Here is a 455,912-nt window from a genome sequence, read left to right as displayed (position 1 = left end):
ACGACAGCATCGCGACGCGCGGCGCCTCGCCGAGCAGCGCGTGCGCGCTGTCGGCGGCGGCCATCGCGATTTCGGCGAGTTGATCGGCATCCGGATCGACGACGAGCGCGCAGTCGGAGAAGATCAGCCCGCCCTTGATCGTGTGGAACGGCTCGCACAGCATCATCAGGAAGAAACTCGACACGATCCGGAACGCCGGATCGACGCCGATCAGCTGGATCGCCGCGCGCACGACGTCAGCCGTCGCATGCACGGCGCCCGCGACCGAGCCGTCCGCGTCGCCGAGCCGTACCATCAGGTTCGCGCAGGTCAACGGGTCGCGCGCGGCGTCGCGTGCTGCGTCGGCGGTCATGCCTTTTTTGGCGCGCAGCGCATGCAACGCGTCGGCATACGCATCGCGTTGCGGGGCGGTAGCCGGATCGACGAGCGTCATGCCGTTGAGGTCGATCGCGTCGCGCGCGGCCGCCGCGTGGATGGCCGCACGGTCGCCGACGAGCACGATGCGGGCGATGCCGTCACGCGTTGCGCGTGCGGCGGCCTGCAGCACGCGCGGATCGTCGGCTTCGCACAACGCGATGCGCATCGGCTGGCGGCGCGCGGATTCGAGAATGCGGTCGAGGGCTTTCATCGGGAATTCGAAGTAAAAAAGGCCGGATGCGGCGGCCCGCACGGGGCACGGCGTCCGGCCGGGTTCAGGCCGCGCGGCGATGCGCGCGGCCTGAAGCGTTTGCGTCAGCGACGCGGCATCACACGTAGTCCTTGTACTTGTCGAGCATGCGCACCGGCTTCGACAGCGCATCGCGGCGGAACGGATCGCCGAGTTCGCGCGTGCACATGATCTCGATGATCGTGGTCTTGCCTTCGTTCATCTGCATGTCGATCGCACGCTTGAGCGCGGGGCCGACGTCCTCGAGGCGGTCGACCGTGATCCCTTCGGCGCCCATCGCACGCGCGATCGCCGCGAAGCTCTGGTTGTCGAGTTCGCCCGCGACGAAACGACGGTTGTAGAAGTCGACCTGGTTCTTCTTCTCCGCACCCCATTGACGGTTGTGGAACACGACGGCCGTGACCGGGATGTTGTGGCGCACGCAGGTCATCGTTTCCATCAGGCTCATGCCCCACGCGCCGTCGCCCGCATACGACACGGCCGGACGGTGCGGTGCGGCGACCTTCGCGCCGATGATCGTCGGGAATGCATAACCGCAGTTGCCCCAGCTCATCGCCGCGAAGAAGCTGCGCGGCTTGTTGAAGCGCAGGTAGCTGTTCGCGACCGAGTTGATGTTGCCGATGTCGGTCGACACCATCACGTCCTCGGGCATCGCTTTTTCAAGCTCGCGCAGCACCTGGCGCGGATGCAGGTACTGGCCGCCGCTGAACGGCTTCTCGTGCTTCTGCTCGTCGATCATGTCGAGGCTGTATGCGTCGCGCTCGTGGGTCCAGTCGTCGAGTTCCTTTTCCCACGCGGCCTTCTCGGTCGCGATCTGGTCGGCGCGATCGCCGCGCGAGCCGTCGCACGCGAGCGTGCGGCCTTCAAGGCGCTGCGTGAGCGCGATGGCCGCGGCCTTTGCATCGCCGCAGATGCCGACCGAGATCTTTTTCACGAGGCCGAGCATCTTGTGGTCGGCGTCGATCTGGATGATCTTCGCGTCCTTCGGCCAGTAGTCCATCCCGTGCTGCGGCAGCGTGCCGAACGGCCCGAGGCGCGAGCCGAGCGCGATCACGACGTCCGCGCGCGACAGCAGTTTCATCGCGGCCTTCGAGCCCTGGTAGCCGAGCGGGCCGCACCACAGCGGATGGTTCGCCGGGAACGAGTCGTTGTGCAGGTAGCTGTTGACGACCGGTGCGCCGAGCCGTTCGGCGAGCGCCTTGCATTCCTCGATCGCGTCGGCCATCACGACGCCGCCGCCCGAGATGATCACCGGGAACTTCGCCTGCGCGATCAGCGCGGCCGCGTCGTCCAGGCTCTGTTCGCCGCCGGCGCCGCGATCGAGCCGGCGCGGTTGCGGAATCTCGACCTTGACCTTGCCGTAGAAGTAGTCGCGCGGGATGTTCAGTTGCGTCGGGCCCATCTCGGCCTGCGCGCGGTCGAAGCAGCGCGCGGTGAATTCGGCCATCCGCGCCGGGTGCGTGACGTGGCCCTGGTACTTCGTGAATTCCTGGAACATCGGCAGCTGGTTCGCTTCCTGGAAGCCGCCGAGGCCGATGCCCATCGTGCCGGCTTCCGGCGTGACGATCACGACCGGGCTATGCGCCCAGTACGCGGCCGCGATCGCCGTCACGCAGTTGCTGATGCCGGGGCCGTTCTGGCCGATCACGACGCCGTGGCGGCCCGACACGCGTGCATAGCCGTCGGCCATGTGGCCCGCGCCCTGTTCGTGCACGACCGGGATCAGGCGGATGCCGGCCGGCGCGAAGATGTCCATCGCATCCATGAACGCGGAGCCCATGATGCCGAACATGTCGGTCACGCCGTTGGCCGCGAGGGTCTCGACGAAGGCTTCGGACGGCGTCATGTCCTGCGGGCCGCTGGTCGATGCACGCAGGGAAGTGGATTGTTCGCTCATGGGTTGTCTCCGATTGTTCAATTAACGGAACGTCTTGTTCCAGATGCTATTTGCTGGGGAAAGCCGGTCAAGCCATTCCGCCCGCTGGCGGGAAATGTGGAATGAAATGAAATGATTCGTTTCAAAATGCGTGCGGGGTACGGTGGCCCCGGGTGGTGCGCTTCAGGCCGGTTGCTTCGGCCGTTCCTTGCGGAAGGCGCGCTTGACGGCGATCAGCCCGTCGCGGAATTCGAACAGGTCGCAGCCTTCGGCCTCGATGCGCCAGCCTTCGGCGTGCGTGCCGGTGAACACCCATTCGGATACGCCGCGCTCGCCTGCGATGGTGTGACGGCCGTGACCCCAGTGCGCGTCGGGGAAGGTCTTGAACACGGCTTCGAACGCGGCGCGCACGGCGTCGCGGCCGACGAAACGCGTGCCGTGGATGTCGGGGCCGCCGGCTGCGTCGAATACGCAGTCCTCGGTCATGAAGCCCATCAGCGCATTCGCGTCATGCCGGTTGAATGCGTCGGAAAACGCCGCGAGCGTGGCGGCCGTGACGGGGGCGGTGAGCGTGTCGGACATAACGTGTCTCCTGTCGAATGATGGGCGGTGCGCAAGGCGCTGGCGCGCATGCGGCACGCGGTATCGACACGTTAGTGAGCGCTCGTTTTTGGCGGTAGCGCCAGTTCGAGGGATTCGGTTGGGCCAGCGGGGGACGCCGGCCCGGTTCACGCGGTCACGGGGTTTCCGGTTTGGCGGGGCGTACTGCCTGATCCGATTTCGTGCCGCCTCGCATGACGGGACGGCGAATCAGGTTGGTGGGAGTGGCGTGCCGGGAAAGGGCGGAGGAGGGATTCGACCGGGATCGGGAGCGAACCCGCATCGATACGGCCGATTTCACGTCGCCTGATACGGTCAGGCAGAAGGAGTTCGGGGGCACATCGCCGCGCGCGACGTACCCCCGCCGTTCATGCGGCCATCACGACGCCGCCATGCCGATACCGAACACGTGCATCTTGCCGGCGCTGACCTGCCGCGGCAGCACGATGCTCGTCACCACCTTGCCGGGCGGCACGGGAATCTTCTGCGCGAAGATGTAGGTCTTGACGTTGTCCTGCTGGCCGTTGCCGGCATTGCGGTAGGCCATCGTGACGGCCACCGTCGAGCTCGGGTTCGCGCTGCCGCCGTTCAGGGTCCAGTCGTCGAAGGTCAGTGTGACGGCCTGGCTCGACCCGTCCGCGAAGTTCAGCTGCGCGGTGCCGCTGCTCGGGCCGTTGTTGGCCGAACCGAGCACCACGACACCGGTGCCGGCCGATCCGGGCGGCAGCATCACGGTCTGGCCGACGGTCACGGTGTTGTCGAGCGAGAGCGGCCCGCCTGCCACCGTCACGCTGGCGCCGGCCACCGCGAACGGCTTGCCCGGCTGCACGCCCGCCGCGCCCAGCGCATTGATCGAGTAGCTGAACAGGCTGCCGTCGAAGTCCGCGCCCTGGCCGTCGGTATTGGTTGCACCGTCCGTGCTGAAGCCGCGGTTGTTGTAGCTGTCGGCCGCGTTGACCGCCACCGGCACGCCGAACGACGGCGGCTGGGTCTGCGCGCCCCATTGCGACGGTGCGCTGCCCATCGCGAAGTGCAGCGTCGCACCATTGGCGATGTCGTCGTACGCGACCCATGCGGCAGGGTGGGCACGGCCGTTGATCGACAGCGACTGCACATAGTTCGAGGCCGGCGCGCCCTCGGCACGGATCCGCCAGGTGCGGCCGTTGCCGAGCCGCACGTCGATCTGCGGGAACTGCGGGCTGCCGATCGCCAGGCCCGCCACGCCGGGGATCTGCGGGTACAGGCCCAGCGCGCCCCACACGTACCAGCCCGACACGGCGCCGAGGTCGTCGTTGCCCGGCAGGCCGTCGGGGCCGGTGCCGAACGCGCTGGCGAGGATCTGCTGCACCACGCGCTGCGTGCCCGACGGTTGTGCGGCCCAGTTGTAGAGCCACGGTACCTCGAAGGTCGGCTCGTTGCCCATGTAGAAATTCGGCAGGCTCATGCCGGCATTGAGCACCGTGAAGAACTGGTCGAGCCGCGACGTCACGGTCGTATTGCCGCCCAGCTGCGCGAACAGGCCGGCCGCGTTGTACGGCACCATCCACGTGTACTGTTCGGCGTTGCCCTCCACGTAGTTGTCGCCGCTGCTCGGCGTTTCGGGTATCCACGCGCCGTTCGATTGCCGCGCCGCGATCAGCGGCGGCGTCAGCGCGGTATTGAGCAGGTTCTGCCAGTAGGCCGAGCGGCTCAGCAGCATGCGTTGCGTGGCGGTATCGCCGAGTGCGCCGGCAAAGCGCGAGATCGCGAAGTCGCTGCTGGTGTATTCGAGCGTCGACGAAGCCTGGCCCCACTCGCCGCCGGTGATGTAGCCGCCCTGCAGGTAGCTCGCGCGGCCGCCGTTGGTGGTCACGTTGTTGCACGCGGTGCCGGGGATGTTCGCCATCTTCACCATGTGCTGCAGCGCGGCGCGCGTATCGAAGCGCCGGGCGCCGAATGCATAGGCACTCGAAACGATCAGCGAGCCGGCATCGCCCGGCATCACGCCGTCCTCGACGTTGTCGTTGACCCAGTGCGGAATCGCGCCGCACTGGTCGGCGTCGTTGATCAGCGACTGGATCATGTCGCTGGTTTCGGACGGGTTGAGGATCGACTTCAGCTGGATTAGCGAGCGGTAGATGTCCCAGCCCGAGAACGATGAATACTGCGCCTTCTGGCCGTTGGCGACCTGATGCACGGTATTGTCGAAGCCGATGTACTGGCCGTTCACGTCGCTGAAGGTACTGGGCGCCCACAGCGCGTGATAGAGCGCCGTGTAGAACTTCTTTTTCGCGTCGAGCGTGCCGCCCGCCACGCGGATCGCGTTGAGGCGGTCGTTCCAGGTGCGGTCTGCCTGCGTGCGCACGCCCTCGAAATCCCAGCCGCGATTTTCCGCGTCGAGGTTGGCCTTTGCGTTGGCGACGCTGACGTACGAAATGCCGATCTTCATCCTGACTGCCTGGCCGGGGCTGAAGCCGAGCTGGGCCACGCCATGCGAAATCGACGCCGACGTGAAGGCCTGGTCGAACGCGGCATAGAAGTAGACAGGTACCGGCACCGAGTTGCCGCAGAAGCCGCCGCCGATCGTGCTGCCCGAGATGGCGCTGTCGGAAACCTGCGTGATCGCGCCGGTAGTCGAGGTCTTCGTATTGGTGCGTGTCGCGTCGAGCACCAGCAGCGCGGGTTTGCCGGCCGGATAGGTGAACCGGCCGAAGCCGGTGCGCAGGGTGGCGGTCAGTTCCACCTTGATCTGCGAATCGAGCAGGACCGAATAGTAGCCGGGCCGGGCCGTTTCGTTCGCATGACTGAAGGTTGGGACGAGCTGCGTCGCGTCGGTGGTCGGCATGACCGGGAATTCGCCGTTGTTGCCGCTGCAGCCGGCACCCGGCATGTGCGTGACGCTGAAACCCTGGATCGAGTGGATGTCGTAGTAGTAGCCGGCCGGCGAGTTCGGCTCCTTGCTGTCGTTCGGCGCCGGCGTCGTGTTGGTGTCGGGCGCCCATTGCACCATGCCCGACGGCAGCCCGGCGGCCGGCACGACGCTGCCGGCCTGTCCTGCCGGCACCGGGTTCGGCGAATTGCTCGCGAGTGTGCCGATCAGCGGGTCGACATACTGTGTCAACGACAGGCTGCGGTTGTCGTCGAGATGGGTCGTGTCGGCCGCATCGGCCGAGGATTGCGCCGGATGTGCGGCCAGTATCGATGCCGCTGTTCCGTCGCTGCCGTCACCGCCACCGCACCCGCTCAACGCGCACGCCGCGGCGAGCAACGCCGCAAGCGTCGTGAATCGATTCATGATCGCCCCCTCCAGTCGGAGATGCATCTTTTGCCTTGACGATCCCGACGATCGAATCCCGGGATCGCTGTGGGTTGTTGCTGTCGTGTTGCGTCGTAACACTAGAATTCGTATGAATTCGCTGTCAATCCGAATAACGGATTTGTAATGTTTTTATTAGATTTACTAAACGAATGGAAACGATGAGGCGACGTTGGCGCCTTATTGGCGGGGAGACTCGGAGGGCGAGTGGCGAGCGCAGTGCGCTTCGACAAGGAGAGCAACAACGTGCCGATCGAATCGATGCATGTAGCGTGCTCGTGTGAAGGCGGCCGGTACTCGATAGGCAGTCCGCAGGCGCGGGGCCGCAAGTTGCCCCGCAGGGCAGATCGATCGTTACGATGGGCATCTGCGCGTGTCGCGCGGGAGCGACTCGCGCGACACCGACGGCATGCTTCCGGTGCAACGATAGTCGAAATCGTTGCCGGAATGCGTGATTGTGCACGAGGCACGAGACGTGAGGCACGAGGCACGAGACGCGAGGCACGAGGCGCGAGGCACGAGGCGCGAGGCACGAGGCGCGAGGCACGAGGCGCGAGGCGCGAGACGCGAGACGCGAGGCACGAGGCACGAGGCACGACGCACGACGCACGACGCACGACGCACGAGGCACGACGCACGAGGCACGAGACGCGAGGCACGAGACGCGAGACGCGAGGCACGAGGCGCGAGGCACGAGGCGCGAGACGCGAGGCACGAGGCACGAGACGCGAGGGCGGCCGCGCGATCCGCTGCGCGACACCTGTCCGCATCCGCTCAGGCGCCCGGCTTCTGCGCCCGCATGCATTCCGCCAGCGCCCGCACGCCGGGCTCGATCCGTTCGAGCGGGATCGCCGAGAACCCCATCCGGAAGCAGCGGCGCGCGTCGCCCGCGTCCTCCATGAAGAACACGTTCCCCGGCTCGATGAGGATGCCGGCCTCCTGCGCGTCGGTCGCGAGGCGCGTGGCATCGAGCCACGGCGGCCCCTCGACCCAGCACGACGCGCCGCCCGTCACGGGCACGTAGCGTGCTTCCGGCAGATGTGCATCGAGCGCGGCCATCAACGCCTGCGAGCGCTCGCTGTACGCATGCGCGAGCCGGCGCAGCAGCGCGTCGTGATGGCCCAGCGCGAGAAAGGTCGCGAACGCGCGCTGGATGTACGCGACCGGATGGCGCACCATCAGCCGCCGCAGCGCGCGCAACTCGCGGATCAGCTCGCGCGGCCCGACCACGTAGCCGAGCCGCAGCCCCGGCGCGAACGTCTTCGACAGGCTGCCGACGTAGATCACGCGATCGGCCGTGTCGAGGCTCTTCAGAGCCGGATGCGGGGTACCGGAGAACGTGTTCTCGCTTTCGTAGTCGTCCTCGATGATCACGAAATCGTGCTGCTGCGCGCAATCGAGCAGCGCGCGGCGGCGTTCGACCGGCATCGTCGCGGTGGTCGGGCACTGGTGGCTCGGCGTCACGTACACGTAGTCGCAGCGCGACAGCGTATCGCCAAGCGTGTCGGGTGCGATCCCTTGGCCGTCGACGGGCAGCGGCAGCAGCCGCGCGTTGCGGTTCTCGAAGATGTTGCGCGCGTCGGGATAGCCGGGATTCTCGAAGCCGACCGTCGTGTGCTTGCCGCACAGCAGGTCCGCGATCAGGTACAGCGCCTGCTGGCAGCCGTTCGTGACGACGATCTCGTCTGGCATCGCGAACACGCCGCGCCGCGGCAGCACGCGCGTGCGGATCTGCTGAATCAGCGATTCGTCGTCGCGCTCGATCAGGTCGGGCGCCCAGTTGCGGATCTCCATCACCGACAGCGCCTTCAGGCAGCATTCGCGCCAGTCGTTGGTCGGAAACAGCGACTGGTCGAACTGCCCGTAGATGAACGGAAATTCGTAGTGCTGCCAGTTCGCGGGCTTCACGATGTTGCGCTGCTTCGACGGCGGATGCGCGATGCGCTTCTCCCACGCGGGGCGGCCCGGCGTGTCATTGTCGTCCGGCTTCTCGCCGGGCTTGGCGGTTGCGAAGCCGGGCACGCCCTCCAGCATCTTCGGGTTCACGAAGTGCCCGCTGCGTTCGCGCGAGATCAGATAACCCTCTTCGACGAGCATCTGGTACGCGAGCACGACGGTGTTGCGCGCGACGCCGAGCTGGTCGGCGAGCTCGCGGCTCGACGGCAGCGCGGCATCGGGTGCGAGCTGGCCGTCCAGGATCGCGGCCACGAGCATCCGCCGGATCTGGTCCTGCAGGCTCGACGCCGACGACCGCCGGAACTGCTGGGCCCATAGGGCGGTCGGGGTACGACTCGGCATGCTTCCTCCTGTGATCGGTACGGGAAACGCGAGGCGGTGCGTGTGGTGTGCACGCGGCCTGCGAGAGGCGCGGCGTCGCGAGAATACGCGCGTCGCGCCGCGGATGTGGACTCAATGAAAGGTGTCGTCTGGCACTACTGCGCGCCGACGTGGCAAGACGATACTCAACTCGTCGCCCCTGGACGATCCGGATAACTCCCCGGTACGCGGGCGCAGGAGGGCGTGCGCGCATCGCGTTCGCCTGCATCGTGATGCGGAGAAGGGGGCGCCATGCATGTCGTCGTGTTCAGGGATCGCTGCGAGCGCGTGATTCGTATCGTGTTCGACGATGTGCGTGCGACGGCGGTCGCGTATCGCGACGACGAGGCGATCGGCGAACTCGGTATCGACGGCGGCGCCGGTGCCGCGCGATCGCCGTCGCTCACGCGGCTGTACGTCGAACCCGCCTACCGGCGCAGCGGCATCGCGCACACGCTGCTGGCATGTGCATCGCGCGAATTCGGGCGGCCGATTCGCATCGATGCCCGCGCGCGTGAATGGCCCGATACGCCGGCATGGGCGACGCTGTGCCGCTGCCTCGAATACGAAGGGCTGGTCGTGGTGCGCTAGCGCGCGCCGCGACACCCGATAGCGTGGCGACGATCACGCAGCACGATAACGGAGACGACATGAGCACGGTCCTGAAGCCGATTCCCGCATCCGACGTGCGGCACGAAGCGTTGCGCATCGACGGGCAGCGCGTGTGGCGCGACGCAGTGATCGACGTGCGCAACCCGTACGACGGTTCGCTGGTCGGCACCGTGCCGAAGGCGACGCTGGACGACGTGCGGCGCGCGTTCGCGGCCGCGCGTGCCTACCGGCCGACGCTCACGCGCCACGATCGCGCGGCGATCCTGCGCCGTGCGGCCGACATCGTGCGCGCGCGCACCGCCGAGATCGCGGCGCTGATCACGGCCGAGGCCGGGTTGTGCATCAAGGATTCGACGTACGAAGCGGGCCGCGTGGCCGACGTGCTGACGTTCGGCGCCGGCGAAGTGCTGAAGGACGATGGGCAGATCTTCTCGTGCGACCTGACACCGCACGGCAAGAAGCGCCGCGTGTATACGCAGCGCGACCCGCTGCTCGGCGTGATTTCCGCGATCACGCCGTTCAACCACCCGATGAACCAGGTCGCACACAAGATCGTGCCGTCGGTCGCGACCAACAACCGGATCGTCGTGAAGCCTTCGGAGAAGGTGCCGCTGTCGTGTTACCTGTTCGCAGACATCCTGTACGAAGCCGGCCTGCCGCCGCAGATGTTGCAGGTGATCACCGGCGACCCGAAGGAGATCGCCGACGAGCTGATCACGAACCCGGCGATCGACCTGATCACGTTCACAGGCGGCGTATCGATCGGCAAGTCGATCGCGTCGCGGATGGGCTACCGGCGCGCGGTGCTCGAACTCGGCGGCAACGATCCGATCATCGTGATGGAAGACGCCGATCTCGACGAAGCGAGCACGCTCGCGGTGTCGGGTTCATACAAGAACTCGGGGCAGCGCTGCACCGCGATCAAGCGGATGCTCGTGCACGAGTCGGTGGCCGATCGCTTCACCGAGCTGGTTGTCGAAAAAACGCGCGCGTGGTCGTACGGCAATCCGTCCGATCCATCGGTCGACATGGGCACCGTGATCGACGAGGCCGCCGCGAAGTTCTGCGAGCAGCAGGTGAACGATGCGATTTCGCGCGGTGCGAGGCTGCTGGTCGGCAACGTACGTAACGGCGCACTGTATTCGCCGACGGTGATCGATCGCGTGACGCCCGACATGCCGCTCGTGAAGTACGAGACGTTCGGCCCCGTGTCGCCGATCATGCGATTCAGCGACATCGACGAAGCGATCCGGATGTCGAACAGCACCGACTATGCGCTATCGTCGTCGGTGTGCACGAACCGCTTCGACCACATCACGCGTTTCATCACCGAGCTGGAAGTCGGCAGCGTGAACGTGCGCGAAGTGCCGGGCTATCGGCTCGAAGTCACGCCGTTCGGCGGCATGAAGGATTCGGGGCTGGGCTACAAGGAAGGCGTGCAGGAAGCGATGAAGAGCTTCACGAACGTGAAGACGTATTCGCTACCGTGGTGAGCGCGGCAGGGAAGGGCGTACCGCGCCCTCCCGCCGCGAACCGCATTACTGATAGAAGTTGAGCGTGACCATCGCCGAACGGCCCGGCGCCCACGTCGCGTAGATCGGATACGCGCTCGCGTAATACTTCTTGTCGAACAGGTTCTGCACGTTCAGTTGAACGTCCATCGTCTTGTTCACGCGCCACGTCGCGGCCGCGTCGAAGCGTGCATAGCCGGGCGTCCATTTCTTCGTCGTCGCGGATACCGACGCATAGGTCTGGCTCATCACCGTCGCACCGGCGCCGAGCGTGAGCTTCGGCATCACGTCGTAGCTCGTCCACAGCGTGAAGTTGTGCTTCGGCACCATCACCATCGGCAGGCCCGATGCGCCCGGGCTGCCGGGGCCCGCGTCGGTCGTGATCGCGTTCAGGTACGAGTAGCCGCCGAACACGTGCCACTTCGGCGTCATGTTGCCCGCGAAACCGAATTCGAAACCGCGCACGCGCTGCTTGCCCGCGTTGACCGTGTGACCGAGGCCGTCGCTCACGCGCGCGTTGGTCTTTTCGGTCTGGAACAGCGCGGAGGTCAGCGACAGCTGATCCTGCAGCACGTCCCACTTCGCGCCGATCTCGATGTTGCGCGAGCGCTCGGGCGCGAGATCCTGGTTCGTCGCGGTGATCTGGTCGGTGCCGCCGCCGAGGCCGCCGTTCGAGCCAGGCGGGTTCGACGACGTGCCGTACGACGCGTACAGGCTCACGTTGGTCACCGGCTTGAACACGAGGCCGAACTGGTAGCTGAACAGGTTCGACGTGTTCGACAGGTCGGCGACGCCGGCCTGCTTGCCGGTCGTGTCGTAGCGGTCGAAGCGCAGGCCCGTGTTGAACTGCCAGCGCTCGGACAGCTTTACGGTATCGAAGATGTACGCGGAAACCGTATCGGTGCGCGTGTTCGTCGTCGCACCGGGGAAGCCCTTGTCGCCGTTCAGCACGATGTTGCCGGTCCACGGCATGTTCGGGTTCCAGCCGCCCGCGAGCGGCGTGCAGTTGCCGGCCACCGAGCACGGGCCGCCCGAGCGAATGTTGTTGCCGGCCGAATCCGACACCAGGTAGCCCTCGTAACGTGCCTGCTCATGGCTGAACTCGACGCCGGCCGTCATCGTGTGCTTCATGCCGAACAGGCTCGCGCTGCCGGTCACTTCGGTCTGGTTCGAGAAGCCGTTGAGCGCGTACTTGCCGCTCTTCGCCTGCAGGCTCAGCAGGTTCGGGTTCGACGCGAGGATCTGCGGATTCGTCGCGACGTAATCGAGCGTCGAGCGGCCGAACATCGTCGTGTTCTTCAGCTTCCAGTCGTCGTTGAGCTTGTGCTCGACGCGCACTTCGGCGGTGTCGGTTTGCCCGTAGCGGTAGTCGCGCGTGTTCAGCCCGAAGAACTGGCCACGATCGGTCGGCACCGGCGTGCCGCCCGACGCGCGGAACGGCACGCTGAAGTCCGGCATGTCGTACGAGTTCATGTGGTAGTAGCTGACCGTGACCGTGGTCGGCGTGTTCAGCCCGAACACGATCGACGGCGCGACCCCCCAGCGCTTGTTGTACACGTCGTTGCGGCCGGCCTGGTTCGCGTCGTGACCCATCACGTTCAGGCGCACGGCCGTCGTGTCGTTGATCTTGTGGTTCGCGTCGACGGTCGCGCGCTTGTAGCCGTCGGTGCCGAAACCGATGCTGCTGTTGATGAAGTTGTCGTTCTTCGGCGTCTTCGTGACGATGTCGATGCTGCCGCCCACCGAGCCGCGGCCCGCATAGACCGAATCGGGGCCCTTGATCACGCTGATCTGCTCGACCGCGAACGTTTCGCGGTTCTGCAGCCCCGAATCGCGCATCCCGTCGACGGAGATCGAGTTGCGCGATTCGAAGCCGCGGATCACCGGACGGTCGGCCGACGGGTTCGCGGCCGCATCGCCGCCGAGGAACGTGATGCCCGGCACCGAGCGCAGCGCGTCCGCGAACGACGTGACGTTCTTTTCCTTGATCAGTTGCTCGGGGATCACCGTGACCGAACGCGGCGTGTCGAGCAGCGGCGCGGTGAACTTGTACGACGGCGAACGCTTCACCTGCATGTCCGATGGAGCAGACGACTGGATCGTGATCGTCGGCAGCGTCGCCTGCACGTCGGCGGACGGGGCCGGCTGGTCGGTAACGGGGGCGGGAGCAGGGGCGGTTTCGGCGGAGGCGAGCAGCGGCGTCAGGAAAACGGAGCAGGTCAGCGCCGATACGAGGGCGCGAGGCCTCGTCTTGAACTGGGCGGGCATATCGAGAGGCAGCAGAAGGTTCGGTGAGCGGGTGCGTTTTCTCGATGCCGGCCAGGTAGCGCGGAACATCGGAAAACGTCAATGTAAATGCGTATGATTCGCGTTTGCGGTCGCAATTGTACGGATTGGTACCAATTCTGTAAACGATCGAATGGTTTTTGTACTAATTCGGTCAGGTGTTCGTGGGGGCACGATTGCCTTTGCGTCGCGTGCAACACCGCTTTCCATCGCCCGGCCGGTGTGCGGCGGCGGTGACTCGATACACTGCCGTACCGGTTGGACGGGCCCCGGCAGCCAGGCCCCGAGCAAGGAGACAACACACGATGGACACCCCACGCGCAGCAGTCGTCACGTACCGCGGCGATGCAATCGAGAACACGCACGTCGCCCATGTGGCGGTGGTCGATGCACGCGGCAGGCTGCTGGCCCGGTTCGGCGATCCGTTCCGGATGACGCTCGCGCGATCGGCGGCCAAGCCGGCGCAGGCGCTGTCGGTGATCGAGACGGGCGCACCCGAACGCTTCGGCTTCGACGATGCGGACATCGCGCTGATGTGTGCGTCGCACAGCAGCGAGGATCGGCACATCGAACGCACGCGCGCGATGCTCGCAAAAGTCGCCGCGCACGAATCGGACCTGCGTTGCGGCGGCCATCCGCCGTTGTCCGACGCGGTGTACCGCGCGTGGATCAAGCGCGACTACACGCCGACCGGCGTGTGCAGCAACTGTTCGGGCAAGCACGTCGGGATGCTGGCCGGTGCGCAGGCGATCGGCGCCGCGATCGCCGATTACCATCTGCCCGAGCATCCGATGCAGGTGCGCGTGAAGCAGGTGGTGGCCGATGCGTGCGGGCTGCGCGACGATGAAGTGGGCTGGGCGATCGACGGGTGCAACCTGCCGACGCCGGCGTTTGCGCTGGATCGGCTCGCGCGTCTCTACGCATCGCTGGCCGACGGCGCGGATACGGTGGAGGCGGGCGGTGACGCAATCAGCGATCGCGTGCGCGCGCTGGCGCGCATTCATCGTGCGATGACCGCCTATCCGGAGCTGGTGGCCGGCGACGGGCGCTATTGCACGGTGCTGATGAACGCATTCGACGGGCAGGTGGTCGGCAAGCTCGGCGCCGATGCGTGCTACGGGATCGGCGTGCGTGCGTCGGCGCGCACGCGGCAGCTTGGCGCCGATGGCGCGCTCGGCATCTCGGTGAAGATCGAAGACGGCAATCTCGACGTGCTGTACATGGTCGTCAGCGAACTCCTCGAGCGGCTGCGGATCGGCACGGCCGAGCAGCGCGCGCACCTGGCCGGCTTCCATCGGCCGCCGATGCTCAACACGCAGGGCGTCGAGATCGGGCACGCCACGTTCCCGTTCGAGTTGCAGCCGGCCTGAGCGGTGCGGATGCGCCGCTGCCGCCGGCCCGCGACCCGGGCCGTGCGCGGCGGCGTGCGGATGCCTGCCGGCTGGTGCGGGCGTGGGCGCGGGCGCTACGCGCTTGCGCCGCGAATCTTCGTCAGTTCCAGCGCCGACAGCTCGCCGATGTGCGCGAGGTGTTCCGCGAGAAAGTCCTTCAGGACGCGCAGCTTCGCCGAGCTGCGCCGGTTCGCCAGATACGCGATGTAGATGTATTCGCCCGTCAGCCGGTTCTGCAGCCGGTAGCGCGGCAGCACGGCTTCGAGCCGCCCGCTCGCGAGCAAGTCGCGCACCAGCCAGATCTCGAACTCCGCGATGCCGAGCCCCGCGCAGGTCGCTTCGAGCAGCAGCTCCGAATGATCGGTGACGAGGTTGCCGGCCGGCAGCAGGCTGTGATGCGCGTCGCCTTTCACGAGATCCCAGCGCGGATCGCCTTCGGGGTGCACGTAGCGCAGGCAGTTGTGTTGCTTGAGATCGTCCGGCGTGGACGGGCGCCCGCAGCGGTCGAGATAGCCGGGCGTCGCGCACAGGATGCTGTCGTTGCGCGACAGGCGGTGAACGACGAGGTTGTCCAGGTAGTTCTCGCCTTCGTGAATGTCGAGATCGAAACCGCCGGCCACGAGGTCGTTGTGGTTGTCGGTGAGCCGCACGTCGAGCTGGATCGTCGGGTAGCGCGCGAGAAACGGTGCGACCAGCGGGGCGAGATGGCGGCGGCCGAACGCAACCGGCGCGGTGAGCTTCAGCGGGCCGCTCGGCTGCGCGTTCAGCTCGGCGACGACGCGCAGCGTATCGTCGAGATCGGCGATCAGCGTGACCGCGCGTTCCAGGTAGATGTGGCCGGCTTCGGTCAGCGTGACGCTGTGCGTCGAGCGGTGCAGCAGCGCGACGCCGAGCGCCTCCTCGATCGCCGTGACCTTGCGCGCGACCGTCGACGTCGACACGTGCATCTCCTTCGCGACCGCCGAAAAACTCCCCGTTTCGACCACTTTCACGAACGCGCGCATCGCACCCATGTGATCGATGCCGGTTTCTCTCGCGCTTTTCTTCATTCGATTCTCGCTGTTGCGTCCCACGCAAAACCGCTTTCGATAATACAGATTCGAGCTTGTTTTTGCAAAGGCATAGAATGCGAACCCGTCGCGTCGGGAAGCGACGGACGACGAGCGGCACGAGACATTCAGGAGGGCACGATGACAGAAAACGGCTTCCGCGTCGAAGCGGATCTTTTAGGTAAACGAAGTATTCCGGATGATGCCTATTACGGCGTCCATACGCTGCGCGCGAAAGAGAATTTCGACATCTCGGGGCGCACGATCGCGTCGCTGCCGTACCTCGTGATGGCGCTCGCCGCCGTGAAGGAGGCCGCGGCCGACGCGAACTGCGAGCTCGGGCTGCTGCCGCAGTCGTACCGCGATGCGATCGCCGCCGCATGCGTCGAGATTCGCGAAGGGCGCCTGCATGACCAGTTCGTCGTCGACGTGATCCAGGGCGGGGCCGGCACGTCGACCAACATGAACGCGAACGAGGTGATCTGCAACCGCGCGCTCGAACTCATGGGGCACGCGCGCGGGCAGTACGAATACCTGCATCCGAACGAACACGTCAATCTCGCGCAGAGCACCAACGACGTCTATCCGACCGCGATCCGGGTCGCGACCTGCTTCGCGGTCGAGCACCTGCTCGAAGCGATGGCGCGCCTGCGCGATGCGTTCGCGGAGCGGGCCGACGCGTTCTCCGGCTTGCTGAAGCTCGGCCGCACGCAATTGCAGGACGCGGTGCCGATGACGCTCGGCCAGGAATTCTCGACCTACGCGGTGATGCTGACGGAAGACATTGCGCGCCTGCAGGAAGCCGGCTGGCTGATTCGCGAGATCAACCTCGGCGCGACCGCGATCGGCACGGGGATCACCGCGCATCCGCAGTACGCGGAGAAGGCGCTGGCGGCACTGCGGCGCATTACCGGGCTCGACCTGAGCACCGCGCCGAACCTGATCGAAGCGACGCAGGATTGCGGCGCGTTCGTGCAGGTCTCGGGGGTGCTCAAGCGGATCGCCGTGAAGCTGTCGAAGATCTGCAACGACCTGCGGCTGCTGTCGAGCGGCCCGCGCGCGGGGTTCGGCGAGATCAACCTGCCGCCGGTGCAGGCCGGCTCGTCGATCATGCCCGGCAAGGTGAATCCGGTGATCCCGGAAGTCGTCAACCAGGTCGCGTTCGAGGTGTTCGGCAACGACCTGACCGTGACCTTCGCCGCCGAGGCCGGACAGCTCCAGCTCAACGCGTTCGAGCCGGTGATCGCCAGCGCGCTGTTCCGCAGCTTCAGCCATCTGACGGCCGCCTGTACGACGCTTGCGCAGCGCTGCGTGAGCGGAATCACCGCGAATCCCGAGCGGCTGCGCGAAACGATGGAGCGCTCGGTCGCGCTCGCGACCGCGCTGAATCCGTACATCGGCTACAAGCGCGCGACCGACGTGGCGGCCGAAGCGCACGCGACCGGCAAGTCGATTCGCGAGGTCGTGCTGGAGCGCGAATGGATGACCGATGCGCAGGTCGACGAGGCGCTTCGGCCCGAAGCGCTGATCCGGCCGCGCGTGCTTTGACGCCGGCCGCGGGGCGCCGGCGCATGCCGTGAGCGCCCCGCGCGCCGTCATTCCAAGAGCGCCCCCGCGCGGGGCGCGACACATCAAGAAACAACGGAGACTCACGATGAAACACAACAGCGAGCGCCCGGCCGGTCCGGCCGGCGGCGCGGATTCCCGTCATGCCGACCCCGATGCGATGTTCGCGTCGCACGAAGCCGGTTACGCGAAGCAGTTGAAGCCGCGGCACGTGCAGATGATCGCGATGGGCGGCGCGATCGGCACCGGCCTCTTTCTCGGTGCGGGTGGCCGCCTGCAGAGCGCGGGGCCCGCGCTCGCGATCGTGTATCTCGTCTGCGGCGTGTTCGCGTTCCTGATCATGCGCGCGCTCGGCGAGCTCGTGATGCACCGGCCGACCAGCGGCAGCTTCGTGTCGTACGCGCGGGAGTTCATGGGCGAGCGCGCATCGTTCGTCGCGGGCTGGATGTACTACCTGAACTGGGCGACGACCGGCATCGTCGACATCACGGCGGTCGCGATCTACATGAAGTACTGGGCCGTGTTCACGGACGTGCCGCAGTGGGTGTTCGCGCTCGGTGCGCTCGGGATCGTGTCGGTGATGAACATGATCGGCGTGAAGGTGTTCGGCGAGATGGAGTTCTGGTTCTCGCTCGTCAAGGTGGGGACGCTCGCGGTGTTCCTCGCGGTGGGCGCCGTGTTCCTCGCGAGCGGCCATCCGGTCGCCGGCCAGATGCCGGGGCTTCATCTCGTCGCGGATCACGGCGGGATCTTTCCGCACGGCATCCTGCCGGCCGTGCTGATCGTGCAGGGTGTCGTGTTCGCGTACGCGAGCATCGAGCTCGTCGGCGTCGCGGCGGGCGAGACGGCCGATGCGCGCAAGGTGTTGCCGAAAGCCATCAACAGCGTGATGTGGCGCATTGCGCTGTTCTATGTCGGCTCCGTCGTGCTGTTGACGATGCTGCTGCCGTGGACGGCGTACAGCTCGCACGAAAGCCCGTTCGTCACGTTCTTCAGCAAGCTCGGCGTGCCGTACGTCGGTACGGTGATGAACGTCGTGGTGTTGACGGCCGCGCTGTCGAGCCTGAACTCCGGCCTCTATTCGACCGGGCGCGTGCTGCGTTCGCTCGCGATGGGCGGATCGGCGCCGCGCTTCGTGTCGCGGATGAACGCACGCGGCGTGCCGTACGGCGGGATCCTGATCACGGTCGCGATCAATGCGATCGGCGTGCCGTTGAACTACATCGTGCCGGCCCAGGCGTTCGAGATCGTGCTGAACATGGCGTCGCTCGGGATCATCACGACGTGGGGCTTCATCGTCATGTGCCAGATCCTGTTCCGCCGCGCGGTCGATCGCGGCGAGCTGAAGGCCGTGTCGTTCCGGATGCCCGGCGCGCCGTTCACGTCGTGGCTCACGCTGGCCTTCCTCGTCGGCGTGCTGGTGCTGATGGCGTTCGACTATCCGGGCGGCACGTGGACCATCGCGACGATTCCGGTTGTCGTGCTCGCGCTGGTGGTCGGCTGGAAGCTGGCCAAGCGCGGCGCCGATCGGGAGCTGGCGGTGGATGCACGTGCGTCCGCGGGGGGCGCTGTCGCCGATCCGGCGCGGGGCGCTTGAGGGTACGCGCGGGCGTGCCGGCCCGTGTGCGGCCGGCGCGCCGGTGCGGTCAGTTCAAGCCGGCGCGTTCGCCGATCCAGCGGCCGAAATTGCGGGCCATCTCCGCGGTCAGTTCGTGGCCGGCCTCGTACAGCCGCGTATCGTGTGCGACGCCGAGCGCCGTGAGCTTCGCATCGGCGGTCTCGGCCCACGAGACGGGCAGCTTGTCGTCGAAACGGCCGTGCACGATCAACGCGTGGAGCGGGCGAAGCGCATCGCGCGGCGCGATCAGCGGATCGATTTCAGGCAGGATGCGCCCGCACAGCACGGCGAACGCGCTGACATCGTCCGGCGACGTAAGGCCGACGCCCGCGCTCATGATGCCGCCCTGGCTGAAGCCGGCGATCACGGTCGGCAATGCGGAGTCCGCGTCATCGCGGGCGCGGAAGGCACGCAGCAGCGTGATCAGCTGGATGCGGCTTTCGTCCGCGCGGGCCGCGTCGATTTCGGGGCCGTTCGGGCCGAAACGCACCGGAAACCACGCGTGCTGGTTGGGCCCGAACGTGAGCGGACCGCGCAGGAACGCGATTTCGATGCGCGGATCGATGACGCCGGCCACGTTCAGCAGGTTGGTTTCGTTGCCGCCGACGCCATGCAGCAGCAACAGGCGGGCAACGGGGCGGCCGGCAGCCGGGCGCAGCCGGTATTCGAGGCCCGATTCGGGGTCGGTGGTCAGCGGCAGGACGTCGGTCATTGCGTGAATCCGGGATGAGAAGCGATGCGACAGTCTAGAGCGTGCGGGCGGGGAGGTGAATCGCCGGTGTGCGATTGATTGTTTCCTGATGGGAATGAATCCGGTCACGGTTCATGTCGGGGACAGATCGTCAATGTCGAACGCACGGAGCAGGCCGAAGGCACGGGCATCCGCGGAAAACCGGCCGATCGGACGGCTCGTCATCCATTCGAGCGCGTCCCTGGGCTGCAAGTCGAAGACTGGCTCGCCGTGCCGCGCGAAGGCTGACCGCATTGCGGTCATGCAGCGACCGGTGCGGAATCCCGCCCGCCGAATCCCGCTCGCTACGCGCTCGCGGTCCGGCCCGCGAGCGCTGCCCGTTTCGCGCTACCGCAGCCGGATGATCGTCGACTTCAGCTCCGTGTATTTCTCCAGCGCGTGCAGCGAGTTGTCACGCCCGTTGCCCGACTCCTTGAAGCCGCCGAACGGGAAGTTCATGTCGTCGGTTTCCTCGTAGCCGTTCACCCACACCGTACCGGCCCGCAGCCGGCGTGCGGTTTCGTGCGCGGTCGTCAAGTTTGCTGTCCACACCGAAGCCGCGAGCCCGTAGCGCGTGTCGTTGGCGAGCGCGATGGCCGTATCGAGATCGTCGAAAGTCGTGACCGCGAGCACGGGCCCGAAGATTTCCTCGCGTACGATCCGCGCGTCGGCGCGCGGGCAGTCGAATACGGTCGGCTCGACGTACTGGCCGCCGCTCGCGGTACGCGCACGCTTGCCGCCCGCCAGCAGCGTCGCCTCGTCGCGGCCGGCCTCGACATAACCGAGCACGCGCTCGACCTGCGCCGCGTCGATCAGGCTGCCCATCCGCGTGTCGGGCGACAGCGGGTCGCCAGGTGCGTATTCGGGCGCGATCTCGAGCACGCGCGCGACCAACGCGTCGCGGATCGCGCGGTGGACCAGCAGGCGCGAGCCGGCCGTGCACATCTGCCCGGTGTTGTAGAACACCGCATGCGCGACGGTGCGTGCCGCGCGGTCGAGGTCGGGGCAGTCGGGCAGCACGATCTGCGGCGACTTGCCGCCGAGTTCGAGCCACACGCGCTTCAGGTTCGAATCGGCCGCGCAGCGCGCGACCTTGTGGCCGACCGCGGTCGAGCCGGTAAACGCGATGCAGTCCACGTCCGGATGGCGCGCGAGCGCTTCGCCCGCGTCGCCGAAGCCCGGCAGCACGTTGAGCACGCCGGCCGGCAACCCGGCCTGCGCCGCGAGCGCGGCGAGCCGCAGCGCACTCAGCGGCGATTTCTCCGACGGCTTCAGCACGACACTGTTGCCGGCCGCGAGCGCGGGCGCGCATTTCCACATCGCGATCATCGCGGGGAAATTCCACGGCACGACCGCGGCGACCACGCCGATCGGCTCGCGCGTGACGAGCCCGACGAGATGCGCGTCGGCCGGCACGACTTCGCCGCCGGTCTTGTCGATCGCTTCCGCGAACCACTCGGCGCAATACGCGGTGGACGGAATGTCGACCGCGGTCGTATCGGCGATCGGCTTGCCGGTGTCGAGCGTTTCGAGCAGCGCGAGATCGTCCGCGTGCTCGCGGATCAGCGCGGCCCAGCGCAGCAGTACGCGCTTGCGTTCGCGCGGCGTCGCGCCGCGCCATGCGCCGTGCTCGAACGCACGCCGCGCGGCCGCGACCGCGAGGTCGGCGTCGGCCTGCCGGCAATGCGCGACCTGGGCGAGCACGCGGCCGTCGATCGGGCTCGTGCATGCGAAGGTCGCACCGTCGTGTGCGTCGCGGAACGCGCCGTCCACAAAGGCGCGCGATTCGATTTCGAGTTGGCCGGCGCGCGTGCGCCAGGCGTCGTTCGTCTGCATGGAAGGCTCCGTCTTGGTTCAGCGTGAAGCGGGGGCGGGGCGGCGGATCGCGATTGCGCGGCCCGCATGAGGTTCGTGCGGTGCGCGTGCGTGTTCGGCGTGAATCGCGTCGAGATGCCGGCGCATCGTGTCGGGAAACGGCGCGGAACGCTTCGCGCGCATGTCGACGTGCGTCAGCAGTTGCTCGCCGGTCGCGAGCTGCGCGCCGGTCGTCGCGTGATGCATCGAATGGAACACGTGCAGGCGCCGGTCGTCGACATCGAGCAGACGCAGCGTCAGCCTGAGCGGTTCGCCGAGCATCGCTTCTCCCAGGTGACGGATGTGCGTCTCCGCCGAATAGATCGAGCGGCCGGATTCGCGATAGTCGTCGTCGATGCCGAAGTAGCGGAAGAACGCGTCGCTGCTGTCGCCGAACACGAGCAGATAGCACGATTCGCTCATGTGGCCGTTGTAGTCGACCCATTCGGGCTGCACGGTGCAGCGGTGCAGTTCGAGCGGCGTCGCGATCGGCGCGGCGGGGTCGTACGGGCGAGACTTCTGTCCTTCGTAGGCCGAGCGCAGGCGCGGCTCGGCGGCGGGGCTGAGGTGGTGCGTCATCCGGTGCACTCCGAGGTTCGGAACGGGCCCGCATGTCGTCCGCGGGGCTGCCGGCCGATGTTATGACGGGTTGAACGTTTTTTCAATAAAGATATCGCCGATGCGTGTAAACACCGGTGCCGATCGACACCTCAATCGATTGAACATTCATTCAACGAAACCTATACTCGCCAGCGCCGCGATGCCGAAGCGAAGCAGGCGGGCGGTCTTTCACGAACAACGACAATCGATCCGCATCGCGCGGAAACTGGAGACACCGGAAATGAAGAAACGCTTCCTGCTGGCCGGCATGATGTCGGTGATGGCTCACGGCTATGCGCACGCGCAGAGCAGCGTCTCGCTGTACGGGATCATCGACGGCGGCATCACCTACGTGAACAATACGGGCGGCGCGCATGCGTACCTGTTCGACGACGGCGTGTCGTACGGCAACCGCGTCGGCCTGATGGGCACCGAGGATCTCGGCGGCGGCAACAAGGCCGTGTTCAAGCTCGAGAACGGCTTCCGGCTCGGCACGGGCAAGCTGAACCAGGGCGGCGCGATGTTCGGGCGCCAGGCTTACGTGGGGCTCGGCAACGACTGGGGCACGCTGACGTTCGGCAATCAGTACGACTTCGCATTCGACTTCACGGCGGCGTTCAACGTCAGCGCGTTCGGCAGCGGCTACGGCGTGCACCTCGGCGATTTCGACCGCCAGAGCGGCGACCGGCTGCAGAACGCGGTGAAGTTCGTCAGCAACAGCTTCCACGGGCTGGTGGTCGGCGGCATGTACTCGTTCAGCAACGACGCGGGCAGTTTCCACGACGGCAGTGCGTGGAGCGTCGGCGCGACCTATACGCAAGGCGATTTCTCGGCGGGCGGCAACTATACGCGGCTCAATTCGCCGCGCGGGCTCGCGGCGCTCGACCCGTATGCGCAGATGGGCGTGACGACGATGCTCGGGCAGACGGTCGCGACGATCGATCCGGCGACGGGCGCCGTCACCGACCTGCACGACTCGACGCCGTTTGCGATCAATTCGCAGTCGATCTTCGGGATCGGCGCATCGTACACGCTCGGCAAGCTGACGCTCAACGCCGACTTCAGCAACACGACGTTCAAGGGCTACGGGCAATCGTCGACGATGCGCGTGTACGAGGCGGGCGGCGTGTACCAGGCGACCGCGCCGCTGTCGCTCGTCGCGGGCTACCAGTACACGACGTTCGAAGGCCATCACTGGCACGAGGTCGCGCTGGGGACGCACTACGCGCTGTCGAAGCGCACCGACGTGTATGCGGCCGTCGACTGGATGCGCGCGTCGAACGGCGTCGACGCGGTGATCGGCTACAGCTTCGCGCCGTCGACGAGCCGCACGCAGGCCGCCGCGCGCGTCGGCATGCGGCACAACTTCTGATCCTTCTTTTTCCATGGGCCGGGAACGGCCGGCCCCGTCGACCATGTCCGATTTTTCCTCGAACGGCGACGTCGTCGCCGCGCTGCGCGATGCGCTCGGCGACGATTGCGTGAGCACGGGCGACGCGATCGGCGCGCGTCATTTCACGAACTACGGCGAAGCGCCGGGCGCGCGGCCGCGTGCGTTGCTGCGGCCGCGCAGCGTCGGCGACGTGAGCCGCGCGCTCGCGATCTGCACCGCATACCGGCAGACGATCGTGCCGCAAGGCGGGATGACGGGGCTCGCCGCCGGCGCTGCGCCGGCCGAGGGGGACGTCGTGCTGTCGCTCGAGCGGTTGACGGGCATCGTCGAGATCGACGCGGACGCGGCGACCGTCACGGCCTGGGCCGGTACCACGCTGCAGGATTTGCAACAGGCGGTGGACGAGGCGGGGTTCGCGCTCGGCATCGATCTCGGCGCGCGCGGCTCGTGCCAGATCGGCGGCAATGTCGCGACCAACGCGGGCGGCAACCGCGTGATCCGCTACGGCACCACGCGTGAACAGGTGCTCGGCCTCGAAGTGGTGCTGGCCGACGGCACCGTGCTGGCCTCGCTGAACAAGCTGCTGAAAAACAACGCGGGGTACGACCTGCGGCAGATCTTCGTCGGCAGCGAAGGCACGCTCGGCATCGTCACGCGTGTCGTGCTGCGGCTGCATTCGAAGCTCGCCGCACCGTCGACCGCACTGTGCGCGGTGCGCGACACGGCCGCGGCGCTCGCGCTGCTGCGCGACGCGCGGGCGTCGTGCGCGGACTTGCTGAGTTTCGAGACGATGTGGCCGGCGTTCTACGGCTACGTCGCCGAACACACGCCAGGCCTGCGTGCGCCGTTGCCGGCGGACGGCGGCGTCAAGGTGCTGATCGAGTGCGCGAGCGGCGACGCGGCGCAGACCGCCGGGCGGTTCGAAACCGTGCTGGCCGGCTGGCTCGAGCGCGGGCTGATCGACGATGCGGCACTCGCGCAGAGCGCCGCGGACGGGCAGGCGTTCTGGACGCTGCGGGAAGGGCTCGCGATCGACGCACTGCCCGGCCTGGTGAATTTCGACGTGGGGATTCCGCCGCGCGAGACGGCGGCGTTCATCGACGGGTGCGATCGCGCGCTGACGATGCGCTGGCCCGGCGCGCACGTGTTCTTCTTCGGGCATCTCGGCGACAGCAACCTGCATGTTTGCGTATCGGCGCCGTATGCGAAGGGTGAAAGCGCGCACGACGTCGACGCGGTGCTGTATCCGCTGGTGCGCGATGCGGGCGGATCGGTGTCGGCCGAGCACGGAATCGGGCGCTACAAGCGCGACTGGCTCGGCTGCTCGCGCAGCGACGCCGAGGTGGCCGCGATGCGCAGGCTCAAGCACGCATTCGATCCGCTCGGGCTGCTCAATCCCGGCAAGGTGCTCTGAGCTTCGTTCCGCCCGATCGATACCGGCCCGCCCGCGTAAAACGCGAGCGGGCCGGCGCACTTCAGACCGGCGTTACGTGTCGAGCCTCACCAGCGCATCGACCGCCACCGCGCCGTGTTCCATCGCCAGCAGCGGATTGACGTCCAGTTCGACGAGCGTGTCCGCGTGCGCCTGCGCGAAGCGCGCGATTGCCATCACGTTCGCGACGACGGCGTCGAGATCGGCCTTCGGCCGCCCGCGATAGCCGGTCAGCAGCGGCCCGAGCTTCAGCCCGAGCAGCGCATCGCGCACGTCGCTTTCCCGTACCGGCAGCAGCAGTGTCGCGGAGTCGCGGATCAGTTCGACCAGCACGCCGCCGGCGCCGAGCACGAGCGCGAGACCGAAGTTCGGCTCGCGCTTCACGCCGACGATCAGTTCGAGCAGCGGCGCGTCGGCCATTTTTTCGACCAGGATGCGCTCGACACGCACGTCAGGCGCATGACGCGCGACTTGTTCGGTCATCCGCTCGACCGCGGTGGCGACAGCCTCCGGCGACGCGAGCTTCAACGCGACCGCGCCGGCTTCGGTCTTGTGCGGCAGGCGATCGCTGACGACCTTCACGCACACCGGAAAGCCGAGCCGCTCGGCGGCGGCCGGCGCATCGGCGGGGGCGACGCATTCGGCTGGCGGCACGTCGAGCCCGTGCGCGGCCAGCATCCGCTTGCTTGCCCATTCGTCGTGCAGCGTGGCGGTGCTGTCGTCGCCATGACCGGCCCGCAGTACGGGCAGTGCGTTCAGCGCATCGGCGTCGAGGATGCGGCGGCGCGTGTCACCGTAGGTCATGGCTGCACCGATCGCGTCGATCCCTTCGGCGAGCCCTTGCAGCGGCGCGATGCCGGCCGCGGCCATGCGTGCCGCGTGATCGGGCGGCGTCAGGTCGGGAAACACCGAAATGACCGCGCCGACCACGCCGTGCTGGCGCGCGGACGCCGCGAACGCGCCGGCCGCGATGTCGCACAGCGGCCGTTCGCCGGTCACGTCCTGCGGATAGTCGAGGATCATCGCGGCCGCGCCCGGGCGATCGGCCAGCAGCGCGTCGCAGCATGCGCGCATCTTGTCGGGGTCGCCCCACGGCGTCGTCGTGAAGTCGAGCGGGTTCGCGATCGTCGCGTAGGCGGGCAGCACGTTGCCGAGCGCGTCGCGGCCCGCGTCGCCGACCGGCGGGAACGCAATGCCGCGTGCTTCGCCGAGATCGGCGACGAGCCCCGCGTCGCCGCCGGACGTTGCGAGCGCGGCCAGCGTGCGGCGCTCGGGCACACCGGCGATCGCGAGCAGCTTCAGCGTCTCGACGAGGCCGACCGGGTCCTTCACGCGGATCACGCCGAGCCGCCGGAACAGCGCGTCGTACAGCGCGTCCGAGCCCGCGAGCGAACTCGTGTGGCTCATCGCGAGCTGCGCGCCGAGCGTCGACGTGCCGCTCTTCAGCGCGACGATCGGCACGCCGCGTGCGAGCGCGCGTGCGGCGGCCTCGCTGAACGCACGCACGTCCTTCAGGCCTTCGAGATGCACGCCGATCGCGCGGATACGCGGATCGTCGACGAACGCATCGACGAGGCGCGCGATGTCGACCGATGCCTGGTTTCCGACGCTTGCGAGGTACGCGAACGGCACCGAGCGTGCACTCATCGACAGGTTGTACGCGAGGTTGCCGCTCTGCGTGATCACGGCGACACCGGATTCGACACGCGGCGCGCCGTGCGCAACAGGCCACAGCGCGCTGCCGTTCAGGCCGTTGATCAGGCCGTAGCAGTTCGGCCCGAGCACGGCCATGTCACCGGCCGCGTCGACGAGCGCTTGCTGCAGCGCGGCGCCGTCGGCGCCGGTCTCGGAGAAACCCGACGCGTACACGATCGCGCCGCCCGCGCCGCGTTCGGCGAGCGCGCGCACGACGTCGATCGCCTGGCGCGCGGGCACCGCGACGAACACGGCGTCGGGCGCGGCGGGCAGGTCGGCGACGCTCGCATGGCAGCGTACGCCGTCGATGTCGGCATGGTTCGGGTTGACGAGCCAGATATCGCCGGCGTAACCGAAGTCGCGGCAGCGCTGCACGGCGCCCGCGATGCCGCGTCCGCCGACGAACGCGAGGCTGGCCGGCTCGAGCAGCCGGCGCAGGTTGGCCGCGGCGGTGGTGCGGCGATCCCTGACTGCGGGAGAGGAAGTCATGAAAAGTCCTTTCGGAAGTCGCGCCGGGCCTGCCGGCGCGACGGTTCGCGTCAGCTGTAGCGTCTGAGGATTTCCTTGGACAGGATGTGCCGCTGGATCTCGGACGTGCCTTCCCAGATGCGCTCGATGCGCGCATCGCGCCAGAAGCGCTCGATCGGCAGTTCGTCCATCAGCCCCATGCCGCCGTAGATCTGCACCGCATGATCGGTCACGCGGCCGAGCGTTTCGGTCGCCAGCAGCTTCGCGAGCGCGGCGTCGCCGTCGGTCATCGTGCCCAGGTCGAGCTTCTGCGCGGTGTAGAGCGTGACGAGTTCCGCCGCGCGGATTTCGGTCTGCATGTCGGCGAGCTTGAACGACGTGCCCTGGAATTCGCCGATGCGCTTGCCGAACTGGTGGCGCGTCGCGGCCCATTCGGCGGCCATCTCGAACGCGCGCTGCGCGCGGCCGATGTTGTTGGCCGCGACCATCACGCGGCCGGCGGTGAGCCAGTCGTTCGCGAGCTCGAAGCCGCGATGCTCTTCGCCGAGGATCTGTGCGGTGCTGACGCGACAGTCGGTCAGGAAGATCTCCGACTGGTGGTAGCCGCGCAGGCTCGTGCAGTGCGGGCCGCGCCGCACGGTCATGCCCGGCGTGTCCTTGTCGATCAGGAAGCAGGTCACGCGCTTGCGTTTCTGGCCGCGCACTTCCTCCTCGCCGGTGACGGCGAACAGGATCACGAAATCGGCCGTATCCGCGTGGCTGATGAAGTGCTTGCTGCCGTTGATCACGTAGTCGTCGCCGTCGCGCACCGCGCGCGTGCGGATGCCCATCGCGTCGGAACCGGCGCCCGGCTCGGTCAGCGCGAAGCAGTCCACGCGCTCGCCGCGCACGGTCGGTTTCAGGTAGCGCTCGATCTGGTCGCCCTTGCAGGCCATCAGGATCTTGCTCGGCCGCGCGACGAACACGTGCAGCGCCCAGCTCGTGCGGCCGAGCTCGCGCTCGACGAGCGCCTGCGTCAGGTAGTCGAGACCGGGGCCGCCGGCGCTTTCGGGCATGTTGAACGCGTAGAAACCCAGTTCGAGCGCCTTGCGGCGGATCGAATCGGCGAGTTCGGGCGGCACGTCGTCCGCACGGTCGACCGCGAATTCATGGGGCTGCAGTTCCTTCTCGACGAACTGACGCAGCGACGACACCAGCATTTCCTGCTCATGAGTCAGCGAAAAATCCATGAATCATCTCCCGACAAAATTAGGTGCGCGCCCCTCGACCGACGCGCGAAGCGCTTCCTGGCCGTCCTCGCTGTGACCGCAAGCGACGCAGGCCGCCAGCTCGCCGCGCAACTGCTCGGCGAGGGTGTGGGTGAGCGACTGCGCGAGCAGCGCCTTCGCATGGCCGAACGCGACGCTCGGCCCTTGCGCGAGACGTGCGGCGAAGGCGGCGACGTGCTGCGCGAACGCGTCGGCATCGACGACATCCGACACGAAGCCGGCCGCGAGCGCGTCCTGCGCGTTCCAGCGTTCGTTCAGGAAGATGTAGCGGCGCACGACGTCGGGCCGTGCGAGACGCGGCAGGAACCAGCTGCCGCCCATGTCGGGGCTGTAGCCCATGCCCGTATAGCCGCAGCGCAGCGTTGCGGCCGTGCTCGCAATGCGGAAGTCGCAGGCGAAGCCGATGTCGGCGCCGGCGCCGACCGTCGAGCCGTTCAGCGCCGCGACGGTGGGGCGCGGAAAGGCGGCCAGCGCTTCGACGAACCGGTGCGCGCGCTCACTCCAGCCGTAGGTGTCGAGTTCGCCGTTGCGCTCGGCCTCGGCCCATTCGTCGACGTCCGCGCCCGCGCAGAACGCGCTGCCGGTGCCGGTCAGCACGAGGCAGCGCACGGCCGGGTCGTTCGCGAGCGCGTCGAGCGTGTCGCGAAGAAAGTCGAGATGCGGCCGCGCGAGCGAATTGCGCTTCGCCGGGCGGTTCAGGCGAAGCGTCACGACGCCGTCGTGCCGTTCGATTCGGATGTCCTCGTTGCTCATACTGATCACTGTCTCCTTGGTGTTGGGTGTTGTGTGTGTCAGAGCCGGCAAGGGTCGCCGCTACTTGCGAACCGCATTTCGGCATAGTATAAGTTCTGTTAAATGAACGTTCAACCCAAATGTGAGTTGACCAGGAGACACACGATGAGCGCGGTGATGGAGACGTCGGCAGGTGTGGAGCAGGGAAGGCCCGGTGCGCATCCGGTTCATGCGGAATCGGCGGGGCGCACGGCGAGCGGCGCGGGCCTGCAGATCGACCGCGTGTCGAAGCGCTACGGCAGCGTGCAGGCGCTGCGGGAAACGACGATCGACATTCCGCGCGGCGAATTCCTGACGATCCTCGGGCCGTCGGGTTCCGGCAAGACGACGTTGCTGACGATCGTCGCGGGCTTCGAGCATCCGACCACCGGCGACCTGCGGGTTGGCAGCCGCAGCATCGTCGGGTTGCCGCCCGAGAAACGCAACTTCGGGATGGTGTTCCAGGGTTATGCGCTGTTTCCGCACATGACGGTCGAGCAGAACGTCGCGTATCCGCTGATGGTGCGCAAGCAGAAGGGGCCCGACGCGGTGAAGCGTGTGAAGGCCGCGCTCGATCTCGTGCGGCTCGGCCATCTCGCGGACCGTTTGCCGCGCCAGTTGTCCGGCGGCCAGCAGCAGCGCGTCGCGATTGCGCGCGCGCTGGTGTTCGATCCCGATCTCGTGCTGCTCGACGAACCGCTCGGCGCGCTCGACCGCAAGCTGCGCGGCGAGGTGCAGGTCGAACTCAAGGCGCTGCACGAACGGCTCGGTGCGACGTTCCTGTTCGTCACGCACGACCAGGAGGAGGCGCTGTCGATGTCGGACCGCATCGCGATCATGCGCGACGGCCGGCTCGAACAGATCGGGACGCCGGACGGGCTGTACGAACAGCCGGCCAACCGCTTCGTCGCCGATTTCCTCGGCAAGAGCAACTTCATCGAAGCTGTCGCGCTCGGCGGCGATGGCACGGCGACGCACTATCGCGTCGGCGACGCGCGGTTTGTCGCGCCCGCCTGCGGCGCGCGGCCGGACGACGCGCTGCTGTTCGCGCTGCGGCCGGAGAAGGTCGGTGTCTCCGCCACATCGTGCGGCGGCGTGCACAACGAAGTGGCCGGCCGGATTCGCCACTGGAGCTATTTCGGTTCGTCGTACCGCTTCGAGATCGAGACCGCGGCGCTCGGCTGCGTGACCGCCGACGTGCCCGCATGGCGCGGACTCGCGTCGCCGCGCACCGGCATGGACGTATTCGTGCAGTGGGAGCGCGACGCGACTTGCCGGATCGCGTCGGACTGACGCGACGAACGATGCATCCCGCGCGACGCGGCGAGTGCCCGCGTCGCCGGCCGATTCAACGGTGCCCGGAAACGACGAGATGCGTGCGGGCGCTGCCCAGCCAGGAGGAGACACCATGACGAACCGCCATCTGCAGGACCTGCTCGACCAGGCACGCGAACTTCAATCCGCGCCATCGCAACGCCGCCGCGACTTCCTCCGGCTGTGCGCGGCCGCCGGCCTCGCGCCGACGCTGCTGGCGGCGGGCGCGAAGGACGCGCTGGCCGCGAACCCGAAGGAAATCGTGCTCAGCGCGTGGGGCGGCGAGGCACGTTCCGCGTTCCGCTCCGCCTATATGGACCCGTTCACGAAGGCGAGCGGGATCAGGATGGGTTACGACTCGTCGCCGGAGGACGGCAAGATCAAGGCGATGGTCGAGAACCGGAACGTGATCTGGGACGTGATGGATCTCGACGGTTTCGCGGCGATCAAGCTCGGCAAGCAGGGGTTCCTGCGGCCGATCGATTATTCGGTCGTCGGCCGCAATGCGTTGCCGGGGCTCGCATCGGATTTCGGCGTGCCGTCGTATCTGTTGAGCTACGTGCTCGTCTACGACGCGCGCAAGTTCGGCGCGAATCCGCCGAAGAACTGGGCCGATTTCTGGAACGTCGGCAAGTTTCCAGGCAAGCGCGGGTTGTGGAAGTGGATGGGCGGCGCGCTCGAGGCCGCGCTGATGGCCGACGGCGTCGACAAGGACAAGGTCTATCCGATCGACGTGCCGCGCGCAATGAAGAAGCTCAAGGAACTGCGCTCGAACGTGCTGCTGTGGGATTCCGGCGCGGACAGCCTGCAATTGCTGCGCAACGGCGAAGTCAGCATGGCGTGCATCTGGCATACGCGCGCGAACGTGCTGCAGCGCGAGAGCAGCGGGCGGTTCCGCTATACGTGGGAGCAGGGGCTCGCGTCGTGCGACGTGTGGGGCGTGCCGAAGAACAATCCGTCGGGCGACGCGGTGTGGCAGTTCATCAAGTTCGTGCAGGGCATCGAGCCGCAGGTGCGCCTGCTGTCGCTGCTCGGCAACGGGCCGGTGACGCCGGCCGCGACGGCCGCCGTGCCGCAGGCGCTGCGCGCGGACAATCCCGGCACGCCGGAGAACTGGGCGAAGCAGTGCAAGGTGAACCCCGAGTGGTGGGCACAGCATTACGAAGCGACGCTCGCGCAGTACACCGACCTGATGTCGTCCTGAGCCGCCGCCTCGTGAGTGTGACGCCATGAATACCCTGTCTTCCCCTGTCGCGGGCGCCGCCCCGCTCGGTCGCGCGAAAGCCGACCGCTACTGGCTGCTGGTCGTGCCGCTGCTCGCGGTGCTGATCGTGCTGTACGTGTATCCGCTCGTGCGCGTGCTGTGGCTCGGCTTCACGGTGCCGGAGCCCGGCCTGCACAACTACGCGCGGCTGCTGGACAACCGTGGCGTGCACCGCGTGCTGTGGACGACGCTGCGCGTATGCGCGGTCACGACCGTGTGCTCGGTCGCGCTCGGCTACGCGATCGCGTATGCGATGGCGCACGTCGGGCCGCGCCAGCGGATGGCGCTGATGTTCGGGCTGCTCGTGCCGTTCTGGGCGTCGGTGCTGGTGCGCGCGTTCTCGTGGCTGTTCCTGCTCGGCGAACAGGGGCTCGTCAACACGCTGCTGATGCGCATCGGGCTGATCGACGCGCCGCTGCCGCTGATGCGCAACGAGATCGGGGTCGTGATCGGGATGATCCACTTCATGATCCCGTACGCGGTGCTACCGCTGTACGCGAACATGAAAGGCATCGACCCGCAGCTCGCGCGCGCATCGCAGGGGCTCGGCGCGGGCGCGCTCGTCACGTTCCGCAAGGTGTATTTCCCGCAGACGCGGCCGGGCATCGTCGGCGCGGCGATCCTCGTGTTCATCTTCTCGCTCGGCTTCTACGTGACGCCGGTGATTCTCGGCGGCGGACGCACGGTGATGATCGCCGAATACATCAGCACGCAGATCCTGCAGCTCATGAACTGGGGCAGCGGGGCGGCGCTCGCGTCGTTGCTGCTGGCGTCGATCCTGGCCGCGCTCGCGCTGCTTGCGCGTTTCGTCGACCTGCGCGAGCTGTTCGGCGCGCGCTGAATCCGACCGGAGGAATCGAAGATGAAGACCAGACTGACGGCCGGCCGCGCGCTGGTGATCGGCATCGCATGGGCCGCGATCCTGTTCCTGATGCTGCCGCTGCTCGTGTCGGTGCCCGTGTCGCTGACGCCGAGCGACTACCTGTCGATGCCGGACGGCGCGCTGTCGCTGCGGCATTACAGCGTGCTGCTCGACGACGACGGCTGGGTGTCGAGTTTCCTGCAGAGCGGACTGATCGCGCTCGTTTCGTCGGCGATCTCGGTGACGCTCGGCACCTTGTGCGCGATCGGCTTGTGGAAGGTCGCATCGCGGCGCGGCGAGCTGGTGCGCGGCGTGATCCTGTTTCCGCTGATCGTGCCGCCGATCGTGTCGGCGCTCGCGTTCTACCGGCTGTGGGGCGAGCTCGGGATGCTCGACAGCTATCCGGCGGTGATCCTGTCGCATGTCGTGCTGTCGGTGCCGTACGTGGTCGTCGCGGTGTCCGCGTCACTTGCGACGGTTGGCCTGCGGATCGAGCAGGCATCACGCAGCCTCGGCGCGAACCTCGCGCAGACGCTGCGCTACGTGATCCTGCCGTCGATCCGGCCCGGCGTGCTGTCGGCGGCCGTGTTCGCGTTCATCCTGTCGTGGGACGAACTGGTCGTCACGCTGTTCATTTCGAGCCGGGGTGTCTATACGCTGCCGCGCCGCATGTGGGACGGGATGCGCGAGAACGTCGATCCGGCGATCGCGTCGGTCTCCACGCTGCTGCTGGCGGCCACCTGTGTCGCGATCGGCCTGTCGCTGCTGCGCAAGCGCGCGGCCGGGTCCGTCTGATTTCAACGTTATGTTGCGGAGAAGAAAAGCACCATGAAAGTCCTGATCGTTCACGCCCATCCCGAATCGCAGTCGTTCACGACGTCGATGCTGCATCGCGCGGTGAGCACGCTCGAAGCGCAGGGGCATACCGTGACGGTGTCCGACCTGTACGCGATGGAGTGGAACCCGGTCGCGAGCGCGGCCGATTTCGGCGTGCGAAAGAACCCGGACTATCTCGTTTATGCGCTGGAGCAGCGCGAGAACGTTTCCGCGCACGCGATCGCGCCCGACATCGCTGCCGAACTCGACAAGCTGATCGCGTGCGACCTGTTGATCCTGAGCTTCCCGCTGTTCTGGTGCTCGATGCCGGCGATCATGAAAGGCTGGATCGACCGCGTGCTCGTGTCGGGCAAGGTGTACGGCGGCGTGCGTTTCTACGATCGCGGCGGGATGCGCGGCAAGCGCGCACTGCTCGCCTACACGTGCGGCGGCCGCGACACCATGTTCGGTGCGGACGGCGTACACGGCGAGATGGACCTGATGCTGCGCCACGTGCTGCGCGGCACGCTCGGTTATGCGGGTTTCGACGTGCTGCCGTCGTTCGTCGGTTATCACGTGCCGTATATCGGCGACGCCGAGCGCGCGGCCGTGCTCGAACGCTACGACGCGTACCTGGCGCAGCTCGACCGGCTGGAACCGATGGCGTTCCCGACGCTCGACGATTTCGACGGCGACATGCGGCCGCGCGAACGCGCACCGCAGGAAGCCGCGCAGGACTGAACGATCCAATGACGGGGGATGAATGAGCATCAAGGTACTGGTGGCAGTGAAGCGGGTGGTCGATTACAACGTAAAGGTCCGCGTGAAGTCGGACAACACGGGTGTCGACATCGCGAACGTGAAGATGTCGATGAACCCGTTCGACGAAATCGCCGTTGAAGAAGCCGTGCGCCTGAAGGAAGCGGGCGTGGCGACCGAAGTGATCGCCGTGTCGGTGGGTGTCACGCAAGCGCAGGAAACGCTGCGCACGGCGCTGGCGATCGGTGCGGATCGCGCGATCCTCGTCGAATCGAACGACAGCGTCGAGCCACTGGCCGTCGCGAAGATCCTGAAGGCGCTGGTCGACAAGGAGCAACCTTCGCTCGTGATCCTCGGCAAGCAGGCGATCGACGATGATTCGAACCAGACGGGCCAGATGCTGGCTGCGCTGGCGGGTCTTCCGCAAGCGACGTTCGCGTCGAAGGTGACGGTGGCCGACGGCAAGGCAACGGTTGCACGTGAAGTCGACGGCGGTGCGGAAACGCTGTCGCTTCAACTGCCCGCAGTCGTGACGACGGACCTGCGCCTGAACGAACCGCGCTACGTGACGCTGCCGAACATCATGAAGGCGAAGAAGAAGCCGCTGGAAACCGTGAAGCCGGAAGACCTCGGCGTGGATGTCGCGCCGCGTCTGAAGACGCTGAAGGTGGTCGAGCCGCCGAAGCGCGCAGCCGGCGTGAAGGTGCCGGACGTGAAGACGCTGGTCGAGAAGCTGAAGACCGAAGCCAAGGTGCTGTAAGAGGGAGCGCAAGGAAATGACGATTCTGGTGATTGCAGAGTACGACGCCCCGACGGGAGCCCCCTCGGTGGGCAACGCGTCGATCAAGGCCGCGACGTTGAACACGGTGGCGGCGGCAACCGAGATTGGCAAATTCGTCGGCGGCGACATTCACGTGCTGGTCGCGGGCCACAACGTGCAAGCGGCTGCGGACGCGGCAGCGAAGATCGCAGGTGTGTCGAAGGTGCTGCTGGCCGACGCACCGCAACTCGAAGCGGGCCTGGCGGAAAACATCGAAGCGACCGCGCTGAACATCGCGAAGGATTACTCGCACATCCTTGCGCCGGCCACGGCCTATGGCAAGAACATCGCGCCGCGCATTGCCGCGAAGCTCGATGTCGCGCAGATCTCCGAGATTACGGCGGTCGTGTCGGCCGATACGTTCGAGCGCCCGATCTACGCGGGCAATGCGATCGCGACAGTGCAGTCGAGCGACCCGATCAAGGTCATCACGGTGCGTGCGACGGGTTTCGACCCGGTTGCAACTGAAGGCGGCAGCGCGACGGTCGAGAAGATCGAAGCAGCGGCGGATGCAGGCAAGTCGCAATTCGTGAGCCGTGAAGTGACGAAGCTGGATCGTCCGGAACTCACCAGCGCGAAGATCATCGTGTCGGGTGGCCGTGGTCTGGGTAGCGGCGAGAACTACACGAAGGTGCTGGAGCCGCTGGCGGACAAGCTTAGCGCGGCACTGGGTGCATCGCGCGCGGCAGTCGACGCCGGCTACGTGCCGAATGACTACCAGGTCGGCCAGACCGGCAAGATCGTCGCGCCGCAGCTGTACATCGCAGTCGGCATCTCGGGTGCGATCCAGCATCTGGCCGGCATGAAGGATTCGAAAGTGATCGTCGCGATCAACAAGGATCCGGAAGCGCCGATCTTCAGCGTGGCCGACTACGGCCTCGTCGGCGATCTGTTCTCGACGATCCCCGAACTCTGCGCCGAGCTCGGCTGACGACGAACGACGGCCACGCGTGCCATTGCGCCTCTCATCCACCCGACCGCATCCGAGTGCGAACGATGACCCTGACGTCGAGCGACGTGTTGCTGTTCCTGACGGGCCTGCTGACGCTGTTCTGTCCGCCCGTCGCGATTCCGATGTATGCGGCGGTCACCGGGCATTTCCCGGACGCGACGCAGCGGCAGATCGCGTTGCGGCTGTTCGCGTGGATCGCGACGCTGATGGTCGGCGCCGTATGGGGCGGGCAGTTCCTGCTGCGCATGCTCGGCCTGACGCTCGGCGCACTGACGCTGACCGGCGGCCTCGTGCTGTGCCTGTGGTCGATCCCGATGATGCGCGGGACGGCGAACGACGAGCGCAACGGCGGCGATACGCGGCTCGAGTATGCGCAATGGCGCAACTACATCGCGGTGCCGCTGATCTTCCCGCTGTCGATCGGCAGTGCAGTGATGTCGCTCGTGATCACGACGGCGACGCGCTTCCATACGCCGGCCGACCTGCTGGCATTGAGCGCCGCCTGTGTGCTGCATGCCGGCGTGATCGGGCTCACGTATGCGTGCTCGGCGTCGTGGTGCCGCCGGCTCGGCGAGATCGGCAGGACGCTGGTCGAGCGGCTGTCCGGCATCGTGCTCACCGCGATCGCGTTCCAGATGCTCGCGCAAGGCGTGCGCGAACTGCTGCCGGGGCTCGCGCACTGACAGCATCGGCCTCTGCACGATCCTGAAACCTGTTCTGAGGAATGGAAACGATATGAAAACAGTAGGCATGTACCTCGTCGACCTGCTCGCCGCCTATGGCGTCGACACGGTGTTCGGCATTCCCGGCGTGCACACGATCGAGCTGTACCGCGGCCTGGCCGGCAGCACGCTGCGTCACGTGAGCGCGCGCCACGAGCAGGGCCTCGGCTTCATGGCGGACGGCTATGCGCGCGCGACCGGCAAGCCGGGCGTGTGTTTCGTCATTACCGGGCCCGGCATGACGAACATTGCGACGTCGATGGCGCAGGCCTACGCGGATTCGATCCCGATGCTGGTCATTTCGAGCGTCAATGTGTCCGGCGACATCGGCTCGGGCAATGGCCATCTGCACGAATTACCGGACCAGCATGCGTTCGCCGGGAACGTCGCCGCGTTCAGCTACACGGTGCCGCACGCCGACGCGCTGCCGCAGGCGATCGCGCGTGCATTCGCGGTGTTTTCGGGCGGACGCCCGCGCCCGGTGCACATCCAGATTCCGCTCGACGTGCTCGCGGCGCCGGCCGATGCATTGCCGCCCGTGCCTGCCGCGCCGCCGCGCATCGCGCCGGGGCCCGCGTCGGCCCAGGGCATCGACGCATTCCGCGCAAAGGCGGCCGCCGCGCGCGCGCCGCTGATCCTCGCGGGCGGCGGCGCGCTCGATGTGGCCGACGACGTGCGCTGGCTCGCGGAAACGCTCGATGCACCGGTCGTGATGACGATCAACGGGCGCGGCGTGCTGCCGCCCGCGCATCCGCTCGGCATCGCGTGGTCGGCGTCGAGCGACGCGGTGCGCGCGCTGATGCGCGACAGCGACCTGATCGTTGCGCTCGGCACCGAGCTGGGGCCGACCGACTACGATCTGTACGCGACCCGCAGCTTCGTGATGCCCGCGCCGCTCGTGCGGATCGACATCGATCCGCAGCAGCTGTGCCGCAACGCGGTGCCCGCGCTGCCGCTGCTCGGCGACGTCGGCGAAACCGTGCGCGCATTCCGGCGCCTCTGGCCGGCCGATGCGCACACGCGTGCGGACGGCGGCGCCGAACGCGCGGCGGTATGCCGCGCGGCGGCGCGGCAGGAGCTGAACGACGAGATGCGGCGCGATCTCGCGCTGCTGGACAGCGTGCGTGATGCGTTGCCCGATGCGGCGATCGTCGGCGATTCGACGCGCATCGTTTATGCGGGCAACGTCGGCTTCGCGGCGCCGCGCCCGCGCAGCTGGTTCAACGCATCGGTGGGATTCGGCTCGCTCGGCTACGGGCTGCCGGCCGCCGTGGGTGCGAGCCTCGGTGATGCGTCTCGTCCGGTCGTCTGCGTGGCCGGCGACGGCGGGTTCCAGTACACGCTCGCGGAGCTCGGCACCGCGGTGCAGCATCGCGCGCGCGTGATCGTCGTGCTGTTGAACAACGGCGGGTACGGGGAGATCAAGCGCGCGATGGTCGACGTGGGTGTCGAGCCGGTCGGCGTGGATCTGCACACGCCGGATTTCGTCGCGATCGCGCGCGCGTACGGGTGGGGGGCGCAGCGGGTCGAAGAGGGGGCGTCGCTGGCCGGTGCGCTGAGCGAAGCGGCGGCCCACGACGCGCCGTACCTGATCGAGATCCGCGCGGCCTGAAAGGACGAACGGCCTCGCGTTGTGCGAGGCCGTCGTTGCCGCCGCCGGTGCCCGGCGGCGCGTGCGCGCGTCAGGGCCAGCGCAAGCCCGTTATCGGCGTGAACAGGCCCTGAGCCGGTTACGCCCGCTTGCGGGCCGTCTTCGGCGGCGGGAGGAACGTATCGACGACGCGCAGACAGCCCGTCAGCGCGTCCTGCGCGGTGAACGACGTCGGGTCGCGCGCCAGCTCCAGCCAGAAGCCGTCGATCACGGCCGTCAGCGTCAGCGCGGCGAGATCGCTGTCGACGGTGCCGCCGCGCACTTCCGCGATCTGGTCGAACAGCTTCTTCAGCGCTTGCCGGTAGCCGCTGTACAGCTCCTTGTGTGCCTTGCGGATCACCGGGTCGCTGTGCGCGACGCTCCAGAAGCCGAGCCATACCTTCACGTTCTTCGGCGCGAACACCGGCGCGGCGAAACAGACCTTGATGATCGCATCGAGCTTTTCCTCGGGGCCCGTTGCGTTCGCGGCCGCCGCGCGCGACACGTCGAGCAGGTCGGTCGCGAGCCGCTTGTAGGTCTGCGCCATCAGTTCGTCTTTCGACTGGAAATGATGATTGATCAGCCCGCGCGAGACCTTCGCTTCCACGCAGATGCGGTCGATCGTGGTCTCGGAATAGCTGTAGCGCGCGATGCAGCGCATCGTCGCGTCGATGATCGATTGCTGACGCACCGCGGGTGTTTCTCGGATGCCGCGGCTGCGTGCCTGAACCGGTGCCGTGCCAGGAGTCTTTTTCACGTGGTGACCTTACGGAATCGTTATGGTACCGATTATAGGGGAGTGCCGGACGCTTGTTCAATTACGGTGATGAAAGCGTCGCGAAACCCGCGAAAACCCTTGCTCTGGATTATTTTAAAACTGTTGAACCATTGTTCAACAGCACCTATACTCGACTCCGCATGAGGTTGGTCGGCCATTCAACAAGACGCTGCGATCCTGCACGGGACGAGCGTGAGAATTCGACACAGGAGACAACATGTTGGCGCGGGTGGAAAGCGTGAAAGCGGACGTCGAGGAGCGTGTGCAGGTGGAAGATCTGCACAAGCGGTTCGGCGACCTGGAAGTGTTGAAGGGCGTGTCGCTGAGCGCGCGCGAAGGCGAGGTGATCTCGCTGATTGGCGCGAGCGGATCGGGCAAGAGCACGCTGCTACGCTGCATCAACTTGCTTGAAACGCCGACCCGCGGGCGCATCGTCGTCGACGGCGAGGAGATCGGGCTGAAAGTTGACCGCAAGGGGCGTACGGTGCCGACCGATGCGCGCCAGGTCGAGCGGGTCCGCACCCGGCTCGGCATGGTCTTCCAGAGTTTCAACTTGTGGGCACACCGTACGGTGCTCGAGAACGTGATCGAGATGCCCGTGCATGTGTTGCGCGAACCGCGCGCCGAAGCGATCGCGCGCGCCGAGCAACTGCTCGAACGCGTCGGCCTGGCCGACAAGCGCAACGTCTATCCGGCTTTCCTGTCGGGCGGCCAGCAGCAGCGCGTCGCGATTGCGCGCGCGCTGGCGATGCGGCCGAAAGTCATGCTGTTCGACGAGCCGACTTCCGCGCTCGATCCCGAGCGCGTCGGCGAAGTGCTGAAGGTGATCCGCGATCTCGCGTGCGAAGGCCGCACGATGATTCTCGTCACGCACGAGATGGCGTTCGCGCGCGACGTGTCGAGCAAGGTGCTGTTCCTGCACCAGGGGCGTGTCGAGGAGAGCGGCACGCCGACGGAAATCTTCGACGCGCCGCAGAGCGAACGCTGCCGCCAGTTCGTCAACGCGCACCGGCAGCATCACTGAATCACCGGAGCCGCCCGCGAGCGCGCGGGTCGGCTCGCCACATCCGAATCTTTCCTGCAAGGAGTCCGACCATGAAACGTGTCGTACGCAGTCTGCTGTGCCTGTTCAGTATCGTCGTCGCGGCGCTCGCGCCGCTCGGTTCCGCGCATGCGTCGTCGGGCGTGCTGCGCTTCGGTGTCGCTGCCGAACCGTATCCGCCGTTCCTGATGAAGAGTCCGACCGGGCAATGGAGCGGCTTCGAGGCCGACCTGATCCGCGCGCTGTGCGACCAGATGAAAGCGAAATGCGAGATCAAGGAAGTCGCGTGGGACGGCATCATCCCGGCGCTGCTCAGCGACAAGATCGACGTGATCTTCAACTCGATGTCGATCACGCCGGAACGCCAGAAGGTGATCGCGTTCTCGCGGCCGTACTACGAGACGCCGGGCACCTTCGTCGGCGCGAAGAACGCGAAGCTCACGCTGACGCCCGACGGGCTGAAGGGCAAGGTGATCGGCGTGCAGGGTTCGACCGCGAACGCCGAGTTCATCAAGACGGCGTACGGCAAGAGCGCGACGGTGCGCCTCTACAACACGCAGGACGACTGCAACGCGGATCTCGTCGCGGGCCGGATCGACACGATGTATCTCGACCAGCTCGGCATCCTCGATTTCCTGAAGTCGAAGGACGGTTCGGCGTTCGAGCTGAAGGGCCCCGGCAGCGTGAAGATGGATCCGGCGATCTTCGGCTACGGCGTCGGCGCGGGAATGCGCAAGGCCGATGCGCCGCTGAAGCTGCAGATGGACCAGGCGCTCGAACAGCTGCATGCGTCGGGCAAGTACGCGCAGATCGCGAAGAAGTATTTCCCGATCGACCTCTGGCCGCACTGATCGCGCCGCTACCGGCACACGGATACACCGGCGCACGCACGGACGAGGAGACGGCATGGACGGTTGGGGATGGGTGAGCTACCTGGGCATGGACCCGGACGGCTGGGGCGTCGCGCTGCTGCAGGGCGCGGGCGTGACGCTCGAGATTTCGCTCGGCGCGTTCGTCGTCGGCATCGTGCTCGGGTTGCTGGGCGCGGCCGCGAAGCTGTCCGGCGTGCGCGCGCTCGAACGGATCGCGCAGGGATACACGACACTGTGCCGCGCGGTGCCCGAATTGCTGCTGATCCTGCTGCTCTATTACGCGGGCACCGACGCGATCAACCTGCTGATGACGGCGATCGGCGTCGGGCCGGTCGCGGTCAACGGCTTCGCGGCGGCGGTGATCGTGCTCGGCATCGTGCAGGGCGCGTATGCGGCGGAGATCATCCGCGGCGCGATCCTCGCGATCCCGTACGGGCAGATCGAGGCCGGCCGCGCGTTCGGCGCGCCGCCGGGGCTCGTGTTCCGGCGCGTGACGCTGCCGGCGATGGCGCCGTACGCGCTGGCGGGCTTCGCGAACCTGTGGCTGATCCTCGTGAAGGACAGCGCGCTGATCAGCGTGGTCGGCTACAGCGAGCTGCTCTACACCGCGAAGCAGGCGGCCGGCTCGACGCGCGAGTACATGCACTACTACCTGATGGTGGCGGCCGTGTATTTCGCGATCACGTCGCTGTCGGGTGTGCTGTTCCGCGAAATCGAGCGTCGCTTCGGCCGCTGGATGCCGGCATCGTGAGCCGCACCGCGCCTTTTCGCATGCTTTCCCATCGAACCGGATCAACGTCATGGATCTGAGCGTACTGTCTTCTTATGGGTCGCTGCTGCTGCTCGGCGTGCTGACCACCGTCAAGCTGCTCGTCATCTCGGCCGTATTCGGCTTCGCGCTCGCGATCGCCGTCGCGTTCGCGCGACTGTCGCCGAACCCGATCATCGCGCGCGTGAGCAAGGGGTTCACCGAGGTAATACGCGGCACGCCGCTGCTCGTGCAGATCTATCTGATCTACTATGGCGTCGGCTCGTTGTTCGCGGGCTGGCCCGCGCTGCGCGACAGCGTGTTCTGGCCGTTCCTGCGCGACGGCTTCTGGTATGTCGCGTTCGCGCTCGTGATCAGCGTCGGCGCGTATGTCGGCGAGGTGCTGCGCGCGGGCTTGCGCGGCGTGCCGAAGGGCGAGATCGAGGCCGCGCGCGCGATGGGAATGCGACCGTCGATGATCGCGCGCCGCGTATGGCTGCCGCGTGCGGTCCAGATCCTGTTGCCGACGCTGGCAGGCGAGACCGTGATGCTGCTGAAATCGACGGCGCTCGCGTCGACGGTCGCGGTGATGGACGTGCTCGGCGCCGCGAACTACATCCGCGCGCAGACGCTGCGGACCTACGAGCCGCTGCTGGCGATCGCGGTGATCTATGTCGCGCTCGCGTTCGTGATCGAGCGCGCGTTCGGCCGGCTCGAGCGGCGGGTGCCCGTGCGCACGCCGCGCTGAATGAACCCACTGACGGCGCGGCAGCCGGACGGGCGCCGCGCGATGGAGGATGCATGAACTATTCGAAGCTGGTCGATCGCCTGCAGGGCAAGCGCACGAGCGCATGGGACATACATTACGCGGCGCAGCAGGCGGTCGCGGCCGGCGAGCCGGCGATTATCCTGAGCGTCGGCGATCCCGATTTTTCGACGCCCGACGTGATCGTCGAGCGTGCGGTCGAAGCGCTGCGCGGTGGCGACACGCATTACAGCGAAGTGCGCGGCCGCGCCGAACTGCGCGGGGCGATCGCGCGCGAGCACACGAAAGCGTCGGGGCAGGCAGTCGGCGCCGAGCACGTGATCGTGACGGCCGGTGCGCAGAACGCACTGTTCGCGATGGCGATGTGCCTGTGCGAGGCCGGCGACGAAGTGCTTGTGCCCGAGCCGATGTACCTCACCTACGAGGCGAGCGTGCGCGCGTCGGGCGCGACGCTTGTGCCGGTGCCCGTCGACGCGTCGCGCGGTTTTCATCTCGACTTCGACGCGCTCGAAGCGGCCGTGACGCCGCGTACGAAAGCGATCTTCTTCGCGACGCCATGCAACCCGACCGGCGTCGTGATGCCGCGCGCGGACCTCGAACGGATCGCACGGCTCGCCTGCGAGCGCGATCTGTGGGTCGTGTCCGACGAGGTGTATGCGGCGCTGACGTTCGAGCGCGAGATGGTCAGCATCGCGTCGCTGCCGGGGATGGCCGAGCGCACGGTGACGCTCGGCAGCCTGTCGAAATCCCATGCGATGCCGGGCTGGCGGGTCGGCTGGGCGATCGGCCCGACGGAGCTGATCGAGCACGCCGAGCGGCTCGCGCTGTGCATGCTGTACGGGCTGCCGGGTTTCATCCAGCAGGCGGCCATCACCGCACTCGACAACCGGGCCGCGATCGTCGCGGACATGCGCGAACTCTACCGACGCCGCCGTGATCTCGCGTACGCGCGCCTGCGCGACGTGCCGGGGCTGCGCTGCCTGCTGCCGGAGGCGGGGATGTTCATGATGGTCGACGTGCGCGGCACCGGGCTGGACGCGCATGCGTTCACGTGGGGGCTGTTCCGCGCGAAGCAGGTCGCGCTGCTCGACGCGAGCGCGTTCGGCGACACCGCGTCGGGTTTCGTGCGCTTCGGCTTCGTCGTCGACGACGCGCGGCTGACCGACGCGTGCGAGCGCATTGCCGCGTTCGTCGCAAGCCTCGACTCCGGTTCGCACTCGACTTCGTGAATCGCCGTGAATCACCGTGAATGACGCGCCGGTCCTGAAGGAGAAAAGACGATGATCGAAACGCTTGCCTGGCAGGTGCCGGGCGACAACGGGCAGCCGCTCGCGATCCGCGCATGGCGGTTGTCGGCCGGCGACGGGCCGCGCGTGCACCTGCAGGCTGGCGTGCATGCGGACGAGATCGCGGGCATGCTCGTGCTGCACCGGCTGCTGCCGCAACTGTGCGCGGCGCACGATCGCGGCGTGCTGCGCGGCACGGTGACGGTCGTGCCGCAGGCCAACCCGCTCGGGCTCGCACAATTCCGGCAGGGGCGGCTGCTGGGCCGCTTCCACGAAGCGACACACCGCAATTTCAACCGGCATTTCCACGAATCCGCGGCGACGCGCCGGCCCGCGACGACGTTCGCTGCGTGGCAGCGCACGCTGCTCACCGCCGCGTGCGCTGCGGATATCGTGCTCGACCTCCATACCGATTCCGAGGCGCTGCCGTACGTGTACCTGCATCGCGACCTGTGGCCAGCCGGACGCGACCTCGTCGCGGCGCTCGGCGCCGATGTCGCGATCCTGTGGGACGAGGACGAAGACGGCGCGTTCGAAGGTGCCGTCGCTGCGCACTGGATGCGCGACGGCGGGCTGCGCGACCGGCTCGTCGCGACCGTTGAGCTGCGCGGGCAGTCCGACGTGTCGGACGCGTTAGCCGAGCGCGACGCCGACGGCGTGCTCGCGTTCCTGCGCGGCCGTGGCGTGATCGCGGAATCGCCCGGCGTGCCCGACTGGCATGGCGAGGCCATACCGATCGCGCACATGGAAACGATCATCGCGCCCGCGTCGGGCGTGCTCGTCTACGAACGCGAACTCGGTGCGACGGTCGAGGCCGGCGAGCGCGTCGCGCGGATCGTCGCGCATCCTGGCGTGCCCGGCAGCGAGCATGTGCTGGTCGCGCCGCAGGCCGGGCGCATCGTCACGCGCAACCGCGAGCGGCTGGTCGCGCAGGGCGATGTCGCGTTGAAGCTGACGGGTTCGCGGCCGTCGGCCGGTTGGTCGGGCGGCGCGCTCGATCCATGAGCGGTGACGCGGGCCGGCCATGCTGTCGCCACACCCGGCACCGCTAGGGAAAACCATAGTGCCCGGAATGCTGCCCGCGAATGATCGAGTAAGCGCGCAGTCAGCTTCGCTGTTCAGAATCGCCTGACTCATACAAGAGCAAACCAGGAGACAGGCGATGCATGACGGGTTGGTCAAAAAAATCGAAGCGCATCCGAAGTATGCGCTGCTCAAGCGGCGGCGCAACACGCTCGGCATCTGCCTGACCGTGCTGATGCTGATCGTGTACTACGGCTACATCGCACTGATCGCATTCGACAAGTCGTTTCTCGCGAAGCCCGTGAGCACCGGCGTGACGAGTGTCGGCGTGCCGATCGGCATGGCGGTGATCGTGTTCACCGTCGTCATCACCGGCATCTACGTGCGCCGCGCCAACAACGAATACGATCAACTGACGCAGGACATCCTGCAGGACGTCGCCCAATGAAGAAGACACTTTCGACGATGCTGGTCGCGCTGCTGGCCGCGAGCGCTTGCGGCGTGGCCGTCGCGGGCGGCGGCGATGTCGGGCAGACCGCCAAGCAGGCGACCAACACCACGGCCATCGTCCTGTTTGCGCTGTTCGTGGCAGGGACGTTGTGGATCACCAAGTGGGCGGCATCCCGCACGCGTTCCGCCGCGGATTTCTATACGGCCGGCGGCGGCATTACCGGGTTTCAGAACGGGCTGGCGATCTCGGGCGACTACATGTCGGCGGCCTCCTTCCTCGGTATTTCCGCCGCGGTGATGACGTCGGGTTACGACGGCCTGATCTACTCGATCGGCTTTCTGGTCGGCTGGCCGATCATCACGTTCCTGATGGCCGAGCGGCTGCGCAACCTCGGCAGGTTCACGTTCGCCGACGTCGCGGGCTACCGCTTCGAGCAGGGGCCGATCCGCAGTTTCGCCGCGGTCGGCACGCTGGTGGTGGTGGCGTTCTACCTGATCGCGCAGATGGTGGGCGCGGGGCAGCTCATCAAGCTGCTGTTCGGTCTCGACTACTGGGTGGCCGTCGTCATCGTCGGCGCGCTGATGATGGTCTACGTGCTGTTCGGCGGCATGACCGCCACCACCTGGGTGCAGATCATCAAGGCGTGCATGTTGCTTGCGGGCGTGACGTTCATGGCGATCATGGTGCTCGCGCAGTACGGCTTCAGCCCGGAGGCGCTGTTCGCCCATGCCGTGGAGGTCAAGACCGCGATTGCCGCGAACGCGGGCAAGTCGCCGGACGACGCGACGCGTATCGGGTTGTCGGTCATGTCGCCGGGCGGGTTCATCAAGGATCCGATCTCGGCGATCTCGTTCGGCATGGCGCTGATGTTCGGTACCGCCGGCCTGCCGCACATCCTGATGCGCTTCTTCACGGTGCCGGATGCGAAGGAAGCGCGCAAGTCGGTGTTCTGGGCCACCACCTGGATCGGCTATTTCTACGTGCTGATCTTCATCATCGGTTTCGGCGCGATCACGCTGGTGCTGACCAATCCTGAACTGGCCGATGTGGCCAAGGGCGTGATCAAGGGTGGTGCGGGCACGGCCAACATGGCCGCGGTGCTGGTGGCCAAGACGGTGGGCGGCGACGTGTTCTACGGCTTCATCTCGGCCGTGGCCTTCGCGACGATTCTGGCGGTGGTCGCCGGGCTCACGCTGTCCGGCGCCTCCGCGGTGTCGCACGATCTCTACGCCACCGTCTTCAAGAACGGCAAGGCCGACAGTGCCGACGAGCTGAAGGTGTCGCGCATCACGACGCTGGTGCTCGGCGTGATCGCCGTGCTGCTGGGCATCGCGTTCGAGAAGCAGAACGTCGCGTTCATGGTGTCGCTGGCCTTTGCCGTGGCGGCGTCGGCCAATTTCCCGGTGCTGTTCCTGTCGATGATGTGGAAGGGATGCACCACGCGTGGCGCAGTCATCGGCGGGTTCCTGGGGCTGGTCTCGTCGGTGGGGCTGACCATCGTGTCGCCGTCGGTGTGGGAGGCAACGCTCGGTTATCCGAAGGGTTCGGCGTGGTTCCCGTACACGTCGCCCGCGCTGTTCTCGATGACGATCGGCTTCGTGGGCGTGTGGCTGTTCTCGGTACTCGACACGAGCGCGCGAGCGAAAGCGGAGAAGGGTGCGTTCGCCGCGCAGCAGGTGCGTTCGGAAACGGGGCTGGGGGCGACCCGCGCCAGCAGCCACTGACCGGCAGCAGGCCACGCCCGCCCCGGGCCGACGATGCAGTGGATCGCATCGCCGGCCCCGGGGCGGGCGGTATCGTTTCATCCGTCCGTCGAATGATTCGCCGGCAATGAAAAATCGCGAATTCGACCGGATTCGCCGATAATGCGCAAACGTTTTACGAAAACCGTATTGCGGTTAATTCGCGGATAAAACAAATAAAAATAGAATATTCGTATCCCGGATTTTTCGGCCGCGCAGCAGCACGGCTCGAAGCCTTTAGGCATGAGGTTAACGGCAGATCCCGGCAATACTTTAGGGTTCTTTCGCCGCAATTATTCATTTCGTTTTTATCGATGAACAATTGATTTCCGGTCATCGGAGCGTCATACACCATCCCCGATAATTCGGCGCTCACATTCTTTCAATAGACCAAAGGGCGATCGAAGCCGGATCGCTGCGGGGAGCTGTACTCATGACCATCCGTCATCGCATTACGCTGCTAGTCGTCCTGACGTTCTTCGCGCTGTCCGCGATCGGCATCTATGCCGTGTACCAGACGCGCAAGAGCGCGTCCGAGGTGCGCCAGGTCACCCAGGGAATCGTGCCGAGCGCGCTCGCGTCGGCGGATGTCGTCGCCGATGTGAAGAACATCCAGATCGCGACGATGACGCTCGTCTACGCGCCCGACGCGAATACTGCCGCCCAGGCGCGCGACGAGCTGAAGGCGAAACAGGCCGCGCTGCGCGCCGCACTCGACGTGCAGGCGAAGTCGGCGGTCGGCCAGGCGCAGGTCGGGCTCGTGTCGCAGGCGAAGGACAGCGCCGTGAACTATTTCGCGGCGATCGACGACACCGTGAAGATGAAGGCCGACGGCAAGCCCGAGATGGCGCAGGCGTACCTGTTCGCGAACGTCGCGCAGTATCGCGACGAACTCGAAAGCATCGTCGACACGCTGCGCGTCGAGAAGAACCGCCAGAAGGACGTCGCGATCAGCGCGCTGAACGGGATGCTCTCGACGACGGCGACCGCGATCGCGGGCGTCGCCGGCACGGTGATCGTGCTGCTGACCGCGCTCGGCTTGCTGCTGTATCGCCAGATCACGCGCCCGCTGATCGGGATGCAGACGGCGATGAGCGAGATCGCGACGAGCCAGGATTTCACGCGCCGCGTGCCGGTGGGCCGGATGGACGAAATCGGCCATTCGATCGTCGCGTTCAACGGGATGATCGAGAAGATCCAGGAGAACGCCGCGCAGCTCAAGCAGAAGACGGCGGACATCCAGGCGATGCTGCAAAACATGCAGCAGGGGATCCTGACCGTCGTCGAAGGCGGCGTCGTGCATGCCGAGTATTCGGCGTACCTCGAAACCATCTTCGAGACGAACGACATCGCCGGCCGCGACCTGATGGCGCTCGTGTTCGACGATTCGGCGATCGGCGCCGACGCGCGGTCGCAGGTCGATGCAGCGGTGCACGCCTGCCTCGGCGAAGACAGCATGAACTTCGAGTTCAACGAGCACCTGCTGGTGAATGAAGTCGCGAAGCGGATGCCGGACGGCCGCGAGAAGTGGCTCGACCTGAGCTGGTCGGCGATCACCGACGAGACCGACACGGTCGTGCGCCTGATGCTGTGCGTGCGAGACGTGACCGAGATTCGCGAGCTGACCGCGCAGGCCGGCGAGCAGCAGCGCCGCCTCGAGATGATCGGCGAGATCCTGTCGATCAGCCAGGACAAGTTCCACGACTTCGTGCACAGCGCGAAGGGCTTCCTCAGCGAGAACGAGCGGATGATCCGCCAGCACGAGCGCGCCGATCACTCGATCGTCGCGGCGCTGTTCCGCAACATGCACACGATCAAGGGCAATGCACGCACGTACAGCCTCCAGCACCTGACGAACATCGTTCATGAGGCGGAGCAGGCGTACGACTCGCTGCGCCGCGCGGACGGCGGCCCCGAGTGGAACCGCGACGCGCTGATGGACGACCTGGCCCGCGTGCGCGACGCCGTCGAGCACTATGCGACGATCAATGCGGTCACGTTGGGCCGCAGCGGCGAAGCGACGCAGGGCGGTGCCGACTTCCTGATGGTCGAACGCGCGCACATCAGCGAGAGCCTGCGCGTGCTCGACGGTGCCGATCCGGCGAACGCGGCCGACTGGCACGCGGCACGCGATGCCGTACGCCGCATGCTGAGCCAGCTCGGCACGCAGGGGATCGGCGATGCGCTCGGTGGGGTGATCGAGTCGCTGCCGTCGCTCGCGGCCGAACTCGGCAAGCCGGCGCCCGTCGTGCATATCGACAGCCACGGCCACCGCGTGCGCAGCGAAATCGCCGCGACGCTGAAGAACGTGTTCATGCACCTGTTGCGCAATTCGATCGACCACGGCATCGAATCGTCCGACGAACGGCGTGCGGCCGGCAAGGCGGCATCCGGCACGATCGACATCGCGGTCGGCGTGGGCGGCGGCGAGCTGTGGTTCGTGCTGAGCGACGACGGTCGTGGCCTCGCGCTCGACCGGATTCGCGGCATCGCGCGCGAGCGTGGCTGGATCGATGCCGACCACGACGCGGCGCTGTCCGACGACGCGGTCGCCGAGCTGATCTTCCGGCCGGGCTTCTCGACCGCGAGTGCCGTGACCGAAGTGTCGGGGCGCGGTGTCGGCATGGACGCGGTGCGCAACTTCCTGAAGCGCGACGGCGGCGATATCGCGCTGCGCTTCACCGACGATCGCGTCGGCGCGCCGTATCGCGCGTTCGAGACGATCGTGTCGCTGCCGGCCCGCTTCGCGGCGGACGGTGCCGCTCACGAGCGCGCGCACAGCGCGGACATCGGCGCAGTGGAGTGACGAAGTGATCGTGCAGGCGTGGATGATCCAGATGGCCGCCGCACTGGCGGGCGGCGCTGTCGTCGCAGTCGTGGCGGCGCTCGTATTTCGCGTGACGCGCAAGCGGCTCGTCGCGGCGCTGGCGCACGATGCGCACGCGTTGCGCGGCGCGCTCGACGCGGCCGACGAGCGTGCCGAACAGGCGGCGTCCGCGCATGCGGAGGCGGCCGACGCTTGGGCGCAGCGCGAGGCGCAGCTCGAGGATGCGCTGGCGCGCGAGACTTCCGCGACCGGCACGCAGCGCGACGCGCTGCAGGCGCTGTCGGCCGATCGCACCGCACTGGCGCAGCACGCGATGAAGATCGCCGACGAGGCTGCACGCTTGCGCGGGCTCGCCGGCACCTTCGAGCGCTGGCACGAGCAGATGATCTCGCTGACGACGCAGAACCAGGACATGCGCGCGAAGAACCAGGAGCTGTCGGCGATCGTCGCGCACGTGTCGATCGTGTCGTTGAACGCGTCGATCGAGGCGGCGCGCGCCGGCACGGCCGGGCGCGGTTTCTCGATCGTCGCGAGCGAGGTGCGTGGGCTGGCCGCGCGCTCGCAGCAACTGTCGAACAGCTATCGCGACAGCCTGAACCGCAACGATCTCGTGACGGCCGCGACGTTCCAGGATATCCAGGCCGGCGGCAAGATGATCACGGCCGCGCTGGCGACCGTCGAGACGCTGGCCGGGCAACTGCACGCGCGGATCGAAGGAGGCGCGGCGTGATCGGCGCGCAGGCGAAAGCGGGCTTCGAGCGGATTTTCTTCGACGCGGCGCGCACGCGGCTCGCATCGGGCGGCGCGTGCGACATCCGGCCGGCCGCCGGCCCCACACATGACGGGCACGATCACGCGCACGCGAAATCGCGCGCGAAGCCGAAGGTGCCCGAGCACGTCGCGGTGCTGACGATCTCGGCGTTGCATTTCCGCCTGCTGCTCGCGCTGCGCTTCAGCGACGACGATGCGACGCGCCGCCATTTCGCCGGCGCGACGGCGGGCGCGAGCAGCCAGCGGCCGCTGCCCGAAGCGTTCATGGAAGTCGCGAACCTGTGCTGCGGCGCGATCAACCAGGCGCTCACCGCGTCGTTTCCCGATCTGGGGATGTCGACGCCTTATCTGCTGAGCGGATCGAGCATCGACTACCTGAGCGCGCTTGCACCCGATCACGTGACCGCCTACGACCTGACGCTCGATGGCGACGTGCGGGTCGGCGCGACGCTGTGTGTATGCGCGAACGCGCCGGTCGATTTCCATGTGCCGGAAACGGCCGTGATGGAAACCGGCGGCGAGCTCGAACTGTTCTGACCGATCCCGATCGACCCTGACCGACCATTAGGAACCCTTGAGATGACCGTAGACCAACCCGTCAGCAAGGTGCTCGTGCTGGACGACAGTCGCGCGCACGCCGATGCGATCAAGCGTTTCTGCGACGAGCACAACCTGGTCGGCCTGACCGTGCGGCGCAATCGGCTGCTGAAGGTGCTGCGCTCGAACATCGATCTCGGTGCGATCCTGCTGGCCGAGGATTACGGCGGCTCGCCGGCCGAGAGCGCGATCATCGCGACGCAGATCGATGCGCTGCGCCCCGAGCTGCCGATCATCCTGCGCCGCGAATCGCTTGCATCGCGCGACGGGCTGCCGGAGGCGCTCGCGCGCGTCGCATGCGCGGCCTACGTTGCGAGCGACATGACGCCGCTCAAGCGCGCGATCGACGAATACCTGTTCGGCCGCGATTACCCGAACGCACTCGTGCGCGGCATCTCGGAGATCACGGAGGCGCGCATCGACAGCCTGTTCCCGGGCATGACGATCGAGCACGAAACGCCGTGCATCGTGCGCGACCAGATCATCTTCGGCGAAGTGTTCAGCCTGATCGCGCTCGAAAGCGCGTGGTGCCGCGGCTACATGCTGCTGCAGACGAGCGAGCAGCCGCTGCTCGACATGATCGGCGGCACGCGCGACGCCGGCCGCGCGCCGGATTTCCGCGACGTGAACAGCGTGCTCGGCGAACTCACCAACCTCGTATGGGGTGCGTTCAAGAACCGCTATCTCGGCGACGCCGAGGCACTGGCGCGCCATCCGGTGCAGGTGCCGCTCGTCGTCAATCACAAGCAGAAGTTCATCTCGTTCGGCGGCGACTGTCCGCAGCTCTGCTTCAAGTACCGGATGACCGACCCGGCATCGGGGCGCTCCGTCTGCCTCGACCAGCGCTTCGTGTTCAGCCTGAGCTGGTCGCCGGAGGATTTCCGCGAGTCGGTGCAGGACGTCGGGCCGATGGTCGAATCGGGTGAACTCGAACTGTTTTGAATGTTGAAGTCGCAACAAGGAAAGGGGAATACAGCATGGCAAAGATTCTGGTGGTCGACGATTCGGGCACGGTGCGCGACGAGGTCGCGGGCTTCCTGCGCAATCACGGGCTCGACGTCGCGACGGCCGTTGACGGCAAGGACGGGCTCGCGAAGCTCAAGGCGACGCCCGGCGTGCGCCTCGTGATCAGCGACGTGAACATGCCGAACATGGACGGCCTGACGATGGTCGAGAAGATTCGCGGCGAACTGGCGAACGCGACGGTCAACGTCGTGATGCTCACGACCGAAAGCAGCCCGGCGATGAAGGAGCGCGGCAAGGCCGCCGGCGTGAAGGGCTGGATCGTGAAGCCGTTCAAGGGCGACGCGGTGCTCGACGCGCTGAAGAAGCTCGCGGGCTGACGCACCGGGCGCCGGTGCGCGCCCGCCACCGCCCGCGCATTCAGCGCTGCGGTTCGGGTTGCGCGGCCGCCGCGTCGCCGGTTGCGGCCGGCACGCGTGGCGCGGGCGTCTGCCATTGCACGACGATCATCCCCGCGAAGATCAGCGCGACGCCCGCGATGCGGCCGGGTGTGGCGAGCCGCTGCGCGAGCCCCATCAGCCCGTAGTGGTCGATCAGCAGCGACGCGAGTGTTTGCCCGGCGACGACGCAGACGATGAAGGTCGTCGCGCCGAGCCGCGGCGTCAGGATCAGCGCGAGCGTGATGTAGATCACGCCCGCGAGGCCGCCGAGCCACATCCACAGCGGGCGCTGCAGCGCGTCGCCGACGAGCGGCGCGTTCGCGCGGGTGGCCAGCAGCACGGGCAGTACCGCGAGCAGGCTGACCGTCAGCGATGCGACGCTCGCCCACAACGGGTGGCCGAGCGCGCGCCCGAGCGCGGCATTGCTGCCGCCTTGCAGCGGCACGAGCGCGCCGGCGACGAAAGCCGCGACGGCGAGCGGAAGGGTGGCGAGGGAAAGGGAAGTCGTCATCTTGGTCGGTAGTGAAAGGATATTGAAATGATTGTTATCCATTAAGATCACGAATGGAAATTCGTTCTTCGGATGCTTCATATTTCTTTCATGAATAATCTGTCCCGCATCGACCTGAACCTGCTCGTGACGCTGCATGCGCTGCTGAGCGAAAAACACATCTCACGCACTGCCGTCCGGCTGCACCGCAGCCAGCCGGCGGTGAGCCACGCGCTCGCGCGGCTGCGCGAAATCTTCGGCGATCCGTTGCTCGTGCGGCGCGCGGGCCGGCTCGAGCTGACCGCGCGCGCGAACGAACTGGTCGAACCGCTGAACGACGTCCTCGGCCGGCTCGGCGCGCTGATCGAGCCGCCGGCGTTCGATCCGTCCGCGGCCACGCGCGTCTTTCGCATCGCGATGTCCGACTACGGCGCGCGGATCGTGCTGCCGGCGCTCGTGAAGACGCTGCGCGCCGACGCGCCGGGCATCGAGCTGATCGTGTCGCAGGCCACGCGCGAGGCGATGCGGATGCAGTTGATGGACGGCGAGATCGATCTCGCGCTCGGCGTGCTGCCCACGTTGCAGCGCGACCTGCACGCGCAACCGCTGTTCGTCGAATCGTTCGCGTGCGTGGCCGATGCGAGCCGCCTGCCGCGTCGCGGCGAACTCGCGCTCGATGCGTGGCTCGCACGGCCGCATGCGCTGGTCGCGATGCGCGACGGGATGGACAACGAAGTCGATCGCGCGCTCGCGCGGCTGCGGCGCGAGCGGCACATCGCGGTGATCCTGCCGTTCTGGGGTGTCGCGAACGACCTGATCGCCGGCACCGATCTCGTGCTGACCGTCGCGCGCCGCAATCTCGATCGCGTGCGCGACGATGCGCGCCTGCGCATGTTCGAACCGCCGTTTCCGATCGATTCGTTCGAGTTCGCGCAGCACTGGCATGCGCGGCGGCACGGCGATGCCGCGCATATCTGGTTGCGGCAGACGATCGCGCGGGTGGCGAGCGGGGGGTAGGGCCGGTTCACGCTGATTGCGGGCTTGCGAACGGTCGTTGCCGGCCCGGGTCGCATGGCGTGGCCGGCCGCGCGCAATTTACAGCGCGCCGCGATGTCCGTATCCTGCCCGATGCCGAGGGCGGCGTGCTTGCGTGACATGCGCAGCACGCCCGGCATCCACGACAATCAGGAACGGGACACCTTCCCATGAAAATCAAAATCGATCGGGTAGCGTTCGCGCGCGGCGCATGTGTGACGCTGGTGGCTGCGCTGGCAAGCGGGTGCGCCGGCGTCGGGCAGCAGAATGCACCGCAGGCCGCCGTCGACAGCGGTTCGTCGTACACGTGCAATCCCACGCAGGCCGACGGACTGGCAACGACCGGGACGGGCGCCAACGGCTGCTATTTCGTGCTGCACGATCCCGCGACGAAACAGGTGCTGCCGAACACGCGCTATGCGTTCGTGCTTTACACGAGCGCGGCCCAGAGCAACCAGGAACTCGAAGTCGAAGGCTCGACCGACGCGCAGGGGCGCACGGCCTATGTGCGTTCGGCGGCGCCGATCGATGCGGCGCGCATGGTGCTCATCCGCACGGTCGGTGACGGCTCGACGGGGCGCATTCCGGTGCTGGTCCGGCCGACGGACGGCAAGCGCATTCCGTTCGCGAAGTACAAGGTCACCGGCTGCAACGGTCCGTATGACGGCGTGACCGACGAAACGGGGCGCGGCGTGATGTATCGCTGCAAGACGCAGTCGAAGATCGACGTGTCGTTCGATCGGTCACGCCCGTAGAGTGGGCGCGATGGTGTCGGATCCCGGCCGCCCCGCCGCGCAACCTGTCGAGGTGCTGATCGGCAAGGGCGTCGTCTTTACCGTGCTGGGCACATGCATGCTGGTCGGCACCGCACTGTACGCGCAGTCGACGCGTGAATTCCTGCGGACGTCGATCGTCGTGCCGGGGCGCGTCATCAAGCTGAACGCGGGCCCGCATCATCCGGAGATCGCGTTCACGACGCTCGCGGGCGAGCAGGTCGAATACGCGCAGGGCGGCGAGGTCAGCGAGCAGGACGGCGCGGCCGTCGAGGTGCGCTACACGCCCGACGAGCCCAGGATGAGCGCGCGGCTGAATACGTTCGGTGCGATCTGGGGGGACGTATTGATGATAGGCGGGATGGGCACCGTCTTTTTCCTGGGCGGCGTCGGTCAACTGCGCTCGGGCGTGCGCGCGTGGCGCAGCAGGCGCAAGCGCGCGTGAGCGGTTGAGCCCGCTGCGCCGCGACTGGACGCCGCACGGAATGTGGAGGACCATTTCAACACCGTGCCGCGAGCGTGCGTGCATCATCGCCGCGCGCTCGCGCCGCATCGCATCCTGCCGAACCCCGACGAGCGGAACATCATGGAATCCGATCAAGAGACTGCCGCGCCGATCCTGTTGCGCGACGCGCACGACGGCGTCGTCACGCTGCGCCTGAACCGTCCGCAGCAATTCAACGCGTTGTCCGAGGCGATGCTGGCGAGCCTGCACGATGCATTCGACACGCTGGCGGTCGATCCGCACGTGCGCTGCGTCGTGCTGGCCGCCGAAGGCAAGGCGTTCTGCGCAGGCCACGACCTGCGGCAGATGCGCAGCAAGCCGGAGCTCGACTACTACCGCACGCTGTTCGCGCAGTGCAGCCGCGTGATGCTCGCGATGCGCGCGTTGCCGGTGCCGGTGATCGCACGCGTGCAGGGCATTGCGACGGCGGCCGGCTGCCAGCTCGTCGCCGCGTGCGACCTGGCGATCGCGGCCGATACCGCGCGCTTCGCGGTATCGGGCATCAACGTCGGGCTGTTCTGTTCGACGCCGGCTGTTGCGTTGAGCCGCAACGTCACGGCGAAGCGCGCGTTCGACATGCTCGTGACCGGGCGCTTCGTCGATGCGGCGACGGCCGCCGCGTGGGGGCTCGTCAACGAGGCCGTGCCCGAGGATGCGCTCGACGCGGCCGTCGCACGCAAGGTCGCCGAGATCGTCGCGAAGAGTCCGGCCGCGGTGCGGTACGGCAAGCAGATGTTCTACCGCCAGCGCGAGCTGCCGCTCGACGAAGCCTATGCGTTTGCGGGCGACGTGATGGCGCGCAACATGATGGAAGAGGATGCGGGCGAGGGGATCGACGCGTTCCTCGAGAAGCGCAAGCCGACGTGGCGCTCGTAGTGCGTCGTCGCAGGCGGGCGAAGGAAGCGGAAGGGCCGTAACCCGCGCCTTTCCCGCACACCGGAAAGCAAACGGGCTGCCCGAGGCAGCCTGCAAGCGAAGCGGCACGTACTGCGACGTGATAGCGCGCCGCCGCCTCGCCCCGGGTCAGCGCCCGTAGCTTCCGGTCCGCAGCGCCGGCTGTTCGCTCGACGCACCGGGCGGCACGATCACGACCGGCACGCGGCGCGCGAGCGCGCACATCAGCTCGTAGCCGATCGTGCCGCTGGCTTCCGCCACGTCATCCACCTTCACCTGGTCGCCCCACAGCTCGACACTCGAACCGATGCCCGCGTTCGGGCACGGCGTCAGGTCGACGGTCAGCATGTCCATCGACACGCGGCCGACGACGCGCGTCATCACGCCGTCCACCGCGATCGGCGTGCCGGTCGGGGCGTGGCGCGGATAGCCGTCCGCATAGCCGCACGCGACGACGCCGATCCGCATCGGCCGGTCGGCCGTGAAGCGACGGCCGTAGCCGACGGTTTCGTCCGGCGACAGCGTCTGCACGCCGATGATCCTGCTCGTCAGCGTCATCGCGGCCATCAGCGGCGTGTCGGCGATATCCCGCGACGCACCTGTCGGCGATGCACCGTACAGGATCGTGCCGGGCCGTACCCAGTCGCGGTGCGCGTGCGGATGCCACAGCACGGCTGCCGAGTTCGACGTCGAGCGCTCGCCCGGAATCCCCGCCGTGGCCGCATCGAACTGTTCGAGCTGCCAGTCGGCTTCGCCTTCGTCGGCGTTCGCGAAATGCATCATCAGCGTGATCTTGCCGATCGACGGTGCGCTCGCAGCACGCTCCCACGCGGCACGAAACGCGGCGGGCCGGTAGCCGAGCCGGTTCATCCCGGAGTTCATCTTGAGCTGGATGTCGATCGGCTGCTGCGGCCTTGCCGCGATCAGCAGGTCGAGCTGCTCGTCGCAGTGCACGGCCACCGTCAGGCGGTGACGATCGGCCAGCTCGACGTCGGCCGGCTCGAAGATCCCTTCGAGCAGCAGCACCGGCTTGTCCCAGCCGAGCTCGCGCACGCGCACGGCTTCGGCGAGGTCGAGCAGCGCGATACCGTCGGCAGCGGCGAGGCCCGGGTAGATCCGCTCGATGCCGTGACCGTATGCGTCGGCCTTGACCACGGCCCATACGCGCGATTGCGCGGCAGTGCGGCGGATGAAGTCGAGGTTGTGGCGGATGGCGTCAGGGCGGATATGGGCGACGATGGGACGGGGCATGGCGATGTCTCGGATCGGATGTCGTTCGGCGCGCGGCGGCGCGGGTTCGGCAGCTCGGCGCAGAAACGCGCCGGGCCAGTGTCGAGCGCTATCTTATTGGTGTTCGACCAGTTTTAATTAACGTATTTGTCGACGATTTGGTGGAAATTTGTGTGTCTGATCTGGCTGGCCGCGGCTGTCTGTGGGCCGCGCAGCCGAGTCTCCCGTCTAGAAAAGCGGTGCGCGAACAGCGCGACGCAATGCTAAGCTCTCGGCGATCTTGTCATTGATCAATGTAATCATAAAGGAGGAGACTTTTGATGACGACGTCCCAGCTGTGCCTGTTCATCGTGGCGCTGTTGCCGTTCCCGATGACGTTTCTCGCGAAGGCTCGCAAGGGCTACGACAACCGCACGCCGCGCGACTACCTGGCGAAGCTCGAAGGCTGGCGCGCACGAGCACAGGCCGCGCACCAGAACGCGTGGGAGGCGCTCGCGCTGTTCACGGCCGCGCTGGTGGTGGCGTGGCACAACGGCGCGAACGTGCATCGCGTCGACCAGCTCGCGATGGCGTTCGTCGCGATCCGCGTCGTCTATATGCTGATGTACCTGCTGAACTGGGCGTCGCTGCGTTCGCTCGTGTGGTTTGGCGGGATGGCGTGCGTGGTCGCGTTGTTCTTCGCCGCGCCGTAAGTACCGGCAGGCAAAACGCGAGGCCGGCCTGGTGTGCCGGCCCGTCAGGCACCGCCCGCGCCGCGCGCGTGGCTGTCGTTGGATGCGGGCGCAACGATCTTCGCGAGCGTGGATGGCGGCGCCGCCTCGGCTTCGCGGCGCAGGAACGCGATCAACGGATCGAGCAGCCGGTGCCGCGCCGATGGATTGCGACGCAGCACGAAGCGCCACGACGCATTGCGCTCGAGGCCCGGCACCAGCGGCACCAGGCGCCCGCTGCGCAGTTCGGGCTCGATCAGCGGCACGCGGCCGAGCGCGATGCCCGCGCCGCCGACCGCCGCGCCGATCACCTGGCTGAAACTGCTGTAACGGACGATCTTCGTCTCGAAGTCGCCCGGCAAGCCGAATTCCGATGCCCAGTTGCGCCAGTCGATCTCGGGGCTGTCCTCGTGCATCTCCTGCAGCAGCCGGGAGCGGCACACGTGCCCCGATGCGTACGGAAACAGCTCGGGGCTGCATACCGGGAACACCGTCTCCCGGATCAGCACGTCGTCGTCGTCCCGCTGCCGGTGCGCGGGCACGTGCACGATCGCCAGATCGACGCCGCTGCGGGCGAAATCCGGTTCTTCGTCGAGCACGACGGCATGCAGCGGCGTGTCGGGATGAAGCGACGAGAATTCCGCGAGGCGGCGTGCGAGCCACATCGCCGAAAACGGCGCGTTGGCGGATACGGTGAGCCGTTGCGCGGTGCCGCGAGTCTCGGCACAGGCGTCGGTCAGGCGCGACAGTGCATCGCTGACGGCCGGCAGCAGACGTGCGCCGGCCGGCGTGAGGCTGATGCCGCCAAGCCCCGTGCTGCGTTCGAGCAGCCTTGCGCCAAGCGATTCCTCGAGCGCGCGAATCTGGTGGCTGACCGCGCTGGTCGACACGTTCAGCTCGACCGCCGCGCGCGCGAACCCGCCGAGGCGGACGGCCGCTTCGAAAGCCCGCAATGCGCTGAGGGGAGGGAGGTGCGACATGCGGGGTATTGTAGTTGACTCAACACCCGTTGAAAAATCATCTTTTGCCGCGCATGGGCCGCGCGGGTAGCCTCGATCCGGTCAAGAAAAAACGTAATCAGACACTACCGGAGGGGTTCATGTATTTCGACCGACGACTATGGGCAATGATGGCGGGGCTGCGCTGGCGGGTTGCCGCGGCCGTCGCGCTCGGCCTGCTCGCGATGGGTGTCGGCATCCTGCGCTTCGTATTTCTCGGCCGCGTGCTGGCGCTGGTCTTTTCCGGCGCGCCGGCACGCAGCATCGGCGAAGCCGTCGTTGCAACGGCAGCTTGCGTGCTGCTGCGCGCATGGCTCGATCATCGCCGCACGGTGCTCGCGCAGCACACGGCCGGGCGCGTGCAGGCCACGTTGCGCGCACGGCTGTTCGACCGGATCGCCGCGCTCGGCCCCGCGTGGTTCAGCGGCGAACGCACGGGCGGTGTGATGCTGGCCGTGGTCGACGGCGTCGAGCAGCTGCAGACCTTTTTCGGCACCTATCTTCCGCAGCTCGTGATCGCCGCTTGCGCTCCGGTGATGATCTTCGCGGTGCTCGCGTGGTGGGACGTGCCGACGGCCGCGATCCTGCTGGTCGCGGCGCTCGTCACGCTCGCGCTGCCGCAACTCGTGCATCGCGCGGACAAGCGCGCGGCGCTCGCGCGCTCGGTGGCCTTCAAGGCGTTCGGCGAGGAATTTCTCGACGCGGTGCAGGGCCTGCCGACGCTGAAGGCGTTCGGGCAAAGCACGGCGTTCGGCGCGAAGCTGGCCGCGAAGGCGCGCGCGTTGTCCGACAGCACGTTCTGGGTGCTCGCGCTCGGCCTGCTGACGCGGCTCTTCACCGATCTCGGCTCCGGCCTCGGCGCGGCCGCCGCGATCGCGGTCGGCGCGTGGCGCGTGCGGCACGGCGACATGAGCCTCGAGGCGCTGCTGATCGTGCTGATGGCCGGCAGCGAGATCTTCCGGCCGCTGCGCGACCTGCGTTCGGTGTTGCACCAGGGGATGATCGGCCAGTCGGCGGCGAATGCGATCCACGCGCTGCTCGACGCCCAGAGCCACGCGCCTTCCACCGATGTGCCGCGCGTGCAGGGCCTGCGGCCGGAGATCGCGTTCGACGCCGTCAGCTTCGTGTATCCGGGGCGTCGTGCCGACGCGCATGCGGCGCTGAGCTTCTCGGTTCGCGAAGGCGAGACGGTGGCCATCGTCGGGCCGAGCGGCGCGGGCAAATCGACCATCGTGCGCCTGCTGCTGCGCCAGCACGATGCGCAGGGCGGTGCGATCCGCATCGGCGGCCGCGACGTGTGCACGCTCGATGCCGGCCAGGTGCGCGAGATGATCGCGGTCGTCGCGCAGGATGCGACGCTGTTCGACGGCAGTGTCGCCGACAACCTGCGGCTCGGCCGCCCCGACGCGAGCGATGCGGACATGATCGCCGCCGCGCGCGCGGCCAACGCGCACGATTTCATCTCGGCGCTGCCCGACGGCTACGCGACGCGCATCGGCGAACGCGGGCTCATGCTGTCGGGCGGCCAGCGCCAGCGCCTCGCGATTGCCCGCGCGTTGCTGCGCGATGCACCGATCCTGCTGCTCGACGAGGCGCTGTCGTCGGTCGACGCGGAGAACGAAGCGCTGATCCAGCAGGCGCTCGACCGGCTCACGCGCGGGCGGACCACGCTCGTGCTCGCGCACCGGCTGTCCAGCGTGATCGGCGCCGACCGCATCCTGGTACTCGACCAGGGGCAGGTGGTCGACGAGGGTACGCACGCGGCGCTGATCGCGCGTGACGGCCCGTATCGCCGGCTGATGGGGCCGCAACTGGAAGCGGTTGCCGAATCGGTCGGCGTGGCGACGACGGCCGGCGCGACCGCGCGTGCGTCGTCGGGCCCGCAAGTGAGGCCGCTGAATGACGATGCCGCGGAGATCGGCTGGCCGGAAACGCTGCAGACGCTGTTGCGGTTCGTGCGTCCGTGGACGGGCAAGGTCGTGCTGACGGTGCTGTTCGGGATCGCCCGCGTGCTCGCGTTCATCGGCGTCGGCGTGATCGGTGCGCTGGTGGTCGGTGCGGTGCCGGGCGGCCATGTGAGCCCGACGCTCGTCACCGCGCTGCTCGTGATCGCGCCGGTGGCGGCCGTGCTGCACTGGCTCGAATCGTGGCTCGCGCACGACATGGCGTACCGGCTGCTCGCGGAAATGCGCATCGCGCTGTTCGCGACGCTCGAGCGCCTTGCACCGGCGGGGCTACTGCGCCGCCGTTCCGGCGATCTCGTGTCGCTCGCGACACAGGACGTCGAGACCGTCGAGTATTTCTATGCGCACACGCTGGCGCCCGCGTTCGTCGCGGTGCTCGTGCCGGCCGCCGTGCTGGTGTTGCTCGCGTCGGTCGCATGGCCGCTCGCGCTCGTGCTGCTGCCGTTCCTGTTGTGGGCCGGGCTCGCACCGGTGCTGGCGCGGCGCGAGGTCGACCGGCTCGGCACCGGTGCGCGCGAAGCGCTCGGCCAGCTCGGCGCGCACCTGACCGAGACGATCCAGGGACTCGCGGAGCTGACCGCGTTCCAGGCCGTCGCGCGCCGGCGCGAAGCGTTCGTGGCCGAAGTCGATGCATACCGGAAGCAACGCGCGAAGCTGCTCGACGACCTGTCGCATCAGAGCGCCGCACTGGAAGTCGCGAGCGGGCTCGGCGGGCTGGCCGTCGCGGCGCTCGGCGCGCTGCTGTGTGCACGTGGCTGGTTTCCGCGCGAGTCGTTGCCGCTGCTGGTGCTGGTGGCGGTAGCCGCCTTCATGCCGGTTGCCGAAATCGGCCAGGTCGCGCGCCAGCTCGCCGACACGATCGCGTCGACGCGCCGCCTGCGCGCGCTGGAGAAGGAGCCCGTGCCGGTGACGGACGGCATGCATGCGATGCCCGCCGATCCGGCGGTGCGTTTCGAGGCCACGTCCTTCACGTACCCGGGCCGCAGCGTGCCCGCGATCGACCGCGTGAGCTTCGAGGTGCCGCGCGGCAGCACGGTCGCGCTGGTCGGTGCGTCGGGCGCCGGCAAGTCGACGGTCGCGAGCCTGCTGCTGCGCTTCTGGGATCCGCAGCAGGGCCGCGTGACGCTCGGCGGCGTCGACCTGCGCGACCTGCGGCTCGACGACCTGCGGCAGCACATCGCGCTGGTTGCGCAGGATACCTACCTGTTCAACGACACGCTCGAAGCGAACATCCGGCTCGCCGCGAACGACGCGTCCGATGCGGACGTGCAGCGCGCGATCGACCATGCGGCGCTCGGCGAATTCGTCGCGCGGCTGCCCGACGGGCTCGCGACGCGCGTCGGCGAGCGCGGCGTGCAACTGTCGGGCGGCCAACGCCAGCGCGTCGCGATTGCGCGTGCGTTCCTGAAGGATGCGCCGGTGCTGATCCTCGACGAAGCGACGTCCCACCTGGACACGATCAGCGAGCAGCAGATCCGCGCGGCGCTCGAAGACCTGATGACGCAGCGTACGTCGATCATCATCGCGCACCGGCTGTCGACCGTGCGCAATGCCGACCTGATCCTCGTGATGGAGCAGGGCGGCGTGATCGAGTCCGGACGGCATGCTGACCTGCTGGCGCGGCAGGGTGCGTATGCGCGGCTGGTGTCGCATCAGGCGAGTGGGGTGGCGGCGTGAGCGACGCGCCGTCGCTCGGCGCTGCCGCGCGCATCCCGCAACCTGCGTTGAGCCGCGCCGGCGGTTGCCAGCATGGCGCGCACGGTCGCCCCGACAAGGCGCTTGGTTGAATCGCCGGCCGTCCGCGCGAACCGATGTGCAGGCGGCGGCGATGGCGCGGTCGTCATCCTGCCGCACGCGTTGCACTGGACGGCCGTCGTGGCGGCCGCACCCGCCGCCGCGACCTTCCCTTCAGACTTCTGCCTCAGGGCCGCCCCCGCACGACTCTTCCGAACGTCGTATGAAACCGGGGAACGTGTCGATCTCAAGTTCACGTCTTTGCCGTGCGATAACGAGCTGTTCCAGGTATTCAGCGACTTCAGGATCGAACTGACCGCACGCGGTTACTACGTCGCGCCGATCGATAAGGGCGCCATCTACGTGCGACCGGAAGACGTGGACGACGCGTCATTAGCAAAAAAGCCCGCGCAAGGCGGGCTTTAACTGAACAGGGCTCCGGACCAAAGCCGGTTTCTCGTTAAGCACGCACTGCCTCTGAAGGGGCAGGCTTAACCTTCGTCGGCGCATGCTTTCGTGCCTGCCACAGGTCATAGTCCAACTGCATGCCGAGCCAGAAATCAGCTCGGCCGCCGCGCTCCGCACCAAGCCACTGCTCGAGGCGTAGCGCCATATCGGGCGAGATACTCGCCCTTTCGTTGAGAACACGAGACAACTGGACGCGCGAAACGCCCAGTTGTTCTGCCGCTTGAGTCACCGTCAGGTTCAGTGCCGGAAGCACATCTTCCCGAAGGATTGCCGCGGGATGCGGCGGGTCAAACATGATGGACATAGCCGTTGTAATGAACGCTGTACTGTAGAACCGTAGTAGAGGCGGCCTGTCAGCGAGGATCGAGATAATCGACGAGGACTGCATCCTCCCCATCGAACTCGAACGTCAACCTCCAATTTCCGTTCACGTCGACCGACCATACACCGTCGCCGGTTCCCTTCCAAGGGTGCAACCGCCACCCCGGTTGGTTCATGTCGTTCGGGCTTTTCGCCCGGTTCAACGCAGACAGTAGCCGCTTAAGTTTGCTCATGTGCGCCGCTTGAATGCCCGCTGTGGAGCCAGATTCAAAGAAGCGCTGAATGCCTTTATGGCGAAAGCTCTTGATCATAGAAATTACGCATGGTGGAAGCCCCTTTTTTTGCGGTGAATCAAAGCGTCTCGCACAAGACGCAAGGCAAGTATAGCCTGTAACGTTACGCGTTACAGGCGTTGTGAATGCGATCAACCTCGACGGATTTGCTCCCCATCAATCCGCCGAGTTTTGCGGGGCGGCGCCCGCGCATCCGTTCATCCATTACCGTCGTACAACGCCTCTAGGGCGGCCCTGCCGCTGGAGCCCGAACACGGCCCCGCCTCATTCCCGCGCCCGATCGTGCGCTGTTGGCAACTCTGAGGGGTGGGCTTCGGAAAGCCCAAGGGGGCTGCTGCCCTAGGGGAACTGCGCGGCACGCCCCGGCCCGTGCATTTCGCCCGCCATCCGCCGCTTTCCTCCGATCTATCCGCGCCGCGCGGCCCGGGTTTGTCTCGATGCATTTACCCGTTGCGCACTTTTTTGTTGTCGTAGTATCGCCGTTGACAACACTTGTTGCACTAATGTTTAATTCGACATCGCATGTTGCGGTGCGGCTTGATGTCGTCGTTACCGCCGGCCGGCTGGCCGGTCACATCGCTCAATCATGCGGAGAGAAACCATGAGTCGCCGTTCCTTCCTGAAAGCCGTCGCGGTCGTTGCCGCGCTCGGCGCAAGCTTCGCGCACGCGGATACCAAGACGCTCGTCGTCGGGACCGATACGTCGTTCATGCCGTTCGAGTTCAAGCAGGGCGACAAGTACGTCGGCTTCGATCTCGACCTGTGGGCCGAGATCGCGAAGGACCAGGGCTGGAAATACACGATCCAGCCGATGGATTTCGCGGGCCTGATCCCGGCGCTGCAGACGCAGAACATCGACGTCGCGCTGTCGGGCATGACGATCAAGGAAGAGCGCAAGAAGGCGATCGACTTCTCCGCGCCGTACTACGACAGCGGCCTGGCGGCGATGGTGCAGACCGGCAACACGACGATCAAGTCGATCGACGACCTGAACGGCAAGGTGATCGCCGCGAAGACGGGCACCGCGACGATCGACTGGATCAAGGCGCACCTGAAGCCGAAGGAGATCCGACAGTTCCCGAACATCGACCAGGCCTACCTCGCGCTCGAAGCCGGCCGGGTCGACGCGGCGATGCACGACACGCCGAACGTGCTGTTCTTCGTGAACAACGAAGGCAAGGGCAAGGTGAAGGTCGCGGGCCAGCCGGTCAGCGGCGACAAGTACGGGATGGGTTTCCCGAAGGGCAGCCCGCTCGTGCCGAAGGTCAACGCGTCGCTCGTGAAGATCAGGGCCGACGGCCGCTACGCGCAGATCTACAAGAAGTGGTTCGGCGCCGAGCCGCCGAAGATGTGAGCGTGACGCCGCAACAGCGCGCGGCCATGCGGCCGCGCCGGTCTTGAATCGAACGGGGAGCAACAAGTGAATTTCGATTGGTCGGCGATCTGGGCGGCGTTGCCGGACCTGATGGACGGGGTCCGGTTGACGGTGTTCATCGCATTTTTCGGGCTGGTGGGCGGGTTCATCGTCGGGATGGTCGCGGGGATGTTTCGCGCATACGGGCCGAAGGCGATGAACGTGCTTGTCCAGGTCTACATTGAATTGATTCGCGGCACGCCGATCGTCGTGCAGGTGATGTTCCTGTACTTCGCGCTGCCGCTGCTCGCGCACATCCGCATCGACGGCCTGACGGCCGCGATCATCGCGATCACGGTGAATTCCGGCGCGTATCTCGCGGAAGTCGTGCGCGGTGCGCTGCTGTCGATCCCGAAGGGGTTGACGGAAGCGGGGCTCGCGATGGGGTTGTCGATGCCGCGCGTGCTGCTGAAGGTGGTCGGGCCGCTGGCGTTCCGGCGGTTGATTCCGCCGCTCGGCAACCAGTGCATCGTGAGCCTGAAGGACACGTCGCTGTTCATCGTGATCGGCGTCGGCGAACTGACGCGCAAGGGGCAGGAAATCATCGCGGGCAATTTCCAGGCGGTCGAGATCTGGAGCGCGGTGGCTGTGATCTACTTGATTCTTACCGGCGCCATGACGTTGACGCTGCGGCTCGTCGAAAAGAGGATGCGGATCCTTTGACGTCCTTGCCTCTCTGAATGGAGAGGGGCAATTCCCACAACTGGCGATGCACGTCCGCATCGGAGAATGTTCAACGCAGCGTTGATATCGCGATCATGCACGACACCACAGCCACTGCAGGCCCACTCTCTTATTCGCAGCCCCGCGATGCCTTTCGGTCGCGTCGTGCTGTCTTTCGACCCGCACGCCGAACAGGACTGGGTAGAACCGCTTTCGTCGACTTCCTCGAACGTGGCTCCGTGCGCTATCGCCTTGTAACGGAGCTTGTTTCGGAAGGACGACCAGGATGCGTCGTAGATGCTTTTCGCCATCCTGGTTCTGGCGAGTTTTACGGCCGACACGTTGCCGACCGCGATGTAATCGAAGCGCCGCACCAGATCGAGTGCGAGCTTGTGCTGGAAATCGGCACGGGTATTCGCCACCTTGGCGTGCAGCTTCGCGATATGCCGCTTGTGCTTTCGCGCGCGCTGGGCTTTCGCCAGCTTTTCAGCCGCGCGCTGACCAAACCGGTCGTTGGGCAACTTTTCGCCAGTCGAAAGTGTGGCGAAGTCTTTCAGGCCAAGATCGATGCCGACGCCAGAACGAACCGGGCGAGCCTGAACATCGGGCATTTCGATCACGATGTTCAGGAACCAGTTGCCGCGCGCATCCCGCGCGAAATTGGTTCCGTCCTTGATCTTGCCGTCTGGAAGTGGCCGACTGTTGAACACACGGAACGTGTTGCCGGCGAAACGAAACGCGTCACCTTCGCGCTTCAGGTCGCGGCCTTTCAGCGGCACCCAACCAAGCGATTTCTTGCCGCGATAGCGCAGGTAAGGGCGCCGGTGCTGGCTGCGCGACTTCGCGTATTGCTCGCACGTTGCGTTAACCGTGCCGGAGTGGATGCCAAGTTCCTTGCTGCTGCCAGTGGTAAGCACGTTCAGGTCGAACCCTGTCGGCCACTTCTTGCTCCACTTGAGCGCGTGCTTCTGCGTGTCGTTGCAGAAGTTCCAGACGTAGTTCACCGCACGGCTCTGTTTGTTAAGCAGTCCGTTGAGCGACTTCACGCGGTAGCGGTAGACGAGGATCATGCTCGTCACTCTAAAGCTGGAGCGCTGTCTGTCAACAACGATTCATTCCGCCCTGTCAGAAATTGCAACGTTTCCTGGAGCATCCTATGAGCATGATCGAATTCCAGAACGTGTCGAAGAGCTTCGGCCACGTGCCGGTGCTGAAGCACATCGACCTGAAGATCGACGCGGGCGAGGTGGTCGTCGTGATCGGCCCGTCGGGCTCGGGCAAGTCGACGATGCTGCGCTGTATCAACGCGCTCGAGAAAATCACCGGCGGCGAGCTGCTCGTTGACGGCCAGAGCGTGCGCGGCAACGCGACGACGATCCGCAACATCCGGCTCGAAGCCGGCATGGTGTTCCAGCAGTTCAACCTGTTCCCGCAAATGACCGCGCTCGAGAACGTGATGTTCGGGCCGACCCAGGTGCGCGGAGCATCGCGCGCCGAAGCACGCGACCAGGCGATGGCGCTGCTCGACAAGGTCGGCCTCGAATCGCGCGCGAATCATTACCCGTCCGAGCTGTCGGGTGGCCAGCAGCAGCGCGTCGCGATCGCGCGGGCGCTTGCGATCCGGCCGCGGCTGATGCTGTTCGACGAGCCCACCTCGGCGCTCGATCCGGAATTGCGCCACGAAGTGCTGAAAGTGATGCAGGATCTTGCTACCGAAGGGATGACGATGATCGTCGTCACGCACGAGATCGGCTTTGCGAAACGGGTCGGCACGCGGCTTCTGTTCATGGATCAGGGCGGAATTGCCGAGGACGGCCATCCGGTCGACCTGATCGACCGGCCGCCGACCCCGCGCCTGAAGGAATTCCTGAAACACGTGTCCTGAACGAAACCGAACCATCCGACATGCCGCTTTCCCTTTCCCCCGTCATCGCCGGCGCGCCGTTCGACATCGGCGTGCGCCTCGGCGAGCTCGCCCGTCCCGTGTTCGATGCGTACATGCAGCAGAGCAGCGCGTGGCAGGCCGTGCGCCGCTGGCGCGGCCATCCGTTCGTCGCCGAGCTGCGGCAGGCCGCGCTGGCCGCGTACCCCGATCTCGTCGCGGAACTGGACGGGATCGCGGCGGGCGTCGGCTGGCCGGCGGAGGACATCTTCCTGTGGAACTGCCGCGGCGAGCTGATCCACAACGCGCCGGACGGCTGCACGACGCTTGCCGCGCGCGACGCGGCCGGCACGCGCTGGATCGCGCACAACGAGGACGGCGATCCGTTCCTGCGCGAACGCTGCCTGCTCGTCGACGTGCAGCCCGAGGGCAAGCCGGGCTTCATCAGTTTCTACTACCCGGGCTCGCTGCCGGGCCACACCTTTGCCGCGAACCGGGCCGGCATCGTGCAGGCGATCAACAACCTGCGGATCAGGACGCCCGCGCCGGGCGTGCCGCGCATGATCCTCGCGCGCGCCGTGCTCGATGCGGCGTCGCTCGACGCGGCGTCCGACGTGCTGCGCGTGAATGCGCGCGCGAGCGGCTTTCACCATACGCTCGGCGCGACCGGCGATACGCGGCTGCTGAGCATCGAGGCGAGTGCCGCGCGTTGCTCGGTGGTCGACGTGGCGAGGCTTGCCGGGCACGCGAATCATCTCGTGCATCCGGGCTGTGAAGCAGAGGCGCAGATCGTCACGCAATCGTCCGCCGACCGCCAGCGCCGCGTCGACGCGTTGACGCCCGCCATCGACGCGATCGACGAAGCCGCGCTGCTGCGCGTGCTCGGCGATCGCGCGCCGGAAGGGCTGCCGATCTACCGCGACGATCCGGCCGATCCCGATGACGAGAACACGCTGGCCACGGCCGTGTTCGCGATCGGCGCGGCATCGATCGATCTCACCATTCACCAACAAGGCACGCAGCGCTTCGCGACGCGCATCGTGCCGTCCGGACGCGCGCACGACGCGTCCTGATCCATGAGGCAACGCATGACGACCGTTTTCCATCGCGCTCCGCGCGCCACCTTGCCCGTCGCCGTCGCAGGCGACGGCATCGAGATCATCGACTCGACCGGCAAACGCTACATCGACGCGTGCGGCGGCGCGGCCGTTTCGTGTCTCGGCCACAGCAACCAGCGCGTGATCGACGCGATCAAGCGGCAGGCGCAGCAACTGGCCTACGCGCATACGTCGTTCTTCACGACCGACGTGGCCGAGGAGCTGGCCGACCGGCTCGTCGAAGCCGCGCCGGCCGGCCTCGAGCACGTGTATTTCGTGTCGGGCGGCTCCGAGGCGGTCGAGGCCGCGCTGAAGCTCGCGCGCCAGTATTTCGTCGAGAAGGGCGAGCCGCAGCGCCGCCATTTCATCGCGCGACGCCAGAGCTATCACGGCAACACGCTCGGCGCGCTCGCGATCGGCGGGAATGCGTGGCGGCGCGAGCCGTTCCTGCCGCTGCTGATCGAGGCGCACCACGTGAGCCCGTGCTTCGCCTACCGCGACCAGCAGGCCGGCGAAACCGACGAAGCGTATGCGCAGCGCCTCGCGGACGAGCTCGAGCAGAAGATCGTCGCGCTCGGCGCGGACAACGTCGCGGCGTTCGTCGCGGAAACGGTGGTGGGCGCAACGGCCGGTGCGGTGCCGCCGGTGCGCACGTACCTGAAGAAGATTCGCGCGGTGTGCGACAAGTATGGTGTGCTGATGATCCTCGACGAGATCATGTCGGGGATGGGCCGCACGGGCTACCTGTACGCGTGCGATGAAGACGGCGTCGCGCCCGACCTGCTGACGATCGCGAAAGGGCTCGGCGCGGGCTACCAGCCGATCGGCGCGACGCTGGTGAGCGACCGCATCTACCGGACGATCGTCGACGGCTCGGGTTTCTTCCAGCACGGCCACACGTACCTCGGCCATGCGACCGCATGCGCGGCCGCGCTCGAAGTGCAGCGCGTGATCGCCGAAGAGAAGCTGCTCGACAACGTGAAGGCGCGCGGCGAGCAACTGCGCGCGTCGTTGCGCAAGCATTACGGCGCGCATCCGCATATCGGCGACGTGCGCGGCCGCGGGCTGTTCGTCGGCGTCGAACTCGTGCGCGATCGTGACAGCAAGGCGACGTTCGATCCCGCGCTGAAGCTGCATGCGGCGGTCAAGCGCGAAGCGATGCAGCGCGGGTTGATGGTGTATCCGATGGGCGGGACGATCGACGGCGTTCACGGCGATCACATCCTCGTCGCGCCGCCTTTCATTTGCACCGCGCAGCAGATCGACACGATCGTCGAGCGGCTGTCGGGTGCGATCGGTGCGGCGCTCGCGTCGGCCGGCGCGTGACGGCATCGATGCACTGAACTTCACCGGATCATCACCATGACAGACAGATTGCCTCCGTTCGATCCCGCATCGGCCACCGATGAGCAGAAGGCCGTGCTGGCCGACATCCTCAGCGGCCCGCGCGGCAACCTGAACGGGCCGTTTCTCGGCTGGATCGCGAGCCCCGAGCTGGCCCAGCACGCGCAGAAGCTCGGTGCGTTCTGCCGCTATCGCACGGGCCTGCCGCTGCGACTGTCGGAACTTGCGATTCTCGTGACGGCTGCGCGCTGGCGCTCGCAGGCCGAGTGGCACATCCACCATCCGATCGCGCTCGATGCGGGCGTACCGGCCGCGACGGCCGATGCGATCCGGCGCGGCGTCGCGCCCGCATTCGAATCGGACGACGATGCGCTTATCCATGCGTTCGCGAGCGAGCTGTACGACACGCGGCGCGTGAGCGACGCGACGTTCGCACGGGCGCAAGCGCGTTTCGGCCACGAAACCGTCGTGAATCTCGTTGCATTGCTCGGTTACTACGCGCTCGTCGCGATGACGCTGAACACGTTCGGCATGCGTGCGGACGGGCAGACGGAATTGCCGTTTCCGGAGTAACCGCCGGGCACTGATCGTGCCGGAACGGCGGACGCGATACGTCTGACGATCGCGCCGCCGGCACAATGCAACCAAATGTATTCATGCGGGATCGATGGCCGATGGCCGCGTATGATGGCTTGTTCACGTCGACATGATCGGTGAACAAGCATGACGAGTACCCGCAAGACCTTGATGATCGCCGGTGGGCTCCTGGTAGCCGCGGCCGGCACTGCCTACGTGATGCTCCTGCGCGCGGACCACCGTGCGATCGAAGACTCGGGCATCGGCGATTCGGCCGCCCCGGCGGCCGTGGCACCCGCGAACAACGATCACGCGGTGCAGGGCGCCATCGCGCCGCCGGCCCCGGCAGCCCAGGCCGGTATGGCATCGAAGCAGGCAGCCGTTTCGCCGCCTCCACCCGCCCCGGCGGTACCCACACCCGTTCCCGCACCCGCGCGCGTCAGCGCCGCACCCGCATCCGTCCCCGCCGTTCCGGTCGTCAGCGAGAAAGCACAGCCGAGCGCACCGCCGCCGAAGGTCACCGTCGTGACCGTCGATGCGCAGGATTCGACCCCACCGGCCGCCGCGCCGGCTGCGAAACCTGCCCAGCCGGCCGAATCCGCGCAGGTCACGCAACGCGCGCCGCGCAAGCGCGATGGCCTCGAACGCCACGCGGCCGCGGCGCCTGCGGCAACGAAATCCGAAACGCCGGAAACGGCCGCGCTCGTCAGGGAATCGGCGAAGCTCGATCCGTCGTTACCGCCGCCGCCGATGTCGTCGAACACCGGTTCGACTCGGCAGGGCAGTTCGTCGTCGGGCGCGAACCCGGTTGCCGCTGCGATGACCGAGCAACTGGTCAGGCAGTCGAGCAACGTCAGGACGACGAACGACAGCCCGTCTGCGACGCCGAAGTAACGTCGGCGGCGGGCGTCCGTCGCATGACGGACGCGCGTCGCGCTTGTGTCATCGAAGGTGGGCCGGGCGTGCGACTAGCCGTTCGCGAAACGCGTCGGCGCATGCGCTTCAATACCTGTTCAAGGTTTCGACGGCAGCGACGCGCAATTGCCCTCTAGCCGTTCGCCCGCAAACGCTCGCGCGACGAATCGAGTGGAATCGGGAAGCGAGCCGTTGACGGTTCCGGAGTGGTCGAGTGCCGGATAAAAATGCCACTCGATCCGGTCGCCGGCCCGGCAGGCGTCGGTGGCGAGTGCGATCTGGTCCGGCACGAACACGTCGCGATCCTTGCCGCCCGTACCGATGAAGATCGGAATGTCCGACGTCAGCGCCGGATAGGCGGCTTCACGCTGGATCGCCTCGAATGCCGGTTTCGGCGAGCGCTTGAAGCTGCTGTCGTACGTGAGCCTGTCCGAGACGATCCTGTGTTCGAGTGCATGCAGGCATGCGCGCCGGCTCAGTTCGAACGCCGGCATCGCATTGTCGTGCAGGTAATCGGCGGGAACGAACGCGGGATCGAGCAGCGCCGCGGTACTGATGCGCAGCATGTCGTACGCGAAGGTCGGGACGACCGACTGGTGTGCGCGTGCCCGCTCGGCATCGGCCGCGTGGTTGTGAACGGCCGCATAGGGTGTGCCGGTTGCCACCACGCCGGCGATCGCCAGTTCGGGCGCATACGACTTCGCATAGACGGCCGTTGCAAACGCGGCGCGTGCGCCTTGCGATTGCCCGAACACGACGGCGTGGGACGTCAGGTCGAACTCGCCGTGCTGCACCGCGCGGATGCTGTCGAGAACGCTGTACGCGAGCGGGCGTGTCAGTCCGTACGGATGCACGCCGGGCGCACCGAGGCCCTGATAGTCGGTTGCGACGATCGCGTAGCCGCGGGCGAGCCAGTCGTTCAGGTAGCGCGTGTCGCGTTCGCTGCGGCGCGCCAGTGACGGCGCACACACGCTGGCGCTGCCGACGGTGCCGTGTGCCCACGCCATCATCGGCCAGCCGCCTCGCGGCGGCGTTCCTTTCGGCAGAAACAGCGCGCCGGACACGACGATCGGCGTACGGCCGTCGACGCCGTCGGTCGACGTATAGAGAATCCGGATGTTCTTGCCGGCTTCGTCGAGGCTCTGCTCAGGCGTCAGCGGCTCGGTGCGCAGCAATTGTCCGGGCGTTGCAGGAACGGCGTCGGTCCACGCATAGAAGGCCGGAACGCCTGCGTCCCGCCCGACAGGGAGCGGTTCGTCGGCAAGTGCCCACGTGCCGACGGCGGCGCAGAAGGCCAGCATGACGAACGACTTGATTGGCGTGCCGGGCATGATCGGTGTTCCGTGGTTTCCGGGCAGATTCGACGAAGCCTACGCCCGATCGGGTTGGCCGTGCAAACGGCGCTGTGACGAAGGGCCGCCGCGCGGGCGATGCAGCACGGCAGCCATCGATCGCTCACGCGACGGGCAGGTAACGTTCCACCAGCCTGGCCCAGAACGCGGAACCGACGACCAGGTTCTCGTCATTGAAGTCGTAGGTCGCGCTATGCAGCGTGTTCCCGCCGTCGGTCGGGCCGTTGCCGATCCGCAGGAATGCGCCGGGGCAGGCCTGCAGCATGTAGGCAAAGTCCTCGCTGCCCATCAACGGCGCCATCTGTTCCGTCACGCGTGCGTCGCCGACCAGCTCCTTCGCGACTTCGATCGCGAGCGCGGTTTCGGCGTCGGTGTTTGTCACCACCGGATAGCCTTCCACATAATCGACGACGGCGCGCAGGCCGTAGCTTTCGGCCTGCGCGTGCACGAGCGCGGTGATTCGTTCCTTCAGCATCCGGCGGACGTCCATGTCGAACGAGCGGACGCTGAGGCTCAATTCGACTTCGCCGGGGATCACATTCGGGGCCGATCCGCCGGCGATCTTGCCGATCGTCACGACGGCCGACTGCGTCGGATCGACGTTGCGCGACACGATGGTCTGCAGCGCCATCACGATGCTGCCTGCCGCGACGATCGGGTCGTTGGCCAGGTGCGGGCGCGCGGCATGCCCGCCCTTGCCGACGATCTTCACGAACACGCGGTCGCCCGCCGCCATGAAATGTCCCTTGCGGAACATGAACGTGCCGGCCGGCGCACCCGGATGGTTGTGCATCGCGAACACCGCGTCGCACGGAAAGCGCGTGAACAGCCCTTGCTCGACCATGCGCTTGGCGCCGCTGTCGAAGCCGCGTTCCTCGGCGGGCTGGAAGATCAGATGCACGGTGCCGTCGAATCGCCCGCGTTGCGCGAGGTGCCGGGCGGCGCCGAGCAGCATCGCGGTATGGCCGTCATGGCCGCACGCATGCATGCGGCCCGGGTGGACGCTCTTGTGGCCGAAGGTATTGCGTTCGTCGATCGGCAGTGCGTCCATGTCGGCGCGAATCCCGATGCGGCGTTCGCCTGAACCGCGTCGCAGCGTGCCGACCACGCCGGTGCCGGCGATGCCCGTCGCGACCGTGTAGCCATATTCCTTCAGGCGCGTGGCGACGATCTCGGCGGTCTGCACTTCCTCGAACGCCAGTTCGGGGCAGCAATGCAGCGTGTAGCGGAGCTTGCGCATGTCGTCGGCAAGCGGCTGCAGGTCGGAGACGGAACTCAGGTCGGGTAAGAGCATGGACGATCCAGGAAGAAGCGGCGGACTAGAAGGGGCCCCAGTGCATGGCGACGCCTGTCGCAATCGCGACGACGCAGATGACGAACCACGCAAGCAGCAGCGGCATGACGAAACGGACCCACTTGAAATAGGGGATGCCCGACGTTGCGAGGACAGCCATCAGGACACCGGAAGTCGGGTTGAAGCAGTTGATGAAGCCTTCGCCGAGCAGCACGGCCTGCACCGTGACCTGCCGGGTCAGGTGCAGCGTGTCGCCAAGCGGCGCGAAGATCGGCACGAGGACCGCGGATTCGCCGGACCCGGACGAGATGCCGACATGGATCAGCGCGGCGCTCACGAACATGCAGATCGCCGCCATCGTGGAATCGAGCGGTGCGAGCATGCCGGCGAGCGTGTTGACGATCGGGTCCATGATCCTGCCGTCAGCGAGCACGATCGAGATGGCCCGTGCCATGCCCACCACGAGCGCGCCCTTGACGAGGCCGCCGCAGCCGTGGAGGAAGGTGTCCGCGATCGCGCCCGCGCGCATGCCGCTCACGATCCCGGCGGCGATCGCCATGACGAGGAACATCGCGATCATCTCGGTCTCGGCCCAGTTGCGCGTCGACGAACCGTAGACGAAGACCGCCAGGCAGGCGAGCACGATGCCGACGACCGCCAGTTGCCGCGTGTCGAGCCGTCGCGCGGACGACGGCGCCGGCGGGCGGGACGCCGAGGGCATCGGGCCGGAAACCGCGGCGTCGGTCGTTCGGCAGGTGCGGATTCGCCAGACGAGAAAGGTGATGGTGGCGATGACGAACGCGGCATAGATGCACACGCGGAACGTCATGCCGGAAAACATCGGCAGGCCGGCCAGGCGCTGCGACAGTCCGGTCGTCACCGGATTGAGGATGCCCGTGTTGAAGCCGGCATACGTGCCCAGATACACCACGCCGGCGCCGATTTCCTTCGGCAGCCGCATCGATTCCGCGAGCAGCAACCCGAGCGGGACGAACGCCACGACCGAATTCGTCACGATGCCCAGTGTGCCGAGCAGCGAGAAGGTGATGCAAATGACGACGACGGTGATGTGCGCGCGTGCGCGATCTCCCCGTTCGACTCGCGCGAGCGCGCTGCGCACCGCGCCCGTCGCTTCGAGCACGGCCAGTGCGCCGCCGGTGAACAGGATCAGGAAGATGATCGGAGCGGACGTGGTCATCCCGTTGGCCAGCGCGACGAACATCGCGCCCGGCGTCACGCCGTGCTGCGCAACCGGCTTCAGGCTGCCCGGCACGACAAAGCGGATGCCGTTGCTGAGCGTTCGCGAAAACTCGCCGGACGGCACGAGCCAGGTCGCGAGGGCGGCCGCCATCAACATGACGAACAGCAGCACATAGGGGTTGACCGGCTCCTTGCCGCCGCGTGCTCGGGCGGGCTGGCGCGGGTGTTCCGCGCGGTCGATCGGCCGGCTGACGTCGTTCATGTTGCTCCTCCGTGGATGTCCTCGAGTGGTAAGCCACCCTGTATTCGGTCCGGCGCGGACAGGGTGCATGCGCTGTCCGGCTCCGGGGCGGAGTATCGGTGAAAACCGGCCTGGAAAGTTGCGTCGGACACTGCGAAAATGTTGCATTGAATGCAACACGGGAGTCCACCTTGGATAGGGACGAACGGAGTCTTTCTGATCGCACGCTGCAGTACCTGGTCGCGATCGCGACGTACGGCGGGATGCGCCAGGCGGCGCTTGGCCTGGATGTGAACGTGTCGACGATCAGCCGGCAAGTGGCCATCGCGGAGCGGGAGCTACGGCTGTCGCTCGTGACGCGCCGCGGCCGGAAAATGGAACTGACGGAAGCGGGGCAGATGGCGGTCGATTACTTTCGCGACTGCGAACGCAACGCCCGCCGGTTTCGCGCGCAGCTCGACGAGTATCGCGGTCTCAAGCGCGGGCAGGTGACGATCGCGGCGGGCGAAGGGGCGGTCGCGAGCCTGGTCGCGATGGTCCTGAAGCCTTTCCTGGACAAGTATCCGGGCATCACCGTGGAATTGCGCACCGGCTCGCTGCCGCAACTTCTCGCGATGACTCGCGAGGATCAGGTCGATATCTGTGTATCGATCGGCGCGACGACGGATCCGACATTGAACGCGCGGCTGTTCCAGAGCGAGCCCATCTGCGCGATCTTTTCGGTCGACCACCCGATGGCGTCGCGCAAATCGGTGAAGATGGAAGCGCTCGCCGACGAGCGTCTGGTCTTCATGCCCGCCGAGTTCGGGCTGCAGGCCCATGTCGATGCGATCCTTGCCGATATCGGGCGCACGTATGTGCCCGCGTTCCGCTGCGACCGGTTTTCGACGGCAGTGGCGATCGCGGCGCAGAATCTCGCCGTCGCGTTCATGACGCGCGGAGCGGCGCAGGGGAGGATTGCCGCAGGGCAGGTCGTCGCGGTGCCGATCGATCATCCGATCGCGCGGTCGTTCGATCGCTATGTGGTCACGCGGGCGGGGCGGCGGCTCGGGCCGGCCGCGAACTATCTGCGGCGGGAAATCGTCAGGTTGATGTCGACCGTGTAGCGGCGAAGGCGGCTTTGACCCGCGTTCCACCACCACGCGGCGAAGCGGCAAAAAAAGGACCCCGCACGCCGACCAAAGCGTGCGGGGCCAAGAGAGACAATCCGTTGTGCTGCGTGTGCTGCGTGTGCTGCGTGTGCTGCCGGTGCGTTACGCGGCGACTGCTTCCTCGGCCTGCGGCTGCGCGGCGGCAACCGGTGCAACGTCCTGCCGGATCAGGTGGTCGAACGCGCCGAGCGATGCCTTCGCGCCTTCACCCACTGCGATCACGATCTGCTTGAACGGCACCGTCGTCACGTCGCCGGCCGCGAACACGCCCGGCACCGACGTCGCGCCGCGCGCATCGACGACGATCTCGCCGTGCTTCGACAGTTCGACCGTGCCTTTCAGCCATTCGGTGTTCGGCACGAGGCCGATCTGAACGAACACGCCTTCCAGATCGATGCGCTGCGTGTCGCCCGAGCGCAGATCCTTGTAGACGAGCCCGTTCAGCTTGCTGCCGTCGCCGGTCAGCTCGGTCGTTTGCGCCTGCGTGACGATCGTCACGTTCGGCAGGCTGCGCAGCTTGCGCTGCAGCACTTCGTCCGCGCGCAGTTGCGCACCGTACTCGATCAGCGTGACGGCCTTCACGATGCCGGCGAGGTCGATTGCGGCCTCGACGCCCGAGTTGCCGCCGCCGACCACCGCGACGCGCTTGCCCTTGAACAGCGGGCCGTCGCAGTGCGGGCAGTACGCGACACCGCGGTTGCGGTATTCGCGCTCGCCCGGCACGTTGATTTCGCGCCAGCGCGCGCCGGTCGCGAGGACGATCGTCTTCGCCTTCAGCACCGCGCCGTTCGCGAGGCGGATCTGGTGCACGTCGCCCGGGATCAGCGCGTCGGCGCGCTGCACGTCCATGATGTCGACGTCGTACTGCTTCACGTGCTGTTCGAGCGCGGTCGCGAACTTCGGCCCTTCGGTTTCCTGCACCGACACGAAATTCTCGATCGCCATCGTGTCGAGCACCTGGCCGCCGAAACGCTCGGCGACGACGCCCGTCGCGATGCCCTTGCGCGCCGAGTAGATGGCGGCAGCCGCGCCTGCCGGGCCGCCGCCGACGATCAGCGTATCGAACACCGGTTTGTTCTCGAGCGACTTCGCGGCACGGGCGCTGGCGCCCGTATCGAGCTTCGCGAGGATTTCCTTTACGCTGCTGCGGCCCTGGCCGAACGAGGCGCCGTTGAGGAACATCGTCGGCACGGCCATGATCTGGCGCGACTCGACTTCATCCTGGAACAGCGCGCCGTCGATCGCGACGTGGCGGATGCGCGGGTTGACCAGCGACATCACGTTCAGCGCCTGCACGACTTCCGGGCAGTTCTGGCACGACAGCGAGAAATACGTCTCGAACGCGTAGTCGCCGTCGAGCGCGCGGATCTGTTCGACCACGTCGTCGTCGAGCTTGATCGGGTGGCCGCCCGTCTGCAGCAGCGCGAGCACGAGCGACGTGAATTCGTGGCCCATCGGGATGCCGGCGAAGCGGATGCCGGCCGGCTTGCCGGGCTCGCCGATCGAGAACGACGGCTTGCGCTCGGCGTCGTCGCGGCGTTCGGTCACGGTCACGCGATCCGTCAGCGACGCAATCTCGTTCAGCAGCGCCAGCAGTTCCTGCGATTTCGCGCTGTCGTCGAGCGAGGCGACGAGTTCGATCGGGCGCGTGATCTTTTCGAGGTACGCTTTCAGTTGGTTCTTGAGATTGGCGTCGAGCATGGCGTTTCGGATTCCGTATTAATGATTCTGGTCGGGCACGTCGTGCCGGAGGAGGGCGCGGGCCGCGCGCAGCGGCGGCCCGCCATCGCGCGCCTCGTGCGAGGCGCGCGGCGCGATCGTCAGATCTTGCCGATCAGGTCGAGCGACGGGGTCAGCGTTTCCGCACCCGGCGTCCACTTGGCCGGGCACACTTCACCCGGGTGCGCCGCGATGTATTGCGCAGCCTGCACCTTGCGCAGCAGTTCGCCTGCGTCGCGGCCGATGCCGTTGTCGTGGATTTCGCACAGCTTGATCTCGCCTTCCGGGTTGATCACGAACGTGCCGCGCAGGGCCATCCCTTCTTCCTCGATCAGCACGTCGAAGTTGCGCGACAGCGTGAGCGTCGGGTCGCCGATCATCGGGTACTTGATCTTGCCGATCGTGTCCGACGTGTCGTGCCATGCCTTGTGCGTGAAGTGCGTGTCGGTCGACACGCCGTAGATTTCGACACCCAGCTTCTGGAATTCCGCGTAACGGTCGGCGAGGTCGCCCAGCTCGGTCGGGCAGACGAACGTGAAGTCGGCCGGGTAGAACACGACGACGGACCACTTGCCCTTGAGGTTCTCTTCCGAGACGGGCACGAAATCGCCGTTGTGGTAAGCGGTTGCCTTGAACGGCTTGATTTGGGTGTTGATGATCGGCATCTGGAGAATTCCTTGTCTTCAGTGGTGAGTGGAGTGTTGCCAGTATCCGGGTTCACCCTGAGTTTGTGAAATTGCTTGTTTCAATCCGGGGCATCGGGATTTTCTATCTGCTTCCGGCCCTTGTTTGATCGGGGTGGCCGGACGGAGCTTTTGACACGCCGGGCGGGGGAGCGGGCGGGTCAGGCACGCGTGTGCGTCGACGCAGATCGTCGACAGGCATGCCGGCACCCCGCAGTGCCATGCGGATCGGGGTGAGCCTGCGGCGCGGCATTGCGGAAGGATTTTCCGGAAACAAGCGAATCGTTCGTGATTTTTCGGCGGGCTCGAAACTTGTACGCTGCGTGTCGTCGGTCGACGCGATGCAGCGGCCAACGCACATCACGACGCAGGTCTGGCGATGTGCGAGCCATGGCTCCTCAGCGTTGAAACCGCGCAGCGGCACGACGAGCACAACCCGGACGCACCGGCGTCGCGGGTGCGCCGTGCAGACCCCATGCCAACGAACGGAGGGCACTTGCCTTGGCGATTTCAACCCGGATCAACGAAGAACGAACCGACACAGGCCGTCTCGCGCTGGCCGCCATGGCGATGACGTCGTTCGGCGTCGGCACGACCGAAACCATCGTGACGGGCCTGCTGCCGGGCATCGCCGACAGTCTGTCGGTCCCGCTGTCGAGTGCGGGGTTGCTGGTCAGCGCCTACGCGTGGGTGGTGGCGCTCGCCGCGCCGACGCTCACGGCGCTGACGCTGCGTTTCCCGAAGAAGAACCTGCTGCTGATCCTGTTGGCGATCTTCGTGCTGGCGCATGTCGTCTCTGCACTGTCCGGCAGCTATCAGGTGCTGCTGATTTCGCGCTGCGTCGCGGCGGCGGTTCACGGCGTATCGATGGGGATCGGCGTGGTGGTGGCGGCGCATCTGGTCGATGCGCGCCGACGCGCGCAAGCCGTCGGCGTGATGCTGTCCGGTATCACGCTCGCCAACGTGGTGGGCGTGCCGCTGGGTCTCTTCCTCGGGAACGTCTTTTCCGACTGGCATGCGCCGTTCTGGGCGATCGCGGGCTGGGGCGGCCTCTCGTTGCTGGCGCTCTGGAAGACGTTGCCGAACGACGTGAATCTGCACGTGACGTCGGTCGCAACGGAATTGGCCGTCTTCAGGGACGGCAAGATGCTCCTCTCCTATGCGGCGATGATCGTGGGCTTCGGCAGCACGTTCGTGGGGTTCACATATATCGCGCCGATCCTGGAGGATGTTTCGGCATTCTCGCCGTCCAGCGTCACGTGGATCCTGCTGGTCTTCGGCGCGGGCCTGAGCGCGGGGAATGCCGTCGGCGCCCGGTATGCGGACAGGTGGCCGCTGCGCACGGCCTTCGTCAGCCTGGCGTGCCTTGCGTTCTTCATGGGGTCGCTGAATCAGGTCTATGCGACGAAGTGGGCGGTGATCGCGTACGTCTTCCTGTGGGGCGCGGCGTCGTATGCGTTCGTGCCGGCGCTGATCATGCGGATCCTGACCCGGGCGGGGGAAGCGCGGCATCTGGCGTCGGCCATGAACGTCAGTGCGTTCAATGCCGGGATCGGCGGCGGAGCGTTGATCGGCAGCCTGGTCGTCAAGGGTCATTCGTCCGGCGTGGCCTTGACGCCTTCGATCGGTGCCGTCGGCGCCGTGATCGCCATCGTCCTGCTGCATCTGTCGGTCAAGGCCGGGGCGGATTGAGCGGCAGACGGGCTCGCGGCGCTTGCGTGGGCGGGCATGCGCGCCGGCGTCCGGCCGGCCGGTTTCAGGCGAGCGGCGTGGCCTGTTCGGATTCGACGGCGGCGCGGCCCGTATGTGTGCGCGCTTGCGCGTGCATCGTGAACAGGTTCTCGTGCAGGAACTCGACGAATGCGCGCAGCTTCGGCGACGGATGCTTGCTGGACGGCCACAGCACGCGGAACGCGCCGGAATTCTGCGTGTACGCGTCGAGCACGCTCTGCAATTCGTGTGCGGCGATGGCGTCGCGGACCGCGAAATCCGGCAGGCAGGCAATGCCGTGGCCGGCTTTCGCGACATGCATCAGCGTCTCGACGTTGTTGCAGATCATCCGTGCCGGCAGTTGCAGGCTTTCGTCGAGCGAGTCGTCGCAGAGGGGCCACTTCTGGATCATGCCGGTGGTCGGGAAGCGGTGCTGGAGGCAGTCGTGTTCGCGCAGGTCAGCGGGCCGCTGCGGCACGCCCTTGCGCGTGAAGTAGCCGGGCGAGCCGACCAGCACCAGGCGGAAGGCGCCCAACTGGCGCGACATCAGCCGCGAGTCGTCGAGCGTACCGGTGCGCACCACCGCGTCGAAGCCTTCGTCGATCAGGTCGACGAGCCGGTCGGAGAAGTGCACGTCGAGTTCGATTTCGGGGTAGCGCTGCATGAACGCGGTGATGGCGGGCACCATCAGCTCGCTCACGAGCGGCAGGCTGATCCGGAATTTGCCGCGCGGCGCGTCGAGCGTATGCAGCAGCTCGGCTTCCGCAGCTGCGGCTTCCGCGAGGATCTGCCGGCAGCGCTTCAGGTAGAGCGCGCCCTCCGCGGTTAGGTTCATGCTGCGGGTGCTGCGATGCAGGAGCTTGACGCCAAGACGCTTCTCCAGCCGCGCGATGCTCTTGCCGACGGCGGACGCGGACAGCCCGAGTTGCTGGCCGGCGCCCACGTAGCTGCGCGTTTCGGCAACCTGGACGAACACCGTGATTCCGTTCAACTGATCCATGGCTGTTCCAATCCGGAATGGATTTCCCGTGACGAAAGGATCATAGGTGATTTTTTCCGCGCGCCGATTCTCGTACGCCGCGAATCGACCGGGCGAATCGGTCGACTGCTGCGCGTTGCATGCGCGCGTTCGCCGCGCGGCGGCAGTCAAGCCCGCTCAAATCCCCGCCATCTTCCTCAACCACGCCGCCAGCCGCCGTGCGCCGTCCGGCATGTCCGCGTCCTCGCGCGTGCACAGGTAGTAATCGCGCCCGTCGTCGAGCACGTGGTCGAACAGCTTCACGAGTTCGCCGTTCGCCAGTTCGCGTTCGACCAGCGGCGCGCGCAGCAATGCCGCGCCGAGATCCGCGCGCGCGGCGCTCAGCGTCAACTGGCCGTCCTCGAACATCGGCCCCACCGCGTGCGACACGTGCCGTACGCCGGCGCCCTGCAGCCAGTTGACCCACGTGCTGCGATCTTCGTCATGCACGAGCGGTGCGCGCGCGAGATCGGCGGGCGTGCGGAACGGCCCGTGGCGCTTCAGGAACGACGGGCTGCACATCGGCACCATCGCGCCCGGCAGCAGGCGCTCGCAGCGGTAGCCGGGCCAGTCGCCGGTACCGAAGCGGATCGACAGGTCCGACGCATCGCTCCGGTAATTGCGGTGATGCGCGTACAGCACCGTCACGTCGACGTCCGTGTTGTCGGCCAGGAACGCGTGCAGCCGCGGAATGAACCAGCCGATGCCGAGCAGCGGAATCAGGCTGACGGTGATCTGCCGCAGCGACGAGCGGTCGCGCACGAAGCGCGTCGCGCTACGCAGCACCGAGAATGCGGCGCTGATCGAACGGTAGTAGTCGCGGCCTTCGTCGGTGAGTGCGAGCAGCCGGCCCTCGCGCACCGTCAGCGGCGTCTGGATGAACGCTTCGAGCAGCTGCAGCTGATGGCTGACCGCCGACGGCGTGATGTCGAGTTCGCCCGCCGCCGCGGTGACCGACCCGAGACGCGCGAAGGCTTCGAACGCACGCACCGCGCGCAGCGGCGGATCGTGCGGCAATTGTTCGATATTTTTCATGTGTCAAATTTTATCGAAAAGTCGGGATGAGCGACAACATGAAAATATCCTTTGTTTACGGGGTAATACGTTGATGTGTCGAGAACGGCATAAGCATCCAACAATTGGGTATTTGGGGTTTGGGTGCTGAATATTTAATATTTTTCATGTTTTGATCCGATTCAAAGATCCCCGCACATGAAAATCGCTTTCGTTCCCGCCAGCCTCGCATTCTCGGCGGCCGCCCTGGTCGCTTCCGTTCCCGCATTCGCGCAATCCGCGCCGCAGACGGTCCTGATCGGTCTCGCCGCGCCGCTCACCGGCCCGTCCGCGCGGATCGGCAAGGACCTGCAGAACGGTGCGCAACTCGCGATCGACGATGCGAACGCGAAGCATCCGACCATCGGCGGCAAGCCGGTCGTCTACAAGCTCGTCGCGGCCGACGACCAGTCCGATCCGCGCACGGCCGTCGCGGTTGCGCAGCAGCTCGTCGACCAGCACGTGATCGGCGTCGTCGGTCACTGGAATACGGGCTGCAGCGTGCCGGCGTCGCGCGTCTACCGCGATGCGGGCATCCCGCAGATCGCGCCGGCATCTACCGGCCATCAATACACGCAGCAGGGCTATGCAACGGCCTTCCGCATCATGGGTCACGACGACGCGGGCGGCAATTTCACCGGCGCGTATGCGGTGAAGACGCTGAAGGCGAAGCGTATCGCGGTGATCGACGATCGCACGTCGTTCGGCGCGGGGCTCGCCGACCAGTTCATCAAGGGCGTGCAGGCGAACGGCGGCGCGATCGTCGATCGCCAGTACGTGAACGACAAGACGACCGATTTCAGCGGCGTGCTGACCGCGATCAAGGGCAAGCGCGCGGATCTCGTGTTCTTCGGCGGCCTCGATGCGCAGGCCGCGCCGATCTCCCGCCGGATGCGTCAGCTCGGCGTGAACGCGCCGCTGCTCGGCGCGGGCGGCTTCGTGAGCCAGACCTTCCTGTCGCTCGCTGGCAAGGACGGCGACGGCGTGACGGCGCTCGAACCGGGCCTGCCGCTCGACCGGATGCCGGGCGGCAAGGCGTTCGACACGCAATACCAGGCACGCTTCCGTGCGCCGATCGAACTGCATGCGCCGTTCGCCTACGACGCGGCTGCCACGCTGATCGCGGCCGCGCAGAAGGCCGGCACGACGCAGCCGGCGAAGCTGGTCGCGGCGGTTCGTGCGATCGACCGGCCCGGCGTGACGGGGCGGATCGCGTTCGACGGCGAAGGCAACCTGAAAGACCCGGCCTTCACGATCTACCAGGTGCGCGGCGGCAAGTGGACCGTCGTCGACGTGCTCGGCGGCTCGCGCACCGCGACCAAGTAAACGACACAGCGCCATACAGAGCAATACAGCGATAAAACGATAAAACGATAAAACGATAAAACGACCCGGACGATCCCCATGACCGAAGTGACCCAGACATCCGCCGCCGCACCCGAGGACACGCGCCTCGGGATCCTCGCGCGGCGCCGCATCGAAGCGGAAATCATCAAGCCGATCTACGAGATCATGAAGCGCGAGTTCGGCGCCGAGCGCGCGCAGGCCGTGATCGCGGAAGCCGTGCGCGGCGCGGCCGTCGATGCCGGCCGCACGTTCGCCGCGCAGGAGCCGGGCGGCACGAGCGTGAAGTCGTTCATCGCGCTGCAGGTGCTGTGGGAGAAGGACGATGCGCTCGACGTCGAGGTGCGGCGCGCGGACGACGCGCACTACGACTACGACGTGCATCGCTGCAGCTACGCGGAGATGTATCACGCGATGGGGCTCGGCGAGATCGGGCACCTGCTGAGCTGCGCGCGCGACAGCTACTTCATCCAGGGCTATGCGCCGGACATCGCGCTCACGCGCACGAGCACGATCATGCAGGGCGGCAAGCGCTGCGATTTCCGCTACGCGCTGCAATCCGCGCCGGAGAACGGCGATGCTTGACGGCAACGGCAACGGCAACGGCAACGGCAACGGCAACGGCAACGGCAACGGCAACGGCAACGGCAACGGCAACGGCAACGGCAACGGCAACGGCAACGGCAACGGCAATGTGGACAACGTGAGCGCGCCGCGCGTCGATGGCGACCGCCTGTGGGCGTCGCTTGACCGGATGGCGCAAATCGGTGCGACGCCGAAGGGCGGCGTCTGCCGTCTGGCGCTGACCGATCTCGATCGCGAGTCGCGCGACCTGTTCGTGCAATGGGCGCAGGACGCCGGCTGCACGGTGCGTGTGGACCGGATGGGCAACGTGTTCGCGCGCCGCGCGGGGCGCAATCCCGATGCCGCGCCGGTCATGACGGGCTCGCACGCCGATTCGCAGCCGACGGGCGGCCGCTACGACGGCATCTACGGCGTGCTCGGCGGGCTCGAGGTCGTGCGCGCGCTGAACGACGCGGGCATCGAGACCGAACGCCCGATCGACGTCGTGATCTGGACCAACGAGGAAGGCTCGCGCTTCGCGCCGGCGATGGTGTCTGCCGGCGTGTTCTCGGGTGTCTATACGCTCGAATACGGGCTGTCGCGCACCGACGGCGCGGGCAGGACGATCGGCGAGGAACTGGCGCGGATCGGCTACGCGGGCGCGGAGCCCGTCGGCGGCTATCCGGTGCATGCGGCGTACGAGCTGCATATCGAGCAGGGCCCGATTCTCGAACGAGCCGGCAAGACGATCGGCGTCGTGACGGGCGGGCAGGGGCAGCGCTGGTATGAGGTGACGCTCACCGGTGTCGACGCGCACGCGGGCACGACGCCGATGGAGGTCCGCCGCGATGCGCTGGTCGGCGCCGCACGGATGATCTCGTTCATCGAAGTGCTCGGCCGTCGTTATGCGCCGTACGCGCGCGCGACGGTCGGGATGATCGAGGCGCGGCCGAACTCGCGCAACACGGTGCCGGGCGGCTGCTTCTTCACGGTCGAGTTTCGGCATCCGGACGATGCGGTTCTCGACGAGCTGGACGCGGCGCTGCGTGCGGAACTTGCACGTGTGGCCGACGAAACGGGCCTCGGTGCGCGGATCGAGCAGATCTTCACGTATGCGCCGATCCCGTTCGCGTCGCGCTGCATCGACGCGGTGCGTGACGCGGCACAGGCGCTCGGGCTGTCGCACATGGATATCGTGTCCGGCGCGGGTCATGACGCGTGCTATGTCGCGCGCGTCGCGCCGACCGGGATGATCTTCGTGCCGTGCGTCGACGGGCTGAGTCACAACGAAGCTGAAGCGATCACGCCCGAGTGGGCGACGGCGGGGGCGGATGTGTTGTTGCGTGCGGTGTTGCAGAGCGCGCAGGAGGCTTGAGGGTGACGGGGGCGATGCGGCAGGATGATGTTCGCCGGGCCGCGCCGGTTTCCGGCTGACGGTATCGGTGCACCGGTTACGTCAGGCTTGCGGCGAATGCCGATCGAGGTACCGCCGCATCACGTAGAACGCCGTATCGGTGCGCCCCGGCATCGTCACCATCGCACCATCGGCCGCAAACCCGAGCTTTTCATAGAACCGGTACGCCGCTTCGCGTGCGGTACACCATACGAACGCGGCCCCATGCGTTTCCGCATGCCGCACACAAACCTGCACCAGCACGCGCCCGAAACCCAAGCCGCGCTCGGCAGGGTGGACGGCCATCCCGCGAAGCCGCCATGCGGGCCGTGCCGGATCGTCGTCGCGCGGCTCCTCGCAGAGCGAGGCGACTGCCACGATGTTCGACCGGTCGTCGCGCACGCCGACGTGCAGCGTCGTCGGCGCATGGTCGCCGGCCAGTTCACACGCGTTCAGATCGCCGTTCAGCAGGATCGCTGCCCGGAGCGGGTGCGTCTGCGCGGCGTCGATCGATGCGATGGTGAACAGCGTGTCGCCTGACTTCATTGACGTTCCTTGTGTGGTCCAGCCGCGCGTTACTGCGCTGCCTTCCGCTTCGCCATATACGCAAGATACGCAACGATCTGCTCAAGTTCCCGGTCACTCAGCTGATCGGGCGGAAACGCCGGCATGCTGCGGCCCGGCCAGTCGCGCACCGATGCCGGATTACGGATATAGCGGCGCAGCGCGGCCGGCTGGAAGTAGTCGACCGGATTCATCGGCGTGTTCAGGTCGGGGCCGGCATGGCTGCTGCCCGCGCCGTCGAGCCGGTGGCATGCGAGGCATTGCGTGACGAACAAATGCTGGCCCGCGCGGGCCGGATCGTCGGCAGGCAACGCGCCATCGACAGCAAGCGACGGCCAACGCGAGACGGGCGACGATTCGATCGTGACACGCACGACCTGATACGGCCACTGCTCGCCGCGAACCGATGCGGCGTCCGGCCCGAGCCAAACCAGATAGAACGGCCCCGCGCTGACCTGCTTGCCCGGCAGCTTCGGCCACGGATGCGCCGGATCCTCGATCGCGAGCCACGGAACGGCGCGGACCGGCGCACGCCGGCGCACGAGATCCAGCGGCAGTTGCGCGGCGAAACCGTCGGCCGCACGCGTTTCGAGCACGCCGTCGGCCGGCAGCGGCGTGTCGCCGAGCAGCGCGGCGAACGGCACGGCGCGGAACGTCATCGGCCGGCCGTACGCGATGTCGCGCGGCACGCGGATGTCCGTCGCATCGGGGCGCGCGAGCAGCGTCTGCCGGGTGAGGGCGCGGGCCGTGCCGTCAGTCTCGAGTTCGAGCGTGGACTGGGCCGACGCGCGTTGTCCGAGCAGGCAAACCGTCAGCAGCACGAGCGAAAACCACTGGCGCTTCAGCATTCGTTCTCCGGGAAGGGGCGTTCCGGCGGCGGCAGGAGGCGGGACGCCGCGGCCGATGGAAGGAATCGGGCGACAGTCTATCCGGTACGCGCGTCGCTGGCGACTGCGGCGCGGGTCGGGTGACCGGGCACGCGCGACGGTGTATCGTGCTTCGTCACGCACCGGGAGCGGCCAGCCGCATCCGATGCCGGGCCGCGGGCACGACGATACCGTCGGTACCACTAGGCCCGGCGGCATTCAACGGGACCGGACAACACGCATGGACTCCCCGGCAGACCGGGCACTCGCCCATATCCGACAATCGTGGCCGCCGGCGCGGCAAGGCCCGGCATTTCCCGTCACGCTCAACTTTCATCCGGACATGCCGTCCGACGGCGTCGGCACGCTCGAGCGGATCGTCCGCGACGGCATCTACCGGTCCCAGTTCGAGACGGCGACGAGCAACGGCGGCCTCACGGCGTATCCCGGCGGCGATCGCTGGCTGTGGGAAAGCCGGATGTTCGGGCAGGCGTACGACGCCGCCGACCCCGCGCTGCGGCCGAAGTACGGCGCGCTGAACCATCTGCTCGATCCTGTCGGCGGGTCGCGCCGCTTCGGATCCTGCCATTTGCGCCTGCGCAGCGACGCGCATCGGCGCACGACCTTCTGCTACCCCGACAGCCATTACCGGCCCGAGCATTTCGCGATTCACGACTGCACGGCGCTGATCGCGCTCGCGGCCGAAAACCGTGACAGCCTCGATCCGCTGCTCGACAACTACATCGAGGCGCAGGTGCATGGCGTAGTCAAGCTGGACGACGACGTCGACGCGATCGTGCTCGATCCGAGCTATCGCGATACGTCGGTCGAGGCAGCGGCGGCGCGCTCGGGCTGCCGGATCGAATGGCATGACGGCTTCCGGCTGTCGATGGATCGGCTCGCCGAGTGCGCGCAATTCCGGGGGCAGGCGGCTGCCGACGCGATCGCACGCATCGCCGTCGGCCGCATCGTGACGCCGGCCGTGCTCGGCCGCGCGCGCGACGGCATACTCGACTATCAGACGGCCAAATGGGTGTGGCATTGCGTGGCGCGGTTTGGACAGGAGAGTGGGAACGTGGACTGAATGCGCCCATCCGGCACGGGCTGCACGACACCAGCGGGGTGCAGCGTCAATGACTCGAACAAGGCACGTCGCTTTTCGGCATCGGCGTGTCCCGCGCCGGTTCGAAATCGGCTTCGCGTGTGCCCGACGGCGTCAGCGACACGAAATGCATCGCGCTGCCGCGTGCCGGGAAACCGGCGATGCCCGTCGTGCCCCACGGAATCGGCGAACGCTGCACGCCGCTGACCGCGATATCAGCCGGCCCGAGCGCCAGCGTCAGCAGCCGCCCGTCGCGGATCGGCACGTACGCATGCGTGCCCGACACCCCGATGCCGGATTCGCGCACCGACGCCGGCAGGCAGTCGAGCGTCGCCGTGCGGCGGCCGTCCGGCGCGATCAGCATCGCGACGCCGCGATCGACCGCCGTCGTCGTGACGACGATGAAGCGGTCGATCTCCGGCACATACGCCGACGCGTACACGTAATACTGGATCGCATCGTTCAGCGTCCCGAGTTTGTCCAGCTTCGCGGTGACCGGGTCGAACATCGCGTATTCGAGCGTCGCGTCCGTGCTGCCTTCGATGAATTTCTGCCACACGAGCAGCGCGGCATGCGGCGAGCCCGCGACCACGGGCCACCACTCGCGGCGGTGCGGTGCGACCGCGACATGGTTCAGCACGCGCCCGGCCGCGTCGTAGGTCTTCACGTAGACGCCGTTGCCGGTACCGAGGTTGTCGACGCCGCCGCCGTCGATCCAGTCGGCGGAATAGAACACGACGAAGCGGTCGGCCGCCGTGGCGACATGCCCCGAGTGGCCGCCCGATTCGACGTCGTTCGGGTAGGGCTTGATCGGCTTCAGGTCGCGGCGATAGACGCCGTAGCGCTGGCTGACCTCCTGCGGCGCGTTCCAGCCGTCCTCGAACGTGACGAAGATGTCGCCGCGCGCGTTCTGCGCGATCGACACGGGTTCCTGCGCCTCGGGGCGGCTGATGAAGGTATGGACGTGCAGCAGGTGCGGCGCGCCGGGCAGCCATTCGCCGACGTACACGTCATGCGGCCAGTTGCCGTTGCGCATCGCGCCGCGCGGCACGATGCCCGAGCTGCTGAAGAACACCCAGCGTTTGCCGTTGCCGGCGTCGGCCACGCCGATGCCGTGCATGAAGCTGCGCGGATCGGCGGCCGGGTGGGGTGACGGGGCGGCCTGCACGGTGACGGTATGCACGGCCGGCGTGGCGGAGAAGGCCGGCGGCGGCGCCGTGACGATGCCGCATGCGCCGCACAGCGCGGCCGCGATGCATTGCGCGACCGTCTGCACCGGGCGCGCTTGCCGCATCATTCGACGGTCACCGATTTCGCGAGGTTGCGCGGCTTGTCGACGTCGGCGCCGCGCGCGCAGCCGACGTGATACGCGAGCAGTTGCAGCGGGATCACGTTGACGATCGGCGACAGCAGGTCGCCCGATTCGCGCACGCGGATCAGGTGCGTGTCGCGGTCGGCGTCGATCCCGAGCTGATCGCCGGCCAGCACGTAGAGCCGCCCGCCGCGCGCGCGTACCTCGGCCATGTTGGATTTCAGCTTCTGGAACAGACGGTCGTCCGGCGCGATCGTGACGACCGGCATCGCGCTCGTGACGAGCGCGAGCGGGCCGTGCTTCAGTTCGCCGGCCGCATAGCCTTCCGCGTGGATGTACGACACCTCCTTGAGCTTCAGTGCGCCTTCCAGCGCGATCGGAAAATGAATGCCGCGCCCGAGGAACAGCGCGTTCTCGGTGTGCGCGAACTTCGCGGCCCAGCCCATGATCTGCGTTTCGAGCGCGAGCGCGTGGCCGATGCGCTCGGGCAGCGCACGCAACTGCTTCAGGCGCTGCGCGACCTGCGCAGCGTCGAGCCGGCCACGCAGCTGCGCGAGTGTCAGCGTCAGTACGAACAGCGCGACGAGCTGCGTCGTGAACGCCTTGGTCGACGCGACGCCGAGCTCGATGCCGGCCCGCGTCAGGAATCGCAGCGGCGCGTTGCGTGCGATCGTGCTGGTCGCCACGTTGCAGATCGCCATCGACAGTTCCTGCCCCATGTCGCGCGCCCGCTCGATCGCGCCGATCGTGTCGGCGGTTTCGCCCGATTGCGAAATGCCGACGACGAGCGTGCGCGGATCGGCCACCGTATCGCGGTAGCGGAATTCGCTCGCGATCTCGACCTGGGCGGGCACGCCCGCGATCGACTCGAGCCAGTATTTCGCGGTCAGGCCCGCGTAGTAGCTGGTGCCGCAGCCGAGCAGCAGCACGCTCCTGACTCTCGACAGCCGCGCCCGCGCACCGTCGGTCGCGTCGAACAGCGCCGGCGAGACCGTGTCGATGCCGTCGAGCGTGTTGTCGATCGCCTTCGGCTGCTCGAAGATCTCCTTCTGCATGAAGTGCTGGTACGGGCCGAGCGCGGCGTCATCGTCGCGCGCCTTCACCTGGCACAGCGGGCGCTGCGCCTCGTGCCCGCCCGAGTCGACCACGGCGATGCGCTCCGGCGTGATCAGCGCGACGTCGCCGTCTTCCAGGTAGACGAAGCGATCGGTCAGGTCGCTGAGCGCCGCGCAGTCCGATGCCAGGTAGTTCTGTTCGGCGCCGATGCCGATCACGAGCGGCGAGCCCGCGCGCGCGGCGACGAGACGCTGCGGCTCGCGCGCGCTCAGCACTGCGATCGCGTACGCACCGTGCAGCCGCTTGACGGCGCGTACGACCGCGTCGAACAGGTCGTCACGATAGAGGCTGTGGATCAGATGCGCGATCACCTCGGTGTCGGTCTGGCCGCGAAACGTATAGCCGCGCTCCCGCAGCTCCAGGCGCAGCGTGTCGTGGTTCTCGATGATGCCGTTGTGTACGACCGCGATCGTGTCGCCGGACATGATCGGATGCGCGTTCATTTCCGACGGTGCGCCGTGTGTCGCCCAGCGCGTATGCGCGATGCAGGTCTGCGCTTCGAGGCCCAGCGTCAGCACGCGGGCCTGCAGGTCGGTCACGCGCCGCAGCGTGCGTTCGCTGCGCAGGCGGCCGTCGTCCTGCACGGCGATGCCGCACGAATCGTAGCCGCGATACTCGAGCCGGCTCAGCGCATTGACCAGTTGCGGCACCTGATTGTTCAGGCCGCTTGCTCCGACGATTCCGCACATGGTTCACCTCGTCTGCAAAAACTGCAAAAGGTTGCCGGCCTGCCGGCAAAGCGCGGCAGCGCGGCTTCAGGAGCGGCCCCGCGCGGCACCGATGCGGGGCCGTGCGCGGCGGCGTGGTTCCGCTGACCTACTCGCGGGGCGGCGGCCCCGCGTGGGAGACCCATTCGATGCCTGAAATCGAGCCGTTCGCGTCGTGCGACGCGACGAGAATGCGCGTCGTGCGCCGCGCGCCGCGCCGGCGGGCGCTGGCCAGCACGGTCGGCGGCACCGCGCGCACCTTCGCGCTGGCCGAACGCCGCAGCATCTTCGACACGCGCAGCCGGAACGCCAGCGGATGCACGACGCGCCCGGCGATCAGCCACGTGACGATGGTGCCCGCGATGATCGCGATGCTGGTCGCGTAGAACACCATCTGTTCGATCGGCATCTCGGCCGGGTTGAACGGCAGCAGGTAGCGATACGTATAGATGCAGATCGATGCCCATACGGCGCCCACCAGCGCGGGCCGTACGAGGCGGAACCAGATCACCAGCGCGAGCCCGGCAAAGCGGCCGCGTTCGGCGATCATTTCGCGCGGGGTGCGCAGGGAGAGGTCAATAATCGGCGCGTTCTTCATGTTGAATGCCTCGGTCGGGGCTGACCCATACGGCCCGCTTGCCGCGGCCCCGCAGCACGACGGCCGGCAGGGCGACGACGGTGGTGATCATGCTGATCAGCCAGAAAGCAACGGGGTACCAGATGGTGTCCAGGAAATACATCAGGAGTTTTTCGTCATACTGGCGATCGATCATGCTGCCGACGATCAGTTGCAGGATGCAGGTCGCAACCAGCAGCATCCCGTGCCAGTGCGGCACGACCGATACGTGCCAGCTCAGTGGCAGCGGATAGACGACGTCCACCAGCGCGAGCAGCAGAATGAACGACATCGAATAGGCCCACGCGATGCCGATCAGGTATTCGACGAACAGCGGCCACATCATCATCTGCGTCGGCCGCGCGAGCGTGCCCGCATATTTCATCAGCACCTGGATGCCGCCTTTCGACCAGCGCAGCCGCTGCCGGTAGAGGCCTTTCAGCGTCTCGGGCATCAGGATCCAGCTTAGCGCGTGCGGCTCGTACACGACGCGCCAATCGCGGCATTGCAGCTTCCAGCTGATGTCGATGTCCTCGGTCAGCATGTCCGCGCTCCAGTAGCCGACGTCGGCGAGCGCGGTCTTGCGGAACATCGTGACGACACCCGACACCGTGAAGATGCGGCCGTACACCTGCTGCGTGCGCTTGATCAGCCCGACGATCGACGAGAATTCGCCCACCTGCATGCGGCCGAGCAGCGACGTGCGCGTGCGGATGCGCGGGTTGCCGGTCACGGCGCCGACGCCCGGGTCGGTCAGGAAGTGCTCGAGCATCCAGCCGATCGCATCGTGCGCGAGCAGCGAATCGCCGTCGATGCACAGCAGGTATTCCGCGTTCGACACGGCTGCCGCGGTTGTGAGCCCGACCGCCTTGCCTTCGTTGCGCGCGTGATGGATCACGAGCAGCCGCGGGATCTCGACGGCCAGCGCGTTGAGGATCTCGCCGGTGCGATCCTGGCTGCCGTCGTTGACCGCGATGATGTCGTAGTTCGGATACTGCATCCCGTTCAGGTGGCCGATCACGCTGCGCGCGTTCGCGGCTTCGTTGAAGCAGGGCACGACGATCGAGATCTTCGGGATGCCGCTCGACGCGATCGTCCGGGTGGACAGCTCGCGGCCTTCCTCGAGCAGGAAGTAGTGCACGACGCCGCCGATCATCCACAGGTACGACATGAAGAACGGGTAGTAGAAGACGAAATCCTGCAGGCGCTGGATGATGCTGTGGGTTGTCATGGCGTCTTCGTCCCCTGCGCATGCTGTTGCATCAGTGCGTTGATCGACGTCGGATCGAGGCGCGACTTCAGCGACATCACGTCGCGCATCGTGTCGAGATCCGGCTGGTTGTTCAGGAAGTTGTCCGGGTAGTAGCCGAAGTTCACCGCCCCCTTGCTTCGCAGCCGCCGCATCTGCGCGAGCAGCGCGGTGCCGCCGATGTCCTTGTGCGCGTGCCAGTCGTACGACTGCAGTTCGAACACCGTGCGCGCGAAGCCGCGCTGTTTCGCGCGCACGGCGTCGACGAGCTGGTCCATCCAGCGCTCGGGATCCGGCGCCTGTTCCATGTACGGCATCGCCATCAGCGCGACGTAGTCGTAGGTGGCGAGGAAGTCGTCGTAGTTCTGCGCGAACCACGCTTCGGATTCCGGCTTCAGCACCGGCAGCGCGAAGATATTGCGCGCGGTCAGCACGTCGCCCGCGTTCTGGTTCGCGAGCACGATCTGTTCGAGCTGGCGCGTCAGGTCGATCAGGTAACGGGTCTTCTGCCGCGTCCAGCGCTGCATCAGGTCGGGTGTCGCGCGGATCTTGCCGATGTCGGCCGGCAGTCCCCATTGGGCATACATGCTCAGCGCGTGCCGGCCGGCGTCTTCGTAATCGTCGAGCACGGCGTCGTCGCTGAACAGGATGCCGCTGAACGACGCGTACTTGCCGAGATCCTCGTAGATCTGCTCGATGAACAGCCGCGCTTCGGGGTCGAACGGGCTCAGGCGGTACACGCGCGAGCCGTTCTCGCGCGCCGGCGCACCGCTGTATGCGCTGACGGCCTCGAGGCCGCGATGCTTGTCCGCCTGCGGACGGAACGCGAGCACCGGCATCCATGCGTACACCTGCACGTTCGAGCGTGTGTTGAGCTGCCAGGCGGCGCGCGAGAACAGGTCGCCGCGCATCGGCAGGTGCCGGTTCGGGAAATACAGCGACTCCGCGACACCGGTGCCCTTCGGATCGGCGAACGCCTGCAGGTACACCGATTTCGGCTGCATCCGGTAGATACGCTCGATGAGCTTGCCGAGATTGGCTTCCTGCCGTGCCGGATCGGGATCGTAGACCTGGTCGAGATCGACTTGCACGACGCGCTCGGGAACGTCGACGTCGCCGCGGTTGGTGGCCGGCTCGCGCATCGACCGCTCGAACCCGCCGATGTCGACGTCGTACATCATCAGGATCCGCCGCAACCGGTCGAGCGGCACGTCCGGCGTATTCGGGCCGGCATCGAGGCTGAACTGGATGTCCATGCCGAGCGACGTCGAGATCTTGCGCACCGGCTGGTTTTCCGCGCCGTACGGCCAGACCATCGAGCGTGCGACGATGCCGGTGCGTTCGCGAATCTGCCGTACGCATGTCTGCAGGTCGTCATGAACGCGGGCTTCGAATTCCGCATCGGTTTCATAGCGCTTCTCGTTTTCGAGGTACAGGTGCGACGTGGTGGCCGGCAGTTCGTTGCCCTGCGGATTCGCGACCGCGCCGTGATGAAGGTTGTGCGTGTGGCACCCGAGCTCGACGAATTCCGACTGCCCGACCTTCTTCACCTGGTCCCACGTCATGAAGTAGTCGCGCGGCATCTGGATCTTGTCGCTGATCTTGATCGGCGCATCCTGCGGCGCGTCGATCCAGGCGGTGACGATGCCCATCACGGCCGGATACTTGAAGCGCTCGAGCAGCGGCAGGACTTTCGTGTAGTGGCTGCTGTAACCGTCGTCGAACGTGAGCAGTACCGCGCGCGGCGGCAGCGGCTTGCCGCCGTGTCGTGACGCCTCGATCTGCTTGACCGTCACGGTGTGATAGTTGTTGGTCTGCAGCCACGAGAAGATGGCCGTCAGCGTGCCGGTATCGACCGCGTACGGATCGACCATCGTCGACGACGAGAACGTCGCGAGCAGGTTGTCGCGCACGTCGTGCATGCAGATCACGCGGAACGTCTTGCCGTCGACCGGATCGGACGGCGGCAGCAGGTCGATCATCTTGGCGTTTGCCACGCCGGGGAACAACGAGCAGGCCGCAAACGTACCGAGGCATCCGCACATGAAGGTCCGTCTGGATTGCATTGTCCGATCTCCTTGCTAGAACGGCAGGTTGACCGACAGGAAGCCGGTTTCGGAACGTTCGCGCTGGCCGTCGTATGCATGACTGCTGACTTCGACGCCGTAGGTCAGCGTGATGTCGTGCTTGAACGTCCACGCGTGCTCGAGGCGCGCGGTCCACAGCGGGCTCGTGCCGAAGCCGCGCTCGTTGTATACGCCGCCGGACGCCGACAGGCGCTGCTGCAGCGACATGTCGCCCTTCTTCCACAACGTCAGCTGGTGCATGACAGTCGCCGCGGCCGCATAGTCGCGGCCCGGGTTGAAGTAGGGGGCGTCCTGCCGCGTGTTGCTGTCGGTGCCGAGGTCCAGCGACACGTTGACGAGCTGGTTCGCGGACGTGTACACGCGCTGCGTGCCCGTCGCGGAAATCTCCTGGTGCAGGTTCGAATCGCTGTAGCGGCTCACGCCGTAGCTCAACTTGACTTCGCGGCGGTCGCTCTGGCGATACACGACCTCCACGTTCGCGGAACGGCCCCAGATGTGCGCGACATAAGCCTTCCACGGCAACGTGTTGTCGTTGGAGTCGAGTGCGCCGGACACCGACCAGTAGTCGTTGAGGTTGTACGTGACGGAGCCGCGGCCGCCGGTGCGCCCGTCGGTGCCGAGCGAGCGCGTCACCTCGCCCTGGACCGTCAGCGGCCCGTGCCGGTAGTCGCCGCCGATGCCCGTGCGCGTTCGGCTGATGTTGCCGCTGTCGGTTTGCGCATAGCCGAAGAACGTGTGGGAAAACACGCGCCAGTTGTCGCCGAACGGTTGCGAATACACATAGCTGTCCGATGTAAAGCTGTTGTCGGCCAGTGCGCTGTTGCCGTGCTCGTAGCTCAGGTCGGTCGTGAACACGGGGCTGCGGTATGCGTCATAGTCGCGCTTGAACGCGCGCACGGCGCCGCTGTCGGGGAACGTGTTGTCGACGGTCTGGTCGACGTTCTTCGCGGTCGTGTAGTCGTCGGCCGTCAGCGCTGCGCGGCCCAGCCCCGCGAGCATTTCGACGCTGTCCGGGTGATCGGTCAGCGAAGCGCGATACATCGCGATCGCCTGGCGCGGGTGCGACTGGCCCGATACGGCGTCGGCATGCGCGGCGCGGACTTCCGCGTTGAACGGCACTTCCTTCTCGAGCTTTTCCAGCGCGGCGATCCCTTCGTCGACCCGGCCCGTGTAGATCAGGTATTGCGCGCGCAGCCGGTAGTAGCGCAGGTAGTCGTCGTTTTCCGGCCCCCACGCGCGCACGTCCTTTGCCGGCGGCAGCGATTTGCCGATGTCCTCGAGCACCCGGCTCGCATCGGCCGCGCGCCCCTGGTCGACGTACGACCAGAACAGCCCCTCGCGCAATTCGATCGGGCGTGTGCGTGCGCCGTACTGGAAGCCGCGCGTCGCGACGTCGGTCTGCGGCGCGCTCGCCTGCTTCAGCGCGCGCTGGTACACCGCGTTGGCCTTGCCCGGCTCGCTCAGATACAGGTACGCGTCGCCGACGGCCGCCAGTGCGTCGATCGAGATCTCCGCGTCGGGCGGAATCGTCTCGAACGTCGCGACAGCCTGCTTCATCTCGCCGCGTGCCGCCAGTGCAATCGTCCGGTCGCCGGCGAGCGCCGTCCGGACCGGCGAATACTCGGGCGTGGGGGGCATCCGCTTGTCGAGATCGTTCGCGGCGGCGAGCGCGCTGTCGATCCCGTCGAAGCGGTCGGCGCTCGTCATCGCGCGCGACTTGTCGCGTCCGCCGCGCACCTGCTGGCGAATCGACAGTTCCTCGAGCCGCGCGAGATCGACCGCGGAAAAGACGTCGGGGCGCGCTTTCGCTTCTTCCAGCGCCTTGATTGCGCCCCCGCTCGACGCGAGACCGAACACGTCATTGCGGACCGTGGCCGGATCGGCGGTACGGAGGTCGGGCATCTGCGCGTTCGGCGCTTCTGCTTCGGGTACCTGGGCGGCTGGCGGCTGGGCGCCGGGTGCCTGCGCATTCGGGAGCGGCATGCCCGGTGTCGACGGGGTCGATGTTGCTGCCCCAGGTGTTTGCGGGCCAGGCGGCGGAGCAACGGGCGTTTGCGAGTCGGGCATCTGTGCACTCGACGCCTGCGCGAGCAGCGTTTGCGCATCCGGCGCGCGCGCACCCGGCACGAGCGTACCCGGCACGAGCGTACCCGCCGCCGACACGTCGGGCGGCTTCGGATCCGGTGTGCCGGTGGATCCGGCGATTTCGCCGATGCGGCCCGTGTCAGTCTCGCCTTCGGCGGAGAAGCAGGGGCCGGACGCGACGAGCAGCAACACCAGTGGCGCATGCAGGAGGATCCGCCGGTTGGACGGAGCGACGGTCGTGCAGGGTTGTTGATGATTGTTGGCCACGAGGTGTCCTCCTTTCGAAACGATCACATCGGTTGCGGGCAAGGCGACGCACGTCGTCGCGCGCCGCGCGGCCGGGCCGCGAGTGCCCGGCGATGCGGCCCCGGCTCACAGCCGGTTGCGGATCGCCTGGCCGAGCAAGGCACGCGATTCGCTGTTGTTCGGGTCGATCGCGAGCGCCCGACTCGCGTTGTGCTCCACACAGTTCCATTCGTCGATCACTGCGCACGAGCGCGCCTTCGCCAGCGCACGCGCGCTTTCCAGTTCCGCGTGCGTGACGCTTGCCGTCTGCATGCGCGCGGTGTCGCTGCCATACGGCCGGGGCTTTGGCGCGAAGTCCAGGCGCTTGCTCGTGCCTGCCAGCGTGTCGGTATGCGGCGTGCGATGCATGGAACCGTGCCGCGTGGCGGTGCGGCCGTAGCCCGTTACCGCATGCATACCGGCCGCGAGTGTCACGGGCGGCGCATGCGTCGACCGCCGGTGGTTCGCGACGGCGCGAGGGGCGGGCTGCCACGCGGCTTCCGGTTCGACCGCGAGCGTGACGGGCGGCACGGTGGATACCTCGGGTGCAGCCGAAGCCGACGCCACCTGCAGCGGCGGCGCGGGCGGGGCGGCCTGCGCGCGTGTCGACGTCGGCCCCGGCGCGACGGATGTTCCGGACGAGCCGGCCGCGCGGGAGGCCATGGTCGCGATCGTCTTGTGATACTTCCCCACCGCGGTTCCGATCGCGCCGGAGAGGTCGTGCGTCACGCTCACATGGCCGACCGTCGTGTCCCGCTCGGAATACGCGAAGACGCCGAAGATCGTGGCAAACGCGACGAAGCTGAGTGCTGCATTCTTTCCCGGGCCCCAGGAGGGTTTCGGCTGGGGGGCGGGCGAGCGGTTCTGTCGTTCTGCAGGAGTCATTCCATGCTCCTCGATTCGATTCGATGCGCTGCGGTGATTGACGTGATCGGGGCGGGGTCGGGCGGTACTTACCATCGCAGCTGCGTGGTGAGTGCACCCGTCTCCACGATCGCGAACTGGGTCGCCCCCTGGTACGTCCCTTCGACCCGGTAACTTGCGTCGGGCACGCTGAACAGGCAGCGCGACCCGGACGCGTTGAATTCGACGAGCACGCGGCCATGGCGCCGCAAGCGCACCTGCACATTGGCAAGCGGCCGCCCGGTGCGGGCCGACGCAAACGACACGCCCAGGTTGTACGGCCGTCCGTCGGGGGGCAGCGGCGCCGTACCGTCGATCCGTGCGTCGCCGCAGATATACGAGATCACGTAGCGTCCGTCGCCCGGGCCCGACGCGGGCGTCTGGGCCATTGCGTTCATGCAGAGCACGGAGAGGACGGTGCTCAGGAAAGGGCGGGCATGCTGTCGAAACGAGGAAGACATTGCAACCTCCCGTCCGGAATCAATGACGAGCATTTATTCCGAGTCAAATTTGCCAGCGTTCTTTTTGCGACACGCTATTGATACACGATGGATTTTGAACCAACAACCGCGTGTGGCCCGAATGGGACGGCGGTGAAAAATCCTATTTAAATAGGATAACGACGGATTCGTATGACGCGCTCAACGCTGAAGAAAGTCGATATTGCCGAATATGAACATTGCTATTCGGTAGCGATGATTCCGCACGCATTGAATCACGTCGGACGTATCGACATTCGTGCCGAAAAATAACGACTGATAAAAGGAATTTTTGCGGCTGTGTTTGACGCAAATCGATGTCGTTACGAATACAGGTCGAACGGGATGAAATGAGGGCTCGACGTTTTTGGTATTTTAGATTGTTACAGGTAAATCGAAACTTTTAATTTGTTCTGTAACAAGGTATTTCTTTCATGATAATCAGACGGAATATATTGGTGCATCGTTTCGGGTGTAAAAAACGTCCCCGAAAATGCAAACGTTTGCGAATCCCTTGATAACGATTACGGGTCTGGCGCGGTATTTTTCACGCTGCGGCGGGATCACCGCTTGCTACCGGAGAGAGGGGGGGCGCGTTCGCGGAGAGGAGAAGCGACGCGAATGCACGCGCGCACCGGATTGCCGCAAACCCTACTCGCGTTCGCGTCGTCGACGGACACGACACGGCGCGAACGCGAAGTTCAGCGGCTGCCGCCCGCGCTGCGCCGCGCGATGCGTATCGCCGGCGCGGACGCCGGTTCGGCCGCGCCGACGGCACCGTCGGCCGCTGTGCGGGGCCGGTTCATGATGTACGTCCACAGTTGCTCGGCCGCGAGCCCGCGCTTGCGGGCCGACCGATACAGGCGGATCTCGAGCTCGGTGATCCAGTCGCCGGAGCCTGCGCACACGAGCGTGCCTTCCGCGAGTTCCTTCGCGACACAGCTTTCCGGCAGCCAGCCGATCCCGTGCCCGGCCACGACCATACCCTTCAATGCCTCGGACATGTGCGTCTCGAAGCACCGGTGCAGCACATACGGCTCGGTTGCATTCAGCAGCAGCATCTCGACGATGTTGCCGAGGAATGCGCCCGACGAATACGCGAGCAGCGGCAGCGGGGCATCGGGTGTGCCCGGCAGCTGGAATACGGGCTTGCCGCGCGCGTCGGGCGTCGACACGGGCAGGATCCGTTCGACGCCGAGGCTGACGAACGGGAAGTGGTTCGGGTCGAGCACGATCGGCAACTGCGGATGGTGATAGCCGAGCAGCAGGTCGCACTCACCTTCGACGAGCTGCTGCACGCCTTCCGGCACGTTCACCGCGTTCACGCGCGCGGTCACGTGACCGACCTCGCCGTTGAGCTGCTTGAGCCATTCGGGAAACAGCGTGAACACGAGCGTATGGGCGACCGCGAAGCGCACGACCTGATCGCTGGCCGCGAACTGGTCGTAGCCGTTCACGAGATTGCGCGCCGCATACATGCTGCGCAGGATATCCGCGGCGAGCCCGCGGAACATCTGGCCGGCCGGCGTCAGCGTGATCGGGTTGATGCTGCGGTCGACCAGCTTCGCGTCCATCCAGGTTTCGAGTGCGGCAATTCGTCTGCTGAATGCCGACTGCGTGAGGTGCCGGTGACGTGCGGCCCGGGAAAAACTCTTGGTATCCGCAAGGCTCAGGAAATCTTCCAGCCACTTTGCTTCCATTTCGATCTTCGCTTTTTATAGTCGGGGGCCAGAAGGGCGGCGCCGCGTCGCTGCACGAACGTTCTAGCGTACCGCGCCTCGCGCGCGTCGGCCCGATGTTTTTTTTCGATGGGTGTCAGTCGAAATATGCATGGGCGTTGTCGGCGGGATTACGGCTGCATAGGTTTGAGGTGCCGGACCCGGCTAACCGGTCAGTTCATCGCGTCGAACTGCCGGCGCGGCCGCAGACGGTACTTCCCCCAGGGCCGGTTGCGCCGTGCGCGTGCCGGCCCGCCTTTTCCTTCTTCCGCTCCGGTGGTCCGGCGCTCCAGGCGGGCCGCTTTTTTGTGCAGTGCAGATTGCGTATTCATGACACGCGGGAGAACTATGTTCGTTAGACGCGGCGCAACATCGGCCGTGCGCGATCTCGGCGCATCGATGGGGCGAATGGCGTCGCGCGCTGCACCGCGATGGTGCGGCTCGCCGCGCGGGCTTGCCCGGCGCGGCGCAAAAATGGGGGGCACACAAGGCACGTTCCTTGCAACGCAGTCGTTACGCCGGTCCGGCATGCGCAATGCCGGGGAAAACGATCGATGGAGAAAAGATCGATGAAGCCATTCGATGAAATGCTGAAATCCGGCGACATGGTAAGGGCGCCTTACGCGCGCCTGAAGCAATGGCTCGACACGCAGAATCCCGCGAGCCTCGCCCAGAAAGCCCACGACGCGGAAGGCGTGTTCCGCAAGACGGGCATCACGTTCGCCGTCTACGGCGACGCGGAGGCCGCCGAGCGGCTGATTCCGTTCGACATCGTCCCGCGCATCATCTCGGGTTCGGAATGGAGCCGGCTGTCGCTCGGCATCGAGCAGCGCGTGATGGCGCTCAATGCCTTTCTCGACGACATCTACCATCGCCAGGAAATCGTGCGCGCGGGCATCGTGCCGAAGCACCTGATCGCGCACAACGAGGCGTTCATCCCGGAGATGATCGACTTCCGGCCGCCCGGAAACGTTTACACGCACATCATCGGCGTCGATATCGTGCGCACCGGCGAGAACGAGTTCTACGTGCTGGAGGACAACGCGCGCACGCCGTCCGGCGTGTCGTACATGCTGGAAAACCGCGAGACGATGATGCAGCTCTTCCCGGAGCTGTTCCAGCAGGTGAAGGTGCGCCCGGTCGAGACCTATCCGCAGATGCTGCGCCAGTCGCTCGCGGCCGTGTGCCCGCCGGGCGGCAACGCCGACAACCCGACCGTCGCCGTGCTCACGCCCGGCATCCACAATTCCGCGTACTACGAACATTCGTTCCTCGCCGACCAGATGGGCGTGCACCTCGTCGAGGGCAGCGACCTGCAGGTGATCGACGGCCGTGTTGCGATGCGCACGACCGAAGGCTTCCAGCCGATCGACGTGCTGTACCGCCGCGTCGACGACGCGTTCCTCGATCCGCTCACGTTCCGCCCCGATTCGGTGCTCGGCGTCGCGGGGATCATGGACGTCTACCGTGCGGGCAACATCACGATCGCGAATGCGCCCGGCACGGGCATCGCCGACGACAAGGCGATCTACTCGTACATGCCGGAGATCGTCGAGTTCTACACGGGCCGCAAGGCGCTGCTGGAGAACGTGCCGACCTGGCGCTGCGGCGAGGCCGACAGCCTGAAGTACGTGCTCGACCATCTCGACGAACTGGTCGTGAAGGAAGTGCATGGCTCGGGCGGCTACGGGATGCTGGTCGGGCCGTGCGCGTCGAAGGCCGAGCTCGAGGCGTTTGCCGCGAAGCTGCGCGCGCGCCCCGCGAACTACATCGCGCAGCCGACGCTCGCGCTGTCCACGACGCCGATCCTGACCGAAGCCGGCCTTGCGCCGCGACACGTCGACCTGCGGCCGTTCGTGCTGGTGTCGGACCGGATCCGCATCACGCCGGGCGGGCTCACGCGCGTCGCGCTGAAGGAGGGATCGCTCGTCGTCAACTCGAGCCAGGGCGGCGGCACCAAGGACACCTGGGTGCTGGCCGACTGAGCCGGACGCGACCGCGCGCGCCGGAGCCGGCGCGCCAACCGAACGAAGACGGAGTGGACACGAGATGCTTCTGGGACGTACTGCAAGCGGTCTCTACTGGATGTACCGCTATATCGAGCGCGCGGAGAACATCGCGCGCATCGTCGATGCCGGGCTGCGGATGGCGCTCACGCGCACGTCCGACGCGCCGGCCGAATGGTCGTCGGTGCTCGTCAGCTCGGGCACGGATGAAGGCTACCGGCAGAAATACGATGCGTATGCGGCCGATACCGTGACCGACTACCTGCTGCGCGACCGCGACAACCCGTCGAGCGTGCTGGCGTGCATCGAGGCTGCGCGCTCGAACGCGCGGATGGTGCGCACGGCGCTCACGCGCGAGGCGTGGGAGAGCGTGAACGGCGCGTGGCTCTCGCTGCGCCGCGCGCTTGCGCAGCCGGTGCCGGAGAGCGAGTTGCCGGCCGTGCTCGACCAGGTGAAGCGCGAAACCGCGCTGATCCTCGGCAGCTTCTACAGCACGATGCTGCGCAACGAGATCTTCGATTTCGCGCAGATCGGCGCGTTCGTCGAGCGCGCGGACAACACCGCGCGGATCATCGACGTGAAATACCACCTGCTGCTGCCGTCGGTGTCGCACGTCGGCACGATCCTCGACAACTACCAGTGGGAGACCATCCTGCGTTGCGTCGCCGCGCACCGTTCGTACCGCTGGGTGTACGACGTGCAGTACAAGCCGATGAACATCGCCGACTACCTGATCCTGAACGGCCGCATGCCGCGTTCGCTGCGTTATTGCTACGGGCGCGTGGTGTCGAGCCTGAACCTGCTCGCGAAGGATTACGGCGTGACACATCCGTGTCACGACACGGCCGCGAAGATCCTGCAGATGCTGTCCGACACCTCGGTCGAGCGGATCTTCAAGAGCGGCCTGCACGAGTTCCTGACCGACTTCATCGGCCGCAACAACAGCCTCGGGCTCGAAATCGCCCAGGCCTACAACTTCGACTGAGACTTGCCATGCGACTCGCCATCCGACACATCTCGCGTTATCAGTTCGACGACCAAGCCACCCACGCACTGCAACGGCTGCGGCTGCGTCCGCAGTCGGGCCCCGGGCAGACGGTGCGCGCGTGGCAGGTCACGATCGACGGCGTCGAGCCGACGTTGTCCTATGCCGACGGGCTCGGCAACCGGATCGACCTCGTGCGGCACGACCGCGGCGCGAAGGCCGAGATCGTCGTCGTCGCGGCCGGCGTCGTCGAGACACAGGACCGCGCGGGCATTCTCGGCAATCCTGAAGGTTATGCGCCGCCGTGGATCTTCGAGCGCGAGACCGCGCTCACGAAGGCGGGCGACACGATTCGAGCGCTGACAGAAGCGCTGCCGATCGAGCCGCACAGCCTCGACGCGCTTCACTGGCTGATGACGGAAGTGCACGACCGCATCGCGTATGCGCCGAACCTGGCCGCCGACGCGCCCGTCGATGCGGAAACCGCGTTGCAAAGCGGCGAGGGCACGAGCCGCGACCATGCGCATGCGTTCATCGCGGCCGCGCGCGTACTGAAGATCCCCGCGCGCTATATCTCGGGCTACGTGCTGGCGGACAGCGCGATGCAGCGCATCGCCGATGCGAAGCAGAGCGTGGGCGACGTCGAAGAGGAGGAAGTGCTCGCGCTGCAGAGCGGCGAGGGCATGCAGCAGGTGCTCGGCGCGTCGCATGCCGCGCAGTCGCAGGGGCTGCCGCAACCGGCGCTCGGCGCGCAGCCGCAAGCAGCCGGGCTGATGCAGCAGCCGGCCGGCCATGCGTGGGCGGAGGCCTATGTCGAAGGGCTCGGCTGGGTCGGGTTCGATCCGTTCATGAATCGCTGCCCGGACGAGCGCTACGTGCGCATCGCGGTCGGCCTCGACTATCGCGACGCGCAGCCGGTGACGGGGCTCGGCGCGACGGCCGTGGGCGTCGAGATCAGCGTCGTGCAGACGCCCGAGCTCGTCTGACCCGACGCGCGCTTTCGCCGAATCCGCCAGGCCGGGCCGCCGTGTCGCATCCAGCGCGACGCGGCGCGCGGCCGGCCCAACCCGAACCGAGCTCCCATGTCCATCCACGTCGCGCTGCATCACACCACCCGCTATCGCTACGACCAGCTCGTCAACCTCGGCCCGCAGGTCGTGCGGCTGCGTCCCGCACCGCACTGCCGGACGCCGATCCTCGCGTATTCGATGACGGTCGAGCCCGCGCAGCACTTCATCAACTGGCAGCAGGACCCGTATTCGAACTATCTCGCGCGGCTCGTGTTTCCGGAGCGCACCGAGCACTTCGAGATCACGATCGATCTCGTCGCCGAGATGTCGGTGTACAACCCGTTCGACTTCTTCCTGGAGGCGAGCGCGGAGCAATACCCGTTCAGCTATGACGACGCGCTGAAGACCGAGCTCGCGCCGTATCTCGCGTGCGATCCGCAGACGAGCGCGTCGCAACTGTTCCGCACGTATCTCGACGGTGTCGACCTCACGCCGGCCGGCACCGTGAACTTCCTCGTCGCGCTGAACCAGCAATTGCAGCGCGATATCGGCTACCTCGTGCGGATGGAGCCGGGCGTGCAGACGCCCGAGCAGACACTCGAGCTGGCGTCCGGCTCGTGCCGCGACAGCGCATGGCTGCTCGTGCAGCTGTGCCGCCACCTCGGCATCGCCGCGCGTTTCGTGTCGGGCTACCTGATCCAGCTCACGCCCGACGTGAAGTCGCTCGACGGCCCGAGCGGCACGTCGGTCGACTTCACCGACCTGCACGCGTGGTGCGAGGTGTACCTGCCGGGTGCCGGCTGGATCGGCTTCGATCCGACTTCGGGCCTGCTCGCCGGCGAGGGCCACATTCCGCTGGCCTGCACGCCGCAGCCGACGAGCGCCGCGCCGGTCGAGGGGCTGATCGACGAGTGCGAGGTGTCTTTCGAGCACTTGATGTCCGTGACGCGCGTGTACGAATCGCCGCGCGTGACGAAGCCGTATACGGAATCGCAATGGGACGCCGTGCTGGCGCTCGGCACGCAGGTCGACGGCGCACTCGCGGCCGGCGACGTGCGGCTCACGCAGGGCGGCGAGCCGACCTTCGTGTCGATCGACGATCGCGACGGCGCCGAGTGGAACACCGACGCGCTCGGCCCGACCAAGCGCGGCTACGCGACCGAACTCGTGCAGCGGCTGCGCGCCGAATACGGCGACGGCGGCTTCCTGCATTTCGGGCAGGGCAAGTGGTATCCGGGCGAGCAGCTGCCGCGCTGGGCGCTGTCGATCTTCTGGCGCGCGGACGGCCAGCCCGTGTGGCACGATCCGTCGCTGTTCGCCGACGAGCGCGAGCCGTCCGCGTATACGACCGACGACGCGAAGCGCTTCATCGACGCGCTGGCCGCGCGGCTGAACCTGACCGGCGACTTCATCCTGCCCGGCTATGAGGACGTCTGGTACTACCTGTGGCGCGAACGCCGGCTGCCCGTCAACGTCGATCCGTTCGATTCGCGCCTCGACGACGAGCTCGAACGCGCGCGGCTGCGCAAGATCTTCGAGCAGCAACTCGACAGCGTGGTCGGCTACGTGTTGCCGGTCAAGCGCACGGACGACGAGCCGGGCCGCGATCGGCCGGGCCTCGACGGGCCGCGCTGGCAGACGGGCCCGTGGTTCTTCCGCGACGAGCGGATGTACCTCGTGCCCGGCGATTCGCCGATGGGCTATCGGCTGCCGCTCGATTCGCTGCCGTGGGCCAGCCGCGCCGACCATCCGTATCTCGTCGAGCGCGACCCGTTCGCGCCGCGCGCCGCGCTGCCGGAAGCCGCTGCGATCCGCGCGCGCTACGCGGGCCCGGCCGACGCGCCGCGCTACTTGTCTGGCGTGCATCGTGAAGCAGCCGCGCAGACCGTGATGCAGTTGCGCAACGACGGCACGGCGAGCGGGCGGGGTGCCTCGCCTGCGCAAGATCCGCAGCGTCCGCCCGAGCGCTTCGAATCGGCCGCGTGGATCACGCGCACCGCGCTGTGCGTCGAAGTGCGCAACGGCATCCTGTACCTGTTCATGCCGCCGCTTGCAGCACTCGAGGATTATCTCGAGCTGCTCGGCGCGATCGAGCTGACCGCGCACGCGCTGGGCGTGAAGCTCGTGCTCGAAGGTTATCCGCCGCCGCGCGACGCGCGGCTGAAGCTGCTGCAGGTGACGCCCGATCCCGGCGTGATCGAGGTGAATATCCATCCGGCGAGGAGCTTCGACGAGCTCGTCGATCAGACCGAATTCCTGTACGACGCCGCGTGGCAATCGCGGATGTGCAGCGAGAAGTTCATGGTCGACGGCCGCCACGTCGGCACGGGCGGCGGCAACCACTTCGTGCTCGGCGGCGCGACGCCGGCCGACAGCCCGTTCCTGCGCCGTCCGGACCTGCTCGCGAGCCTGATCGCGTACTGGCACAACCACCCGTCGCTGTCCTACCTGTTTTCCGGGCTGTTCATCGGGCCGACGAGCCAGGCGCCGCGCGTCGACGAGGCGCGCAACGACCAGCTCTACGAGCTCGACATCGCGTTCGCCGAGATCCAGCGCAACAAGCTGCTGTTCGGGCAGGGCATGCCGCCGTGGCTGGTCGACCGCGTGCTGCGCAACCTGCTGATCGACGTGACCGGCAACACGCACCGCAGCGAATTCTGTATCGACAAGCTGTATTCGCCCGACTCGTCGACCGGCCGGCTCGGCCTGCTCGAACTGCGCGCGTTCGAGATGCCGCCGCATGCGCGGATGAGCATCGTCCAGCAATTGCTGCTGCGCGCGCTGGTTGCGCGTTTCTGGGCCGCGCCGTACACGACGCCGCTCACGCGCTGGGGCACCGCGCTGCACGACCGCTTCATGCTTCCCGCGTTTCTTCAGATGGATTTCGACGACGTGCTGGCCGAACTGCGCGACGCCGGCTTCGCGTTCGATTCGGCGTGGTTCGCGCCGCACTTCGAATTCCGTTTCCCGCTGTTCGGCCAGATCGCCGTGAACGGCATGCAGCTGTCGCTGCGCGGCGCGCTGGAACCGTGGCACGTGATGGGCGAGGAGGGCTCGCCCGGCGGCACGGTGCGTTACGTCGATTCGTCGGTCGAACGGCTCGAAGTGCGCGTGACGGGGCTGAACGACAACCGGCACGTCGTGACGGTCAACGGCCGCGCGTTGCCGCTACAGCCGACGGGTACCGTCGGCGAATACGTCGCGGGCGTGCGCTACAAGGCGTGGTCGCCGCCGTCCGCGCTGCATCCGACCATCGGCGTGCATGCACCGCTCACGTTCGACATCGTCGATACGTGGCTGCAGCGCTCGCTCGGCGGCTGCCGCTATCACGTCACGCATCCGGGCGGCCGAAACTACGCGACGTTCCCGGTCAATGCCTACGAAGCCGAGAGCCGCCGGCTCGCACGCTTCGTCGAGATGGGGCATACGCCCGGGCGGATGGATGTTGCGGCTGCCGCGCCGAGCCGCGAATTCCCGTTCACGCTCGACTTGCGGCGGCCGTGACCGGACGATGACGAGACGGACGACGATGCGCGGTGCGCGATCTTCTCGCGAATGGGGCGATGGCGGCCCCGCCGGAATGCTAGGATGCGGGCAGATTGCGGCCGCGCGCCGCGGCCCGCCGCCGGTGTGGCGGCGCGCGTGCGCGGCCGCACCCTGAAGACGAAACGATACCGTGTCGCCCATTCAAACCGACCATCTCGCCGCCCCCGACGCGATGCCCACGCTTTTCGATACCGGCGCGCAGCCGGATGCCGCGGAACTGGCCGCCGCGCTCGCGGCGCCGGCGGCCGCCGGCCGCTACGACGAACTGCGCGGCAGCGCGGCCGGCCTGAACGCGCCTGCGCTCGCGCCCGCATGGCGCAGTTTCTTCACATCGATCGGCAGCGACGGCGTGGCCGACCTCGATCGCCGCGCCGACGCGCTGCACCGGCGCATGCGCGAGAACGGCCTGTTCTACCAGTTGCACGAGCAGCGCGCCGGCGACGGCGCGGCCGGCCCGTGGTCGCTCGACCTGCTGCCGCTGATCGTCACGCCCGAGGACTGGGTCACGATCGAGCGCGGCGTGCTGCAGCGCGTACGGCTGCTCAACGCGACGCTGGCCGACCTGTACGGGCCGCAGACGATCCTCGAGCGCGGGCTGCTGCCGCCCGCGCTCGTCACCGGGCACCCGGGCTACCTGCGCGCGATGCGCGGCGCGCGCGTGCCGGGCGATACCTGGCTGCACGTCGTCGCGTTCGATCTCGCGCGCGGCCCGGACGGGCAGTGGCGGATCGTCGCGCAGCACACGCAGGGCGCGGCCGGGCTCGGCTACCTGCTCGAAAACCGGCTGATCGTGTCGCGGCTCTTTCCGCGCGGGTTTCGCGGGCTGCGCGTGCAGCGGCTCGCGTCCGCGTACCGCGCGCTGCTGCAGAGCATGCAGGCGCTCAGCCCGGCCCGCAAGAATTCGCGGATCGTGCTGCTGACGCCGGGGCCGCACAGCGCGACGTATTTCGAGCATGCGTATCTCGCGCGCTACCTCGGCCTCACGCTCGTCGAAGGCGGTGACCTGACCGCGCGCGACAATCGCGTCTTCCTGAAAACGCTGGGCGGGCTCGAACCGGTGCACGGCATCCTGCGGCGCGTCGACGACGCGTGGCTCGATCCGCTCGAACTGCGGCCCGATTCGATGCTCGGCGTGCCGGGCCTGCTGCAGGCCGTGCGCGCGGGCAACGTGCTGCTCGCGAACGCGCCGGGCTCGGGCTTCCTCGAATCGCCCGCGATGCTCGGCTTCATGCCGCGTCTCGCGGAAGGGCTGCTCGGCGAAACGCTGACGCTGCCGGCCGTGCATTCGTGGTGGTGCGGCGAGGCGGCCGCGTGCGACGACGCGTTGCCGCAGCTCGCGCGCGGCATCGTGAAGGCATCCTATCCACCCGACGTGCAGGCCGGCGGCCCGTTCGAGCCGGTGATCGGTGCGCGGCTCACGCAGGCGCAGCTGGCCGAGTGGCGCGCGCGGATTCTCGCGCGGCCCGAGCACTACACGGTGCAGGCCGACCTGCCGCTGTCGCAGGCGCCGACCTGGCCGCGCCACGATGCGCCCGACGGCAACGGCGGCGCGCGCATCGTGCCGAAGCCGGTGCTGCTGCGCGTCTTCGCGCTCGCCGACGGTGCGCAGCGCTGGCGGCTCCTGCCGGGCGGTCTGTCACGGGTCGGCACGCGCGACACGCTGTTCAACGCGCCGATGCCGCGCGGCGGCAGCACCGTCGATACGTGGGTGATGACCGAGGGCATTGTCGATTCGACGACGCTGCTGCAGACGCATCTCGGCCCCGACGACCTCGTCGAGCGGCCGCGCGCGATCGCGAGCCGTGCTGCCGAGAACCTGTTCTGGCTCGGCCGTTACACCGAGCGCGCGACCAACCTGATGCGGCTCGCACGCGCGGCGCTCGAACGGCTGCGCGGCGAGGACGACGTCGATAGCCCCGCGCATCTGGAGCTGCTCGACACGCTGTGCCGCGACACGGGCCTGATCGAGGCCGACACGCCGAACGCCGTCGATGCGCCGCGCGCGTTCCAGCATGCGCTCGCGACGTCGCTGACGCGCGGTGCAGATCGCACGTCGGGCATTGCGTCGTGCCTGTTCGGGATGCGTGGCGCGGCTGCCGCGATCCGCGAACGGCTGTCGAGCGATCAATGGCGGCTGATCGACGACGCAACGCAACTGTTCGCGGACAGCGCCGGCCTTCCGGAAGCCGAGGAACAGATTGGCAACGAGGCGCTGCAGTTGCTGGAGCGTCTCGGCCTGCTGCTCGGCGCGATCACGGGCGCGCAGACCGACAACATGACGCGCGACGACGGCTGGCGGCTGCTGTCGATCGGCCGGCAGATCGACCGGCTGGACTTCCTGTGCAGCGTGCTGAAGTGCGCGTTCGACGAAGGCGCCGTACACCGGCAGGACGGCTTTGAACTCGTGCTGGAACTGTTCGACAGCACGATCACGTTCCGTTCGCGTTTCCAGCGCGGCTTCGATGTTGCGCCGCTGCTGTCGCTCGTCGTGCTCGATACCGACAATCCGCGTTCGCTCGGCTGGGTCGTGCAGGCGATGCGCGGCCGGCTCACGAAGGTCGAGCGCAGCGAAGGTTATGCGCTGTCCGAACTGGCCGAGACGATTCCCGACGTCCCCGCGTGGTCGCTGCACGAGCTGTGCGAAACCGCCGACGGTGGCCGCCACGACAAGCTCCTCGATGCACTCGACACGACGGTGAAGGCGGTCTGGGAACTGTCGAACCGGATCGGCGAGCGCTATTTCAGCCACGTGCGCGAGGCGGGCAGGACGTTATGGTGACGACGAAAGGCGTGGCGAAAGTGCCATCGGGTTCCGGCGATGTGCGGAAAGTACCGGCACCGGCATCGGCACGGGTACCGGCATCGACGTCGGCCGCGCCGGCCGGCGTTGCGCCGGGCCGGTTGCTGCGCGTCACGCACGACACCGAATACCGTTACGCGGCGCGCGTCGAATCGGCGCAGCACCAGGCACGCCTGCAACCGCTCGCTACGCCGCGCCAGCAAGTGCTGTCGTTCGCGCTCGACATCGATCCCGCGCCGGAATCGGTCGGTACCGAGATCGATGCATTCGGCAATGTGCGCGCATCGTTCGCGTTGAACCAGCCGCACGACGCGCTGCTCGTGCGCAGCCGCAGCACGGTACGGGTGACGCCGCCCGTGTTGTCGCGCGGTGCGCGCGGCGAGCCGCCGCCCGCCATCGCGAATCCCGACGCGAAACAGGCGACTGCGTGGGAAGCCGTGCGCGACCGCTTGCGGTTCAGCGCAGGGCAGCCTTACGATGCGGCGAGCGAATTCGTGTTCACGTCGCCGCATGTCGCGTGCGATCCCGAACTCGCCGCGTATGCGGCCGCGAGCTTCACACCGCAACGGCCGCTCGTGCAGGCTGCCTGGGACTTGATGCGGCGTGTGCATGCCGATTTTGCGTATACGCCGAACAGCACCGACATCACGACGTCGGCGCTTGATGCGCTGCGCTTGCGCAAGGGCGTCTGCCAGGATTTCGCGCACGTGATGATCGGCGCGCTGCGCTCGCTCGGGCTGGCCGCGCGTTACGTGAGCGGCTACCTGCTCACGCAGCCGCCGCCGGGGCAGCCGCGGCTGATCGGCGCCGACGCGTCGCATGCCTGGGTCGAGGTGTACGACCCGGCATGGCCCGAGGACAACGGCTGGCTGCAGCTCGATCCGACCAACGATCGCGCGCCGGGCGACGACTACGTGATGCTGTCGATCGGCCGCGACTACGCGGACGTGACGCCGCTGCGCGGAGTGATCCGCGGCGGCGGCGCGGATCAGGAGCTGAAGGTCGGCGTGACGGTGGAGCCGCTCGACGCGCCGTGACGCATGCCCGCGCGCATCGCCGTTTAAGTCTTCGTTAATACTCCACGCCTAGCATGGCCATGCCGGCGAACGGATCGGGCGCGATCCGGGGAACCGGCGGCACGCGCGGGTGCGCCGACGTCACGGCGCCGCACCGTCGCGCATCGCCATTCCCTTGCAACGGCGGCGGATCATGATCAAGAACTTCGACTACACGCTCGGCAGCGAGACGATTGCGCTCTGCGCGAGCTTCGGCGCGGGGCCGGCGTGGCGCCGCGTGCTCGTGAGCCGTGCGGATTCGATGGAGACGCTGGTGGTGCTCGATGCGCGCGGCCTGTCGGGCTTGCTGAAGGTGGCGACCGGAGCGCCGGAGGGGCTGCTCGACGACGCGATCCGCAAGGTCGGCGATGAGCAACTCGTCGAGCGGGCGATCAGCGGCAGGACGATCGTCGAAGCCGCGCTTTGATCGCGCGATGCGGCGCGGCGCAGCGTGTGCCGGCAGGCATGGCCGCACGCGGCGCATCGCATCGCGTTGTGTCGATTACTCGGCGAACCGGTCCGTGGCCGCGACCAGCGCCTCCAGGATCCCCGGCTCGTTGTACGCATGCCCGGCACCGGGCACGATCTCGAACGTCGCATCCGGCCAGGCCTTCGACAAGTCCCATGCGGTGCGAGCGGGCGTCGCAACGTCATAGCGGCCTTGCACGATCACGCCCGGAATGCCGGCGAGGCGATGCGCGTCGCGCAGCAACTGGCCTTCCTCGACGAAACCCTGGTTCACGAAGTAGTGATTCTCGATCCGCGCGAACGCAAGTGCGTAGTGGCCGTCAGCGAAGTGCGCGGCGAGTGCGGGGTCGGGCAGCAGCGTGATCGTGCGGCCTTCCCAGATGCTCCACGCGCGCGCGGCTTCGAGCTTCGCGGCTTCGTCATTGCCGGTCAGCCGGCGATGGTAGGCGGCCATCAGGTTGCCGCGCTCGGCTTCCGGAATCGGTGCAACGAACGCCTCCCACAGGTCGGGGAACAGCCACGACGCGCCTTCCTGGTAGTACCACAGCAATTCCGCGCGACGCATCGTGAAGATGCCGCGCACGACCAGCGCGCTCACGCGCTCGGGGTGCGTTTCCGCATACGCGATCGACAGCGCGCTGCCCCACGAGCCGCCAAACACGAGCCACTTTTCCGCGCCGACCATCTCGCGCAGGCGTTCGATGTCGGCGACCAGATGCCACGTCGTGTTGTTCTCGAGGCTCGCATGCGGCGTCGAGCGCCCGCAGCCGCGCTGGTCGAACAGCAGGATGTCGTAACGCTCCGGATCGAACAGGCGACGATGGTCGGGGCTGCAGCCGGCGCCGGGGCCGCCGTGCAGGAACACGGCGGGCTTGCCGGCCGGGTTGCCGCAGCGCTCCCAGTAGATGTGGTGGCCGTCGCCGGTGTCGAGATGGCCGTGGGCGTAGGGTTCGATCGGTGGGTACACGAGGCAGGCTCCGGGTGAGGGTCGACAGGAGGCGGACGAGCGGGCCGGTGTGCGGGCGGGGCACGGTACGACGGATATTGCGGCGCCGCAAAAACTCGTTGCGTAGGCATCGGCCGGCCGCCGCCGGACAAGGCTTGTCATTATGCCCATTCGCCGCTGCGGATGTCGGCCCGCAACGGTGCGCGCCGTCGTCGGTGTTCGCGCCGGGATTTTTGAAGCAATTTCATTTCGATATTTTTCATACAAAATCCCGGCGGCATATCGGCGTGCCGAAGCGGGGGGCGCCGGCTTGCTGCCCATCCACCGTGCCAACGGAAACCAGCCGATGAACCATCGCGTCACGCAGTTGACCGGGTTGCGCGCCGTCGCGGTCGCGATGGTTGTGGTCGGACACGCCGAACACGTGCTGCCCGGCGGCTACACGGGCTGGTACGCGCCGTTGCGGCTGATCGCCGACGGCCGGCTCGGCGTGCTGATCTTCTTCGTCCTCAGCGGCTTCCTGATCACCAACGTGTTGCGCGCCGAGTTCGCGCGCACGGGCGGCATCGCGCTGACGTCGTTCTACGTGCGTCGCGCGCTGCGGATCTGGCCGGCCTGCTACGTCTATCTTGCGGCGGTCGCGATCGTGGCCTTCGTCGGCTGGTTCGACGTCGATCGCCGGCAGTGGCTGTATGCGGCGCTGCACCTGTGGAATTATTCGGCGTGGTTCGGGCTGACCGGCGACAACACGTTGCATCCTGACGGCGCGTGGTATCTCGGCCATTTCTGGTCGCTCGCGCTCGAGGAACAGTTCTACTGGTTCTGGCCGCTGCTGTTCGTGTTCGGCATACGGCGTGCCGGCACGCGCTGGCTGGCCGTGTTGATCCTGATCGTGCCGCTGGTGCGCGCCGTCACGTATTTCGTGGCGCCGGCGCTGCGCGGGCAACTCGGGATGATGCTTCACACGGGTGTCGATCCGATCCTGATCGGCTGTTATGCGTCGCTCAACCGCGAACGGCTCGAAGCGTGGATCGGCTCGTGGCGAGGCGAGGCGCGTATCGTGACGGCGATCGTCGTCGTCGTGCTGATCGGCGGCCCGCTCGCCGAACACCGGCTCGGTGGCTTCTGGAATGCGACGTACGGTGTGACGCTCGAAGCCGCGCTGATTGCGATCGTGATCGTTGTGTTGAATTTCCGCAGCGAATTCTGGTGTGCGCGTTGGTTGCGCGCGCAGCCTGTCGTGTTCGTCGGCACGATTTCGTTCAGCCTCTATCTGTGGCAGCAGCCGTTCGCGAATCCGGATCTACAGGTGCCTCATGCGTTTCCGCTCGGGATCGTGTGGGCGCTGTTGGCCGCAACGGCTAGCTACTTTCTCGTCGAGAAGCCGTTCCTGCGGCTGAAGGACCGGTATTCGGCACGCGAGGCGCGACGTGCACGTGACGACGCGCTGCGGATGCCGGCGTCGGGCGAGGCGATCGGAGCGAAGGTGGCGGAGTAGGCGGGTGGGGCGGCCCGCCGTGGTTTTACTTGAAGCGCTTCATCGCGGCAGGCGAATACCAGAAGTTCCGGAACATATCGATCCCGTACGTTTTGCCGTCGTAGTGGACGATCGTCCGTGCGGTGCGCTTGCCCGTATCCGAGTATTCACGGTCCTTGCGCTGCGACTTGGTGATGTGTGCGGTGATCGACAGGTCTGCGAAGCCGTGGCTCGATGTTTTCTCGACGGCGATCGTCATGCGTGCATCTTCACTGCTCGCGTCGCCGACGCCGGGGCCGCAGGCTTCGCCTTCGACACTGACCCATCCGTAGAGATTGGTGCCGAACACCGGACGGATGCGGTTGCCTTCGCGCACCCATAGCGTCAGCTCTTCGCTGGCGTCTGCATCGGGGCAGCTCGCCCCGCGCGCGCTGCTCGTGAACACGATGCCGAATGCGCGCACGTCAGGCGACAGCCGGTACGGTGCCGTATCGATGCGATAGCTGTTCTCGTCGATCTGTATCGCCGCATCTTCCTGGATCACCGACTTTTCGGCCGCCACGACCTTGCCGCCTTCAACGAGCGCGACGACCTGCAGCTTGTCGCTTTCGTCCGGGTTCTTGCTTTTGGGAAGCGAGTCGAATGCAACGGCCGCGATCGTCGTTTCGGGCGCATTCGGCATGACCTTGCATGCCGACGCGACGACGAGCCGGTCCGCGTCACGTGTGGCGATGCGGGCGCTCGCGATGCCTGCCCAGCGGGCGACGGCAGTTACGGTATCGTCGCCGCAAGGCTGGTTGTCGGCAGCCTGAACGGCGGAGGCGGCGACGAGCGCCAGCAGCGGGGCGAAACGAAGGATTCTCATAGTCGAAAGGTTCTTCATTGATGCAGGGGATGTCGCTTGCCGACCCGCAAGGGACGGTTGCAGTTTCCAGTATCGGCCATTCAAAGTTCAATCGGATGGGTCATCGAGACTAGGAGGCCATTGCTGTAACAATCGGCTGATAATAGCCAGTGACAGTTGGTGAGAGGACCTGTACGTCGTTGAACCCGACCTGAGCGGCGAGAGTCGCCACCTCCCCGGGCGTGATAGCTCGATAGTGACCGATGAAATGGCTCGACTGCCAGTCGAGACTGTTCGTCTGGCAGGTGATGTACAAGTGAACTGTGTAACGTCGAGCGTCGTGCCAGTCCCAGACCTGATGCACAATGCGGCGAAGGCCGTTGTCCATAAAAAGTGACGGCGGTAGCACAATCGGTCGCTGCGTCATCAACGGTCCGTAGTCCCTCAAGCTAACAAACACCTTGCCCCGCGCTCGCAGGCTCCTGAGCATCGCCGACAGTGCTTTGGCGACATCCTCGTCGCTATCCAGGTGTGGAATGGCGTTGTCGAAAGCCACAACCGCGCCGTAATGCCGTGCCTTGCACGTGGCGAGCAGCCTCATGTCATCCACGCGAAATTCAACGTCCAGATTTCGCTGAGCAGCCTCCCGTGCCGCCCGTTCGACTTCTGTCTGCGATATATCCGTGCCCTCAACGTCATACCCCTCGCTTGCGAAACCCAACGCTTGAGTACCGATTCCGCACGCGCAATCGAGGATTGTGCCAAGAGAACCGGGCGCACACATGAGCGGTGCCAATACAGTCTTTTGACGCTCGATAGCCTTATCCCAATTGTCGAAAATCAGGTGATAAGAGGATGCCATATCGTCATAGAAGCTCTCTGCGGATTGACACATGGAGCGCCTGAAAAATGCGGTAGGTACTTGATTGTCTGCGATGCATGGGTGCTAGTCGAGTGGCTGAAGCTGGCCGTTCAGCGACCACCGTGCTGCCGGTCCCCCTGTTCGCCAAGGAGCAGTCGTATCCGCTCACGGCATTCTCAATTCCACACGCTGCTTGATCGCAGCATTCATCGCCAGAAAGTTTCTCCGAGTGTCCTCGATTACGTCCTTGGTCAGCCGCCCGACAAGCAAACCAGAAAATCGCTCCGTTTGTTCGAGATGGGTGCCCCCTGTTACGGCTGTCAGGTGAATGCAATGCGTCCCGTCGAAGATGCCTCGAAACCATACGCTGCCACGCCAGCAAAGATCACGATTCGGGCGGACAAGCAGGACAGTCGGCTTGAGGACCATCGATTCCGATCCATTACCTAGAACGATGCGAATCGTCGCACCTTCCCTGAAATCACCGTCAACCCGGGTAATGAATGTATTCCAGTCCGAATATGCGGCGCTATTCGATACGACTTCCCAGACATCGGCTGGTGGTCGATTGATAAGAATGTCAGCATGCACGCTCCTGTCGTCGTGCAGGGCGTAAAGAACTCCGATTACGCTGATTAGACTCGCGAAGCTGCCTTTCAGCAGTAATCTCGATACGCGCATATTCGCCTCGGTCCCCGTTCGAATGCAATGACTGCTCGGAGATTGTCGACGATGTCCACATCGATGTCGAATGACTGGAAGTGGCCGATTGCCGCCCGACGCGGTCGGCCGTGGTCGACCTGCGGCCGACGTATGCGAGTGGCGACCTCCAATTTTTTTCAGTCACCCGGTTTCTCGCAAAGCGACCATTCAGCGGCGAAGACTCCAAGTCAGCGCAGCGTGTACCATGCACATTCTCAAACATGCGGTGGTTCACGATGAAAAGCCTTCTAGTCGCTTCAGGTCGTGCCAAGCTGGCAACGGAAGTCTTCGGAAGCGGAGAACCGATTGTATTTTTGCACGCGCGGGTCGCGGACCGCCGGATGTGGGGCCATCAGATTCGCGAAATTGGCGCTGGCAACCAAGCTATCGCCTATGATCGACGTGGATTTGGCGAAACAGTTGCCGAGGCAGAGGACCACTCTGCCGTTGAAGATTTGATTGCCGTTCTCCAATCGGTGGCAGGTGGATCTCCTGCAATACTCGTTGCCTGCTCTCAAGGTGGAGGCATAGCCCTCGACGCCGCTCTTCGGTATCCGTCGTATGTTCGCGGTCTCGTTCTTGTCGCGCCGAGTGTGACAGGTGCGCCCAAAATGACTCATGCAGCGCGGGTTGAAGATTTGGTCACCCGTTTGGCGGCGGCAGAAGCGAGGAAAGATATTGAAGAGGCCGTCGCCATTCGAGCGACGCTCTGGCTTGACGGTCCGTTTCAACCTGAGGGGCGTGTGACGGGTGAAGCTCGCAAACTGTTTGACGAGATGAACGTTGCCGCTCTCGGTTTGCCGCCGACGGGCACGAACACTGATGCACCGGTCGCTTACGGACGGTTGGGCGAACTATTAGTACCGACGCTGGTGATGTGTGGGGATCTCGACCTTCCCGGAATTCAGGAGCGAAGTCGTTACGTTGCGTCTAACGTATCCCGCGGGACGTTCCACCAGATATCAGGAACCGCACATTTGCCGTCCCTCGAACGGCCACAGGAGCTTACGAGCGTGATCGCGGGTTTCATCAATCAAGGTAAAGCTCTGCAATAGCGGGGAGGCGAAGCGCTAACGAGGATTTTCCTGTGGAGCATGAAGTGATTGTCGACGATCCGGACGGTGTCATCGAGTGCCCCCTCACGAATGCCGGTACCTCGCCCAGCGTTTCCAGGAAATCCGCAAAGAATAAAAAAAGGCCCTTGCGAGAAGGGCCTTTCATAGACGAAGGTACGAGCAACGCTTACCGCGTCAACGCCGTAAACCCTTCCAGCAACCGATCGACATCAGCGGCTTGAATCGCGCCCATCGTCGAAATCCGGAACAGTTCCTTCGACAACCCGCCTTGCCCCGCGTAGATCACGAAGCCGCGCGCCTTCAAACCATCATGCAGCGTCTCGTACGTCACACCCTGCGGCAACCGATACGCCCGCAGCACGACCGACGATTCACCTTCCGGCAGCACGAGCGGCATCCCGCGCGCAGCAAGCCCGGCCTGAGCCTGATCGGCCAGCGCCTTGTAATGCGTATGACGCGCGCGCCATCCACCTGCCTCATCAAACTCTCGCAGCGCCTCGACGAGCGCGTAATACGCATGCACGGAAGGCGTGAACGGCGTATTGCGCTGATCCTGCAGCTTCGCAAGACGACCGAGATCGAGGTAGTAAGTGCGGCTCGCAGCCTTCGCGAGCGCACTGCGGCGCACGATCACGAACGCTGCGCCCGGTACACCGTGCAGGCACTTGTTCGCCGTCGCGGCAACCGCGTCGATGTCGCCGCCGGCGAAGTCGATCGCTTCCGCGCCGAAGCTGCTGACGCCATCGACCAGCATTTTCACGCCGCGCGAACGGCACACCTCGGCAATCGCGCTGAGATCGTTCAGCCGGCCCGTCGTCGTTTCGTGATGAATCACGGCGACATGCGAGTACCCGCCCGCATCGAGCCGCGCAGCGATCTGCGCAAGATCGGGTGCCTGCATCCACTCATGCTTGAGCACGTCATGCGCGATCCCGTACTGCGTTGCGATCTGCGTGATCCGCTCGCCGTAAACGCCGTTCTCGATCACGAGCAGCTTGCCGTCCTTCGGCACGAGCGCGGCGATCATGCTTTCAACGGCAGCCGTACCCGAGCCCGTCATCAGCACGGCCGTCCACTCGGCCGGATCGAGCTCGTACGCGGCGACGAGGCGCGCGCGTGCCTCATCCTGCAGATCGAAGAATTCGCTTTCGCGATGGCACAGGTCGGGTTGCAGCAGGCTGCGGCGCACGCGTTCGGTGAGCGTGACCGGGCCGGGGTTCAGCAGCAGCATCAATGGGCTCCTTCAACGTGGGCTTCGGTCTGCGCGGCGCCGATGTGCCGCATCAGACGGGTCTTGACCTCGACCGGCGTGACGGTCGGGCGGGGCAGGCCGTCGGGCACGCCGGTGCGGATCGCCAGGCGCACGAACTGCGCACCGTCGTGCGACCCGGCCAGCGCCGTATCGAGCACGTCGAGCGTGTCGCCTTCGGCCGCCGACGCGTAGCCGCATGCAGCCGCGACACCGGCGAACGACACGTGCTGCGACACCGTTGCCTGGCCGCCCGTCGATTCGTGCGCGCCGTTGTCGAGCAGCACGTGCGTGAGGTTGGCCGGGCCGTAGGTGCCGAGCGTCGCGAACACGCCCATGCGCATCAGCGCGGCGCCGTCGCCGTCGACCGCAACGACCTTCAGGTCGGGCCGCGCGAGCGCGAGGCCGAGCGCGAGCGGCGTCACGCAGCCCATCGAGCCGACCATGTACAGCTGGTTCGGGCGATCGTCGATCGCGTAGAGTTCGCGGCCGCAGAAACCGGTCGATGCAAGCACGACGGTCGAATCGACCGGCGTGTGGGAGATGACGCGCTGCAGCGCGTCCTGGCGGGTCGGCCAGGCTTCGGCCGACGCGGCACGCGACGACGATTGCGCGGCGACATGCGCGCGCGGCGTGGCCACCGGGTTTGCCTTCAGCTCATACGGCGCGACGCTGCCTTTCTGCATCACGAGCGCATACGGGCGGCCCGTCGCGTCCATGTGCGCGATCGCGCGGTCGAGTGCCGGGCCGACCTGTTCGGGGTCGGTCGGGAAGGTCTCCCACGGGATCTCCATCGTGTCGAGCATCGCGGGCGTGATCGGGCCCATCAGCGCGTGCTGCGGCTCGTCGGATACGCCCGGCTGGCCGCGCCACGTGACGATCAGCAGTTGCGGCAGGCGGAACGTCCACGTCAGCGACGTGAGCGGGCTCACCGCGTTGCCGAGCCCCGAGTTCTGCATCATCGCGATGCCGCGCTTGCCGCCGAGCGTCGCGCCCGCGATCAACGCGACCGCGTCGCCTTCGTTTGCGGCCGACACGTAATTCAGCGTCGGGTCCTGCAGCACGTAGTTGATGAACGGCGTCAGGTACGAGCAGGGCACGCCAGCGTACCAGTCGAAACCGCGCTCGCGCGCGGCCTCGACGAACTGGGCCGCTTCGATCATTGCGTGCCCCCGTTGCCGGTGCCCGGTTCGGACAGCGGCGTCTGGCCGTGCGCGAAGTCGCCCGCGCGGCGGAAGTCTTCGAGATCGTTCACACCGCGCCAGTGGCCGTGCACGTACTGCACCTCGATCTTCTCGCCGGCGGCGATCAGTTCGTTGAGCAGCGACGGGATGTCGAGCGTGTCGAAATCGTCGCGCGCCTGCAGCGTCGCGAGCATCGCCTTCAGGCGATCGACGCCGGCGCCGCGCACGTTCAGCAGGCCGATCCAGCGGCCGTGCGGCGTGCCCGTGGCGACGTCGCTCGATACACGTTGCAGGTAGGTCTTCTGGCCGAACAGGCCGCGATCGTCCGCCGCCGAGCACAGTGCGAAATCGCGCACGCTCTGGTTCGTTTCCGTCAGCGACGAATCGACCACCACGCTGAACTCGGCCTCGCTCTCCGCGAGGTCGCGCACGATGTAGCTGCGGAACAGCAGGTCGCCGTACGAGATCACGGTGTCGCCGGTCAGGCGTTCGGCCGCACATGCGAGCGACGCGAGTTCGCCCGTCTGCGCATGGCGTTCGTTGACCACGAGCTTGATGCCCGACGTGTCGATCGCGTCGGCGCGATAGCCGCCAACCACGGTGATGTCGTTCACGCCGTGCGTCTTGAAGCCGTCGACGAGCCAGCGCAGCAGCGGCTTGCCGGCGACCGGCAGCATGACCTTCGGCTTGTCTTCGGTTACGGCTTCGAGGCCCTTGCCGCGGCTCGCGGCGAGCACGATCGCGGCGTTCGACGCGCGTGACGACGACGACAGGTAGATACGCTCGGCGGCCGAGTACTCGTCGGCGTCCTGCAGGCGGAAGATCTCGTTGACCGATGCCACGCGGTCCTCGACGTTGATCAATGTTTCGCTCTCGTGGATCTCGCGCGCGGTCGCCTGCATCGCGGATGCCGACGCGCGGATCAGGTGATTCGCCCAGATCACGGTGCTGATGCCGGCCTGGCGGAACACGTCGGTCGGCGTGCTGTAGTACTTGGTCGGCACGATCACGAGCGGCGCCTTGCCGCTCCATTCGCGCGCGAACTGCAGGATCTCGTCCGGGCGCGACAGCTTGCTGTGGATCAGGATCGCGTCGGCGCCGGCTTCCGCGTACGCGTTCGCGCGACGCAGTGCCTCATCCATCCCCCAGCCTGCGATCAGCGCTTCGACACGCGCGACGATCGAGAAGTCGGGATCGGTCTGCGAATCCTTGCCGGCCTTGATCTTGCCGCAGAACTCGTCGATTTCCGCGAGCGGCTGGCGCTCGCCGCCGATGAAGCTGTTCGTCTTCGGAAACTGCTTGTCCTCGATACAGACGCCGGCGATGCCGCGCTGCTCGAGCTTCTTCACGAGGCGGCGCACGTTGTTGAAGTTGCCGTAGCCGGTGTCGCCGTCGAGTAGGATCGGCAGGTCGCTCGCGTCGGCCATGAATTCGAGCACGTCGACGACCTGGGTCCAGCTCGCTTCGTTGTTGTCGCGTACGCCGAACTGCGCGGAGATCGCGAGGCCCGATGCCCAGATGCCCTTGAAGCCGGCTTCGCGGACGATTCGCGCGGACAGGCCGTTGTGCGCTTCCATCAGGAATTCGAGGTCGCTGCTGACGAGCATGCGGCGCAGGCGTGCGCTGCGCGATTCGGTGAAGTTGGGTTCGCGTGCGTTCATCGTGCGGCTCCTGCGGTGGTGCGTTGAATCAGGGGGAGGATTTCTTGCGTGGCGCGGGCGACGTCGTTCGGGAAGTCGATCTCGATCCACGGCGAGCCGGTAACGTCGGCGACGTCGAACGAATGACCGCCTTCGAGCAGCAGGTCACGCACGGCTTCCTCGTGCGGCATGTTCGCGCGGCCGCTGTCGACGTAACCCGCGACGATCGTCGCGAGGCGGCGCGCGGTGCCTTCGGTGAAGCGGAAAAAGCCGACCGATTCGCCGATCGTGTCGTATTCGAGGTCGACCGCGAGCTGCTTGCGCAGTTCGACCGGCACGCCGTTCTTCAGGCACAGCTTGACGGGCTCGTCGCCGGCCTCGAAGTCGCGGTCGATCAGCAGGCGATCGACCGTCTTGTCGGAATCGGCCACCAGCGCGTGCAGGATGTTTTCGTCGTACAGCACGTCCGCGTCCATCAGCAGCACGTCGCCGCCGCGCGTCATCGCATCGGCGACGGTATGCACGGTCAGCACGCTGCCGAGGTCGTAGCGGTCGTTGATCACGATCTCGGCCTGGCGGCCGAGACGCTTCAGTTCCTGCTCGACCTTCTCGTGCTGAAAGCCGAGCCCGAGCACGATCTCGTCGACGCCCGCGGCGTCGAGTACGCGCAGATGGCGCTCGAGCAGCGAAACGTCGTCGAAGCGCAGCAGGCACTTCGGGAACTGCGCTTCGGGCGGTTGTTGCAGGCGCAAGCCGAGGCCTGCCGCAAGAATGATGGCTCGCATGGGTTCTCCAACCAAAAAGCCGGCGATCTGAACGATCAGTCGGCGAGCGGCTGCGGCGCACGGCGCCGCTGCCAGTTTCTTTCACTGAAATGCAGATAGAGCAGGCCGGGCAGGCCGAGCGCGAGTTCGCGCGCGCGCTTCGCGAGCGACAGCGCGAGCGCCGCGTCGGGCGGCAGTCCGACCAGCGGCGCGAGCAGCAGGTAGCCGCCTTCCTGCGCGCCGAGCGAGCCCGGGATCGCGAAGGCCGCGCCACGAATGGCCTGGCCGACGCTCTCGAGCAGCAGCGCGTCGAGCCAGCTCACCGGATGCCCGAGGAAGTGCAGCGCGAGCCACACTTCCGCGGTGCCGACGATCCAGCCGACGAGACTCAGTGCGAACGTCTTCGCGACCTTCGCACGATCGCGGTACAGCGCGCCGACCGCGTCGTCGATTGCGTCGGCGCGGGTCGCCAGCGACGACCAGTCGCGCGGGCCGAGCAGCTTCGACGCGAGGCGCAGGCCGCGGCCGAACAGCCCGCGCCGCTGCGCGGCATAGAACAGCAAAGCCAGCGCGCCGAGCACGCCGGTGGCGATCAGCGCGGGCGTGCGCAGGTGCGCGACCGACTCGTGCGTGGCATACAGGCTGAACGCGGCGATGCCGATCAGCGCGAACGCCATTTGCGCGAGCGCCTGCATCGTCGTGCTGACGGTGACGGCCGCCGCCGCGTCGGCCATCCGCGTGCCGCGCTGCGCGAGGTGGCGCACCATCAGCACGGGGCCGCCGATCTGCCCGGCGGGCAGCAGGCTGTTCACCGATTCGCCGACCCAGCGCGCGCGCAGCGCATTGCCGAGCTCGGCGCCCGGCTGGCCGCGGCGGAACATCACGGAGATCGCGATCGCGTCGATGACGAGCGGCACGACGTGGAACGCCGCGACGAGCGCGAGCCCCCAGCCGGCCGCGAGGAACGTGGACGCGACCGCGCCGACGCCCTGCCATGCAAGGAGTGCAACGAAGAGTGCGGTCCCGAGGGACAGCAGGATCAGGCCGGCGCGTGTCATGACCCGGTCGTGCGTCGCGTCGCCAGTTGCTTGAACACCTGGCGGAAACCGAAATACGCGATCGCGTCCTTCATGTTCGAGATGAAGCGCTTCCACGGACGCATGCCGGGGTTCGTCACGTATTCGAAGGTGAGCGACACACGCATCTCGTTCTGGCCCAGCGGCGTGATGCGGTGGCGCAGCTTGTCGCCGTCGAACAGCACGATGCCGCCGTCGGCGATCTGCACGGAGCCCGGTTCATCGGCCACGTCCGGATTGCGCGTGTGCAGCTCGTAGTCGAGCCGGCACGACGATTCGTCGATCACGCCGATCAGCAGCGTGTAGCGGCGGCCGTCGTAGTACGACGTGTCGTAGTGCCAGCCGATGTGGTCGCCGGGCTTCGTGTAGTAATACAGTGCATACGCGTGCGGATCGTCGTCCGGCGACAGCATCAGCTTGTCGCCCGTGACCTTCTCGAGGAAGCTGATCAGCGCCTTCGAACGATACAGTTCGGCGATGTACGGCGCCTGCTCGTCGATCGTATGGCGGCTCACGCTGCCGCCCTGCTTGTGGCCGGGCAGGTAATTGCGGTTCAGGCCGGCCTGCATCGCGCGGGCCGCCGCCGCGAGCTTCGCGTGCGCGTCGGCCGGCAGGAAGGCGTCGAGGTACAGGAACGAGCCCTGGCGCGTGTAGTCGCCGCGCAGGCGGTCGAGGTCGAGCGGGCCGACGCAGTCGGCCACGGTGCGATCGGGATCGGCCGCGGCCGCGCGCGCAGGCGCGGGGCGTGCCGGGCTCAGCACGGAGTCGTCGCGCGTGCTAGGAGTCATTTGGAAGCCTGGATTTCAGTTGAATTCTGGCGGACGTTGCCGCGCCGGACGATGCGCCACCAGTCGATCACGACCCATGCGGCGAACAGCGGGGCGCCGATCGACGCCGCGAGCAGGAACGGCTCGACGCCGTCGACGAGCGTCACGAGCGGCAGCAGATAGAGCACGTCTTCGGTTTCGAAGCCACCGGCGAACGCCTGCTTGGTGCCGGCCTTGCCGGCGATCGATTCGATCCGCATGCGCAGGAAGAAGATCAGCGCGACGGCGGCGCCGGCCACCGCGCCGAGCAGCACCGGCGACGCGGCCATCTGGCCGCCCTGGGCGACGATGCCGAGGCCCATGCTGACGAACAGCGCGACCGTGACGAGCGCGTCCGCCGCGAGGTCGTAAAAATGACCGATCTTGCTGGATTTCCCGCTGATGCGTGCGAGCTCGCCGTCGGTGTGGTCGACGAAGTTCGACAGCACGATCAGGAACGCGCCTGCATTGCTCCAGCCGAAGCCGCCGTGCGCGAGGCACCAGGCGCCGGCGAGGCCGATCAGAAGACGAACGGTGGTGAGGTGATTCGGGGTGACGGGCGTGTCGACGAGCGGTCGGACAAGCGAGCGCGCGAGCCGCGCATCCCAGGTGCGTGGCAGGGGCGGTTCGGCGCGTGTGGCGGTTTTTCTTTGGTCCATCGGCGAAATATATACGGAATTGTAATTTGTTGCTTTTTATTCGATCAATGTCCTGACATGAGGGAGTGTTACCGCGTCTTGCAGCGATCGGCCGACCGAAAAGCGCGTGCGCGACAGGGCGGCCGAACGGGGCTGCGGGATCCGTATTCCAGTGTGGTTCGCGTCGCGCGGCTGTCAAGGACGGACGGGCCTCACAGGCCGGTGCGGCGGTACTTTTCGCGCTTTCCGGCGCGCGTCGCGCGGCGCGTGCGAGCTTGACGTGCGTCAGGCTGCGGCAAGCCGCATCGGGTGACAATTGGCCGCGCCGGACGGGTATCGATCATTGCTGATCGACAGGCGATAAATCGCAATGGAAATTCGGCGATTGATGCGCTCAGGTTGGTGATCGTCGACCGGTCTTTCTGTTCGATGCTTTCGCGCACCTTTCGTGTGCATCCGATTCGAACGGCGTGCCTGTCACAGAACGGCGGTTCGATACCCGGCAAATCCGGCAAGGATCTTTTTCATACAGCGGACATTTCGCGGCGATCGCCTCTGAGATACTCCGACCGTGCCTGTGGTGCCGGCCGCCCCTCGCGGCCCCAAGGGCTTCATGTCGCTCAGGAGACACCCCCAGCGACGTCAACGACAGACCAAAGCGTCAGAAACCAGCCATGTCTTCATCACGCATCCTCGCTCCCGCCCTGCGTTCGCTCGTCCGCACCGCCGACGAAGCCGCCGCGCTGATCCGTCCCGGCATGACCGTCGCCATGAGCGGCTTCACGGGGTCGGGCTATCCGAAGGCCGTGCCGGCCGCGCTTGCCACCCACATCGACGCGGCGCATTCGCGCGGCGAGGACTTCCGGATCAACGTGCTGACGGGGGCATCGACCGCGCCGGAACTCGACGGCGCGCTCGCCCGCACCAACGGCATCTCGATGCGGCTTCCGTACCAGTCCGACCCGACGTTGCGCGACAAGATCAACGGCGGCGAAGTCGACTACCAGGACGTCCACCTGAGCCACGTCGCGCAGTACGCATGGTTCGGGCTGTACGGCGATCTCGATGTCGCGATCGTCGAAGTCGCGGGCATCCGCGAGGACGGGTTGCTGATTCCGTCCGCATCGATCGGCAACAACAAGACGTGGCTCGAACGCGCGAAGCACGTGATCCTCGAGGTCAACTCGCGCCAGCCGCTCGGCCTCGACGGGATGCACGACGTCTATTACGGCACCGCGCTGCCGCCGCACCGCAAGCCGATTCCGCTGACGAAGAGCGACGACCGGATCGGCGAGCCGTACCTGCGCTGCCCGGCCGACAAGATCGTCGCGATCGTCGAGACCGACGCACCGGACCGCAGCAATGCATTCTCCGCGCCGGACGCGACATCGAAGCAGATCGCGCTGCAGCTGATCGACTTCCTGCGTCATGAAGTGAAGCGCGGCCGCCTGCCGGAAAACCTGCTGCCGCTGCAGTCGGGCGTCGGCAACATCACGAACGCGGTGCTCGCGGAACTCAGCTCGGCCGGCTTCTCGAACCTGACCGCTTACACCGAAGTGATCCAGGACGGCATGCTCGACCTGCTCCAGGACGGCACGTTGAGCTTCGCGTCGGCCACCGCGCTGTCGCTGAGCCCGGCCGCCGTGCAGCGCTTCGCCGACGAGATCGCCACGTTCCGCGAGAAGATCGTGCTGCGCCCGCAGGAGATCAGCAACCATCCGGAACTCGTGCGCCGTCTCGGCTGCATCGCGATGAACGGGATGATCGAGGCCGACATCTACGGCAACGTGAACTCGACGCACGTGATGGGCACGAAGATCCAGAACGGCATCGGCGGCTCGGGCGATTTCGCGCGCAACGGCTACCTGTCGTGCTTCATGTCGGCGAGTACCGCGAAGGGCGGCGCGATTTCGCGGATCGTGCCGATGGCGAGCCACGTCGATCACACCGAGCACGACGTCGCGGTGGTGGTCACCGAGCAGGGGCTGGCCGACCTGCGCGGCCTGTCGCCGAAGCAGCGTGCACGCAAGGTCATCGCGACCTGCGCGCATCCCGACTACCGGCCGATGCTCGAGGACTACTTCGAGCGGGCGTCGCGCGAAAGCTTCGGCAAGCACACGCCGCACCTGCTCGCCGAGGCGCTGTCGTGGCACGAGCGCTACGTGCGTACGGGGACGATGAAGGCCTGACGTTTCGGCCTGCGACGGGCGCGCGCCCGTCGCATCGTCAATCCATCGCCGCGTGCGCGATCTCCACGCTCGCCGTTTTCCGCGGCGGGCGGATCAGCAGCAACAGCGGAATCATCAGCAGCGTCGCGACGAACATCAGCTTGAAGTCGTTCAGGTACGCGATCATCGATGCCTGCTGGTTGATCGTGCGGTCGAGCAGCGCGATGTCGAGATGGCTGCCGGACATCGCCTGCACGGCGGGGTTGAACGGCGTGATCTGCGCGGCGAGATCGGCGTGCGACACCTGCGTGTTGCGCGTCATCAGCGTCTGCACGATCGAGATGCCGATACTGCTGCCGATGTTGCGCATCAGGCTGTAGGTGGCCGTGCCGTCCGCGCGCAGTTCGGGCTGCAGCGTCGAGAACGACAGCGCGCTCAACGGCACGAACACGAGCCCCAGCCCGAAGCCCTGTACCACGCCCGGCCACACGATGTCCGCTTCGGACAGCACGACCGTGTACTGCATCATCTGCCACAGCGCGAGCGCGGAAATCGACAGCCCCGCGAGCAGCAGCATCCGCGCATCCACGTATTTCAGCAGCCTTCCGACGAACAGCATCGCGATCATCGTGCCGGCGCCGCTTGGTGCGGTGACGAGGCCCGTTGTCGCGACCGGGTAGCCCATCAGGTTCTGCAGCATCGGCGGCAGCAGCGCGCGCGTCGCGTACAGCACCGCGCCGACCACGAAGATGAACAGCGTGCCCGTCGCGAAGTTCGGGTCGCGCAGCAGTTCCGACTTGAAGAACGACGCCTTGCCGACGGTCGCGGTATGCACGAGGAAGAACGCGAAGCTGAGCGCCGCGACGATCGCCTCGATGCGGATCTCGTACGAGCCGAACCAGTCGAGCTGTTCGCCGCGGTCGAGCATCGCCTGGAACGCGCCGATCGCGAGCGCCAGCGTCGCGAAGCCGAACGCGTCGAATTTCACGTGCGGGCGCGGCGCGCGCGCGGGCAGGAAGGTCATCACGCCGGCGAGCGCGAATGCGCCGATCGGCACGTTGATGAAGAACACCCAGCGCCAGTTGTAGCTGTCGGTGAGCCAGCCGCCGAGCGTCGGGCCGAGGATCGGGCCGACCATCACGCCCATCCCCCAGATCGCCATCGCCTGGCCCTGTTTCTCGCGCGGGTTGATGTCGAGCAGGATCGACTGCGACAGCGGCACCAGCGCGGCGCCGAACACGCCCTGCAGCAGGCGCGCGCCGACGATCTGCACGAGTGTCTCGGACAGCCCGCATAGCGCGGACGCGACCGTGAAGCCCGCGATCGACACGATCAGCAGCCGCTTCACGCTGAGCCGGTCGGACAGCCAGCCGGTGAGCGGTGTCGCGATCGCCGCCGCGACGATATAGGAGGTCAGCACCCACGTGATCTCGTCCTGCGACGCGGACAGCGTGCCTTGCATGTGCGGCAGCGCGACGTTCGCGATCGTGCTGTCGAGGGTCTGGATCAGCGTGGCGAGCATGATCGACAGGGTCAGCATCGGCCGGTTCAGGGCGGGCGAGGCGGGGGCGTCGGCGGCGGGGTTCAAGCGGGTGTCTCCGTGGGGTGGTCGCCGTGGGCGGCGATCCGGTATCGCTGGAATGATAAGCACGCTTATTATAGATCCGCTTATCGCCGGGCCGCGAGCCATGGGTGGTTGCCGGCTTGACCCTATAATCCCCGCATGGACAAGACCTACGAGAACCGGATCGGCTACCTGATTGCAGACGTGGCCCGCCTGAACGGGCGCCTGTTCGACCGGCGCGCGAAGCGCATCGGGCTGACGCGCGCGCAAAGCCGCGTGCTTGCGTACCTGACATGGAAGGGCGAGATGAATCAGGCGCGGCTCGCCGAATGGCTCGAGATCACGCCGATCTCGCTCACCCGGTTGCTCGACCGGATGGAAAGCTATGGCTGGATCGAACGCATTGCGAACGACGACGATCGCCGCGCGTTCGTGATCCGGCTGACCGACAAGTCGCGCGAGATCTTTCCGCAGATGCTCGAAGTGGGTGACACCGTCGCTGACGACGGTCTGCGCGGCTTCACGCCCGACGAGCGCGATACGCTGGTGCGGTTGCTCGGGCGCATGCGCCACAACCTGATCGACTGCGGCGGGGAGTGATGCGCGACGCCATCCGGGCAGGCCGGATGGGTTTGGCAGCAACGGGAGCGCCGGGTGGCAGCACACGCCGCGTCGGCCCGCACGCAGGCATGGGCATCTTCATCTCTGTTGCGCCGGTGCGGATGCCCCGCGCGGCCTTCGCTCGGCTCGCGCAGGACAATGCGCCTGTCACGCTCGACGAAGCGCTTGTGCGGGCGTCGACGTCGGCCGGCTGAGCCGGCGCTACCTGTTACCGCGGTGTTGGCGAGTCCGTGTGCTCAACGGGCCAGCGCCGCGAGCGTGAACGCCGCCAGATAGAGCCCCACACCGTACGACAGATGCGTGATGAGGCTGCGCCGACGCGCGACACCCGGATGCGGCGTGCGCGACGCCGCGATGCCGAAGCCGAACGCGGGCTGCATCACGAAGAACGGCGCGACCACGCTGGCAAGGCCGGCGACGAGCGCGGGGAGCAGGGTCGGCGCGTCGATCCATTCCGCTCCCGCGATCGCGACGGGTAGCGTCGCGAACATAATGCCGATCGCGTAGTGCGCGATCCAGCCAAGTATGCGCTCGCCCGGGACGGGCGGCGCGGTGACGATCGACGCATGCCGGAAGCGGCCGCGCATCATGTGGCCGACCCAACGGCCGACCAGTGCGTAGTCGAGCGCGGGCGTGCCGAACGCACGCCGCCGGAACAGCGTCCACAGATCCAGCAGGAACGTGGCACCCGTGCCGATCAGCAGCACGTCGAGCACGATAGCGGACGTATTCATCGCACACCTCCGAAGCGGAAGGCTGCTGCGCGGTGCGGCGGAATATCGGTTGGTTTCAGCGGTTTCATGGCGTTTCGGGCTTGCGTTCGTGAAGTAGAGCAACTATCTTGCAACCTCAAGTTCACTTGAGGTCAAGCATGAGCCGTCTGGACATTGCGGACGTGGCGCGGCGCTCGGGATTGCCGGCGTCGACGTTGCGCTACTACGAAGAAAAGGGGCTGATCGCTCCGATCGGCCGGCAGGGGCTGCGGCGGCAATACGACGAGTCGGTGCTGGAACGTCTGACGTTGATCGCGCTCGGACGCGAGGCCGGATTCTCGCTCGACGACATTCTGGCGATGGTGGGAGCGGACGGCCTGCCCGCGATCGATCGCGCGAAGCTCGACGGCAAGGCCGACGAACTCGACCGCACGATTCGCCGTCTCGGCGCCGTGCGCGATATGCTGCGGCACGCGGCCGTGTGTCCGGCGCCAAGCCATCTCGAATGTCCGTCGTTCCAGAAGCTGCTGCGCATCGTCGCGCATCGTCATTCGGCGCGTCGCACGAAGGCTGGCGGTGCGTAGACCGTGATACCGCGCGATGCGCGTGCGGCAGGGCGGCACCGCCGTGGGGCCCGGCTGGAAGTCGAAAACGAAAACCGGAACAACGGGGTTGACGCGTGTCGATATTGCTTGCGCCATTGCTGGTGCTTTATGTGCTTCCGGCCGCGTATGCGGCATCGAAGGTCGGGCCGCATTACGGGTTTCTCGCCGGGTGCGCGACGATGGCCGCCGTGCTGGCGACGCAGACCGTGCTGCTGACGTGGGGGGCCGCTTTGGTGAAACGGCGGCGTGGGGCCGATGGGCAGCCCGAGGCGGCCGCGCTGGCCGATAGTCTGGAGGACGAACCGGTTGACGAGCCCGACGACCCGCCTGAAGTGCCGCTTCGATACGGCGAGCATGCACGATTCAAGCAACTGGTTCTGATTGCCGACGCCGCGCGGCCCGACGTCACGCGCCGTTTCTACGACAAGGCGAAGCGGACGATCGAAGCGCATGTGGATGTCGAGGCGGGGCGCGACGGTTCGGGCGCGGCAATGGTGTCGACGGCCGACCTCGCTTCGGCAGATGGCCTGTCGGCCGCGCCGCTGGACGAAACGCTGACCGTATTCGTGTCGAACGACGGTGCGTGGGCGGGGTTCCGCGTCGGCGACGACAGCTTCCGGTTTCGCCACGACGCAATCACGAGACTGCGATTCACGCACGTGATGCCGGTTCGCTGGAACGGCGACTATATGGTGACGTTCTGGTTCGACGTGCCGAACCGGCAGCGCAGGACCGATTACAACGCGTATTCGACCGGGTTCGATCTCGGGGTGAGCCGTGCCGCACACCGATCCCGCTCGCTCACCCATGCATGTCGCGAGATCGCGTCGGTGCTCGACGTCGCGTTCGACGTCGACGAAATCGGCGACGACTGATTCACCCCGCGTAGTACACGCGACATTCCTGCTCGCGCCCGCGCACGATGCGCTTGCCGACGAGCGAGCCGACCGTTTCGGTGAAGACGGTGCGCTGGTGCTCGCACTGCAGCGCGTCGTAGAAATAGAGCGAGACCCAGTCGGTCGGGCGGGAGGCCTCCGGCGTGCGCATTGCGGCAAGCAGGCACAGCGCCGTGAAATGCCAGCCGCCCTTGGTCATGTGCATCACGGGCGACGGCACGTAACCGTCCACGTTCAGGCGCCGGTGCGCGAGCGTCGGCAACGCGCCGGCGGCGGCCTTGTTGCGGTACAGGCGGTCGATGTAGAGCAGCAGTTCGACGGGCGGCTCCGTGCCGGGGCCGACGTTCTGCACGTGGCCCTGCCAGCGCCGGCGGCGGCTCAGCACGTCGTCGAGCGCGGTGCGGATGCCGGCCGCGCGCCGCGGGCCGACGCCCGAGATCGTTTCGAGCTGGCCGTTGCGGGCCGCGCGTTCGAGCTCCTCGAGCGTATCGATGTGAAGCAGGTCGTGAATGCGCAACGCGAGTGCGTGGCCGATGCCCGGCACCGCTTCGAACGCGGAGGTGCGTTCGGCGTCGCCGCACAGCCGGTCGAGCTGGCGCCAGCGCCCCGTCACCAGCAGCTCGGCAATGGCCTGGGCGACGCCCGCGCCGATTTCGGGCAACGTACCGAGCGCATCGATGCCGCCGGACTCGAACAGCGCGCGGATGTCGAGGTCGAGCGCATCGACGGTCTCGGCCGACGCGCGGTACGCGGCGACCCGGTACGGATTCGCGCCCTGGTCAGCCAGCCGTTGCGCCGCCTCGCGCAGGCAGGCCGCGATATGCCGGTTTTCCTCGTACGTTTGGCCGGCGGTCGTCTGCATGGCAAGGGACCCGGGGTAGCACAAACGGAATGGACACGGCGAACGATGCGCCGGTCGGCTTTTCATCATTGTCGCGACACGCGATGAAGAAAACTTGACGCACGTCAATAGCAAACGTAGCACAGGTGGGAAGTGCACGGTCGTGCCGGCAGGCGGCACGACCGTGCGTCGCGTAATGCGGTCACGCGTCGAGAAACGACTGCGCGTTCTCGGCCTCGGCGGCCGTGCGCAACGCGGCGAGCGCCCGTTTCTCGATCTGCCGCACGCGTTCGCGCGACATGCCCGCGTCCTGCGCAATCGCGTCGTAGGTATCGGGCTCGGTGCCGCCGAGGCCGAACCGCCGACGCAGTACGTCGGCTTCAGCCGGCGTGACCGACCGGAGCAGCGACCTCACGCACTCGCGCATGCGCGTGTCGGCCAGTTGCTCGAACGGGCTGGCCGACGCCTGATCCTCGATCAGCTCCACGAGGCCGGTGTCCGCGTCGGGCAGCGGCGTGTCGAGCGACACGGGCTCGGCAGGCAGCGCCAGCATCGCCCGTACCTTGTCCTCGTCGAGGCCGGTTTCGGCCGCGAGTTCGGCCGGCGTCGCCCGGCGGCCCGTGCGCTGACGAAAACGCAGCGCATGCCGCTGCACACGCTGGTACTGGTCGCCCACATGCACGGGTACGCGGATCGTGCGAGCGCGATCCGCGACCGCGCGCGCGATCGCCTGGCGGATCCACCAGGTTGCATAGGTCGAGAACTTGAAGCCGCGCCGGTATTCGAATTTCTCGATCGCGCGCATCAGGCCGAGGCTGCCGTCCTGCACGAGATCGGGCAGGTCGACGCCGCGGTTCATGTACTTCCGCGCGATCGACAGCACCAGCCGCAGGTTCGCTTCGAGCATCGCGCGCGTGGCGTCGCGCACTTTCTGCTGGCCGTCGGCGAGCGCTGCCGCGAGGGCACGCCGCGCGACCGTGTCGAAGCAGGCGGCTTCGCCCGCCGCGGCGCCATGCGGCGCAGACGCGAGCGTGCCCACGACGCGGCTCGCGTCGTCGACGGCCGCCGCGACCCACGCGATCGAGCCGAGCAGCGCGGCCACGCGGTTGCGCGCGTCCCGGTATTCGGCCGAACGGAAGCCATGCCCGTGCAACGCGCCGCGCAAGGCCGCGGCGGCCACCTGCAGCGCGTCGTAGCTGGCAGGCGCGGGCGTGTCGGGGGCGTCGCCATCGGACGACCCGGCGGTGGCGCTCGTCGCCGTCGCGCGGTGGCGCGCAAGCAGTGCGTCGACCGCAGCCGGATAGCCGGCGAGCGCGTGCAGGATCTGGTGGCGGCCCGTCTCGAGTTCGCGCGCCAGCACGATTTCGCCTTCGCGCGTGAGCAGCGGCACTGCCTGCATGCGCCGCATGTAGAGCGCGAGCGGGTCGGTCGACGCGCTCGTGCCGCGTGCGAGGTCGCCGAGCATCGCGCGGCCTTCGTCGAGCGCATCGCGATCGACGTCGACATGCGCCGAACCGGCGAACGGCGCTGGCGCGGCCGGCTCGTCGAGCACGGCGATGCCGATGTCGGCGAGCGCGGCGCGCACGACGTCGAGCGCGTCGGGGCTGTCGCTTTCGGGCGGCAGCGCGTCGACGAGGTCGGCGTGGGTCAGATAACCCTGTTCGCCGGCGAGCGCCAGCAACTGGATGATCGGATCGAGCGGCGTGTCCGCCCGAGGAGTGGGGCGTGGCGTAGTCATGTCGATGGCGGCGTGAGCCGCGTTCCTGTCGGGGCGGGCCGAAGTCCGCTGGTTTCGGGCCGCCGGTTGCTCGCGAACCCCCGTCCGCGCCGGCCAGCCTGACATCGTTCAAGTTGAGGGCATTTGCGCGAACTTCAACGCGAGCGCGGCAGACATGCCAGCACGCGGCGTGCCTGCGCGCCCGTCCGGCGCAGGAAACAAAAAGTAACCGATCATACCGAGCGGAAATCTGCAGGGGACGTAAGCTAGAGTCAGGCGCGCGTCTGGCGGCGCAGCGCAGATTCTGCCGGAGCAAGAAATGACCCCGATTCCTGCCGCGAGGTGTGCGGCGTTCGCATTGATCACGCTGACCCTCGGCGGCTGTTATTACACGAGTCCGTATGGCTATGCTCCGTACTATGCGCCCGCGCCGGCCACGCTGACGCAGCGCGAGATACCCGTCACGCCGGCTACACCGGGCACCGCTGCACCGAGCCAGGGTCCGGCGGCGGCCGCGCCGCCCGCGGCCGACCCGGCTCCCGTCTACGTCGCGCCGGCCTATCCGCCGCCGTATCCCTATCCGTATCCATACTATGCCCCCGCGTATTACCCGGGCTGGTACGGCTGGGGGGCGCCTGCGATCTCGGTCGGCTTCTGGGGCGGCTGGGGTGGCGGCTACTGGCGCGGACGCGGCGGGTATTGGCATCGTCCGTGGGGCGGCGGCCACTGGGGTGGTGGCGGCTGGGGCGGGCATCGGCATTGACCGGCGCGCGGCGGCACCGCGCGGGAGAGCATCATGAGGAACACGATTGTCCGAAGTTTGTGCGTCGTCCTGCTCGGCCTTGCGGCCGCGCCGGGCGTCGCCGATGCGCAGAGCAGCGCCTACACGAACTCGCCGGCCGAGCTGTATGCCGGGCCGGCACCCGACTATCCGGTGGTTGCGCAGATTCCGCCCGACACGGCGCTGGACGTCTTCGGCTGCCTGAGCGACTACTCGTGGTGCGACGTTGCGCTGCCGGGCGTGCGCGGCTGGATCGATGCGCAGTTGCTCGAGTATCCGTACCAGGGCAGCTACGTGCCGCTGTACGACTATGGCGCGATCATCGGCGTGCCGATCACCGGATTCGCGATCGCCGCGTACTGGGATCGCTACTACCGCAACCGGCCGTGGTATCACGATCGCGATCGCTGGGCGCATCGTCCGGAGCCGCGGCTCGGCCCCGGAGGCATGCCGCCGGGACGCGGACGCCCGCAACCGGGCGGGGAGATGCAGGTCGCACCGGGCGGTCCGCCGCCCGTGCATGACGCGCGTCCGTCGGCTGCGCGCGGCGGCTGGAACGGCGCGATCCGCACGCCGCCGCCGGCTGCGCCGGCGCCGGGCGGGGCGGGCAACGCGCGTTCGGCCGGCCCGCCACCGGCCGTGTTGCGCCCGCCGCCCGCGCCGGGTGGCGAGGCGCGTCAGATGCCGCCGCCGGTGCGCCAGGGAGGCGGGGGCGGCGGCGGTTATGCGCGGCCGCAAGGTGGTGGAAACGGTGGCGGTAACCACGGTGGTGGAGGCGGCGGAGGCGGTGGCCCCGAAGATTTCCGTCACTGATGTCGCCGGCGCCGTGGATTCCCCGGGCGCCGGACGAAAAAAAGCCGCTCCGGAGAGCGGCTTCCATAGTGGGCACGCGGGCGGTTGTCCTGACCGCAGCCTGACCGGCTGTGCGTTGCAGGCAGCCGGTCGTGCTACCCGTGTCAGTCGTCGAGCAGCGACAGGTCGCGCACGGCACCCTTGTCGGCGGACATGACCAGCTTCGCATAGGCCTTCAGCGCCGCGGACACCTTGCGCGGACGCGGCTGCGCCGGCTTCCAGCCCTTCGCGTTCTGCTCTTCGCGGCGGCGCGCCAGCTCTTCGTCGGACACCAGCACGTCGATCGTGCGGTTCGGGATGTCGATGCGGATCTTGTCGCCGTCGCGCACGAGGCCGATCGCGCCGCCCGCGGCCGCTTCCGGCGAGCAGTGGCCGATCGACAGGCCCGACGTGCCGCCCGAGAAGCGGCCGTCCGTCAGCAGCGCGCATGCCTTGCCGAGCCCCTTCGACTTGATGTAGCTGGTCGGGTAGAGCATTTCCTGCATGCCGGGGCCGCCCTTCGGGCCTTCGTAGCGCACGATCACCACGTCGCCGGCCTTGACCTTGTCGTTCAGGATGTTTTCGACCGCTTCATCCTGCGATTCGGTCACGTGCGCCGAGCCTTCGAACACGAGGATGCTCTCGTCGACGCCGGCCGTCTTCACCACGCAGCCGTCGAGCGCGATGTTGCCCGTCAGCACGGCGAGGCCGCCTTCCTTCGAGAACGCGTGCTCATACGAGCGGATGCAGCCTTCGGCGCGATCGAGGTCGAGGCTCGGCCAGCGCGTGTTCTGGCTGAACGCGACCTGCGTCGGGATGCCGGCCGGGCCGGCCATGTAGAACGTGCGGACCGCATCGTCCTGCGTGCGGACGATGTCCCACTGGTCGAGGGCGTCCTTTAGCGTCGGCGTGTGCACGGTCGGCACGTCGGTGTGCAGCTTGCCGGCGCGGTCGAGCTCGCCGAGGATCGCCATGATGCCGCCGGCGCGGTGCACGTCCTCGATGTGGTACTTGTTCGTGTTCGGTGCGACCTTGCACAGCTGCGGCACGACGCGCGACAGGCGGTCGATGTCCTTCATCGTGAAGTCGATGCCGGCTTCCTGCGCGATCGCCAGCAGGTGCAGGATCGTGTTGGTCGAACCGCCCATCGCGATGTCGAGCGTCATGGCGTTCTCGAACGCCTTGAAGCCGACCGAACGCGGCAGCACGCGTTCGTCGTCCTGCTCGTAGTGCTGGCGGGTGAGCTCGACGATGCGGCGGCCGGCGCGCTTGAACAGTTGCTCGCGATCGGCGTGCGTGGCCACCACCGTGCCGTTGCCGGGCAGCGACAGGCCGAGCGCTTCGGTCAGGCAGTTCATCGAGTTCGCGGTGAACATGCCCGAGCACGAGCCGCAGGTCGGGCACGCGGAACGTTCGACTTCGGCGACTTCTGCGTCGGAATACGACGGGTCGACCGCGATCACCATCGCGTCGACGAGGTCGAGCTTCTTCACTTCGATGGCCTTGGTGACCGGGTTCGCGAGGCGCGTCTTGCCGGCTTCCATCGGGCCGCCCGACACGAAGATCACCGGGATGTTGAGGCGCATCGCGGCCATCAGCATCCCCGGCGTGATCTTGTCGCAGTTCGAGATGCAGACCATCGCGTCCGCGCAGTGCGCGTTCACCATGTATTCGACCGAGTCGGCGATGATGTCGCGGCTCGGCAGCGAATACAGCATGCCGTCGTGGCCCATCGCGATGCCGTCGTCGACCGCGATCGTGTTGAATTCCTTCGCGACGCCGCCGGCAGCCTCGATCTCCCGTGCGACGAGCTGGCCGAGATCCTTCAGGTGCACGTGCCCGGGCACGAACTGGGTGAACGAGTTGACGACCGCGATGATCGGCTTCGAGAAATCGTCGTCTTTCATGCCGGTGGCGCGCCAGAGCGAGCGCGCACCTGCCATGTTGCGGCCAGCGGTGGAGGTTTTGGAACGGTAAGTGGGCATTGTCGTTGCTGAAGAAATATCGCGGGAAAAGGGTGGAGGCACGGGGAATAAAGGCCTCTCTCGCGCCCGTGCGAACAACCTCTTGAGCTGCGCCCTGGGCAAACCGGGCGATTATCCCACAGCCGCCGCGGGCGTGGCGCCCACGGGGTGCGCAACCGGCGCCGGCGGCGTGCCCGGCGCGGAACGCGCGGACGGCTGCGGGACGCCCGCGCGACCAGCCGCGCAGGCGACCGGGTCGCGCATCGGTCGCATCGGTCGGCGATGAACGCGCGATCCGGCGCCGCGCGTCGGCGATCAGTCGAGCAGCGTCAGGATCTCGTCGTACAGCGCCTTCGGAATCCGCACGCCGTTCGCGATGCTGCGCGCGCGGGCGTCGAAGCGCCGTTGCGACGGCAGCCGCGCACCCTGCGCGACGATCGAATCGAACATCCGCTCGCCGCGCGCGAGCCCCGTGTCGAGAGCGTCGCCGAGGAACACCTTCGGGTCGAAGGCGATCACGAGTTCGCCATGGCAAGGCGTCGCGCCGACACCTTCGTCGAACTCCATCGACTCGCGGCTCGTCATGTCGCCGATCAGCGCGCCGCCGAGCAATTCGACCATCGCCGCGAGCGCCGAGCCCTTGTGGCCGCCGAACGTGCGCATCGCGCCCTGCAGCGCGGCCTTCGGATCGGTGGTCGGCCGGCCTTCGGCGTCGATCGCCCATTCCGGGGGGATCGCCTTGCCTTGTTTCGCATGCAGCTCGATATCCCCGCGCGCGATCGCGCTCGTCGCGAAATCGAACACGAACGGCACGCCGCCCGGGCGCGGCCACGCGAACGCGATCGGGTTCGTGCCGAACACGGGCTCCTTGCCGCCTTCCGGCGCGACCCAGCTATGGCTCGGATTCATCGCGATGCCGACCAGCCCCTCGGCCGCGATCGCTTCGACTTCCGGCCACAGCGCGGAGAAGTGGTAGCAATGGTTGATCGTCATGGCGGCGATCCCATGCTGCCTTGCCATCTCGACGAGCACGGGCAGGCCCGTTTCGAAGCTCAGCAGCGAGAAGCCGCGATGCGCGTCGACCGCGACGATCGACGAAGAAAGCCGGCGCAGCGTCGGCACGGCCTGCGGATCGACCTTGCCCTTCTTCAGCGAACGCACGCAGACGAGTAGCCGGTACACGCCATGCGAATGGCATTCGTCGCGCTGGCCCTGCGTGATCACGTTGGCGATGGCCCGGGCATGGGCGTCGGACATGCCGTTGTGCGTCAGCACGCGCAGCGCGAGCGCATGCACTTCGTCGAGCGACAGGACGATTTCGTCGGTGGATGCGGTCATGTCATGCCTCCCGCGGAGCCGGCACGCCGTCGATGCGTTGCGGCACGTTCAGCGGATTGCCGTTGCGGATTGATTCCGGCAGCAGCGCGTCGGGCACGTCCTGATACGACACGGGGCGCAGGAAGCGCTCGATCGCACGCGCGCCGACGGACGTCGTGCGCGTGTCGGACGTGGCCGGGAACGGGCCGCCGTGCACCATCGCGTGACCGACCTCGACGCCCGTGCCGAAGCCGTTGACGAGAATGCGGCCGGCCGTGCGCTCGAGCGTCGGGCGCAGCGCGGTGAACAGTGCGGCGTCGCCGTCGGCGAGATGCGCGGCGATCGTCAGCTGGCCTTCCAGCGACTTCAGCACGCGATGCAGCGTGTCGGTGTCGGGGCAACGCACGATCAGCGAAGCGGGGCCGAAGACTTCGTCGCGCAGCTCGGGATGCGCGACGAACGCATCGGCCGAGGTTGCCAGCAGTGCGGCGCGGGCCTGCAGCCGGTCGCCTTCGGCACCTTGCGCGAGCAGTTCGACGGCAGCGTGCGCGCGAAGCGCCGCGACGCCTTGTTCGTAGCTGGCGTGGATATGCGGCGTCAGCATCGTTTGCGCGGGCGCTGCACGCACCGCAGCGGCGGCCGTTTCCTCGAACGCGCGCAGCGCGGGCCCGTCGACCGCGAGCACGAGGCCCGGATTCGTGCAGAACTGGCCGGCGCCGAGCGTGAGCGATGCGACGAACTGCGGCGCGATCGCAGCGTGGCGCGCGTCGAGTGCGGCGGGAAACAGCAGCACAGGGTTGATCGAGCTCATTTCCGCATAGACGGGAATCGGCTCGGGGCGCGCGGCGGCGATGTGCATCAGCGCGACGCCGCCGCGGCGCGAGCCGGTGAAACCGACGGCCTTGATGCGCGGATCGGCGACGAGCTTCTGGCCGATCTCGCGCGATGCGTCGAACAGCAGCGAGAACACGCCGGCCGGCATCCCGCATTCACGCGCGGCCTGCTGGATCGCGCGGCCGACGAGCTCCGACGTGCCCGGGTGCGCCGAATGCGCCTTGACGATCACCGGGCAGCCGGCCGCGAGCGCCGACGCCGTGTCGCCGCCTGCGACCGAGAACGCGAGCGGGAAATTCGACGCGCCGAATACGGCGACGGGCCCGACCGCGACGTTGCGCAGGCGCAGGTCGACGCGCGGCAGCGGCTTGCGCTCGGGGCGTGCCGGGTCGATCCGTGCGTCGAGAAAGCCACCGTCGCGCACGAGCGACGCGAACAGCGCGAGCTGGCCGACCGTGCGGCCGCGCTCGCCTTCGATGCGTGCGCGCGGCAGGCCCGTTTCGATCACGCAGCGCTCGATCAGGTCGTCGCCGAGCGCCATGATGTGGCGGCCGATCGCGTCGAGAAACGCGGCGCGGACTTCGAGCGACGTTTCGCGATAGATGTCGAACGCGTCGTCGGCGAGCGCGCAGGCCGTCTCCAGGTCGTGCAGGCTCGCGCCGCCGAAAGCGGGTTCGATCTGTTCACCGGTTGCGGCGGCGATCGCGTGGAGGGTGCCGTTCTGTCCGGCGACGGCGGACTGGCCGATCAGGAGCTGACCTGTGAGTTGCATGGTTTTCCTCGGAAAAAAGCAGGGGCCGGGCGTGGGGCGCCCGGCCGGAATGATGGTGAGAAAGGGAACGGGCGCGTCAGTCCTCGTCGTCGTCGAGCTGCAGCTTGTCGGAGCGCACGCCGGTGTTGGCGCCCCAGTAGTAGATGACGAGCGCGACGGCCGCGACGACGACCGTGTCGTACGGATGCGCGAGCCGGCCCGTGCCGCCGAAGCCGCCGAGATACGACAGCACGATCATCGCCGCATAGAACGCGATCAGCCACGCGGACGAGCGCACCTGTTCGGCGAGGCTCAGGTGTGCGGTCGGCACCCAGCGGCGGCACGCGAGATAGATGACGAACATCACGATCTGCAGGCCGAGCAGCCAGGACACGGTGCTCCAGCCCGACCAGTAGACGATCAGCGCGGCGATTACGAACGACGCGGGGCCGGTGATGCCGAACGCCACCGCGCGGAACGGCCGCGGCAGGTCGGGCGCGGTGCGGCGCAGTGCGGCGACCGATACCGGCGCGACCGCATAGCTCAGCACCAGCGCGGCCGACACGATATTGATCAGCGCTTCCCACGACGGGAACGGCAGCGTCCAGAAGATCGCGAGGCCGAACGTGAGCCACAGGCCCGCACGCGGGATGCCCGACGCTTCGTCGACGCGCGTGAACACCTTGAAGAAGGTGCCCGTCTTCGCCCAGCCGTAGACGACGCGCGGCGTTGCGTTCATGTAGATGTTGCCGCAGCCGCTCGGCGAGATCATCGCGTCGGCGACGACCATCACCGCCAGCCAGCCGACGCCGAGCGCCAGCGCGATGTCGCGGTACGGCAGCGAGAACGCCTTGCTGACGTCGTGCCAGCCGCCGGCGAGCATCGCGGTGGGGATGCTGCCGATGAACGCGAGCTGCAGCAGCACGTAGATCAGCGTCGACAGCAGGATCGACAGGATCAGCGCGATCGGGATCGTGCGCTGCGGATTGCGCACCTCGCTCGCGACCGACACGATCGGCGTGAGCCCGAGATACGCGAAGATGATGCCGCCCGCGGACACGGCCATCTCGATGCCCGGCATGCCGAACGGCGCGAAGCCGTGGACGGTCAGGTTCGCGGGCTTGAAGAACGTGAACAGCACGCCGATCACCGCGAGCGGCACGATGAACTTGAAGATGCTGATGATGTTGTTCGCTTTCGCGAACGTCTTCACGCTCGAATAGTTCAGGTAAAAGAAGAAGCACAGCAGCGCGGCCTGCACGAGCCAGCCGAGCGTCGTCGGGTCGCTCGATCCAGCGACCGTCAGGCCCGGAAACCACGCGGCCGCATACTGGCGCGCGGCGACGACTTCGATCGCGATCAGGCTCGAAAAGGCGATCAGCGTAATGAAGCCCATCAGGTAGCCGAGCAGCGGGCCGTGCGAGAACACCGGGTAGCGCACGACGCCACCGGCACGCGGCAGCGCGGCGCCGAGTTCGCAGTAGACGATGCCGAGCAGCAGCACCGCGAAACCGCCGAGCAGCCACGAGAAGATGCCGGCCGGGCCCGCGATCGTCGACACGTGACTCGCGGCGAACAGCCACCCCGAACCGAAAATGGCGCCGAGACCGATGAACGTGAGATCGGTCAGCGACAGCTGCTTCTTGAACTTGCCGTGACCCGCGTCGGGGTGCGCGGAACGGGAAAGCGGGACAGACGGGTGTGCGTTGCCTTGGCCTGGCATGGGCTTGTCTCCTGGGGGGAATATCGGCACAGGCTTGAGGTGCGCCGCGCTCCGACGGAGCAGCGGCGCAGGCCTGCCGGCCGGCGTCGCCCGGTTCGAACGACCGGGGCGGGCGGCGGGGCGTTCACGCGCGGCGCGGGCGGGCGCCGGTGCGAACGGGCCCGCAGGCCATGCCGAACCGGGGGCGGCGGCGCGCAGGCGACAAGCCTGCGCACTGCCGCACGGGGAGTCGATCAGAGACCGACGTCGGGCAGCGCCGGGCGCGTTTCGAGCGCCTTCGCGACGATGGCCTTCACTTCCGCGAGCGTGTCGCCCTGCAGCGCGAGGCGCGGCGGGCGCGTGATCGCGCTGCCGCGGCCGACCAGCTCTTCGCACAGCTTGATGCACTGAACGAGATCGGGGCGTGCGTCGAGGTGCAGCAGCGGCATGAACCAGCGATACAGCGCAAGCGCTTCGTCGAAACGCTTTTGCTTCGCGAGGCGGAACAGCGTCTCGCCTTCCTTCGGGAACGCGTTCGACATGCCCGACACCCAGCCTTCGGCGCCGACCGCGATGCTCTCGACCACGACGTCGTCGAGGCCCGCGAACAGCACGAAGCGATCGCCGACCGCGTTGCGCAGGTCGATGAAGCGGCGCGTATCGCCCGACGAATCCTTGAAGCAGACGATGTTCTCGCAATCCTGCAGCGCGATCAGCACGTCGGGCGTCACGTCGTTCTTGTAGATCGGCGGGTTGTTGTAGACCATCACCGGCAGGTCGGTGCTGGTTGCGACCGCGCGGAAGTGTGCGGCGGTTTCATGCGGCTTCGCCGAGTACACGAGCGCGGGCATGACCATCACGCCGTCGACGCCGACGCGCTGCGCTTCACGCACCGTGTTGCGCGCGAATTCGGTCGTGAATTCGGCGATGCCGGCGATCACCGGAATCTTGCCGCCGGCCGCGTCGCGTGCAGCCTCGATCACCTGGAGCTTCTCGCTCGTCGACAGCGACGTGTTTTCGCCGACCGTGCCGCAGACCACGAGGCCCGACACGCCGTCGTTCACCAGGTTCTTCACCACGCGGTGCGTGGCGTCGATGTCGAGGGAAAAGTCCGGCTTGAACTGGGTGCTGACGGCCGGGAAAACCCCGGTCCATTGAATGGCTTTGCGGCTCACTGAAATCTCCTACGTTCGTATCGGTCGGCCGACAGGTGTGTCGGTGTGGCAACCAGTATCGCCGCGCAAATGCCCATCACGCTTGAGTCGTATCGCGGAGCAAAATGACGAAATCGGCACAGCGGCCGGCAGGGGCGCGACGGGCGCGTCGCACTATGCCGATTTCGTCGTCGTCCTCATCGAAAAGCCACAAGCGGACGGACGCGCGACGGAGGAAGCTATGCTCCTTTCCCCACTTCGGACGGCTCATGATGAAGCGCATCCAGATCATCGATTCGCACACGGGCGGCGAACCCACTCGGCTCGTCGTGTCCGGATTTCCGTCGCTCGGCAACGGCACGATGGCCGAGCGCCGCGACGTGCTCGCTCGCGAGCACGACCGTTACCGCACCGCGTGCATCCTCGAGCCGCGCGGCAGCGACGTGCTGGTCGGCGCGCTGCTCTGCGAACCCGTTTCGCCCGACGCGGCGGCCGGCGTGATCTTCTTCAACAATAGCGGCTATCTCGGGATGTGCGGGCACGGCACGATCGGCGTCGTGCGCACGCTGCATCACATGGGTCGCATCGCACCCGGCGTGCACCGGATCGAAACGCCCGTCGGCACCGTCGAGGCGACGCTGCACAACGACCTGTCGGTCAGCGTGCGCAACGTGCCCGCGTATCGCCATGCGAAGGGCGTCGCGCTCGACGTGCCGGGTTACGGCCCCGTGAAGGGCGACATCGCGTGGGGCGGCAACTGGTTCTTCCTGATCAGCGACCACGGGCAGCGCGTCGCCGGCGACAACGTCGCGGCGCTCACCGCGTATGCGTCGGCCGTGCGCGAAGGGCTCGAACGCGCGGGCATCACCGGCGCGAACGGCGGCGAGATCGACCATATCGAGCTGTTCGCCGACGACGCCGAGCACGACAGCCGCAGCTTCGTGCTGTGCCCGGGCCTCGCGTACGACCGTTCACCGTGCGGCACCGGCACGAGCGCGAAGCTCGCGTGCCTCGCGGCCGACGGCAAGCTCGCGCCGGGCGCCGTGTGGCGGCAGGCGAGCGTGATCGGCAGCGTGTTCCATGCGAGCTACGAGGAAGCCGCCGACGGGATCGTGCCGACGATCCGCGGCAGTGCGCACCTGAGTGCGGAAGCGACGCTGCTGATCGAGGAAGACGATCCGTTCGGCTGGGGTATCGCGCCGTGAGTGACGCGAAGACGGATGTCGTCGTGATCGGCGCCGGCATCGTCGGCGCGGCGTGCGCGCACGAACTCGCGCAGCGCGGGCTGCGCGTGCTCGTCGTCGACGACGCGAGCGGCGGTGCCACCGGCGCGGGCATGGGGCACCTCGTCGCGATGGACGACAACGCGGCCGAACTCGCGCTCAGTCATTACTCGATCGAACTGTGGCGCGCGTTGAGCGGCGAGATGCCCGAAGGCTGCGCGTACCGCAACTGCGGCACGCTGTGGCTCGCGGCCGATGCGCACGAGATGGATCTCGCGCGCGCGAAGCAGGCGGCGCTCGCCGCGCACGGCGTGGCGGGCGAACTGATCGACGCGGCGACGCTCGCGCAACTGGAGCCGATGTTGCGTGCGGGCCTTGGTGGTGCGCTGAGGATTCCGGGCGATGCGATCCTCTATGCGCCCGTCACCGCGAACTGGCTGCTGCAGCGCGCGCCGCGCATCACGTTGCGGCGCGACCGGGCCATCGCGGTCGATGGCCCGAGCGTGAGGCTCGCGAGCGGCGACACGCTGCGCGCGGAGCGGGTGGTCGTCGCGAACGGCGTTGCCGCGCGCACGCTGCTGCCCGAACTGCCGCTGCGCCCGAAAAAGGGCCATCTGCTGATTACCGACCGCTATCCGGGCCAGGTGTCGCACCAGCTCGTCGAGCTGGGCTATGCGGCGAGCGCGCATGCGAGCGACGGCACGTCGGTCGCGTTCAACGTGCAGCCGCGGCCGACCGGCCAGTTGCTGATCGGTTCGTCGCGCCAGTTCGACACCGAGGATGCGCAAGTCGAGCCGCCCGTGCTGGCGCGCATGCTGCGCCGCGCGGTGGGCTATCTGCCGGACCTGGCCGACCTGAACGGCATCCGTGCATGGACGGGGTTCCGTTCCGCGAGCCCCGACGGGCTGCCGCTGCTCGGCGAGCATCCGGCGCGGCCGGGCGTGTGGCTCGCGGTCGGGCATGAAGGGCTTGGCGTGACGACCGCGCCGGGCAGCGCGCGGCTCGTCGCCGCGCTGATGGCCGGCGAACGGCCGCCCATCGATATCGAACCGTATTTGCCGGGACGCTTCCTGACCGCGTCCCCTGTAGCCGGAGCGCTGACATGATCATTCATCTGGACGGCCGTGCGCTGACGGTGGCCGACGGCGCGACCGTCGCGGCTGCCATTGCGGCGAGCGGCGACGACACGACGCGCATGTCGTGCACGGGCGCGGCGCGCGCGCCGTTTTGCGGAATGGGCATCTGCCAGGAATGCCGGATGACGATCGACGGGCGGCGCCGGCTGGCTTGCCAGACGCTGTGTCGCGAAGGGATGCAGGTGGAGCGTACGCGATGAAACAGGAACGACTGAGCGTTGATGTCGCGATTGTCGGCGCGGGCCCGGCCGGGCTGTCGGCCGCGCGGGCAGCCGCGAAAGGCGGCGCGACGGTCGCGATCGTCGACGACAACCCGCGTGCAGGCGGGCAGATCTGGCGTCAAGGCGCAACGGCCACGCCCGCGCCGGCCGCCGCCGAGCGGCTCGCCGTATTGCGGCAGCCGAACGTCACGCATCTCGCGGCGACGCGCATCGTCGCCGAAACTAAGCCGGGCACGCTGCTGCTCGAAGACGACGAACGCGGGCTGTTGCTCGACTACCGCACGCTGATTCTCTGCTGCGGCGCACGTGAGCTGCTGCTGCCGTTTCCGGGCTGGACGCTGCCGGGTGTCACCGGGGCGGGTGGCTTGCAGGCGCTGATCAAGTACGGCCTCGACGTGCGCGGGCAGCGCACGGTGATTGCCGGCAGCGGGCCGCTGCTGCTGGCGAGCGCGGCGACGGCCCGTCAAGCCGGCGCGCGCGTGTCGCACGTGCTCGAACAGGCAAGCTGGGGCGATGTGGCGGGCTTCGGCGCCGGGCTGTGGCGCTGGCCGTCGAAGCTCGCGCAGGCCGCGAAGCTCGTCACCGCCGCTTACCGGCCTGATGCGCATGTCGTCGAGGCATTCGGCGACAAGCGACTCGAACGCGTTCGGATCCGGCACGGCGGTCGCGAGTTCGACGTCGACTGCGACCGGCTCGCCTGCAGTTTCGGCCTCGTGCCGAATACGGTGCTGCCGAGCCATCTCGGCTGCCGGATCGATAATGGCGCGGTAGCGGTCGATGCGCACCAGCGTACGAGCCGTGACGGGGTGTTTGCGGCCGGTGAGTGCACGGGCGTCGGCGGCAGCGAGCTGGCGATGGTCGAGGGCGAAATCGCCGGATATGCGGCGACCGGGCAGATGGCGCCGTTGATTGCGCTGGTTGCGCAGCGCGCGCACTGGCAGGCGTTTGCCGATGCCGTACGCGAGCGCTTTGCGATCCGCGAACCGATCCGCCGGCTCGCGCGGCCCGATACGCTGCTGTGCCGTTGCGAGGACGTGCGTTTCGATGCTGTCGCGCAAGCGCCGGGCTGGACGGCCGCGAAACTGCAGTCACGTTGCGGGATGGGCGCGTGCCAGGGCCGCGTGTGCGGTGCGGCTGCGCAGGCATTGTTCGGTTGGACGCCGCCTGTACCGCGCACGCCGCTCGTGCCCGCGCGGGTCGGCACGCTGATGCTGGACGGCACGGCGTCCTGCGACGGCGCGTGAGGCATTGCGGCGTCGCGACAACTCGATAACACGACAACGCGACAACGCGACAACACGGCAACGCGGCAACGCGGCAACGCGGCAACGCGGCAACGCGGCAACGCGGCCCGGTTGACACCGGGCCGCGTCATTCATTCCGCCTTCACCTTCTCCCATCCGCCGACCTGCGGCGCCGCGCACGCGCGCAGGCACTCGATCGTCGCGGCGACCGCTGCGCGATTCGCGCTGTCGGGGTGCCAGTACATCGACACCGCACCCTGGCCTTCGAGCTGCATCGGCAGGATCCGGATCGCGTTCAATTGCGCGAAGCGCTGCGCGGCACGATGCGACGCGACGCCGAGCAGGTCGGTGTTGTTCAGCAGCGTGAGGTTGAGGATCGACGAATTCGATTCGACACAGTGGGGCGGCCGCACGCGGCCGGCGGCCGTCAGCGCGGCCTCCAGCGCGTTGTGCACGGGCGTGCCCGATGGCCACACGATCCACGAATAGGCGAGCACGTCGTCCCAGCCGACCGACGCAGCACCGGCGAGCGCGTGGCCGGGCCGTGCGACGAACACGACCGGATCGACATACAGTGCTTCGGCATGCAGCAGCGGATCGACGGATGTCGACCCCGAGCGGCCCACGACGATGTCGAGTTCGCTGCGTGCGAGCTGCGGCATCAGCTGGTTCATCGTGCTTTCGGTGAGCCGCACCTGCGCGCGCGGCATCCGTTTCAGCAACTGCGACACCGCGAGCGGCACCGTGTCGGCCGCCGCGACGCCTGACGTGCCGATCGTCACGAGGCCGCTGCCGCCTTCGCGCAGCGCGGCCATGTCGTCGCGCGCGACGTCAAGCTGCGCCTCGACGCGGCGCGCATGCTCGATCAGCGCTTCGCCGTAAGGCGTCGGCCGCAGCCCGCGCGCATGCCGTTCGAACAGCGGCAGCCCGACATCCTCCTCCAGTTCCTTCAGCCATTTCGACAGCGCGGGCTGCGTGGTCGCGAGCGCCACCGCCGACTGGCTCAGGTTGCCGGTGCCGGCAAGGCTCAACAGTACCTGCAGATGCCGCAGCCGCAGCCGGTGGGTCCAGTCCATCGCATGCCTCGTCGCGAGAAGGTATATCCAAAATAATATGGATCAGATGATTTGACCATTTTACCGGGTATGTCTGCGTCGAATATAAATCGACTAACGGACTGCAACATGGTCCCCGACCCGACAGATACAGCGCCGACGCCGATCGGCCGACTCCAAGGAGACATCATGACGACCCACCCGGACGCGTCGCGCGCCGCCTACTACGCACGGATCGCCGAGCAACGCCTGGCGCCGCTGTGGGAATCGCTGCACAACCTCGTGCCGAAATCCCCGCAGCCGGCCACGCAGGCCGCGATCTGGAAGTACGCGCAGGTGCGCGACCTCGTGATGCAGGCCGGCAGCGTGATCAGCGCGGAAGAGGCCGTGCGCCGCGTGCTGGTGCTGGAGAATCCCGGGCTGCCCGGCAAGTCGAGCATGACGCCGAGCCTGTACGCGGGGCTGCAGCTGATCCTGCCGGGCGAGATCGCGCCGAGCCACCGGCATACGCAGTCGGCGCTGCGCTTCATCGTCGAAGGGTGCGGCGCGTGGACGGCCGTGAACGGCGAGCGCACGACGATGCATCCGGGCGACTTCATCATCACGCCGTCGTGGGCGTGGCACGACCACGGCAATCCGTCGGTGGACGAGGGCGGCGAGCCGGTCGTGTGGCTTGACGGGCTCGACATTCCGCTCGTCGCGAACCTCGACGCGGGCTTCGCGGAGAACTACCCGGAAGCCGTGCAGCCCGTGAATCGCCCGGAAGGCGACAGCCTCGCGCGCTTCGGTCACAACATGGTGCCGGTGCGGCATCGTGCGAGCGATCCGACCTCGCCGGTGTTCAGCTATCCTTATGCACGCACCCGCGAGGCGCTCGACGTGCTGTACCGGAACGGCGAGCTCGATGCGTGGGACGGCGTGAAGCTGCGCTACGTGAACCCCGCGACGGGCGGCTGGCCGATGCCGACGATTGCCACCTTCATGCAGTTCCTGCCGGCCGGTTTCGACGGCCGCACGTATCGCAGCACCGACGCGACGATCTACTGCGTCGTCGAGGGCAGCGGCACCGCGCACATCGGCGGCAACGCATTCGAATTCGAGCCGCACGACATCTTCGTCGTGCCGTCGTGGGCGCCGGTGCGGCTGTCGGCGTCGTCCGACAGCGTGCTGTTCAGCTATTCCGACCGGCCCGTGCTGTCCGCGCTGAACCTGCTGCGCGAAGCGCGCGACTGACGCCGGCCGTTTCTTTCGCCTCGCTTTGTCGATCCATTTCTCGTGCGCCGCCGCGCGGCGCGCGTCCCTTTGTTCATGTCTACGCTGGAGCTGTTCATGACTTTCGTTTTCCCGCCCGAAGCGCCCGTGGCGCTCCCCGTCGCCGGCAGCGATGCCCGATTCGCGGTGCGCCGCGTCTATTGCGTCGGCCGCAACTACGCGGCGCATGCGCGCGAAATGGGCTTCGATCCCGATCGCGAGCCGCCGTTCTTCTTCTGCAAGCCGGCCGATTCGATCGTGCCGGTCGCGTACGGCGAAACGCTCGATCTCGCGTATCCGTCGCAGACGCAGAACTATCACTACGAAGCCGAACTGGTCGCGGTGATCGGCAAGGGCGGTTCGGACATTCCGCTCGAACGCGCGCTCGAACACGTGTGGGGCTATGCGGTCGGCCTCGACATGACGCGCCGCGACTTGCAGATGAAGATGCGTGAAATGGGCCGGCCGTGGGAGATCGGCAAGGCGTTCGACCGCTCTGCACCGATCGGGCCCGTGCATCCGGCGAGCGACGTCGGTCATTTCGAGCAGGGCGGCCTGTGGCTGACCGTCAACGGCGCGACGAAGCAGAAGAGCGACGTGTCGCACCTGATCTGGTCGGTCGCGGAAACGGTGGCCGACCTGTCGAAGTTCTTCCGCCTTGAACCGGGCGACGTGATCTTCACGGGCACGCCGGAAGGTGTTGGCGCGGTGGTCGCGGGCGACGTGATGAAGGTCGGCGTCGAACGGCTCGGCGAACTGGCCGTGCGCGTGGTCTGACGCATCTTCCTCGAAAGGCGACATCGTGCAACTGCATAGCTTCTTCAACAGTTCGACATCCTACCGGGTGCGCATCGCGCTCGCGCTGAAAGGGCTGCCGTACGACACGCTGCCGGTGAACATCCGCACCGGCGAGCATCGCGACGCGGCCTACGTCGCGAACGTGAACCCGTCCGCGGCGGTGCCGGCGCTGGTCGACGGCGATTTCCGTCTCGGCCAGTCGCTCGCGATCCTCGATTACCTCGACCAGATCCAGCCGACGCCGCGACTGATTCCGCTCGAACTGCGCCGTCGTGCGCACGTGCTGGAACTCGCGGCGCTGATCGCCTGCGACATCCATCCGGTCAACAACCTGCGCGTGCTGCGCTATCTCGACAGCGAGCTGAAGGTCACGCCACAACAGAAGACCGCGTGGTACCGGCACTGGATCGCGGAAGGGATGGCCGGCGTCGAGCGGCTGCTCGCGCGCTCGGGCGAGGGCCCGTGGTGCTTCGGCGACACGCCGACACTGGCCGACGTGTGTCTCGTGCCGCAGGTCGCGAACGCGTTGCGGATGGACTGCGACCTGAGCGCCTATCCACGCAGCCTCGCGGTGTATGAACACGCGCGGCATGAGCCGGCGTTCGACGCGGCGCAGCCGCAGCGGCAACCGGATTACGTCGAGTAACAAGAAAGAAGCAGGAGACAGACATGGACGAGACACAAGACAACGGCCGGCGCGTGCTGGTGATCGGCGGCGGCATCGGCGGGCTCGCGACGGCGCTCGCGCTTGCGCGCCAGGGCATTCGCGTGAAGCTGCTCGAACAGGCGGAGCAGATCGGCGAGATCGGCGCGGGGATTCAGCTCGCGGCGAACGCGTTCAACGCGCTCGACGCGCTCGGTGTCGGCGAGGCCGCGCGCAGCCGGGCCGTGTTCACCGACTGGCTGCAGCTGATGGATGCGGTCGATGCGCGCGAGGTTGCGCGCATCGATACGGGCGCCGCGTATCGTGAGCGCTTCGGCAATCCGTATGCGGTGATTCATCGAGCGGACATTCACCTGTCGATCTACGAGGCGGTCAAGGATCATCCTTTGATCGAATTCCGGACGAGCACGCAGGTGTGCGGGTTCGAGCAGGACGGCAACGGCGTAACCGTGACCGACCAGCACGGCGAACGTTATCGCGCCGATGCAGTGATCGGCTGCGACGGTGTGAAATCGGCGATCCGTCACGCGCTGATCGGCGATGCGCATCGCGTGACGGGCCACGTCGTGTATCGCGCGGTGGTCGATGTCGACAACATGCCGAAGGATCTGCAGATCAATGCACCGGTCGTCTGGGCCGGCCCGCATTGCCATCTCGTCCACTATCCGCTGCGCGGCGGGCGGCAGTACAACCTCGTCGTCACGTTCCACAGCCGCGAGCAGGAAACCTGGGGCGTGCGCGAGGGCAGCAAGGAAGAAGTGCTGTCGTACTTCGACGGCATTCATCCGCTGCCGAAGCAGATGCTCGACCGGCCGACGTCGTGGAAGCGCTGGGCCACCGCCGACCGCGACCCGGTCGAACGCTGGAGCGCGGGCCGTGCGACGGTGCTCGGCGACGCCGCGCATCCGATGACGCAATACATTGCGCAGGGCGCGTGCCAGGCGCTCGAGGACGCGGTGACGCTCGGCGCGGCCGTCGCGCAGGCCGACGGCGATTTCGAGGCGGCGTTCGCGCTGTACGAACGCGTGCGGATTCCGCGCACCGCGCGCGTGCTGTATTCGGCGCGCGAGATGGGGCGGATCTATCACGCGAAGGGCGTCGAGCGGCTGGTGCGCAACGGGCTCTGGGTCGGCCGCACGCAGGCGCAGTTCTATGACGCGCTCGACTGGCTGCACGGCTGGCGCGCGGAGGATTGCCTGAAGACGGTCGCATAACGCATCCGTTCAGCCCGAATCCGGCGGCGCGCATTTTTCAATGACGTATGACGCGCGACCGCCTTCCTGGAGGAGACACCATCATGGCCGATACGCTGTCCATCGACGTCAGCGAATGGATCGACCGGCATCGCGTTGCGCCGTTTCAGGCCGCGATCGTCGTCCTGTGCTTCCTGATCGTCGCGATCGACGGTTTCGATACCGCATCGATCGGTTTCATCGCCCCCGTCATCCGCGCGGAATGGGGCCTGTCGCCCGCGCAGCTTGCACCGGTGTTCGGCGCGGGGCTTGCGGGGCTGATGGCCGGCGCGCTCGTGTTCGGGCCGTTCGGCGACCGGTTCGGCCGCAAGCGCCTGCTGCTCGCGTGCGTGGCGTGCTTCGGTATCGCGAGCGCCGCGTCGGCGAGCGCGGGCGGCCCGACCGAGCTGATCTTGTGGCGCTTCGTGACCGGGCTCGGGCTCGGCGGCGCGATGCCCAATGCGATCACGCTGACGTCCGAGTACTGCCCGGCCCGGCGCCGTTCGCTGCTGGTGACGACGATGTTCTGCGGCTTTACGATCGGCTCCGCGCTCGGCGGGCTCGCGGCGGCATCGCTGATCGAGCATCACGGCTGGCGTTCGGTGCTCGTCGTCGGCGGGGCTGCGCCGCTGCTGCTCCTGCCGGTGCTCGCGTGGCGGCTGCCGGAATCGGTACGCTATCTCGTCAATCGGCACGCACCTTCCGCGCGGATCGCCGCGATGCTCGGCCGCATTGCGCCGGATCCGCATCTTCTGAACGCGTCGTTCACCGCGCCGGCCGGCAAACCGGCCGGATCGCCGCTTGGCCGCCTGTTCGGCGCCGACCTGCTGCGCGGCACGCTGCTGCTGTGGCTCACGTTCTTCATGAGCCTGCTCGTCATCTACCTGCTGTCGAGCTGGTTGCCGACGCTGCTGCGCACGACCGGTGCGACGCTGCAGACGGCCGCGCACGTGACCGCGATGTTCCAGGTCGGCGGCACGCTCGGCGCGATCGTCCTGGGCTGGCTGATGGACCGTTTCGATCCGCATCGCGTACTGGCCTGCAGCTACGCGGCGGCCGGCGCGTTCGTCGCCGCGATCGGTGTGTTTGCCGCGTCGCCGCGGGGCGCCGCGCTCGCCGTGTTCGCGGCCGGCTTCTGCGTGTCGGGTTCACAGGTCGGCGCCAATGCGCTGTCGGCCACGTTCTATCCGACCGAGTGCCGCACCACCGGCGTAAGTTGGGCGAACGGGATCGGCCGTGGCGGCTCGGTCGTCGGATCGATGGCGGGCGGTGCGATGCTGGCGATGGGCGTGCCGTTGTCGACTGCCTTTGCCGTCGTCGCGGCGCCGTGCGTGATCGCGGCGATCACGGTGCTGGCGCTCGGCATGGTTCGTGCCGGTGCGGCGCGCGCACCGGCCGCGAAGACGATGGCGGGCGAGCAGGCCTGAGCGAAGGAGGGCGCAAGGCCGTCAGCCGGCAAGCAGGGAGATACAACATTATATAAATTAATATAATATTTATTCTTTAATTGTCTCTCTGCGCCGATGAACGACGATCTTTCCGCCGGGTTCCCGGAACCCGACCCGATGCGCGCGGCCGCCGAATCGGCCTGCGCGCTGCTCAAGGTGCTGTCGAATCCCGACCGGCTGCTGCTGCTCTGCGAGCTGTCCCAGGGTGAGCGCCGCGTGAGCGATCTCGAGGCAGCGCTGGATATCCGTCAGCCGACGCTGTCGCAGCAGCTCGGCGTGTTGCGGGACAACGCGCTGGTTCGCACGCGCCGCGACGGCAAGAACATTCACTACTCGCTCGACAGCCCGGCCGCGATCGCGGTGATGGGCGTGCTGTACGAACAGTTCTGCGGCCCGGCCGCGAAGGGGCGGCGCGATGCAGCTTGATGCACTTCATTTCACGCCGTGGCTGTCGCTGGCCGGTGGCGTGCTGATCGGGCTCGCGGCCGCGTGGCTCGTCGCGTTCAACGGCCGGATTGCCGGCATCAGCGGCATCGTCGGCGGCCTGCTTACGGCACGCACCGGCGAACGCGACTGGCGCGCCGCGTTCGTTGCCGGGCTGATCGCGGCACCGCTCGTGATGCACGTCGCCGGGAACAGCCTGACGCCGCAGATCGATGCAGGCTGGCTCGAATTGCTGGCGGCCGGGCTGCTGGTCGGAATCGGCACGCGGTACGCGGGAGGCTGCACGAGCGGCCACGGCGTATGCGGGATGTCTCGCGGCGCGCTGCGCTCGGTGGTCGCGACGGCAGTCTTCATGGTCGCGGGCTTCGCGACCGTATTCGTGCGACGGCACGTGCTGGGGAGCTGACATGCAGGCAGGATTCGCGTTTCTGGCGGGGCTGCTGTTCGGCGTCGGCCTCATCGTGTCGGGCATGGCCAATCCGCAGAAGGTGTTCGGCTTTCTCGACCTGGCGGGCCGCTGGGATCCGTCGCTCGCGTTCGTGATGGCCGGTGCGACGGGCGTGGCCGTGTTCGCGTTCGCATGGGCGAAGCGCCGGACGCGGTCGTGGCTCGGCCTGCGGATGCAGTTGCCGGCCCTGCGAGCGATCACCGTGCGCCTGGTTGCCGGAAGTGCCGTGTTCGGCATCGGCTGGGGGATCGCCGGGTTCTGCCCGGGGCCCGCGATCGTGTCGATCGGCTTCGGGTCGGCGAAGGGGATCGGGTTCGTCGTCGCGATGCTGGCAGGGATGGCGGTATTCGAGTGGATCGAGCGTCGCAGGAGCGCACGGTGATGCCGTGACCGCCGCGTGCGAGGCAGGCTGCGGCGGTTGAACCGGCCGAGGGCGGTCGATCCGCATGAGTGCGGCCGAACCGGACCGCGCCAGATCCCGCCGGATGATGCGGTGTCAGCCTGACGCTCCTCCATGACACTACGGCAAGTTCCCTTTTCACGAATGCTCGCGCACACGATGGCCGCCGCGCATCCTTGCGGACAGCCGGCGCAGGATCGCGCGCCACGCCACGAGCAAACCCCTCCGGCTCGCCGGTTCCACGATCGCCGTGCTGACTGCGCCGGCGCCGTCGGCCGACAGTGCCACGTGGCCGGCCGTCTCGAGCGTCAGGCATTCGCCTTCGTCGAGCAAGCGGCGAATGTGCTGCGGCGCGTCGGGGAGCCAGTCGAGCCCGCCGTGGCGCAGCGTGACCGCAAGCGCGCCGTCGAGCACGATCACCCGGCTGCCCTTGTCGAACCACGCAAAGTGGCTTTGCCCAGCGTCGAGCCGGATGTGATGCGTTTGCATGGCGATTCCCTTTCCCGGTTGCGCGGCCTCGCGACGGCGAGGCGACAGCGTGCAGTCAGGTTAGGGAAACGGGCACCGGCACGACAGATTCAGGGGGCGGGAATCTGTTGCGGTGCAGACGACGATTTTGCGTTGCTGTATCGGTGGTTTTCCCCGGAGTCTGTATCTGGCGTGCCATCGGGCGAGCGGGCACGATCGCTTGCATGACGCCATACACCGATTCATCCCGCCCACCGTTGCCGCTGGACGGCGAGCCGCTTTACGAACGGCTCGCCGAGCATTACCGCCGCATCATCGCGGCCGGCACGCTGGCGCCCGGCGACCGGATGCCGTCGGTGCGCGCGTTCATGGCACAGCACGGCGTGAGCCTGTCGACCGCGATCCAGGCGTTCCGGCGGCTCGAGGATACGGGCTGGTGCGAGGCGAAGCCGCGTTCCGGCTACTTCGTGCGGCGCCGCGCGGCGGTCGCGCTCGAAACGCTGCCGGAAAGCGATGGGCCGCCGCTGAGCGTCGAGCCGCCGTTCGCGGGCCTGCACGAACGGGTGTCGCGCGTGATCGACCGCGCCAACGCGGCGCCCGATGCGCTGAATCTCGGCGGCGCGTCCGCGCTGGCCACGCTGTATCCGGCCGAGCGCCTGCAGGCGCTCGCGATCCGGCTGTTGCGGCGCAAGCCCACCTTGCTGACCGATGCGGGGCCCGTCGGCGGTTCGCCCGAGTTCCGGCAGACGATGGCCAAACGCGCGCTCTCGTATGGCGTAACGGTGACGCCGGACGACGTGATGTCGACGAGCGGCGGCGTCGATGCCGTGAATCTCGCGTTGCGTGCGGTGGCGCGCCCCGGCGACACGATCGCGATCGAATCGCCGGCGTTCTTCGGCTTGATCCAGCTGCTCGAAAGCCTCGGCTTGCGCGCACTCGAAATCCCGGCCAGCCCGACAACCGGCCTGTCGATTGAGGCGCTCGAAGTGGCGCTGACCGCGTATCCGGACATTCGAGCCGTGGTCGTCGTGCCGAACCTGCAGAACCCGCTCGGCTGCGTGATGCCTGACGGGCGCAAGGCCGCGCTCGTCTCGCTCTGTTCGCGTCACGGCGTGGCCGTGATCGAGGACGAGCCATATCGCGAACTCGTCGAGGCGCCACAGGCGGTCAAGCCGGTGAAAGCATGGGATCGCGACGGCACGGTGATCTACTGCCCGTCGTTCAACAAGGTGCTGGCCCCCGGGATGCGTCTTGGCTGGATCAGCGCGGGGCGCTGGCACGCGCGCGTGAAGATGCTGAAGTTCGCGCACAGCCGGCACAACGCCGCGTTGCTGCAGGCCGTTGCGGCCGAATTCGTCGGTTCGGGCGCGTTCGATCGCCATCTGCGCCGGTTCCGCGAACAGCTGCGCGTGCAGCGCGACGTGACGATCGACGCGATTGCACGGCATTTCCCGGCTGGAACCCGGATGAACCAGCCGCCAGGCGGCATGCTGCTGTGGATCGCATTGCCGGACGGCGTGCGCTCCGAGGCGCTGTTCGACGCCGCGCTTGCGCACGGGGTCAGGATCGCGCCCGGTTCGATCTTCTCGAATTCCGACCGCTTCGACGGCTATATCCGGCTCGCTTGCACGCGCGTGTTCGATGCGGCGCACGAAGCGGCGTTCGAAACGCTCGGCCGCCTCGTACGGGAAGCCATGGCGGCCACGTAAGCGCGGTGGTGGCTGGCCGGGCTTGCGAAGACGCAAGCCCCCCGGCTTTCCGGGCCACCGACTCGGCAAGCCGCCGCCATTTCATCGGCTGGCCGAGTGCGTGGCGAGGTGCTGGCGGATCAGCGACAGGTAACGATCGCCGACCGAGAAATCGCGCGCGGCGCGCGGCCGTTCGGCCTGGCGCAGCGTGGCCGGTGCGCTCATGCCCAGATATCGGCAAACGGCGGACGGGAAGGGCTTGCGTGTATGCCCGAGCTGGCGAGCCGCGCGCTCGACGCGGGCATCGCCGACCTGGGCGCGGAGCCACGCCAGTACTTGGCGATCGGCTTCGTTGACGATACGGACCAGATGTTCCATCACGCACCTCACTGTTCATAAATACAGTGCTGTAAATATAACCAGTGTTCGGGGCGGCCGCAAGCGGGTGCGTATGCGGCTGGCCGTTCGGCCAGGGTCAGCGAGCCGGCGCAGCGGTTCGCGTGATCCGGGCAACAGGGGCTGCAGGCGCCGCGGGGGCGGCGACCCCCGTATAGCGCGCGTCGGTCAGCGTGCCGAGAAACGCGACGATGTCGTCGATTTCCGCGTCGGTCAGCGCGGGCAGCGTGCCGGGCCGGCGGTTCATCGGCGTCGAGTTGACGTTGATGTTGCCGCGATAGGCGGCCGGCACATCGTCGAACGTTCTGGCCCCGTGATACCAGAAGCCCGGGTCGGTCGAGCGCGTGTTGTAGAACGCGACCGCGTCGCGCAGCGTCGTGAACACGCCGTTGTGCATGAACGTCTGTTTGACCGCGACGTTGCGCAACCCCGGCGTGCGCAGGTAGCCGCACCATTGCGTCGGCTCGGGCCAGCGCAGCCGCCGTGCGGTGTCGCACAGGCCGTTGTCGAAATGACGCGGATCGCGGTTTGCCGGCAGCGCGCGATTGCGCGGCACCGCGATCGCGTCGTAGCCGAAATCGGTGAAAAGCGAACGCTCCGGGCGGCTCGATGTCTCCGACAGCGTGTGGCAGCTCATGCAATTGCCCTTGTCCGGATTCCGGAACAGCGCGAGGCCGCGCATCTCGGCCGGTGCGAGCGGTTTGCGCGTGCGCAGGAATGCGTCGAAACGCGACGTGAACGGCGCCATCTCGTCGCTCTGCAGATAGGCTTCGACGGCCAGGCCCAGCGCACGCACCAGTTGCTCGGGGTCGCGCCGCACCGATGCGCCGAAGCGCGCGGCGAGCTCGGGCGCGAGTTCGGTCGCGTCGACCTTGCGCAGCAGCGCGGCTGGCGACCGGTTGTTCATCTCGTTCGGATCGAACAGCGGCCCGCGGATCTGCTCGGCGAGCGTATCCGCGCGGCCGTCGCTGAACAGGCCGCCGAACGGTGACGGCGCGGGCGCGTCGTCGTCCTGGTAGAAGTGGCGGCGCGGCACGTAGCGCACATAGAGCAGCGACGGTGCGTTGCGCTGGCTGAAACGCCCGGGACGGCTGCCTTCCGGCACGCCGGGCCCCGCGAGCGAGGCGGCCGACAGCGTCGGCGCGAACGCGCGCCCCGGGTCGTGGCAGCCCGCGCACGACATGCCGCGCGGCTCGGACAGCCGCGAATCGAAGAAGATCCGGCGGCCGAGCGCGACGAGCGTCGGGTCGGGCGCGAATCTCGCGGTAGCCGCATCGATCTTGCCCGTCACTTGCGGCGTGCCGTTGCCGATCGTGTCGACCACGCGTGAAGGCGGCGCACCGGGCAGCAGGACGGTTTCGGCCGGCGCGGCTTGAGCCGCGAGCGTCAGGCCGGCGAGCACGGCAGCGGCCAGTGTGCGCAGCGTTTGCCGGCCGCGCGCATGGCGGCCGTCACATCGAACTTCCTCACTCACGGCGCAATGAACCCCGTCTTGTCGCAAGCGAGTGTCGTGCCCGACTGGTTGCACGACGCGAGCAGCTTGCCGGCCGCCGAATACGCGTGGAACACCCAGCCGGTCGCCGGGGCGGCCCGGCGTTCCATGATCAGGAAACCGAAGCTGTTGTTGTGCGACAGCCGCTCGATCACGGCGCCCGGTGCGGGCGTCAGGCCGGCCGGGAACGGGTCGGGCAGCGCGACGTCGAGATTGTCGCCGCCGTTGCCGGACACGATCGTCGCCGGGTGCCCGGACGAGAAGTTGATCGCCTGGAAATCGTGCACGTGCCCGTGCAGCGCGACGTGCACGCCGGGCGGATAGTACGCCTGCGCATTGAGGCTCGACATCACCGACTGCAGCGCGAGGTTGCCCGGCGCGGGCGTGCTGCCGGCGATCGGCGCGAACGCGAGGATCGGATGGTGGTTCGTGAAGATCGTCGTCGTCATGCCGGCCTTCGATGCGAGCGCGGCGACCGTCTGGAACTGCTTCTGGTAGATGCCGAATTGCGCGTCGGTCGTCTTGAGCGGCGTGCGGCCGACCTTCGCGGTGTCGAACACGATCACCTGCGAGCCGCCGCCGAGCGATACCGCATAGGGTTCCGAATAGTTCGCGTTGTTGTCGTTGGCCGGATCGTCGCACGAGCGCGCGGCCGCATACGGGCGCGGATCGAGGAAGCGGAACCAGCCCTGGCCCGCGCGCGCGCATTCCTCGTGGTTGCCGCGCACGACGACCCACGGTGCCTTCGCGAGCAACGGCGCGGCCGGGCGGAACAGGTCGGCCTGCCACGTATCCCAGCCATAGCCCCACGGGCTGTCCTTGCAGCCGGCGATGTCCGGCGGGCATGCGTTCTCGCGATAGTGGTAGTCGCCGATGTGCATCACCAGGTCGGGCGACAGCTTCGCGACGCTGGCCGCGATCGTGTCGAGCGGCCAGACCGTCGCGTCGTTGCACGCCTGCCATGCGTTGTCGGCTTTTTTCATGCGGCAGCCCGTGTCGGCGATGATCGCGATGCGTTGCGGCTGCGCCTTCGGCAGCGGCAGCGTGCGGCCCGCGACGGTTGCCGCCTGCGCGCCGGCCGGCAGCGTCGCCTCGCAGACGGAAACAGGGAAGCTCGACGGCTTCGAATCGGACGGGTCGCTGGCGGTCGGCCGCTGGGCGATGGTCGCGGCGCCCGCGCGCAGGGACATGCGCGACAGCTTGCCGTCGACGGCCAGTTGCGGGCACAGCGGATCGCCGGCCGACGCGGGGGTGTAGTTCGTGATGACGCGTGCGATCGCCTGGTTCGTATCGCCGATCTCGACCCATGCGGCCTGGACGTTGACCGACGCACTCGCCGGATCGGCCGGCGAATCGATGTGGTTCGAGCACGCGGACAGCGCGGCGAGGGCAACAAGAGGAGCGCAGCGGACGAGCAGGGCGCGCGGGAGGAATCGTCGCATGGAAGGCACCGTAGGAAAGTCGTCAACGATACGCAACACGAATGTAAGAAATGTGAAAAGACGGGGTGCGACGGGGCTCGCTTACGGGCCGAGCGTCGACATTGCGGCGACCGGTCGCGACCGGGGCCCTTGACCTCAAGCCGGCTTGAAGCAGCAAAGTGCGATGCACGGTCAATCAATTAGAAGGGGAATCGACGATGGAAACCAGCCGGCCCAATGACGAACAATCCGCGCTGTGGAACGGCCCGTCGGGGCGTGCCTGGGTCGATACGCAGGCGTCGATCGACCGGATGTTCGAGCCGTTGGAGAGGTTGCTTGTAGAGGCGGCGGCTACGTCGTCCGCGCGCAGCGTGCTCGACGTCGGCTGCGGCACAGGCGGGGTCACGGTTGCAATCGCGCAGCGGCTCGGTGCGCACGCGCAATGCACGGGCATCGATATCTCGGCCCGGATGATCGACGCCGCGCAGGCGCGCGCCGAACGCAGCGGTGTTCACGCCAGCTTCGTGCGCGCGGATGTGCAGACGCACGCGTTCGCGCCCGCGAGCGTCGACCTGATCGTGTCGCGCCTTGGCGTGATGTTCTTCGACGATCCGGTCCGCGCCTTCGCGAATCTTCGGCATGCGGCACTGCCGAATGCGCAGATGCGGTTCGTCGCATGGCGCAGCGCGGCAGACAATCCGTTCATGACGATCGCCGAGCGGGCCGCGGCGCCATTGCTGCCGAACCTGCCCGCGCGGCGGCCCGGCGCGCCGGGACAGTTCGGGTTCGGCGAGCGGCAGCGGATCGCATCGGTGCTGGCGGACAGCGGCTGGGCGGACATTGCGATCGAGCCGGTCGATCTGGCGTGCGCGCTGCCCGCGCCTGCGCTGGACGACTACATCACCCGGCTGGGCCCGGTCGGGCTGGCGTTGCTGGAAGTGGACGAGGCAACGCGGCGGCGCGTGGTCGACACGATGCGTGCCGCGTTCGAGCCTTACGTCGACGGTGCGGATGTGCGCTTCGACGCAGCATGCTGGCTCGTGACGGCGCGTGCACCGTCCGCGTAACGCGTTGCGGTCAGGAAGCGGACCAGGGAAGGAGCGGCCGGTTCGCCCCGCGCGTTGCCGTTCGCGCGGAACGAAACCGGGCCGCGCGACGTTCGTGCGTCAGCGTCGCCGCGCGCGCAGCATCAGCCACGCGCAACCGCCGGCGACCAATGCGAGACCGAGCAGGACGGCCTCGACGCCGAGCGCAAACCCGGGCGGCATGTCCCCGGTGTCCGGCATCGGCGACAGGTTGATGCCCATCGCGATGGCGCCGCCGGCGAGCAGCGCCGCGCAGATGATCCAGTAGACCTTGCCGCGCGGCGCCGCGGCCCGGATCCGCCATAGCGCGATGCCGGCTCCACCGAGATAGAGCACGGCGAGCGTGCCGAGCGCGATGACGTCGGAGGCGCGGCTTTGGAGGAACCCGGTCATCGTGTGGCTCCGTCGCGCGTGGCAGGCCGCCACGGCGCAATCAACGCGGCACGCGGGTTCATTCGGCCTCCGTCGCATGCCCCGGCGCGCGGCTCAGCAGATGCGTGCGCTTGTCGGCCGCGAGCGACACGTAGCGTTCGTACTGGCGCAACACGTCGGCAATCACTTCGTCGCCGCGCAGGTATTCGACGTCGTAGCCAAGCCGCCCGTCCTCGAAGAACGTGACGATCCCGTACACGTGCGCCCGTGCCGCTTCCGGCTCGGCCGCCTCGCGTACGAGGAACGCGGCCGCGGATTTCACCGTCACGCGCACGCCGTACACGAAATCGCGGTGGTCGGCGGTCGGCACGGTGAGACGCACCGCATCGTCGCTATCGCGCTGCACGTTCGCATCGACGCCGCTCGCGCGCAACTCGTCGGCGACTTTGCGCAGCGCGGGCTCGACCGTTTCGGCAACGAACTGGCGTGCTTCCGCTTCGGTCGTCTGCCGCAGGATGTGCGTCAGGCGGTGGCGCCAGTGCTGGCCGGTCCAGAAGCTCGTCGCGGGCGCGACGTCCTGCGAATAGTGCACGCGGTCGGCCGCGAGCCCGCGCCATAGCCCGTAGCAGAGCGCGATCATGATGATCGCGACCGGCAGCGCGGCGATCAGCGTCATCGCCTGCAAGGCGCCGAGCCCGCCTGCGACGAGCAGCACCGCGGCCGTCACGCCGAGCAGCGCTGCCCAGAACAGCCGTTGCCAGACCGGCGAGTGCGCGTTGCCGCGCGTCGCGATCTGGTCGATCACGAACGCGCCCGAATCGGCGGACGTGACGAAGAACACCGCGATCAGCACGATCGCGGCGATCGACAGCACTTGCGACAGCGGCAGGAAATCGAAGAAGCGGAACAGCAGCGAATCGACGTTGGTGGCCGTCTGCGCGAGCGCGCCGGCCGCACCATGCGTATCGAGCCAGATCGCGCTGTTGCCGAACACGGTCATCCACACGAGGTTGAACGCGGTCGGCACGAGCAGCACGCCGATCACGAACTGGCGGATCGTGCGGCCGCGCGAGATGCGCGCAATGAACATGCCGACGAACGGCGACCACGATACCCACCACGCCCAGTAGAGGATCGTCCAGCCGCCGAACCAGCCTTCCTCGCGCGGCGATGCGTACGCGTACGTGCGGAACGACAGGTCGACGAGGCTCGACAGGTACTGGCCGATGTTGTCGCCGAGCGCGCGCAGCAGGAACGCCGTCGGGCCCGCGACAGCCACGAACGCGAGCAGCAGGAACGCGAGCAGCAGGTTCAGCTCGGACAGCCGCCGCACGCCTTTGTCGAGGCCGCTTGCGGCTGACAGCCCGGCGAGGATCACGACGAGCGCGACGAGCCCGATGCGAAACGCATTGCTGCCCGTATCCCAGCCGGCGACCGTATGCAGGCCGGCGCTGATCTGCATCACCCCGTAGCCGAGCGTCGTTGCGATGCCGGCGACTGTGCCGACCAGCGCGAACGCGTCGACCGTGTGACCGATCCAGCCGTTGATGCGCTCGCGCAGCACCGGATACAGCCCCGAGCGCAGCGTCAGCGGCAGGTTGTAGCGGAAGCCGAAGTACGCGAGCACGAGCCCCATCAGCCCGTAGATCGCCCACGCATGGAAGCCCCAGTGGAAGAAGGTCATCAGCATCGCCTCGCGCGCGGCGGCGGGCGTGCCGGGGTCGACGGTCGGCGGCTTCAGGAAGTGCTGCATCGGCTCGCCGACGCCGAAGTACATGAGGCCGATGCCCATGCCGGCGGCGAACAGCATCGCTGTCCACGACACGAAGCTGAATTCGGGTTCGGCATCGTCGGGGCCGAGCCGGATGTTGCCGAAGTCGCTCGCGGCGATCAGCACGAGAAACACGAGGAAGCCGGTGACGGCGAGCACGTAGAACCAGTCGAAGCGCGCGATGACCCATTGCTGGCCGGCGGAGAACAGCGCGCCGGCTTCGCTCGGGCGCAGTGCGCACACGACGAGCAGTGCGCCGATGACCGCGAGCGCGGGCAGCACGACCTGTGGCTTGAATGTCGTGCGGGACGAGGGGCGGGAATCTGGCATGGCTGGCATCCAGTTGTGGGCGCAACGAGGCGCGACGCCGCCCGGCGCGCGTGTCGCGCGTCGGACCCTGATACGGCGTGCGTCGAGTGTACCGCGGTGTCAGGACTGCAAGAAGGGGTATGCAGAAGGGATAAACCTGACGAATTGTAAGGTATCGGGAGGGATCGAGAAAACCCGCGCGGTTCGTGCGACGGGCGGGCGCGGCGCTGAAAACGCCGCGGCGGCCGCGTATCGGGTGACTAGGCAACACGCGTGGCATGCGCGAAATGCGTGTCGCCCGGGGCGGGGGTAGCGTGCCGAAGGCGCTGTCGAGATGGATCAGAAGATGACGGCGATCCCGGCCATGCCGACGAACTGGCCGTGCGTCGTCGAGGGCGTGAGCTGCTGCGAATCGCCAGCGATCGGCGCCGCGTCGATCACGTGGCCGGCCCCTTGCGCACCGAGCGTCTGCCCGCTCGATTGCGTGTACGCCTGCAGCGAATCCGGTCAACGCGAAATTGCATTCGAACGAACTTACTCGGGGTTTTCCCGATGAGCGAGGGCAGTCAACGCACGTGGCGAGGTGCGGCAATCACGTGCCAAAGGCCCGTGCGGCGGGGCTGTGCGAGCGTCAGGAGATCGCATGGCGCAGGAACGGGGTGTGACAACCCTGATGAAAATTTATTTCTTTTCATGACCCGGATTGTGTAAATTCATTTCCATCATTCTTTCAACAACCCTTCGCATGACGCCTCTCGTTCCGCACGATGCCAGTCAAGACGAACCCGCGATCGCCGAGCGGATCGCGTCGGCGATGCCGTTGATGACGCCGATCCATCGGCGCATGGGCGAGTTCGTGCTCGCGAATCCGTTCCGCGCGGCGACGATGCGCATCGACGAACTCGCGCAGGCCGTAAATGCGTCGATCGCGACCGCGAACCGCTTCGCGAAGGCGCTCGGTTTCGACGGCTATCCGGCGATGCGCGCGGCGCTCGTGCGCGGCTTCGAGGCGACGCTCGGGCCGGTCGAGCGGCTGCGTTCCGCGCAGGAGCAGGAGCCCGGTGTACGCGGCGCCGTATGGATCGACGCGGTATTCGACCAGGCCGTCGCGAACATCGAGAACACGCGCGCGCAACTGGACGCAGCCGATGTCGAGGCCGCGGTCGAGGCGATCGTCGGCGCGCGGCGCGTGCTGATCCTCGGCGCGGGGTCGAGCGCGTTTCTCACCGGGCTGATGGAGCACGGGCTGTCCGTCTGTCACGACAATGTGCAGTCGCTCGCGCTGCTCGGCGGCCCGTCGCACGCGGCGCGGCGCTTATATACGGCCGACTCGCGCGATCTCGTGATCGCGCTCGCGTTTCCGCGCTATGTGAAGGACACGATCGAACTCGCCCGTCGCGCAGCAGCGCGCGGTGCACGCGTACTGGGTATCTCCGACGGTCCGAAATCGCCGCTCGCGCCGATCGCGTCGCTGAACCTGTACGTCACGGCCGAACGGCGCTTCGCGGCTACGTCGGAAGCGGCCGTGCTCGCGATGATCGAGGCGTTGATCGACGCGGTCGCGCTGCGCACGCACCGGTCCGCGAAATCCGCCGCCGAGATGACCGAATTCCTGCTGCCGTGGCTCATGCAGCCGCAAGCGACGCAGCCTGCCGCCAATCCTTCTACTCACCGTCCGAAAAAAACATGACTTCACCCGCGATCGTGGCGATTCACGGCGGCGCAGGCACGATCCTGCGCGATGCGATGGATTCCGACACCGAACGTCAGTACCGTGCCGAACTGACCGCGATCCTGACGGCCGCGCAACAGGTGCTGGCCGACGGCGGCAGCGCGCTCGATGCCGTCACCGTCGCGGTGCGAATGCTCGAGGATTGCCCGCTGTTCAACGCCGGGCGCGGTGCCGTCTATACGGCCGAAGGCAAGCACGAACTCGACGCGGCGGTCATGGATGGCGCGACGCTCGGCGCCGGTGCGATCTGCTGCGCGACGCGCGTGCGCAATCCCGTGCTCGCCGCGCGGCGCGTGATGGAGGCGAGCGAACACGTGCTGTTCGCCGGTGCGGGCGCCGATGCGTTCGCGGCCGCGCAGGGGCTCGAACTCGCAGAGCCCGGCTATTTCGACACCGAAGCGCGGCACGCGCAGTGGATCAAGGCACGCGCGGCAGCCGGCGTGATGCTCGACCATGACGCGGCGTCGTTCGCGTTCGGCGCTTCACAATCGACGCCGCAGCCGGCCGAGCCGCTTGATCCGGACCGCAAGCACGGCACGGTCGGCGCAGTCGCGTGCGACCAGCATGGCCACATCGCGGCGGCGACGTCGACGGGCGGCATCACGAACAAGCAGCCGGGGCGTGTCGGCGATTCGCCGATCATCGGCGCAGGCTGCTATGCGGACGACGCAACCTGCGCGGTGTCGTCGACCGGCACGGGCGAGATGTTCATCCGGCTCGCGACCGCGCACGACGTTGCCGCGCAGATCGCGTACCGCGGCGCGTCGCTCGCCGATGCCGCGCACGACGTCGTGATGAACAAGCTGCCGCGCCTGGCGGGCCGCGGCGGGATCATCGCGGTCGACGCGCAGGGCAACGTCGCGATGCCGTTCAACACCGAAGGGATGTACCGCGGCTATGCGCGCGTCGGCGAAGCGCCGGTGGTCGGCATCTATCGCGACGACGATACGGCCTGATCCCGGACCGCACGAGGAGGAGACCCACGATGACTTCGAGCCGTAATCCGTCCGGCCTGGTGCTGCCCGAGCAGCGCGTGGTGGCCGTCGACGACCTGTCGGTCACGTTCCGGCGCGAAGGCGCGACGTTCGACGCGGTGCGCAACGTGTCGTTTCACGTCGATCGCGGCGAGACGCTCGCGATCGTCGGCGAATCGGGCTCGGGCAAGTCGGTCACGTCGCTCGCGCTGATGCGGCTCGTCGAGCACGGCGGCGGCGCGATCACGAACGGCCGGATCGCGTTCCGCCGGCGCGGCGGCGCGCTCGTCGATCTTGCGCAGGCAAGCGGTGCGACGATGCGCGGCATTCGCGGTGCGGACATCGCGATGATTTTCCAGGAACCGATGACGTCGCTGAACCCGGTGTTTACCGTCGGCGACCAGATCAGCGAGGCGATCGCGCTGCATCAGTCGAAGAGCGCGTCGGAAGCGCGTGCGGAGACGCTGCGGCTGCTCGAACTCGTGCGCATTCCGGAGGCGCGCCGCGTGTTCGCGCGCTATCCGCACCAGCTGTCGGGCGGGATGCGGCAACGCGTGATGATCGCGATGGCGCTGTCGTGCCGGCCCGCGCTGCTGATCGCCGACGAGCCGACGACCGCGCTCGACGTGACGATCCAGGCGCAGATCCTGCAACTGGTGCGCGGGCTGCAGGACGAAATGAACATGGGCGTGATTTTCATCACGCACGACATGGGCGTGGTGGCCGAAGTGGCCGATCGCGTGCTCGTGATGTATCGCGGCGAGAAGGTCGAGGAGGGCGAATCGGATCGCATCTTCGCGGCGCCCGCGCATCGCTACACGCGCGCGCTGCTCGCGGCCGTGCCGAAACTCGGCTCGATGCAGGGCACCGACGCGCCCGAGAAATTCCCGCTGCTGAAGGTGGAGGGCGCAAACACGGCAGCACCAGCGCCCGCATCGGCGGCGAATGACGATGTGCAGCCGCCTGTCGATCATGCTGCGCCGCCGATCCTGCGCGTGAGCGATCTCGTGACGCGCTTCCCGGTGAAGAGCGGCGTGTTCGGCCGCGTATCGCAATACGTGCATGCGGTCGAACGCGTGAGCTTTGAATTGCGCGCGGGCGAGACGCTCGCACTGGTCGGCGAATCGGGCTGCGGCAAGTCGACCACCGGCCGCTCGCTGCTGCGCCTCGTCGAATCGCAGAGCGGCTCGATCGAGTTCGACGGCCGCGACATCAGCGCAATGAAGGGGCATGACCTGCAGGCGCTGCGCCGGAACATCCAGTTCATCTTCCAGGATCCGTTCGCATCGCTGAACCCGCGCCTGACGGTGGGCTTCTCGATCATGGAGCCGCTGCTCGTGCACGGCGTCGCGAGCGGCCGCGAAGCACAGGCGCGCGTCGACTGGCTGCTCGACAAGGTCGGCCTGCCGCCCGAGGCCGCACGCCGCTATCCGCACGAATTCTCGGGCGGCCAGCGCCAGCGGATCGCGATCGCGCGCGCGCTCGCGCTGAACCCGAAGGTCGTGATCGCCGACGAATCGGTGTCGGCGCTCGACGTGTCGGTGCAGGCGCAGATCGTCAACCTGATGCTCGACCTGCAGCGCGAGCTCGGCGTCGCATATCTGTTCATCTCGCACGACATGGCCGTGGTCGAGCGCATCAGCCATCGCGTCGCGGTGATGTATCTCGGCCAGATCGTCGAGATCGGCCCGCGCCGCGCGGTGTTCGAGGCGCCGCAGCATCCCTACACGAAGAAGCTGATGAGCGCGGTGCCCGTGGCCGACCCCGCGCGCCGGCACGCACCGCGTCAGCTCGCGGCGGACGAAATCCCGAGCCCGATCCGCGCGGCCGGCGACGAGCCGCTCGTCGCGCCGCTCGTCGCGGTCGGCCCCGATCACTACGTCGCGACGCACCGCGTCGGCGGCGCGTACTGAAGAACTGCATCGCCCTGGCGATGCGCGAGCTTGCAGGAAGTCGAAACCGAAACGCCCGTGAGGCGTCACCGATTCACCGATAGGAGCCCAGCAAAATGACCAAGCAGCATCCGTTCCCGATGTTTCGTCCGCGCGCGTGTTTCGCCGCGCTTGCCGGCGCGCTCGCGCTGTCGGCCGCGGTGCCCGCGTTCGCGCAGCAGACCGCGGTGATGGCGGTGGATTCGACGTTCACGACGATGGACCCGTACGACGCAAACGACACGGTGTCGCAGGCCGTCGTCAAGTCGTTCTACCAGGGGCTGTTCGGCTTCGACAAGGACATGAAGCTCGTCAACGTGCTGGCGACCAGCTACGACGCAAGCCCGGATGCGAAGGTCTACACGATCAAGCTGCGCCAGGGCGTGAAGTTCCACGACGGCACCGATTTCAACGCAGCGGCCGTGAAGGCGAACTTCGACCGCGTGACCGATCCGGCGAACCACCTGAAGCGCTACAACATGTTCCGCGTGATCGAGAAGACCGAAGTGGTCGATCCGTACACGGTGAAGATCACGCTGCGCGAGCCGTTCTCGGCGCTGATCAACACGCTCGCGCACCCGTCGGCCGTGATGATCTCGCCGGCCGCGCTGAAGAAGTGGGGCCGCGACATTGCGCTGCACCCGGTCGGGACGGGCCCGTTCGAGTTCGTCGAATGGAAGCAGACCGACGACCTGAAGGTGAAGAAGTTCGCCGGCTACTGGAAGAAGGGCTATCCGAAGATCGACGCGATCGACTGGAAGCCGGTGGTCGACAACAACACGCGTGCGGCGCTGATCAAGACGGGCGAGGCCGATTTCGCGTTCCGCATCCCGTTCGAGCAGGCGAACGACCTGAAGGGCAACCCGAAGGTCGACGTCGTGGAGCGGCCGTCGATCGTGCAGCGCTACGTGTCGCTCAACATGCAGCAGAAGCCGTTCGACAACCCGAAGGTGCGCCAGGCGCTGAACTACGCGGTGAACAAGGAAGCGCTCGCGAAGGTCGCGTTCGCTGGCTTCGCGACGCCGTCCACCGGTGTCGTGCCGCAGGGTGTGGACTACGCGACGAAGCTGGGCCCGTGGCCGTACGACCCGGCGAAGGCGCGCGCGCTGCTGAAGGAGGCCGGTTATCCGAACGGCTTCGAGACGACGCTGTGGTCCGCCTATAACAACTCGACGTCGCAGAAGGCGATCCAGTTCGTGCAGCAGCAGCTCGCGCAGGTCGGCGTGAAGGTGCAGGTGCAGGCGCTGGAAGCCGGCGAGCGCGTCGCGAAGGTCGAGAGCGCGCCGGATCCGGCGAAGGCGCCGGTGCGGATGTACTACATCGGCTGGTCGTCGTCGACCGGCGAGGCGAACTGGGCGATCACGCCGCTGCTCGCCGGCGCGTCGGCGCCGCCGAAGCTCCTGAACACCGCGTACTACAAGAACGACACGGTCGACGGCGATCTCTCGAAGGCGCTGGAGACGGTCGACCGCGCGAAGAAGACCGAGCTCTACACCGATGCGCAGAAGCAGATCTGGACCGATGCGCCGTGGATCTTCCTCGTGCAGGAGAAGATCGTGTATGCGCGCAGCAAGCGGCTGCAGGGCGCGTACGTGATGCCGGACGGCTCGTTCAACTTCGACGAAATCTCGCTGAAATGACAGTGGTGATGACGGCGGTTCGCCCGCCACGCGGTGCCGGCGGCGCAAGCCGCCGGCACACTGATTCGATCGGTGCCCCATGCTGAATTTTCTCGTCAAACGCCTGTTCGGCCTGCTGCCCACGCTCGCGATCGTCGCGGTGCTGGTGTTCCTGTTCGTCCACCTGCTCCCGGGCGACCCGGCGCGGCTCGCGGCCGGGCCCGAAGCCGACGATGCGACGGTCGCGCTGGTGCGTACCGATCTCGGCCTCGACCAGCCGCTGCCCGCGCAGTTCGTGAACTTCTTCGTGAAGATCTCGCACGGCGATTTCGGCCTGTCGACGCGCAGCAAGCGGCCGGTATCGACCGAGATCGGCGAGCGCTTCATGCCGACGCTGATGCTGACGCTCGTCAGCATGGTGTGGGCGACGGCCTTCGGCATGGCGATCGGCATCGCGTCGGCGGTGTGGCGCAACCGCTGGCCGGACCGCCTCGGCATGACGATTGCGGTGTCGGGCATCTCGTTTCCCGCGTTCGCGCTCGGCATGCTGCTGATGGAAATTTTCTCGGTGAAGCTCGGCTGGCTGCCGGTCGTGCCGGACGGTTCGTGGCGGAGCTACGTGCTGCCGTCGCTGACGCTCGGCGCGGCGGTGGCGGCCGTGATGGCGCGCTTCACGCGCGCATCGTTCGTCGAGGTGCTGAACGAGGATTTCGTGCGCACCGCGCGCGCGAAAGGCGTGCACGAGCCGATGGTGGTGCTCAAGCACTGCCTGCGCAACGCAATGATCCCGGTCGTCACGATGATGGGGCTGCAGTTCGGCTTCCTGCTCGGCGGCTCGATCGTCGTCGAGGTCGTGTTCAACTGGCCGGGCCTCGGGCGCCTGCTTGTCGATGCCGTGACGATGCGCGACTACCCTGTGATCCAGGCGATCGTGTTGCTGTTTTCGCTCGAATTCATCCTGATCAACCTGACCGTCGACGTGTTGTACGCGGTCATCAACCCGACCATCCGGTTCAAGTGAGGCGCCCATGAACGCGACTGTCCAGCCCGCGGCGCCGGCCGCACCGACCGCGATCCGCACGCCGTGGCGCGAATTCTGGCGCAAGTTCCGCAAGCAGACCGTCGCGCTCGTCGCGGGCGGCTTCGTGCTGGCGCTCGTCGTGCTGGCGTTCGTCGGCCCGCACATCGTGCCGTTCGATCCGGAGAACTATTTCGACTACGACGCGCTGAACGCTGGGCCGTCGGCCGTGCACTGGTTCGGCGTCGATTCGCTCGGCCGCGACATCTTCAGCCGGATCATCACGGGCACGCGCATCTCGCTCGCGGCCGGCTTCTTCTCGGTCGCGCTCGGCGCGGTGATCGGCACGTTCTTCGGGCTGCTCGCCGGCTACTACGAAGGCTGGTGGGACCGCATCACGATGCGCGTGGCCGACGTGCTGTTCGCGTTCCCGGGCATCCTGCTCGCGATCGGCGTGGTCGCGATCCTCGGCAACGGGATGGTCAACGTGATCTGCGCGGTCGCGATCTTCAGCATCCCGGCGTTCGCACGGCTCGTGCGCGGCAACACGCTGATGCTCAAGCACATGACCTATGTCGAGGCCGCACGCAGCATCGGCGCGTCGGACTGGACGATCATCATGCGGCACATCCTGCCGGGCACCGTGTCGTCGGTCGTCGTCTACTTCACGATGCGGATCGGCACGTCGATCATCACGGCCGCGAGCCTGTCGTTCCTCGGGCTCGGTGCGCAGCCGCCGACACCGGAGTGGGGCGCGATGCTCAACGAGGCGCGCGCGGACATGGTGACGGCGCCGCACATCGCGATCTTCCCGAGCCTCGCGATCTTCCTGACCGTGCTCGCGTTCAACCTGCTCGGCGACGGGCTGCGCGACGCGCTCGATCCGAAGCTGGAGCGCCGTTGATGGGCAGCGCACCGATGTGGACGGCGACGCTGCCGGCCGGGCCGCGCGGCACGATCGCCGACGTGCCGGGCGTGACGGTCGGCCATTGCACGCTCGATGCCGGCAGCGTGCAGACGGGCGTGACCGTCGTGAAGCCGCATCAGGGCGACGTGTACCGTAGCAAGGTGCCGGCGGGCGCCGCCGTGATCAACGGCTTCGGCAAGAGTGTCGGGCTCGTGCAGGTCGACGAGCTCGGCACGCTCGATACGCCGATCGCGCTGACCAATACGTTCGGCGTCGGCGCGGTCGCCCAGGCGCAGATCCGCGCGGCGATCGCGGCCAATCCGCAGATCGGCCGCGACTGGTCGACCGTCAACCCGCTCGTATTCGAGTGCAACGACGGCTATCTGAACGATATCCAGGCGTTCGCGGTCACGGCCGCGCATTACGACGACGCATGCCGCGCGGCATCACGTGACGTCGCGCGCGGCGCGGTGGGGGCCGGGCGCGGGATGTCGTGCTTCGACCTGAAGGGCGGGATCGGTTCGGCATCGCGCATTGCCGTCGCGGCCGGCCGGCCCTATACGGTCGGTGCACTCGTGCTCGCGAATTTCGGCCGGCTGCCGATGCTGACGCTCGGCGGCGTGCCGCTCGGGCGCATCGTCGTGCAACGGCGTGCGGCCGAGGCCGCACACGCGGCGCCACCCGAACAGGGCTCGATCATCCTGTTGCTGGCCACCGATGCGCCGCTCGACGCGCGGCAACTGTCGCGGCTCGCGCGCCGCGCGGGCGCGGGGCTGGCCCGCACGGGCTCGGTCTACGGGCACGGCAGCGGCGACCTCGCGCTCGCATTCTCCACCGCATACACGATCGCGCACGACGCATCGACTGTCGCGCTGCCGGCCCTCGTCGCCGATGCGGCGCTCGATCCGCTGTTCATGGCCGCGGCCGAAAGCGTCGAGCACGCCATCGCCGATGCATTGCTGCAGGCCGTGACGGTGGCCGGGCGCGACGGCCACGTGCGGCAATCGCTGCGCGATGCGGTGCCCGATCTCGATCGCCTGTTCAACGAAGGCCCCGAAGGACTTCTTACCCAGTCATGAAAATCCTGATTTCGACCGACATCGAAGGCGTCGCCGGTGTGTTCGCCACCGAGCAGACGCGCGCCGGCAATCCGGAATACGAGCGCGCGCGGCGCTGGATGACCGCCGAGGCGAATGCGGCGATCGAAGGCGCGTTCATGGGCGGCGCGCAGGCCGTGTGGGTCAACGATTCGCACGGCGGGTTCCGCAACCTGCTGCCCGACGGGCTCGATGCGCGTGCGCGTGTCGTGCTCGGCAAGCCGCGCACGCTCGGGATGATGGCGGGCCTCGAACAGCAGCCCGACCTCGTGTTCATGGTCGGCTATCACGCGAAATCGCAGACGCGCGGCATCCTCGCGCACACGATCAACGGCTTCGCGTTCACGCAGGTGTGGCTGAACGGCGTCGAGCTCGGCGAAGCCGGGCTGTACGGCGCGCTGGCACGTGAATATGGCGCGCACGTCGCGCTGGCCACGGGCGACGACGTGTTCGCGGAGGAAACGCAGCCGCTGTTTCCGGATGCGCATTTCGAGACGGTCAAGACGGCCGGCGGCGCATCGAGCGGCGATACGCTCACGCCCGCCGCGTCGTGTGCACGGATCGCCTCCGCTGCACGCGAAGCGGTCGCGCGGGCACTGTCGGCAGGTGTGCGCGCGGGCGCCCATCGGCCCGTGCCGGCCGCTTGCACGCTGCGCGTGCAGACGGCGGCGCTGGCCGACCTGTTCTGCGTGCTGCCGTCGCTGGAGCGCGTCGATGCGGTCACGCTGCGCTTCGACGAGCCTTCGGTCGAGCATGTGGTGCGCACGTTGAACAGCCTGTCCGCGATGTCGTTCATGCTGCGGTGATGTGTGCCGCAGCGATGTCGCAGGCGTGCGACCGGTCAATGCGCGGCGGCAGGGCTCGCTGCCACGGCAAGCAGGAACGTTTCCATTGCCGCGACCAGCGCGAGCGGCGTCTCGTTCATCGGATAGTGGCCCGCATTGCGCAACACGTCGACGGTGGCGAGCGGATAGCGCCGCAGGTAAGTGCTGGCCATCAACGCTGCGTCGAACGCCGGATCGTGCTCGCCGATCAGCACTTTCACCGGATGGATGCCGGCGATCTCGTCGCCGAAATCCGTATCGGCCCACGCGCGGAAGTACGCGCCGAACGCCGTCGGCGACGAACGGGCTGCCGAATACGCGGCTTTCCATGCGACCCAGGCGGCGGGCAGCCGGCCACCGGTGCTGCGATCGATGATGGTCCGGCGATCGGCGACGTGGTCGGCGGCGCGCTCGAATAACGCGCGTTTCTCTGCGTCGAACGGCAGGCCGCCGCAAGGCACGGGCGTGACCGGCACGAGCGCGCGCACCCGGTCGGGCTTCATGGCGGCGACTTTCTCGGCCGCCATCGCGCCCATCGAGTGGCCGACGACGCTGAAGGTCGCGAAACCGAGCGTATCGGCAAGCGCGAGCGCGTCGTCGGCGATCTCGTCGATCGTGTAGTCGCCCGCTGCGTCGCGCATGCGGCCGTAACCTCGGTAATCCATGAATACATAGCTGAAATGCTCACGCGACAGCCACGCTTCGACGGGTTCGAACGCGTGGGCGTCGCCGAACCAGCCGGGCAGTACAAGAACAGGGTGGGGGCCGTCCCCCACGCGATGAAACGTATTCGGCATGTCCGCTCCGATGCAGTGGTAATCCGGCCGATCAGGCCGACGGGTCTTGCGGCCGTGAGGTCACGCAAGGGTGGAGCGGATCGTAATTCGCGCGAAGGAGACCCGCCTTCGATATCGGGTCATTGATGATGGAATTCGGGCCGTGAGAAATACGCTGCTAGATCCCTACGAACACATTCCGCGACGCGTGGTCGTGACCGCGAACGACTACGCGGCGGGCACGACGTTTCCGGAGCACGCGCACGGGCGCGGGCAATTCGCGTTCGCGTCGCGCGGCACGATCAGCGTGTCGACGCCGCACGGGCGCTGGCTGGTGCCGCCGCAGCGCGCGTGCTGGGTGCCGGCCGGCGTGCGGCATGAAATGACGATGACCGGGCCGGTCACGATGCTCAACACGTTCGTGTCCGGCGACGCCGCGCTCGAGGCGGGCCTGCCCGAGCAGTGCGGCGTCTATGGCGTATCGGCGCTGCTGCGGCAACTGATCGACGACGCGATCGACCTGCCGGCCCTGTACGACATGGACGGGCGCGCGGGCAAGCTGATGGCGCTGCTGGTCGCGGAAATCGCGACGATGCCGCGCCTGTCGCTGCATGCGCCGCTGCCGGCCGATGCAAGGCTCGCGAAGGTGTGCCGGCACCTGCTCGCGTCGCCGTCGATCGCGGCCGATCTCGACCAGGTGGCCGCTGACGCCGGCGTGAGCCGGCGCACGTTCACGCGGCAGTTTCGCGCGCAGACGGGCGTGAGTTTTGCCGCATGGCGCCAGCAGGTGTGCATGCTCGCGGCGATCGCCCGCCTGAGCAACGGGCAACCGGTCACGCGCGTCGCGCTCGATCTCGGGTACGCGAGCGCTAGCGCGTTCACGTCGGCGTTTCGCCGCATTCTGGGCGATACGCCGAGCCGCTATCTGGAGATTCGGCGCTGACTGGAACGAATCCGCGCGCGCCACGCCGGTGCGCCGGTTACCGTCAAAAAAATACGCGCCTGCCAAGTTCGGTCAGACGCGTTTAAAGGCACTCGGTCAGAAAAAAATGCGCGCACAGCCTGCCCGGCGGTGTCGCGCATTACATGCGTAATTATTGCCGATGCTGATTTAATCCCGTTGGTGCGTTGCGGATAACGAAGGATACGCCGCATAACGCGCAAACGATATCCTGTCCGACCCACGATTGATGTGCAGTCGCAGCATGCGTTTCAATCGCGCGTTCGATACAGGGGCCGGAAGCGGCTGATATCGGATGTCTGTACCCGTGGCCCGGCGCGATGCGCCGCAGCATCGAATGATGGCGACTGACCACGAAAAACGCCGCTTGGCGCGATGCCTGTCGGTATCGCGCCAAGCGGCGATGCGGTAGCGGGCGAAGCCGGCGTGTGCCGGCACGCGCGTCACACGTCGAAGAACACCGTTTCGTCCGGCCCCTGCATGCGGATGTCGAAGCGGTAGACGACCGGGCGGCCCGGTTGCGCGTCGCGTTTCGCGACGAGCGTCGCGCGGCGCTCGGCCGGCACCGCGTTCAGCACCGGGTCGGCTGCGTTCGCGGCCGCTTCGTCGTCGAAATACACGCGCGTGAACGCATGGGTGAGGATCCCGCGCATCATCACGGTCACGTTGATGTGCGGCGCTTCACCGGCGGCGATGCGGCCGGGCTTCACCGTCTCGACGACGAAGCGCTGCTGCGCATCGGTGCCGGTGCCGACCCGCGCGAAGCCCGTGAAGCCGGATTTCGCGATGTCGTCGCGCGACGCGGGAAAGCGGCCCGCGCCGTCCACCTGCGTGAATTCGAGCACCGCGTCGCCGACGACGTTGCCGTCGCCGTCGAACACCTGGCCGACCAGCAGCACGTGCTCGCCTTCGGCGTGTGCCGCGGCGATCGTCGGCGTGAACAGGCTCTTCAGGTCGTAGTCGTACTGCTGCGGGCACAGGCCGTACGCGAAGTACGGGCCGACCGTCTGCGAAGGGGTTTGCTTCAGCGTCGTCATGGTTCAGCGCTCCATCGGGGTAGCGTCGCGGCCGCGCAGCACGATGTCGAATTCGTAGCCGAGCGCATAGCCTTCTTCGGTGATGTCCATCGAGAAGCGCGAGATCAGGCGATCGCGCGCGGCCTCGGGCGTGCCCTGGAAGATCGGGTCGTATGCGAGCAGCGGGTCGCCGGGGAAGTACATCTGCGTGACGAGACGCGAGCCGAAGTAATCGCCGAACAGCGAGAAGTGGATGTGATTCGGGCGCCACGCGTTCGGATGGTTGCCCCACGGATACGCGCCGGGCTTGATCGTCAGGAAGCGGTAGCGGCCTTCGTCGTCGGTCAGGCAGCGGCCCGCGCCGAGGAAGTTCGGGTCGAGCGGCGCGTCGTGCTGGTCGACCTTGTGCACGTAACGGCCGGCCGCGTTCGCCTGCCACACTTCGACGAGCGTGTTGCGCACGGGCTTGCCGACTTCGTCGAGCACGCGGCCCGTGACGACCATGCGCTCGCCGAGCGGCTCGCCGTTCTTCACGGCATTCTTCGTCAGGTCATGGTCGAGCGCACCGAGATCTTCCGCGCCGTAGACGGGCGCGTACTGGTCGCGCAGCTTCTCCTTCAGCGGGATGAGCGGGCGGGTCGGGCCGCGCTTCACGGACGAACGGTACTCGGGGTGGACATAGGCCGGATGCGACGGCCAGTCGCGCGGCGTGAGGATCGTGGGGGAATCCATCGGGCGTCTCCTGATAGGTATTTCGCGTAGGGGATGGCAGGACTTTAGCCAATCCGGAAAGTTATGCAAAATGACCTTTTTTCGCGAATCGCATAACCGTTCATTATGTTCGACGCACCAATGAAAATTCCGCCGGACAGGATGCCTGTCCGGCGGAAAAAGCGATCGGGCTTCGCGTCGTCGGTGACGACCCCGTGCACGGCCCTCCAGCCAGCCCGTCGCTGCTTTTTGTGTTTTCGTTCTTGTTGTTATCCGGTCCCCCTGAGCGCGCCCGTTATGACTGACGGCCGGGATCGAACACGATCCCGTCGAATTCGAGTGACAGCGTGCCGCTGCGCAGCAGCGCGGCCGGCGTCGCGTCCCGGTCGGCACCGAGCACGCCGCTCACGTAGTCCGCGCAGAACCCGCGCCGCGTCCGCAGGTTGAAGCGGTTGCCGAGCAGCGCGTCGATCCGCTGTTCCGCCGTTGCATGCACCCGGCGCTGCGCATCGGCGGTCGGTGCGGCGACGCGGCGCGCCAGTGCGATGCGCCCGGCATCGGTGCGGGAGACGAAGCGCGACAGCGGCGTGAGCTTCGTCCACGCAAACGCGGATTCGGCGATCAAGGGCTCGTCGCCCGACGTATCGACGACGATGCCGAAGCGATTGGCCCACGCGCCCGTCGTGCCTGCCGCGTCGCGCGGTGCACTGGCCGGCACGCGGATGAACACGAGATCCCCGACGTGCGCACTGGCGGCCAGCGTGCGGATCGTGGCGAGCGGCATCGTGCGATCCGTGTCGCGTGCATCGCGCGGGGCGGTGTGGTGCGATTCGTAGGCGGCGATTTCGGTTCGGGTGGTCATTTCAGCTCCGTCGTTCAGTGACAGCACGGAGCGGATTATGCAGACAAGTATCCGAAAGTGTTCATCTGAGTGCGCAGGTAGCCTAATATCTGACCTTGAGCATCATTTTTCGATACCAATATGACCGAAACCGCCCAACTCATCGAAATGCTGAAGCGCCAGTTGAAGGCGCAGGGCATGACCTACCGCGACGTCGCGCGGGCGCTCGACGTCTCCGAGACGAGCGTGAAGCGGCTGTTCGCCAGCGGCCGCTTTACGCTGGAGCGTGTCGTGGAGATCGCGCAGCTCCTCGGCTTTACGCTGGCCGAGCTCGTGCAGGAGGCTTCCGCGTCGGCGCCGAGGCTGCGCGTGCTGACCGAGCAGCAGGAGGCGCTGCTCGTGTCGGACGACAAACTGCTGCTCGTTGCTGTCTGCGCAATCAACTACTGGACCGTGCAGGACATCGTGTCGGCCTATCAGGTGACGCAGGCCGAGTGCGTGAAATACCTGCTGATGCTCGACCGGATGAACGTCGTCGCGCTGTTGCCGGGCGACCGGATTCGCGTGCGTGTCGCGCGCGATTTCGACTGGCTGCCCGGCGGGCCGATTCGCCGTTATTTCCATGCGCACGCGCTCGGCGATTTTCTCGACAGCCGCTTCGACGGGGAGGGCGAGACGATGACGTTCTCGCAGGGGATGCTGACGGCGGCCGCCTCCGCGGAGCTCGAGCTGGAATTGCGCCGGCTGCGCAGCAAGGCGGCCGCGCTGCATGCGGAATCGTCGTCTGCCCCGCTCGCACAGAAGCACGGGACGAGCTTGCTGATCGCGAAGCGCATGTGGGAGCCGGCCGGTTTCCAGGCACTGCGGCGTCGCGCGTGACACATCGTCGAATGCTTGGGGCTATCCGGAAAGTTATGCAAAATGGCATTTCATCGTCAATCGCATAACCACCCGTTATGAATAACCGTATCGCCGACGGCCGCGTCAAGTTCCGGCACCTGCAGTGCTTTCTCGCGGTCGCGCAGCTGGGCGGCGTGCAGAAGGCGGCAGAAAGCCTGTCGATCACGCAGCCGGCCGTCTCGAAGACGATCGCCGAACTGGAGGCGATCCTCGGCGTGAAGCTGTTCGAGCGCGGCCGGCAGGGCGCGCAGCCGACCCGCGAGGCGCAACTGTTCATGCCGCACGCCAATGCTTGCGTGCTGGCGCTGCGGCAGGGTGTCGGGCTGCTTGCGCGTGAGGGCGGCGCCGCCGCGGCGACACTGGAAATCGGCATGCTGCCGACCGTCGCGGCATCGCTCGCGCCCGCGTTGATGAAGGCGCTCGCCGAGCGCTGGCCGCGCATCGTCGTGCGGATCGCGACGGCCGCGAACGCGGATCTGCTCGAGCGCCTGAAGTCCGGCGCGATCGAGTGCGCAATCGGGCGGCTGTCGGAGCCGGAGCGGATGATCGGGCTCGCGTTCGAGCAGTTGTACAACGAGCCGCTCGTCGCCGTCGTGCGTGCCGGGCATCCGCTGCTTTCAAGCGCGGCGCCGGCCGCCGAGCTCGCGCGCTATCCGGTCGTGCTGCCGCCGTTCGGCACGCTGATCCGCCAGTCGGCCGAGCAGTTGCTCGGCGCCTGCGGCGTGCCGCCGCTGGATTCGTTCATCGAGGTGCTGTCGGTATCGGTCGCGCGGGCGCTGGCGCTCGAGAACGATGCGGTCTGGTTCGTGCCGCTTTATGCGGCCGAATACGACCTGTCGGCCGGGGCGCTGGCACGCCTGCCGCTGCCGTCGGCAGGTACCGACGAGCCGGTCGGGCTCGTGCTGCGCACCGATGCGCAGCCGTCGCCGGTCGCGCGGACGCTGATCGATGCGGTGCGCGATATCGCGCGATCGCGGTTCGGCGACACGCGCGCACGCGAGACGTCACGCGCGGCGCGCAAGCCGGCTCGTCGCGACAATTGATCCGGCGGATCGCGCGGCAAGCGCGGCCCGACCCATCCCCGGCTGCCGGATTGGCCATCCGGCCAGTAGCGGCCCCAGGGGTGCTTGGCATATCGTATCTTTTTTGGTACGATGGGTGTCAAGACGATGACGAGACAGCAGATCCAGGTCACGCTCGGCGTGCGGTTCTTCCAGACGGCCCGTGGCAACGAGCCGGTGCGCGAATGGCTGAAGTCGCTTGGGCAAGCGGAGCGAAGGGTGATCGGCGAGGAGATCAAGACCGTTCAACTCGGTTGGCCGCTCGGCATGCCGCTGGTCCGGAAGATGGCACAGGATCTGTGGGAGATCCGCGTGATGTTGCCGGGGCGGAGCGCCCGTGTGCTGTTTACGGTCGTCGGCGGCACCATGGTCCTGCTGCACGGTTTCTTCGAGCAGTCGCGGGCCACGCCGTCGGACGATCTCGATGTCACCGTCGCGCGTCTCAAAGCGTTGATGCGTGCCATCTGAATTTCCCGGTTGCGCCGGAACGCACCGTCCTCAACGGTCAGGCAGCCGGCAACGCCATGCAATGGAGTACCTCATGACGACCACGAACAATCCGCATATCGGCAGCGATTTCGATACCTTCCTCGAAGAGGACGGCAATCTCGAAGCGGCCACCGCCACCGCGATCAAGCGCGTGATCGCCTGGCAGATCGGGCAGGAAATGAAGGCGCAGCACATCACGAAAACCGCGATGGCCGCGCGGATGAAAACCAGCCGCGCCGCGCTCAACCGTCTGCTCGACGAAACCGACACGAGCCTTACGCTGGCGACGCTCGCAAGCGCTGCCGCCGCGCTCGGCAAACGGCTCAGCTTCGAGCTGGTGCCCGCCTGACGAGCATGAAGCATCGGTGTACGGCCGAGTCCGCGGCCCGGCGCGTGATGCGCACGGCGCCGTGGCCGGCTGCCCGGCCAGCGGTTCGGCCATGATTCGACGGCGTGTCGCCGCGAGCGCGCGAGTGTCGGCCCGCGCGCACATGCCGGGTCACTGACCTGGAGCGCGGGCGCCCGCGCGGAAAGTCGTTCGATGCTACCCGAAGGCACGTGGCAGCGCGGCCCGACGATCAGTAGTCCGTGCGGTGCCGCGGGTCAGCCGATGTCAGTAGCGGCGTGCGAGCCGCAGGCGTGCATCCTCGCGCGCGGCGGGCGACAGTTCGAGTGCGTAGTGGAACGCCCCCGCAACCAGCGATGCGACGGGCACGCCGTCACGGAACAGCACGCGATTTCCAGCCAGCGCCGGCACCTTGTCGCCGGGCAGCAGCGTGCCGGCAAGATTCAGCGGATCGGCGCCCGTCACGCAAACGTACTGTCCGTCGCCCGGTTGTCGCCGCAGTTCGCGCAGGATCGGGATCGCTTCGGGCAGCGCGAACTGTTCGCCCGCGAGCCCGGCGACGAAGCGTCCGCCGCGAATCTCGCCGCGCGCTTCGAGGCGCTGCAGCACGCGCACGAGTTCGCGCCAGTTCGGCAGCCAGTCGGCTTCGCGTTCGAGCAGGCGCCAGAACACGACGCCATAGCGGCGCAGCAGCGTCCACGCGATGTGTTCGAGCGCGTCGGGGGAGGCCGAGGCCTGGCCGCGTTTCGGCGCCGGCGCATCGTCCGGCGGCGCGTGGCGTTGTACGAGCGCCCAGCGGCCCGCGTCGTCCATTCCGCCGATCAGCGCACCGCCGCGCCGCGTGCGTGGCGCATAGGTCGCGCTGCGCTTGACGACAGGCTTCAGCAGTGCGCGCAGGCCCGCGTAGCTGTCCGCATTCACGAGGCCGGCCGACACGAGTTCGCCGAGCGCCTGTTCGAGTTCGACGGGCAGCATGTGCAGGTCGTCGAGCAGCGCATCGAAGAACATCGCGCCGTGCGCGGCGAGGGCGTCACGCACCTGGGTGGCCCGCGCAGACAGCGCCGGTTGCGCGTCGGGATCGCGTAGCGCCTGCCAGGCGGAGAGGTGGCGGCGCGGCAGCAGCACGATCGGCGTCGTCTTCACGGGCGTGCCGGCCGCGCGCGCCGGCGCGCCGATGCGCGTCCACACGAGCTTGCCGGAGCGGCACAGCTCGTCGAGCCCGCCCGCCGTGTAGTCGGTGAGCCGCGCGGGCAGCAACGCGTCTTCCCATGCGCTCGCTGCGGCCTCATACCCTTCGAGCTGTTCGAGCACGGCCGCGAGTGCATCGCGGCCCGTGCCGCGCGTGTCGGGTGTCAGGTGTTGCCAGTGGAACAGGAAGCGCATGAAGTCGGCGCGCTCCACCGGCTCGATTTCGCGGCGCAGCCGCTTCACCGTATAGCGATGAATGCGCGCAAGCAGATGGCGTTCGCACCATTCGTCCGTCGTCGTGCCCGGCGTGAACCGGCCGCGCATCACGTAGCCTTCTCGCTCCAGCGCCGCGAGTGCGGTCGCGATCGACGCAGGTGGCAGGCCGAGCGGTGTCGCGATCGCGTCGACCGCAAGCGGGCCGAAGCCGGTGAGCCGCGCACGGATCACGTCGACGAGTGCGGCATCCGCTTCCCACGGCTGCGCGCAGGCAGCCGGCACCTTGAGCGTCGGTGCGATGCGCGCGTCGGGATGCAGCGCACGCACGCACACGAGCCGTTCGACCGGCACCCACAGTGCGGCGCCGCCGGGCGTAACGAGCTTCGTCGCACGGCTGCGTTCGGCAAGTTCCGCAAGCCGGTCGGGCCAGCCTTCGTGCACGCGTGCTTCACTGTCGGCGATGCACGCGAGCGTGAGCAGCGCGTCGTGCATTTCGTCGGCGTCGCGCACGAGCGGCCATGCTTCGTCGCGCACCGCATCGATCGCGTCGGCGTCGAGCGCGCCGAGATCGTCGGCGGATTCAGGATCGCTCCAGCGGCGCGACTGCACGGCCTGCGTGCGGCGCTCTTCCAGCGGTGCGTCGTCGAGGAACGCGTAGGGTTTTGCGTTCAGGATCTCGGCCGCGAGCGGCGACGGTGCAGGCAGGTCGCGCGCGACGAGCTCGATCGCGCCGCTTTCGATCCGCCGCAGCAGCGCCAGCCAGCCATCGGTGTCCATCGCATCGTGCAGGCAGTCGTCGAGCGTCTGGTCGACGAGCGGGTGATGCGGTATCTCGCGTTCGCCGACGATGTTCTCGAGGCACGCGACCTGATCGGGAAACACGGTCGCGAGCAGGTCCTCGCTCTTCATCCGCTGCAGTTGCGGCGCGGTGCGCTTGCCGCCGGTGAAGCGCGGCAGCGCGAGCGCGGTCGTCGCGTTCCAGCGCCAGCGCACGCCGAACATCGGCGCGTCGAGCAGTGCCTGGACCAGCACGTGCTCGGCGCTGGCCGAACGCAGGTAGCGCCACACTTCATCGAGCGCGAAGCTGTGCGCGAGCGACAGCGACAGGATGATCGCGTCGTCGGTCGCGGCCGCCTGCAGTTCGAAGTTGAAACTGCGGCAGAAGCGCTTGCGCAGCGCGAGCCCCCATGCGCGGTTGATGCGGCTGCCGAACGGCGAATGGATCACGAGCTGCGTGCCGCCCGATTCGTCGAAGAAACGCTCCATCACGAGCGTATCCTGCGTCGGCAGCGCGCCGAGCGCGGCACGGGTGCGGGCGAGGTAGTCGGCGATCTGGCGGGCGGCGTCGGGCGACAAGCGAAGATCGTCGACGAGCCAGCGCAATGCCGGCGCGAGGCGGCTCTCGGCGGCGGCGACAACGGTGTCGTGCCGCGAGTCGATCGAGGCATCGGGATCGTCTTTGATCCCGGCCTTTGATTTCGCCTTCGCGCCCGCTTTGGCGCCGGTCCGGGGCATGGCCTTCTCGCCGGTCCCGTTGCCGATGCGTTCACGGTCCTTGCCGTGCGCCTGCCGGTCACCGTCCGCGAACAGCGCGTCGAGCCGCGCCCGCAGCCGGCCGACCGCCGCAGACAGCTCGTCGCTGCGCCCCGGCGCCTCGCCGAACCAGAACGGAATGTTCGGCAACTGGCCCTGCGCGTCCTCGACACGCACGCGGCCGGTTTCAACGCGAATGATCCGGTACGACTGGTTGCCGAGTTGGAACACGTCGCCCGCGAGGCTCTCGATCGCGAAATCCTCGTTGACCGTGCCGACCTGGATGCCCTGCGGTTCCAGCAGCACCGCGTAGTCGGCCATGTCGGGGATCGTGCCGCCCGACGTGGTTGCGGTCATCATCGCGTTGCGGCGCCCGCGCACGGTGCCGCCGACCACGTCGCGATGCAGGTACGCGCCGCGCACGCCGCGGCGGCTCGTGAAGCCTTCGGCGAGCATCTTCATCACTTCGTCGAAGCGCTCGCGCGTCAGCCGCGCGTACGGCGCCGCGCGCGTGAAGCTCGCATACAGCGCATCCTCCTGCCATTCCGTGCACGCCACTTCGGCGACGATCTGCTGCGCGAGCACGTCGAGCGGCGCTTCGGGAATCCGCAACGCGTCGAGCTCGCCGCGTTGCACGCAATCGAGCAGCGCCGCGCATTCGACGAGTTCGTCGCGCGACAGCGGGAAGAGGCGCCCCTTGGGCACGCCGCCGACCTGGTGCCCGGAGCGGCCGACGCGCTGCAGGAACGGCGCGATCCCGCGCGGCGAGCCGATCTGGCAGACGAGATCGACATCGCCGATATCGATGCCGAGTTCGAGCGATGCGGTGGCGACGAGCAGCTTCAGTTCGCCGCGCTTCAGGCGCTGTTCGGCGTCGAAGCGGTGCTCTTTCGCGAGACTGCCGTGATGCGCGGCGATCGCTTCCTTGCCGAGCCGGTCGGCGAGATGGCGCGCCATGCGCTCGGCGGTGCGCCGCGTGTTGACGAACACCAGCGTCGTGCGATGCGCGGCCGCGAGCCCGGCGATGCGGTCGTACACCTGCTCCCACACGTCGGTTGCCATCACGGGTTCGAGCGGCACGTTCGGCAGTTCGAGTGCGAGATCGCGCTCGCGTGTATGGCCCGTGTCGACGATCGTGCAATCGCGCGGCGCGCCTGCCGGGCCGCCGACGAGGAAGCGCGCGACCGCGTCGATCGGCTTTTGCGTGGCCGACAGCCCGATACGCGGCAGCGCATGGCCGGCCAGCGCGTCGAGACGTTCGAGCGACAACGCGAGATGGCTGCCGCGCTTGGACGACGCGAGTGCATGGATCTCGTCGACGATGACCGAGCGCACGTTCGACAGCATCTGCCGCCCCGACGTGGACGACAGCAGCACGTACAGCGATTCGGGTGTCGTGACGAGAATGTGCGGCGCGCGCTTGCGCAGCGCGGCGCGCTCGGCCTGCGTCGTGTCGCCGGTGCGCACGGCGGTGCGGATCGCCGGCACCGGCAGGCCGAGTTGCGCGAGCGATTCGGCGATGCCGGCAAGCGGCGCGTCGAGGTTCACGTGGATGTCGTTCGACAGCGCCTTCAGCGGCGACACGTACACGACGAGCGTCGCGTCGGGTAGCGTGCCGTCGTGCGCCAGCGCATCGCGCACCAGATCGTCGAGCGCGCACAGGAACGCGGTGAGCGTCTTGCCGGAGCCGGTGGGCGCGGCGACCAGCGTCGAGCGGCCGGCCTTGATGTGCGGCCACGCGAGCGCCTGCGCGCCGGTGGGCGCGGCGAACGTGCGCCGGAACCACGCGGCGACGGCCGGGTGGAACACGTCGAGCGCACGGGAGGCTGGGCGGGTAGCGGTGACGTCCATCGGAGCGTTGAAATGGGGTGCAAGCGCGCGGCAGGAGCGCGTACGAATCGAATCGTCAGTGTGCCAGACGTCACGCGTGCGTGCCGGGCACGCGTGTCGACGATCCGGATTCAGATGGGGGCCTGCACCGCACTTTCAATGGACGGAAAGTTGCATGCGCGCCGGCATGCCGAAAGCACGCCGAGTCGCGTCAAATTGCGCCGAATTGCAACTAAACGCGATGCAGCCAGCCGAGCCAGTGTTCGAGCAGCGGCGCACGCGAGCACAACGACTGCGCGAGCCACAGCGTGCCGCCCCATGCGGCGCCCACGACGATCAGGTCGCAATGCCCGCTGTTCCACAGGTTGAGCGAATGACGCCGCCAGATCCATGGCACGCCGAGCGGGTTCGGCCAGTCGGCGAGCAGGTGCATCACGCCGCCGCATGCGAAGCCGAACAGCGGCGCGGCCCACAGCGGATGCGGATGATGGATGAGCCCGTGCCAGCCGAGCGCGAGCAGGGCGATCCAGCCGATGCCCCAGTGCGTGATGGTGCGATGCGTGACCCACAGGCGGCGCTTGCGGCGCCACCATGCGACTTCGAGCCAGTCGGGCGCGGTGCCGCCCGCGACACCTGCCGCGAATGCGGCGAACATGCCCGAATGCCACGGGCCCGTGGCGCCGGTTTGTGCGACGAGGACGGCGGCGGCTACGCCGGCCGCGAAGCCGGACGCATGATGCGCGTTGTGTGATGCCATAGGAAGCGAGACGAAGAAACGTGAGGCGGCGCGTGAACGAAAAAATGATGCGGTGCGAAAGCGGGGCGCTATCTTCGCAGATCGGATCGTGCAGCGGGAGGGACGTTTGCAGATTTTTTTGCACGTGTCACGTGGCCTGCCGCGCAGTTCGCAACTTTCGGTTTTGTGCGCCGCGTGATGACGTGAACTGATGTGAACTGCGAACGCGCGCACCGTGCAATTTCAACCGATCCGCATGCCTGTCAAGAAGCCGCAGCATGACCGAACGCACACAACGAATGCGCTTTCGTTGCACGCCGCGTGTTCGACCCTTTTTGTCCCCCTATACTACGAAACCGGATATGGCCGTCGGTGCGCCGGCGGCCATGCGCGGGACAGGTGCTTTTCCTGCCTGAAGGAGATCCACATGGGGGACATGCAATGACTACGCTGAATCGCTTCAAATCATCCGCTGTCGTGCTTGCGACGGTGGCCGGCATCGGGTTCCTGCCGAACGCGCCCGCCTATGCGAAGGGGCCGCAGCCGGCAGTCCTGACGAGCTCGGCGGTCGCAGTGGCCGACAAGTACAGCGCGGATGCCGCGGAGCGGATCTTCAAGGAAGGCGGCAACGCAATCGACGCGGCCGTCGCGATCGCCTTCACGCTCGCCGTCACGTATCCGGAAGCCGGCAACATCGGCGGCGGCGGCTTCATGACGATCTACAAGGACGGCAAGCCGTACTTCATCGACTACCGCGAGCGTGCGCCGCTTGCCGCGACGAAGGACATGTATCTCGACAAGGACGGCAACGTCGTCAAGGGCATGAGCCTGTACGGCCCGCGCGCGGTCGGCGTGCCGGGCACGGTCGCGGGCATGTGGGAGGCGCAGAAGCGTTTCGGCAAGCTGAAGTGGAAGCAGGTGCTCGCGCCGGCGATCCACTATGCGCGCGACGGCTTCGTCGTCGACGAACAGCTCGCGCAGCGCGGCGTCGACGCATCGAAGGAGTTCGGCGGCAAGACCAACTTCGACAAGTATTTCTCCGGGCTGAAGGCGGGCGTGAACTTCAAGCAGCCCGATCTCGCCGATGTACTCACGCGCATCGCGAACGACGGCGCGGAAGGGTTCTACAAGGGCAAGACGGCCGAGCTGATCGCCGCGTCGATGAAGACGGGTGACGGCAACGGGCTGATCACCACCGAGGATCTCGCGCAGTACCGCGCGGTGTGGCGCCAGCCGGTGCAGGCGAAGTGGAACGGCTATGACGTGATCACGGCGCCGCCCCCGAGCTCGGGTGGCATCGGCCTCGTGCAGTTGCTGAAGATGAAGGCCGATCTCAAGCAGGACTTCGAGGGCGTGAAGCTCAACTCGCCGCAGTACATCCACCTCGTCGCGGAAATCGAGAAGCGCGTGTTCGCCGATCGTGCGCAGTATCTCGGCGATCCCGATTTCTACAAAGTGCCGATCGCGCAGCTGACCGACGACGCCTACATCGCGAAGCGCGCGGCCGAAGTCAACCCGAAGGAGCCGTCGGACACGAAGAGCGTGCAGCCGGGCCTCGGCACGACGATGCCGGAGAAGGCCGAAACGACGCACTTCTCGGTGGTCGACAAGTGGGGCAACGCGGTGTCGAACACGTACACGATCAACGGCTATTTCGGCTCGGGCGTGATCGCCGACGGCACGGGCATCGTGCTGAACGACGAGATGGACGACTTCTCCGCGAAGCCGGGTGTGGCGAACATGTTCGGCGTGGTCGGCAGCGACGCGAATGCGATCGAACCGAAGAAGCGCCCGCTGTCGTCGATGTCGCCGACGATCATGACCCGCGACGGCAAGGTGTCGCTCGTGATCGGCACGCCGGGCGGCTCGCGCATCTTCACGTCGATCTTCCAGGTGATCAACAACATCTACGACTTCAAGATGCCGTTGAAGGACGCCGTCGGCGCGATGCGCTTCCATCACCAGCTGCTGCCGCCGAACACGATCTTCTGGGAGCCGTACCACCCGATCGAAGGCGAACTCGCGAAGCAGATCGAGGCGCGCGGCTACACGCTGAAGGGGCAGGATTTCAGCGGCGACATCCAGGTGATCAAGATCGACGGCAAGACGCCGGAGGCGATGGCCGACCCGCGCGGGCGTGGCGTGACGCGGATCATCCACTGACGTGAAGCGGGGCGTGCGCGGTTGCGGAGGCGGCCGCGCACGCCGTGTTGCGCAGCCGGGCGTCGTGCAGCCCGCTGCGCAACGCACTCAGCCGGTGGTCCGGATGAATCCGGCGATGCGTGCCGCGATGGCGTCGGGCGCATCCTCGAAACAGTAATGCCCGACGCCCGCCAGCCGCTCGACGGGCGCGGATGGAAACAGTGCAGTGAAGAGCGGCAGGAAATGTTCGGCGCCGAGCGTTCGGTCGGCGTCTCCCCAGATCGCGAGCGCGGGCTTTTCACGTATCGCGCGCAGCGCCGCCGCATCGGGCGCCTCGAACCGGTGCGCGCCGGCGGCAAACCCGCGGGCCCATCCGATCGCGCCGAGACAGTCCGCCGGTTGCGCGAACGGCGCACCGTATGCGGCAATCCAGGTGTCGTCGATGATCGCGTGATTTTCGAAGCCGTTCAGCTTCAGCGTGCTCAGGATGTTGAAGCCGAGCTGCCCGAGCACCGTCTCGAGCGTATCGTCCGCGGCTGCGCGCATGATCCACTGGAACCACGGCGCATCGCGGCCGTTCGCGGTCAGTCGCTCGACAAGATCGGGCTGGCCGAACGGCGTCGGCCCGTTCGCGGACACGATGCGCCGGATACGATCCGGATGCCGCGCGGCGAGCCCCATGCCGACCGGGCCGCCGAAGTCGTGCATCACGAGCGTGAGGCGATCGAGGTCGAGCGCCAGCACGAAACGTTCCAGGTTGTCGATGTGATCCTGCAGCCAGTAGCTGCGGCCCTGCGGCGTCGCGCTTTTGCCGAAGCCCATGTGATCGGGGACGACGACGCGGTGCGTCCGACTCAGCACCGCAACCAGATGGCGAAACAGATAGCCCCACGTGGGTTCGCCATGCAGGCACAGGACGGTTTCGCCGTCGTGCGGGCCTTCGTCCACGTAATGCATCCGGAAGCCGGACGCGTCGTCGAAATGCGGGGCGAAAGGAAAGGTGCCGTCGAACGTGGCATCGGACCGGATCATCGAGCGCTCCTTCGGTAGTCGGATAGTTTGGTTTCAATTTGAAACTGAATCGAAGCGTAGGCCATTGAGTTTCAAGTTGCAACCAAAAAGATGGCCCGGCCAATCGCCGAACGACTGGGCCATAGGTGCGCAATGACGCACCAGAACGGGACAATGCCGGATTTTATCGGCTGGACGTATGAGTCGAAGTGCCAATGAGGCCCGAATCGACCATGCCGTTCGTCGGTTGCGAACAGTCGGGGCCCGTGCGATTGATCTTTTGTGTAGAGAGTTTTATATTGCAACCATTCATTTCAACGTAAACGACCGCCGTTCCATCCGCATTCCGGGAACGGCATCGCCTCATGCACCGATGAACAGACGAACCACGCACGAGGATTCCCCCTGCGGCGTTGCCCGCCCGCTGGACGCGATCGGCGACTGGTGGTCGCTGCTGATCGTCCGCGACGCGTTCGACGGGTTGCGCCGCTTCGGCGAATTCCAGAAGAACCTCGGGCTGGCCAAGAACATCCTGGCCGCGCGTCTGCGCAACCTGGTCGCGCACGGGATCATGGACATCGTGCCGGCCGCGGACGGCGGCGCGCATCACGAATACGTGCTGACCGAGAAAGGGCGCGGCCTGTTTCCGCTGCTCGTCGCATTGCGGCAGTGGGGCGAGGATTTCTTCTTCGAACCGGACGAGGCACACGTGCTGCTCGTCGACCGGAAGGCTGGGTTGCCGGTCAGGAAGCTCGAGCTGCGCTCACAGGACGGGCGCGTGCTCGGGCCGGAGGACACGGTCGTGTTGCCGCCGCCGGACTGACGCGCGGCGATTGGCGATCGCGCCCGCGTTACCGCTTCAGCAGCGCATGCGCGTGCACGATCTGCTCGGCGAGCTGGTTGATCGAGATGCGCCGTTCCATTGCCTGCGAGCGGATCTGCTGGTACGCCTCTTCCTCACTGATCGCGTTGTGCTGCATCAGCAGTGTCTTCGCTTCCTGCAGCGTGCGCGCGGACATCACGCGCTGCTCCAGTTGCGCAATGCGGCGCCGGTATTCGTCGTGCCGGCGGCTCTGGTGACACGCGAGCGCCATCGCGCTCAACAGGCCGAACGAACGCACCGGCGTCGTCACCGCGCTCTGCGCGTCGATGCGCAGCATCAGTTCGAGGATCGTCGGGCTTTCGTAGGTCGTAACGGCGATGAGCGGCGGCCGCGCGTCGTCCTCGAGCCACGGGATCGACAGGTGCAGCAGGTCGGGCCGGACCGCGAGAATCACGAGGTCGACGCTCTCCGGCAACGCGGCGGGCGGCGGCCAGCGCTGCTCGCTCGGGCAACCGATGCGCGAGAGCTGCTCGACGAGCAGCAGGCCGTTGTCGTCATCCGGGTAGTACACCATCACGCGAAGCGAGCGCAGTTCGGCGAGCAGGCGCGGCGTCGAGCGGATCGGGGTGCGGGCGCGCATCGTCGGTTACGCCTTCTGTTCGTCGGGCGCGTGCACGCGGTCGCCGAGCGAATGCGTGACGAGGTACGGATCGGGATGCACGCGCCGCGTCGCTTCGCGCACGATCGTGAAATTGCCGTCGGCCGTCGCGCAGCCGATGCGCGGGTAGAGGCACGTGTGCTGCGTGAGCCGGTCGATCTTCACACGCCCTTGCGGCGCGTCGAATTCCGCGTCGGCGAGATGCTCGACGAGCCGGTCGCGCTGGTCGGTGCCGGCGCGCGCGAGCGCATTGGCGAACAGGTGAACCTGGAAATACGCGGCTTCCCACGGCGCGGATGCGCTCGCGTCGTCGCCGAAGCGCGCCTTGAGCTGCGCGATGCAGCGCCGGTTCACGTCCGAATCGATGGTCTGGAAATAGGGCGACGACGTGTAGTGGCCGGCCGCGGCCGCGCCCATCTGGCCGAGTTCGATCTCGGACGTCGTCAGGCTCGCGATCGGCATCTTGCGTGCGTCGAGGCCGGCTTGCGCATACGCGCGGTAGAACGCGGCCGTGCTGTCGCCGACGAGCGTGCTGAACACGAAGTCGGGCGCCTTCGCGCGGATGTCCGCGACCACCGCCGCGAAATCCTGCTCGGACGCGACGAGCGGCATGTACACCTCGCCGAGGATCTGGCCTTCCGGATGCTGCGTGACGAGGTCGATCATGATGCGGTTCGACTCGTACGGGTAGATGTAGTCGGACCCGATCAGATACACGCGCGCGCCGAACTGCGCGGTCATGAACGCGGCGAGCTGCACGCTGTTCTGGTTGGGCGCCGCACCCGTGTAGATCACGTTCGGCGAGAACTCGAAGCCTTCGTAGAGCGTCGGGTAGAACAGCAGCTTGTCCCACTTCTCGACGATCGGAATCAGCGCCTTGCGGCTGCTCGACATGTACGCGCCGAACAGCACGTTCACGCGTTCGGTGGCGATCAGCTCCTCGGCGAGCCGCGCGTAGACGGCGGGATCCGAACAGGCATCGCGCACGACGGGCACGATCTCGCAGCCGTTGGCGCCGCCCGCTTCGTTGATCTCGGCGATCGCCTGCAGCGTGCCGCGCAACTGGCTCTGGCCAAGGTGCGACGTGCATCCGCTCTGCGAGAACAATACGCCAACCTTCACACTGTTCATTCGATCGTTCCTGTCTCTTCCGGGGAGGGCCGTCACGCGCTCAGGCGCCCGGCCGCGTGCGCGACGACGGCGGGCAATGCGTCGCCGTTCGCCGCGTGGACGCAGCGCGGGCCGACGCCAAGTATTGTAGACAACCCGGGCGGTGCGCCGAACGACAAACCGGCGATCGCGACACCGCGCTGCCGGCCCTGGCGTGCCGCGTGACGTGCATCCTCGACGAGGTAGCGCGGGTCGAACACGTCGATGTCGGCGGCTTCGCCATCGCCGATCATCAGCACGGCGGCCCGTGCGCTCGCGGCTTCGCGGCGCAGCAACGCCAGCGCATGCCGTAGCGCCGCGCCCGTGCGGGTGCTCATCCCGCTGTCGGCCGCCAGCAGCGCCGCACGACGCCGGGCGTCGAACGCTTCGCCGAAATCCTTGAAGCGCGCGTAGTACACGCGATGCCGGCCGTCCGACGTGTAGCCGTGCACGGCCCAGCGCCGCCGCTGCCGGTCGAACAGGTCGCCAAGCACGAACGCCGCGCGCTTCTCGAGCGTGGCGACCTGCGCGGCCGTCGACGCCGACAGGTCGAGCAGGATCAGCACGGGCCCGCGCGCGTCGTGCGCCACGCGGCGACGGAACACGCGCGGATCGGGCGCATGCCCGGCACGCCGTGAGATCCGTGCGGCGATCGCCGCATCGACGTCGAGTGCATCGCCGTCGAGCTGGCGGCCGACGCGTCGCAGCATCTCCGACGCGCGGGCGGCCGGCATCCGCTTCGCCGTGCGGCGGTCGGCTTCGATCAGCGCAGCAAGCGAACGCGGCGGCACGGACGTGGCTGGCGCACGTTCGACGATTGTCGTCCAGTCGCGGCGCTCGCGCTGCATGTGGCAATTCCACTCGGGATAGCGCGGGGCATCGGGCGCGGGTGGCGGTTCGTCGTCGGGTTCGTCGCTGTGACTGCCGGTCGAGGCCGACATCTCGACGCCGTCGGAGCCCGCCTGTTCGGCCGCCGCGGAGGCCGGCTGCGCCCACAGCCACGCGTTGTCGTCGCGATAGGGCAGCCATGCGCCGTCGTCGGGTTCGAAGCGCACGCGCATCTGGCCGAGATCGTTCGCGAGCCGTGATGCGATCGTGCGAAACGCGCGGTAATCGTCGAGCGTGTCGCGACGTTCGGTGAACAGTTGCGCGCCCTTGTCGACCCATGGGTTGCCGTCGCGGTATGACGGATCGAACAGCGCTTTCGCCAGCCGCGCGCACAAATGACCGAACGTGAGCCCTTCACGGTCGATCGGCGCGAACGCGGGCGCCCAGAAGGTCGAGATCCCCGGCCATGCGCGCGCGAGCAGCGCCTCGACACGCGCATCCTCGATCAGGCCGGCGACGGCGATGCCGATCGGCGTCAGTTTGTCGGCCGGCTCGCCGGACGGTGAATGCAGCCAGTGAGCAAGCGCGTGCGCGGCCGCCGCGATGCGCGCATCGGGTGGCAACGCACCGGGCACGCGCAGCGCGGCATGACCGAGCGTCGCGCGCAGCGCCGCATCGTCGAGCCGTACGTCGGTCTCGTGCGCGGTCATCCCGTGCAGGAAGCGGGCGAGTTGCAGCGCGCTCATGTCGCGAAGTACGCGGCGGCCATCGTCTGCAACGCGGCACGCGTGTCGGCGTCGTCGGTCGCCGCGTCGCTGATCGCGATCCGGCACGCATCGAGCGGCGCGAGCCCCGCGACGATCAGCCGGGCCGCATGCACGAGCAGGCGCGTCGACGCGCCTTCGTCGAGCCCGTTGCCCGCCTGTGCCAGCGCGCGCGTGCGCTGGGCGAGGTCGACGAGCCGGCGCGCGGTTTCGCGGTCGGTGCCGCTTTCGCGCACGACGACGTCGGCCTCGTGCGCGGCATCCGGATAGCCGAAGTCGATTGCGACGAAACGCTGCCGCGTCGACGGCTTCAGCCGCCGATGCTCGCCGTGATAGCCGGGGTTGTACGAGATCACCAGATGGAAATCCGGATGCGCATGCACGACCTCGCCGAGCCGGTCGAGCGGCAGCACGCGCCGCGAGTCGGTCAGCGGGTGGATCACGACCGTTGCGTCGGGGCGTGCCTCGACGATCTCGTCGAGATAGCAGATCGCGCCATGCCGCGCCGCGAGCGTGAGCGGCCCGTCGGCCCAGTAGGTGCCATCGGCGTCGAGCAGGTGGCGGCCGGTCAGGTCGGCCGCCGACGTGTCGTCGTTGCACGCGACCTGGATCAGCGGCAGGCCCATGCGCCACGCCATGTATTCGACGAAGCGTGTCTTGCCGCAACCGGTCGGCCCTTTCAGCAGCACCGGCAGGTGATGGCGGCAGGCCGCGTCGAACCAGTCGGCCTCGGCGCCGGCCGGCTGGTAGAACGGGGCGTCGGCGATGCGGTGCCCGGCGAGCGGATCGGTGGCAAGCGGCGTGTCGCGTGCGCTCATTACCACCTCCCCGTCATCATCAGCATGCCGGGCAGCCAGCAGGTGCCGACGCCGATCGCGATCGTGTAGCCGGGCAGGAAGCGCACGGTCCGCTTCAGCCCGAGCGCGACGAAGAACAGGAACCACAGGCTTGACCACAGCAGCCACATCGCACCGAAGCGCACGTCGTTCGACGTGCCCGCATAAACAAGGGCGCTGATCGCGACGAACAGGCAGTACCAGCCGAGGCCGGCGCCTTGCAGCCCGCGCCACTGGACGGCGGCGAGATACAGGTACGTGAACGCGAACAGCAGCCCGCCCGCGCTCGAGAAAAACTGCGGCGGCGCCGATGCCTGCACGAGGCCGGCGAGGTTGATCAGCAGCGCGAGCAGCCCGACGAGCAGGTTCAGGCCGGCCGCGTCGCGCGGTTCGATGCGGCCGGTCAGCGCGACGCCGTTGACGACCAGCACCGCGCCGATGAAGAAGAGAGCGACACCGAGCATGATGAAGGCTCCAGAGTGGGACGGAGCCGTTCGCGCACGCGGCGCGAACGGCCGGGCAGGGTGCGGGCTCAGCGATGCGCGGGCGCTTCGGACGGAATGCCTTCGATCGGGCATTCGGGCGTGCCGGGCGTCGCGCGCGTGAGCTTCTCGACGGCCTGGCGCGTGCCGTCCGGGTCGTTCACCCAGTTCGCATAGAACTCGAACGGGCATTGCGCGACGCCGTTCGGCGATTCGCCGGAACCGATCTTGCCCGTGTAGCCGCGGTGCAGCAGCTTGTACAGGTGGTTCTGCGACTGCATGTTGCGGCGCGCGTCGCGGATCAGGCTCACCGACAGCTCCGCATATTGCACGCCGTTTTCTTCCTCGCCGCATTCGCCGAGCGTGCGGCCGTCGAAGCCGACGATCGCCGAGTGGCCGAAATACGAATACACGCCGTCGAACCCGGACGCATTCGCGACCGCGACATAGCAGTTGTTCATGAACGCCATCGCCTTCGACACGAGCACCTGCTGGTCCTTCGCCGGGTACATGTAGCCCTGGCAGCGCACGACGAGTTCGGCGCCGCGCATCGCGCAGTCGCGCCAGATCTCCGGGTAGTTGCCGTCATCGCAGATGATCAGGCTGATCTTGAGCCCCTTCGGCCCTTCGGCGACATACGTGCAGTCGCCCGGATACCAGCCTTCGACCGGTACCCACGGCATGATCTTGCGGTACTTCTGCACGATCTCGCCTTTGTTGTTGATCAGCACGAGCGTGTTGTACGGCGCCTTGTTCGGGTGTTCCTCGTGGCGCTCGCCGGTCAGCGAGAACACGCCCCACACGTTCGCCTTGCGGCACGCGGCCGCGAAGATGTCTGTTTCCTCGCCGGGGATCGTCGAGGCCGTGTCGTACATCTCCTTCGCGTCGTACATGATCCCGTGTGTCGAATACTCGGGAAACACGATGAGGTCCATGCCGGGCAGGCCGCGCTTGATGCCGACCACGCGCTCCGCGATTTCGCGGGCGTTCGCGATCACGTCGGCGCGCGTGTGCAGGCGCGGCATCTTGTACTGGACGACGGCGACGCCGACGGCGTCGTTGCTGCTGGAAATATCGCCATGACGCATGGTGTGCTCCTGGTTCAGGTGAAGACGTGCGTTTTCGAAAGGCAAAAAAAAGCCCTTGCCTCGACGAGCGAGGCAAGGGCTTCTTTGCCGGTCCGTTCATCCGACAACGCTGTCGGATAACGGGAATGCGGATGGGTGGCCCGATGCGGGGCCGGCGAAGCGCGGGCTAGCGGGCGCGCGCTGCGCACGATCGTGGGACGTCTTTGTCCGCCGGATCGATGGGATGCACTCTAGGCAAAGTTCTTTTTGGACGCAACATCGCGTATACCCCTGCACGCCTTGAGGGCGCGGCGTGCGTCCGGGATGGTGTCTTGCGTCGGGTGATCGAGCGGGGTCGGACGCAAGATTGCGCGAACGACGGGGCGTTATCGCTCCGCGCCGGCTGCGATGGATCGGCAGATCGATCGGCGGGCGCATCGGCATTGGCCATCAAGGTTGCGTGTACAACCTTCTGTGAGATACCGATGCACGTCGAACCGCGCTTAACCGCGGTCGCTCGCCGCGTTGCTTTCGAGGAAGCTGTCCACCGCGATCAGCGACTGCTCGTCGAGCGTGCCCAGCACGCTTTTCAGCTTCAACTGCAGCTTCAGCGCATCGAGATAGCTGTCGAACAGTTTCTGCCGGATGCCCGAGATGTCGCGCCGCAGGTTCAGCGTTTCGTACGTCGTGCTGTAGCCGACCTGATGCGCCTTCATTGACGAATCGTACGCGAGACGTGCGGCCTGCAGCGACTGCTGCAGCGCGCGAATGCGCTTGCCGACCGATTCGAGCGCCGACAGCGCCTCGCGATGATCGGTGCCCAGTTGCTCCTCGACCTCGCGCAGCCGGTTGCGATACTGCTCCGTCACGTGCTCGGCTTCCACCTGCCGGTAGTACACGCTGCCGCCGGAGAAGATCGGGATCGTCACTTGCACGCCGACTGCGCTTTGATGGAAGTCCGAACGATCGGTGAGCCCGCGCAGGTTCGGGTTGAGCCCGCGAGAATACGACGCGAACAGGTCGACGGTTGGCAGGTGCTCGGCGCTGACGCGCTTCGCGGCGAGCCGCGCGACCTGGACGTCGCGGTACGCCTGCCGGTACGCGGGGTTGTCCTGCGGCGCGTATTCGCCCGACGGAATGCGCGGCGACGAGCCGCGCATCGCGAGCCGCGGCCAGCGCGAGAAATCGATGGTCGAACCGAGCAGCGTCTCGTAGCGCGCGCGGCGCGCGTCCACGTCGGTTTGCGCGAGGGCTTCGTCGGATTCCGCGAGACTGCGGCGCGCCTCGATTTCGGCGGTATCGCCGATCGTCTTCATCCCGAGCTGTGCCATGCGTCGCGTATCGCTTTCGAGCCGGGTGAGCGCGTTCACTTCGTCGTCGGCCGACTGCAGTTTCTCGCGCGCGCTCAGCAGGTCGAAGCACGCGTTCGCGACGCGCAGGATCAAGTCCTGCCTGGCAACCTCGAGCTTCTGTTTCGCCGATTCCTCATACTCGGTCGCGCGACGCATGTCGTACAGGTAGGGCACGTTGAACAGCGCCTGCGTGACCTGCGCGGAACCGTATGCGGCATTGCTCGATCCGCTGACGTCGATGCCGAACAGGTTTGCGTGCGTACCGTAGCGTCCCCATTCGAGTTGCGCGGCGGCCTGCGGCAACATCTGCGCACGTGCTTCGGGGAATTTTTGACGGGCCGCATCGTATTCGCTGCGCGCCTGGAGATAGCGCGGATCGTGCACGGACGCGTACTGGTAGGCCGTGTCGAGGCAGAACGCATGCGCGTTTGCCGATACGCCAGTCACTGTTACAGCGAACAATGTTATGGTTGCAAGTCGGGGATTCCCCCTAGTCGAAAAACTTGATAGGGAATTACCCGCACTCTGCGTCGCCGATCCGCGATTCGCGCGCCTCGTTTCAAACATGGCCGTCTCCGTCTCCTGCCCGTGCCGCAACGCATTGCGGCGGGATTTAAACGTATTGAAATTGAAATTCAAACAGCTTGAATGCATGCCACCCGTGGCGCATCGGAAAGCGCGCCTGTAAGAGTGTGTCCTCCATTGAATTCCGATGCGCTCGCATGATAGCCTGATTTCGGCTCGTAATCGCAGTGATTATTAGATTAACAAGTCGCTAGGGATTAAAAGCCGTTTGTCTTTCAATGAAGGTTCTTTGCATCATCTTTATTTTTTACGAGGAGAGAATGATGAAGGTCATGACGACGGAACAGGTCAGGAATGTGCATGGCGGTGGTGCGATCAGCTCGCTGGGTAGCCTCGCCGTTGACGCCGCGCCGGTGGTGACCGCGCTCGGCCAGTTCCTGCCGAGCCTCGGTAATTACCTGCAGAACCCGAAGACGTTCAATAACACCGGCAAGTAACCGCCGTGCGCGGGGAGGCGCCCCCCGCGCGAAATGCTGCGAAACAGAAGGAAAAGAATCGATCGCCGCAGTGGAAATAAAGCGAATCCGAAATGCATAGTTTTCGGTTCGGGCGATTATCAGGAGGCAGGAGTGCCGGATTATCCCCGTAATAAAGTGAACAGCCGTTGTGATTTCAATTGGCTGACGGTGGCGGGTATTCCGACAATATAAAGGCCACAACAAATGCGAGACATCACGGAAGAACAGGCCCGCCAGATTCGCGGCGGCGCGTCGCTTTACTCCAATTCGGCCGCCTATACGGTCGATCTCGTCAATCAGTCGATCGGGACCACGATCCAGGGCCTGATGACCCAGTACCAGACCCACGCCGTCGAACAGTTCCGGATGTCGCTCGGCTCGTCGCGCTGAGCGACTCGCCAAGCGGCCGGTAACACCGATCTTTTGTCGCAGCCGGCAGCGTGCCGGCTGCGCCCATGCGTATCGCGCACGACCCGCCACGGCCTGCAACGGAAGGCCCGGGGCGGCGCGTCGTCGCGCCCCGGGTGCCCGACCATGCTCTTCAATACGCGTAAAGTCCGTCCGGTCCTGCAGGACGAGGTGACGGAGTGCGGCCTGGCCTGCCTCGCGATGATCGCGTCGTGGCACGGGCGCGAAACGACGTTGCGCACGCTGCGCAACCGCTATCCGGTCCGGATCGATTCCGGGCTGTCGTTCTTCGACCTGATGGAGATCTCGAACGATCTCGGCCTGCGCGCACGCGCGCTGCAGTTCGACGCGGGCGAGCTCGACGCGCTCAAGACGCCGTGCATCCTGCACTGGGGGATGAACCACTATGTCGTGCTGACGAAGGTCGGCTACGGCAGCGTGCACATCGTCGATCCCGCGCTCGGCGAAACGAAGCTGCCGCTCGCGCAGGCGCTCACGCACATCACGGGCTACGCGCTCGAACTGAATCCAGACATCGGCTTCACGCGGGCGGGGCAGGCCGACCGGATCCGGCTGCGCGACTACCTCGAAGGGCTGACCGGCATCCGCAAGAGCCTCGCGATCGGCATCGCGGGCGGCGTCGCCGCGCAGCTCCTGCTGCTGCTCGGCCCGTCGTACGTGCAGTTGACGATCGACGAGGCGCTGAAGAAGACCGACGTCGACATCCTGTACCTGCTGACGATCCTGTTCGCGATCGTGTTCCTGTTCGACACGCTCTACGCGAACCTCGTCGGCAACATCAAGAGCTATCTGCGCAACATCGTGTCGCAGCAGTTGTCGGCGAACATGGTCGGGCATCTCGCGCGGCTGCCGATCGGCTATTTCCTGTTCCACAACACGGGTGATTCGATTTCGCGCGTGTCGTCGGTGTCGGAGGTCGGGCGGTTTCTCGTCGACGGTCTCGTGGGCGGGCTGCTCAATATCGTCACCTGCACGCTGACGCTCGTGCTGATGCTGTACTACAGCCCCGTGCTGGCCGGCATCAGCCTGGCCGGGATGGTGCTGTTCGCGCTGAGCCGGCTCGCAATCCAGCCGCAGTTGCAGGACGCGATGTCGCAGATCCTCACGCGCGGCGCCGAAGCCGATGCGCTGCTGATCGAGAACATCCGCTCCGCGCACTCGATCAAGCTGCTGTCGGCCGAGACGGCCCGCAGCAGCCTGTGGGTCAACGCGTTCACGCAGAAGCTGCAGGCGATGCGCCAGCAGGAGCGGCTGCAATTGCTGTTCGATGCGATCTCGAAGGGGATCGTGCATGTCGAGCAACTGGTGATCGTCACGTACGGCGCGTGGCTCGTGATGCACGGCCAGAGCACGATCGGCGTGATCTACGCGTTCATCCAGTACAAGAACCTGTTCGCCGACAAGTTCATCGATTCGATCCAGCTCTACGTGCGCCGCAAGGTGCTGCAGGTGCACATGGACCGCGTCGCCGACGTGCTGCAGACAGAGACCGAGGAGCCCGCGCCGGACGCGGTCGTGCGGCCGGTCGACGGGTTCGACGGCGCGCTGTCGATCCGCGCGCTGTCGTACACGCCGAAAGGCGGCAACCGCCCGATCCTGCGCGACATCGCGCTCGACGTGCCGGCCGGCAGCAAGATCGCGATCGTCGGCCGCACCGGCAGCGGCAAGACGACGCTGCTGAACCTGATCTGCGGGCTCGTGCGGCCGGACCCCGGCACGCTGTTCGTCGGTGGCGTCGATCTCGCGGAAGTGAACCTGCGGCAGTACCGCAAGCATCTCGCGGCCGTCACGCAGTCCGACCAGCTGTTTCGCGGGACGATCCGCGACAACATCACGAACTTCGCGCCCGCGCCGCGGATCGGCGCGATGTTCGACGCGGCGAAGCTCGCGTGCATCCATGACGAGATCGAGCGGCTCGACCATCGCTACGACACGCCGCTCGGCGATACGCAGAAATTCCTGTCAGCCGGCCAGATGCAGCGGCTCCTGATCGCGCGGGCGCTGTATTGCGAGCCGCGCCTGCTGATCCTCGACGAATTCTCGTCGAACCTCGATCAGGCGACGACGCACGAGATCTGTCGCAACGTGCTGACGCTGCCGTGCACGATCGTGCTCGTCACGCACGACGCGTCGATCCTGTCGATGGTCGACCGGATCTACGAGATGCAGGACGGCGTATTGACCGATGCGACCGACGCATGGCGCCTGGCCGAGGAGACGCGGTGATGCTCGGACGACTCTTTCTGCTGAATCCGTTTTCCTATGCGTTCCTGGTGCGGCGCGCGGTGCGCGCCGTCGCGCTGCGCACGTCGCCCGCGCGCGGGCTGCGGCTGATGCGCTGGTGCTCGGGCGCATGCCTGCGCTGCTTTCCGTGCATTCGCGAGTCGGTTGAGCGTGCGGTCGCGTACATGCTGAGCGCACACCTGAACGACGATCCGCGACGCGTGCGGGAAGTGTCGGCGGCGATCGTGCGCGAACTGTTCGAAGCGGAGTTCGCGGGGCTCAAGCTGCGCACGCACAGCCTCGAATCGATGAAGTCGATGATCGACGGGATGGCGTGCGAAGGCGACGCGCAGCTGCAAGCGGCGCTCGCGCGCGGCGGCCCGCTGATGCTTGCGGGGTTGCATTTCGGCAACCTGATGCTGTTCGTCACGAAGCTGCGCTTCATGATTCCCGACGACCGCAAGCTGATGGTGATCCTGCACCGGGATGCACCCGGCGCGTTCTTCGACGATGCGCTGCGGCTCGTCGCCGAATACGGCGCCGGCGAAGTCGAGTTCATCGACATCGAGGAACGCGTGCACCTGCGGCGGCTGATCACGAGCCTGCGACGCGAGGCGCCTGTGTTCCTGCTGTTCTCCGACCTGCACGGCAAGTTCGGCAAGACCAACCGCTGCCGGCTCGGCGGGCGCTGGGTGCGGATGGCCGGCGGCGGCGTGAAGCTCGCGGTCGAGCAGGGGATTCCGCTGCTCGTTGCGTACGCGACGGGCGTGCCGTTCCGCGATCGCTGCGCGGTGCATTTCACCGAACTCCCGGCCAGCCCGCTCGCGCCGATGCTCGGCGCGGACGACGACGCGTCGCCGGTGCGCGCGACGCACCAGCGCATCGTCGACCGTCTCGAGCAGGCGCTCGTGCGCCAGCCCGAGCAGTGGCATTTCTGGGAACACTTCACGCCTTACCTGATGCCGGCGCCGCTGCTCGATGCGGCCGCGCGGCGTCGCTCCTGACGAGCCCGCCCCATGCCGACCTGGAACTCCGCCCTTCGAGAACAGAAGCCGTCGCGCAAGCTCGCGCGCGGCACGACCTTCGGCACCGTGATCCATGGCGTCGTCGACGTGCCGGTGTCGATGCGGTTCTTCTGCTACCTGTCGCTCGCGATGTTCGCGATGTTCGTGATTGCGCTCGTCGAACTGAGCTATGCGAACACCGAGAGCGTGTCGGGGATGCTGACGCCGCGCTCGGGGCTGATCGGCGTCAGCGCGCCGCCGGGCTGGGCCGTGCGCGACATCTACGTCGGCAAGGACCAGCAGGTGAAGGCGGGCCAGCGGCTGCTGGCGGTGACGCGCGACACGAGCTTCGTGAGTCAGGGGAACAACGTGCAGGGGATGCGCGCGGCACTTGATCGGCAGCGTGTCGAGGTGACGCAGCAGATCGATGCGGCACGCCTCGAATACAAGTCGTCGGTGCAGCAGACCAACCAGCAGATCGCCGCGCAGGGTGAAAGCCGCGGGCTGATCGACCGGCAGATCCAGGACCAGAAGCGCATCGTCGACGAGTACGGCGAACGGCGTGCGCGCGTGAAGCAGCTGCTCGACGAACAGGTCGTGACGCTCGAGCAGTACAACCAGGTCAACACGCAGTACCTGCAGGCCGGGCAGGCATACCAGGACCTGCTGCTGCGCCGTGCCGAGCTCGCGAAGAACGCGATGAAGCTGCGCGGCGACCTCGACACGATGCAGAGCAAGTACGACGGCGCGAACGCCGAACTGAAGATCAAGCAGGAGGAGCTGAACGCGAAGGAATACAACATCGACGAGAACGTGAACCAGGTGCTGTACGCGCCGGCCGACGGGCAGATCGTGCGGCTCGACGTCGTGCAGGGCGGCGTGATCGACCCGCCGGGCACGCGCGTCGTCGAGATCCTGCCCGCCAAGGCCGACGGGCTGATCGCCGAGGTCTACATTCCGTCGTCGAAGGCCGGCTTCGTGAAGAAGGGACAGGAAGTGAAGGTGGCGTACGGAAGCTACCCGGTCGAGAAGTTCGGCACGTATCGCGGCAAGGTGCTGTCGATCTCGCCGGTCGCGTTTTCTGCGAAGGAGCTGAACCTGCCGGGCGATGCGGCCGCGCCGCAGACCTACTTCAAGACCTGGGTCGAGCTGGCCGACCGCACGCCGGCATTCGAAGGGCGGCCGCTGTCGCTGCGGGCCGGGATGATGCTGAAGGCCGACATCGTGCTGGAGCGGCGCAGCCTGCTCGAATGGCTGTTCGAGCCGCTGTACCGGATCCGTCAACGCCTGTTCGGCGTGCCGGCCTGAGCCGATGGCGAGCCGGGACAAGTACCGCCGCCGTGCGCGGCCGGGCGTCGTGCGTCCGCTGTCGCGCTGGCTCGGCGCGACGCTGTTCGCGTGCGCGGCCGCCGCGCACGGCGCGCCGCAGCCGGATGGCGACGCCGAGCCGCGCTGGCAGGCCGGCGCCGACGGGATCGGCTTCTGGCCGGGCGGCGACGCGGACGGGTTCGATGCGAGCGCGTGGGCGACCGATGCGGGGCCGGCCCGCCGCGAGCGCGGCGATGCGGTCGATGTGCCGCAACCCGACGCCATCCCGTTTTCGGCGCGCAAGATCACGCTCGGCCAGCGCACTGGTGGGGCGGGGCGCGCATGCGCGGGAGCGTCCGACGACAGCGTGGACGGCATCGGCTTCGACGATAACGGCGCAGCCGGCGGCTGCGGGCCGGCCACGTCACGCGATGCAACGGCGGATGACACACCGGCCGGCGGCGTCGTCCACGCCGACCGGATGCCGTACGAACTGCATCCCATTGACCCGTCGCGGCTGCCCGATCTGCCGGCCGCCCAGGCGCCGCCGTTGCTGACACAGCTGATGGGCGACGATCGCAACATGGTCGGTCTCGGCTGGCACTTCATCGGCACGACCGGCCGATCGACGCCCGTGACGACGCACACCGATGCACTCGGGCTGAACAGCTTCCAGAACCAGGGCTCGAGCCTGTCGCTCAGCAATACGAACACGCTGGCGTTCACCTTTACCCACTTTTTCTCGGAGAATTGGGCGGCCGAACTCGGCGGCGGCATTCCGCCGGTGCTGACGCTGCGCGGGCACGGCAGCATCGCGCTGCCGCTCGACCGGATTTTTTCCGGCGTCCAGGGGCGCTTTCCGCTGATCGACCTCGCGAACACGCAAAGCAACCCGCTCGCGACCACGCGCGCATGGCTCGGGTCCGTCGTGTTCAAGTATTACCTCGGCGAGCGCGACGATCGTTTCCGCCCGTTCGCGGGCGTCGGCATCAGCTATACGCGTTTCACGAACACGAACCTGAATCCCGTGTTCCAGCGCAAGCTCGCGTCGCTCGGCGGGCTGCTCGCGGCGGGCTCGGACATCGGCAGCCTGCAGTCGCTGCTGCTCGACCCGTCGCTGTTCCAGCGCATCTGGGATGCGGGCGGCGACCTGCTGCTGTCGGGCAAGACCAACGTGTCGGCAAAGGTGAAGAGCGTGTGGGAGCCGGTGTTCACCGTCGGCGCGAGCTACCAGATCACGCGCCAGTTCTGGATCACCGGCATGGTGACCTATATCCCGTTACGTACGAAGATTACGCTGGATATCGACCAGCCGAACCGGCAGCTCGCGTCGAACACGTTCGACATTTCCGCGAACCCCGTGCTGGCCAGCGTGCTGCTCGCGTTCCGCTTCTGACCGGCGCCGGCCCCTTTTTTCATGAATTTGACGCGCGACACTGGGATAATGTTGGAGTTTGGCTGCGTCAATGATGGAAGGAGGCCCCATGGGCGACAACGATACCCGTACCGAGACCGACGACCGCACCGATAGCGAATCGATGGAGGCGCGCCAGCGCCGCTTCGAGGAAGACCTGGTCGACGCCTACGATGAAGAGCTCGAGATGGAGCTCGACGATCGCCGCTTCGACGACAACGACGACCTGCTGTTTTCGCAGGAGCGTCGCGAAGCGCGCAAGCAGTATTTCCGCGAGCTGTTCCGGCTGCAGGGCGAACTCGTGAAGCTGCAGGACTGGGTCGTGAGCACGGGCCACCGGCTCGTCGTCATTTTCGAGGGGCGCGACGCGGCCGGCAAGGGCGGCGCGATCAAGCGCATCACGCAGCGACTGAACCCGCGCGTATGCCGCGTGGCGGCGCTGCCGGCGCCGAATAACCGCGAACGCACGCAATGGTATTTCCAGCGCTATGTCGCGCATCTGCCGGCCGGTGGCGAGATCGTGCTGTTCGACCGAAGCTGGTACAACCGCGCAGGCGTCGAGCGCGTGATGAACTTCTGTACCGAGGATGAATACGAGGAGTTTTTCCGTTCGGTGCCCGAGTTCGAGAAAATGCTGGTGCGCAGCGGGATCCAGATCGTCAAGTACTGGTTCTCGATCACCGATCACGAACAGGAAGTGCGATTCCAGAGCCGGATCGAGGATCCGCTCAAGCAATGGAAGCTGAGCCCGATGGATCTCGAGAGCCGCCGCCGCTGGGAAGCCTATACGGCCGCGAAGGAAGAGATGCTGCTGCGCACGCACATTCCGGAAGCGCCGTGGTGGGTCGTGCAGGCGGTCGACAAGAAGCGCGCGCGGTTGAACTGCATTCACCACCTGCTGCAGCAGGTGCCGTATCACGATGTGCCGCACGCACCGATCGACCTGCCGCCGCGCGAGCATCACGAGGACTACATCCGCCGGCAGGTGCCGGACAACATGATCGTGCCGGATACTTACTGAGCGGCCGTGGCGGGTTCGATGCAATGAAGGGGCGTGCCGTGCCACGCGGCGCGCGTTACTCCTGGATCAGGAACGCGGCGCGGTCGCGCCCGACGAGCCACGCCGGCACGCGGCCACGCCCGCTCCACGTCGCCCCCGTGACCGGGTCGCGATATTTCACGCCGACGGTGAACAGCTTCGCCCGATCGCTGTATCCCTGCCCGAAGATTTCCCGTGCGGTCAACGCGTAGCTCGTGACGAGTTCGCGTACCTGCCCAAGTACCGCATTGCGTTCGCGGCGCCGTGCCACCTTGATGCGCCGATCGAGTTCTGCAAGCTGGGCTTGCAGTTTCTGTACATGCTGCATGCGTCCGTTATCCCGTAGCTGATTTTGATTATTGGCGACGCGTGACGAGCCGCGTGTCCGCATTCCCGGCTCCCGGCCGGTGGTGCATCTCGCGTAGGCTGCTCCGGTTTTGCCGGCCAAACGGTTGCGGAGCGCGTCGCCGGGAACCCGGTGAGATTAAGTTCTGGCGAGCGTTTTTTCTATCGGACGTATCTGATTTTTGGGTCGAATTTACGTGAGGACGCGACGACAGCGCAGGGTGGGGAGCGGGAGGCTTGTCCTGGCTCTCTTGTGTCTGTCACAGGTCGGGGAAGCCCGACCGTCCTTGGGTCAGATCGAACAGCTCGGCTCTTGCATCGCCGACGGCGGTCTCGGGCAGCTTGATCACGAGTTTCACCGTCATCCCGTACGCACTGTCCACCAGTTCGTAACCGGCCTGTTCCATCCAGCGGCGCACGCGTGCCTCGTCCGGATAACCGAGCTCGATCGCCAGCCGCGTGTAGCGGATGCGTGCGACGCGCTCCGCGTCGAGCAGCGCCGACGCGATCGCATCCGTATAGGCGCGCACCAGCCCGCCCGCGCCGAGCTTCACGCCGCCGTAGTAGCGCACGACTGCGCCGAGCACGCCGTCGAGGTCGTGATGGCGCAGCACCTCGAGGATCGGCCGGCCGGCGGTGCCCGATGGCTCGCCGTCGTCCGACATCCCCGACTGGCCGCCCGCCAGCAGCGCCCAGCAGACGTGGGTGGCCGTCGGGTGTTCGTCGCGCAGGCGTTGCAGCGCCTGCATCGCGGCGTCGCGATCCTCGACGGGGATCGCGTATCCGATGAAGCGGCTCTTGCGGATTTCGAGTTCGCGGATGCAGGGGGTGGCGAGCGAGTAACTCATGCGTCGCGGGATGAAATGTGTAAGGAAATCAAGGTGATGACGGCCTGGCGATGCGTTTGATATCGACCCGTGCAGGCATCGGGCGGCGGCACGAGCGGGCGGGGTGAAGCGGGAATTTTACCGTGGCGCGCATCGACGCCTTTCGATGCCGTCGCAACGCGGCACCGATGCGAATGGCCAGGTGAGGGCGCGCGTGACGTCGGGCGCGACGGCGGGCAAGCGCGCACTGCAAAGTGTACGGCGCCGGCATCGGCACGGAAGCCGACGATTCGGTTTCGTAGGCAAGTCACCCACCTGATCACGGTTGTCTTGACGCCGCGGCCCCGGCGCCGATCTGGAGCGCGTAAAACTCGGAAACGTCGACCGCCTGACGGCTGCTGCGTTCGACCGATCCTTCTTTCGTCCACAGGAACGGATAGAAGCTGAAACATTGATCCGTCGTCAGGCCCTGGACATCGGCTTCCCAGCCAGGCCAGCGCATGCTCGCATAGAAGTCGTGCAGCGTGTCGCCGAGGGACCATCGCACGAAGTCGCCGTACCCGATCCCGAGTGGCTCCCATCCCAGCGTGTCGGGTGCGAAGTAGTACACGGCGCCCGTGTCCTCTCCGAGTGCACCGCCGTTCAACGCAAAGAATCCGCCGACGGCATCGTCCGCGACCAATAGAAAGCCGGAGGATCGCCCGTGATTCCAGCCGACGATGTCCCTGGGCAATGTGGGATGGCCCGAGCCGAGCAGACGAAGGTAGCCTCCGTCCACGAGCATGCCGCCGGTCGAATAGGCGATGGTTCCCAGGAGCGATCGCGTGGTGACCTGAAGGGCGGACAGAATTTCGCCGTTCCGGCCCGATGGCGGCAATATCTCGCAACGATGACTCGCTGCCGCCGACCATTCGATCAAGGACGGCAGGGCGGATTCACGTTCGTTTACCAGTTCGTCCAGCGGACGCATGTGTCTTCTCTCCGGGAGGTTTGGTTCGGCATCGGCCGAGCCGGGACGATACGGCATGCGCTGGCTCGTGCGACATCAACGCACCCCGACCGACGACCTGAGCGCCGCGCCCAGCGTGCGCAGTGCCTGCCGGGCTCGCGCATCGGTCAGGTTCGAATGGAGCACCACGTCGCGCGTCGGCAATGGCGGCAGACCGTATCGCGTACCGACGTCGACCGTGCCGGCAGGCGCCACGCGATGCCCGAGCGCCGCGACGGCCAGCCCCGCGGATACCGCCGCGCCGATCGTCGCCACGCCGCCGCCGACGAACACTTCGGTCCAGGCGACACCGGCTTCGTCGAGCGCGCCGATCGCCATGCGGCGCACGCTGCAGGGCTCGGCTTGCGTGGCCAGCCGTAGCGGTTGCGGCGGATGGTACTCGAAATCGGTCGCGGCCATCCAGCCGAACGTCTCCGACAGGATGGTTTCACCGTCGAGCCGCCGGCTGTCGTGCTGCAGCGCGACGGCGGCGTCGAGCTGGCCGCGGTCAAACGCATCGAGCACGTCGCGCGACGCGGCGACCCGGATCTCCAGCACGAGCCCCGGTTCCGCTTCGCTCATGCGCCGAAGCAACATCGGTAGATCGGCGCCGACGACATGGTGGCTCACACCGATGACCAACCGCCGCTGGCCGGCGCCGAACGCGGCGACCGCACCCTGGTGAGCGGCCATGAGCTCGCGCGCGGGTTCCAGGAACGCGGTGCCGTCGGCCGACAGGCGAACCTGCCGCGGAGTGCGTTCCAGCAGGCGGCGGCCGAGGCCGTCTTCGAGGCGCTTGATCTTCAGGCTCACGGCGGACTGCGTCGTGTCCATCGCCTCGGCGGCCCGCGTGAAGCTTTTGAGGTCGGCGGTCAGCACGAACGCCTGCACAGCTTCGATGTCGAGCGTTTTCATCGCGCACTCATCCATTGTGAAATTGAATCATTGAAATATTCTGCCATCGTCTTTTCAAATGATTCAAGGTCTTCTACGCTGTTCTCGAGCCGTTCGGAATCTCCCTTTTCCTTTCCAGGAGTCGATCATGCTGACCGCGTACTACGTGCACCGCCTGCCGGCGGACTACGACCTCGACATCATCCGCAATCGCGTGCACGAGCGCGGCACGCTCTGGGACGACACGCCGGATCTGGTGTTCAAGGGCTTCTTGCTGCGCGAGGCGGGCCGCTACGGTGCGACGGAAAACGGCTACGCGTCGCTTTATCTGTGGCGCAACGAGCAGGCGTTCGCCGGGTTCGTGACGGACGGCCGCTATCGGGTCGTGACGGACAGCTTCGGCCGCGCACCGATCGACGTGCAGGTCGCGCTCGATGCGCGCAAGGGCAGTGCGTCGACGGGACGCTTCGTTCGTCTGGAAGCCGTCGATATTCCGGCGGATGCCGACCTCGATGCGACGCTGGCACAGGAGATTGCGCGCAATCGCGAAGCGGTGGCGCGGCAGGGTACGGTCGCAGCCGCCGTCAGCCTCGATCCACTGCGGTGGCGGCTCACGCGGGTACTCGTATCGGAGCACGAGCCGGACGACGGCGGCGCGGGCACGGTGTACCAGGTACTGCATCTGGCGAAACCTTTGCTCGACACGCTCGAAGGGAGCGGAGTGCGATGACCGGCGTCGCGTCGCGATCTCGGGACCGGCCGGCGGGTGGGGCGAGCCTCGCGGCACCCGCGCGATTGCCGGCCGGCCTGGCGATCGCCGCGCATCTGGCCGGGATGGCGGCGGGGATCGCCGCGATTGCCGCGCTCGCGACGTTGCTGGCGCTGCTGTTCCGGTAAGGATCGCCAGTGCGGATGGGGGAATACGGAAGCGCCGGGCGCGATGCGCGCGGCGCTTCCGTTGGGTCATCGCCGCTCAGTGCCCCTGCAACCGGATATCCCGCGACGACGCACCGACGTACACGGTCCCGCCCGGCACGACCTGCCAGCCGTTGCGCGACGTGTTCCACACGCTCTGCATCCGCGGCGACACGGTGACGCGAACCCGCCGCGCCTCGCCCGGATTCAGCCGGATCTTCTCCCAGCCGACCAGCCGCTTCGGCGGTTCGTCCTTGTACGGCACGCCGAGATAGACCTGCGGGGTCTCCGCACCGGCGACGCGCCCGTCGTTGCGTACCGTGAACGCGACGCTCAGCGACCCGTCCCATTGCTTCGATACCGACAGCCCCGAATACGCGAAGTGCGTGTACGACAGGCCGTAGCCGAACTCGAACATCGGCTTGATGTTGCGCGCGTCATACCAGCGATAGCCCATGTTCAGCTTTTCCGCGTAGACCGGGTCGTTCTCGAACGTGCCGTTTTGCCCCCAGGTCGGCGAATCCTGATCGCGCGCGGGGAAAGTGACGGGCAGTTTGCCGGACGGGTTGACCGCACCGAACAGCACGTTCGCAATCGCCTTGCCGCCGGCTTCGCCCGGATACCATGCCTCGACGATCGCAGACACGTTGTCCTTCCACGGCATCAGTACCGGATTGCCGCTCTGGACGACGACGATCGTATGCGGATTCGCGCGCGCGACGGCTTCGACGAGCGCGTCCTGGTTCGACGGGTTCGCGAGGCTCAGGCTCTGCAGGTCGCCGAAATCCTCGCCGGCCGGCTGGGCAACCACGACGATCGCGACATCCGAGCGGCCCGCGAGCGCCGCGGCCTGGTCGATTTCCTGCTGCGTGTACGCACGGAACGGCGACTGCTGGTCGCTGTTGCCCGCGTAAGTGACCTGCGCAGCCGGTGCAAGCGCGCGGATCGCCGCGACGATCGGCACGTCGACCTTGAGCCACGGATTGCGCCACCAGCTGCATCCGGTCGATGCCCCGAACGTCAGGCCGCCGCAGCCCGCAAACGAGCCCGACACCGGGTCGCGCGTGTTGCCCGAGCCGCCGCCGGACAGCACGGCCGCGTCCGCATGGCCGCCGATCACGGCAATGCGCGACAGCGCCGATGCGGCCAGCGGCAACTGGTTGCCGTCGTTCTTCAGCAGCACGATCGACTGCTCGGAAGCGGCCTGCGCGAACCGGTTCGCGGCCGCGAAATCGATCGTGCCGCCGCCCGTGGCCGGATCGTCCATCACGCCGACGCGGATCATCACCGCGAGCTTGCGCCGCACCATGTCGTCGAGTCGTGCGGTCGACACCGAGCCGTTCGCAATCGCCTGCTTGACGGCTCCCGGCGTCAGGTAGACGGTCGGCCCGACATCTTCTTCCTCGTCGAGCCCGGCGTTGATCGCGGCGGCGGTACTGTGCGTGGCGCCCCAGTCGGACTGCACCTGGCCCTGGAAGCCCCATTCGTTCTTCAGCACGTCGTTCAGCAGGTGATTGTTTTCGCACGCGTACGCGCCGTTCAGGCGGTTGTAGCTGCACATCACGCTGCCGGGGCGACCACGCTTCGCGGCGATCTCGAACGGCAGCAGGTAGAGCTCGCGCAGCGTGCGTTCGTCGATCTGCGTGTTGCCGCCCATCCGGCCGTGCTCCTGTTCGTTACCTGCGTAATGCTTGATCGTGGCGATGACCTTTTGCCGCTGCGTGGCGAGCGTGCGTTCGGCGAGCAGGTCGCCCGCGAGCAGCGGATCTTCGCCGAGATACTCGAACAGGCGGCCGCCGCGCGGCTCGCGCGCGAGATTGGTGCCGCCGCCGAGGCCCATGCCGAATCCTTGCGCGCGCAACTGGATCGCGACCTGCTTGCCATAGTCGTACGACAGCCGGCGATCCCAGCTCGCGGCGACGGCGATCGTGGCGGGGAACGTCGTGCTGGCCTGCGAAGTGCTGCCGGAGCCGGTTGCCGAGTCGACCATGTTGAGATCGGGAATGCCGAGCCGCGGCACGCCCTGGATGTAGCCGGCGCCGCCGCCCGGCACCTTTGACATTTCGTATTGCGAATGAATGAACTGCAGTTTCTCGTCGAGGGTCATCTTGCGCACGAGCAGGTCGGCGCGCCGTTGCGCGGTGGCCGATGCGAACGCATCGGTCGCATCGCCTTGCGCGTTGAAATCGGCGTCGCCGGCGTAGGCGGTGGTGCAGAGGGTCGCTGCCAGCACGACGGCCGGCCAGAGTGTGTCCCGCATGTTGCTCTCCATGATCGTATTGCCGGTTGTTCGGATGATGTCTGGAGCTGCGCTCGTCCGATGGATTCGCACCGGACGCATTCGGCTGGCGATGCAGGGTGGTTGCGCGTCGGCATGCCAGGCCAGGCGGGGAATCGTTACGGCCGGTTGGGCTCGACCGGTCAACGCGGGCGGCGACGCGCAGGCCGCCCGGTGCTGCCGAATCGGATGTAGCGATCCTCTGCAGCGACTAATGGTATGAATGTAGTTTGACTACAGCATCGGTGTTTATACCGATATGTACGATCTTTATTTGATATGGCCGCGCGGCGGGGTGGGAAAGCGGTCATCGTTCCCGACGGTGGTTGTAGATCGGAGTAAGAAGTACCTGCGCACAAGGCGTTCGCGAGGGGGAGGCGGCGCTGAATGCGGTTCAGCTCGTTGCGTATGCATCGAAGCGGGCCGGGTTCACGGAGATCGTGCCGACCCGGCCGGCGTGTGTGGGACTACTTGGTGACGAGCGCGCCGGTCAACCCCGCGCTGATCGCCGGCAGCAGCAGGTTCAGCACGCGGCTCGCGCGCACCAGCCCGGTGTTGTCGACATAGACGATGTCCTTCGATGCGAGCGGGAATTGATTCGCGAGCAGCATCGACACCGGTGACTTCAAGTCGAGGTGATAGATGACGGGCTCGCTGTCGGCGGCCTTGCGCAGCACGAACACCTGTTTGGCATTCGAGGTCTGCTGGTTGAGCTGGCCGGCCTCCGAGAGCGCTTCGCTCAGCGTGAGCGAGCCGTCGCGTTGCGGCGGCACGGCCTGCGGCTTGTTCACTTCACCCATGACGTAGACGGGATTGTCGTCACGGGCGCCCACATGCAGCAGGTCGCCGGATTGCAGCATGATGGCGGCGGGGCTCTTGCCCGTTTTCATCATCTGCGCGACATTCACCGGATAGATCGTGCCATTGCGCGTGATCGTCACGCGACTCTGATCCGCGGTCGGCGCAAAGCCACCCGCGCGATTGACCGCTTCGACCAGCGTCATTGGAATGTCGTTGATCGTCTGCGAACCGGGTGCGCGTACTTCGCCATCGATATACACCTGCTCGGCGCGGAAAGATGCCACGCGAACCGTCACCTGGGGTTTGACAAACACCTTCCTGAGTTCGGCATCGAGTTCCCGCTGGATCTGTGCCGCGGTCTTGCCGGCTGCGTGGATCGGCCGTGTCACGTAGGGAAACTGCACGTTGCCGTCGCTATCGACAACGAAACCAGGCGCTGCGTCGGAGGACTTCGTGTTCTGCGCCGGCTGGCCGACAGCGGCGGCGAACTCCGGGTGATCCCATACCGTGATTTGCAGCACGTCGCCCGGACCCAGCTTGTAGCCGTTCGATTTGCCAAGCAGATTGCCCGGGATCGGCAACGCAGGGCGACCCGTCTGCTCCGTACGAATCTGGCTGATCAGAGTCAGATCGATCTGCCTGAGCGGAACCTTCATGTCACGGGTCACGTCACCGTCGTCGGTGGTCGTGACCGGTAGTGCGGCCGGCTCCGCCATGTGCTGCCCCGGCGCAAACGCACACGCTGAAAGCAGCGTGGCCATCGCTACGGAGATCGCAGCGTACATTCGACGCACTGCGCGGTTGTTCTTGTTCGGCACCAACGTGTCGGATTGCTGGTGGTTGTTCATGTCGTCATTCAGCATAGTTAAAATTTACGCGAAGTCCTTCAATGTTCGCCATTCTCTGGGCCACCATGGAGCGGCATCACAAGCGTTCGTTCGTGTTCCTGACATGATTGATTCCATCCCGACGATCGTCCGAGGGGCGACAGACGGGTTCAGGAAGACCTGAAGGGACGGCTGGCCTTGTCGGTGAAACATAGTGGTCACCACGGGGGGGCTGCCGCACGGGATTGAACCGAACACGCACTTCGGGCGCGAGGGCGGAACCGGTCGTTGATCGGTCACAACGCTGTGCTGTTCCATCTGCGGGCCCGCCGCCCCGCGCTCAATCAGACCGGGATCGCGTGGCGGCTATTCCCATGTCGATGGCGACGCATCATCACCCGAGCCAGGGGAATCATCGGGGCACAGTCTGACGACCTACCGGCCGGGTGCGGCACCCATTTCAATCCGATTTCCCGTGAACATTTACCGTGCCTTCTCGTACCAGGGAATTTCATTTTTATATCCTCGCATCAATGAGGAAATGCCGCTCTGTTTGATAAGAAGTGTCAAAAATGGGGCCAACGATAGATGGCATCGCGCGTCTCCATCATGGGGCCGACTTCTTCATCAGGATGTCGTATTGCCATAATCCGCTTGCTCGCGAAACGCTGTTCCCAACATAGCACGAGACGGTTTGGCAACCCAGTGATTCGCTCCTCCAGTGTCCCTTAATGTAAGCCATCGCACTTAGCACGCCGCGCATTTATCGCATAGTGGTTCGCGTAAACAGAATCATCTGTTCTCGGGGTAATGGTTCAGCGGTGCGTTGTTTGCGTGCCGCGGTCGGATACGGAACAGGTGCCGGGGCGAGGTGGCCCGGCACGCATGACGCGGCGTGCGTGACCCGACGCACGCGCTGCGACGAGAAGCCCGTCAGGGCAGAAATTTTGGAGCTTGTGCATGGCACTGGATAGGCCTTCATCGAACGGGTATCGCGACGGAGCAGGAACTGCTTCGCGCGATACGTTTAGGCTTACGCTGGCCGAATTGCTGGAAAATGTGTTTGATAACCGATACGTATTTCTTGCAGTTTTTACGGGATGTTTTCTGCTGGCGCTGATATATGCCATTGCAGCAACGCCGATATATTCCGTCGATACGTTGATACGGGTTCAGGAAAACAAGCATAGTGCGCTGGGTTCGCTCTCGGAGATTTCAAACGCACTGGACATCGAGAATTCGGCGGTGGTGGGCGAAATCGATATCGCGCGCTCGCGCACGGTTGTCACCCAGGCGATCGACGCGACCGTCGCGCAGGCCGATGTTTCGGTCAGGAACCGGATTCCGCTTGTCGGCGGGTTCCTTGCTTCGATTCTGTCAAAAGATGCGGACGGCCTCGTCGTCCCGCTGTTCAATACACCGTTCTGGGCCTGGGGCGGTGAGCAAATCGAATTCAGGAAATTCGACGTTCCGGATGCGCAGGTCGGCAAGAAGCTGGAGTTTGATTATCTCGAAGGCAACCGGTTCGTATTGAAGGACAGCAATGGCCAGGAAGTGTTGAGGGGGACGATCGGCGAGCCGAGCGCAGGTAACGGCTATCTGGTGGACGTATCGCGGGTCGTGGCGCGCGCCGGTACGGAATTTCGCGTGAGGCGGGTCCCGACGCCCGTGCGGCTCGACGCTATCCTGGAGAAGTTGAGCGGGGCGGAAACGAAGCGCCAGTCGGGCATCATGCAACTGAGTCTCGAGGACTCCGATCCCGTCTTTGCCGCACGACTGCTCAACGCGATTGCAGCGGCTTATCTGGATGCCAATGCAAGAAGGCGCTCCGAGGATGCCGAGCACAGTCTGGCGTTCCTCGACACGCAATTGCCGGTGGTGAAGGCACGGCTGGAGCAGGCGGAGCAGGCGCTGAACACGTTTCGCAACACGCAAGGGTCGATCGATTCGCAAGGCGACGTGAAGCTGCTGATTGACCAGTTGGCGCTTGTCGAGAAGTCGCGGCTCGAAGCCAAGCTCGAATATCAGGACCTGTCGTCCAAGTATGTTGCCGGACAACCCCAGCTCACTGCCGTCGCCAACAAGCTGAAGACGCTCGATCAGCAGTCGGCCGAATTGAAAAGCAAGGTTGCGCACTTGCCGTCGCAACAGCAGACGTATTTGCGCCTCGCGCGCGATGTTGAGGTCAACAATCAGCTCTATGTCGGGTTGCTGAACAACACGCAGCAGTTGCAGATCGCGAAAGCAGGAACGGTTGGCAATGCGTCCGTCATCGACAAGGCTGACGTCAGTGACAAGCCGGTTCGGCCGAAGCGCATGCTCGTGATGGTGCTGGGCGCCGCGATCGGATTGATACTGGGCGTTGCTGCCGCGCAATGGCAGGCCTTGTTTTTCCGGTACGTTCGCGATCCGAAGCATTTGGAAGCGATGGCGGGTATCCCGATGTTCGGCATTCTTCCCGCCTCGCCGCATCGGATCGATGCCGGCACGAGCGACAGGTCAGCATTCGTCGCCGTCAGGGAGCACCCCGATACGCCGCTGGCCGAAGCGTTGGAAAACCTGGCGTTGCTGTTGCGTTACAGGGTCAGCGCGGAGCACGGCAAATCAAAGACAGTTCTGATCACCGCTCCCGAGCCAGGGCAGGGCAAGTCGATGATCTCCGCCAATCTTGCTTACCTGTTCTCGGAAAGTGGCTTCAAGACCTTGCTCGTGCGTGCCGATGCAGGCGATTCGGGCATCGAGCGACGCTTGCCGGTGAAATACGAGAAGGGCCTGGCCGAGGTGTTGCAAGGCTCGCTCGAACTCAAGAACGCGATTGTCCACGTTCATGAAAATCTCGACGTGCTGCCTGCGGGAAAACCTGGCAAGCCGTTGCGGAACCTGTTCGGATCGGATCGGCTGGAGGCGTTGCTCGCGTCGCTGCGAGGCCAATACGACATGATCGTCGTTGTCTCGCCATCGGCGCGTCCGGTAGCACATGTCGCCCTGTTGTCGAGGTTTGCCGATGTCACGTTGATGGTCGCACGGCAAGGCTCGGTCAGCTACGCCGGCGTGATGGACGCGATCGAGCACTTGAACCGGGTGGGAGCGAATGTGGACGGGCTGGTGTTCAATGGGCTCGAACCTTCGCCGTTTCGTTCCGGCTATTACGCGAACGCGCGTCGGCCGGTGAAAGAACCCGGGTCCCGGGCTGATTCGGGCGGCGTCGTATCCGATACGTTCTTGCTAAGGGCATGGGGGCGGTTAAGAAAGGAGCTGCTCAGAAACGTTGCGTGATATCGGTTGGCGCGGAGCGTACCAGACAGGCAATTTTTCTGTCGCGAAACCCATGCGCAGGTCGATGCGGATGCGACGCGCGTCATGTCGTTTCTCAGGGTTTCCCGGGTTGCGATCGATGAACGACAGCGACGTGATGTGGGACAGGCTCGATACATTGACTTGATGTCGGACGTTTCCGATTTCGCCGCGAAGGCGAATGGCATCCTGGCCGGGCCGCGCTCGGTCCGACATTATCGGACGCAGCTCGCCACGTATCCACTGCGCGCGACCGCGATCGTACGCTCAGGCAGTCCGCGCGTGATCTTTCAGGAGGATGCGGCGCTCACGACACCGATACCGCCGGGTCCTGATCTGCGGATCTGCATGTCATACCAGCATCGCAAGAAGGCGTCGGAAGCACGGTGGTCGAGCGGTGCATGAGCAATGGAATGAATTTCGGATTGCAGCATGATGGATAACACGACGCGCGCGGCACGGGTTGACGAAGGTCCAATATCCGCAACTGGCGTGACGGTATCGACGCTATTTGCACTTGCGTTGCTGATCAACGCGGTGCTGCCGGCGCTCGGCATGAAGGAGTCGAGCGCCGCGTGCACGCTGCTGCTGGCGACATTGGGACTCGTCGGCCTGGTCAAGTATCGACCGGTATTTGCCGTGTCGATGCTCTACGTGCTGGCGATCGGGCTGACTGCATTCCTGGCGGGTGTGGGGTTGGAGGGCGGCGGGTATCTTCGGGAAACCGACATCTCCGGCGAAGCGACCGGCGCGTTCAGCCGGCTGCTTTCGTTCTATCTGATTTTTGTCGTCTGCGCGCTCGTTGCATTTGGCCGCTTCCTGGACGAACGTCCTGCGCGCGAGCCGATCAGGGCGCGGATAGCGTTGCAACCGATCAGCATTGCACTGGGGTTCGGACTTGCGGCCGCGATTATCGCGACCGGCGTACTCGCGGGCCTGACGTCGGGATTCTCGTTGTTTACCGGCATCAACCGCTACGCGCTGCGCAATGACGCATCGAACGGGGCGATGTTCAACCTGTTCCTGAACAACCAGACCTTCATGGGTTTCTTGTTGGGGACCATCGCCACCAGTTCCGACAAGCGCATCCGGCTGCTGGCGATCCTGACGATGGCTGTCGACCTGGGGCTCAACGTGCTGCATGGCGAACAGTTCATGGCCGTGCTGCACATCGGCCTGTGCTCGCTGGCGCCGTTCATCGCGATTCATGCGATGAACGGCAAGCCGGTCGTCCGTTACCTGGGTATCGGTGCGGGGTTGGCGCTATTGCTCGGCACCGTCTCCATCGTTTACGCATACAGAGGGCAGGGGCTGGAAGTGACCGATGTCATCTCGTCACGTTTCCTGCTGCAGGGCCAGCCGTGGTACGTGGTGGATGGCGACGCACATATGTTCGCGGCGCCGGTGCTGGGCGGTACCGCTGCATTCTGGCGTTTCGTCAGCTCTCTCGGTTCCTGGACAATGCCAACCTTTTTCAACGATGCCGAGCCGAGCGGCTTGCGCGACTTGATGATGGCGTATACCGAGCCCCAGCTCCTCAAGGCCTACATATTCGACGACGTGACCTTCACGATGGGAAACATGGCCGTGCCCGTGTATTGGTTCGGTTATGCCGGAGGGGCGGTCTTTGTCGCGATTACCGGCGTCGTGTACGGTGCGCTGGGTGCGCTGCAGATTCTGGTCGCGATGCGCGGCGGGGTCGTGATGCTTTGGCTGATGGCGAAAGTCTTTTCATATGCGACCTTCGCGGTTCAGCAAGGCGATTACTGGATGATGTTCGGATCGCGTACGGTCTTTTATGCAGTGGCTGCACTGGTCTGGTGGTATTGGGTCGACACGAAGAACGCGAAGCAGGCGAGGTAGTCCCGGACGCTTGCGTTCACGGTACACCCTGGTGCTCTGCCGGCGTGCCGCGATGGAATTCGTGTGACCCAGGGCACACAACTGATTGCAAACATTACGTATTATTTTTGAAAGCAAAACGTTCTTTGTTTTGTCGATACCGGGCAGCGGATCGTTGAATATTTGATATCGGCATCCTTGCTTATGGAGTTCTCACCGTTCCAGCCATGTCAAGAGTGAAGAATTCGGGGCATCTGCAGCATGTCGATGCGATGCGTGCCGTTGCGGTGATACTCGTCATATGGACGCATTATGCCGAGCGCTTTGCTCCCCTTGCGGGATCGCAACACGTGCTCGACACACTGCAACGCTCGATGAATTTTGGACGAGTCGGCGTTGTGATTTTCTTCGCGATCAGCGGCATGCTGATTCCTGCCAGCCTGTACGGGGAGGCCGGAGCGGGAACCAGGCGGTTTCTCGTTCGAAGATTCTTTCGGCTATACCCGGCATATTGGCTGGCGCTTCCTGCCGGATATTTTGTTCATTGGTATCTGTTCGATAAAAGAATGGGTGTCGATGGATTTTTTGCAAATGCAACCATGATTCCGGCCGCATTCGGAGAGAGCCTGATCCTGCCGCATGGCTGGACGCTGGAAACGGAATTGTATTTTTATGGATTGTGTCTGATCTTGTTCTGGTGCGGCGCGCTTCACCGGATGCGCTATCTGTGCCTTGTCAGTATCGGGCTGTGCGGTCTGTTCGTGGCGAGTCTCGCGCTGCGACTTGTTCCAGCCAGTCTGCTCAGTCAGTACAAGACCATGCCGTATCACCTTGGGATCATGTTTTGGGGGGCCTGCTTTCGTCAGGCGTACGACACTCCTTTCCAGTTGTTGCGTGTTCGGTGGAAAAAGGGCGGTACGCCGACGCAACTATCCATGACTTACAGGTCGGCGGCGGCGTGCGTGGCGATGTTGATTGCCGGCATTGCACTTGTGGGGGCCATCAGCGACTGGCGACATCACAACATGGACCATCTTCCGACTTCGTTCGCTTATGTGATCGGTATTGCGATGTTCGTGGCACTGGCGACTTTTCTGAAGCTTCGGATTCGCGTGCTGTCCTGGATCGGCGAGATCAGTTACTCAGTCTACTTGTTGCACAGTCTCCCGCTGTTTGTTGCGTTCTGGTTGTGCCAGCGCTTTCACGTCGTTGGATGGCCTCTCGGGGTTTACATGATCGTGCCGATCCTGCCTTTGATTCCATTGTCTTGGGCCGGCTATCGATGGTGTGAAGCTCCGTTCGTGCAGCTTGCGCGTACGCTCACTGCCCGACGGAGCGGGGGAGCGTTCGCGTCTGGAGGTGCTGACGGCTGATCCGTGCGCGTCGATCGCATCGGCGCTCAGGTCGGCCGGAAATGTGAAAGTCGACGCCTCGCGGATCGACGACTGCGCTCGGACAGCTTCAAATCATCAAGTTCGAGCATGACGACGCGACGCATGCCCATCGATCGCTGAAATCCTGCCCGCCAAGCAGGTTCCGGTGCTCGATGGACTTGGCAGCCGTCGCGTGATGCCGCGTCCGGAATTGCAGGGGCAATTCCGGTTCGACGCCCGTGGCCTCGCTCGGACAGTTTTTCCGGGTTTTTCAAGTGGAATATCCGGCGTGATCCTGTTGCGCAGGCAGCGTCGCGAAGTTTGTATGTAGGCCACCAGCGGCACGAGCAGGATGCCTGCAGCGACCGCGCACTCGTCGAGCCGCTTGAGCGCGGGGTATCGTGCGCGGCGTGGTTTCGGTGGCGGTAGCAACGGCTGGATCGGGGACCGCGACTCATCATCGAGTATCGATTTGCCGCGTCCTCATCGTGAGTGAAAAAACAAAGACGTTAACAGAGCCGGCGGCGGGTTCACCGCCCCTGCGACTCATCTTGTCAGATCAAGGACCAAATCATGACACCCATCCAGTTCAATGGATGCGTTGGCTGGCTTCACGAGGGGACTCGAACACATGGCATCGTAATTTGCGAGCCGCTGGGTCACGAAGCACTTTGGCTTCATAAGCTCGTACGTGCGCTCGCCGAGCATCTTTCGGACCGCGGATTTCCGGTGCTGCGCTTTCACTATCCGGCGAGCGGCGATTCGCTTGGCGACGAACGCGATCCCAACCGCTTTGACGGCATGGTCGACAGCGTCCGGCACGCGGTCCGGGCATTGCGGGAGCGCGTCGCGACGGACAGTCTGACGCTCGTCGGCGTGCGTGCCGGCGCGGCGGTTGCGCTTCTCGCCGCGGATGAAATCCCCGGGCTTACCCGCTTCGTCGCGCTTGCGCCCGTGGTGCGCGGCCGCAGCTACCTGCGCGAGCTTTCTTCCGTCGGGCAACGCTGGCTCGACAACGTGCCGCCGACCGTGCGGCACGCGGTTCGAGACGAGACGCCGCTCAATGTACTCGGTCACGTGTATCCCGACGATCTGGTCGCAGCGCTCCGGCGTATCGACCTGTGTCAATCCGCCGGTCAATTGCGCACGTTACCGGCGCGTGCGTTGCTCGTCGATGCCCCGTACGGCGATGGCGCGGCACTGTCGGATGCGCTGCAGGCGCGTGGCGTCGTGGCGAATGTCCACCCATGTGCCGACTGGGCGGTCGCAATGCGGGAACCCATCTGGTCGCGGCTACCGGATACGTTGCTCGACACGATTGCAGCCTGGATCGACGACGATCCCGACGCAACCGTTCGCGTCTCCGCGCCGGGCCCCGGCTCCGATGTGGTGCTGACCGGAAATGGCAGTGTCGAACGGGTGATTCGCGTGGGAACGCGGCAATTGATCGGAGTGCTGTGCGAGCCGACCGAAGACATCGTGCGTGCGGCCGCGCCGACGCTGCTGATCACCAATACGGCCGCGAATCCGCGCGTCGCGGACGGGCGGCTCGCGGTTCGACTCGCCCGGGCGCTGGCAGCGCGCGGTATCTGCAGTTTGCGTATCGATTCGAGCGGAATCGGTGACAGCAGCGAGCGTGTGCGCGACGACCAATTGGAGATTCCGTATTCGGATCAGATGATCGTCGACATGGTCTCGGCCGCAAACTGGCTGAAAGACACGGGTCATCATCAGGTCGTTGCGTTCGGGATTTGCTCCGGCGCGTACACGTCGCTTCATGCTGCCGCTCGCGGGCCGTTCGCGGGTGTGATCACCGTCAATCTCCCTCTGTTCGTGTGGCCGCGCGGAGAGACTCTCGCGAACGTGATCAAGAATCAGACGAATTCGATGCGCGGCTATATCGCATCGTTGCGCAGCCCCTGCAAATGGCGGCGCCTGCTGCTCGAAGGTCGTGATCTGCGTCCGGTACTGCGCGCAGTATTGCGCTTCGTTGTGGATGTCGTGTCGGTGCCGATCAGGCGCGTCGCGGAGCATGGCGGGCGAGGTCCGGGCACGGAAACCCCGCGGGGATTGCTGCGTGACCTGTCGGCGCGCGGCATCCGCACCCATCTGATCTACGGCACGTTCGATCCGGGCGTCGACGTATTGGTCCGGCATTTCGGTCCCGCATCGCGTGCGTTCGCGCACTTGCCGAACGTATCGGCTGACTTGCAGGACACTGTCGATCATTCGCTGCACGGCGGCAGCGCCGCGCAGTATGTGATCGACCGTTGCGCGGCGCTGCTTGCATGTTGGCGGAGCCCGGCGGCGCTTGCGGCGCCGACGAAAACGAGTCGCGCGATTTCGTCGCATGTGCGTAAGCGTCACACCGAATCGACGCACTGAGTCGCAGCGGGAGCCTGGTGGACAGGGCGCGTCGTATCGCTGCCGCTACCACGCTCTCCGGTTCGAGCGTCGCGGAAAAATTTTCCGCTGCACCGTGCAGTTCTTGCGAGCCCGTGTCTAAGTAACCGGGCGTACAGATTCGCCGTTCCTGAAACATTATCGTGGTCGTGTCGTGTTTCGCGTGGCCAATTTTCGAAGCGGCGCGGCAACGTGAGTCCGTTCACGTGTAGCGACGAAACGAAATTGCCAGGAATGTCGAAAATTGAGCAAACTTCATTGTCAACAAGCGGCATGCAGGATCGCGCCTGCCGCACGGCGGGGCATCGGCTTGCGACGCCGCGTCGAGACGATCGCGCGAAATCGCGAGGGCGGCGACAGGACGCCGCTCTCCCCGTTTCACGCATATCGAGGTCCGTCGTGATGCGTGTATTGGTCATCAACGACTTCGTGCGAAAAGGGGGAGCGGAGGAGGTGTACCGGGTGTCCGTCGACGTGCTGCGCGCACGCGATGACGTGATGGTCGAAACATTCGACGAGCACGCGCTGTCCGGTGTCGAAAACAATCGGCGCGCACGTGCGTGGTCGCCTGCCGCTGCACGTGCCCTCGTCGCGCTGCTCGAAAGATTTCGCCCGCAACGCATTCTCGTACACAACTACCACAACCTGCTATCGAGTGCGATCCTGCCCGTGCTAGCCCGCTACAAGCAGCGCTCGGGGTGTGGTTTGTACATGACTGCGCATGATTACCACCTGGTGTTCTACAACCCGAGCCTGCAGGTCTATTCCCGCGGATACGCGCAGCCGTTGTCGCTTGACGAGTTGCACAGGGGCAGGCGCTTCGTCTCCATCGCCAGTCCGCACGGGGTTCTCCACGATGTCGTGAAGAAGTTGCATTGGCACGTTGTCAATGCGCTTTTCGACCCGCTCGGCCTGTTCGACGAGATCCTCTGCCCAAGTCCGTTCATGCGTGACCTGATCACGCGATTCGGGCGAACACGCGCCACGCTTCTGTCGAACCCGATTGATGCAACCCTGGTTCCCCGCGCACCGAAGCCCGCGCAATCCGCGCGTCTCGATCTGGCATTCGTCGGACGTATCGAAGCGGACAAGGGTCTTGCGCAGTTTCTCGAGCTGATGGCCGGACCCGCCGGTGATGGCATTGCCTCGTTCACCGTCTATGGCGACGGGTCGGAGCGCGGCACGCTCGAGAAACGCCACGCCGACCTTGTCGACGCTGGAAGGCTGCGTTTTGCCGGTCGTCTCGATCACGCTGCGCTGTTTGCCGAACTGTCGAAGCACGACGCTCTCGTGCTGCCGTCGATCTGGGTGGAAAACGCGCCCCTCGTGATAGTCGAGGCAGCAATGCTTGGCCTGCCGGCGCTGGTGCACGACATCGGGAGTCTGTCGACATTCGGGGACGAGATCGGCAACAAGATTCTTTACCGGAACACCCCCGACGATTTCTCGCGCGCAATCGACGCGCTACGTGCACACCTCGACAACGAACGTCGCCACTACGATTGGTCTCGTTACTCGGTCGACTGCTACGCATCGACGCTGTATGCCGTGCTGGGCATCGATGCACCCGTACCGCACACGTCCGCGCATTGACAGTCGACGCACGGTTCACTATCAGCCCAGAAGGGACGATGACTGCCATTCGCAAAAATTTCGCGATGTTGTTCGCGTTGCAAATATCGACGTATGTCGTGCCGCTCGTCACGTTGCCGCTCCTGACGCGTGCGCTCGGCCCGCAGCAGTACGGACGGCTGTCGTTCGTGCTCGCGGTGACGACGTATTTCATCAATCTGGTGAACTACAGCTTCGACCTGACGGCAACGCCGCGTGTTGCGCTTGCCGGCGACCGGGTCGAGCGATCGAGAATATTCTGGACGACCGTTTGCGCTCAATGGTCGATGGCCGTCGCAGGTTTCGCCGTGCTCGTTGCGATGACGCAGCTGATTCCGTATTTTGCGGCGGAGCGCATGCCACTGTTGATCGGTTTCGGGATGGCCATCGGCGCGGCGCTGACGCCAGGCTGGTACTTTCAGGGCATTCAGAAGTTGAGCGTATACAGCTTGACGGTGGTGGTGTACCGCGCACTCAGCGTCGTTGCGTTCTTCCTCTGGGTCCGCACGCCGGACGATATCCTGCACGCGGTTGCCATCAACGCGGCGGTGCCGTTGCTGTGTGGATTGACGTTGCTCGCTTACCTGTTCATTGGCCGCGAGATTGCGAGCGTTCGCGTGCGGTTCTCCGATATCGTCGTTGCAGTGAAGGACGGCACGCAGGTCTTCCTCGCGTCGACGTCGATCTCGTTCTATGCGTCGACCAATACCGTCCTGCTGAGTATCGTTTCGGGCAACGTTGCCGCCGGCTATTTTGCGGCAGGCGACAAGCTGATCCGTGCCGCCGTCGGCCTGTTGCAGCCGCTGAGGGCAACCACCTACCCGCACGTCACCTATTTGATGCATCACGCGCGCGACGAAGCATTCGCATTCCTGCGCAAGCTGATCGTTGTGCAGGGCGCGCTGGTACTGGCGATGTCGGCAGTGATCTACGGGTTCGCGCCACTCGCGGTCCGGATCCTGTACGGTCAGACGTTCGCGCCGACGGTCGGCGTGCTGCGCTGTCTTGCACTGGTGCCGTTCATGGCATCCATGACCGATCTGTTCGGCGTTCAAACGATGCTGCCGCTCGGCATGAAGCGTGTATTCAGCACCATCCTGATCTCGTCCGGCCTTCTGAACGTAACGATACTGCCGCCGCTTGCTTCGCTATTTGCGGAGCGCGGCGCGGCAATCGCGGTATTGATGGTCGAAACGGCCGTGGCCGTGGCGCTCGTGTACGTCATCTGTCGCGAGCGGGTCGGCCTGATCAACTTGCCGGCGAGATCGAGGTAGCGCGATTGACGCACTACATGCGCAGTATTGGCGCGGGGCGATAGCGCGACCGCCCCAGGATTCCAGCGGGCCGACGTGATCGAACAGGATCGGTCGGGCCGTCATGCATGTCCACGCGCGAGGGCGATGACGAGGATGCTGCCCGCGGGGAGGGATCGTTGCGGGCCTGGTCCGAACGCTTCTGCAGGAACGTGCCGATTTGCCGGTGAACGTGCGAACGCAGTATCGTGGTCGTCGACATGACCGCCGATACGGCACGGCTGCTCCGGTCGTCGTGACGATTACGGATACGATCGACCGCGCATGTGTCGGTTTCGGCGAGGATAGGGCGCAGGCGCGGGCGTTGTCGACACGCCCGATCGTCCTACAATCCGTTGAATATCTCCGACATTATTTCCGCGCTTCTGCTCCAGCGATATTGTTCCGCATGCAGACGGCCCTTCCGCTTGAGCTCGGCTCTGAGCTCGGTGGAATCCAGCAGGTGCCGCAATTTTTCCGCAATGTCGTCCTGCGAATACGGGTCGCAGTACAGCGTCGCATCGGAACAGACCTCCGGCAGCGCCGCGGATTTCCCGACAACCGTCGGGCAGCCATATCGCATCGCTTCGAGAGGCGGTATGCCGAATCCTTCGTAAATCGACGGGTAAAGGAAGCACGCCGCGTTTTGATACAACGCCTTCAATTGCTCGTCGCTGATATAGCCGACGTACTTGATGTTCGGTTCCGCGGCCGAGACATGATCCTGTTTTCCGAACACAGTGGTGTTCCGCATCCCGACGATGACGAGGTCGACCGACGGATCGTCGATCTGACGGAACGCCGCGATGAGCCGACCGAAGTTCTTGGTGGGATTCATGCTGCTGACCGCGAGCACGAACCGGTCCGGCGTCAGCGAATGCGCGCCGAGCACACTCGTGTCGGGTTCCAGCGAGTCGAGATGATCCGCACCGAGCGGTACGACGCTGATTTTATCGATGGAAACGCCGCAGTGGTGAGCGAGGCGATCCCGTGAAAAACGGGAATTGGTCAGTACGCAAGCGGAGGTTCGTGCGAGGATCCAGAACATGATCCGGTACCAGGCCCGAAACGAACGGGAAAAGTGTGCGGGCGTGTCGAATACAGCAGCATCATGCATGTAGATGATCTGGTTGCCGACGAAAATGGACGCCGAATTGCTGAGATTGACAATGCGGCCGCGACGCGCGAAAAGGGGGAGAACCAGCTGCTCCCAGACCACGCCCTTGTAGAACCCCACCTTGACCGTCTTCGCTCCGCTCACCGCCGCGCCTGGCTGGGGAGGGACAAGGACGGTTACCGGATCGTGCGGTTGGACCCTGATCAGGGCGGCGATCAACTCGCGTGCGACGCGTTGTACCCCGGTCGTTTTCTGCGTGGTGAAGCGGCCGTTGTACACAAGTGGTTTCGGTTTCTTGAATGCGATCATGTCGGCAATTGAATATCGAAATCGGAATCAGGCTTTGACGTGATCCGGGGCAACCGGCTTGAAATCGCCGGTGTCGGCACGCGTCCCGTCGGTGTCCAGCCCGTAAAGGGCATGCCACTTCCGGTATATCGTGCTCATCGAAAACCGCCGTATCGCCAGTTCCCGGGCGGCCGCGCCCATTTTTTCGCGGAGATGCCGGTCGTCGCGAAGCATCGACAGATACCCGGCCATCTCCTCGGCGCTTGATGCGACGTATCCGCTCACGCCGTGAATCACGACGTCGCGATTGCCGATGACATCCGTTACCACGGCCGGTATGCCGGCGACCTGGGCTTCGATCAGCGCGACCGGCATGCCTTCCCAGCGAGAAGTCTGGACGTAGATATCCAGTTTCGACGTGAGCTCCAGTGCACGCGCGCGGGTTACCCAGCCGGTGCAGACGACGGCCCGGCCCTGGCGGCGATCCGGAATCTCGGCAACGTCGCCGCCGATCCAGAGGAACTCGACGTCGGCATCGTCCAGCCTGTCGGCGAGATGCACGAATGCTTCATGGTTCTTCTGGAACGACGCGCGGCCGCTCATCCCGATGACGACTTTGCGATCGTCGCGTGTGCGACGGAGCGGAATTTCCGCGACATCGACACCGTTCTCCACCAGTACCGCCGATTTCGCACGAACCTTCCGCTTGATTTCTCCGAGCTCGCTACCCGAGCACGCGACGATGGTTCCGCCGATGCGAGCCGCGATGCGTTCGAAGCTGAGATAGGTGAACTGCTTCAGGGGCGAAACGTCGCCACGCAGGAACGAGAGTCCGTGCGGCGAATAGAGGACCGTCGCATTCGGGGCGGCGATCCTGGCGGCGATCCGTCCCAGCACGCCTGCCTTCGACGAATGCAGATGAATCGTGGCCGGCTTGCAGTCGCGAAGGTTCCCGACCAGTGTGCGCAAGCTCAGGAGATCCTGTTTGACGCTGACCTCACGCGCCATGTCGACGTGGACAAGCTTCACGTCAGGCCGAAACAGCGTTGAAAAGTCGGCTGGCGTTTCCGGTCGGATCGAATGCAGTACCGTCACATCGACACCGGTTGCCGCGGCATGATTGGCGAGATGGGTCAGCATCGAAAGCACGCCGCCGCCAAACGCTTCGGCAATATGAACGATCTTTTCAGTGGTCATCTTTGAGTCTATCGATTCGATCGCACTTTCCATCGCCCACCGTGACGACGAGGGCAGGGAATCGTCAGGTCACCGGCGGGTTGTGCCGGGACAACATCAGATTCCGTTAAATACGTATTCCTGATTGATAAATGAGCGGCAATCGTGTCATTCGATTCGTTCGGTCGTGGTCAGCGTCGCGGTTGGGTGACGCGGCCGGGTTGTGCGACGGATATCGGGCCGACGTTGCGTAAAACGACGCATGACCAGACGTTGAAACAACCGGAAACGGGGTATGTCCCGGGGGCGAAGACCCGGCAGGGCGCAACGCCGTGCGCCACTTGCCGGATCGGTTCTTTCGTCCATCGGATACCGGCGCTCGACCGCGACGAATCGGGATTCCACAACCACGAATACCTGTCGTGGCGCGTGCATCAACCGGTCCTGATCATTGTGAAGCGCATGCGCGACGTGCTGGGTGCGATGGCTTACCGAAGAAGCGATTCGGCGGCGGCAGTCCCGGACCGACAGCATTCATCGGAGTCGATCTCATCGGGCGCACGGTGCACGAGCGCCGATTCCATCGCGTCGTGCAGGTGCGCGCCACGATCGTCGTTGCGGATGTCGACGGTCAGTCGTGAACGGGAACGAACGATCCGGAGGCCCGGCGTTGCTCGTTACTCATCGGCGCAACACCGGCGGGACGTGGTTGTCGGGAACCGGCATTCGCCCGATTCGTGCCATAACGTGTCGTATCGAGGCAGGTGCAGTGGCGCGTGGCTGGCTGGCGCCCACCGGGCGCGCTGGATTCACAATCGGGATCGGCCCGCGCCGATGCGGTCCGTCGATGCCGGGTATCTTGGTCTGCTGACGCACCGAAGGCCGTACGGATCAAATGATCTAATCGAAAGCGCCGTCTCGTCCGTTTCGACGGACTCGCGGACATGCGCCGCGGTCAGTGCTTGATCGTCGACGGAACGGTTGCCCGCTACGGCTGCGGGGAAATCGGTGTCGGCGCCACGGCGGTGAACCGCATTGGCCGGCGCACGCAGCGGGTCGAACCCGCGTACCTCGACGTGTGCCGAGTTATTCCAGGGAAAAGATGCGATATGCGTAGATCACAATGGCTGTCTCGCGCATGCCCCGTGATCGCCGGCATGTTCATGGCTGGCGGGTTGTCGTGGCCGTGGCTCGCGATGGCCGCATCTGGTGCGCCGGAACCGGGTGCACTGCATGCGAATCTACCGGATGCATACGTTCATCCCGCCCCCGACGCGGCCGATCAGGCCGATCAGCTGCAACGCGCGCTGGACAGGTTGCAGCCCGGCCAGCGGCTGATGTTCGCGCCGGGGCGGTATGTCGTCGGCCGTTCGCTGTTCGTGCGGCAGCCGCGTGTCGTGCTGTCGGGTTACGGCGCGACACTGATCGCGACCAATCCGGACGACCAGACGATCGAGATGCGTGGCGACGGTACGACGCTCGTCGGTTTTCAGATCACGGGAACCGGCACGACGCGCCTCGCGACACGCGAGTCGACCAAGGTCGAGGTGACGGGGCAGGACGTGCAGGTGCTCGACAACCTCATCGACGGCGGCGCCAGCGCCGGCATCTTCGTGTATGGGGGGGCGGACGTCGCGATCGTCGGCAACAAGGTGCTGTCGACACTCGCGGACGGCATTCACGTGACGCACGGCGCGCGTAACGTGCTGGTTCAGGGCAATTTCGTGCGCGGCACCGGTGACGACATGATTGCCGTGGTGAGCTATCAGGGCGACGGCGCGCTGAGCCGCAACGTGCTGATCACCGGCAACGCGCTCGAAGGCAACGCATGGGGGCGCGGGATCACGGTGGTCGGCGGGGCGGACGTGACGATCGCGAGCAACATCGTGCGTAACGTACAGGTGAGCTCGGGGATTCTCGTTGCGCAGGAAGACAGTTTCCGGACCTACGGCGCGTCCGACGTCCGGGTCGAGAGCAACGTGATCGCGAATATCCAGACGGAGGCCAGCCGGACCGATCCGCGCCCGCTGACGCAGCAGGCCGCGATCGAGGTCAGCACGGGGTCGGGCTCGGCGTCGCGCGTGGCCGTGGTCGGCAATCGCGTGTCGCAAGCGCGGTTCGACGGCATTCGCTTATGGGGAAACGTGTCCGGCGTCCGGCTCGAGGACAATCGATTGTCGGGCATCGGCGGGATGCCGGTGCGGATCGGTCCCACGCAGGATTGCGCTGCCGGCGCGGCGAAAGCCGCACCGTGTGCGGCGGTGCTTCAAGCCCGCTCGGTCCCGTCCGACGTGGCGGGGGCGGATACGTCGCTGCTACCGCGCGTACGCGAGTTTGTCAGGCAGCGTTGATGACCGCAGGGCAACGTTGAATGACGGCGGCATGCACCTGCCGAACGGTGCCGCCCGCTGCGACCGTTCGCGGGCCCGTCGGGCGGGGCCGGCATAGTCGGCGCATCGCAGGCTTGTGGCTGCGGGCTAGGTCTGTTGAGCAGGGAGCGCCTCGACCGGCCGCCCATACTGATCGTCAAATCGAACGATATCGTCCTCGCCGAGATAATCACCCGATTGCACTTCGATGATCTCAAGTGGAATCCGTCCGGGATTCTCAAGGCGATGCACTTCGCCGACCGCGATATAAGTCGACTCGTTCTCACACAGCAGGAACGTCTCGCCGCCACGCGTCACCTTCGCGGTGCCGCGTACGACGATCCAGTGCTCGGCGCGGTGATAGTGCATCTGCAGCGACAGGCGCTTGCCGGGCTCGACGACGATCCGCTTCACCTGGAAGCGCTGGCCGAGATCGATCGAATCGTAATGTCCCCACGGCCGCTGCACCTTGCGATGCTCGCTCGCCTGCGGGCGCCGGTCGGTCTTCAGGCGCGCGACGATGTTCTTCACGCGCTGCACATCATGCTTGTTCGCGACCAGCACGGCATCAGGCGTCTCGATCACGACGACGTCCTTCATCCCGACGCACGCGATCAGGCGGCCCTCCGAGCGCACCAGGCTGTCCTGCGTATCCTCGAACACGATCGGGCCGCGCGCGACGTTGCCGTGATCGTCCTTCGGCATGATTTCCCAGATCGCATCCCAGGTGCCGACGTCCGACCAGCCGGCCGCGAGCGGTACCACGATGCCTTCGATGCCGAGGTCGCCGTGTTCCGCGAGCCGTTCCATCACCGCATAGTCGATCGAGTCCGACGGGCACGCGTCGAAGGCCGCCGCATCGATCCGGAAGAACGGATCCTCGGCGATGCCTGCGCGCCATGCGGTTTCGCAGGCCGCGTGGATGTCAGGTGCGAGCGCGTTGATCGCTGCCAGCCAGACCGATGCGCGCGTCACGTAAATTCCGCTGTTCCACCAGTAGTCGCCGGACTGCAGGTAGCGCTCGGCAAGCGACGCGTCGGGCTTTTCGACGAAGCGCCCGATCGCGTAGCCGCCCTGGCCACCGTGGCGGCCGGTGCGCGGCTCGCCGACCTGGATGTAGCCGTAGCCCGTTTCCGCGCGGCGCGGCAGCACGCCGAGCGTGACGATCGCCCCTTCCTGCGCGTAGCGCGCCGCGCGCGCGACCGCGTCCTGGAACGCACCGACGTCGGTGATCACGTGATCGGCCGGCATCACCGCGAGCACGGGATCGTCCGCGAGCTGGCTCGCGTCGAGTGCCGCAAGCGTCAACGCGGGTGCGGTGTTGCGCGCGGCCGGTTCGAGCAGGATGCGGGCGGGCGCAGCGCGACCGAGTACCTGTGCTGCACTCATCACGCGATGCTGTTCGCCGCAGACCAGCAGCAGCGTGTCGCCGAGCGACGCGTTCTCGATGCCGTTCAGGCGGCGCGCCGTCGCCGAAAGCGGCGACTCGTTCGAGATCAGCTCGATCAGCTGCTTCGGATACTGCTCGCGCGACAGCGGCCACAGCCGTGTGCCGGAGCCGCCAGCGAGAATCACCGGCAGGATGCGCGGCAGGTCGGGCTCGGGAACCGGGCGAAGGGTGCGGGTCATCGATTGGCTCCGGTGTCGGCGGGCAGCCGGTTGTGCGTGCGGCTGTCGGCACGCGCGTCGTCGTTGCGCGACCGGTGGGCCGAAACGGCCCGGGACAGCAGGCTGCGCAGCGCGCCTGCAGCGCGGTCGGCCGACCGCACCAGGCCGACGAAGGGCGCACCCTGTTCGAGATACGGGCCGTAGGCCTTGCGGAATCCGAAACGCTTGTAGAACGCCTGGCGCGGCGCCGGGACGTGCGTGCGCACCGCGGCCTCGGGCCAGGCAGCCTGCGCGGCGGTGAGGGCGCGCTCGATCAGCCGCTCGAGCGTATCGTCGTCGCGTCGGCTCTCGCTCGTCAACACCTTGTCGATCACGACGTCCGGATCGATGTCGTCGCCGGGCAGGATGCGTGCGTAGGCCGCGACTTCCTTCGTGTCGGCGTCGCGCACGGTCGCATAGACATGCAGCGCGCCCGCGTCCTTGCCGTCGATGTCGAGATGCGTGTGCGCGTCCTCGACCACCAGCACGGCGTTGCGCGCGCGCAGGATTGCATAGAGATCGACGGCGCCCAGATGCTCGAATTCACAACAATGCCATTCCATGATGCTGTCCTCGCGTGATGCCTTCGGAACGCCGTGCCGCGCGGACGCGATCGTTCCGTGCAGTGCGGCGATCTTCATCATCCGGGTGCGCCGCACGCCGGTCTGTTCGAAAGCGTACTCACGCCCCGGATTCGCGCGGCAGGCGCGGCATGTACAGCAGGGAGCCTGTCGCGCGAGCGCCGCAAAGTGCGGTAGCACACACCGCAGCGGCCGCCGCTTTTCCATAATTGCCGCATCCTGGCGGCCCGCCTCGATGCGCGGCCAGTCAACATCGAATGTCAATAAAGAACCGGGGGCAGGACTTGAAGATTGCAAGCGTTCACGACGGGCCGATCGTGCATGGTGGTGCCGGGCATACACTCATGCCCGCGCTCGGCGGCATCGCGCAAGCCGACCGTGTGGAGCCTCGTCGAATTCCTTCAGGATCGGGTGTGCCCGCGCGGCGCACCCGTCCTTCATCCGCATGCCGTTGTTTGCACGCATGTGCTACCGCGGCGATCTGCTGTCGTCGCCGCATGCGCCCAGGCTGTGTTGCCTGGCCGATTGCGACAGCGAGCCGCCCGCATCCGTGCCGACGAAACGCCGCACACAGGCGTGACGTGACTGCGCGCCGCGTACCGTGCCGCCATGCTGCACTGCGGGGGACGACGGTCGGCACAATCGATTTCACGCGTGGCCACGACGATTCACCGAACAACGATCGGCGCGGTCGGCACGCGTTTCGCGACGCCTTGGCACCGCGAAACACGACGCACGACGCGGTGCGGTTGATTACGGCATGTAACGGAAGCGCGGGGGACGAGCAGGCCGTGCGCCGTCGCGATACGATGCGGCCATCCGGCGGCGCACGCGATTATGTGGCGAGTGGAATGCGGTACTGGCCGTTCCCGGGGATTTCGATGGGAATCACGCGCAATCGACTCCCCCCATCTCGCGGAAAAGTAGTATTTGCCACTGATTGACTGGAATGCTCATAGATAATCAAATCTCAGTGGTCAAACGCGTGTGGTGCGGGGCGACCGGTCGCGTAACCGGCTGATTCAGGATTATCTTTTGGTAACAAGACCATCTCGAAACGGGGTGTAAATTCAGGAGCGGATGAAATGCGGCGGTCATTCCGGAAGCGGGTTGGCGGCCATCCGGTTCAGCATCGGGCGCAACTGTCGTGTACGACGTGACGCACATGCCGACGGCATTCCCGTCTGCCGACGCGCTCCGCCTCGATGGCGGGTCGCTTCAAAGCGGGAACGTCGTGGCTCCCGCAGCCGCGCGTTCCCTTCGAGTTCGATGACAACGAGGCCGGATGACATCCGGCTCGACCTCCGGGGGCTCTCGCCGTGTGCAGTCTCGATCTTCGCCAAAGCTGCGGAAACGCAGCGCGGAAAGGCGGCCATGCGCCGCCGGCCGCAGCGCACGCGAACGGTTCGCGGAGTGGAGAAAGTGATGGTTCGTTATGAATATGCCAATAACGCGCGATAAGAGCGCCGGCGCGGGGAGCGGTAACGGGCAGCGTCCGCTGATTTACTGGACGCAGTCGCCGTCCGTCATGTTGCGAAAGGAACTGGCGCGACGCGACTGGAAAGTGTCGGTCGTCGCGCAGGCGAGCGAGTTGCGCGACACGTCCGGCGAAATCACCTGCGGCATCCTCGACCTGAGCGGCGGCCATGCCGACGCGATCGGCAGCATCGCGTCGACCTGCGCGTCGATGCGCGACGTCGTCTGGGTCGCACTCGTCGACGTCGGCCAGACCGCTTCGCCGAACGTGCGCGCGCTGTTGCGCGACTATTGCTTCGACTACGTCACGCTGCCCGCGTCGCACCAGCGGATCGCCGATACGGTCGGCCATGCGTACGGCATGGAATGCCTGTTCGCACGCGACCGCGAACGGCTCGAATCGGAAGAGAAAGGCATCGTCGGCACCTGCAGCGCGATGCTGCGGCTGTTCGATACGGTGCGGCGCTTCGCGCGCACGGATGCACCGGTGTTCGTGTTCGGCGAAACGGGGACCGGCAAGGAGTTGACGGCCGTCGCGATCCATCGCCATTCGGAGCGCCGCAACGGCCCGTTCGTCGCGGTCAACTGCGGTGCCATTCCGCCACATCTGCTGCAATCCGAATTGTTCGGCTATGAGCGCGGCGCGTTTACCGGCGCGAACGCGCGCAAGATCGGCTATGTCGAAGCGGCGAACGGCGGCACGCTGCTGCTCGACGAGATCGGCGACCTGCCGCACGAGAGCCAGGCGAGCCTGCTGCGTTTTCTGCAGGAGCGCTCGATCCATCGTCTTGGCGGCAGCGATCCGGTGCCGGTCGATGTCCGGATCGTGTCGGCGACGCACGTCGACCTGCGCGACGCGATGGAGGAAGGGCGTTTTCGGCCGGACCTGTTCCACCGTCTGTGCGTGATGCGCATCGACCAGCCGCCGCTGCGCGCGCGCGGCAAGGATATCGAACTGCTCGCGCATCACATGCTCGAACGCTTTCGCGGCGACGCGCGCCATCGCGTACGCGGTTTCTCGACGGATGCGATCACGGCGCTGTACAAGCACGACTGGCCCGGCAATGTGCGCGAACTGATCAACCGCGTGCGCCGCGCGGTCGTGATGACGGAAGGGCGCCTGATTACCGCGCAGGATCTCGAACTCGAATACTGTCTCGATGCCGCGTCACCGTCGGTGGCCGACATCCGCAAGTCGATCGAGCGCGAGGCAATCGAAACCGCACTGCTGCGCACGCGCGGGCGCGTCGCGGCTTCGGCACGCGAGCTCGGCGTGTCGCGTGCGACGCTGTACCGCTGGATGGAGGCATACGGGATCGAGCGGCCGCGCGGGACGGGCTCGTCCGACTGAGATTCGACAGGGGCGCTCGCGGCTTGTGCGGCCGCGAGCGTCACGTCAACCGGCCTGCGTTGCGCGTACCGTGCGCGCTGCGTTTACCGCCCGGATTTCCACGGCCGGCGGCCCATCCGCCGCAGCCCCATTCTTTCCTGCCATTTCCAGCGGAACGAGCGCGACGCGCGCCGGCGTGCCGGGTGCGAGATGGAACCAGTCGTCGCGCGGCACGAAGCCCGGCGCATCGATCTGCACGTGGCGCGCGACGTGTCGTGTGTCAATGTCCACGTGCCACGTGTCGCCGGTGCGCGACACACACGCCTCCAGCCCGAGTTCGCGGCGCGCCAGCACGGCCGGATGCGTGCGGGACGGGAAATGGAACGCCTGCGACAGCAGCGTGCCGTCGTCGGCGCGCAGCGTTGCGACGACGGTGTCGTGTTCGCAGGGCCCGAAGCGGTACGCGTAGGTCCAGTCGAAGAAGCGGCCGAGCAGCTCGGCCGAGCCGATCCGCACCGTGTCGTGCGCCGCGATCCGTATCGGGCAGCCCGCGCGCGCGACCGGCGTGCGGCCGTCGCGCAGTGCGACCAGCTCGAGTGCCGCCGACAGCGGCGCGGGGCGCTCGTTGACGACATGCACGTCGAGCCCGTTCAAGCCTTCGTCGACGAGCAACACCTGCACGGGCTGCAGGACCTGGCGCAGCGCATGCCACGCCGATTTCGGCCGGTGCGCGGCGTCGATCACCCCCCAGCCGGCGCCGGGCATCACGTCCTGGAACTGCCAGACGAGCGCGCCGGCGCAGCGCGAGCCGGTGCGCCGCCATTCGGAAAACGTCTCACGCATCACGTCGGCGATCACCGCGCGCGACAGCTCGAAGTAGCGGGCCGGATCTTCGCGCCGCAGCCGGTCGGGCGCGACGTCGTACAGCGTTTGCAGATAGTGGTCGCGAATGTCCTCGAAATCCCATGACGTGCCGGGGTCGCGCGGCACGGCGGCTTTCCAGCGCGGCTCGTGCACGCCGAGCCAGCCGAGCTCGGCGAGCGTGGCGTCGCACGGCAGGTTCGAGAATGCGAGGCATTCGCTCGCGAAGCGCACGTCCGCGCGGCGCGCGTCTTCGAGCGGGCGCAGGTACGCACCGACGCCGTAATAGTGCGACACGCGTTCGCGCGGCGCGAACGGCAGCACGCCGCCGTCGGGCGAGTCGGGTACATACGGGACGTCGGGCCGGCAGGCGGCCGCATGGCCGGCCAGACGGTCGGCGGTCAGCTCGAGGAAGCGCTGCTTCGGCCCGAGCCCGGACATCGCGGCCTGTTGCGCGATCTCGCTGCCGCCGCACAGTACGGCAAGCGACGGCGATGCGCTGTGACGCGAGAGGAACTGCCGGGCTTCGCGATCGATGTTGTCCGCGAACCCGGGATCGTCGAGCGCATAGTCGAAGTTCGCGAACATGAAATCCTGCCAGACCAGCAACCCGAGCCGGTCGCACCAGGCGTGAAAGGCATCGGCCTCGTAGGTCATCGTGCCGCCGACGCGGATCATGTTGAAGCCGGCGTCGCGCGCGAGCCCGAGCAGGCGGGCGTAGGCGGCGTCGTCCGCGTGCAGCGCGAGCGGTGCGGCGCTGCTCCAGCACGCGCCGCGTGCGAACACGGGCACGCCGTTGATGCGCAGCCCGAAACCCTTGCCGTCGGCGCCGGGGTCGACTTCGATCGTGCGGAAGCCCGTCGCGCCGAGCGGTCGCCGCTCGTCGCCGATATGCAGCGCAACGTCGTACAGCACCGGCTCGCCGTGCGTATGCGGCCACCAGCGGCACACGTTGGGCACCGCGACGCTTGCGCGCAGGCGGTCGGGGCCGGCACGTTCGAGCGTGGCATGGTGCTGGCCGCACGACAGCCGTGCCGCGAGCGCGTCGGGCAGCGGTGCGGCGAACCTCAGGTCCGCGTCGAGCCAGCCCGTGTCGCCTTCGATGCGCGCGTGCAGGTCGCAATCGACGAGAACGGGCCCGTCGGCCGGATCGAGCACGTCCACGGGCCGCCACGGGCCGGTCGGCACATACGGCGGAAACCAGCCCGGCATGTGCCCGAATAGCGACGTGCGGATCGTGCGCAGTGCCGCAGGCTCGGCGAGGCGCGTGCGCCATCGTGCGCGGCGCGGCGCGCGCGCCTCGCGCAGGTGCGGGGCGAGCGCACGGAAACAGAGGGTCAGCCGGCGCGACCCGTCGAGCGACACGGGCACATCGTGCGCGACGAACATGCTGTCGGAACGGAGGATCGGCGTATCGTCGAGCCACGCTTGCGCGAGCGTTGCGAGGCCGTGAAAGCGCAGCACGCGCGGCCCGTGCCCGCGCAGTTCGATCCGGTACCAGTGGTCGCGCTCGTCGAGCGATTCGGCTTCGTCGAGCCGGCCGGCGAGCGCGAGCGACTGCGCAACGGTACCGGGCACGGTCGCCGGAATCCAGCCGCCGCCGGCGGCCGGGAGGTCGCGCGGTTCCCGTGCGGCCCCCGCGGCTGTCGCCAGCATCGACCACGCGGGCAGCGCACGCGTGCGCGTCACCGCATGACCGGCACGGGTGCCGCAGTGTCGCTGCGCGCGGGCGTGATGTGCCGCAGCGGCAAGCCGATCTGCCGCGCGCACGCGACCACATCCGCGTAGGCGGCCTCGATCGCTTCGAGCGTCGAGTCACCGCGTTCCTCCTTGCCGCGTGCACAGGCACGCGCGAGCCGGAATTCCAGCACCATCGCTTCGGACGCGATGCGGTCGCACGCGGCGCGGATCTCGGCGAACGGCCCGACGCAGCCGCTGGCTTGCAGCCACCGCGCGTAATGGCCGAACAGTTCGAAATTCGCGCCGAGCTGCCGCACCGAGTTGAACGAGTACGCATGGAAGTGCTCGAGCGGCGACTCGGCGAGCGTGCGCGCGTCGGTCTGCAACTGGCGCCGGAACGCGGCGATCGGGTCGACGACCGGCAGGCGCCGCAGGTGGCGCTGCAGCGCGGCGAGCGACGTTTCGCACAGCGCGCGCTCGTCGAGCGGCGCAAACCGTCGCTTCGCGCATTCGACATAGGGGGGCAGCGTCATCGGCGAGCTGCCGCCGACGAGCCCGTTGTAGTCGAAATCCTCGGCCACGTAATAGCCGCTGTTGTGGAAGTAGCCGATCTGGCGTTTCGTGCGGTCGATCGCATCGATGCCGATCGTCGTCTTCGTGTGCTGCGTGCGGTAGCTGCTGCCGCGTGTATCGGGCAGGAACCACGCGTCGACCTCGACGATCATCAGGTGGCCGCGTGCGACCTGCGTCTCGATGTGCTGGTCGAGCGGTTCGTAGATCGAGTGCTCCTGCACGACGATGCCGTACAGCCGCTCCAGTTCGTCGTGCGGAAACTTGAAGAACGTGAACTGGTCGCCCTCGAAATCGAGTGCGATCGTAAACGGTAGCGCCGCGTACGGATTGAAGCCCCACCACCGGAGCACTTCGAGCCACATGTCGACGTAGCAGTTGGTCTGCTTCCAGACCATCTCCTGGCTGTGCAGCGGATGCGGCCGGTAGTGGCGCGCGCGGTGGCGCACATCCTCGAACGACGCGTCTTCGCCGTCGCGGGACACGAATCTCATCGCGTGCCCCACAGCACGTCGCGGACTTCACGCGGCCATGCATCGATGTCGAAGCCGTGGTGGCGGAACAGCGCGAGCGTGAGCCGTTCGAGGCCGAAGCCGACGCAGCCCGTGTGCGCGACGTCGTCCGTCGCGGTGCGGATGTTCCACAGCAGCCCGAAATGGTCCATGTGGTAGTTGAAGCTCAGGCAGGCGGTCTGGCGATCGTCGTGCTCGATCGGGATCAGCAGCTCGAATTTCAGGTTCTGCTCGCGCTGGCTGTTCGCGACGATCTTGCCGCCGCGCCCGAAGAACGGGTCGTTCGCGAGATCGATCGCGTTGGGCAGGCGCAGCGCCTCGATCATCCGCGTGCCGCGTTCGATCCAGGTCTCGCGGAATGCGACGATCTGCTCGGGCGTGCCGATCCGCACATACTCGCGCATCCGGAACAGCTGCATGCGGGTCGGATCGAGCGACGGCTCGTGGCGGAAGCAGTACGAGAATACGTCGACGATCCGGCCGTCGGCCGGCAGCGCGCCCGCGCGTGCCACGACCGGGTAGACGGGGTAGCACGCGGCCGGCGTCATCACGACGTAGGTCGGCTTCTGGCTTTCCGTCCAGTCGTCGCCGCGATCGAGGCACTGCAGCACGCGCTGGTGCCTCTGTTCGTCGCCGCAGAACGCATGCACGCTGCCCGCGAGCTGCGGGAAGCTCTTCATGTATTCGCTGCGCTCGAATTCGAGGCGGCTCATGGCCGGCGGGAAGCGCAGCACTTCGGCCTGCTGGTCGGCGCCGATGCGCGTAACGAACGCGTCGAGCGCTTCCACGACGCGCTCGAACCGTTCGCTGCGGCCGAACAGGCCCTGGATGCCGGTCGAGACCAGCAGGCCCGCGTCGATCAGTTCGTCGCGCAGCGGATTGACGCCCGCGCGGTCGAACGGTGCGTCGGCGGGAGCGGAGGCGGCGGAGGGCACGGCAAGTCGATCGTTCACGAATGTTTCTCCAGCGTCGCAGGACGCAGCGCGAGCAGCAGGTTCGAGGTGTTGGCGGCAATGCGGTCGTTGCTGATCATCAGCGGCGCCGCATGCAGGTCGCGAATGTGGCGGCCGATGCTGAACGGTGTGCCTTGCTTGTAGCCGGCCATCCCGCAGATCATCATGGCCTCGTGCGCGACTTCCAGCGCGGTCGTCGACACGTAGGTCTTCAGCGTGTTGATCTCGGCGGCCCAGGCCATGCCGGCCGACCACGAGCGTGCCGTCGCATTCGCATGGAGACGCAGCACGTTGTCGACGCGGGCCTGCATCGCCTGCATCAGCGCGAGCGATTCGGCGATGCGCCTCGACGCGGGCGACGGCGCACCGTCGGTCTGGCGTGCCTGCGCGCGGAAGAACTGGTGCGCGCGATGGAACGCGTCGCCGGCCACGCCGATCCATACCGCGGCCCACAGGATGTGCGATACCGGCACCATCGTTTCCTCGGCGATCTTCGCGAACGGTACCGGCAGGCACTGGACGGCGGCGCCTTGCGCGTCGAGCTCGAAACCGTTGCTGCAGGTGCCGCGCATCCCGAGCGTGTCCCATTCGCCGCGGCGCGTGAGCGTGTAGCCGTCGCGCAGCAGCGTGACGAGTACCTGCTCGGAAGCCGGGGCATCCGCATCGCGTCGCGCGGTCGCGAGGATGCCGTCCGCATAGTCGCCGTACGAGATCGTCGGCGCGGATTTGCGCAGCCGGAATTCGCCGCCGTCGGTTTCGAGCGCGCACTGGCTCGCGCGCAGGTTGCCGCCGACGCCGTTTTCCGACGTGGCCGATGCGAGCAGCCACTGGTGGCGCACGAGTTGCTGCAGGAACAGCTTGTGCCAGCCCTGGTCGAGCGCGTGGTTGACGATGCAGGCGACCTGGATCTGGTGCATCGCGAACACCATGGCCGACGACGCGCAGGCCTGGCCGAGAATCGAGCAGGCCGACGCGACGTCCTCCAGCGACGCGCCAGCGCCGCCAAGATGGGTCGGCACCATCGCGCCGAGCAGGCGGCGCGCGCGCATCGCCTCGATCGCCTCGACGGGGCAGCGCGCGTCGCGGTCGACCGCGTCCGCGTGCTGCGCGGCGATCTGTGCGACGGCATGCGCGGCCTCGTCGAGCCGACGCGAATCGCTGTCGGTCGCGAGTTCGGGAAGCAGCGCGCTCATGCGGAATGCTCGGTGCGTTGCAGCGTGGCGATCGTGTCCGCGAGCGCATCGATGCTGCGGAACAGGTTGCGGTTCAGCATCTCGTCGGGAATCTCGATGTTGAATTGCTTCTCGATCGCGAGCATCAGCTGGATCGTGTCGAGCGACGAAAGGCCCGCTTGGTAGAGGTCGTCCCCGTCGCCGATCGAATCGATCGCGGCTTCGAGATGGGCGACGTGCTTCAGGATGGTTCTGATTTCGTTTTTCACGTGCTGCTCCGGCGTGCGTGGTGTCGTCCGCTCGGGCAGACGCGCGATACGCGCTGACGTCCCCCCGGCAGTCCGGCATCAGTAGACCATTGGCAGACACGGCGTTCTGTTCGCCACCCTACAAACAGCTGACCCTGCGCACCGAAGTGCCGCGCCGGGTGGGCAGGCCGGTCAGGCGCGCGAAGCGGCCGGCACACCCGAGTCGGCCGACAGGATGCGCTTCATCTCGTCACGCACGATCGTGCGGCAGTCGCACGACATTTTTTCGAGGCCGTCGAGATCGGCGAGTTCGATCGAGCTCCGGTATTGCCGGATCAGGCCCAGCTTCTGGATTTCGCCGGCGGCATCGGTGACCGTTTCGCGCCGCACGCCGAGCATCTGCGCCAGCATGCTGTGTGTCACCTGGATCTCGATGCTGCGGGTCCGGTCATACGCGAGCAGGAACCATCGGCATAACTGATGTTTGAGCACGTGATGACGGCTGCAGAACGTGATCTGCGAGACCTGCGCCATCAGCAGCCGTACGCAGACGAACACGAGATGGCGAATCACCGGAGACGCGTCGAACGCGGCGGCGAACACGCGCCGGTCGAGCCGGTAGACGAAACCGTCGCGGCAGGCGACGGCCCGGCAGGGCATCCGGCCGCTGCCGCTGATCACGTCGTCGCACACCACGCTCTCGCTGCCGATCTCCGCGACTTCCAGCGTCATGCCGCCGGACGACACGTATTGCAGCGAAATCGCGGTCGTGACGGGCAGGTAGACCGCCGCGAGCATTTCGCCGGGCTCGCAGAGTACTTGCCCCGATTTCAGGTGGACGAGTTGAAGGTGGGGGGCGAACGTCGCGAGGTCGTCGCGGTCGATGGCCGCAAGAAACCGGTTCGCATCGAAGCTGTGGGAAAGCTCGATCATGCCGTTCGCGTACACGACGGCGTCAGGGGCCTGGTGAGTCACGGCGCATCCTCGTAGGGTGGCGGTCGCGCGTCGTATCGGCAATACCCCGAAAATGGGGAATTCGCACGATCGTGCGGACTTGTGTTCGTCAAAAATGGAGTGACGATACTGGCGAAAAGGCTAGCACGCCATTGATTTGAATCAATTGCATATTGCGTCATTTCACAAAGTTTGACGATTTTGGCCGGATGAAAACGTCATCCGGATTTAATGATTCATTTCGACGGAATTAATCATCCGGAGACTGAATGGCACAGCGATCATTCATTCGGTGTCGGCCGGGAATGAATCGCGCGGTGGTGGGAACCGTTCGGAGAAAGTGCCTGGCGGGCATTGAACATTATTTGACAAATAAATGGTGCTCGCAAAAATATCTATAAAAATCAAATGGATACGGATGAAGTGTGCGCTAGGTGACAAAGTGGAAAATTAGTGTCTCGATTCAAATTTGAGACAGTTTCAAACAACCGTGTGAGGCGTGGCACTGGAGCGGGGTGCTGTCCGGCACATCACCGAAACAATTGAAAATCGACTGTAAGTATATGAGCGACAAGCCTCGCAGCACCGCTGCGACTGACTTGGTTCGATGCGGGGGAAATGATCAGTCAAATGGCGTGCAGTGTCCATCGTCCGGAAGAGTGTCCGGAAATGAGACGCTTTTTTTGTTTTTGCACCGGTTATTCGGGTGATCTAAATCCGTCGTGATTCATATATTAAGGATGGGCATGTATTGGCACGTAAATCGCTTATTCGGGCTGGCGTGTCGAAACGGGACGACCGACTCAATCCGGCGGCGGCAAGCCGAGGGCAGTCGGAATCAGGGTTGTGGGCCGCAACCACTGCCAACGTCCGGGCGCGCATCGCGATAACGAGTTCCGTGCACGCGGCTGCAGGCGGCGCGGACGATAAAAGGGATACAGACATGCTTCATCTTCACTCGAGCTACTCGGCGAATGCCATCCTCGATGCCCTCCCCGAGGACAGCATCCGCACCATCGCACCGCATCTCGAACTGGTCAGGATCAAGGCCGGGATGCTCGACCGGGTCGGCGAGCCGACGCGCCACGTGCATTTCCCGACGACGTCGATGATGTCGGTGCAGCACCTGATGGAGGACGGTGCGATGGTCGAGGTAGCGCAGGTCGGCCGCGAAGGGGTGGTCGGGCTGGCGACGCTGGTGGGTGGCGCCGCCGCGTCGCACCGGGTCGAGGTCCGCATCGGCGGGATGGCCTATCGCGTGCCGAGCTGCGTGATGCGCGCCGAATTCGAGCGATCGCCGGCGACCTACCGGCTGCTGCTCAACTACTGCCAGGCGGCGATGGCGCAGATCTCGCGCAGCGCGCTGTGCAACCGGCATCACTCGGTCAGCGAGCAGTTGAGCCGCTGGCTGCTGCTCGCGCACGACCGCATCGACGGCGATGAACTGGCCGTCACGCAGCAGACGATCGCGAACATGCTTGGCGTGCGGCGCGAAGGCGTGACGGAAGCGGCGGGCAACCTGCAGGAAGCCGGGCTGATCCGGCAGCGCCGCGGCCGCATCACGGTGCTCGACCGCGACGGCCTCGAACATCACGCGTGCGAATGCTACGACCTGATTCGCGCCGACTACCGCAGGCTGCTCGGCACGCGCGGGACGGCAAGGCCGACGCCGGTTCGGCCCCGCCTGCCGGAGGGGCGCCGCGGGTTCCCGGCACATGGTGCGTGACGATGCAGTCGAGGGCCGGTGGAACGAATGCGATGCGGCGTGCCGCGATCGCAGCGACCGACGTCGTGCTCGTGCTGGCAGGCGCGCTCGCGGCGCAGGCGGCGTCGGGCCTCGCGTGGCGCGCGCTGTCCGACGCGCAGCGCGGTGCGATCGCGCTGCTGTGCGTGCTGACCGTGGCATTGCTGCCGCGCTACCTGCGCACCGTGCGCGGCAGCGTGGCGCCACAAGGCGGCGCGCATGCGCTGACGCAGACGATGGTGGCGCTCGTCTGTGCGAGTGTGCTGACGGTGGCCGGTGCGATGTGGATCATGAACCGCGGCGGCACGATCACGACACGCTGGATCGTGCGCACGGTGCTGGCCGGCGACGCCGCGCTGCTGCTCGGCCGTGCCGCGCTGCTGGCGCTTGCGCTGACGCGTGACGACCCGCGCGCGCGGCAGCGCCGCGTCGCGGTGGTCGGCGCAACCGCGTACGGGCGTGTCGCGGTCGAGCGGATGCAGCTCGACCCGCAGGGCCCGTTCGTGGCGGCGTGCGTATTCGACGACGACGCACAGGCTGCCGCCGGCGGCATCGGCGGCGTGCCGGTGATCGACGACTGGAGCGCGTTGCGCGACCTGATTCGCGGCGGCGGGATCGACGAGGTATGGCTCACGCTGCCGATGTCGCACGAGTGGCGGATCCAGCGCATCGTCCGCGAGTTGCGCGACGAGTTCGTTGAGTTGCGGTTGTTGCCCGACGTGCGGCAGATGGCGATGGTCGATCGCTCGGCGACCGACGTGCTCGGCATGCCGGCGATCAATCTCGCGACCACGCCGCGCTCGGCGCCGGAGCTGTGGGCGAAGTTCGCGTTCGACCGGCTGTTCGCAATCGGTGTGCTGATTCCGTTGTTGCCGCTGCTGTCGATGCTGGCGATCGCGGTCAAGCTGTCGTCGCCGGGGCCCGTGCTGTTCAGGCAGCGCCGCAAGGGCGTCGACGGGCGCGAGTTCGACATCCTGAAATTCCGGACGATGCGTGTGCATCGCGCACAGCCGGGTGTCGTGCGGCAGGCGTCGCGCAACGATTCGCGCATCACGCGCGTCGGCGCGTTCCTGCGGCGCACGTCGCTCGACGAGCTGCCGCAATTCTTCAACGTGCTGTTCGGGCAGATGTCGGTCGTCGGCCCGCGTCCGCATGCGATCGAACACGACGACCTGTACCGGCAACTGATCGACTGCTACATGTACCGCTACCGCGTGCGGCCCGGCATCACCGGATGGGCACAGGTGAACGGCTATCGCGGCGAGACGCGCAAGGTCGAGTCGATGGAGGCGCGCGTCAAGTTCGACCTGTTCTACATGCAGAACTGGAGCTTCTGGTTCGACATGAAGATCATCCTGCTGACGGTCGTGCGAGGCTTTATCGGCCGGAATGCCTTCTGAGGTTGCGCGGGGCGGCCAACGCGGCGGCGGCCAGCCCCGCATCAGCGCACCACGAACGCATCGGGATACGCGGAGTTTTCCGCCGTATCGCGCACGCACGCCTGCGCGATATCGAGCACGTCGCGCACGGCCGGATTGTTCTTCAGCGCATGCTGGTGAACGAGATAGAAATTGAACCACTGGCTCGAATCGAACGGGCGCGCCACCAGCTCGCGGTTCGCGCAGAGGTCGGCGGCGGTCAGCGCATTGAGCAGGCTCACGCCGTCGGTCAGCCGGATCACTTCGCCGAGCGAGCTCATGCTCACGCGCAACTCGTAGCCAAGCCGACGGCGGTCGCTCGAGTCGTCGTAGATCAGGTGGTCGGACTGGATCGGCTTGATGTACTGCTGATCGGCGAGATCGTCGTACGTCAGCAGCTTGCGCGCGGCGAGCCGGTTCTTGCGCGTCAGTAGCGCGACCATCTTCGCGCCGAACACGGGCACGAAGATCAGGCCCGGCTCATGGATCTCGTACGACACGATCGCGAGATCGAGGCGGCCGCCTTCCACATCCGATATGAGCCGCCCGCTCGCGGCGACGTCGAGCGCGACGCCCGTGCCGCTGTGCGACTGCGCATATTGCTGCGCGAGCCGCGGCCCGAACCGGTGACACAGCCCCGGTGCGCAGCCGATGCGCAGCGACGCGACACCGCTGTCCTGCAACAGCGAAATTTCCTCTTCGATACGATTCAGCCGGTCGAGCAACTGCACGGCCTCGTCGAGCATGTAGCGGCCTGCCGGCGAGATCTGAAGGCGCTGGTTCTCGCGCGCGAACAGCCGGATGCGCAGGCTGTCCTCCAGCCTCGCGAGCGCATGGCTGACGGCCGACTGCGTGATGCCGAGCTGAACCGCCGCCTGTCGCGTGGAGCCGGCCGTGGCGATCGCATGGAAGATTTCGATGTCGCGCAGGCTGAAGTCGCTCCGCATGTTCGCTCCGGTCAATCAATTGATTAAAAAAGATCATATATTGACCGAAAAATAATTCAAAGCGAGACTTCGATCCAGTCAAACAACAGGCCGATTCCTTCTACCGCAATGGCTTCCGGGCCGTCGGCAGATGATGAATCAAATCGGTCACTCATCATACGGAGACACCCTCAGTGCCGTTGCGCCGCCGCGCAGCGCGCTGGCCGCCATGCCATGTTCGATTTCCATCTCGTCTTCAAGTACCTGCCGATGCTGTTCGAAGCGGCGGCCGTCACGGTGGAGCTGACGCTGCTCGCGACCGTATTCGGCCTGGCCATCGGCCTCGGCGCCGCACTCGGCAGGTTGTCGCGCCATCGCGTGCTGCGCGACGCCACCAGCGCCTATATCTGGCTGATCCGCTCGACGCCGCTGCTCGTCCAGCTGTTCATCATCTACTTCGGGTTGCCGCAGTTCGGGCTCGAACTGTCGCCGTTCACGTCCGGCGTGATCGGTCTCGCGCTCAACGTCGGCGCCTACAACGCGGAGACGATCCGTGCCGGCATCCTCGCGATTCCGCACGGGCAGGTCGAAGCGTCCCGGTCGCTGGGCTTCGGCGCCGCGCGCACGATGCGGCTCGTCGTGCTGCCGCAGGCACTCAGGCTGATCGTGCCGCCGCTCGGCAACAACCTGATCATTCTCACCAAGGACACGTCGCTCGTGTCGACGATCACGCTCGCGGAGCTGTTCATGCGCACGCAGCAACTGGTCGGCGCGACCTTCAAGCCATTCGAACTCTACTTTGCATGCGCAATGATCTATGCATTGCTGACCACCGGGACGAGCCTGGTGCTGCGCCAGCTCGAACGGCACCTGATCCTGAAGGGAGGCCGGGCATGAACGGAACCCAGCCGCAGATCGTCCTGCGCGATATCCACAAGACCTACGGGGCGCTGGAAGTGTTGAAGGGCATTTCGCTCGACGTCCGCAAAGGCGAGGTGGTCGTGCTGATCGGCCCGAGCGGATCGGGAAAGAGCACGCTGCTGCGCTGCGTGAACCACCTGGAGACGCCGACGCGCGGCGAGGTGAGGGTGCTCGGCAGCCTCGTCAACGATCCGGGCCGCGGGCATCGAGCCCAGGAGCGTTACCTGAATGCGATGCGGATGAAGGTCGGCATGGTGTTCCAGCACTTCAACCTGTTTCCGCACCTGACCGTGCTCGACAACCTGACGCTCGCGCCGATGCAGCTGCTCGGCATGACGGCATCGCAGGCGCGGGATGAAGCGCGGGAACTGCTCGACAAGGTCGGCGTGCTCGACAAGCAGGACGTCTATCCCGGCAATCTGTCCGGCGGGCAGAAGCAGCGTGTCGCGATTGCGCGGGCACTGGCGCTCAAGCCCGACGCGATGCTGTTCGACGAACCGACGTCGGCCCTCGACCCCGAGATGGTCGGCGGCGTGCTGGCCGTCATGGAGCGGCTGGCGAAGGCCGGCATGACGATGATGGTCGTCACGCACGAGATGCGGTTCGCTGAACGCGTGGCCGATCGAGTCGTCTTCATGGCCGACGGCCGGGTTGTCGAGGACGGCTGTCCGACCGAGATCTTTCATCGGCCTTCGCACGAACGGACCCAGGCGTTCCTCGCCGATATCCGCTAACCGCGCGCTACCGAATCACCTTACGCAATCAGAAAAGGACGTCAATGAGCGACCATCTCTTTTACCAGTCCGCCGTGCAGTTGCCGACTGTCGCGCGCGCCGAAGGCATCTACGCATGGGATACGGACGGCAAGCGTCACATCGACGCGTGTTCCGGCGCCATCGTGGCGCAGCTGGGCCACGGTCATCCGGCGATCCGCGACGCGATGCTCGCGCAGCTCGACAAGGTCGCGTTCGCGTATCGGACGCAGTTCGAGAACCAGCCCGCCGTGGACCTCGCGGAGAAGCTCGTCGAGCTCGCGGGCGGCCGCTTCGATCGCGTGTTTTTCTCGAGCGGCGGCTCGGAATCGGTCGAATCGGCATTGAAGCTCGCGCGCCAGTACTGGGTGTGCAGCGGTGAGCCGGAGCGCAGCGTGTTCATCGCGCGCCAGCCGTCCTATCACGGCTCGACGATGGGTGCGCTCGCGATGACGAGCTACACGCCGCTCACGCGGCCGTTCGAGCCGATGATCCAGCTTTATCCGAAGGTCGCTTCGCCGACGCAGTATCGCGTGCCGCCCGGCAAGAGCGCGGAGCAGCACGCGCTCGACTGCGCGGACGAACTCGACGCGGCGATTCGTGAAGTCGGTGCCGGGCGGGTGGCCGCGTTCGTCGCGGAGCCGATCGGCGGCGCGAGCACGGGCGCCGAGGTGCCGCACGACGCGTATTTCGCGCGCATCCGCGAGATCTGCTCGCGCCATGGAATCCTGCTGATCCTCGACGAAGTGATGACGGGCATCGGCCGCACGGGGCGCTGGTTCGGTTTCCAGCACTGGAATGTCGAGGCCGACATCCTGTGCGTGGCGAAGGGGCTCGGCGCCGGTTACTACCCGACGTCCGCGATCGTGACGCGGGCCGGGCTGACCGACCCGATCCTCGCATCGGGCGGGTTCCAGCACGGCTATACCTACGCAGGCAATCCGCTCGCGAGCGCGACGGCGCTGGCCGTGATCGACGTGATCGAACGCGAGGGGCTGGTCGAGCATGCGGCCGAGACGGGCGACTATCTGCGCGGCCTGCTCGACAGCCTGGCGACCCGGCACGACTTCATCGGCGACGTGCGCGGGCGCGGCTTCCTGCTCGCGCTCGAGTATGTCGCGGAGCGCGACACGAAAACCCCGTTCGATCCGGCGCTCCGGTTCGGCGAGCAGGTGACGCGCGCCGCACGCGAGCAGGGGGTGATCGTCTATCCGCGCAAATCGCTGATGGGGGAAACCGGCGATCACACGCTGATCGCGCCGCCGCTGATCACGACCCGCGCGCAATGCGACGAGATCGTCGAACGGCTCGACCTCGCGTTCCGGACGATCGGGCGATGACGGGGCAACGCATGGACAAACGCATGCAGCTCGCCGACGCGGTCGCGCCGATTCCGGACGGCGCATCGATCATGGTCGGCGGTTTTGGTTCGCCGGGCACGCCGTTTTCGCTGCTGGCCGAGTTGCAACGGCAGGGCAAGCGCGACCTGACGATCATCAAGAACGATGCGAACCAGGACAACTACGGCGTGTCGAGGCTGATCGAGGCCGGTGTCGTGAGCCGGCTGCTGACGACGCATCTCGGCCTGAGCGGCCCCGCGCGGCGCGCTTACCTGTCCGGCGCACTGCAGATCGAATTCTTTTCGCAGGGGTTGTTCGCCGAACGGATCCGCTGCGCGGGCGTCGGCTTGCCGGGCATCGTGACCGATATCGAGTTGCCGCCGGAGCTGGGCGTCACGCGCGAAACGATTTCGGTCGACGGCCGGACGCTGTTTTTCGAACGCGCGCTGCGGGCCGATTTCGCGCTGCTTCGCGCGGATCGCGCGGATGCCTGCGGGAATCTCCGCTATCGCGGCGCGGCACGCAATTTCTCGCCGCTGATGGCGATGGCCGCGGATCGGGTGCTGGTCGAGGCGCGCGTCGTCGACGCGACGCCGATCGCGCCCGACGACATCCATACGCCGGGCATCCACGTGCATGGCCTGATCCAGATCGACGGAGACACCGATGAATACCAGCCCATCCAGCGCTGACCCGCGCCACGTGATCGCGCGCCGGGCCGCGCGCGAAGTGGCGCGCGGGCAACTGATCAACCTCGGTATCGGCCTGCCGACGCTGATCCCCGCGTATCTCGACGATCCGTCGGCCACCTGGATCCACTCGGAGAACGGCATCGTCGGGGTCGGCGCGCTCGCGCACGCCGCCGATCTCGACCGCGACCTGATCGACGCCGGCGGCGGTTACGTGTCGGTCGTGCCGGGCGGCGCGATCGTGGACAGCGCCGAATCGTTCGGCATGATCCGGCGCGGGCTGGTCGACATCACGTTCCTGGGGGCATTGCAGGTGTCGGCGCACGGCGATCTCGCGAACTGGCTCGTGCCGGGCAGCCTCGTGGCAGGCATCGGCGGCGGCGCGGAACTCGCGCAGAAGGCGGGGCGCGTGATCGTGACGATGCCGCACACCGACAAGAACGGCCGACCGAAGATCGTCGAGCGATGCACGCTGCCGCTCACGGCCAGCCGCCGCGTCGCGATGATCGTCACCGAACACGCGGTGTTCCGGTGTGCGGCGCATGGACTGACGCTGGTGGAGCGGCTCGGTTCGCTGAGCGTCGCCGAGATCCGCAACCTGACCGAAGCCGATTTCACGGTCGACAAGGAGGCCGTATGACAGGCACCGATCGCGACGCATGGATCGTCGGTTATGCGCGCACGCCGATCGGGCGTGCATTTCGCGGCGCGTTCAACGACACGACGTCGCCGACGCTTGCCGGGCTTTCGCTGCGTGCCGCGGTGGCGCGCAGCGGTCTCGATCCCGAACGGATCGACGACGTGATGCTCGGCTGCGCGTTGCCGGAAGGGACGCAGTACTACAACATCGGGCGGCTTGCGGCACTGGCGGCCGGCCTGCCCGTCAGCGTGCCGGGCATGACCGTCGACCGGCAATGCGCGTCGGGGCTGATGTCGGTCGCACTGGCGTCGGCGCGGATCTCGGGCGGCGAAGCCGATGCGATCCTGGCGGGCGGTGTCGAATCGATCAGCCTCGTGCAGAACGCGCACATGAATCGCCATCGCCAGCAGGACGAGCGGTTGCTCGCGCAGCACGCTGACGCCTACATGCCGATGGTCGAGACGGCCGACGTGGTCGCGCGCCGCTATCGCGTGTCGCGTCGCGCGCAGGACGACTACGCGGCGCTCAGCCAGCAACGTGCCGCGCACGCGGCGCAAGCGGGGTGGCTGCGCGACGAAATCGTCGCGGTCGACGTGCGCAAGCTCGAACGCGACAAGGCAAGCGGCGAGAGCATCGCACGCATGCTGCGCGTGAGCGAAGACGAATGCGGGCGTCCGGGGACGACCGGCGACGCGCTGGAGGCGCTCGATGCCGTGCGCGACGGCGGCACCGTGACGGCCGGCAATGCGTGCGCGCTCGCGGACGGATCGGCCGCGTGCGCGGTCGTCTCCGGCGCCATGTTGCGCACGCTCGACACGCCGCCGCTCGGACGCCTGGTCGCGTGCGCGGTGGCCGGCTGCCGGCCCGACGAAATGGGCGTCGGCCCCGTGCCTGCCGTGCGCAAGCTGCTTGCGCGTACGGGCCTGTCGGCCGCCGACATCGGCCTGTGGGAACTCAACGAGGCGTTCGCGTCGCAGGTCGTGCATTGCGTCGACACGCTTGGTTTGTCGTACGAGGTCGTCAACGTCAATGGCGGCAGCATCGCGCTCGGTCATCCCTACGGCATGACGGGTACGCGCATGGTCGGTCACGCGTTGCTCGAAGGGGCGCGGCGCGGCGTGCGCCACGTCGTCGTCACGATGTGCATCGGCGGCGGACAGGGGGCCGCCGCGCTGTTCGAAGTCGCGCGGCGTTAGGCGCCGTGTGATGCCACGTCGAGCGCATCGACGCGTTCGATTCACGATCAAGATCCTGGAGACTGGAGATGACTTTGCTGCAACGAATGACGATGGTCGCCTGCGCGGCGCTAATCGGCGCCGCGAGCGTCGCGGCACACGCTGACGATCTGGACAAGGTCCGGCAGACCGGCAACCTGACGTTCGCGCTGACCGGCAAGTATCCGCCGTTCAGCTTCATCGACGAGTCGGGCAAGCTGACCGGCTTCGACGTCGATATCGGCACCCGCGTCGCGAGCCGGCTCGGCGCGAAGCCCGTGCCGGTCATGACGGCGTGGGACGGCATCGTCGGCGGGTTGCTGGCCGGCAAGTACGATGCCGTCATCGGCAGCCTGGCGATGACCGACGAACGCCTGAAGGCCGTGGATTTCACGCAGTCCTACTATCGTTCGGGCGCGCAACTGTTTGTGCCGAAGGGCAGCAGCGTGCAGGACATTGCGCAGTTGAAGGGCAAGGTGGTCGGCGTCACGCTCGGGGAAACCTACGAGGCATGGTTGCGCAAGAACCGGCCCGACGTGCAGGTGAAAACCTACAAGGGGCTGCCCGATATCCTGATCGACATGCAGAACCGCCGTATCGAGGGATTCGTCACGGACCGCATCGCAGGCATCCTGACGATCCGGGACAAGCATGTCGATGCGAAGCCGGCAGGGCCGCTGCTGTATCCGGAGAAGATGGGGATCGCGGTGCGCAAGGATAGCCCGAAGCTGCGCGACGCGATCAACGCGGCACTCGACACGATGCTCAAGGACGGCGAGTACGGCGCGATCAGCAAGCAGTGGCTCGGCGAGGACGTGCGCTGATTACCGTCCCCGATTTCGCGTCCGTCCCCGCTTTTTTAGACGCGGTGCAGCGCTGATTCCGGTCAACACACGCGTGCTCAATGGGTTTATCCTGCGTCGAATGCGTCCGGTGCTACGTGTATCCGGGCGCACATCCGGACACGGCGGCGGCGGTGACGCCTGCCCGCCGCGCACCGGCGCGACACCGCGCGCCGCAATTTCCCGCGCGGAACCCGGAACAGGAGAGACGGCCATGGCGCTCGACCAACAACAACGGCAGACGCTGAAACAGCGGCTGAACGAGAGCGAGCAGACGTTACGTGCGGAGATCCGTACGAGCGAAGACCAGCGCGCGTCGGAATCCTATGCAGACCTCGCCGGCGCGGCGCCGGACGAGGGCGACGAGGCGAATGCGGACCTGTTCGTCGACGTCGATCACGCGTTGATCGGCATGAAGCTCACCGAACTGCGCGCGGTCGGCCGCGCGCAGCAGCGGATGCGCGACGGCAGCTACGGCGAATGCATCGACTGTGACGGTTCGGTCGGCTACGAGCGCCTGCTGGCGCGCCCGGCCGCCGAACGGTGCACGCATTGCCAGTCGATCTACGAGCGGCACTACGCCACGACGCCGCGCGCCACCCTCTGACGTCGCGGCCGCAACGGCGCTGCACGCGACGCACGGCCGGCGTACGATGACACGCGGGCGCCCGGCGGCGTCAGCATGCGGCGCCGGGCGGGCAGACACCGTCGCGCACGCGCGCGGCGCCGTCCACGTGGAAGGGAGCCACGCCGATCATGCCGATCAACAATGCCGGGTGTGCGGCCGTGTTCGCCGAGATCGCCGACATGCTCGAAATCCAGGGCGCCAATCCATTCAGGGTGCGTGCCTACCGCAACGCCGCGCGCACGATCGCCGACTACGGGCGCGATATCCCGACGATGATCGCGAACGGCGACGATCTCGGGAAGATTCCGTCGATCGGGCCCGACCTCGCGTCGAAGCTGCGCGAGATCGCCGCGACCGGCACCTGCGAACTGCAGCAAACGCTGCGCCACGCGCTGCCGGGCGCGATCGTCGAACTGCTCGACGTGCCGGGGCTCGGCGCGAAACGCGTGAAGGCGCTGCATGACGCGCTGCACGTCGATTCGCTCGAGCAGCTGCGCGCGGAAGCGAAGAACGGGCACGTGCGCGAATTGCCGGGCTTCGGCGCGAAAACCGAAGCGCATCTGCTCGAAGCGATCGACGACCGGCTGCAGCGCGACCCCCAACGCTTCCTGCTGCCGGATGCCGCACACGCGCTGCTGCCGCTGCTTGAACGCCTGCGCGCGATTGCCGGCGTCGGCAAGGCCGTGCCGGCCGGCAGTTTCCGCCGCCGCCGCGAGACGGTCGGCGATCTCGACATCCTTGTTACCGCACGCGATCCGGTGGCCGTCGCCGAAGCGTTCGTCGGCTACGGCGAGGTGGCGCGCGTGCTTGCGCACGGCAAGACGAAGTCGAGCGTCGTGCTCGCCAGCGGGTTGCAGGTCGATTTGCGTGTCGTCGATGCCGACGCGTTCGGCGCGGCGCTCGTCTACTTCACCGGATCGAAGGCGCACAACATCGCGTTGCGCAGGATCGCGCAGGCCGGCGGGCTGAAGATCAACGAATATGGCGTGTTTCGCGGCGACGAACGGATTGCCGGCGTGACCGAGGCGTCGGTCTACGCTGCGATAGGGTTGCACGAAGTCCCGCCGGAATTGCGCGAGGATCGCGGCGAGATCGACGCAGCGCGCGCGGGCACGCTGCCGGCGCTGGTCGAGCGCAAGCATCTCCACGGCGACCTGCATGCGCATACCGACGCATCGGCCGGCCGCGACAGCCTGCGTGCGATGGCCGATGCGGCCCGCGCACGCGGGTTCGCGTACCTGGCCATCACCGACCGGGCACCGGATGCCGGCAGCGGCCGCACCGGCTTCGACTGGCTTGACCGGCAACTCGACGAGATCGATCGCCTCAACGCATCGTTCGACGATTTCGTGCTGCTCAAGGGGGTAGAGGCCGGTATTCGCGAGGACGGCAGCCTCGACGTGTCCGACGCGATGCTCGGCCGGCTCGATCTCGTGATCGGTGCGGTGCGCGACGGTTTCGAGTTGTCGCGCGAAGCGCAGACCACACGCATGTTGCGCGCGATGGACCACCCGCATTTCACGATTCTCGCGCACCCGACGGGCCGCGTGCTGGGCGAGCGCGAAGCATGCGAACTCGATGTGCCGCGCGTGATCGCGCACGCCGCGGCGCGCGGCTGTTTCGTCGAACTCGATGCACAGCCGCGGCGGCTCGACCTGCCGGACATCTGGTGCCGCGAGGCCGCGAAGGCCGGCGTGCCGGTGGCGATCGGCTCGGATGCGTGCAGCACGGACGAACTCGACAATCTGGCATACGGCGTCGACCAGGCGCGACGCGGCTGGCTGACGCGGCCCGACGTGCTGAATACGCGCACGCTTGCGCAATTGAGGCCGCTGCTCGCACGCACGATGGGCGCAAGCGGCACGACCAAGCGCAGCGGATCGAAAGGAACGTGAACGCGGCCGGCGGCGTGTGCCGCCGGCCGTGCGTGAATGCGGTCACGTCATGCCAGCACGCCTGCCGCCGGCACATAGGGCAGGCCGAGCGCCAGCGCGACCGCTTCGTACGTGATGTGCCCGTCGCACACGTTCAGGCCCGCGCGCAGATGCGGATCGTCGGTCATTGCCTGCTTCCAGCCCTTGTCGGCGAGCGCGAGCGCATGCACGAGCGTCGCATTGTTCAGCGCGAAGGTCGACGTGCGCGCGACCGCGCCGGGCATGTTCGCGACGCAGTAGTGCACGACGCCGTCGACGACGAAGGTCGGGTCCGCGTGCGTCGTCGCATGCGAGGTTTCGAAGCATCCGCCCTGGTCGATCGCGACATCGACGACGACCGCCCCCGTGCGCATCGTCGCGATCATGTCACGCGTGACGAGCCGCGGCGCCGATGCGCCCGGCACGAGCACGGCGCCGATCACGACGTCGGCATCGCGCACGGCTTCGTCGATCGTGTGCGCGTTCGAGCAGACGGTCGCGATCCGGTTGGCGAACACGAGGTCGAGCTGGCGCAGCCGGTTCACGTTGGTGTCGAGCACGGTGACACGCGCGCCGAGGCCGACCGCCATCTGCAGCGCGCCGGTGCCCACCACGCCTGCGCCGAGCACGACGACGTGCGCGGCCGGCACGCCGGGCACACCGGCCATCAGCAAGCCACGCCCGCCGCGCGGGCTTTCGAGGTGGGTCGCCGCGACCTGGATCGACATGCGCCCGGCCACCTCGCTCATCGGTGCGAGCAGCGGCAGGCCGCCGCCCGGGCCCGTCACGGTTTCGTAGGCGATGCAGACGGCACCGGACTTCACGAGCGCGGCTGCCTGTTCGGGATCGGGCGCGAGATGCAGGTAGGTGTAGAGAATCTGCCCGCGCCGCAACATCGCGCATTCCACCGGCTGCGGCTCCTTGACCTTGATGATCATGTCGGCGCGCGCGAAGACTTCGTCGGCACCGTCGCAAAGCGATGCGCCCGCGGCCGTGTAGTCGTTGTCGAGCAGGCCGATCGCCGTGCCCGCGCCACGCTGCACCAGCACGCGATGGCCGTGCCGCGTCAGTTCGCGCGCGCCGGCCGGCGTGAGGCCGACACGGTATTCGTGGTTCTTGATCTCCTTCGGCACACCGATCAGCATGAGTCGCCTCCATGGCCTTCGTTATCGTTGTCGTGCAGGTGCGCAATGCGGCGAACGATGCACGTGCGGCCGATCGCGCAGGCGCGGATCGACCGCAGTACTGGAATAACAGGGTAGTAGCGCACGGAGGGAAGTCAAGCGGGCGGCCCGCGCGCGCTTGTGCGCGCACTGCGTTGCAGCATGCGTTGTGGCAGGTTGCGACCGGACGTCGCAATGCACGTGTTGCCGGGTTTCGGTATCGTCACGTGTGCCGTGGCCCGGGGCCGCGTGCCGGACCTTGGCCGGCAACACATCGAGATAACGACACAACGAGACGAGGGCACTTACGGACATGACCGGAGCGTATTTCAGCGTGCCGACGCTTTGCGCAATCGCGCTCATTCACGTCTACTGGGCGTTGGGCGGGCGGCGCGGCAAGCGTGCGGCCATTCCGGAGCAGGACGGCAAGCCGCTGCTGCGGCCGACCGCCGTCGGCACGCTTGCCGTCGCGGCGGCATTGCTGGGCGGCGCATGCGTGGTTGCCGCGCGTGCCGGCTGGCTGGGGCCGAACCCGTATCCCGGCACGATCTCGTTCGCGGTCGTTGCGTTCGCACTGATCTTCGCGGTGCGGGCCGTCGGCGATTTCCGGTACGTCGGCTTCTTCAAGCGGATACGCGGGTCGCGTTTCGCACGGATGGACACGTTGTACTATTCGCCGCTTTGCGCGGCGCTGGCGCTGTCCATCGCGTCGATGTTCTGGCCGTGGTGAACGCGCGTCTCAGCGCGCTGGCCCGTCCAGCTCCGTAAGGTATTCCGCCGGCACGGTGTCCGTCAGCCAGACGCCGTTTTCGGCGACGAAGAACGTGTGGCCTTGCCGATGCATGCGCTGCGCATCGACCTCGAGAATCACGGGCACGCCGTAGCGCGTGCCGACGGCCAGCGCCGTCCGGATGTCCGGCGACAGATGCACGTGATGACGGGCGCCGGGTTTCAGCCCTTGCGCCCGAATCGAATCCAGGAAACGTGTTGCGGTGCCGTGATAGAGGCGCTCGGGCGGCTGCGCGGCCGGATAGCTGCGCTGCACCACGGGCGTCGAATGGCCTTGTACCGCACGGATGCGCCGGCCGTCGTCGGAGAGGGCGAAGCGCTGCTTGTCGTTGGTCGCGCAGACGGTTTCGAGCGTCGCGCGATCGATCGGGTGCCCCTGGCGGGCGAGGCCGGCGATCAGTTCGTCGATGTCGGCCCAGCCTTCCGGGTCGAGCTGCAGCCCGATCGTTTCCGGCGCGTGGCGCAACAGGTAGCTGAGGGTTCGGCTGATGCGGGTCGCCTCGGGCGCCGGCAGTTCATTTTTCTGTTGTCTCATGAGACGCGGAGGCTACCAGAGCGCGATGCAAACCGGCACCCCCGGGTGCACCGCGTGGCTGGAAAGAGACAGCCTTCGGCGAGACTCGGCACACAACAATCCTCTACCTGACACCTGCGCAGGGTGGTAATCGCGCGGTCCTTGTGCGTTCCGGCTTCCGGACTTTTCAATTGTTGCGATTTTCGATGCATTGAATTGCATTGGTGTATCTCTTTATGGAACCGGTTCCATATATAATTCGCGGCACTTGTCGCCGGGCCCGAAAGAGGGTCGTGCACATCGCGCTTGCCGTCGGCAAACGCGGCGTCTAAGTTGAATGAGGGTCATGAGCGATGAGGGGCAGATGCGGGCAGATGCCGGTATTTGTCAGACGATAAGGCTCACAAAGAAGCCGAACCGTGCAACGCAGCCTGAGCCGGCGCGATGCGCGGCCGCATGAAGGCGCTGCCGCGCATTGCACGGGCGACGCCTGCATCGAGGTTGTTCGCAACAGACGAAAGAACAGGACGGCCAGCCGCGTGCGGCAAGGCTGCCATGCCGGACACGCCGCATGCGGAGTGCGCGCGTCCGGGCCCCGAGATCCCCAACGATCAACATCCGACCATGTCCACGCCACCTGACAAACCCAACTCGCGCCGCCGTTTCCTGCGCACGTCGGTCGCGCTCGTGCCGATCGCGTCGGTCGCCGGCTGCGACCTGCGTTCGTCGTCGCCTTCCGCGACGACCGGCAACGCGCCCGGTGCATCGGCCAGCGCCGAACGCGCCCCGTACAAGCCGACCTTCTTCGATGCGAAGGAATGGGCGTTCGTCCAGGCCGCCGTCGACCGGCTGATTCCGGCCGACGCCGAAGGCCCCGGCGCGCTCGAATCGGGCGTGCCCGAATTCATCGACCGCCAGATGGAGACGCCGTATGCGCACGGCGCGACCTGGTACATGCAGGGGCCGTTCCAGCAGGGCGTGCCCGAGCTCGGCTACCAGCTGAAGCTGGTGCCGCGCGACATCTACCGGCTCGGTATCGCGGCGGTCAACCGCTATTGCGAGAAGACCCACGGCAAGGCGTTCGCGGATCTCGACGCGCCGACCCGCGACACCGTGCTCGGCGCGCTGGAGAAAGGCGGCGCTCAGATCGACGACGTGCCGCCCGGCGTGTTCTTCGGCCAGTTGCTGCAGAACGCACGCGAAGGCTATTTCTGCGATCCGGTGCATGGCGGCAATCACGACATGGCGGCGTGGAAGATGATCGGTTTTCCGGGCGCGCGCGCGGACTTCATGGATTTCGTCAACCAGAACGGCAAGCCGTATCCGTACGGCCCGGTCTCGATCAACGGGGAGCGCAGCTGATGGCCGCAGAGAAAAAACCGCATGTCGATGCGGTGATCGTCGGCTTCGGCTGGACCGGCGCGATTCTTGCGAAGGAACTGACCGAAGCGGGCTTGAACGTGGTCGCGCTCGAGCGCGGCGAGTATCGCGACACCTATCCGGACGGCGCGTATCCGAACACGATCGACGAGCTGACCTACAACGTCCGCAAGAAGCTGTTCCTCGATTTGTCGAAGACGACCGTGTCGATCCGCCACGGCCTGCAGGACACCGCGCTGCCGTACCGGCAGCTCGCCGCGTTCCTGCCGGGTGAGGGCGTGGGCGGCGCGGGTCTGCACTGGTCGGGCGTGCATTTCCGGATCACGCCGGAAGAGCTGCGCCTGCGCAGCCACTATGAAGAGCGCTACGGCAAGAAGTTCATCCCCGAAGGGATGACGATCCAGGACACGGGCGTGACCTACGAGGAGCTCGAGCCGCATTTCGATTTCGCCGAGAAGGTGTTCGGCACGTCGGGGCAGGCGTACAAGGTCGGCGGCAAGGTGGTCGGCGACGGCAACGTGTTCGAAGCGAATCGCAGCGACAACTTCCCGCTGCCCGCGCAGCTCAATACGTATTCGGCGCAGCGCTTCTCGGATGCCGCGAAGTCGCTCGGCCTGCATCCGTACCGGCTGCCGTCGGCGAACACGTCGGGCCCGTACACGAACCCGTACGGCGTGCAGATGGGCCCGTGCAACTTCTGCGGCTACTGCAGCGGTTACGCGTGCTACATGTACTCGAAGGCATCGCCGAACCTGAACATCCTGCCTGCGCTGAAGCAGGCGCCGAACTTCGAGCTGCGCTCGAAGTGCCACGTACTGCGCGTCGACCTCGACGATACGAAGAAGCGCGCGACGGGCGTGACCTACGTCGACCCGGCCGGGCGTGAAGTGCACCAGCCGGCCGATCTCGTGATCGTGGCCGCGTTCCAGTACCACAACGTGCACCTGCTGCTGCTGTCGGGCATCGGCAAGCCGTACGACCCGATCTCGGGCGAAGGCGTGGTGGGCCGCAATTTCGCGTACCAGAACCTGTCGACGATCAAGGCATTCTTCGACAAGGACACCTATACGAATCCGTTCATCGGCGCGGGCGGAAACGGCGTCGCGGTGGACGATTTCAACGCGGACAACTTCGACCACGGCCCGCTCGGCTTCGTCGGCGGCTCGCCGCTGTGGGTGAACCAGGCCGGCGTGAAGCCGATCAGCGGTATCGCGACGCCGGCCGGCACGCCGCAGTGGGGCTCGGCGTGGAAGAAGTCCGTCAAGGATTACTACGCGCACACGATCTCGATGGACGCGCACGGCTCGAACATGTCGTACCGCGACGTGTATCTCGACCTCGATCCGACCTATCGCGATTCGTATGGCCAGCCGCTGTTGCGGATGACCTTCGACTGGAAGGACAACGACATCAAGATGGCGCAGTACGTGACCGGGCAGATGAAGAAGATCGCGGAAGCGATGGGGCCGAAGGCGATCGGCGTGTCGACGCGCGAGTTCGGCAAGCACTTCGATTCGCGCGCGTACCAGACAACCCACCTCGTCGGCGGCGCGATCATGGGCACCGACCCGAAGACGAGCGTGCTGAACCGCTACCTGCAGTGCTGGGACGTGCACAACGTGTTCGTGATGGGCGCATCGGCGCTGCCGCAGGGCATCGGCTACAACCCGACCGGGATCATCGCGGCGCTGGCCTACTGGTCGGCACGTGCGATCCGCGAGCAATACCTGAAAAATCCCGCCCCGCTGGTGACCGTATGAAGAGGACGATGAACCACAACGTCGCGCGCCGGATGTTGCGCGCGCTGGCGGCCGGTGCGGCCTGGGCCGCGCTCGGCTTCGCGGGCTCGACGGCGTTTGCGCAGCCTGCCGTGCCCGCGGCGGCTTCCGGCCCGGCGGCCGCACCCGCGGCGCAATCCGCCGACGCGAACCTGATCAAGCGAGGCGAATACCTCGCGCGGGCAGGCGACTGCATCGCATGCCACACCGCGAGCGGCGGCAAGCCGTTCGCGGGCGGGCTGAAATTCGACACGCCGATCGGCGGCATCTACTCGACGAACATCACGCCGGATCCGAAAACGGGCCTCGGCGGCTGGACTTACGAGGACTTCACGCGCGCGGTGCGCGAGGGTGTGCGCAAGAACGGCGACACGATGTATCCGGCCATGCCGTTCCCGTCCTACGCGCGCCTGACCGACGACGACATGAAGGCGCTGTACGCGTACTTCATGCACGGCGTCGCGCCCGTCGAGCACGAGAACCGTGCGGTCGACATCGTGTGGCCGCTGTCGATGCGCTGGCCGCTCGGGATCTGGCGCAAGATGTTCGCGCCGACGCCGAAGCCGTTCGATGCGGCGCCGTACACCGATCCGGTGGTCGCGCGCGGCGCGTATCTCGTGCAGGGTCTCGGCCACTGCGGCGCATGCCACACGCCGCGCGCGCCGACCATGCAGGAGCGCGGGCTGACCGACGCGGACGGCCTGGACTTCCTGGCCGGCGGCGCGGCGATCGACGGCTGGGTGCCGACGAGCCTGCGCGGCGAGCCGCGCACGGGCCTCGGCACGTGGAACGAAGCCGAGATCGTGCAGTTCCTGAAGACGGGCCGCACGCTGCGCACGGCTGCATTCGGCGGGATGACGGACGTGGTCGGCCACAGCATGCAGCACATGACCGACGACGACCTCAACGCAATCGCACGCTACCTGAAGACGCTGCCGCCGCGCGTGCAGGGCGAGCAGCCGCACGTGTACGACGCGGCCGCTGCCAAGGCGCTGCAGGCCGGCGACGCGAGCAAGCCCGGCGCGGCCGTCTATCGCGACAACTGCACGGCCTGCCACCGCAGCGACGGCCACGGCTACACGCGCGTGTTCCCGGCGCTCGCCGGCAACCCGGTCGTGCAGGGCGACGATCCGACCTCGCTGATCCACGTCGTGCTGGAAGGCAGCGCGCTGCAGGGTACGCGTACCGCGCCGTCGAACTTCACGATGCCGCCGTTCGGCTGGCGCCTGTCGGACCAGGAAGTTGCGGACGTGTCGAACTTCGTGCGCACGAGCTGGGGCAACACCGGTGCGCCGGTGACGGCCGCGCAGGTCGCGAAGGTGCGCAAGAGCGTGCCGTCGACCCGGCCCGAACCGCCGCCGGGCGCGCGGTTCCCGCAAGCGTCGCGCTGACGGGGGCGGCGGGGTGCCGGCCCCGCCTGTCCGATGGGCTTCAAGGCGTCGCCGCGATCCGCGCGGCGCCTTTCGTTTCGCCGGGGTTGCACCCCGCAACGGCGCGCCACCGCGTGAAATTTTCGCGGCGGCGCGCCATTCTTCCGCCTCATCCCTTATCCTTTCGATCTTGAACCTTACTAAATAGTTACAAGAACTCGGGAGGGGGGATGCCTCATGACGTCAGCCTGATTGCGTTGCTCGCGGCCGGTTTCGGTCTCGCGATGATTTTCGGTTACTTCGCGTCGCTGCTGAAAATGCCGCCGCTCGTCGGCTATCTGCTCGCCGGGATCGTGATCGGCCCCGGCACGCCCGGCTTTGTCGGCGACCTGTCGCTCGCGCAGCAGCTCGCCGAAGTGGGCGTGATGCTGCTGATGTTCGGCGTCGGCCTGCATTTCTCGCTCGGCGATCTGCTCGCGGTGCGCAAGATCGCGCTGCCGGGAGCCATTGTCCAGATTACGGTGGCCACGCTGCTCGGCGGCGGGCTCGCGCTCACCTGGGGCTGGAGCGTCGGGGCGGCGCTCGTGTTCGGGCTCGCGCTGTCGGTGGCGAGTACCGTCGTGCTGCTGCGTGCGCTCGAAGGGCGTGGGCTCGTCGAGTCGGTCAATGGGCGCATCGCGGTCGGCTGGCTCGTCGTCGAGGATCTCGTGATGGTGCTCGTGCTCGTGCTGCTGCCGCCCGTCGCGGGGCTGCTCGGCGGCACGCCGCCCGGCGACGCGCACGCGGCCGGCGGCAGCGTGTGGGGCACGCTCGGCGTCACGATGCTGAAGGTCGCGGCGTTCATCGCATTGATGCTGGTGGTCGGCAAGCGCGTGTTTCCGCGCATTCTGTGGCTCGTCGCGCGCACCGGCTCGCGCGAGCTGTTCACGCTGTGCATGATCGCGGCCGCGGTCGGCATCGCGTTCGGCGCGGCGAAGCTGTTCGACGTGTCGTTCGCGCTCGGCGCGTTCTTCGCCGGGATGATGATGCGCGAGTCGGAATTCAGCCGGCGCGCGGCCGACGAGACGCTGCCGTTGCGCGACGCGTTCTCGGTGCTGTTCTTCATTTCGGTCGGGATGCTGTTCGACCCGAAGATCCTGCTCGCGGAGCCGTTGCACGTGATCGAGGTCGCGGCGATCGTGGTGATCGGCAAGACGCTCGCCGCGGTCGCGCTCGTGATCGCGTTCCGCTATCCGCTGAACACCGCACTGACGGTCGGCGCGGGCCTCGCGCAGATCGGCGAGTTCTCGTTCATCCTCGCGGGGCTCGGCCGCGCGCTCGGGCTGCTGTCGGCCGAGGGGCAGAGCCTGATTCTGGCGGTCGCGCTGATCTCGATCGCGATGAACACGCTGCTGTTCGCGATGATCGATCCGGCGCTCGTGTGGATCCGCAAGCATTCGGCGTTCGCGCGCAAGCTCGAGGCGCGCGACGATCCGCTCGCCGCGCTGCCGATGTCGACGCCGCAGACGCACCTCACCGGGCAGGTCGTGATCGTCGGCTACGGCAAGGTCGGCACGCGGATCGCGCATGCGCTGGACGAGCGCGGGATCGCGTATGTCGTCGTCGAGCAGAACCGCGAGCTCGTCGAGAAGCTGCGCGCGGAAGGTGTCGCGGCCGTGTCGGGCGATGCGATCGAGCCGATCGTGCTCGTGCAGGCGCATATCGCGCGGGCCGGGATGCTGGTCGTCACGCTGCCCGACGTGTTCGATGTGCGGCAGATCGTCGAGATCTCGCGCACGCTCAACCCGGCGCTCGAGGTCGTGCTGTGCACGAACAGCGGCGACGAGGCCGCGCTGTTGTCGAACGAGGGCATCGGCACCGTGTTCATGGGCGAGTCCGAACTCGCGCGCGGGATGACCGAGCACGTGCTCGGCAGGATGGTGAAGCCGGTCGCGGCCGCTGCGCATTGACGGCGCGCGGCATCGCGCCGCGCTCCAGGCAGGGCGCGGCGGCCCGGGCGGCCGCCGGCCCTGCGCACTTCAGTTTCAGTAGAACGTCTCGAGCGTCAGCTCCTGCGCCATCACGCGATTGCCGGCCAGCAGGCCGCCGTCGACGGGCAGCGCGACGCCCGTGATGATCCGCGCCGCCGGCGAGCACAGGAACAGCGCGGCCTGCGCGACGTCGTCGGGTGTCGCGAAATCGTCGAGCGGATACCACTTCCTCAATTGCTCGAACACCTGCGGATTGCGCTGCACGCGTGCTTCCCACGCAGGCGTCTTCACGGTGCCCGGCAACACGATGTTCGCGCGCACGCCGTCGCGGCCGTATTCGATCGCGAGCGATTTCGTGTAGCTGATCAGCCCGGCCTTCGCCGCGCTGTACGCCGGATGTCCGAGCGCATGCACGCCGTTGACCGAACCGATGATCGCAATCGCGCCGCGCCCGCGCGCGCGCATGCCGGGCAGCACGGCTTCGACGCTCAGGTAGGTGGCCGTCAGGTTCGCATCGAGATCCGTGCGCCAGGTGGCGGGTGTCGTGTTGCGCAAGGTGGTCGACGCGGCCGTGCCCGCGTTTGCGACGAGCACGTCGGCTTGCGGATGCGATTCGAGCATCGAACGCAGCCGCTCGGCGTCGGTCAGGTCGTCGACAACCGGCGTCACGCGCGCGTCGCCGAGCGTATCGATGAAGCGGTCGAGCGCCGCGCGGTCGCGATCGAGCGCGAGCACGCGGTCGCCGGCAGCGAGGAAGGTGCGGCACAGCGCTTGGCCGATGCCGCCGGCGGCGCCCGTCACGAGGGTGGTGCGTGTCATGTCGGCTCCTTGTGCCGGCTCACAGGCCGAGCGCGGCGCGTGCCTGCTTTTCGTTGTCGCGCGTGATCAGCGTGCCGGACGTCAGCACGAGCGGCGGCGGCGCCTGGTTCTTCGTGATCCAGTCGTACATGTTGATGCTCGTCTGGTAGCCGTGCTGGCGCGGATTCAGCAGGATCGAGCCGTAGAAGCCCGTCGGTTTCGGCTTAACGAATTCGTTGAGCGCGACCTGGCTGCCGTTGATGCCGACCGCGACCATCGCGTCCGCGCCGATGCCGCGCCCCTCGGCCGCGCGCACCGCGCCGACCGTCGTGTCGTCGTTCGAGCCGAACGCGACCCAGCGCTTGAAATTCGCATGCTTGGTGAGCGCGATGTTCGCCGCGTTGAACGCACCTTCGGTGTCGGCCGTCATTTCGGGTGCGTCGATCACGTTCGCGGCCGGGAAACCGGCGGCCTTGAGCGCATCGACCGCGCCTGTCGTGCGCTCCTTCGCGGTCGGCAACTGGTCGTATGCGATCCGGATGATGCCGACCTCGGCCGGATTCCAGCCGAGCCGCTTCGTTTCGTCCGCGATTGCCTGGCCGACCTGCTGGCCGATCTTGTACGCGGAGATGCCCATGTGCGGCACGCCCTGAAGCGGTGCGCCGCGGCCGTCGACGAGCTGGTCGTCGACCGACATCAGCTTGATCCCCGCATGCTTCGCCTTCGCCGCGATGCCGGGGCCGAGCTTCACGTCGGGCGCGCAGATGATCACGCCCTGCGCCTTTTGCGCGGCGAGGCTGTCGAGTGCGGTCGATACCTTTTCGCCGCTCGGCGTCGCGATCTTGATCAGCGTGAAATGCTTTTCCTTCGCCGCTTGCTCGGCGAAGCGCCATTCGTCCTGGAACCACGGGTCGTCCGGCTGTTTGACGAGGAAGCCGATTTTCACGTCGGCGGGGTCGGCGGCATGGGCGGGCAGCCCGCCGGCCAGCACAGCACTCGCGATGGCCGGTGCGAGCGTCTTCCAGTGGAATCGCATGCGTCTCTCTCCATTTTGTAGTCGCGCACCCAGGCAGGGCTGCCCGGGGCGCGGAAAAATTGTAGGAGGAGGGAGCGGAAACGCTCAAATGATGCGCGGCATTCCTAGAAAGTGGGACGGTGCCCGATGGCTGGGAATCGCGTGGGGGCGACGGGCAGCCGGTGTGCCACGCGCGCCGGAGGCCGGCGTGTCGCGTGGGCCTGGACCGATCATCCGGCCGCGGTGACCGGCTGCACCGGCGCTTTCGACGGCGCGGCAGTCTTCAACTGCGTGGTGGCTTTCGGTGCCGCGGCCGTCCTGGCTTGTGCAGCCGCTTTCGGCGCAGCCACCGTCTTCTGCGGGGCAACGGCCTTCAGCGGCGGCGCCTTTTCGGGCTCGACCGGCGCGTCGGGCGGCACGCCGAGCAGCTGCAGCGAGCCGCTCGTGACCGACGCGAACACCGGGCCGGCCACCGTGCCGCCGTAGTAGCCCTTGCCGCGCGGCTCGTCGATCATCACCGCGACGATCAGGCGCGGGTTGCTCATCGGCGCCATCCCCGCGAACAGCGCACGGTACTTGCCCTTCGCATAGGTCGCGCCGACCTGCTTGCGCGCGGTACCCGTCTTGCCGCCGATCCGGTAGCCGTCGACGCGCGCGCGGCGCCCCGTGCCGCCTTCGCCAACCGCCATCTCGAGCATCGAGCGGATCGACGCGGCCGTTTGCGCCGACGTCACACGGTGGCCGCGATGCGCGTCGATCGTCTGCTGGTCGGTGCCGTTCTTCAGCAGCGACACCGGGTGCAGCGTGCCGTCGCCCGCATAGGCCGTATAGGTTTGCGCGATCTGCAGCAGCGACATCGACAGGCCGTAGCCATACGCCATCGTCGCCTGCTCGATCGGCCGCCAGCGCTTGTAGCCGCGCAACCGGCCCGACGCGACGCCCGGGAACGTCAGTTCCGGCGCACGGCCGATCCCGTATTCCTGGTACTTGTTCCAGATCGTTTCGGCGGGGAGGTTCAGCGCGAGCTTCGCGAGCGCGACGTTGCTCGACTTCTGCAGCGCCTGCGAGACGGTCAGCGAACCGTGGTTCGACGTGTCGTGGATCACGGCCGGGCCGATCTTGTAGGTGCCCGGCGACGTGTTGATGATCGTGTTCGGCGTGACCTTGCGCTCGTCGATCGACAGCGCGACGACGAGCGGCTTGATCGTCGAGCCCGGTTCGAACGTGTCGATCACCGCACGGTTGCGCAACTGCTGGCCGGTGAGGCGCGCGCGGTCGTTCGGGTCGAAGGTCGGGTAGTTCGCGAGCGCGAGGATTTCACCGTTCTGCGCGTCGAGCACCACGACGCTGCCGGCCAGCGCGTTGTTCTCGACCACGGCTGCCTTGAGCTGGCTGAACGCGAGCTGCTGGATGCGGCGGTCGATCGTCAGTTCGATCGTCGCGCCGTGCTGTGCCGGCACGAGCGGGCGCGTGTCCGACACGATGCGGCCGAGCCGGTCGCGGATCACCTCGCGCTGCCCGGACGTACCGACCAGGCGTGCATTCGCCGCGAGCTCGACGCCTTCCTGGCCCTTGTCCTCGACGTTCGTGAAGCCGACCACGTGCGCCGCCGATTCGCCTTCCGGGTAGAAGCGCTTCGAATCGGCGATCTGCGTGATGCCGTCGATCGCGAGCTTGTCGAGCTTGCCCGCGGTGTCGGCGTCGACCTGCCGCTTGAGCAGCACGAACGTCTTGTCGTTGCCGAGGCGCCGCTTGACCTCGACGAGCGGCATGTCGAGCAGCTTCGAGATCTGCGGGTAGTCGGTGTCGGCGACCTGCTTCGGGTTCGCCCAGATTTCATAGGTCGACAGGCTGACGGCGAGCATCGCGCCGTTGCGGTCGACGATGCGCCCGCGTGTCGCATCCAGCTCGATCGTGCGCTGGTAGCGTTTCTGGCCCTGGCCGACGTAGAACTCCTTGTTCGCGACCTGCACCCAGAAGGCGCGGCCGATCAGCGCGGCGAATGCAAGGAACACGAGGATCACGACGAACTTCGAGCGCCACATCGGCAGGCGCGACGCGAGCATGGGGTTCTTGGTCGCGGCCGCGTACGGATCGGCGGGGTGGGTCTTCTTTTTCACGCTCATGCAATGGCCGGGTCGGGCCGCCGAGGGGCGGCAAATCAGTCTGGATAATGCGATTGTAATAAATGAGTAAACACCGTGTGGGGAAAGTATGTTCCGGCCCCGTGAAAAGGCGGGTGTCGGCCGTCCGGCAACGGGCGGAACAGGGGAAGGAACGGCGGAGGGAAACGGAACATTACCGATGCAACAGGCGATGGAAGGCGAGCGATTCGGCGTGTGTCGATGCGCGGGCGCGATTTCCGCTACGGCCGATGCCGACCGTTCCCAGTGTGCGATCAATTGCCCGGGGCACGATTATTTCTTTGCACCAGAAAATGAAAAACGCCCCGAAAAGGGGCGCCGTTAATACTGAATATCGAAATGAATATCACTGAAACCGGAATAAACCCGAAAACCGCAGACGAATTATCTCGATAATCTCTATCGGGTGACGGAAATGAATTCCTGGTATTCCGGCTCGCTCGTGCAGCGATCGACAGCCTGCAGTCGCCATGCGCCGGCGTGATTGCCGGCGAGTACGGCGGAGCCCTGTTCGCGCTGCGTTGCATCGAACGACAGACCCTTCAACTGGCACACGGCATTCCCGCCATCGGCCGCGCAGAGCGCCATTGCGCCCTCGACGTCGCGGACCTTGCCCCAGGTCGGAAGATCCATGCCCTGATGTGCCTCGCGCGACCACAGGCCCTCGTCGGTATCGACCCACAGTACCGCGAAGGATTGCCGGGTTGCCGATTCGCTGCCATTAATCCGAATGGTGAGGCGCATTGTGATCGTCTCCTAAAAAAATGACACATTCGACCGTTTTGACTTGAACAGTCTAGATAGACTGGTGTGAAACGCAAGTGATAAACCGTAATAAATCCGTATTGAGTCAATTGCTGTTTCAGATGGAACGACGTCTGACGATTCATGGTCATTCCGGCTGCGCGCACAAACACGCGCACACCGGCGATCGCGGTGCCGATGAGGGCCCGGTCGATCTTCGAGACATGGGATGACCTCGCCGCGAGGCGCGTCGATCTGTCGCGTGCGACCGGCTGCGGAAATCGGGCCGACGAGGCGGCACTGCACCGCAGGAAGGTGGCCTGATCGGATGTTGCGGCGTTTTGACGGCACGGCCGGCGCGACAGACTCAGACAATCGCATACAAATCGGCACACTTTCACGAAACTTTCGGGACAGACTTGCCTGCGGTCGGGCCCCACACTGGGATCTTCCCGATCCAGTGCCGCGGACGCCCGTCCTCGGCGGCTGCCGCCGCCTCGTGCCAGAGACGCGATCGACGCGATCGCGGGCCGCACGCCCGATCGGGACTGCCGGGGCGCGCGTCAGGCCCCGGCCCGGCCGGTGAACCGTGCGCAGCCCGCAACCGCGGGCGCCGCGCCGCCCGGCCGATTCTTCGAAGGAGACTATCGTGCTGATCTGGAAAACCGCGTTGTCGCTGAACTGGCGGACGAGCCTCGTGTCGCCGGCCAGCGCACCGGTCGCGGCGGCGAACGTCGGGCGGCTGGTGCTGACCGGCGCAACCGGCTTCATCGGCAGTACCGTGCTGACGGCGCTCGTCAATGCGGGGCTGCTCGACCGCATCGTCTGTGTCGTGCGCGCGCAGGATCGCGGCCACGCCGTCGCGCGGCTGCGCGAAGCGGCGCTGCGCGCGGGGCTCGCGCCGTACTGGGCGTCGCGCCTGACCGATGCGAACGTGATCGTCGGTGCGCTCGGTAACGTGTGGCAGGGTGCCGACGCGCCGCGCCTCGCCGCCGCGACGCACGTGATTCATTGCGCCGGCCATGCGTCGCCGGCCGACGGCGTGCACCTGCAGGCAGACATCGCCGATGCGGTGCGCTTTGCCGAGCGCTTCGCACGGGCGCCGCGCCTGCAGCGCTTCGTGTACGTCGGCACGGCCTACGCGCATGCGGGCCGCGGCGGGATCGTGCAGGAAGAGGCGGCGGGCGACGCGGCGAACGACGTCGAGCGCGACGCGGAAGGCTTGCCGGGCGCGGTGCTCGCGGCGGACTATTTGCACGCGAAGGCGGAGACCGAGCAGCGCCTGCGCGCGCTCGGGCTGCCGCTCGTCGTGGTGCGGCCGTCGCATGTGGTCGGCCACACGGTACTTGGTACGCGGCCCGCGCCGAATTCGTTCTGGATGTTCCGTCTGGCGCATGCCGCGCGCCGTTTCACCGCACGGCCGATGACACGCATCGACATCGTGTCGGTGGACGACGTGGCGCGCGCGACGATGCTGCTGGCCGTCAAGCCGACGCTCGCGCACGACCTGTATCACGTGTCGGCCGGCGACGAGGCGCCGCAGGTCGCGCAGATCGTGCGTGCGATGGACGAGGCGGCGGGGATGACGGGCGCACCGCGCTACGCGGCGTGTGCACCGGCCGAATTGCCGCTCGTGGTGCGCGATGTGCTCGGGCGGACCGATCCGGCACTCGAACGCGTGATCGGCCGGGCGCTGCAGCGTTGCGGGGAATTCGCGACGGTCGATCGCGTGTTCGACAACCGCCGCGTTCGCGATGAAATCGATTTCGAGCCGTTGCCGTTCATCGATTACGTCGAGGAATGCATGCGCACGTCGCGCGGCGTGGCCGTGACCGAGCTGATGCGCGGCGCGGTGCACTGACCGCCCGCGCCGCACCGGCCCCCGTTCCCGCGTCTGGCGGGAACGGGGGCGTCATCACGTGTTGCCGCCGAGCTCGATGAGCCGGTCGAGCGCGCGATAGATGTCTTCGAGGCCGTCCTGGCCGAACCGCGATTCGAGCTGCCGGTACTGCTCGTCGATCCGCGGACCGATTTCCGTGACCAGTTTCCTGCTTTGCGGCGTCAGGCTGACCAGCAGCCGGCGCTGGTCTTCCTGCGCGCGCGTGCGGGTGATCAGGCCGTCGCGCTCCATCCGTTCCAGCACGCCCGTGAGGCTCGGGCTCAGGATGCAGCAGCGCCGCGCGATCTGTCCCGCTTCGAGCGCATGTGCCGGTTCGCCGTCGAGCACGCGGATGATCCGCCATTGCTGTTCGGTCAGCGCGAATTCCTTGAGAATGGGGCGGAACAGACCCATCAGCGTTTCGCGGGCCTCGAGCAGCAGCATGGCCAGGTTGCGATGGTCGAGCGTACGGTTCATCGGGGTGAGCAGTGGACGGGGACGCATCAATCTTAACAGCCGCAGGGAGTGAATTTCGCGTATCAGGGTAATCGAGGTTGCCAGCGCCCGATTGTTTACTTAAGATATTAACTATTGACGATGCGCCGCGACGCGCGGCAGGGGAATGACGCATGGAGCTGTCTTGCACGACCGCCGCGGCGCCGCCGTTGCCGGTCGCCATCGGTACCGTCTACGGTGCGCTGCTCAACGAGCGCGCGGCGCTCGACGCGCTCGGCGATGCCGTGAACGCACCGCCTTATGGCCGCCCGCCGCAGGCGCCGATCCTGTATATCAAGCCCGCCAACACGCATGCAGCCGACGGCTCGGCCGTCGTCGTGCCGGCCGGCGTCGACTCGCTGGAGATCGGCGCGTCGGTGGCCGTCGTGTTCGCCCGGCGGGCGACGCGCGTGCCGGTCGCGCAGGCGCTCGATTACCTTCACGGCTTCACGCTCGCCAGCGACGTGTCGGTACCGCATCCCGATTACTACCGTCCGGCCGTGCGCTTCAAGTGCCGCGACGGTTTCTGCCCGCTGGGCCCGGCCATCGTGCCGGCCGCCGCGCTTGGCGATGTCGACACGATCGGCCTGACCGTGCGGATCGACGGCGAGGTTGCCGTGTCCGCCTCCACCGCCACGCTGATTCGCCCCGTACGTGAGCTGATCGCCGACGTGACGGCCTTCATGTCGTTCGACGCGGGCGATGTATTGCTGCTCGGCGTCGCGGGCGGTGCACCGCGCGCCCGCGCGGGCAGCACGATCGAGATCGCCGCGGCCGGCATCGGCACGTTGCGGCACACGCTGATCGCGGAGGAAACACGATGAAGACGGCGCGCGTGATCTACAACGGTGCATTGCATGCGGCCGAACCGGCCGGCGACGGCGCGATCCGTCTCGATACGGGACGAGTGGTTGCCGAAGACGTGGTTGCGTGGCTGCCGCCCGTCGCGCCGCGCACGACGTTCGCGCTCGGCCTGAACTACGCCGACCACGCGAAGGAGCTCGCGTTCAAGGCGCCGAGCGAACCGCTGATCTTCCTGAAGGGGCCGAACACGTTCATCGGCCACCGGTCGCGCACCGTGCGCCCGGCGGACGCTACCCACATGCATTACGAGTGCGAGCTGGCCGTCGTGATCGGCCGGCCCGCGCGCAACGTGAGCCGCGCGCAGGCGCTCGACTACGTGGCCGGTTATACGGTCGCGAACGACTACGCGATCCGCGACTATCTCGAGAACTACTACCGTCCGAACCTGCGCGTGAAGAACCGCGACACCTGCACGCCGCTCGGGCCGTGGTTCGTCAGCCGCGACGAGATCGGCGATGCGGGCGACCTGACGCTGCGCACGACGGTGAACGGCCAGGAGACGCAGCGAGGCAGCACGCGCGACATGATCTTCGACGTGCCGGCGTTGATCGAGCACATCAGCGGCTTCATGACGCTCTCGCCGGGCGACCTGATCCTGACCGGCACGCCCGAGGGGCTGGCGGACACGAAGCCGGGCGACGAGGTCGTGACCGAGATCGAAGGGATTGGCCGGCTCGTGAACACGATCGTCGGCGAAGCAGACTACTATCGCGCCGGCTGAGCCCGTCGCCCAAGGAGAGAGCATGACCATCAAGCACTGGATCGACGGCCGCGAAGTCGAGAGCCGCGAGACGTTCACGACGCTGAATCCCGCGACCGGCGAAGTCATTACCGACGTCGCGTCGGGCGGCGAGGCCGAAGTCGATGCGGCCGTGCGCGCCGCGAAGGAAGCCTTCCCGAAATGGGCGAACACGCCTGCCAAGGAGCGCGCGAAGCTGATGCGCAAGCTCGGCGAGCTGATCGAGAAGAACGTGCCGATGCTCGCGGCGCTGGAGACGCAGGACACCGGCCTGCCGATCGCGCAGACGAGCAAGCAGCTGATTCCGCGCGCGTCCGAGAATTTCAACTTCTTCGCGGAAGTGTGCGTGCAGATGAATGGCCGCACCTATCCGGTCGACGACCAGATGCTGAACTACACGCTTTACCAGCCGGTCGGCGTGTGCGCGCTGGTGTCGCCGTGGAACGTGCCGTTCATGACCGCGACGTGGAAGACGGCGCCGTGCCTCGCACTCGGCAACACGGCGGTGCTCAAGATGTCGGAACTGTCGCCGCTGACGGCCGACCAGCTCGGCCGCCTCGCGCTCGAAGCCGGCATTCCGCCGGGCGTGCTCAACGTCGTGCAGGGCTATGGCGCGACGGCCGGCGACGCGCTGGTGCGCCATCCGGACGTGCGGGCGGTGTCGTTCACCGGCGGTACGGTGACCGGCAAGCGGATCATGGAGCGTGCGGGCCTGAAGAAGTATTCGATGGAACTCGGCGGCAAGTCGCCGGTGCTGATTTTCGACGACGCCGATTTCGACCGCGCACTCGACGCGTCGCTGTTCACGATCTTCTCGATCAACGGCGAACGCTGCACGGCCGGCTCGCGGATCTTCGTGCAGCGCACGATCTACGACCGCTTCGTGCAGGAATTCGCGCGCCGCGCGAACAACCTGGTGGTGGGCGATCCGTCCGATCCGGCCACGAATCTCGGCGCGATGATCACGCGCCAGCACTGGGAGAAGGTGACGGGCTATATCCGCATCGGCGAGCAGGAAGGCGCGCGCGTGGTCGCGGGCGGTGCGGACAAGCCGGCGGGCTTGCCCGACCATCTGCGCAACGGCAACTTCGTGCGGCCGACCGTGCTGGCCGACGTCGACAACCGGATGCGCGTCGCGCAGGAAGAGATCTTCGGGCCGGTCGCCTGCATCATCCCGTTCGAGGATGAAGACGAAGGGCTGCGGCTCGCGAACGACACGGCGTACGGTCTCGCGTCGTACATCTGGACGCAGGATGTCGGCAAGGTGCACCGCCTCGCGCGCGGCATCGAGGCCGGGATGGTGTTCGTGAACAGCCAGAACGTGCGCGACCTGCGCCAGCCGTTCGGCGGCGTGAAGGAATCGGGCACCGGGCGCGAGGGCGGCGAATACAGTTTCGAGGTGTTCGCGGAGATCAAGAACGTGTGCATCTCGATGGGTTCGCACCACATTCCGCGCTGGGGCGTGTGACGGCCGCGGGCCGTCGGTAGCACGAAAGAACCATACGGAGACTTGAACGATGGGCAAACTGTCCCTCGCCGCGAAAATCACGCACGTGCCGTCGATGTACCTGTCGGAATTGCCCGGCAGGCATCACGGTTGCCGCGAAGCGGCGATCCGCGGCCATCAATTGATCGGCGAGCGCTGCCGCGCGCTCGGCGTCGACACGATCGTCGTGTCGGACGTGCACTGGCTCGTCAACGCCGGCTATCACGTGAACTGCAATGCGCGGTTCGCGGGCACGTACACGAGCAACGAGCTGCCGCATTTCATTCGCGACATGGAATACGCGTATCCGGGCAACCCGGCGCTCGGCCGGCTGATCGCCGAGACGGCCAGCGCGCGTGGCGTCGCGACGCGCGCACACGAGATCGACAGCCTCGAACTCGAATACGGCACGCTCGTGCCGATGCGCTACATGAACGCCGACCAGCACTTCAAGGTCGTGTCGATCGCCGGCTGGTGCATGTGGCATCAGCTCGACGAAAGCCGGCGCTTCGGCGAGGCGCTGCTCGAAGCGATCGAGAAGAGCGATTCGAACGTTGCGTTTCTCGCGAGCGGTTCGCTGTCGCACCGCTTCAACGACAACGGCAGCCCCGAGGAATCGATTCACCAGATCAGCCGCGAATTCTTCCGGCAGGTCGACCTGCGCGTGGTCGAGCTGTGGAAGCAGGGGGATTTCAAGACCTTCTGCGCGATGCTGCCGGAGTACAACACGCATTGCCACGGCGAAGGCGGGATGCACGACACGGCGATGCTGCTCGGCCTGCTGGGCTGGGATCGTTACGACAAGCCGGTCGAGATCGTCACCGACTATTTCGCGAGTTCGGGTACCGGGCAGATCAATGCGATCTTCCCGCTGGCCTGAGCGCCGCGCCACGCATTCGACTGGAGACTTGCCATGCCACATATCGTCGTCGAATACACCGCGAACATCCGCGACGACGCGCGCATTCCCGCGCTGCTGCGCACGATCAACGCGACGCTGATAGCACAGGGCGGCGTGTTCCCGACGGGCGGCATCCGCTCGCGGGCGATCGAACTGCAGGACTACTGCGTGGCCGACGGCACGGAAGACGACGCGTTCGTGCACGTGACGCTGAAGATCGGCTCGGGCCGCAGCGACGCGCAGAAAAAGGCCGCGTGCGACGCGCTGTTCGACGCGATCAAGGCGCATTTCGCGGAGCTGTATGCGAAACGCTACCTCGCGCTGTCGATGGAACTGACCGAGTTCAGCGAAAGCGGCTCGTACAAGCACAACAACATCCACGCCCGCTACAAGCGGGCCGGCTGAACCCCATTCCCGATACGACCATGCTCGAACCCGCCCTCATCGACCAGCTCGCGCAGCGTCTGCACGACGCCGAGCGCGAGCGCAAGCAGATCCGCCAGATCTCGCTCGACCATCCCGACATCACGATCGACGACGCGTACGCGATCCAGCGCGCGTGGGTCGCCCTCAAGCTCGCCGAAGGCCGCACGCTGAAGGGCCACAAGATCGGCCTCACGTCGAAGGCGATGCAGAACACGTCGCAGATCGACGAGCCCGACTACGGCGCGCTGCTCGACGACATGTTCTTCGCCGACGGCGGCACGATCCCCACCGGGCGCTTCATCGTGCCGCGCGTCGAGGTCGAACTCGCGTTCGTGCTCGGCAAGCGGCTCACCGGCCCGGACTGCACGATCTTCGACGTGTACGACGCGGTCGACTACGTGGTGCCTGCGCTCGAGATCATCGACGCGCGCAGCCAGTCGATCGACCCCGATACGAAACGGCCGCGCAAGGTATTCGACACGATCGCCGACAACGCGGCGAATGCAGGCGTCGTGATCGGCGGGCGGCCCGTGAAACCGCAGGACGTCGACCTGCGCTGGGTCGCGGCGATCATGTCGCGCAACGGCGTGGTCGAGGAAACGGGCGTCGCGGCCGGCGTGCTGAACCATCCGGCGAACGGCGTGGCGTGGCTCGCGAACCGGTTGGCGCGCTTCGATGTCGCGCTGGAGCCGGGGCAGATCGTGCTCGGCGGCTCGTTCACACGGCCATGCGCGGCGCGGCCGGGCGACACGTTCAGTGTCGACTACGGCCCGCTCGGGACGATCCAGTGCTACTTCGAGTGAGGTGAGCGAACGATGCAGATTCCTACCAATGTCTTCAAGGCCGCGCTCGCGCGCGGCGACGCGCAGGTCGGGCTGTGGCTCGGGCTCGCGAATCCGTACAGCGCGGAAGTCGTCGCGGGCGCAGGGTTCGACTGGCTGCTGATCGACGGCGAGCATGCGCCGAACACGGTGCCGTCGATCCTCGCGCAACTGCAGGCGATCGCGCCGTACCCGTCGCAGCCGGTGGTGCGCGTGCCGTGGAACGATCCGGTGATCGTCAAGCAGGTGCTCGATCTCGGCGCGCAGACGCTGCTCGTGCCCATGGTGCAGAGCGCGGACGAAGCGCGCGCGGCGGTGGCGGCGACGCGTTATCCGCCGCATGGCATTCGTGGTGTCGGCAGTGCGCTGGCGCGTGCATCGCGATGGAATCGGGTGGGCGACTACCTGCATCGCGCGAACGACGAGATGGCCGTGCTCGTGCAGGTCGAGACGCGCGCGGGGCTCGACGCGATCGACGAGATTGCGCGGGTCGAGGGCGTGGACGGCGTGTTCATCGGACCGGCGGATCTCGCAGCCGATCTCGGGCATCTCGGCAATCCGGGGCACCCGGACGTGCAGGCCGCGATCGACGGTGCGATCCGCACGATCAAGGCTGCCGGCAAGGCGCCGGGCATTCTGAGTGCGGATGAAGCGGCCGCGCGGCGCTATCTGGAAGCGGGAGCGCTGTTTGTCGCAGTCGGGGTCGATACGACGTTGCTGGCGAGGGGGGCGGAGCGGTTGGCTGCGCAGTTCAAGGGGAATGGCGGCGATGCGGTGAAGAAGGGCGACGGGACGTATTGAACGAAACGGAGATACGGCTTTATAAAGGGGAACATCGATTTTCGTTTATTGCGATTTTCGTTTGTTTCGAATAAAATCGCGCCTTCTAGACCCCCCGTTTGGAGCGCGCGATGCCTCACACCACGATGTCCGAAACGATCTTGCCCGTCGAGCGCGAGATGCGGGCGGCTGTCGAAGGGCAGCGTGCGCTTGCTGCATACCTGGCGACGCGAACAGAAATACAGCATATCCAGATCTTCGACGATGAAAATCGCGCGCATCAGGTCGAACTTCCGACTTCCGCGCTGCGTCTGCTGGTCGATATCCTCGCCGAGTTGGCCGATGGCAATGCGGTCAAGGTCGTGCCGGTCCATGCGGAGCTGACGACACAGGAAGCGGCCGACCTGTTGAACGTTTCTCGTCCGCACCTGATCAAGCTGCTCGAATCGAATGCGCTTCCGCACCACAAGACCGGCAAGCATCGCCGCGTACGATTTTCCGATCTGATGCGTTACAAGGCGGAACGCGATCAGGCAAGCGCGGACGCGATGGAGGAATTGAGCCGGCAGGCGCAAGAGCACGGGATGGGGTACGAATGACGAGTTCGCCATTCACGGCGGTCTACGATGCGTGCGTGCTTTATCCCGCGCCGCTGCGCGATTTCCTGATGTGGCTCGCGTTGAGCGGCTGCTTTAGGGCGCGCTGGAGCAGTCGGATTCACGACGAGTGGAAGCGGAATCTGCTGCGTAACCGGGCCGACCTGACCGCCGCGCAACTCGACCGGACGGCAAGCCTGATGGATCGTGCGATACCCGACGCGCTAGTGACCGGATACGAAACGTTGATCGAAGGGCTAACGCTGCCGGATCCGGGCGATCGACACGTGCTTGCTGCCGCGATCCGCTGTAACGCCAGCGTGATCGTGACGTTTAATCAAAAGGATTTTCCCGACGAGGTGCTGTCGACCTACGGTGTCGAAGCACAGCACCCGGATGTGTTTGCCGACAATCTCTTCGATCTCGAGCCGGCCGCAGTTGTCACTGCCGCCCGACGGCAGCGCGAAACGCTCAAGCATCCGCCAATGTTGGTGGATCGCTATCTCGAGATCCTGCAGCGTCTGGGTATGGTTCAGACCTGCAAGGCACTCGAAGCCTATCGGATGATCATTTGAATTGCCCCGGATACGGCAAGCCGGTTCGAGTTTCTTGCCCGGCGCGCGTTGTCACCGCGCATCGTTCTTCGATTTCCCCCCGTCTTCCATATATTTCCCCGGCGTCGTCCCCAACGCCCGCCGGAACATGTCGATGAACGCGCTCACGTTGTCGTACCCGAGATCGAGCGCGATCGTCGTCACCGGCACGCCGTCGGCAATTCTCTCCAGCGCCCGCAGCAGCCTGGCCTGCTGACGCCACTGCGCGAACGTCAGCCCCGTCTCGGCGACGAAGCGACGGCTCATCGTCCGCGCGCTGATGCCGGCCCATTCGGCCCATTCCTCCAACCGCCGGTTGTCCGCGAGATCCGCGGCCAGCGCGTCGGTAATCCGCATCAGCCGCGGGTCCTGCGGCCGCACCAGCCCCAACGCCTCGACTTCCGACGATGCGATTTCATCGAGGATCACGTTGGCGATCCGGGTTCGCGCGGCATCCAGTTCCGAGCCATCCCAACTCGCCGCGCGCTGCACGGCTTCGCGCAGCAGAGGCGTCGTCCGGATCGCGCGCGGGGTATCCGGCAGCGCCGCGCAGCGCGCTTCGGCGACGAACGCCGACCAACCGGAAATCGGCCCGAACGAGTTCAGCGAATGCCGGCAATGCGGCGGAATCCAGATCGCATGGATCGCCGGCACGACCCAGTCCTGATCGTCGAGGCCGATCGTCAGCAACCCGCTCAGCGCGCCGACGAGCTGGCCGCGCGCATGCGAATGGGGTGGCGTCACGCGCGGGTCGCGTTGCGACAGCACGGCGGCGACCACGAACGGGCCATCGTCGGACGCGATGAAGCGGGCGGGCAGGAGCGGATCGGACATGGCCGGATATCGGTATCGAATGGCGGTTATACCGGAGATCGGCCGGATTTGCACGCCTACACTGCGTCCATCGATGACAACCGGAGTGCGACACGATGCGAGCCGAACAGATGCTTCCCGACCAGACCGACCGGATCACGATCGGCGATACGACGATCCGCAAAGGGACCGTCGGCGCGTTCCTGGTCAACGCGCGAGTGCTGACCGACCCGAACGCCGCGCCGGCCGACCGGGCGCGTGCGGAGGCCGACGCGATCGATGCGTTGCCCGCGCTGCGGGCGCTCGGCCTGTTCGACGTGCTGGAAGTGCGTGATCCCGCGCTGCGCGCGTGGCTCGACGCACGCTGATGCGCACCGGAACGGTCGATCGAGATCCCCGAATCAAGGAGTCACCATGAAAGCAGCAGTCGTGACGGGCGCCGGCGAGCGTCCCGTTCATATGGAATTCGATGCGCCGAGCGCGATGCCGGGCCACAGCCTGATCGACGTGACGGCGTCCGCATTGAGCCGGATCGCGCAGGCGCGTGCGTCCGGCAAGCATTACTCGTCGGATGCACGCTATCCGTTCGTCGTTGGCGTCGACGGTGTCGGCCGTCTCGACGATGGTCGACGCGTCTACTTCTTCGGTGCGCCTGCGCCGTTCGGAGCGATGGCCGAACGCACGATCGCGCCCGATACGCAGTGCGTGCCGCTGCCGGATACGCTCGACGATGTCACGGCTGCCGCGATCGCGATTCCGGGGATGTCGTCGTGGGCGGCGCTGACCGAGCGTGCCCGGCTCGTCGCGGGTGAGACGGTGCTCGTCAACGGTGCGACGGGCGCGTCAGGGCGGCTGGCAGTGCGGATCGCGAAACATCTCGGCGCCGCGAAGGTAATCGCGACGGGGCGCAACGCGGCTGCGTTGCAGGCCTTGCTTAACGCCGGCGCGGATGCCGTCGTGTCGCTGCAGCAGGACGACGCGCATCTGGCGCGTGCGCTCGAACCGCATTTCCGCGAAGGCGTGGATGTCGTGCTCGATTATCTGTGGGGGGCCAGCGCGCAGACGCTGCTGGTGGCCGCCGCGAAGGCGACGCCGGATGGCCGCCGGCTGCGTTTCGTGCAGATCGGCTCGATCGGCGGCGCGGACGTGCTGTTGCCGGGTGCCGTATTGCGGGCAACCGCGATCGAACTGATGGGCAGTGGCATCGGCAGCGTGTCCCTCCAGCGTTTGCTGGCGTCGGTGCGCGGCGTGTTCGACGCGGCCGGCCCGGCGGGGCTGGCACTCGAAACGCGCACGGTACCGCTGTCGGCGGTCGGTGAACACTGGAGCGATGTGAACAGTCTGGTGCGCCCGGTGTTCACGATGCACGGTGAGTGACCGGCCAAGGGCCGCGGAGGGGGCGTCGTGTGCGCTGGCGAAGGCAGCCGAGCATCCGTCGTCACGCTGACGTGTGCGACGGATGCGAAGCAGGGTGGCACATGCGCAATTGACCGCGAAAAACGGGTGGCGCGACGCGAAGATCGCCCGCCGCCCGCCGCGCCAAACTCAGAACCGCTGCTGAATCCCTGCCGTGACACCGACCTGCGTGGTGCCGTAGCCCGCGAAATCACGCGACACGCCGACCTTCTGGTCGTGCTTCGCGATCGCGAACGCGCCGGCTGCATACAGCACCGTGCGCTTCGACAGCGCGTAGTTCGCACGCATCGACACCAGCGTCGGATCGGCATCGCTGCCGCCCTTGACGTTCTGGTGATAGACGGCCGCGATCAACGAGAACGCCGGCGTGAACTGATACGACCCGCCGACCCAGTAAGTGTCGCTCAACTGGTTCGCCGCCGTGGTGCGGAACGTGCGCTTGTAGTTGCGATAGCCGGCCATCGTCTTCAGGTTGCCGAAGTCGTAGCTCAGGCCCGCGTGGATGCCCTGGATATAGTTGACGGTATCGACCGGCGTGATGCTGTCGGCCGCGCCGTTCTGCCGGTCGAACGTGACCACCGCCGCGAACGGGCCTTTCTCGTAGCCGAGTGCGAAGTCGTATTTCGAGCTGGTCTTCACGCTGCCCGGCACGTTGCCGAAGCCGTACATCGCGCCGAACTTGACGCCGCTGAATTCGCCGTCATAGCGCACGGCGTTCGACGAGCGCGTGAACATGCCGTCCTTGCGGCCGCCGGTGGCCATCGACGACGTCGCCCACGAGTAGTTCTGCGCGTAACCCATCGGGTCGAACGGCAGCATGTAGTCGTACGTGACGGTGTAGTTGCGGCCGAGCGTCAGTTCGCCCCATTTGCCTTTCAGGCCGACCGTCGCGCGGCGCGCGAAGATCGAGTCGGGGCCGTCGTCGAATGCGCCGTTCGCGAGATCGATCCCGCTTTCGAGGCGGAACACGGCCTTCAGCCCGCCGCCGAGATCCTCGACGCCACGCAGACCCCAGCGCGACGTATTCTTGTTGCCCGACTTCAGCTTGACCGAACTGCCGCCCTCCGGCGCCGCGTGGTTCGTGTACTCGATGCCGGCATCCATGATCCCGTACATCGTGACCGACGACTGCGCGTGCGCGGCGCCCGCCGCGAGGCCGGCGACGGCCGCCGATCCGGTCAGGACGGCGGTGCGAAGGGTACGTTCTGCGCGTGACTTCATTGACGGTGTCTCCTTGGTTCTTGTGGGTTGGGTGAAACGGATACGCAGCGCGCAGCACGCCACGGCGGACGCCGTGAAGCGCCCGCCGAACCAGGTGCGAAATCGAAACGGGATACGCGCTGAAATGCCTGCGCGGCGGCGCGTGGGCCGCCGCGCGCCGGTCAGCCCGCTTTCGCGAACGCCCAGCAGTCGTTGGTCGGGAATTCGATCCAGTGCTTGCCCGCTGCGCGCGGCACGTGGCCGAACGCGCGCAGGCGCATCTCGCCGCAATGGAACAGGTATTCCCAACGGTCGCCGAGATACATCGACGTGACGAGATCGGCCTGCAGCCGGTTCGCGCCCGGGCCGTCGGCAACCTGCACGCGTTCGAGGCGGATCACGGCCTGCGCGTCCTGACCGGGCGCGAACGTGTCGCGGGCGAGCGCCTGCAGTTCCCAGCCGTCGCCGGCGAGCGTCACGCGTTCGCCGTCGACGGCAGCGACGCGCGCGTCGATCCGGTTGTTGCTGCCCATGAACTCGGCCGTGTACAGCGAGCGAGGCGCGCCGTACAACTCGGCCGGCGTGCCTTCCTGCTCGATGCGGCCATTGCGCAGCAGCAGGATGCGATCGGACATCGCCATCGCCTCGGTCTGGTCGTGCGTCACGCACAGGGCGGACAACCCGAGCGACACGATCAGCTCGCGCAGCCACGCACGCGCTTCCTCGCGCAGCTTCGCGTCGAGGTTCGACAGCGGCTCGTCGAGCAGGATCACCGGCGGGTTGTAGACGAGCGCGCGCGCAATCGCGACGCGCTGCTGCTGGCCGCCCGACAGCTGATGCGGGAAGCGTTCCGCGAGATGGCCGAGGCCGAGCTGGTCGAGCGCGGTCTGCACGCGGCGCTTCTGTTCGGCCGGCGCTACGCGGCGCAGCTTCAGCCCGTAGCCGACGTTCTCGGCGACGGTGCGGTGCGGCCACAGCGCGTACGACTGGAACACGAGGCCGAGCGAGCGCTGCTCGACGGGCAGGTCGACGCGCTGCGCGCCGTCGAAGAACACGCGGTCGTCGAGCTGGATGCGGCCGTCGGACGGCTGTTCGAGGCCGGCCACTGCGCGCAGCAGCGTGGTCTTGCCGCTGCCCGACGCGCCGAGCAGGCACACGACTTCGCCGGCCTTCAGTTCGAACGACACGCCCTTGAGGATCGGATTGGCGCCGTAGCTGAGGTGCAGGTCGTCGACGATGAGCTTATCCATGAAGTTTCACTCCGAAACGCAGGGCCACGCCGAGACCGGCGCCGACCATCGCGATGTTGATGACAGAAAGCGCGGCGACCTGGTCGACGGCGCCGGTCGCCCACAGCGACACGAGCAGCGCGCCAATCACTTCGGTGCCGGGCGACAGCAGGTAGACGGCCGTCGAGTATTCGCGCTCGAAGATCATGAAGATCAGGAGCCACGCGGCGAGCAGGCCGAAGCGCACGAGCGGCAGCGTCACGTCGAGCGACACGCGGCTGCGGGTCGCCCCGACGCTGCGGCCGGCTTCCTCGAGCTCGGGGCCGACCTGCAGCAGCGCGCTCTGGATGAGCCGCATCCCGTACGCGAGCCACACGACCGTGTACGCGATCCAGATGCTCCACATCGAGTTCTTCAGTTCGCGCAGGCCGGGCACGAACAGGAAGATCCACAGGAACGCGAGGCCGGCGAGCAGGCCGGGCACCGCGCGCGGCAGCAGCACGAGGTAGTCGAGCAGCTTGGTGGCCCAGTCGGGGCGGCGGTGGCCGGCGAACGCGACGAGCGAGTAGAAGCCGACCGCGAGCGCACCGCCGATCACGCCGATGCCGAGCGTGTTGACGATCGCGCGCACCAGGTTGTCCTGCTCGAACAGCTCGATGAAGTTCGACAGCGTCAGCACTTCGGCGAGCGCGACGCCTTCGCCCCAGTTGGTCACGAACGCGCGCAGCACGATGCCCGAGATCGGCACGATCACGGTCAGCATCAGCCACAGCGCGACGATCGCGAGCGCGACCCAGCGCCACACGCCGAGCGGTAGCACCGTCGCGCGGCCGGCCTTGCCCTTCACGGTGACGAAGCGGTTCGCGGTCTTCAGCAGCCGGCGCTGCAGCAGCACGAGCGGGAACGTGATCGCGACGATGCACACGGCGACCGCGGCCATCAGGTGATACGACGGCACGCCGAGCTTGTTGGTCAGCTTGTACAGGTAGGTCGCGAGCACGAGGTGGCCTTCCGGATCGCCGAGCACGAGCGGCAGCCCGAACACCTCGAAGCCAAGGAAGAACACGAGCACGCCGGCGAACAGCAGCGCGGGCATCGTCATCGGCAGGCTCACGTCGAGCGCGACGCGGAACGGGCGGGCGCCCGCCACGCGCGCGGCTTCCTCGACGTCCGAGCCGAGGTTGCGCAGCGCGGCCGACGAATACAGGTACACGTGCGGCACGTGCGTGAGGCCGACGATCACCGTGATCGCGAAGATCGAGTAGACGTTCCATGGAACGTTCTGCACCCCGAACAGTTCCTTGAACCACACCGAGTAGAAGCCGACCGGGCCGGCCGCGACCACGTAGCCGAACGCGAGCACCATCGGCGACACGAACACGGGCGTGAGCAGCAGCGGTTCGAGCCAGCGGCGGCCGGGCAGGTCGGTGCGCACCATCAGGAACGCGAGGATGCCGCCGAGCGGGATCGAGATGAACAGCATCCCGCCGGCGATGATGAACGAGTTCTTCACGGCCGACCAGAAGTCGGGGTCGTTGAAGATGAAGCGGAAACCTTCGATGCCGAGTGCCTTGTTCACATCGAAGAACGGCGCGGACAGCAGGCTCTGGAACAGGATGAAGCCGAGCGGCAGCGCGACCGCGATGGTCAGCACCGCGACGACGATCCAGCGCAGCATGCCGGCCAGCGGCTGCAGGCTGTTGACCGGCAACGCGGGAATCGCGCTGCCCTGGCCGGTAGAGGGCGGAACGGCCGGCGCCGTTCCGCGTGTACTGGTTGAAAGCATGAGTTCGCCCCTGCGGCCATCCGGATGGCCGCCTCTAGGAAGTCGGTAAGGGGAAGGGGCCGCCCGCGCGGTGTGTGGCGGGCGCCCGAGGGTCAACCGATCAGCTGCTCAGCGGATCAGCGCTTGATCGACTGCTGCCATTGCTTCAGGAAGGCAAGCCGCTTCGACTGGTCGAGATAGACGAGCAGGCCGGTGCCGATCTGGATCGGCTTCAGCGAATCGCCGAGTTCCTTCGAGAGGCTCGCGGCCGACGTTTCGCCCGTCACGTCCGCGCGGATCGCGTACAGGTTGGCCTGGTTCGCGATCAGCGTCTGGCCGCGCTTCGACAGCAGGTAGTCGACCCACAGCTTCGCGGCGTTCGGGTTCTTCGCCTTCTTCGACACCGTGGCGAGGCGGCTCACGACCTGTGTGTAGTCCTTCGGAAACACATAGCCGATCGACTTGTCCTTCTTCGCCTTTGCGTACGCATACGAACCGATGATGTTGTAGCCGATCAGGTTCTCGCCCGACGAGATCCGCTCCATCATCGCGCCCGTGCTCGACTGCAGCTTCGGGCCGGTCGCGCCGATCGCCTTCACGAGCTCCCACGTGACCTTCTCGTTCACGTGCGCGTCCTGCGTCAGGTAGTTGAAGCCGACGCCCGATTTCTCGATGTCGTAGGTCGTGACCTTGCCCTTGAACTTGTCGGCCTGGGAGGTGAGCAGCTTGATCAGCTCGGCGCGCGTAGTCGGCGCTTCGTTCTCGGGGATCAGGCGCTTGTTGTAGACGATCGCAAGCGGCTCGAACGTGGTGCCGTACGCCTGCTTCTGGTATTGCGACCATTGCGGCAGGTTCGGGCTTTCCGGCGAATCGTACGACGCCATCAGGCCGTCGTTGACGAGCTTGACCTGCAGGTCCATCGCCGAGCTCCACAGCACGTCGGCGCTGGTGCTGCTCGCCGCGTTCTCGCTGATGTAGCGGTTGTACAGCTCGGTGCTGTTCATGTCGTTGTACTCGACCTTGACGCCGTACAGGCTTTCGAAGTCCTTGATCAGCGGGCGCACGAGGCCCGTGTCGGTCGTCGAGTAGACGATCAGCTTGCCTTCCTTCTTCGCGGCGTCGATCACGCCCTGGTAACTCCCCGGATACCCGGCCGGAACCTGCGCGGCGGCGCTGCCGGCGGCAGTGCCCAGAACGACCGCCAGCGCGGCGGCGAGGTGCTTCGGTGCAAACGGCATGTCTTCCTCCAGTTACGTCTAGGTGTTGTTCGAGTGGAGCGGATGTTAATTGCGGCGCACTTTCAGCCTGCTTTCATTTCGATTCACAATCGCGTCCTTTGTGTCATGGATTTCCCGAGGTCGAAGCGGCGGCGGCCGCGCGTTTCGCGGCGCGCGGCACGATCTGGCAAGGGCGGGAAGCGGGTTGCCGGCGGGTGCGGCAAGGATGGCTGGGGCGGCTAGGGGCTGTTCACGCGTAGAGCAAATAATTCCGTCACTCCAGAATCCTCGTGGATCAAGGCTTCCGGCCCGCGAATTGACGACTTTATCGACAAACTCACCGAATTAATGTCGTCACTTCGTCTATGTCCGAAGCAAAATCGTCAATTCGCGTCGTACACTCCCCAGCACGACCGTAGAGCTATGATTTATATGCGATTCGCGGTTTGCGAATCGTTCGGTAGCGACGCCTCACCCGGGATACGCGCTGGAGGACTGTATGGCCGGTGGCGGCTCGGCTGCTACAGACGGCTTCCGGCCAACAAGAGTCCATCGATCGGCCAGATTAAGCGACAGTCATGCGACGCCTTTTAACTTTGAAACGGTCATTCAGAATTAAGCAGACAGAATGACGGTATCAAGAGTGTTCTCCGTCGTCTCCGGGACTCTGCTCGCGACGTGCTTGGGCGGCAGAAGAGCGTAATACGGGTGTCCGCGCTCTTCCCGAAGAAGAAAACATGCCTGTAATAAGAATCGCTTCTGGTGATGACGACCCAGAATCTCACAACCCAGCTGCTGCTGTAATGGCTCACATGCTCGCGAGGGCATCCGGGGCGGTCACACGGATTCCAGCGACGGGGAAAATTGCTAAACCTGAAAAGACGCGACCGGGAAATCCAAATCAGCTGACAGTCAAACAGCATGTGTTCCCCGTGCGGAGCATGCTCCCGTTTGTCGATTTGTGTGGCAACTCCTGCAACGCCGGGCGTAAATGGGTCAATACTGGATAGGGTGAAGGTCACTACGACACTTGCACGAGATGTGGTTGCACCGGATACATCGGATGTTCCGCGTGTAGTGGAACGGGCACTGTTCCATACCGTAATTGCCAGGGCAGGGGGCGATGGGTGGAGCGCCAATGGTTTTAAATCTGCGAGCGCATTATGAAGGGAACTCGTCGAGGAAGCCTTTCCTTTTATCTATTAGATGCGCCTCGTTTGATCGATAACTAACTTGTAATCTCAGCGAATGACGGCTCAACCCTCAGAAGCCGTCGTTACCGTGTTGCCAGATCGTAAGTCGCAAGGAGCCCTTCGGGCGGCTCCACAACGGGTGCCGAACTGGATATCCTGCTGCAGAAGCGGCGCGACAAGGTCGCAGCCAAGCGCTTTTTCCAGCGTGTGCTGCGTTCCTGTCCGGCACCGCGCAAGATCGTCACCGACCAGTTACGCAGCTACCCGGCTGCCAAGGCTGGCATCCCCGAGCTCGCCAACGTCAAGCACGTGTTCGTGAAGGCCGCTGCCCGCGTGAACAACCGCGCCGAGAACAGTCATCAGCCGACCCGCGAACGCGAGCGGCGCTTCAAGGGCTTTCGCGACCCGAAACGCACTCAGGCCTTCCTGTCGAACTTCGGGCCGATCCGCCAGCACTTCGCCCTGAAGCGGCATCTGCTGCGCGCATCGCTCTACCGCAAACAGCTTGCCGCACGCTTCGCAATCTGGTGAGAATTCACCAGTGACGCCCGGAGTCCACCTGCAGTCTGAGGGAATCATTTACGTTCTCACCAAGCGCTACTTGCAGCCGCCAAGTTGACAGTGCCGTTCAAGGCGCTGCCGCTCGCGAAAGCCGCCGACGACTACGAAGCAGTGCTGCCATGGAAGCTCGGCAAGCCCGCCGGGAAACCGAAGACGTGATCGCTAGCCGATCGGGCGCGACGGCGCACCGTGCGGGTTTATCGATCGCTTACCCTAAACCCAAGCAGATTACTGCCGTTAATGAACATTACAAAATGCATTCATAATCACGGCGGCAGGCTTCGCGTTGTCCTTCAGGTGCCACCGCCAGACGACGAGGGTTACATGGCGATCAAGGCCACCAGCTATTCCAGCGGCACCTACACCTACCCCGTTCGCGAGCGCGACGGTTCCAGGAAAGCAGGCGGTTCGGCGGGCACGGGGCTTGCGCTGGGCGACTTGCTCAAGCGGAACGAGGAGGCTCTTGTCGCATTGAGCGACCTTGGGCGGTCGTCGGCGCAAAGCGCGAAGGAGTATGCGCGCTGGCGCCTGGAAGAGCTCGAGGAGATGCTGCGACAACTGGCCATGCTCGGGCTGTCGCCCAAGCAGCTCGCGGTGATGATCAAGGAAGTGAAAGGCCTCGTGGCGCAATACCAGGAGGCAGGAAAAGGGCTGGGCGCCGATGTGTCCGGCGCTTCCCCGACCGCATCGAGAGACGCTGGAAGCGCGAACGGCATGGCGGCGGGCGGTGGTTCATCGGAGGCCGCTGCGTCGATGGATGCCGTGACAGCGGTGACGGGTGTTGCAGCCGGGGATGCATCGGCCGCAAGCGACGCAATATCGTCGTCGGGCGCCCTTTTGCAATCGGGTGTTGGCCGCCAGGATAGCCGCGCAAACGCCTATCTCGCGATGGCCGGCAACCCTTCCCGCGCCAGCGATGCCGACACTGCCGACGCGAGATTCATGGCGCATGCGAACAGCCTGCTGGAACGGCTTAAATCGATGCTGAAGCATGCGCGGCATGAGGCCGATCACGCCGGTCCGCGATGAGCAAAAAAAGGTTCTTCGGGGAACGCGGGGTAGAGTGTCGGCGATCCAACCGCAGTCATTCAACCGAGCGAAGACGGACACCGTTCGCGCGCGTCGCGCCCACTCAAAATTGCGTGCTGTTTGAACGGCACTGTCAACTTGGCGGCTGCAAGTAGCGCTTCGTGAGAACATAAATGATTCCCTCAGACTGCAGGTGGATTCTGCGCTAGCCTCACCGAACGCAAGGATTGCGACAACCAACGGAAGTCCCTGTGGGACGAAGCGAATACTCGACGTATTCGCGAGGAGCATGACGCGGCGATCGGCCCTTCTGGTGGCCAGCCCCACGAATGCATTTTTCCAGACAGGGGAACGTGCCTTGCCGGCCGTATTGCGGCGTCGATCGTCGCTTGTCCCCCAAGGGGACTTCCTTCGGCGCGTTTGGCTCGGGCAAACGGCGCTCCTCACTCCTTGCACTACGACCGGCAACGCACGTTCGCAAGCCCGTTAATAGCGTGAACAGCCCCTAGGCGGGTTGCGCGAGCAGCTTTCCGAGGAGCCGGCCGCCATGCCGCGCGTGCGCGGCCGTCAGCGCGGAATACCCGACGACGACGCCCGCCTCGCACCGGGCGCTGCGACAGAAGCCGCGGATCGGCTGCAATTCGACGCCGTCCGCCTGGGCTTGCGCGACATACGTTGCGTCGTCCATCCCGGGCGGCAGCCACAGCACGAAATGAAAGCCCGCGTGTTCGCCGGACACCGTGTACCGTCCGCCGGCGTGTTTCGCCAGTTGGTCGAGCACGATGTCGCGCCGCTGGCGGTACGCGTGACGCGCGGCGCGCAGGTGCTTCGCAAAATCGCCGTGCGCGATGAAGCGGGCCAGCGCCAGCTGGGGCGCCACGCCGACCGAGCGCGCGGTCGCATGCCACACGGCCGACAGCGCCGGCCGAAGTTCCGCCGGCACGACCATGAAGCCGATGCGCAGCCCCGAGAACAGCGTCTTGTTGAACGAGCCGCAGTAGATCACGCGATCGCACGCGTCGAGCGATTTCAGCGCGGGCAGCGGGGCGGTCTGGTAGCTGAATTCGCCGTCGTAGTCGTCCTCGATGATCCACGCGCGGTTGCGCTGCGCCCAGTCGAGCAGTTCGAGCCGGCGCGACACCGACATCGTGACGCCAAGGGGCGCCTGATGGGCGGGCGTCACGTAGACCGCGCGTGCATCGGGATGCCGGTCCAGCGACGCGGTGTCGATGCCTTCCCTATCGACCGGCACGTCGATCACGGTCGCACCCGCGATCGTGAAGATCTGCCAGGCCGACGCGTAGCCGGGATCCTCCATCAGCACCGTCGAGCCGGGTGTGAGCAGCGTGCGTGCGACGAGATCGATCGAATGGCGGATGCCGGTCGTGATGAAGATGTCGCCGGCGTTGCACGGGATGCCGCGGTATTCCCGCAGGTACGCGGCGATTTCGTCGCGCAGGCCCTCGACGCCTTGCGCCGGCGTCGCCCCGAGGTCGTTCGCCGTGGCGGCAAGCAGGCTTGCCCCGAGCGCCTTCTTCCATTGCTGCATCGGCAGCAGGCCGGGATCGGCAAGCCGCGCGACGAACGGGATGCCCGGGCGCACGCCTTGTTCCGGCGCGGCGGTGCCGGACGTGCGCGCCGGCGTGGGGGGCGCGCCGGAAGGGGGCGAGCCGTTCTCGCGCGACTGCGCGGCCGCGCGCAGATAGCTGTCCGGTACCACCGCGCAGACCCGCGACCCCGACCCTTGCGCGCGGGCGATGTAGCCCTCCGAGCACAGCCGGTCGTACGCCGCTTCGACCGTCCCCCGGGCGACGCCCCAGCGTGTCGCGAGGGTGCGGCTGGACGGCAGCGGGCTGTCGCCGGGAAGCAGGCGCTTCAGGATCGCGTCGCGCAGCGCGTCGGCAATGCACTCCTGCTTCGACTGCGGACTGCCCGTGGACAACCCGGCAGGGCACGGCAGATCGAGCGGAATCGCGGCTTTGCCTCGCGGCATAGTGGTCCAGTCAATGTCGGATTTAATGGCCCTTCAGCTTATATCACTTTGACCTTAGATTGCTGTCGACCACATCAATCCGACCGGAGACGGGCTCACCGCATGAAAACGCGTTCATTACCCCAGTGGGGCTGGCTGTTCCTGTTGATGCTCGTCGTGTGCCTGCCGCGGGTCACGATCGATGCGTACCTGCCGTCGCTGCCGGCGATGGCGGACGCGCTGCACGGCACCGACGCCCAGTTGCAGCTCACGCTGACCCTCTACATGGTCGGCTATGCGTTGTCGATGCTGGTGTCGGGGCCGTTGTCCGACCGTTACGGACGTCGTCCTGTCCTGCTCGGCGGCTTGTGCCTCTACGTGGTCGCGAGCGTCGCCTGCGCGTGGTCGACCAGCATCGCGGCGATCGTCGCCGCCCGCATCTTCCAGGCTTTGGGCGGCTGCTGCGGCACGGTGATCGGGCGGGTGATCGTGCGCGAGCGCTTCCCGGCCTCAATGCAGGCCGCGATGCTGGGCCGGATTTCGGCCGGCATGGCGCTGTCGCCCGTGATTGCGCCGCTGGCCGGCAGCGCGGTCGCCGGGTGGCTCGGATGGCGCGGCGTGTTCGGAGCGCTGGCGGCGGGCGGGCTGGTCGCGACGGCGATGGTGCTGCGCTACCTGCCGGAGACCCGCGAAAGCGCCGCGCGGCCGGTGCCGGGCGCGGGGCTCCTGCGGACGTACACCGGCCTGTTGCGCGAGCGCCGTTTCCTGCGCTACTCGCTCGCCATCGGCTTCGCGTACTGCACGTACTACCCGTTCATTGCGGAATCGTCGACGCTGTTCCAGCGGCAACGGGGCGTATCCGGCCCGGTGTATGCCGCGATCTTCGGCTTGACCGTGCTCGGCTACCTGATCGGCTCGAACGTGTTCGCGCGGACCGGCACCCGCTGGAAGGCCGATTCGGTCATCTCGGCGGCGGCTTGCGTCAATCTGGCCGGCGCCGCCGCGTTGTGGATCGGCGGGGCGATCGCGCCGACGGCTGTGGCGGCGCTCGTCGTGCCGATGTTCTTCGTGATGATCGCCGTCGGGGTCGCGATCCCGGCCTGCCAGTTCGCGGTGATGCAGCCGTACACGACGATCGCCGGGACCGCGTCCGGGCTGTTCTTCTTTATCCAGATGGCGATCACGGCCGCGTGCGGCGGCGTGCTGGCGTGGCTGTCGGACGGCACCGCGCGCCCGATGATCGTCGTCACAGCCGGTGCGAGCGTCGCGTTCCTGGCGGTGGTGGTCGGCCTGCGCGAGCGGCAGCGCGCAGGCGAAGGTTCGCGCTTGGCGGCGCGCAACCGCGCCGCTGCCGAGCGCTGAGCGACGATCGGCGAGCCGGCCGACGCGCGAGCGGGCCGGCGGCGCAACCGGTGTTTGCGCGAGGCGTCGCGATGGAAAGGATCATGTAATGTAGCGGCCTGTCGCTGACCTTACCGGAATCCCCATGCGCGTGCTGCTCGTCGAAGACAATCCGAACCTCGCCCAGTCGCTGAACGACGCGCTGAGCGCGGCGCGCTTCGCGGTCGATCACATGGCGGACGGCGAGGCGGCCGACCACGTGCTGCGCACGCAGGATTACGCACTGGTGATCCTCGATCTCGGGCTGCCGAAGCTCGACGGGCTGGAAGTGCTGCGGCGGCTGCGCGCGCGGCGCAATCCGGTGCCGGTGCTGATCCTGACCGCGCACGGGTCGGTCGAGGATCGCGTGAAGGGGCTCGATCTCGGCGCCGACGACTATCTCGCGAAGCCGTTCGAACTGACCGAACTGGAAGCGCGCGCCCGCGCGCTGATCCGCCGCAGCCTCGGCCACGAGCATTCGCGGGTCGAATGCGGGCCGCTTTCGTACGACAGTATCGATCGCAGCTTCCATCTCGCGGGCGAGCCGCTGTCGCTCACGCCGCGCGAGCGTTCGGTGCTCGAGGTGCTGATCCTGCGCAATGGCCGCGCGATCAACAAGGAAACGCTGTCGGAGAAGATTTTCGGGCTCGACGAGTCGGTCAACGCCGATGCGATCGAGATCTACGTGTACCGGCTTCGCAAGAAGCTCGAGAACACGGGGGTTGCGATCGTCACGCTGCGCGGGCTCGGTTATCTGCTGGAAGCGAAGGCGGAGACGGCCGAGTGAACCGCTCCCACGCGCACTTGCTTTGGATGGGACTGGAGTACGCGCCAAGGCGTTGCTCCGGATCGACACGTTCGCGGCCCCCCGAGGGGGCGCATGCCGTCCACGGCTCGTTTTGCAAAGCCGACCGGCTGTGCGGGCGCAAAGCGATGCGCCGCGAAGGCCCTGCTGCGCCCTTTGGGGCAGCCCGGCGGGACGCATGATGCCTCGCCCGAACCTTCGCACCCAGGTCGCGCTGTGGCTGCTGCTGCCGCTGCTCGGCCTGCTCGCGCTCGACTCGTGGCTCACGTACCAGCGCGCGATGAGCGCCGCGCACGCCGCGTTCGACCGCACGCTGTCGTCGTCGCTGAAGTCGATCCGCGAAGGCGTGCGGCTCAACGACGGCGAGGTCGAGGTCGACTTGCCGTATCTCGCGCTCGAAATGCTCGAATCGAGCGACGGCGGCAAGATCTACTACCTGATCCGCGAGGACAACGGCCACACGATCACCGGCTACCCGGACCTGCCGCTGCCGCAAGGGCGTGACGCGGGCGACGGCGCGCTGTTCGTCACGCGCTACTACGACGTCGTCTATCGCGGCGAGCAGTTGCGGATGGCCGCGCTGCGCATCCCGGTGCACGACGTGCCGACCGCGCAGTCGCGCATCGTGTGGGTGATGGTCGGCGAGACGATCGAGGCACGCCAGGCGCTCGCGCGCGAGATCCTCGTGGGGTCGCTGCTGCAGGAAGGGTTGCTGGTCGTGCTCGCGCTCGGCATCGTGTGGCTCGGCGTCGGGCGCGGGCTGCGGCCGCTGAACCGGCTGTCGGCGACGGTCGCCGCGCGCAGCGAGGACGATACGACGCCGCTCGATACCGGCGCGATGCCGAGCGAACTCGCGCCGCTCGTCGAGTCGATCAACCAGTACATCGGCCGCACGCAACGGATGCAGGTCGCGCGGCGCCGCTTCTTCGCGGACGCGGCCCATCAACTGAAGACGCCGCTCGCGGCCGTGCAGGCGGGCGTCGAGCTCGCGCTGCGGCCCGACGAACAGCCGCGCGCGAACGGGCACCTGCGGCGCGCGAACGGTGCGGTGCGGCAGGCCGCGAAGATCGTCCAGCAACTGCTGTCGCTGTCGCGGCTCGATTCGGATAGCGGCCATGCTATTGCCCAAAAGCCGGTCGCGCTGCACCGCCTTGCGCGCAGCGTGACGCTCGACTGGTCGCCGGTCGCACGCGCGCGCGATATCGATCTCGGTTTCGAGCACGAAGCCGACATCGACGTGCACGGGCAGCCCGACCTGCTCGGCGAGATGGTCGGCAACCTGATCGACAACGCGATCCGCTATGCGGGCGATCGCGCCGTGATTACGGTGCGCGTGTCGCGCGACGGGGCGCATGCGCGGCTCGACGTCATCGACAACGGGCCGGGCATTCCGGCGGACGAGCGCGACGCGGTGTTCGAGCGATTCCATCGCGGCAGCAAGACGCAGACGGTCGAAGGGACGGGGCTCGGGCTGTCGATCGTGCGCGAGATCGCGCGCGTGCATCAGGGCAGCGTGACCCTTGCCGATGCGGCCGGCGGCGGTCTGGTCGTGACGATCCGGTTGCCGGCGGCGAACGACGCGGGGCTGCACGCCGCGTGATGGCGAGTGGGGAGGAGGGAGTAGGGAGGCGGGAAGCGGGAAGCGGCTCGGGTGACTACCGGGTGACTACCGCACGACTACCGCACGACTACCGCACGACTACCGCACGACTACCGCACGACTACCGCACGATGAAGACTATGTGATCGGGTGAGCAGTTCCGTGCGTGCGACTCAATCGCCGAACCCGATCTCCGCTTCCAGCGACTGGCCGATTTCGAGCCACGTGCCCGCACCTTCGACGACGATCGCGTTGATGCCGAACGTCAGCTCGCCGTTGAAGCTCGGGTTCGCGCGATAGGTCTGCATCGTGTCGGTCGGCTCGTGCGGCCACGCGGGATCGGGCGCGCCGGTGACCTGGTCGATCGTCGGCATCGGGCAGCGCGTGCACAGCTTCACGAGCCGCAGCCGCACGGGCGCCGCGCCTTCGGTGTCGAGGTGCTCGATGAAATCCTCTTCGTATGCGTCGAGATCCGACACGACGATGTTCGGGCGGAAGCGGTTCATCGGAATCGCCGGCGCGCCCTTGGCAGTGAGCCGCGCGTTCAGGTCGTCGAGCGACGACTGGCCGATCACGAGCAGCGGGTAGCCGTCCGCGAACTGCGTGTGCGTATCGATCTCGCCGGTCCATTTGCGGTTGCAGCCGCGGCGCGCGTCGGGCCCGAAGCGTGCGAGCTTCGCGGGCATGCCGAGGAATTCGGTGAGCCACGCGGCGGTTTCGGCGCCCGTGTCGATCGCGTCGACGGTGTCGCGCCACACGGTCGCGGCCATCTTCGGCGTGGCGGGCGAGACGTCGCCGTCGAGCGGCGTGCGAATCTCGCGCATGCCCGGCGCGTTCAGCACGAGCGCATCGTTGCCCAGTGCGGTGCGGATCAGTGCGAGGCGCGGGTGCGTGCGCTGCGTGATCATCTGCCCGGCGGGGTCGGTGATCAGCCAGTGGCGGTCGTACGCCAGGCCCGTTTCGAGCAGTTGCGCGCGTGTCAGCGCGATGCCGGCGCAGGATTTGATCGGGTAGACGAAGAGTTCGGCGATGGCTGGCATGACGCTGGCTGAAGGCGGATGGCGAGACTGCGATTGTGCCAGATCGCGCCGCAGCCGTTTGGACGGTTGCGCGCCGTCGCGCGGCCGGTCATGCGAGCGGGAAGCCCGGGACGAACGTCGCGCGCACGTCGAGCGGCTGGCGCAACAGTCCAGCCCTCAGGTAGAAGTCGGCCGTGCGCTGTTGTTCGGCGATGATCGTCGCGTCGATCGGCAACCAGCGCGTGTTGCGGCGCTCGAACTGCAGCTTCGCGGCCGCCGGAGGAATGCCGATGATGCGCGCGAGTGCCGCCGAATACGCGTCGGCATGCCGGTACGACCACGCCTGCGCGCGCACGACGCGCTGCAGGAAATCGTGCAGCACATCGCGCTTCGATGCGATCGCCGCGTCGGTCGCCGCGAGATAGCTGAGGCCCGACCACAGCCCGCGGCCGTTGACGAGCACACGCGCGCGGCCGCTCGTTTCCGCGAGCGCGGTATAGGGCTCCCAGGTCGCCCACGCATCGATCGAACCGGTTGCGAGCGCAAGCATCGTGTCGGCCGGCGGCAGGAAGCGGAACGATACGGCATCGGGCGGCAGGCCGGCCGCGTCGAGCGCCTTCAGCGTGACGAAATGGCCGATCGAGCCGCGCGTGGTGCCGATGCGCTTGCCTTTCAGGTCGGCCGGGGTTTTCAGCGCGGCATCGGGGCGCACGAGCACCGCCGTGCCGTACGGATCGGAGCGGTTCGCGCCGATCACCTTGATGCGTGCGCCCGACGCGAGCGCGAAGATCACCGGCGCGTCGCCGATCGGCCCGCAGTCGACGGCGGCCGCGTTCAGCGCTTCGGCGAGCGGCGCGGCGGCCGGGAACTCGGTCCACGCAATGTCATACGCAAGGCCGTTCAGTTCGCCGGCCGCTTCGAGCAGCGCGCGCAGCCCGCCTTTCTGGTCGCCGGCGCGCAGCAGCGGCCGCGTGCCCGATTGCGCGCGCAGGGCCACCGGGGCGGCCGCGATCGTGGCGAGGGCGCCCGCTTGAGAGAGGAAAAGGCGTCGGGTCGGATTCATCGTGAAGCTCGGTCGAAAGAGGGGTTCAGGGATTCATTCAATGCGGGAGTCCGGCCTGCACGTCGCGCACGGGCTCCGTATCGACGCGCAGCAGCAGTGCGGTCAGCGGATCGCCGGTCGCTGCCGGTCCGGCCGATCGTGCGGTGGCGTCGGAACGGCACAGCAGGTCGGCATCCGACCAGCCGGCGCTGCCCGGCAACGCGCGCGCTCTCAGCCAGCCACGGCGATCGACAAGGAGCTGCGTGCCGCCGAGTGCGTCGGGCGCCACGCCGGCGATCGTCGCGAATGCGAGCCACGCATCGGGCGTCGACGCGACGCAATCGGCTCGCGCCGCACCGGTGGCCTGCGCCACGGGCGCGCCGCGCGCGGTGACGAGCAAGGTTTGCCAGCGTGCGTCTTCCGGCGGGGGCGTCGCGCCCGGCGGGAGGGCGACGATGCGCACACGCTGGCCTGCACGCCAGCGATCGAGCGGCTGGGGCGCGGCGGCGCCGCAGCGCACGTCGAGCGCCGGCAGCGGGACGGGCACGGGCCACGCGCCTTCTGCCTGCGCGCCGCTGCCTGCGGCGAGCGCTTTCAGGTAGTCGAGCACGGCCCAGGTGTCCCGGGGCCCGAGTGTTGCGGCGAAGCCGGGCATCGTCGGCACGCCGTGTTCGTCGCGCGTGCCGTGGCGCACGCGCCAGAACAGCTCGCCGTCGAGACGTCGGGCGAGCAGCGCGCCGGCAAAGGTCGGCGGCCAGTGAGAGAGCGTAGCCGCGAGCGGCCCTTCTCCGCGTCCGTCCACGCCGTGGCACGCCGCGCAGTGTTGCGCATACACGTGCGCGCCGCGCATCACGTTCGATACGGAAAACGGCGCGGGATCGCGCTGGAAACTCGTCGGCACGGCCGGCGAGAGCCAAAGCGAAGCCGGAGGCCACGGCGCGAACCACGCAACGGCCAGCGCGGCGAGCACCGACGCGACACGCCACTTGCGCGACGCGAGCGCGATGCACGCGAGCCCGGCGGCCAGCGCCGTCGCCGCGACGGCGAACGCGAGTTGCCGCGTGAGTCCCGCGTCGATGCGCAGCGTTTCGAGCGCGATGCGATGGGCCCACGGCCATGCAGGCTGACCGTCGGCGTCGCCCGTCAGCCCGATCGCATGCAGCACACGCGACAGCACGACTTGCGCGCGATACAGCCCTTGCAGAAACATCAGCGCCCAGTCGGCGAACGTCGGCGCATTCATCGGCTACGTTCCCGCCGCGCGGCGGCCCATCGTCGAACGGTACCGCGCATCTACCAGCTCGCATCGAGCCCGAGATGCCGCAACGCGTCGTGACGCAGTGCGGCGAGGCGCGGGTCGCCGCGATGGCGCGGGTAGGGCAGGTCGACGTGCAATTCGGCGACGATCCGTGCCGGGCGCGGCCCGAATACGATCACGCGCTGCGCAAGGAACAGCGCTTCCTCGACATCGTGCGTGACGAGCAGCGCGGAGAAACCGTCGCGTTGCCACAGCGCGGTCAGCTCGGCCTGCATCGTGAGCCGCGTCAGCGAATCGAGCTTGCCGAGCGGCTCGTCGAGAATCAGCAGGCGCGGATCGTTGACGAGCGCGCGGGCCAGTGCGACGCGCTGCGCCATCCCGCCGGACAACTGATGCGGGAACACGTTCGAGAAGTCCTGCAGTCCGACGCGCGCGAGCGCATCGTCGACGCGATGCTGCGAGGTACGCGCCACGCCGCGCGCTTCGAGGCCGAGCGCGACGTTCGCGCGCACGCGTCGCCACGGGTACAGCGTCGGGTCCTGGAACACGACGATGCGCGACGGATCGGGTTGCTCGATCGGCACGCCATCCTGCGCGATCGTGCCTTGCCGGGCGGCGTCGAGGCCCGCGACGAGGCGCAGCAGCGTCGATTTCCCGCAGCCGCTCGGGCCGAGCAGCGCGACGAATTCGCCGGCCGCGACCGACAGCGTGACGTCGTCGAGCACCGGCAGCGGGCCGCCGGGGCCGTCGAACGCATGGCTCACGCGGCGGATGTCGATGCGCGCGCCACGCGGCGCCGTGGCGGCAGACGACGTGGCGGGCGCAGCGGCCGCGGGCGATTCGAGTACGGCGGCGTTCACCATTTGACGGTTCCTTTTTGCCACGCGAGCACGCGGTCGCGCACCGCGAACAGCAGCGCGATCAGCCCGGAAAACAGCAGCGCCATCACGATCAGCGCCGCATACATGTTCACGTACGATGCCCAGCCCTGCGCCCAGCTCAGGTACCAGCCGAGCCCCGACTTGACCCCCATCATCTCGGCGACGACCAGTACCGTGAACGACGCGCTCAGCCCCATGAAGATGCCGACGAACACGTGCGGCAGCGCGGCCGGAATCGCGACGCGCAGCACGAGGAAGCGCGCGTTCGCGCCGAGCGTGCGCGCGACGTCGTAATACTGCTTGTTGACGCTCGCGACGCCGGACCACGTGAGCACCGCGACCGGGAAGCCGGTTGCGAGCGCGATCAGGAACGCGGCCGCGGAATAGCTCGACGGGAAGAAGTAGAAGGTGAGCGGCAACAGCGCGGTGGCCGGCACGGGGCCGAGCACGCGCAGCACCGGATGCACCCAGTAGCCGATCCGGCGCGACCAGCCGATCGACACGCCGACCGCGAAACCGACCGCGACGCCGTACGCGAAGCCGAGCGCGAGCAGCTTCAGCGTGTTGCCGGCGCTGCCGAGGAGGCGCGGCCAGTCGTCGACGTAGACCTCGATCAGTGCCTGCGGCGGCGCGAAGAACGGCGTGGGCAGCCAGCCGGTTTTCGCGGTGAGTGTTTCCCATGCGGCGAGCACGAGCGGCAGCGCGACGAGCCACGGGCCGGCCGGGCGCACGCGCGCGAGCCGCGTGCGCGTCGCCGGCACGAGATGGCCGAGCGTCGCAGCGGCGAGCAGCAATGCGGCGATCGTCCACGCGGCCGTGCCGAACGTGTCCGTGTACGCCCAGTCGCTGAAGCCGACGACGCGGTTCGGCCACAGATGCGTGAGCGCGCCGAGCGCGGCCCATGCGAGCGCGGCGGCGATGCCGGTCGGCCAGGTACGCGCGCGGCGTGCTTTGGCCGCGAGCGTCGCTTCGCAGGCCGTGCAGGCCACGCGTGCGGACGCAGCGGAAGCCGGTGCACCGCCGGCCGGTGACGGTGCGGTGCGTGCGGTGGAAACGTGTTCGATCGTCGACATCGCGTTATCCCAGCACGTTCGCATAGACCTGCTGCGCGAAGCGCTGCGGGTCGGTGCTCTTCTTCAGCACGCTGATGCGGCGGAAATCGTCCGCGTAGAACGCGATTTCCTGCTGCAGGTCGACGTTGGTCGGGTGGTGCGTATAGGTGAGCGTCGCGTAGAGCTTGCGCAGGTCCTCGGGGCTGATCTTCGGCGAATACTTCGCGAACACCTTCGCGGCTTCGTTCGGGTTGTCGTGCGTGAACTCGGTGGCCTGCACGATCGAGCGCGCGAGCGCGGCGGCCGACGGCCGGTCGTTGCGCACGAGGTCGCCGCGCGCGCCGATCACGCAGCACACCTTGCGCGCGTATTCGCCGGACAGGTTCGTCGCCAGTTCGGCATACGCGCCGTTGCTGCGCTTCTCGAGCAGGTAGAGGTTCGGGTCGCCGTCGGCGATCGCGTGGATCTCGCCCTTGTCGACCGCGACGCCGAGCAGGTCGGCCGGATACTGCCGCCACGTGATGTCGCGCTCGGGATCGATCCCGTTCTTCGCGAGCAGGATCGAGAAGAAATGCTTGCCGGGCGCGGCCAGGTCGCTGACGCCGACCGTCTTGCCCTTCAGCGCCTGCAGCGTCGTGACGCCGGCCGCCTTCGCGCCGAGCAGCCGCACGCAGCCGCCGTGCGAGCTGCCGATGATCTTTACGTCGAAACCGGCTTCGAGCGGCTTCAGCCAGCGGTGGATCATGCCGACCGCCGCGTCGGCCTTGCCGGTCGCGATCGATTCGAGCAACTGGTCGGTCGAGCCGCTGTAGTTGATCAGCTCGACCTTCAGGCCGTTCTTCTCGAAGAAACCGCGCTCCTGCGCGACGACGATCGGCGTCAGGCAGAACGCGTTCTGGTTCCACGCGAACGTGAGCTTTTTCAGCGGCGGCGCGGACCAGGCCTTGCGGCCGAGCGTGATCGCGGGCGCGGCGAGCGCGGCGGCGCCGGCTGCGCGCAGCAGCTTGCGGCGCTTGTCGTCGTGCGCGTCGTGCGCCTTGGCGGGCGCGGGGGCAGCGGTTCGGGTCATGTGGTCGGGTCTCCGGTCGTGCGGAAAGGCGCTCAGTCGAGCAGGTCGGGTTCGTCGGCGACGACGCGCGCGAACAGGCTGTCGAACGCGTGCAGCGCGCCTTCGGGGCCGCCGATCTGGCCGTGCGTGTGGCGCGCGGTGGCGTGATCGATCGGTTGCGGCGTGCCGGCCGCCTCGGCCAGCAACTGCGTGTGCGCGGCGTTGTCGAGCGCGATGTACCACCATGCGGCGGCCTCGACCGTCGGGCCGGCGGTCAGGATTCCGTGGTTCTTCAGGATCGCGCCCTTGTGCGTGGTGCCGTCCGGCTTCGCTAGCGCATCGGCGATTCGTGCGCCTTCGCTCGTGTCGACGACCATCCCCGTGAAGTCGTCGAACAGCGCGTGGTCTTCATAGAACACGCATGCGTCCTGCGTGAGCGGATCGAGCGGGCGGCCGAGCGTCGACCACGCCTTGCCGTACGTCGAATGCGTGTGCGCGGCGGCGACGATGTGCGGATGCGCGTCGTGGATCGCCGCATGGATCGCGAACGCGGCCTTGTTCAGCGGCCGCGTGCCGATCGCGGTTTCGCCGCGTGCGTTGACGAGCAGCAGGTCGGACACCTTGATCTGCGAGAAATGCACGCCGAGCGGATTCACCCAGAAGTGGTCGGGCAGTTCGGGGTCGCGTGCGGTGATGTGGCCGGCGAGCCCCTGTGCGAAGCCGAAGCGTGCAAACAGGCGGAACGCGGCCGCGAGCCGTTCCTGACGGTGACGGCGCTCTGCGGCGACGTCGATGCGCGGCGCGGGCGGATCGAACCAGAAATGCTGGCGCGGCGACGCGGCGAGCGCGAGGCCCGACGCGGTGCGTTCGGGCGTGGACAGAACGGCGGACATTGTAGGGGTCTCCCTGGTTGCGTCAGGCCGCGCGGCGCGCGGCGTCGCGTGCGGCGACGGCGCTGCGCACGCGCGGAATCAGTTCGCGGCCGTAGTCGATCGCGTCTTCCAGCGGATCGAAGCCGCGGATCAGGAACGTCGTGACGCCGAGGTCGTAGTAGTCGAGCAGCGCATCGGCGACCTGTTCGGGCGTGCCGACCAGTGCCGTCGAGTTCGAACGCGCGCCAGTGAGCGTGGCGATCTCGGTCCACAGTCGCTTGTCGACGCGCGAGCCGCGTTCGGCCGCGGCCAGCAGGCGACGTGCACCTTCGCTCTGCTGCGGGCCGCCGGCGCCGAGGCCGGCCGCTTCGCGCAGCCGGCGTGTTTCATCGAGGATGCGATGCGCACGCGCCCACGCTTCGTCCTCGGTCGCGGCGAGGATCGGGCGGAACGACACGGAGAACCGCACCTGCCGGCCGTGCTTCGCGGCTTCGGCGCGCACACGCGTCGTCAGGTCGCGCACCTGGTCGAGCGATTCGCCCCACAGCGCGTAGACGTCCGCGTGCTTGCCGGCCACGGCGAGCGCGGCTTCCGATGCGCCGCCGAAATAGATCGGCACATGCGGCTGCTGGAACGGCTTCACTTCCGAAAACCCCTGTTTGAACCGGTAGTGCGTGCCGTCGTGATCGAACGGCTGCGCTTCGGTCCAGATCCGCCGCAGGATGCCGAGGTATTCGTCGGTTCGCGCATAACGTGCGTCGTGGTCGAGGAAATCGCCATCGCGCTGCTGCTCGCTGTCCGAGCCGCCGGAGATGAAGTGCACGGCGAGCCGGCCGCGGCTGAACTGGTCGAGCGTCGCGATCTGCCGAGCCGCGAGCGTCGGCGCGGTGAAGCCCGGGCGATGCGCGAGCATGAAGTGGATGCGCTCGGTCGCGGCCGCCGCGAACGCGATCGTCAGCGTCGCCGACGGGCCGGTCGAGTGGTGCGGCACGAGGATCCGGTCGAAACCGGCCGTTTCGTGGGCGCGCGCAAAGTCGCGCACATAGTCGGGATCGACCACGGGGCCGGACGGCGGATGGATTTCCGACTGCTTCTGGCTCTGGATCATGCCGATGAATTCGACGCTCATCTGGGTCTCCGGTGCAGGGACGGCCCGGCGCGCGGCCGGGCAGGAATGGAGCGCAGGTTAACGCCGGGATCATGCGGAATGGAAATAATCAATCCCGATTTGAATATCAGATTTGCATGGTTTGGGCGCGTGTGCGCTGCGCATACGCTGTGGGCTCAAGAACGATCGGGCGCGCGGGCGCGAGCGAATCCGGCGCGGCGCGTTCCGGATCGCCCGCTTCACGAGAAGCCGCGCGGCTTCGCGATCGATTGCCGCGCGTGCCGTCTTTCCGTCGCGCTTGCCGCCTGTCCGTATTACCCAGGGAATCCGTTTCGATGTCCGCCAGCCTTGCCGCTTCCTCGCCGTTACCGCAGCCGCCTTCGCTGCGCCTCCTGCCCACCGACGATGCCGACGACGCACGCGTCGCCGCGCTGCTCGAGCGTCTCGCGCCTGACCTTGCCGCCGATGCGGCGCGCAACGACGTCGACGGCCGCTTTCCGCACGAGAACTTTGCGCGGCTGCATCGCGCGGGGCTGATCGCGCAGGTCGTGCCGCGCGAGCACGGCGGCGCCGGTGCGACGCTCGCGCAGGCGAGCCGGATCGTCGCCGCCGTCGCGCGGGCCGATCCGGCCACCGCGCTGGTGCTGACGATGACGTATCTGCAACATCGCGCGCTCGGCCGCGCGGATAACCGCTGGCCTGCGCAGGTACGGCGAGCGGTGTTCGACAGCGCGGTCACGCACGGTGCGCTGATCAACGCGCTGCGGGTCGAGCCCGCGCTTGGCTCGCCGTCGCGCGGCGGCCTGCCGGAAACCGTTGCACGGCGCGACGGCGATGGCTGGCGCCTGTCCGGCCACAAGCTGTACAGCACCGGGATTCCGGCGCTGCGCTGGCTGGCCGTATGGGCGCGCACCGACGAACCGGCGCCGCGGGTCGGCGTGTTTCTCGTGCCGCGCGACCGCGATGCGGATGGCGATCGTATCCGCGTGATCGAGAGCTGGAATCACCTCGGCCTGCGTGCGTCGGGCAGCCACGAAGTCGTGTTCGATGACGTCCGGCTGCCGGCCGATTACGCGGTCGACGTACGCGCGCCCGAGGCATGGGCCGTGTCGGCCGCGACCCATGCGGATGCCGACGCGCAGGCCGACCAGCAGGCGTGGATGGTCGCGCTGCTCGGCAGCCTGTACGACGCGGTGGCGCGCGCGTCGCGCGACTGGCTGGTCGGGTTCGCGACGACGCGTGCGCCGAGCGGGCTGGGCGCACCGCTCGCGACGCTGCCGCGCGTGCAGGAAGCGGTCGGCGAAATCGAGGGCTGGCTGCATGCGAACCGCGTGCTGCTCGACGATCACATCGTGCGCACCGACGCGGGCAACGCGCCGCCGGTTACGACGAGCGGACTCGTCAAGCGGACCGTGACCGAGCACGCGATCCGTGCGGTCGAGCAGGCGCTGAGGCTGTCGGGCAATCACGGGCTGAGCCGCGCCAATCCGCTCGAACGCCACTATCGCGACGTGCTGTGCAGCCGTGTGCATACGCCGCAGGACGACGCGATCGCGGTGGCGGCTGGGCGTGCGGTGCTCGAAGCGGCGAGCCGGGGCGAAACGAAGGGCGAAGCGAAGGACGAAGCGAAGGACGAAGCGAAGGACGAAGCGAAGGACGAAGCGAAGGACGAAGCGAAGAGCGAAACGAAGAGCGAGACGGAGAGCGAGACGGAGAGCGAGACGGAGACGGGCGCGGCGTCGGTCAACAAGACCGAACGCAGCCGCAGCAATGCGTGAGCGAAACTGGGCTCGCGCGAGCATCGATCGGGCGGCGCGACGTCGCGGCCGCCCAGTACGGTCAAGCAGCCTTGCCGTGCGCCGGCTCGGGCAGCGCGAATGCCGTGCGCGCATGCGCGGCAACGGCCGCGAGCGGTGCGCCGAAGCGGGCCGCATCGTGCCGGCGCAGCAACCACAGATCGATGTGCGGCTTGAAATCGGCGAGCGGCACGATGTCGAGCGCGTCGCGCAGCGGGCTGCCTTCGACGAGCGGCAGCGGCATCAGCCCGATGCCGAAGCCGTTCGCGACGCTCTGCAGTTGCAGGTCGCGGCCGTAGGTGTCGAGCGTGACCGGCATCGGCAGGCCCTGGGCGTCGAGCGCGCGTCGCAGGCCCGCGCGAAAGCCGCAGCCGTCGGGATTGAGCACCCAGCCGTGTGCGTGGCAATCGGCGAGCCGGTAGCTGCGGCGCGGCCAGTCACCCTTGCGGCCGACCGCGACGAGCCGCGTGGCCAGCAGCCGTTCGCCCTCGACCTGTGCCGGCAGCACTATCTCGCGCGCGAGGAACACGAGCGCCGCATCGAGTTCGCGGCGGGCGACACGCTCGACGAGCATGCCGCCCCACGCGGTCGTGACCTGCGTCGCGAGCGCGGGCCACTGCGCGGCGAGTTCGGCGATCAGCGCGGGCAGCATCAGCTCGCCGAGGCCCTGCGTGAGCCCGATCCGGAACTCACCCGCGGGAGGCTGCTCGCCGGCCGTCAGCTCCCGCAGCGCATCGACTTCGCGCAGGATCGCGCGACACTGCTCGAACACCTGCCGGCCGATGTCGGTCGGGCGCGGCGGCTTCGTGTTGCGATCGAGCAGGGTCACGCCGAGCGCTTCCTCGAGATTCTGGACGCGCCGCGTGATCGCGGGCTGCGTCATCCCGAGCTCGGCTGCGGCCTGGCTCAGGGTCTGGCAGCGGACGACCGCTGCAAAAGCGTCGATATCGCTAATTTTCATGTTTGTTCTGCATGGTCTTTCGGGTGCATCATGACGATCCATCATATTCGGCATCATATTCGAGGAGCCAGCCGATGAGTACGCTTTCGTTGCAGCAGACGCCGCTGCGTCCGTTCGTCGACGGTCTGGGCGCGCTGCTCGCGTCCGGCGCGAACGAGGCGCGCATCCTCGACGAGGGCGGGGCGCTGCTCGCCGCCCTCGTCGAACACGACGACTGGTTGCCCGACGCGTTCGCGCAGCCCGACCCCGCGCGCTATCGGCAGTACCTGCTGCATCTCGACCCGGACGAGCGGTTCTCGGTCGTCAGCTTCGTGTGGGGGCCCGGCCAGACGACGCCGATCCACAACCACACGGTGTGGGGGCTGATCGGGATGCTGCGCGGCGGCGAATTCTCGCAGCCGTACCGGTTCGACGCAGCGGGCCGGCCCGTGCCGTCCGGCGAAGCCGTGAGGCTGGAGCCGGGCGAGATCGAGGCCGTGTCGCCGCGCATTGGCGACGTCCATCGCGTGACCAACGCGTTCGCCGATCAGGTATCGATCAGCATCCACGTGTACGGCGCGAACATCGGCAAGGTCGAGCGCGCGGTATACCTCGACGACGGCACCGTGAAGCCCTTCGTGTCGGGCTATTCGAACGCCTGATGCATCGCCCGCTGGTGCCGCTGGCTGCAAGCGACCGGCGGCGGGCGACCGGTTGCCTGCACGCGCCGGCGGGCCCAGGATTCATCCGTTCCGCTTTTTTCACCGACTTCAACACATTCAACACAGAGACATCGTGACGCAATCCGCCGATTCCACTTCCCGCTTTCCCGTCGCGTCGTACCAGGATGTGCGCGCACGCCTGCTTGCCCGTGACGAGATCGCGCTGATCGACGTACGCGAGGAAGATCCGTACGCGCAGGGCCACCCGCTGTGGGCCGCCAACTTTCCGCTGTCGAAACTCGAACTCGACGCGTGGACGCGGATTCCGCGCCGCGACACGCCGATCGTCGTGTTCGGCGAAGCGGGTGGCGAGGATCTCGCGCCGCGCGCGGCCGCGAAGCTCGCGCAACTCGGCTACACCGACGTGCGGCTGCTCGACGGCGGCCTCGCGGGCTGGCTCGCCGCGGGCGGCGAACTGTTCATCGACGTGAACGTGCCGAGCAAGTCGTTCGGCGAATGGGTCGAGGCCGAACGGCATACGCCGTCGTTGTCCGCGCAGGAGGTGCAGGCGCTGATCGACGCGAAGGCCGATGTCGTGATCGTCGACGCGCGCCGTTTCGACGAATACCAGACGATGAACATCCCGACCTCGACGAGCGTGCCGGGCGCGGAACTCGTGCTGCGCGTGCGCGCGCTTGCGCCGAACCCGGCGACGCAGGTCGTCGTCAACTGCGCGGGCCGCACGCGCAGCATCATCGGCACGCAGTCGCTCGTCAACGCGGGGCTGCCGAATCCGGTCGCGGCGCTGCGCAACGGCACGATCGGCTGGACGCTCGCGGGCCAGACGCTCGAGCGGGGTGCCGCACGACGCTTTCCGGATGACATCAACGCAACGCAGCGTGCCGACGCACGTCATGCGGCGCGCGCGGTGGCCGAACGGGCGGGCGTGCCGCGCATCGCACTCGTGGACGTCGCCGCGCTCGACGAACCCGGCCGCACGCTGTACCGCTTCGACGTGCGCACGCCGGAGGAATACGAAGCCGGCCATCTGCCGGGCTTCCTGAGCACGCCGGGCGGCCAGCTCGTGCAGGAGACCGACCATCACGCGGCCGTGCGCGGCGCGCGGATCGTACTTGCCGACGACGACGGCGTGCGCGCCGACATGACCGCGTCGTGGCTCGCGCAAATGGGCTGGGACGTGCGTGTCGTCGAACCGGCTGGCGCGACGGCGTTCGGCGAGCGCGGCCAGCCGCCGCGCGACGTGCCGGTGACGCCGGCCGTGACCGACGTATCGCCCGCGACGCTCGCGGGCTGGCTGAAGGAGGCGGCGCCCGGCGAGCTGGCGATCGTCGACGTGACGGCCAGCGTGAACTACGTGAAGCGCCATATCCCGGGCGCGTGGTTCGCCGTGCGCGCGCAGTTGCGCGACGCGCTCGCGGCGATTCCGGCCGCGAAGCGCTATGTGTTCACGTGCGGGTCGAGCCTGCTGGCGCGGTTTGCGGCGGACGACGCGCGTGCGCTGCTGCCCGCTTCGGCCGACATCTCGGTGCTGACCGGCGGCACGGCCGCCTGGATCGCGGCCGGGCTGCCGCTCGAAAGCGGCGAGACGCATCTCGCGTCACCGCGTGTCGATCGCTACCGGCGGCCGTACGAGGGCACCGACAACGCGGCGGCCGCGATGCAGGCGTATCTCGACTGGGAATACGGACTGGTCGACCAGTTGAAGCGGGACGGCACCCATCACTTCAACGTGATCTGACCGAAGCGGTGCGACCGGGCGCGGCGTGTCGTGCGTCGCGCCCGGTCAGCGTGCGTGTTAGCGCTTGAACGTATCGACTGCCGTGCGGCCGACGGCCGGATCGTCGGTGAAGAACCCGTCGATGCCCGCGCGCAGGTACGCCTGGATCTCGCGCACCGAGCCGGCCGTGTTGCGCGTGGCCGCCGTGCCGCCGTCCTTCAACGACGCGGGCAGGAAGTTGTTCTCCGGGCGGAACGTGTACGGATGCACGACGAGGCCGGCCTCGTGTGCGTAGCGCACGTACGGCGTCGGCTGCTGCAGCGTGCCGTCCGCGGCGACCGTGATGATCGACGTCTTGTACGGGCCGACGCCGTTCGCATAGGTCGCGATCTCGCGCATGCCGTCACGCGTCGACAGGTCGCCGTAGGTGCGCTTGTCGTTCGCCTTCACGAAGTCGTACGGGCGCTGGCCGGCTTCGTCCATTAGCTGCACGAGCTTCCAGTTCGGCTGGCTCGACTTGATCCGGTTGCGGATCGTCTTCAGGTTCGCGACCTCGAACGACTGGATGTAGACGGTCGCCGTGCGTGCCGTGTACGAATCCTTCAGCAGCGCATCGACGAGACGGTCCTCGAGCGGCAGGCCGATCGACTGGAAGTAGGTCGGATGCTTGGTTTCCGGATACAGGTGGATCGTGCGGCCGGTCTGCGCGGACATCTGCTTCGCGAGCGCGACGATCTCGTCGAACGTCGGAATCTCGAACTGGTCGTTGTACGCGGTGTTCGCGGGGCGGACCTGCGGAATGCGCTCGCGGGCGCGCAGCGTCTTCAGCTCGGCGAGCGTGAAATCCTCGGTGAACCAGCCCGTCAGCTCCGCGCCGTCGATCGTCCTGGTCGCCTTGCGGCTCGCGAACTGCGGCAGCGTCGACACGTTCGTCGTGCCCGAGATTTCGTTCTCGTGACGCGCGACGAGCACGCCGTCGCGGGTCGACACGAGATCGGGCTCGATCACGTCCGCGCCGTCCTCGATCGCCTTGCGGTACGACGCGAGGGTGTGTTCGGGGCGCAGCGCGCTCGCGCCGCGATGGCCGACCACCTGGACCTTTGCGGAAATCGGCTGGGTGGGATCGGACGCGACGTCGTCGTCGCCGCCGCACGCGGCGAGCAGGAACGCGGCGGCACAGGCGAACGGGACGTAGCGCAGGGAGGTCGGGCGCTTGAAGAGCATGTCGATGAACCTTTGAAACGAGAGTCGGAAAGGGGCGGTCGCTCCGGCGGTGCGGCTGTCGTGCCGTGTCGCACGGAGTCGAATGGGACGCGATCGTCGCACCGAATAATTACATATGTATTACTTGCGCCTTTCCATTTCGTATTTCTAGGGCGCGATGCGCGCGGCAGCCGGTTGACGGCGGCCCGATGTGTGACGCATTCCGGCCATCTCGGGCAGGCTGTGCGCCGGATGCACTAAACTTGCGGGAATTTTGCATCGCCGCGCCGGGGCCGACGCCCGCCTGGTGCGACGATGCGGCGACTCGCGGGCCGGCGCGGGCGCCCGGCGCCCGTGTGCGTCCGGGGCCCGCGCCGGCCGATTTTTCCCGACCCATGACGACTCGAACCGATTCCGCCTACCTGCTCGGCGACCTGCTGAAGAACGTTTCCCGCTCCTTTTACCTGACGCTGCGCGTGCTGCCCGACGGCATGCGCGACCCGGTCGGCCTTGCGTACCTGCTCGCGCGCGCGGCCGACACGATCGCCGACACGGCGCTCGTCGCGCCCGATCGCCGGGCGGCGTTGCTGACCGAGCTGCGCGACGAGGTCGAGCAACTCGGCGACGGCGTCGCGCTGTCGCGTGCGCTCGAAGACGTGACGCGGATGCAGACCGATTCGCACGAACACGTGCTGCTCGGCTCGATGGCGCCGATGCTCGCACTGCTGCGCGCGCAGCCGGACGCCGATCGCGCATCGATCCGCAAGGTCGTCGCGACGCTGACGGCGGGGATGGTATTCGACCTGCGCACATTCCCCGACGAGCAATCGGGGCAGGTCGCGTCGCTGCCGACGCGCGACGAACTCGACCGCTACACGTATCTCGTCGCCGGCTGCGTGGGCGAGTTCTGGACCGACATGACGGGCATGCACACGCCGGCCGCGCGCGGCTGGAACCTGCCTGACATGGGCGAGAAGGGCATCCGCTTCGGCAAGGCGCTGCAGATGACCAACATCCTGCGCGACTGCGCGAAGGATCTGCGCATCGGCCGCTGCTACCTGCCCGACGACGTGCTGGGCGCGCACGGGCTCGGCGTCGCCGACCTGATGTCGCCCGATGCGTCGGCGCGTGCACGCGGCGTGCTGGTCGACCTGCTGCGCGTGACGCTGGACCAGTATCGCGACGCGTGCCTGTATACGCTCGCGATCCCGCGCCGCTTCGTGCGGCTGCGGCTCGCGTGCCTGTGGCCGATCATGATCGGCCTCGAAACGCTGGAGCTGCTGGCCGGTCACGCGGCGTGGCTCGATCCGGCGAAGCCGGCCAAGGTGCCGAGAAAACGCATCTACCGGATCATGGCGTCGTCGCTCGCGCTGGTCGGCTCGAATGCGGCGATTCGCGCGCGCATGACCGCGCTCGCCGATGCCGTGAGCGCGCATCTCGTGCAGCCGCCCACGCGCTGAAGTGCACTGAACGACGCCGGCACGACAGGCGCCGGCGTCACCCATCGGCCCGCGTTCGCCGGGCCATCTCCCTGGCATCGACTAAAAACGTTTTCATTATTTCGTTTCGCGAAACGTGGGTGTCATGAACGTCAGCGATCCTTCGCGGCGGCGTGAATCGTGGCGTCAGCCGCGGTCGCGCATTTGTAAGATGTATTTCGTCGAAGGCATCTGACGACATCCGACGGTCGCGTTGCACCCGTAAAAATGTAAAGCTAGGGTTTTCACCGGTAAATGCCGGAAAGGCCCGCCGCGTAAGCGTTTCAAGGTGTTATGTAACCGTTTGGTGAACCCGTGCGTTGCGTCGATCATACGATGACCGACTGCACATATTGGGAAACAATTGGTAATCCGTCAGAATCGCGTCGGCATGTACTCGCACATGTGTCAGTCATAAAACCACACCAGAAAAGAAACATTCTTTGAGGACGGAGAATCAATGAAAAAGCGCGTCGCTGTTGCCATGACGGCAGCTGGCCTTGCAGCCGCTACCGCCGCCCACGCTCAAAGCAGCGTGACCCTGTACGGTATCGTCGATAACGGTATCGCTTGGCAGAACAACTCGTCGGGCACGGGTGCGACCTCGGGTGGTCACTCGAAGGTGCAGATGTCCACCGGCGTGTGGGCAGGCAGCCGCTTCGGCCTGAAGGGCAGCGAAGATCTCGGCGGCGGCACGAAGGCGATTTTCCAGTTGGAAGCCGGCGTCAACACGGCTAACGGCTCGTCGCAGTGGACCAACGGCATCTTCACGCGTCAGGCATGGGTCGGTATGACCAACGCCACGTACGGTACGCTGACGGCCGGCCGCCAGTACACCGCGTACTACACGCTGCTGTCGCCGTACAGCCCGACGACCTGGCTGACGGGTTACTACGGCGCGCACCCGGGCGACATCGATTCGCTGGATACCAGCTACCGCGCGAACAACTCGCTCGTCTACATGTCGCCGAAGTTCTACGGCTTCACGGTCGGCGGTTCGTACTCGTTCGGCGGCGTCGCAGGCGCGACGAACCGTGGCTCGACGTGGAGCGCGGCGATCCAGTACCTGAACGGCCCGGCAGGCATCGCGGTCGGCTATCAGAAGGTCAACAACTCGACGCTCGGCGGCGGCCTTTGGGGCGCGAATTCGACGGTGCAGAACGGTTTGAATACGGCCGGCACCAACGGCGTCGAACCGGCAGTGTCGTCGATCAACAACGGCTACCAGTACGCGCAGTCGCAGCAGCGTATCGCCGTGACGGCTGGCTACCAGTTCACCCCGTCGTGGGACATTTCGGCTTCGTACTCGAACGTTCAGTACATCCCGGGTACGGGTTCGGGTTTCAAGAACACGGCGATCTTCAACACGGCAGGCGCAGTGCTGCACTGGAAGGCGTCGGCTCAGTGGGACTTCGCGGCGGGCTATTCGTACACGGCGGCAACGCAGTCGAACGGTATCGCGAGCTCGGCCAAGTACCACCAGGTCACGGTGTCGCAGTACTACAGCCTGTCGAAGCGCACGGGCCTGTACGCAGTTGAAGCTTGGCAGCACGCAAGCGGCAACACGCTGACCCCGACCGGCGGCATCCAGGCAGCAACGACCTCGATCGGCGACGGCGTGGGCGCAGGTTCGAAGCAGAACCAGATCGCTGCCGGCGTCGGCATGATCCACCGCTTCTGATGTCGCGCGGCGCGCGAGCGCCGCTTACGACATGCGGTATGAAGAAACCGGCCTTCGGGCCGGTTTTTTATTGGCGGTACGCGTTGTACGTGGTGCGGGTTCCGTCACCGGCGGGCATCGAATGGAAGCGGGCGGCGACCGCAGTCGAGCCTGACAGGCGCGCCGCATCCTGCGATGCGTGGCGTGCAGGCAGGCACCGTTCGGCCAGTGTCAACGCCGTTCTGCCCGTCACTGCGCAGCCTCATCCGTCCAGCTTCCCGCCAGCGCCTGGAACAGCGCCGCCGTATCGGCAAGCCGGTCGGCCTGCGCCCGGGTACGGTCGAGCGCCGTCTGCAGCGTCTGCCGCTGCGCGTCGAGCAGGTCGAACGTGCTGATCCCGCCCACTGCGTAGCGGTCGCCGGCAATCCTGTTGCTTGCCGCCGCTTCCTGCGCGGCGGTGTCTCTCGCCTGCAGTTCGGCTGCGTCGTGTTCGACCGCGCGCATCGCGCCGGCCACCTGCTGCAGCGCTTCGAGCACGGTTTCCCGGTAACTCGCGAACGCGGCGTCGTACGCTGCTTCGGCCGCCCGTTTTTTCGCGCGCAGTTCACCGCCGTGAAAGAGCGGTTGCGTCAGGCCGAGGCCGACGTTCCACACATTGAGCCCGCTCACGAGATCCGCGATGCGTGTGCGCTCCGAGCCGATTCCCGCCGAAATCGACAAGCGCGGATACAGGTTCGCGGCGGCCACGCCGACGTTCGCGCTCGCCTGGTGCAGCACGGCTTCGGCTGCGCGGATGTCGGGTCGCTCTCGCGCGAGCGTCGAAGGCAGCGCGACGGGCAGCGTGCGAGGCAGCGCGAGCGCATCGAGCGTGAGGTCGGGCAGCAGCGCGTCGGACGGTGGCGCGCCGAGCAGGATCGCGAGCCGGTGGCCGGACTGCGCGAGGCGGGCCGCGAGCGGCGGCAGCGACGCCTGCGTCTGCGCGAGCAGCGCGCGCTGCGCATGTACATCGGCCTGCGATACGCCCCCCGCCGCGAAACGCGCTTCGACGATGCGCAACTGCTGCGTCTGCGCGTCGATCAGCTGCCGCGTGAGCGCGACCTGTTGCGCGAGCGACGCACGCAGGATCGCGGTGGCGACGACGTTGCCCGCGAGCGTCAGGCGCGCGGCGTCGAGCGTGTACGCCTGGTAGTCGACCTGCGCGCGCAGCGCCTCGAGCGCGCGCCGGTTGCCGCCGAACACGTCGAGCACGTACGACACGCTCACCGACGCGTCATAAAGCGTGAACGGCCCCGGGCTGGGCACGCTGGCGGGCAGGCCGAACGCGGTCGTGTCGACCTGCTCGCGCGTGGCGGACAGGCTCGCATCGACTTTCGGCAACATCGTCGCGCCGGCTTCGGCTGCATGGTTCTGCCGCGCTTCGTCGAGCCGCGCGCGGGCCTCGGCAAGCGTCGGGCTGTTCCGCCACGCGGTATCGACGAGCCGGTTCAGCAGTTCGGAGCCGAACTGCGTCCACCAGTGCTGCGGGGTGTGCCCGGCCGATGCGAACGTCTGACCGTCGCCTGCCGGGCCGGTGGCGGTGGCCGTTGTCGCTGGCGGGTCGCCGCGCGTGTAGCGCTGCGTGGCGGGCGCGTCCGGCGCGTGGAAATCCGGCCCGACCGCGCATCCGGCGACGAGCAGTGCGACGAGCAGCGCGGCGGCGGCCAGCGTGCAGCCGCGGGCGGCGAGGGCGGGGCGACGCGAAGCCGGTTTCATCGTGCGGGGCCTAGTCGAGCGTACGCCGGTAGAAGCGCAACGCGATGCCCATCACGACGACGGTGAACAGCGCGACCGGCCACACGGATGGCCACAGGTCGCTCCAGCCGTTGCCTTTCAGCAGGATGCCGCGCACGAGGCGGTTGAAGTAGGTGAGCGGCAGCAGGTTGCCGACGAACTGCGCCCACTTCGGCATCCCGGCGAACGGGAACATGAAGCCCGACAGCAGGATGTTCGGCAGGAAGTAAAACACCGCGAGCTGCATCGCCTGCAACTGGTTCTGCGCGAGCGACGACAGCGTGATGCCGACGGTCAGGTTCGCGGCGATGAACAGCAGCGCGGACAGGTAGATCGCGAGCACGCCGCCGACGAACGGCACCTCGAACACGAAGCGGGCGGCCGCGAGAATGATCGACACCTGGATCAGCCCGATCAGCACGTACGGGACGATCTTGCCCGTCATCACCTCGAGCGGCCGCACGGGCGTCGCGAGCAGGTTCTCCATCGTGCCGCGCTCTCGTTCGCGCGTGATCGCGAGGCCCGTCATCATCACCATCGTCATCGTCAGGATCACGCCCATCAGGCCTGGCACGACGTTGTATTGCGTGATGCCCTCGGGGTTGTACAGCCGGTGCAGCACGACGTCGAACGCGGCCGGGCGGCCGTTCAGGTGGGCGAGCGGGCCGGTCAGGTCCTTGTCCGCGACCGGCTGTACGAGGCCGGACAGCGCGCCGATCGCCGACGCAGTCGCGACGGGATCGGTCGCGTCCGCCTCGACGAGCAGCGACGGACGTTCGCCGCGCAGCAGCCGGCGCGAGAAATCGGCCGGCACGCTCAGGACGAACAGCACGTCGCCGCGTGCGAGTGCACGCTGGCCGGCCGCTTCGTCGGGCAGCGTCTCGACGATGTCGAAGTACGCGGAATTGCGCATCGCGGCGACGAAGCTCCGCGCGAACGGGCTCGCGTCGGCGACGATCACCGCGGTCGGCAGGTGTTTCGGATCGGTGTTGATCGCGAAGCCGAACAGCGAGAGCTGGATGATCGGCACGCCGACGATCATCGCGAACGTCACGCGGTCGCGGCGCAACTGCAGGAATTCCTTCAGCACGATGCTCCACCAGCGCGCGACCGAGAACGCATCGCGCAAGCGCGCCCACGCGTTCATGACGACGCTCCGCCGGGCGGCGCGGATGCGCGGCCCATCATGTAGATGAAGACGTCCTCGAGCCCGGTGTCGATCGGCGTGACCTGCAGCGCGGCATGCCCGCCGGCCTGCGCCGCGACCTGTGCGAGCGTCGCGTCGAGCCGCGCGTGATCGCGGCCGCTCACATGCAGCGCCGAACCGAACACGACCGTCTGGTCGATGCCTGGCATCTCGCGCAGCCGGGCAGACAGTTCGGCCAGGCGCTCGCCGGTGATCGCGCGGGTCGCGAGCCCCTGCGACGCGACGATCTCCGCCGACGTGCCCTGCGCGAGCAGCTCGCCATACGCGATGTACGCGAGCTTGTGGCAACGTTCGGCTTCGTCCATGTAGTGCGTGCTGACGAGCACCGAGATCCCCTGTGCGGCCAGCCGGTGCAGTTCTTCCCAGAAGTCGCGGCGCGCGGCCGGATCGACGCCGGCTGTGGGTTCGTCGAGCAGCAGCAGGGCCGGCTCGTGCAGCATGCAGGCGGCCAGCGCGAGGCGCTGCTTCCAGCCGCCCGACAGCGCGCCCGTGAGCTGGTCCGCGCGGCTCGCGAGGCCGAGCCCGTCGAGTGCGCGCGCGACGGCCGCCTTGCGGTCGGGCATCCCGTACACGCGCGCGACGAAGTCGAGGTTCTCGCGGATCGACAGGTCTTCCCAGTACGAGAAGCGCTGCGTCATGTAGCCGACGCGCCGCTTGATCTGCGCGCTGTCGCGCACGATGTCGTAGCCGAGGCAGGTGCCGCTGCCCGAGTCGGGCGTGAGCAACCCGCACATCATCCGGATCGACGTGGTCTTGCCGCTGCCGTTCGGCCCGAGAAAGCCGAAGATCTCGCCGCGCGCGACGCGCAGCGACACGTCCTTCACGACATGCTTGTCGCCGAAACGCTTGTTCAGTCGATCGACGTCGATCGCGTACGGTGCGGGCGGCGCGTTCACGGCACCCTCACGGCGACGGGCTGGCCCGGATGCAGCTTCGGCGCGTCGGCGACGGCCGGGCGCGCCTCGACCATGAACACGAGCTTGGTCCGGCTCTCGTTGCTGTAGATCACGGGCGGCGTGTATTCGGCCTCGCTCGACACGTAGGTGATGCGCGCGGGCACGTCGGCCGCACAGCCGTCGCAGTGAATCTCGACGGTGCGGCCCGGTGCGAGCGATGCGATGGCGGCCTCGGGCACGAAGAAGCGCACCTTCAGGTTTTGCGGCGGCAGCATCTGCACGACCGGATTGCCGGCCTGCACCCATTCGCCGACGCGATACAGCGTGTCGTACACGCGCCCGGCGGCGGGCGCGGCGACGCGCTTCTGGTCGAGTTTCCACTGCGCTTCGGCCACGGCCGCCTGCGCGGCGTCGACCTGCGCGGCCTGCGCGGAGACCTGCTGCGCGCGGCCCGGCAGGCGCGCGACGTCGACCTGTTTCTGCAGTTCGCGCATCTGCGCGGCGGTGGTTTGCGCGGACGTGCGCGAATCGTCGAGTTGCTGCTTCGACAGGCCGCCGGCCGCGTACTGGCGTTCGTCGCGCGCGAGTTGCGCGCCCGCCCGCGCAGCCTGCGCGGTAGCCTGGGCGAGCTGCGCCTGCGTGACGGCGATTTCCGGCGGGCGCTTGCCCGTCTGCAGGTCGGCAAGCTGCGCGCGGGCGGCCGCGAGCTGGTGCTGTGCCTGCAGCAGCGCGGCGGTTTCGCTGACGGACTCGAGCGAGAAGGCCGGCGCGCCGGCGGTGAGAGTCTGGCCGCGTGCGACCGGCAACTGCGTCAGCGTGCCCGATTGTGACGACGACAGGTACACGAATTCGCCTTCGACGTAGCCCTGGTAGGTCGTGCCGTTGCCGGCCGGCCGTCCGCAGCCGGCGAGCAGCGCGACCGCGGCGGCCAGCGCCAGCGACAGTGCGCGGGCCGGGTTCATGACGGCCTCCGTGGCGAGCGGGCCCGCACGCGACGCGCGGTGGCCGGCGGCTGCATGCCCGAACCGAGCAGCGCGCGGACGTGGCGGTGCAGCACGTCGCGGTCGATCGGCGGCAGGCCGCGTGCGCTTTGCCACAGTTTCGCGGTCGCGAGCGGCAGCATTACCAGCGCGATGATCGAATGGAACAGGAACGTTGGTTCGAGCGCAGGGTTCAGCGTGCCGGCCTGCTGCGCGCCGCGGATGCGTTCGGCGAAGCGCCCGACATGGTCGAGCGGAATGCGCCGGACCATCCGTTCGCGCAGCAGCCCGCCTTCGTGGACGATTTCGCGCAGCCAGATCGACGGCAGCCACGGCATGCGGCGCGTGACGTCGAAGAAGCGGTCGACGAGTTCGCTGACGAGCGCGAACGGATCGTTTTCGATCTGCGGCTCGGTCGGCCGCCACACGAACGCGATGGCTTGTGCGAGCCGTTCCTCGACGATCGCGTCGAGCAACTGCTCGCGATTCGTGAAGTAGTAGTGGACCATCGCCGACGTGACGCCTGCTGCAGCGGCGATCTGCGCGACCGTCGTCGCGGCGATGCCGCGCTCGGCGAACAACTGCATCGCGACGTCGAGCATGTGGTCGCGCAGGTCGAAATCGTCCACCGACGGGCGGCGCCCGCGCGGCCTGGCGATGGTGGATTTCGCGTTCATGAAATCGACGCTAATTGATGAGTTAGTTAATTTCAAGGAAGGGTTTTCGACCGAGTTGATCTCGATCAGGCGAGCGTCGAATGGTGACGCGGGCGGGAAGAGATGCGACGCGGCGCGGTGCAGCAAGCCGGCAGCGGAGTGTAGGGAGCGGCTAATGGGGAAACGGCGGGGATACGGGGATGGAAGCGGCGGTGTAAACGCCGAAGGAAAACCGGCGGGGGCGGCGGGGCCAAAGCATGAAACCGGCTGGAACCCGCTCGCGAAGGGGGCGCGTGCGTCGACAATGGCACGCGCCCCGGAAAGCGCTTACTGATCGATCGGCGACGTCAGCGGCACGTGTTCGCCGGTCAGGCCGAACACGACGAGCTGCGCGGGCTCGGTCGCGCTCGCGTTGCGCGACACCTGGTGGCGCGAGCCGGGCGCCTCGTACCAGCCTTCGCCGGCGCGGTAGCGGTGCAGCGGGCCGCCGTTCACCTGCGACAGCACTTCGCCTTTCGACACGACCGCGAACACCGAGCCGAGGTGCCGATGGGCTTCGGAAGCCTGGCCGGGCGCATAGTCGACGGTCGCGACGACCGCGAGCTTGCCGGGCGCTTCGGGCACGGCCTGCTGCATGATCGTGTGCACGTTGTCGCCGGTGTCGTGCGCACGGGCAGCGGCCGGCAGCAGCGTGAAACCGGCCGCGAGCCATATGCCGAGGGTGGCGCGACGGAGCGTAGCGTAGGTCATCGTCGCCTCCTTACTCGGGCATCTTGCGGAACGCGATCGCGAAGCGATTCCACGAGTTGATGGTCGCGATCAGCATCGACAGGTCGAACAGCTCTTCGTCGGTGAAGTGCGGCTTCACGGCTTCCCAGACGGCGTCGGGCACATGGTTGCTGGCGACCAGCGTCAGCGCCTCGGTCCATTCCAGCGCCGCGCGTTCGCGCTCCGTGAAGAACGGCGTCTCGCGCCACGTGACGACGGTGGCCAGGCGGCGGTCGGTCTCGCCGCCCTTGCGTGCGTCGGTCGTGTGCATGTCGACGCAGAACGCGCAGCCGTTGATCTGCGACGCGCGCAGGCGGACGAGTTCGGCGAGCGGCTTCTCGATCGAGCTCTTCGCGAGGAATTCCTCGGCGTTGCGCATCACCTTGATCGCATTCGGGCTGGCGGCATAGAAATTCAGGCGCGGTTGCATGACAGGTCCTCTTTCGGTTGGAGCGCACGGTGGCGCGACAGGACCCACTTTAAGACGCATGCTGGCCTGCTTGAATGGCCAATTTCCGGAAAATTCAGGTAACCAGTGCCGAACCGCCGAGGGTGCCCGAACCCAGCAGGCCGGCCAGCTTCGCGAGCGCCGTGTCGATGCGCAGCGCGTCGATCCCGCCATAGCCGAACAGCAGCCCCGCACTGACCGGCACGCCGACGTGGAATGCCGAGATGCCGTACAGGCCGATGTCCTGCGCGCGGGCCGCGCGGACGAGCGCCGCCTCGTCGAGCCCCGGCTTCAGGCGGGCGGCGAGGTGGATGCCGGCGGTCGGCACGATCGCGTCGAACCACGGCGCGAGTTCGCCGCGCAGATGCGCGATCAGCATCTTGCGGCGCGCATCGTAGTGCTTCTGTACGCGCTTCAGGTGCCGTGCGAAGTCGCCTTCGAGCATGAAGCGTGCGAGCGCCGCCTGCGTCAGCGTGCAGGTGTGCCAGTCGACGATCTGCTTCGCCTTGGCCAGCGCGCCGCGCAGCGCGCGCGGCGGAATCGCGTAACCGATCCGCAATTCGGGAAAGATCGTCTTCGAGAACGTGCCGACGTACGCGACGAGGCCCGTGCGGTCGAGGCTCTTTAGCGATTCGACCGGGCGGCCTTCGAAGCGGAACTCGCCGTCGTAATCGTCCTCGATGATCACCGCGCGGCGGCGCTGCGCCCATTCGAGCAGCGCGACGCGCCGGTCCAGCGTCATCGGCATCCCGAGCGGGAACTGATGCGACGGTGTCACGTAGACCAGCCGGGCTTCGTCGGGCAGCCGTTCGGTGACGAGGCCGTGCGCGTCGACCGGCACGCCGATCACCGTCGCACCGAGCGACGCGAACGCGGCACGCGCGGGCGGATAGCCGGGATCCTCGACCGCGACCACATCGCCGGGCCGCACGACGACGCGGGCGAGCAGGTCGAGCGCCTGTTGCGCGCCTTGCGTGACGAGCACGTCGTCCCAGCCGCACGCGACCGCGCGGCTGAACGCGACGTAGCGCGCGATCGCGCCGCGCAACTGCGGATCGCCGGCCGGGTCGTGATACTGGGCGGGGCCGCGCATCTGCTGGCGCAGCGCGTGATGCAGGCAGCGCCGCCACGCGTCGAACGGGAACAGCGTCTTGTCGGTCACGCCGCCGCGGAAGTCGAAACCGGGCGAATCCTGCGGCGTGGGCATCGCGAGCGCGTCGGGCAGGTCGTTCCACAGCGCGCGCGCATCGACCGCGTCGACGCGCGGCGTGCCGTCGACGAGCGACGGCGCCGACATGGCTGCGGCGTGCGGCACGCGCGCGAGGCCGTCCGCGACGAACGTGCCGTCGCCCGCGCGCGTATTCAGGTAGCCCTCGGCGACCAGACGCTCGAACGCGTCGAGCGTCGTCTTGCGCGATACGCCGAGCTGTTTCGCGAGGTCGCGCGTCGACGGCAGCCGCGCGCCGCCCGCGAGACGCCCGTCGACGATCGCGGTGCGCAGTTGCCGGAAGATCTGCCCCGTCAGGTCGTGACGGCCTTCGATACGGATGGCGATGTCCATCGCAGTGGTTACCTCGATTGCTGGAATTTCACGTCGATCAGCATACCGGAAGCCGACCGCGCCGGCGGGGCGGACCGACCGAGCGGGACACACCCGTGACGGGCGCTATTGGCCCGCATCGCCCGATTGGACCGCGGCCCGCCGCTGCCTTACGATCCACGACAACCCCACACCGGAGCGTGCCCATGCTGTCCGAAGACGAACTTGCGCTGCTCGACGCGATCCGCGCCACCGGCAGCCTGTCGCGCGCGGCCGCGCGGCTCGGCAAGGCGCCGTCGACGGTGTCGCACGCGGCGCGCCAGCTCGAAACGCGCTTCGACGCGCTGCTGTTCGACCGGCGCGGCTACCGGCTGCAGCTCACGCCGGCCGGACAGTTGCTGACCGACGAGGCGGCACGGCTGGCACTGGACGTCGCGCGGCTGACGCAGCGCGTGCGGCAGGTCGCGAGCGGCTGGGAAGACCGGCTGTGGATCGTCAGCGACGAGGTGCTGGAGTTCGACACGCTGCTGCCGGTCGTCCACGCGTTCGATGCGCTCGACTCGGGCGTGTCGTTGCGTTTCACGCACGAAGTGCTCGGTGGGACCTGGGAAGCACTGCGCGACGGCCGCGCGGATCTGGTGGTCGGCGCGACCAACGAGCCGCCGGCGATTCCCGGCTTCAAGTGGTTCGAGCTGGGGGCGATGGAGTGGGTGTTCGCGGTGTCGCCGCGCCATCCGCTGGCCGCCGCGCGCGGCGCGCTGACGCGGGATGCGATCGGCGCGCACCGGGCGGTCGTCGTCGCCGATTCGTCGCGTCGCGCGACCGGCCGCGCGTATGGCCTGCTCGGCGGACAGGCCGTGCTGGCGGTGCCGTCGATGCGCGCGAAGATCCTCGCGCAGCGCGACGGGCTCGGCGTCGGCTGGGTGCCGCGCCGGCGTGTGGCGTCGCTGCTCGCGCGCGGCGAACTCGTCGAAAAACAGACGGCCGATCCGCGCGAGCCGAACCTGCTGTATGTCGCGTGGCACGGCGACCGGGACGGCCGTGCGCTGCAATGGTGGCTCGAGCAATTGCGCGAACCGAGGCTCGCGCAGCGCCTGCTCGACGGCATCGACGTGGCCGGCTGACGCGGCGGGGAACCGGGCAATCGAACCCGTCCGTTCAAACACGTTCGACAATTTCGAACGTGTTCGTCGCGCACGTCGTACGGCAAGGCCGGGCGCGGCGCGCAATCTGTGTTCACGGTCAACTCACCGGTTCACAGGAGAACATCATGCAACGCTTCGAAGGAAAGACGGTCCTCGTCACGGGCGGCAACAGCGGCATCGGCCTGGCGGCCGCCCAGGCATTCGCGGCCGAAGGCGCGCGCGTCATCATCACCGGGCGCGATGCGCAGACGCTCGAGGCCGCGCGGCAAACGCTCGGCGCAGGCGCGCTCGCGATCCGCAACGAGGCTGGCAGCGTCGCGTCGGCCCGCGCGCTGGCCGATGCGATCGCGTCGGCGGGGGCGCGGCTCGACGCCGTGTTCATCAACGCGGGCGTCGCGAAACTCGCGCCGTTCGCCGACAGCGACGAGGCCATGTGGGATCTCGTGTTCAACACCAACGTGAAGGGCGCGTATTTCCAGATCCAGTCGCTGGTGCCGCTGCTGAACCGCGGCGCGTCGATCGTGATCAACGGCTCGATCAACGCGCACATCGGGATGCCCGGCTCGTCGGTGTACGCGGCGAGCAAGGCGGCCGTCAATTCGTTCGCGAAGACGCTGTCGACGGAACTGCTGCCGCACGGCGTGCGCGTGAACGTCGTGAGCCCGGGGCCCGTGCAGACGCCGCTTTACGGCAAGCTCGGGCTCGATGCGGCCACGCTCGACGAGACGGCCGACAAGATCAAGGGCCTCGTCCCGATCGGCCGGTTCGGCACGCCGGACGAGATCGCGTCGACGGTGCTGCACCTCAGCGCGCCGGAATCCGCGTTCATCGTCGGCGCGGAGATCATCGCGTCGGGCGGGATGGGGTTGCTCTGATCGGCGAGGCCCCGGCGGGGACGGCAGCCGGCCGGCGTTGCGCCGGGCGGGCTGCCCCCGTCACATGCGGACGGGTGGCGCCGCGCATCGCATCTATCGCGCCGCACAGGCGCCAGGCATGTCGCCGCCCGCTGCTGGCGCGCGGGACGCGGTGCGCCGGCTGTCGGGTTAAGGGAACCGGCGCATCGCAATGATCAACGCTTCGCTTGCACTGAATTTCGCCGCGCCACGCCGCGCCGTGCAGGCTATCTGTCAGCGCTGCGCGAAGCCGGCATCGAGCCGAATCCGGCGCGGTTCGTCGAGTGTCCGTTCACGCACGATGGCGTGCGCGAGCATCGGCTCCAGGCGCCGGCAATCGAGGCGGGCGACAGGACGGCCCGGTGCGCGACCAGCCGGCGCAGGGAACGTGAGGGGCGCGAGCGACAGCGAGCACAGACGGATCGCGCACCTCGGGAATGGCCATGACGATCGAAGGGGCGATTCTCCGTTTACTAGACGACCGGTCTAATCAAAAGCTATCATCCGGCCTCATGAATGCGGCGACGTCCGCGGTGCATGCAGCACAGACGCGAAAATGCCATTTCGCGCTGCGATGCTGGTGGTGCAGCGAGACGCCGTCGTTTTATTTTCGAAAGTCCTAGACGACTGGTCTAATAGGCGCATGTCGCATTCGGATACGTGGGTCGCACGATAACGCGTCACAGCTGACTAACCGACAGGCGTGCCGCGCCGGCCGGGTTTTCCGGTTGTGCGGCCCCGTTCCCATCCATTTTCGAAGGAGTGTCCGATCATGAAGATTCTGGTTGTCCTGACCTCGCACGACACGCTCGGCGACACCGGCAAGAAGACCGGCTTCTGGCTGGAGGAACTGGCCGCGCCGTACTACACGTTCAAGGATGCGGGCGTCGAGCTGACGCTCGCATCGCCGAAGGGCGGCCAGCCGCCGCTCGACCCGAAAAGCAACGATCCGACCGCCCAGACCGACGCGACGCGCCGCTTCGAAGCCGATGCGGCGGCCAAGGCCGAACTGGCTTCGACGCGCAAGCTGGCCGACGTGTCCGTGGACGACTACGACGCCGTGTTCTACCCGGGCGGCCATGGCCCGCTGTGGGATCTCGCCGAGGATCTGCATTCGATCGGCCTGATCGAGCGCGCGCTGGCGGCCGGCAAGCCGGTCGCGGCCGTCTGCCACGCGCCGGGCGTGCTGCGTCACGTGAAGAACCCGCAGACCGGCGAATCGGTCGTGCGCGGCAAGCGCGTGACGGGCTTCACCAACAGCGAGGAAGCGGCCGTCGAACTGACCGCAGTCGTGCCGTTCCTCGTCGAAGACATGCTGAAGACCAACGGCGGTGAATTCGAGCGCAGCGCCGACTGGGCGCCGCATGTCGTCACCGACGGGCTGCTGATCACGGGGCAGAACCCCGCGTCATCGGAGCCTGCTGCCGAGGCGCTGCTCGCGCAGCTCGGCCACCGTTAAGCCGATGGCGCCGGCCGGGCCGGCGCCGCACCGTATCCGTCGCCGGGCGCAAGCCGCACGGCGACGCCCCAATCGTTCCGTCGTGCGCACTGCACGGCGCGTTTCCAGTCGTTTTGCAGAACCAAGCAAAGGAGCCGTGGATGTCTGCCCTGTTCGAACCGTTCAAACTCAAGGATGTCACGCTGCGCAACCGCATCGCGGTGCCGCCGATGTGCCAGTACGTCGCCGAGGACGGCGTCGTCAACGACTGGCATCACGTGCATCTGGCCGGCATCGCGCGCGGCGGCGCGGGCCTCGTGATCGCCGAGGCGACGGCCGTGTCGCCGGAAGGGCGCATCACGCCGGGTTGCGCGGGGCTGTGGACCGATGCGCAGGCCGAAGCATTCGCGCCGTCGGTCGCGGCGATCAAGGCGGCCGGCGCGGTGCCCGGCATCCAGCTCGCGCATGCGGGCCGCAAGGCGAGCGCGAATCGTCCGTGGGAAGGCGACGACCATATCGCCGACGGCGATCCGCGCGGCTGGCAGACCATCGCGCCGTCGGCGGTGCCGTTCGGTGCGCATCTGCCGAAGACGCCGCGCGCCATGACGCGCGACGACATCGCTCGCGTGCAGGCCGACTTCGTGGCGTCCGCGAAGCGCGCGCGCGACCTGGGCTTCGAATGGCTCGAACTGCACTTCGCGCATGGCTATCTTGGCCAGAGCTTCTTCTCGGTGCATGCGAACCAGCGCGACGACGAATACGGCGGTTCGGCCGAGAACCGCGGGCGCTTCCTCGTCGAAACGCTGGCGGCCGTTCGCAAGGTGTGGCCCGAGCATCTGCCGCTGACCGCGCGCCTGGGCGTGATCGAATACGACGGCCGCGACGAAGAGACGCTCGCCGAATCGATCGCGCTCACGCAGCGGCTGAAGCAGGAAGGGCTCGACATGCTGAGCGTGTCGGTCGGTTTCTCGACGCCCGCCGCGCAGATTCCGTGGGGCCCGGCGTTCCTCGCGCCGGTCGCCGAGCGCGTGCGCCGCGAGGCCGGGCTGCCGGTGTCGTCCGCGTGGGGGATCGACACGCCGCAACTGGCGAACCGCGTGGTGGCGGAAGAGCAGCTCGATCTCGTGATGGTCGGCCGCGCGCACCTGGCCGACCCGCACTGGCCGTACTACGCGGCCAAGCAGCTCGGTGTCGAGCGTCCGTCGTGGACGCTGCCCGCGCCTTACGCGCACTGGCTCGAGCGTTACCGGACCGCCGACAAGGTGGCCTGAGCGGGCGTGGCACCGGGGCGGCGCGAGCATGACATGCGCCGCCGATCCGGCGCCGATGGATAGAATGGCGGTTCGCGCACGCCGGTGGCTTGCGCGAACCGCCATTTTTTCATTCAGAGGTGCCATGGGCGCACATGTCCCGTCGTCTCACGATCCCGCCGCACGCCCGCGCGTGCAGCAGGTCGCCCGCGCCGTGCTGTATGCGGCGCTGCTGGTGATCGCGCTGTGGGTGATCCACGATTTCATTCCCGCCATCGCGTGGGCCTGCGTGACTGCCATCGCGATGTGGCCGATGCTGAAACGCTTCGAATCGCACCGGCTGTTCCGCAATCGCCCGACGCTCATCGCGCTCGTCATCACGGCGGGGATCTCGTTGCTGGTCGTGCTGCCGGTGGCCGTCGCGGCGACCCAGGCGATCGGGCAGGCGCATGACCTGCGCGAGTGGCTGCGCACGATCCAGGACAACGGCATCCCGGTGCCGGACGTGGTCGGCCGGCTGCCTTATGGCGCTGCGCAGGTCACCGAATGGTGGCAGGCCAACCTTGGCCATCCGCTGCATGCGGCCAGCGCGATGCACGGCGTCAACAGCGAGAAATTCCTGGCGTTCGGCCGGCAGTTCGGCACGAAGCTCGCGCACGCGCTGCTCGAATTCGGCTTCATGCTCGTCACGCTGTTCGTGATCCTGCGCGCCGGCCACAAGCTGTCGGGGGCCTTGCTGCAGGGCGCGCGGCGCGCGTTCGGGCACAACGGCGCGGAGCTGATCGAGCGGATGGTCGCGGCCGTGTTCGGCACGGTGACGGGGCTCGTCGTCGTCGGGCTCGGCGAGGGCGCGCTGCTCGGCGTCGCGTATGCGCTGGCCGGTGTCCCGCATGCGGCACTGCTCGGCCTCGTCACGGCGATCGCTGCGATGCTGCCGTTCTGCGCGCCGGTCGTGTTCTGCGGCGCGGCGCTCTGGCTGTTCGTGCAGGGCGCGACCGTGTGGGCCGTCGCGGTGGCCGTGCTCGGGTTCGTCGTCGTGTTCGTCGCCGAGCACTTCGTGCGGCCGGTGCTGATTGGAAGCTCCGCACGGTTGCCGTTCCTGCTCGTGCTGTTCGGCATCCTCGGCGGCGCCGAGACGTTCGGCCTGATCGGGCTGTTCGTCGGCCCCGCGCTGATGACGGTGCTGACGATGCTGTGGGCCGAATGGATTGCGTGACGAGCGCCGCGCCACCGGTTGACGCCGCGGCGCGGATGCGCGTGCGAACGCGCGGCGGCCGCCGCGACGGGCGGCGAGCGGGCCGGTACACGGTCATGCAATGCAGCGATTGCGATAAAGATCTCTACATTTCTTTTCGATCCGGACCCAAAGGTCTAGTAGCATGAGGCTTTCGATCGCGCCGGCACGGCGCAGCAGATTTCCTCAAGCATGCGATTGATTCCGATGGCCCGTCCCGCAGCGACGCTGTCCCTGGCCGCCAGCTGCCTGATGTTGCACGGCTGCGCGTGGTTCGACGCGTGGCTGCCATTCTCGTATTCGCGCACGCCGCTCGCGAGGGCCGCGTCGCGGCACGGCGCGACGCGCGCCGACGTCGTCCGTGCCGGCGGCAATCCGCGCAGCGTGTGGATGGTCCGCAACGGCAGCGGCGTCTGCTACAACTACTTCATCGAGCACGGCAACGACCACCGCGAGTATTTCGTCGTGTTCGACAGGGCCGGCGTCGTCACGCAATACGGCTTCGATTCCTGCATGAACGCTGACCGCAAGGGCACGCTGCAGCAGGGCAAGGCCGCGTCGCGCTAGCGCGGCGGCCGTGCCCGCCCGCCGTCACGCGATCGTGTCGACCACGCCGCCGTCCACCCGCAACGCGGCACCCGTCGTCGCCGAAGCGAGCGGCGAGCACACGTAGACGACCAGGTTCGCGACTTCCTCCGGCGTCGCGGGCCGCTGGATGATCGAGCTCGAGCGATGGTTGCGCACGAAATCCACGGCCACGTCTTCGACGCTGCGGCCGGTTTCGTCGGCCGTTTCCTTCAGCAGCGCCCGCACGCCGTCCGACATCGTCGGCCCCGGCAGCACCGAGTTGACGGTCACGTTGGTGCCGGCCGCGAGCTTCGCGAGCCCGCGTGCGATCGACAGCTGCGCGGTTTTCGTGAATCCGTAATGAATCATGTCGACCGGGATATTCAGGCCGGATTCCGACGAAATGAACACGATGCGACCGGCGTTGCGTTCGATCATCCCCTTCAGGTAATGCCGTGCGAGGCGCACGCCGGACATCACGTTGGTCTGGAAATAATGGTCCCACTCGGCGTCGTCGATGTCGAAGAACGCCTTCAGGCCGTAGATGCCCGCGTTGTTGACGAGGATGTCGGCCGCGGGCGTGTGCTGCGTGATGCGCGCGACACCGGCGGCATCGGAGAGATCGGCCGCGATGCCGTCGAAGCCCGCACCGGGGACGGCCGCGCGCAAGTGTGCGAGCGCGGACTGCACCGACGCGTCGCTGCGGCCGTTGACGACGACGCGCGCACCGGCGCGCGCCAGCCCTTCGGCAATCGCGAGCCCGATGCCGGCGGTGGAGGCGGTGACGACCGCGGTCTTGCCTTTCAGATCGATATGCATGAGCGTGACGGGAGAAGAGTGAACGGGATCCGGCGCGGGTGTCGCGGCGGACGGAATTCAAAGCTTAGGCGAAACGGCGCAATCCGGTATCGAAGCCAGTGGTTCGGTGAGTGATCCGGCGATTCGGCGATCCGGCGATCCGGCGATCCAGCGATCCAGCGATCCAGCGATCCAGCGATCCAGCGATCCAGCGATCCGGTTGCGCGGCGCCGCACAGTCTTGTACGGTGAGCGTTCGCCGTCCGAACCGGGAGCCCGCCGCGTGAGCCGTACCGCCAACCGATCCGTCGTACCGTCGCCGTTCTGGCGCGACGCCGCGCTGCCGTTCATCGAGGCGCGTACCGTCGACGACGGTCGCGCGATCTGCTACGCGAAGCACACGCACGACACGTTTTCGGTGGGCGCGATCGTCGGCGGCACGAGCACCTACGTGAACGGCGCGACGAACGAGCACGTCGGGCGCGGCGTGCTCGTGATCATCGATCCGGAACAGGTGCATGCGTGCAATCCATACGGCCCCGACGCATGGGCATACCGGATGGTCTATGTCGACGTGCCATGGCTCGCGCGGCTGCAGCATTCGCTGGGCCGCGATCCGAACCGCGATTTTCACGGCTTTTCATCGAAGTTGACCGAGCGGCACGACCTGTTCGCGCAATTTGGCGGGTTCTATCGCACGCTCGTCGCACCCGGCATCGATTCGCTCGGCAAGGAGAGCGCGGCGGTCGAGTTCTTCACGGCGCTGCACGGCGCGCTCGATCGCGAGCTGCCCGGCCCGCGCGCCGGGGACGACAACGCCAAACTCGCGCGCGCGGCCGACTACATCGCCGCGCATTGCCGTGAGGGCGTCACGCTCGATGCGATCTGCGCGGCGGCCGATTTGTCGCCGTCCTACCTGATCCGCGCATTCAACGCGCGCTACGGCATGACACCGCATGCGTTCCTGATCGATCGCCGCGTGCAGTACGGCCGCACGGAGCTGCGCCGCGGCCGGCCGATCGCCGATGTCGCGCTCGACGCGGGCTTTGCCGACCAGGCGCATTTCCAGCGCGCGTTCCGGCGGATCGCGGCTGCAACCCCCGGCCAGTACCGCAGCGCGACGAGCTGAAAGACGAGCTGAGCGGCGAGCCTTAGACGTCGAGCAGGAAGAGTGCGCTGCCCGCGAGCAGCAGCGCCATCAGCCGGTTGAACACGCGCATGCGCCGCGCGTTCGCGAGGCGGTGCCGCAGCGACGCGCCCGCATACGCCCAGCACGCGATCGACGCGAAACAGATCACGAGATACAGCGCGGCGAACTGCCAGACCTGCGCGCGGTCGCCGTCGGCCGCATATGCGCCCATCGCGGCCACGCATGCGAGCCACGCCTTCGGATTCAGCCACTGCATCGCCGCGCCGGCCGCCGCCGACGGGCCGGCCACGTCCGGGTCGGCCGACAGCCGGCCGTCATCGAGCGCGAGCCGCAGCGCCATGTACAGCAGGAATGCGATCCCCGACCACTGCGTGGCGGTCGTCAGCACGGGCCAGCGCGCGAGCGCCGCGTGCAGCCCGAGGCCGATCAGCAGGAACAGCGCGACGAAGCCGAGCGTCGCGCCGGCCGCATAGCGCAGGCTCGCGCCGAGGCCGTGGCGGGCGCCCGCGCTGAGCGCGACGATGTTGACGGGGCCGGGGGTGATCGACGAGGCGAGCGCGAACGCCGCCATTGAAACCAGCATGCTCATTGGATGTCTCCATGCGAAATGTCGAAAGTCGCATCGAGACTACGGGAGCCGCATCGGCCCGTATTGAAGAAAACTGCCCTCGGCCGCGCGCGGCGGCCGTCAGTGCAATGCGCGCGGCGTGTGCGCCGGTTGCGCGTCGTGCGTACCGACGGGGCCGTTTGCATCGGCCGGGCGCAGCGGGCCGCCCGCGCAAGGTTGCGTCGATACCGAGAAGCCGAACGTATTGACGCCGCCCGCGCATGCGACGAACACGCCGCCACCGTGCATCTCGGCCACGGCCTTGACGATCGACAGCCCGAGCCCGTGGTTCTCCTTGCTGTTCGCGCGGGCTTCCTCGAGCCGGTAGAAGCGCTCGAACACGTGCGAGCGTTGGGCGGGGTCGATTGGTTCGCCGGGGTTCGCGACGGCCATTTCGACGAGCGCGTCGCGGCGCGTGATCGTCACGTTCAGTGTCGCGCCGGGCACCGAATGCTGGATCGCGTTGATCAGCAGGTTCGTCATCGCGCGGCGGAACAGCGACGGGTCGACGGCCGCGCGCGCATCGCCGTGCAGTTCGGCGTGCAGTTGCGCCTCGTCAAGCGGGATTTCGAGGAAGTCGAGCATGCGCCGCACCTCGTCGGCGAGCGACACGTCTTTCAGGTCGGTCGCGCGTTCGCCGCGGTCGCTGCGCGACAGGAACAGCATGTCGTTGATGATCACGCGCAGCCGCTCGAATTCCTCGAGGTTCGACTGCAGCGTCTGCTGCATCCGCTCGACCGTGCGGTCGCGGCTGGTCAGCGCGACCTGGGTCTGGCCGATCAGGATGCTGACCGGCGTGCGCAGCTCGTGCGCGACGTCCGCGTTGAATGCCTCGAGCCGCGCGTAGGTTTGCTGGATGCGGTCGAGCGCGCCGTTGAACGACGCGGCGAGGTCGCGCAGCTCGGCCGGCAGCGCGTCGGTCTGCAAGCGCTGGCGTCGGTTCGTGGCGCTCACGGTTGCCGCATCCTGCGACAGCCGGTCGAGCGGGGCGAGCCCGAAGCGCGCGACGGCGCGGCTCAGCAGCAGCGTGATGACGGTGGCTGTCGCGATCAGCGCGGCGAGGGTCCAGCCGAAACGGCGCAGCATCCGCTGCGTGCGCTCGCACGAACTGGCGACGATCAGCTGGAGTGTCGGCCGCTCGCCGCTGCCGGCTACGGTGACGGTTTTCGTCATCACGTCGTAGCTGCTGTCGTTCAGCGCGTAGCGCTGGAATGCGCCGTTCGGCGGCTCGATGGGCACGCCGTTCACCGGGCTACCGAAGCGGAAGGCGGGATCCGGGCTGACGATCTGGTAGTGCGTCGAGCCGTCGGGCGGTTCGAAATCGCTGAGCTTCTCCTGCAGCAGGCGCCCGCGCGCAGCGGTGGTGGCATGCGACACGATCAGTTCGGCGACCTTGGAACGCGTGTCGAGCGTCGCGCGCAGCTCGGCGAACAGCTGGCGCTCCATCATCACGAACAGCCCGCAGCCCACCAGCGTGAACACGAGCAGCGACACGATGCCGAACATCGCCGACAGCCGCAGGACGATCGAGCGTTTCATGCCGGCCTCTCGGTATCGCCGTCCTCGCGGGCTTCGAGCACGTAGCCCATGCCGCGGATCGTGTGCAGCAGCTTGTCCGTGAACGGGCCGTCGAGTTTCGCCCGCAGGCGCTTGATCGCCGTTTCGACGACGTTCGCGTTGCTGTCGAAGTTCACGTCCCACACGAGTTCGGCGATGGTCGTCTTCGACAGCACCTCGCCGCTGCGCCGCGCGAGCACGCCGAGCAGCTGGAATTCCTGCGCGGTCAGGTCGAGCCGCGTGCCGTCGCGGGTCGCGCGGCGGCCGATCAGGTCGACGCGCAGGTCGCCGATCGAGATCAGCGTCGATTCCTGCACGCGCGCGCGGCGCGTCAGCGCACGCAGCCGCTCGATCAGTTCGAGGAACGAGAACGGCTTGGTCAGGTAGTCGTCGGCGCCGCCGCGCAGCCCGCGCACGCGGTCGTCGACGCGGTCGCGCGCGGTCAGCATGATGACGGGCGTCTGTTTCTGCGCGCGCAACGCGCGCAGCACGCCGAAGCCGTCCAGCTTCGGCAGCATCACGTCGAGCACGACGACGTCGTAGTCGAATTCGACGGCTTTCCACGCGCCGTCCTCGCCGTCGAGCGCGGTGTCGACGACCCAGCCTTCCTCGGTCAGGCCGCTCTTCAGGTATTCGACGACTTTCGGTTCGTCTTCGACGATCAGGACTTTCATGTTCGAATCCGTTGTCCGCGTGATCCGGTTAAGGGCCCGGTTGCGCCGGTGCCGGCGCCGGGGCTGCAGTGGCGACCTCGGCCGGCGCCGGGTCGCCCGTGGCATGGCCGTCCCAGCCGCCGCCCAGCGCCTTCGCAAGAAACACGACGAGCGCCGCGCGCTGGCCCTGGATCTGCACGGCCTGCCGCTCGCTCGTCAGCAACTGCTGCTCGGCCGTCAGCACGTCGATGAACGGCGTCAGGCCGCCCGCGTAGCGATCCTGCGCGAGAGACACGAGCTTGCGTGCGTCGTCGACGGCTGCGGCGGCCTGCTGCGCGGCCTCGGCGAGCACCGACAATCCCGTGACCGCATTCTGCACCTCCTGGAACGCGGTGAGCACGGTCTGCCGGTAGCCGGCCTGCGCGGCGACATAGCCGGCCTGTGCGAAATCGACGCCGGCCTTCAGCTTGCCGCCTTCGAACAGCGGCTGGCTGAGCGACCCGCCGACCGACCACAGCAACGCCGGCACGGTGAACAGGCCGGCGAAGCGCGTCGCGTCCCAGCCGATATCGGGCGACAGCATGATGCGCGGGAAATACGCGGCCCGCGCGACGCCGATCTGCGCATTCGCGGCGGCCATCGCGCGCTCGGCCGACGCGACGTCGGGGCGCCGCTGCAGCACGTCGCTCGGCAGGCCGGTCGGCAGCGCCGGCGCGTTGATCGGCACGACGCGCGGCGCGATCGAGAAGGCGGGGGCCGGCGTGCCGACCAGCGTCGCGATCGCGGTTTCGACCTGCACGCGCTGCTGGAGCAGCAACTGCGCCTGGGTGCGCGTCGCGTCGAGCTGCGCGCGCTGCTGCAGCAGGTCGAGTCCCGACACCGCGCCGAGGTCGTGGCGCGCGCTCACGTAGTCGAGCGCTTTCTGCTGCAGGTCGATCGAGCGCCTGACGACGTCGATCTCGGTATCGAATTCGCGCAACGCGAAATAGCTCGACGCGAGATCGGCGGTCAGCACCAGGCGCGCGTTCGCGAAATCGTCGCGGGCCTGTTCGGTCGTGGCCTGCGCGGATTCGACGCTGCGCCGCACGCGGCCGAACAGGTCGAGCTCGTAGCTGACGCTCGCGCCGACCTGGATGTCGTTCTGCACGGTCGACGTGTTCAGCGTCGCGTAATTGGTCTGCGGCCGGTCGGCCGAGATCTTGAAGCGCTGGCCGCTCGCGTTCAGGCCGACGGCCGGATACTGCGCCGAGGCCACCGACGCGAGCGTCGCCTTCGCCTGGTCGTAGCGCGCGGCGACGGCCTTCAGGTTCTGGTTGTTGCGCAACGCTTCGGCTTCCAGCGCATCGAGCTGCGGATCGCCGAACGCGATCCACCATGCCGGGTCGAGCGGCGCGCGGGCCGGCGCGGCCGGATGCCAGTACGCATCGGCCGGATCGAGCCGCCACGCGGCCGGCGTGGCGACGTCGGGCCGCTGGTAATCGGGGCCGACCGTGCAGCCGGCGAGGGCGGCGGCGAGCGCAACGGCAGTGGCGGAGACGGCGGCGGGCCGCCGGCGGATGCGCATCGCGATCACGACTTCGCCTCCGCGGCGCCGGATGCCGGCTTCGCGGCCGGCGCCGAGACGATCACCTGATCGCCGTTGGCGAGCGCGTCGCTCGGGTTCGTGACGAGGCGGTCGTTCGGCGTGAGCGGGCCGTCGACTTCGAGCGTCTGCCCGATCGTGCGCACGACCGTCACCTGTTTCAGGCGCACCTGGCCGTTCGCGTCGACCGTCGCGACCGTCGGGCCTTCGGCGCGGAACAGCAACGTATTGGCCGGCACCTGCAGCCGGCCGACCGGCGTCATCGGCAGCGTCGCCTGCACGTAGGCGCCGGGCAGCAGCCGCCCGTCCGGGTTCGGCAGCGTGATCTCGATCTGCAGCGAACGCGTCGCGACGTCGATCGCCTCGGACGTGCGCGTGATCGTGCCGTCGAAGGTCGTGCCCGGCAGCTCGGCCTGCGCGACGCTCACGTGCTGGCCGACCTTCACCTGCTGCGCGTACGCCTGCGGCACCTGCACGTAGAGGCGCAGCCGGTCGGCCTGCACGACCGTGAACAGCGAACGGCCCGCGTTGCCGGAACTGACGAGATCGCCGACGTCGACGTTGCGCTGCGTGACGATCCCGTCGATCGGGGCGACGATCCGCTGGAAGCCTTTCAGCTCGGTGAGGCGGCGCATGTTCGCATCGGCCGCGGCGAGGTTCGCGGTGCCCTGGTTGAACGCGCCTTGCCGGTCGTCGAGTTCCTGCTGCGAGACGGCATCGCGCTGGCGCAGCTGCTGCGCGCGGTCGAACGACGTCTTCGCGAGCGCGAGCGCGGCTTGCGCCTGCTGGCGCTGCGCGGTGGCCTGTGCGAGTTCCTGGTTCAGCTCGGGCGTGTCGAGTTCGGCGAGCACCTGGCCCTGCTTCACGTGCGCGCCGATGTCGGCTTGCCAGCGCAGCACGTAGCCGCTCGCGCGCGCGTAGATCGGCGCCTCGACGAAGCCGCGCAGCGTGCCGGGCAGCGACAGCTTGCCGCCGGTGGCCGCATCGACCGGATGCGCGACGCTCACGTATTGGCGCGTGTTCTGCTCGGCGACCGCGTCGAGCCGGTTGCGGTTCAGCACGTTGACGAAGACCGTGCGCGCGGCGCCCGCAGCCAGCAGCACGCCGATCACGATCAGGACGATTCGACCGCGCCGCGACACCGATGTGCGCGTCGGCAGGTGCATGCCGTGTTCGTCCACCTGGATGCCGACGGCGCTGTGATGTTTCTCTTCCATGAATTCAACCAAATCAACCGGGTAGTGGGACGAAAGTCAGTGTCCGGCGTGGCGCGCGCGCCGGCGGGCCAGCCGCGCATGCACGCCGCCGAACACGAGCGGCACGAACAGCAACGTCGAAACGGTCGCGAACAGCAGCCCGCCGATCACCGCGCGGCCGAGCGGCGCGTTCTGCTCGGCGCCTTCGCCGAGACCGAGCGCCATCGGCACCATCCCGATGATCATCGCGAGCGCCGTCATCAGCACCGGCCGGATCCGCGTCGCGCCGGCCTCCAGCGCGGCCGTGAGCGGCGGCGCGCCGGCCGCGAGACGCTGGCGCGCGAACGACACGACCAGGATGCTGTTCGCGGTCGCGACGCCCACCGTCATGATCGCGCCCGTCAGCGCGGGCACGCTCAGGTGCGTGCCGGTGATGAACAGCATCCAGACGATGCCCGCGAGCGCGGCCGGCATCGCGCTGATGATGATCAGCGGGTCGAGCCACGACTGGAAATTGACGACGATCAGCAGGTAGACGAGCACGATCGCCATCGCGACGCCCGCGCCGAGGCCGATATACGACGTGCGCATCGTCTCGACCTGGCCGCGCATCGTCAGCTCGGTGCCGCGCGGCAGCGTCGCGCGCGCATCGGACACGATGCGGTCGATCTCGCCCGCGACCGCGCCGAGGTCGCGGCCTTCGACGCTCACGTATACGTCGATCGCCGGGCGGATGTTGTAGTGCGTGATCACGGCCGGGTTCGCGGTGCTGCGCACCTGCACGAGGTTGCCGAGCAGTTGCAGCGGCATGCCGGTGCGGCCGCTCGCCGAGATCGGCGTGCCGAGCAGGTCGTCGACCGACGCGATGTTGTATTGCGGGGTCTGGATCTGCAGCGGGTACTGGACGCCGGTGCGCGGGTTGATCCAGAACGATGGGGTCGTCTGCGAACTGCCGGATAGCGAGATCAGCATGTTCTGCGCGACGTTCTGCGCGGAGAGATTGAGCTGCTGCATGCGCGTACGGTCCATGTCGGCCAGCAGGGTCGGCTCGTCGTTGCGTTGCAGCACGTGCACGTCGACGGCACCGGGGATTTGCCTGAACTTTTTCATCAGGCTGCTCGCGATAGTCATGTTACTCGCGAGATCGTTGCCGAGCACCTGCAGGTCGATTGCGGCCGGTTGGCCGAAGTTGAGGATCTGCGTGATGATGTCCGACGGCTGGAAGAAGAACTCGACACCCGGGAAGCGCTCCGGCAGCACCGTGCGCAGTGCCTGCACGTAGTGCTGGGTCGCGCGGTGGCCGGGCTTCAGCGCGATCAGCAGCTCGCCGTCGAGCGTGCCGATCGTGCCCGCGTTGCTGTACGACAGGTTGATGCCGCTCACCGGCAGGCCGAGGTTGTCGACGATCGCACCGAGCTCGTCGGGCGGCACGGTTTCGCGGATCACGCGCTCGACCTGATCGGCGAGGCGCGCGGTTTCCTCGATCCGGTAGCCGGTCGGCGCACGCATGTGCAGCCGGATGTTGCCCGAATCGGCATTCGGGAAGAAGTCGCGGCCGAGCACGAACACGAGGCCCGTCGACAGCACGCAGAAGCCGAGGAAGCACATCGCGTAGAAGCGGCGGCGTACCAGCAGGATGCTGAGCAGCACGATGTACCACGCGCGCAGCCGCTCGAACGCTTCGTTGAACGCGTGATGGATGCGCGCGAAGCGCGACGTCGAATGGTCCGGGCCGGTGCTCGCCTGCTGAGGGCGGAACAGCAGCATCGCGAGCGTCGGCACCAGCGTGCGCGACAGCACGTACGACGCGAGCATCGCGAACACGACGGCTTCCGCGAGCGGCACGAACAGGAAGCGCGCGACGCCCGTGAGGAAGAACATCGGCACGAACACGATGCAGATGCACAGCGTCGACACGAACGCGGGCACCGCGATCTCGCCCGCGCCTTCGAGGATTGCTTCGTGCAGGTTCGTGCCGAGATGCAGGTGCCGCTCGATGTTCTCGATCGTCACCGTCGCATCGTCCACCAGGATCCCGACCGCGAGCGCGAGCCCGCCGAGCGTCATGATGTTGATGGTTTCGCCGAGCGCGGCGAGCGCGATCAGCGACGTGAAGATCGACAGCGGGATCGAGATCGCGATGATCAGCGTGCTGCGCCAGTTGCCGAGGAACAGCAGGATCATCATCGCGGTCAGCACGGCGGCGATCAGCGCTTCGTGAATCACGCCCTGGACGGCCGCGTCGACGAACACCGACTGGTCGAACAGCGGCGTAATCGTGAGCCCTTCGGGCAGTGTCGGGATCACTTTCGGCAGCAGCGCCTTCAGGTCGGACACGACCTTGAGCGTCGACGCGTCGCCGCTTTTCAGGATCGAGATGAGCACGCCGCGCTGGCCGTTCTGGCGCACGACGTTGGTCTGTGGCGCGAAGCCGTCGCGTACCGATGCCACCTCGCGCAGGTAGGTCGTCGCGCCGTTGACCGTCTGGATCGGCAGGTTGTTGATGTCGGCGACGGTATCGGCCGACGCGTTGGTGTCGATCCGGTATTCGGTCTGGCCCATCTTCGCGGTGCCGGTCGGCAGCACGAGGTTCTGCGCGTTGACCGCGTTGACGATGTCGGCGGGTGTGAGGCCCTTCGCTAGCAGCGCCTGCGGATCGAGGTCGATCGCGACCACCCGCGTGCGGCCGCCGTACGGGAACGGGATCTGCACGCCCGGCACCGTGATCAGCTGCGGGCGCAGGAAGTTGAGCGCGATGTCGGCGAGCGACTGTTCGCTGAGCGTCTTGCTCGACAGCCCGAGCTGGATCACCGGAATGCTCGAGGCCGAATAGGTGATCACGAGCGGCGGCGTCGCGCCCTGCGGCATCTGCCGCACGATCGCCTGTGCGGACGAGACCGTCTGCGCGATCGCCGTCTGCACGTTCGCGCCCGGTTGCAGGAACACCTTCACGACCGCGATGCCGGGCAGCGACGTCGATTCGACGTGCTGGATGTTGTTGACGGTCGTCGTCAGGATCCGCTCATGCACGGACGTGATGCGGTTCGTCATCTCCGTCGCGGAGAAGCCGCTGTAATTCCAGATGACGCTGATCACGGGGATGTTGATCGCGGGCAGCACGTCGACCGGCGTGCGCATCAGCGCAAGCGGGGTGGCCAGCACGATCATGATGGCCATGACGATGAACGTGTAGGGGCGCCTGAGCGCGAGATTGACAATCCACATGGAGGCAGCGGGACAGGCGGTGATCAGGCGTGGGTAAAGGGAACCCGAATGATAGGCGTCGGCATGGAACGGGTTACTGTCGCGAAACTGGCGGAATTGTCAGGTTGGGGCGGGGTGGCCCGGTGCCGATTCAGCAGAGGAAACGCGGCGGGGTGCTGCGGCCGGAAAACGGCCGTGATACCGGACGGGCCGGCCGCGTTTGCAGCGCTTCCGTTCATGGGCCCGCGCTCAGATCTGCTCCATCCCGACGCGCGCGAGCGCCCCCAGGTCGACGACGTCGATCTGGTTGTACGCGAGCCGCAGCGCGCCGAGCTTCTCGAGTTGCTGCAGCGCCTGGTTGATGCGCTGCCGGGATACGCCGACGAGCATTCCCAGTTCCTCCTGCGAGATCGACAGCGACGGGCCGGTGTCCGGGTACAGGTCGGGATTGAAAAGCTGCGCGAGCGCCTGCGCGACGCGTGCGTCGACGTCCAGCAGCCGGCTGTTCTGGATCGATGCGATGAACTCGCCCATCCGGTTGTTCAACTGGTGGATCACGAAGCGCGTGAACGGCAGGCTCGTGTCGAGCAGCGCGTGGAACGTGTCGACCGGCACGAACAGCACGGTCGAGCGCTGGATCGCGACGACCTCGTACTTGCGCAGTTCGCGCTTGATCACGCTGCCTTCGCCGAACCAGCCGCCCGACGGTACGCCCGAGAACGTGCAGCCGCGCCCCGATGCATTGAAGATCGCGAGCTTAAGCAACCCGCGGTGCACGCCGATCCAGTATTCGGACGGCGCGAGCCGATGGGCGATCACATCGCCGGCCTCGCACTGCTCGACGCGCGACTGCGCGAGCACGAGCGCCTGGTGCTCGGGCGCGAGCGTGCGGAACCAGGCGCACTGGCCGAACAGCGTGGCCAGCGCCGGCGGCGGGCCCGGTTCGGAAGGGGCGTCGGCCGGGTGGGCGGGCGCGTCGGACAGTGCGGCGAGCGGGTCGTGCATGGGTGCGGGTTTGCGAGGATAGGGATAACGCGCAGCGCGTGAAAGGCACTCTGTCGTTTCGATGACAGACGGCTCACAATAGCGCCCGTTAGGCTGTCGGCAATTGAACCACATCAAAACGATCCGGGGTGGATGCGCCCCGGTCGACAGGACACGGGAGACAGGATCATGACGCAGATGTTCGAGGCCGGACTCGGCCGCCGCGACGCCAATTTCGTGCCGCTCACCCCGATCGACTTCCTGGTCAGGACGGCCGAAGTCTACGGCGAGCGCCTCGCGATCGTGCACGGCGACGTGCGGCGCACCTGGGGCGAAACCTACACGCGTGCGAAGCAGCTGGCGAGCGCGCTCGCGCGGCTCGGCGTCGAGCGTGGCGACACGGTCGCGGCGATGCTGCCGAACATCCCGGCGATGGTCGAGGCGCACTTCGGCGTGCCGATGGCCGGCGCCGTGCTGAACACGATCAACACGCGGTTGGACGTGTCGTCGGTGCTGTTCATGCTGCGTCATGGCGAGGCGAAGGTACTGATCGTCGACACCGAGTATGCGGAATTCGCGCATCGCGCGGCGCTCGAGGTGCCGGGCCTGAAGATCGTCAGCGTGGCCGATGCGATGCCGGCAGACCCCGCGCGCTTCGCGGGCGCGACCGATTACGAGGCGCTCGTGGCAAGCGGCGACGCCGACTACGCGTGGACGCCGCCCGCCGACGAATGGGACGCGATTGCGCTGAACTACACGTCCGGCACGACCGGCGATCCGAAGGGCGTCGTCTATCACCATCGCGGCGCGTATCTCGCGGCGATCAGCAATATCCTCGAATGGGACATGCCGAAGCATGCCGTCTACCTGTGGACGCTGCCGCTGTTCCACTGCAACGGCTGGTGCTTCCCGTGGGCGCTCGCGGCACGGGCGGGCGTGAACGTCTGCCTGCGCAAGTTCGATGCGAAGACGGTGTTCGACCTGATCCGCCGCGAACGCATCACGCACTACTGCGGTGCGCCGATTGTGCAGAGCGCGATCGCGAACGCGCCGGCCGAATTCCGCGCCGGCATCGACCACACGGTGCATGCGATGGTGGCGGGCGCGGCGCCCGCGCCGGCCGTGATCGCGAAGATGAAGGAGATCGGCTTCGACCTGCTGCACGTGTACGGGCTGACCGAGGTTTACGGCCCGGCGACCGTGTGCGCGAAGCAGGCGCACTGGGAGGCACTGCCCGATGAAGAGCGTGCGCGGCTCAATGCGCGGCAGGGCGTGCGCTACCACCTCGAAGCGGGCGCGACGGTGCTCGATCCCGACACGATGGCGCCGGTGCCGGCCGACGGCGAGACGCTCGGCGAGATCATGTTCCGCGGCAACATCTGCATGAAGGGCTACCTGAAGAACCCGAAAGCGACCGACGACGCGTTCCACGGCGGCTGGTTCCATACCGGCGATCTTGCGGTGCTGACGCCGGACGGCTATATCCGGATCAAGGATCGCAAGAAGGACATCATCATCTCGGGCGGCGAGAACATCTCGAGCATCGAGGTCGAGGATGCGCTGTACCGGCATCCGGCCGTGGCGGTCGCCGCCGTCGTCGCGATGCCCGATCCGAAATGGGGCGAAGTGCCGTGCGCGTTCGTCGAACTGCGCGAAGGCGCGAGCGCGACCGAAGAGGAGATCGTCGCGCATTGCAGGCAGTTGCTCGCGGGCTTCAAGGTGCCGAAGGCCGTGCGGTTCGGCGAGCTGCCGAAAACGTCGACCGGCAAGATCCAGAAATTCCAGCTGCGCAACGCGGTCGGCTCGGACAAGGCGATCGACCTGGCGGGCAGCGACGCGCCGGGCCCGAAGACGCGGTAAACCGCCCGCGCGCGCCGCACGCGCGCTGGCGGGCAGGCATGGGTCAGGCGCGGATCGTCATCAGCGCGGGCAGCGTCGAGACGTCAGGCTGAGCGTCGAGGTGCCACAGCCAGTCGAGCGTGCGGCGGGTTTGCGCCGCTTTCCAGTGGGGCCGGACGCACCGCGTGAACTTGGTTTCGAAATCGGCGCGCGTCATCGGATGGTGCGGAAAACCCGGCAGGTCGTCGACTTCGCGGGTGAACTTGCGCCCGTCGTCGGTCACGGCGGTCACGCGGTTCGGCGCGTACTGCGGATAGCGCGCCGTCAACGCCGGGTCTTCCACGACCGTGATCCGTTCGATCAGCGCATGCAGCTTCGGGTCGCGCAGCGCTGCCGGCGTGTAGCTCGCGGTCGTGATGTCGCCGTCGAGCATCGCGCGCGCGACGATGTACGGCAGGCTGTGATCGGCGGTCTCGCTGGTCTCGGGCGCCCATTTCTGCCGATCCTTGCCCGCGGTGACGTAGCCGACCTGCGTCGTCGCGATCTCGATGCTGCGAATGCGGCCGAGGTCGCCGACTTGCGCGGCGACTTCGATCGCCGCCGGAATCGACGTCTGCGTGAGCCCCTGGGCCGGGTAGTACTTCACGATGCAGTCGTTGATGCGGAATCGCCCGCCGCGTCCGCCGAACTGCGCCAGATCGACGTCGAATGCCCCCGAGATCTGCTTGAAGAAACCGGCTCTGCCCTCGAAGATCGGCGACGGGCCGGTCAATCCCTCGCGCGCCAGGCGTGTTGCGAAGATCGCGTTGCGCGCGGCGTCCGCATCGGCCAGCGCCTTCCAGTTCGACAGTTCCTGGATGCGCGTCTGGTTGAGCGCCATGTGCCCGTTGATCGCGAGATTCACGGCCTGCACGAGCTGTGGCCTCGTCAGCCCCATCAGCCGGCCGGTCGCGAGCGCGACGGCCGGCAGGCTGTAGCAGGTGTGGTCCCAGCCGCGCGGGCTGATCGCGGCCGCGTCCATCAGGCGGCAATTGACCTCGTAGGCCAGCGCGATCGCGAGGATCAGGTCGCGGCCGCTGCTGCGCCCCGATTCCGCCACGGCCAGGCACGGCGCGACGTTATCGCTCGGGTGGCCGGTTTCCTTGCCCGCGTACGCGTCGTTCAGGTCGAAATAGCGCAGCGCGGCGCCGTTGGCGAACGCCGCGAGATCGGGCGTCGTGCGTTGTGTGGTGCCGAGCAGGGTCGCCGTGCCGCCGCCTGTTGCAAGCGCAACCTGCCGGGCGATGCGCACCGGCCCTTCGTCGTGGGCGGCGATTGCACAGCCGAGCGCGTCGATGAAGTGCGATTTGACGGTCTCGACGGTGGTCGCGTCGAGATCCTCGTAACGCAGCGATGCGGCGTAGTCGGCCAGCCGATGGGCGAGGGTGTCGGGCGACGCGGGCGTCTGCGCGCGGGCGTGCAAGGGCACGGCGGCCGCGACGGCGGCGCTCGTCAGGGTGGACAGGAAGTGGCGTCGATTCATGGTGTGGATCATCGGGAAGAAAAGTCGTAGAACGTGCGGGCGGAAGCCGGGCGGCGCTAGAACAGCTTGCGCATGCCGACGGCGATGCCCAGCGAACTGCCGCGGTTGCTGGCGAGCGAATAGTTGAGGATGCGGTAGTTGTAGTCGTCGAAATCGAGCGCGGCGCGCCATGCGTAGCCGCCGGTGAGATAGAGCGTGGTGGCCTTCGACAGCGCGTAGTTGAATTGCACCGTGATCTGCTTCGGGTTGTCGGGATCGGGCACCGGCTGGCCGGCCGCGGGATTCTGCTTGCCGATGTCCTCGTAGTAGAACGCGCCGATCACCTGCAGCGCGGGCGTGACCATGTAACGCGTGCCGAGCCAGTAGAAATTGAAGCGCGTGACGACGCCGGGCGTGGTGACGCTGCCGTTCGCATGGGCGATGCCCGCGATCAGTTGCGCGGCGCCCACCGTGTAGATCGCGGAGGCCGCGTAGCGCCGGAAATGGGTGATGTCGGCGGGCTGCGTGCCGTTGACGTTGTCGTAGGCGGCGGCCACCGACAGCGCCGGCCCCGTGTACTCGAAGCCGATCCCCGATGCCGCGCCGCTGCGAAACGATCCCGGCGTACCGCCGAACGCGTAGTGCGCCTGGATCGCGATCGGCCCGTAGGTCACGCGATATTTCGCCATGTTGTTCTCGCGGAAGTTCAGCCCGACGATCGCGCCGGCCGGCTCGTAGATCGTCGAGTACGCGACGGTCGGCGAGTAGTGTTCCATCACGTCGAAGAGCGTCGTGTACTGGCGGCCCAGGCGCAGCGTGCCCCATGCGTCGTGCTGGAAGCCGACCCAGGCGGCGCGGTCGAAACCGCCGGAGTTGGTGCCGCTGTTGAGGTTGATCGTGCTTTCCAGCCGGAACACGGCCTGCCAGCCGCCACCGAGCGCTTCCCCGCCCTTGATGCCCCAGCGCGAGCCGCTCTTGCCGCCCGAACCCATCCGCACGAGCGAACCGGAGCCGCCCGGCGTGGCGGTGCTCTGGTGCGTGAGGTATTCCGTGTAGATATCGGCGACGCCGTACAGCGTCAGGCTGCCTTGCGCGCTGGCGGTGGCGGATGCCACGCCGAGGCCGCAGAGCGCGACCAGCTTCTTCTTCATCGTTGTCTCCTGTCTTTCGGTGTTGTTGTGTTTGTGTCGGTCATGCGAATCGATGTGACAGTCGGCGCGTGAGGGGGCGACGCGCCGAGCCGGGCCCGCGTAGCGCGGCGCCGCACGGCAGCCGGCCACGCAAGGCGGCACAGCTGCAAGCCCGTGCCGCGCGCGAACCGGCGCTAGCGCGGCACGGCCTGTGCGCGGCTCATGACCGCCTGGCGCCGCGCAAGCACGCGCCGCGCGCGCTCGACCGCCGGCGCGTCGACCATCTTTCCGTCGACGCGCAGCGCGCCGAGCCCGTCCGTACGCGCGGCTTCGTACGCGTCGACCAGCGTCTGCGCGGCCCGGGTTTCGTCGTCCGTCGGGGCGAATGCGCGGTTCAGGATCGGCACCTGCGCGGGATGGATGCAGGTGGCGCCGGCGAACCCCATCGCCTTCGAGCGTTGCGCCATGCGTGCGAACGCATCGAGATCGTCGAGCGAGTCGGGCGTGCCGGCGAGGCCCAGCGGCAGCACGCCGGCCGCGCGCGCGGCGATGACCAGCAACTGCTTGGGCACGTTCAGCACGTCCGCACTCGCGTCACTCTCGCAGTGCAGCGCGAAGTCGCCGCCGCCGAGCATCAGCGCGGCGATGCGCGGCGATGCGCGGGCGATCCGCGCTCTCGCCTCGAACGCGCCCGGGGTCTCGACCAACGCGATCACGCGGGTCACGCCGTGCGCGACGCCATGTTCGTCCTCCAGTTCGCCGAGCAGCGCGTCGATGGCCTCGAGGTGCGACGCGCCGAGGACTTTCGGGATCGCGACGCCACCGACCCCGGCGGCCACGGCGGCGCGCAGGTCGAGCGCCAGCCATTGCAGCGAGCTGTTGACCCGGACGAGCACGTCGCTGCCCGCCGCCTTCAGGCGCGGCACGGCCGCCGCCAGCGCGTCGCGCGCGAGCGCTTTCCGGTCCGCCGGCACGCTGTCTTCGAGGTCGAGCAGCAGCGCGTCCGCGCCGCACGTCGCGGCCTTGTCGACGAAGCGCGGGATGTGAGCCGGTACGTACAGCAGCGAGCGCCAGTCGGGTGCGTGGATGGCATGGGTTTTCATGTTGAATCTATAAAAATGAAAGTGACTTTCATTTTTGTGTGAATCACGAGGATTCGTCAATATCGATGTTTACCCGATAAAACAAAGGGGATTGAAGATTGTTCAGAGGGAGGTCGAATACGTTCCCTGTTGACAGGATGAGCGCCATCCATAAAAATGAAAGTCACTTTTGTTTTTGTGTGGGCGTGCCGCGGTGCGCGTCCGGCCCGGTTTTTCTTTGCGAGGTAGGTATGAATGCTCAGGCAGATGGCGGCGTCTCGGCCGTCAATCGTGCGTTGTCGGCGCTGCTGGCGTTCGGCGATGCGCCGAACGGGTTGATGCTCGCGCAGGTCAGCGACGCGACGGGGCTCAACATGAGCACGTTGCTGCGCCTGTTCGAATCGCTCGAGATGTTCCAGTTCGTCAAGCGCATGCCCGACGGCCGCTATGTGCTGGGGCCGGCCACGTTCCATCTCGGCATGATGTACCGCGAGTCGTTCCATCTGCGCGAACACGCGGTGCCGCTGCTGGCGCGGCTGTCGGAGGAAACCGCCGAGACCTCGGCGTTCTATGTGCGCGACGGCGACGAGCGCGTATGCCTGTTCCGCGCGTTTGCGCAGCGCGCCGTCCACACCAACGTGCGCGAAGGCGACCGTTTTCCGCTGGAGGCCGGGGCGGCCGGCCGGGTCCTGCTCGCGTTCTCGGGCACGCGCGGCGGCGATTACGACAAGGTTGCCGAGCAGGGCTACGCGGTGTCGATCGCCGAGCGCGACCCGGAGAGCGCGGCGATCGCCTGCCCGGTGTTCGGCGTGGGCCGTTCGCTGGCCGGCGCGATCTCGCTGGGCGTGCCGCGCTATCGCTTCAACAAGAAGGTGCTCGCCGATTACCTGCCGCGCGTGCAGGCCGCGGCGAGCGAACTGACCCATACGCTGGGCGGCGACTTGCCGGTATCGGGCAGCGTGCCCGCGGTGATCGGCCCGCAGGGCGAACTGCAGGATTAATCCACCAGGAGAATCGTAATGTCGGAACCCTTGGCGCAAGCCGGAACCGAACCAGACGGCCACGCGGGCCGGATCGGGCCGCTCCACGGCCGCCAGTTCGACGTGAACGCCGCCGGCCCGCTGGCGGGTGTGCGCGTGGTCGACCTGTCGCGGCTGATGGCCGGCAACATGCTGAGCGTGCAGCTCGCGGATTTCGGTGCGGACGTCATCAAGGTCGAGCCGGTGCAGGGCGATACGCTGCGCGCGGTCGGTGCCGGCGGCATCAGCACGAACTGGAAAGTGTACGGGCGCAACAAGCGCAGCGTGTGCGTCGATCTGCACACGCCCGAAGGCATCGACATCGTGCTCGCGCTGGTGAGCGAGGCCGACGTGTTCATCGAGAGCTTCAAGCCCGGCGTGCTCGAGCAGATGGGCCTCGGCCCCGACGTGCTGCTGGCGATCCGGCCGAAGCTCGTGATCGCGCGCATTTCCGGGTGGGGGCAGACGGGGCCGTACCGCCACAAGCCGGGTTTCGGCACGCTCGCGGAGGGTTACTCGGGTTTCGCGGCGATCAACGGCTTCGCCGATCGCGAACCGGTGCTGCCGCCGATGTTTCTCGGCGACATGACGGCCGGTTTGTCCGGCGCGATCGCCGTGATGGTCGGATTGTGGGCGCGCGAGGCGAACGACGCGCCGGGCCAGGTGATCGACGTGTCGTTGTTCGAGCCGCTGCTGTCGATCCTCGGGCCTTCCGCGGCGAACTATGCGATGACCGGCAAGGTCAAGCCGCGCACGGGCAGCCGCTCCACCAACACGGCGCCGCGCAACGCGTATCGCACGCGCGACGACCGGTGGCTGTGCCTGTCGAGCTCGACGCAGACGATGGCGGAGCGCCTGTTTCGCGCGATCGGGCGACCCGATCTCGTGGACGATCCGCGCTATCGCACCAACGTGTTGCGCGTGCAGCACGCGCAGCAGCTCGACGAGATCGTCGGCGGCTTCATTGCCGCGCGCGACCTGGCCGACAATCTCGCGTTCTTCGAGGAAGCGGGCGTGACGGCCGGACCGATCCACGATATTAGCCAGGTTGTTCAGGATCACTATGTGATCGAGCGGGAAGCGCTGGTGAACGTGCCGGACGAGGACGTCGGCACGCTGCCGATGCACAACATCGCGCCACGCTTCTCCCAGACGCCGGGCACGTTCCGGCGGCCGGCGCCGCGGCTCGGCGAGAACAACCGCGACATCCTCGAGCCGTTGCTGGGCGAGCGTGAATTCGCGCGCCTCGCCGAACGCGGGGTGATCCGTCACGGATGACGGGGGCGGGCACGCGCATCCGCGGCCCGCGACAACGACAATCAAGGAGACATCCGACATGAAACCGCGCTGGACACACCGGCCCCCCGGCTCGAACTGGGGCGATTTTGGCGACGACGACCAGAAGGGGCGCCTGAACTGGCTCACGCCGCAGAAGACGCTGGAGGGCGTGCGCGAGGTGCGCGAGGGGCGAGTGTTCTCGCTCAGCCTGCCGCTCGACGTGCCGCACGGCGGGGGGCTCAACGCGCGGCGGCTGCCGCCCGCGATCATGCCCGCGTTGCTGCACGGCAAGCCGTACTTCGGCTATCGCGCGGACGAGCAGGTCGCGCATGCGACGGACGTCGTATGCGACGATGCATTCTGCCTGCACTCGCAATTCTCGACCCAATGGGATGCGCTGTCGCACGTCGGCGGCTTGTTCGACGCGGATGGCGACGGCGATGCGGAAGCCGTGTTCTACAACGGCTACCGGATGGGCGAGCACGTGCGGGTGCCGGAGGCCGGCGCGCAGGTCGGCGGCGCCCGTGCGCTCGGCATCGAGCACATGGCGGCGACCGGCGTGCAGGGGCGCGGCGTGATGATCGACCTGCGGCATCACTTCGGCGATGCGCGCCGCAAGGTCGGCTACGCGGATCTCATGGCGGTGATGCGGGCCGATGAAGTCGTGGTCGAGCGCGGCGACATCGTCTGCCTGCATACCGGCTTCGCCGACCTGCTGCTCGAAGCCGAGGTGCCGGGGCACGCGCCGGACGTGCACGCCGCCTGCTGCGTGCTCGACGGCGACGATCCGCGGCTGCTCGAATGGATCGACGTGTCCGGACTCGCGGCGCTGGTCGCCGACAACCATGCGGTCGAAGAGCGTCCGCGGGCGCCGCTGCCGCGCGCCGAACGCGGGCCGCTGATGCCGCTGCACGCGCTGTGCCTCTTCAAGCTCGGCATCCATCTCGGCGAGCTGTGGCACCTCACGCCGCTCGCGCGCTGGCTGCGCGAGCACCGGCGCAATCGCTTCCTGTTGACGGCGCCGCCACTGCACCTGCGCGGCCTTGTCGGCTCGCCGGTCAATCCGGTCGCGACCGTCTGAGCGCGGCGCGACGCCCGAATTCCTTTCCGGAGACAGCAGCATGTCCAACTCAACCGCGCTTGCCGTGACGGCGCGCATCGACCGTCTGCCGCCGACGGCCAGCATCTGGGGCCTCGTGCTGATGCTGAGCGTCGGTGGCTTCTTCGAGGTCTACGACCTGTTCCAGATGACGTACCTGCCGGCCGGCCTCGTCAGCGACGGGATCTTTCACGTCGGCGCGAAGGGCCTGTTCGGCCTGTCCGACCAGGCGACGCTCGGCGCGGCGACGTTCATCGGCCTGTTCATCGGCGAAATCGCCGTGGCGCGGCTTGCCGACCGTTTCGGGCGGCGCGCCGTCTTCACCGGCTCGCTGCTGCTCTATACGCTCGCCAGTCTCGCGATGTGCATGCAGCAAACGGCGGCCGGCATCCACCTGTGCCGGCTGGTCGCGGGTATCGGCGTGGGTGCCGAGCTGATCACCATCGGCGCGTACCTCACCGAACTCGTGCCGAAGGGCATGCGCGGTCGCGCATTCGCCGTATGTTTCGCGATCGGCTATCTCGCGATGCCGGTGCTCGCGCTCGCGTCATGGCTGCTCATCCCGCGCGCGCCGCTCGGCCTGTCCGGCTGGCGCTGGGTGATTCTCCTGGGCGGCAGCGGCGCGGTGATCGTCTGGTGGCTGCAATCGCGGATTCCGGAATCGCCGCGCTGGCTCGCGATGCACGGCCGCGCGGACGAAGCCGAGGCGGTGCTGGGGGCGATCGAGGCACGCGTCGCGCGTGAATACGGCCGGCCGCTGCCCGATGTGCCGCCCGTGGCGGCCAGCGAAGCGGAAACCGTGCGCGCGGTGTCGATGTGGGATGCCGGCCTGCGGGGCCGGACGCTGATGCTGATCGCGTTCAACGCGTGCCTGAGCATCGGCTTCTTCGGCTTCAGCCAGTGGCTGCCGAGCCTGCTGGCCGCGCGGGGCACGCCCGTGACGCAGAGCCTGCTCTACGCGTTCCTGATCGCGTTCGCGTATCCGCTCTCGCCGCTCGCGGCAGGCCTGTTTTCCGATCGCATCGAGCGCAAGTGGCTGATCGTGGCGGCGGCGTTCGGCGTCGCGCTGTTCGGGACGGCATTCGCGATGTCGTCGTCGGTGGCCGCCGTAATCCTGTTCGGCATCCTGATCACGTTCTGCAACACGACGCTCGCGAGCAATGCGACCGCGTACCAGGCGGAAGTCTTCCCGACGGCGATCCGCAGCCGCGCGCTGGGGTTCGTCCATTCGTTCGGCCGGCTGACCGGGGTGGCGAGCAGCTATTTGATCGCGCTGATCCTCGCGCATCTCGGGGTGCCGGCGGTGTTCGCGCTGATCGGTGCGAGCATGCTGGTCGTGATGCTGTCGATCGGGATCTTCGGGCCGCGCACCAACCACCGCTCGCTCGACGAAATCGCAGCGCCGGCGGCCATACCGGCCGAGGCGTCCGGTGCGCCGGACCGGTATCGCGGCCCGGCCGTGCGCGCGCGGCAACGGTAGTCCGGCCGGGGCGGCTTGCGTGCGGGCGTCGCGGGTTCAGGGGCGGCGCGTCAACCGCGTCAACCGGGAACGAGCCACACGATCACGAGATACCGGGCGACTTTCGCGACGGTGACGATCGCGAGGAACGACGGCAGCGGCTCGCGCAGCACGCCGGCGATCATCGTCAGCGGATCGCCGATCACGGGCGCCCAGCTCAGCAGCAGCGACCAGCGGCCGTAGCGCCCATACCAACGCTCGGCGCGCGCGAGCGCCGCGGGCTTGACGGGAAACCAGCGGCGCTCGCGGAAGTGTTCGATGCCGCGCCCGAGCGCCCAGTTGATCACGGAGCCGGCGACGTTGCCGATGCTCGCGACGAGCACCAGCGCCCACGCGGGTTCGCGTCCGGCGAGCAGCAGGCCGGCGAGCACGGCTTCGGACTGGAGCGGGAACAGGGTCGCGGCAACCATCGACACGGCGAACAGGCCGCCGTAAGTGAGCAATTCGGACATCGCGCGATTGTACCGGGCGCGCCGCGCCGTTCTCACGCGGAATGAGCGCAACAACGGACCGGTTTCGGGTGAAAATCGGCGCTTTGGGGAGCGCGTGAGAGCGTCGACATATGCACGATCAGGCAAGCAACGAGGCGATGGAGCTGGATCTCGAGCGGCGGCTGCAGGCGGCTTTTGGCCGGTACGGGCACGACTGGCGGAATCCGGTGATCCTGCGCGAGATCTGCGAACTGTTGATTGCCCTCCGGCGCGAGGACGAACTCGTGCCGTGGGCGGAGCGGGCCGAGGCGCTCGATCCCGCGGCTGCCGATTTTCTGGTCATGCAGGCGCTTGCGCTGAATCTGCAGGGGCATCACGGCGAGGCGGCCGCGGTCTGGGTACGTCATGCGGCGCTGGCCGGCGACCCGTTGCTGGACCGGCTGCGGCTCGGCTACAGCCTGATGATGGCCGGCGACCTGGCGCGCGCGATCACGCTGCTGAGCGAAGCGCGGCACCTGGCGGCATCGGGCAACCCGCAGATTCGGGTCGTCGCCGAACACCTGCTCGGCGAGTCGATGCTCAAGGCCGGGGATCCGGGCGGATTCACACAATGGCAGAAGCGCAATGCGCCCGGCGGCGACTGCGGCAGCTATCAACCGGCCGGGGTTCCCGACTGGGCCGGCGAGGCCGACTTGCAGGGCCGGCGGGTGCTGGTCACGCACCAGCTGGGCTTCGGCGACAACTTCCTGCTGGCGGCGTGCGTGGCCGACTGGCAGGCGGCCGGCGCGCGCGTGATGCTCATCTGCGCCCCCCAGATTCTCGCGCTCATGCAGGCATCGCTGCCGGGTTGCGAAGTCGTGAGCGCCGCGCGCCCGCTGCACGTGCGGGAGCCGTTGCCCGATGACGTCCAGGCGCGCGTCGACGCATTCGCGCCGCACCTGCACGCCCAGCTGCTGCAACTCCCGCTGCTGAAGATGACGACGGGGCAGTCGATCGCGGCACACCGTTTTCGTCCGTACCTGAAGGCGCCCGACGACAAGCGGCGTGCGGCGCAGGCCTGGGCGCAGCAGCTGCGCGCGCAACATCCGGGGAAGCGACTGGTCGGGCTGTTCTGGGATTGCAACCAGCGCCATGAGCCTGAGCTGGGCGCCGCGATGCGTTGCTGGGCCAGACGCCGCAGCATGCCGATCGGGGAGATCGAACGAATCGTCGCGGCGCGCCCGGTCGCCGACCGGGTCCACTTCGTCACGCTTCACCATCCGATAGTCGAGGAGCGGGCCGGCGGCATGCCGGCGGTCAACGTCAGCCGGTATCTCCCCGGCATCTACCATTTCGACGATACGGCCGCCTGCATCGGTGAGCTCGATGCGGTATTCGCGGTCGATTCGGCGGTTTCCAACCTGGCCGCGATGATGGGCAAGCCGGTGTGCGTGCCGGTCAATACGTCGGGCGACTGGCGCTGGGGGCACGAGGGGCGCTCGACGCCATGGGTCGCGGAAGCGACGGTGCTCCGGCAGGCGCGCGAAGGCGACTGGGATCCGGTCGTGACGGACGCGATCGCGTGGCTGTCGTCGCATTGAACCGTGCGCGAGCCGAAGCGCCGCCACGCCCGCGGCGCGGCCGATACGTACCGAAGCGGCCGCGCCGCACGGCCAATCCAATCAGTTCCAGCCGACCATGATCGCGCCCATCCCGACGAGCAGCCCGCCCGTCACGCGGTTCATCGCGCGCATCCGCGCGGGCCGCTGCAGTGCGCGGCTCAGCCGGTGCGAGAACAGCGCCATCGACGCGACGCCGCCCGCGAACAGCACCGCGAACGTCGCGGCGAGCAGCAGGAACTGCTGGTTCAGGCTCCAGTCGGCGCTCGGGACGATGAACTGCGGGAAGAACGACGGGAAGAACAGCAGCGTCTTCGGATTCAGGCCCGAGGTCGCAAGGCCGCGCCAGAACAGCGCGCGATGCGAGTCGGTCTCCGACGTTGCTGCCATGGCGGGCCCGGTCGACACGGCGGGCGCGCCGGCCGGCGCGCGGCTGAGCCATTGTTTGCAGCCGAGCCAGACGAGGTAGGCTGCGCCGGCCCAGCGCAGCACGGTCAGCGCGCGCTCGTCGAGATGCACGAGCGAATTCAGGCACAGCGCGGTCAGCGCGAGTTGCAGCAGCACGGCGAGCGTGCCGCCCCAGACGCATGGCAGCGCGCGGCGCCAACCGGTGCGCAGCGCCTGGTTCATCGTGAGCAGGTTGACGGGGCCGGGGGCGTAGACGAGAACGGCGGAAGCAGCGAGAAACGAGAGGTAAAGCCTGAACGACATGACGGATAGGGCAGGAACAGGAACACGGGCGCCGAAGCCGCGCGGCCGGATAGGCGCGCGGGCGGCGGGGAATCGCATGCCTGCTGGCCGGCACCGCAACTCGTGATTGCGGCCGTGCGTCCCGGTGCGAAGGGGTTGTCGCGGGGAGCGTGCCGGACAACAGGCATGGGGAAAAATATATCAAGGGGCCGGATTAAAAGGCTTCCGCTTTTCCACACAAACCGACACAAATCCGGAATGTCGTTCAGATAGAATCCCGGTTTTCAGTAGAAGATTCTTCCTGCCATGGCCACACGTGAACGCTCGCCGAAAACGCTCGACAGCCAGGACCGCAAGATCCTCGGTGCACTGCAGAAAAATGCGCGTCTGTCGAATGCCGAACTGGCCGAACAGATCGGCATGTCGACCACCGCGTGCTGGAACCGCACGCGGCAACTCGAGGTGGATGGGTACATCGACGGGTATGTCGCGCTCGTCAACCAGCGGAAGCTGGGCTATGCGGACATCGTGATCCTCGAAGTCACGCTCGATCGCCATGAGGACGACGCGCTCGCCCGTTTCGGCGAGGAGCTCGCGGCGCTGCCCGAGGTGCTCGAGGCGTATCTCGTGTCGGGCGAGTACGACTACTGGATCAAGGTCGCGGTGGACGGCACGGCCGGCTACGAGCGTTTCCTGCGCGAAAAGCTGTACAAGATTTCGAGTATCCGTCACAGCCGCTCGATGTTTGCGCTGCGCTGCATGAAGGACGTGCCGTCGATTCAGGTGTGAGGAAGGCGGGATGAGAGGCGGCCGTCGTTGAAACGACGGCGCATGCAACTGCGCGTATGCGCGGAGAAAGCCGGCAATCGGGCGGGGGCAAGGCGTGTGGCGCGGTCCGGTACCCGGGCCGGCAACGCGGATGAATCTTCCGTCCGCGACGATCCGGCGTAAGCGTGTGCTGGCTGGATAACGGCTGCCCGCCCGGGCAACCGTCAGACAAAACCGCGCTGATGCCGATTCGATATCGAGTCGATGCAGATTGGCGCCGGCATCGGCTTTAAAGCGACCTCGACACGCTCCCGACGCAGGGAGCGCATTCAACCGGAACAACGCCGGCCGGGTTCCACGTTGCTCGCCTCACCGGACGTTGCCCGGCGCCGCGGCCTCGTGGCGCGCTTCCGGGCAAGCGGATCAGGCACTGCATCGTGCCGCCGGCTGGCGGGTGGTCACGCCATTTAGTGCGGCAGACGTGCGTGTGCTTCAGCGATGACTTCGCAGGTCTCGAGGTGGAGTGCCCAAGCTTCTGCAATCAGCTCGCCCATACGTGCGAGCCAGCCAGCGGATTCGGTGGAACGGTCGGAGATGTTAGACGTTTGCATGACGAAGCCCCGTATAGGTGGCGAGTTAGGGATAACCCTAATCATAGCGAAACGCCTCCGCTTTGTGAAATGCGATTTCGTTATATGAGAATTACTGACAATTTGTGTTGCTGCTTCGCAACATGAATATCGGGCACCTTTGCGTGGCGCATCGGCGTGGCCCACCGGCGCGGCGAGGCCGCGCAGGCACGGCCTCGCATGGAAGCGGAACCAGGAGCGGGAATTCGGGCAGCGGGGAGGATGGCGGAAGCGGCGGGCGGCGGCTTACCGGCCGATCCACCCGAACCGCCACGACAGCCGCCGCGTCGCGGCGAGCAACGCCTGCGCGAGATCGCTGTCCGGCCCGCGCGGGAAGCCGCGCGACGAACCGATGATCGCGATCACGAGCCGGATGCTGCCGGTGTGATCGAACACGGGCGCGGCGACCGTCCCGATGCCTGGCACCGGCGCGTCGAACGCGAAATCGAGCGCGTCCGCGCGGATCGTCGCGAGCCGCGCGCGGAATGCGTCGTCGGCCGGCGTGGCGATGCGGCCCGCGAGGCGCACGGGTTCGTCGGCGAGCAGGTCGGCCAGCACGTCGTCGGACATGCCGGCCGCGAAGATCCGTCCGATCGCCGTATTGACGAGCGACATCACGGTGCCGACCTGAAGGCTCACGTGCTGCGGCCGCGCCGATTCCTCGAGGCGGATCACGGTCGGGCCGAGCGGGCCGAGCGTCGCGGCCGCCACGCTCATGTCGGTCGCGCCGGCCAGCGCGACGATCTCGGCTTCCGCGTCGCGAGTCGGCGACACGCGTTGCATCGCGATCAGGCCGAGCGCCTGCCCGAGCGGGCCGCCGCCGAAGCAGCCCGCGTCGTCGCGGCTCAGCAGGCCGATCTTCTGCAGGCTGACTAGATGCGGAAAGGCCTTCGCGGCCGGCATGCCGGCCGCCGCCGCGAGATCGCGCAGCGGCAGCGCGCGGCCAGCCGACACCAGCGCGAGCAGCAGCTCGCCGGTGCTGTCGAGCGCGTTGATCCCGCGCTGGGCCTTCGCGTCGTCGGCCAGCGCGGGCGGCACGTGCGGGGCGACCGGGGCCGGGCCGGATGCGGGCGGCGGTGCGTCGTGCGCCGCGTCGAGCGACGCGCTCGCCTGCCGTGCCGCGTCGCGCAGTGCCGCCGCGATCGGGCCGTCCCAGGCGACATCGATCGAGCCCGTCGAACCGATCACCGTCAACGCGAGTTGCAGCTTGCCCGCCGCGTCGAACACCGGCACGCACATCGCGCTGACGCCGGGGCTCGGCAGGTCGACGCCGCGCTCGATCCCGCGTGCGCGGATCGCATCGAGTTCGGCCTGCGGCACGCCGGTATCGGGCACCGGCTGCTCGGCGCCCGCCAGCGTATCGCCCGCGCCGGCCTGGCTGGCCGCCATCGCGTCGAGTTGCGCGGGGTCGCCGAACGCGCGGAACACGCGGCCGGTGGCCGTCGTGTCGAGCGACATTACCGAGCCGACGTGCAGGTTCACGTGCAGCGGATAGCCGCCGTGCTCGATGCGCACGATCGTCGGCCCGAGCGCGCCCGGCACCGACAGCGCAACGCTCAGGCCGACCGCTTCCGCGAGCCGCGCTGCATGCGGCAGCGCCGCGCGATAGGCCGGCTGGCGCTCGATCGACATCAGCCCGAGCCGCAGCGACAGCGGGCCCGGCTCGTAGTTGCCGGTGATCGCGTCGCGCTTCACGAGCGCGAGCCGCGTCAGGCTGACGAGATAGGTGTGCGCCTGCGCGGTCGACAGGTCGGCCGCCGCGGCCAGCTCGGACAGCCCGAGCGGCTTGCGCCGGCGCGCGAGCGCGTCGAGCAGCCGGCCGCCGACCTCGACGCTCTGGATCCCGCGCTGCGCCTTGGGCGGCGCGTCGTCTGCGCTGACTTCGTGGTTCTGCACGCGATGATTCTTCCGTTGACGAAACCCCGCATGGTATCCGACGCCATTTATCGCGCCAGCCCGCAGGTTTACCCGTATTAAACAATAGCAAGCGACTTTGTCATTGACAAATATTTGACGCGGGAAGATGATCCGCTCACTCCCCTCAACACATGGCTCGCAGCCACGGAACGCAACATGGCCAAAGCATTCGCCTCCCAAGCCGATCTGGAAGAGAAGAAAGTCACCTGGACGAAGCTGTCCGAGAACGCGTACGCGTACACCGCCGAAGGCGACCCGAACTCGGGCGTGATCATCGGCGACGACAGTGTGCTGATCGTCGACACGACCGCGACGCCCGCGATGGCGCAGGACCTGATCGCGAAGATCCGCAGCGTGACCGACAAGCCGATCAAGCACGTCGTGCTGTCGCACTACCACGCGGTGCGCGTGCTCGGCGCGTCCGCGTATTTCGACGAAGGCGCGCAGCACGTGATCGCGAGCCGTGGCACGTACGAGATGATCGTCGAGCGCGGCGAGGCCGACATGAAGTCGGAGATCGAGCGTTTCCCGCGCCTGTTCGCCGGTGTCGAGACGGTGCCCGGCCTGACCTGGCCGACGCTCGTGTTCGAGCGCGAGATCACGCTGTTCCTCGGCAAGCTCGAAGTGAAGATCATGCACGTCGGCTCGGGCCACACGAAGGGCGACACGATCGTCTGGTTGCCGTCGCAGAAAGTGCTGTTCTCGGGCGACCTCGTCGAATACGACGCCGCGTGCTACTGCGGCGACGCCCAGCTCGAGCAGTGGCCGGCCACGCTCGAGGCGCTGCGCGCGCTGAACGCCGAGAAGCTCGTGCCGGGCCGTGGCCCCGCGCTGCTGAACCCGGCCGAAGTGAACAAGGGCCTCGACTACACGAAGGATTTCGTCACGACGCTGCTCGCGCAGGGCCGCAAGGCCGTCGAGCAGAAGCTCGACCTGAAGGCGTCGATGGCGCTCACGCGTGAAGCGATGGACCCGAAGTTCGGCAATGTGTTCATCTACGAGCACTGCCTGCCGTTCGACGTGTCGCGCGCGTTCGACGAAGCGAGCGGCATCACGCATCCGCGCATCTGGACGGCACAGCGCGACAAGGAAATGTGGGCCGCGCTGCAGGACTGAGCGGCTTGCGCAGGCGGGGTGTCCGACAGGGCGCTCCGCCTTTTTTCTGAAGCGGCGACCGGCCGCGGCGTTCCGCCGTCTTTCCGTCTGCCGTCATCCGAGCTCACAAGAAAGCAGGGCGCACGTACGCCCTGGGAGACGGCTGCGCGCTCGAATCGCGCAGCCTGTTTGGAGAGAGACATGCCCCAATCGCTTCCTGCCGAAGCGACGCTCGCGCACGCGAGCGCTTCGGCTTCCGTATCCGCCGCCACGGACGACGCGCTGCTGTTCCGCAAGATTGCATGGCGGATCGTGCCGTTCCTGTTCCTCTGCTACGTCGTATCGTTCCTCGACCGCATCAACATCGGCTTCGCGCAGTTGCAGATGAAGCACGACCTCGGCTTCAGCGACGCGATGTACGGCCTCGGCGCCGCGGTGTTCTACGTCGGCTACGTGTTCTGCGAAGTGCCGAGCAACCTGCTGCTCGCGCGTTTCGGCGCGCGCCGCACCTTCACGCGGATCATGTTGCTGTGGGGCATCGCGTCGACCGGGATGATGTTCGTGTCGCAGCCGTCGCATTTCTATGTGCTGCGGTTCCTGCTCGGCGTGTTCGAAGCGGGCTTCTTTCCCGGCATCGTGCTGTACCTGACCTACTGGTTCCCCGCGAACCGGCGCGCGGCCGCGATCTCGGTGTTCTTCGCGGGCGTCGCGGTGGCCGGCGTGCTCGGTGGCCTGATGTCGGGCTGGATCATGCGCGACATGAGCGGCGTGCTGGGTCTGCACGGCTGGCAGTGGATGTTCGCGATCGAAGGCGCGCCGGCGATCCTGCTCGCGTTCGTCGCGTTCACGCGCCTGGTCGACCGGCCGCAGGACGCCGCGTGGCTCACGTCCGATGAAAAGGCGCGGGTCGCCGCGCTGTGCGCCGACGGCCGCAGCCACGGCAACGCGCACGATACGCGCAGCCTCCGGGCCGCGCTCGCGAACCCGCGCGTGTACCTGTTCGCGTTCATCTATTTCTCGCTGACCTGCGCGTCGCTGACGCTCAACTTCTGGATGCCGCTGATGATCCGCGACTTCGGCGTGACCGACGTCGTGGCCGTGAGCCTGTACACGGTCGTGCCGAACGCGGTCGGCGCGGTGGGGCTGATCCTGATCGCGCGCCGTTCGGACCGGACCGGCGAGCGCCGCAAGCACTTCGCGTGCTGCACGATCGGCGGCGGGCTCGCACTCGCGGCGCTGACGCTGCACCTTCACAGCTTCGCGGCGATGCTCGCATGCCTGTCGATCGCGGCGACGCTGATCTTCGCCGCGCTGCCGATCTTCTGGGCCGTGCCGACCCGCTACCTGTCGGGCAACGCGGCCGCGGCCGGGATCGCGCTGATCAGCAGCATCGGGATCACGAGCGGCATCGTCAGCCCGTGGGTGATCGGGATGATCCGCACACGCACCGGCAGCATGGATCTCGCCGTGTATCTGCTGGCCGCGCTGCTGGTGGCGAGCGGCGTCGCGCTGATGCTCGGCGTGAAACGCGAAGCCGCGCCGCGCGACTGAGCGGGCAACGGCCGGTCGCTGCTCGCGGGCGGCGGCGACCGGCGCCACGTGTTCGCCCCGTACCTGAATCCATCGTGGAGACGATCGATGTCAGCCCCTCTTCAAGCCGACGCCGCGCGTGCCGTCGCGTCCGGCGCCGCTTCCACCGACGACGACGCGCTGTACCGACGCATCGGCGCGCGGATCATCCCGTTCCTGTTCATCTGCTACATCGTGTCGATCCTCGATCGCAGCAACATCGGCTTCGCGCAGTTGCAGATGCGGCAGGACCTCGGCCTGACCGATGCGATGTACAGCCTCGGCGCGGTGCTGTTCTTCGTCGGCTACGTGCTGTTCGAGGTGCCGAGCAACGCGCTGCTGCGCCGCTTCGGTGCGCGCCGGACGTTCGCGCGGATCATGTTCCTGTGGGGCGCGGTGTCGGTCGCGATGATCACCGTCGACAGCGCGAAGCATTTCTACGTGCTGCGCTTCCTGCTCGGGCTGTTCGAGGCCGGGTTCTTTCCGGGCGTGGTGTTCTACCTGACGTACTGGTATCCGGCACGGCGACGCGCGTCGGTGCTGTCGATCTTCTACGCGGGCGTCGCGGTGGCGGGGATGGTCGGCGGGCTGCTGTCGGGCTGGCTGATGCGCGGGATGTCGGGCGTGCTCGGGCTGCACGGCTGGCAATGGATGTTCGCGATCGAGGGCGCGCCCGCGATCCTGCTCGGCGTGATCGCGTGGTTCTGGCTGTGCGATCGTCCCGAGCAGGCGCACTGGCTGTCCGACGCCGATCGCCAGCGGCTGGCGGCCGACCTGGCCGCCGACCGCGCCGGTGCCGGTGCCGATACGCCGGCGCCGCATTCGCTGCGGCAGGTGCTGGCCGAGCCGCGCACGTACCTGTTCGCGTTCATCTATTTCTCGCTGACCACCGCGCTTCTGATGCTGCTGTTCTGGATGCCGCTGATGATCCGCGAATTCGGCATCCACGACGTCGTGCAGATCAGCCTGTTGTCGGTCGTGCCGAATGCGATCGGCGCGGCCGGCCTGATCGCGATCGCGCGGCGCTCCGATCGCAAGCGCGAACGGCGCTGGCACTTCGCGGCATGCGCGTTCGGCGGCGCGGTGGCGCTCGTGCTGCTGACGCTGCATCTGCCGAGCATCGTCGCGATGATGGCGCTGCTGTCGGTCGCGGCGATGCTGATCTTCGCCGCGCATCCGGTGTTCTGGGCCGTGCCGTCCGCGTATTTCTCGGGTGCCGGCGCGGCGGGCGGGATCGCGCTGATCAGCAGCATCGGCGTGTCGAGCGGCATGATCACCCCCTGGCTCGTCGGGCTGATCCGCACGCGAACCGGCAGCATGGATCCGGCGATGCTGATGATCGCGGCGCTGTTGGCCGCGTGTGCGGTCGCGATGCTGCTGGGCGTGCGGGCGGTGCCGCGTGCGGAGGCGGCGTGACGCCCGCGGCTACGGTGCGATTCAGTGGAAATACAGAAACAGCCCGGGCAGGACCAGCAGGCCGTGCAGCACCAGCGCCCCGTAGATCATGCCGCCGCGCGCCTGCAGGTCGATCGACAGGCAGGCGACCGCCGCGATGACCCCGATGACCGAGATGCCTGCCGCCCAGAAGAGCGCGGTAATGAGCACGCGAACGCCGGTGTACGGATCTTCCATCGAATTGGCGAACCCGTAGCCGATCAGAAGCGCCAGCAGCTCGACGAGCGCGACGACGAGAAGACCTGACGCGATTCGCTTGGTGCGTTTGGCATTGTCCATGGCAAGTCGTGGTGAGTAGGGGCAGGGGCGCTAGCCTACACGATCGGTCCCGAATATGTCGCGCAACGGGGGAAGTTGGAAGTGGGAAGTGGGAAGCCGGACGGCGGGTGGCGGACGCGGCACTCCCGATGCCCTAGCCCTACGCCCGATGCCTGATGCCCGTCGCCCGGCGCGAAATCGCGCCCGCTACGCCCGATACACCTCGATCCGGTTGCGGCCGCGCTCCTTCGCGAGATAGAGCGCCTTGTCGGCGCGCGACAGCGGCTGGTACGCGCCGAAGTCCGACGCCCGCATCGCGTCGATGCCGATGCTGACGGTCAGCGTGACCTGCTGGTCCTCGTGCATGAGCCGCGCCTCTATCGCGCGTCGCTGCACGCGCTGCGCGAACGCCAGCGCGGTGTCGAGATCCGCCCTCGGCAGCACGATCGCGAATTCCTCGCCGCCGACCCGGCCGACGATGCCGTCGGGCCCGGTTTCCGCGAGCAGCAGCCGCGCGAAATGCCGGAGCGCGCGATCGCCGACCGGGTGGCCCCAGCGGTCGTTCAGCGCCTTGAAGTGATCGAGATCGAGCATCAGCACCGCGGCGGCCAGGCCGGTCGTGCGCACGTTGCGCAGCGCGGCTTCGCTTTGCCGCATGAACGCGTGGCGGTTCGACAGTTGCGTCAGGTGGTCGGTCGTGGCCATCCGGTGCAGTTCGGCCTCGATGTGCTTGCGGTCGGTCGCGTCGGTGATGAAGCCGTGCCACACGGTGCCGCCGTCGGCCATGCGCTGCGGGCGCGCATCGCCTTCGCGCCAGCGCAGGCCCTGGCCGGGCAGCAGCACGCGATACTCGAGCCGCCACGGCGTCAGTCGCACCGACGAGTCGTGCAGCGACTGCCGATAGGCGAGCAGGTCGGCCGGGTGGATCCGCGCCTCGACCGCCCCCGCGCTGCGGGCGATCTGCTCGGGCGTCAGTTCATAGATGTCGCTGACACCCGCGCTCGCGTATGAAAAGAAGCGGCGGCCATCGGCCGTCTGCCGCAGCTGGAACACGAGCCCGGGAACCTGGTCGGTGAGATCCGTGACGAGCGCGGCCGAGTCGCGCAACCGCGCGGCGAGCTCGCGCAGCGCGGTGATGTCCGTGGTCGTCCCGACCATCCGGAGCGCACGGCCGTAGACGTCGCGGGTAATCACCTTGCCGCGGCTGCAGATCCATTTGTATGTGCCGTCCTTGCAGCGGATACGGTGCTCGACTGCGTAGCAATCGGTGCGGCGCTCGAAGTGCGCGAGCATCGCGGCCTTCACGTCGTCGACGTCGTCCGGATGCAGCCGTTCGTACGCATCCTCGATCCGGGTGCTGAGCTCGTGCGGCGCGTAGCCGAGCATCGCCTTCCAGGCCGGCGAGTAGTGGATCTCGCCGGTTTCCACATTGCGATCCCACACGCCGGTGCCGCTTTCGGTGAGCGCGAGCGTGGTCAGCGTGCTGTGTTCCTCGACGATGCCGAGCCGATCGCGCAACGCGGTTGCTTCGATCGCGCGGGCAAGCGCGCTTGCCGCCAGCGTGGCGAGGTCGCGCAGCAGCACGCGTTGGGCGGTGTCGAGCGCGAGGCGCGCGTCGCCGACGACGCACAGCATGCCGAGTGTCGCGCCATCGGGCGCGGCCAGTTCGCAGGCCGCGACGATGCGCAGCGCGTGAGGCGGGCCGTCGTCGCGTTGCCCGGTCGGGTTCGCGTCGGGCAGGGCGAACCGGGCCTCGGCAGCCGGGTCCGGCTCGGCCTGGGGCGGCAAGCAAGCGGCGGAAAGGGGCTCGGGCAGCGCGCCGTCGCTGGCGAGCACGCGTGGCACATCGGCTTCGGCGTGCGCAATGAACGCGCCGGCGGCACCGAAATGCGCCCGCGCGACACGGCAGACGGTGGCCAGTTCCGGCAGGGGCGGGAGCGCGGGCTGAAGGTTGGCCGAACCGCGCGCGGAGGCCGGCGCGTCGCCGGTCTCAGTGATGAACATACGGACCCGCATGGTCGAATTCCGCAACGGACGATTGCCCTCGTGATCGGACGAATGCCGGTCGAACGAGGTCGCTTGGGGACTGCAATCGCAGAGCTTACTGTTGCGCCGAATGCATGGCAAGTGAGCCGGAATCATCAGTCGGTATGCGCTATTTGCGCTTGTCGGGAAAGAATTCGGTGCGTGTTTCCGCAGACGAATCCATCGATCGGCACGTGCCCGGAAACGTGCCGCGGAATCCCGGATGACTGTCGGCGATTCGCCGCGTATCACCGTGTTCCGCAGCGCGTCCCGGGGTTCGAAGCGCTTGCTGCCTTCGACCCGCGGGATCTCGATGGGTCAGCGTGCCGTCGCGTAGCGCGGCGCGGGCGTATCGGCCGACAGGTGCGGGGCCATCGTGCGGCGCGCGGCCTCGTAGGCGGCCCATTCGTCACCCGCATGCAGCGACGGGATCGTCACGAGCTCGCCGCGCTCGAAGCCGACCAGCGCCGCGTCGACCATGTCTGGCGCCGGCATCACGATTTCCTTCGGCAGATGCTCGAGCGGCAGGCCGCCCGTCTGCCAGAAATCGGTGGCGGTCGCGCCGGGCAGCACGGCCTGCACCTGCACGCCCTTGCCGGCGAGTTCGTGATGCAGCGACTGGCTGAACGCGAGCACGAACGCCTTCGTGCCGCCGTACACGCCGTTCAGCGTTTCCGGCGAGATCGCGACGATCGACGAGATATTGATCACCGCACCGCGGCCGCGGGCGACGAAGCCGGGCACGGCCGCATAGGTGAGGCGCGTGAGCGCTGTCACGTTCAGGTCGATCATCCGTGTCATTGCGTCGACGTCGCTGTCGAGCAGCGGCGCGTGCGTGCCGATGCCGGCATTGTTCACGAGCAGCGTGATGCTCGCATCCTGCTTCAGCTTCGCCTCGACGGCGGCGAGTGCCGCGCGGTCGTTGAGGTCGGCGTCGACGATCTCGACGCTGCGCTGCGTGTCGTTCGTGATGCGCTCGGCGAGGGCGGCCAGCCGGTCGCGGTTGCGCGCGACCAGGATCAGGTCGTAACCGCGGCGCGCGAGGCGGTCCGCGTAGACGGCGCCGATGCCCGACGAGGCGCCGGTAATGAGGGCGGTACCGAGGTGTGCTTGCGTCATGATGTGCTCCGTTTCGATGGGATTGGCCGGATGGCGTGAAGCCATTCTGGCCTCGAATCGCTGCGACACAAATGACGTAGATGGGTATGATTCAGGACATCGGGTCAACCCACTCGCCCGGGATGGGAGAACGCACATGCACCGCATCGGCTTTCTGATCAGCGACGGCTTCCAGATCATGGCGCTCGCCGCGCAGTCGGTGTTCGAGTACGCGAACATGGGGATGAGCGAGCCGTTCTACGTGATGGGCAACTATTCGGTCGACGGTGGCGACGTGCGTTCGTCGCTCGGGCTGCCGGTTGCCACGCACGCGCTGCGCGGGCGAATCGCCGTCGATACGTGGATCGTCGCGGGCGTCAACGATCCGGTCGCTTCGCCGGCGCCGGCCGGCGTCGTCACCTACCTGCGGCGAGCGAATGCGCGTGCGCGGCGGATCGCAGGCATTTGCACGGGCGCGTTCGTGCTGGCCGAGGCCGGGCTGCTCGCGCAGCGCCGCGCAACCACGCACTGGGCGTTCGGCCGCGACATGCAGCGGCAGTACCCGGAGATTCGCGTCGAGGAAGACCGGATCTACATCGTCGACGGTCCGATCTGGACGTCGGCCGGGATGACGGCCGGGCTGGACCTTGCGCTCGCGATGGTGGAAAAGGATCTGGGCGCCGATGCCGCGCGCTCGGTCGCGCACAAGCTCGTGATGCACCAGCGGCGGGCCGGCGGCCAGTCGCAGCATTCGGAAATGCTGGATCTCGCGCCGAAATCCGACCGCATCCAGAACGCGCTGAACTACGCGCGGCAGAATCTCGGCCGCGCGCTGACCGTCGAGGATCTCGCCGAAGCCGTGCACCTGAGCCCGCGCCAGTTCAGCCGCGTGTTCACGCTCGAAACGGGGCAGTCGCCCGCGAAGGCGATCGAGCGGCTGCGGCTGGAGTCTGCGCGACTGATGATCGAGCAGAGCCGCCATTCGCTCGACGTGATTGCGAAGGAAAACGGCTTTCGCGACCGGCGGCACATGCGCGAGGCGTTCGTGCGCGGGTTCGGCGTGCCGCCGCAGGCGGTGCGACGCGACGCACGGTCGGGCGAGCGGTCGGGCGAGCGGGAAGCGGTCTGACGCGGGTGCGCGAGCCGTTCGGCGCGGGCCGGGAAAATCGCGCAGAATCTCGTCGACATGCTTTGCGAGGAGACACGATGCACGCCGCCCCGTTCGACATTGCGATTCCCGATCACGCGCTCGATGACCTGCGCCGGCGCCTGCGCGACATGCGCGCACCGACGCTGACACCCGCAGGGCCGTGGCAGCAGGGCGTCGATGGCGCGTGGCTGCGCGAGTTGACCGCGTACTGGGCCGAACGCTTCGACTGGCGTGCGGTGGAGCGGGCGCTGAACCGGCTGCCGCAATTCGTCGTAGACGTCGGCGGGCAGCGCGTGCATTTCATCCATCGACGCGGCGTCGGGCCGAGGCCTTATCCGCTCGTCATCACACACGGCTGGCCGGGCACCGTATTCGAATTCGACGCGCTGCTCGATCGCCTCTGCGACCCGGCGGCGTTCGGCGGCGATCCGGACGACGCGTTCGACGTCGTCGTGCCGTCACTGCCCGGCTTCCTGTTCTCGCCGGCGCCCGCGGCAGCCGGCATGTCGGCATTTCAGGTCGCCGACTGCTGGGCGGCGCTGATGTCCGGTCTCGGATATCGACGCTTCGGCGCGCAAGGCGGCGATCTCGGCGCAGGCGTGTCGATTGCGCTCGGCGCGCGGCATGCCGATGTGGTGGACGGCATCCATCTGAACTACTTGCCCGGCAGCTACGAGCCTCCGACCGACGCGGCTTCACCGCTGACCGGGGACGAACAGGCCTTCGTGACGCAGCGCGGCGAGTGGGCCGCACTGGAAGGCGGATACGCGCACGTGCATATGACGAAGCCGCAGACGCTGGCCGTTGCGCTCAACGATTCGCCGGCCGGGCTCGCCGCGTGGATCGCCGAGAAATTCCGCGCGTGGAGCGATTGCGACGGCGACCTGGCGCGGCGGTTTTCGTACGACACGCTGCTGACCGGAATCTCGCTGTACTGGTTCACCGGCTGCATCGGCTCGTCCATGCAGATGTATTGGGAAAACCGGCTGCAACCCATGCGTTTCGCGGCCGGGCAGCGCGTGGCGGTGCCCGTCGCGTTTGCGCGTTTTCCGAAGGAAATCAGCAGCCCGCCGCGTAGCTGGCTCGAACGGGTGTTCGATGTCGTGCAGTGGACCGACATGCCGAGCGGCGGCCATTTTGCGGCGATGGAAGAGCCGGATCTGCTGGCCGGCGATATCCGGCGATTTTTCCGGCGTTTTCGGTAACGCGCGGGCAGGCCGGGGACGCTGCCGAAGTGCGTCGGCTGGGATCCGCGCATGAGCGCGAGCCGGGCACCATGCGGATCGCGACGCGACGATGCCGCCTGTCTTACCGCGTAACGAACGCCACGGCGTCATCCGGCGCCGTGCGCGCATGCTTGCGCTGGCGCAGCAGCGCGACGCGGCAGTTCTCGCGTGCGGTCTCGCGGCCTTCGTCGTCGAGCAGCACGAGGTCGCCGCGCATCACGTTGAGCGTGATCACGTCCTCGCCCGGCGCGCCGAGCGTTTCCGGCGTATGCACCGAGCCGGCCGGTTCGAGCACCGTCGAGCCGGCTTGCGCGATCCAGTCGTATTCGACGTAGCGCCACGCACCCTGCAGCGTATGGACGAATACCTCGCCGTCGTGGCGATGGCGCGGCAGCGTACCGCCGGCCGGCATCTTCAGCAGCGCAGTCAGCGTGTCCTCGGCCGCATTGATGTGCAGGTACTTGATCGCGAGCCCCGGCAGGTCGGCGCTCATCGGCAGCCACGGCAGCGATTCGCCGGGCAGGCACGAAATCGGCGGCAGGTCGGTGGAGAGCGGAGCGGGCGGCTGCGTCATGGCGGGAGGCGGAGCGGAAATGGGGAGCCCGCATTATCGCAGAGCCGGCTCGCGCGGCCGAACGGGACGTTTCTCAGCGGCTCGAGCACAGGCGAAGCGGCGATCCTTACAGCCTGAAATGTGCAGTTAAACTGTACAGTTTGACTGTACATCTGCTATCTTGAATTCATGAACCCGCCATTACCTCCCTCCGACGCGCTCCCACTGGCCGGTCTCGCCGGCGAACTCCGCATCTCGGTCGGCAAGCTGATGCGGCGGATGCGGGAGCAGATCCACCCGCACGACCTCACGTCATCGCAGAAGTCGGTGCTGTTGCGGCTCGACCGCGACGGCCCTGCGACCGTGTCGGCCCTCGCGCGCGCCGAAAGCGTGCGGCCGCAGTCGATGCGCGTGACGGTCGCGACGCTCGAGACGCTCGGCGCCGTCAGCGGCGAGCCCGATCCCACCGACGGCCGGCAGACGCTGATCGCGCTCACGCCCGGTTTCCGGAAGGTGCTGCAGGCCAACCGCGCGGCCAAGGATGACTGGCTGTTCCGCGCGCTGCACGCGCAACTGTCGGCGGCAGAGCAGGCCGAGCTCGCGTCGGCCGTGAAGCTGCTGCAGCGGCTCGCCGAATTCCAGGAAACGGCGCGTCCTTGAACCGTATCGACCCGCTTGCCGAAAGGACCACCTGAACATGAACTTCCCGCATCTCGTGTCGTATTTCTTCGGCGGCGCGTTTCTCGCGAACGTCGTGCCGCATCTCGTCAGCGGGTTGCGCGGCGAGCCGTTCCAGACCCCGTTCGCGAATCCGCCCGGGCGCGGATTGTCGTCGTCCACCGTGAATATCGTGTGGGGCGTCGTGAACCTCGTGATTGCTTATGTGCTGGTGTGCCGGGTCGGGGATTTCGACCTCCGGGTCACGGCTGATGCCGCGGCGCTCGGCCTCGGCATCCTCGCGCTCGGCCTGTTCCTCGCGCGGCGCTTCGGCGAGCTGCACGGCGGCAACGAGCCCGACCGGGAGCGGCCATGAGCGTGCCGGCGGCGGGCGTGTTCCGTTCGCTTCGCAGTTTCAACTATCGCGTGTGGGCGATCGGATCGCTGGTGTCGAACATCGGCACCTGGGTCCAGCGCACCGCGCAGGACTGGCTCGTTCTCACGCAGCTCACGCATCACGACGCATCGGCCGTCGGCACGGTGATGGCGTTGCAGTTCGGTCCACAGCTCCTGCTGTTGCCGTGGACCGGCTACGCGGCCGATCGCTTCGACCAGCGCAAGCTGCTGATGGTGACGCAGGCGCTGATGGGCGTGCTGGCGCTGGTGCTCGGCGCGCTGACGGTCACGGGCGTCGCGCGGCTCGAACATGTCTACGTGTTCGCGTTCCTGTTCGGCTGCGCGGCGGCGTTCGACGCGCCCGTGCGGCAGACCTTCGTCGCGGAACTGGTCGGCGATCGCGAACTCGCGAACGCGGTCGCGCTCAATTCGACGTCGTTCAACGCCGCGCGGATGATTGGCCCGGCGGCGGCCGGTTTCATGATCGCGTCGGTCGGCACGGGCTGGGCGTTTGTCGCCAACGGGCTCAGTTTCTTCGCGGTGCTCGTCTCGCTGCGGCTGCTCCGCGAAGACGAACTGCGTCCGAACCTGCGGGCGGGCCGCTCGCGCGGCGGCTTGCTCGACGGGTTCCGCTATGTGTGGCGGCGCGACGACCTGAAGGCGATCCTCGTGATGCTGTTCCTGATCGGCACGTTCGGGCTCAATTTCCAGCTGTTCATCTCGACGATGGCGGCCAGCGTGTTCCACGTCGATGCGCGCGGCTTCGGCGTGCTGTCGTCGATGATGGCGGTCGGCACGGTGTCCGGCGCGCTGCTTGCGGCACGCCGCGAGCAGCCGCGTTTCCGGCACCTGTGGTTCGGCGCGGCGCTGTTCGGGCTCGGCTGTACGCTCGCCGCGCTGGCGCCGGGCTATTGGCTGTTCGCCGCCGCGCTCGTGCTGACCGGGATTGCCGCGATCACCTTCATGAACTCGACCAACAGCCTGATGCAGCTGTCCACCGAGCCGGCGATGCGCGGCCGCGTGATGGCGCTGCGCCTCGCGGTCGCGCTCGGCGGCACGCCGATCGGCGCGCCGGTCGCGGGCTGGGTTGCAAACCATCTCGGCCCGCGCTGGGCGCTCGGCGTCGGCGCGATGTCCGGTTTTGCCGCAGCGCTCGTCGCGACGCATTTCGTGAAGCGCAGCCGCGCGCAAGCGCAAGCGCAAGCCGACGGCGCGCTCGACCGATACGACGGCGTGTGACCTGGGGCCGGGCGGGGCGCTGGTGTAGCCGCTGTGCTTGTCCGTCCCGCAACCGCCGCACGCTGCCGCACCGCGCGCGGCCGGAAGCCGGACTCTTCGCGTGAATCGACTACACGGCCGGCCGCGCCGCCGTCGCATGCGCGGCTTCCAGACACGACTGGAACAGCAGCGCGGCCCGCGACGGCCGCGGCGAGCGCCGCAGCAGGCTCACGAACCGGCACCGGTAATTGAACCGGTGCGGCGCGATCGGCTGCATCAGCCCCTTGTTTTCGAAACTCTCCGCATAGTGATCGGGCAGGAAGCCGAGATAGCGGCCGGACAGGATCAGCGTCGCGATCGACTCCTGGTCCGATGCGGTCGCGCTGCGCGTGAGCTTCGCGCGGTGGCTCAGCTCCATGTTCGGCGAATGAAAGCCGAGTCCCGCGAACGCATGGTTGCGGATCGTCGTCCAAGTGAGCTTGCCGTGCGGCGCGTCGTACAGCGGATGCTGGCGGCCGCAGTACAGCAGCATCCGTTCGTCGAACAGTTCCGAATACACGAGGCTGCCGGAGTTGCGGTGCGCGGGAATGATCCCGACCTGATAGCTGCCGTCGATGATCCCGCGCTCGACCTCGTTGATCGATGCCACATGCAGGTTCAGCGCGACGTCGGGGGCTTCGTCGGCGAACTGGCGGATCGCGTCGCCAAGGCGCGCGTTCGCGTTGGTGGCCGTCTTGTCGAACACCGCGATGTGCAATTCGCCACCCATCCGGTCGTGAATGCCGTCTATCCTGCTTCTAAATGCTTCCATCGACGCGAGCAGCCGCAACGTCTCCTCGTACACCGTCTGGCCCTCGGGCGTCAGCGTGAAGCCCGCGCGGCCGCGCCGGCACAGCACGAGACCGAGGCGCGTCTCGAGATCCTTCACGTGCCGGCTGATCGTCGAGATGCCGATATTCAGTTCCAGTTCGGCCGCGGCCATCCCGCCGCACTGCACGACGCCCTTGAAGACCCGCAGCAGGCGGAGATCCATGTCGCTGAGCTGCCCGAGCAGCGCGCGGCTCTTCGGTTTCTTTGCTTGCATAGTTGCGCAAGTGAACATTGATATTGCGATATTGAAGAGACTAATTGGCCTCCCGACAATGCGCAACATCATCACAAGAAGGAGGGGCGCGCCGCGCCGACCGACATGACCGACATCATCACCGCAGCGCAGGACGACACGAACCTCCGCACCGACGCCGCGTGGCTCGACGCGCACTGGATGCCGTTCACGGCCAACCGCCAGTTCAAGGCCGACCCGCGCATGATCGTGTCGGGCCAGGGTGCGTATTACACGGATGGCGAAGGCCGCAAGATCTTCGACGGCCTGTCCGGCCTCTGGTGCACGGGCCTCGGTCACGGCCGCACGGAAATCGTCGAAGCCGTGAGCCGCCAGGTCGCGCAGCTCGACTACGCGCCGGCGTTCCAGTTCGGTCATCCCAAATCGTTCGAGCTCGCCAACAAGATCAAGGAACTGACGCCGGCCGGCCTCGACTACGTGTTCTTCACGGGCTCGGGCTCGGAAGCGGCCGATACCTCGCTGAAGCTGGCCCGCGCGTACTGGCGCGCGAAGGGCAAGGGCACGAAGACGCGACTGATCGGCCGCGAGAAGGGTTATCACGGCGTGAACTACGGCGGTATCTCGGTCGGCGGGATCGGGCCGAACCGCAAGCTGTTCGGCCAGGGCCTCGACGCCGACTTCCTGCCGCACACGCAACTCGCCGAGAACAAGTTCTCGCGCGGGATGCCCGAGCACGGCGCCGAGCTGGCCGACCGCCTGCTCGAGCTGATCGCGCTGCACGACGCATCGAACATCGCGGCCGTGATCGTCGAGCCGTTCTCCGGTTCGGCGGGCGTGGTCGTGCCGCCGAAGGGCTACCTGAAGCGCCTGCGCGACATCTGTACCGCGCACGACATCCTGCTGATTTTCGACGAAGTCATCACGGGCTTCGGCCGTGCCGGCGCGATGACGGGCGCCGACGCATTCGGCGTGGTACCGGACATCCTGAACTTCGCGAAGCAGGTGACGAACGGCGTGCAGCCGCTCGGCGGCGTGATCGCGACGAAGGAAATCTACGACACGTTCATGGCCGCGGGCGGCCCCGAGTACATGCTCGAGTTCCCGCACGGCTACACGTATTCGGCGCATCCGGTGGCATGCGCGGCCGGCGTCGCGGCGCTCGACCTGCTGGTGAAGGAAGACGCGGTGGCCCGCGTGCGCGATCTCGCACCGCATTTCGAGGCCGCGGTGCACGGGCTGAAGGGGCAGCGCCACATTACGGACATTCGCAACTACGGACTGGCCGCCGGCCTGACGATCGCGGCGCTGCCGGGCGAGCCGGCACGGCGCCCGTACGAGATCGCGATGCGCTGCTGGGCGAAGGGTTTCTACGTGCGCTACGGCGGCGACACGATCCAGCTGGCGCCCCCGTTCATCTCGGAGAAGCGCGAGATCGACAACCTGGTCAACGCGCTGTCCGACGCGCTGAACGAAGTGGACTGAGCCGCGGCTTGCCCTGAGCGATAACCGAATTCACGAAAGAGCCTCAACGATGAAACACGACAGCAATGTGACCTCCACCATCGGCCACCTGATCGACGGCAAGCGCGTCGACGGCGGCAGCCGCGTCCAGCCGGTATTCGACCCGGCCACCGGCGAATCGAACAAGAGCGTCGCGCTCGCCGACAAGCTGACCGTCGAAGCCGCGATCGCGTCCGCGCAGGCCGCGTTCCCGGCGTGGCGCAATACGCCGCCGCTGAAGCGCGCCCGCGTGATGAGCCGCTTCAAGACGCTGCTCGAAGAGCACGCCGACGAGCTGTGCGCGCTGATCACGGCCGAGCACGGCAAGGTGCTCGCCGATGCGATGGGCGAACTGCAGCGCGGGATCGAGAACGTCGAATACGCGACCTATGTGCCCGAGCTGCTGAAGGGCGAGCACAGCAAGAACGTCGGCCCCGCGATCGATTCGTGGAGCGAGTTCCAGGCGCTCGGCGTCGCGGCCGGCATCACGCCGTTCAACTTCCCGGTGATGGTGCCGCTGTGGATGTGGCCGATGGCCGTCGCGTGCGGCAACACGTTCGTGTTGAAGCCGTCCGAGCGCACGCCGTCGTCGACGCTGCGCATGGCCGAGCTCGCGCTCGAAGCCGGCCTGCCGCCGGGCGTGCTGAACGTCGTGAACGGCGACAAGGAAGCGGTCGACACGCTGCTGACCGACCCGCGCGTGAAGGCCGTGAGCTTCGTCGGCTCGACGCCGATCGCCGAGTACATCTACTCGACCGGCTGCGCGCACGGCAAGCGCGTGCAGGCGCTCGGCGGCGCGAAGAACTTCGCGGTCGTGATGCCCGACGCCGACATCGGCAACGCGGTGAACGCGCTGATGGGCGCCGCATACGGCTCGTGCGGCGAACGCTGCATGGCGATTCCGCTGGTCGTCGCGATCGGCGACGAGACGGGCGACAAGGTCGTCGCGGGGCTGAAGGCCGAGATCGGGAAGATGAAGGTCGGCCCGGGCAACGGCGCGGGCGTCGACATGGGCCCGCTCGTCACGCAGCAGCATTTCGAGAAGGTGACGGGCTTCGTCGAAGCGGGCGTGGCAGCGGGCGCGACGCTCGTCGTCGACGGCCGCAGCGTGAAGGTCGACGGCCACGACGGCGGCTATTACCTCGGCCCGTGCCTGTTCGACAACGTGAAGCCCGGCATGCCGATCTACCAGCACGAGATCTTCGGGCCCGTGCTCGGCGTGATCCGCCTGAAGTCGCTCGACGAGGCGATGGCGCTGATCGACGCGCACGAATACGGCAACGGCACGTGCCTGTTCACGCGCGACGGCGAGGCGGCGCGCTACTTCAGCGACAACATCCAGATCGGCATGGTCGGCATCAACGTGCCGCTGCCGGTGCCGGTGGCCTACCACTCGTTCGGCGGCTGGAAGCGTTCGCTGTTCGGCGACCTGCATGCGTACGGCCCGGACGCCGTGCGCTTCTACACGAAGCGCAAGACGATCACGCAGCGCTGGCCGTCGGCCGGCGTGCGCGAAGGGACGGTGTTCAGCTTCCCGTCGAACCGCTGACGCGCTGCCCGGTTGCATGCGTCGCCCGCCTGCCGGCGGCCGGCGCGATCGCGAACAGGCCCGCCCGGATCGACGATCCGGGCGGGCTTTTTTACGTCCGCGCGGCGTGCGCGGAAGACGGCGGAACGACGCCTACGGCGCGGCCACGTGCCACATGTCCTTGAAGTTGTCGCCGTTGCGATCGCCCTGTTTCATGTCCTTCGAGAAGAAGTACAGCGGCTTGCCCTTGTACGCCCATTGCGGGCTCCCGTCGTCGCGCTTGACGATCGTGTAGGGCCCGACCGGAACGTCGGTCGCACTGGCCTTGTAGGGCGGCCAGAAGGATTCGCACTGGCCCGTGCACGCGCTGGTGCCGGCGTTGGCCTTGTCCTTGTCGAACGTGTAGACGGTCATCCCGTTCGCGGCGACGAGCGAACCGTTTTCGACTTTCGTGATCGAGCCTTGAGCCGACGCCGAAGCGGATGCAATGGCGAGCAGGGCGGTGCTGACGAGCAGCGCGGCTTTCATGAGGGCCTCCTGTAATCCGGTGGGCGGCCGCGATCGTGCACGGGCGAGCGTGCGCCAGGATCGCGATGAATGGTGCCGGAACGCGGTGCCGTTGCCGCCGGTGCGAGCGACGCAGGGTCGAATGGCGGCGAACGGAGCGCTCCATTCACGATAGGCGGTTTTTGCCGGGGCTGCGAGAACATCGGGGGCGTATCGGCCGCGCGAAGGCGTCACGCAACGAGGTGGCGATTGCCGCCGTGATCTGCGCCGGCAATCGACATCCGTCCCCAAGTGCGCGGCGCGCACGCCCCCTGCATCAGCGTCTCGCGCGATTGGTCAGCGCGACACCCGCGATCACGAGCGCACCGCCCGCCAGCATCGACGGCGACAACGGTTCGCCGAGCAGCGCGACCGACAGCAGCACGCCGAATACGGGCACCAGGTTGGTGAAGACGGCCGCGCGGGCCGGCCCGAGTTCGCGAATTCCCTGCGAATACCAGACGAATGCGACTACCGTGCCGATCGCGCCGAGGTAGAGCATCGACGCGACGGCCTGCCAGGTCAGCGGCGTACCGCTGCCGGCGGGTGAGCCGAACAGGTGCGCGACGATCAGCAGCGCGAGGCCCCACAGCGCGGCATACGTCGTGGCCGCCAGCGGCGACAGCCCGTCGAGCGCGCGCCGGCCGATCACCGTATAGGCGGCCCAGCTCAGCACCGCGCACAGCATGAAGCGTTCGCCCGCACCGAACGTGTTGCCGAGATCGGTCAGCACCCGCAGCAATTCGCCGCGGCTGATCACGACCAGCGCGCCGAATAGCGCGACGCCGATGCCGGCCCAGCGCGACAGCGACAGGCGTTCCCCGCGCACGACGATCGACAGCAGCACGGCGGTGGCGACCGGGTTCAACGCGACGAACAGCGCGGTGCGGCCCGCCGGCATCCGCGCGAGCGCCGCGAAAAAGCACACGTTGTACAGGAAGATGCCGGTCGCGCCGAGCCCGAAGGTCGTCACGATCTGGCGGCCGCTCAGCTTCGGCAGCCCGCCTTCGATCTTCCACGTCAGCACGACCAGCAGCAGCGCGGCGATGGCGAAGCGGCCGGTGGCCGCGGAGGTCGCGGACATCGTCGCGGCCAGGATCCGGCCCGCGATGAACGTCCCACCCCAGAACAGCGCGACGAGCGTGAGCTTCACGTAGATGGCCGCGTGCGGCCGGGTGGCGGCGATGGCGGCGGGTGGGGCGGGAGCGTTCATGTGACGGGTTTTCTCGGTGAGCGCCTGCGGCAACGCATGAGCGACCGCACGCGGCCGGCGATGCCGAATCGCGCGATGGCACGCTTGGCAGGCTGGATTCAGGGGAATCGGGGCGGTCGTTGCGTCGTCAGCGAAACGCGGGTGCCGACGCGAGCGCGGTCAGCACGACGGGCATCGCGAGCGCCGCCGCGATCGTCTGGAACGCGGTGATGCCGGCCATCAGCGACGCGTCGCCGCCGAGCTGGCGCGCCATGATGTAGGACGCCGACGAGGTCGGCAGCGCCTGGAACAGCAGTGCGACCGTCAGCGCCGCATCGCCGAGCCCGAACAGCCGGCCGGCGGCGAGCGTAATGAGCGGCATCGCCATGAACTTGAACGCCGATGCGATGCAGACCGGCTGCAGCCACGCACGCGCCGCATCGAATTTCAACGCCGCGCCCACGCACAGCAGACCGAGCGGCATCGACGCGACGCCGAGCGCGCGCACGGCCGGCTCGACGGCCGCCGGGAACGTGACACCGCCGGTTTGCATCGCGATCCCGAGTGCACACGCGACGACGAGCGGATTCGACAGGATCTGGCGCGCGAGCGCCGCCGAGCCGAGCCGCGTGTCGCCGTAGCGCGCGAACACGAGTACGCACATCAGGTTGACGGTCGGGACGATCGCCGCGACGCACACGGCCGCGAGCGCGATGCCTTTTGCGCCGAACAACCCGGCCGCCAGCGCGGTGCCGACATAGTTGTTGAAGCGCACGGCGCCCTGAAACACCGACGTGAAGCCGGCGCCGTCGACCCGCACGAACCGGCGGACCAGCAGGAGAAGCGCCGCGGCGAGTGCGGTCGAACCGACCAGCGCTGCCGCGAGCGGTAAAACGGGCAGCGATTGCAGCCGCGCGTTCGCGAGGCCGTCCGCGAACAGCGCGGGCAGCAGCACGTAGTAGCACAGGCGCTCGGCCTGCGGCCAGAACGCGTCGGCGATGAAGCCCGTGCGCCGCAGGCCGTGGCCGAACGCGACCAGCAGCGCGACCGGCGCCAGCGCGAGCAGGATCGGGCCGATCATCGGCGCGCCTCTACACGAGCCATGCAGGCCATGCGGGCCGCCGCGAGCGGCTGGCGCGCAAAGCGGCGGAACGAGGCGGGCATCCATCCGGCGGGCAACATGGCGACACGCAATCGAAAGAGTGGCGATGCCGCCAAGTTAACACGCACAAGCAACAGGAATAATTGTTAATTATCGGGTGTTCAATGAGAAATTCTCATTGATGACGCGGTGACTTCGGCAGCCAGCGCACGCGCGAATCGTTCGGCCGGACGCGACTGGTGTTCGAGCAGGACGACCGCGCGCCCCATCTGCGGCTGGCCGAACGGCAAACGCGTGACGGGCGGTAGGCGCGCGAGCGTCGAATCGGGGAGCGCTACGATCGCCGCGCCGAGCCCTCTGGCCACCATGCGCGCGATCGTCTCCGCGCTGTCCAGCACCATTTCCTCGCGCACGCGCACGCCGATGCGGCGCAGCTCGGCGGCGATCATGCGGCCGGCCCATGCCTGCGCATCGAAGCGAATGAACGGCAGCGCGTCGAGCAGCGTGCCGGCATCGCGTTCCGCATGGTCCGGCGGCGCGAGCAGCCAGAAGCGATCCTCGTAGAGCGTGGTCCACGTCAGCTCCGCCGGATGCGGGCGCACGGGGTTCGTCGTGATCGCCGCATCGAGTTCGCCGGCCGCGACGCGGTTCGCGAGTTCAGCGGACATCCCGGCCGACACGTGCACGCGCAGCCCCGGGTGCGCCGCGCGCAGCGCGAGCAGCGCGTCGGGCAGCGGGCCGGACAGCGCGGTCTGGATCGCGCCGATCCGCAGGCGGCCGACGAGCTTCTTCTCGTCGCTGAGCGCATCGGGAATCCGGTCGACCATCGCGAGCACCTGCTCGGCCTGCGCAAGCAGGATGTTGCCGGCCTCGGTGAGCACCGGCTGCCGGCGCGATCGATCGAACAACTGCACGTTGTATTCGCTTTCCAGCGTCTTGATCTGCAGGCTCACCGCCGATTGAGTGAGGCCGATGGCTTCGCCGGCGCGTGCGAAAGTCCGGTATCGGGCGATGGCGACCAGCGTTCTGAATGCGCGGAGTGACATGGGTGGAGTGGCATGAGCGGCAGCGCCGGTATGCGGATTGCTCGCGTGACGGGCCGCATGGAAGCGGTGAACCTGGCGGTGAACCCGGCGGGATACGCAAGCGGGCAATACAACCGGCAAGTTCGCGGACATCATGCCCGTGGCCGCCGAATCGGGCAACCGTGGCATCGTGCGGCGTGTGACGGCACGCGCGGGCTGCCCGCGGCGACGCTTGTCGGGGTGGTTGCCGCCAGGCGTGTTCCGCCGCACTATCCGAAGCGACGCGAGCGACGCTTGCGTCGATCGTTGAAGGAGGGCCCGACGATGCTGCCGAATCCCGGCGACGTGGCGCGTGCGTGCTACCGCGCATACGCCGACAAGGACCGCGACGCGATTGAAGCGCTGATTGCGCCGGACTTTCATTTCACGAGCCCGCTCGACAACCGGCTCGACCGCGACACTTATTTCGCGCGCTGCTGGCCGAACAGCGCGATGCTCACGGGCTTCGACTTCATCGACGTCGTCGCGCACGGCGAATACGTATTCGTCATGTACGAGGCTGAAACGCGTGACGGCAAGCGGTTCCGGAATGCGGAGCGGTTGCGTGTCCGCGATGGCCGGATCGTCGAGGCCGAGGTGTATTTCGGCTGGAATGTGCCGCACGCTGCGCGTGACGGCGAGTTCGTCGAACCACGCGGTTGAGTGCGGGCTACACCCACAGCCGGTACATCCAGAACGATTCGTCGTCGATGAAGCGCTGCGTGAATTCGCTCGGCGAGAATCCCGTGATGCGCTTGACCTCGCGGCTCAGGTGCGCCTGGTCGGCGAATCCTTCGTCCAGCGCCAGCGTGGCCCAGTTGAACGCGTCGCCGGCTTCGAACCGGTCGCGCGCCGCGAAGAACGCGCTTTCCGTCCTGACGAGCGCCTGCCATTCGCGCAGCGATCGGCCGCTGTAGGTCTTGATGCGCCGTTCGACCTGACGCGGGCTGTGCGTGCCGCGCCATTCGCGCGCCTGCAGCGCGAGGCGCCCGACCCAGCTGCGTCCCGCGTTGCGGAGCGACGACAGCGCGGTCGCGGGCCGCAGCGCCTGCCAGCGAGGCGCCAGATGGCGATCGATTGCCGCCAGCACGTCGGCGTCGCGATCCGCACCGATCAGTGCATCGAGCAGCGGGTGCCAGTCGTGGCCGAGGCACGCGTGCGCGTCGAGCACGCGGTCGTGGATGTCCGGCAGCGCGATGCCGAACAATGTTCGCGCGGCATCGGCGGTGAAACAGATCATGCCGATCAGCCCGCCCGTCGGCGCCCACGCGACCGTGGGGGCCGAATGGCTGCCCGACAGCGTCGCCGTCGCGCCGAAGGGGCGCCATTGCGGGCCGTCGGGGGTGGGTTCGATGAAGCCTACGTCGAGATCCCGGTACCACGACACGCAGACGAGCGGTGTCGCCGGAAAGTGCGAAAGCCGTTGCGCGTCGCTCAACGCGACACCGCGCGTGTCGCACAGGACGATCGCGACCACCGCGCCCTGCAGCGCGCCCGGTGCGGGATGCAGACGCGCATGCGGCGACCGCCCGCCGCCCGCCACGCGGGGCGCGCGTGCAAGCGGATCGGGACATGACAGCGGAATCGATGGCGGGCCGGAGAACATGACGCCGCAGTATAGGCACCGGCCCGACGCATGTCGATGTCGTTTGCGTTCAAGACCGCCGGCGCGCCGATGCGGACAATCCGGCACATGAACACACGATCCTCTTCCCAATGCCCATTCCACGCGGACACCGCTGCGCCGGCGCCCGTACTTCACCCGCCCGGCGTATGGCCGCCGGGGCCGCCCGCCGGCCTGACGGGTTGGGGGTTGCTGCGCACGATGTCGCGCGACCTGATCGGCACGCTCGCGGGCTGGCAGCGCACTTACGGCGACGTCGTGCACTTGCGCGTGCGGCCCGAGCACGCCGTAACCGTGACCGATCCGGCGCTCGTGCGCGAGCTGCTGGTCACGCATCACGATGCGCTCGGGCGCTGGGAGCGCGCCATCCGCGTATTCGGGGAGGTCCACGGCCACAGCGTGCTGGTCGCGGAAGGCGACGCGTGGCGCGACAAGCGGCAGGCGATGCAGCCGAATTTCATGCCGAAACCGGTTCAGGCGTTCGTGCCGGCGATCGCGGCGACAGCCGGTCACACCCTCGCGCAATGGCCCGCACGCGATCCGGACTGGCCGATCGAAAGCGCGCTGACGTCGCTGGCGATGGACGTGATCATGCGCACGATGTTCTCCGATACGATCGGCGACGATTCACGCGCAGCCGAGGAGGCGGTGCGCGTGGTGAGCGCCGCGGCCAACGCGGCGTTCTACCAGCCGGTGAACATGCCGAACTGGGTACCGTGGAAGCGCCGCACGGCACGCGCGATGGCGGTGCTGAAGGGGCTGATCGACCGGCAGCTGCATGCGCGCCTCGACCGGCCCGAGCATGCCTGGCCCGACGATCTGCTGTCGCGCCTGTTGCGGCTGCATCGGGCCGATCCGCGAAAATGGCCGCTGCAGGCCGTGCACGACGAATGCGTGACGGCGTTCATGGCCGGCCACGAGACCACCGCCGGGACGCTGACCTGGTGGGCCTGGTGCATGGCCGCGAATCCGGCCGTGCAGGCGGCCGCGCGCGACGAGGTGTCCCGCGTGCTGGGCGGTCACGCGCCGTCGGCCGAGACGCGCTCGTCGTTGCGTTATCTGTCGCAGACACTTGACGAAACGCTGCGCCTGTATCCGGCCGCGCCGATCCTGATCAGCCGTCGCGCATCGCGGCCGATCGCGCTGGGCGCGTGGCAGTTTCCCGCGCGCACACTGTTCATGCTGCCGCTGCAACTGATGCAACGCGATCCGCGATGGTTCCCGGAGCCCGATACGTTCCGCCCGGAGCGCTTCGCCGACGATGCGCCGGCGCTGCCGCGCGGCGCCTTCATGCCGTTCGGAACCGGCCCGCGCGTGTGCCTCGGGCAGCATCTGGCGATGACGGAGATGACGGTCGTGGCCGCCATGGTCCTGCAGCGCTACGTGTTGTCGGTGCCGCCCGGCATGACGCCGCCGCGTGCGGTGCTGAACGTGACGCTGCGGCCGCAGCAGGCGTTGCATCTGGCAATCGCGCCGACGGGGTTGGCGGCCGATACGGTCTCCGAATGATGGAGGCATGAACGGTCGATTCGACCCGGCCTGCATCGCGCGAGCGATTGCCGTTCGCGCGATGCGGTGTCATCGAATCGTCGGAATGTGAATGCGTGCCGGCAACGGCTTGCCGTGTCACTCGCGCGCCATCGCGCAGCACCTATGCTTGAAGGGCCCACGCCGGGCGGAGCCCAAGGAGGATGGTCATGCGCATGCTTCTCAACATACGAATCCCTCACGAGCCGTTCAACACGCTGGTGCGCGACGGCAGCGTCGGCGACGTGATCTCGCGAATACTCGATGCGGTCAAGCCGGAGGCCGTGTATTTCACGGAGCAGAACGGCGGGCGCGGGGCGGTCGTGATCGTCAATCTGGATGACCCGTCGCAGATCCCGGCGCTCGCGGAGCCGTGGTTCCTCATGTTGAATGCGGACTGCGAGTTCCGTGTGGTGATGCTGCCGGACGATCTCCGCAACGCCGGGCTCGCGCAGATCGGCGCGAAGTGGAAGTAGCGGGAAGGAGCGGGAAGCAGCGCATGACCGTGCCCGTGCCCGAAAACCGGGCGCGCGGCATGGCGCGGCGTTCGTGTGCCGGCTATCGCACAGCCTGCGGCGGCTCCACGTTCGCGGTTTGCCTGTCTTTCGGTCGCAATATCAACAGCAGGCCGCTCACTGCCGCCGCGGCAACGAACACGAAAAAGAACCGTTCGTTCCATTGAACCTCGGCGTCGGACGCCACGCCGCCGGCATTCCCGGCCGCGGCGCCGGCTTCCAGCAGGAACGTGAAGACCGCCGGCACCGGCGCGGAACCCAGATAGGCCAGGAACGCGAACTGCAGCCGGCCGCGGGTCAGGATCGACCAGACGTTCTTCCCCATCAGGCAGGCGACCAGCACCACCGGCGGCACGAGCACGAGCGACGCGGCGCTGATCGCGCACAGAAACAGCCAGCCAATTCCCAGGATCGGAATGAGTGACATGAGTCGGGATTCCTGTTTTCGGGCAGTCTTGTTGTCGACGGAGCATCCGCATCGGCGTCACCCGATAACTACGGCATGCGGCACTTCACGGATAGTGCCCGATTCCGCGCCGGTTGCCATCCGTCCGGATCGACGCATTCATCCGGCCGCGTCTTCCCCCAGCGCCTGGATGAAGCGCGAGAACAGCTCGGGCTGCGAAGAAATCCCGAGTTTCGCGTACAGGTGCCGCCGGTGCACCTTCACCGTTTCCGGTGAAATCGCGAGCCGCTCGGCAATCGCCTTCGACGAATTGCCGCGCAGCACCATTCGCGCGATTGACATTTCGCGATCGGTCAGCACGCCCGCGCCGAAGCGGGCGAGCGCCTGCTCGACCCGCGCGCCGAGATCGGCGTCGGGCGTCACGCGTGCCGCGTCGCCCACCAGCCGCCAGTGCTGCCGGATCGCCGCGAGCACCCACGGCATCGCGGCCGTCAGCTTGCCGAGCGGCTCGACGTCGAAACGCGTGCCCGTGCCGAGCGACAACGACAACAGCATGTCGGCGTTCGGCCGCACGAGGATCTGGATCTCGTCGTCGCCCACCGCGTCGCGGAAGTAGCTCAGGAAATATTCACTCTGCCGGAACAGGTCGGGCGCGACTTCCTCGAGCCGGTAACAGCCGTCGGCGAGCCCGTCGTGCGCGGCCTGCAGGAACGGGTCGAGCAGATACACGCCGTTCAGGTAGAGCGGCACGGGCGACGCTGCATCGGTGCCGCCCGTGTCGTACTCTTCGAGCACGAGCGGCACCCCGTCGCGGCCGATCGCGGTCGCGAGCGCGTTGTCGAACGGCACCATTTCATTGAGCAGCAGCACCAGGAACCGCCAGAAGCGCGGTTGGCCGAGATGATCGATTGCGCGGCCGAGCGCCTGGTGCATCGCGATTTCGGAAAAGAGACGATCCATACCACCACCGGAAGGGCGTAACACGAAGGGGGAATAGCGGTCCTGAAATTGGCTTCCTAGACTGCCACGCAATCAGTCGGGCCCGAGTATGGGCGTTCAAAAAACAGCGGGATAGGAGGAACGAAATGGCGATGATGTCGGAATCGACTGGCACCGTGCAAGCGGCGCCTGCCACGGAAGACGCGCCGCGCGCGCTGTCGCAGACGCTCAGCGTGCGCGATGCGGTGATGATCACCGTATCGGGCGTGACGCCCGCGAGCTCGATCTTCGTGATCGCGCCGTTCGCGATCCAGCAGGCCGGCAGCGGAGCGGTGCTGTCGTTCCTGCTCGGCGGCGTGCTCGCGCTCGCGTTCGCGCTCTGCTATGCGGAACTCAGCGCCGCGCACCGCAGCGCGGGCGGCGAGTACGTGATGGCCAAGCGCGTGTTCGGCACGCTGCCCGGCTACCTGACCTTCATCACGGTGCTGTCCGTCAGCGTATTCATCCCCGCCGTGCTTGCGAGCGGCGCCGCGCCTTACCTGAACAATGCGCTCGGCACGCACTTCAGCAACCAGTCGGTCGCGTTGACGATCGTGCTGCTCAGCTACTTGCTCGGCATGCTGAACATCAAGACGAACGCGTGGATCACGGGCGCGTTCCTGGTGGTCGAGATCGGCGTGCTGATGCTGATCGCGGGGCTCGGTTTCGGCTCGCTGCATCGCGGCGCCGATGTGCTGGTCGCGCCGGTCGTCGCGAGCGGCAACGCGCTCGTGCCGGCGACGCTCGCCGCCATCGTGCCCGCGATCGGCACCGCGATCTTCTGCTACAACGGCTTCGGCTCCGCGGCATATCTCGCCGAAGACCTGCGCGGCGGCAACCGCAACGTCGCGAAGGCCGTGATCTATTCGCTGCTCGTGATCCTCGTCGTCGAACTGGTACCGCTCACGGCAATCGTGCTCGGCGCGCCGTCGCTGACGGAGCTGACCAAGAGTGCCGACCCGATCGGTTATGTCGTGCGCTCGCTGAGCAATCCGGCCGTGTCGCGCGTGGTCAGCGCCGGGATCTTCCTGTCGGTGTTCAACGCGATCATCGCGATCGTGATCACGATGGGTCGCCTGCTGTACAGCAGCGGCCGGCACGCGCTCTGGTCGCGTACCTGCAACCGCGCGTTCTCGACAATTCATCCGCGCCTCGAATCGCCGTGGCTCGCGACGATCGCGCTCGCGATACCGTCGGCGGGACTCGTGTTCGTGTCGAGCCTCGACGAACTGACCGCGTTCACGGTCGACCTGCTGCTGCTGATCTATCTGGTCGTCGGGCTGGCCGCGCTCGCGAGCCGGTTCGTGCGCCGTGACGTCGAGCATCATTACCGGATGCCGTTGTGGCCCGTGACGCCGCTCGTCGCGGTGGCAGGCGCCGGGTACACGCTCTACACGACGCTGGCCACGGCCACGAAACCGACCGACCTGATCATCATCGCCGGGCTGCTGATTGCCGCACTCGTGATGTACGTTGTCTGGGCGCGCCACAGCGAAGCATTCCGCGCGCTCTGAGCGCCGGATCGAAGCCTTGCCGTAACGAAACACCGAAACACCGAAACACCGAAACACCGAACCATTGAAACACTGGAGGAATTGCATCATGCGCACGAGGGATCTCGGCATCCGCATCGGACTCGGCACACCGGGCCGCTTCAACGCGATCACGGACGTTCCGGGTGTGCGGGTCGGACATTGCACGCTGAACGTCGAGAACGGCGACGCGTCGATCCGCACCGGCGTCACCGTCATCGAGCCGCGCGCGGGCGCCGCGCACGATTCGCCGTGTTTCGCGGGCGTGCACGTGCTGAACGGCAACGGTGACGCGACGGGGCTCGAATGGATCCGCGAAGCCGGCCTGCTCACCACGCCGATCGCCTATACGAACACGCACAGCGTCGGCGCGGTGCGCGATGCGCTCGTCGCGAACGAGCGCGAAGCCGCGGCAGGCCGCGTGTACTGGTGCATGCCGGTCGTGATGGAAACCTACGACGGCCTGCTGAACGACATCTGGGGGCAGCACGTGAGCGCCGCGCACGTGCTGCGCGCGCTGGCCGCTGCGCAATCGGGGCCGGTTGCCGAAGGCGGCGTGGGCGGCGGCACCGGCATGATCTGCCACGAGTTCAAGGGCGGCATCGGCTCCGCGTCGCGCGTGCTCGCGGCCGATGCGGGCGGCTGGACCGTCGGCGCGCTCGTCCAGGCGAACTACGGCGTGCGCGAGATGCTGCGTGTGGCCGGCTATCCGGTCGGCGAGGTACTGCGGCACGTGCCTTCTCCGTTCCGCGCGCCGGACGCGCAGGGCGAGGCCGGGATGGGCTCGATCGTCGTGACGATCGCGACCGACGCGCCGTTGCTGCCGCATCAATGCACGCGCCTCGCGCAGCGTGCCAGTGTCGGGCTCGCGCGGGTCGGCGGCGGCACGGAGGATTCGAGCGGCGACATCTTCCTTGCGTTCGCAACGGGCAACGACGGCCTGCCGGCGGCGAACTACGGCAGCAAGGGTGCGCCGACCACCGGCGTGAAGATGGTCAACAACGACCATATTTCCGCGCTGTTCGTCGCGGCGGCGGAAGCAGTGGAGGAAGCGATCGTGAACGCGCTCGTCGCGGGCGGCGACGTCGAGTCGCGCGGTGCGCGAGTCGAAGGGCTGGGGCAGGCGCGCTTGCTCGATGCGTTGCGCGAGGTGGGCTGGCGGCCGGGGCGCGGCGCCTGAAACGGCATGCGCCGCTTCAATCGAAGCGGCGTGGGGTGGAGCGGCGATGCGGCGATCGGCCGGGGCGCCGCTCGCCCGCGCATTCAACGCGGGCGGTGCGGGCCTGGCCGTGACGACGCGGCGTCATGCTCAGCTGCCGAAGTAGATGTTGCAGAAGCTGACGGGGCCGACACAGGCGTTCGGGTCTTCCTGCTTCGATTGCGAACGATCGACGCGGCCGGCGGCCTTCACGGCTTCAGCGCGGTTCGCCTGTTGCGGTGCGACGTCTGCCGGTGCCGGCTGTGCGTGAGCAACAGCAGCGGTGAGCGACAGGGCAACGAGGGCGAGGTGCAGCGGCTTCATTTGGGTTTCTCCTGGGTGAGTGCCAGTCTCGCTGGCAGTGAGGAAACTATAGGCTCGTACTGCTTAAAGATTAATCACCGTGGCTGTAGAGCTTATTTCCATCCGGCACAAGGATCCCGTTGCGCGCGCACCGATCGTCGATGGCGTCAATGGCCTCAATGACGATGCCGGTTGAACGGCGCATCCTTGTCCAGCAGTGCGCTGCGCATGAAGTGCAGACAGCCGACGATGCGCTGCATGCGGTGCCGCTCGTTGGGCACCGCATACCACGCCTGCAGCGTGTGCTGCGCCGCGCGGATCGCGAGATTCACCGATTTCAGCGTGCGTGCGTGATGGCCGGGTGTCGGATCGTCGAAGAAGCGCGGCAGCTCGTGCAGCACCGCGTCGATCGAGCCGGTCCAGCGCAGCGTTTGCGGCGGTTTCGATGCGCAGAACGCGTTCAGTTCGTCGCGCAGGTCGATCACTGCGTGGCCGACTTCGAGCGTTGACAGCATCCAGCGCAGCGCGTCGCGATGCTGTCGCGTGCGCCGTACGAGCAGCGTGCGCAGTTGCGCCATCAGGTCGTGCGTGCTCGACTGGAAGCGCTGCGCGAGGCCGTCCGTTGCGCCTGTGCACGCCAGCGTGACCTGGCGGCGCAGGTCGTGCGCGATGCGGCCCGTGAGCCACGGCATCTGCGTCGGGAATACGACCGCGAACACGAGCGAGCACGCGAGCATCGCGATGACGATGGCCAGGCCGTTGTTGATCAGCACCTCGGGCGTATACGCGATCACGTTGTCGGGCCCCGCGAGCAGGCAGAAGAACACCGCGAAGCCGATCCCGTAGCCGGACAATCCCGGCCGCATCGCGAGAAACGCGCCGAGGCCGAGCACCGGCGCGAGCGCGGCGCACAGCAGCGGGAAGCCGTCGATGTTCGGATACACGTAGCACAGGAACACGTAGCCGACGGCGGTCGCGAATGCCGCGCCGACGCTCATCTGCGCCACGAACTTCGGCGCGCGCGGCGACGTCGAGCTGAGCGCGCACGCGATCGCGGTGGCGATCACGGCGAGCGGGCCGCTCGGCCATTCGGAGGCAAGCCAGAACGCGCTCATCGCGCCGACGGCGACGATCGTGCGCAGGAACGCGAAACCGACGAAGAACGAATTGGTCTTCACCGCGTAATGCGTGACCGAGCGCTCGAACGCATGATCGTCCTGGTCGAGCGATGCATAGGTGTCGGCGTAGCCGAGATATTCGCCGATGAAGCGGTAGAGCAATTCGATCGCGGTATCGAAGTCGAGCAGGCCGCCGGCTGCATGTTCCTCGATGTTTCGTCGCGATGCGCGCGCGGCTTTCGGCAACGCGCTGTGGAAGCGCCGCAGTTCGAGCAGCGCACCGGTGGCCGGCGCGATGCCGCGCTGCCGCTCGTCGCGTAGTGCGGCGAAGCGCTGCGCGAGCGCATCGACATGCGGCGCCAGCGCATCGAGCACCGCGTCCGAGCCATTCGCGCGCAGCCGTTTGACGAGCTGGTGCAGCGCATGCAGCCGCGTGCACGCGTTCATGAACTCGCTGTTCAGCCGCGCGAGCCGGCGGCTGCGTGCGCGAATGTGCGGATCCTCGAACGACGCGAACGCGCGGTTGGCCTCGAAGCCGACGATGTCGTCGACGAAATCGGCGAAGCGCCGCTCGAAATCGCCGCGTGCGACGTCGCCCGCGAGCGCGCCGGCCGTGAACGCCGCGAAGGTCGCATGGCGGGTGCCCAGCGAGCGCATCAGCGCCTTCGCGGAACTGAGCGGCAGGATCAGCGCGCTGACCGCGCCCGAGCAGGCGATGCCGAGCGCGACTTCCGCGGCGCGCGTGAGCGCGGACTGGAACAGCGTCTGCGGGGTCATCACGGCCGGCAGGCCGATCAGCGCGGCCGTATAGCCGGCGAGCACGAAGCCGTACCAGCGGAAGTGACGGTTGCGCACGGCGAGCGCGATACAGGTGCCGATCCACAGCGTGATGCCGGCCATGTACAGCTCGGGCTGCTGCGCGAACAGCCCGCCGAGCGCGAGCGCGGCGACGAGGCCGGCCGCCGTGCCGAGCACGCGGTAGAAACTCTTCGCGAACACCATTCCCGACAGCGGCTGCATCAGCACGAACACGGTCGTCATCGCCGTGCGCGGCTGCGACATTTCCAGGCGCATCGCGATGCCCATTGCGAGGAGCGCCGCGAACACGGTTTTCGCGAGGTGCAGCCAGATCAGCCCGTCGCTCGCAGCCCAGTCGCGCGCCGCGTCGCCGAGTGGATCGAGCCATGTCCTCCATCGTGCCGGTTCGATGGAAGGTCGCTCGATCGCAGGTTGTGGCTTCATGAAAAGAGGGGGCCCGAGCGGGGCCGGGCACGGTGCCGCGGCGCGTCCGAACGGGTCTGTTCGACTGGTGAGGCGCCGATTGTAGGAGCGCGGCGCCCGCGCATTAACGCAGCTACGGGGAAACGATAGTTGCAGCTGGAGTAACAATCTGTCGCATCCAGTGGAGGAAAATAGCGGCTCCGCTACAGGTTGCTCACAGGAATGGATACCCTACAAAACATGCGGGTGTTTTCGCGCGTCGTCGAGACGGGCAGTTTCACCGCCGCGGCGCAATCGCTGAATTCGACGACGGGCGCGATGTCGCGCGCGGTGTCGGAGCTCGAGGCACGCCTGCGCACCCGTCTGATGAATCGTTCGACGCGCCGTCTCGCGCTCACGTCGGCCGGCGAAAGCTATCTGCGGCGCTGTCGCCAGATCCTCGCCGACGTCGACCGCGCGGAAGAAGAGGCGAGCTGCGCGCACGAACGGCCCGCCGGCGTACTGCGCATGCACAGCTTCGCGAGCGTCGGTCATCACTATGTGTTGCCCGCACTGACGCGCTATCACGCGCAGTTTCCGGACGTGTCGATCGAGCTGTCGCTGTCGCAGCGCATGCCCGACCTGTTCGACGGGACGAGCGACATGGCCGTCGTGACCGCGTCGTCGCTGCCCGATTCGGAACTCGTGTCGCACCTGCTCGGCTCGACCTTCAGCATCCTGTGCGCGTCGCCCGACTACGTGAAACGCCATGGCGCGCCGGCCCGTCCGCAGGATCTCGCCGCGCACGCGTGCCTGACGCTGTGCACGCCGGCGTTCCCGACGCACGAATGGGTGCTCGAAGGGCCCGAAGGCGTCGAGCAGATCCACGTCGCGGGGCCGGTGCAGACCAATACCGCCGAATCGCTCGCCCTCGCGATTCGCGACGGTATCGGGATCGGCATGCTGCCGTTGTACTCGGCGATCGACGCGCTGCGCGACGGCACGCTCGTACGCGTGCTGCCCGCGCACATCCTGCAGAAGATGAACGTCTATGCGCTGTATCCGTCGCGCCGCTTCGTCGATGCGAAGGTGCGGACGTGGGTCGAGATGCTGCGTGCCCAGGTGCCGGGGATGATCGCGCGCGACGTCGAGATGCTGAACGCGATCGACCGCGAACCGCAGGCCGCCTGAGCGGCCAACGCGCGTCGGCACACCGCCGGCTTCTTCTCTTCACGCGAACGACGCGAACGACGCGAGCTACGCCAACGCGACCCGCCGCGCCCACGCTACATCGTTCACGCGGGCGGAGCGCATCGTCATGCCGTTACTGCGCGGGCTTGGCCGCCGCGCCCGATTCCGTTGCCGGTTCGCCGGCCGGGCCGTATGCGTCTCGCGCAGCCTTGTGTTGCGCGAGACGCTTTTCGTGAAGCCGCTCCTGCGCCGCCAGGATGTCGTCCGGATAGTTGACGGATTCGCCGCGCGCCGGGTTGAAGCCGACCGATTCGAGATCGATCAGCTCCTGCAGCACTTGCGCGCGCGTGACGGGCGACTGTGCCGACTGGGCGAACGACAGGGCCGGTGCAGCGAGCAGGACGGCAGCGGCGGCGGTAGCGACGAGCGATTTCACGAGGTTCTCCTGGGTACGGGGTAGGCGGCCGGGTCAACGCGCGATGCGTGACCCTGACCTTCGCTGGCAGTCTACGCAGCGCCCGCGCGCGTAAAAACCCCGATTCCAGGCAGGCTGCCTTCCAGATGGAACAACATTGCTGCAAGCCGCCCGCGGCGAACGAACCCGCGTGCGAACGCGGGTGCGTGGTCGTCGGGCGACGAGGCATCGCGCCGGTCAGAAGCGCGTGCGCATGCCGATCGTGCCGACGATCTGGTTCGCCGTGCTCGATGCGCCGCCCGAGCCGTTGATGAACGCCTGGTAGCCGCGGCCCGAGGCGTGCTGATACATCGCTTCCGCGTAGACGTCCGTGCGACGCGACAGCTTGTAGACGGCCTGCAGGTCGACCTGGTGCCACTTCGGATCGGTGCCGTGCTTGCTGTCGGGGTTCGACACGCTGGCGTCCGTGTACACGTAGGCTGCGCCGAGGCTGACGGCCGGCGTCACCGCATAGCGCACGTTCACGTCGTAGTTGTTGAACGCGACCTGGCCGGTCGAGCCGAACGAGCCCGTGTTGTCGTACTGCGAGCGCGTATAGACGAAGCCGACGGTGGCCGGGCCGAACCCGTAGCTGACGCCGCCGCCGTACGAACGCATGCGGTCCGAGCCGATCGACCAGCCGCCCTGGTTCAGGCTCTTCGCTTCGGCCGCATCGGTCGCGCCCGGGCTCGCGCTCGTGGAGCCCTTCGTGCCGTTCATCTGCAGGTACGCGCCGGCCAGCTTCAGCGGGCCGTTCGTGTAGCTCGCCGCGACGCTGTACGCGCGGTTCGCGCCGAAGCTGGTCGCGTTCGAGAAGGCGTACATCGCACCGACCTTGAAGCCCGCAAAGGTCTCGCTCGTGTACTTGACCGCGTTGTTGATGCGCAGCGAGTGGTTCAGGTTGTCGTTGTCGAACGGATGCGCGAAGCTCGTGTCGCCGAAGTCGCCGGACGTGGCGGACAGCGGCGCGACGAAATCGACCATCGTGTCGTATTGGCGGCCGAGCGTCAGCGTGCCGTAGCCGTTCTGGCTCAGGCCGACGTATGCGTGGCGGCCGAACAGCTTGCCGTCCTGCCCGAGGCCGCCGTTGTTCACGTTGAAGCCGTTCTCGAGCACGAACAGGGCCTTCAGGCCGCCGCCGAGATCCTCGGTGCCGCGAAACCCGACGCGGCTGCCGTTGACGGTGCCGCTGTTCAGGCGCCACAGCGACGCACCGTTGGCGTTGTTGGTGTAGACGATGCCGGCATCGATCAGGCCGTACAGCGTGACCGAACTCTGTGCGTGAGCGAGCGGGGCGAACAGTGCGGCGGTGCATGCGCCGGCGATGAGGGTCTTTTTCAAGTGAAGGCTCCTACGTGTGGGAGGGGGAACAAAAGTGCGGCGCAAGTATAGGAACGCAACGCGTGCGCAAGCCCGCCGGGGGCGGCGAGCGCACCTTTCCGGATCCGGCAAGAGTCCTTCACAAAACTGACACGACGCGCCGTACGCGTGGGACGCTGGCGGTTTGTGCGCAGTCGCACGCGGGCGGCATCCCGCCGTCGCGAGCGTGCTGTCGCGTCGTTGCAACATGCGCGGGGCGCGGCACGGCTGTGGAGCGGCGCGACCGGCGCGCAGAGAATGGATCGTTCGCGCCCACGCCCACGACCGGCATCACGCGTGTCGCGGAATTCGATCGCGCGGGCATCAACGTGTGCTTGGCAGGATTCGATCAAGGCGCCGTGGTATCCGCTCGCCAACGGCAACATCCTGCTCGTGCTCGATGCGGGCCTCCATGTCTGCCACATGATCGGCTCCCAGGTCCTGCAGCAATCCGTCGACTTCGTGGCCGACCGCAGCGCGACGCCGATGCATCTCGGCGACGGCTACGGCGTCGCGGCCGGGCGTCCGGCGAATCTCGTCATGCTCGACGTGGAGCGATTACGAAGCGGTACGTCGGCGGGCAAAGGCCACGCTGTCGATCCGTCACGGGAAGGTGATCCCGCGGCGCGAACCGGAGCGCATCACGTATCCGGATTGAGGTGAACGGTGAGCTGCAGGCGGCCACGGCGTCTCAGTACTCATCCATTCACGAAATGCATGAGTCGATTCGAAAAATACGTTTGTCTCATGATGGGCGGCGGCCTACGATGCGGTCCTGACGACGGCGCGCATGTCGCGCGCCGTCCTTTCGATCCCATTCGCCGACCCCATGCGCCCCGATCTCCCGTCCGCCCCCGCATCCTCTTCGCCGGCCGCCAGCCCGTTTGCGCGCGTGGCCGTCGTCACGATCCTGACCGGTGTCGGCGCGGGCCTCGGCGGCATGCTGCTCGCGCTGCTGCTGCATGCGATCCAGCACGTCGCGTTCGGCTACAGCGTCGCGCACGTGATCGGCACCGAGAGCTTCCTCACCGGCGTGACCGGCGCCGATTCGCTGCGCCGGCTCCTGGTGCTGATCGTCTGCGGTTTCGTCGCCGGCGGCGGCTGGTGGGCGCTGTACCGGTATGGCCGGCCGCTCGTCAGCATCCGCCGCGCGGTGCGCGCGGCCGATCCGCGGATGCCGGTCGTCAGCACGACGATTCACGCGCTGCTGCAGATCGTCACCGTCGCGCTCGGCTCGCCGCTCGGCCGTGAAGTCGCGCCGCGCGAGATCGGTTCGCTGCTCGCCGGGCAGCTTGCTCACCGTGCGGGGCTCACTCCGGACGATTGCCGGTTGATGGTCGCGTGCGGTGCCGGCGCAGGCCTCGCGGCCGTCTATAACGTGCCGCTCGGCGGCGCGATCTTCGTGCTCGAAGTGCTGCTCGGCACGTTCGAACTGCGAGCGCTGGTCGTGGCGGTCGCGACGTCGGCGATCGCGGCGGCCGTTGCGTGGATCGGCCTCGGCAACGAGCACCAGTACACGGTGCCGCCATTCGTGCTGAGCACGCCGCTGGTGGCGTGGTCGATCGTCTGCGGGCCGCTGTTCGGCTTCGCCGCGTACGGCTTCGTGCGGCTCACGACGCGCGCCCGGGCGAATGCGCCGAAAGACGGGCGGCTGCCCGTGCTCGCACTGATCAACTTCGCGGTGATCGGCGTGCTCGCGATGCGGTTGCCGCAATTGCTCGGCAACGGCAAGGGCCCGGCGTCGCTGGGTTTCGACGGCACGCTGACGATCGGCCTCGCCGCCGCGCTGCTCGTGCTGAAGGTGCTGATCGAGGCCGGCAGCCTGCGGGCCGGCGCGGAAGGCGGCCTGCTGACGCCCGGCCTCGCGAACGGCACGCTGCTCGGCGTCGTGCTCGGCGGGCTGTGGAGCCTCGTGTGGCCGGGTGCGTCGATCGGCGCTTGCGCGCTCGTCGGCGCGACCGCGTTTCTCGCCGCGTCGATGCAGATGCCGATCACGGCGGTCGTGTTGTTGCTCGAGTTCACCCGCGTCGATCACGACAGCCTCGTGCCGATGCTGCTTGCCGTGGCCGGCTCGCTTGTCGCGTACCGGTTTGCGCAGCGGCTGGCCGAGCGGAAGGTGAATCCGGTTGCAACCGTGAGCACACCCGCGACTGCCGTTCGTTAACGCACGCGCATCCGTCCTTTTCACCGGCGGCGCCGATTGCACCGCCGGCCGCCGTTTCTCTCCCCGTTTCCACGATCGCGTCAGCACGCAATCGCAGCCGCGCAATCCAGAGCGCGTCCTCCGGTTCTGTGCAAGAATCCGCGCGACCCGCGCACCAACCAACAACGACACGCGCGGACGTCCCTATCAGGAAACGAGGAGCTCAAGTTGATTCAGCGCATTTCCCGCTTTTTCACGCAGGTGGTCCACCGCGTGTTGCCCGACCCGTTGATTTTCGCCATCCTGCTGACGGTCGTCACGTTCGCGCTCGCGTTCGGCCTCACGCCGAATTCGCCCGCGCAGCTCACGACGATGTGGGGTTCGGGCTTCTGGAACCTGCTCGCCTTCTCGATGCAGATGGTGATGATTCTCGTCACCGGTCACGCACTCGCGAGCTCACCGCCCGTGAAGCGCATGCTCGTCGCACTCGCGAGCACCGCGCGCACGCCGGGGCAGGGCGTGATGCTCGTCGCGTTCGTCGGCGCGCTCGCGTGCGCGATCAACTGGGGCTTCGGCCTCGTGCTCGGTGCGATGCTCGCGCGCGAAGTGGCGCGTCGTGTCGCCGGCAGCGATTACCGGCTGCTCGTCGCGTCCGCGTATATGGGCTTCCTGAGCTGGCATGGTGGATTGTCGGGTTCGGTCCCGCTCGTCGCGGCCACGAAGGGCAATCCGATGGAGAAGACCATCGGGCTGATTCCCGTGTCGCAGACGATCTTCACCGGTTACAACGCGTTCATCACGATCGGCCTGATCGTGATGCTGCCGTTCCTCGCGCGCATGATGATGCCGAAGCCCGGCGACGTGGTCAGCGTCGATCCGGCACTGCTCGCCGAACCGCCGAGCGTCGAGCGCCAGCTCGGGCCCGACGCGACGTTCGCGGAGCGGATGGAGGAGAGCCGAGCGCTGTCGGTCCTTGTCGCGGCGCTGTGCGCGGCGTTCCTCGTGCTGAAGTTCGTGCAGAAGGGCTTCGCGCTCGACATCGACACCGTGAACCTCGCATTCCTCGCAGCCGGCATCCTGCTGCACCGTACGCCGATGGCCTATGCGCGCGCGGTGGCGGGCGCTGCGCGCGGCGCGTCCGGGATCATGATCCAGTTCCCGTTCTACGCGGGCATCCAGGCGCTGATGGACCATTCGGGGCTCGCGGGCGTGATCACGAAGTGGTTCGTCGATATCGCGAACGTGCACACGTTCCCGCTGCTGGCATTCCTGAGCTCGGCCGTGATCAATTTCGCGGTGCCGTCGGGCGGCGGCCACTGGGTCGTGCAGGGCCCGTTCGTGATGCCGGCGGCTCAAGCGCTCGGCGCCGATCTCGGCAAGGCCGCGATGGCGATCGCGTACGGCGAGGCCTGGACCAACATGGCGCAGCCGTTCTGGGCGCTGCCCGCGCTGGCGATCGCCGGGCTCGGCGTGCGCGACATCATGGGCTATTGCGTGACGACGCTGCTGTTCTCGGGCGTCGTGTTCGTCGCGGGGATGTATCTGTTCTGATGGAGCGGGCGCGATGCGGGGAGTCCGCGTTGCGCGGCTTGCATCATGCCGACTGTCTAGCGTGCGACCGCGTATCGGGCCGCTCGTGTCCGCGACGCAATGCGAGGCTCGCGAACGCCGGACGACGAACGCGGCCACGAGCAGCGTCAGCCCGTTTTCGCGTTGCCGGTAGCCCGTTCGATCGCACCGTCTCCGATCCGCCGATTCCGTTTCACCGCTTGCAGCGTTTCCGTATCGCGGCCGGGGGCGCGTGATACCGGTTGCTCGACAGCCTTTCGTCATGCAGGGGCGCGGGCCGCTCGCCATCCGTTGTCCGATCGCGCAGAATCATCCCCTGTTCACCTCGATGGAGGCCGCATGCACGATCCACACGAACCTCCCGGTCGCCGCGCGTACGCGGCGCTTGCGCAACGCTACGCGGACATCGCGCCGACGAAGGCGCACAACGCACTGTACGAGCGGCCCGCGACGATGGCGCTGCTCGGCGACGTCGACGGCCTGGCCGTGCTCGACGCGGGCTGCGGCCCGGGCATTTGCAGCGCGCACCTTGCACGACACGGCGCGACCGTGCACGCGTTCGACGTGGTACCGGAAATGGTCGCGCTGGCGAGAACCCGCTGCGCGGGCCTGGCGGTCGACGTCGTCGAAGGCGATCTCGCGGCGCCGCTCGCATGGCTGCCCGATCACGCTTTCGACAAGATCGTGTGTTCGCTGGCGTTCGACTACGTACGCGATCTAACGCCGACGCTGCGCGAATTCAAACGCGTCGCGAGGCCGGGTGCGACGCTGGTGTTTTCGATGGCGCATCCGATGCGCGACTGGATGGACGAGCGGACGCGCGGGGAGGGTACGTACTTCGATACGTCGCGCTTCGGCTTCCACTGGTCGGGTTTCGGCGAGCCGAAACCCTTTGTCGAAGCCTACCGGCGGCCGCTCGGCGACATCCTGAACGCAGTGGCCGATGCCGGTTGGCGGCTCGAGCGCTTCGTCGAGCCGCTGCCGCTGGCGGAGATGAAGGCCGAGTCGGAACGGCTTCACGCGGAATTGTCGCAGGCGCCGGCGTTTCTCTGCATCCGCGCGCGCAGCTGACGCCGCGCGGCGGGCGAGCGGCGCTCAGCGCACCGGCTCGTCGTTCAACGTCCCCAGAAACGCTTCGATATCCTTGATGTCCTGCGCGGTCATCGCCGGCTTGTCGCCCGCCTTGCGATCGAACGGCGCGTCGGTCACGTCGACGTTCGCGCGGTATTTCGGCGGAATGTCGTCGTACTCGTCGACCTTGCCGTCCGCGCCGCGCGAATAGAACTTCTGCGGGGAGATGCTGCGCTCGTTGTAGAACGCCATCACCTGGTCAAGCGTATGGAACACGCCGTTGTGGAAGAACACGTGGCGCGTCGCCGAGTTGCGCAGCGTCGGCGTGAGGAACATCGCGCAATACTGCGTCTGGTCCTTCAGGTCGTCGCGGAACGGCCCGCACACGCCGAGATCGTAGAACGCCGGGTTGCGGTTCTGCGCCAGTTCCTTGTTGCGCGGTGCGCCGAGCGCCTCGTACTGGTAGTCGGTAAACATCGGTGGCAACCCGTCCTTGCCGGCCTTCGACAGATGGCAGCCCGCGCAATTCGCCTTGTCCGGATCGTTGAACAGGCGCAGCCCGCGCAGTTCGGCCTGCGTGAGACGCGCACGGCCTTCGAGCCAGCGGTCGTACTTGCTGTTGTACGGGTGGAACGACGGATCCTCCACCTGGTAGCGCGCGATCGCGAACATCGCTTCCGACACCACGAGCTGCGGGCTGTCGAACACGCGCGCGCCGAACAGTTGCTCGAGCTGCGCGCGGTGCGACGACTGCGCGAGCTTGCGCGCGACGTCGTCGATGCTCGCGTTCGCCATCTCGACCGGATTCAGCAGCGGGCCGAACGCCTGCTGCTGCAGCGTATCGGCGCGGCCGTCCCAGAACATCCCGCCTTGCGGCACGAGCTGCGGCGCGGCCGACGTGCCGGCCACCTTCTGCGCCTTCACTACGCCGGCGGCCGAAGCGGCCTGCTGCGCGACGGTCGGTGCGGCGTCGTTTTCACCGGCATCGGGGCCGATGCTGAAGTTCGGCTGGCGGTACAGGTACATCAGCGACGGCGGCGGACGATAGCCCTGCTGCGTCATCGCGAGGCCGCCCGGCTGCACGTCGAGCGCGTTCGGCGGGCCGTACGCATGATCGGGGCTGTGGCACGACGCACACGACTGCTTGCCCGACGCGGACAGCGACGGATCGGCGAACAGCGCACGGCCGAGCTGCGCGACCGCCGACAGCGGCTGCGCGGCGGGCCGCTGCAGCACGACCGGATGCGGGTTCGCGCCCGTCCAGTCGGCGACGACGGTGCCGATCGCCGCCGGTACCTGCGCAGGGAACGCGATCGCGAACGCGCCATAGCCGAGCACGGCGGCGCCGATCACGAAGGCCGCGCGGCGCAGAAGGCGGGAAGGGGAGCGCGGCGCGGAGGTGCCGGAGGCGTCGGGAGACGGGAACGCAGGGCGAGCTGTCATGCTGTCGGTCGGAAATCGGGCGCCGCACGAAGCGGCGCGTTAAACGGAAACGGCCGGCGCGTGAGGCGCCGGCCATGCGGTCATGCAATACCGGTCAGATTGCCGGTGCCGCGCTCAATGCAGTGCCGAGCGTCGGGTCGAGGTACAGCGGCGCCGTGTTCGGCTTCGACGTGAAGTCGAACAGGTTGCGCAGGTCGCCTGCCGTCGCATCGAACGAACCGCCGCCGATGCGCTGGCCGCCGAGCCAGTTGTCCTCGATGAAGCGCACGACGGACGACTGGTCGATCATCGTGTGGTCGACGTAGTTCTGCTTCGCATACGGCGAGATCACGATCAGCGGAATCCGCACGCCCGGGCCGCAGCGGCCGTTGACGGTCGAGCCGTTCACGCCGGTGGTGCCGCCCGTGCCGCACTTGCCGTTGCCGTTGACCTGGTCGACCGGGTCGGACGACGCGCGCGTCGGTGCCGTGTACACGTGGTCGTACCAGCCGTCCGAATCGTCATAGGTGACGATCACGGCCGTGTTCTGCCAGTCCGGCTGCTGCTGCAGGAAGTTGACGACCTTCGTCACGAACGCCTGCTCGTCGAGCGGATCCGAATAGCCCGCGTGCGCATCCTGCGCGGCCGGGGCCTTCAGGTAGCTGACCGACGGGAAGTTGCCGGCCTTCACGGCGGCGAAGAAGTCGTCCGTGTCGTACTGGTGGTTCGCGGGCTCGGCGGTCTTGCCGTCGGTCTGGAGGCTCGAGCCGATCGCCGCGACCGAGCTCGGGCGCGTGTGCTGCGGGTTCGACGTCGACGCGTAGTACTGGAACCAGTTGTGGTGCGGGATGTAGTCGGACGTCGCGGCGTTCACGGCGGTGGCGACCGTGCTGCGCGCGCAGCCCGTCGTGCCGTTGCTGTTGGTCGTCGACAGGTTGAAGCCGCCCATGAAGCCGCCCCACGTGATCTTCGCGCCGTTCAGCAGGTCGCCGATGTTCTTGCCGCTCATCAACGCCTGGTCGGTCGTGCTCGAGCACACGTCGTTGCCCGGGTCGACGTCGTTGATCATCGTGAGGCCGCCCGCGCCGTCATTGATGTAGTACGAGCTCTTCGCGAGCGTCGACGGCTGTGCCGACGTCTTGACGATCTGCATCCCGTTGGTCTGGCCCGACACGACGTTCAGCGCGCCCGGCGTCGACGGGCCGTACGACGTCGTGTACATGTTGTCGCTCATCGCGAAGCGCTGCGCGTAGTTCCACAGCGCCGTCACGGTGTTGCCGTCGAAGTAGCCCATCACCTGGCCCTTCGTGCCGAACGCACCGGCGCCGCCGGACGAGCCCTTGCCGGTGTATTTCGGGAACAGGTCGGCGAGGCCGTTGTCCTCGGCCTGCTGCTCGGCCGTGTACGCGTGGTTCTGGTCGGCGGTCGCGGCCTGCGTGCGGTCGAGGCGGAACGGGTTGGCCGCGTCGGTGCCGTTGGCCGTGTTCGTGAAGTTCGGGTTCGCGGTGAGCAGCGTGCCCGTCAGGCCGTTGGGCGTCGACGTGCCGGCCTTCGCGGTGAACGCCGGTTCGCCCGACGGGTTCGTCGCGTTCGGGTAGGTGCCGAAGTAGTGGTCGAACGAGATGTTTTCGCCATAGATCACGACGACGTGCTTGATCGGCGTGGCGGTCTGCAGCGCATCCTGCGACGACACGGCAGGCGTCGACGTGGGATCGTCGCTGCCGCCGCAGGCGAACAGCGCCAGCGCCGCGGCTGCGCAGGCGGTGACGAGCAAGGCTTGACGGAACATCGGGAAACTCCAGGTAAGGTCTTCGATGGTGGAGAGCGGCCCCGTCTCCGTGTCGGTTCGGCGCGGGGCTCGTGAGAGAGCACGCGCATTGAAACAGTCCCGTATGAAGATATGGGGACGGAGTTATTTCGTGTCGATTGCGCTGCGGTATCGATTTCATTACGGCGGAACGCGAGTCGAAAGAGAACGGAAAGGGGCGGACCGCCTGCCACCTTTGCGTCACATCCCGCGACGCGCGGGGCCACGGCCGCGGATGCCGCGCGGGGCGGGCGAAGCCGGCGAATGGGCGCCGCTGCGCGGTTTGCGCAGGGTGCTGCGCAGCGCAGGCTTTTTGACAATCGGATGACGTATTCATACGATGAACGCCCTGCGGCGACGATTTCACGTGGCCGCGCGTCAGGGAGTATTCAGCGTGCCGATCCCCGTTCTGTTTGCCGTTCTGTGCGCGGCGTTCCTGCATGCGTCATGGAACGCGCTCGTCCGCAGCAGCGGCGACCGGCTGCGGTCGGCCACGGTGCTGCAGATCGCGATCGGGCTGTTCGCGTTGCTGTTCCTGCCGGCCGCGGCGCCGATCACGCCGGCGAGCTGGCTCTATGTCGTCGCATCGGCCGTGCTCCACGTCGTCTATACGCTGCTGCTGGTGCGCGCGTACGAGCACGGCGACCTGACCGTCGCGTATCCGGTCGCGCGCGGCACCGCGCCGCTGCTCGTCACGCTCGGTGCGGCGGCGTTTGCGGGCGAGCACCTGAATGTCGGCGCGCAAGGCGGGCTCGTGCTGATCTGCGCGGGCATCATGGCGATCGGCCTGGAGCGCGGACGCGACGCGAAGCACCGGATGATGCAGGTCCTGCCGACGGCGTTCGCGACCGGCGTGTCGATCGCGGCCTACAGCGTGGTCGATGGAATCGGCGTGCGGGAAAGCGGCAACACGGTCGGCTATACCGCGTGGATGTTCGTGCTGACGGGCGCGATGATGGCCGCGTACTACCGGCTGCGTGCGGGGCCGTTGCGGCTCACGCAGGATGTCGGCGAAACGGCGAAGGCCGCGTGCGGCGGCGTGTTCGCGGCGCTCGCGTACGGCATCGTGATCTGGGCGATGGATCGCGCGCCGATGGGGCCGGTGTCGGCGCTGCGTGAAACGAGCGTGGTGTTCGCGGCGCTGATCGCACGCGTGTATCTCGGCGAGCGGCTGACGCCGCGACGGGCGGCCGGGTGCGTGGTGATCGCGGCGGGGGCGTTGCTGATCAGTGCGTTTGAAGCGGTGCGGTGAACGGGCCGGCCGGACGTGCGGCCCGCGGCCTCAGCTTTCCACCGGCATCGCACTCGTGCACTTGATCTCGTCGAGGCACACGCTCGAATGCACGCCGCTCACGCCGGGAATCCGCATCAGCGTTTCGAGCAGGAACGTGGACAGCCCCTTCAGGTCGCGCGCGACGACCTTCAACACGTAGTCGATATCGCCCGTCACCGAGAAACACTCCTGGATCTGCGCGAGATCCGACACGAGTTTCTGGAACTTCGACAGGTCGCGGATATGCCCGCGCTCCATCGTCACGTGCACGAAAGCGGTGACGCCAAAACCGAGCGTGTCGGGGCACAGCCGGGTTTCGTAGCGGCGGATCGCGCCGATCTCCTCCAGCCGCCGGTGGCGGCGCAGTGTCTGCGCGGGCGACAGGCCGACGGCCTTCGCCAGATCGAGGTTCGACGCGCGGCCGTTCTCCTGCAGGATCGCGAGCAAGTGGCGATCCAGGCGATCCAGAACCGGTTCATGCATTTTTATTTCCTCATCTGTCTCCCGGATGCAATCTTATCTCATAATGTAGGGTTTGCATGAACGGGTTACGAAACCCGATTTCGCCGTCGCGACGCTAAACTGACGCCGGATTTTCGTGTGCGAACGCAGCAGTGCGGGCGCGGCGACGGTCGGCGGCCGGTCTGGCGGGCACGCCGACGCGAATCGGGCGCCGCCACGCGAAGATTGCAGTCCCCAACCCGGCGGCTCCACGAACGGCCCCGGCACAGCAAAACAGCGCCCGGCACACCGAGGCGCGCCGCACCGCTTCAGGCGGAGGCGGACAGAGTGGAGAAGACATGGTTTCTGGAAACGAGAGCGACGGCCTGAAGCGCGGGCTGAAGAACCGGCACATCCAGCTGATTGCGCTCGGCGGCGCGCTCGGCACGGGGCTGTTCCTCGGCATCGCGCAGACGATCAAGATGGCGGGCCCGTCCGTGCTGCTCGGCTACGGGGTGGCTGGCATCATCGCGTTCTTCATCATGCGCCAGCTCGGCGAGATGGTCGTCGACGAGCCCGTCGCCGGCTCGTTCAGCTACTTCGCCAACAAGTACGTCGGCCACTTCACCGGCTTCCTGTCGGGCTGGAACTACTGGGTGCTGTACATCCTCGTCAGCATGGCCGAGCTGTCGGCTGTCGGGATCTACGTGCAGTACTGGTGGCCGGGCGTGCCGACCTGGGTGTCGGCGCTGGTGTTCTTCGTCGCGATCAACCTGCTCAACCTGGCGAGCGTGAAGTCGTACGGCGAGACGGAATTCTGGTTCTCGATCATCAAGGTCGCCGCGATCGTCGGCATGATCGGCTTCGGCGGCTGGCTGCTCGCGAGCGGCCATGCGGGGCCGGAGGCGAGTGTCCGGAACCTGTGGCAGCACGGCGGCTTCTTCCCGAACGGCGTGTCGGGGCTCGTGATGTCGATGGCCGCCATCATGTTCTCGTTCGGCGGGCTGGAGCTGATCGGCATCACCGCGGCCGAGGCCGACGATCCGAAGCGCAGCATTCCGCGCGCAACCAACCAGGTGATCTACCGGATCCTGATTTTCTACATCGGCGCGCTCGCGGTCCTGCTGTCGCTGTATCCGTGGGAAAAGGTCGTCACCGGCGGCAGCCCGTTCGTGCTGATCTTCCACGCGCTGAGCAGCAACATGGTGGCCAACGTGCTGAACGTGGTCGTGCTGACGGCCGCGCTGTCGGTCTACAACAGCGGCGTGTACAGCAACAGCCGGATGCTGTTCGGCCTCGCGCGGCAGGGCAACGCGCCGAAGGTGCTGTGCTCGGTGAACAAGCGCGGCATTCCGCTCGCCGCGCTCGGCGCGTCGGCACTCGCGACCGGCGTGTGCGTGCTGGTCAACTACTTCATGCCGGGCAAGGCGTTCGAGGTGCTGATGGGCCTCGTCGTGTCGGCGCTGATCATCAACTGGGCGATGATCACCCTGATCCACCTGAAGTTCCGCCAGGCGAAGCGCGCGGCCGGGGAGGAGACTTCCTTCCGCAGTCTGGGCTATCCTTTCACGAATTACCTGTGCCTGGCATTCATGGCCGGCATTCTCGTCGTGATGTACCTGACGCCGGATCTCCGCCTGTCGGTGTACCTGATCCCGGTATGGCTCGCGGTGCTCGCGGTCGGGTATCGCTTCCGTCAGAAGAATGCAGGCTATGCGGTGCACGACAGCGCATCCGCACGCTGACGCAGGCCGGCCCCGATCATTCTTCCAAACGAGACAGACTCAAGCCATGTTCGAACACATCGACGCGTACCCGGGCGATCCGATCCTGACGCTCAACGAGAACTTCCAGAAAGATCCGCGCGACCAGAAGGTCAACCTGAGCATCGGCATCTATTTCGATGCCGAAGGCCGGATTCCGGTGATGGGCGCCGTGCGCGAAGCCGAAACCGCGCTGCAGCGCGACAGCGGCGCGAAGCCGTACCTGCCGATGGTCGGCCTGCCCGCATATCGCGACGCCGTGCAGGCGCTCGTGTTCGGCGCCGATCATCCGGCCCGCGCGGCCGGCCGCATCGCGACGCTGCAGACGCTCGGCGGCTCCGGCGCACTGAAGGTCGGTGCCGATTTCCTGAAGCGCTATTTCCCGGATTCACAGGTATGGCTCAGCGATCCGAGCTGGGAAAACCACCGCTTCATCTTCGAGCGCGCCGGCTTCACGGTGAACACGTACCCGTACTACGACGAGGCGACGGGCGGCCTGAAGTTCGACGCGATGCTCGCGGCGATCGACGCGCTGCCGGCGCGCAGCATCGTGCTGCTGCATGCGTGCTGCCATAACCCGACCGGTGTCGACCTCGACGAAGGTCAGTGGGAGAAGCTGATCGACGTGATCGAGGCGCGCGGGCTGCTGCCGTTCGTCGACATGGCCTACCAGGGCTTCGGCGCGGGCCTCGACGCGGATGCATTCGCGGTGCGCGAACTGGCCCGCCGCGGCGTGCCGGCGCTGGTCGCGAACTCGTTCTCGAAGAACTTCTCGCTGTACGGCGAGCGCGTGGGCGGCCTGAGCGTCGTCTGCGAGGATGCCGCCGCGGCCGACCGCGTGCTCGGCCAGCTGGCCGGCGCAGTGCGCTCGAACTACAGCAACCCGCAAACCTACGGCGCGAAGGTCGTGGCGGCCGTGCTCGGCACGCCGGCGCTGCGCAAGCAGTGGGAAGAGGAACTGGCGGCGATGTGCCGCCGCATCGCGCGGATGCGCCAGTCGATCCATGACGGCCTGCGCGATCACGTCAGCGGCGAGGCACTGACGCGCTACGTGAAGCAGCGCGGAATGTTCACGTACACGGGCCTGACGGAATCGCAGGTCGACGCGCTGCGCGAAGTGCACGGCGTGTACGTCCTGCGTTCGGGCCGGATGTGCGTCGCGGGCCTGAACGACTCGAACGTCGCCATCGTCGCCGATGCAATCGGCAAGGTGCTGAAGAGCGGCGTCTGATCGCGGCGCGCCCCGGCGCGCAACGCGGTTGGCCGAACCGGCTGTCTCCCGCGAGGGGGCAGCCGGTTTTTTCTTGTGCGGACGCAATGTGCGCCACCCGGCTGACGCGGGCGCAGGCGCGGCGGTACGATCACGGAATCGAACGCAACATGGAAGGAGCGACATGGGCATCCGGATCATCCAGCTCGGCACGCCGCGCGCGGCCGGCGAGGGCCTGCGGATCGGCACGGTGCGGCGGCCGCCGCGCGGTGTGCCGAAGGCGGAATTCGCGTCGCGCAACTACTATGATGTATGGCTGCCGACGCTGTCGCCGAGCCCCGAACTCGTCGCGCAGGCGCAGGCCGCCGAAACGGACGCCGAATGGAACGCGTTCCGGCGTCACTTCCGCGCGGAGATGGCGCATGGCGATGCGCCGAAGGTGCTCGACCTGCTGGCGGCACTGTCGGCGACCACCGCGTTCTCGATCGGCTGCTATTGCGACGACGAACGCCACTGCCACCGGAGCGTGCTGCGCGAGCTGCTCGCGGAGCGCGGCGCGGCGATCGAGCCCGACGCGGGTTGAAAGCGCGCTGAAAGCGGACTCGAGCGGCGTCTCGCAGCCGCGCCGGCACGCTGTTGCGCCGTCATCGTGCGGCGCAGCGAACCGGTTGACGTGGGTCAAGCGTGCGGGCGCGCGCGCCACTATGCTCTTGTCATGGAGCCATCACGACGATGACAGACGGACAGATGCAGATTGTCTTCCCGCCGGAACCGCCCGAATATTGCGCACGCGACCTGGTCGTTGCGTTTTCGGCGCTGGTCGACGGACGTTGCGTACAGTGCGCGGTCACGGCCGAGGCGCTGGAAGATCACTTCGGCGCGCCGTCGCTGCTCGAACGCGACCTGCTGGCCGCATTCGAAGCGCACCGGTCCGCGATCGAGGCGATGGCGCGACGCATGCTCGAGGAAATCGGCGGCCGGCCGGTGCTGCTGCACAGCGGCCACTTCCGGCTCTGAGACGGATACCGCAGGAGGGCGCATGACACTGCAGGGCAACATTCACGAACGCGACTGGTCCGTCGAAGTCGAGACGCGCCCGTGCGAATCGGGCGAATACCGCTGCCGCGTGTCGGTCGAGCATGGCACCGGTGCCGCGCGTTTTCACCACACGTTCGAGCACAGCCATGCGTATCCGACCGAACGCGAGGCGATGATCGAAGGGCTGCGGGCCGGCATGACGTGGATCGAGATGAAGACGTCGCAGACCTTCAACGTATGAACGGTCCCGCGCCAGCAAAGGCGCGGGCAGACTATCGGCCGGGCAGCGATCGAAGAAATCGCGCCGTGCCGCGGGCAACACGCGCCGCCGCATTTCAATGCGGGCGGTGCACGCAAGGCGGTCGACGAGCGGGCGGCCCCGTCAGGAGACACGACATGGGCGTGGGCATGCAGATCGCCTGCCACGGATTCGCGGGTTCCGCCGCGATCGAAGCCGAGGCCGGCGCGCAGCTGGTGCGGCTCGAACGGTTTCGCGCGCGGATCGGCGGTTGCCACCTCGCCATCGAAGCGCATGGCGCCGTCGATGGCGCACGCCGGTACGACGTACGGCTCGACCTCGTGATGCGCGACACGGCGCTGTGGCCGCTGCCGCCGTGCGTCGGGGACGATGTGAACGACGCGCTGCGCCGCGCGTTCGTGCAGGCCGAACAGGCGCTGATCGCGAGCCAGGCGGGCGGTGCAAGGGTGGGGTTGCGCGACGCGGCGGCCGGCGGCGCGGTGCAATGAGGCATCGCACGCGATGCCGCGCGGGCGGCCGGGCGTCGCCCCGGTCCGTCAGACCCGGGCGAGCGCTTGCGAGTCGATGATGCGCACGCGCTTGCCGCGCGTTTCGACCAGCGCTTCACGATGGAACCGCGAGAACATCCGGCTGACGGTTTCGAGCTTCATCCCGAGATAGCAGCCGATTTCCTCGCGCGTCATCCGCAGGTTGAATTCCGTCGCCGAATAGCCGCGTGCCTCGAACCGCGACGACAGGTTCAGCAGGAAATGCGCGACGCGTTGCTCGGCCGACATCGTCCCGAGCAGCAGCATCTGGCTCGATTCGCGGACGATCTCGCTGCTCAGCATCTGGTACAGGAAGTGCTGCATCGGCTTGATCTCGCGGCACGCCGCTTCGAGCGCGCCGAACGGGATGATGCACACGACGCTGTCTTCGAGCGCGATCGCGTCGCAGCAGTGCTGGCCGCCGCCGATGCCGTCCATCCCGAGCGTTTCACCGGCAATCTGGAAGCCCGTCACGTGCTCGCGGCCGTCGCGATGCATCAACACCGTCTTGAAGGAACCCGCGCGCACCGCATAGATGCTCTGGAACGGATCTTCGGTGCGGAACAGCGCGTCGCCCTGGCGCACCTGCCGGGTCGTGCAGATGATCGCGTCGAGGCGGCCGTATTCGGCGGCGGTCAGTTGCGGCGGCAGGCACATCGAGCGCATCGCACACGCCGAGCAGCGTGCGGCGGGATGTTTGGCGGCGTCGGCGCGCGTGACCGCGCGAAGCGGAATCGTCGGCCGGGGCGTGATGGCTAGGTCGGCGGCGCAGGCGGTGGCTGTGGACATGAGTCACTCCGGCTCGTCAGGGGCGGTGCGCGTGAGCGTGCACCAGGGATTCGATGACACGGCATGCGGCGTCGAATTCGACGGTCTTGTCGAAGAAGTAGTCGGCTCCGGCCGACGCGCATGCCTCTCTGAATGCCGGCGCCGAGTGATTCGTCAGGACGATCGTGACGATGCGCGGCGCCGCCTTCGACAGCGTCCCGATCAGGTCGAGGCCGCTGCCGTCCGCCAGCCGCAGGTCGACGATCACCACATCCGCCTGGCTGCTGCGGATATGCGTCCACGCGTCCTGGCCGTCTTCCGCCTCGCCCACGACGGCGACGCCGCGGATCGCGCCGACGAGCAGCGCGATCCGCTGCCGGACGGCGACGGCGTGATCGACGAGAAACACCCGGAGCGTGGCGGGCAACTGGCTGGCATTCATGCCGGCAGTATCGTGTTGCGCCGCCGAAAATGAAATCGGCCGAATTGGAAGTTGATGTAGGCCGCTGCGACGCGTTGTAGGGCGATTCCTACAACGCGTACGGGAAACCGCCGGAGCGGCCTCCGTGTGACGTGCCGCGTGTGCGGCAGGCGGGCCGTGCTGCCGGATCAGCCGGCCCGGCGTGCGTCCAGCGCATCGCGCGCGGTGCGGCACGCGGCCAGATCCCACGCGGCGCAGCCGACGCTCTTGAACAGCAGCGGCCCGGTGCGGTCGAATGCGCCGCCCAGCACGTCGGCGAGCGACGCGACGTGCTGCCAGTCGACCTGCGCGACGATCAGGTCGCCGGCTTCGTGGCGGGCGCCGGCCGGATCGTCGACCACCAGCCGGCTGGCGCGCACCGTGTTCGCATCGATTTCCGCGGCGTCCGCGGTGAATGCGCCGACCCCGACCACGAGCCGGCTTTCGCGCGCGGCTTCGCGATAGACGGGCGTGCGGCTCGTCGTCAGCGTCACGACGACATCGATCGCATCGGGAATCGAGTCGCCGTCGAGCGGCACGAGACGCGGCGCGTGCGCACGGTGCGCGGCGCAGAATGCGGCCGCGCTGTCGGCACGATTGCCGCGCACGTGCAGGCGCGCTTCGGGAAAGATCGCTGCGAGCGCTTCCGCGTGATTGGCCGCCTGCTTGCCGGTGCCGATCAGCAGGATGTCGCGCGGCGCGGCGCCGTGCAGTGCCTGGATGCCGAGCGCGGTGATGGCCGCCGTGCGGCGCCCGGTGACCGTCGGGCCGTCGAGCGCGAAGCGCATCTCGCCGGTGGTCGCGTCATAGGCGGTCACCTGGCCGAGGATCGTCGGCAGCCCGCGCGCGCCGTTGCCCGGACACACGTTCACGAGCTTGTGGGTCGCGAGGTCACGCGCGCTCGACGGCATCGACAGCATCACGCCGCCGGCCTGCAGCGGCACGACCAGGCGTTCGGGGCTGACGATCTCGCCCGCCGCATAGTCGGCGACGGCCTGCCTGAGCGTGGCGAGCAGCGCCGGGTAGTCGAGCAGCGCGGCCGTGTCGGCCGCGTCGAAAACAGGAATCGAGGAAAGAGCGGTCATCGTGTACGTCGTATGCGTCGGTGAGCGTGGACGACGGGCGCATGCCGCGCCCGCCACAGGGCTGCCGGATACCGTGACACAGGGCAGTGTGGATCAAATCTATACCACTTGCTGGCCCACCCGCAACCCAGAAAATAAAGCACCTCGCCAGTTTTGGTTCTAATATCTGTCCAGAAGGGCCTTCATGGCCTCGATGCCGGCGCGCTCCGGTATAGTGCGAACCCATTCCAGATTCACGCCCGCGACCGGGCAGGAGCCACACGATGATGTCCGCGCGTCCCGACTTACTCGAAGGCGGTTTCAAGCCGCTGCAGATCTACGAGCAGGTGGCCGAGAAGATCCGCGACGAGATCCGCGCGGGGCGCTACGCCGCCGAGTCGCGGCTGCCGTCCGAGCGCGAACTTGCGGGGCTGTTCCAGGTCGGCCGGCCGGCCGTTCGCGAAGCGCTCGGCGCGCTGCAGAACGAGGGGCTCGTGTTCACCAAGCGCAATTCGGGCACCTACGTCGTCGCGTCGCCGCTCGACGTGCTCGCGCAGCGCGGCGACATGCACAGGGCGTCCGAAGCCGATTTCAGCCCGACGTCGACGCTCGACGTGCGCTTGATCCTCGAGCCTGCGATTGCGCGCCTCGCGGCCGAGCACGGCCGGGCCGACCCGGGCGCCGAACGCTATCTGGCGCAGATGGAAACCATCACCGACGTCGACGATCCGCATCAGCGCGCGCTGTGGAACGAAAGCGACCGGCTGTTTCACCGGCAGCTCGCGCTGATGACCGGCGATGCGCTGATCGTGAAGATCGCGGACGAAGTCGCGAAGACGATGGACCAGCCGCTGTGGAAGCGGCTGAAGGACGACGGCATCTACGATGCGGGCCGGATCCGGCTCTACGTGTCCGAACACCGGCTGATCTACGAGGCGATCGTATCGGGCGACGCCGATGCGGCGGCGTTCTATGTCGAGCAGCACATCCGCCGTGTGCGGCGCGACATTGCGCCGAAGTGACCGCGTCGGCGTCGTTCTGGTCTGAAAATTGACCAGAATCGAAGATTTTATTTTGAAATTGCTTGCATGGTGACCACGCGTATCCTACATTGGTTTCACACAAAACCAATCAGGAGACATCATGCGACACCTCGTTACCGCGCTCTCGGTGGCCATTGCCGCCGGCGCGCTGATTTCCGCGCACGCGCAGGAAGTCGTGATGATCGGCCATTCGGCGCCGCTGACCGGCCCGCAGGCCGCGAACGGCAAGGACAATGAAAACGGCGCGCGCCTGGCCGTCGACGAACTCAACAAGGCCGGCGTCAAGGTCGCCGGCAAGACCGTCACGTTCAAACTGGTTTCCGACGACGACCAGGCCGACCCGAAGGCAGGCGTGCAGGTGGCACAGAACCTCGTCGACAAGGGCGTCGTCGCGGTGCTCGGGCCGTACAACTCGGGCGTCGCGATTCCCGCATCGCGCGTGTACTCGACTGCCGGCGTGCCGATGCTGCCGGTCGCGTCGAACCCGGCGCTGACCAAGCAGGGCTTCAAGAACATCTTCCGGATCGGCGCGAGCGACGAGCAGCTCGGCGGCACGATGGCCACGTTCGCCGCAAAGACGCTGAATGCGAAGACCGCCGCCGTGATCGACGACCGCACCGCGTACGGGCAGGGCGTTGCCGAACAGTTCATGAACGTCGCGAAGGCGAACGGGATCAAGATCGTCGACCAGGAGTACACGAGTTCGTCGGCCACCGATTTCCTCGGCATTCTCACCAAGATCAAGGCCAGCAACCCCGACGTGATCTTCCTCGGCGGCTATGCGGCACAGGGCGCGCCGATGGCCAAGCAGATGAAGCAGCGCGGCCTGCGCGCGAAGCTGCTCGGCGGCGACGGCATCTGCTCGGCGGACATGGGCAAGGTCGCGGGCGACGCGGCGTCGATCGTCTACTGCGCGCAGGGCGGTGTCGCGCTCGAGAAGACGGCGGCCGGCCGCGAATTCCTGAAGAAGTACCACGACACGTATCACACCGATACGCAGGTCTACGGCGTGAACTACTACGACGGGATGAAGTTGCTCGCCGATGCGATGGTCAAGGCCGGGACGACCACCGACAAGGCGAAGCTGATCGCGCAGCTCGCGAAGTCGAACTATGCGGGCGTCGCGGGCACCTATTCGTTCGACGCGAACGGCGACCTGAAGGGCGCGCCGACCACCGTCTACGTGATCCGCAACGGCCTGCCCGAGCCGTATGCGAAGTAATCGCCGCACCAGCCTGTCACCGGACGGCGGCGCGACCGCCGTCCTTCGTTTCCACGCATCCGATCGACCATGAAAATTTCCCGATCCCTTTCCACCGTCGAAGTGCATACGGGCGGCGAAGCGTTTCGCATCGTCACGAGCGGGCTGCCGAGGCTGCCGGGCGACACGATCGTCCAGCGCCGCGCGTGGCTCAAGGAGAACGCCGACGAGATTCGCCGCGCGCTGATGTTCGAACCGCGCGGCCACGCCGACATGTACGGCGGCTACCTGACCGAGCCGGTCTCGCCGAATGCCGATTTCGGCGTGATCTTCGTGCACAACGAAGGCTACAGCGACCATTGCGGGCACGGCGTGATCGCCCTGTCGACCGCCGCGGTCGAACTCGGCTGGGTGCAGCGCACGGTGCCGGAAACGCGGGTCGGCATCGACGCGCCGTGCGGCTTCATCGAGGCTTTCGTCAAGTGGGATGGCGAGCATGCGGGGCCGGTGCGCTTCGTCAACGTACCGTCGTTCATCTGGCAACGCGACGTGTCGGTCGAGACACCGTCGTTCGGCACCGTGACCGGCGACATCGCGTACGGCGGCGCGTTCTACTTCTACGTCGACGGCGCGCCGTTCGACCTGCCGGTGCGCGAAGCGGCGGTGGAAAAGCTGATCCGCTTCGGCGCGGAAGTGAAGGCCGCCGCGAACGCGAAGTATCCGGTCGTGCATCCGGAGATTCCGGAGATCAACCATATCTACGGCACGATCATCGCGAACGCGCCGCGCCATCCGGGCTCGACTCAGGCGAACTGCTGCGTGTTCGCCGATCGTGAGGTCGACCGCTCGCCCACGGGCTCCGGCACCGGCGGGCGCGTCGCGCAGCTCTACCAGCGCGGGCTGCTCGCGGCCGGCGACACGCTCGTCAACGAATCGATCGTCGGCACGGTCTTCAAGGGGCGCGTGCTGCGCGAAACGACGGTCGGCGAGATCCCGGCCGTGATTCCGGAAGTGGAGGGCAGCGCGCATATCTGCGGATTCGCGAACTGGATCGTCGACGAACGCGATCCGCTCACCTACGGTTTCCTCGTGCGCTGAGCTGCCGCGCCGATTGGCCGCCCTCGCGCGGTTTCCCGGTTGTAGTACCAGGTTTGGCGCGTCGTTCCCGTTACTGGGCACGCGCCTTTTTTGCGTGCGAAACGCCGGCAAGGCCACGCGGTGCATGCTCGCGCAACGCCGCCGCGGTTCGGCGGGCCCCGCGAGTTTGGTACGATGCACCCTTTTCAGCCGAGCTCCACCCGCGTGAATCGCCGAAACGTGTCGTCAGTGCGTGACTTCTGTGCCAGATGGGTCGCGCGCGCCCAACCCGTCGCGGCTGCCGCCGTCGCGAGGGTCAAGCCTCTCGCCGCCGTTGCGTGGCACCATGTCCGCCACCCGACGCGCCGCGGCGTGCTGCTCACGGCTGCCGCCGTACCGGCGCTGTTCGTGGTGTACGTGGTCGTGCTGATTCCGTTCACGCCGGGCATCGGCGACATCCGCAAGGCGCGCGTCGACCAGCCCGCGCAAGTGCTCTCCGCCGACGGCAAGCTGCTGGCCGAATTCAAGCCGTCGAACCGCGAGTGGGTGCCGCTCAAGCAGATCTCGCCGCACATGGTCGACGCGCTGATCGCGACCGAGGATCACCGCTTCTACGAGCATCACGGCCTCGACTGGAAGCGCACGGCGTCGGCCGCGCTCCATACCTTCTCGGGCAGCCGCCAGGGCGGCTCGACGATCACGCAGCAGCTCGCCCGCAACCTGTATCCGGACGAGATCGGCCGCGCGCCGACGCTCACGCGCAAGGTGAAGGAGGCGATCACCGCGCTGAAGATCGAGGCGGTCTATAGCAAGGACCAGATCCTTGAGACCTACCTGAACACGGTGCCGTTCCTGTACAACGCGTACGGCGTCGAGATGGCCGCGCGTACCTATTTCGACAAGTCGGCCGACGAGCTCGACGTGCTCGACAGCGCGACGCTGGTCGGGATGCTGAAGGGCAACAGCTACTACAACCCGGTGCTGAACCCCGAGCGCGCGCTGCAGCGACGCAATACGGTGCTCGGCCAGATGGTGAAGTACGGCAAGCTGTCGCAAGCGCAGTTCGCGCAGCTGCAGCGCCGGCCGCTGCGGATCGACTTCGAGCGCCAGAAGGAGCCGCCGGGCCCGGCGCCGCATTTCGCGCAGCAGTTGCGCAAATGGCTGATCGCGTGGGCCGACCGCAACGACTACAACATCTACTCGGACGGGTTGATCGTGCGCACGACGATCGACTCGCGGCTGCAGCAGATGGCGACGCAGGCGCTCATGCTGCAGGGTAACCAGTTGCAGGGCATCGCGAATAACGCGTGGAGCGGCCGCGACGGCTGCGGTACCGACAACGAGGTATTCCGCACCTTCATGCGCGAGTCGCCGGAGTACAAGGCCGCGCAGGACGCCGGCAAGGACGATGCGGCCGCGATGAAGCTGCTCGCGGCCGACCGCGGCTTCATGCGCGCGCTGTGCAAGACGAAGACCGACGTGCAGGCCGGTTTCCTCGCCGTCGATCCGCGCAACGGGCAGATCCGCGCGTGGGTCGGCAGCCGCGACTTCACCAACGAGCCGTTCGACCACGTTGCGCAGGCGCGACGCCAGCCGGGCTCGACGTTCAAGCCATTCGTCTATGGCGTCGCGTTCGCGAACGGGATGAAGCCGGACGACACGTTCATCGACCAGCCGGTCGAGATCCCGCTGAAGGGCGGCGAGATCTGGCGGCCGAACGACGACGTGCCGCCGACGGGCAAGCCGATGACGCTGCGCGACGCGGTCGCGCTGTCGCGCAACCGGATTACCGCGCAGGTGATGGAGAAGGTCGGGCCGGCTTCGGTAGCAAGGCTCGCGCGCGACATGGGCGTGCGCGACAGCCCGCTCGAACGCGTGCCGTCGCTCGCGCTCGGCACGAGCCCGGTCACGCTGAAAGAGATGGTCGCGTCGTACGCGACAATCGCGAACGGCGGGCTGTATGTCGAGCCGCAGATGGTGACGCGCATCGAGAACCGCCAGGGCGACGTACTTGCCGAATACGCGCCGGCGCCGCCCGAGCGCGCGCTCGACGCCGAAACCGACAAGACGCTGCTCAGCGTGATGCGCGATGTCGTGACGCGGGGCACGGGCGGCAGCATCCGCACGCGCTTCGGCATTCGCGGCGACGTGGCCGGCAAGACGGGCACCACGCAGGACAACGCGGACGGCTGGTTCATCCTGATGCAGCCCGGTCTCGTGGCCGGTGCGTGGGTCGGTTTCGACGACGGCCGCGTGACGTTGCGCAGCGATTACTGGGGGCAGGGCGCGCACAGTGCGCTGCCGATCGTCGGCGATTTCTTCCAGCGTGCGCAGCGCGCCCGGATCGTCGACACGAAGGCGAAATTCGACACCGAGCCGTCGCCGGGCTGGTTCGCTTCGCTGCGCGAGCGCGTGACGGACCTGTTCGACACGTGGTTCCCGCCCAAGCCCGAGAAGGCGCCCACGCCGGTCAGGACGCAGCGGGTGGAGCGCGCGCCCGAGGCTGACGCAGGTGCGGCGTCGGATGCCCTCGCGGCATCGGCGCCCGAAGCGGCGTCCGGCGGGATCGTCGAGGAATGGGTGCCGGCGTCCGAAGTGGCCGCTTCGGCCGCCGCGCTGTCGGCCGGCGTATCGCAGCCGCAGCCGCAGCCCGCGCAGCCGCCAACGGGGGCGAGTCCGGCGAGCGGCGGCAGCGCGGGCCTCGGTGCCGCACCGGCCGCCGCCCCTTCGGCGGCACCGGCCCAGCCGCCCGTGCCGGTCGCTCCCGACGCGACGGGGGCTTCGCAGTAACGGAGCCGTTCAGATTTCGCGCGACGCTGCCGTAATCATGTTGTCATGACAGCTCGCGCGGTCGCTCCGCGCCTCTCCGATGAGGCTATCTTCCGACTACGTCCCGCTCGCGCGCGACGATCTCGCCGCCGGCGTCCCGCTCGGCTTCGATCTCTACGATGCCGACGGCGCCGCATTGCTGCCGGCCGGCACGACGCTGCGCGATGCCGCGCAGCATGCGTTCCTGTTCGACCATTTCCGGCCGGTACGCCGGCGCGACGACGCCGAAGCCGAACCGCGCGTGCCTGACGCGGTGCCGCACGCCACGCAGATGGGGTTGTCGGCAGGCGCCGCGATCGGCATCCGCCGACGGGTCGGCACGACCCGCGGGCTGCAGCGCTACCGGCTGATCGGCATCGCCGCATCGGGTGCACTGTTCGTCGAGCCGCAGCCCGCGGCCGCGTTCGACTTCGCGCATGGCGACGACATCGAGGCCGTGGCGATCGGCCGTGCCGCGGTGTCGCGTTTCGGCGCGACGGTCGAGTCGGTGCAGGCATCGGGCGGCGCGCGGTTCCTGATCCTGTCGCCGCCCGGCTTCGTCGACCGGCTGCGCACGCGCGCGGAGCCGCGCGTGCCGGTGCGGATCGCCGCCTGCTGCGCAGGCGGAGCGGAGGGCGCGGAAGGCATCGGGATGGTGCACGACATCAGCGTGAGCGGACTGTCGATTGCCGTCGACCGGCCGATCGCCGCAACCGGCGAGCCCCTGCGCGTGCAGCTGCCGTACGCGGCGGGCGACCGGGTCGAACTGCTGGCCCTCGACGGCACGGTGCGGGCCGTCCATGCCGATCCGGCGGCGCCCGCGCTGACGCTTCATCACGCCGCGTTCGGCGCGACCGGCGCCGACGACCTGATTCGCCTCAAGGCGCTGCTGTTCGACCGGCTGATGCCGTCGCCGGGGCGCTGATGCGCGGCGGGCGCGCCGGGTGTCGTATCGCGGCATTCGGTGCGCGAACGCCGATAATCATCTGATGATTCAGCGGATTCCGCGACGATTGTATGTTTTCCGTCAACAGTGAATTCGCGATTTAAGTATTTACCCTGATATCGCAGCCTCCTAGACTTCTACTCATGCGCAACGACCCCGAGTCCGAAGCGCCTGACAAAACAATCCTGGAGGTAACGCATCATGAAATCACTGATCAAGGCAGTTGCACTGGCCGCCCTCGTGGCCGCACCGGTCGTCTCGTTCGCCCAATCGAACCAGCAGCCGCTGACGCGCGCGCAAGTGCGCGCCGAGCTGGTCCAGCTCGAAAAGGCCGGCTACAACCCGAACGACTGGATCAACTACCCGGAAAACATCCAGGCCGCACAGGCAAAGATCGCCGCCGCTCAGAACACCGGCGCGCAAGCCGATGCAACGGGCTACGGTTCGAACCCTGTCGGGACGTCGCAGTCGGGCCAGCGCGTGCTCGTGCCGGCCGCAACCGACCGTTCGTCGGTGTTCTTCGGCCACTAAGCGTGGCAGCGCCCGCAAGGGCGCCCGGCTTGGCGTCTTTTCTGAAACCCGTGCACGATATCCGTGTACGGGTTTTGCATTTTGGCTGCCCGGACGGGGGCCGCGCGAGCGCGCATCACCGGCTGCTATCCGTCTGGCGGGCCCGCGTCGCCAGCACGGCCGCGACACCGCCGAGGATCGCGGCCGATGCGAGCGCGAGCCGCCAGGTCGGTTGTTCCGACAGGAACAGCACGGCGCCGCACGCGGCGATGGGCGGGACGGAGAGCTGAACCGCCGCGGCGCGCATCGCCGTGAGGTGCCGCAGCGCGGCGTACCAGAGCACGTAGCCGAGGCCCGAGGTCAGCGCGCCGGAAAGCACGGCGAGCACGACGCCGGCCGGCGTGACGTGAAAGCGGGCGGCGAGCGCGACGCTCAGCGCGAGTGCCAGCGGCGCGGCACGCAGGAAATTGCCGGTGGTCGCCGCAACCGGATCGACCGGCCGACGGCCCCGTATCGAATAGATGCCCCATGCAATGCCCGCGGCCGTCATCAGCGCGGCGCCGCGCGGCGTCGGCGCGGCGAGCCCGGGCGACACGAGATACACCAGCCCGCCGAGCGCCGCACCGAACCCGGCCCAGCCGGCCGCCGCGAACCGTTCGCCGGCGTGCCATCCCGCCGCAAACATCGTCAGTTGCACCGCGCCGAACAGGATCAGCGCGCCGGTGGCCGCGCTGACGGTCAGGTACGCAAACGAGAAACACGTGACGTACACGAACAGCATCGCCGCGGCGGGCCAGTCCGCAGGCGGGGCGGGCCGGCGCGCCCCCACGCGTGCGACGATCGCGAGCATCAGCGCGCCGGATACGAGGCGCAGGCTGCCGAAGCTGGCCGCGTCGATCCGTCCGGCCTGCAGCGCGAGCCGGCATAGCAGTGAATTCGACGCGAACGCGAGCATCGCGATCGACGTCAGCGCGGCGACGCGCGCGCCTGGCCGGACATGCAGCGCGAAAGTGGAGGCAGGCGGGCGCATCGCGGGCCTCACGCGTGGCTGGCGACGATCAGCACGGCCGCGCCGAACAACGCGACGCCGAGCGGCGCGGTGAGCGCCTGCCCCCACGACGCATTCTTCTCGAGGGCCATCAACGCGGCGAGCGACAGCATCCAGCCAAGACTGCCGGCGCCGACGACGAACATCAGCAGCATCAGCGCCCAGCAGCAGCCGACGCAGAAGAGCCCGTGGCTGACGCCGAGCGCGAACGCGTGACGCATCGGCGTGCGCCCGCGCCAGCGGCTGATCACGAAACTGAAGGGCGTGCGGCAACGGTCGAGACAGTGCGTCTTCAGTCCGCTGAACTGGAACGCGCCGGCGAGCGCGAATACGGCCGCGCCGATCAGCCAGCCGCGCCACACGAGCGCCGGCACCCGCGCGACGCCTGTCAGCAGCAGCCCGTGCAGACCGTGCGCGATGAGGCCGAAGCCGCTCCACGTGGCAACGTAGCCGATGCCGACGAGCACGAGCAGGCGCGTCTGGTCGGGTCGGCTCGCGACGACGCGGGCGAACGCATCGAACAGCGACAGCGTCGTCGGCAGCATCATCGCGAGGATCATCAGCGTCCAGCCGGCCGCGTCGAATGCGGCCGGCAGCCACAGCGTGCCGCCCGGCAGCGCGCGGCAAAGCGTGCCGAACGGTGCGGACAATGTGCTGTCGCCGTGGTCGAGATACCGCCCGTACGGACTGCGTGTCCACGCCCACAGGGTGAGCCACGCGAATGCGGCGAGACTCGCGAGCACGAGCGGAAACAAGCGCCGATGCAGCGACGCGGCCATGACCGTTGGCGTGCGATCGCGTTTCACGCGTCGAACAGGAACGTGCTCTGCAGCGCGTTGTGATTCTTCAGATCGACGTCGATGCCGATCGCCGCATTCTTCGACCGGTAGACGGGCGCCTTGCCGACGAACACCGGTGCGCCCGGCACCGTCGAGAACACGGTGTCGGTCAGCGTCGTCTGCGCGCCGCTCGGGCCGAGGTACGGTTCGAGTTCCGCGTGGTAGTCGGTGCCGATCGACAGGGTGCCGCGTGCCCCTTCGACATTGAAGGTGATGGGCGCGCGTTCGATCGACACGACCGTGCCGATCAGCTTCGCGAGTTCGGCGATCGGGCCGCCGGCCTGGCCCGTGTAGACCTTGAGCAGCGCCTGCTCCTGCACGTCGGACGCCTTGTCGCTCACATAGATCGCAGCCGTCCAGTTGCCTTGCAGGATGTTGCCCGGCACGCGGCACACGGCGGCGATCGTGTTGCCGCTGACGTCGACACCGTCGATGGTGCCCTTGTCGACATGCCAGGCGACGATCGTGTCGCAGACGCCGAAATCCGGGTCCTCGCCGATCCAGCACGGGCAGAGTACGCGGCAGTTGCAGACCTCGAGCAGACGGCCTTCAAGGTGATAGCTCATGATTCCCTCCAGGGGGCGACGGTGATTGCACGTTGGGCCGGGTGGAGGAATCTGACCGACGAATCGTCACCCCGCTCGGCGATGCGAACGCGAAATGCGCTGAGGAATGCGCGGAAGCGGAGACGGGATGGATGCGATAGCGCGGGCCTGAAGCGGCGTATCGATTTTCAAGTGTAGGTTCGGAAGGCCGATATGCAAGGCATCGCATGGGTTGCGATGCCGGCTGACAAGCCGGCGCGCGTGCGCTAGCATCGCGATCGGTGTCGCCGCCTGGGCACGGCGGCCGATGCGCGACAGCGCGGCAAGCCCGGCACCGGGTTCCACGATTTCAACGAACAACAAGGAGCATCCATGCGTGTCTTGACCGGTCTGCTGTGCGCGCTGGCGCTGACGGCGAGCGTCGCCCATGCGCAGGCGAATTGTGCCGACGCGACGGATCAGGCGGCGATGACGGCATGCGCCGACCGCGCGTACAAGAAATCCGACGGGGAACTGAACCGGACCTACCAGGCCGTCACCGCGCGCCTGCGCGATGCGCGGCCGCTCGCCGACAAACTCGTGAATGCGCAGCGTGCATGGATTGCGTACCGCGATGCCGAATGCAACTTCTCCAGCGCGAACGCCGAGGGCGGCAGCGCGTATCCGATGGTCGTGTCGACCTGCCTCGACGATCTGACGAAAGCGCGCACCGAAACGCTGAAGGGCTACCTGTCCTGCGAGGAAGGCGATCTCGCGTGCCCGGTGCCCGCCCGGTAAGCGGGGTGCGCCGCCCGGTCGGGCGCATGCCGCGCGGGCGGGCGGCGTAGGCCATTCGCTGCCAGACGTCGTCCGTTACACGTCGTCCGTTTCGTCGAGCAGCTTGTGCCGCATCGCGTAACGCACCAGCGCCGCTTCGTGCGGCATCTGCATCTTTTCCAGGATCCGCGTCTTGTACGTGCTGACCGTCTTCGCGCTCACGCACAGCGCGTTGGCGATCTCGGTCAGCGTCTGGCCGGCGGCGATCCGCCGGAACACGTCGAATTCGCGGTCGGACAGCCGCTGGTGCGGCAGCGTCTCGGCCGGCTCGTTCAGGCTTTGCGCGAACTGCTCGGCCATCGCCAGGCTCACGTAGACGCCGCCCGACGCCACCTTCGTGACCGCGCCGACCAGCTCGGCGCTCGCGCTTTCCTTCGTCAGATACCCCGACGCGCCCGCGCGGAACGCGCGCACCGCGTATTGCTGCTCGGCGTGCATGGTCAGCACGAGTACGCGCAGCGCGGGCTTCTCGTCCTTGATCTGCTTGATCAGTTCGACGCCGTTGCGGCCCGGCATCGACAGGTCGAGCACGAGCACCTGGGCGGGCGTGGCGCGCACGAGCGCGATCGTCGACGGGCCGTCGCAGGCTTCGCCGGCCACCTCGAATCCGGTGGCGTTCTGGAGGATGTGCCGCAGACCGTCGCGTACGAGCGTATGGTCGTCGGCAATGAGCACCTTGATCATGTGATGAGCGTTTCCTGTTGTACTGTGCCGAGCGGTAATGCGACCGTAATCGAGAAACCGCGCGCGAGCGCTGTGTCGATCGTCACGGTGCCGCCCAGCATGTGGGCGCGTTCGCGAATGCCGATCAGGCCGAACGATTTGTCTTCGTGGGCCGGGCCGCCGGGCGCCGAGCCGCGGCCGTTGTCCGCGACGCGCAACACGCAGAAGCCTTCCTCGACGTCGAGCCGCAGCGCAACGCGCGTCGCATCCGCATGGCGCGCGACGTTCGTCAGCGCTTCCTGGACGATCCGGAACAACGTGGTCGCGCCTGCGCTGGTGAAGGTGAGGCCGCCCGTTTCGATGTGTCGCTCGACATCGATCCCGTAGCGGTTCGTGAAATCGTTCGCGAGCCATTCGATCGCGGGCACGAGGCCGAGATCGTCGAGCATCACGGGCCGCAGGTCGGCCGCGATGCGCCGCACCGAGGCAACTGTCGCGTCGATCAACCGCCGCATGCCCTGCAGGTGCGACTGCACGCCCTCGTCGGGCGCGCGGCCGGGCACGCGCAGCTGCTGCTCGACCACCGACAGATCCATCTTCAGCGCGGTGAGCTGCTGGCCGAGGTCGTCGTGCAGTTCGCGCGCGATGCGGGTCTTTTCCTCTTCGCGCACGTTCTGCAGGTTCGCCGACAGTTCGCGCAACTCCTCGCGCGACAGCTTCAGCGCGTTCTCCGCGCGCAGCCGCTCGGTGATGTCGCGCAGCATCACCGTATAGAGCTTGCCAGACGCGTCGCGGATCTGCGAGATCGATGCCTCGATCGGGAACTCCTCGCCATTCGCGCGCAGCCCGAACAGCACCCGCTGGCGGCCCATCTGCCGCTCGGACACGCCCGTCACGCCGAACTGGTCGACGTGCTTCGCGTGCGCGGCGCGGAACCGTTCGGGGATGAAGCGCGACAGCGGCGCACCGATCGCCTCCATCGCGGACACGCCGAACACCTGCTCGGCCATCGGATTAAAGATCACGACCGTCTGTTTTTCGTCGATCGTGATGATCGCTTCCATCGACGAACGGATGATGCCCATCATCCGTGCCTCGTTGAGGATACCGCGGCTGCTCGCGCCGGAATCGGCGGCGCCGGTGCGGCCGCGCAGCAGCGCATGGACGAGCACCGCGAACGCGATCGACGCGATCAGCCCCGCCGCGAGCACGGTGCCGGCCGCACGCTGCGCGCCGGTCGCGCTCGGGCGGCCGTCCGCGGAATAGGCGAGCGTCAGTACGGTGCCGCCGAAATTCAGCTCGTCGGTGCGCCGCATCAGGTCGGGCGATGCCGACGCCTCGTCGGTCGTCGTTTCGACGCTGACGATCGCACGCCGGTCGCCGCCGGCGGTCATCCACACGTCGATTCCGCGTTCCGCGTCGAGCGCGCGCTCGATCAGGCGCCGCGGGCTCAACGCCGCGAACAGCACGCCGTCGGCGGCGCCTTCGCGTGTGCCGGACGGCGGGGCGGCTGCATGCGGCGACCCCGCGACCGGCAGGAACAGCGTGAGGGTGCGGGCGTCGCGGGACGTGTCGTCGTCGGCCGGGTGGACGCCGAGCGCGATGTCGCCGGTCTGCAGCGCGCGCGCGAGCGGCGCCGCGTCGGATGCGCCGAAGCGCACGACGGGTGAATTCGACGCCGGCGCGCTGAGCGCGGCGGCCGCGAGTGTGCCGGCCGGCATCGGTTTGGCGGCGGCGAGCGCGGTGCGTGTCGCGGGCGGCAGCGGCGCATAGCCGATCTGGCGAACCGGCGAGCGGCCGCTGTCGAGATCGAGCTGGTCCGCATACCGGCGCCATTGCTCGGGCGTCATGCCCGGGACGAGGCTGAACGCGCCGCGCGCGCCTTCGAGCACGGCAACGCCGGACTGCAGCTCGTGGCGGAGCATCGCGGTCACGTGCGTCGTGCGGCGTTCGAAACGCGTATGGACAGCGCCTTGCCATTGCTCGCGCACGAGCAACGCGACGCCGAGCGACAGCGCCGCGCCGGCGCACAGCACAACAACGCCGGCCGCGAGCGGCTGGCGTAACATGATCTGGAGGCGCGTGGGCCCTCGGGCGTCACGCGTCGGGGTTCCACTTGCGGTCATTCGATGGCCATTCTGTTGTCGGGGGCCGCCCCGTGGCACGGGGGCAGCGCAGCAAAACCAGGCAAAACTCGCACCGGCTGCACGCAACGTCTATTTTCAAGATGAAATTGTGCGCGATTTACACGTTTTTTGTAATGGGGTCACTAGAAATTGCGGCAACTGGCGCGCAGCAGCGGGCGCATCGGCCGCACTTGACGCGCATCAACGGGCGCGTCGGCACGTGGGGCAGACTGTTCGGCAGGCCAGCCGGCACCGGGCCGGGTGGCGATAACGGGCCGTCGTCGCGCAACGCGCGATGCGTGCCCGGTCGGAGGGACGGACCATGTACAAGCGGATTTTCGTCGGGCTGGACGGCAGCCCGAGCGCGCGTCTCGCGCTGAACGAGGCGATCCGGATCGCGGCGGCGTCCGGCGGCGAAGTCACCTGCGCGTATGTCGTCGAGCACCGGCCGCAGCTCGTCGACGTCGATGCGGGCTTCGCGGCCGAGCGCGATGGCGATGCAGCTGCGACCGCTGCCGCGACACCGGTGCTCGACGATGCGAAAGCGGTGCTCGCCCAGGAGCATGTGCCAGGCACCGTGCGCGCGCTCGACGCCTACGGCGAGGATGTCGCCACGGTGCTGATGCGCACGGCGGCCGAAGCCGATGCCGACCTGATCGTGATGGGCACGAGCGGGCGGCACGGCCTGCGCCGGCTGCTGCTCGGCAGCGTCGCCGAATCGCTGCTGCGCGCGGCCGACCGGCCCGTGCTGCTGGTGCGGCACAGCGAGCCCGGCGCGCCGTCGACTGCGTGACGCACGCAGCAAGGCGCTGACGCTGATGCACGGGCGGTCGCGGGCGGCGACCGTCTCGCGCATTCGTCGGATGATGGCCTGAGAAAGCGGAAACGCACGACACGCCGGTCGACGCTCGGCGTGTGAGCGCGGCTATCGCTTCTGTCCCATCGGGGCCGGGCGAGGGCTGCACGCCCGACGTACCGTCACGGGCGCAATCGCGTGGCCACAGTTGCATCCCGACACGCAGTTCTGGCAGCATCGGTCGGTATCCGCTTGTTCGCCGCGCGCATGGCCGCGGCGTTCGACGCAGCGGCATCCGGCGGCATGCGATCGCGTTCGCGACGAGCGAAGCGAGCCGCCGCGCCGGGTGCCCGGTTCCTCACCTTACCGACGTCATCCGCCATGCCGATTTCCGCTACCGACCTGATTCGCCAGTTCGACCTGCAGCCGCATCCGGAAGGCGGCTATTTCCGCGAAACCTACCGTGCGACCGATTCGGTCGTGCGTCCGGCCGACGGCGCGCCACGCGCCGCGTCGACGGCGATCTACTACCTGTTGTGCGATGGCGCGTACTCGTCATGGCACCGGATCCGTTCCGACGAAGTCTGGCATTTCTATGCGGGCGATCCGATCGAGGTGTGGGTACTCGACGAGCGCGACGGGTTGACGATCCACCGGCTCGGCAACCCGCTCACGCATCCGGGCACCGTGTTCCAGGCGGTCGTGCGGGGCGGGAGCTGGTTCGGCGCGCGCTGCGCGGCGCCGGAGCACGTCGCGCTCGTCGGCTGTACGGTGGCGCCGGGCTTCGAGTTCGCGGAATTCGAACTGGCCGACGCGGCCGCGCTGGCCGCCGCGTTTCCCGACTACGCGCAACACGTCGCCCGGCTCGCGCCGCGCCCGGACGCGTGAGCGCGATGGCGGTGCAGACCACTGCCGGAAGCCCGCGCCGACGGTGCGTGTTCCGCGCGATCGCGGCCAAACCCGTTTAGAATGCCCGTCATGCACAGGTCGGCTGCGGACGTGCCGCGGCGGCCGTTGCCCAGCCGTACCGACGGCCCTCGTCGCGCGGCCGCATGTCTTCCAGGAGCGCCGCCGTGTGGCACTTTCCCATCGCTATTCCATCGTCGCTCGGCCCGTGGGCCGTGTTCGCGAGCGTGTTGATCACGCAGCTCGGCGTGCCGGTGCCGGCCGTGCCGATGCTGATTCTCGGCGGCACGATGGCGGCAATGGGGCAGGCGTCCTGGGTCAGCATGTTCGCGGCGGCGATCGGCGCGACGATGCTGGCCGATTCGCTGTGGTTCTTCATGGGCCGCACGCGCGGCCGGCGCCTGCTGAACGGCCTCGTGCGCTTCTCGCTGTCGCTCGACACCACGCTGCGTTTCGCGCGTAACGTATTCGAAAGATACGGCGCGCCGCTGCTCGTGCTGTCCAAGTTCCTGCCGGGCCTCGGCCTCGTGTCGGCGCCGCTGCTCGGCACGACCGCGATCGGTGTCGGCGTGTTCCTGTTCTGGGATCTGGCCGGCGCGTCGCTGTGGGCGGCGTTCTGGCTGGTCGGCGGCGCGGCCATTCACGACCAGATCGTCCAGTTCGTGCTGTGGGTGCGCGCGAGCGGCGGCACGATCCTCGACGCGTTCCTCGCCATCTTCATCACCTTCCTGCTGTACCGCTGGGTGCGTCGCGTGCAGTTCCGCCGCTATCTCGCGCAGGTGCGCATCTCGCCGCCGCAGCTCGTCGAGATGATGACGTCGGACGAGCCGCCGCTGATCTTCGACGCACGACCGAAAGCGATTCGCGAGCGCGAACCTTACCGGATCGCCGGCGCGGTGCCGGTCGATCTCGATTCGCCCGACCTGCTCGACCCGGAACTGCTGAAGCGGCCGATCGTCGTTTATTGCGTGTGCCCGAACGAGGCCACCGCGAAGCGCCTGATCGCGAAGATGCAGCGCAAGAAGATGATCCACAACATCCGGGCGCTGAAGGGCGGCCTCGATGCGTGGGAGAAGCACGGCTTCCCGGTCGAGCCGCTGCCGGCGGATCTCGACGCGTCGCGTTATTTCGTGCGGCCGGAACACGGTGCGCTCGAAGGTGAATATACGGTGCGCGCGACGTTGTCGAAGTGATGGCGGGTGGCTGTTCCTGTTTCAGATCATCGGGTACGAGGAACGTGGCTTCCAGACGCTTTCGAAACTCGCGCAGTTGCTATCGTGCAGTCCGTGCCGAACCGTTGCTGTGGTGACGCGGCCACGACGCCCGACAAGGCCGCCGAGCGCTACCTGCCGCGCACCGGCCGGATGTGCGATCTCAGGTGCAAACTGCGCCGCCCCGTCCTAGACAAACGCTCCGAAACCTCAACGCCGATTCAGTAAAAGCGGCGTTGCAGGGAGGGGCGGGGGAGCATGCGGCACTGCCTACGCTCCCCCGCCCCGGTGATACCCGTTGCTCGGTCCGGCAGGCCACGCGGAGCCACGCGACAACCGCCACGACTCCGCGTCAAGACGGTCGCTCTACGTCGTCCTGGTGATGGCCGGGCACGCCTGACGCGCGACGCGCGGAGCAGAGCAATCAGTCGATGTCTTCACCCCAGTTGATCGAATTCAGAATATTGTCGTCAAGGAGATTGATCTTCTTGGGATTGAAAGAAAAATTCTCGAATGTGGCTTCATCCGGAATCAAACGCTTCTGACCGTTCGTCACCAAATATTTCGATCCGCTCGTTTTTCCTTGGGCGAGATAGGCTCCGTTGGACAGCGCCCCGACCAATGGGATGCGGGAAACGAGAGAATTGTTGGTTTTGATGGGGCTCCCCGGAATGAACAAGTTTTCGTATGTGGTCCAATCCGGAATGGTGTGGCGCGCCCCATTAATCACGAGGTAGATGATGGGGCCGTCGGTCCCCTTGATGCGCTGTCCATCATATTGCCTGGAATCGGTGTAGCCTGCCTTCGCCTCCGCCTCGGAGATGGGGGGAAGGTCATTTTCGGAGTATGCGGCTTGCGTGCTCATATCAATCTCCATTTTTCCTGATTAATGAAAATCCCAATTAAAGAATGAAAATACCGGCCTCGATGAAATTGGGCTGCCTTTCGATTCTCGCTGAATCTATCGGGCAGCCTTATTCTATGTGGCGACTGCATTAACTCAAAGAATATTTTGTCAGATATTGTGAAGCATCAAATTGAAATAGTTTTCTCGTTATTAATACTTGAGGATTGCTGTAATAATTTACTTTTTTGGTGTAATAATTTAATTTGAGTGACTGGAAGCGAAAATTGTTCAAGGTATTTGCATGTCCTGCCGATTAAGGGGCAGATTTTTGTGACCTGCAGGGCAAGCACGATTTCGGCGCTATCGTTCGTATCGTTGCGGCCGCCAATCCGCCTTGGAAGGACGGTCATCGCCCCCGGAGATACCCGCTGCTCGGTCCGGCGGGCTGTGCCAAGCCGCGCGACAACCGCCGCGACTCCGCATCTCCCGGACACCTCAGCCAAGCTGATGTAATCCGACGGGGACGAAATGAGCAGAACAAAAGGGCACTTCACCGACGAAATCAAGCGAGAAGCCGTGCGGCCGTGTAACGAGCCTGGCGCAAACGTCGCGCAGATTGCGCACGGCCTCGACATCGACGATAACGTGTTGCGCCGCTGGGTCAGGCTGGCGCGTGACGGCGCGTTGGAAATGGACACCGCGTGCGCCTTTGCGCTTGGCGATGGTTGCCATTGCATGAGAAGTGTCCCTGATACAGCTTGGTTGATGGGTACACTTCCCGTCGGGCTTGGCGTTCCGGTCCTGCTGGCGTGCCCGAACGACGCAACGGCGAAGCGCCTGATCGCGAAGATGCAGTGCAAGAAGATGATTCACAATATCCGCGCGCTGAAGGGCGATCTCGACGCATGGGAGAAGCACGGCTTCCCGGTCGAGCCGCTGCCGGCGGATCTCGATGCGTCGCGGGATTTTGTGCGGCCGGAACATGGTGCGATTGAAGGCGAATATACGGTGCGCGCGATGCTGTCCAGATAAATCCGTGCGAGATCCGCACGCATTCGAATTCCGCCGCCAGTTTCATCCACCGCGATTTCCACGAAAATCGACTGGCGTGAAACCGCTGATCCTCCATATAATCCCGCCTGCATATTGCGTGCGCCTGATAGCGCACATTCGACGCGCGTTCGTTCGCGCCGAAAGCGATTGATCCCGTTGTCGTCCGTCACGCGCACAGCCGCGTCACACGGGCCACACGGGCGTATTCCGTGAAAGGCCCGATCCGTATTCCGGATTGTTCCGGAAAATACGGTTAATCCGCGGCGATTCCCATCGGATTGACGCAGTATTCATGTCGTTTCCAAATCGGAAAACGACGGCGGAGATTATTTCGTTTTCGGCATGCCAGGATCGGCATGAACGGTCGCGCATTGACATCGACAATGACGGCGGCCCGTTCGCGGGTGCCAGGAGACGGACTTGAAACAACCAGAAGACCAATTGCACCGCGGGCTGGAAGAGCGGCACATCAACCTGATGGCGCTCGGCGCGACGATCGGCGTCGGCCTGTTCCTCGGCTCGGCCACCGCGATCCGCGTCGCCGGCCCGGCCATCCTGCTGACCTACCTGCTGGGCGGCATCGCCATTTTCCTGATCATGCGCGCACTGGGCGAAATGGCGATCGCCAACCCGGTCGCCGGCGCGTTCAGCCGCTACGCACGCGACTACCTCGGGCCCCTGGCCGGCTACCTGACCGGCTGGACTTACTGGTTTGTGTGGATCGTCACCTGCATGGCTGAAATCACGGCGGTCGGCGTCTACATGCACATGTGGTTCCCCGGCGTGCCGAACTGGATCTGGGCGCTCGCCGCGCTCATGGCAATGGGCTCGGTGAACTTCATCGCGGTCAAGCTGTACGGTGAATTCGAGTTCTGGTTCGCGCTGATCAAGATCGTCACGATCGTGCTGATGATCATCGGCGGCGGGCTGATGATCGCGTTCGGCATCGGCAACGGCGGTGTCGCGATCGGCCTCTCGAACCTGTGGGCGCACGGCGGTTTCATGCCGAACGGCATCAACGGCGTGATCGCCGCGCTGCCGATCGTGATGTTCGCGTATCTCGGCGTCGAGATGCTCGGCCTCACGGCCGGCGAGGCGCGCAACCCGGAGAAGTCGCTGACGAAGGCCGTGAACTCGGTGTTCTGGCGCGTGCTGATTTTCTACATCGGCGCGCTGTTCGTGATCATGTCGCTCTACCCGTGGGACCAGATCGGCACGCAGGGCAGCCCGTTCGTGATGACGTTCTCGCGGCTCGGCATCCCGGCTGCCGCCGGCATCATCAACTTCGTCGTGCTCACCGCGGCGCTGTCGTCGTGCAACAGCGGCCTGTTCAGCACCGCGCGCATGCTCTACAACCTCGCGCAGCAGGGCCAGGCGCCGAGCAAGCTCGGCAAGGTCAACCGCAACGGCGTGCCGGTGTACGGCGTGATCCTGTCGGTCGCGCTGCTGCTGATCGGCGTGCTGCTCAACTATCTCGCGCCGCAGCACGTGTTCACGTGGCTCACGTCGGTGTCGACGTTCGGCGCGATCTGGACGTGGTGCGTGATCCTGATTGCACAGATGCGCTTTCGCCGCACGCTGTCGGCCGACAAGATCGCGCGCCTGCCGATCCGCGTGCCGTTCTATCCGCTCGGTTCGTTCGTCGCACTCGGTTTTCTGGTGCTGGTCGTCGTGCTGATGGCGTTCACGCCCGACACGCGCGTCGCGCTCGTGATCGGGCCGGTATGGATCGTGCTGCTCGGGATCGCGTATGCGCTGTTCTACGCGAACCGTCCGGCGGCATCGGTACCGACGAAGTCGTAAGCGGCACGGGCAGGGGCCCGCGCGACCCTTGATCGCGATCATGCGCGCGCGGGCCGGACGTCCTATGCTGAACGCATCGATTGTCCGCGCTTCGCGTGGCACCCCGCCGGTCCTCGCGGCCGCTGCGGCTGTCCAGCCGCCGCGCGCCGCTTCCGCGCGAAGCCCCCGTCGTCGTTCCACGACGCCCCGCCCGCACGGAGGCCTTCGCCATGCAGCCTGCCCAGCCCATCCCGACACTTGCGCGGATCGCGCTGGCCGTCGATCCGACGCCCGAATCGCTGTCCGCCGCACGCTACGCGCGCACGCTGCTGCGTCCCGGCATGCGATTGCGTATCGTCTGCGCCATCGACAACCCGCGCCTCGTCCTGCCCGATATCCCGCGCATCGACGCGCTGCTGACGTCCGCGCGCGAGGACATGATGCGCGAAGCGCAAGCCGTCAACGAGCGGATCGCGGCGCTGTTCGCCGATAGCGGCATCGAAGTCGAGCAGGCCATCGTCGATACGTCGGTGACGGGCGGCTCGGTGGCCGATGCGCTGGTGAGCGATACGTCGGCATGGCGTGCGGACGTGCTGGTGGTCGGCGCGAATCCGCATCACGGGCTGCTGCGCCTCGTCGAAGGCGCGATGTCGGACACGCTGACGACGCGCGCGCGCTGCGCGCTGCTGATCGTGCCGGCCGCCTATGCGCTGCCGTCGGACGGCGGCCTGCAGCGGCTGATGTTCGCGGTCGACGGCAGCGAGCCGTCGCTGCACGCGGTGCGCGTCGGGCTCGGCTTCGCAACGCCGACGACGCTGCTGTACGCGGCATACGTGATCGATCGCGCGGTTCGTCTGACGGATATCGTGCCGGTGCGCGCGCTCGAGGATGCCTATCGCGCGGAAGGCGAGGATGCACTCGCGAAGATCGGCCCGCTGTTCCATGCGACCGGGAACCCGACCAAGCGCAGTGTCGTCGAAACCCGCCCGACCAGCGACGACGTGGCCCACGCGCTGATGCGCGATGCCGTGCACTGGCGTGCCGAACTACTGGTGGTCGGCACGCACGGCCGGCGCGGTATCGCCGCCTGGCTGATCGGCAGCGTCGCGCGCCGCGTTGCGCATCTCGCGCAGGTGCCCGTGCTGCTCGTGCGCGGTACCGAGTAAATCGCGCGCTGTCGAGATCGAAACCGGCCTGGGTTGATCTGCATCAGAAACGGCGCGCATATCGCGTGAGACATTGACGGAACATCCGGCCACGCAGCCGGTCTGTCGTGCATGTACCGCGCAACCACGCGAGCGTCGAAGGCAGCGAGCGACGGTACATTCACCGGCGTCACGTCATTTTCCGGAGCCGCGACGTGCGATGCACGGCGCGTCATCCGACCGAGAACTCTCTGGCACGAGGGTAGGCAGCCGACGGCTGCCTTGGAGGACGGGCGGGGTGCAAGTCACCCCGTCCGCTTTCCGCGTTCGTGTTGTAGTTGGCCCCGTCTGGATGGCATTCCCCGCAGGAATCGTTGTCATGGCGCCCGTGTGAAACGGCGCGTCGTGATGCGTGATGGCGCGCGGTTGCGCCGATGTGAACCGGTGATGGTCGCGGCAAGCGCGCCGTTGTCGTACAGGCACGGCGAGCGGCAGGCGCTGCCGACGTTACGCGATGTGCAGCCGTTGCACGGCCCCCGAGCCGTGCCGTGCCGGCTGCCGGCACGCTCAGCCGGTGCGAAGCATCGACCGCAAGTCGTGTCGCCGGCCCGCGCCGCGCCGCACCCGCGGGCGCTGGCGCGCGTCATGCAGCGGCGCGCACACGCTGCACGTGCGGTTGCGCAGGCGGTTGGCATGCGGCCAGCCGGGGCGCGCCTTGCGGCGAGGCTCGGCAACGGCCGGCGCGTCGGGTGCGGCCCGCGCGCACAGCGCCGCGGCAAACCGTTGCAGCGCGAGAACCGAGCCCGCGACGCTCTGGTACTTTTCGCGGCCGATCTGCCCGTCGAGGGTGACGAGCAACCCGGCTTCGCGAGCGAGCGCAAGCAAGGTGTCGATATCGTCGGACGGACGGTTGCCGCCCGACGCGGCCCGGGCGGGCAGGGCGCGTGCGTTGCCCGCCGCGCGCCGTTGGCCGTCCCGGCCCGGTAAGTTGCGATGTCCCATGGTTGGTCTCCTGCGCCAGGCCCCGCATGCCGGCTCGACGGCCGGCTGAGCGATGACCCGTATGAACCTTTCGTCCATGTCACCAGTATCGTGTCGCGCCAGTGCGCTGCCAAGCAGCGCGCGCTGAAGTCGCTGTCAGGTATTGCGCGGCACGTATCGGAATCCGCTGACACGCAGGGCGACCGATCGGCCGTCCCGGCGACGATCCGGCCCGTTCGTTCCGACGAATGGGCAGCACGTGGCGGACGTCGCTTGACGCATGTTTTCGGCCGGTCTAAGTTCGCCACTGCATCGGCGTCGAGCAGCGTTCCATCGTTCGCCCGCCAGCCGGTGCCGCGCCCCGGGGTGGCGTGGCAGGGCTTCCAGTCTCGTTCGCGGGCAGTTTGCGCCGCGGATCATGCGCGGCCGGTTCGGGGACGGATCGGCACGGCGGCACGCAACGTGCCGTTGATCGCGCGCAAACACGCGCCGGCGCATCGCACGCCGCGCGACCGTTCCGTCTTTAAGCTTCCGGTACCTTCTTCTTTTCGTTCCTCGACCGTCAGGAGTCCGTCGATGTCCAAGGACAATTTGCTCGATTCACTCAAGGAAGCCGCCAAACAGCGCGCGATCGGTTCGGATCAGTTGCGTGCGATGCTCGACGACGAGGTGCGCGCTTTGTCGTCCGACGCGCGGGTGCACGACTACATCCACGTGTTCGCGATCCGGCACCTGCGCGAACGGATGCGCCAGCAGGACGATCTCGACCACGACACGCGGGCCGACGCGCCGCCCGCGGAAGCCGATCCGCGTCCGAGCCATCGCCTGTGACGGGCGCGCGCCGCGGCTGACGCCGCGGACGCGACGCGATCCGTTGCCGGGCCACGGCCGGATCCTGATCGACATCCATGCATGCGTCGACCGCGAACCGGCCTGTTTCTCTCCCTTTTTGATCCCCGTGCCGCAGATCTCGGGTACCGGCTTCGCGCCGTGGTCGCCTCCGGGCGGCGTGCGCGCGCGTCGCGGGGCGGCTCGGCCATCCCGGCGATTCACTGCCAACCGGCGTTGCGTTTCGTCATACGTTTCACTGAATTGTCACAGCGGCCTCAAGTAACTGGCGCGATTGCCGTTTACCCGGTGAATTCGTCCACCGGGCGTTCGCGCTCCCTTACCGAGTCGTTGCCATGTTCTCGTCCATCCGCGCCCGCATCCTCGCCGCGTGCGTCGCCATCGTCGTATTCGCGCTCGTCGCCACCACGCTCATCAATTACTTCATCGCGCGCTCGTACAACGACGACGCGATCGACCGCAACCTGACCTCCGTCGCAAGCGGACACGTGGTCGGGATCGCCGACTGGGTCGCCACCCGGAGCCGGATGATCGCGTCGCTGCAGGATGCCGCGCTGACGCCCGATCCGCTGCCGGTGTTCAAGCAGATGGCCACGGCCGGCGGTTTCACGAACGTCTACGCGGGCTACGCCGACAAGGCGTTCCACTTCTCCGACCCGACCGGCATTCCGCCCGACTACGATCCGACCGGCCGCCCGTGGTACAAGCAGGCCGCGCAGGCCGGCAAGCCGGTCGTCACGCCGCCTTACGTCGACGCCGGCACGGGCAACCTCGTCGTCACGTTCGCGGTGCCGATCCTGCGCGACGGCGCGCTGAAGGGCGTCGTCGCCGCGGACGTCGCGATGGATACCGTGATCGCGAACGTGAAGTCGATCCACCCGACGCCCGCGAGCTTCGGGATGTTGATCGACAGCAACGGCCATGTGGTCGCGCACCCGGACCCGAAGCTCACGCTGAAGCAGGTCGCCGACGTGTCGCCCGAACTCGGCGCAACCAACGGCGCGACGATCGCGGCCGCGACCGCGCCCGTCGAGGTGAGCGTGGGCGGCGACGCGAAGCTGGTGCGCGCGCGCCCCGTGCCGGGCACCGACTGGTACGCACTGGTGCTGCTCGACAAGAACGAGGCGACGGCCGGGATGCGTTCGCTGCTGACCGCTTCGCTGATCACGCTGCTTGTGATCGTCGGCGTCGCGTCGCTGATCATCGGCGCGATCACCGCGACCTCGTTCCGCCGCCTGTCGCAAGTGCGCCAGGCCATGGCCGCGATCGGCTCGGGCGCCGGCGACCTGACGCAGCGGCTGCCGGCCGACGGCCGTGACGAAGTGGCCGACATCGCACGCTCGTTCAACAGCTTCGTCGACAAGCTGAACGACGTGATGCGCGAGATCCGCGATGCGAGCGAATCGGTCCGCACGGCCGCGAACGAGATCGCGGCGGGCAACCAGGACCTGTCGTCGCGCACCGAATCGGCGGCGGCGAGCCTCGAGGAAACGGCCGCGTCGATGGAAGAGATCACCGCGACCGTCGGCCAGTCGGCGTCGGCCGCCGGCCAGGCCGACGAACGCGCGGCGGCCGCGTCGCGGATCGCATCGCACGGCGGCGTGGTCGTGTCGGACGTGGTCGCGACGATGGAGAAGATCGAGGAAGCATCGGGCCGGATCGGCGACATCATCGGCGTGATCGACGGGATCGCGTTCCAGACCAACATCCTCGCGCTGAACGCGGCCGTCGAAGCGGCGCGTGCCGGCGAGCAGGGCCGCGGCTTCGCGGTCGTCGCACAGGAAGTGCGCAGCCTCGCGCAACGCAGCGCGCAGGCCGCGCGCGAAGTGAAGGTGCTGGTCGAATCGACGGTCGCGAGCGTGTCGGCAGGGTCAGGGCAAGTGCGTCAGGCCGGCGATACGATGCGCGAAATCGTCTCCAACGTGTCGAACGTGACGACGATCATCTCCGAGATCACGCACGCGGCGAACGAGCAGACGCGCGGTATCCAGGAAGTGAATCGCGCGGTCACGCAGCTCGACGAAATGGTGCAGCAGAACGCGGCGCTCGTCGAACAGTCGACCGCCGCCGCGACCGCGCTGCAGTCGCAGGCGAACGCGCTGGCGACCACGGTCGGGCGGTTCAAGGTCGCATGACGCGGTGCGCGGCAGACACGGCCGCGCTGCTCAGGAGCGGCCGTTGTCGCGCATCAGCTCCGGATTGCGCCGGCGCGCGACCGCGCAGCGCGAGCCGGGTGCCGCCGTCAGCCGTGATCGCGGGGCGGGGAAGGGACATGCGGCGCGCGGCGCTTGTGCTCTCCGGACGGCTCGGCGGGGTCGATACGGGTCGCGCCGCCAACGGCGGGCGGGTCGCTGGCCGGAAACGTCTCCTCGAGTCCCTCGTCGATGCGTTCCTCCGTCTTGTCTGCGGGCGGTGGGCGCGACGTGGCGAGCCAGAGCAGTCCGGCAGCCGGTGACACGGCCTCGTGGCGGCCAGTGGCGTGAACGGTCATGATCGAACCTCCTTGGTCATTGATGCGGGCGCAAGCGCGGTGCCGGCGGCACGACGCTTGCTGCGTCGGCGTGGACGAGCGCGCATCGTGATGAATGCATCCAGGAAAAGGATACGTTACGACGCGAACGGATGCGGTGGCGATTTCTCCCACGTGCACGAGCGTTTTGACACATGGAAGCGCGAATCGCTGGTCTATCGGCCCGAGCGGCGTATGTTCGGCGGCAAGGACGAGGTACGCGTACTGAATGACACCGTCCACGACGGCCCCGCGCGCACGGTCGACGATGCCGCGTACGCCACCTATACGCACCGGGATGCGAGCCAGCAGCAGCTCGCGCTCGGACGGCTCGCCGACGGCTTCTCGCGGATGATGTCCAAGCGCAATCCGGCCGCACTGGCCGGCGACTATCACGTCGAGCGATTCTGATTCCACTACGCTTCACCGGTCGATCCAGGCGGACGGCAAAGTGCCCGCGCGCAGCGGGCGCTTTGCGTCTGCGTGTGTGTCGCGTAGGATGTCCGTTAATTCAGCGCGCGCTACGTTCGCGCCGCAGCCTGGTAGCCGCTGCAGCCGAAGGGGCGCAAAACGCTTTCCTTCAGGTTCGTTTCGCGCAACCGACGGGGACCGCCTTGATGACTGTTGCTCGCCCTTTGCTGTCGCCCGGCGCACGCCGGTTCGTTTCCGGCGTGTCGGCCTGCGCGGCGCTCGCCGCGGCCGGCGCCCGCGATGCGTCGGCCCAGACGCCTTCGCCGCTCGGCGAGTGGCAATACTCGGCGGGTGTGCCGCTCGAAAAACTGTACGACCCGAACATTTCCACCTGGGATATCAGCGTGGGCGCCGCGATGACGCTGCAGCCGCGCTATGCGGGCTCCGACCGTTATCGCGTGCTGGGTGGCCCGAATCTCGACGTCCGCTATCGCGACCTGTTCTTCCTGTCGACGGGCGAGGGGCTCGGCGCGAACGTGCTGCGCGGGCCGAACTGGCGCGTGAGCCTGTCCGTCGGTTACGACCTCGGGCGTCGTTCTGCCGACGATACCGAGCACCTGAACGGCCTCGACAACATCAACGCGGCGCCGGTGATGAAACTGGCGGCCGATTACGTGATCTCGAAGGAGTTTCCGCTCGTGCTGCGCGCGGATATCCGCCGCAGCATCGGTGGCTCGAACGGCTGGGTCGGCGATTTCTCCGCGTACATGCCGCTGCCGGGCAGCAACGAGCATTTCTTCTGGTTTGCGGGGCCGACCGTGTCGTTCGCCGATTCGCGCTACATGAACAGCTGGTTCGGCGTGAGCCAGGGCGCCGCCGCGCGCTCGGGGCTGCCGGCCTATTCGTCGGGAGCCGGGCTCAAGTCGTTCGGCGCGGGCGTGACCATGGCCTGGTTCGTGAACAAGCACTGGTTCGTCACGATCGACGGCGCGATCGAGCAGCTCGTCGGCCGCGCCGCGCGCAGCCCGATCACGCAGCAGTCGACCAACGGCGTGTTCGACATGTCGGTGAATTACCAGTTCTGACCGCGGCCGGGCAGCAGGGCGCCGATCGAGCATGGGGCATTTCCCGTCACATTTGATATGATTCCGACCTGTACAAATGTACAGTGATCAATCCCCGTGACGCCTGCTTCGCCGACGCCCCCGGCGTTTTACTACCTGACCAATTTCGAACGCGCGCTGGCCTGGCTCGGCGCGCGTTACGACGACCTGTTCGACGCGCACGAGCACGCGTTCGTACGGCAGTTTGCCGCGCTGCCGCAAACGTCGCGCGCGCTGCTCGTCCGGATGCTGATGCGCAACGGGTCCGACTTCCGCGCCAGCAAGCTCGTGTACGACGAAATCGGCTGCGCACTCGAAGCAGCCGCGCCGCTCGTCGAACTCGGCTGGGTCGATCCGGCGCCTGCGCTGACGCTCGACGAACTGTTCGCGCTGTCGACCAAGGCCGATCTGCTGCGGATCTTCCCGGCACTCGCCGCGCATGCGGGCGAGCGCAAGCCCGAATGGCTCGAACGGCTGCGGCCCGGGCACGACCTCGCGCAACCGCTCGACGCGTGGTGCGCGCAGGCCGGCGACCGCGTGCTGCGCGTGACGGTCGGCGCTCTGTGCGACCGGCTGCGCCTGATGTTCTTCGGCAATCTCCACCAGGACTGGAGCGAGTTCGTGCTCGCCGATCTCGGCGTGTTCCAGTACGAAAGCGTGCCGATCGCACCGTCGTCGCGCGCGTTCCAGCAGCGCGGCGACGTCGACGCGTATCTCGCGCTGCAGACGTGCCGCGAAGCGCTCGACGCATGGCCCGACGATCTGCCGTTCGACGAGCTGGTGCGCGCGATCGACGCGGTCGGCTGTGCGCAGCCGTGGCTCGCGACGCGTCGCGCGAAGCTGCTGTTCGCGCTCGGGCAGACGTGCGAGCGCCGGGCCGACTGGGCCGGCGCGCTCGACGCGTATGTGCGCAGCGCATGGCCCGGCAGTCGCCATCGGCGCATCCGCGTGCTCGAACGCTGCGGGCGTGACGACGATGCGCTCGCGCTGGCGCTCGATGCGCGCGGTGCTTTCGAGAGCGACGAGGAGCGCCAGCGTGTCGAGCGCATGCTGCCGCGCCTGCAGCGCCGGCTCGGCCAGCGCGTCGAACGCGCGGCCGCGACGGCGGACGTGCCGCGTGAAACACTCGTGCTCGCGCGCCCCGAAGCGTTCGTCAATGTCGAATTCGCGGTGCGAGACCATCTCGCGCAACCGGCTTCGCCGGTCCATTACGTCGAAAACACGCTGATCAATTCGCTGTTCGGGCTGCTGTGCTGGGAACCCGTGTTCGCCGCGGTACCGGGCGCATTCTTCCATCCGTTCCAGCGCGGCCCGGCCGACCTGCACGCGCCCGATTTCGCCGCGCGCCGTGCGGACGCGTTCGCCGCGTGCTTCGCGCAACTCGATTCGGGCGCCTATCGCGACACGATCCGCCGGCATTTCGCGACGAAGGCGGGGCTGCAATCCCCGTTCGTGTTCTGGGGCGTGCTAACCGACGAACTGCTCGATGAGGCGCTTGCCTGCCTGCCGCCCGCGCATTTGCGGCTGTGGTTCACGCGCCTGCTCGCGGATATCCGCAGCAACCGTTCGGGGCTCCCCGATCTCGTCCGCTTCTGGCCCGGCGAGCGCCGCTACGAACTCGTCGAGGTGAAAGGCCCCGGCGACCGCCTGCAGGACAACCAGACGCGCTGGCTCGCGTACTGCGTCGCGCATGGCATTCCGGTGCGCGTGATCGATGTCGAGTGGGCCAGTGCGGACGTCGCGCACGCCGAAGCGGCAGGCCTGTCCGCATGAGCTACGTCGTCGCGGTGCGGGCGATGTGCGAGTTCACCGCGCGGCGCGGCGATCTCGACTTGCGCTTCACGCCCGCGCCGACCGCGCTCGAAGGGATCGCCGGCCACGGAGCGGTCACCTCGAACCGCGGCGCACGCTATGAAACCGAGATTGCGCTGACGGGCACGTGGGGCACGCTCACTGTGCGCGGTCGCGCGGACGGCTACGATCCGGTGGCGAACCGCCTCGAGGAAATCAAGACCTTTCGCGGCAGCCTCGACGCGATGCCGGCCAACCACCGCGCGCTGCACTGGGCGCAGGCGAAGGTCTACGCGCACCTGATGTGCGACGCGCGCGGCCTCCCGGAAATCGACGTCGCGCTCGTCTACTTCGACATCGTGTCCGAGCGCGAGACGGTGCTGACGCAAACGCTGGGGGCGGCCGAGCTTGCGGCGTTCTTCGCCGAGCAGTGCGCGTGCTTCGTCGGCTGGGCCGAGCGCGAGACGGCCCACCGTGCGGCACGTGATGCGGCACTGCGCGCGCTCGCGTTTCCGCACGGGCAGTTCCGCAGCGGCCAGCGCGAGCTGGCGGTCGCCGTCTATCGCGCGGCCCGCGACGATCGTTGCCTGATGGCGCAGGCGCCGACCGGCATCGGCAAGACGCTTGGCACCGTGTTTCCGTTGCTGAAAGCGTGCGGCGAAGGCGAGCTCGACCACGTGTACTTCCTCACCGCGAAAACGCCCGGCCGCGCGCTCGCGCTCGAAGCGGCGGCGACACTCGGCGCCGGCACGCCCGCGCTGCCGCTGCGCGTGCTGGAACTCGTCGCGCGCGACAAGGCGTGCGAGCATCCCGACAGCGCGTGCCACGGCGAATCGTGTCCGCTCGCGAAAGGTTTCTACGACCGCCTGCCGGCCGCACGCGACGCGGCGATCGAGGCCGGGCTGCTCGACCGCGACACGGTGCGCGCGGCCGCGCTCGCGCACGACGTCTGCCCGTACTACCTGTCGCAAGAGCTCGCGCGCTGGTCCGACATGGTGATCGGCGACTACAACTACTACTACGACGGCAGCGCGATGCTGCACACGCTCGCGCAGCAGAACCAGTGGCGCGTCGGCGTGCTCGTCGACGAAGCGCACAACCTGCTCGATCGTGCGCGCAAGATGTACAGCGCATCGCTCGATCCGTTCGCATTCGCGGCCGCGCGCGAAGCCGCACCCGCGGCGCTGCGCAAGGCCTTCGACCGGCTCGCCCGCGCATGGGGCACGGTCAATCGCGCGCAGGCCGAGCGTTATGTCGCGTATCCGGAGATACCGGGCCCGATCGTGTCGGCCGTGCAGAACCTCGTCGCGGCGATCGGCGAACACCTGGCCGATGCGCCGCGCGCGAACGGCGACGCGCTGCTGCGGTTTCATTTCGAGGCGATCCAGTTCGGCGTGCTCGCCGAAGCGTTCGACAGCGCGTCGATCTTCGACGCGACGCTGCACGGCGAACCGATGCCGCGCCAGCCGGCGCTCGACGGCGTTGCTTCGACCGGCCGCCGGCGCCGCGTCCAGTCGACGCTCTGCGTGCGCAACGTGATTCCGGCCGGCTTTCTCGCACCGCGCTACGCAGCCGCGTGCGCGACCGTGCTGTTCTCGGGCACGCTGAGTCCGTTTCATTTCTACCGCGACACGCTCGGGCTGCCCGGCGACACGGGCTGGCTCGACGTCGACGGGCCGTTCCGCGCCGAGCAGCTGACGGTGCGCGTCGCGAGCCACGTGTCGACGCGCTGGCGCGACCGCGACCGTTCGCTCGAACCGATCGTGGACCTGATCGCCGCGCAATACGCGACGCGGCCCGGCAACTATCTCGGTTTCCTGAGCAGCTTCGACTATCTGGGGCGCGTGGTCGCGCTGATGCAGGCGCGGCACCCGGACGTGCCCGTCTGGGCGCAGGCGCCCGGCATGACCGAAAGCGAGCGCGACGCGTTTCTCGCGCGCTTCGACGCGGGCGGGCGCGGCGTCGGCTTCGCGGTGCTGGGCGGGGCGTTCTCGGAAGGTGTGGACCTGGTTGGCGAGCGGCTGATCGGCGCGTTCATCGCGACGCTCGGACTGCCGCAGGTCAACGACGTCAACGAGCAGATGCGGCGTGCGATGGACGCGCGCTTCGGCAACGGCTACGACTACATATACCTGTATCCGGGCTTGCAGAAGGTCGTGCAGGCGGCCGGGCGCGTGATCCGCACCGAGCACGACGAGGGCGTCGTGCATCTGATCGACGACCGTTACCGGCGGCGGGAGGTGCGGGATCTGCTGCCGCGGTGGTGGCGAATCGGGTAAGGGGAAAATCCCCGCGCGAGGATTACCGGTTTCGGCGCCGGGGCGTGACCCGTCGCGTAGCAATGAAGCGGCGCAGCAAGCATCGTCGAGCCCGTCCGGGGTGGGCGGCACACCAGCGCTACAGCACGTTCAACATCGCCAGCGCGGCTTCCTGCAGGTGCGGCAGTACGCGCCGCACGGCCGCGTCGGTCGTCTCCGCGCCGATCGGCATGTTCGTGCTCAGCGCGGCGACGACTTCGCCGTGACGGTTCTTCAGCGGCACCGCGATCCCGCGCACGCCGACCTGCAATTGCTGTTCGATCGCCGCGAAACCGGCGTCGCGTGCCTGGTCGACCTGTTCGAGCAGGCGCACCTTGTTGGTGATCGTGTGCGGCGTGAACGGCGGCAGTTCGGTGTCGTCGAGCCACGCGCGCACGGCTTCGCGATCGGGATGATGGGCGAGCAGCACGACGCCCGGCGACGTGAGCGGCGCCGGCACGCGCGCGCCGAGCACGAAGCCGGTCGTCATCACGCGCGACACGCCGTTGCGCGCAATGAACACGAGTTCCCAGCCGTCGAGCACGCTCACATACGCCGACTCGTTCAGCGACGCGCTCAATTGCTGCAGATAGGGCTGGACCGAGCGCGGCAGGCGCGCCGAATCGAAGTACGACCAGCCGACCCGCAGCACGCGCGGGGTGAGGCCGTACAGCTTGCCGTCGGTGTACACGTAGCCGAGCGATTCCAGCGTCAGCAGGTAGCGCCGCGCGGCCGTGCGCGTAAGGCCGGTGCGCGCGGCGGCCTGCGTGGGCGTCATGCGGGCGTGCTGGCTGTCGAACGCCTCGAGGATCGCAAGACCTTTTTCGAGGCCGGCGATCCAGTCGCGTCGATCGAGTTCGGGCTTTTTCATCGTCGGGGAAGGTGGCGCCTCGGTGCGCGGCAATCGCGCACGAATGGGCGATTATCGCGCAAATCGGATTGGCCGCGGCGCATGGCCGGGGCTTGTATGATTCGACGCTGGATGCGTGCCGCGAGCCTGGAACATGACCGTCTACGACAACCGATATCTCCTCGTGCCAATTGGCCGCCGTATTGCTCGCGGGGTTGCCCGCTGCGCCGTGTTGCTGGCGTTGGCGTCGCTGCCGGCGGCGCAGGCTTGGTCGGAGGCGCCGGCAACGCAGGACGCATGGACCGTGGCGGCAAGGCAGACGATCCTGCAGCGACTGCAAATGCCGGCCGGGTCGGGCCATCCGTCGTCCGGAACGGTCACGGCGCGCGTGCGTGCGCGGATTGGCCGCGACGGCGCGGTGACGCAGGTGGAAATCCTGCAGTCGTCGGGCCATGCGGATCTGGATCAGGCGGCGATGGCCGCGCTCCGGCGCGGGAACGTGCCCGCGTTCTCGCCGGACATGCCCGAGGATTCGATGCTGCTCAGTGTGCCGATCGTCTTCGATCTCGGCCCGGCACAACCGGATGCCGGCAACGGGCGGCGGTTCAGCGATGCCATGACGGGGCTGTCGTTCTCCGTACCGGCGCCGCTGCAGGTGGGAGAACGGCGTACGCGGCCGTCGATGCCATTGATCGTCGACGTGACGAATCCCGAACCGGTACCGCGCTATGCGGAGAAATCGGACAGCCTGTGCGCGGTGGCACTGAAGTCGCAATCCGCCGCGCTGGCTGACGTATCGCAGCGCGATCTGAATTCACCGGAGGCGATCGCCAACCTGAAGGCGTCGATCGAGTCGACGATTTCGATCTTCGGCGTGATCGAGCGCGTGACGCCGATCGACCTCGGCGGTGGCGTGAAGGGACAGGAAACCGTGTATTCGCCGAAGATCGGGCCCAATCATGAGCGCGTCAGGCTGTACATGGCGCTCGGCGATACACCGAACTACCGGATCAGCCTGACGTGCGCGACCTACGTGGAAGACATGCCGAAAGCGTTGCCGCTGTTCCGCAGCATCGCAGGGACGATTTCGCTGGCGAAGCCGCGCTAGAATCGCCGCCTCGACTGGAATACAACAATGAAAATTCGCGAATCCGTGTTGGCCGTGCTCGTCGCGGCCGTGCCGCTGCTTGCCGCGGCGAATCCTTCGTCCGGCACTATGCTCCCGAAGCCAACCGTCGACGTGCGAGCGTGGCCGCGCATGACGTCGCCGAAATTCGGCTGCTACGTCGAAACGACCTTCGGCTACCGTGACAAGCGCTTCAATTGCGCGCTGAAGAAGTACAGGAATACCGGCGATGCGTGCGGCAACACGAAGGCCTACAACGAAGGCCCGGCGTTCCCCGACCGGCTCGCGGCCAGCGTGCATCCGCTCGCGACGAAGGTCGAGCTGGACTGGGAGCACGGCGACCTGCAGATGGTCACCGTCACGCTCAAGGGGACGTGGAACGAAGCGGACGTGCGCAAGGCGTTCGGGCTGCCGCGCGCGGAAGGGCGCAAGCTGACCGAAGCAGAGTTGCGCTCGGCGCCGGACAACCTGATGGACACGAGTGTCCAGTATCCGTCGGCCCCGCTCGACGAAAGCCTGGCGAAGCGCCCGAGCAACCCCGCGCGCGGCACGACGGCCGTGATGCTCTACGGGTTCGACCACATGGGCGCCGGCGATGCCGATTGCGGGGGCGGTGAGTAACGCGGGAGAGGGCGGCGGGAGGAGGCGGCTGGTGTAGCCGCCAACCGGGTGCGGGTGGCGGTACGGCGCTCGTGTGGCGTGTGCCGTACCGTCAGGGTCTTACTCGCTGCTCGTCCATTCGACGTTCGCGCCGACCGAGCGCAGGTTCTCGACGAAATGCGGATGCGCGCGGCGGATCGGCAGCGCGTTCATGATTTCCGAGCGGCCTTCGATACTCGCGGCCACCATCAGCAGCGCGATTGCGACGCGGATGATGTACGGGCTCTCGACGCGAGCCGGCGTCAGTTGCAGCCCGCCGAACGTGATCAGCCGGTGTGGATCGGACAGCAGCACGTGCGCGCCGAACTTCGACAGTTCGCCGGACCAGCCGAGCGCACCGTCGTAGACCTTGTTCCAGAACATCGCGCTGCCTTCCGCGCGCACGCCGAGCGCGATGAAGATCGGCAGCAGGTCGACCGGCAGGTACGGCCACGGCGCGGCTTCGACCTTGGTGAGGATGTTCTGCGTGAACGGCCGGCGCACGCGCAGCGGGCCGTCGCGTTCCGCGCGCGACCAGCCGTCGCGGTGCGTGACGTTGACGCCGAACTTCGCGAACGTGCGGTCGATCAGCGGGAAGTGTTCGGGCGACGAGTTGCGCACCGTGATGTCGCCGCCCGTGATCGCGCCGAGCGCGAGGAACGTCGCGATCTCGTGGAAATCCTCGGCGAAGCGGAACTCGCCGCCGCCGAGCTTGCGGCCGCCCGTCACGCAGAGCCGCGATGTGCCGATACCCTCGATCGCGACGCCGATCATCGCGAGGAACTGGCAGAACTCCTGCACGTGCGGCTCGGACGCGGCGTTCATCAGCGTCGACGTGCCGTTCGCGGTGGTCGCGCACAGCGCGAAGTTCTCGGTGGTCGTCACCGACGCGTAGTCGAGCCAGTGATCATTGGCCGTCAGCGGGCCGTCGGTGCGGACGATCAGCGAATCGGGCGTGCGCTCGATGTGCGCGCCGAAGCGCTCGAACACCTCGACGTGCGGATCGATCTCGCGCACGCCGAGCGTGCAGCCTTTCACGTCGTTCTCGAGGCGCGCGACGCCGAAGCGCGCGAGCAGCGGCGGGATCAGCATGATCGACGAGCGCATCGCTTCCGGCAGCCGGTGGACGGCCGGATCGAATTTGGTGTTGCGATGGTGGAGTTCGAGCAGGCCCGTCGTGAAGTCGACCGACACGTCGCTGCCGAGCGTGCGGAAGATGTCGAGGATCTTGCGCACGTCGGTGATATCCGGCACGCCGATGAGGCGCAGCGGCTGATCGGTCAACAGGGTGGCGCACAGAATCGGCAGGACGGCGTTCTTGTTCGCGGACGGCTTGATGTCCCCGCGCAGCGGAGTGCCGCCGTGGACGATGAGATTCGACATGATATGGGGGCGTATCGGTGACTGACGTAGGCCCATATGATGCCATTGGTCGGCGGGCGGCGTGGAATGTTCAGAGGGGAGAAGGGGGAATCGGGGCGTGTGATTGACGGTGTTTGACGTTGGACGCGGGCGATATCGACAATCCACCCGTGAGACTGGCACGCAAAAATGAAAACAGCCAGCCGCGACGACTAGGATCGGATCGGTTTCTTATCTCGTAAAATCGAGACCGGACTCCCGAATGCGGCCCTTCATGTCGACACCAACACCAAAATCCCCCGTACCTGACAACGTTTCTGCAAATGCCGACGGGCGGCCGTGGACGCACGAGGAACTCCGTGCTTCAGTCGACGAATATCTCAAAATGCTCGAAAGCGAGCGCGCTGGGCAGCCCTACGTCAAGAAGGTCGTGTACGACAGGCTGGCCGGGCAGTTCAATCGCACGGCGAAAGCGTTCGAGTATCGGATGCAGAACATTTCGTATGTGCTGGCGCTGATGGGCCGCCAATGGCTTCCCGGACTCAAGCCCGCGAAAAACGTCGGCTCGCACGGCGTGCTGATCGAGCAATTCATCAACGAACTGGGGCAGCGGCCGGCTGCTCCGGCCGTTAAATTCGAACTCGACGTGCGCGACGCGTTGAAAAAGGCGCAGATTGCACCGCCGCCGGGAAACGCGAATCCTGCCGCCACCAGTGCGACCGTGACCCAAATTCGCCGCGACCCATTGGTCAAGGCTTGGGTACTGACGCAAGCGAACGGGACTTGCGAATGCTGTAGCGAGCCCGCGCCGTTCAAGGGAGCGGATGGGCTGCCGTACTTGGAAGTGCACCATGTCCGCAAGCTGGCGGAGCTGGGCCCCGATCTTGTGTCGAATACGGTGGCCGTTTGCCCAAACTGCCACCGTGAGCTGCATTACGGCGAGAACGCCAGACAACTCGTCGAACGCCTTTACGCACGTTTGCCGCGCCTGGTTCGCGCGTAACGGGCGACGCGCGTGACCAGTGTTACTGCGCTGCCCGCATCCGCGCGGCGACGACCAGCGAGATCAGGCAGCCCACCGCGAGATAACCGGCTACGAGGTGCCACGAGCCGCCGGCGACACTGACGAGGCCGACCGCGATGAACGGCGTGAACCCGCCGCCGACCACGCTCGCGAACTGGTAGCCGACGCCCGCGCCGCTATAGCGGTATTCGGCGCCGAACAGCTCGGTGAACAGCGGCTGCTGGACGCTCACGACCATGTCGTGCGCAGCGTTCGCCAGCAGGATCGAGAAGATCACGATCCACGCGATCGACCGCGCCTCCAGCGCGAGGAAGAACGGCACCGCGGACGCGACGCCGATCAGCGCGCCGATCAGGTAGATGCGGCGCAGGCCGTAGCGGTCGGCCAGCCACGCGAAACACGGGATCGTCACGCAGCTCACCGCGCCCACCAGCAGCCCGATGTTCAGGAACAGGTCGCGCGACATGCCGAGGTTCGTCGTCGAATAGCTGAGTGCGAACGCGGTGACGATATACATCGTGAACAGTTCGGCGAGGCGCAGCGCAATGATCAGCAGGAACGCCTTCGGATGGCGCGTCAGTGCCTCCAGCACCGGCAGGCGCAGCTTGCGGTTGCCGTGCTCGACCTTCTCGACGAACTCCTGCGATTCGTCCATGTTCTTGCGCACCCACAGCCCGATCAACACGAGCACGATGCTGAACACGAACGGCAGGCGCCAGCCCCACGACTTGAACGCGGCCTCGCCGAGCGTGTGGCTCAGGATCGACACGATGCCCGTGGCCAGCACGAGGCCGACGCCGTAGCCGACCTGCACGCCGCTGCTGTAGAACGCCTTTTTGTGCTTCGGCGCGCTTTCGACGGCCATCAGTGCCGCGCCGCCCCATTCGCCGCCGACCGCGAAACCCTGGATCGCGCGCATCAGCACCAGCAGCACGGGCGCCCACCAGCCGATCGTCGAGAACGCCGGCAGCAGGCCGATCGCGACCGTCGACAGCCCCATCAGCATCACCGTGAGGACCAGCATCCGCTTGCGGCCGAGCCGATCGCCGTAGTGGCCGAACACGACGCCGCCAAGCGGCCGGAACAGGAAGCCGACGCCGAAGGTCGCGAACGCCGCGAGCGTGCCCATCGTCGGGCTGACTTTCGGGAAGAACTCGGAATTGAATACCAGCGCGGCGACGATCCCGTACAGCAGGAAGTCGTACCAGTCGACAACGGCGCCGACGAAGCTGCCGATCGCGGCCTTGCGCGCCTGGCTGCGTATGCGGGCACTGGCGGCGGCATCGAGGGTGTCGAAGGTTGGGGTCATGACGGTGTCTCCTGGCACGGCGCATCGAGGAATCGTGGCGGCGCCGCGTCCGATGCTGCATTGAAATCGATGAGTGAACGGAGAATAGGGCGCGCGCCGCATGGCGGCAATTGGCCAATCGGATAAAGTGCGCGATTATCGTTCAAATCCGTGCGATTATCGGACGCTTTTCGGGTTTGCACTAAGCGGCGTGGCGATATCCCGTTCGGTCAGGGTGTGCCGCCGTGAACGATCTGGTTAAAATCTGCAGCATTGATAACTCGCCCGTTCGGGGCGGATGCGCGGTCGCCACGTTGGCCGCGCATGCCGCACGCAGCGGGCGCCGTCCCCATCGAACGCATGCCCCCGGAGACTGGAATGCCCGGCAATTCCCACCCCCTGTCCAGCGATACGCCGCCCGTTGCCGATCCGGCTGCCAATCCGCTCGGGATGGCCGGCCTCGAATTCGTCGAATTCGCGGCGCCCGTGCCCGAGGCGCTCGCGCAGCGCTTCGAGCAGCTCGGGTTCAAGGCAATCGCACGGCATGTCAGCAAGAACGTCACGCTCTATCGGCAAGGGCAGATGCATTTCCTGATCAACGCCGAGCCCGATTCGTTCGCCGCGCGCTATGCGGAGGAATACGGGATGGGCGTCTGCGCGATCGGGCTGCGCGTGGCCAGCGCCCGGCGCGCGTTCGAGCGTGCGATCGAGCTCGGCGCGTGGGCGTTCGAAGGCGAGAAGGTCGGGGTCGGCGAGCTGAAGATCCCGGCGATCCAGGGCATCGGCGATTCGCACCTCTATTTCGTCGACCGCTGGCGCGGGCGCGACGGCCAGCGGGGCGGCGTCGGCGACATCTCGATCTTCGACATCGATTTCCGGCCCATCGACATCGCGACCGCGCATACCGATCTCGATTGCGTGGGCGTCGGCCTGCAGCAGGTCGATCATTTCACGCAGACCGTCGGCGCGGGGCGCATGCGGGAGTGGCTGGATTTCTACCACGACCTGCTGCATTTTCGCGAGATCCACGAAATCGACGCGCACTGGCATGTGTCGGAGGAATCGCGCGTGATGGTGTCGCCGTGCGGCGCAGTGCGGATTCCGGTCTACGAGGAAGGCACGCGGCGCACCGAGCTGATGCACGCGTACCTGCCCGATCATCCGGGCGAGGGCGTGCAGCACGTCGCCCTGGCCACCGACGACATCCTGTCGTGCGTCGATGCGCTGCGTGTGAACGGCGTCGAATTCATCGAGCCGCCGGCTCGCTATTACGACGACGTCGACGCGCGGCTGCCGGGGCACGGTGTCGATCTCGACGCGCTGCGCCGCCGCGCGGTGCTGGTCGACGGCGAGATCGGCAGCGACGGCGTGCCGAGGCTGTTCTTCCAGACCTTCGTCAAGCGCCGGCCCGGCGAGATCTTCTTCGAAATCGTGCAGCGCAAGGGGCACCACGGGTTCGGGGAAGGGAATCTCGCGGCGCTCGCCCGCGCACGCGACGCCGGCTGAGCGGCGCTGGCGCCCGCATCCTGCGTCATACGTCCCGCGCCCCACGTCCCGCGCTAACCCTCACGCGCCGGCGGCCGGCATTCGGTTCGGCGCGGGGTCGTTCGGCTCACGCAGGATGCACGCGGTGCCGCCCGGCGTGTACATCGACACGACACAGCGGTTGCACGACGTGCAGCCCGACTGCGCGAGCCGGCCGTCGCGCAGCCCGTTGACGAAATCCGGCTCGAACACGAGCGCGCGGGCGAGCGCGACCGCATCGAACCCTTCGCGCATCGCCAGCTCGACGTTCCCGCGCGAGCGTACGCCGCCGAGGTAAGCGAGCGGCATCCTGACGGACGCGCGCACCTTCCTCGAGTGCTCGAGGAAATACATCTCGCGAAAGGCGCCCATCTTCGGCTCGGTGAGTTTCTGCAGCGCCATCGCCGCGCGCACGATCGCGTTGTCGGCGTTCGCGCGCGCGTCGCCGGGCAACGGGCTGCCGAACAGCTGCCACACCGATTCGACGTTCATCCCGCCACTGAGCACGAGCAGGTGCGCGCCTTCGGCTTCGAGCCGCCGCGCGATTTCGCATGCGTCGTCGGCCGTTCCGCCGCCGCGCACGCCTTCGGTTACACCGATCTTGCAGACGACGGCGAGATCGCGGCCCACCGCGTCGAGCACGCGGCGCAGCACATCGACCGGGAAAGCGGCGCGCCGTGCCGCGTTGCCGCCGTACGCATCACGGCGGCGGTTGTACAGCGGTGACAGGAACTGGCTGAGCAGATAGCCGTGCCCCATGTGGATCTCGACCGCATCGAAGCCGGCGTCGCGCGCATGGCGTGCGGCCTGCGCAAATTCGTCGGCGACGGCCGACATCTGGTCGCGCGTCATCGCCTGCTTCAGAAAGCGGCCGCTCATCACGCCGACCTTGTTGAAACCGCCCGATGCGCTCAACGGCCGCTTGGTCGACAGTGACGGCAGGAACGTGAAGCAGCCGCCGTGTGTGATCTGAGCGGATGCGGCTGCGCCATGGCGATGGACGGCGTCGGTCAGCGCGCGGAACTGGCGAACCGTCGGCACGTCGAGCCGCGCCTGGTCGACGAACGTGCGGCCGTCGTCGCTGATCGCGCAGTACGCGACGGTCGTCAGCGCGGCGCCGCCTTCGGCGATGCGTTCGTGAAAGCGGACGAGCGCGCGCGACGGCACGCCGTTCGGCGTCATGCCCTCGTTGGTCGCAGACTTGATCAGGCGGTTGCGCAACGTCAGCGGGCCGATCTGCAGCGGGCTGAACGCGGTCGTGAGGTTGGCGGATTCCATGAGGGGGCGGGCGTCGGGAATGGGCACGGCGACCATTGTGCGACGGTGGTGCAGGCGCGCATCGTCCGGGTGGACGAGCCGACGGCGGCGATGGCGAGCCGGTGTGCAGACTGGGGGCTCCTCGGGGTCGGCCTCACGCCCCGCGAACTTCGTCATCCGGCAGGACGCGTTGCTGGCTGCGTCCGCTTCGGCGTCGCCAGCGAGGCGGCCTCACGCCCCGCGAACTTCGTCATCCGGCGGGACGCGTTGCCGTCTGCGTCCGCTTCGGCGTCGCCAGCGGGGCGGCCTCACGCCCCGCGAACTCCGTCATCCGGCAGGACGCGTTGCTGGCTACGTCCGCTTCGGCGTCGCCGGGCCGGGCCGGACGATCCGTCGAATCCGCGCATTGAAGCGCCGAATCGGGCTCTCAATCCTGGCCAGTGCTGGCCAATGCGCCAGCGCAACCCGTTCCTGACGAGATCCCGATTCAGTGCTTCGAAGCGATTCATCAGACGCTCGAGTCAAGCCCGCCCCAAACCCGACCGCACCCCATCGACCCGTCACGCGAGATCGCCTGCCCGGAGCTTGCGAACCTGCCGACGCATGCCATCGAAGATCGCATCCGCCACATCCATCGGAAAATCCGCCGGGATCTGCGCCGCGGCTTCGGCGATCGCGGGTTCCGTGCGTGCGACGACGGCCGCCATCGCGGCGCGCACGTCGTCTTCGGTCAGGCCGACGCGCCGGCCCTGCGCGATCCAGTGGCGCGGCTGGATCTCGCCGATCACGTAGTGCCGGTTCTTCCCGCACACGGCCATCGCCAGCCGCGCGCGGCGCGGCGGAAGCTGGTTGCGGCGCGTGCCGATGATCGGGTGCGCGGACAGCACGTCGTACAGCGGCGTGCTGCGATACGTGTTGCCGGGCAAGTGCGCGATGCTGAAGTTCTTCGCATGCCCGTCGATCGCCGCGAGCACCCAGAACACGAGCTGCGCGACGAAGAAATTCAGCCGGTCGTGCGCGGCGTCGGCCGAATTCGCGAGGATGCCCATGATCGTGTCGATGCCCGGGCCGCCGTCGGACTCGTATTTCGCGCCCGACGGCGTGCCGGTCGCCTGGCACATGTCCTCCTGCGGCAACCGCAGGATCCACGTACGGTCGCGCGAAGCACGCCGGTCGAAACGCTCGACGATCAGCGCCTTCTGGTCGTCGAACCGGCCGATTTCGCACGGCGCGACCGGCAAACCGTACGCGGCGACGAGCTTCGAGCACAGCCATTCGTTTTCGACGGACGTCCGCATGTCGGCCTGCATGTTCCCGACACGCCCGAGCGGCAGCTTGAAGATGTGCGTCGTCGGCGTGCTGCCCGACGGCCGCAGCCAGCGGCTGCCCTGACGCAGCAACGCGGTCTTTTCCTGCGCGCCGGCAATCGACAGGCGCAGGTCGCCTTCCGGCTCCGCGCGGCCGGGCATCGGTGCGGCGGTTGCGTGGCGAAGAACATCGGCGACGGCGGCGTCGTCGAGCGTCACGCCGTCGATCGTCTCGAGATCGATGGGCGTTTCGTCGGGCGGCAGCATCTGGATCGCGCCGACGCAATCGCGGCCGATCGACGCGAGCAGTTCGAACGGCGCCGTCGACCGGAGCCGGTAACGCTGCGCGATGCGGCGGCGGATCGGCTCGCTGTCCGGCAGCAGGTTGTCGAAGTAGTCGGCGACGATCGTGCCCTGGTGCGGCTGGTTGCCGGGCGTGAAGGGCAGCGACAGCGACAGCGGCCGCCCCTGTGGATCGTCGAGCCAGGCCGGCAGGTAGACGAGCCGCTCGACGCCGCGCCGGATTTCCCAGTAGCCGACCGGAATGCCGTTCATCCACAGGTCGAGCCGGTCGTGACGGGCACGCGTGGCCATCGTCACCAGTCCTCCCGCTTCGACACCCGTGGCTTGCCGGGTGCTGCCGACGCGGGCCGCTTGCGCGCGGCGCCGGCCGTGGGTTGGACTGGATTTTTGGCGGCCGTGGTGCTGCGCGCCGCATCCGGCTTGCGTTTGCTCGCGGCGGGTTTGCGAACCGCCGGCACCGCATCGGGAGCGGGAGCAGGATCGGCCGATTCCGCCGATTCGTCCTGCGTGCCCAGCGCGAGCGTCATGCGAACGCCGAGCGTGTTCAGCACCTTGAAGAGCCGCTCGATGCTGACCGCCGACGGATTGGCTTCGAGCTGCGCGTAGGATTGCTGCGTGACGCCCAGGCGGGCGGCCAGTTGCGCCTGCGTGAGCCCCGCGGATTTCCGGAAACCGACGAGTATCGGACGCAGCTGGGTCAAGGTCTGGACAGGAAAGGCCATCGGGCGCTCCGCGGGATGACAGGCGATCGTTTGTAATCTGAAAATACAATCTACAGCATGTATTGTCAAAATACAAACCTGAGACTGTATTCAACAAAAACAAACGATAGCCTGTCAAGCAGGCAACCCGCCAGCCATCCCGCGGCAACGCGTCACGCCGCCCGCAGCGGGTTCGCGTGCGCGCCTCGCGCGCTTTCCGGATCGTCGTCGCCGAGCGGAATGAACGCCATGATCTCCAGGTCGTGCCCCGACAGCGCGGGCAGCCGGAACGGGCTCGACAGCACGTTCAGCCGCCGCACGCCGAGCTCGCGCAGGATCTGCGAGCCGATCCCCGTCACGCGCCCGTCGCGGCGCGCATTGCCGGCCGGCACCCGCATCGCGTCGCCGCGCATGTCGCAGTCGAGCAATACCGCCACCCCGCAGCCGGCCGCGTCGATCCGTTGCAGCGCGGCATGCAGGGGCCACGAATGCGCGGACGGCTCCGCATCGAGCAGGTCGAGCAGCGAGTGGCATTCGTGCACGCGCGTCAGCACCGGCGTTGACGGATCGGGCTCGCCGCGCACGAGCGCGAGATGCGGCGCGCCGTGCACGGTGTCGCGATACTCGATCGCGCGAAAGCGTCCCCACGGCGTATGCAGCGGCCGCTCGCCGATGCGTTCGACGAGCGATTCGTGTTCGCGCCGGTAATGGATCAGGTCGGCGATCGTGCCGATCTTCAGCCCGTGATGCGCGGCGAACGCCTTCAGCTCGGGCAGCCGCGCCATCGTGCCGTCGTCGTTCATCACCTCGCAGATCACCGATGCGGGCGTGAGCCCGGCGAGCGCCGCGAGATCGCAGCCGGCCTCGGTGTGCCCCGCGCGCACGAGCACGCCGCCCGGGCGTGCGGCGATCGGAAACACGTGGCCCGGTTGCACGAGATCGTCGGGGCGCGCGCCGGATCGCACCGCCGCGCGAATCGTATGCGCGCGATCGGCCGCCGAAATGCCGGTCGTCACGCCTTCGGCTGCCTCGATGCTGACGGTGAACGCGGTGCCGAACGGCGTGCCGTTGTGATCGGCCATCGGCGGCAGCCTCAGTTGCTGGCAGCGCTCGGCGGTCAGCGTCAGGCAGATCAGCCCGCGCCCGAAACGCGCCATGAAATTGATCGCTTCCGGCGTCACGTGATCGGCCGCGATCACGAGATCGCCTTCATTCTCGCGATCCTCTTCGTCGACGAGCAGGACCATCCGGCCCGCACGCAGCTCGTCGACGATCTCCAGCGTGCCGGCGAGTGTCATGGTGCCTCCGTCGCGTCGAACGCGCGGCGCAGTGCGTCGGCGCCGAAGGTCAACACGCTTTCGGCCGCATCGACCGCACCGAGCATGCTCGCGAAACCGTGAAGCTGGCCCGGCCAGCGCACGAGGGTCACCGGCGTGCCGGCCTGTGCGAGACGCAACGCATACGCTTCGGCCTCGTCGCGCAGCGGATCGAATTCGGCGCTGACGATCGTCGCCGGCGCCGCGCCCGCGAGGTCGGGCGCGGCGAGCGGGCTTGCAAGCGGCGACGCGCGATCGGCGCCGTCGTCGAAATAGTGGTGCTTGAACCAGCGCATCATGTCCGCCGTCAGGAAATAGCCGTTGCCGAGCGTTTCGTACGACGGATGCTCGGTCGCGCAATCGACGACCGGATACAGCAGCAACTGGTGCGCGATCGCGAGGCCCGAGCCACGCAACTGCAGCGCGGCGACCGCCGCAAGATTACCGCCGGCGCTGTCGCCGGCGACCGCCAGCGCGCCGGCGCGTGCGCCCAGATCGCGCGCACTGGCGGCGGCCCAGCGCACGGCGTCGCATGCGTCGTGCGCGGCGGCCGGGAAACGCGCCTCGGGCGCGAGCCGGTAGTCGACCGACAGCACGAGCGTGCGCGCACGGGCCGCGAGGCTGCGACACAGGTTCGCGTGCGAATCGATGCCGCACGACACGAAGCCGCCGCCGTGGAAGAACACGGTCAGCGGCAACGGCCCGTCGGCCACGGGGCGATACAGCCGTGCGGACAACTGACGGCCCGCTGCGGGAATCTGCCAGTCCTCTTCGGCGGCGACGGCATCGCCCGGGGCGAACGCGCCGCCGGCGGCAAGACTCGCGCGATACGCGGGAACGGTGAGCTGCGCGAAATCGATCGCGGGTGCCTGGGCGAACGCGGCGAGCAGCGCCTGCGCCTGTGGGTCGAGCGGCATGGGAACTCCTGTCTGAATCGGATTCGGTTTGAATCAGGTAAACCCGTGTCACGGTTTTCCCTGAGTCCGCGCCGGACGCTTGCCGGCACGGCCTGACGGGCATTCCAGCGCAGCGGGCAGGGCGCCACATCATCCGATCGGACGATGGTTGGTTCGCACGGATGGCCAATTCTCACCATTCAGTGAATCTCCCGATGACGCCGGAATTTAGACGCGTCTTAATCATGGCGGCGCGGTTGAGTCGCGCCGGAAACATGTCGTATGGAGGATGGAGCGTGCTGATGGAGACGAGATGGGCTCCGCAAGAGAGCCAGGCAACCAGTGACGAGGCCGATATCGGCGTCGCGGATTTCAGCGAGCTGATGGCGCGCATCTACCAGGGGCCGCTGGAGACGCCGCCGTGGGCCGGTGCGCTCGAACTGGTCCGCCGCTGGCTGCACGCGAACTACGTGACGCTGATCCTGCGCGCGGCCGCGAGCGACCGCCGCGCGCCGCTGTCGGTGCATGCATCGGAGTTCGGCCCGGTCGTCCCGGGCGACGGCCAGGCGGCTTACAACGATTACTACTATTCGCTCGACCCGTTCGTCGGCCTGCCGGCCGATCGCGTTGTCACGGTCGACGACGTGTTCGGCGACACCGGCTGGCTGTCGAGCGAGTTGTACAAGCAGTTCCTGAAGCCGCAGGACGTGCGCTATATCCTCGGCGCCGACCTGCGCACGCCGTCGGGCGTCGAGTGCCGGTTCCGCGTGTGCCGCAACCATGCGTCGAAGCAGTTCTCCGCACGCGACAAGGCGATCTGCGCGCTGCTGCTGCCGCACCTGAAGCGTGCGATCGAACTGCATTCGCGGCTCGACTCGGCCGAGGTCGAACGGTCGATCTATGCGAACGCGATCGACCGGATGCAGGTCGGCACGATCGCGCTCGACGAGAACGGCACGATCATCGACATGAACAGCGTCGCCGACGAGATCCTCAAGCAGAACAACGGTCTGACGATTGCGCGCGGCACGATCGAGGCGACCGACGCGCAGGAGAACCGCACGCTCAAGCGGCTGATCCGCCACGCGGTGATGGGGCACCACGGCACGGCCGCGGCGACCGTCGAGGCGATGCCGATCACGCGCAGCTTCGACAAGCCGCGCCTCGGGCTGCTGGTGCGCACGGTGCTGCTGTCCGACTGGTCGGAGGACAACAAGCGGCGCCCGGCCGTCACGCTGTTCCTGCGCGACCCCGACCGCAAGCCGGAGGGCGCACAGGAAATCATCCGCAAGCTGTTCGACCTGACGCCCGCCGAGACGTCGCTCGCGCTGCTGCTGACGAACGGGCTGACGCTCGAGGAGGCTGCGGAGGAATCGGGGATCAGCAAGAACACGGCGCGCACGCACCTGCGCGCGATCTTCTCGAAGACAGGCGTCACGCGCCAGGCGACGCTCGTGCGGATTCTGCTCGGGAGCGTCGTGCCGCTGGGGTAAGCGACAGCCGACGCAGATCCATCGGAACCGGCCGCATTCGTCTGGCGATACATCGGCAACGGTCGACGTGGCACGTGGCACGTGTCACTTGCCGCGCGGCGGAGACGACATCATGCAAAAGAGGCTCGCACCCGCGCGAGCCTCTTCTTCATTCAACGCAGCAGCCTGCGGAGACCGGATGCCCGACACACGGCGATGCCGGGCGCGTTCACGACCCGCGCGTGGAGCGATCCGCCCATGACGCCAGCGCCGGCCACTGCGCGCAACCGCGCCGGATGAAACCGGCGCCCGTGCGGATCACCAGTGCGCCGATCGCGAGCGCGGCCAGATCGTCAAGACGGCCGAACCCGACCCATGCCGCGCTCATCGCGAGCGCCGCCAGCAACGACGACAGCGCATCGGTCCGGACATGCCAGCCGCTCGCCTCGAGCAGCGCGGAGCCCGTTTCGCGCGCCTTGCGCAGCATCCAGTGCGACAGCACGGCCTTGCCGGCGAGCGTAACGGTAACGAGCGCGAGCGTCGTCGCGCCCGGCTGCACGGCGGGCGGCGTAGCGAACCGGTTCATCGCGTGCCAGATCATCTGCGCGCCGGTCGCAACGAGCAACGCGCCGAGGCCCGCGAGCGCAAGCGGCTCGTAGGTCGGGCGCCGCTCCGGCGGCAGGCGTGCGTCGAGCCGGCACGCAACGAGGATCAGCGCATCGGCCGCGAGATCGATCGCCGCGTGCGCGACATCCGCGAGCAGCCCCGACGAATGTG

Annotated in this window: 395 protein-coding genes and 8 pseudogenes (2 of these 403 only partly in view); 218 read left to right on the top strand and 185 right to left on the bottom strand. The window is 67.3% G+C overall.

Annotated elements, in window-relative coordinates; genetic code table 11:
• The 5 genes from pta to ACPTTF_RS26905 form a co-directional block, all read right to left on the bottom strand.
• Positions 1-628 carry the 5' portion of a phosphate acetyltransferase gene (pta, locus tag ACPTTF_RS26925; protein ID WP_423368917.1) on the bottom strand. The gene continues 407 nt to the left of window position 1, outside the view, so the window shows 628 of its 1,035 coding nt (coding positions 1-628); its start codon is at positions 626-628; the stop codon falls past the left edge of the window.
• Between the two features lie 118 nt (positions 629-746).
• Complete coding sequence (gene xsc / locus ACPTTF_RS26920; protein WP_423368916.1) at positions 747-2,564, bottom strand: sulfoacetaldehyde acetyltransferase; 1,818 nt, start codon at positions 2,562-2,564, stop codon at positions 747-749.
• Between the two features lie 162 nt (positions 2,565-2,726).
• Entirely contained in the window at positions 2,727-3,125 is a 399-nt protein-coding gene (locus ACPTTF_RS26915) for a nuclear transport factor 2 family protein (protein ID WP_423368915.1), read from the bottom strand.
• A gap of 397 nt (positions 3,126-3,522) precedes the next feature.
• Positions 3,523-6,417 carry a GH92 family glycosyl hydrolase gene (locus tag ACPTTF_RS26910; protein WP_423368914.1) on the bottom strand — a complete coding sequence of 965 codons (2,895 nt, stop codon included), beginning with the start codon at positions 6,415-6,417 and terminating at the stop codon, positions 3,523-3,525.
• A 795-nt stretch (positions 6,418-7,212) separates the two neighbouring features.
• Positions 7,213-8,736, bottom strand: a complete 1,524-nt coding sequence (locus tag ACPTTF_RS26905; RefSeq protein WP_423368913.1) for a PLP-dependent aminotransferase family protein — start codon at positions 8,734-8,736, stop codon at positions 7,213-7,215.
• 270 nt (positions 8,737-9,006) lie between these two features.
• Here ACPTTF_RS26905 and ACPTTF_RS26900 point away from each other — a divergent pair, with 270 nt between their 5' ends.
• Both ACPTTF_RS26900 and phnY read left to right on the top strand, forming a co-directional pair.
• A complete protein-coding gene (locus tag ACPTTF_RS26900; RefSeq protein ID WP_166953414.1) occupies positions 9,007-9,345 on the top strand; it encodes a GNAT family N-acetyltransferase in 339 nt (112 codons plus the stop codon).
• Positions 9,346-9,404: 59 nt separating this feature from the next.
• Complete coding sequence (phnY, locus tag ACPTTF_RS26895; RefSeq protein ID WP_423368912.1) at positions 9,405-10,859, top strand: phosphonoacetaldehyde dehydrogenase; 1,455 nt, start codon at positions 9,405-9,407, stop codon at positions 10,857-10,859.
• A 45-nt stretch (positions 10,860-10,904) separates the two neighbouring features.
• On the opposite strand, the gene ACPTTF_RS26890 is transcribed toward phnY, so the two are convergent.
• The gene (locus ACPTTF_RS26890; protein ID WP_423368911.1) at positions 10,905-13,145 is read right to left on the bottom strand and encodes a TonB-dependent receptor; all 2,241 of its coding nucleotides are present in this window, start codon (positions 13,143-13,145) and stop codon (positions 10,905-10,907) included.
• 323 nt (positions 13,146-13,468) lie between these two features.
• Between ACPTTF_RS26890 and ACPTTF_RS26885 the strand changes: the two genes are divergently transcribed.
• Positions 13,469-14,533, top strand: a complete 1,065-nt coding sequence (locus ACPTTF_RS26885) for an asparaginase (protein WP_423368910.1) — start codon at positions 13,469-13,471, stop codon at positions 14,531-14,533.
• A gap of 95 nt (positions 14,534-14,628) precedes the next feature.
• Here ACPTTF_RS26885 and ACPTTF_RS26880 read toward each other — a convergent pair whose 3' ends face one another.
• A complete protein-coding gene (locus tag ACPTTF_RS26880) occupies positions 14,629-15,603 on the bottom strand; it encodes a LysR family transcriptional regulator (RefSeq protein ID WP_166953405.1) in 975 nt (324 codons plus the stop codon).
• A gap of 141 nt (positions 15,604-15,744) precedes the next feature.
• Here ACPTTF_RS26880 and ACPTTF_RS26875 point away from each other — a divergent pair, with 141 nt between their 5' ends.
• Both ACPTTF_RS26875 and ACPTTF_RS26870 read left to right on the top strand, forming a co-directional pair.
• Positions 15,745-17,151: an aspartate ammonia-lyase gene (locus ACPTTF_RS26875; protein WP_423368909.1), complete on the top strand. Its 1,407-nt coding sequence runs from the start codon at positions 15,745-15,747 to the stop codon at positions 17,149-17,151.
• A gap of 106 nt (positions 17,152-17,257) precedes the next feature.
• Positions 17,258-18,766, top strand: coding sequence for an amino acid permease (locus ACPTTF_RS26870; RefSeq protein ID WP_423368908.1), 1,509 nt, complete (start codon positions 17,258-17,260; stop codon positions 18,764-18,766).
• A gap of 49 nt (positions 18,767-18,815) precedes the next feature.
• On the opposite strand, the gene ACPTTF_RS26865 is transcribed toward ACPTTF_RS26870, so the two are convergent.
• The 3 genes from ACPTTF_RS26865 to ACPTTF_RS26855 form a co-directional block, all read right to left on the bottom strand.
• A complete protein-coding gene (locus ACPTTF_RS26865) occupies positions 18,816-19,499 on the bottom strand; it encodes an alpha/beta hydrolase (protein WP_423369888.1) in 684 nt (227 codons plus the stop codon).
• 366 nt (positions 19,500-19,865) lie between these two features.
• Positions 19,866-21,353, bottom strand: coding sequence for an aldehyde dehydrogenase (locus ACPTTF_RS26860; RefSeq protein ID WP_423368907.1), 1,488 nt, complete (start codon positions 21,351-21,353; stop codon positions 19,866-19,868).
• 18 nt (positions 21,354-21,371) lie between these two features.
• Positions 21,372-21,950 carry a thioesterase family protein gene (locus ACPTTF_RS26855; RefSeq protein ID WP_423368906.1) on the bottom strand — a complete coding sequence of 193 codons (579 nt, stop codon included), beginning with the start codon at positions 21,948-21,950 and terminating at the stop codon, positions 21,372-21,374.
• 262 nt (positions 21,951-22,212) lie between these two features.
• Between ACPTTF_RS26855 and ACPTTF_RS26850 the strand changes: the two genes are divergently transcribed.
• Both ACPTTF_RS26850 and ACPTTF_RS26845 read left to right on the top strand, forming a co-directional pair.
• The gene (locus ACPTTF_RS26850; RefSeq protein ID WP_423368905.1) at positions 22,213-23,343 is read left to right on the top strand and encodes a porin; all 1,131 of its coding nucleotides are present in this window, start codon (positions 22,213-22,215) and stop codon (positions 23,341-23,343) included.
• A 43-nt stretch (positions 23,344-23,386) separates the two neighbouring features.
• Positions 23,387-24,778: an FAD-binding oxidoreductase gene (locus ACPTTF_RS26845; RefSeq protein WP_423368904.1), complete on the top strand. Its 1,392-nt coding sequence runs from the start codon at positions 23,387-23,389 to the stop codon at positions 24,776-24,778.
• Positions 24,779-24,850: 72 nt separating this feature from the next.
• Here the strand turns inward: ACPTTF_RS26845 and ACPTTF_RS26840 are convergent, their stop codons facing one another.
• From ACPTTF_RS26840 to ACPTTF_RS26830, 3 genes are read right to left on the bottom strand one after another with little or no spacing between them, the layout of a single operon-like run.
• Positions 24,851-26,980 carry an acetate--CoA ligase family protein gene (locus ACPTTF_RS26840; RefSeq protein WP_423368903.1) on the bottom strand — a complete coding sequence of 710 codons (2,130 nt, stop codon included), beginning with the start codon at positions 26,978-26,980 and terminating at the stop codon, positions 24,851-24,853.
• Positions 26,981-27,030: 50 nt separating this feature from the next.
• On the bottom strand, positions 27,031-28,188 hold the full coding sequence (locus ACPTTF_RS26835; RefSeq protein ID WP_423368902.1) for an acyl-CoA dehydrogenase family protein: 1,158 nt from the start codon (positions 28,186-28,188) through the stop codon (positions 27,031-27,033).
• A gap of 3 nt (positions 28,189-28,191) precedes the next feature.
• Positions 28,192-28,980 (bottom strand): enoyl-CoA hydratase/isomerase family protein, encoded by a 789-nt coding sequence (locus ACPTTF_RS26830; RefSeq protein ID WP_423368901.1) that lies wholly within the window; start codon positions 28,978-28,980, stop codon positions 28,192-28,194.
• Positions 28,981-29,124: 144 nt separating this feature from the next.
• On the opposite strand from ACPTTF_RS26830, the gene ACPTTF_RS26825 reads away from it, so the two are divergent.
• The 9 genes from ACPTTF_RS26825 to ACPTTF_RS26785 all read left to right on the top strand — a co-directional run bounded on the left by ACPTTF_RS26825 (position 29,125) and on the right by ACPTTF_RS26785 (position 38,119).
• The gene (locus tag ACPTTF_RS26825) at positions 29,125-30,291 is read left to right on the top strand and encodes an ABC transporter ATP-binding protein (RefSeq protein ID WP_423368900.1); all 1,167 of its coding nucleotides are present in this window, start codon (positions 29,125-29,127) and stop codon (positions 30,289-30,291) included.
• 115 nt (positions 30,292-30,406) lie between these two features.
• Positions 30,407-31,516, top strand: a complete 1,110-nt coding sequence (locus ACPTTF_RS26820) for an ABC transporter substrate-binding protein (protein ID WP_423368899.1) — start codon at positions 30,407-30,409, stop codon at positions 31,514-31,516.
• Positions 31,517-31,541: 25 nt separating this feature from the next.
• Positions 31,542-32,417, top strand: a complete 876-nt coding sequence (locus tag ACPTTF_RS26815; protein WP_423368898.1) for an ABC transporter permease — start codon at positions 31,542-31,544, stop codon at positions 32,415-32,417.
• A gap of 21 nt (positions 32,418-32,438) precedes the next feature.
• A complete protein-coding gene (locus ACPTTF_RS26810) occupies positions 32,439-33,233 on the top strand; it encodes an ABC transporter permease (RefSeq protein ID WP_176051780.1) in 795 nt (264 codons plus the stop codon).
• A 33-nt stretch (positions 33,234-33,266) separates the two neighbouring features.
• Complete coding sequence (locus tag ACPTTF_RS26805) at positions 33,267-33,995, top strand: NAD(P)H-dependent oxidoreductase (protein ID WP_423368897.1); 729 nt, start codon at positions 33,267-33,269, stop codon at positions 33,993-33,995.
• Between the two features lie 28 nt (positions 33,996-34,023).
• Complete coding sequence (locus ACPTTF_RS26800; RefSeq protein WP_423369887.1) at positions 34,024-34,773, top strand: electron transfer flavoprotein subunit beta/FixA family protein; 750 nt, start codon at positions 34,024-34,026, stop codon at positions 34,771-34,773.
• A gap of 16 nt (positions 34,774-34,789) precedes the next feature.
• A complete protein-coding gene (locus tag ACPTTF_RS26795) occupies positions 34,790-35,764 on the top strand; it encodes an electron transfer flavoprotein subunit alpha/FixB family protein (protein ID WP_423368896.1) in 975 nt (324 codons plus the stop codon).
• A gap of 65 nt (positions 35,765-35,829) precedes the next feature.
• Entirely contained in the window at positions 35,830-36,468 is a 639-nt protein-coding gene (locus ACPTTF_RS26790) for a MarC family protein (RefSeq protein WP_423368895.1), read from the top strand.
• A gap of 52 nt (positions 36,469-36,520) precedes the next feature.
• A complete protein-coding gene (locus ACPTTF_RS26785) occupies positions 36,521-38,119 on the top strand; it encodes a 5-guanidino-2-oxopentanoate decarboxylase (protein WP_423368894.1) in 1,599 nt (532 codons plus the stop codon).
• A gap of 118 nt (positions 38,120-38,237) precedes the next feature.
• Here ACPTTF_RS26785 and ACPTTF_RS26780 read toward each other — a convergent pair whose 3' ends face one another.
• Positions 38,238-38,894, bottom strand: coding sequence for a TetR family transcriptional regulator C-terminal domain-containing protein (locus ACPTTF_RS26780; RefSeq protein ID WP_347814730.1), 657 nt, complete (start codon positions 38,892-38,894; stop codon positions 38,238-38,240).
• A 238-nt stretch (positions 38,895-39,132) separates the two neighbouring features.
• On the opposite strand from ACPTTF_RS26780, the gene ACPTTF_RS26775 reads away from it, so the two are divergent.
• The 13 genes from ACPTTF_RS26775 (at position 39,133) to ACPTTF_RS26715 (ending at position 52,383) form a co-directional block, all read left to right on the top strand.
• The gene (locus ACPTTF_RS26775; RefSeq protein WP_423368893.1) at positions 39,133-39,939 is read left to right on the top strand and encodes an ABC transporter ATP-binding protein; all 807 of its coding nucleotides are present in this window, start codon (positions 39,133-39,135) and stop codon (positions 39,937-39,939) included.
• A gap of 71 nt (positions 39,940-40,010) precedes the next feature.
• Positions 40,011-40,808, top strand: coding sequence for a transporter substrate-binding domain-containing protein (locus ACPTTF_RS26770; protein WP_166953363.1), 798 nt, complete (start codon positions 40,011-40,013; stop codon positions 40,806-40,808).
• A gap of 55 nt (positions 40,809-40,863) precedes the next feature.
• Positions 40,864-41,580 carry an ABC transporter permease gene (locus tag ACPTTF_RS26765; RefSeq protein WP_026045383.1) on the top strand — a complete coding sequence of 239 codons (717 nt, stop codon included), beginning with the start codon at positions 40,864-40,866 and terminating at the stop codon, positions 41,578-41,580.
• 49 nt (positions 41,581-41,629) lie between these two features.
• Complete coding sequence (locus tag ACPTTF_RS26760) at positions 41,630-42,325, top strand: ABC transporter permease (protein WP_423368892.1); 696 nt, start codon at positions 41,630-41,632, stop codon at positions 42,323-42,325.
• A gap of 53 nt (positions 42,326-42,378) precedes the next feature.
• Positions 42,379-43,572 carry a pyridoxal phosphate-dependent aminotransferase gene (locus tag ACPTTF_RS26755; RefSeq protein WP_423368891.1) on the top strand — a complete coding sequence of 398 codons (1,194 nt, stop codon included), beginning with the start codon at positions 42,379-42,381 and terminating at the stop codon, positions 43,570-43,572.
• 51 nt (positions 43,573-43,623) lie between these two features.
• Positions 43,624-44,634: a succinylglutamate desuccinylase gene (locus ACPTTF_RS26750; RefSeq protein ID WP_423368890.1), complete on the top strand. Its 1,011-nt coding sequence runs from the start codon at positions 43,624-43,626 to the stop codon at positions 44,632-44,634.
• Positions 44,635-44,791: 157 nt separating this feature from the next.
• Entirely contained in the window at positions 44,792-45,100 is a 309-nt protein-coding gene (locus ACPTTF_RS26745) for a DUF485 domain-containing protein (RefSeq protein WP_166953354.1), read from the top strand.
• Positions 45,097-46,827: a cation acetate symporter gene (locus tag ACPTTF_RS26740; protein WP_423368889.1), complete on the top strand. Its 1,731-nt coding sequence runs from the start codon at positions 45,097-45,099 to the stop codon at positions 46,825-46,827. The genes ACPTTF_RS26745 and ACPTTF_RS26740 overlap by 4 nt, the downstream gene beginning before the upstream one ends.
• A gap of 451 nt (positions 46,828-47,278) precedes the next feature.
• Entirely contained in the window at positions 47,279-49,651 is a 2,373-nt protein-coding gene (locus ACPTTF_RS26735) for an MCP four helix bundle domain-containing protein (protein ID WP_423368888.1), read from the top strand.
• A 22-nt stretch (positions 49,652-49,673) separates the two neighbouring features.
• Positions 49,674-50,402 (top strand): methyl-accepting chemotaxis protein, encoded by a 729-nt coding sequence (locus ACPTTF_RS26730; RefSeq protein ID WP_423369886.1) that lies wholly within the window; start codon positions 49,674-49,676, stop codon positions 50,400-50,402.
• Entirely contained in the window at positions 50,399-50,980 is a 582-nt protein-coding gene (locus ACPTTF_RS26725; protein ID WP_423368887.1) for a hypothetical protein, read from the top strand. Before ACPTTF_RS26730 ends, ACPTTF_RS26725 begins: the two co-directional genes overlap by 4 nt.
• A gap of 42 nt (positions 50,981-51,022) precedes the next feature.
• Positions 51,023-51,982 (top strand): chemotaxis protein CheX, encoded by a 960-nt coding sequence (locus ACPTTF_RS26720; RefSeq protein ID WP_166953346.1) that lies wholly within the window; start codon positions 51,023-51,025, stop codon positions 51,980-51,982.
• A gap of 35 nt (positions 51,983-52,017) precedes the next feature.
• Entirely contained in the window at positions 52,018-52,383 is a 366-nt protein-coding gene (locus ACPTTF_RS26715) for a response regulator (protein ID WP_031401467.1), read from the top strand.
• A gap of 40 nt (positions 52,384-52,423) precedes the next feature.
• Here ACPTTF_RS26715 and ACPTTF_RS26710 read toward each other — a convergent pair whose 3' ends face one another.
• Positions 52,424-52,954, bottom strand: coding sequence for a DMT family transporter (locus ACPTTF_RS26710; protein WP_423368886.1), 531 nt, complete (start codon positions 52,952-52,954; stop codon positions 52,424-52,426).
• Positions 52,955-53,044: 90 nt separating this feature from the next.
• On the opposite strand from ACPTTF_RS26710, the gene ACPTTF_RS26705 reads away from it, so the two are divergent.
• The 4 genes from ACPTTF_RS26705 to ACPTTF_RS26690 all read left to right on the top strand — a co-directional run bounded on the left by ACPTTF_RS26705 (position 53,045) and on the right by ACPTTF_RS26690 (position 56,122).
• Entirely contained in the window at positions 53,045-53,950 is a 906-nt protein-coding gene (locus ACPTTF_RS26705; protein ID WP_423368885.1) for a LysR family transcriptional regulator, read from the top strand.
• Positions 53,951-54,138: 188 nt separating this feature from the next.
• Positions 54,139-54,723, top strand: coding sequence for a hypothetical protein (locus ACPTTF_RS26700; RefSeq protein ID WP_423368884.1), 585 nt, complete (start codon positions 54,139-54,141; stop codon positions 54,721-54,723).
• A gap of 10 nt (positions 54,724-54,733) precedes the next feature.
• Complete coding sequence (locus tag ACPTTF_RS26695) at positions 54,734-55,186, top strand: DUF3592 domain-containing protein (protein WP_423368883.1); 453 nt, start codon at positions 54,734-54,736, stop codon at positions 55,184-55,186.
• A 141-nt stretch (positions 55,187-55,327) separates the two neighbouring features.
• Complete coding sequence (locus tag ACPTTF_RS26690; protein WP_423368882.1) at positions 55,328-56,122, top strand: enoyl-CoA hydratase; 795 nt, start codon at positions 55,328-55,330, stop codon at positions 56,120-56,122.
• Positions 56,123-56,269: 147 nt separating this feature from the next.
• On the opposite strand, the gene alr is transcribed toward ACPTTF_RS26690, so the two are convergent.
• On the bottom strand, positions 56,270-57,391 hold the full coding sequence (gene alr, locus ACPTTF_RS26685) for an alanine racemase (protein WP_423368881.1): 1,122 nt from the start codon (positions 57,389-57,391) through the stop codon (positions 56,270-56,272).
• A 299-nt stretch (positions 57,392-57,690) separates the two neighbouring features.
• Here alr and ACPTTF_RS26680 point away from each other — a divergent pair, with 299 nt between their 5' ends.
• Positions 57,691-58,062, top strand: a complete 372-nt coding sequence (locus tag ACPTTF_RS26680) for an MAPEG family protein (protein WP_166953333.1) — start codon at positions 57,691-57,693, stop codon at positions 58,060-58,062.
• A 44-nt stretch (positions 58,063-58,106) separates the two neighbouring features.
• Here ACPTTF_RS26680 and ACPTTF_RS26675 read toward each other — a convergent pair whose 3' ends face one another.
• Complete coding sequence (locus ACPTTF_RS26675) at positions 58,107-59,060, bottom strand: LysR family transcriptional regulator (protein ID WP_423368880.1); 954 nt, start codon at positions 59,058-59,060, stop codon at positions 58,107-58,109.
• A gap of 119 nt (positions 59,061-59,179) precedes the next feature.
• Here ACPTTF_RS26675 and ACPTTF_RS26670 point away from each other — a divergent pair, with 119 nt between their 5' ends.
• Entirely contained in the window at positions 59,180-62,719 is a 3,540-nt protein-coding gene (locus tag ACPTTF_RS26670; protein ID WP_423368879.1) for an ATP-binding cassette domain-containing protein, read from the top strand.
• Between the two features lie 72 nt (positions 62,720-62,791).
• On the top strand, positions 62,792-63,202 hold the full coding sequence (locus ACPTTF_RS26665) for a hypothetical protein (protein WP_423368878.1): 411 nt from the start codon (positions 62,792-62,794) through the stop codon (positions 63,200-63,202).
• Positions 63,203-63,236: 34 nt separating this feature from the next.
• On the opposite strand, the gene ACPTTF_RS26660 is transcribed toward ACPTTF_RS26665, so the two are convergent.
• Positions 63,237-63,548, bottom strand: coding sequence for a HigA family addiction module antitoxin (locus ACPTTF_RS26660; protein WP_065503714.1), 312 nt, complete (start codon positions 63,546-63,548; stop codon positions 63,237-63,239).
• A gap of 49 nt (positions 63,549-63,597) precedes the next feature.
• Positions 63,598-63,876 (bottom strand): type II toxin-antitoxin system RelE/ParE family toxin, encoded by a 279-nt coding sequence (locus ACPTTF_RS26655; RefSeq protein ID WP_166953325.1) that lies wholly within the window; start codon positions 63,874-63,876, stop codon positions 63,598-63,600.
• A 583-nt stretch (positions 63,877-64,459) separates the two neighbouring features.
• Between ACPTTF_RS26655 and glnH the strand changes: the two genes are divergently transcribed.
• Positions 64,460-65,212, top strand: a complete 753-nt coding sequence (glnH, locus tag ACPTTF_RS26650) for a glutamine ABC transporter substrate-binding protein GlnH (RefSeq protein ID WP_166953323.1) — start codon at positions 64,460-64,462, stop codon at positions 65,210-65,212.
• A 66-nt stretch (positions 65,213-65,278) separates the two neighbouring features.
• Positions 65,279-65,935 carry a glutamine ABC transporter permease GlnP gene (glnP, locus tag ACPTTF_RS26645; RefSeq protein WP_166953321.1) on the top strand — a complete coding sequence of 219 codons (657 nt, stop codon included), beginning with the start codon at positions 65,279-65,281 and terminating at the stop codon, positions 65,933-65,935.
• A gap of 20 nt (positions 65,936-65,955) precedes the next feature.
• Here the strand turns inward: glnP and ACPTTF_RS26640 are convergent.
• Positions 65,956-67,005 (bottom strand): annotated as a pseudogene (locus ACPTTF_RS26640) (RNA-guided endonuclease InsQ/TnpB family protein); the annotation flags it as partial.
• An 86-nt stretch (positions 67,006-67,091) separates the two neighbouring features.
• Between ACPTTF_RS26640 and glnQ the strand changes: the two are divergent.
• The 5 genes from glnQ (at position 67,092) to ACPTTF_RS26615 (ending at position 71,728) form a co-directional block, all read left to right on the top strand.
• Entirely contained in the window at positions 67,092-67,820 is a 729-nt protein-coding gene (gene glnQ / locus ACPTTF_RS26635) for a glutamine ABC transporter ATP-binding protein GlnQ (RefSeq protein ID WP_165948018.1), read from the top strand.
• 20 nt (positions 67,821-67,840) lie between these two features.
• On the top strand, positions 67,841-68,890 hold the full coding sequence (locus tag ACPTTF_RS26630) for a C45 family autoproteolytic acyltransferase/hydolase (RefSeq protein ID WP_423368877.1): 1,050 nt from the start codon (positions 67,841-67,843) through the stop codon (positions 68,888-68,890).
• 15 nt (positions 68,891-68,905) lie between these two features.
• Complete coding sequence (locus ACPTTF_RS26625; RefSeq protein WP_423368876.1) at positions 68,906-70,240, top strand: aspartate aminotransferase family protein; 1,335 nt, start codon at positions 68,906-68,908, stop codon at positions 70,238-70,240.
• A gap of 36 nt (positions 70,241-70,276) precedes the next feature.
• On the top strand, positions 70,277-70,831 hold the full coding sequence (locus tag ACPTTF_RS26620; protein ID WP_423368875.1) for a carboxymuconolactone decarboxylase family protein: 555 nt from the start codon (positions 70,277-70,279) through the stop codon (positions 70,829-70,831).
• 150 nt (positions 70,832-70,981) lie between these two features.
• The gene (locus tag ACPTTF_RS26615; protein ID WP_423368874.1) at positions 70,982-71,728 is read left to right on the top strand and encodes an extensin; all 747 of its coding nucleotides are present in this window, start codon (positions 70,982-70,984) and stop codon (positions 71,726-71,728) included.
• A gap of 119 nt (positions 71,729-71,847) precedes the next feature.
• On the opposite strand, the gene ACPTTF_RS26610 is transcribed toward ACPTTF_RS26615, so the two are convergent.
• From ACPTTF_RS26610 to ACPTTF_RS26600, 3 genes are all read right to left on the bottom strand, one after another.
• A complete protein-coding gene (locus ACPTTF_RS26610) occupies positions 71,848-73,080 on the bottom strand; it encodes a lipase family protein (protein ID WP_423368873.1) in 1,233 nt (410 codons plus the stop codon).
• A gap of 124 nt (positions 73,081-73,204) precedes the next feature.
• Entirely contained in the window at positions 73,205-74,395 is a 1,191-nt protein-coding gene (locus tag ACPTTF_RS26605; protein ID WP_423368872.1) for a M20 aminoacylase family protein, read from the bottom strand.
• A 25-nt stretch (positions 74,396-74,420) separates the two neighbouring features.
• Positions 74,421-75,857: a YfcC family protein gene (locus ACPTTF_RS26600; RefSeq protein ID WP_423368871.1), complete on the bottom strand. Its 1,437-nt coding sequence runs from the start codon at positions 75,855-75,857 to the stop codon at positions 74,421-74,423.
• A gap of 98 nt (positions 75,858-75,955) precedes the next feature.
• Between ACPTTF_RS26600 and ACPTTF_RS26595 the strand changes: the two genes are divergently transcribed.
• Positions 75,956-76,942 (top strand): LysR family transcriptional regulator, encoded by a 987-nt coding sequence (locus ACPTTF_RS26595; RefSeq protein WP_423368870.1) that lies wholly within the window; start codon positions 75,956-75,958, stop codon positions 76,940-76,942.
• A gap of 147 nt (positions 76,943-77,089) precedes the next feature.
• Here ACPTTF_RS26595 and ahpF read toward each other — a convergent pair whose 3' ends face one another.
• On the bottom strand, positions 77,090-78,688 hold the full coding sequence (ahpF, locus tag ACPTTF_RS26590; RefSeq protein ID WP_423368869.1) for an alkyl hydroperoxide reductase subunit F: 1,599 nt from the start codon (positions 78,686-78,688) through the stop codon (positions 77,090-77,092).
• Positions 78,689-78,807: 119 nt separating this feature from the next.
• The gene (gene ahpC / locus ACPTTF_RS26585) at positions 78,808-79,371 is read right to left on the bottom strand and encodes an alkyl hydroperoxide reductase subunit C (protein WP_237434739.1); all 564 of its coding nucleotides are present in this window, start codon (positions 79,369-79,371) and stop codon (positions 78,808-78,810) included.
• Between the two features lie 582 nt (positions 79,372-79,953).
• Here ahpC and ACPTTF_RS26580 point away from each other — a divergent pair.
• Entirely contained in the window at positions 79,954-81,081 is a 1,128-nt protein-coding gene (locus ACPTTF_RS26580) for an MFS transporter (protein WP_423368868.1), read from the top strand.
• 64 nt (positions 81,082-81,145) lie between these two features.
• Here ACPTTF_RS26580 and ACPTTF_RS26575 read toward each other — a convergent pair whose 3' ends face one another.
• Together ACPTTF_RS26575 and ACPTTF_RS26570 are read right to left on the bottom strand one after the other, a co-directional pair.
• Entirely contained in the window at positions 81,146-82,099 is a 954-nt protein-coding gene (locus ACPTTF_RS26575; RefSeq protein WP_423368867.1) for a LysR family transcriptional regulator, read from the bottom strand.
• 156 nt (positions 82,100-82,255) lie between these two features.
• The gene (locus ACPTTF_RS26570) at positions 82,256-83,152 is read right to left on the bottom strand and encodes a LysR substrate-binding domain-containing protein (protein ID WP_027782765.1); all 897 of its coding nucleotides are present in this window, start codon (positions 83,150-83,152) and stop codon (positions 82,256-82,258) included.
• A 177-nt stretch (positions 83,153-83,329) separates the two neighbouring features.
• Between ACPTTF_RS26570 and ACPTTF_RS26565 the strand changes: the two genes are divergently transcribed.
• The 3 genes from ACPTTF_RS26565 (at position 83,330) to ACPTTF_RS26555 (ending at position 86,453) form a co-directional block, all read left to right on the top strand.
• Entirely contained in the window at positions 83,330-84,496 is a 1,167-nt protein-coding gene (locus ACPTTF_RS26565; protein WP_423368866.1) for a branched-chain amino acid ABC transporter substrate-binding protein, read from the top strand.
• 78 nt (positions 84,497-84,574) lie between these two features.
• Positions 84,575-85,099 carry an L-2-amino-thiazoline-4-carboxylic acid hydrolase gene (locus ACPTTF_RS26560; protein ID WP_423368865.1) on the top strand — a complete coding sequence of 175 codons (525 nt, stop codon included), beginning with the start codon at positions 84,575-84,577 and terminating at the stop codon, positions 85,097-85,099.
• Positions 85,092-86,453 carry a Zn-dependent hydrolase gene (locus ACPTTF_RS26555; protein ID WP_423368864.1) on the top strand — a complete coding sequence of 454 codons (1,362 nt, stop codon included), beginning with the start codon at positions 85,092-85,094 and terminating at the stop codon, positions 86,451-86,453. Before ACPTTF_RS26560 ends, ACPTTF_RS26555 begins: the two co-directional genes overlap by 8 nt.
• Before the next feature lie 81 nt (positions 86,454-86,534).
• Here ACPTTF_RS26555 and ACPTTF_RS26550 read toward each other — a convergent pair whose 3' ends face one another.
• Entirely contained in the window at positions 86,535-87,017 is a 483-nt protein-coding gene (locus ACPTTF_RS26550) for a GNAT family N-acetyltransferase (protein WP_423368863.1), read from the bottom strand.
• A gap of 29 nt (positions 87,018-87,046) precedes the next feature.
• The gene (locus tag ACPTTF_RS26545; protein ID WP_423368862.1) at positions 87,047-87,883 is read right to left on the bottom strand and encodes a c-type cytochrome; all 837 of its coding nucleotides are present in this window, start codon (positions 87,881-87,883) and stop codon (positions 87,047-87,049) included.
• A gap of 259 nt (positions 87,884-88,142) precedes the next feature.
• Here ACPTTF_RS26545 and ACPTTF_RS26540 point away from each other — a divergent pair, with 259 nt between their 5' ends.
• Positions 88,143-88,985, top strand: a complete 843-nt coding sequence (locus ACPTTF_RS26540) for a DUF3626 domain-containing protein (protein ID WP_423368861.1) — start codon at positions 88,143-88,145, stop codon at positions 88,983-88,985.
• Between the two features lie 46 nt (positions 88,986-89,031).
• Here the strand turns inward: ACPTTF_RS26540 and ACPTTF_RS26535 are convergent, their stop codons facing one another.
• From ACPTTF_RS26535 to ACPTTF_RS26495, 9 genes are all read right to left on the bottom strand, one after another.
• Complete coding sequence (locus tag ACPTTF_RS26535) at positions 89,032-90,300, bottom strand: hypothetical protein (protein WP_423368860.1); 1,269 nt, start codon at positions 90,298-90,300, stop codon at positions 89,032-89,034.
• Positions 90,297-92,120 carry a glutamine--fructose-6-phosphate transaminase (isomerizing) gene (gene glmS, locus ACPTTF_RS26530; RefSeq protein ID WP_423368859.1) on the bottom strand — a complete coding sequence of 608 codons (1,824 nt, stop codon included), beginning with the start codon at positions 92,118-92,120 and terminating at the stop codon, positions 90,297-90,299. Before glmS ends, ACPTTF_RS26535 begins: the two co-directional genes overlap by 4 nt.
• A gap of 127 nt (positions 92,121-92,247) precedes the next feature.
• A complete protein-coding gene (locus ACPTTF_RS26525) occupies positions 92,248-92,736 on the bottom strand; it encodes a Biofilm PGA synthesis auxiliary protein PgaD (protein WP_423368858.1) in 489 nt (162 codons plus the stop codon).
• Positions 92,714-93,985, bottom strand: a complete 1,272-nt coding sequence (gene pgaC, locus ACPTTF_RS26520; protein WP_166953292.1) for a poly-beta-1,6-N-acetyl-D-glucosamine synthase — start codon at positions 93,983-93,985, stop codon at positions 92,714-92,716. Before pgaC ends, ACPTTF_RS26525 begins: the two co-directional genes overlap by 23 nt.
• Positions 93,982-96,069: a poly-beta-1,6-N-acetyl-D-glucosamine N-deacetylase PgaB gene (gene pgaB / locus ACPTTF_RS26515; RefSeq protein WP_423368857.1), complete on the bottom strand. Its 2,088-nt coding sequence runs from the start codon at positions 96,067-96,069 to the stop codon at positions 93,982-93,984. Before pgaB ends, pgaC begins: the two co-directional genes overlap by 4 nt.
• 15 nt (positions 96,070-96,084) lie before the next feature.
• The gene (gene pgaA / locus ACPTTF_RS26510; RefSeq protein WP_423368856.1) at positions 96,085-98,442 is read right to left on the bottom strand and encodes a poly-beta-1,6 N-acetyl-D-glucosamine export porin PgaA; all 2,358 of its coding nucleotides are present in this window, start codon (positions 98,440-98,442) and stop codon (positions 96,085-96,087) included.
• A 105-nt stretch (positions 98,443-98,547) separates the two neighbouring features.
• Entirely contained in the window at positions 98,548-99,345 is a 798-nt protein-coding gene (locus ACPTTF_RS26505; protein WP_423368855.1) for a hypothetical protein, read from the bottom strand.
• Positions 99,346-99,413: 68 nt separating this feature from the next.
• Positions 99,414-99,824, bottom strand: a complete 411-nt coding sequence (locus ACPTTF_RS26500) for a hypothetical protein (RefSeq protein WP_423368854.1) — start codon at positions 99,822-99,824, stop codon at positions 99,414-99,416.
• A gap of 719 nt (positions 99,825-100,543) precedes the next feature.
• Positions 100,544-101,542, bottom strand: coding sequence for a LysR substrate-binding domain-containing protein (locus ACPTTF_RS26495; protein WP_423368853.1), 999 nt, complete (start codon positions 101,540-101,542; stop codon positions 100,544-100,546).
• A 587-nt stretch (positions 101,543-102,129) separates the two neighbouring features.
• Here ACPTTF_RS26495 and ACPTTF_RS26490 point away from each other — a divergent pair.
• The 7 genes from ACPTTF_RS26490 to ACPTTF_RS26460 all read left to right on the top strand — a co-directional run bounded on the left by ACPTTF_RS26490 (position 102,130) and on the right by ACPTTF_RS26460 (position 113,389).
• Entirely contained in the window at positions 102,130-103,545 is a 1,416-nt protein-coding gene (locus ACPTTF_RS26490) for a circularly permuted type 2 ATP-grasp protein (protein ID WP_166953286.1), read from the top strand.
• A gap of 64 nt (positions 103,546-103,609) precedes the next feature.
• A complete protein-coding gene (locus ACPTTF_RS26485; RefSeq protein ID WP_423368852.1) occupies positions 103,610-104,551 on the top strand; it encodes an alpha-E domain-containing protein in 942 nt (313 codons plus the stop codon).
• A gap of 8 nt (positions 104,552-104,559) precedes the next feature.
• Entirely contained in the window at positions 104,560-105,537 is a 978-nt protein-coding gene (locus tag ACPTTF_RS26480) for a transglutaminase family protein (RefSeq protein ID WP_423368851.1), read from the top strand.
• Positions 105,538-105,633: 96 nt separating this feature from the next.
• Positions 105,634-109,065, top strand: coding sequence for a DUF2126 domain-containing protein (locus ACPTTF_RS26475; RefSeq protein WP_423368850.1), 3,432 nt, complete (start codon positions 105,634-105,636; stop codon positions 109,063-109,065).
• A gap of 214 nt (positions 109,066-109,279) precedes the next feature.
• The gene (locus ACPTTF_RS26470) at positions 109,280-111,886 is read left to right on the top strand and encodes a circularly permuted type 2 ATP-grasp protein (RefSeq protein WP_423369885.1); all 2,607 of its coding nucleotides are present in this window, start codon (positions 109,280-109,282) and stop codon (positions 111,884-111,886) included.
• On the top strand, positions 111,880-112,944 hold the full coding sequence (locus tag ACPTTF_RS26465; RefSeq protein ID WP_423368849.1) for a transglutaminase family protein: 1,065 nt from the start codon (positions 111,880-111,882) through the stop codon (positions 112,942-112,944). The genes ACPTTF_RS26470 and ACPTTF_RS26465 overlap by 7 nt, the downstream gene beginning before the upstream one ends.
• Before the next feature lie 172 nt (positions 112,945-113,116).
• On the top strand, positions 113,117-113,389 hold the full coding sequence (locus ACPTTF_RS26460) for a hypothetical protein (protein WP_166953281.1): 273 nt from the start codon (positions 113,117-113,119) through the stop codon (positions 113,387-113,389).
• Positions 113,390-113,464: 75 nt separating this feature from the next.
• Here the strand turns inward: ACPTTF_RS26460 and pip are convergent, their stop codons facing one another.
• Positions 113,465-114,397, bottom strand: coding sequence for a prolyl aminopeptidase (gene pip / locus ACPTTF_RS26455; protein WP_423368848.1), 933 nt, complete (start codon positions 114,395-114,397; stop codon positions 113,465-113,467).
• 325 nt (positions 114,398-114,722) lie between these two features.
• Between pip and ACPTTF_RS26450 the strand changes: the two genes are divergently transcribed.
• Positions 114,723-115,874: an acyltransferase family protein gene (locus ACPTTF_RS26450; protein WP_423368847.1), complete on the top strand. Its 1,152-nt coding sequence runs from the start codon at positions 114,723-114,725 to the stop codon at positions 115,872-115,874.
• 25 nt (positions 115,875-115,899) lie between these two features.
• Here the strand turns inward: ACPTTF_RS26450 and ACPTTF_RS26445 are convergent, their stop codons facing one another.
• The 3 genes from ACPTTF_RS26445 to ACPTTF_RS26435 form a co-directional block, all read right to left on the bottom strand.
• Positions 115,900-116,718: a multidrug ABC transporter ATPase gene (locus tag ACPTTF_RS26445; RefSeq protein ID WP_423368846.1), complete on the bottom strand. Its 819-nt coding sequence runs from the start codon at positions 116,716-116,718 to the stop codon at positions 115,900-115,902.
• 109 nt (positions 116,719-116,827) lie between these two features.
• Positions 116,828-117,592 carry a class I SAM-dependent methyltransferase gene (locus ACPTTF_RS26440; protein ID WP_423368845.1) on the bottom strand — a complete coding sequence of 255 codons (765 nt, stop codon included), beginning with the start codon at positions 117,590-117,592 and terminating at the stop codon, positions 116,828-116,830.
• Between the two features lie 132 nt (positions 117,593-117,724).
• A complete protein-coding gene (locus tag ACPTTF_RS26435; protein WP_423368844.1) occupies positions 117,725-118,150 on the bottom strand; it encodes an SRPBCC family protein in 426 nt (141 codons plus the stop codon).
• Positions 118,151-118,497: 347 nt separating this feature from the next.
• Between ACPTTF_RS26435 and ACPTTF_RS26430 the strand changes: the two genes are divergently transcribed.
• The gene (locus ACPTTF_RS26430) at positions 118,498-119,316 is read left to right on the top strand and encodes an alpha/beta fold hydrolase (protein WP_423368843.1); all 819 of its coding nucleotides are present in this window, start codon (positions 118,498-118,500) and stop codon (positions 119,314-119,316) included.
• A 187-nt stretch (positions 119,317-119,503) separates the two neighbouring features.
• On the opposite strand, the gene ACPTTF_RS26425 is transcribed toward ACPTTF_RS26430, so the two are convergent.
• The 8 genes from ACPTTF_RS26425 to ACPTTF_RS26390 all read right to left on the bottom strand — a co-directional run bounded on the left by ACPTTF_RS26425 (position 119,504) and on the right by ACPTTF_RS26390 (position 127,137).
• Entirely contained in the window at positions 119,504-120,568 is a 1,065-nt protein-coding gene (locus ACPTTF_RS26425) for a 2-aminoethylphosphonate aminotransferase (RefSeq protein WP_423368842.1), read from the bottom strand.
• Positions 120,568-121,749, bottom strand: a complete 1,182-nt coding sequence (aepY, locus tag ACPTTF_RS26420; RefSeq protein WP_423368841.1) for a phosphonopyruvate decarboxylase — start codon at positions 121,747-121,749, stop codon at positions 120,568-120,570. Before aepY ends, ACPTTF_RS26425 begins: the two co-directional genes overlap by 1 nt.
• On the bottom strand, positions 121,746-123,431 hold the full coding sequence (gene aepX, locus ACPTTF_RS26415; protein ID WP_423368840.1) for a phosphoenolpyruvate mutase: 1,686 nt from the start codon (positions 123,429-123,431) through the stop codon (positions 121,746-121,748). Before aepX ends, aepY begins: the two co-directional genes overlap by 4 nt.
• The gene (locus tag ACPTTF_RS26410; protein WP_059237056.1) at positions 123,428-124,195 is read right to left on the bottom strand and encodes an NTP transferase domain-containing protein; all 768 of its coding nucleotides are present in this window, start codon (positions 124,193-124,195) and stop codon (positions 123,428-123,430) included. Before ACPTTF_RS26410 ends, aepX begins: the two co-directional genes overlap by 4 nt.
• A 35-nt stretch (positions 124,196-124,230) precedes the next feature.
• On the bottom strand, positions 124,231-125,232 hold the full coding sequence (locus ACPTTF_RS26405; RefSeq protein WP_166953267.1) for an HpnL family protein: 1,002 nt from the start codon (positions 125,230-125,232) through the stop codon (positions 124,231-124,233).
• The gene (locus ACPTTF_RS26400) at positions 125,229-126,038 is read right to left on the bottom strand and encodes a HalD/BesD family halogenase (protein ID WP_423368839.1); all 810 of its coding nucleotides are present in this window, start codon (positions 126,036-126,038) and stop codon (positions 125,229-125,231) included. The genes ACPTTF_RS26405 and ACPTTF_RS26400 overlap by 4 nt, the downstream gene beginning before the upstream one ends.
• On the bottom strand, positions 126,035-126,715 hold the full coding sequence (locus tag ACPTTF_RS26395; protein WP_166953264.1) for a CDP-alcohol phosphatidyltransferase family protein: 681 nt from the start codon (positions 126,713-126,715) through the stop codon (positions 126,035-126,037). Before ACPTTF_RS26395 ends, ACPTTF_RS26400 begins: the two co-directional genes overlap by 4 nt.
• 191 nt (positions 126,716-126,906) lie before the next feature.
• Complete coding sequence (locus ACPTTF_RS26390; protein ID WP_423368838.1) at positions 126,907-127,137, bottom strand: hypothetical protein; 231 nt, start codon at positions 127,135-127,137, stop codon at positions 126,907-126,909.
• A 231-nt stretch (positions 127,138-127,368) separates the two neighbouring features.
• Here ACPTTF_RS26390 and ACPTTF_RS26385 point away from each other — a divergent pair, with 231 nt between their 5' ends.
• Positions 127,369-128,883, top strand: coding sequence for an acetyl-CoA hydrolase/transferase family protein (locus ACPTTF_RS26385; protein ID WP_423368837.1), 1,515 nt, complete (start codon positions 127,369-127,371; stop codon positions 128,881-128,883).
• 37 nt (positions 128,884-128,920) lie between these two features.
• Here the strand turns inward: ACPTTF_RS26385 and ACPTTF_RS26380 are convergent, their stop codons facing one another.
• On the bottom strand, positions 128,921-130,450 hold the full coding sequence (locus ACPTTF_RS26380) for a DHA2 family efflux MFS transporter permease subunit (protein ID WP_166953262.1): 1,530 nt from the start codon (positions 130,448-130,450) through the stop codon (positions 128,921-128,923).
• 135 nt (positions 130,451-130,585) lie between these two features.
• On the opposite strand from ACPTTF_RS26380, the gene ACPTTF_RS26375 reads away from it, so the two are divergent.
• The gene (locus ACPTTF_RS26375) at positions 130,586-131,026 is read left to right on the top strand and encodes a MarR family winged helix-turn-helix transcriptional regulator (RefSeq protein ID WP_069259684.1); all 441 of its coding nucleotides are present in this window, start codon (positions 130,586-130,588) and stop codon (positions 131,024-131,026) included.
• Positions 131,026-131,241 (top strand): hypothetical protein, encoded by a 216-nt coding sequence (locus tag ACPTTF_RS26370; RefSeq protein WP_423368836.1) that lies wholly within the window; start codon positions 131,026-131,028, stop codon positions 131,239-131,241. The genes ACPTTF_RS26375 and ACPTTF_RS26370 overlap by 1 nt, the downstream gene beginning before the upstream one ends.
• A gap of 42 nt (positions 131,242-131,283) precedes the next feature.
• Here the strand turns inward: ACPTTF_RS26370 and ACPTTF_RS26365 are convergent, their stop codons facing one another.
• A complete protein-coding gene (locus ACPTTF_RS26365) occupies positions 131,284-131,781 on the bottom strand; it encodes a DUF2938 domain-containing protein (protein ID WP_423368835.1) in 498 nt (165 codons plus the stop codon).
• Between the two features lie 137 nt (positions 131,782-131,918).
• On the opposite strand from ACPTTF_RS26365, the gene ACPTTF_RS26360 reads away from it, so the two are divergent.
• Together ACPTTF_RS26360 and ACPTTF_RS26355 are read left to right on the top strand one after the other, a co-directional pair.
• The gene (locus ACPTTF_RS26360; protein ID WP_166953259.1) at positions 131,919-132,344 is read left to right on the top strand and encodes a helix-turn-helix domain-containing protein; all 426 of its coding nucleotides are present in this window, start codon (positions 131,919-131,921) and stop codon (positions 132,342-132,344) included.
• Between the two features lie 95 nt (positions 132,345-132,439).
• Positions 132,440-133,240 carry a hypothetical protein gene (locus ACPTTF_RS26355; RefSeq protein WP_423368834.1) on the top strand — a complete coding sequence of 267 codons (801 nt, stop codon included), beginning with the start codon at positions 132,440-132,442 and terminating at the stop codon, positions 133,238-133,240.
• 1 nt (position 133,241) lies between these two features.
• On the opposite strand, the gene ACPTTF_RS26350 is transcribed toward ACPTTF_RS26355, so the two are convergent.
• Entirely contained in the window at positions 133,242-134,123 is an 882-nt protein-coding gene (locus ACPTTF_RS26350; RefSeq protein ID WP_423368833.1) for a helix-hairpin-helix domain-containing protein, read from the bottom strand.
• Positions 134,124-134,304: 181 nt separating this feature from the next.
• The gene (locus ACPTTF_RS26345) at positions 134,305-135,840 is read right to left on the bottom strand and encodes a sigma-70 family RNA polymerase sigma factor (RefSeq protein ID WP_423368832.1); all 1,536 of its coding nucleotides are present in this window, start codon (positions 135,838-135,840) and stop codon (positions 134,305-134,307) included.
• 298 nt (positions 135,841-136,138) lie between these two features.
• Between ACPTTF_RS26345 and ACPTTF_RS26340 the strand changes: the two genes are divergently transcribed.
• Positions 136,139-136,582, top strand: coding sequence for a hypothetical protein (locus tag ACPTTF_RS26340; RefSeq protein ID WP_423368831.1), 444 nt, complete (start codon positions 136,139-136,141; stop codon positions 136,580-136,582).
• A gap of 33 nt (positions 136,583-136,615) precedes the next feature.
• Positions 136,616-137,413, top strand: a complete 798-nt coding sequence (locus ACPTTF_RS26335; RefSeq protein ID WP_423368830.1) for an SH3 domain-containing protein — start codon at positions 136,616-136,618, stop codon at positions 137,411-137,413.
• Positions 137,414-137,556: 143 nt separating this feature from the next.
• On the opposite strand, the gene ilvD is transcribed toward ACPTTF_RS26335, so the two are convergent.
• From ilvD to ACPTTF_RS26310, 5 genes are all read right to left on the bottom strand, one after another.
• Positions 137,557-139,416, bottom strand: a complete 1,860-nt coding sequence (gene ilvD / locus ACPTTF_RS26330) for a dihydroxy-acid dehydratase (RefSeq protein WP_166953247.1) — start codon at positions 139,414-139,416, stop codon at positions 137,557-137,559.
• A 294-nt stretch (positions 139,417-139,710) separates the two neighbouring features.
• The gene (locus tag ACPTTF_RS26325) at positions 139,711-140,733 is read right to left on the bottom strand and encodes an Ldh family oxidoreductase (protein ID WP_423368829.1); all 1,023 of its coding nucleotides are present in this window, start codon (positions 140,731-140,733) and stop codon (positions 139,711-139,713) included.
• A 1-nt stretch (position 140,734) separates the two neighbouring features.
• Positions 140,735-142,318, bottom strand: a complete 1,584-nt coding sequence (locus ACPTTF_RS26320; protein WP_423368828.1) for an aldehyde dehydrogenase (NADP(+)) — start codon at positions 142,316-142,318, stop codon at positions 140,735-140,737.
• Between the two features lie 76 nt (positions 142,319-142,394).
• Positions 142,395-144,020: an APC family permease gene (locus tag ACPTTF_RS26315; RefSeq protein WP_166953241.1), complete on the bottom strand. Its 1,626-nt coding sequence runs from the start codon at positions 144,018-144,020 to the stop codon at positions 142,395-142,397.
• A 233-nt stretch (positions 144,021-144,253) separates the two neighbouring features.
• Positions 144,254-145,174: a dihydrodipicolinate synthase family protein gene (locus ACPTTF_RS26310; RefSeq protein ID WP_011547925.1), complete on the bottom strand. Its 921-nt coding sequence runs from the start codon at positions 145,172-145,174 to the stop codon at positions 144,254-144,256.
• A gap of 251 nt (positions 145,175-145,425) precedes the next feature.
• Here ACPTTF_RS26310 and ACPTTF_RS26305 point away from each other — a divergent pair, with 251 nt between their 5' ends.
• The 4 genes from ACPTTF_RS26305 to ACPTTF_RS26290 are packed head-to-tail and all read left to right on the top strand — an operon-like array spanning position 145,426 to position 148,977.
• Positions 145,426-146,358 carry a 4-hydroxyproline epimerase gene (locus ACPTTF_RS26305; RefSeq protein ID WP_423369884.1) on the top strand — a complete coding sequence of 311 codons (933 nt, stop codon included), beginning with the start codon at positions 145,426-145,428 and terminating at the stop codon, positions 146,356-146,358.
• On the top strand, positions 146,355-147,482 hold the full coding sequence (locus tag ACPTTF_RS26300) for an NAD(P)/FAD-dependent oxidoreductase (protein WP_423368827.1): 1,128 nt from the start codon (positions 146,355-146,357) through the stop codon (positions 147,480-147,482). The genes ACPTTF_RS26305 and ACPTTF_RS26300 overlap by 4 nt, the downstream gene beginning before the upstream one ends.
• Entirely contained in the window at positions 147,479-147,712 is a 234-nt protein-coding gene (locus ACPTTF_RS26295) for a 2Fe-2S iron-sulfur cluster-binding protein (protein ID WP_423368826.1), read from the top strand. The genes ACPTTF_RS26300 and ACPTTF_RS26295 overlap by 4 nt, the downstream gene beginning before the upstream one ends.
• Entirely contained in the window at positions 147,709-148,977 is a 1,269-nt protein-coding gene (locus tag ACPTTF_RS26290; protein WP_423368825.1) for an FAD-dependent oxidoreductase, read from the top strand. Before ACPTTF_RS26295 ends, ACPTTF_RS26290 begins: the two co-directional genes overlap by 4 nt.
• Positions 148,978-149,108: 131 nt before the next feature.
• Here ACPTTF_RS26290 and ACPTTF_RS26285 read toward each other — a convergent pair whose 3' ends face one another.
• Positions 149,109-150,053 (bottom strand): LysR family transcriptional regulator, encoded by a 945-nt coding sequence (locus ACPTTF_RS26285; RefSeq protein WP_423368824.1) that lies wholly within the window; start codon positions 150,051-150,053, stop codon positions 149,109-149,111.
• A gap of 168 nt (positions 150,054-150,221) precedes the next feature.
• Between ACPTTF_RS26285 and gtdA the strand changes: the two genes are divergently transcribed.
• The 8 genes from gtdA (at position 150,222) to ACPTTF_RS26245 (ending at position 156,699) form a co-directional block, all read left to right on the top strand.
• A complete protein-coding gene (gene gtdA / locus ACPTTF_RS26280; RefSeq protein WP_423368823.1) occupies positions 150,222-151,265 on the top strand; it encodes a gentisate 1,2-dioxygenase in 1,044 nt (347 codons plus the stop codon).
• A 96-nt stretch (positions 151,266-151,361) separates the two neighbouring features.
• The gene (locus tag ACPTTF_RS26275; RefSeq protein ID WP_423368822.1) at positions 151,362-152,060 is read left to right on the top strand and encodes a fumarylacetoacetate hydrolase family protein; all 699 of its coding nucleotides are present in this window, start codon (positions 151,362-151,364) and stop codon (positions 152,058-152,060) included.
• Between the two features lie 25 nt (positions 152,061-152,085).
• Positions 152,086-152,727, top strand: a complete 642-nt coding sequence (gene maiA / locus ACPTTF_RS26270) for a maleylacetoacetate isomerase (protein WP_423368821.1) — start codon at positions 152,086-152,088, stop codon at positions 152,725-152,727.
• A 23-nt stretch (positions 152,728-152,750) separates the two neighbouring features.
• Complete coding sequence (locus ACPTTF_RS26265; protein ID WP_423368820.1) at positions 152,751-153,959, top strand: 3-hydroxybenzoate 6-monooxygenase; 1,209 nt, start codon at positions 152,751-152,753, stop codon at positions 153,957-153,959.
• Positions 153,960-154,042: 83 nt separating this feature from the next.
• Complete coding sequence (locus ACPTTF_RS26260; RefSeq protein WP_423368819.1) at positions 154,043-155,404, top strand: MFS transporter; 1,362 nt, start codon at positions 154,043-154,045, stop codon at positions 155,402-155,404.
• Positions 155,405-155,500: 96 nt separating this feature from the next.
• Positions 155,501-155,851: an ArsR/SmtB family transcription factor gene (locus ACPTTF_RS26255; protein ID WP_166953221.1), complete on the top strand. Its 351-nt coding sequence runs from the start codon at positions 155,501-155,503 to the stop codon at positions 155,849-155,851.
• A complete protein-coding gene (locus ACPTTF_RS26250) occupies positions 155,841-156,275 on the top strand; it encodes a YeeE/YedE family protein (RefSeq protein WP_423368818.1) in 435 nt (144 codons plus the stop codon). Before ACPTTF_RS26255 ends, ACPTTF_RS26250 begins: the two co-directional genes overlap by 11 nt.
• Position 156,276: 1 nt before the next feature.
• Entirely contained in the window at positions 156,277-156,699 is a 423-nt protein-coding gene (locus tag ACPTTF_RS26245; RefSeq protein WP_423368817.1) for a DUF6691 family protein, read from the top strand.
• 156 nt (positions 156,700-156,855) lie between these two features.
• Here ACPTTF_RS26245 and ACPTTF_RS26240 read toward each other — a convergent pair whose 3' ends face one another.
• A complete protein-coding gene (locus tag ACPTTF_RS26240) occupies positions 156,856-157,206 on the bottom strand; it encodes a hypothetical protein (protein WP_423368816.1) in 351 nt (116 codons plus the stop codon).
• Positions 157,207-157,409: 203 nt separating this feature from the next.
• Between ACPTTF_RS26240 and ACPTTF_RS26235 the strand changes: the two genes are divergently transcribed.
• On the top strand, positions 157,410-158,894 hold the full coding sequence (locus ACPTTF_RS26235; protein WP_423368815.1) for a PLP-dependent aminotransferase family protein: 1,485 nt from the start codon (positions 157,410-157,412) through the stop codon (positions 158,892-158,894).
• A gap of 81 nt (positions 158,895-158,975) precedes the next feature.
• Here ACPTTF_RS26235 and ACPTTF_RS26230 read toward each other — a convergent pair whose 3' ends face one another.
• The 3 genes from ACPTTF_RS26230 to ACPTTF_RS26220 all read right to left on the bottom strand — a co-directional run bounded on the left by ACPTTF_RS26230 (position 158,976) and on the right by ACPTTF_RS26220 (position 162,203).
• On the bottom strand, positions 158,976-159,251 hold the full coding sequence (locus ACPTTF_RS26230; RefSeq protein ID WP_011355479.1) for a hypothetical protein: 276 nt from the start codon (positions 159,249-159,251) through the stop codon (positions 158,976-158,978).
• A gap of 97 nt (positions 159,252-159,348) precedes the next feature.
• A complete protein-coding gene (locus ACPTTF_RS26225; protein ID WP_423368814.1) occupies positions 159,349-160,743 on the bottom strand; it encodes a cytochrome-c peroxidase in 1,395 nt (464 codons plus the stop codon).
• Positions 160,740-162,203, bottom strand: a complete 1,464-nt coding sequence (locus ACPTTF_RS26220; RefSeq protein ID WP_423368813.1) for a metallophosphoesterase family protein — start codon at positions 162,201-162,203, stop codon at positions 160,740-160,742. The genes ACPTTF_RS26225 and ACPTTF_RS26220 overlap by 4 nt, the downstream gene beginning before the upstream one ends.
• A 197-nt stretch (positions 162,204-162,400) precedes the next feature.
• Between ACPTTF_RS26220 and ACPTTF_RS26215 the strand changes: the two genes are divergently transcribed.
• Complete coding sequence (locus ACPTTF_RS26215) at positions 162,401-163,249, top strand: class I SAM-dependent methyltransferase (protein ID WP_423368812.1); 849 nt, start codon at positions 162,401-162,403, stop codon at positions 163,247-163,249.
• 99 nt (positions 163,250-163,348) lie between these two features.
• Here ACPTTF_RS26215 and ACPTTF_RS26210 read toward each other — a convergent pair whose 3' ends face one another.
• From ACPTTF_RS26210 to ACPTTF_RS26200, 3 genes and pseudogenes are all read right to left on the bottom strand, one after another.
• On the bottom strand, positions 163,349-163,660 hold the full coding sequence (locus ACPTTF_RS26210) for a hypothetical protein (protein WP_166953204.1): 312 nt from the start codon (positions 163,658-163,660) through the stop codon (positions 163,349-163,351).
• Positions 163,661-163,718: 58 nt separating this feature from the next.
• On the bottom strand, positions 163,719-165,740 hold the full coding sequence (locus tag ACPTTF_RS26205; protein WP_423368811.1) for a BCCT family transporter: 2,022 nt from the start codon (positions 165,738-165,740) through the stop codon (positions 163,719-163,721).
• A gap of 318 nt (positions 165,741-166,058) precedes the next feature.
• Positions 166,059-166,220 (bottom strand): annotated as a pseudogene (locus ACPTTF_RS26200) (porin); the annotation flags it as partial.
• A gap of 244 nt (positions 166,221-166,464) precedes the next feature.
• Here ACPTTF_RS26200 and ACPTTF_RS26195 point away from each other — a divergent pair.
• The 8 genes from ACPTTF_RS26195 (at position 166,465) to ACPTTF_RS26160 (ending at position 175,803) form a co-directional block, all read left to right on the top strand.
• Entirely contained in the window at positions 166,465-167,409 is a 945-nt protein-coding gene (locus tag ACPTTF_RS26195; RefSeq protein WP_423368810.1) for a MurR/RpiR family transcriptional regulator, read from the top strand.
• Positions 167,406-168,407, top strand: a complete 1,002-nt coding sequence (locus ACPTTF_RS26190; protein WP_423368809.1) for an isoaspartyl peptidase/L-asparaginase family protein — start codon at positions 167,406-167,408, stop codon at positions 168,405-168,407. Before ACPTTF_RS26195 ends, ACPTTF_RS26190 begins: the two co-directional genes overlap by 4 nt.
• A 29-nt stretch (positions 168,408-168,436) precedes the next feature.
• Complete coding sequence (locus tag ACPTTF_RS26185; protein ID WP_166953195.1) at positions 168,437-170,338, top strand: dipeptide ABC transporter ATP-binding protein; 1,902 nt, start codon at positions 168,437-168,439, stop codon at positions 170,336-170,338.
• A 95-nt stretch (positions 170,339-170,433) separates the two neighbouring features.
• Positions 170,434-171,996, top strand: coding sequence for a glutathione ABC transporter substrate-binding protein GsiB (gene gsiB / locus ACPTTF_RS26180; RefSeq protein WP_423368808.1), 1,563 nt, complete (start codon positions 170,434-170,436; stop codon positions 171,994-171,996).
• A gap of 79 nt (positions 171,997-172,075) precedes the next feature.
• Complete coding sequence (gene gsiC, locus ACPTTF_RS26175) at positions 172,076-172,996, top strand: glutathione ABC transporter permease GsiC (protein WP_166953191.1); 921 nt, start codon at positions 172,076-172,078, stop codon at positions 172,994-172,996.
• 7 nt (positions 172,997-173,003) lie between these two features.
• Positions 173,004-173,897, top strand: a complete 894-nt coding sequence (gene gsiD, locus ACPTTF_RS26170; protein ID WP_166953189.1) for a glutathione ABC transporter permease GsiD — start codon at positions 173,004-173,006, stop codon at positions 173,895-173,897.
• A complete protein-coding gene (locus ACPTTF_RS26165; RefSeq protein WP_423368807.1) occupies positions 173,897-174,979 on the top strand; it encodes a P1 family peptidase in 1,083 nt (360 codons plus the stop codon). The genes gsiD and ACPTTF_RS26165 overlap by 1 nt, the downstream gene beginning before the upstream one ends.
• A complete protein-coding gene (locus tag ACPTTF_RS26160) occupies positions 174,976-175,803 on the top strand; it encodes a M55 family metallopeptidase (protein WP_423368806.1) in 828 nt (275 codons plus the stop codon). Before ACPTTF_RS26165 ends, ACPTTF_RS26160 begins: the two co-directional genes overlap by 4 nt.
• 35 nt (positions 175,804-175,838) lie before the next feature.
• On the opposite strand, the gene ACPTTF_RS26155 is transcribed toward ACPTTF_RS26160, so the two are convergent.
• Positions 175,839-176,618 carry an alpha/beta fold hydrolase gene (locus ACPTTF_RS26155; protein WP_423368805.1) on the bottom strand — a complete coding sequence of 260 codons (780 nt, stop codon included), beginning with the start codon at positions 176,616-176,618 and terminating at the stop codon, positions 175,839-175,841.
• A gap of 142 nt (positions 176,619-176,760) precedes the next feature.
• Between ACPTTF_RS26155 and ACPTTF_RS26150 the strand changes: the two genes are divergently transcribed.
• On the top strand, positions 176,761-177,540 hold the full coding sequence (locus ACPTTF_RS26150; RefSeq protein WP_423368804.1) for an AraC family transcriptional regulator: 780 nt from the start codon (positions 176,761-176,763) through the stop codon (positions 177,538-177,540).
• Positions 177,541-178,001: 461 nt separating this feature from the next.
• Here the strand turns inward: ACPTTF_RS26150 and pcaG are convergent, their stop codons facing one another.
• The 3 genes from pcaG to ACPTTF_RS26135 form a co-directional block, all read right to left on the bottom strand.
• The gene (gene pcaG, locus ACPTTF_RS26145; protein ID WP_423368803.1) at positions 178,002-178,595 is read right to left on the bottom strand and encodes a protocatechuate 3,4-dioxygenase subunit alpha; all 594 of its coding nucleotides are present in this window, start codon (positions 178,593-178,595) and stop codon (positions 178,002-178,004) included.
• A 3-nt stretch (positions 178,596-178,598) separates the two neighbouring features.
• Positions 178,599-179,306, bottom strand: a complete 708-nt coding sequence (pcaH, locus tag ACPTTF_RS26140) for a protocatechuate 3,4-dioxygenase subunit beta (protein WP_423368802.1) — start codon at positions 179,304-179,306, stop codon at positions 178,599-178,601.
• Between the two features lie 274 nt (positions 179,307-179,580).
• On the bottom strand, positions 179,581-180,147 hold the full coding sequence (locus tag ACPTTF_RS26135; protein WP_423368801.1) for a YiiX/YebB-like N1pC/P60 family cysteine hydrolase: 567 nt from the start codon (positions 180,145-180,147) through the stop codon (positions 179,581-179,583).
• Positions 180,148-180,267: 120 nt separating this feature from the next.
• On the opposite strand from ACPTTF_RS26135, the gene ACPTTF_RS26130 reads away from it, so the two are divergent.
• The 4 genes from ACPTTF_RS26130 to ACPTTF_RS26115 all read left to right on the top strand — a co-directional run bounded on the left by ACPTTF_RS26130 (position 180,268) and on the right by ACPTTF_RS26115 (position 182,925).
• Positions 180,268-181,005, top strand: coding sequence for a helix-turn-helix domain-containing protein (locus ACPTTF_RS26130; RefSeq protein WP_166953175.1), 738 nt, complete (start codon positions 180,268-180,270; stop codon positions 181,003-181,005).
• A 77-nt stretch (positions 181,006-181,082) separates the two neighbouring features.
• Positions 181,083-182,069, top strand: coding sequence for a pca operon transcription factor PcaQ (gene pcaQ / locus ACPTTF_RS26125; RefSeq protein ID WP_423368800.1), 987 nt, complete (start codon positions 181,083-181,085; stop codon positions 182,067-182,069).
• Positions 182,070-182,195: 126 nt separating this feature from the next.
• On the top strand, positions 182,196-182,555 hold the full coding sequence (locus ACPTTF_RS26120; protein ID WP_423368799.1) for a type II toxin-antitoxin system RelE/ParE family toxin: 360 nt from the start codon (positions 182,196-182,198) through the stop codon (positions 182,553-182,555).
• A gap of 73 nt (positions 182,556-182,628) precedes the next feature.
• Entirely contained in the window at positions 182,629-182,925 is a 297-nt protein-coding gene (locus ACPTTF_RS26115; RefSeq protein WP_011355454.1) for an XRE family transcriptional regulator, read from the top strand.
• A gap of 264 nt (positions 182,926-183,189) precedes the next feature.
• Here ACPTTF_RS26115 and ACPTTF_RS26110 read toward each other — a convergent pair whose 3' ends face one another.
• Together ACPTTF_RS26110 and ACPTTF_RS26105 are read right to left on the bottom strand one after the other, a co-directional pair.
• The gene (locus tag ACPTTF_RS26110; RefSeq protein ID WP_423368798.1) at positions 183,190-187,710 is read right to left on the bottom strand and encodes a DEAD/DEAH box helicase; all 4,521 of its coding nucleotides are present in this window, start codon (positions 187,708-187,710) and stop codon (positions 183,190-183,192) included.
• A 211-nt stretch (positions 187,711-187,921) separates the two neighbouring features.
• Positions 187,922-188,446, bottom strand: a complete 525-nt coding sequence (locus ACPTTF_RS26105) for a metal-dependent hydrolase (protein ID WP_423368797.1) — start codon at positions 188,444-188,446, stop codon at positions 187,922-187,924.
• A gap of 420 nt (positions 188,447-188,866) precedes the next feature.
• Here ACPTTF_RS26105 and ggt point away from each other — a divergent pair, with 420 nt between their 5' ends.
• On the top strand, positions 188,867-190,588 hold the full coding sequence (gene ggt, locus ACPTTF_RS26100) for a gamma-glutamyltransferase (RefSeq protein ID WP_423368796.1): 1,722 nt from the start codon (positions 188,867-188,869) through the stop codon (positions 190,586-190,588).
• A gap of 87 nt (positions 190,589-190,675) precedes the next feature.
• Here ggt and ACPTTF_RS26095 read toward each other — a convergent pair whose 3' ends face one another.
• On the bottom strand, positions 190,676-191,599 hold the full coding sequence (locus ACPTTF_RS26095) for an alpha/beta fold hydrolase (RefSeq protein WP_423368795.1): 924 nt from the start codon (positions 191,597-191,599) through the stop codon (positions 190,676-190,678).
• A gap of 352 nt (positions 191,600-191,951) precedes the next feature.
• On the opposite strand from ACPTTF_RS26095, the gene ACPTTF_RS26090 reads away from it, so the two are divergent.
• Positions 191,952-192,401, top strand: coding sequence for a winged helix-turn-helix transcriptional regulator (locus tag ACPTTF_RS26090; RefSeq protein WP_011355448.1), 450 nt, complete (start codon positions 191,952-191,954; stop codon positions 192,399-192,401).
• A gap of 28 nt (positions 192,402-192,429) precedes the next feature.
• Here ACPTTF_RS26090 and ACPTTF_RS26085 read toward each other — a convergent pair whose 3' ends face one another.
• From ACPTTF_RS26085 to ACPTTF_RS26055, 7 genes are all read right to left on the bottom strand, one after another.
• The gene (locus ACPTTF_RS26085) at positions 192,430-193,041 is read right to left on the bottom strand and encodes an ANTAR domain-containing response regulator (protein ID WP_027791381.1); all 612 of its coding nucleotides are present in this window, start codon (positions 193,039-193,041) and stop codon (positions 192,430-192,432) included.
• A gap of 6 nt (positions 193,042-193,047) precedes the next feature.
• A complete protein-coding gene (locus tag ACPTTF_RS26080) occupies positions 193,048-194,190 on the bottom strand; it encodes a transporter substrate-binding domain-containing protein (RefSeq protein ID WP_423368794.1) in 1,143 nt (380 codons plus the stop codon).
• Between the two features lie 32 nt (positions 194,191-194,222).
• Entirely contained in the window at positions 194,223-195,782 is a 1,560-nt protein-coding gene (locus ACPTTF_RS26075; protein ID WP_423368793.1) for a nitric oxide reductase activation protein, read from the bottom strand.
• Positions 195,779-196,618, bottom strand: coding sequence for a CbbQ/NirQ/NorQ/GpvN family protein (locus tag ACPTTF_RS26070; RefSeq protein ID WP_423368792.1), 840 nt, complete (start codon positions 196,616-196,618; stop codon positions 195,779-195,781). Before ACPTTF_RS26070 ends, ACPTTF_RS26075 begins: the two co-directional genes overlap by 4 nt.
• Positions 196,618-197,100, bottom strand: a complete 483-nt coding sequence (locus tag ACPTTF_RS26065) for an AmiS/UreI family transporter (RefSeq protein WP_176045188.1) — start codon at positions 197,098-197,100, stop codon at positions 196,618-196,620. Before ACPTTF_RS26065 ends, ACPTTF_RS26070 begins: the two co-directional genes overlap by 1 nt.
• A gap of 68 nt (positions 197,101-197,168) precedes the next feature.
• Positions 197,169-198,206 (bottom strand): aliphatic amidase, encoded by a 1,038-nt coding sequence (locus tag ACPTTF_RS26060; protein WP_166953152.1) that lies wholly within the window; start codon positions 198,204-198,206, stop codon positions 197,169-197,171.
• 482 nt (positions 198,207-198,688) lie between these two features.
• Positions 198,689-200,104 carry a TolC family protein gene (locus ACPTTF_RS26055; protein WP_423368791.1) on the bottom strand — a complete coding sequence of 472 codons (1,416 nt, stop codon included), beginning with the start codon at positions 200,102-200,104 and terminating at the stop codon, positions 198,689-198,691.
• A 278-nt stretch (positions 200,105-200,382) separates the two neighbouring features.
• Between ACPTTF_RS26055 and ACPTTF_RS26050 the strand changes: the two genes are divergently transcribed.
• From ACPTTF_RS26050 to ppk2, 7 genes are all read left to right on the top strand, one after another.
• Positions 200,383-200,559 (top strand): hypothetical protein, encoded by a 177-nt coding sequence (locus tag ACPTTF_RS26050; protein WP_006479216.1) that lies wholly within the window; start codon positions 200,383-200,385, stop codon positions 200,557-200,559.
• A gap of 225 nt (positions 200,560-200,784) precedes the next feature.
• The gene (locus ACPTTF_RS26045) at positions 200,785-200,970 is read left to right on the top strand and encodes a hypothetical protein (protein ID WP_166953149.1); all 186 of its coding nucleotides are present in this window, start codon (positions 200,785-200,787) and stop codon (positions 200,968-200,970) included.
• Positions 200,971-201,114: 144 nt separating this feature from the next.
• Positions 201,115-203,235, top strand: coding sequence for a peptidase domain-containing ABC transporter (locus ACPTTF_RS26040; RefSeq protein WP_423368790.1), 2,121 nt, complete (start codon positions 201,115-201,117; stop codon positions 203,233-203,235).
• Complete coding sequence (locus tag ACPTTF_RS26035; protein ID WP_423368789.1) at positions 203,232-204,236, top strand: hypothetical protein; 1,005 nt, start codon at positions 203,232-203,234, stop codon at positions 204,234-204,236. The genes ACPTTF_RS26040 and ACPTTF_RS26035 overlap by 4 nt, the downstream gene beginning before the upstream one ends.
• Positions 204,237-204,248: 12 nt before the next feature.
• On the top strand, positions 204,249-205,544 hold the full coding sequence (locus tag ACPTTF_RS26030) for an HlyD family efflux transporter periplasmic adaptor subunit (RefSeq protein ID WP_423368788.1): 1,296 nt from the start codon (positions 204,249-204,251) through the stop codon (positions 205,542-205,544).
• 4 nt (positions 205,545-205,548) lie between these two features.
• Positions 205,549-206,940, top strand: coding sequence for an OmpW/AlkL family protein (locus ACPTTF_RS26025; RefSeq protein WP_423368787.1), 1,392 nt, complete (start codon positions 205,549-205,551; stop codon positions 206,938-206,940).
• A gap of 88 nt (positions 206,941-207,028) precedes the next feature.
• A complete protein-coding gene (gene ppk2, locus ACPTTF_RS26020; protein WP_166953139.1) occupies positions 207,029-207,979 on the top strand; it encodes a polyphosphate kinase 2 in 951 nt (316 codons plus the stop codon).
• Between the two features lie 55 nt (positions 207,980-208,034).
• Here ppk2 and ACPTTF_RS26015 read toward each other — a convergent pair whose 3' ends face one another.
• The 4 genes from ACPTTF_RS26015 to ACPTTF_RS26000 all read right to left on the bottom strand — a co-directional run bounded on the left by ACPTTF_RS26015 (position 208,035) and on the right by ACPTTF_RS26000 (position 211,072).
• Entirely contained in the window at positions 208,035-208,325 is a 291-nt protein-coding gene (locus tag ACPTTF_RS26015) for an H-NS family nucleoid-associated regulatory protein (protein ID WP_423368786.1), read from the bottom strand.
• A gap of 277 nt (positions 208,326-208,602) precedes the next feature.
• The gene (locus ACPTTF_RS26010; RefSeq protein ID WP_423368785.1) at positions 208,603-209,190 is read right to left on the bottom strand and encodes an IMPACT family protein; all 588 of its coding nucleotides are present in this window, start codon (positions 209,188-209,190) and stop codon (positions 208,603-208,605) included.
• Between the two features lie 298 nt (positions 209,191-209,488).
• A complete protein-coding gene (locus ACPTTF_RS26005; protein WP_423368784.1) occupies positions 209,489-210,139 on the bottom strand; it encodes a DUF2625 family protein in 651 nt (216 codons plus the stop codon).
• Positions 210,140-210,214: 75 nt separating this feature from the next.
• Positions 210,215-211,072 (bottom strand): LysR family transcriptional regulator, encoded by an 858-nt coding sequence (locus tag ACPTTF_RS26000; RefSeq protein ID WP_423368783.1) that lies wholly within the window; start codon positions 211,070-211,072, stop codon positions 210,215-210,217.
• A gap of 127 nt (positions 211,073-211,199) precedes the next feature.
• On the opposite strand from ACPTTF_RS26000, the gene ACPTTF_RS25995 reads away from it, so the two are divergent.
• A complete protein-coding gene (locus tag ACPTTF_RS25995; protein ID WP_423368782.1) occupies positions 211,200-211,781 on the top strand; it encodes a DUF4865 family protein in 582 nt (193 codons plus the stop codon).
• Complete coding sequence (locus tag ACPTTF_RS25990; RefSeq protein WP_423368781.1) at positions 211,778-211,948, top strand: hypothetical protein; 171 nt, start codon at positions 211,778-211,780, stop codon at positions 211,946-211,948. Before ACPTTF_RS25995 ends, ACPTTF_RS25990 begins: the two co-directional genes overlap by 4 nt.
• 76 nt (positions 211,949-212,024) lie before the next feature.
• On the opposite strand, the gene ACPTTF_RS25985 is transcribed toward ACPTTF_RS25990, so the two are convergent.
• Positions 212,025-214,226 carry a glycoside hydrolase family 3 C-terminal domain-containing protein gene (locus ACPTTF_RS25985; RefSeq protein ID WP_423368780.1) on the bottom strand — a complete coding sequence of 734 codons (2,202 nt, stop codon included), beginning with the start codon at positions 214,224-214,226 and terminating at the stop codon, positions 212,025-212,027.
• Positions 214,227-214,711: 485 nt separating this feature from the next.
• The gene (locus ACPTTF_RS25980; RefSeq protein WP_423368779.1) at positions 214,712-215,893 is read right to left on the bottom strand and encodes a polysaccharide biosynthesis/export family protein; all 1,182 of its coding nucleotides are present in this window, start codon (positions 215,891-215,893) and stop codon (positions 214,712-214,714) included.
• A 939-nt stretch (positions 215,894-216,832) separates the two neighbouring features.
• On the opposite strand from ACPTTF_RS25980, the gene ACPTTF_RS25975 reads away from it, so the two are divergent.
• The 4 genes from ACPTTF_RS25975 to ACPTTF_RS25960 all read left to right on the top strand — a co-directional run bounded on the left by ACPTTF_RS25975 (position 216,833) and on the right by ACPTTF_RS25960 (position 222,381).
• Positions 216,833-219,148, top strand: a complete 2,316-nt coding sequence (locus ACPTTF_RS25975) for a GNVR domain-containing protein (protein ID WP_423368778.1) — start codon at positions 216,833-216,835, stop codon at positions 219,146-219,148.
• A 165-nt stretch (positions 219,149-219,313) separates the two neighbouring features.
• Complete coding sequence (locus tag ACPTTF_RS25970; protein ID WP_423368777.1) at positions 219,314-219,571, top strand: hypothetical protein; 258 nt, start codon at positions 219,314-219,316, stop codon at positions 219,569-219,571.
• A 27-nt stretch (positions 219,572-219,598) separates the two neighbouring features.
• Entirely contained in the window at positions 219,599-221,029 is a 1,431-nt protein-coding gene (locus ACPTTF_RS25965; RefSeq protein ID WP_423368776.1) for a DUF6418 domain-containing protein, read from the top strand.
• 206 nt (positions 221,030-221,235) lie between these two features.
• Positions 221,236-222,381, top strand: a complete 1,146-nt coding sequence (locus tag ACPTTF_RS25960; RefSeq protein WP_423368775.1) for an acyltransferase family protein — start codon at positions 221,236-221,238, stop codon at positions 222,379-222,381.
• Positions 222,382-222,723: 342 nt separating this feature from the next.
• On the opposite strand, the pseudogene ACPTTF_RS25955 reads toward ACPTTF_RS25960, so the two are convergent.
• Positions 222,724-222,849: pseudogene (locus ACPTTF_RS25955) on the bottom strand (IS5/IS1182 family transposase); the annotation flags it as partial.
• 105 nt (positions 222,850-222,954) lie between these two features.
• Between ACPTTF_RS25955 and ACPTTF_RS25950 the strand changes: the two are divergent.
• From ACPTTF_RS25950 to ACPTTF_RS25940, 3 genes are all read left to right on the top strand, one after another.
• Positions 222,955-224,766 (top strand): serine aminopeptidase domain-containing protein, encoded by a 1,812-nt coding sequence (locus ACPTTF_RS25950; protein ID WP_423368774.1) that lies wholly within the window; start codon positions 222,955-222,957, stop codon positions 224,764-224,766.
• A gap of 420 nt (positions 224,767-225,186) precedes the next feature.
• Positions 225,187-226,377 carry a glycosyltransferase gene (locus ACPTTF_RS25945; RefSeq protein ID WP_423369883.1) on the top strand — a complete coding sequence of 397 codons (1,191 nt, stop codon included), beginning with the start codon at positions 225,187-225,189 and terminating at the stop codon, positions 226,375-226,377.
• A gap of 38 nt (positions 226,378-226,415) precedes the next feature.
• The gene (locus ACPTTF_RS25940; RefSeq protein WP_423369882.1) at positions 226,416-227,669 is read left to right on the top strand and encodes an oligosaccharide flippase family protein; all 1,254 of its coding nucleotides are present in this window, start codon (positions 226,416-226,418) and stop codon (positions 227,667-227,669) included.
• A gap of 364 nt (positions 227,670-228,033) precedes the next feature.
• On the opposite strand, the gene ACPTTF_RS25935 is transcribed toward ACPTTF_RS25940, so the two are convergent.
• Both ACPTTF_RS25935 and ACPTTF_RS25930 read right to left on the bottom strand, forming a co-directional pair.
• Positions 228,034-229,113 carry a glycosyltransferase family 4 protein gene (locus ACPTTF_RS25935; protein ID WP_423368773.1) on the bottom strand — a complete coding sequence of 360 codons (1,080 nt, stop codon included), beginning with the start codon at positions 229,111-229,113 and terminating at the stop codon, positions 228,034-228,036.
• 27 nt (positions 229,114-229,140) lie between these two features.
• Positions 229,141-230,289 carry a glycosyltransferase gene (locus ACPTTF_RS25930; RefSeq protein WP_423368772.1) on the bottom strand — a complete coding sequence of 383 codons (1,149 nt, stop codon included), beginning with the start codon at positions 230,287-230,289 and terminating at the stop codon, positions 229,141-229,143.
• Positions 230,290-231,377: 1,088 nt separating this feature from the next.
• On the opposite strand from ACPTTF_RS25930, the gene ACPTTF_RS25925 reads away from it, so the two are divergent.
• Positions 231,378-232,619, top strand: coding sequence for a right-handed parallel beta-helix repeat-containing protein (locus ACPTTF_RS25925; RefSeq protein WP_423369881.1), 1,242 nt, complete (start codon positions 231,378-231,380; stop codon positions 232,617-232,619).
• A gap of 126 nt (positions 232,620-232,745) precedes the next feature.
• On the opposite strand, the gene ACPTTF_RS25920 is transcribed toward ACPTTF_RS25925, so the two are convergent.
• The gene (locus ACPTTF_RS25920) at positions 232,746-234,266 is read right to left on the bottom strand and encodes a mannose-1-phosphate guanylyltransferase/mannose-6-phosphate isomerase (RefSeq protein WP_423368771.1); all 1,521 of its coding nucleotides are present in this window, start codon (positions 234,264-234,266) and stop codon (positions 232,746-232,748) included.
• On the bottom strand, positions 234,263-234,847 hold the full coding sequence (locus ACPTTF_RS25915; RefSeq protein ID WP_423369880.1) for a drug:proton antiporter: 585 nt from the start codon (positions 234,845-234,847) through the stop codon (positions 234,263-234,265). Before ACPTTF_RS25915 ends, ACPTTF_RS25920 begins: the two co-directional genes overlap by 4 nt.
• Before the next feature lie 1,453 nt (positions 234,848-236,300).
• On the opposite strand from ACPTTF_RS25915, the gene ACPTTF_RS25910 reads away from it, so the two are divergent.
• Positions 236,301-237,692, top strand: a complete 1,392-nt coding sequence (locus tag ACPTTF_RS25910) for a sigma-54 dependent transcriptional regulator (protein ID WP_166953105.1) — start codon at positions 236,301-236,303, stop codon at positions 237,690-237,692.
• A gap of 45 nt (positions 237,693-237,737) precedes the next feature.
• On the opposite strand, the gene ACPTTF_RS25905 is transcribed toward ACPTTF_RS25910, so the two are convergent.
• The 6 genes from ACPTTF_RS25905 to ACPTTF_RS25880 form a co-directional block, all read right to left on the bottom strand.
• Positions 237,738-240,221, bottom strand: a complete 2,484-nt coding sequence (locus ACPTTF_RS25905) for a glycosyl hydrolase 2 galactose-binding domain-containing protein (protein ID WP_423368770.1) — start codon at positions 240,219-240,221, stop codon at positions 237,738-237,740.
• Entirely contained in the window at positions 240,218-241,276 is a 1,059-nt protein-coding gene (locus tag ACPTTF_RS25900; RefSeq protein ID WP_166953101.1) for a DUF1839 family protein, read from the bottom strand. The genes ACPTTF_RS25905 and ACPTTF_RS25900 overlap by 4 nt, the downstream gene beginning before the upstream one ends.
• Positions 241,273-242,247, bottom strand: a complete 975-nt coding sequence (locus ACPTTF_RS25895; protein ID WP_423368769.1) for an amino acid--[acyl-carrier-protein] ligase — start codon at positions 242,245-242,247, stop codon at positions 241,273-241,275. Before ACPTTF_RS25895 ends, ACPTTF_RS25900 begins: the two co-directional genes overlap by 4 nt.
• Entirely contained in the window at positions 242,244-243,440 is a 1,197-nt protein-coding gene (locus ACPTTF_RS25890; protein ID WP_166953097.1) for an acyl-CoA dehydrogenase family protein, read from the bottom strand. Before ACPTTF_RS25890 ends, ACPTTF_RS25895 begins: the two co-directional genes overlap by 4 nt.
• Positions 243,437-243,688, bottom strand: a complete 252-nt coding sequence (locus tag ACPTTF_RS25885; RefSeq protein WP_423368768.1) for an acyl carrier protein — start codon at positions 243,686-243,688, stop codon at positions 243,437-243,439. The genes ACPTTF_RS25890 and ACPTTF_RS25885 overlap by 4 nt, the downstream gene beginning before the upstream one ends.
• 171 nt (positions 243,689-243,859) lie before the next feature.
• Positions 243,860-244,642 carry a Crp/Fnr family transcriptional regulator gene (locus tag ACPTTF_RS25880; protein WP_423368767.1) on the bottom strand — a complete coding sequence of 261 codons (783 nt, stop codon included), beginning with the start codon at positions 244,640-244,642 and terminating at the stop codon, positions 243,860-243,862.
• A 922-nt stretch (positions 244,643-245,564) separates the two neighbouring features.
• Here ACPTTF_RS25880 and ACPTTF_RS25875 point away from each other — a divergent pair.
• On the top strand, positions 245,565-246,347 hold the full coding sequence (locus ACPTTF_RS25875) for a Crp/Fnr family transcriptional regulator (protein ID WP_423368766.1): 783 nt from the start codon (positions 245,565-245,567) through the stop codon (positions 246,345-246,347).
• 32 nt (positions 246,348-246,379) lie between these two features.
• Positions 246,380-247,765, top strand: a complete 1,386-nt coding sequence (locus ACPTTF_RS25870; RefSeq protein ID WP_423368765.1) for an undecaprenyl-phosphate glucose phosphotransferase — start codon at positions 246,380-246,382, stop codon at positions 247,763-247,765.
• Positions 247,766-247,806: 41 nt separating this feature from the next.
• Here the strand turns inward: ACPTTF_RS25870 and ACPTTF_RS25865 are convergent, their stop codons facing one another.
• Entirely contained in the window at positions 247,807-248,730 is a 924-nt protein-coding gene (locus ACPTTF_RS25865; RefSeq protein WP_166953091.1) for a LysR family transcriptional regulator, read from the bottom strand.
• A gap of 213 nt (positions 248,731-248,943) precedes the next feature.
• Between ACPTTF_RS25865 and ACPTTF_RS25860 the strand changes: the two genes are divergently transcribed.
• The 9 genes from ACPTTF_RS25860 (at position 248,944) to polX (ending at position 257,630) form a co-directional block, all read left to right on the top strand.
• Positions 248,944-249,606 (top strand): amino acid ABC transporter permease, encoded by a 663-nt coding sequence (locus ACPTTF_RS25860; RefSeq protein WP_423368764.1) that lies wholly within the window; start codon positions 248,944-248,946, stop codon positions 249,604-249,606.
• Positions 249,603-250,364, top strand: a complete 762-nt coding sequence (locus tag ACPTTF_RS25855; protein WP_166953087.1) for an amino acid ABC transporter ATP-binding protein — start codon at positions 249,603-249,605, stop codon at positions 250,362-250,364. Before ACPTTF_RS25860 ends, ACPTTF_RS25855 begins: the two co-directional genes overlap by 4 nt.
• A 44-nt stretch (positions 250,365-250,408) precedes the next feature.
• A complete protein-coding gene (locus ACPTTF_RS25850) occupies positions 250,409-251,722 on the top strand; it encodes an aspartate aminotransferase family protein (RefSeq protein WP_423368763.1) in 1,314 nt (437 codons plus the stop codon).
• 11 nt (positions 251,723-251,733) lie between these two features.
• The gene (locus ACPTTF_RS25845) at positions 251,734-252,414 is read left to right on the top strand and encodes a CoA transferase subunit A (protein ID WP_166953083.1); all 681 of its coding nucleotides are present in this window, start codon (positions 251,734-251,736) and stop codon (positions 252,412-252,414) included.
• Positions 252,389-253,051, top strand: a complete 663-nt coding sequence (locus tag ACPTTF_RS25840) for a 3-oxoacid CoA-transferase subunit B (protein ID WP_423368762.1) — start codon at positions 252,389-252,391, stop codon at positions 253,049-253,051. The genes ACPTTF_RS25845 and ACPTTF_RS25840 overlap by 26 nt, the downstream gene beginning before the upstream one ends.
• Positions 253,048-254,247 carry an acetyl-CoA C-acyltransferase gene (locus ACPTTF_RS25835; protein WP_423368761.1) on the top strand — a complete coding sequence of 400 codons (1,200 nt, stop codon included), beginning with the start codon at positions 253,048-253,050 and terminating at the stop codon, positions 254,245-254,247. The genes ACPTTF_RS25840 and ACPTTF_RS25835 overlap by 4 nt, the downstream gene beginning before the upstream one ends.
• Before the next feature lie 68 nt (positions 254,248-254,315).
• A complete protein-coding gene (locus ACPTTF_RS25830; protein WP_423368760.1) occupies positions 254,316-255,089 on the top strand; it encodes a transporter substrate-binding domain-containing protein in 774 nt (257 codons plus the stop codon).
• Between the two features lie 232 nt (positions 255,090-255,321).
• Positions 255,322-255,714 (top strand): TraR/DksA family transcriptional regulator, encoded by a 393-nt coding sequence (locus tag ACPTTF_RS25825; protein WP_166953077.1) that lies wholly within the window; start codon positions 255,322-255,324, stop codon positions 255,712-255,714.
• Positions 255,715-255,863: 149 nt separating this feature from the next.
• Positions 255,864-257,630 (top strand): DNA polymerase/3'-5' exonuclease PolX, encoded by a 1,767-nt coding sequence (gene polX, locus ACPTTF_RS25820; RefSeq protein ID WP_423368759.1) that lies wholly within the window; start codon positions 255,864-255,866, stop codon positions 257,628-257,630.
• 47 nt (positions 257,631-257,677) lie between these two features.
• On the opposite strand, the gene ald is transcribed toward polX, so the two are convergent.
• Complete coding sequence (ald, locus tag ACPTTF_RS25815; RefSeq protein ID WP_423368758.1) at positions 257,678-258,793, bottom strand: alanine dehydrogenase; 1,116 nt, start codon at positions 258,791-258,793, stop codon at positions 257,678-257,680.
• 331 nt (positions 258,794-259,124) lie between these two features.
• Here ald and ACPTTF_RS25810 point away from each other — a divergent pair, with 331 nt between their 5' ends.
• Positions 259,125-259,541 carry a DUF3995 domain-containing protein gene (locus ACPTTF_RS25810; RefSeq protein WP_166953071.1) on the top strand — a complete coding sequence of 139 codons (417 nt, stop codon included), beginning with the start codon at positions 259,125-259,127 and terminating at the stop codon, positions 259,539-259,541.
• Positions 259,542-259,550: 9 nt separating this feature from the next.
• On the opposite strand, the gene ACPTTF_RS25805 is transcribed toward ACPTTF_RS25810, so the two are convergent.
• Positions 259,551-260,135, bottom strand: coding sequence for an RNA 2'-phosphotransferase (locus tag ACPTTF_RS25805; protein WP_423368757.1), 585 nt, complete (start codon positions 260,133-260,135; stop codon positions 259,551-259,553).
• 603 nt (positions 260,136-260,738) lie between these two features.
• On the opposite strand from ACPTTF_RS25805, the gene ACPTTF_RS25800 reads away from it, so the two are divergent.
• The 4 genes from ACPTTF_RS25800 (at position 260,739) to ACPTTF_RS25785 (ending at position 266,591) form a co-directional block, all read left to right on the top strand.
• Complete coding sequence (locus ACPTTF_RS25800; RefSeq protein ID WP_166953067.1) at positions 260,739-261,476, top strand: gluconate 2-dehydrogenase subunit 3 family protein; 738 nt, start codon at positions 260,739-260,741, stop codon at positions 261,474-261,476.
• The gene (locus tag ACPTTF_RS25795) at positions 261,476-263,254 is read left to right on the top strand and encodes a GMC family oxidoreductase (protein ID WP_166953065.1); all 1,779 of its coding nucleotides are present in this window, start codon (positions 261,476-261,478) and stop codon (positions 263,252-263,254) included. Before ACPTTF_RS25800 ends, ACPTTF_RS25795 begins: the two co-directional genes overlap by 1 nt.
• On the top strand, positions 263,251-264,663 hold the full coding sequence (locus tag ACPTTF_RS25790) for a c-type cytochrome (protein WP_423368756.1): 1,413 nt from the start codon (positions 263,251-263,253) through the stop codon (positions 264,661-264,663). The genes ACPTTF_RS25795 and ACPTTF_RS25790 overlap by 4 nt, the downstream gene beginning before the upstream one ends.
• Positions 264,664-264,872: 209 nt before the next feature.
• On the top strand, positions 264,873-266,591 hold the full coding sequence (locus tag ACPTTF_RS25785; RefSeq protein WP_166953061.1) for a cation:proton antiporter: 1,719 nt from the start codon (positions 264,873-264,875) through the stop codon (positions 266,589-266,591).
• 75 nt (positions 266,592-266,666) lie between these two features.
• Here ACPTTF_RS25785 and ACPTTF_RS25780 read toward each other — a convergent pair whose 3' ends face one another.
• The 3 genes from ACPTTF_RS25780 to ACPTTF_RS25770 form a co-directional block, all read right to left on the bottom strand.
• The gene (locus tag ACPTTF_RS25780; protein ID WP_423368755.1) at positions 266,667-267,431 is read right to left on the bottom strand and encodes an SDR family oxidoreductase; all 765 of its coding nucleotides are present in this window, start codon (positions 267,429-267,431) and stop codon (positions 266,667-266,669) included.
• Positions 267,432-267,450: 19 nt separating this feature from the next.
• Complete coding sequence (locus ACPTTF_RS25775; protein ID WP_423368754.1) at positions 267,451-268,446, bottom strand: arabinose ABC transporter substrate-binding protein; 996 nt, start codon at positions 268,444-268,446, stop codon at positions 267,451-267,453.
• A 209-nt stretch (positions 268,447-268,655) separates the two neighbouring features.
• Positions 268,656-270,551: a peptidoglycan D,D-transpeptidase FtsI family protein gene (locus tag ACPTTF_RS25770; protein WP_423368753.1), complete on the bottom strand. Its 1,896-nt coding sequence runs from the start codon at positions 270,549-270,551 to the stop codon at positions 268,656-268,658.
• Positions 270,552-270,729: 178 nt separating this feature from the next.
• Here ACPTTF_RS25770 and ACPTTF_RS25765 point away from each other — a divergent pair, with 178 nt between their 5' ends.
• Entirely contained in the window at positions 270,730-270,894 is a 165-nt protein-coding gene (locus ACPTTF_RS25765) for a hypothetical protein (RefSeq protein WP_423368752.1), read from the top strand.
• Positions 270,895-270,968: 74 nt separating this feature from the next.
• Here ACPTTF_RS25765 and ACPTTF_RS25760 read toward each other — a convergent pair whose 3' ends face one another.
• Positions 270,969-271,313, bottom strand: a complete 345-nt coding sequence (locus ACPTTF_RS25760; protein WP_166953053.1) for a DUF3564 family protein — start codon at positions 271,311-271,313, stop codon at positions 270,969-270,971.
• A 649-nt stretch (positions 271,314-271,962) separates the two neighbouring features.
• Here ACPTTF_RS25760 and ACPTTF_RS25755 point away from each other — a divergent pair.
• Positions 271,963-273,174, top strand: a complete 1,212-nt coding sequence (locus ACPTTF_RS25755; protein WP_423368751.1) for an SDR family oxidoreductase — start codon at positions 271,963-271,965, stop codon at positions 273,172-273,174.
• Positions 273,175-273,228: 54 nt separating this feature from the next.
• On the opposite strand, the gene hpaR is transcribed toward ACPTTF_RS25755, so the two are convergent.
• Entirely contained in the window at positions 273,229-273,669 is a 441-nt protein-coding gene (gene hpaR, locus ACPTTF_RS25750) for a homoprotocatechuate degradation operon regulator HpaR (protein ID WP_048245409.1), read from the bottom strand.
• A 152-nt stretch (positions 273,670-273,821) separates the two neighbouring features.
• Between hpaR and ACPTTF_RS25745 the strand changes: the two genes are divergently transcribed.
• The 9 genes from ACPTTF_RS25745 (at position 273,822) to ACPTTF_RS25705 (ending at position 280,875) form a co-directional block, all read left to right on the top strand.
• Complete coding sequence (locus ACPTTF_RS25745) at positions 273,822-274,511, top strand: fumarylacetoacetate hydrolase family protein (protein ID WP_423368750.1); 690 nt, start codon at positions 273,822-273,824, stop codon at positions 274,509-274,511.
• Entirely contained in the window at positions 274,508-275,272 is a 765-nt protein-coding gene (locus ACPTTF_RS25740) for a fumarylacetoacetate hydrolase family protein (protein WP_166953049.1), read from the top strand. Before ACPTTF_RS25745 ends, ACPTTF_RS25740 begins: the two co-directional genes overlap by 4 nt.
• A gap of 22 nt (positions 275,273-275,294) precedes the next feature.
• Positions 275,295-276,758: a 5-carboxymethyl-2-hydroxymuconate semialdehyde dehydrogenase gene (gene hpaE, locus ACPTTF_RS25735; protein WP_166953048.1), complete on the top strand. Its 1,464-nt coding sequence runs from the start codon at positions 275,295-275,297 to the stop codon at positions 276,756-276,758.
• 49 nt (positions 276,759-276,807) lie between these two features.
• Positions 276,808-277,656, top strand: coding sequence for a 3,4-dihydroxyphenylacetate 2,3-dioxygenase (gene hpaD, locus ACPTTF_RS25730; RefSeq protein ID WP_166953047.1), 849 nt, complete (start codon positions 276,808-276,810; stop codon positions 277,654-277,656).
• Between the two features lie 33 nt (positions 277,657-277,689).
• On the top strand, positions 277,690-278,082 hold the full coding sequence (locus tag ACPTTF_RS25725) for a 5-carboxymethyl-2-hydroxymuconate Delta-isomerase (protein ID WP_027791434.1): 393 nt from the start codon (positions 277,690-277,692) through the stop codon (positions 278,080-278,082).
• 20 nt (positions 278,083-278,102) lie between these two features.
• Positions 278,103-278,906: a 2-oxo-hept-4-ene-1,7-dioate hydratase gene (hpaH, locus tag ACPTTF_RS25720; protein ID WP_423368749.1), complete on the top strand. Its 804-nt coding sequence runs from the start codon at positions 278,103-278,105 to the stop codon at positions 278,904-278,906.
• 12 nt (positions 278,907-278,918) lie between these two features.
• A complete protein-coding gene (hpaI, locus tag ACPTTF_RS25715; protein WP_423368748.1) occupies positions 278,919-279,725 on the top strand; it encodes a 4-hydroxy-2-oxoheptanedioate aldolase in 807 nt (268 codons plus the stop codon).
• 110 nt (positions 279,726-279,835) lie between these two features.
• Positions 279,836-280,303 (top strand): helix-turn-helix domain-containing protein, encoded by a 468-nt coding sequence (locus ACPTTF_RS25710; protein ID WP_423369879.1) that lies wholly within the window; start codon positions 279,836-279,838, stop codon positions 280,301-280,303.
• On the top strand, positions 280,300-280,875 hold the full coding sequence (locus ACPTTF_RS25705; RefSeq protein WP_423368747.1) for a PIN domain-containing protein: 576 nt from the start codon (positions 280,300-280,302) through the stop codon (positions 280,873-280,875). The genes ACPTTF_RS25710 and ACPTTF_RS25705 overlap by 4 nt, the downstream gene beginning before the upstream one ends.
• A gap of 51 nt (positions 280,876-280,926) precedes the next feature.
• Here the strand turns inward: ACPTTF_RS25705 and ACPTTF_RS25700 are convergent, their stop codons facing one another.
• Positions 280,927-281,727: an AraC family transcriptional regulator gene (locus ACPTTF_RS25700; RefSeq protein ID WP_423368746.1), complete on the bottom strand. Its 801-nt coding sequence runs from the start codon at positions 281,725-281,727 to the stop codon at positions 280,927-280,929.
• A 95-nt stretch (positions 281,728-281,822) separates the two neighbouring features.
• On the opposite strand from ACPTTF_RS25700, the gene ACPTTF_RS25695 reads away from it, so the two are divergent.
• Both ACPTTF_RS25695 and ACPTTF_RS25690 read left to right on the top strand, forming a co-directional pair.
• Positions 281,823-282,074 carry a hypothetical protein gene (locus ACPTTF_RS25695; RefSeq protein ID WP_166953041.1) on the top strand — a complete coding sequence of 84 codons (252 nt, stop codon included), beginning with the start codon at positions 281,823-281,825 and terminating at the stop codon, positions 282,072-282,074.
• 46 nt (positions 282,075-282,120) lie between these two features.
• Positions 282,121-283,083 (top strand): quinone oxidoreductase family protein, encoded by a 963-nt coding sequence (locus ACPTTF_RS25690; protein ID WP_423368745.1) that lies wholly within the window; start codon positions 282,121-282,123, stop codon positions 283,081-283,083.
• Between the two features lie 168 nt (positions 283,084-283,251).
• On the opposite strand, the gene ACPTTF_RS25685 is transcribed toward ACPTTF_RS25690, so the two are convergent.
• The 4 genes from ACPTTF_RS25685 to ACPTTF_RS25670 all read right to left on the bottom strand — a co-directional run bounded on the left by ACPTTF_RS25685 (position 283,252) and on the right by ACPTTF_RS25670 (position 288,554).
• Positions 283,252-284,343, bottom strand: coding sequence for a porin (locus ACPTTF_RS25685; protein WP_423368744.1), 1,092 nt, complete (start codon positions 284,341-284,343; stop codon positions 283,252-283,254).
• Between the two features lie 161 nt (positions 284,344-284,504).
• On the bottom strand, positions 284,505-285,572 hold the full coding sequence (locus ACPTTF_RS25680) for an ABC transporter ATP-binding protein (RefSeq protein ID WP_166953036.1): 1,068 nt from the start codon (positions 285,570-285,572) through the stop codon (positions 284,505-284,507).
• The gene (locus tag ACPTTF_RS25675; protein ID WP_423368743.1) at positions 285,565-287,337 is read right to left on the bottom strand and encodes an ABC transporter permease; all 1,773 of its coding nucleotides are present in this window, start codon (positions 287,335-287,337) and stop codon (positions 285,565-285,567) included. Before ACPTTF_RS25675 ends, ACPTTF_RS25680 begins: the two co-directional genes overlap by 8 nt.
• 116 nt (positions 287,338-287,453) lie before the next feature.
• Positions 287,454-288,554 carry an ABC transporter substrate-binding protein gene (locus ACPTTF_RS25670; RefSeq protein ID WP_423368742.1) on the bottom strand — a complete coding sequence of 367 codons (1,101 nt, stop codon included), beginning with the start codon at positions 288,552-288,554 and terminating at the stop codon, positions 287,454-287,456.
• Between the two features lie 1,310 nt (positions 288,555-289,864).
• Between ACPTTF_RS25670 and ACPTTF_RS25665 the strand changes: the two are divergent.
• Positions 289,865-290,257: pseudogene (locus tag ACPTTF_RS25665) on the top strand (DDE-type integrase/transposase/recombinase); the annotation flags it as partial.
• Positions 290,258-290,611: 354 nt separating this feature from the next.
• A complete protein-coding gene (locus tag ACPTTF_RS25660) occupies positions 290,612-291,316 on the top strand; it encodes a hypothetical protein (protein ID WP_423368741.1) in 705 nt (234 codons plus the stop codon).
• 505 nt (positions 291,317-291,821) lie between these two features.
• Here ACPTTF_RS25660 and ACPTTF_RS25655 read toward each other — a convergent pair.
• Positions 291,822-293,309 carry a PLP-dependent aminotransferase family protein gene (locus ACPTTF_RS25655; RefSeq protein ID WP_423368740.1) on the bottom strand — a complete coding sequence of 496 codons (1,488 nt, stop codon included), beginning with the start codon at positions 293,307-293,309 and terminating at the stop codon, positions 291,822-291,824.
• 102 nt (positions 293,310-293,411) lie between these two features.
• Here ACPTTF_RS25655 and ACPTTF_RS25650 point away from each other — a divergent pair, with 102 nt between their 5' ends.
• The 3 genes from ACPTTF_RS25650 to ACPTTF_RS25640 all read left to right on the top strand — a co-directional run bounded on the left by ACPTTF_RS25650 (position 293,412) and on the right by ACPTTF_RS25640 (position 297,073).
• A complete protein-coding gene (locus ACPTTF_RS25650; RefSeq protein ID WP_423368739.1) occupies positions 293,412-294,650 on the top strand; it encodes a multidrug effflux MFS transporter in 1,239 nt (412 codons plus the stop codon).
• Positions 294,651-294,774: 124 nt separating this feature from the next.
• Positions 294,775-295,455, top strand: a complete 681-nt coding sequence (locus ACPTTF_RS25645) for a response regulator (protein ID WP_069251438.1) — start codon at positions 294,775-294,777, stop codon at positions 295,453-295,455.
• Between the two features lie 199 nt (positions 295,456-295,654).
• Positions 295,655-297,073 (top strand): sensor histidine kinase N-terminal domain-containing protein, encoded by a 1,419-nt coding sequence (locus ACPTTF_RS25640; protein ID WP_423369878.1) that lies wholly within the window; start codon positions 295,655-295,657, stop codon positions 297,071-297,073.
• Between the two features lie 173 nt (positions 297,074-297,246).
• Here ACPTTF_RS25640 and ACPTTF_RS25635 read toward each other — a convergent pair whose 3' ends face one another.
• The 8 genes from ACPTTF_RS25635 to ACPTTF_RS25600 form a co-directional block, all read right to left on the bottom strand.
• Positions 297,247-298,113, bottom strand: a complete 867-nt coding sequence (locus tag ACPTTF_RS25635) for an MOSC domain-containing protein (protein ID WP_423368738.1) — start codon at positions 298,111-298,113, stop codon at positions 297,247-297,249.
• An 88-nt stretch (positions 298,114-298,201) separates the two neighbouring features.
• Positions 298,202-299,155 carry an ABC transporter substrate-binding protein gene (locus tag ACPTTF_RS25630; RefSeq protein ID WP_423368737.1) on the bottom strand — a complete coding sequence of 318 codons (954 nt, stop codon included), beginning with the start codon at positions 299,153-299,155 and terminating at the stop codon, positions 298,202-298,204.
• Between the two features lie 37 nt (positions 299,156-299,192).
• Positions 299,193-300,377, bottom strand: coding sequence for a c-type cytochrome (locus tag ACPTTF_RS25625; protein ID WP_423368736.1), 1,185 nt, complete (start codon positions 300,375-300,377; stop codon positions 299,193-299,195).
• A gap of 50 nt (positions 300,378-300,427) precedes the next feature.
• On the bottom strand, positions 300,428-301,255 hold the full coding sequence (locus ACPTTF_RS25620; protein WP_423368735.1) for an ABC transporter ATP-binding protein: 828 nt from the start codon (positions 301,253-301,255) through the stop codon (positions 300,428-300,430).
• Positions 301,249-302,346, bottom strand: coding sequence for an ABC transporter permease (locus tag ACPTTF_RS25615; protein WP_423368734.1), 1,098 nt, complete (start codon positions 302,344-302,346; stop codon positions 301,249-301,251). Before ACPTTF_RS25615 ends, ACPTTF_RS25620 begins: the two co-directional genes overlap by 7 nt.
• 4 nt (positions 302,347-302,350) lie before the next feature.
• Entirely contained in the window at positions 302,351-303,394 is a 1,044-nt protein-coding gene (locus ACPTTF_RS25610) for an ABC transporter substrate-binding protein (RefSeq protein ID WP_423368733.1), read from the bottom strand.
• 32 nt (positions 303,395-303,426) lie between these two features.
• The gene (locus tag ACPTTF_RS25605) at positions 303,427-304,266 is read right to left on the bottom strand and encodes a class II aldolase/adducin family protein (protein ID WP_166953007.1); all 840 of its coding nucleotides are present in this window, start codon (positions 304,264-304,266) and stop codon (positions 303,427-303,429) included.
• 22 nt (positions 304,267-304,288) lie between these two features.
• Positions 304,289-305,374 carry an LLM class flavin-dependent oxidoreductase gene (locus tag ACPTTF_RS25600; RefSeq protein ID WP_423368732.1) on the bottom strand — a complete coding sequence of 362 codons (1,086 nt, stop codon included), beginning with the start codon at positions 305,372-305,374 and terminating at the stop codon, positions 304,289-304,291.
• Between the two features lie 314 nt (positions 305,375-305,688).
• On the opposite strand from ACPTTF_RS25600, the gene ACPTTF_RS25595 reads away from it, so the two are divergent.
• Positions 305,689-307,131: an acyl-CoA dehydrogenase family protein gene (locus ACPTTF_RS25595; protein ID WP_423368731.1), complete on the top strand. Its 1,443-nt coding sequence runs from the start codon at positions 305,689-305,691 to the stop codon at positions 307,129-307,131.
• A gap of 61 nt (positions 307,132-307,192) precedes the next feature.
• Here the strand turns inward: ACPTTF_RS25595 and ACPTTF_RS25590 are convergent, their stop codons facing one another.
• Complete coding sequence (locus ACPTTF_RS25590; protein WP_423368730.1) at positions 307,193-308,167, bottom strand: LysR family transcriptional regulator; 975 nt, start codon at positions 308,165-308,167, stop codon at positions 307,193-307,195.
• A gap of 17 nt (positions 308,168-308,184) precedes the next feature.
• Between ACPTTF_RS25590 and ACPTTF_RS25585 the strand changes: the two genes are divergently transcribed.
• Complete coding sequence (locus ACPTTF_RS25585; RefSeq protein ID WP_423368729.1) at positions 308,185-308,751, top strand: cysteine dioxygenase; 567 nt, start codon at positions 308,185-308,187, stop codon at positions 308,749-308,751.
• A 133-nt stretch (positions 308,752-308,884) separates the two neighbouring features.
• Positions 308,885-310,510, top strand: a complete 1,626-nt coding sequence (locus ACPTTF_RS25580; protein WP_423368728.1) for a rhodanese-related sulfurtransferase — start codon at positions 308,885-308,887, stop codon at positions 310,508-310,510.
• A gap of 57 nt (positions 310,511-310,567) precedes the next feature.
• Here the strand turns inward: ACPTTF_RS25580 and ACPTTF_RS25575 are convergent, their stop codons facing one another.
• A complete protein-coding gene (locus tag ACPTTF_RS25575) occupies positions 310,568-311,713 on the bottom strand; it encodes a glycerophosphodiester phosphodiesterase (protein WP_423368727.1) in 1,146 nt (381 codons plus the stop codon).
• Between the two features lie 374 nt (positions 311,714-312,087).
• On the opposite strand from ACPTTF_RS25575, the gene ACPTTF_RS25570 reads away from it, so the two are divergent.
• Together ACPTTF_RS25570 and ACPTTF_RS25565 are read left to right on the top strand one after the other, a co-directional pair.
• The gene (locus ACPTTF_RS25570; protein WP_166952989.1) at positions 312,088-313,152 is read left to right on the top strand and encodes a phytoene/squalene synthase family protein; all 1,065 of its coding nucleotides are present in this window, start codon (positions 312,088-312,090) and stop codon (positions 313,150-313,152) included.
• A 478-nt stretch (positions 313,153-313,630) separates the two neighbouring features.
• Entirely contained in the window at positions 313,631-314,851 is a 1,221-nt protein-coding gene (locus tag ACPTTF_RS25565; protein ID WP_423368726.1) for a porin, read from the top strand.
• A gap of 228 nt (positions 314,852-315,079) precedes the next feature.
• Here ACPTTF_RS25565 and ACPTTF_RS25560 read toward each other — a convergent pair whose 3' ends face one another.
• From ACPTTF_RS25560 to ACPTTF_RS25525, 8 genes are all read right to left on the bottom strand, one after another.
• On the bottom strand, positions 315,080-316,582 hold the full coding sequence (locus ACPTTF_RS25560) for an efflux transporter outer membrane subunit (protein ID WP_423368725.1): 1,503 nt from the start codon (positions 316,580-316,582) through the stop codon (positions 315,080-315,082).
• Between the two features lie 10 nt (positions 316,583-316,592).
• On the bottom strand, positions 316,593-317,747 hold the full coding sequence (locus ACPTTF_RS25555; protein ID WP_423368724.1) for an ABC transporter permease: 1,155 nt from the start codon (positions 317,745-317,747) through the stop codon (positions 316,593-316,595).
• A complete protein-coding gene (locus tag ACPTTF_RS25550; protein WP_423368723.1) occupies positions 317,744-318,703 on the bottom strand; it encodes an ABC transporter ATP-binding protein in 960 nt (319 codons plus the stop codon). Before ACPTTF_RS25550 ends, ACPTTF_RS25555 begins: the two co-directional genes overlap by 4 nt.
• The gene (locus tag ACPTTF_RS25545; RefSeq protein WP_423368722.1) at positions 318,700-319,665 is read right to left on the bottom strand and encodes an HlyD family secretion protein; all 966 of its coding nucleotides are present in this window, start codon (positions 319,663-319,665) and stop codon (positions 318,700-318,702) included. The genes ACPTTF_RS25550 and ACPTTF_RS25545 overlap by 4 nt, the downstream gene beginning before the upstream one ends.
• The gene (locus ACPTTF_RS25540) at positions 319,662-320,360 is read right to left on the bottom strand and encodes a TetR/AcrR family transcriptional regulator (protein WP_423369877.1); all 699 of its coding nucleotides are present in this window, start codon (positions 320,358-320,360) and stop codon (positions 319,662-319,664) included. The genes ACPTTF_RS25545 and ACPTTF_RS25540 overlap by 4 nt, the downstream gene beginning before the upstream one ends.
• 306 nt (positions 320,361-320,666) lie before the next feature.
• Positions 320,667-321,089 (bottom strand): cupin domain-containing protein, encoded by a 423-nt coding sequence (locus ACPTTF_RS25535; protein ID WP_423368721.1) that lies wholly within the window; start codon positions 321,087-321,089, stop codon positions 320,667-320,669.
• 10 nt (positions 321,090-321,099) lie between these two features.
• The gene (locus ACPTTF_RS25530; protein ID WP_006479143.1) at positions 321,100-321,537 is read right to left on the bottom strand and encodes a carboxymuconolactone decarboxylase family protein; all 438 of its coding nucleotides are present in this window, start codon (positions 321,535-321,537) and stop codon (positions 321,100-321,102) included.
• A 94-nt stretch (positions 321,538-321,631) separates the two neighbouring features.
• The gene (locus ACPTTF_RS25525; protein WP_423368720.1) at positions 321,632-323,116 is read right to left on the bottom strand and encodes a PLP-dependent aminotransferase family protein; all 1,485 of its coding nucleotides are present in this window, start codon (positions 323,114-323,116) and stop codon (positions 321,632-321,634) included.
• Between the two features lie 185 nt (positions 323,117-323,301).
• Between ACPTTF_RS25525 and ACPTTF_RS25520 the strand changes: the two genes are divergently transcribed.
• From ACPTTF_RS25520 to ACPTTF_RS25490, 7 genes and pseudogenes are all read left to right on the top strand, one after another.
• The gene (locus ACPTTF_RS25520) at positions 323,302-324,219 is read left to right on the top strand and encodes a LysR family transcriptional regulator (RefSeq protein WP_423368719.1); all 918 of its coding nucleotides are present in this window, start codon (positions 323,302-323,304) and stop codon (positions 324,217-324,219) included.
• Between the two features lie 146 nt (positions 324,220-324,365).
• Entirely contained in the window at positions 324,366-325,115 is a 750-nt protein-coding gene (locus tag ACPTTF_RS25515; protein WP_423368718.1) for an SDR family oxidoreductase, read from the top strand.
• A gap of 172 nt (positions 325,116-325,287) precedes the next feature.
• A pseudogene (locus ACPTTF_RS25510) lies at positions 325,288-325,439 on the top strand (LacI family transcriptional regulator); the annotation flags it as partial.
• 466 nt (positions 325,440-325,905) lie between these two features.
• Positions 325,906-326,592 (top strand): type 1 glutamine amidotransferase domain-containing protein, encoded by a 687-nt coding sequence (locus ACPTTF_RS25505; protein ID WP_423368717.1) that lies wholly within the window; start codon positions 325,906-325,908, stop codon positions 326,590-326,592.
• Positions 326,593-326,732: 140 nt separating this feature from the next.
• Positions 326,733-327,842 carry an NADH:flavin oxidoreductase/NADH oxidase gene (locus ACPTTF_RS25500; protein WP_423368716.1) on the top strand — a complete coding sequence of 370 codons (1,110 nt, stop codon included), beginning with the start codon at positions 326,733-326,735 and terminating at the stop codon, positions 327,840-327,842.
• A gap of 124 nt (positions 327,843-327,966) precedes the next feature.
• Positions 327,967-329,037: an AI-2E family transporter gene (locus tag ACPTTF_RS25495; protein ID WP_423368715.1), complete on the top strand. Its 1,071-nt coding sequence runs from the start codon at positions 327,967-327,969 to the stop codon at positions 329,035-329,037.
• Positions 329,038-329,247: 210 nt separating this feature from the next.
• On the top strand, positions 329,248-329,622 hold the full coding sequence (locus tag ACPTTF_RS25490) for a hypothetical protein (RefSeq protein WP_423368714.1): 375 nt from the start codon (positions 329,248-329,250) through the stop codon (positions 329,620-329,622).
• 24 nt (positions 329,623-329,646) lie between these two features.
• Here ACPTTF_RS25490 and ACPTTF_RS25485 read toward each other — a convergent pair whose 3' ends face one another.
• Positions 329,647-330,441, bottom strand: a complete 795-nt coding sequence (locus ACPTTF_RS25485; RefSeq protein WP_011355335.1) for an SDR family NAD(P)-dependent oxidoreductase — start codon at positions 330,439-330,441, stop codon at positions 329,647-329,649.
• Positions 330,442-330,702: 261 nt separating this feature from the next.
• Between ACPTTF_RS25485 and ACPTTF_RS25480 the strand changes: the two genes are divergently transcribed.
• A complete protein-coding gene (locus tag ACPTTF_RS25480) occupies positions 330,703-331,548 on the top strand; it encodes an AraC family transcriptional regulator (RefSeq protein ID WP_423368713.1) in 846 nt (281 codons plus the stop codon).
• A 22-nt stretch (positions 331,549-331,570) separates the two neighbouring features.
• Here ACPTTF_RS25480 and ACPTTF_RS25475 read toward each other — a convergent pair whose 3' ends face one another.
• The 7 genes from ACPTTF_RS25475 to ACPTTF_RS25445 form a co-directional block, all read right to left on the bottom strand.
• Positions 331,571-332,158: a LysE family translocator gene (locus ACPTTF_RS25475; RefSeq protein ID WP_085037708.1), complete on the bottom strand. Its 588-nt coding sequence runs from the start codon at positions 332,156-332,158 to the stop codon at positions 331,571-331,573.
• 99 nt (positions 332,159-332,257) lie between these two features.
• The gene (locus tag ACPTTF_RS25470; protein WP_423368712.1) at positions 332,258-333,715 is read right to left on the bottom strand and encodes a heavy metal sensor histidine kinase; all 1,458 of its coding nucleotides are present in this window, start codon (positions 333,713-333,715) and stop codon (positions 332,258-332,260) included.
• On the bottom strand, positions 333,712-334,407 hold the full coding sequence (locus tag ACPTTF_RS25465) for a heavy metal response regulator transcription factor (protein ID WP_011355331.1): 696 nt from the start codon (positions 334,405-334,407) through the stop codon (positions 333,712-333,714). Before ACPTTF_RS25465 ends, ACPTTF_RS25470 begins: the two co-directional genes overlap by 4 nt.
• 28 nt (positions 334,408-334,435) lie before the next feature.
• Positions 334,436-335,950 (bottom strand): efflux transporter outer membrane subunit, encoded by a 1,515-nt coding sequence (locus ACPTTF_RS25460; protein WP_423369876.1) that lies wholly within the window; start codon positions 335,948-335,950, stop codon positions 334,436-334,438.
• 5 nt (positions 335,951-335,955) lie between these two features.
• Positions 335,956-337,185, bottom strand: coding sequence for an efflux RND transporter periplasmic adaptor subunit (locus tag ACPTTF_RS25455; protein WP_423368711.1), 1,230 nt, complete (start codon positions 337,183-337,185; stop codon positions 335,956-335,958).
• A gap of 36 nt (positions 337,186-337,221) precedes the next feature.
• On the bottom strand, positions 337,222-340,389 hold the full coding sequence (locus tag ACPTTF_RS25450) for an efflux RND transporter permease subunit (RefSeq protein WP_423368710.1): 3,168 nt from the start codon (positions 340,387-340,389) through the stop codon (positions 337,222-337,224).
• A 228-nt stretch (positions 340,390-340,617) separates the two neighbouring features.
• Positions 340,618-341,373 (bottom strand): Crp/Fnr family transcriptional regulator, encoded by a 756-nt coding sequence (locus ACPTTF_RS25445; protein WP_423368709.1) that lies wholly within the window; start codon positions 341,371-341,373, stop codon positions 340,618-340,620.
• Positions 341,374-341,541: 168 nt separating this feature from the next.
• On the opposite strand from ACPTTF_RS25445, the gene ACPTTF_RS25440 reads away from it, so the two are divergent.
• The gene (locus ACPTTF_RS25440; protein WP_423368708.1) at positions 341,542-343,212 is read left to right on the top strand and encodes an acyl-CoA synthetase; all 1,671 of its coding nucleotides are present in this window, start codon (positions 341,542-341,544) and stop codon (positions 343,210-343,212) included.
• 43 nt (positions 343,213-343,255) lie between these two features.
• On the opposite strand, the gene ACPTTF_RS25435 is transcribed toward ACPTTF_RS25440, so the two are convergent.
• The 3 genes from ACPTTF_RS25435 to ACPTTF_RS25425 form a co-directional block, all read right to left on the bottom strand.
• Positions 343,256-344,713, bottom strand: a complete 1,458-nt coding sequence (locus tag ACPTTF_RS25435; protein WP_423368707.1) for an MmgE/PrpD family protein — start codon at positions 344,711-344,713, stop codon at positions 343,256-343,258.
• A 56-nt stretch (positions 344,714-344,769) separates the two neighbouring features.
• Positions 344,770-345,843, bottom strand: coding sequence for a porin (locus tag ACPTTF_RS25430; RefSeq protein WP_423368706.1), 1,074 nt, complete (start codon positions 345,841-345,843; stop codon positions 344,770-344,772).
• 173 nt (positions 345,844-346,016) lie between these two features.
• Positions 346,017-346,925 carry an HpcH/HpaI aldolase/citrate lyase family protein gene (locus ACPTTF_RS25425; protein ID WP_423368705.1) on the bottom strand — a complete coding sequence of 303 codons (909 nt, stop codon included), beginning with the start codon at positions 346,923-346,925 and terminating at the stop codon, positions 346,017-346,019.
• A gap of 230 nt (positions 346,926-347,155) precedes the next feature.
• On the opposite strand from ACPTTF_RS25425, the gene ACPTTF_RS25420 reads away from it, so the two are divergent.
• Genes ACPTTF_RS25420 through ACPTTF_RS25405 form a run of 4 tightly spaced genes read left to right on the top strand, consistent with a single transcriptional unit; the run spans position 347,156 to position 351,780 of the window.
• On the top strand, positions 347,156-347,905 hold the full coding sequence (locus tag ACPTTF_RS25420; RefSeq protein ID WP_166952905.1) for an IclR family transcriptional regulator: 750 nt from the start codon (positions 347,156-347,158) through the stop codon (positions 347,903-347,905).
• An 18-nt stretch (positions 347,906-347,923) separates the two neighbouring features.
• Positions 347,924-349,201: a CaiB/BaiF CoA transferase family protein gene (locus ACPTTF_RS25415; protein ID WP_166952902.1), complete on the top strand. Its 1,278-nt coding sequence runs from the start codon at positions 347,924-347,926 to the stop codon at positions 349,199-349,201.
• 58 nt (positions 349,202-349,259) lie between these two features.
• Positions 349,260-350,282 (top strand): cyclase family protein, encoded by a 1,023-nt coding sequence (locus ACPTTF_RS25410; protein WP_166952899.1) that lies wholly within the window; start codon positions 349,260-349,262, stop codon positions 350,280-350,282.
• Positions 350,283-350,322: 40 nt separating this feature from the next.
• Positions 350,323-351,780 carry an MFS transporter gene (locus ACPTTF_RS25405; protein ID WP_423368704.1) on the top strand — a complete coding sequence of 486 codons (1,458 nt, stop codon included), beginning with the start codon at positions 350,323-350,325 and terminating at the stop codon, positions 351,778-351,780.
• Positions 351,781-351,839: 59 nt separating this feature from the next.
• Here ACPTTF_RS25405 and ACPTTF_RS25400 read toward each other — a convergent pair whose 3' ends face one another.
• Positions 351,840-352,271 carry a YqaA family protein gene (locus tag ACPTTF_RS25400; RefSeq protein ID WP_166952893.1) on the bottom strand — a complete coding sequence of 144 codons (432 nt, stop codon included), beginning with the start codon at positions 352,269-352,271 and terminating at the stop codon, positions 351,840-351,842.
• Between the two features lie 110 nt (positions 352,272-352,381).
• On the opposite strand from ACPTTF_RS25400, the gene ACPTTF_RS25395 reads away from it, so the two are divergent.
• Positions 352,382-353,830, top strand: a complete 1,449-nt coding sequence (locus ACPTTF_RS25395; RefSeq protein WP_423368703.1) for a hypothetical protein — start codon at positions 352,382-352,384, stop codon at positions 353,828-353,830.
• An 81-nt stretch (positions 353,831-353,911) separates the two neighbouring features.
• Here the strand turns inward: ACPTTF_RS25395 and ACPTTF_RS25390 are convergent, their stop codons facing one another.
• Positions 353,912-354,559 (bottom strand): LysE family translocator, encoded by a 648-nt coding sequence (locus ACPTTF_RS25390; protein ID WP_423368702.1) that lies wholly within the window; start codon positions 354,557-354,559, stop codon positions 353,912-353,914.
• Positions 354,560-354,844: 285 nt separating this feature from the next.
• Between ACPTTF_RS25390 and ACPTTF_RS25385 the strand changes: the two genes are divergently transcribed.
• A complete protein-coding gene (locus tag ACPTTF_RS25385; protein ID WP_021159229.1) occupies positions 354,845-355,327 on the top strand; it encodes an Lrp/AsnC family transcriptional regulator in 483 nt (160 codons plus the stop codon).
• A gap of 854 nt (positions 355,328-356,181) precedes the next feature.
• On the opposite strand, the gene ACPTTF_RS25380 is transcribed toward ACPTTF_RS25385, so the two are convergent.
• Positions 356,182-357,831: an IclR family transcriptional regulator gene (locus tag ACPTTF_RS25380; RefSeq protein ID WP_423368701.1), complete on the bottom strand. Its 1,650-nt coding sequence runs from the start codon at positions 357,829-357,831 to the stop codon at positions 356,182-356,184.
• A gap of 177 nt (positions 357,832-358,008) precedes the next feature.
• Here ACPTTF_RS25380 and ACPTTF_RS25375 point away from each other — a divergent pair, with 177 nt between their 5' ends.
• From ACPTTF_RS25375 to ACPTTF_RS25365, 3 genes are all read left to right on the top strand, one after another.
• Entirely contained in the window at positions 358,009-358,968 is a 960-nt protein-coding gene (locus tag ACPTTF_RS25375) for an MBL fold metallo-hydrolase (protein WP_423368700.1), read from the top strand.
• A 180-nt stretch (positions 358,969-359,148) separates the two neighbouring features.
• Positions 359,149-360,498 carry an MFS transporter gene (locus ACPTTF_RS25370; protein ID WP_423368699.1) on the top strand — a complete coding sequence of 450 codons (1,350 nt, stop codon included), beginning with the start codon at positions 359,149-359,151 and terminating at the stop codon, positions 360,496-360,498.
• Between the two features lie 87 nt (positions 360,499-360,585).
• Positions 360,586-361,932 (top strand): MFS transporter, encoded by a 1,347-nt coding sequence (locus tag ACPTTF_RS25365; protein WP_423368698.1) that lies wholly within the window; start codon positions 360,586-360,588, stop codon positions 361,930-361,932.
• Positions 361,933-361,953: 21 nt separating this feature from the next.
• Here the strand turns inward: ACPTTF_RS25365 and ACPTTF_RS25360 are convergent, their stop codons facing one another.
• The 3 genes from ACPTTF_RS25360 to ACPTTF_RS25350 all read right to left on the bottom strand — a co-directional run bounded on the left by ACPTTF_RS25360 (position 361,954) and on the right by ACPTTF_RS25350 (position 365,373).
• Complete coding sequence (locus ACPTTF_RS25360; RefSeq protein ID WP_423368697.1) at positions 361,954-362,250, bottom strand: hypothetical protein; 297 nt, start codon at positions 362,248-362,250, stop codon at positions 361,954-361,956.
• A gap of 186 nt (positions 362,251-362,436) precedes the next feature.
• On the bottom strand, positions 362,437-364,233 hold the full coding sequence (locus ACPTTF_RS25355; RefSeq protein ID WP_423368696.1) for a sensor domain-containing diguanylate cyclase: 1,797 nt from the start codon (positions 364,231-364,233) through the stop codon (positions 362,437-362,439).
• A 339-nt stretch (positions 364,234-364,572) separates the two neighbouring features.
• Positions 364,573-365,373, bottom strand: a complete 801-nt coding sequence (locus ACPTTF_RS25350) for an SDR family NAD(P)-dependent oxidoreductase (RefSeq protein WP_423368695.1) — start codon at positions 365,371-365,373, stop codon at positions 364,573-364,575.
• Positions 365,374-365,509: 136 nt separating this feature from the next.
• On the opposite strand from ACPTTF_RS25350, the gene ACPTTF_RS25345 reads away from it, so the two are divergent.
• Positions 365,510-366,481: a GlxA family transcriptional regulator gene (locus tag ACPTTF_RS25345; protein WP_423368694.1), complete on the top strand. Its 972-nt coding sequence runs from the start codon at positions 365,510-365,512 to the stop codon at positions 366,479-366,481.
• 77 nt (positions 366,482-366,558) lie between these two features.
• Entirely contained in the window at positions 366,559-367,707 is a 1,149-nt protein-coding gene (locus ACPTTF_RS25340; RefSeq protein WP_423368693.1) for an epoxide hydrolase family protein, read from the top strand.
• A 103-nt stretch (positions 367,708-367,810) separates the two neighbouring features.
• Here ACPTTF_RS25340 and ACPTTF_RS25335 read toward each other — a convergent pair whose 3' ends face one another.
• Entirely contained in the window at positions 367,811-368,302 is a 492-nt protein-coding gene (locus ACPTTF_RS25335) for a 2,4'-dihydroxyacetophenone dioxygenase family protein (RefSeq protein ID WP_166952862.1), read from the bottom strand.
• Positions 368,303-368,470: 168 nt separating this feature from the next.
• Between ACPTTF_RS25335 and ACPTTF_RS25330 the strand changes: the two genes are divergently transcribed.
• Genes ACPTTF_RS25330 through ACPTTF_RS25320 form a run of 3 tightly spaced genes read left to right on the top strand, consistent with a single transcriptional unit; the run spans position 368,471 to position 370,573 of the window.
• Positions 368,471-368,941: a MarR family winged helix-turn-helix transcriptional regulator gene (locus ACPTTF_RS25330; protein ID WP_423368692.1), complete on the top strand. Its 471-nt coding sequence runs from the start codon at positions 368,471-368,473 to the stop codon at positions 368,939-368,941.
• A gap of 37 nt (positions 368,942-368,978) precedes the next feature.
• Positions 368,979-369,314, top strand: coding sequence for a hypothetical protein (locus tag ACPTTF_RS25325; RefSeq protein ID WP_423368691.1), 336 nt, complete (start codon positions 368,979-368,981; stop codon positions 369,312-369,314).
• Positions 369,311-370,573 carry an MFS transporter gene (locus ACPTTF_RS25320; protein WP_423368690.1) on the top strand — a complete coding sequence of 421 codons (1,263 nt, stop codon included), beginning with the start codon at positions 369,311-369,313 and terminating at the stop codon, positions 370,571-370,573. The genes ACPTTF_RS25325 and ACPTTF_RS25320 overlap by 4 nt, the downstream gene beginning before the upstream one ends.
• 109 nt (positions 370,574-370,682) lie before the next feature.
• Here the strand turns inward: ACPTTF_RS25320 and ACPTTF_RS25315 are convergent, their stop codons facing one another.
• Entirely contained in the window at positions 370,683-371,636 is a 954-nt protein-coding gene (locus ACPTTF_RS25315) for a LysR family transcriptional regulator (RefSeq protein WP_423368689.1), read from the bottom strand.
• Between the two features lie 105 nt (positions 371,637-371,741).
• On the opposite strand from ACPTTF_RS25315, the gene ACPTTF_RS25310 reads away from it, so the two are divergent.
• On the top strand, positions 371,742-373,097 hold the full coding sequence (locus ACPTTF_RS25310; protein ID WP_423368688.1) for an aspartate aminotransferase family protein: 1,356 nt from the start codon (positions 371,742-371,744) through the stop codon (positions 373,095-373,097).
• 49 nt (positions 373,098-373,146) lie between these two features.
• Positions 373,147-374,664 carry a CoA-acylating methylmalonate-semialdehyde dehydrogenase gene (locus ACPTTF_RS25305; protein ID WP_423368687.1) on the top strand — a complete coding sequence of 506 codons (1,518 nt, stop codon included), beginning with the start codon at positions 373,147-373,149 and terminating at the stop codon, positions 374,662-374,664.
• Between the two features lie 132 nt (positions 374,665-374,796).
• Here ACPTTF_RS25305 and ACPTTF_RS25300 read toward each other — a convergent pair whose 3' ends face one another.
• The 4 genes from ACPTTF_RS25300 to ACPTTF_RS25285 all read right to left on the bottom strand — a co-directional run bounded on the left by ACPTTF_RS25300 (position 374,797) and on the right by ACPTTF_RS25285 (position 378,529).
• The gene (locus tag ACPTTF_RS25300) at positions 374,797-375,171 is read right to left on the bottom strand and encodes a COG4315 family predicted lipoprotein (protein ID WP_166952838.1); all 375 of its coding nucleotides are present in this window, start codon (positions 375,169-375,171) and stop codon (positions 374,797-374,799) included.
• A gap of 295 nt (positions 375,172-375,466) precedes the next feature.
• On the bottom strand, positions 375,467-376,402 hold the full coding sequence (locus tag ACPTTF_RS25295) for a DMT family transporter (protein WP_423368686.1): 936 nt from the start codon (positions 376,400-376,402) through the stop codon (positions 375,467-375,469).
• Between the two features lie 127 nt (positions 376,403-376,529).
• Positions 376,530-377,462, bottom strand: coding sequence for an AEC family transporter (locus tag ACPTTF_RS25290; RefSeq protein ID WP_423368685.1), 933 nt, complete (start codon positions 377,460-377,462; stop codon positions 376,530-376,532).
• A gap of 182 nt (positions 377,463-377,644) precedes the next feature.
• Complete coding sequence (locus ACPTTF_RS25285; protein WP_423368684.1) at positions 377,645-378,529, bottom strand: LysR substrate-binding domain-containing protein; 885 nt, start codon at positions 378,527-378,529, stop codon at positions 377,645-377,647.
• A gap of 303 nt (positions 378,530-378,832) precedes the next feature.
• Between ACPTTF_RS25285 and ACPTTF_RS25280 the strand changes: the two genes are divergently transcribed.
• Positions 378,833-379,210, top strand: a complete 378-nt coding sequence (locus ACPTTF_RS25280) for a nuclear transport factor 2 family protein (protein WP_423368683.1) — start codon at positions 378,833-378,835, stop codon at positions 379,208-379,210.
• Between the two features lie 7 nt (positions 379,211-379,217).
• Here ACPTTF_RS25280 and ACPTTF_RS25275 read toward each other — a convergent pair whose 3' ends face one another.
• Complete coding sequence (locus tag ACPTTF_RS25275) at positions 379,218-380,153, bottom strand: helix-turn-helix domain-containing protein (RefSeq protein ID WP_423368682.1); 936 nt, start codon at positions 380,151-380,153, stop codon at positions 379,218-379,220.
• Between the two features lie 87 nt (positions 380,154-380,240).
• Here ACPTTF_RS25275 and ACPTTF_RS25270 point away from each other — a divergent pair, with 87 nt between their 5' ends.
• Together ACPTTF_RS25270 and ACPTTF_RS25265 are read left to right on the top strand one after the other, a co-directional pair.
• A complete protein-coding gene (locus tag ACPTTF_RS25270) occupies positions 380,241-381,680 on the top strand; it encodes a cytochrome P450 (protein WP_423368681.1) in 1,440 nt (479 codons plus the stop codon).
• A 188-nt stretch (positions 381,681-381,868) separates the two neighbouring features.
• The gene (locus tag ACPTTF_RS25265; protein ID WP_166952822.1) at positions 381,869-382,174 is read left to right on the top strand and encodes a panthothenate synthetase; all 306 of its coding nucleotides are present in this window, start codon (positions 381,869-381,871) and stop codon (positions 382,172-382,174) included.
• 82 nt (positions 382,175-382,256) lie between these two features.
• Here ACPTTF_RS25265 and ACPTTF_RS25260 read toward each other — a convergent pair whose 3' ends face one another.
• Positions 382,257-382,640: a hypothetical protein gene (locus ACPTTF_RS25260; protein ID WP_423368680.1), complete on the bottom strand. Its 384-nt coding sequence runs from the start codon at positions 382,638-382,640 to the stop codon at positions 382,257-382,259.
• A gap of 138 nt (positions 382,641-382,778) precedes the next feature.
• Positions 382,779-383,579 carry a helix-turn-helix transcriptional regulator gene (locus ACPTTF_RS25255; RefSeq protein WP_423368679.1) on the bottom strand — a complete coding sequence of 267 codons (801 nt, stop codon included), beginning with the start codon at positions 383,577-383,579 and terminating at the stop codon, positions 382,779-382,781.
• 125 nt (positions 383,580-383,704) lie between these two features.
• On the opposite strand from ACPTTF_RS25255, the gene ACPTTF_RS25250 reads away from it, so the two are divergent.
• Entirely contained in the window at positions 383,705-385,111 is a 1,407-nt protein-coding gene (locus ACPTTF_RS25250) for an APC family permease (protein WP_423368678.1), read from the top strand.
• 88 nt (positions 385,112-385,199) lie between these two features.
• A complete protein-coding gene (locus ACPTTF_RS25245; protein ID WP_423368677.1) occupies positions 385,200-386,309 on the top strand; it encodes a P1 family peptidase in 1,110 nt (369 codons plus the stop codon).
• 129 nt (positions 386,310-386,438) lie between these two features.
• On the opposite strand, the gene ACPTTF_RS25240 is transcribed toward ACPTTF_RS25245, so the two are convergent.
• Both ACPTTF_RS25240 and ACPTTF_RS25235 read right to left on the bottom strand, forming a co-directional pair.
• Entirely contained in the window at positions 386,439-386,651 is a 213-nt protein-coding gene (locus ACPTTF_RS25240; RefSeq protein ID WP_166952807.1) for a hypothetical protein, read from the bottom strand.
• Between the two features lie 155 nt (positions 386,652-386,806).
• On the bottom strand, positions 386,807-388,990 hold the full coding sequence (locus tag ACPTTF_RS25235) for an FUSC family protein (protein WP_423368676.1): 2,184 nt from the start codon (positions 388,988-388,990) through the stop codon (positions 386,807-386,809).
• Between the two features lie 201 nt (positions 388,991-389,191).
• Between ACPTTF_RS25235 and ACPTTF_RS25230 the strand changes: the two genes are divergently transcribed.
• Positions 389,192-390,139, top strand: a complete 948-nt coding sequence (locus ACPTTF_RS25230; RefSeq protein WP_027791525.1) for a LysR family transcriptional regulator — start codon at positions 389,192-389,194, stop codon at positions 390,137-390,139.
• Between the two features lie 133 nt (positions 390,140-390,272).
• Here the strand turns inward: ACPTTF_RS25230 and ACPTTF_RS25225 are convergent, their stop codons facing one another.
• Positions 390,273-390,575 carry a DUF4148 domain-containing protein gene (locus ACPTTF_RS25225; RefSeq protein WP_423368675.1) on the bottom strand — a complete coding sequence of 101 codons (303 nt, stop codon included), beginning with the start codon at positions 390,573-390,575 and terminating at the stop codon, positions 390,273-390,275.
• 216 nt (positions 390,576-390,791) lie between these two features.
• Positions 390,792-391,934, bottom strand: coding sequence for a porin (locus tag ACPTTF_RS25220; RefSeq protein WP_423368674.1), 1,143 nt, complete (start codon positions 391,932-391,934; stop codon positions 390,792-390,794).
• Positions 391,935-392,239: 305 nt separating this feature from the next.
• On the opposite strand from ACPTTF_RS25220, the pseudogene ACPTTF_RS25215 reads away from it, so the two are divergent.
• The 4 genes and pseudogenes from ACPTTF_RS25215 to ACPTTF_RS25200 all read left to right on the top strand — a co-directional run.
• Positions 392,240-392,610: pseudogene (locus ACPTTF_RS25215) on the top strand (amidohydrolase family protein); the annotation flags it as partial.
• A 171-nt stretch (positions 392,611-392,781) separates the two neighbouring features.
• Entirely contained in the window at positions 392,782-394,116 is a 1,335-nt protein-coding gene (locus ACPTTF_RS25210; protein ID WP_423368673.1) for a chloride channel protein, read from the top strand.
• A 207-nt stretch (positions 394,117-394,323) separates the two neighbouring features.
• The gene (locus ACPTTF_RS25205) at positions 394,324-395,646 is read left to right on the top strand and encodes a TIGR00366 family protein (protein WP_166952792.1); all 1,323 of its coding nucleotides are present in this window, start codon (positions 394,324-394,326) and stop codon (positions 395,644-395,646) included.
• Positions 395,647-396,003: 357 nt separating this feature from the next.
• Entirely contained in the window at positions 396,004-396,735 is a 732-nt protein-coding gene (locus tag ACPTTF_RS25200; RefSeq protein WP_423368672.1) for a class I SAM-dependent methyltransferase, read from the top strand.
• Between the two features lie 24 nt (positions 396,736-396,759).
• Here ACPTTF_RS25200 and ACPTTF_RS25195 read toward each other — a convergent pair whose 3' ends face one another.
• Together ACPTTF_RS25195 and ACPTTF_RS25190 are read right to left on the bottom strand one after the other, a co-directional pair.
• Positions 396,760-398,178: a cytochrome-c peroxidase gene (locus tag ACPTTF_RS25195; RefSeq protein WP_423368671.1), complete on the bottom strand. Its 1,419-nt coding sequence runs from the start codon at positions 398,176-398,178 to the stop codon at positions 396,760-396,762.
• A gap of 94 nt (positions 398,179-398,272) precedes the next feature.
• Positions 398,273-399,946: a phospholipase C gene (locus ACPTTF_RS25190; protein ID WP_423368670.1), complete on the bottom strand. Its 1,674-nt coding sequence runs from the start codon at positions 399,944-399,946 to the stop codon at positions 398,273-398,275.
• A gap of 412 nt (positions 399,947-400,358) precedes the next feature.
• Here ACPTTF_RS25190 and ACPTTF_RS25185 point away from each other — a divergent pair, with 412 nt between their 5' ends.
• A complete protein-coding gene (locus ACPTTF_RS25185; RefSeq protein ID WP_423368669.1) occupies positions 400,359-401,216 on the top strand; it encodes an EamA family transporter in 858 nt (285 codons plus the stop codon).
• Between the two features lie 30 nt (positions 401,217-401,246).
• Here the strand turns inward: ACPTTF_RS25185 and ACPTTF_RS25180 are convergent, their stop codons facing one another.
• Positions 401,247-401,720: an Lrp/AsnC family transcriptional regulator gene (locus ACPTTF_RS25180; protein ID WP_059853705.1), complete on the bottom strand. Its 474-nt coding sequence runs from the start codon at positions 401,718-401,720 to the stop codon at positions 401,247-401,249.
• 317 nt (positions 401,721-402,037) lie between these two features.
• Between ACPTTF_RS25180 and ACPTTF_RS25175 the strand changes: the two genes are divergently transcribed.
• The 6 genes from ACPTTF_RS25175 to ACPTTF_RS25150 all read left to right on the top strand — a co-directional run bounded on the left by ACPTTF_RS25175 (position 402,038) and on the right by ACPTTF_RS25150 (position 406,436).
• Positions 402,038-403,423, top strand: a complete 1,386-nt coding sequence (locus ACPTTF_RS25175; protein WP_166952777.1) for an amino acid permease — start codon at positions 402,038-402,040, stop codon at positions 403,421-403,423.
• A gap of 46 nt (positions 403,424-403,469) precedes the next feature.
• Positions 403,470-404,672: an amino acid aminotransferase gene (locus ACPTTF_RS25170; RefSeq protein ID WP_011355272.1), complete on the top strand. Its 1,203-nt coding sequence runs from the start codon at positions 403,470-403,472 to the stop codon at positions 404,670-404,672.
• Between the two features lie 163 nt (positions 404,673-404,835).
• A complete protein-coding gene (locus tag ACPTTF_RS25165; RefSeq protein WP_011355271.1) occupies positions 404,836-405,234 on the top strand; it encodes a DUF488 domain-containing protein in 399 nt (132 codons plus the stop codon).
• 149 nt (positions 405,235-405,383) lie between these two features.
• Positions 405,384-405,668 carry a DUF1488 domain-containing protein gene (locus ACPTTF_RS25160; protein WP_166952771.1) on the top strand — a complete coding sequence of 95 codons (285 nt, stop codon included), beginning with the start codon at positions 405,384-405,386 and terminating at the stop codon, positions 405,666-405,668.
• 22 nt (positions 405,669-405,690) lie between these two features.
• The gene (locus ACPTTF_RS25155) at positions 405,691-405,930 is read left to right on the top strand and encodes a UDP-glucose 4-epimerase (RefSeq protein WP_166952768.1); all 240 of its coding nucleotides are present in this window, start codon (positions 405,691-405,693) and stop codon (positions 405,928-405,930) included.
• Positions 405,931-406,085: 155 nt separating this feature from the next.
• Positions 406,086-406,436, top strand: a complete 351-nt coding sequence (locus tag ACPTTF_RS25150) for a metal ABC transporter ATPase (RefSeq protein ID WP_423368668.1) — start codon at positions 406,086-406,088, stop codon at positions 406,434-406,436.
• Between the two features lie 48 nt (positions 406,437-406,484).
• Here the strand turns inward: ACPTTF_RS25150 and ACPTTF_RS25145 are convergent, their stop codons facing one another.
• From ACPTTF_RS25145 to lhpI, 3 genes are all read right to left on the bottom strand, one after another.
• Complete coding sequence (locus ACPTTF_RS25145) at positions 406,485-407,264, bottom strand: helix-turn-helix domain-containing protein (protein WP_423368667.1); 780 nt, start codon at positions 407,262-407,264, stop codon at positions 406,485-406,487.
• 16 nt (positions 407,265-407,280) lie between these two features.
• Positions 407,281-407,685 carry a response regulator transcription factor gene (locus ACPTTF_RS25140; RefSeq protein WP_166952759.1) on the bottom strand — a complete coding sequence of 135 codons (405 nt, stop codon included), beginning with the start codon at positions 407,683-407,685 and terminating at the stop codon, positions 407,281-407,283.
• A gap of 167 nt (positions 407,686-407,852) precedes the next feature.
• Entirely contained in the window at positions 407,853-408,788 is a 936-nt protein-coding gene (lhpI, locus tag ACPTTF_RS25135) for a bifunctional Delta(1)-pyrroline-2-carboxylate/Delta(1)-piperideine-2-carboxylate reductase (protein WP_423368666.1), read from the bottom strand.
• Between the two features lie 263 nt (positions 408,789-409,051).
• Here lhpI and ACPTTF_RS25130 point away from each other — a divergent pair, with 263 nt between their 5' ends.
• The 6 genes from ACPTTF_RS25130 (at position 409,052) to ACPTTF_RS25105 (ending at position 416,373) form a co-directional block, all read left to right on the top strand.
• Positions 409,052-409,789, top strand: a complete 738-nt coding sequence (locus ACPTTF_RS25130) for a FadR/GntR family transcriptional regulator (protein ID WP_166952753.1) — start codon at positions 409,052-409,054, stop codon at positions 409,787-409,789.
• Between the two features lie 121 nt (positions 409,790-409,910).
• Positions 409,911-411,032, top strand: a complete 1,122-nt coding sequence (locus ACPTTF_RS25125) for a branched-chain amino acid ABC transporter substrate-binding protein (RefSeq protein WP_423368665.1) — start codon at positions 409,911-409,913, stop codon at positions 411,030-411,032.
• Positions 411,033-411,101: 69 nt separating this feature from the next.
• Positions 411,102-412,109, top strand: a complete 1,008-nt coding sequence (lhpH, locus tag ACPTTF_RS25120) for a trans-3-hydroxy-L-proline dehydratase (protein WP_423368664.1) — start codon at positions 411,102-411,104, stop codon at positions 412,107-412,109.
• A 174-nt stretch (positions 412,110-412,283) separates the two neighbouring features.
• Positions 412,284-414,878 carry a penicillin-binding protein 1A gene (locus ACPTTF_RS25115; RefSeq protein WP_423368663.1) on the top strand — a complete coding sequence of 865 codons (2,595 nt, stop codon included), beginning with the start codon at positions 412,284-412,286 and terminating at the stop codon, positions 414,876-414,878.
• A 79-nt stretch (positions 414,879-414,957) separates the two neighbouring features.
• Complete coding sequence (locus ACPTTF_RS25110) at positions 414,958-415,821, top strand: PilZ domain-containing protein (protein WP_423368662.1); 864 nt, start codon at positions 414,958-414,960, stop codon at positions 415,819-415,821.
• Positions 415,822-416,043: 222 nt separating this feature from the next.
• Entirely contained in the window at positions 416,044-416,373 is a 330-nt protein-coding gene (locus tag ACPTTF_RS25105; RefSeq protein ID WP_166952737.1) for a DUF4148 domain-containing protein, read from the top strand.
• Positions 416,374-416,488: 115 nt separating this feature from the next.
• Here ACPTTF_RS25105 and ACPTTF_RS25100 read toward each other — a convergent pair whose 3' ends face one another.
• From ACPTTF_RS25100 to ACPTTF_RS25085, 4 genes are all read right to left on the bottom strand, one after another.
• Positions 416,489-417,382 (bottom strand): DMT family transporter, encoded by an 894-nt coding sequence (locus tag ACPTTF_RS25100; RefSeq protein WP_423368661.1) that lies wholly within the window; start codon positions 417,380-417,382, stop codon positions 416,489-416,491.
• Positions 417,383-417,390: 8 nt separating this feature from the next.
• Positions 417,391-418,179 (bottom strand): DUF2182 domain-containing protein, encoded by a 789-nt coding sequence (locus tag ACPTTF_RS25095; RefSeq protein ID WP_423368660.1) that lies wholly within the window; start codon positions 418,177-418,179, stop codon positions 417,391-417,393.
• Between the two features lie 23 nt (positions 418,180-418,202).
• Positions 418,203-418,805: a DUF1326 domain-containing protein gene (locus ACPTTF_RS25090; RefSeq protein WP_423368659.1), complete on the bottom strand. Its 603-nt coding sequence runs from the start codon at positions 418,803-418,805 to the stop codon at positions 418,203-418,205.
• 66 nt (positions 418,806-418,871) lie between these two features.
• On the bottom strand, positions 418,872-419,147 hold the full coding sequence (locus ACPTTF_RS25085; RefSeq protein ID WP_423368658.1) for a hypothetical protein: 276 nt from the start codon (positions 419,145-419,147) through the stop codon (positions 418,872-418,874).
• 9 nt (positions 419,148-419,156) lie between these two features.
• Between ACPTTF_RS25085 and ACPTTF_RS25080 the strand changes: the two genes are divergently transcribed.
• Positions 419,157-419,561 carry a lysozyme inhibitor LprI family protein gene (locus tag ACPTTF_RS25080; RefSeq protein ID WP_423368657.1) on the top strand — a complete coding sequence of 135 codons (405 nt, stop codon included), beginning with the start codon at positions 419,157-419,159 and terminating at the stop codon, positions 419,559-419,561.
• 75 nt (positions 419,562-419,636) lie between these two features.
• Here ACPTTF_RS25080 and ACPTTF_RS25075 read toward each other — a convergent pair whose 3' ends face one another.
• Positions 419,637-420,284, bottom strand: a complete 648-nt coding sequence (locus ACPTTF_RS25075) for a response regulator (protein WP_006483707.1) — start codon at positions 420,282-420,284, stop codon at positions 419,637-419,639.
• Complete coding sequence (locus ACPTTF_RS25070) at positions 420,281-422,389, bottom strand: PAS domain S-box protein (protein WP_423368656.1); 2,109 nt, start codon at positions 422,387-422,389, stop codon at positions 420,281-420,283. Before ACPTTF_RS25070 ends, ACPTTF_RS25075 begins: the two co-directional genes overlap by 4 nt.
• A 322-nt stretch (positions 422,390-422,711) precedes the next feature.
• On the opposite strand from ACPTTF_RS25070, the gene ACPTTF_RS25065 reads away from it, so the two are divergent.
• The 3 genes from ACPTTF_RS25065 to ACPTTF_RS25055 all read left to right on the top strand — a co-directional run bounded on the left by ACPTTF_RS25065 (position 422,712) and on the right by ACPTTF_RS25055 (position 425,284).
• On the top strand, positions 422,712-423,182 hold the full coding sequence (locus ACPTTF_RS25065; RefSeq protein ID WP_423368654.1) for a universal stress protein: 471 nt from the start codon (positions 422,712-422,714) through the stop codon (positions 423,180-423,182).
• Between the two features lie 384 nt (positions 423,183-423,566).
• Complete coding sequence (locus ACPTTF_RS25060) at positions 423,567-424,073, top strand: cupin domain-containing protein (RefSeq protein WP_423368653.1); 507 nt, start codon at positions 423,567-423,569, stop codon at positions 424,071-424,073.
• A 185-nt stretch (positions 424,074-424,258) separates the two neighbouring features.
• Positions 424,259-425,284 (top strand): VTT domain-containing protein, encoded by a 1,026-nt coding sequence (locus tag ACPTTF_RS25055; RefSeq protein ID WP_166952711.1) that lies wholly within the window; start codon positions 424,259-424,261, stop codon positions 425,282-425,284.
• A gap of 442 nt (positions 425,285-425,726) precedes the next feature.
• Here ACPTTF_RS25055 and ACPTTF_RS25050 read toward each other — a convergent pair whose 3' ends face one another.
• Positions 425,727-426,167, bottom strand: coding sequence for a hypothetical protein (locus ACPTTF_RS25050; RefSeq protein ID WP_423368652.1), 441 nt, complete (start codon positions 426,165-426,167; stop codon positions 425,727-425,729).
• Between the two features lie 167 nt (positions 426,168-426,334).
• Positions 426,335-426,652 (bottom strand): hypothetical protein, encoded by a 318-nt coding sequence (locus ACPTTF_RS25045; RefSeq protein ID WP_423368651.1) that lies wholly within the window; start codon positions 426,650-426,652, stop codon positions 426,335-426,337.
• Positions 426,653-426,677: 25 nt separating this feature from the next.
• Between ACPTTF_RS25045 and ACPTTF_RS25040 the strand changes: the two are divergent.
• The 4 genes and pseudogenes from ACPTTF_RS25040 to ACPTTF_RS25025 all read left to right on the top strand — a co-directional run.
• Positions 426,678-426,851, top strand: a pseudogene (locus ACPTTF_RS25040) (transposase); the annotation flags it as partial.
• 60 nt (positions 426,852-426,911) lie between these two features.
• A pseudogene (locus ACPTTF_RS25035) lies at positions 426,912-427,181 on the top strand (cytochrome P460); the annotation flags it as partial.
• 441 nt (positions 427,182-427,622) lie between these two features.
• Complete coding sequence (locus ACPTTF_RS25030) at positions 427,623-429,005, top strand: amino acid permease (RefSeq protein ID WP_166952699.1); 1,383 nt, start codon at positions 427,623-427,625, stop codon at positions 429,003-429,005.
• Positions 429,006-429,214: 209 nt separating this feature from the next.
• A complete protein-coding gene (locus tag ACPTTF_RS25025) occupies positions 429,215-430,150 on the top strand; it encodes a universal stress protein (protein ID WP_166952696.1) in 936 nt (311 codons plus the stop codon).
• Between the two features lie 546 nt (positions 430,151-430,696).
• Here the strand turns inward: ACPTTF_RS25025 and ACPTTF_RS25020 are convergent.
• Positions 430,697-431,131 (bottom strand): hypothetical protein, encoded by a 435-nt coding sequence (locus ACPTTF_RS25020; protein WP_423368650.1) that lies wholly within the window; start codon positions 431,129-431,131, stop codon positions 430,697-430,699.
• A gap of 555 nt (positions 431,132-431,686) precedes the next feature.
• Here ACPTTF_RS25020 and ACPTTF_RS25015 point away from each other — a divergent pair.
• Both ACPTTF_RS25015 and ACPTTF_RS25010 read left to right on the top strand, forming a co-directional pair.
• Positions 431,687-431,941, top strand: a complete 255-nt coding sequence (locus tag ACPTTF_RS25015) for a DUF3562 domain-containing protein (RefSeq protein WP_423369875.1) — start codon at positions 431,687-431,689, stop codon at positions 431,939-431,941.
• 353 nt (positions 431,942-432,294) lie between these two features.
• Complete coding sequence (locus tag ACPTTF_RS25010; protein WP_166952690.1) at positions 432,295-434,094, top strand: methyl-accepting chemotaxis protein; 1,800 nt, start codon at positions 432,295-432,297, stop codon at positions 434,092-434,094.
• A gap of 107 nt (positions 434,095-434,201) precedes the next feature.
• Here the strand turns inward: ACPTTF_RS25010 and ACPTTF_RS25005 are convergent, their stop codons facing one another.
• Positions 434,202-434,450, bottom strand: a complete 249-nt coding sequence (locus ACPTTF_RS25005) for a hypothetical protein (protein ID WP_423368649.1) — start codon at positions 434,448-434,450, stop codon at positions 434,202-434,204.
• Positions 434,451-434,540: 90 nt separating this feature from the next.
• Between ACPTTF_RS25005 and ACPTTF_RS25000 the strand changes: the two genes are divergently transcribed.
• The 4 genes from ACPTTF_RS25000 (at position 434,541) to ACPTTF_RS24985 (ending at position 440,052) form a co-directional block, all read left to right on the top strand.
• The gene (locus ACPTTF_RS25000; RefSeq protein WP_423369874.1) at positions 434,541-434,879 is read left to right on the top strand and encodes a hypothetical protein; all 339 of its coding nucleotides are present in this window, start codon (positions 434,541-434,543) and stop codon (positions 434,877-434,879) included.
• Between the two features lie 206 nt (positions 434,880-435,085).
• Positions 435,086-435,964 (top strand): MipA/OmpV family protein, encoded by an 879-nt coding sequence (locus ACPTTF_RS24995; RefSeq protein WP_423368648.1) that lies wholly within the window; start codon positions 435,086-435,088, stop codon positions 435,962-435,964.
• A gap of 96 nt (positions 435,965-436,060) precedes the next feature.
• Entirely contained in the window at positions 436,061-437,755 is a 1,695-nt protein-coding gene (locus ACPTTF_RS24990) for a VRR-NUC domain-containing protein (RefSeq protein WP_423368647.1), read from the top strand.
• On the top strand, positions 437,752-440,052 hold the full coding sequence (locus tag ACPTTF_RS24985; RefSeq protein WP_423368646.1) for an ATP-dependent DNA helicase: 2,301 nt from the start codon (positions 437,752-437,754) through the stop codon (positions 440,050-440,052). Before ACPTTF_RS24990 ends, ACPTTF_RS24985 begins: the two co-directional genes overlap by 4 nt.
• 118 nt (positions 440,053-440,170) lie before the next feature.
• Here ACPTTF_RS24985 and ACPTTF_RS24980 read toward each other — a convergent pair whose 3' ends face one another.
• The gene (locus ACPTTF_RS24980) at positions 440,171-440,941 is read right to left on the bottom strand and encodes an IclR family transcriptional regulator domain-containing protein (protein ID WP_423368645.1); all 771 of its coding nucleotides are present in this window, start codon (positions 440,939-440,941) and stop codon (positions 440,171-440,173) included.
• Between the two features lie 133 nt (positions 440,942-441,074).
• On the opposite strand from ACPTTF_RS24980, the gene ACPTTF_RS24975 reads away from it, so the two are divergent.
• Together ACPTTF_RS24975 and ACPTTF_RS24970 are read left to right on the top strand one after the other, a co-directional pair.
• Positions 441,075-442,028 carry an energy transducer TonB gene (locus ACPTTF_RS24975; RefSeq protein WP_423368644.1) on the top strand — a complete coding sequence of 318 codons (954 nt, stop codon included), beginning with the start codon at positions 441,075-441,077 and terminating at the stop codon, positions 442,026-442,028.
• 27 nt (positions 442,029-442,055) lie between these two features.
• Positions 442,056-442,667 carry a hypothetical protein gene (locus ACPTTF_RS24970; protein ID WP_423368643.1) on the top strand — a complete coding sequence of 204 codons (612 nt, stop codon included), beginning with the start codon at positions 442,056-442,058 and terminating at the stop codon, positions 442,665-442,667.
• Between the two features lie 99 nt (positions 442,668-442,766).
• Here the strand turns inward: ACPTTF_RS24970 and ACPTTF_RS24965 are convergent, their stop codons facing one another.
• Positions 442,767-444,068 carry a UDP-N-acetylglucosamine 1-carboxyvinyltransferase gene (locus tag ACPTTF_RS24965; RefSeq protein ID WP_060359039.1) on the bottom strand — a complete coding sequence of 434 codons (1,302 nt, stop codon included), beginning with the start codon at positions 444,066-444,068 and terminating at the stop codon, positions 442,767-442,769.
• A gap of 253 nt (positions 444,069-444,321) precedes the next feature.
• On the opposite strand from ACPTTF_RS24965, the gene ACPTTF_RS24960 reads away from it, so the two are divergent.
• The gene (locus ACPTTF_RS24960) at positions 444,322-445,050 is read left to right on the top strand and encodes an HNH endonuclease (RefSeq protein WP_423368642.1); all 729 of its coding nucleotides are present in this window, start codon (positions 444,322-444,324) and stop codon (positions 445,048-445,050) included.
• A gap of 22 nt (positions 445,051-445,072) precedes the next feature.
• Here the strand turns inward: ACPTTF_RS24960 and shiA are convergent, their stop codons facing one another.
• A complete protein-coding gene (gene shiA, locus ACPTTF_RS24955; RefSeq protein WP_166952651.1) occupies positions 445,073-446,380 on the bottom strand; it encodes a shikimate transporter in 1,308 nt (435 codons plus the stop codon).
• A gap of 357 nt (positions 446,381-446,737) precedes the next feature.
• On the opposite strand from shiA, the gene ACPTTF_RS24950 reads away from it, so the two are divergent.
• On the top strand, positions 446,738-447,865 hold the full coding sequence (locus ACPTTF_RS24950) for a 4-hydroxyphenylpyruvate dioxygenase family protein (protein WP_166952648.1): 1,128 nt from the start codon (positions 446,738-446,740) through the stop codon (positions 447,863-447,865).
• Positions 447,866-447,925: 60 nt separating this feature from the next.
• Here ACPTTF_RS24950 and ACPTTF_RS24945 read toward each other — a convergent pair whose 3' ends face one another.
• From ACPTTF_RS24945 to ACPTTF_RS24925, 5 genes are all read right to left on the bottom strand, one after another.
• Positions 447,926-449,161 carry an NADH:flavin oxidoreductase gene (locus ACPTTF_RS24945; RefSeq protein WP_423368641.1) on the bottom strand — a complete coding sequence of 412 codons (1,236 nt, stop codon included), beginning with the start codon at positions 449,159-449,161 and terminating at the stop codon, positions 447,926-447,928.
• 539 nt (positions 449,162-449,700) lie between these two features.
• Positions 449,701-451,041: a type II toxin-antitoxin system HipA family toxin gene (locus tag ACPTTF_RS24940; RefSeq protein ID WP_423368640.1), complete on the bottom strand. Its 1,341-nt coding sequence runs from the start codon at positions 451,039-451,041 to the stop codon at positions 449,701-449,703.
• A gap of 2 nt (positions 451,042-451,043) precedes the next feature.
• Positions 451,044-451,472 (bottom strand): helix-turn-helix domain-containing protein, encoded by a 429-nt coding sequence (locus tag ACPTTF_RS24935; RefSeq protein ID WP_423368639.1) that lies wholly within the window; start codon positions 451,470-451,472, stop codon positions 451,044-451,046.
• 152 nt (positions 451,473-451,624) lie between these two features.
• Positions 451,625-452,749 carry a bifunctional 3,4-dihydroxy-2-butanone-4-phosphate synthase/GTP cyclohydrolase II gene (gene ribBA / locus ACPTTF_RS24930; protein ID WP_423368638.1) on the bottom strand — a complete coding sequence of 375 codons (1,125 nt, stop codon included), beginning with the start codon at positions 452,747-452,749 and terminating at the stop codon, positions 451,625-451,627.
• Entirely contained in the window at positions 452,746-453,684 is a 939-nt protein-coding gene (locus ACPTTF_RS24925; protein ID WP_423368637.1) for an alpha/beta hydrolase, read from the bottom strand. Before ACPTTF_RS24925 ends, ribBA begins: the two co-directional genes overlap by 4 nt.
• A gap of 281 nt (positions 453,685-453,965) precedes the next feature.
• Here ACPTTF_RS24925 and ACPTTF_RS24920 point away from each other — a divergent pair, with 281 nt between their 5' ends.
• On the top strand, positions 453,966-455,156 hold the full coding sequence (locus ACPTTF_RS24920) for a helix-turn-helix transcriptional regulator (protein ID WP_423368636.1): 1,191 nt from the start codon (positions 453,966-453,968) through the stop codon (positions 455,154-455,156).
• 208 nt (positions 455,157-455,364) lie between these two features.
• Here the strand turns inward: ACPTTF_RS24920 and ACPTTF_RS24915 are convergent, their stop codons facing one another.
• Positions 455,365-455,912: the 3' portion of a cation diffusion facilitator family transporter gene (locus ACPTTF_RS24915; protein ID WP_423368635.1), read on the bottom strand. Its footprint extends 118 nt past the window's final position; only the last 548 of its 666 coding nucleotides appear in the window; its start codon lies beyond the right edge, outside the window; its stop codon occupies positions 455,365-455,367.

Origin of the sequence: Burkholderia crassaminum (assembly GCF_964265005.1) — a bacterium.
Classification (GTDB): domain Bacteria; phylum Pseudomonadota; class Gammaproteobacteria; order Burkholderiales; family Burkholderiaceae; genus Burkholderia.
This window is presented reverse-complemented; position numbering and strand designations above follow the sequence as displayed.

Excerpts from the sequence above, each read along its gene's own strand:
- ACPTTF_RS25445 (WP_423368709.1), bottom strand. The coding sequence starts at position 341,373 with ATGCACGACCCGCTCGCCGCACTGTCCGACGCGCCCGCCCACCCGGCC.
- ACPTTF_RS26205 (WP_423368811.1), bottom strand. The coding sequence starts at position 165,740 with ATGCCAGATTCCCGCCCCTCGTCCCGCACGACATTCAAGCCACAGGTC.
- ACPTTF_RS25790 (WP_423368756.1), top strand. The coding sequence starts at position 263,251 with ATGAAGAGGACGATGAACCACAACGTCGCGCGCCGGATGTTGCGCGCG.
- ACPTTF_RS26075 (WP_423368793.1), bottom strand. The coding sequence starts at position 195,782 with ATGAGCGCGCTGCAACTCGCCCGCTTCCTGCACGGGATGACCGCGCAC.
- ACPTTF_RS26395 (WP_166953264.1), bottom strand. The coding sequence starts at position 126,715 with ATGGACCAAAGAAAAACCGCCACACGCGCCGAACCGCCCCTGCCACGC.
- ACPTTF_RS25695 (WP_166953041.1), top strand. The coding sequence starts at position 281,823 with ATGCGAGCCGAACAGATGCTTCCCGACCAGACCGACCGGATCACGATC.
- ACPTTF_RS25385 (WP_021159229.1), top strand. The coding sequence starts at position 354,845 with ATGGCCACACGTGAACGCTCGCCGAAAACGCTCGACAGCCAGGACCGC.
- ACPTTF_RS25315 (WP_423368689.1), bottom strand. The coding sequence starts at position 371,636 with ATGCAAGCAAAGAAACCGAAGAGCCGCGCGCTGCTCGGGCAGCTCAGC.
- ACPTTF_RS25615 (WP_423368734.1), bottom strand. The coding sequence starts at position 302,346 with ATGTCGACGATCGAACACGTTTCCACCGCACGCACCGCACCGTCACCG.
- ACPTTF_RS25525 (WP_423368720.1), bottom strand. The coding sequence starts at position 323,116 with ATGGACATCGCCATCCGTATCGAAGGCCGTCACGACCTGACGGGGCAG.
- ACPTTF_RS26320 (WP_423368828.1), bottom strand. The coding sequence starts at position 142,318 with ATGCAACTCACAGGTCAGCTCCTGATCGGCCAGTCCGCCGTCGCCGGA.
- ACPTTF_RS26910 (WP_423368914.1), bottom strand. The coding sequence starts at position 6,417 with ATGAATCGATTCACGACGCTTGCGGCGTTGCTCGCCGCGGCGTGCGCG.
- ACPTTF_RS26505 (WP_423368855.1), bottom strand. The coding sequence starts at position 99,345 with ATGACTCCTGCAGAACGACAGAACCGCTCGCCCGCCCCCCAGCCGAAA.
- ACPTTF_RS25945 (WP_423369883.1), top strand. The coding sequence starts at position 225,187 with ATGCGTGTATTGGTCATCAACGACTTCGTGCGAAAAGGGGGAGCGGAG.
- ACPTTF_RS25365 (WP_423368698.1), top strand. The coding sequence starts at position 360,586 with ATGTCAGCCCCTCTTCAAGCCGACGCCGCGCGTGCCGTCGCGTCCGGC.
- gsiB (WP_423368808.1), top strand. The coding sequence starts at position 170,434 with ATGACCAAGCAGCATCCGTTCCCGATGTTTCGTCCGCGCGCGTGTTTC.
- ACPTTF_RS26285 (WP_423368824.1), bottom strand. The coding sequence starts at position 150,053 with ATGGACTGGACCCACCGGCTGCGGCTGCGGCATCTGCAGGTACTGTTG.
- ACPTTF_RS26680 (WP_166953333.1), top strand. The coding sequence starts at position 57,691 with ATGACGACGTCCCAGCTGTGCCTGTTCATCGTGGCGCTGTTGCCGTTC.
- ACPTTF_RS26905 (WP_423368913.1), bottom strand. The coding sequence starts at position 8,736 with ATGCCGAGTCGTACCCCGACCGCCCTATGGGCCCAGCAGTTCCGGCGG.
- ACPTTF_RS25275 (WP_423368682.1), bottom strand. The coding sequence starts at position 380,153 with ATGTTCTCCGGCCCGCCATCGATTCCGCTGTCATGTCCCGATCCGCTT.
- ACPTTF_RS25610 (WP_423368733.1), bottom strand. The coding sequence starts at position 303,394 with ATGACCCGAACCGCTGCCCCCGCGCCCGCCAAGGCGCACGACGCGCAC.
- ACPTTF_RS25240 (WP_166952807.1), bottom strand. The coding sequence starts at position 386,651 with ATGAAGCCGCTGCACCTCGCCCTCGTTGCCCTGTCGCTCACCGCTGCT.
- ACPTTF_RS25320 (WP_423368690.1), top strand. The coding sequence starts at position 369,311 with ATGAGCGTGCCGGCGGCGGGCGTGTTCCGTTCGCTTCGCAGTTTCAAC.
- xsc (WP_423368916.1), bottom strand. The coding sequence starts at position 2,564 with ATGAGCGAACAATCCACTTCCCTGCGTGCATCGACCAGCGGCCCGCAG.
- ACPTTF_RS26295 (WP_423368826.1), top strand. The coding sequence starts at position 147,479 with ATGATCATTCATCTGGACGGCCGTGCGCTGACGGTGGCCGACGGCGCG.
- ACPTTF_RS25995 (WP_423368782.1), top strand. The coding sequence starts at position 211,200 with ATGCTGACCGCGTACTACGTGCACCGCCTGCCGGCGGACTACGACCTC.
- ACPTTF_RS25725 (WP_027791434.1), top strand. The coding sequence starts at position 277,690 with ATGCCACATATCGTCGTCGAATACACCGCGAACATCCGCGACGACGCG.
- ACPTTF_RS25630 (WP_423368737.1), bottom strand. The coding sequence starts at position 299,155 with ATGAATCCGACCCGACGCCTTTTCCTCTCTCAAGCGGGCGCCCTCGCC.
- ACPTTF_RS25080 (WP_423368657.1), top strand. The coding sequence starts at position 419,157 with ATGCGTGTCTTGACCGGTCTGCTGTGCGCGCTGGCGCTGACGGCGAGC.
- gtdA (WP_423368823.1), top strand. The coding sequence starts at position 150,222 with ATGACGACCCACCCGGACGCGTCGCGCGCCGCCTACTACGCACGGATC.
- ACPTTF_RS26495 (WP_423368853.1), bottom strand. The coding sequence starts at position 101,542 with ATGGAAGCAAAGTGGCTGGAAGATTTCCTGAGCCTTGCGGATACCAAG.
- ACPTTF_RS25930 (WP_423368772.1), bottom strand. The coding sequence starts at position 230,289 with ATGACCACTGAAAAGATCGTTCATATTGCCGAAGCGTTTGGCGGCGGC.
- ACPTTF_RS25170 (WP_011355272.1), top strand. The coding sequence starts at position 403,470 with ATGTTCGAACACATCGACGCGTACCCGGGCGATCCGATCCTGACGCTC.
- ACPTTF_RS25515 (WP_423368718.1), top strand. The coding sequence starts at position 324,366 with ATGCAACGCTTCGAAGGAAAGACGGTCCTCGTCACGGGCGGCAACAGC.
- ACPTTF_RS26405 (WP_166953267.1), bottom strand. The coding sequence starts at position 125,232 with ATGACACGCGCCGGCCTGATCCTGCTGTCCCTCGGGACCGCACTCTTC.
- ACPTTF_RS25675 (WP_423368743.1), bottom strand. The coding sequence starts at position 287,337 with ATGCTTTCAACCAGTACACGCGGAACGGCGCCGGCCGTTCCGCCCTCT.
- ACPTTF_RS26345 (WP_423368832.1), bottom strand. The coding sequence starts at position 135,840 with ATGACTACGCCACGCCCCACTCCTCGGGCGGACACGCCGCTCGATCCG.
- ACPTTF_RS26740 (WP_423368889.1), top strand. The coding sequence starts at position 45,097 with ATGAAGAAGACACTTTCGACGATGCTGGTCGCGCTGCTGGCCGCGAGC.
- ACPTTF_RS25160 (WP_166952771.1), top strand. The coding sequence starts at position 405,384 with ATGACAGACGGACAGATGCAGATTGTCTTCCCGCCGGAACCGCCCGAA.
- ACPTTF_RS26605 (WP_423368872.1), bottom strand. The coding sequence starts at position 74,395 with ATGCTCTTACCCGACCTGAGTTCCGTCTCCGACCTGCAGCCGCTTGCC.
- ACPTTF_RS26440 (WP_423368845.1), bottom strand. The coding sequence starts at position 117,592 with ATGTGTCAATCCGCAGAGAGCTTCTATGACGATATGGCATCCTCTTAT.
- ACPTTF_RS26230 (WP_011355479.1), bottom strand. The coding sequence starts at position 159,251 with ATGGAACATCTGGTCCGTATCGTCAACGAAGCCGATCGCCAAGTACTG.
- ACPTTF_RS25175 (WP_166952777.1), top strand. The coding sequence starts at position 402,038 with ATGGTTTCTGGAAACGAGAGCGACGGCCTGAAGCGCGGGCTGAAGAAC.
- ACPTTF_RS26695 (WP_423368883.1), top strand. The coding sequence starts at position 54,734 with ATGGTGTCGGATCCCGGCCGCCCCGCCGCGCAACCTGTCGAGGTGCTG.
- ACPTTF_RS26830 (WP_423368901.1), bottom strand. The coding sequence starts at position 28,980 with ATGAGCAACGAGGACATCCGAATCGAACGGCACGACGGCGTCGTGACG.
- ACPTTF_RS26115 (WP_011355454.1), top strand. The coding sequence starts at position 182,629 with ATGACGACCACGAACAATCCGCATATCGGCAGCGATTTCGATACCTTC.
- ACPTTF_RS25395 (WP_423368703.1), top strand. The coding sequence starts at position 352,382 with ATGCACGATCAGGCAAGCAACGAGGCGATGGAGCTGGATCTCGAGCGG.
- lhpH (WP_423368664.1), top strand. The coding sequence starts at position 411,102 with ATGAAAATTTCCCGATCCCTTTCCACCGTCGAAGTGCATACGGGCGGC.
- ACPTTF_RS25635 (WP_423368738.1), bottom strand. The coding sequence starts at position 298,113 with ATGCCAGCCATCGCCGAACTCTTCGTCTACCCGATCAAATCCTGCGCC.
- ribBA (WP_423368638.1), bottom strand. The coding sequence starts at position 452,749 with ATGACACTCGCCGGCACGCTGGAGATCGTCGACGAGCTGCGTGCGGGC.
- ACPTTF_RS25060 (WP_423368653.1), top strand. The coding sequence starts at position 423,567 with ATGCCGATTTCCGCTACCGACCTGATTCGCCAGTTCGACCTGCAGCCG.
- ACPTTF_RS25780 (WP_423368755.1), bottom strand. The coding sequence starts at position 267,431 with ATGACACGCACCACCCTCGTGACGGGCGCCGCCGGCGGCATCGGCCAA.
- ACPTTF_RS26195 (WP_423368810.1), top strand. The coding sequence starts at position 166,465 with ATGACGCCTCTCGTTCCGCACGATGCCAGTCAAGACGAACCCGCGATC.
- ald (WP_423368758.1), bottom strand. The coding sequence starts at position 258,793 with ATGCTGATCGGTGTGCCGAAGGAGATCAAGAACCACGAATACCGTGTC.
- ACPTTF_RS25235 (WP_423368676.1), bottom strand. The coding sequence starts at position 388,990 with ATGAAGCCACAACCTGCGATCGAGCGACCTTCCATCGAACCGGCACGA.
- ACPTTF_RS25450 (WP_423368710.1), bottom strand. The coding sequence starts at position 340,389 with ATGTGGATTGTCAATCTCGCGCTCAGGCGCCCCTACACGTTCATCGTC.
- ACPTTF_RS24995 (WP_423368648.1), top strand. The coding sequence starts at position 435,086 with ATGACTGTTGCTCGCCCTTTGCTGTCGCCCGGCGCACGCCGGTTCGTT.
- ACPTTF_RS25770 (WP_423368753.1), bottom strand. The coding sequence starts at position 270,551 with ATGAGCGTGAAAAAGAAGACCCACCCCGCCGATCCGTACGCGGCCGCG.
- ACPTTF_RS26745 (WP_166953354.1), top strand. The coding sequence starts at position 44,792 with ATGCATGACGGGTTGGTCAAAAAAATCGAAGCGCATCCGAAGTATGCG.
- ACPTTF_RS26885 (WP_423368910.1), top strand. The coding sequence starts at position 13,469 with ATGGACACCCCACGCGCAGCAGTCGTCACGTACCGCGGCGATGCAATC.
- ACPTTF_RS25535 (WP_423368721.1), bottom strand. The coding sequence starts at position 321,089 with ATGACCTACGCTACGCTCCGTCGCGCCACCCTCGGCATATGGCTCGCG.
- ACPTTF_RS25850 (WP_423368763.1), top strand. The coding sequence starts at position 250,409 with ATGAGCGACCATCTCTTTTACCAGTCCGCCGTGCAGTTGCCGACTGTC.
- ACPTTF_RS25835 (WP_423368761.1), top strand. The coding sequence starts at position 253,048 with ATGACAGGCACCGATCGCGACGCATGGATCGTCGGTTATGCGCGCACG.
- ACPTTF_RS26785 (WP_423368894.1), top strand. The coding sequence starts at position 36,521 with ATGAAAACAGTAGGCATGTACCTCGTCGACCTGCTCGCCGCCTATGGC.
- ACPTTF_RS25475 (WP_085037708.1), bottom strand. The coding sequence starts at position 332,158 with ATGAGCATGCTGGTTTCAATGGCGGCGTTCGCGCTCGCCTCGTCGATC.
- ACPTTF_RS25110 (WP_423368662.1), top strand. The coding sequence starts at position 414,958 with ATGAGGCTATCTTCCGACTACGTCCCGCTCGCGCGCGACGATCTCGCC.
- ACPTTF_RS25265 (WP_166952822.1), top strand. The coding sequence starts at position 381,869 with ATGCGCATGCTTCTCAACATACGAATCCCTCACGAGCCGTTCAACACG.
- ACPTTF_RS25600 (WP_423368732.1), bottom strand. The coding sequence starts at position 305,374 with ATGAGCGTCGAATTCATCGGCATGATCCAGAGCCAGAAGCAGTCGGAA.
- ACPTTF_RS26025 (WP_423368787.1), top strand. The coding sequence starts at position 205,549 with ATGGCGAGCCGGGACAAGTACCGCCGCCGTGCGCGGCCGGGCGTCGTG.
- ACPTTF_RS26065 (WP_176045188.1), bottom strand. The coding sequence starts at position 197,100 with ATGCTCGGTGTCGCTCTCTTCTTCATCGGCGCGGTGCTGGTCGTCAAC.
- ACPTTF_RS26430 (WP_423368843.1), top strand. The coding sequence starts at position 118,498 with ATGAAAAGCCTTCTAGTCGCTTCAGGTCGTGCCAAGCTGGCAACGGAA.
- ACPTTF_RS26610 (WP_423368873.1), bottom strand. The coding sequence starts at position 73,080 with ATGCCCGGCACGCCAATCAAGTCGTTCGTCATGCTGGCCTTCTGCGCC.
- ACPTTF_RS25970 (WP_423368777.1), top strand. The coding sequence starts at position 219,314 with ATGTCGGACGTTTCCGATTTCGCCGCGAAGGCGAATGGCATCCTGGCC.
- ACPTTF_RS25575 (WP_423368727.1), bottom strand. The coding sequence starts at position 311,713 with ATGCTCTTCAAGCGCCCGACCTCCCTGCGCTACGTCCCGTTCGCCTGT.
- ACPTTF_RS25625 (WP_423368736.1), bottom strand. The coding sequence starts at position 300,377 with ATGAATGCGCCGACGTTCGCCGACTGGGCGCTGATGTTTCTGCAAGGG.
- ACPTTF_RS24945 (WP_423368641.1), bottom strand. The coding sequence starts at position 449,161 with ATGGAATCCGCCAACCTCACGACCGCGTTCAGCCCGCTGCAGATCGGC.
- ACPTTF_RS26250 (WP_423368818.1), top strand. The coding sequence starts at position 155,841 with ATGCAGCTTGATGCACTTCATTTCACGCCGTGGCTGTCGCTGGCCGGT.
- ACPTTF_RS25960 (WP_423368775.1), top strand. The coding sequence starts at position 221,236 with ATGTCAAGAGTGAAGAATTCGGGGCATCTGCAGCATGTCGATGCGATG.
- ACPTTF_RS25340 (WP_423368693.1), top strand. The coding sequence starts at position 366,559 with ATGCACGCCGCCCCGTTCGACATTGCGATTCCCGATCACGCGCTCGAT.
- ACPTTF_RS26255 (WP_166953221.1), top strand. The coding sequence starts at position 155,501 with ATGAACGACGATCTTTCCGCCGGGTTCCCGGAACCCGACCCGATGCGC.
- hpaE (WP_166953048.1), top strand. The coding sequence starts at position 275,295 with ATGACCATCAAGCACTGGATCGACGGCCGCGAAGTCGAGAGCCGCGAG.
- ACPTTF_RS25415 (WP_166952902.1), top strand. The coding sequence starts at position 347,924 with ATGTCGGAACCCTTGGCGCAAGCCGGAACCGAACCAGACGGCCACGCG.
- ACPTTF_RS26360 (WP_166953259.1), top strand. The coding sequence starts at position 131,919 with ATGAGCCGTCTGGACATTGCGGACGTGGCGCGGCGCTCGGGATTGCCG.
- ACPTTF_RS26040 (WP_423368790.1), top strand. The coding sequence starts at position 201,115 with ATGCTCTTCAATACGCGTAAAGTCCGTCCGGTCCTGCAGGACGAGGTG.
- ACPTTF_RS24965 (WP_060359039.1), bottom strand. The coding sequence starts at position 444,068 with ATGTCGAATCTCATCGTCCACGGCGGCACTCCGCTGCGCGGGGACATC.
- ACPTTF_RS26275 (WP_423368822.1), top strand. The coding sequence starts at position 151,362 with ATGACTTTCGTTTTCCCGCCCGAAGCGCCCGTGGCGCTCCCCGTCGCC.
- ACPTTF_RS25230 (WP_027791525.1), top strand. The coding sequence starts at position 389,192 with ATGGATACCCTACAAAACATGCGGGTGTTTTCGCGCGTCGTCGAGACG.
- ACPTTF_RS26385 (WP_423368837.1), top strand. The coding sequence starts at position 127,369 with ATGTCTTCATCACGCATCCTCGCTCCCGCCCTGCGTTCGCTCGTCCGC.
- lhpI (WP_423368666.1), bottom strand. The coding sequence starts at position 408,788 with ATGACCGCTCTTTCCTCGATTCCTGTTTTCGACGCGGCCGACACGGCC.
- ACPTTF_RS26625 (WP_423368876.1), top strand. The coding sequence starts at position 68,906 with ATGACGACCGTTTTCCATCGCGCTCCGCGCGCCACCTTGCCCGTCGCC.
- ACPTTF_RS25000 (WP_423369874.1), top strand. The coding sequence starts at position 434,541 with ATGAATGCATCCAGGAAAAGGATACGTTACGACGCGAACGGATGCGGT.
- ACPTTF_RS26760 (WP_423368892.1), top strand. The coding sequence starts at position 41,630 with ATGGATCTGAGCGTACTGTCTTCTTATGGGTCGCTGCTGCTGCTCGGC.
- ACPTTF_RS25915 (WP_423369880.1), bottom strand. The coding sequence starts at position 234,847 with ATGGAATGGCATTGTTGTGAATTCGAGCATCTGGGCGCCGTCGATCTC.
- ACPTTF_RS26765 (WP_026045383.1), top strand. The coding sequence starts at position 40,864 with ATGGACGGTTGGGGATGGGTGAGCTACCTGGGCATGGACCCGGACGGC.
- ACPTTF_RS25605 (WP_166953007.1), bottom strand. The coding sequence starts at position 304,266 with ATGTCCGCCGTTCTGTCCACGCCCGAACGCACCGCGTCGGGCCTCGCG.
- ACPTTF_RS25105 (WP_166952737.1), top strand. The coding sequence starts at position 416,044 with ATGAAATCACTGATCAAGGCAGTTGCACTGGCCGCCCTCGTGGCCGCA.
- ACPTTF_RS25435 (WP_423368707.1), bottom strand. The coding sequence starts at position 344,713 with ATGAATCGACGCCACTTCCTGTCCACCCTGACGAGCGCCGCCGTCGCG.
- ACPTTF_RS26340 (WP_423368831.1), top strand. The coding sequence starts at position 136,139 with ATGACCCCGATTCCTGCCGCGAGGTGTGCGGCGTTCGCATTGATCACG.
- ACPTTF_RS25015 (WP_423369875.1), top strand. The coding sequence starts at position 431,687 with ATGTCCAAGGACAATTTGCTCGATTCACTCAAGGAAGCCGCCAAACAG.
- ACPTTF_RS26015 (WP_423368786.1), bottom strand. The coding sequence starts at position 208,325 with ATGCAGCATGTACAGAAACTGCAAGCCCAGCTTGCAGAACTCGATCGG.
- ACPTTF_RS26070 (WP_423368792.1), bottom strand. The coding sequence starts at position 196,618 with ATGAGCGCACGCGACACGCCGCTTGCCACCGATCCGCTCGCCGGGCAC.
- ACPTTF_RS25565 (WP_423368726.1), top strand. The coding sequence starts at position 313,631 with ATGAAAAAGCGCGTCGCTGTTGCCATGACGGCAGCTGGCCTTGCAGCC.
- ACPTTF_RS26720 (WP_166953346.1), top strand. The coding sequence starts at position 51,023 with ATGACCGTAGACCAACCCGTCAGCAAGGTGCTCGTGCTGGACGACAGT.
- ACPTTF_RS26675 (WP_423368880.1), bottom strand. The coding sequence starts at position 59,060 with ATGTCGCACCTCCCTCCCCTCAGCGCATTGCGGGCTTTCGAAGCGGCC.
- ACPTTF_RS26770 (WP_166953363.1), top strand. The coding sequence starts at position 40,011 with ATGAAACGTGTCGTACGCAGTCTGCTGTGCCTGTTCAGTATCGTCGTC.
- ACPTTF_RS25025 (WP_166952696.1), top strand. The coding sequence starts at position 429,215 with ATGCAGCCTGCCCAGCCCATCCCGACACTTGCGCGGATCGCGCTGGCC.
- ACPTTF_RS25985 (WP_423368780.1), bottom strand. The coding sequence starts at position 214,226 with ATGCGGGACACACTCTGGCCGGCCGTCGTGCTGGCAGCGACCCTCTGC.
- ACPTTF_RS25295 (WP_423368686.1), bottom strand. The coding sequence starts at position 376,402 with ATGAACGCTCCCGCCCCACCCGCCGCCATCGCCGCCACCCGGCCGCAC.
- ACPTTF_RS25300 (WP_166952838.1), bottom strand. The coding sequence starts at position 375,171 with ATGAAAGCCGCGCTGCTCGTCAGCACCGCCCTGCTCGCCATTGCATCC.
- ACPTTF_RS25375 (WP_423368700.1), top strand. The coding sequence starts at position 358,009 with ATGGCCAAAGCATTCGCCTCCCAAGCCGATCTGGAAGAGAAGAAAGTC.
- ACPTTF_RS25785 (WP_166953061.1), top strand. The coding sequence starts at position 264,873 with ATGCCTCATGACGTCAGCCTGATTGCGTTGCTCGCGGCCGGTTTCGGT.
- ACPTTF_RS25795 (WP_166953065.1), top strand. The coding sequence starts at position 261,476 with ATGGCCGCAGAGAAAAAACCGCATGTCGATGCGGTGATCGTCGGCTTC.
- ACPTTF_RS25390 (WP_423368702.1), bottom strand. The coding sequence starts at position 354,559 with ATGTCGTTCAGGCTTTACCTCTCGTTTCTCGCTGCTTCCGCCGTTCTC.
- ACPTTF_RS25245 (WP_423368677.1), top strand. The coding sequence starts at position 385,200 with ATGCGCACGAGGGATCTCGGCATCCGCATCGGACTCGGCACACCGGGC.
- ACPTTF_RS25670 (WP_423368742.1), bottom strand. The coding sequence starts at position 288,554 with ATGCCGTTTGCACCGAAGCACCTCGCCGCCGCGCTGGCGGTCGTTCTG.
- ACPTTF_RS26630 (WP_423368877.1), top strand. The coding sequence starts at position 67,841 with ATGCCGCTTTCCCTTTCCCCCGTCATCGCCGGCGCGCCGTTCGACATC.
- ACPTTF_RS25140 (WP_166952759.1), bottom strand. The coding sequence starts at position 407,685 with ATGAATGCCAGCCAGTTGCCCGCCACGCTCCGGGTGTTTCTCGTCGAT.
- ACPTTF_RS26445 (WP_423368846.1), bottom strand. The coding sequence starts at position 116,718 with ATGAGAATCCTTCGTTTCGCCCCGCTGCTGGCGCTCGTCGCCGCCTCC.
- ACPTTF_RS26555 (WP_423368864.1), top strand. The coding sequence starts at position 85,092 with ATGCTTGACGGCAACGGCAACGGCAACGGCAACGGCAACGGCAACGGC.
- ACPTTF_RS25685 (WP_423368744.1), bottom strand. The coding sequence starts at position 284,343 with ATGAAGTCACGCGCAGAACGTACCCTTCGCACCGCCGTCCTGACCGGA.
- glnH (WP_166953323.1), top strand. The coding sequence starts at position 64,460 with ATGAGTCGCCGTTCCTTCCTGAAAGCCGTCGCGGTCGTTGCCGCGCTC.
- ACPTTF_RS25075 (WP_006483707.1), bottom strand. The coding sequence starts at position 420,284 with ATGATCAAGGTGCTCATTGCCGACGACCATACGCTCGTACGCGACGGT.
- ACPTTF_RS26620 (WP_423368875.1), top strand. The coding sequence starts at position 70,277 with ATGACAGACAGATTGCCTCCGTTCGATCCCGCATCGGCCACCGATGAG.
- ACPTTF_RS25545 (WP_423368722.1), bottom strand. The coding sequence starts at position 319,665 with ATGAACCCGGCCCGCGCACTGTCGCTGGCGCTGGCCGCCGCGGTCGCG.
- ACPTTF_RS25900 (WP_166953101.1), bottom strand. The coding sequence starts at position 241,276 with ATGAGATTCGTGTCCCGCGACGGCGAAGACGCGTCGTTCGAGGATGTG.
- ACPTTF_RS25305 (WP_423368687.1), top strand. The coding sequence starts at position 373,147 with ATGAAACACGACAGCAATGTGACCTCCACCATCGGCCACCTGATCGAC.
- ACPTTF_RS26260 (WP_423368819.1), top strand. The coding sequence starts at position 154,043 with ATGGCCGATACGCTGTCCATCGACGTCAGCGAATGGATCGACCGGCAT.
- ACPTTF_RS25130 (WP_166952753.1), top strand. The coding sequence starts at position 409,052 with ATGATGTCCGCGCGTCCCGACTTACTCGAAGGCGGTTTCAAGCCGCTG.
- ACPTTF_RS25250 (WP_423368678.1), top strand. The coding sequence starts at position 383,705 with ATGGCGATGATGTCGGAATCGACTGGCACCGTGCAAGCGGCGCCTGCC.
- ACPTTF_RS26105 (WP_423368797.1), bottom strand. The coding sequence starts at position 188,446 with ATGGCATCACACAACGCGCATCATGCGTCCGGCTTCGCGGCCGGCGTA.
- ACPTTF_RS25115 (WP_423368663.1), top strand. The coding sequence starts at position 412,284 with ATGCACCCTTTTCAGCCGAGCTCCACCCGCGTGAATCGCCGAAACGTG.
- ACPTTF_RS26135 (WP_423368801.1), bottom strand. The coding sequence starts at position 180,147 with ATGACCACCCGAACCGAAATCGCCGCCTACGAATCGCACCACACCGCC.
- ahpC (WP_237434739.1), bottom strand. The coding sequence starts at position 79,371 with ATGCCGATCATCAACACCCAAATCAAGCCGTTCAAGGCAACCGCTTAC.
- ACPTTF_RS25890 (WP_166953097.1), bottom strand. The coding sequence starts at position 243,440 with ATGAGCGCGCTGCTTCCCGAACTCGCGACCGACAGCGATTCGCGTCGG.
- ACPTTF_RS26060 (WP_166953152.1), bottom strand. The coding sequence starts at position 198,206 with ATGCGTCATGGCGATATTTCCAGCAGCAACGACGCCGTCGGCGTCGCC.
- ACPTTF_RS26665 (WP_423368878.1), top strand. The coding sequence starts at position 62,792 with ATGGCGCGCACGGTCGCCCCGACAAGGCGCTTGGTTGAATCGCCGGCC.
- ACPTTF_RS26005 (WP_423368784.1), bottom strand. The coding sequence starts at position 210,139 with ATGCGTCCGCTGGACGAACTGGTAAACGAACGTGAATCCGCCCTGCCG.
- ACPTTF_RS26245 (WP_423368817.1), top strand. The coding sequence starts at position 156,277 with ATGCAGGCAGGATTCGCGTTTCTGGCGGGGCTGCTGTTCGGCGTCGGC.
- ACPTTF_RS25800 (WP_166953067.1), top strand. The coding sequence starts at position 260,739 with ATGTCCACGCCACCTGACAAACCCAACTCGCGCCGCCGTTTCCTGCGC.
- ACPTTF_RS26210 (WP_166953204.1), bottom strand. The coding sequence starts at position 163,660 with ATGACCGGGTTCCTCCAAAGCCGCGCCTCCGACGTCATCGCGCTCGGC.
- ACPTTF_RS26660 (WP_065503714.1), bottom strand. The coding sequence starts at position 63,548 with ATGTCCATCATGTTTGACCCGCCGCATCCCGCGGCAATCCTTCGGGAA.
- ACPTTF_RS25805 (WP_423368757.1), bottom strand. The coding sequence starts at position 260,135 with ATGAGACAACAGAAAAATGAACTGCCGGCGCCCGAGGCGACCCGCATC.
- ACPTTF_RS25330 (WP_423368692.1), top strand. The coding sequence starts at position 368,471 with ATGAACCCGCCATTACCTCCCTCCGACGCGCTCCCACTGGCCGGTCTC.
- ACPTTF_RS24975 (WP_423368644.1), top strand. The coding sequence starts at position 441,075 with ATGACCGTCTACGACAACCGATATCTCCTCGTGCCAATTGGCCGCCGT.
- ACPTTF_RS25350 (WP_423368695.1), bottom strand. The coding sequence starts at position 365,373 with ATGACGCAAGCACACCTCGGTACCGCCCTCATTACCGGCGCCTCGTCG.
- ACPTTF_RS26715 (WP_031401467.1), top strand. The coding sequence starts at position 52,018 with ATGGCAAAGATTCTGGTGGTCGACGATTCGGGCACGGTGCGCGACGAG.
- ACPTTF_RS26870 (WP_423368908.1), top strand. The coding sequence starts at position 17,258 with ATGAAACACAACAGCGAGCGCCCGGCCGGTCCGGCCGGCGGCGCGGAT.
- ACPTTF_RS25010 (WP_166952690.1), top strand. The coding sequence starts at position 432,295 with ATGTTCTCGTCCATCCGCGCCCGCATCCTCGCCGCGTGCGTCGCCATC.
- ACPTTF_RS26130 (WP_166953175.1), top strand. The coding sequence starts at position 180,268 with ATGACCGAAACCGCCCAACTCATCGAAATGCTGAAGCGCCAGTTGAAG.
- ACPTTF_RS25940 (WP_423369882.1), top strand. The coding sequence starts at position 226,416 with ATGACTGCCATTCGCAAAAATTTCGCGATGTTGTTCGCGTTGCAAATA.
- ACPTTF_RS26755 (WP_423368891.1), top strand. The coding sequence starts at position 42,379 with ATGAACTATTCGAAGCTGGTCGATCGCCTGCAGGGCAAGCGCACGAGC.
- ACPTTF_RS26840 (WP_423368903.1), bottom strand. The coding sequence starts at position 26,980 with ATGACTTCCTCTCCCGCAGTCAGGGATCGCCGCACCACCGCCGCGGCC.
- ACPTTF_RS25210 (WP_423368673.1), top strand. The coding sequence starts at position 392,782 with ATGCGCCCCGATCTCCCGTCCGCCCCCGCATCCTCTTCGCCGGCCGCC.
- ACPTTF_RS26215 (WP_423368812.1), top strand. The coding sequence starts at position 162,401 with ATGGAAACCAGCCGGCCCAATGACGAACAATCCGCGCTGTGGAACGGC.
- ACPTTF_RS26880 (WP_166953405.1), bottom strand. The coding sequence starts at position 15,603 with ATGAAGAAAAGCGCGAGAGAAACCGGCATCGATCACATGGGTGCGATG.
- ACPTTF_RS26535 (WP_423368860.1), bottom strand. The coding sequence starts at position 90,300 with ATGATGCGGCAAGCGCGCCCGGTGCAGACGGTCGCGCAATGCATCGCG.
- ACPTTF_RS26090 (WP_011355448.1), top strand. The coding sequence starts at position 191,952 with ATGAACAGACGAACCACGCACGAGGATTCCCCCTGCGGCGTTGCCCGC.
- ACPTTF_RS25870 (WP_423368765.1), top strand. The coding sequence starts at position 246,380 with ATGCGGCGTGCCGCGATCGCAGCGACCGACGTCGTGCTCGTGCTGGCA.
- ACPTTF_RS26400 (WP_423368839.1), bottom strand. The coding sequence starts at position 126,038 with ATGACTCCTAGCACGCGCGACGACTCCGTGCTGAGCCCGGCACGCCCC.
- pcaH (WP_423368802.1), bottom strand. The coding sequence starts at position 179,306 with ATGGATTCCCCCACGATCCTCACGCCGCGCGACTGGCCGTCGCATCCG.
- ACPTTF_RS25255 (WP_423368679.1), bottom strand. The coding sequence starts at position 383,579 with ATGGATCGTCTCTTTTCCGAAATCGCGATGCACCAGGCGCTCGGCCGC.
- ACPTTF_RS25410 (WP_166952899.1), top strand. The coding sequence starts at position 349,260 with ATGAAACCGCGCTGGACACACCGGCCCCCCGGCTCGAACTGGGGCGAT.
- ACPTTF_RS25335 (WP_166952862.1), bottom strand. The coding sequence starts at position 368,302 with ATGACGCAGCCGCCCGCTCCGCTCTCCACCGACCTGCCGCCGATTTCG.
- shiA (WP_166952651.1), bottom strand. The coding sequence starts at position 446,380 with ATGACCCCAACCTTCGACACCCTCGATGCCGCCGCCAGTGCCCGCATA.
- ACPTTF_RS25100 (WP_423368661.1), bottom strand. The coding sequence starts at position 417,382 with ATGCGCCCGCCTGCCTCCACTTTCGCGCTGCATGTCCGGCCAGGCGCG.
- ACPTTF_RS25200 (WP_423368672.1), top strand. The coding sequence starts at position 396,004 with ATGCACGATCCACACGAACCTCCCGGTCGCCGCGCGTACGCGGCGCTT.
- ACPTTF_RS25400 (WP_166952893.1), bottom strand. The coding sequence starts at position 352,271 with ATGTCCGAATTGCTCACTTACGGCGGCCTGTTCGCCGTGTCGATGGTT.
- ACPTTF_RS25640 (WP_423369878.1), top strand. The coding sequence starts at position 295,655 with ATGCCTCGCCCGAACCTTCGCACCCAGGTCGCGCTGTGGCTGCTGCTG.
- ACPTTF_RS25920 (WP_423368771.1), bottom strand. The coding sequence starts at position 234,266 with ATGACCCGCACCCTTCGCCCGGTTCCCGAGCCCGACCTGCCGCGCATC.
- ACPTTF_RS26265 (WP_423368820.1), top strand. The coding sequence starts at position 152,751 with ATGGACGAGACACAAGACAACGGCCGGCGCGTGCTGGTGATCGGCGGC.
- ACPTTF_RS26315 (WP_166953241.1), bottom strand. The coding sequence starts at position 144,020 with ATGCCAGGCCAAGGCAACGCACACCCGTCTGTCCCGCTTTCCCGTTCC.
- ACPTTF_RS25090 (WP_423368659.1), bottom strand. The coding sequence starts at position 418,805 with ATGAGCTATCACCTTGAAGGCCGTCTGCTCGAGGTCTGCAACTGCCGC.
- ACPTTF_RS26080 (WP_423368794.1), bottom strand. The coding sequence starts at position 194,190 with ATGAACAGTGTGAAGGTTGGCGTATTGTTCTCGCAGAGCGGATGCACG.
- ACPTTF_RS25875 (WP_423368766.1), top strand. The coding sequence starts at position 245,565 with ATGCTTCATCTTCACTCGAGCTACTCGGCGAATGCCATCCTCGATGCC.
- ACPTTF_RS25260 (WP_423368680.1), bottom strand. The coding sequence starts at position 382,640 with ATGTCACTCATTCCGATCCTGGGAATTGGCTGGCTGTTTCTGTGCGCG.
- ACPTTF_RS26485 (WP_423368852.1), top strand. The coding sequence starts at position 103,610 with ATGCTTCTGGGACGTACTGCAAGCGGTCTCTACTGGATGTACCGCTAT.
- ACPTTF_RS25490 (WP_423368714.1), top strand. The coding sequence starts at position 329,248 with ATGCGATTGATTCCGATGGCCCGTCCCGCAGCGACGCTGTCCCTGGCC.
- ACPTTF_RS25360 (WP_423368697.1), bottom strand. The coding sequence starts at position 362,250 with ATGGACAATGCCAAACGCACCAAGCGAATCGCGTCAGGTCTTCTCGTC.
- ACPTTF_RS26815 (WP_423368898.1), top strand. The coding sequence starts at position 31,542 with ATGAATACCCTGTCTTCCCCTGTCGCGGGCGCCGCCCCGCTCGGTCGC.
- ACPTTF_RS24985 (WP_423368646.1), top strand. The coding sequence starts at position 437,752 with ATGAGCTACGTCGTCGCGGTGCGGGCGATGTGCGAGTTCACCGCGCGG.
- ACPTTF_RS26190 (WP_423368809.1), top strand. The coding sequence starts at position 167,406 with ATGACTTCACCCGCGATCGTGGCGATTCACGGCGGCGCAGGCACGATC.
- ACPTTF_RS25585 (WP_423368729.1), top strand. The coding sequence starts at position 308,185 with ATGAGTACGCTTTCGTTGCAGCAGACGCCGCTGCGTCCGTTCGTCGAC.
- ACPTTF_RS26235 (WP_423368815.1), top strand. The coding sequence starts at position 157,410 with ATGACGCCATACACCGATTCATCCCGCCCACCGTTGCCGCTGGACGGC.
- ACPTTF_RS25470 (WP_423368712.1), bottom strand. The coding sequence starts at position 333,715 with ATGAAACGCTCGATCGTCCTGCGGCTGTCGGCGATGTTCGGCATCGTG.
- ACPTTF_RS26835 (WP_423368902.1), bottom strand. The coding sequence starts at position 28,188 with ATGGATTTTTCGCTGACTCATGAGCAGGAAATGCTGGTGTCGTCGCTG.
- ACPTTF_RS26600 (WP_423368871.1), bottom strand. The coding sequence starts at position 75,857 with ATGAACGACGTCAGCCGGCCGATCGACCGCGCGGAACACCCGCGCCAG.
- ACPTTF_RS25570 (WP_166952989.1), top strand. The coding sequence starts at position 312,088 with ATGACGACTCGAACCGATTCCGCCTACCTGCTCGGCGACCTGCTGAAG.
- ACPTTF_RS25620 (WP_423368735.1), bottom strand. The coding sequence starts at position 301,255 with ATGGTGAACGCCGCCGTACTCGAATCGCCCGCGGCCGCTGCGCCCGCC.
- ACPTTF_RS25700 (WP_423368746.1), bottom strand. The coding sequence starts at position 281,727 with ATGTCCGATCCGCTCCTGCCCGCCCGCTTCATCGCGTCCGACGATGGC.
- ACPTTF_RS26500 (WP_423368854.1), bottom strand. The coding sequence starts at position 99,824 with ATGTCTTCCTCGTTTCGACAGCATGCCCGCCCTTTCCTGAGCACCGTC.
- ACPTTF_RS25190 (WP_423368670.1), bottom strand. The coding sequence starts at position 399,946 with ATGTTCCGTCAAGCCTTGCTCGTCACCGCCTGCGCAGCCGCGGCGCTG.
- ACPTTF_RS25540 (WP_423369877.1), bottom strand. The coding sequence starts at position 320,360 with ATGAACGCGAAATCCACCATCGCCAGGCCGCGCGGGCGCCGCCCGTCG.
- ACPTTF_RS24940 (WP_423368640.1), bottom strand. The coding sequence starts at position 451,041 with ATGGCCACGCGTGCCCGTCACGACCGGCTCGACCTGTGGATGAACGGC.
- ACPTTF_RS25405 (WP_423368704.1), top strand. The coding sequence starts at position 350,323 with ATGTCCAACTCAACCGCGCTTGCCGTGACGGCGCGCATCGACCGTCTG.
- ACPTTF_RS25710 (WP_423369879.1), top strand. The coding sequence starts at position 279,836 with ATGCCTCACACCACGATGTCCGAAACGATCTTGCCCGTCGAGCGCGAG.
- ACPTTF_RS26850 (WP_423368905.1), top strand. The coding sequence starts at position 22,213 with ATGAAGAAACGCTTCCTGCTGGCCGGCATGATGTCGGTGATGGCTCAC.
- ACPTTF_RS25495 (WP_423368715.1), top strand. The coding sequence starts at position 327,967 with ATGGGCGCACATGTCCCGTCGTCTCACGATCCCGCCGCACGCCCGCGC.
- ACPTTF_RS26730 (WP_423369886.1), top strand. The coding sequence starts at position 49,674 with ATGATCCAGATGGCCGCCGCACTGGCGGGCGGCGCTGTCGTCGCAGTC.
- phnY (WP_423368912.1), top strand. The coding sequence starts at position 9,405 with ATGAGCACGGTCCTGAAGCCGATTCCCGCATCCGACGTGCGGCACGAA.
- ACPTTF_RS26410 (WP_059237056.1), bottom strand. The coding sequence starts at position 124,195 with ATGCGAGCCATCATTCTTGCGGCAGGCCTCGGCTTGCGCCTGCAACAA.
- ACPTTF_RS25590 (WP_423368730.1), bottom strand. The coding sequence starts at position 308,167 with ATGATGCCGAATATGATGGATCGTCATGATGCACCCGAAAGACCATGC.
- ACPTTF_RS26010 (WP_423368785.1), bottom strand. The coding sequence starts at position 209,190 with ATGAGTTACTCGCTCGCCACCCCCTGCATCCGCGAACTCGAAATCCGC.
- ACPTTF_RS25065 (WP_423368654.1), top strand. The coding sequence starts at position 422,712 with ATGTACAAGCGGATTTTCGTCGGGCTGGACGGCAGCCCGAGCGCGCGT.
- ACPTTF_RS26350 (WP_423368833.1), bottom strand. The coding sequence starts at position 134,123 with ATGCAGACGACCGCCGGCCAAACGTACGAGGAAAACCGGCATATCGCG.
- ACPTTF_RS26825 (WP_423368900.1), top strand. The coding sequence starts at position 29,125 with ATGAGCGCGGTGATGGAGACGTCGGCAGGTGTGGAGCAGGGAAGGCCC.
- ACPTTF_RS26735 (WP_423368888.1), top strand. The coding sequence starts at position 47,279 with ATGACCATCCGTCATCGCATTACGCTGCTAGTCGTCCTGACGTTCTTC.
- ACPTTF_RS25145 (WP_423368667.1), bottom strand. The coding sequence starts at position 407,264 with ATGTCCACAGCCACCGCCTGCGCCGCCGACCTAGCCATCACGCCCCGG.
- ACPTTF_RS25530 (WP_006479143.1), bottom strand. The coding sequence starts at position 321,537 with ATGCAACCGCGCCTGAATTTCTATGCCGCCAGCCCGAATGCGATCAAG.
- ACPTTF_RS25290 (WP_423368685.1), bottom strand. The coding sequence starts at position 377,462 with ATGATCGGCCCGATCCTGCTCGCGCTGGCGCCGGTCGCGCTGCTGGTC.
- ACPTTF_RS25655 (WP_423368740.1), bottom strand. The coding sequence starts at position 293,309 with ATGCCGCGAGGCAAAGCCGCGATTCCGCTCGATCTGCCGTGCCCTGCC.
- ACPTTF_RS25975 (WP_423368778.1), top strand. The coding sequence starts at position 216,833 with ATGGCACTGGATAGGCCTTCATCGAACGGGTATCGCGACGGAGCAGGA.
- ACPTTF_RS26875 (WP_423368909.1), top strand. The coding sequence starts at position 15,745 with ATGACAGAAAACGGCTTCCGCGTCGAAGCGGATCTTTTAGGTAAACGA.
- ACPTTF_RS26580 (WP_423368868.1), top strand. The coding sequence starts at position 79,954 with ATGGCGATGACGTCGTTCGGCGTCGGCACGACCGAAACCATCGTGACG.
- hpaH (WP_423368749.1), top strand. The coding sequence starts at position 278,103 with ATGCTCGAACCCGCCCTCATCGACCAGCTCGCGCAGCGTCTGCACGAC.
- ggt (WP_423368796.1), top strand. The coding sequence starts at position 188,867 with ATGACTACGCTGAATCGCTTCAAATCATCCGCTGTCGTGCTTGCGACG.
- ACPTTF_RS25460 (WP_423369876.1), bottom strand. The coding sequence starts at position 335,950 with ATGCGCATCCGCCGGCGGCCCGCCGCCGTCTCCGCCACTGCCGTTGCG.
- ACPTTF_RS25690 (WP_423368745.1), top strand. The coding sequence starts at position 282,121 with ATGAAAGCAGCAGTCGTGACGGGCGCCGGCGAGCGTCCCGTTCATATG.
- ACPTTF_RS26240 (WP_423368816.1), bottom strand. The coding sequence starts at position 157,206 with ATGCAAACGCATCACATCCGGCTCGACGCTGGGCAAAGCCACTTTGCG.
- ACPTTF_RS26750 (WP_423368890.1), top strand. The coding sequence starts at position 43,624 with ATGATCGAAACGCTTGCCTGGCAGGTGCCGGGCGACAACGGGCAGCCG.
- ACPTTF_RS25440 (WP_423368708.1), top strand. The coding sequence starts at position 341,542 with ATGACGCAGATGTTCGAGGCCGGACTCGGCCGCCGCGACGCCAATTTC.
- pcaQ (WP_423368800.1), top strand. The coding sequence starts at position 181,083 with ATGAATAACCGTATCGCCGACGGCCGCGTCAAGTTCCGGCACCTGCAG.
- ACPTTF_RS25165 (WP_011355271.1), top strand. The coding sequence starts at position 404,836 with ATGGGCATCCGGATCATCCAGCTCGGCACGCCGCGCGCGGCCGGCGAG.
- ACPTTF_RS26670 (WP_423368879.1), top strand. The coding sequence starts at position 59,180 with ATGTATTTCGACCGACGACTATGGGCAATGATGGCGGGGCTGCGCTGG.
- ACPTTF_RS24925 (WP_423368637.1), bottom strand. The coding sequence starts at position 453,684 with ATGCCGCTCGACCCACAGGCGCAGGCGCTGCTCGCCGCGTTCGCCCAG.
- ACPTTF_RS26370 (WP_423368836.1), top strand. The coding sequence starts at position 131,026 with ATGCGCGACGCCATCCGGGCAGGCCGGATGGGTTTGGCAGCAACGGGA.
- alr (WP_423368881.1), bottom strand. The coding sequence starts at position 57,391 with ATGCCCCGTCCCATCGTCGCCCATATCCGCCCTGACGCCATCCGCCAC.
- ACPTTF_RS26095 (WP_423368795.1), bottom strand. The coding sequence starts at position 191,599 with ATGATCCGGTCCGATGCCACGTTCGACGGCACCTTTCCTTTCGCCCCG.
- ACPTTF_RS26565 (WP_423368866.1), top strand. The coding sequence starts at position 83,330 with ATGAAAATCGCTTTCGTTCCCGCCAGCCTCGCATTCTCGGCGGCCGCC.
- aepX (WP_423368840.1), bottom strand. The coding sequence starts at position 123,431 with ATGAACGCACGCGAACCCAACTTCACCGAATCGCGCAGCGCACGCCTG.
- ACPTTF_RS25500 (WP_423368716.1), top strand. The coding sequence starts at position 326,733 with ATGTCTGCCCTGTTCGAACCGTTCAAACTCAAGGATGTCACGCTGCGC.
- ACPTTF_RS25425 (WP_423368705.1), bottom strand. The coding sequence starts at position 346,925 with ATGAAAACCCATGCCATCCACGCACCCGACTGGCGCTCGCTGCTGTAC.
- ACPTTF_RS26425 (WP_423368842.1), bottom strand. The coding sequence starts at position 120,568 with ATGCTGCTGCTGAACCCCGGCCCGGTCACGCTCACCGAACGCGTGCGC.
- ACPTTF_RS25810 (WP_166953071.1), top strand. The coding sequence starts at position 259,125 with ATGACCGGAGCGTATTTCAGCGTGCCGACGCTTTGCGCAATCGCGCTC.
- ACPTTF_RS25965 (WP_423368776.1), top strand. The coding sequence starts at position 219,599 with ATGATGGATAACACGACGCGCGCGGCACGGGTTGACGAAGGTCCAATA.
- ACPTTF_RS26030 (WP_423368788.1), top strand. The coding sequence starts at position 204,249 with ATGCCGACCTGGAACTCCGCCCTTCGAGAACAGAAGCCGTCGCGCAAG.
- ACPTTF_RS26710 (WP_423368886.1), bottom strand. The coding sequence starts at position 52,954 with ATGACGACTTCCCTTTCCCTCGCCACCCTTCCGCTCGCCGTCGCGGCT.
- ACPTTF_RS26690 (WP_423368882.1), top strand. The coding sequence starts at position 55,328 with ATGGAATCCGATCAAGAGACTGCCGCGCCGATCCTGTTGCGCGACGCG.
- ACPTTF_RS26085 (WP_027791381.1), bottom strand. The coding sequence starts at position 193,041 with ATGCGCGCCCGCACCCCGATCCGCTCGACGCCGCGCCTGCTCGCCGAA.
- ACPTTF_RS25595 (WP_423368731.1), top strand. The coding sequence starts at position 305,689 with ATGTCCGCCAGCCTTGCCGCTTCCTCGCCGTTACCGCAGCCGCCTTCG.
- ACPTTF_RS26490 (WP_166953286.1), top strand. The coding sequence starts at position 102,130 with ATGAAGCCATTCGATGAAATGCTGAAATCCGGCGACATGGTAAGGGCG.
- ACPTTF_RS26155 (WP_423368805.1), bottom strand. The coding sequence starts at position 176,618 with ATGCCGAATACGTTTCATCGCGTGGGGGACGGCCCCCACCCTGTTCTT.
- ACPTTF_RS25765 (WP_423368752.1), top strand. The coding sequence starts at position 270,730 with ATGCAACAGGCGATGGAAGGCGAGCGATTCGGCGTGTGTCGATGCGCG.
- ACPTTF_RS24950 (WP_166952648.1), top strand. The coding sequence starts at position 446,738 with ATGCCCGGCAATTCCCACCCCCTGTCCAGCGATACGCCGCCCGTTGCC.
- ACPTTF_RS25705 (WP_423368747.1), top strand. The coding sequence starts at position 280,300 with ATGACGAGTTCGCCATTCACGGCGGTCTACGATGCGTGCGTGCTTTAT.
- ACPTTF_RS25560 (WP_423368725.1), bottom strand. The coding sequence starts at position 316,582 with ATGAAACCGGCTTCGCGTCGCCCCGCCCTCGCCGCCCGCGGCTGCACG.
- ACPTTF_RS26550 (WP_423368863.1), bottom strand. The coding sequence starts at position 87,017 with ATGAAGTCAGGCGACACGCTGTTCACCATCGCATCGATCGACGCCGCG.
- ACPTTF_RS26480 (WP_423368851.1), top strand. The coding sequence starts at position 104,560 with ATGCGACTCGCCATCCGACACATCTCGCGTTATCAGTTCGACGACCAA.
- ACPTTF_RS25855 (WP_166953087.1), top strand. The coding sequence starts at position 249,603 with ATGAACGGAACCCAGCCGCAGATCGTCCTGCGCGATATCCACAAGACC.
- ACPTTF_RS25280 (WP_423368683.1), top strand. The coding sequence starts at position 378,833 with ATGCTGCCGAATCCCGGCGACGTGGCGCGTGCGTGCTACCGCGCATAC.
- ACPTTF_RS25325 (WP_423368691.1), top strand. The coding sequence starts at position 368,979 with ATGAACTTCCCGCATCTCGTGTCGTATTTCTTCGGCGGCGCGTTTCTC.
- ACPTTF_RS25980 (WP_423368779.1), bottom strand. The coding sequence starts at position 215,893 with ATGAACAACCACCAGCAATCCGACACGTTGGTGCCGAACAAGAACAAC.
- ACPTTF_RS26220 (WP_423368813.1), bottom strand. The coding sequence starts at position 162,203 with ATGCGACGATTCCTCCCGCGCGCCCTGCTCGTCCGCTGCGCTCCTCTT.
- ACPTTF_RS26560 (WP_423368865.1), top strand. The coding sequence starts at position 84,575 with ATGACCGAAGTGACCCAGACATCCGCCGCCGCACCCGAGGACACGCGC.
- ACPTTF_RS26055 (WP_423368791.1), bottom strand. The coding sequence starts at position 200,104 with ATGTTTGAAACGAGGCGCGCGAATCGCGGATCGGCGACGCAGAGTGCG.
- ACPTTF_RS26810 (WP_176051780.1), top strand. The coding sequence starts at position 32,439 with ATGAAGACCAGACTGACGGCCGGCCGCGCGCTGGTGATCGGCATCGCA.
- ACPTTF_RS26855 (WP_423368906.1), bottom strand. The coding sequence starts at position 21,950 with ATGACGCACCACCTCAGCCCCGCCGCCGAGCCGCGCCTGCGCTCGGCC.
- ACPTTF_RS26900 (WP_166953414.1), top strand. The coding sequence starts at position 9,007 with ATGCATGTCGTCGTGTTCAGGGATCGCTGCGAGCGCGTGATTCGTATC.
- ACPTTF_RS26775 (WP_423368893.1), top strand. The coding sequence starts at position 39,133 with ATGTTGGCGCGGGTGGAAAGCGTGAAAGCGGACGTCGAGGAGCGTGTG.
- ACPTTF_RS25990 (WP_423368781.1), top strand. The coding sequence starts at position 211,778 with ATGACCGGCGTCGCGTCGCGATCTCGGGACCGGCCGGCGGGTGGGGCG.
- ACPTTF_RS25680 (WP_166953036.1), bottom strand. The coding sequence starts at position 285,572 with ATGGATAAGCTCATCGTCGACGACCTGCACCTCAGCTACGGCGCCAAT.
- ACPTTF_RS25505 (WP_423368717.1), top strand. The coding sequence starts at position 325,906 with ATGAAGATTCTGGTTGTCCTGACCTCGCACGACACGCTCGGCGACACC.
- ACPTTF_RS25830 (WP_423368760.1), top strand. The coding sequence starts at position 254,316 with ATGACTTTGCTGCAACGAATGACGATGGTCGCCTGCGCGGCGCTAATC.
- ACPTTF_RS26365 (WP_423368835.1), bottom strand. The coding sequence starts at position 131,781 with ATGAATACGTCCGCTATCGTGCTCGACGTGCTGCTGATCGGCACGGGT.
- ACPTTF_RS25420 (WP_166952905.1), top strand. The coding sequence starts at position 347,156 with ATGAATGCTCAGGCAGATGGCGGCGTCTCGGCCGTCAATCGTGCGTTG.
- ACPTTF_RS25125 (WP_423368665.1), top strand. The coding sequence starts at position 409,911 with ATGCGACACCTCGTTACCGCGCTCTCGGTGGCCATTGCCGCCGGCGCG.
- ACPTTF_RS25555 (WP_423368724.1), bottom strand. The coding sequence starts at position 317,747 with ATGAACGCGTGGGCGCGCTTGCGCGATGCGTTCTCGGTCGCGCGCTGG.
- polX (WP_423368759.1), top strand. The coding sequence starts at position 255,864 with ATGCCGATCAACAATGCCGGGTGTGCGGCCGTGTTCGCCGAGATCGCC.
- ACPTTF_RS26525 (WP_423368858.1), bottom strand. The coding sequence starts at position 92,736 with ATGAAGAACGCGCCGATTATTGACCTCTCCCTGCGCACCCCGCGCGAA.
- ACPTTF_RS25740 (WP_166953049.1), top strand. The coding sequence starts at position 274,508 with ATGAAGACGGCGCGCGTGATCTACAACGGTGCATTGCATGCGGCCGAA.
- ACPTTF_RS26805 (WP_423368897.1), top strand. The coding sequence starts at position 33,267 with ATGAAAGTCCTGATCGTTCACGCCCATCCCGAATCGCAGTCGTTCACG.
- ACPTTF_RS25840 (WP_423368762.1), top strand. The coding sequence starts at position 252,389 with ATGAATACCAGCCCATCCAGCGCTGACCCGCGCCACGTGATCGCGCGC.
- ACPTTF_RS26655 (WP_166953325.1), bottom strand. The coding sequence starts at position 63,876 with ATGATCAAGAGCTTTCGCCATAAAGGCATTCAGCGCTTCTTTGAATCT.
- ACPTTF_RS25195 (WP_423368671.1), bottom strand. The coding sequence starts at position 398,178 with ATGACAGCTCGCCCTGCGTTCCCGTCTCCCGACGCCTCCGGCACCTCC.
- ACPTTF_RS24920 (WP_423368636.1), top strand. The coding sequence starts at position 453,966 with ATGGAGACGAGATGGGCTCCGCAAGAGAGCCAGGCAACCAGTGACGAG.
- ACPTTF_RS26375 (WP_069259684.1), top strand. The coding sequence starts at position 130,586 with ATGGACAAGACCTACGAGAACCGGATCGGCTACCTGATTGCAGACGTG.
- ACPTTF_RS26465 (WP_423368849.1), top strand. The coding sequence starts at position 111,880 with ATGGTGACGACGAAAGGCGTGGCGAAAGTGCCATCGGGTTCCGGCGAT.
- ACPTTF_RS26165 (WP_423368807.1), top strand. The coding sequence starts at position 173,897 with ATGGGCAGCGCACCGATGTGGACGGCGACGCTGCCGGCCGGGCCGCGC.
- ACPTTF_RS25935 (WP_423368773.1), bottom strand. The coding sequence starts at position 229,113 with ATGATCGCATTCAAGAAACCGAAACCACTTGTGTACAACGGCCGCTTC.
- ACPTTF_RS25485 (WP_011355335.1), bottom strand. The coding sequence starts at position 330,441 with ATGCATATCGATCTGAAAGGCAAGACCGCGGTCGTCACCGCCTCCACC.
- ACPTTF_RS26000 (WP_423368783.1), bottom strand. The coding sequence starts at position 211,072 with ATGAAAACGCTCGACATCGAAGCTGTGCAGGCGTTCGTGCTGACCGCC.
- ACPTTF_RS25845 (WP_166953083.1), top strand. The coding sequence starts at position 251,734 with ATGGACAAACGCATGCAGCTCGCCGACGCGGTCGCGCCGATTCCGGAC.
- ACPTTF_RS26460 (WP_166953281.1), top strand. The coding sequence starts at position 113,117 with ATGATCAAGAACTTCGACTACACGCTCGGCAGCGAGACGATTGCGCTC.
- ACPTTF_RS26160 (WP_423368806.1), top strand. The coding sequence starts at position 174,976 with ATGAAAATCCTGATTTCGACCGACATCGAAGGCGTCGCCGGTGTGTTC.
- ACPTTF_RS26705 (WP_423368885.1), top strand. The coding sequence starts at position 53,045 with ATGAATAATCTGTCCCGCATCGACCTGAACCTGCTCGTGACGCTGCAT.
- glnQ (WP_165948018.1), top strand. The coding sequence starts at position 67,092 with ATGAGCATGATCGAATTCCAGAACGTGTCGAAGAGCTTCGGCCACGTG.
- ACPTTF_RS25355 (WP_423368696.1), bottom strand. The coding sequence starts at position 364,233 with ATGTTCATCACTGAGACCGGCGACGCGCCGGCCTCCGCGCGCGGTTCG.
- ACPTTF_RS26305 (WP_423369884.1), top strand. The coding sequence starts at position 145,426 with ATGAAGCGCATCCAGATCATCGATTCGCACACGGGCGGCGAACCCACT.
- ACPTTF_RS25520 (WP_423368719.1), top strand. The coding sequence starts at position 323,302 with ATGCTGTCCGAAGACGAACTTGCGCTGCTCGACGCGATCCGCGCCACC.
- pgaC (WP_166953292.1), bottom strand. The coding sequence starts at position 93,985 with ATGACAACCCACAGCATCATCCAGCGCCTGCAGGATTTCGTCTTCTAC.
- hpaR (WP_048245409.1), bottom strand. The coding sequence starts at position 273,669 with ATGAACCGTACGCTCGACCATCGCAACCTGGCCATGCTGCTGCTCGAG.
- ACPTTF_RS26915 (WP_423368915.1), bottom strand. The coding sequence starts at position 3,125 with ATGTCCGACACGCTCACCGCCCCCGTCACGGCCGCCACGCTCGCGGCG.
- ACPTTF_RS26545 (WP_423368862.1), bottom strand. The coding sequence starts at position 87,883 with ATGCTGAAGCGCCAGTGGTTTTCGCTCGTGCTGCTGACGGTTTGCCTG.
- ACPTTF_RS24980 (WP_423368645.1), bottom strand. The coding sequence starts at position 440,941 with ATGAAAAAGCCCGAACTCGATCGACGCGACTGGATCGCCGGCCTCGAA.
- ACPTTF_RS26185 (WP_166953195.1), top strand. The coding sequence starts at position 168,437 with ATGACTTCGAGCCGTAATCCGTCCGGCCTGGTGCTGCCCGAGCAGCGC.
- ACPTTF_RS26450 (WP_423368847.1), top strand. The coding sequence starts at position 114,723 with ATGAACCATCGCGTCACGCAGTTGACCGGGTTGCGCGCCGTCGCGGTC.
- hpaI (WP_423368748.1), top strand. The coding sequence starts at position 278,919 with ATGCAGATTCCTACCAATGTCTTCAAGGCCGCGCTCGCGCGCGGCGAC.
- ACPTTF_RS25660 (WP_423368741.1), top strand. The coding sequence starts at position 290,612 with ATGGCGATCAAGGCCACCAGCTATTCCAGCGGCACCTACACCTACCCC.
- ACPTTF_RS26540 (WP_423368861.1), top strand. The coding sequence starts at position 88,143 with ATGGACTCCCCGGCAGACCGGGCACTCGCCCATATCCGACAATCGTGG.
- ACPTTF_RS26290 (WP_423368825.1), top strand. The coding sequence starts at position 147,709 with ATGAAACAGGAACGACTGAGCGTTGATGTCGCGATTGTCGGCGCGGGC.
- ilvD (WP_166953247.1), bottom strand. The coding sequence starts at position 139,416 with ATGCCCACTTACCGTTCCAAAACCTCCACCGCTGGCCGCAACATGGCA.
- ACPTTF_RS26820 (WP_423368899.1), top strand. The coding sequence starts at position 30,407 with ATGACGAACCGCCATCTGCAGGACCTGCTCGACCAGGCACGCGAACTT.
- ACPTTF_RS25070 (WP_423368656.1), bottom strand. The coding sequence starts at position 422,389 with ATGACCGCAAGTGGAACCCCGACGCGTGACGCCCGAGGGCCCACGCGC.
- ACPTTF_RS26575 (WP_423368867.1), bottom strand. The coding sequence starts at position 82,099 with ATGGATCAGTTGAACGGAATCACGGTGTTCGTCCAGGTTGCCGAAACG.
- ACPTTF_RS25860 (WP_423368764.1), top strand. The coding sequence starts at position 248,944 with ATGTTCGATTTCCATCTCGTCTTCAAGTACCTGCCGATGCTGTTCGAA.
- ACPTTF_RS26615 (WP_423368874.1), top strand. The coding sequence starts at position 70,982 with ATGACGAGTACCCGCAAGACCTTGATGATCGCCGGTGGGCTCCTGGTA.
- ACPTTF_RS25455 (WP_423368711.1), bottom strand. The coding sequence starts at position 337,185 with ATGGAAGAGAAACATCACAGCGCCGTCGGCATCCAGGTGGACGAACAC.
- ACPTTF_RS24970 (WP_423368643.1), top strand. The coding sequence starts at position 442,056 with ATGAAAATTCGCGAATCCGTGTTGGCCGTGCTCGTCGCGGCCGTGCCG.
- ACPTTF_RS26050 (WP_006479216.1), top strand. The coding sequence starts at position 200,383 with ATGATGAAGGTCATGACGACGGAACAGGTCAGGAATGTGCATGGCGGT.
- gsiD (WP_166953189.1), top strand. The coding sequence starts at position 173,004 with ATGAACGCGACTGTCCAGCCCGCGGCGCCGGCCGCACCGACCGCGATC.
- ACPTTF_RS24960 (WP_423368642.1), top strand. The coding sequence starts at position 444,322 with ATGTCGACACCAACACCAAAATCCCCCGTACCTGACAACGTTTCTGCA.
- ACPTTF_RS26045 (WP_166953149.1), top strand. The coding sequence starts at position 200,785 with ATGCGAGACATCACGGAAGAACAGGCCCGCCAGATTCGCGGCGGCGCG.
- ACPTTF_RS25910 (WP_166953105.1), top strand. The coding sequence starts at position 236,301 with ATGAATATGCCAATAACGCGCGATAAGAGCGCCGGCGCGGGGAGCGGT.
- ACPTTF_RS26475 (WP_423368850.1), top strand. The coding sequence starts at position 105,634 with ATGTCCATCCACGTCGCGCTGCATCACACCACCCGCTATCGCTACGAC.
- ACPTTF_RS26860 (WP_423368907.1), bottom strand. The coding sequence starts at position 21,353 with ATGCAGACGAACGACGCCTGGCGCACGCGCGCCGGCCAACTCGAAATC.
- ACPTTF_RS25180 (WP_059853705.1), bottom strand. The coding sequence starts at position 401,720 with ATGCATGAACCGGTTCTGGATCGCCTGGATCGCCACTTGCTCGCGATC.
- ACPTTF_RS25950 (WP_423368774.1), top strand. The coding sequence starts at position 222,955 with ATGACACCCATCCAGTTCAATGGATGCGTTGGCTGGCTTCACGAGGGG.
- ACPTTF_RS25050 (WP_423368652.1), bottom strand. The coding sequence starts at position 426,167 with ATGAGCACGCAAGCCGCATACTCCGAAAATGACCTTCCCCCCATCTCC.
- ACPTTF_RS26325 (WP_423368829.1), bottom strand. The coding sequence starts at position 140,733 with ATGACCGCATCCACCGACGAAATCGTCCTGTCGCTCGACGAAGTGCAT.
- ACPTTF_RS25005 (WP_423368649.1), bottom strand. The coding sequence starts at position 434,450 with ATGACCGTTCACGCCACTGGCCGCCACGAGGCCGTGTCACCGGCTGCC.
- ahpF (WP_423368869.1), bottom strand. The coding sequence starts at position 78,688 with ATGCTCGACGCCAATCTCAAGAACCAACTGAAAGCGTACCTCGAAAAG.
- gsiC (WP_166953191.1), top strand. The coding sequence starts at position 172,076 with ATGCTGAATTTTCTCGTCAAACGCCTGTTCGGCCTGCTGCCCACGCTC.
- glmS (WP_423368859.1), bottom strand. The coding sequence starts at position 92,120 with ATGTGCGGAATCGTCGGAGCAAGCGGCCTGAACAATCAGGTGCCGCAA.
- ACPTTF_RS26845 (WP_423368904.1), top strand. The coding sequence starts at position 23,387 with ATGTCCGATTTTTCCTCGAACGGCGACGTCGTCGCCGCGCTGCGCGAT.
- ACPTTF_RS25745 (WP_423368750.1), top strand. The coding sequence starts at position 273,822 with ATGGAGCTGTCTTGCACGACCGCCGCGGCGCCGCCGTTGCCGGTCGCC.
- ACPTTF_RS25155 (WP_166952768.1), top strand. The coding sequence starts at position 405,691 with ATGACACTGCAGGGCAACATTCACGAACGCGACTGGTCCGTCGAAGTC.
- ACPTTF_RS26790 (WP_423368895.1), top strand. The coding sequence starts at position 35,830 with ATGACCCTGACGTCGAGCGACGTGTTGCTGTTCCTGACGGGCCTGCTG.
- ACPTTF_RS26335 (WP_423368830.1), top strand. The coding sequence starts at position 136,616 with ATGAGGAACACGATTGTCCGAAGTTTGTGCGTCGTCCTGCTCGGCCTT.
- ACPTTF_RS25650 (WP_423368739.1), top strand. The coding sequence starts at position 293,412 with ATGAAAACGCGTTCATTACCCCAGTGGGGCTGGCTGTTCCTGTTGATG.
- ACPTTF_RS26865 (WP_423369888.1), bottom strand. The coding sequence starts at position 19,499 with ATGACCGACGTCCTGCCGCTGACCACCGACCCCGAATCGGGCCTCGAA.
- ACPTTF_RS25825 (WP_166953077.1), top strand. The coding sequence starts at position 255,322 with ATGGCGCTCGACCAACAACAACGGCAGACGCTGAAACAGCGGCTGAAC.
- ACPTTF_RS25925 (WP_423369881.1), top strand. The coding sequence starts at position 231,378 with ATGCGTAGATCACAATGGCTGTCTCGCGCATGCCCCGTGATCGCCGGC.
- pcaG (WP_423368803.1), bottom strand. The coding sequence starts at position 178,595 with ATGACGACGCTGAAGCAAACCCCTTCGCAGACGGTCGGCCCGTACTTC.
- ppk2 (WP_166953139.1), top strand. The coding sequence starts at position 207,029 with ATGGGCGACAACGATACCCGTACCGAGACCGACGACCGCACCGATAGC.
- pgaB (WP_423368857.1), bottom strand. The coding sequence starts at position 96,069 with ATGCAATCCAGACGGACCTTCATGTGCGGATGCCTCGGTACGTTTGCG.
- ACPTTF_RS26120 (WP_423368799.1), top strand. The coding sequence starts at position 182,196 with ATGACGAGACAGCAGATCCAGGTCACGCTCGGCGTGCGGTTCTTCCAG.
- ACPTTF_RS24935 (WP_423368639.1), bottom strand. The coding sequence starts at position 451,472 with ATGGCCTTTCCTGTCCAGACCTTGACCCAGCTGCGTCCGATACTCGTC.
- ACPTTF_RS26470 (WP_423369885.1), top strand. The coding sequence starts at position 109,280 with ATGCCCACGCTTTTCGATACCGGCGCGCAGCCGGATGCCGCGGAACTG.
- ACPTTF_RS25645 (WP_069251438.1), top strand. The coding sequence starts at position 294,775 with ATGCGCGTGCTGCTCGTCGAAGACAATCCGAACCTCGCCCAGTCGCTG.
- aepY (WP_423368841.1), bottom strand. The coding sequence starts at position 121,749 with ATGATCGAAGCGGCCCAGTTCGTCGAGGCCGCGCGCGAGCGCGGTTTC.
- ACPTTF_RS25370 (WP_423368699.1), top strand. The coding sequence starts at position 359,149 with ATGCCCCAATCGCTTCCTGCCGAAGCGACGCTCGCGCACGCGAGCGCT.
- hpaD (WP_166953047.1), top strand. The coding sequence starts at position 276,808 with ATGGGCAAACTGTCCCTCGCCGCGAAAATCACGCACGTGCCGTCGATG.
- ACPTTF_RS25020 (WP_423368650.1), bottom strand. The coding sequence starts at position 431,131 with ATGGGACATCGCAACTTACCGGGCCGGGACGGCCAACGGCGCGCGGCG.
- ACPTTF_RS26795 (WP_423368896.1), top strand. The coding sequence starts at position 34,790 with ATGACGATTCTGGTGATTGCAGAGTACGACGCCCCGACGGGAGCCCCC.
- ACPTTF_RS25150 (WP_423368668.1), top strand. The coding sequence starts at position 406,086 with ATGGGCGTGGGCATGCAGATCGCCTGCCACGGATTCGCGGGTTCCGCC.
- ACPTTF_RS25760 (WP_166953053.1), bottom strand. The coding sequence starts at position 271,313 with ATGCGCCTCACCATTCGGATTAATGGCAGCGAATCGGCAACCCGGCAA.
- ACPTTF_RS25430 (WP_423368706.1), bottom strand. The coding sequence starts at position 345,843 with ATGAAGAAGAAGCTGGTCGCGCTCTGCGGCCTCGGCGTGGCATCCGCC.
- ACPTTF_RS25310 (WP_423368688.1), top strand. The coding sequence starts at position 371,742 with ATGACCGACATCATCACCGCAGCGCAGGACGACACGAACCTCCGCACC.
- ACPTTF_RS25285 (WP_423368684.1), bottom strand. The coding sequence starts at position 378,529 with ATGTCACTCCGCGCATTCAGAACGCTGGTCGCCATCGCCCGATACCGG.
- ACPTTF_RS25865 (WP_166953091.1), bottom strand. The coding sequence starts at position 248,730 with ATGCGGAGCGACTTCAGCCTGCGCGACATCGAAATCTTCCATGCGATC.
- ACPTTF_RS25270 (WP_423368681.1), top strand. The coding sequence starts at position 380,241 with ATGAACACACGATCCTCTTCCCAATGCCCATTCCACGCGGACACCGCT.
- ACPTTF_RS25095 (WP_423368660.1), bottom strand. The coding sequence starts at position 418,179 with ATGGCCGCGTCGCTGCATCGGCGCTTGTTTCCGCTCGTGCTCGCGAGT.
- ACPTTF_RS26570 (WP_027782765.1), bottom strand. The coding sequence starts at position 83,152 with ATGAAAAATATCGAACAATTGCCGCACGATCCGCCGCTGCGCGCGGTG.
- ACPTTF_RS26700 (WP_423368884.1), top strand. The coding sequence starts at position 54,139 with ATGAAAATCAAAATCGATCGGGTAGCGTTCGCGCGCGGCGCATGTGTG.
- ACPTTF_RS25465 (WP_011355331.1), bottom strand. The coding sequence starts at position 334,407 with ATGAAAGTCCTGATCGTCGAAGACGAACCGAAAGTCGTCGAATACCTG.
- ACPTTF_RS25775 (WP_423368754.1), bottom strand. The coding sequence starts at position 268,446 with ATGCGATTCCACTGGAAGACGCTCGCACCGGCCATCGCGAGTGCTGTG.
- ACPTTF_RS26110 (WP_423368798.1), bottom strand. The coding sequence starts at position 187,710 with ATGGACGTCACCGCTACCCGCCCAGCCTCCCGTGCGCTCGACGTGTTC.
- ACPTTF_RS25345 (WP_423368694.1), top strand. The coding sequence starts at position 365,510 with ATGCACCGCATCGGCTTTCTGATCAGCGACGGCTTCCAGATCATGGCG.
- ACPTTF_RS26890 (WP_423368911.1), bottom strand. The coding sequence starts at position 13,145 with ATGCCCGCCCAGTTCAAGACGAGGCCTCGCGCCCTCGTATCGGCGCTG.